Genomic DNA, 461,373 nt, shown 5'->3' with positions numbered 1-461,373 from the left:
AAGGCAGATCACGTAATTCCGGTGGAACAGGGCTTGGACTCTCAATTGTTAAACACTTGGTGGAGCTGCATCACGGCAAACTGTCGGTTGATAGTGAACTGGGGATGGGGAGCACCTTCCGTGTTATCCTGCCATTGATCCAGGAAGAAGAAGTATAGTTTACTTCAAATGTAAATGTAGGCGTATAGAAGCAAAATGTAAAATGAGTCAGTTGCTTTACACAGCGTTAACAAATTAGTGCTATGATAGAAAAAGTGTTGTGGCAACAGACAACCTATGAAGAGAGAAGGGGTATCATGGCACAGCGTTTGCTGGTTATTGAAGATGAACCGACATTATCGAGATTACTTACGTATAACCTTACACAGGAAGGGTACGACGTAACGGCAGAGGACCATGGATCAGCAGGATATGACCGGGCCTTGTCCCAGGATTTCGATTTGATCTTACTGGACTTGATGCTACCAGGCATGAATGGTCTGGATATTCTGAACAAACTGCGCATTCAAGGGGTAAGTACACCTGTCATTATCCTTACGGCGAAGAATGGTGAAGCCGAGGTTGTGCAAGGCCTGAAATCGGGTGCGGATGATTATATCACGAAACCTTTTGGTGTATCCGAGCTCTTGGCACGGGTAGATGCGGTACTCAGACGTTACTCGAATGGCGATGATCTACCGCAGCTTGAAGATAAAGACGGCTCACGTATTATTCTTGGTGAACTTGAAATTTATCCCTTGAAGTATGAAGTGACTTTAGGTGGACAATCGATCAGCCTGCGTCCGAAGGAGTTCGAAGTCCTGTTATATCTCGCTAAAAAACCCGGAGTTGTGCTGACTCGGGATGACCTGATGAATGCGGTCTGGGGTTTCGATTATATCGGAGGCCAGCGAACCGTAGATGTACACGTCAGTTCATTACGCAAAAAGCTGGAGCTTGATCCTGAATCCGTTCATATCGATTCCATCCGTGGTGTAGGTTATAAATTGGTTGTCAAAAGAAAAACTCCCCATCATTCTAGCTAAATGATCGGGGAGTTTTATTTTTACGTATATTTTACACAAAGGAAGATTTTTCTTCATTTATGGGGAGTAGGATGAATTTATCCAAGTGATACTTTGTACCTATAATCCCACCTTAGGGCGGATCTAACACGTAAAGGAGAATGTGTAAATATGCCCGCTTTGTTAGAAGCTAGACCTGAGAATTTAAATGCTGATTTACAAAAAGAGGAAGAATCATCTGTTATACCTGACTTGGAACCGGATGAATCAGTGAGTGAAATTCAGAATGAGCATGCCGTATCATTGTACGAATATTTCCGTCAGGTGCCCGTAGCAAAGGGAGATACTACCTGCGGAGAAGCAGCAGCTATGCTGAGTGATGGGCTAGAACACCCGTGTGTTGTGCTCTGTGATGACCACATGAAACCGACGGGACTATTGATGCGTGAGACCTTATATCGTTTACTGAACGGAAGGTTCGCCGCGGACTTATTTTATCGTAAACCGGTTGTGAAAGCAGCTAACACGTCACCGGTTATTGTAGATATACATATGGAACCAGCCGCCATTATTGATGTTGCGCTTCGGCGGGATGAGGATCACTTCTATGACTGCCTGCTCGTAACGGAGCAGGAACGCCTGCTTGGTGTGCTCACAATACGTGATGTGATGTCGCTTTCCCGTAAGCTGCAGCAGGCAGCAACCGCAGATCGTATATGCACTGTGACGGAGAGTGGACAGGAAATTTCACGTATTCATGAGGGCGTAACCAAACTGGTTCAAGCGGCGAATCAGACCGTACGGGAAGCAGGGCAAGTTATCCACTTATCTAATGATGGGGAAAGACGTCTGCGTCAAGTTGAGTCTTCCTACCTTCAGGTTCATGAGCATATGGGAGATCAGGGCAAACACGCCAGTCAGATGCTCGAATCTATCAAAACAGGTGCAGGGATGGCACGTTCCATTCGAACGTTGGCGGATCAGAGCGGACTTTTGGCATTAAATGCATCTATTGAGGCAGCTCATGCCGGAGAATACGGTAGAGGGTTCCAGATCGTGGCTGGAGAGATCCGCGCCCTTGCCAAGCAGACACGAGAAGTTGCAGGCAACATGACCATATTGCTTCAGGACATTGAACGTTTAACCCAGCAGACGGTATCTCTCATTCAGGCAAGTGGGAAGGAGATTGATGAGAGTGCGGTGTATGTGAAGGAAGGGGCAGAGGCATTCGGAAAGTTGAATCGTGCAGTAAAAGCCTTGTCATGCATTGTTGAAACCATTGCTACCGAAGGTGGAGAAGCGGGTAGGGTTGCGGAGAATATCCAGTTGAAGCTAAAGGCTATGATTGTAGTTCATCCTGAGCTATGAACGAAAGCACAATCGAGGCACAGTATAACGGAAATTGTGAAAAGAAAAAGAGAGATCTGGGACTTCGATATTACGACCCAGGTCTTCTTCAGGTGTTTTTACATTCCGTTAACATGAAGGTGGTACTGTTTTTACAATGTTACGGTAGGATATTAAAGATGACCGTGCTGATGGGTAGAGAATATTGGCGTTGGTCTCAACGTAAAGGGCAACCGATGATCCCTGCAGCGAAGGAGAAGTGAGCATCCATGAAAGACCTCATTCATATTGATGGACTTAATTTATACTACGATACGCATCATGCGCTTAAAAATATATCGATGGACCTGCCGGAAAAGACGGTTACGGCGTTTATTGGACCATCAGGCTGCGGTAAATCGACATTACTCCGCACATTGAACCGGATGAATGACATGATTCCGGGTGTTCGTGTGGAAGGACAAGTTATGTTGAACGGTTCGGATATTTACAGTAACGAGATTGAAGTGGAGACGTTACGGAAACGGGTAGGTATGGTATTTCAACAACCGAATCCTTTTCCAAAATCCATTTATGATAACGTAGCGTACGGACCGCGTCTGCACGGTGTAAGCCAAAAGGCAGAGCTGGATCAGCTCGTTGAGCAAAGTCTGGTTCACGCGGCACTGTGGGATGAAGTGAAGGATGTACTGAAAAAATCGGCATTAAGTCTGTCTGGCGGACAGCAACAACGTCTATGCATCGCACGTGCACTGGCTGTACAGCCGGATGTGTTGCTGATGGACGAAGCAACCTCGGCACTCGACCCGATCTCTACGCTAAAAATTGAGGAATTGGTCAAAGAGTTGCATCATAAATATACCATCGTCATGGTTACACATAACATGCACCAGGCAGCGCGGGTATCTGGACGCACCGTGTTTTTCCTGAATGGTGAAGTGGTGGAGGCAGCTGATACGGAGACGTTATTCTCCACACCGCAAGATTCCCGGACCGAGGACTATATATCCGGCAGGTTTGGTTAAGGCGAGCTGAATAAGAACGATCCCGGGTTACCCAGAGATGATAGAGAAGGAGGACATGAAACTTATGATTCGCAGAAAAGAGTTTGATCAGGAGCTGGAAGAACTTCGCACCCTACTTAAACAAATGGGGGAACATGTAGGGAATGCCCTGGACGGTGCTATTAAGAGTTTGCAGACATTGGATGTGGAGAAAGCTCAGGTCATTATTAAGAATGATGCGAATCTCAATGCTCTTGAGGACAAAATCATGGAGCTGGGTTCCAAGCTGATTATTACACAGCAGCCCGTAGCCAAGGATTTAAGACGCATTATTGTGGCCTTTAAAATCTCCAGTGACTTGGAGCGTATGGGTGATCTGGCTCTTGATGTGGCTAAGGTGACCATTCGTATGGAAGGACAGGAGCTGATTAAGCCGCTGGTGGATATCCCACGTATGGCGGAAGTGGTGAAATCTATGATTGATGAATCCATTGAGTCCTATCTGAAGGAAAATACGGATCTGGCCTATAAAATGGCACAAACGGATGATCAGGTGGATCAGCTGTATAGCAACATGATCCGAGATCTTTATACGTTAATGACCGATCATCCAGCGAATGCATCACAAGCCATGTTGCTGTTGATGGTTGGACGTTATATTGAACGTATCGGTGACCATGCGACCAACATTGGTGAGAGCACAGTGTATCTGGTTACGGGTCAACGTCCGGACCTGAACCAATAAGTAATCTGGGGCAGGCTCTGCTGCACAAGCGATGAAACATGCACATACAAGATAAGAGTTGATGATCGAAATGAGGAACTTTCTTCCCGCTGGCCTGTGCACAGGCTGACTGGGAAGGAGGTTCTTTTTTTTGCGGAACAAAAGTGGGGAAAAGGGTTATGAAGTTTTTTTGTTGTAGTTGGCAGGTATGGTATCATGAGAGTAGGTATGTAAGTGCAAGTCTGACCATATGATACGCGAGGTGCTGGAATGGACAAGTTTATTCTCATAGATGGAAATAGCATTATTTATCGGGCGTTTTTTGCAATGCCTCCCCTGACCAATTCGAAAGGTCTGCATACAAACGCGGTATACGGCTTTACGACGATGCTGCTGCGCTTGCTGGAAGAACACAAGCCTACACATGTGATGGTAGCATTTGATGCGGGCAAGATCACCTTCCGCCACGAAGGGTATCAAGATTATAAAGGCGGTCGTGAGAAAACACCATCGGAGTTGTCCGAGCAATTTCCGTTGCTCAAAGAACTGTTGCAAGGACTCGGGATTGCGCAATTTGAACTGGCTGGTTATGAGGCAGATGATATTATCGGGACGCTGACCAAACGTGCGGATGAAGCGGGCAGACAGGTGCTGGTGGTATCAGGTGATAAAGATATGCTGCAGCTCGCTTCTGACCACGTACATATTGGCTTGACGCGCAAAGGCGTTACGGAGATCGAGCTGTATGATCCTGCTCAGATTAAGGAACGTTACGGTCTGACGCCGTTACAGATTATTGATCTGAAGGGTCTGATGGGGGATGCTTCCGATAATATTCCGGGTATTCCGGGTGTCGGGGAGAAAACTGCGCTGAAGCTGCTGCATCAGTTCGGATCGGTGGAAGAGGTGCTGAACGGCACGGGTGAACTGAAGGGCAAGATGAAGGAAAAGATTGAAGCTCACGCCGAGGATGCGAGAATGAGTAAACAGCTTGCTACCATTCACCGCGAGGTTCCACTGGAGCAGACGTGGGAAGATATGCAGTTTGACGGGTTGAAGGAAGCGAGTGCGGGACCGGCACTCGCCAAGCTGGAGTTTAAGTCTTTGCTGGAGCGTTTGTCCTTTAGCGGAAGCATTGCTTCCGAGCAAGAGGCTGTTCCGGCTGCAAAAGTGGAATCTGCCATTGCAACAGAAGAAAACCTTGGGGAACTGATTAATGTGCTGGTCTCAATTGACGTGCTTCATGTGGAAACCCATGGTGATAACCCGCATCAGGCGAAGCTAATCGGTGTTGCAGTTGGTTCTGGGGAGAAGTATACGTTCATATCTCCGGAATTGTTACAGTCCGATGCGGCGGCTCCTGTACGAGAATGGCTTGCAAGTGCCGACCAGCCGAAGCGCGGCTATGATCTGCATCGCGTGGATTTGGCTTTGCATGCACATGGTATTGAATTCGCCGGTGCAGCATTTGATGTGCAACTGGCTGCCTATTTGCTTGACCCGACCGAGTCGAATCAGACGATTAGCGGGCTGACGTCCAAGTATGGGCTGCCTTCGCTGGTTGAGGACGATACCGTTCTGGGTAAAGGCGCTAAATATAGAGTGCCTGATGCGGATGTTCTGAGCGATTTTTTGTGCCGGAAAGCCGCTGCGCTGGCCGCGATTATCCCGCTTCAGGAACAAGCGCTGGAGAGCGATGAGATGAATTCGCTGTTCCATGAGCTCGAGATGCCATTATCCCGTATTCTTGCTGACATGGAGAAGCAGGGCATCAAGGCGAACACAGAAGACTTGCAAGCGCTTGGTAGTGAGTTTGAAGGACAGATCGGCAAACTGATGGCAGAAATCTACAAGTTGTCCGGTACGGAGTTTAATCTGAATTCACCAAGACAACTCGGCGAGATATTGTTTGACAAGTTGGGCCTGCCTGTCGTGAAGAAAACAAAAACAGGCTACTCCACCGATGCGGAGGTGCTTGAGAAGCTGGCTCCTTACAACGATGTGGTACAGCATATTTTGCAATATCGCCAGCTTGCCAAGCTGCAATCTACGTATGTGGAAGGTTTGCTTAAAGAGATATCGAGTCGGGATGGTAAGGTGCATACCTTCTATCGTCAAACCATTGCAGCGACAGGACGGTTGAGCAGCCAGTTCCCGAACTTGCAAAACATTCCGATCCGTATGGAGGAAGGACGCAAAATTCGGAAGGTCTTTGTACCGTCCGAGCCGGGCTGGTCTATACTCGCAGCCGACTACTCCCAGATTGAGCTGCGTGTACTGGCACACATTTCAGATGATGAGCGGTTGAAAGAAGCTTTTGTGCAAGATATGGATATCCATACGAAAACAGCATCCGATGTATTTGGTGTCAAGCCTGAGGATGTGGACAGTGATATGCGTCGTTCTGCCAAGGCGGTTAACTTCGGAATCGTATACGGGATCAGTGATTATGGCCTTTCTCAAAATTTGCACATTACACGGAAAGAAGCGGCACAGTTCATTGATCAATACTTCGAAGTATTCCAGGGTGTGCGTCGTTATATGGATGATATCGTGAAGGAAGCACGGCAGGACGGTTATGTGAAAACATTGCTGGAACGACGTCGTTATCTTCCCGAAATCAACGCAAGCAATTTCAATCTGCGTTCCTTCGCGGAACGTACGGCGATGAATACACCCATTCAAGGTACTGCGGCTGATATCATTAAGCTGGCGATGGTACAGATGGATGAGGCGCTGCGGGAACGCAATCTTCAGAGCCGTATGCTGCTTCAGGTACACGATGAGCTCGTGTTTGAAGTGCCGGCAGATGAACTGGAACTGATGAAGGAGCTTGTACCTTCAGTCATGGAAAAGGCGCTTTCGCTGTCGGTGCCGCTAAAAGCTGAAGTTAGCTTTGGTGAGAACTGGTATGAAGCAAAATAGATAAGAAAGGGTCCCGCTGAGTGTCATCTTCCGTTATAATATAAGGGAGGTGAGAACATCATGCCGGAACTACCGGAAGTCGAAACAGTCAAAAGAACATTGAATCAACTTATTGTAGGCAAAACCATTGATTATGTTACCGTTAATTTGCCGCGGATTATTCAGCGGCCTGATGATATAGAAGCATTTGCACTGGAACTGGCAGGACATACCGTGATTGGTGTTGAGCGCCGGGGCAAGTTTTTACGTATTTTGCTGGACGGGCTTGTGCTGGTCTCCCATCTGCGGATGGAGGGACGTTACGGGGTGTACCATCAGAATGAAGAGGTAGAGAAACATACTCATGTCATCTTCCACTTCAATGATGGTACGGAATTGCGATACAAGGATGTTCGCCAGTTTGGAACGATGCATCTGTTCAGTGCAGGCGAAGAACTGGTTTCGAAACCGCTCATGAAGCTTGGATTGGAACCGCTGGATGAAGCTTTTACCGTGAATGCGTTCGCTGAAGCAGTGGGGAAACGTACCACCAAAATCAAAGCCGTTTTGCTCAATCAGGCATATGTGGTCGGGATCGGGAATATTTATGTGGACGAGGCACTCTTCCGTGCAGGTATACATCCCGAGACGATAGCCAAGACGCTGACTGAGGCACAGCTGGAGGTGCTGCATGAAGCCATTGTGGCTACGTTGCAGGATGCGGTGAATGCTGGAGGTTCCTCGATCAAGTCATATGTCAATGGACAAGGCGAGATGGGCATGTTCCAGCATCAGCTGAAAATTTATGGCCGTAAAGCGGAGCCGTGCCATACATGTGGCACATTGATTGAAAAAAGTGTCGTTGGCGGACGCGGGACGCATTTTTGCCCGAATTGTCAGCGACTTGATCTCTCTAACCTGAACTGAATTAATGAAATGATGAAATCATAGCACCCTTGGATTCCTCCCTCCATATACTGATATGGCAGAAATAAGCGGGCATATACCCATACTGGCATCATCAGTTGGCACGTACCGCACAGGGGAGGAATACGGGGTGCTGCATCATTTTATTTCATTACTGGCGCTTGCTTTTGCAGTGAGTTTAGATGGTTTCGGAGTTGGAATTACATATGGACTTCGGAGGACCAAGATTCCGCTCTTATCCATTGCTATTATTTCACTTTGTTCGGGATTGGTTATCGCATTGTCTATGCAGGTTGGGGTGTTGTTATCTCATGTCGTGTCGCCAGGTGTGGCTTCGATAGTGGGAGCTGTCATTCTGATTGTGATTGGTGCGTGGTCGCTCTTGCAACTGATTCTAGGGCGGGGTAAAGAACGTGAGGAAGCAGAGAGTGGAGTGTCGCAGGAAAAGCTGGTAGAAGGAAGAAGGACCACAGATCCGAGTCCGACATCTGGAGGCAGGAATCAATTTATGGTCCTGGAAGTGCAACCTTCACCAACGGATGGATCGGTGGAGCGCATGGTATTTACACTTGAACTGCGCAAGCTTGGCGTGGTCATTCAAATTCTGCGTAGTCCGTCCAAAGCGGACATGGATAATTCAGGCAGTATCTCGGCTCAAGAGGCGATGTGGCTGGGGATTGCATTGTCACTCGACGCTTTCGGAGCAGGGCTGGGTGCGGCGTTGCTTGGCTTCCCTACGCTGTGGACGGCATTGGTGATTGCATTGTTCAGCGGAGCCTTTCTGTCCGTTGGTATGAAGGTTGGATTACGGTTTGCAGCACAGCGCTGGATGCAGAAACTTTCGATTCTGCCAGCTCTGATGTTAATGATTATGGGGATATTCAAGTTGTTTTGAGGAGTAATTAAGTGTTATGAGGTGAGACGATGAATATAGGCTTAACGGGCGGAATCGCAACAGGCAAAAGCAGTGTTTCCGCCTATCTGGCCAGTAAGGGAGCGCTGCTCATCGATGCAGATGTTATTGCCCGGGAAGTCATGTTGCCTGGGCATCCCGTTTTGGCTGCTGCTGTTCAGCGGTTTGGACAAGCGATACTGAATGAGGACGGAACGCTGGATCGGAAAAAGTTGGGAAGTATTGTTTTTCACCATCCAGAGGAACGTAAAGCGCTTGAGGCCATCACTCATCCGGCCATACGTAAGGAGATGCGTGACAGGGCAACTGCATATGAATTAAACCATCCGGACAAGCTGGTGGTATCGGATATTCCATTGTTGTACGAGTCGGGCCTTGAGGATGGTTTTGCGGAAATTATGGTTGTGTATGTCCCGAGAGCAGTACAACTGGAACGGCTGATGAGTCGGGATCAGATGAACCGGGCTGATGCGGAAGCGCGCATCGCGGCACAGATGGATATCGAACGCAAAAAAGAGCGGGCAGATATCGTCATTGATAACAGCGGTTCATGGACGCAGACGGAGCAGCAATTGCAATCTTTTTTAACGCATAAGGGCTTGTTATGAAAATATTGCGTAAAAAGCGTGTATTGTTGATTATGTTTGTTTCCTTTGTACTTGTGTTATTTCTAAACAGCAACTGGATGACATGGTTTTACCCAATTGAATATAAGGAAGAAATTCGGGCCCAATCTCAGAGCTATGAGGTTGATCCGTTTCTAATCGCTTCGATTATCAGGGTAGAGACTAATTTCAAGACGAGCAAGGAATCCAAGCGTGGTGCGATCGGACTCATGCAACTCATGCCAGATACGGCAAATTGGATTTTGGAGCAAGCCAAGATTCCTGATACTTCCCTGGAGGAATTGAAACATGAACCAGGGCGAAATATTCAATTGGGAACATGGTATTTACGGAATCTGTCGGATCAGTTCGGCGGCAACGAAATTGTGATGATTGCCGCGTATAATGCAGGACCGGGGAAGGTCAGCAGCTGGTTGAAAAATGGTGTATGGGATGGCACACTTGAAACGGTAAAGGATATTCCTTTTGGTGAAACACGCCACTATGTACAACGGGTTATTTACTATTATAATCAGTATGTGAAGATCTACGATAACTTCTAGAGCGATGGCCGGGAAAGAGATAAGAAAAGCACGGAGCAGACCGGTAGTGTACCGGCCGCCCCATGCTCCTCTGTGTAACGTAATACGATGCAGATAATTATTGGTATTGACCTGCCAATTGCTGTTCTGCAATTGTTACCAGACGCTTCGTGATGTATCCACCGATCGAACCGTTCTCGTAAGAAGTCATGTTACCTTGGTATCCATCTTGTGGAATGCTGATTCCGAGTTCTTGAGCGACTTCATATTTCATTTGCTCCAGAGCTGCGGAAGCTTTAGTTACGACCAAGTTGTTGCTGCTGTTGGTTTGAGCCATTGCTGTTCACCTCCTCGCGGTTGGTAAAAGTATTATGTGTCGCCAATACGATTTTCATTACAAGATATGCTCAGGGAATATATGGTAAAAAGTAAAAGTGGGAAGTGATCTTAGTTGAAATGTCCTTATTGTGGTTATTTAGGTACCAAAGTGTTGGACTCCAGACCAGCCAATGAATCCAAATCCATCCGCCGCCGCCGCGAATGCGAGCAGTGCGCGAGAAGGTTCACAACCTTTGAAATGATTGAAGAAACACCGTTGATCGTCATTAAGAAAGACGGCAGCCGGGAAGAATTCAGTCGTGACAAAATTCTCCGTGGTTTGATTCGTGCCTGTGAGAAACGTCCTGTCTCCGTAGAAACGCTGGAGATGATGGTATCTGAAGTGGAGAAGTCACTGCGTAACACAGCCGAAGCGGAGGTAGAGAGCCGTCAGATTGGTGAATTGTTAATGGAGCAGCTGTTTCCGGTGGATGAGGTGGCGTACGTACGTTTTGCTTCTGTATATCGCCAGTTCAAAGACATCAATATGTTCATGAAAGAGCTGAAATCGCTGCTGTCCAAAGAAGATCTGGAGGAGTAGTATAGTGGGGGAAAAGGAGAAGAGCAATCCGGAGCTGCATCTGGTATGTGCCGTATGTGCCCGTAACATGAATGTTCTTCTCCATAGATTTCGGCGTTGCAAAAGGGTATTGACAGTCCAGAAGGGATTTTATATGATATAGAAGTCGCCTGTAAAAATGGATCTTTTAACAGTGCTGGACAAAATATAACTTCATATCCTGGGGCCTTAGCTCAGCTGGGAGAGCGCATCGCTGGCAGCGATGAGGTCAGGGGTTCGATCCCCCTAGGCTCCACCAAATAACTACGATGAAACGGCAGAGATGCCGTTTTTTTATATGGAAGAGCAGGAAAAAAATAAATTATGTAGAAAATGATAATGCAACTTGTTTGTTGTGTGGAGTTACAAACCATAAGTCAAGAAATTTTGAAAATACGTGTTACACTAAGGAGTATTGATATGATTCATTCATTTTCTGTTGATAAATATAAAAATCTGAATATTGATAAAACAGAATTTAGTCGTGTGAATATCATTATTGGGCCTAACAATGCTGGTAAGAGCAATTTTATTGATGCTATTCATTTTATCTCTAACACGATTTCTAATCGGAAAACCTCAAGTGCAGCTCAGAAATCAGCATTTTTAAATGAGTTACAGAATCGTGGATGGGGGGCTATATACGATCGTAGACAAGATAGACCAGGTGAGATTAAAATGTCTTGGCAAATTAGCGTTGACGAGTCTACAAAACCTTTTGTTTATCGTATGCATTTCTTGATTCCTGAATCTGATCAGCATGCGCCGGATGGATTCCGAATTTCTTTTGAACAGCTCCAACATGCAGAAGCGAAGGCTGGAAAAGCTCTGCCTTATAATTTTGTCACATTTCATGAACAAACTCCAGGTCAAGGCTGGGTATCTGCTCGTGAGCGTGATCTTTCCAACAAAGCTAAAAGAATCAAGATAGAAATTAGTAATCAGGATACTTTTCTTAATCAAATTGAAGAGCTGTTAGCAGACAAGGTGTTCTATAAAGAGTATTATGCTAATTTTAGAAAGCCAGCTGAGCAGGTTCGGCATTTTTTTGGGAATTTTTTTTCATATTCAAGTACAGATTTTGACCTTAGAAAAGTTAAAATGCCTGTCATATTAGGCGGAGCGCGTTTTTTAGATGGTGACGCAAGTAATTTTGTTAATGTTCTTTATCATTTAGAAGAGGAATTTGGCTTCTTGAAAGACTACATGGAGCGAATATATGAGGTTGTTGACCATCTGGAATCAATTGAATTCGAAACTGTGGGTCAATATCTTCAACTCTGGCTGACCATAGACGGAGCGAGGTATCGGCTTTCTGAGATGTCGGATGGTACAATTAAAATAATGATTTTTGCATTATTACTGTGGACGCCTGAGCGATATAAGTTGCTTAGTTTAGACGAGCCAGAATTGAATTTGCATCCAGCTTGGCTTAAGCCATTGTCTACATGGATTAGTCGTGCTGAATCAACAGAGCAATTGTTCGTAAGTACTCATTCATCTGAATTATTAGACGGGTTATCTCCTGCTTTTGAGTCTAGCCGATTGAGTTTGTTTGTTTTTCAACAGAATGTAGATAACAGCTTGAGTAAGGTACTACCAGAACAAATTCAAGATCAGTTGAGTGAAGGTTGGCAGTTGGGAGACCTTTATAGAATTGGTGAACCTCGGCTAGGGGGATGGCCTTGGTGAAAACGGTTCGTTACTTTTGTAATCCAGGCAAAACTGAAATTAGGGGTATGTCCCTTTTTTTAAAACAAATCAATTCAAATGTTGTTTGGCAACGGGACTATCCTGCAAGAGATGCTAGAAAACCAAGAAAACCCCGCCCAAAAAGATCTGACGAAATTGAAGTTAATAATGAACCGCAACGTCAATCAATATCCGGCACCACAGGCAAGCGTTTACGCGAAGATATGCTCGATATTCTTGAGAATTTTCCACATAGTTTCAGTAAAGATACCTGTGATGCGATTTTGCTCATTGATGATGCTGATTGCGAATTTGAGACTGTAGAAACATGGGAGAAGAAAACAACGGAGCTTTCTAAAAAAATTGAGAAGAGATTGGGAAGGGCAGTCCCTTTTTATTATTTATTGGAGTCACCAGAGGTGGAAGCGTGGTTTTTAGCTGATTGGGAGCATTCATTTGGCTCTGAGCCAGTTTTTCGAAAATTACCTGGGTTCCTACACCAAATACGAAAGCATTTGAAAGAAGACTTACTACAAATCCCTGATTGGTGTGAAGTGGAGTGGTTTGGAGGTCCGCGAAGCGGTGACTCCTGTTCACAGAAAATAAGTTCTATAATTCAACATGCATTTGAGTTACATCCCGATGGGGGATTACGGGAACTAGTTGAAAAACATCAAGATTTAATTTTAACACTTGCGAGTATGGGAAGTCCGAGAGATCGGTTAGCTTACTATAAAGATTCTCATGGTGGAGCAATGCTTGGCCGTATTAAACCAGAAGTGGTTGCTCGGAGTTGTCGGTATTTTTTTGAACCGGTATATAGACAACTATCTGGCTTGTAGATTGGCTAACCAATCTCCCTTCTTTGACTGAGATGATTCAGGTGGTGCTGGCATAGCACATCACTGGCAGCAATGAGGTCAAGGGTTCAATCTCCCTTGGCTCCATTCAAAGAGAAACGCCGTAGCGTAAATGTGATGGCGTTTTTCAATGAAATGCTTCGTAGATCAGCAACTTTGAAGTGAGCGAGTATAATACAGCCCAATAGACCGCGTTAATATTATTTACTTAAGTTACAATTGTGGTGTAGCTCTCCACTGGTAGCGATAAGGTCAGGGGTTCGATCCCCCTAGGCTCCATAAGAGTTTAACGAAAAACGGCAGAGATGCCGTTTTTTTGTTGGAATCCATTGTTTCTGATGTCACAGAAGGAAAATTTGTTTCTCTGTGGCTACTAACGAATGTAAGCAATTGACGCATGTGGAATTTCTATTATGATGATATGGGGAGGGTTGTTTTATGCCAAAAAATGATAATATGTTAACCATTCTATGGATGTTGAATTCGGGAGAGAAGTTAACTGCAAAACAAATATCCGAAAAGTTAGAAGTCAATATAAGAACCGTTTATCGGTACATTGATGCACTATGTTCTAGTGGAGTGCCTATCATATCCGACGCAGGTCATCATGGTGGATATAGCCTGTTGCATCATTTTATCAGAGCGCCTCTGCTATTTGATATGGAAGAAAAAAAGACACTGCTGCATGCTGCTGTTTTTGCAAAAGAAGCTGGATATCCATCGAGTGAGACATTAGAGAATGCGACAGCCAAGTTGAAAATGTATTCGAATGAGCAGCAGGAGAGAACACTAAACCAACATGTAGCTGGAATTGAAGTGATAAACCGCATGGTCAGCCCTTCGAGTCAGCTCGTATTAGCGGAATTAGAGCATGCTGTAGAAAAGGAATTATCTGTAGAGATTGATTATCGCACAAGCCATGAAGAGAAGCCAAAGAACAGGAGGATAGATCCTTACGGAATCGTTTATTGGAACAATAAATGGTATACGGTTGCATTTTGCCACCTAAGGAATGAAATACGAAGTTTTCGGGTAGATCGAATTTTACTAATCAAGCGTACTCAACTCATTTTTAAGCGTCCTGAAGCTTTTTCTAGCCGTGATTTTTTTATGAAAAACCTGTTACCAGATCTTGTGGATAAGGAAGGGTTAATTTCTTTAACGATCGAAGGCAGGCCGGAGGCGTTGGATGAACTAAGCATGCATTGGTTTTTCGGCCATCATCTGAAAGAGCGGACATCTAATCAAGCTATCTTTTTATTTGAGGAAAAATCGATTCATAGATCTGTCCCTTATTTTCTCCTATCCTATGGTAAATCCATTCGAATAATCGAGCCCCAGAGTGTGAAAGACAGACTTGTTGCTATTGCATCAGAGTTAATGGAATATTATCAACTTTAATAGCTTCACTGACAGCGGATGTCAGTGAAGCTATTTTATAATGAGATAGTCAGTGATTACCGATGGATTGTAGTCCTGGATAGATAAAAAAAAGGGGAGAAATTCAAAATGAAAAACACAGTATATCTTTATGTTTTTGACAGCATGTCCGATTGGGAAATAGGTTATTTAACAGCCGAGTTGAACTCAGGAAGATACTTTAGAAAGGGGCTAGCTCCAGCACGAATCGTTACTGTTGGGATCGAAAAGACTCCAGTAACTACAATGGGTGGATTGAACATAACACCTGATATTAAAGTAGATGAGTGCAACATTAAAAGCATAGATGCACTCATTTTACCTGGTGGGAATACCTGGACGGAGGCTATACATAAGCCCATATTAAAAATTGCCGAGAGGTGCCTACAGGAGGGGATTGTAGTTGGAGGCATTTGCGGTGCTACCATAGGACTTGCTCAAGCAGGGTTGTTAGATTCCCGCTCGCATACAAGCAATGATCTGGCTTACCTTAAAATGATTTGTCCTTCTTACACAGGCGAGGAATATTACCAATTGGAATCTGCTGTTACGGATGGCAAACTGATCACCGCTTCCGGAGTAGCTCCACTTGAATTTTCTGTTCATGTTTTAAGAGAGCTAGATGTATTTTCTCCAGAAACATTAGAAGCATGGTATCACCTTAATAAAACTCAGGAACCTCAATATTTCTACGAATTAATGAATTCAATTCAATGACAGCTCTACTCAAAGAGAAACGCCACCACTTAAATGTGATGGCGTTTTTTTGATTAGATTGCTTAGTGGTTAAGTCTGCTTACTTGAAGTTAAAGTAAGGACTTTTTCTAAAATGGTCCTTTAGGGGGGGCACTTTAGGTTAGATATTGTTCAGTTCAGTTGGAAGGGTCCGCTTTATCCTGTACGCGCTTTCAATTATTCAGGTATTCGACAAATCTTACAAAGATAGTGGCTACTTCGGCGCGGGTAGCGGTGGCTATAGGAGCAAATAAATTATCCGGATTGCCTAATACAATACCGGTGCCCCGTAGCGCCTTAACGGCCTCTAACGCCCATGAGCTGATCTCACTCTCATCTGTGAAGGGTTTAGATTGGCTTTCAGGTATTTCATAGCCCTTGTACTCCATATAGTTGGTAAGTACCACTAACATCTGCTCACGCGTCATCGGTGAATCCGGGTCAAACTGATCTTCACTTAAACCATTAACTATGCCTTTTTCTGCCGCCCACTCGACTGCCGCCGTGTACCACTGTCCGTCCGTCACGTCCCTAAAGCGGGAATTCGTATATTCAGCATGTTTTACGTTCTCCAGATTGGCCAGTAGCTGCACGAACATTGCACGCGTCATAGCGCTGCCCGGTGCGAATGTCTCAGACGTCGTGCCATTGAAAAGGTTGTACGTGTAGACGGAGTTTACGTAACTGTAGAACCAGTCATCCATGTTGGTATCCCTAAAAGGATTGCCCGATACCACGAGGAAGCCCAGTGAAGTAGCATCATTGAATGCAAGCTCCGTAACCTCACGGATGTTCAGCGACATGCCGTTGTTTAAGTCGATTCTTGCTCCTTCTGGTCCTACTACAACCGTACCGTCGCTCCGTATTTTCGATCCGTCATGGATATGCATTTGATTGCCATTTGGCAAGTTCACGTGCGCTCCTTTGCCGCCTACTGTGATCGTACCGTCGCTCGCGATCGTCGAACCGCCCGGAATGGTCACTGTGCTGTTGCTGTTAGAGAGTGTCACTTGGGCGCTCTTGTCCGCCGGAATGGTCACCTTACCGTATGAGTCTATCGATGTGCCTTCAGGTACCTTGATCTCCGACCCGCCCTTGGTCGTAATCTTGCCGCCGCCTGGGAGGGTGGTGTTTCCATTTTTGTCTGTGATTGCGGGCTTATCCTTCGGAGTATTCACTGTGTAGGTCGATTTCGACATTCCAGTGTCTGTCCCGGTGCCCATGTTGTTGGTGTTGTGTGTATTACCACTGTTGCTTGTATTTCCGGTGTTGCCCGTAGTACCACCAGAATCAGGTACGGTAGGAGTCGTCGTCTTTGTCGGCGTCGCCGTCACACTGATCCCCGCGCTGTCTCCCTTCGCGTTCACCGCAACAATCTTGAAGCTGTAGCTTTCGCCGTTTGTCAGGTTATTGAAGGTATACTTGGTCTCCACCGCATCCAATACGATCGGTGTTACATTGCCATACCACACCTTGTAGCCCAATATCACGCTGCCACCGTTGTCAGTAGGAGCAGTCCAGTTCAATGTGACCCGTCCGTCAGCCACTGTCGCCTTAAATCCGCTGGGCGCACCGGGCACGACCGGTTTTCTCTGCGCGAACATCCAATCCAAGACATCTGTGTAATCGTTGTTCCAAGCCGGCAAGTTAGAGGACTGTGCTGTGGGAGCTATTGTCCAAGTTCCCATAGTTATCTGGTTATAAAGAACCGCCGCTTCAACTTCATGCGCTATATAATCAGCCAGAACAGGTGTGTTGGCAGGATTCGGCCTCAGATTTGGCTGATCAAACTGATTGTAGGGCCACGTAAGAGCCTCATTACTCTGAAAGCGCGAAGCCCTCGCGTTGACCATTTTTGGCATATTGGTATTGATGAAGTTATTAAGGTTAGTCTGGTAGCCTCCAACATTATGAGCATTTAAAAACATCCAATAGGCCAGGTTGTTGTGAGCGTTATTGTCCTTAGCGTTCGGTGAACCGCTTACCGGGGCCATAGGTGCAGCGGCAGCGAAGAAGCCAGGATAGCTGTTAACTAAGTTGTTTGTATACTGACCGCCCCAGGAGAAGCCCGCCGCGTAAACACGATTAGGGTCTACTTCGCCGCTGGCAATCAGGGCATCTATGACCTTCTTAACATTCTCTGTTGAAGGAACAGATACACCGTTATAGGAAATATTCAGTACATGGCTGGCGTATTTTTCGGGATTCACTTCCATTTTTTTCATTAGAGCGACCGAGCCGTTGGCGGATTTCATGGCCGCTTTTTGGTCTGTCGCAGCGTTTGTTCCGCCGCGTGACATGCCATGGGTATACACATACAGCGGCAACCCTTTCATCACGTTACCGTCTTCACCCTTGTGAAGGTAGAGCGAACGATTGACCGAATTGTCCGTGAAAGTAGCGAACTTATCGAGGATAGGATTCACAACTTTTTCCTGTTCAAAAACTACGTTGGAAAGCGGATTCCCTTCTGTCAGTACGATCTCACCCTTTGGGATAACGGTGTAAACCTGCTTTGTCGAGTTACTGCTACCATCCAGCGTTGTGTTGCCGCCGCTCTCTGAATAAAACTCAGATTCAACGACGATGTAACGGCCACTCGCCAGTCCGTCCTGATAATCTGGTGAATTGTTCACCTGCCCCACATAGCCGCGTACCTTCGGTTCGTCATTAGCGTATACCCTTGTGATCTTGCGTGGTCCTTCAAAGGTCACTGCTTCACCGTTCAGGGTCGTATTCCTAGCCGATAAGGTAAACAAGTCCGGATTAAGCGCGGAGCCTAACGCCGCCTTCCCTTCGCCTAAATTAATGATAACAGCCGTAGTGTACTCGCCACTGGCGAAGTTGTCATTCCATACGATAAAGGGAAGTATGCCTGCGTCTGGATCATTTTTGAATGTCACATGAATGGTATGATTAGCCTCAATATTCGAAAAGGTATAAGTGCCAGCAGATGGTGGCACGGTCTCGCCATCTACCGTTACAGTATCCACAACTTTACCGGAATCGGGGGTAAACGTAATTTCTTTGTTAGAGCCCCGATCTACTCTCAGCACATCGCCGGGTGGGTTCGACATGATTGAGCCGCCCGGTCCGGTAGTGGCGGTAATTGATAATCTAGTGTCCACTTCATTGGCCGAGATGAGCTGCAGGCTGTCTGTAAATGAATCAGAGCTGGTATAAGCTGCGTCTGGAATTCCAAAAGAGGAAACGACTTCATAGCGGTCAGCACCGTTTTCTGTCGAGTTATTGATATAAACCTCAAAGGTAAGCATTCCCTCCTGTAAGGTCAAATTTCTTTTGGGTATTCTCATTTCCACAATGTATCCTGTTTCTGTAATCTGGGTCCATGCAGCCCTGCCAGGAGCGGCCTGCCCTGAAAACACACCCGTCGAGCTGACGCGCCATTGGTTTGAGCCTCCGGTTCCGGTACCCACATAAAACTCCAGGCTGTCGTACCGGTGATCACCCCCAGCTCCCTGATATAGATTACTGTCATTCACAACTACGCGGGCATACAGGTAGTCATGATCCCAAAGGATTCTGGCTGTACCCGTGGCATGGGGTCTGGGGTCGGTGGGTACCGTGCTTTTGTTGATGTGATGCTCCATGGTTTGGCTCCAGAGGGGGTCGTTTGACCCGAGTTCGGGAGTTCCAAAAATGGCAGTCGATGTTTCATTCGCTTCTGCTGAGCTCTCGATGTTGTCATTGTCGGCAGCATAGCTCGTAGGCATTAGTGAGGCCACCATTACCAAGCAACAAAGGAACGCGAGCATTTTTCTAAATCGTTTTGGCATAGATGCAATCCTCCTTATTTTTTGATCCGGTGCGCTCATGGTTTATTCGCATCCGTATTTGGGAGCGTTATCAAGTTGGCAAGCGCCCAACTATATATATTATGTTTATCTGGGGTTGAATCCTTTAATTTCAATGTAGAGTATATTTTGGAATAAAAACGAGTGCTTCGAAGTATAGGGACAACGCTTCAGTCCACATCAAATTTCAAATTGCAATAAAAAAGTCCACGTTATTAACATGATAGTACATTGAATTGAAATCGTAGAGAACGTAATATGAGAATAAATGTAAGCGTATTCATTTTTAAAGTAGTCTTCTAGCTCCTTGAGTGAGGTGGGCTTGTTTTAAAGATAAGCTAAGGTTTGTATGCTTCTGAATATTAAATGAGGGGAAGAATGCTATGCGAAAGCGAATGACAAACATAACTTTGGTTTTACTTTTGACCTTCAGCAGCTGTTTTAGTTTGGGTATGCCGTTTAACAATCAAGCTTCAGCGGACACATTAACACCAACGATGTTGGCGCATTATCCATTACTTGAAGATGTATTGGATACATCAGGTAATGGCAAGCATGGGGCGGCTGTAGGCAACATTACGTATGACGATGGTCTTACTCTACCGGGAGGGACCGATAGTAATACGAACTATGTACAACTTCCTACCGGTTTGTTTGATCATCAAGAAAACACAACGATCTCTGTATGGATGAAGAGTAACACTGGACGCGGGAACTACGCAGCATTATTCTATGGTACGCCAGCAGCTGAAAATAAATTACCAACGAATTACTGGCTGTTTAATCCATCGAATCCAAGTGGTGATTTTAAGTCCGTATTTACAGATCGCAATAATGTTGATCAGCCTTGGACGACTGAGGTAGGCATATTAGGCACTTCTACGTCACAATATGAAGGTCAATGGGTTCACTATACAACGGTTATTACAGAACGCTCTATTACAGGTTACATTAACGGAGTAAGTATAGGCACCGTCGCCAAAGAGAAAACAACAGCAAGCTTTGGTACGGATTTGCAAGCTTATATCGGTCGCTCCAATTATTTAGCGGATGCTACTTTTGCCGGTAGCTTTCAAGATTTAAGAATTTACGGAGAGGCACTAAGTGGTGAAGATATCGCTGGAGTATTTCAACAATCGCTCGATGAAAAGCAAGTACAACAAAGTAAAAAAGAGCTATCGTTAGGTGACATATCTTCCGTTACAGAATCTCTTGAACTTCCTTCTACCAATAAATATGGCGCATGGATATCATGGACTTCCAGTGATGAAAGTACGATTAGTTCAACGGGAGAAGTGTTTTTACGAGAAATGGAGCAACAAGTGACGTTAACTGCAATCATTTCTTTAGGTGGGAGCCAAGCAACGAAGGAGTTTATCGTTACCTTATTGCCTAAGGATGACTCTATTGAGCAGATTGCCGTTAAAGGTGTTTCGCTTAATGAATCTACGCTTCGTTTATCAGTGGGAGACAGTGAGACATTAGTGGCTACGATTTCACCTTCTAATGCAACCAATAAAAGAGTTACCTGGACATCTAGTGACTCGGGTGTAGCGACTGTCAATTCAGCGGGTAACGTTACAGCGGTTAGGGAAGGTACAGCAACCATTACGCTACAAACGGAGGATGGAAATTATGTGGCTCTAACAGCTATTACCGTTCAAGAAAAGTTGCTAAAAGATGATCTGCTTCTTCATTACAACATGAAAACGACGGCAGAAGTAAACGGTGAACTCGTACTGAAGGATGTTGCCAACAAGAAAGTCACATTTGATGGAATATTTAAAAATCCAAACCATGGACAATTCATTTCAAATCGTGAAGTTGGCTTTATTTCCTTCAATGGTGGAAGCTCTACATCGAATAGTGGATATGTGGAGATTCCTAAGGGCTCCAATGGACTGGATCTATTACAAGGTCTGAATGAGATTACCGTATCTTCCATCGTGAACTGGACGAATGATGGTACGAATCGCTGGATTTTCGGTTTGGGTACGGTGTTAACACCGGAAACGAACAAATATTTTTTCGTAACCCCACGTCACGGTAGTGGATCAGGTAATATGATTGCAACAGGTATATCTAAAAATGGCTGGCCGAACGAAGCATTAGTTACAGGTGGCGCAAACTCCAACCTGATCGGTGGACAGTGGAAGCATGTAACAGTTTCCTTCTCCGAAGCTAGCAACAGGATGACATTATTCGTGGATGGAGCTAAGGTTGCCTCTGCTAATACGAAGGGACTAAAGCTGTCAGACATCATTAATCCGGATTCTACATTCTCTGGTTTTATCGGTAAATCAATCTTCTCGAACGATCCGTATCTTCAAGGTAGCGTGGCTGATTTCAGAGTATATGACCGTGCGTTGACGGAGCAAGAAATGGGCGAGTTATATCAACAAGAAGCAGTAACTCACATCTCCCAAATACGTCAGCTCACTGTTGATGATGCAGCGAATCAACTGAGTATAGATCGTTACTTAGACGAAGCAGATCAGAGCGCAGATAAGATAACGAAAAACCTTACCTTGCCGACAATCGGTAAAAACGGCGTAACCATCACTTGGAGTTCCAATAAGCCTACAGTCATCTCTAACGGTGGCACTGTGCTACGTCCAAATGCTCAAGCCAGTGATGTTCAAGCAGAGCTTACGGCTACTTTAACGTATCAAGGAGTATCTAAAGCGGCTGTATTTCCTGTTACGATCTTGAAGCAATTTGATGATCAGCAGAAGGTTGATCTGGATGCTGAACAATTAGAGATCTACAATGCAGACAACGTTAAAGGCAATTTACGTCTTGTGACTACGGGGGAACAAGGCTCCACTATTACGTGGACGTCTAGCAAATCTACTGTTGTTAAAGGAACAGACGAAGCGGCTGGAAACGCTACGCAGCTGGGCTGGGTAAGCCGTCAAGCTACGGATATACCCGTTAGGTTAACAGCTACAATTACGAATGGATCAGCTTCTAAAGAGCGTACGTTTGACCTTACCGTTAAAAAAGCAGCTGCGCCAGTTCAGCTTGATGCGTACTTCTTTGCGTACTTTACAGGTGAATATGAGGGTGGGGAAGAGATAGCCTTCGCTACAGCTGAAGACCCATTGTTCTGGAAAGCACTGAATAATGGGAAGTCGATCCTTCAATCGAATATGGGTGAAAAGGGACTTCGCGATCCATTTATTATTCGTTCAGCAGAAGGTGATAAATTCTATATGTTGGCTACCGATTTGAAAATGGGCGAAAGTACAAATTTCGACCAGGCTCAAATTACGGGTAGTCATTACATGATGATTTGGGAGTCGGAGGATCTCGTTAACTGGAGCGAGCAGCGCATGATCAAAGTTGCTCCCAGGACGGGAGGAAATACGTGGGCACCAGAAGCGATCTATGATCCGGTAACTGGTGAGTATATCGTATTTTGGGCATCATCGATGAAAAACAAAGAGACATACGGTGATTATAACGGAAGACCAGCAGGGCAGTACAATGTGATGTACTACGCAACAACACGAGATTTCTACAACTTTTCAGAGCCAAAGGTCATGATTGATGAGTCACTTCCGACCATTGATACAACGTTTATTGAGCACAATGATATGTTGTACCGATTCACCAAATCAGAAGTGAATACGAAAGTGTATGTAGAGAAAGCACCCAATTTCTATTATGACAAGGATGGGATTGCAGCAAATGGGCTTCAATACGACGCTGTTCCTGGAACACGTGATAATAAACTTGGCTTGATCGGAAAAAATGGAAATAACGAAGGACAAACGATTTTCAAAGATATTACTAAAGACAAATGGTATCTATTCCTTGATTCATGGCCATATCATGTACGATATACAACGGATCTGGATAGTAGCACGCAATATATGAACAATGTGTTAAGTAGTGATCAATATGCACTTCCGCCAGGACCAAGGCACGGAACGGTCATTCCAATCTCACGTGCGGAGTATAATGCTTTGCAAGAGAAGTATGCATGGAAAGGTCCTACACCATCAACAGACCCGGTTGTACATTACTCTTTTGATGCAGATACAGTGAATGGTACCACGTTAAACGACATTTCGGGTAATGGGCATCACGCAATACTCGTAGGTGGAGCAACGATTAATGCAGAGGATCGTATCGGTAAAACGGGTGCTTCGCTAGAGCTTAATGGGTCAACAGGATATGTGAAGCTGCCGGATAACTTGATTCAATCTTTGAATCTTCAGAAGGCTACATTCTCTACATGGGTTCAAATGGATAGAAATCAGGCAAATCAGAGAATATTTGATTTTGCTTCCGAAACAGGTAGACAGGTAAACCGCAATACCATGTATCTGAGTACACAAGGGGATTCAGGTAGTTTAGAGTTCGCTGTTGTAACACCTTTTACAGAGAAATTTGGCAATGACAGCACGAAACTAGGGTCGGATTATAAATATGCAGTGAGAAAAGCTGGACTATTACCAACGAAAACTTGGCAACATGTTGCCATTACTATGGATGAATTTGAGGCAGTATTGTATGTGAATGGTCAAGAGGTTAAACGTAGCTCGGCATTTAACGTTGAGCCGAGAATGTTACTGGAAACAACGATGAATTATATTGGTAAATCGAGAAATAGCTCTGATCAGCTATTTGATGGTAAATTGGATGATTTCCGCATTTATAATCGTGCTTTATCCAGTCAAGAGATTGCAACATTAGCGGATGAAGACATTATGCCTCCAGTAGAGCAGCCATCAAAGGCTGAGCTCATTCTGCACTACGACATGAATGATATCGATCGTGCGACTGCGACGGTTAGTGACCAAACCGGAAATTTCAACGGGAAATGGATGAATCCGTCTAAAGCAGAATGGATTCGTACAGAAGATGCTGGTGTGCTGAGCTTTAACGGGGGCAGGGTGGACTCCTATGTGGAGCTACCATCAGGAATTCTCGATGGATTAACGGATATCACCGTTTCATCTATTGTGAACTGGAACGGCAAAAACGCTGCGGAGTGGTTGTATGCACTAGGAAGACCAAATAATAACACGCACTATACGTATTTCACACCACGTTATAACGCTAACGGTCTAGCCCGTTTAGGCATCGCAACGAATGCCTGGAACAATGAGGCTTCAACGTTTACCACAGGCTTGAAAAATAATGAGTGGAAAGTAGTTACGACTGTAGTTTCAGGCACAGAGGGGACATTAACGCTTTATATTGATGGTGTTGCTGTTGCAGTAGGATCAACCAATGGAATGACACTAGAACAAATAAAAAATATCTCAGGCAGTAGTGGATACATCGGGAAGTCATTTTATCCGGCTGATCCATACTTCGGTGGGTTGATTGCAGACTTCCAAATCTATGATGGTGCTATGACGGCTTCAGATATTACAACACTTAAGGCTCGTGCTGATCAGAAGATTGCTTCAATGAAGGGCATGCTTGTATCGGCTGCGACAGAGAAATTAACGATGGATGATCTCCTTGCTTCAAATACATCCAAAGATGCAATTACAAGCAATGTAACCTTGCCAACATCAGGTGCCTATGGCACAACAGTAAGCTGGACTTCAGATAAGGGCAATGTAATCTCAACTACAGGTGTCGTAACTAGACCCGCTAACGCAACTGGCGATCAAGTTGTAACGTTAACAGCGGTATTTACAGATGGTTCAGAAACAACTAACAAAACCTTTACGTTGATAGTTAAGGCATTGCCGAGCGATAGCACTGCTGTAGATGAAGCAAAAACAGCACTAGTTGTTCATAACATTCATGATGTAAGAGCTCATCTCTCATTACCGACATCTGGACGATATGGAACAACGATTACTTGGGCTTCTGTTCAACCAAGCATTGTTTCAGTGACTGGTGAAGTACAACGTCCGGCGCATGGTAGTGGAAATGTAGACGTGAAGCTTACAGCTACGATTACATTAAATTCAGCATCCACTACGAAGGAATTTATCGCGAAGGTGAAGGAACGGCCTGCTGATGAAAAATATGCAGGATACTTCTTCACATATTTCACTGGCGAAGGTACTTCAACAGGGGAGCAAGTTTATTTTGCACTAAGTAACGGTAATGATCCGTTGAACTGGCGAGAATTGAATGATGGTAAACCTGTATTGACCTCGACCTTAGGGGAGAAGGGGGTACGTGATCCATTTATTATTCGTTCGCCTGAAGGTGACAAGTTTTACATGATCGCTACCGATCTGAAAATTAACGGCAATGGTGACTGGGGCAAAGCACAGACATGGGGCAGCCGTTCCATTATGGTTTGGGAATCGAATGATCTGGTCAACTGGACAGATCAACGCATGGTAGAGGTTGCGCCGGAAGAAGCGGGTAATACCTGGGCACCGGAAATAATGTACGACAAGACTACAGGTGAATATATCGTATTTTGGGCATCACGAATGTTTGATGATGCATCCCATACAGGCAACGCCTATCAAAAAATGATGTATAGCAAGACAAGAGATTTTTATGCGTTTACTGAACCGAAAGTATATTTGGATTATGGATATTCTATCATTGACACCACGATGATTGAGCATGATGGAAAAGTATATCGTTTTACGAAGGATGAGCAAGACAACGGAGCTGCTACTCCATTTGGCAAGATGGTTTTCCAAGAGCTGGGTGGCTCGATCCTGGACCCAACCTTCAAGATGATTAATCAAGGTGTAGGTAACATGAAATGGGTTGAGGGTCCAACTATCTTCAAATCGAATACAGAAGAAAAGTGGTATTTATTCGTAGATGAGTTTGGTGGAAGAGGTTATATTCCATTGGAGACAACCAACCTTGCATCAGGTGTGTGGACAGTATCTTCTAACTCCAATTTACCAGCTAGTCCGCGTCACGGAACGGTCATTCCCATTACACAAAGTGAGTATGATGCACTCAGCGGGAAGAAGGTACCCGTTAGCGGAGTTAGCTTGGACAAAACAACATTGACCATCGCAGAAGGTCAATCAGGGCAATTGACAGCTACGATCGCACCGGCAAATGCAACGAAAAAAGCAGTAACCTGGAGCTCAAGTAATCCAGCTGTAGCTACTGTAAGTGCGACAGGTCGAGTAACAGCGGTTGCACCAGGAACAGCAAGCATTACAGTCACTACAGTAGATGGTAATTTATCATTCAGTGCTATGGTAACAGTGACACCGCAAGCACCAAACAGTGGTAACGGAAATGGTGGCGGTGGCGGTAACATCCCTACACCTACAGTACCACCAGCTAGAGGTGGAAGTGAGCCAGTGGTAATGGACAACGGCCAAATCAATATTAAGCCAGTTGTCAATGAGAGCGGTACTTCTGACGTGAAGTTAAGTGCAGATACGGTGAAGCGTGCGCTTGATCAAACGACGGGCGGTAAGCTACAGGTGCGAGTTGAAGGCAATCCAAGCATGAACGGGCTAACAATTGACCTAGCCGTAGATCCGCGTTTAACAAGTGGAACGTCTACAATAAATAGCATTGAGATCAACACAGGCTCAGCGGTCGTAACCGTGGCAACCGAACGGCTTGGAACAGGAACAAGCGCAGGGAAAACGTTAGGATTGTCTATCAAGAAAATAGCAGCTGACCAACTGCCAGCTAGTGCACAAGCTCGGCTAAACGATGAGACCGTATACGATATCAAGCTAACGCTTGATGGTAAGGAGTTTGCGGAGTTGGATGGCCGAGATGATCTCGTGATTGCACTGCCATACACACTAAAGGCTGCGGAAAATCCAAACAATGTCATCGTATACGATGTGAAGGACAACGGAGAGCTAAGAGTCGTGACGAATGGTAAATATAATGCAGCGACAGGTAAAGTAGAGTTCAAGCCAACGGGTCTAAGCAAGTTTACGATAGCATATGTTGCAACGAGCTTTCAGGATGTGACCCAAGGCTGGGCGACGGATGCGATCTCGGCATTGGGAGCAAGAGGTATTGTGAAGGGTGTAGGTGACGGAGATTTTAATCCGAAGGGTCAAGTGACAAGAGCAGAATTCATCACTATGCTGATGAATATGTTGGAGTTATCGGATGAGAGCGCAACGACAAGTTTTAGTGATGTGAAGCAAGGAGAATGGTACCATGGAAATATCGCAACCGCGCAGAAGCTTGGGATTGTGAACGGGAAACCAAATGGAAGATTTGGAGTTCATGAGAACGTTACACGAGAAGATATGGCCGTTATGGTATACAAGGCGATCCACATGAAGCAGCTAGCGTTGGTAAGTGGTGAAGCTATAGCCTTCAAGGATGAAGCAAACATCGCAAACTATGCGAAGCAAGCGGTAGAGGCAATCCAGGGAGCAGGCCTCATAAACGGTGTAGGTAACGATGAGTTTGCACCGAAGAAAAATGCTAACCGTGCAGAAGCAGCAGTGATGATCTATAATTTATTGAGTTTGATGTAGACACGTTAAGTATAGAGAAAGGAGCTGTCCCAAAAGGGTACCGACGGATAAGCCAGTCCCAAACGTTGAACGGAAAAGCCTTCAAAACCACCGCTAAAGTGGGTTTGAAGGCTTCTCTCTTGCTTGAACTCCTGTCTAAAGTGGGGGCTGAAAAATCATAACATGACTTTTGGGACAGCCCCTTTTTATTTGGAACACTGGGGAACTTAGCGTACAAGAACGAGTTTTCGTTGCCTATACAGAGGTACGCGCTTTTTGTCTTGTTTCAATTAATTTGAACACGGCATCCACATCGAGTGAGAACATAATACTCTCGCTAGTTACATCTCCTCCATAGCCCGGATGGCACTGTCCCGATCAGTCCGATCATCGGCGAACGGAATCGTCAGCGTACGCTCGTCCGAACTTAACACGATATCGACGCCCCTTGGTTTGTCGATTTAGATAATTTCACACTGGATTTAGTGAGATTCCGACAGTTGACCGTTAAAGTAATGGATGATATCTCCCTCGTCTTCTCTCCAATCAATCCAGATTAACGACTCGTACTCGAAAAACTGTTTCATGACGTCATCAGACGAATGTTGCAAGACATGGATAATCGGCTGAAGCGTACTCATTGTCATCCCATCCCTTATATAAAGTTGATATATACTCTATATTATCTTATAGGATGGTTAGTTCTGAATAGGGCAACGGACACACTGCCTTTCGGAAATGGAACTATTCTCATCATTCAATTCGATGTTCAACCTTTAGCCTGATATCGTTTGGATTCTTCCTTGCAGATTGTCGGTATAGGCCAGTTCACCATCTGTAGTGATGACGGCAGCCTCGATATGTTTCATTTGATTCACTTTATGAATAAGGGAGACCGCGTCTAACCCGAATAATTCTGTTGTATAGATATCACAGTCCAGGGATCTATCCGCAATAATCGTTAACGAAGCGATGTTATTTTCGATGGGATATCCTGTTTTGCTGCTGAATATATGATGGTACTGCTGGCCTTGCTTTTCTAAAACACGCTCGTATATGCCAGAGGTAACAACGGATTGCTCCCTGATGCTAACGAGTGCGGCTGGATTGCCTCTGGGCAAAAAGGGATTCTGTATACCAACGTTCCAGTGACTGAAACCGGACGGGGATTCACCATGAACAAGAACATTTCCGCCCATATCAACCATAGCTGAGTCAACTCCATTTCCTTCGAAAAAAGCCATTACTTGATCGGCGAAATAACCTTTGGCGATAGCTCCAAGGTCAATCTCCATGCCTTTTCTTAGTAAATGCACGGTTTGCTGCTCATCATCGAGCTGTATATATTCGGGGTTCAAGAGCTCCAGAACCTTCTTAATCTCTGTATCTTCTGGTACTTGTGCCTCGCGGAACCCAATTCTCCACAATTTAATCAAAGGGCCTATCGCAATATTTAAAAAAGAATCTTCGTTCATACTGTGTTCTTTGCCAATTTTGATGAGATCATACAGTTCGCTGTCTACTTTGAGCGGGTGAGATGCAGCTTCTTTTTTCAACCTGGCAAGCTGTGAGTGATCACTATTGGCACTGAAGACTTTCTCATAATGAAACAACCTGTTTTCTGCTTCCCGAGCAAGTTCTTCAGCATCTGTCCCCTTGATATAGAGGGATATTTGAGTTCCCATGAGAGGGAATGTTTTCGTAAAAGTGTTCATGACAGCCTCCTATACCGCACATGGTTGGCCATGATTCAGAAAAGTATGGATAAGGTCATGGTCAATGCTAGTCAGTTTTCTTTCTCCATGGTGAGCTATAAAATAATCCAGACTGATCTTATCGATCGGAATGGGATAGATGTTGTACTCCGAGGCACACTCCTCGATATGTACACTTTCAGGTACAATGGCCACGCCCACATTATGCTTTGCAAGTTTTAATACGGTGCGGATTTCGTTGCTTTCCATTACGATGTTGGGTTGTATCTTGTACACACTAAGTAGTTGATCGATCTGTTTTCGGATCGCAGAGCCTTTGGACGTTAGAATAAGCCTTTGATTCAAAATGGTGCTGATATCAAAAGTTCCCTCCGGAATCACCGCAACATCCTTCTGGTATAATTCACAGCTACGTGGAATAACAGCTCGGTAACTGTGTCTGCCCCAGCTAACGGAATTCAAGTTTGGGGATATACTACTTGAATTTTGACCAATCCAGAAGTCCAGCTCATTGTTTTGGAGGCGTTTCTCGTTTTTTTCAGGTAGATCCTCGACAAGGTTTATTGTACAAGCAGGATGAAGATCCAAAAAAGCGGGTAAAAAAAGAGGCGTTAAATAAGAACCAAGGCTGGCAAGAATCCCGATCCGTAACACCTTGTTGCCGACATCCGATACATATGAGATTTCCCTCACAAGTTTGGCATAACTATGTTCGAGTGAAGTTAAATACTGATAATATATTTTGCCCTGCTCGGTTAATCGGTACGGCAGCTTGCTGCGAGTGATGAGTTCACAGTTCAACTGACTTTCGACTTTTTTAATCACCTTCGTGAGGTAGGGCTGAGAAATATAAAGTGACTGGGCAGCTTTGCTATAATTACTATATTTCAAGAGGCTGTCGATATAACATAAGATGTCCTGAGATTCTAATTTAGACATGTTCCTCATCCTTTGTGAAAAAAGTAACAAACTTTGAATTTGAGCTGATTATAACAAATTGGTTATCAAACTGCAATGAATAACTATTAGATCAATCTTCCATTCCTATGTTAGAGTTATGCCGAAAGAACAAGTCTGACATGTACGAATATCATTTCGAATGACAGAAAGGGGATTACGATGAACTATTTAGCTATTGTGGGCACGAATTCGGATGTATCAACGAACCGCATGCTGCTTCAATTTATGCAAAAGCATTTCTCGAGCGAGGCGAAGATTGATCTATATGAAATCAAGGATTTGCCTGCTTTTATTGAAAAAGAGGACATAGAGGATGCCGAGGTTGATATTCCTGAAAAGGTAAAAGACCTATCGGATCGAATTGCCGAAGCTCAAGGCGTGATTATCGCCACCCCGGAATATGATCATGCCATCCCTGCTGTTCTGAAAAGTGCACTGGAATGGATCAGCTACACCACTCAAACCTTGAAGGACAAACCTGTTCTCATCGTGGGTGCTTCACACGGCTCACTTGGCTCTTCCAGAGCGCAAGCACATCTTAAACAAATTCTGGATTCGCCAGAGCTTGGTGCGAGAATGATGCCTAGCAGCGAGTTTCTTTTGGGTAAATCACAGAGTGCATTTGATAACAGTGGCAGTCTCATTAATGCTGAGAAAGTAGCGGAACTGGAAGAAATCTTCAGAGAGTTTGTTTTGTTTACGGAGATCACCACTGAACTGCTGTCAAACAGGACGTTGAAGAGAAAAACGAAAAAATTTTCCTGGCAAGAGTAGGGGGCTAATCATAATGAAAATCATAGCGATCGTTGGTACTAATGCTAAGAAATCGTATAATCGCAAGCTGCTTCAGTTCATGAAAGAACATTTCGAATCCAGAGCAGCTATTGAAATCCTTGAAATTACAGATGTTCCAATGTTTAATCAATCCGATAACCAAACGAACAGTGCAATTATACAATCGTTTAACGAAAAAATTATAGCAAGTGATGGCGTTATTATTGCAACTCCTGAATATAACCATTCCATCCCTTCATCTCTTAAAAGCCTGCTTGAATGGTTGAGCTATGAAATCCATCCGCTTGCAGGGAAACCCGTGATGATCATTGGTGCGTCACAGGGAACACAAGGCTCTTCGCGTGCACAGCTACATCTTCGTCAGATCCTTGATGCACCAGGTGTTGAAGCTAATGTGATGCCAGGATATGAGTTTTTGCTTGGGAGCGCACATAAAGCATTTGATGAATCAGGTAAGCTGAACCATGAAGGAACAATTGATTTCCTGGAGGTATGTTTCCTGCGGTTCCTTCGCTTCGCCAAAATTTCAAATCAGTTGAATGAAGAAGAAGAGTTTACCTATAAACCGGGTGTATATGAGGTCAACGCCATAGGTCATAGTGGAAATCTTCCGATGAAAGTTTCCTTTAGTGAAAATCGAATCGAGAGTATCGATATCGATGCGAAGGGGGAAACCGAGGGCATCGCCGATGTTGTTTTTGTAAGAATTCCGAATAAAATTATCGAGGGGCAGACGCTCAATGTGGATGCACTCTCAGGGGCTTCTGAAACCAGTAACGCTGTCATCAACGGGGTAGCCAAGGCGGTTAAGCTGGCCGGAGTGAATCCGGACATTCTGAAAAGACGTGCAAAACCTGTGAGCAGCCAGATGAAGGACGACGAAGAGTACACTTGTGATGTGGTCGTTGTAGGTGGAGGTGGTGCCGGACTAAGTGCTGCTGCTACCGCTTTACAACAGGGAGCAAGTGCAATCGTTCTTGAAAAATACCCTGCCGTTGGGGGGAACACGATCCGTTCAGGTGGTCCTGTCAATGCAGCAGATCCTTTATGGCAACAACAGTTTAGTGAGAACCCAGGAGAAAGACAGACGATTGAGAATTTATTAAGTACCGATGAGAGCTTGATTCATCCAGAATATATCGATGATTTCCATGCACTAAAAGAAGAGTTTGCAGCGTATCAGGACAAATTCGGAACAGAAAAAGCTTATCTATTCGACTCATCACTGCTGCACAGAATGCAAACGTATTTCGGGGGTAAACGTACGGATCTGAATGGCAACATGATCTATGGACAATACGATCTGGTCAAAGTACTTACAGACCGTGCCCTGGAAAGTGTGACGTGGCTTGAGGAGATCGGTGTCGAATATGATAAGAGCATCGTATTTGCTCCGGTTGGCGCCCTATGGCGCCGTGGTCATAAACCTGTCAAAAGTTATGGATCTGCCTTTATCATCGCACTTAGCAAGTATGTAGAAGAAAATGGCGGACAAATTATTACAGATAGTCCGGTCAAACAGCTAATTATTGAAGATGGAAAAATCGCAGGTGTTATCGCAACGGGTGTCAATGGTCAGAAAATTACCGTGCATGCCAAAGCCGTTGTGCTTGCTAGCGGCGGTTTTGGTGCAAATACACAGATGCTCAAGGAATATAACACGTACTGGAGCCATATTGACGATGATATCAAAACAACGAATTCTTACGCGATGACGGGTGATGGAATATCGCTTGGTAAGAGCGCAGGAGCTGCACTGACTGGCATGGGTTTCACTCAAATGATGCCTGTAGCAGACCCCGATACGGGCGAACTCTTCAGTGGACTGCAAGTTCCTCCTGAAAACTTTGTGATTGTAAACAAAAAGGGAGAACGGTTCGTTAATGAATTCTCTGGCCGGGATGTATTAACCAAAGCAGCTATAGAGCAAGGAAGTTTATTTTATCTGATTGCGGACGATGAGATCAAGAAAACCGCAGCGAACACGAGCCAGGAAAAGATAGATCGTCAAGTCGAAGCAGGTACTCTGTTCAGAGCGGATACGATTGAAGAACTGGCAGTGAAAGTGAATATGGACCCACAGGTTCTCAGAACGACGATTGATAAATATAACTCTTACGTGGATGCGGGCTTTGATCCGGAGTTCCATAAGGATACGTTTAGTTTAAAAGTCGAAAAAGCACCATTTTACGCTACGCCTAGAAAACCTGCGGTTCACCATACGATGGGTGGCATCAAGATTGATACCCAAACTCGTGTATTGGATGAAAACGGTCAACCAATCGCCCATCTCTATGCCGCTGGAGAAGTGGCAGGAGGCATACATGCGGGCAACCGTTTGGGTGGTAATGCCTTGACGGACATCTTTACTTTTGGACGTATCGCTGGTAAAACAGCTGTTGATGAAATGATGTTGAGAGAGGGTAAAAAGAAGTAGAACTCTCATCGGATATAATATGATACTAATTTTATATCTTAATAAACCGCTATACACAAGGAATTCCGAGTGTATAGCGGTTTTTTTGTGAGAATAAAATAGCCGATTCGGGAAAATATATCCTTGACTGGAATAATAAAAGTTGAACTGTTAATTCACAGAAACGTAGAGGACAGAAAAAACCTGGAGATAACCACGATTGGATGGTTATTCTGTTCCTATTTAAGGAGCGTTCAGATGGTCGACGTTTTAGATTACAGAGATATGCCCTTCAGTACTGAACTGACGGTGAATGTGGATATTGTTAAAACGATATATAACCATTCAACCGACATCAAAACCAGAACGTTTCCGCTTGCAGGTAGCGGAGATGCATCTCTGCTGTTTATTGACGGCATGGTGAATGAATCGTTACTTGATGTGCATGTTTTGGCCCCGCTCTTGCATGCTCGTACGGATAAACCTCAGATTGACTTCGCATACATATGTTCCATTGTCACTACAAGCCAGCTTACCATCGTGACAAGCTTTGAAGATTTGTTAAAGTCGCCTTCCCTTTAGTGAAAAAAATATAAGCACGCTCACGCGGCTCCGGATCTCGCATCAGGAAGTCCATGTCATCCTTTAAGCCACGCTCCACCTTTTCTGCACCAAACAAGTAGACTTCGGAATGACCCCAGAAAATTTTGCGTGAAAACTTCATTTGCAATTGGGCTAGCGCATCCGCTATATTGACACCCTGGGCAGATTGCACAAATGTCGTGCCACTCCCGCCCGTTGCTTCTCCACCTGCCTGACGACTTTGCGTTGAACCTTGAGGGATCAAGATCTGAACACTCACTTCAATGGAGAGGTACTAGAGAAACATTCTATTCTGGAACGGAATACATCCGTTACGTGAGATGGCTGTCAACAAAACGAGTATCAATTCATCGATGGCCCATTTAATGGAGATGCTGGAGGATGAAAGTAAAGCGGCGCTGCTCGGCCCTCTAATCTTGCTCGGCATTATGGTGCCTCTGCTCCTCAATATTTCCCAAATCCAATTAAACAATCTGCAGCCAATTATTATGGACAACACCTTGTCTGTGTTGTTGCAGGGAGCTTTGCCGACTGCTTCATTTCTAGGAGACAATATACTGCTCATGATGATTCTGTCTTTCGTTGCTGATCCACGAAAAGGTGTAAAGGGCGCTATTCTAGGTTCCGTCATAGCAGGGCTCTTCACACTTCTTTCCGCGATGCAATGCATCGCCATTTTTCTTTATTCAACAGCATCCAGACAAACGTATCCGTTTCTTAATCTGGTACGTTTTATTTCCTTCGGTTTTTTGCAAAATCTTGACGCGGTCGTAGTCGCCATCTGGATTATGGGTATTTTCATCAAGGTGTCGTTATATTTGTTCGCAGCATCTTATGGGACTGCCAAGTGGCTTGGGATCAAGCGATGGCGCAGCTTTATTTTTATCGCAGCTCCCATAGCTATTATATTATCCATGCTGCCACGGAACTTTGTGGATAGTTCTATTCTTTTCCGAAAATTGTAGCCGTACCCTTTAATCTGCCCGTTATTTTTATTTTAGTGCCACTGTTGTTATGGGTTGCGGGATCCATTCGTAACAGAAAGAAGAGGAGTCAGAAGCAGCAACCGAAGACAACAAGTTGAGCATGATGAGATAGGAATGGTGGCAATATGAATTGGGAGCTGATTGTGTGCCCCCTGAAATAAACATCGGGATAACGCTGTAGTTTATCCGATATTTATTTCAGGGGGTATTTTGATTTTAAAGATAAATTTATGGTGAAGCCTGTTCAGCAGCTGCAGGTGTCATTGTTTTGCGAACAAGCCCCGGAAGTGATCTTAAGTAGAAGAAACTAACGGCGATTGTGCATATAGCCAGTGTGAGATGAAGCCATGTCACGTTGATCCATGCAGGGAAAGCCAAACTAATCGTCCCCAGTGCGATTGAATGACCGAGCATCATAACGGGTTCGATGAGTGAATTCACACGTCCCATATTCTGAGGCGGAACAAGCTCCGGAAGCCAGCTTCCAAGCGCAATGTTAATGGGTGCAATCGCGATGCCCGCGGCGAGAATAATAACGAAATAGAACTCTACACGAGTTGTGAGACCTAATGCCGTCAAAAGCAGGCTTGCCATAAATAGACAAGTGATAAGAATTGGCATCCTTGTGTAACGGCGGATCAGAATTGGACCAAATATGCTGCCAATCAAAAAGCCAATCCCCATAAAGACGGTGACAAGTGATGAATGGAAAACATACTGATCCGGGCTAAGTTTGTACTTCATTGAAAAGATCGGCAGGACGGAAAACACACCGTTAACTACTCCAAAAAACATGAATCCACTAATTAAAACAAGCAGGAGCCGGTTATGTATTATATATTGAAGCCCCTGCCAGAAGTCTTTAATGACAATAGAAAATCGAAGGTCACGTACACGATTCTTTCCATTCGGCATACGTGCGTGTTCGGGGAAATTGGCCCAGGCGAGCAGTGAACCAGACAACAGGAAACTGAACAAATCCACCATAATGGCACCCTCGATACCAATGAAATGGTAAGCCGTTGCTCCCAAACTCAGTCCAAAAAGCATGAATACTCCTGAAATGATCTGAATTAGTCCGGAAGCGTGAACGTACTGATCTTGACCAATGCTGCCTTGGAGAAGCCCCATTTCGGCTGGGCCGAAAAACTTGGAGACGGAACTACGCAGAAACAGGATCAGAAAACACATAAACAGCACGTCGTAGTGAACAAAAAGTAACAATAACAAGGTTAACAGCGCTCTGATCCAGTCACTGTATGTGGCGATATGTTTACGATCAAAACGGTCAGCAATCACACCAACAATCCAGAATACAGCCAGGGTTGGAAGTGAATACATAAGCTCTGCCATACTGGCTAACGACGGCTGGTTACTGAAGCGATCCACCATATAATAAGCGAATGCCATATTTCCAACGACATTTCCCAGTTGTGAAGTGAAGGTCGCCAGAAAGAGCTTCAAAAAAGTAGGGTTACGGAAAAGTTCCTTCATTTAATTTCCCTCCAGATGGTCAGGTTCGTGAACTGTCACTGGGTGAAGTAGCGTTTTTAGATACGCGATCAACGCTTCAAACTGCATGCTGGTTTTTGCCTTCTTCGTACCTACAGTGATGGAGTGTGTCATGATACCTTCCTGGTACGATGCAGCGAGTCTGGAGATGTCCATAGCTTCCATGTCAGGTGAGAACTCACCCCGCTCTATGCCGATCCGAATTAAGGTTGCAAAGTGGGCGATACCCGAATCGTAGCGCTCAATCAGCAAGCCCCGGCGTTCCTCATCCCGTGAGCCAATCAGGGAGTACTCATAGAAAGCGGACTGCAGTCCGGCATTGGGAAATCGGAGCAGATCCTCCAATTGCTGTGCATAGAGATGCTGAATGATTTTCCAGATGGATAACGACGAATGGATTAATGTTTCGATATAATCTTTGTGCCGCATATCTTGCCAATGAAGCAGTGCCTCAAAGATTTCTTCTTTACTTTGATAATACAGATAGATCCAGCCTCTGCTCATACCGGCTTCTTCGACAATATCTTTTAGTGTTGTTGCCCCATAGCCCTTTAGTTCAAATGCACGCTTGGCTGCTTCAAGAATTTGCAGATTCCGCTGTTCCTTTTGATCGTCGGATAACTTCGGAGACATCAGGTCAGTTCCCCCCTATTTTAAAATGAATCGTGATTTATTATAATATAAATGACACTGGATTCATTTTGCAATGGGCAATGGGGTAAAAATAAAAATTGATCTGTTTGAGGAATTGCTGATATAATATACTCTAATATGAGATATTTTCATTAAAATCCTTAAATTTCAATAAAAGAAACATAGAAATCATTTAACAACGAATATTTAATATGCAATAACGTCGAATATATGATTCTGAGGGGGATGTTATGCACACGGCACTGCTGTTTCCGGGTCAGGGATCGCAATACATAGGTATGGGACAGGAGCTGTTTACCAGTTCCGTATTGGCTAGAAGAACGTTTGAAGAGGCCTCAGAGATATTGGGATACAGCGTATCTAAACTTTGTTTTCAAGGGAGCCTGGCAGAGTTAACCCGTACAGACTACGCACAGCCGTGTATTTTGACGGTTGGCATCGCTGCCTTTCGTGCCTTAATGGAGAGTAGGGAACTTGATCCATGTTATTTGGCGGGCCACAGTCTTGGAGAAATTACGGCGCTAACAGCCTCCGGAGCATTACATTTTGCAGACGCCATTCGCCTTGTGCGTTTTAGAGGCATGTTGATGCGGGAGGCCCAGAAGCAGAAAGCAGGTTCAATGATGGCCGTTCATGGACTTAGCCCTCAAGTTATTGAAGAGGAATGCCGCGAGCCTGACTTCCGGGGGAAAGTGGTCATATCTAATCTGAACTCCAGCCATCAAACTGTCGTTTCAGGTTATATGAATACGCTTACATTAATTCGGAAACGATTTGTCGAATTGGGAGGTCATGTTACATCTCTTCAGGTCGACGGTGCTTTCCACAGCCCGTTCATGAAGGATGCAGCAATGCAATTGTATGATGAACTTTGTCGTATACCTCTTCATTCCATGCGTTATTCCGTGCTTTCTAATGTTACAGCGCTTCCTTATCCTTCCGAAACTTGCATCCCCTCTTTTTTATCGGAACAAATGGTAGAGAAGGTTCACTGGCAAGGTTGTGTTCAATTCCTTATAGAGAGGCAGGTTCACAACCTGATCGAGGTTGGACCAGGGAGAGTGTTAAGTAACATGCTGCGAAGGGAAAAGCTTGATTCTTGTATGATCCATTCTATAGACAAGAAGGACGATATACAGAAGCTAATGAAAGCATGGGCACCGAAGGGGAGTACAGCAGGTTCATATGCCCGTTATTTAAAAGCTGCACTCTGTGCCAAAAACTACAACATTCACGGTGAAACTTCAGATTATCTGGAAGAGATTTCGGAGCCTTTTCGGGAATTGCAGTGGCTTGCCAAGGCGGAGGAGTTTGCAGGCGGCAATGCTAAAGCTTTCGAAGCGTTAAAACACATTTTGGATTGCAAGATGACTCCTGCTTCACAACGGGGAGATATTCTCAGTCATATAGCTGAAGAAGGAGTGGTTCAGCATGTTTAGTACACTCAATGAGGCACTTTATCATCACACGGTATTGAAAGAGCGAGGTATCACCTTTGTTGAGGGGGAATTCCAAAGTGAATTTTGCAACTTTGATGAGCTGTATCGGTCCTCGATGTCTGCCCTGCATCTTCTAAGGAAGAATGGCGTAAGTGAACGATGTGAAGTGATTTTGCAGTTGGATAACACCCGTGAATTTCTGGTTGTTTTCTGGGCTTGCCTGCTTGGTGGTATCATCCCTGTTCCATTGACGGTGAGTAAAAATGAAGAATCACTCGCCAAAACGTTGCGTGTAACCGGTGTTTTGAACCGTCCTTTTATTGTAGCGGAATCGCGTCATATTGCCGAACTTCGGGAGCATCTGTCCAGCTTTCCAGATCGGAATTGTATTCTGCTGGATGTCCAGGACCTGATGAACCAGACCGTGGAACATCATGAGGAACCCGTTCTTGCTCACCCTGACGATATTGCCTTTATTCAGTTTTCTTCAGGGACAACGGGAGAGCCCAAGGGCGTCAAACTGACACATCGTAAGCTTCTCGCGAACATTTATGATCTGGAAGAACGTTTGGGAGCTACTACAGAGGATGCTTTTCTAAATTGGATGCCGCTGACTCATGACCTTGGCATGATTATGTTCCACTTGCTCCCGCTGGTCGCCGGGTTGAATCAGTATCAAATGCCAACCTGGCTTTTCATAAGGCGACCTGTACTCTGGTTGCAATCAGCCAGCCAGTTTAAGGCAACGATGCTCGCTTCGCCCAACTTCGGAATCAAGTATTTTTTAAATGCGTATCACAAAGCTGCGAACCAGCGTTCTTTTGATTGGGATTTAAGCCGAATCAAGGCGATCGTGAACGGTGCGGAACCTATCGATGTGGAGGCATGTCGGCAATTTTTAGATGAGATGGCTGTTTTCGGATTAGATGGGAAAACGATGAAAATGGGATATGGCATGGCTGAAGCTTGTGTGGCGGTATGTATTCAGGAGCAGCACGAAGCGTTTACGACCTACTATGTCCGCAGGGATACTCTCAGTGTCGGGGATCAGGCTCTATTTCTATCAAGCGAGGATGAAGCAGGGCTGGCACTCTCTGGAACGGGAACCCCGTTACGGAGCAGTCAGGTGAGAATCTGTGACGATTCTGGTCGTACTCTCCCCAAGGGTTTTGTAGGATTCATTCAGATCAAGGGAGCGAATATTACCGATGGATACTATAACAATGAAGAAGCGACCAACAATCTGTTTACTCCGGACGGATGGGCCCATACAGGTGATCTTGGCTTTCTTATCAACAATCACCTGGTGTTTACGGGGAGAACCAAGGATATCATCATCATTAACGGCTCCAATTATTACCCCTATGATATTGAACGAATTGCAGAGGGATGCACGGATCTGAAGATCAAGCGAATGATTGCTTGTGGGGTATACAACGAAGCGACAGGGACGGAAGAAGCAGCATTGTTTGTTTTGTATAGGGACAAGTTGGAAGAGTTCGGACGTCACGCGGATCAGATTCGCAGACATGTGAACCATGTGATGGGTATCCATTTGACCATCATTCTACCGATTTCCAAAATACATCAAACGACCAGTGGCAAACTGCAGCGTTACAAATATATCGATAAATACAGAGAAGGAGCATTTCAGAAGGTCGAAGACGAATTAAGCAAATGGCAGGAACTGCGAGAACAGGAAACACAGGTGCAAAGACCCAATGACACGACGCAGCAAGCGTTGTTTGAAATATGGTGCAAGGTGCTTGGCAAGAAATATTTCGGAGTCCATGACAGCTTTTTTGAAATAGGTGGAACGTCTATTCTTGTTATGCAGATGCTTGAGGAAGTGGAACTTCTATATCCAGATGTCATCACGCTGACCGATATTTTTGCATATCCTTCTGTGGCAAAGCTTGCAGAGCTGATTTCTGCCTCTCAGGGATTGTCAAGAAAGGAACTACAGTTACAAGCCGTGCAGTTGGAAGCGAACTACTTCGAAGCGGAGTGGAGCGGAGCAGAGAATCAGTATCGTATGATGATGGTCCCGTCGCAACGCGATCGGTTCAAAACATTTTGCCATGAGATGCAGGTTGCGGAAGAAGCGGTATGGCTTGCCCTTTTTTCGAACGCTATTTATGAAATATCGACGGGCTCTAAAGTGACTGTGCATACAATGATGGACGGCAAAGGTTGGATTGTACCTTTTCATGTGGATTTTGCGGAAGTGGAGAGGATAGAAGATCTGCTCATCTTGGCGGGTGTGAAGAAAAAAGTGGGCGAAGCAGAAGTATACCACACGAGAGATATTGAGAGATATGTGACTCGCATTGAACCGGGATATGCCCGCTGCTTGTTCGTACAAAAAGGCTGGCTGCATACAGAAGATGCCCTTCATGATGTATTTGACATGATCATGGAGTGGAAGGACACAACAGATGCAGCAGAGCTCTTTTTCCGATACAACCCTTTTCGAATGAGCGCGGTTCTTATGAAAGAATTGTTCCAGACCATTGCGGACTCAATAGAGTCTTTACTGAGTGTTGATATTATTTCCAATATATCGGTATCACAGTGAGTGAGAAGGGGAGAGCCGATGAAAAAAAGTTTGTTGCCTAGCCGTACAAAGGAAGAACATACTCCAGCTGCAATAATTGAGGAGCAGTCCGGCAAGGATATCGCCGTGATCGGCATGTCCCTTAAAGTCCCTGGTGCGGATTCGCTGGATCAATTCTGGAGCAATCTGTGTCGCGGCGAAGAGTGGGTGCGTGAAGCTCCTCGGGTCAGAATGTCAGCGGGTGGGCCAAAGGCTCCACGACGTGGTTATTTGTCTGCGATCGACACGTTTGATGAATTCTTCTTTCGTATCCCTCCTAAAGAGGCAGTACTGATGGATCCCTATCAAAGGTTGTTTCTTGAAATTGCATGGAGTGCAATTGAGGATGCAGGCTACGGCGGGGATCGGATAAAAGGAAGTCGAACCGGTGTTTATGTCGGATCAGGACATGAAAATGAGTATAAACAAATGATCACCTCATGCAATGCAGATTTGTTGTCGGCAGCCGCAGTCGGAAACATGTCCTCAGCTATAGCGAGCAGAATCAGTTACTTGCTTGATCTTAGAGGTCCAAGTTTGGTCATTGATACAGCCTGCTCTTCATCGTTAATTGCCGTTCATCTGGCTTGCCAGGCGCTATTGGCAAGGGAGTGTGATATGGCCATTGCTGGAGGCATTCAATTAATTCTTGACCCACAAGCCGAACAGCCTCAAATCGGCATAGAGTCTCCTTCGTATAGGGTACGGGCATTTGATGAAGGAGCTGACGGGACGGTAAGAGGAGAGGGCATGGGGGCAATTCTGCTCAAGCCCTTGTCCAGAGCGATTGCAGACAATGACCCTGTATACGCCGTGATTAAAGGGAGTGTATCCAATCAGGATGGCAAATCGATCGGCATTACATCACCTAACCGGGCGGCTCAAGAACAGCTTCTTATTCGTGCATGGGAGCGTGCAGGCATCCATCCGGCTTCACTGTCGTATATTGAAACGCATGGCACAGGAACACCAATAGGCGATCCGATTGAGGTTCGTGCTATTCATAATGCGTTCCGCATGTATACCGATAAAGTCCAGTTCTGTGCGATCGGATCACTTAAGCCCAATATCGGACATTTGTATCATGCCGCTGGCATTATTAGTTTTATTAAATCAGCGTTGGCGCTTCATCATGAACAGCTTCCTCCGTCCCTCCATTTCGAGAAACCCAACCCGCAAATCGACTTTGCGAAGTCTCCTGTATATGTCAATGCTCACTTATCGGATTGGAAAAGGGGCCCTGATGTACGCCGGTGCGGAGTAAGTTCTTTCGGTATGAGTGGCACCAATTGCCACGTTGTTTTGGAAGAGGCAAGCGACAGAAAAGAATTTCTTTCGCCCAATACAAAGTGTGGACCTGCCTTGCTCACTTTATCTGCAAGAACGCCGACCTCTTTGCGGTCTCTGGTCAATAAATATCGTCTTTTTCTTCTTACAGCTGATCCACAATCTTTTGAAAACATTTGTTATACCTCGAATATCGGTAGGGGCATTTACGAGTACAGGCTGGCAGTAATAGCACAACACTCACAAGAGTTAAGAGGCAAGCTGGCATTGTTGCAATATGAGACTTTCGCCGGGCAATATGGTGAATTGGCGGAGGGAATCTGGTTTGGTGGACCTGAACAGGAGGAAGCCTCAAGTTCTTCTAACTTGAACGCAACGATGCCAAGTCCAGGAAACGTTAATGTCTGGAGACAGACAGCTAGCCGGTATGTTTGTGGCCAATCCATTGACTGGAAAGCTCTGCATGCTGGTGGCAGTAAGCGTGTCATTTCAGTGCCGACGTACGCATTTGATCAGCACAAGCACTGGATTGCGCCTGCGATGGTTGCAGAGAGTATCAGGAGAGTACCCAACAAAACGGAGGGTGAAAAGGAGAAGTCAACGATGGAAAATCGTGTTGTCCAGGACACAAACATTCATTTCATCACAAGCGCGGTGCAGGAAATGATGTCGAATATTTCAGGATATTCTCCAGAAGATATCGGAGTAAACCGAAATTTCATGGAACTTGGAATGGATTCTATTTTGCTGGTCAATGCCAAACATGCAATCAAGAATCATTTTGGAGTGGATATTCCGATGCATATGTTCTTTGAAGAAATGTCTACTATCGCTGAAGTAGGGAAATATATAGCCAGTCAATCTCCGGAATTGCCACAGTCGTCGATTCTAACCGGGCAAACCACGGATAAGGGGGCGCAGGATGCAGCACTTAAGCAAAGTGTATATGTACATCCGTCTACAGCGGCTTCAGGGGAGGAGAGCGAACCGAGCAATCTACTCGTGACAGATACAGGTTTGGAGGGAATCGTTCAGAAGCAGCTGGACTTGATGGCTCTCCAACTCTCCATGCTGCAAGGAGTCTCTACGCGATCGGAAGCTTCTGTTAATCGCTTGTCGGCAGCGACGGCAGTGCATGCGAATAATTCAGTAGAAAAAGGTCATCACCACGATTTGGCGGACAGCTACAGTGAGCCCCCCATACTCACGGAAGTACGACTAAAGACAGATCGGCCCTACGTCCCGTTCCATACGCTTGAAACGCATTCGAAGACAGGATTTACCTCTGTGCAAGAGCAATTTATAGACCAATTTATATTGAGATACACTACAAGAACAGTTCAATCCCAGCTGCATACACAAGCTTTTCGTAAAATGGTCGCCAATAATCGTAATGTGGCAGGTTATCGCCCCCACTGGAAAGATATGGTCTATCAGATCGTTGTGGATCAGGCACAGGGTTCTACCATTACCGACATCGATGGTAACAACTATATTGATTTGACGATGGGCTTCGGTGTGAATCTGTTCGGCCATCAGGTATCTTTTATTAACGAAGCGGTGCAAGAGGCTATGCGCAAGGGGATGTGTGTTGGTCCGATTAATGCAACGGCTGGTCAGGTTGCATCTGCCTTGCATCAATTGACTGGTATAGAGCGTGCTGCGTTTTTTAATTCCGGGACAGAAGCGATCATGGTTGCCATGCGTTTGGCCCGTGCAGCCACGAACAGAAGAAAAATAGTCATCTTTTCGGGTTCTTATCATGGTACTTTCGATGGTGTTCTGGCCATGAGTGCGGGACTCGGAGGCACAAGCACGCCAATCGCTCCAGGGATTTTGCAAGGCATGGTTGATGATCTCATGGTTCTGAATTACGATCATCCCGAATCGTTACGGATTATTGAACAACATGCTGGAGAGCTGGCAGCAATATTGGTAGAGCCGGTACAGAGCCGTAGGCCGGATATTCAGCCGACCGCTTTTCTGAAGGAGCTACGCTCATTGACCGCTGCACATGGCATCGCCCTGATTTTTGATGAAGTCATCACCGGGTTCCGGATTCATCCTGGAGGTGCGCAGGCATGGTTCGGCATTGAAGCTGATATCGTGGTGTATGGCAAGGTGGTCGGTGGAGGTTTGCCGATTGGCATCGTCGCTGGAAAAGAACGATATTTGGACGGTATAGACGGAGGTATGTGGTCTTTTGGGGATGCCTCGTTCCCACCACATGAAGAGCGGAGAACTTTTGTAGCCGGAACGTTTTGTCAGCATCCGTTGGCTATGAATGCTGCGCTAGCAGTACTGCAGCGGTTGCAGGAGGAAGGGCCTGCTCTTCAGGAACAGTTGAACAGGAAAACGGCGGTTTTGGCAGACAGACTGAACCGTTATTTTACAGAAGAGTTGGTGCCGCTGGAGATTGTTCATTTTGGTTCCCTGTTCCGCTTTGTTCAAAAGTCTGATCTGGAGCTCCTGTACTACTTGTTAATCGAGAAAGGAATCTATATTTGGGAGGGGCGGAACTGCTTTTTATCAACAGCCCATACGGAGGCAGATCTCGATCGTATAGTGGATGCGGTACAGTCCAGTATAGAGGAATTGCGAAGTGCCGGCTTCCTGCCCCAGAATTCTCCTCCCTCGCCGGGAGGCGGGAGAAAGCAAGCTGGGGAATTATGGACAGTAGAGGCCGTTGAACAGGCTGAGGTTCATCCGCTAACGTCGGAGCAGACACAACTGTGGTTCGCATCTCTGGCAAATAACGATATGAGCCATGCTTACGTGGAATCTGTCGTACTTCGTTTGCAAGGAACAGTGGATACCGAAAGATTGCGGGGAGCCATTCGCTATGTGGTGCAAAGACACGGGATGTTGCGGACTCGCTTCTCTAACGATGAAGGTTTGTATTACACGGAGCCGTTTGAGAACGTAGCTTCGAAAATCATTTTTGAAGAGGCAGAAGGTTTCGAAGAAGCAGGAGGTTTGCCGGATTCCATTAAACAGGAATGGAACGGAGGTTTTGATCTGTCAGACAGCCCTTTAATCAGGTTTTGTCTGCTGCATATGGGGGATCAGCATTACAGACTCATCATGCAAGCTCATCATCTTGCGGCTGATGGCTGGTCGATTATTCAGATTTTACAGGAGATGGCTGGTTATTATACGATGCAAAATCGGTTTCAGTCGCCTGATTCTGTATTATTTTCTGCATTTGCACAGTGGCAGCTGAATCTGCCGCTTGAGGAGAAGCAGCTTGCTCGAGAGTTTTGGACAAGACGACTGTCCACTCCACTGCCGGAGTTGGTTATTCCGGCTGGGCTTTCCCGCGAATCGGATAAACCCTATCCAGGAATGCGTCTGTCTAGGAGCTTGAATACTGCATTTGCGGGAGAATTGAGGGCATTTGGCAAAAAAAAGGGTGTTTCTTTGTTTATGCTGATGCTTGCTGCATACAACATGCTGCTATCCCAAATTTCAGGTCTCCGGCAGATTACCGTCGGCATTCCTGTAGCCGGTCAGCTTCAGATGGGGTTCCCTCAATTGGTCGGTCAATGTGTAAATTTATTGCCCTTTTCAAGTCGTCTGTCGGCTGAGGAAGAACTATCCGAATACGCGACACAAATAAGAGGTGAAATGCTTGAGCTACTAGAGCACCAGCGCTGCTCCTACGTAGATATCGTTACGGCGCTAGTCACGGAAGGACAGCCTGTTTATCCTCCTGTCATAAATACCATATTTAATTTTGACAAAACGCCTGAGTTCCAATTCGAGGGCCTGACAGTTCAGCTTGAGTCTGTTCCACCAGCGGCTTTCAAATATCCGATCAGCATGAATGTTCTCCAACTGGATCAAGAATTGGTTCTGGAACTGGATGTTGGTCATGGGGTATGTAGACAGGAAGCGGCCGAAGGCTGGCTTGAAGCATACACCTTGTTACTTGATACTGTTGTGTCTAAAGTCCGGAAGGAAGGGGAGGCAGAATCAAGTTCTCGGTTTAGTTCCATACATACTTCATTATCGACACCATCGTTTGTTTCATCCGAGCATCTTGCTGTTTCCCTTAATTCGTACAGAAATGATATCACTGCCGAGCATAATCGGATCGATTTAAACGATATGTATCCAAGGTTTCACCCTCCGGTTACGGAAATGCAGATCAGGATTCATAGAATATGGCTTGAAATTATAAAGCTGGATAACGCCGGCATTCATGATCATTTTCTGACCGTAGGTGGCAATTCGCTTGCAGCCACAGTGATTACGGCTAGACTTCAAAAGGAATTAGGGATCAAGGTTCCTCTGAGTCTGTTGTTCCGCTATCCAACGATTGCCGAACTGGCACAGGTGTTAAGCGAGCTTCCCGCGGCTGATTTCATGCATATTCCGAAGGCGAGTTCAGCCAAGTTCTATCCACAGTCCAGTTCGCAGCGTTCGATCTTTACTGTAGAGAAACTGGGTAGAGCAGGTACGGCATACAACGTTACCGGACTAATCACTGTGGAAGGCCCACTTGATCTGCGACGCTTGAAATTGGCGGCCAACTTGCTGGTGAAGAGACATGAATGCTTGCGAACCTCCTTCGATCTGGATGAAGATGAGCCGGTGCAGCGTGTGTTCAGTGAGGCATTCATGGAAATTCCGATGCATGTGCTGGATAGAGAAGCAACGGAGGAAAGCCTTCTGGGCACCATTCGGCCGTTTGATTTGGAACAAGTACCGCTGATGCGGATTGAATACTGGACTGAACAGGAGGAGTCTGGACGGCAGTATCTGTTGATGGATATGCACCATCTGATTGCAGATGGACTTTCAGCTAATCTGTTGTTTGAAGAGCTGATTCGGTTGTATGATGGCCAAAACTTGCCGGTAGTCACGCGGCATATGAAGGACTTCACCCAATGGCAGTTGGGCCGGTTTGGCGCAGGGGATATGAGGGAGAGTAAAAAATACTGGAGTCAGCAGTTCAAAGACGGAATTCCGCGGCTGGACTGGGGAATACATCATCAGCGACCTGCTATCCGCAGTTTCGAAGGAGAAAGATACGGGTTCAAGTTGCCTGACGAAATCTTGGCACGCATTAAGGCCTATGCCGCGGCGGAGAAGGTTACTTTATACAGCTATTTCTTAGCCGCTTATTATGTGTTGTTATCTAAATATTCTGCCCAAGAGCATATCATGGTTGGTACAACGGCATCGGGCCGGATGTATTCGGATCTCGAACGAATTCCTGGTATGTTCGTCAACACCATTCCGTTGCGAACCCATCTCGCAACAGACCAATGTTTCTCCAAACTGATCCATGAAGTACAGATGAATGCGGTGGATGCATTTGAGCATCAGGAATATCCTTTGGAACGGTGGAGCGCTCTTGAGAACGAGGAGCGTGATCCGGGTCGGAATTCATTATTTGACGCGGTCTATGTTTATCAACATAAGGCACTTTCGAACGAGCCACTAATTGGCGGTGGTGTCAGATTCACGGTATCCGAGTATAAAAACAGAATTGCCAAGTTTGACTTGACGCTGGAAGTTGTAGAGGGACATGGTGAACTGCATCTGGATCTCGAATATTGTACAGCAGTATTTCACCCTGAAGCCATAAGAACGATGGCTGGACACTTGAGCACCATTTTGGAAGCTGTATCTAATCATCCTGACGTTTCAATCTCGGAAATCAGCTTGCTTAATGCTTCGGAAACGGTGCAGCTTTTACATGAATTTAATGAAACGGATAACTGGCATCAGCCTGATCAACCAATGTTTGCACTGTTTGAGGAACAGGTACAACGTACACCTGATGCCATTGCGATATCCTGTGCAGGAGTGCAACTAACCTACCTGGAGCTTAACAAGAGAGCCGATCAATTTGCTCACGTTCTGAAGGAGCAGGGAGTGCTTCGCGAGATGGCGGTTGGACTAGTTATGAAGCGAACTCCCGATCTGCTGGCAGCCATCCTGGGAATTTGGAAAGCGGGTGCCTGTTATGTACCTATCGATCCGTCTTACCCGAAGGACCGTATCCGTTATATATTAGCCGACTGCAAGGCACAGTGGGTCATTGCCGATGTAGCCTATGAGGAGCTGTCCCATTTTTCGGGTTCTCTGATCATGGTTGAGGAAGTATACGAGATTGTACCCTTAACACCAGTGAACCTCGAACGGGTTGCCGGGCCTGACGATCTGGCCTACATTATCTATACATCAGGTTCTACGGGCAAGCCGAAGGGCGTTATGGTGGAACATCGGGGCTTGAGCAACTACATCCGTTGGGCAGATCAAACCTATGTGCGCGGGGATCGGGTTCGTTTTCCGCTGTATTCATCCATTTCTTTCGATTTGACGGTAACGTCGATGTTTACACCGCTATTATCAGGGAACCAAATTATTATATATCCCGAAGATGTGGAGTTTGCGCTTGAACGGATTTGTGAAGATGATGAAGTGGATATCATTAAATTAACGCCTTCTCATCTGAAGCTGCTGTCTCTTTATAAAACGGAAGGATCAAGCTTGAAGCGTTTTATCGTGGGGGGTGAAGCATTCGAGACCTTCGCTGCAGCAGACATTACTTCGCTGTTCGGTCCGCATGTTGAAGTATATAACGAGTACGGCCCTACTGAGACTGTAGTCGGCTGTATGATCCATAAATATGATCCAGATGAAACATACAGTCAGGTGCCTATTGGCTGGCCGATTGACAATATGAGGTTATATATTTCCGATGAAAAAGGGGATTTGCAGGCGAAACATCTGCCTGGTGAACTGTGTATTGCCGGTATTGGCGTAGCCAGAGGATATGCGAACCAGCCGGAGCTGACCAAGGAAAGATTCGTCTCGGACTGGTTTCATGAACCCGGCAAGATTTACCGTACCGGGGATCTGGTGCGTTGGTTGCCAGCTGGTGGAATGGAGTATTTAGGAAGAATCGATGAACAAGTTAAAATTCGGGGTCATCGAATTGAAATAGGAGAAATTCGCAATTTGCTGCTGGAATATTCATCGATTCGCGAAGCAACGGTGATCGTGAAGGAGACTGAAAGCAGCGGAAAGTGTTTGTGTGCCTTCTATGTCTCGGCAGAAAACCTGGATACTGCGGAGCTGGAGAGTTATCTCTCGACATATCTGCCTCCATATATGTTGCCGGCTGAGTATATCCGTTTGGATCGACTCCCGCTTTCTGCCAACGGCAAGGTAGATATCAAAAAGCTGCCCGTTATCTCGGCAGAGCCGACGCAGTCCAAGCTTCCACTGCAGGTGGACATCCCTGGTGAGGCAGAGCTGTTGCATGCATGGCGTGAAATTCTAAGAAGGCCTGATGCCAGCAGAGATGATCACTTTATGCGACTTGGTGGGGATTCGATCAAGGCGATCCAGATTGCGGCTCGTATGAAAAAGTGTGGGTATCGGCTGGAGTCGGCTGAAATTTTACGTTTGAAAACGGTGAGCAGCATTGCCCCGATGCTTATGCCGATGGAGGAGGTAACGCCTTATAGAGCTTCAGAGCTTCTAGAAGGTGATGTGCCCCTCTCGCCTATACAGCATTGGTTTTTCAAGCAAAACTTTGCCGAAATGAATTATTGGAATAACAGTGTGACGCTGATTAGTGTTACGAGGTTCAAAGAAGAACTTGTCAGAGAATCGCTCAGGTTGCTTACGGTTCATCATGATGCACTACGAATGAGGTTTAAGCGAGAAGGCAACCACATCAAGCAATTGTGTGAAAATGCAGATCGGCAGGCTTTTGCCTTTCATGTTGCCAAGTCATTGGAGTGGACGAATACCGAGAAATTTAACGCTATCACGGAACGAATGACGGAAGATATGCACCGGGCAATGGATATGGAGCATGGACCATTAGTACAGGTGGGCCTCATCAAGGGACAAGATCGGGATGAATTGATACTTACGATTCACCATTTAGTCATTGATGTCATATCTTGGCGCATTTTACTGGATGACTTTTATGATATCTACCTTGCTCTTGAACAAGACATCAAGCCGGTTTTACCTTCCTTATCCGATTCTTACCGGGATTATGCACAGAGAATGCGTACGTATGTTACCGTCGGGGAATGGAAGCAGGAGGCGCGTTATTGGAAGAATGAATCGGCTCGGCAAGTTTCGTCGCTCCATGGGGATGGGATAAACGTGAAGGGTCAGGTTCGTGATAGTGAAGTGGCAAGTCTTCATTTTACACAAAAAGCTACTGCGGCCCTCATGCAATCAGCGACCGAGCGATACGAGGCGGCAACATCGTCTTTGTTACTTGCTGCACTAGGCACTGCATTGGAGGCTATCGGTATTTCGGAGGGTCTCTGGGTCAATATGGAAGGGCACGGTCGGGAAAATTTCGGTGAAGGTGCGGATTATTCGCGGACGGTTGGCTGGTTTACATCACACTACCCATTTTATCTGGATACCTTCGCAGCCAGAACGCCACACCTTTATGTTGCACAGCTTCATCGTGAGTTGCAACGTGTCCCTCATCGGGGGGCCGGGTTCAACGTAATTAAGTACATGCTTCCAGAAGCAGAGACCAGATCATTCAATGCATTTGATATCGAGCCGCAAATCTGTTTTAACTATCTCGGTGAAATGGATGACCGTCGTTATCAGAATCTGTTTCGACTGTCGCAGCTTCCAATGCACGGAACGGAAAGTCCAAATGCGGATCGCCCATTTGTGATTACTTGCAATGTGCTCTTATCTGACGGGCGGATGCTGGTAGAGTTTGATTACAATAAACATCAGTTCAGAGCAGAAACCATCCAGAGACTGTTGCGAGGTTTCCTGAGTGGTTGTGAAACCATCGTGTATGCCAGTGAAAGTTCGACGTTTACAGACGAGGAACATGATGGATTTCAGCTTGTGCCTTCTACAGAATGGGATATCCTTCAGCAAACAGCACATTTGCCAATACTCAAGGCCTATCCACTATCGCCTATGCAGGAAAGTATGTTGTTTTATTATCTTCGCTTCCCGGATTCCACGGCTTATGAAGAGCAATGTGTCATTTATTTGCAGGGGAATGTCGATCCGGAGCGGCTAAGAAATTGCTTTCAACAGGTGGTAAATCGACATGATATTCTTCGTACATTTTTTGCCTTACGTGGCCTTGAACGGCCGCTGCAGGCAGTGGCGAAGTCATGGATGCTTCCGTTTGAATTCATGGATTGGACAGAGGAACATGGCGGAAGTGAATCAGAGAAGCTTGAAAAGTACCTTCAACAAAACCGTGAACGGCGCTTTAATCTATTCAGCGAGATTCCTCTGAGAGTAGCTCTCATTCGAACAGATGCGAACGCTTATTGTCTGGTTTGGAGTTTTCATCATATTTTGCTTGATGGATGGAGTGTAGGGTTGCTTCTCAGTAGTATCTTCGATCTGTATGCTGATCCGTCTGGTACGCAACCACATGTCCAAGCTCCGCACTACGGGGAGTATATCCAGTGGCTTGAACAACGAGATCCGTCTGTGGCTGAAGCGTACTGGGAGACTTATTTAGCTGGATACCGAAGTAAAAATACCCTGCCACGCATAAAGGGAACAAGTGGTGAGTATATTCGGAAGGAATTAAAACGTAATGTACCTGAAGCGCTGCAGGAAGCACTTAACCAATTATCCGTTGAATACGGTTTGACACTAAATATATTGTTTCAGGCTGCATGGGCGACGGTACTGCAGAATCTGAACGAAACCGAAGATATGATCTTTGGAGCAGTAGTATCGGGCAGAAGTATTGAGGTAAAAGAGATCGACATCATGATGGGTCTGTTCATTAATACGATTCCCGTTCGGGTAAAGTCCGCATCCGTTACCTTTTTGGAACTTGCATTACAGCTTCAAAGCGAGCAGATGGAGAAAGAACCCTATTCTCATATTCCCTTGTCAGCGATCCAGAAGTCTGGCGGCGGAGCAGTTCTGGATCATATCTTTGTGTTTGAAAATTATCCGCTGGAACTGCAGCTTCCTTCCGGGCTGGAAATGGTAGAGTACGATTTGCAAGAGTATACAAGCTATGATTTTAACCTGATCGTAGAGCCACATGAGAACTTCCTCGTTCGTTTTGTTTATAATCTTGTCGCACATCGAGCGGAAGAACTGGAAGAGTGCATGAATTGCCTGTTCTTTGTCCTCAATCAAATTAGCGAAAATCCGAATGTGTTGTTGAGTGAGCTTTTCCCGGATGAAATTACTACGAATTCAGATGAAGGAGAAAGTCTGATTAAATTCCATTTCTAGACAACCAGGGGGATGAACTTGCATGGATCAAATGTCACACAAAGAGGCAGTTTCCGTACAGGAACTAAGATTGCAAAAGAAGTATTGGGTAAAAAAAATGCTGGCACTCAAAGCAGAGGAAACGTTGTTCACATTATCCGTTACACCTCAGCATGAGAAGTCGGCTGTTCGGAGCTATCCGTTTGAGTTGGGTCAGGGTGTAAGTGAGCGATTGCGCTCCATGAGTGGGGAGTCTAATGAAGCTTTATTTTTGATTTTGCTGACGGCTCTGAAGACGATTCTGCACAAGCATACCAGCAGTGATTCAATTACGGTGGCTTACCCGGTGAACAGACTACAAGACACGAGCGAGCGTTCGCCGGAGCCAAACTGGATTCCAATTATCGATAAATCGCCGAGCGGCTGTACTTTCCGAGAATGGCTGTATAAACTCAAGACGACATATATCGAGACTGTCAAAAATAGTGATTATTCTATGGATCGTCTGGTAGACGATATGAAGGTCGTACATGACCGGGATTACGCTTTTCTTCATCATGTTCGGTTTTCCCTTCAGGAGATGTACAGCGCAACAGATCTAGAGAGCGAGACATTGGGTATGCGGCTTCATATGTATTGGAGCGAGGGCAATCTATGCGGTGTGTTAGCCGGAAATACCCGCTTCTTTTCCGCTCCTGATCTGGAGCGGTTTGCGGGACAGTATGGGGTTATCATTGAAGAATTAATTGGGAACCCCGATCGTCCGGTGGAGGCCAGTGGGGGGCTTGCTGGATCGGAGCGCCACCGATTGCTGGATGAGTATGCAGCCGGTCCGAACCGAACCTACGGTTCCAGTGTAATGGGTTTGTTTGCGGAGCAGGTTCGGCAGACACCGGAGGCCATAGCCATCGTGACATCAGAGGGTTCCATGCATTATGCAGAGCTGGAGGCGAGGGCAGAACGCTGGGCTGCCGCATTGGTCCAAGACGGAACCAAGCAAGGCGATATCGTAGGACTTTATCTTGACCGAAGCCTGGAGACGGCCGTCGCGATTTTAGCAGTGTGGAGAGCAGGGGCATGTATTTTGCCAATGGATGTTCAGACTCCCGCAGAGCGCGTTCGATTCATACTGAAAGATGCCGGGGTAACCCGTCTACTCACACAGACCCGTTATATTAATCTTCCATTGTTTGCGAATGTGGAACGATTGCTTGCTTGTGAAGACCTGGATACTACCAATGATAATGGTGAGACACTTGCTCCCATAACGGCTGAACTGCCAGCGTACATCATTTATACTTCGGGAACTACGGGCAATCCCAAAGGTGTAGTCGTAGATCATCGTGGGCTGGTCAATTCAATCTCATGGAGAAAAGAAGAATACTCACTGGGAATACAGGACAATACGATCCAGCTCTTTTCCTATTCATTTGATGGTTTCCTGACAGGTTTCCTGACACCGCTCGTGTCGGGAGCAAGTCTCTTTATTGCTACTGAAATTCAGGTTAAGGACCCGCTACGTCTGAAACAGTTGCTTATCGTATATCATATCACTCATTTTATATGTGTGCCCTCATTGTATCGTCTGCTTCTGCAGCAGATTAAACCGGAGGACAAACTGTCTGTGCGCATTATTACCTTGGCTGGAGAGAGCGTCTCACCTGCACTCATTCGGGAAAGCAAGGAACGGCTTCCGGGTGTGGAGTTGTACAATGAGTACGGTCCTACTGAATCCAGTATCGTCGCACTTTGCAAAAGAGATGTAGAACAGGAAGAAAAGGTGACCATTGGCCGTCCCATATCAAACATGAATGCCTACATTCTCGACAACTGGAACGAGCCTGTTCCGCCGGGAATCGTTGGAGAACTTTGCCTATCGGGACCGGGGCTGGCTCGGGGATATCTTAACCAGTCTGAGCTTACAGATCAAGCCTTTGTACCCAATCCGTTTATTGCGGGTGAGCGGCTGTATCGGACTGGCGATCTGGCGAAATGGACGGAAGAGGGGGAAATCTGTTGTCTCGGGCGAAAGGATGCTCAGGTTAAGTTAAGAGGATATCGGATTGAGCTTCCTGAGATCGAGCAACGTCTTCAGAGTTATCCAGGTGTTCAGGCAGCAGCAGTTGTATGTGAGGAAGAAGAGGGTATTCCGATCCGTCTGATTGCTTATCTTCAAACCGACGACATAAAGGCTGTTGAATTGCGAGATTACATGGCGAGAGAGCTGCCGTTCTATATGCTTCCAGCTCGCTATTATCGACTGCATCAGCTTCCGCTTTCCGAGAACGGAAAGCTGGACAAGAAGCTAATTTCTTCCATGGAATATATCAATCTAGATGTTCAATTTCGGGAGCCAGAGAATGAAACTGAACAGAAGTTATGCGAGATATTTGCCGATGTTCTTCAATTAAAGAGGGTATCTGCGGATGAGAACTTTTTTGCCGCGGGAGGACACTCACTTAAGGCAACGATGCTGATGTCCAGAATTCAGAAAGAATTTAGCGTAGAGATCAGTGTAGATCATATCTTCGAGAAACAAACCGTCAAGGAGTTAGCGGAATTGATTGCTGAAAAAGAAACCCGTGCCTATCTCGCGATTACACCTGCAAGGCCAGCAGCAAGTTATCCTTTATCTTTTACGCAAAAACAGATGTACACGTTGTTTTGTAATGATCCGCATTCAACCGCCTATAACATGCCCGAGGCGCTTATTATAGACGGGGATTTCGATCATCAACGATTTCGGTTTGCGCTTGAGGAACTGACGAAGAGGCACGAGATTCTTCGAACCACTTTCTATGCCATCAACGGTGAACCGGTGCAGGAAGTGCATACGGATCATGTTGTTTCACTTGAATACTCGGAGCGAGCCTCAACGGATCTTGAAGAGACGATCAGACGATTTATCCGGCCATTTGACCTGGCAAGCCTGCCGTTATTCCGTGCAGGAATAACCCGAATCGGCCCGAGAAAACATTTGCTTCTAATCGATCTTCATCATATCACAGCTGATGGTGCTTCGATTGGCATATTCATTTCAGAACTGGCGAGCATCTACAATGGAGATTCATTGCCGGAAATCAGACTTCATTACAAAGATTTCGCGGTATGGCAGCATAAACAGAAAGAGGATCATCGATTCCAGCCTCAAGCACAATATTGGATGGATCAGTTCAGAAACGGAGTTCCCGTTTTGAGTCTGCCGTATGATTATCCCAGACCCAAACTTAAAAGCTTGGAGGGCGGCAGGATTAATTTTACCGTTGATGCAGCTCGCACGTCGTCTCTGAAGAAGTTGGCTGCCGAAAATGGCGTTACTCTATTCATGTTGCTGCTGGCAGTGTATCAGACCATGCTTTCCAAGCTGTCCGGACAGATAGAACTGGTCGTTGGATCACCGGTCTCTGGCAGAACACAGGCAGATCTGGAACAGACCATGGGCATGTTTGTAAATGTGGTTCCCATCCGCGCAGAGGTATTACCGCAATTGCGCTTCACTGAGCTCCTGACTCAAGTGAAAAATACGACGCTGGGTGCGTTTGAGAATCAGGCGATTCAATATCAGGACTTGACGCGGAACTTGGGATATACTCCAGACCCTAGCCGTAATCCCATATTTGATACGATGTTTGTACTTCAAAACATGGCGGAGAATCGCTTTGATTTCAGAGGACTGCATTTCTCGCATGTTGGCTTCGAGCAAACCGTATCCAAATTTGATCTTACTTTAGCCGGTTTTGAGGGCGGAGATGGTGTGATGTATTTCGATTTGGAGTACTGCACACATCTTTTCCAGAGGGAAAGCGTACTGCGTTTTGTGGATTATTTCATGCATATTTTGCAGACTGTTATTGATCAACCGCAGACGCTTGTATCGCAGATGACGCTCCTTCCCCAAGAGAGATTGCATGAACAATGGAAGGAACTCAACACCAAGAACCCATGCGATCCACCGAAGCTGACTTTACTGGAGCAGTTTGCCCTGCACGCCAAAAAATCTCCGGACAAGGAAGCCCTGTTGTTTGGTGAGTCGCAAATGACTTATGAGCAGTTGGACACACAGTCAGAACAGTGGGCTAACTGGTTACGCTCAAAAGGAGTGGGTCTGGAAGATGTCATAGCCGTCAGACTGGAACGTTCCTTCGAACTCGTTATTGCGTTTCTGGCGGTGCTTAAGACAGGTGCGACATATCTGCCGATCGACCCGGAGTTTCCGGCAGATCGTACGTCGTATATGCTTCAGGACAGCGGAGCAGTGCTAATGATTACGGATAAGGAAGATGCACAGGATATCGCAGGCCATATACCTGTTTATCTGCCCCGGGAAATCGATATTACTGATCTGAAAATAAAAATAAACACCTCATTGCTCGCATCGCAAAGCAACAATCTGGCTTATATTATCTATACTTCGGGTACTACGGGCAGACCCAAAGGTGTGGCGTTAGAGCATGCAGGTCTAGCTAATCTTTCGGCTCTCTTTCTCTCCTCATTGGGAGTACAACCTGAAGACCGCATTCTTCAATTTGCTTCATGCTCTTTTGATGCTTCCATATGGGAGCTTGCCATGGCATTTACCGCCGGAGGAACTCTGTGTTTAGTATCGGCAGAGACGATCGCAGATCCGCTCCACTTTGAGCGGTATGTAGAAAAGACGAATGTTACTGTTATGACGCTACCTCCACCCTATATGGCCCGATTGCAACCTGAGCGTTTGCCTGGTCTTCGTCTTATAATCACGGCTGGCTCCGAGCCATCGCCGGCCATGTTGTCTACATGGAGTCAGCATATGCGCTGTGTGAATGCTTATGGACCGACCGAAGCATCCATATGTGCAGCGATATGGGAATATGAAGAAGAGACTGATCTGTTATCGGTACCTATCGGATTTCCTATCCCTCATAGCAGACTTTGCGTTGTGGATGCGGATATGAACCCACTGCCTGTCGGGATATCGGGAGAACTATGCATTGCAGGTACCGGACTCGCCCGGAGTTATCTAAACCTGCCAGAAATAACTGCCAGACATTTCATCTCCTCAGATATGCCAGGGTTTGAGCGCATGTATCGAACGGGTGACCTGGCCAAACTGCTGCCGGATGGCAGAATGATATACCAAGGCAGAATCGACAACCAGCTTAAGATTAGAGGTTATCGCATCGAACCAAGTGAGATTGAGGCACGACTGCTACAGATAACTGGCGTTCGTGAAGCAGTTGTATTGCCTAGGATGCAGGAAAGTGGAAATTCTCTAGTGGCCTATTACACCGGTGACAGTGCACCTGCATCGCGTGAACTGAAGATCGAGCTTACTGCCGTTCTTCCTCATTATATGCTTCCATCCTTCTTGGTGAAGCTGGAGGCGCTGCCTGTGACGTTAAATGGCAAGGTGGATCACTCGGCACTCCAACGTGTGGATTGGATACAAGAAACAAGGGAATGTGTCCGCATGCCAGAGAATGAACTGGAGGCAAAGATCCTTCGTGTGTTCGAACAAGTGTTGAACGTTCACGGGATTGGAACAGATGATTCCTTCCATGAATTGGGTGGAGATTCCATCTCGGCAATGAAAGCCAGCTTTTTGTTGAAAGAGCAGGGGGTAAGCCTGGATGTAAGAGACTTGCTTGTTCATCAATCACCTGTTGCTCTGGGGAAACTTCTACTTCAAATTACATCTGAAGGTTCGCGGCAACGTACATCGGAAGGCTCACAGAAACTTAAATCCAATGGAACAGAGGCATCCGATTTACAGCAGAAGCAAGTGCAGAAGGCTTTGGATGAAACGGAACTGAAGCAACTGATAGCTGCCCGTGCAACGTTTGCGGATCAACAAGAGGTTTACAGAAGACAACTGGCCGCAGAGGTGGAATTGGCGATATTGCCACTTACGGCTTCCCAGTCTACTCATCTTGGGCGTGCAGAGAATGTTGGTGTTGTTCTGCACTTCCCTTCCGACAAGACAAATGAGGAGATCCATAATGCCGTTCTTGGATTGGTGCAGGAGCAGGAGATGTTGAGATGTTTGTATAAGGGCAGACAGACAAATAACTGGAGCCTGCGAGAGCACCCTTCCCGAATTAATTTGCCACTCATCAAGGTTGATGCAGCCTGTTCCGAAGCACTGATGGAACAACTGGTCTCTGAATTGTACTATGGCGAATTCGAAGAGGACGGACCGGACAATTTATTGTACCGAATGGTGTTAATTGAGAATAGCAGTACCGGAGCCAAAGTTTTTGTGTACTCTTCCCATCATGCTTTATCAGACGGGCTGAGCTGCAGTTTAATTGCCGGGGTACTAACGGGGGCGCTATCCGTGGTTCACGGGAGCAAGCATCCTACCCAATATCGCGACTATCTTCGACTGACGGAGGATGGGGCAGTCGGAATTAGCTTTATGGAACTGGAGCGTCGCTTTGAACTGGGAACGTATCGTCAGCTTCTCATAGGGCTGAACAACAAGTTGGGGGAGTTCCGGGCTCAGAAGAGTACAGCAATCACATTAGAATGGGAACTTACAGAAGGGAAACCGGAAGAAGGCTGGATGAAGGTACTGGGATTGCTGGCGGTCTTTGGACGGGAATATCTTGAGCTGCAGCAATTGCCTGTACAATTGGTCAGCAGTGGAAGGCGGTATGGGGAGCAGACCTACTACCATCTTGTCGGGAATTTTACGGACTATATTCCTTTGGTGCTGGATACCCATTCGCAGCCGGAGCAACTTTTGCAGCAGATTCGAACATTGAGTCATACGACTTCCACTCACCATATCCGGTTCACCGATATGGAAGATCATGGAGCAGGCAAGGGGATTATGCTCAATTATTTTGGAGCTGTACAAGCGGAAGCAGAAGATAACGCAATACCAGCCGGAGGTCCTTCTTTTGCAGAAGCGGCTGATCATTATGGAATTTATTTCTACGTTAGACATGTTGGCAACAGTTTGCAAGTGCATATCGCACTTCCGTTCGAAGCGAGTGCTGAAGAACTGAAGAAGAAAATGACAGAAGGAATGGTCAAGGTGTTGTAGCTCAAATCAATAGAATTGCTTGAAATCTCCGGGCATGTTGCGATGTCCGGGGGCATTCAGGCTTTATGTACGAAAGGGACGTGAAGCGATGGGTACAACCGTTGTGTTCAGTTTTCCGTATTTTGGTCATGTCAATCCTACAGTGGGGCTGGTTCGAGAACTGGCGAACAGAGGTGAACAGGTCTATTACTATACAACAGATGCGTATATGAAATATGTAGAAATGGAAGGTGTGGTATGTCGAAGTTACGGGGACGTGCTTCCACTACTGGATGAAGAAATTCCTATTCATACGACCGATCCACTGAAGGTGCTGGAGCAGCTTGTTCCGCACAAATTGAATAAGCATCAGCAGATGGTTCGTCTTCTTCTCGAACAGGTGATGGCGGATGATCCGGATTACATTATCCGGGATTGCGAGTCTTACTGGGGAAAAATGATTGGCAAGATGCTTGAGATTCCAGTGATTTGTTACATCACTACAATTGCTTTAAATGAAACGATGATGGATCTTCATCGTGAATATTTTGTTGCCAATGTATTTGGAAATACCACGGGAGGTATGGTATGGCTTTCGGAGGCTGGTACTTTCAGTGAATATTTGAATGAATATACGAGGCAGCTCTCTGTTCCTTATTCCGTTGAGTTTAAGGCAATTGATGCCTTCTCCGGCGCGGACGAGCTAAATCTTGTTTTTACTTCACGGGCTTTCCAGCCCTTTATAGAGTCGTTTGGTCCAGACTATCTGTTCCTTGGTCCGATGATTCGTGAGGAGGAGAAAGAAGGTGGAGACCTGCCGCATTTTGAACCGGATTTACCCGTAATCTACATATCTATGGGGACTGTATACAATGACTGTCTTCCTTTTTATCGAAAATGTATTGAAGCATTCCAGGAACGTCGTTGGAACGTGATCATGTCTGTCGGAGAGCGAATCTTTCCTGAAGAACTGGGTGAGTTGCCTGAACATATCACCGTTCGACCCCATGTGCCTCAGCGAAGACTGCTCAAATACGTTGATGTCTTCATCACGCATGGAGGCCATAACAGTACCAATGAAGCGTTATACCATGAAGTGCCTATGTTGCTGTTCCCACAAGCAGCCGATCAGTTTGCTGTTTCCAGCCGGATTGAGGCACTCGGTGCAGGAAGCATTGGCGATAGCCATCATTGTGCACCTTCGGACATTACTTTTATGACAGAACGTATCCTTCATGATTCGTCTTATGCTGAGTCTTGCAAGAGGGTTGGGGGAGCGATACGTAGCGAAGGCGGAATAAAGCTGGGTGTTGATGGGATATTTACGTATCTTAATGATGGAACCCTGATAAGCGCTACCAATGATTGATACTTGTGTATCACATGACGAAGGGAGTTCGCTATGGCTACTGTAATGATATTCAGCCTTCCATTTTTCAGCCATGTTAAACCAACATTGCCTCTTGTTGCAGAGTTGCTGGCACGAGGAGAGACCGTGATTTATTATTCGGATGAACAATATAGAGAATTACTTGCCGATTATAATGTGACGTTCCGGAGCTATGGGAATATGAGAGAGCTGTTTGTTGACGAGAATGATCCGGGCCTGTACCTGAGTAACCCGCAAACGATGTTGGAGTATTTAGTTCCTGGAGTTATCCAGAAAAGCAGGTTGGTTCTCAATGCGATATTGGCTGATGTTATGGCTGAGCAACCCGACTATATTGTCAGGGACAGCGACGCCCATTGGGGCAAACTGATTGGAGAGCTGCTTGAGGTGCCAGTGGCCTGTTATGTCCTGACGTTTGCGATCAATCAGGCACTTCTGGAGAAAGACCAACATTTTCTCATGCACAAAGTGTTCAGAATCCAAGAAGGCTACACGTTTGCAGAAACGACAGCAAGCGAATTAAATCTTTTTGCAGCAGCTCTGGCAGAGCAGCATCATATTCAAGGCTTCGGCCTGGTCGATGCTTTTAGTGGGAATGAAGAATTGAATCTTGTGTATACGTCAAAAGTATTCCAGCCACATTCGGATGTGTTTGATCACCGCTTTGTGTTTATAGGACCGCAGTTCCCCAATGTCAGCTCTCAAATGCTGCAATCCATGAGGCAAAGAACGAAACAGGATCATGAGCTTCCCTTGATTTATATTTCGTTCGGCTCTATCTATACAGATCGCCTTGATTTCTATCGTAAATGCATTGAAGCTTTCAGGGATAGCGAAGCCCAAATTATTATGTCTGTAGGGAAAAGCATTGATCCATCATGCTTGGGAGACATTCCGGAAAATATGACCGTTCATGCATTTGTCCCTCAGTTGGAGATTTTAAGCAAAGCAGATGTATTTATATCTCATGCCGGTTATAACAGTGTGTCTGAAGCACTTGTATTTGGCGTGCCGTTGATTCTGTTTCCTCAAGGGGCGGATCAATTCGCTATCGCTTCGAGACTGGAAGAATTGGGGGTCGGCGCGTATGTCCGAGACATAAGCATCTCTGCTGCAGATCTGAGAGATATGACGTTTGAAACGATGAGAAACGAGAAGATGAGAGCTGAAGCGGTGAGATTAGGGAGTAGCTTTTTTGAAACGGGAGGTATGGTAGAAGGGGTGAGCAGAATTCTGGAGTACGTCGACCAATCATAATGTAGATACTCTTCATCAAAAGGGTTATTAAGCTAGAATTAATTTACAGTTAAGTTGATTAAGAGACTTGTATCACATACACTCGATTTGGGCGGACACTTTCGACATTTAATGGGAATTAAATGGAAGAGGCGTGTCAATTCAGGACGAGGGGAAATTAATACATGAGATCGTTTTCCGGGGGAGTACAGAAAGTGTTCATCTGCCTGATGGTTTTGGCCGTGAGCATGGGCGTAAGTTGGATTACATCAGGAATTCAGACAGTCAGTACAGCAACATCAGGGGACTGGGTGTATTCCGTAAATGGGAATGGAACAGCAACGATTACAGGGTATACGGGGAGTGCTCAGGATGTTGATATTCCCGGTACACTGGATACGCATGAAGTGACCCATATTGGGAAAGAAGTTTTTTTGAGAAAGAATTTAACCGGTGTGACCATTCCAGACAGCGTAATCAGCATAGGGAAAGAAGCCTTTAGGCAAAACCGTCTAGGGAGTGTTGTCATCCCGAATAGTGTGACTTCGATTGGAGATTATGCATTTTTCAAAAATCAATTAACCAGCGTGTCTCTTCCGGAGGGCATAACCAAGCCAACTCTACAAGATCGGAATCACTGATTATGATTATGCGCATGTTAAATGCGAGTCTTGGATTTACGCTTGATATAGAGTAGTGATTCGGGAGGATGAAAGACAGGTGCTGCTCACACAGTATCTGTCTTTTTCCCATAAAACCAAATTGTAAACGCTTTAAAAATGCGTAGACAAATGCTTCGGAAGGGTGATATATTGTTTCTGTAAGAAACAATATTATGTATAACGGACATGAAAATACGAATAAAGGATGGGATGTACGATGAACAGTATCGAAACAACGATGAAATCCTTTGACGGAACACAGCTTTATTTCAGCAAAAATTCAGTTGAGGATGCGAAGGCAGCCGTAGTCATTGTACATGGATTGGCAGAGCATGCCAGCCGCTATGATTATTTGACCGAGAAGCTGAACCATCGTGGATTCAACGTATATCGTTTTGACCATCGGGGTCATGCGAGATCAGAAGGAAAGCGCACATTTTACAGTGATTTTCATCATTTGATCGATGATGTCAACGCTGTAGTAGAGGTGGCCTTGCAAGAAAGTGGAGATACCCCACTGTATATCATTGGACATAGTATGGGTGGTTTTGCTTCATCATCATTTGCAACGAAATATCCGGGGAAAGTAAAAGGTATCGTTTTATCGGGAGCACTTACTCGTTATAACACCAAGGTTGCTGGAGAATTGCCGATGGATCTGCCTGCAGGCACGTATTTCCCGAATGAACTCGGCAGTGGCGTATGTAGTGTTCCTGAAGTTGTATCCGCTTACGCCAATGACCCGCTGGTAGAGAAGCAGATTTCTGTAGATTTGTTTAACAGTTTGGGGTACGGAATAGAATGGTTGAAAGAACATGCGAAGCAATTTGTTGATCCTGTGCTTGTGCTGCATGGAGCCAATGATGGACTGGTTAGTGAAAAGGATTCTCGTGACTTTTACGGAGATATCGCTTCGACAGATAAAACACTGAAAATCTATGCAAATCTCATGCATGAAATTTTCAACGAAACGGCGCGGGATGAAGTGATTGAAGAAGCGATCTCATGGATTGAAAAACGAATCTGATTTCAGTAGAGTGAATGCTCAGTAGAGTAATAGAGAGAATTTGAAGACGAAAGGGATTGCGCATGAAATTAGATTGGATGGGTGACCATCGGGATCTTGTCGAGAAGATCATCAAGTACGGTAATGCCTACTCTAACACATACAAGCTGCAACGAAGCTATGGAACAGATATGACGTTCTCTGCTTCTCAGATTCAGACACTCGAATATATTCTGGAGGCAGAGGATCAGGAAGAGAAGATGTCCGAGATGGCCGCACGTTTGGGTGTTAGCCGAAGTGCATTTTCTAAAAATGTGAAAAATTTGACCGAAAAAGGACTACTGGAAAAATATCATCTAAGCGGTAACCGCAAAGATATTTATGTCAAACCTTCTGCTAAAGGTCGTGAGGTGTACACGAAGTACACTGCATTTGTCCGAGAACTTTGTTTTGATGATATTTTTAAGCTGGCAGACCAGATTACGGAAGACGACAAAAAAAGCTTTATTCGTATCATGGATCTGTTTGCCGATGTACTCGTCTGGTACGGTGAAAAAGAACAGGAACCACGTAAGCTCATCAAAATTGAGCCGGATGGTGAGTAGTTCACAATGTTAGTGAAACGGACAAGGGTATGCTCAAATATGACTTGAATATGTGAACGATAAACAATTCCTCTTAAGGCTAACTATAAGCCTTGCGGGGAATTTTTTTGCGTATAGGACAGTCTACAGCCCATTCCCTCCGCGTATGTCGGTCATACAGTATAAAATGCCTAATGCAGAAATGCTGCATAACGATCAAAAAGCAGGGAGTGGAATGTTTGAAAACAAACATGAAAACCAAAACAAAACTGACTGGACGCGTCATCTTTAAAGGAGACCCAGGTTATGAGGCCGCACGTAAGAACTGGGACCCGCATACAGACCGGTTCCCTAGAGTGTTCGTTTTTGCCCAAAAAACGAAAGATGTCTCCAACGCGATCAAATGGGCTCGTGAAAATGACGTACCGATTCGGCCACGAAGCGGAAGGCATGCCCTTGAGGTCAACCTTTCTCAGGTGAACGGCGGGATTGTCATTGATGTCAGTGACCTGAATACCATCAAGCTGGACAAAAAAAGTGGAACGGTTGTTGTCGGAACAGGTAATCGAGTGGGACGAATTGCAAATACGCTCGCCAAGCAAGGATTCATCGCTCCTTTTGGTGACAGCCCTACTGTAGGGATCGGTGGAATTACATTAGGAGGGGGAATTGGGCCTCTCCAGCGTACCATCGGTCTTATCAGTGATAACCTGCTTGAGGTAGAGATGGTGGACGCCAAAGGAAAAGTGATTCGGGCCAATAAAAATCGTAATTCGGATCTCTTTTGGGCCTCGCGGGGAGGGGGCGGTGGTAACTTCGGAGTATACACTCGCTACAAATTCAAAGTGCGCCGTGCTCCAGCGAAAGCAACTGTATTTAAGATTACCTGGCCATGGGCTCAATTCGAAAAGGTGCTCAAAGTATGGCAGAGGTGGGCTCCTTCTGTTGATACGAGATTGGGTAGCGAGTTGTCCATCGGACCGAAAAAGGGCGGCAATGTCGTCATGGAGGGGCTTTTCCTAGGGTCAAAAACAGAGGCTCTCCGTCTATTGCAGCCGATTACGAGTGTCGGCACACCGACGAGTTCCATTGTTCGTTTGTTACCTTACACGGAGGTTGTGAAGTTCTTATTGCTTCCTGATCCGATCGAAACTCAAAGGTACAGTAACCAGTTCTCGTCCGGTTTTGGACAAAAACCATTCCCTGAGAAAGCCATCAAATCGATGCGCGCATTTTTGGAAAACTTGGAAGAGGGGCCAGGCGGGTTCTATTTCCTCAACTGGGGCGGAGCGGTAAGTCGCAAATCACCTAGATCAACCGCATTCTTCTGGCGTAAAGAGAAGTTTTACGTGGAATGGAACAGTACATGGATCAAGCCATCCCATGCCGCCAAAAATATTGCCCTGGTTCGTCAAACCCGCAAAAAATTGCAACCATACATCGTGGGTTCCTATATCAACGTTCCAGACCAAGGGATCAAAAATTCCGGTCCAGTGTACTATGGAGCCAACTATGCCAGACTGCGGAGAGTCAAAGCCAAGTATGACCCTCAAAATGTGTTCAATAATCCGCAAAGTATTACTCCCGCTCGCGTAGTGTAAAGGTTAAGTAATTTTTTTCTGCCGCCATCTGTGAAAGTTGAATGAGTCTTCCCACACCAAAAGGAATTTCCCTAAGGCTATCCAATGGCCTGAAGGAAAATTCCTTTTTTATATGATGGGAGAGGGAATGTATAGGTTCCATATTTGTCACACTAATTACTAAACTCTCCGAGAACGCGTCTGGATTCGGACAAAACCTTTCTTCTATGCGATTACAGGATTTGTTAGCTTTCTGTTTGTGAACGACAGGCAAGACATGAGAGTACGTATCCAGCGTTACTAGTATGTCTGAGTGTTGTTCGTGCTATCAACGTTGGATATTCTAGATGGAAAGGTCCGAGAGGGTTTCTTTCAACAGCAACGTCTACATGCTAGAGGCCCGTTCACTTGTTACGATATTCCTGCGGCGTGCAGCCGTAATGTTTTTTGAAGATTTTAATGAAGTGGGGGGGAGCCAAAAATCCGAGCAGCCCGCTGACTTCCGCGATCTTGAGATCGGTGCTCCGCAACAGATGAATGGCCCGTTCCATCCGGGTACGGTACAAATAATCACCGATTGTTTCGCCAGACACGGTCTTATACACTTTAGATAAATATACAGGATGCAGTTTCACGTGGTCCGCGATCGTCTGAAGGGAAATCCCCTCGGCAAGATGTTCTTGAATGAACGATCGAACCTTAGAGGCGATCCGCTGGTGAGAATCCTCCACTTGACGGGAGGACTTTACACGCAAGGTTCCGATTAGATTCTCAGCCCACTGAAAGATACGCTGTCTTGAAAGCTGGCTTTTCTTCCGCAGGAGCAGGTAAAACTCTTCACCGAGCTGACTTTCGGCATTTTCTTCCACAGAGGAGAACGATACGGCGAAGGAGGAAGAGAGATAAAGCAGCGTTGTAAATAACTGATCATGTGTCGGTTCGTTGTCATGCTCGTTGATGGACAAGATCCGGCCGATCTTGGCAAGGGCTTCCTCCCAGTTTCCTGATTCTAATAATGAAGGAAGAAGCGGAGGGATATGCAAATGGACCAGATTTCGCCCCTGCGATTGTGTTTCGGCTTCGTTGACCGTAATAAAGTAGCTTTTATTTTTTCCTACATTTCGTATAAGTGACGACACAGAAGCACGGTATGTTTCCGATATGTTCTCGGGAAACGTTTGCAGACTGCTCAGACAAATTGAAAGGGAGCCGGACAGAAACTTTTGCACGTTGTTTTGCACCTTGATTGCATAAGAATCAATCAGCGAAAGCTTAAGCGCATCGTTACTTTTTATCAGGAATACCATGTATCCCTGTTCGGTATTACAATGCCAAAGCTCGAAGAGTTCTTGAAACACCTCTTCGATGATGTTGCTGACAGCGAACTCCAGCAGCGACAGCGATTGAAGGTTGTACCTGGAGAAATCCTCCTCCATCCGAACAAGCATCAACATATAGGTATCGCCCGAGCGGAACGATACATCAAGCATGGTAAGGCGCTCCTCCAATACGTCGGCCTGGATCGACTTGTCCTGGAGCAAGTCTGTTAGCAACTGACTACGCAGCAGTGGCTTGTTGGCGTGCAGCGTGTGTTTAATTCGTTGGATGGAACTGATTTCGGCCCATTCCTGCTCAATATCGGTTATCGCCTGCTCAACGGAATGTGTTAAGGCAGATATGTCAACCGGCTTTAGAAAATAACTATGTGCTCCATAATGAATTGCCTTCTGGGCGTATTCGAATTCGTCATGTCCGGACAAGATGATGCATCTGATCTTACGGGAGAAATGCCGGATGCGTTCGATTAGCTCAAGACCGTCCATCTCCGGCATTCGGATATCGGTAATGATAATATCTATAGCTTGTTTCGTCGCTGTATGGAGCGCTTCTTGTGCTGAGTAGGCCCGGTGTACCTCTTCAATACCATACTCTTCCCATGGAATAGTTAGCGCTAAGCTATCGACAACCGATGTTTCGTCATCAACAATAAGTAATTGATACATACGGGGTCATTCCTCCTAATGTTTCCTCTTGGGCCAATGTAAAATAACGCATAATCCACCTAAAGCGCTGGGTTCGATCTCCATGCGGGAGGGTGCATCGAAATAAATCTGCATGCGCTGTCCGATATTCCACAATGCGCAGCCCATTTCATCTTCGAGCGGCTGCTTAATGCGATTCAATAATTGTTGCATGCTTTCGACAGTCATCCCAATGCCGTCGTCTTCAACGATGATCCGGTAGTGGTCGATCTCTTCGATTCCGCTTATCCGGATAAGCCCTATGCCGTTCTTCTTCTCAATCCCGTGAATGACACTATTCTCCACCAGAGGCTGTATAAGCAGTTTCGGCACAGACAGTCGTTTCATCGCATCAGGAACGTTAATTTCGTAATTCAATCTTTCCATGCGTAGACACAAAATGTTTAAGTAGTTCTCCACGACCCCCAACTCTTTCTCCAATGTCGTTGTCGGGTTGTCCAACCGGGTCGTGTACCTGAAATATTCAGCGAGATTTTTCGTCATCGCCGTGACGGCCTCTTCATTACCCAGGCGTGTCATATTGTCGATGAAGAACAAGCAGTTATATAGGAAATGCGGATTAATTTGCGCTTGCAGCTGTTTTACCAAAGCCTCCCGCGACATAATTTTCTCCTTATACACTTTCTCGATCAAGTCCTCAATCTGCGCGGCCATTTCATTGAAGTTTTTATAGAGGAGATCGAATTCGTTTTGGCTTTGTCTCTCAATCCGGTGTGAAAAGTCTCCGTGCTTCAGCAACCTCACACCCTTTAGCAACTGGATAATCGGAATTTGCACCTTCCTGTACAGGAACAGAGCTGTTATTATTCCCCCCATAAAGAGCATGACACAGGCGGTATAGAAGTAATTCCGGGTTTTCTCAATCGGCCGCAGTGCTTCATCCATCGGTATATAATCGACCATGTACCAGCCCAGTTTTTCGGATTGCAGAAAATTAACCATATAATCGATCCCGTCGGCCGTTATGATTTCAGAGCCCTCCATTCGATCGGACAGAAGAGGCAGCAACTGCGGCAAGATTTCGTTCACCTTACCTTTGCTTGAGTAGTCGTTCAGGATAACGGGCGCGCTACTGTGGTAGAAGAACGAATTATTATTGCCATTATTAGCCCTGTTAAGCATCTCGCGCAGATTGTCCCGGGGGAATGTAACGCGAATGGAATACGACTTATGGATTCGATAAGCAACGAACTGCCCGGATAAAGCATCCAGAGCCCATTGATTATCTGGTGTATCTACTGCAGGTACACTTGTAGAGGATGGGGAGCCAATCCACCGGTGCAGCAGCGAAGAATAGATCGAAATCTGATTGTTCCATCCTTCAGAAAAGCTTTGCAGCTTCATTTTGTCCGCCAGATTCTGAATCAACATAATTTGATCATATTTTTCCATTAAATCGACAGAGGGCAGCAGCCCGACGTTGGAATCAGTCTCCAGCGCGGTAGCTATCATCGTCAGCTGCTCTACATTATGATCCAGGTTCGTTACCAGAAAGCGCATCCGGTTCAGATTGTTTACTTTAATATCCTCTTTCACCGTGGCAAGACTGGTATTAATGGTAATAGTGTACATAACCATGATGATGACCGTGGATAGAAGAATGAGCAAGAGGATGGTATGGAATGTCCGGTACTGCTTGAACATGGGGCATCGTTCCTTTATAAGATAGACTGGTGTAGTACTCTCATTGTAGGATTCCACTGCGCTTTTTACAATGTTCCCAGAGCGGATATTAAGAATGCGTTATTCACCTTTGGATAGCGCTATATCTGTAAGGAGTTTAGGAGTTTTACAATATAGGAGACATAGAAATTCATTTTACAGGGGGAGCTTATGGAAACCTATAGTAAGACATCATCGAAGAAAGCGGTGCGCCAGAAAAAGATGTATAGAAATGACAACTGGCTGCTTTATTTAATGCTTCTTCCGGCCGTTGTACTAACCGTTTTATTTGTCTATGTACCCATGGGGGGCATTGTCATGGCGTTCCAGGACTATAAGCCTTATCTGGGTATCACTGGTTCCAAATGGGTCGGACTCGATCAATTTAAGTTTCTATTCGAGTATCCGGATAGCGTTCAGGTAATTTGGAATACGCTTCGGATCTCGGTACTTAAGCTGCTCTTCGGATTGCTCTCAACGTTAACCTTTGCCTTGCTTATTAATGAGGTTCGCGTAAAATTTGTTCGCAGTGCTGTACAAACCTTGGTATTTCTTCCTCACTTCCTGTCATGGGTCGTGCTCGGAGGCGTCTTCATCGAATTGCTGAACCCGGAATACGGACTGGTCAACCGTCTAATTCAGGTGTTGGGCTTCCAGCCCATCTTCTTCCTAGGTGATAATAACTGGTTTTTGTTTACTCTGGTTTCGAGTGAGGTTTGGAAAGAGTTCGGATATGGATCAATTATTTTCATTGCAGCCTTGGCAGGAATTAACCCATCTCTCTACGAAGCCGCGCAACTAGACGGTGCGGGGAAGTGGAGACAAATGTGGAGTATCACACTTCCATCGCTTGTTCCTACGATTTGTGTCGTATTTACGTTGTCACTGAGCCAGGTGCTCAATGCCGGATTCGATCAAGTATTTAACCTGTATAACTCTCTGGTGTATGAAAAAGGGGATATTATCGACACGTTCGTTTATCGAATTGGTTTAATTGGAGGCAACTTCAGCTTCGGTACAGCGATTGGGTTGTTCAAGTCTGTCGTCGGCCTGTTCTTGATCGTCGGAGGCTACAAGCTGGCGTACAAAGTGGCAGGATACAAAATATTTTAAGGAGCGTATCATATGAATGCAACTACAACGAAAGAACGATGGTTTTATTTCATAAATAATATCTTCATGCTGTTTCTGGCAGTGATTTGTATTCTGCCCCTCATTCATGTCGTATCCATTTCATTGAGTTCAAGCGCTGCTGTCCTGTCGAACCAAGTGACGTTTTGGCCCATTGGTCTCAACTTTAACGCTTTTGAGAAAACGCTGGGAGACCCCCGTTTGCTGCACTCCCTCTGGGTATCCGTTCAGCGGGTCTCTCTAAGCTTGATATTGGGTCTGCTCGTCAATTGTTTGGCGGCATATGTCTTATCAAAAGAAGGGGGAAGGAACGGAATTGCAGGTTATAAAGCATTTGTGGCTTTTTTCGTCATCGCTATGCTCTTTAATGGAGGGATGATTCCCACGTACCTAGTAATTACCAAGATGGGACTATACAACACCATTTGGGCGCTTGTCCTTCCAACTGTAGTTAATGTCTTTTATTTAATTCTGATCATGAACTTTTTTAAAGCGTTGCCGAAGGAACTGGAAGAAGCGGTCTTCATGGATGGTGCCAATCATTGGCAGGCATTCTCGAAGCTGTTCTTGCCGCTTTCTCTTCCAGTGCTTGCGACGGTAAGTTTGTTCACGGTGGTTCATGATTGGAATGAGTGGCTCTCTGGCTCAATCTATATGAAGGCAGATAATCTTCCGCTCAGTTCGTTCCTAAAAACGATTATCGCCGTTCCGATGGTTGATGGAAACAATGCCGCGGACATGGCCCAATTAAACAGCCGTTCGATCAGTTCTGCGCAAATTTTGATCGGGGCGCTACCCATCCTGCTCATTTATCCGGTGCTGCAAAAGTTCTTTACAAAGGGACTGGTGATTGGGGCGGTAAAAGAGTAAGTACGAAATTATGGATATATGGAGGGAACAGGAATGATAGGGACATGGCATGCGATTGTGGCAACGAAGATTGCCAAGTTGAAAATTACATTCAACATAGAAGCTACAAAAGGAGAGTATTCTTTATCAGCAGGAGTGGAATCCTTTCCAGTCACGTTGCAATTCGATCATGTTGCAGTGGAAGGCACTTGTCTACGGGCATCTGGAAAAGCGAAGTCCCTGCAGGAGGGAAATACCTCACTTGAACTGATATTTTCAAAAAATGCGTTTACAGGAACCCTTAGTCTCCCAACGTTCGGAACGCTGGTCTTGGTGGGGGAACAAGGCGCGGGGGCATCCTTGGCTGATTTGTTGGAGCAAAAATTGGTCAAGTATCGGAAGACTGAGGTCACGGAACGGACAGAGGAGAATATTGCGGCAGCTGTGGAGCATTTGCTCGGCCGGTTGTCCTTGCAAGAGAAAGTTGGGCAGATGAGCCAATGCTTGGCGTCGGACTTCTCGTTTGGGGAAGCGGTTGAGTCCGAAGTTCCAGAGAAGCTCGTTGCGGAGGGGAAGGCGGGTTCCATTCTCGGCGCTTTCGATATCAACCGTGTATTCGAACTACAGCGTATTGCTGTTGAGGAATCACCACATAACATTCCGTTATTCTTTAACGCCGATGTCATTCACGGCCATCAGACTATTTTTCCGGTTCCTCTCGCCTGGTCCTGCAGCTGGGACATCGAAGGAATCCGGCAAGCGTGTGCGATTGCGGCGAAAGAAGCTTCCGCCGCAGGCATCACCTATAATCATGGTCCTATGGTAGACATTACGCGTGATCCGAGATGGGGACGTGTTGTCGAAGGAGCAGGAGAAGACCCCTATTTGGGCGCCCGGATTGCAGAAGCACAAGTTAGAGGCTTTCAAGGCAACTCCTTGTTGGATCAAGAGACGATGATTGCTTGCTTAAAGCATTTTATCGCTTATGGAGCTGCGGAAGGCGGTCGCGATTATAATACAGTCGATATCTCGGAAGGGACACTAAGGAATGTTCATTTGCCACCATTCCAAGCGGGAATCCAGGCCGGAGCTGGCTCGGTCATGAATGCATTCAATATTTATCAAGGAGTTCCGGCAGCTGGAAGTAAGTTTCTAATGAAGGATTTGCTCCGGGGCGAGCTCAGCTTCGATGGCATCCTGCTTTCCGATTATGGAGCTATCGAAGAAATCTCGATTCATGGCTGCGCCGAAGATGACGCTGAAGCCGCCCGCATGGCGCTTGATGCAACGATGGATATCGAGATGGTGACCCGCGCATTTGCTAATCAATTACCGAAATTGATCGAGGATGGCATCGTGAAAGAAGAGCAGTTGGATGAGGCAGTTCGGCGTATTCTTACCTACAAATATAAAATCGGCATTATGGATGATCCATTCCGGTATATCCAGCCGAAGAAAGCGCTAGAGTGTCAATTCTCGGAGGAGCATCTGCTGGAGAGCAGAGCGCTTGCACGGAAATCGATCGTGCTGCTCAAGAACGACGGGGCTCTTCCATTTAATGCTAATTCTGGTACGGTTGCGTTGATCGGTCCGTTCGCAAGAAGCAAGGATCTGCTGGGCACGTGGCAATTCTCGAGACATGGGAATGCAACGGTCACGCTGGAACAAGGTGTAACAGAAGCCGTTAGCGGAAGACGGGTGCTAATTGCTGACGGATGCGCAGTTGACCAGCCCATTGACGGCGGTTATGAGGCTGCGCTGCGTGTTGCCGAAGAAGCGGATGTAGTCGTATTGGCGTTGGGGGAATCCAGCCGAATGAGCGGAGAAGCCGCTTCCCGTATGGATATTGGACTTCCGGAAGTTCAATTGAAGCTGGCGGAAGAGATTTCGAAGCTCGGCAAGCCTACTGTGCTCGTCTTAACGAACGGGCGACCTTTGATACTGGACTGGTTCGAACGTCATGCCAATGCGATCGTAGAGACCTGGTTTCTAGGTTCCCAAGCTGGACATGCCATCGCCGATGTTTTATTCGGAAAGTATAATCCTTCGGGGAAACTGACAATGAGTTTCCCGGTGAATGCAGGTCAAATTCCAGTCTACTATAATCATTTCAATACGGGAAGGCCAGCTTCGCAAGATAAGCACTTCAGTTCCAAATATTTGGACGGTTCCAACGATCCACTGTATCCGTTCGGTTTCGGGCTAAGCTATACGACCTTCGGTTATTCGGAGATTGAACTGGACAGGCATGTAATGAAGCGAACAGACTGCCTGACAGTAAAAGTAACAGTTGCAAATACGGGGCAGGTTCAGGGGGAAGAAATCGTTCAGTTGTACATTCAGGATCTCTACGGCAGCGTCGTCCGTCCGGTCAAGGAGCTGAAGGGCTTCGAAAAGGTACGCTTATCCCCAGGCGAAAGCAGAGAAATTCAATTTTTAATTACGGAAGAGGATCTGAAGTATTATGCCGCCGATTTGACCTTCAAAGCGGAAGCTGGCGATTTCAAGATCTATGTGGGTTCGAATTCCAGGGATGTTCAAGAGGCGAGTTTTCGGCTGGAATAGGTGACACCAATGTTTGGATTATGCTATCTAGAGTTAAGAATGCGTTATATCGATATAATGAAAGCGGTTTTATAATTGGAATATAAAGAAGAAAACAACTACGGGGGGATCGGTATGAAACACACAAGAAAGAAGTTGTCAGTATTACTAGTAGCAGTGCTCATGTTGGGTATGTTGGCGGCTTGCTCTGGACAAGACAATAATTCGGGAGCAGCAGGTTCGGAGAGCACGGGCGGCGCGGAGTTAAAGATTGTAAACGGCAAGATCGAGCCTCCTGTCACCATAAAAACCATCAGAGCAGAAGATCCAACCGGTAGCTTCAGAGAAGGAGAGAGTTGGTCTGATAATGTACACACACGTTGGGCGAGAGACACACTTGGAGTCAACATTGAAACCTCATGGGGATCTTCCATGGCAGATGGATCATACAACACGAAGTTAAAGCTCATGCTTTCTTCTAATGATACGTTACCGGATGTATTCGTTGTCCATGATAAAAACGTTGCTAACATGTTTATAGAATCCGGCAAGGTGTTAGATGCGGGGGCTGCTTTTGAGAAGTATGCCTCTCCTGTCTGGAAAGCAGCGATGGCTGAGAATGAAGCGGCATGGCTGCCGTTTACCAGAGACGGACAAAAATTCGGCATTCCGATCATCAGCAATTCGATGGGCAGCCAATCTGCGATGTGGATTCGTCAAGATTGGTTGGACAAATTGAATTTGAAGGCTCCCACGACTGTTGAGGAATTGGAACAAGTCATGGATGCATTCGCGAATCAAGACCCTGACGGCAATGGTCAGAAGGATTCAGTTGCGTTGGCGTTTGGGATGAAGGATAAAATTACCGCTTATCCCATCGGAGATGCGTCCTGGCTATATGGATTATTCGGTGCGATTCCTGAGAGATGGTATCCGGGAGAAGACGGCAAGCTTCAATATGGATCTGTTCAACCCGGTGTGAAGACAGCCCTTGTGAAGCTGAAGGAATGGAAAGACAAAGGTTATATTGCAAACGATGTTGCGCTTCATGATATGAATAAAATGGTGGAAATGGTTGCATCAGGGAAAGTAGGGATCGTTGGCGGTCAAAGCTGGTTTATGACTTATCCGGGAGCACTGGGGCTTTCCTCAAATCCGAACGCAATGTTCACCTCGTTCCCGATCCCTAAAGGGGTCGATGGTACGAATATGAGAGCTGTCAGTGATCCTTATAACGGTGTTATCTTGATTAGTAAGGATATTTCGGATGAAGCTCTTCAAGCATTGTTCCATTATCAGAATAAGATGTTTTCCGCTTATGAAAGCGATGATCCGTTTATCTTCAAAGGTTATCAAGAGGGTTATGACTATGTAATCAAAGATGGAAAGGCTATCTCCGATACTAAGGAAATTCCCGGTGGCAAGATCGGGACAGACAAGTATACGCTGACCGGCGGATATGCCATGTATCCTTCTAAAATGTTAGCGGTTGATCTTAAATTGGCAAAAGGTGAAACGCTGACCAATAATGACCTTGCAGTTATGGCAAATGTCGGGATCGTGTCGGGTGATATTAGTCCATTGGACAGGACTACAAGAAAGGCATTACTTGTGATTTCTGAACAAACATCCGCGGATGTACCGGATTATTTCCAGGGTCCAACTACAGACACGATGTTATCCAGAAACGAGCTGCTTAAGAAGCTTCAGATGGACGTATATACGGAAATTCTGTATGGGAAGAAGCCGATTGAAGCGTTCGATGAATTCGTGAATAAGTGGAAATCCTCCGGTGGGGATGAAATCACGAAGGAAGTTAACGAATGGTACGATTCAGTTAAGTAATGCGGTACAACGGCCTTGGTTAAGAATTCCAAGGCCGTTTGAATTGCATTGAGCCAACATATTAAGATTGGACTAATCTACGTTACGATCCCAAAAAATTGAAAAGGAGCAAAATGGAATGGAGAGAGAAATTCCTGCTGTCATAACACAAAGTGATGTTTTCTTTGATATAGATGAGGTTGATGGACAAATTTCCATGTTCGACCGGAGCTTTGCGGGAAGCATAGTGCTTCCGCTCAGCAAGAAAATGGATGATACCATAAAGGGTAAAGTCACTGTGAACGATATCGAGCTGGGCAGGGTCTGGTTGCGGACGTTCACACAATTCAAAAACACACAAGTGCTCGGGTTGCCTGTACGCCACATCATGCGGGAGTATGGGCGGGCGTATAAGGTTCTAGTTGAGGGATTCGTTGACATGTCAGGAGTCATGATGGAACCGCAAGAGATCACCGTTACGACTCTGCCCCGTAAAGAACCCGTGTCTGGATATGAAGAGCATGATCAAGTGGCGTTGGAAGCCGCCAGAGAGGGCATTGTGCTACTGAAGAACGAAGGCAATATTCTTCCACTGAGCAAAGGTGAGCAGCTGAATGTGTTCGGCACAGGCTTGTTTGATTTTCGCACGGGTGCTGTAGGCGCGGGCAAAATTAACCCTCGATACCTGATCAACATGATTCGGGCTATTGAGGAGCACAGCGAGTTCACCTTAAACTCCGAGGTTCAAGCATTATATATGAACGGAACGGAAACGGTACCATCTCAGGAGATGCTGGAAGCTGCCTGTCGCAAATCTAAAACTGCTTTGATCGTGATCTCCAGGAGATCCGGAGAAAATCTGGACAACAGTGCCATCCAGGGCGAGTATTACTTGTCTTCCGAGGAGGAGGCAATGATTAGCGCTGTTTCCAGCACCTTTGAACAAACCGTTGCCATTGTGAATTCAGGATATCCGATGGATATGACCTGGGTGGAGAAATATAACATCAAGGCGCTGATCAACTGCGGGTTTGCCGGGATGTTCGGCGGGCTGGCTCTGGTGGAAATTCTTGATGGAAGAGTCAACCCTTCGGCCAAGCTACCGGATACGTGGAGCTATGACTATTATGACCATCCGGCAAGCCGAAATTTCTATGATACCGTAGATGGGAAGCCGTTTCTGAACAGCAGCTCGCCTCAATTTGTTGACACGTATTATGAGGAGGATATTTACGTAGGATACCGCTATTTCGAGACGTTCCAGAAAGCAGTAGCCTATCCCTTCGGATTTGGGCTGAGTTATACGACCTTCGGCCTGAATATTACCAGCTTTGAGCATGATGATGAGGGGACGACACTGAATCTTCAGGTTAAGAATACAGGAAATACTGCAGGTAAAGAGGTTGTCCAGGTATACGCCGAGGAGCCGGACGGGGAGCTGGAGAAGCCGTCCCGAAAGCTGGTTGCTTTTGCCAAGACGGAGACCTTGCAGCCGGGCGAAACGCAGGAGATCACTTGTACTATTCCTACTCTGCGTTATGCTTCGTACGACTCGGATGCGGCTTCCTGGCTGATGGAGCAAGGCCGCTATATAATCTGGGCGGGTACTTCGGTGAAGCATGTGCAAAGAGCCGGGGATTTCCAGCTTTCTGAAGACCGTACGCTGAAGAAAGTCGTTAATCGCATGGTCCCGCCCGTTCCTATTCAGACGCTTTCCAAGCTTGATCCCGAAGCGACCTATCCCCAAGGGGCCCTCTCCGGGTTCAAGCCGGAAGCGACAGAGCTTGCGCCGAAGGCGAATCGCCCGAAATATCAAGATAAGTCATCCATTTCCGCGGAAACACCGGACACCATTGTTAAATTTACGGATGTGATGGAGCAACCGGAACGGCTGTACAGCTTTGTGAAGCAGCTTTCCGTCGAGGAGTTGGCACGATTGTCCGTGTGCGGATCTAGCGGCTGGGGTATGCATGAGAAGGGCGAAGCGGGAAGAGTATTCCTGCTCGACCGCTACGATATGAAGCCTTTTGTCGTAGCTGACGGCAACAGCGGGGTGAACCTGAAAAAACCGAATATCGGGATGCCGACCAGTACCGTTGTATGCTCTTCTTGGAATACGAAATTGTCCTATGAAGTAGCCAGAGTTATTGCCGAGGAAGCCACGGAAAATAACATTCATATGATTCTCGCTCCGGGGATGAATATTCACCGTAATCCGCTCAACGGCCGTCACCCAGAGTATTTCTCCGAAGATCCGTACCTTACGGGCATAATGGCCGGTTATTTCAGCAAGGGTCTGGAGGAGAACGGGGTATCCAGTTGTTTGAAGCATATTGTTGCGAACAACTGCGAGACGGTCCGCAACCGCAATCACAGCTTGATGACGGAGCGCGCACTAAGAGAAATCTATCTGAAAGCATTCGAGGTGGCACTCGAAGTGCATCAGCCGGATTCCATCATGACCGGTTATAACGCTGTGAACGGCGTGTTTGCAGCGGCCGACGAAGAGATGATTCAAGGCATCTTCCGGGAAGAACTCGGATTTGACGGGTATGTCATGACAGATTGGGGTTCATACGAAACCGCAGATATTGTCGAAGCTGTGCAGGCGGGGAATTGCTGGATGACTCCGGGAACAAACGACGACACGTATGTTCTCCCTATTGTGAATGGCGTGAAAGAAGGAAGAATTGATCGGACCCGTCTGGAGAAGAATGTGTGGTATCTTCTCAAAGTCGTTCTGAAGAGAGCGCAAGACTAAGGAATAAAACAACTTATCAGAAAAGAGGAGAAGAATATGGGGAGAAATATCCGTGAAATCGTGGCACAGCTGACGCTTGAAGAGAAGGCGGGACTGTGCTCAGGCGAGACGTTCTGGACAACGAAGGCCGTCGAGCGTCTTGGCATTCCTTCAATTATGATGACGGACGGGCCGCATGGTATTCGGAAGCAGGCAGGCGCGGTCGATCATCTCGGACTGAACAAAAGCGTGCCGGCGACCTGCTACCCTTCGGCGGTCGGATTAGCAAGCTCATGGAACCGGGATTTGATTCGGAGCGTTGGCGAAGCGTTGGGGAAGGAAGCTCAGGCAGAAGGTGTCTCGATTCTGCTGGGTCCGGGCGCGAATATCAAGCGTTCGCCGCTGTGTGGTCGGAATTTTGAGTACTTCTCCGAAGATCCACATCTGACCGGCGAACTGGCGGCTGCGCATATTGAAGGCGTACAAAGTCAGGGAATCGGGTCGTCGATCAAACATTTCGCCGTGAACAACCAAGAGCACCGCCGCATGACGACGGATGCGACCGTCGACGAACGGACACTTCGGGAAATTTATTTGACCGGATTTGAGATCGCTGTGAAGAAAGCTCAGCCCTGGACCGTCATGTCTGCATACAACCGTTTGAATGGAAGCTATTGCTCCGAGAATGAGACATTATTGACGTCTATCTTGAAGGAAGAATGGGGTCACGAAGGCATCGTGGTATCGGATTGGGGCGCTGTGAACGAAGCGGCTGCGAGCGTAGCAGCCGGTATGGAGCTGGAGATGCCGTCGAGCCATGGAATTGGTCAGAAGAAGATCGTATCGGCAGTGGAAAACGGGCAACTCTCTGAAGAAGTTTTGAATCGGTCGGTGGAGCGGTTGTTGACTGTCATTTTCAAGGCTGTGGATCAGAAGCAATCTGATGCAGCATACGATAAAGAGGATCACCACCAGCTTGCGCGTGAAGTCGCGCGGGAGACGATGGTGCTGCTGAAGAATGAGGAGCAGTTGCTGCCTCTGGCGAAGACGGGCAAGATTGCGCTGATTGGCGCATTGTCGGAGCGAGTGCGTTATCAGGGAGGCGGAAGCTCTCATGTGAATCCGACCAAGCTTGATTCTATTCAGGAGGAGATTCGGAAGGCAGCGGGCGAGGAAGCCGAAATCATTTACGCACAAGGCTACGATCTGGATGGCGACGAGAACGACATAGCTTTGTTAAACGAAGCAATGCGGATCGCAAGCGAAGCGCATACCGTTGTTTTGTTCGTAGGATTGCCCGACCGATATGAATCGGAGGGTTACGACCGGACGCACCTGGATTTGCCGGCGAATCAATGCCACCTGATTGAACAAATCGCTTCTGTTCAGCCCAACATTGTGGTGGTGCTGAGCAATGGAGCCCCGGTGGTCATGCCGTGGCTCGGTTGTGTAAAGGCTGTACTGGAAGCATACTTGGGCGGACAAGCACTGGGCGGCGCAATCGCTGACCTGTTGTTCGGAGATACGAATCCGAGCGGAAAGCTGGCGGAGACGTTCCCGAAACATGTGAAGCATAACCCGTCCCATCCTTTCTTTCCTGGGGAAAGGGATCGCGTGGAGTATCGAGAAGGACTGTTCGTCGGATATCGGTATTATGAAGCGAAGGAGATCGAGCCACTCTTCCCGTTCGGTTACGGCTTGAGCTATACAACGTTCGAATATAGCAATCTGGAGCTGGACTCACCAGAGATCACGGACCGGGATACGCTGCAAGTCAGCCTGGACGTGAAGAATACGGGCAGCCGCCCCGGCAAGGAAACCGTTCAGCTGTACGTGCGTGATGTGGCATCCAGCGTTATTCGTCCGGAGAAAGAGCTGAAGGGCTTCGAGAAGGTTGAACTGGCGCCGGGTGAGACGATAACGGTAACATTCACGCTGGACAAACGCAGCTTCGCATATTACAACGTCGACCTGAGCGATTGGCACGTAGAATCGGGCGAGTTCGAGCTGTTAATCGGCAGTTCCTCTCAGGATATAACACTCCGGGCTTCGGTGACGGTTCGGTCGACGCAAGAAATTGTCACGGCAATCCACCGGAACACGACGATTGGCGAGCTGATGGCGAATCCGAAGACTGCCCCGATTCTGCAACAGCTGAGAGACAAGCGGCCTGAACTTGCACCGTCCGACGCCGTTTCGTCCGAGATGATGGCTGCCATGATCCGGGATCTGCCGCTGCGTACGTTCCTGTCCCTTGTCGGAGGAGCGATGACCGAGGATAAGTTGCCCAAGTTGCTTGACCAACTTAATCAGGCAGTAGGCTTTGAACAATAGGTTATTTGCGTCTCGCTATAGATAGATTTAACAAAAAAACAATGAAATAGCCCATTCCCTCCGCGTATGTCCGTCATACAGTATAGAATGCCTAATACAGAAGCGCTGTATAACGATCTATTACGTAGGGAGTGGGATGCGTGAAAACAAACACCAAAACAAAATTAACAGGATGTGGAATGGAACAGTACATGGATCAAGCCATCTCATGCTGCTAAAAATATCGCACTCGTTCGTCAAACGCGCAAAAAATTACAGCCGTACATCGTAGGTTCATACATTAACGTTCCAGACCAGGGCATCCAAAATTCAGGGCCGGTATACTATGGGGCCAACTACGCGAGATTACGCCGGGTGAAGGCCAAATATGACCCGAAAAATGTGTTCAACAATCCGCAAAGCATCCCTCCGGCACGTGGCCTGAAGTGATGTGATTTGCTGAGAAGATATGCGTGATCCATGAAAAAGGAGCCGCTTCTGCGGCTCCCTGCGCATTGATTCAGGGTTCTCTTAGATATCTGCTTGCAGGTCTTGTGAAACTGAAAGCGGATATCGCTTAAGATCGACAGTTGTTGATCGTTACTTCTTTTGACTTGCCAGCCACTCCATAAGGGCTACGGCTTTGCCTTTGATTTTAACAGGTTTGCCGTCGAAGTCCTTGGAGATGTCATTGTTCAACACAGGTATCCAGGACCAATGTCCATTGTATTCATATGGAGCGTTATCACCATTCCCTTTGGTATACAATCCACTCATATCCAGCACCTTATCAAAGTAGGAATAATGAACATGCTTGGCTCCTGCCGCAATCAATCGTTTGTAGGTAGCCGTTGAAGTCTTGGATGTATCGACGGTCTGGTCCGCGCCTGCAGCGGTAAACCAGATCGGAATGTTTTTCAGTTTGGCGATATCCTGTTTGGTTAACAAGGAATCATCATATGCTTCTGCCGAAGGATAAGCTGCTGCGAAATAATCCGGGTTGGCAAGTAGCATATTCAAGGTCATAAATCCGCCGTTGGAACAGCCGCCAAGGTAGATGCGATCTGTATCAATGTCTGCTGCGTGCTGCTTGACATATTGTTTAATCAGAGCTGTTAATGATCCGGTGTACATACTCTTTCCGTCTTTCGTATATTGTCCTGTGCCGTCATTCATCCAGAATGTAGGCGTCTGCGGCACCAATACAGCGGCATCGCCAAAATATTTCTGGATCGATTCATCAGCTAGTGCGGTTACTTTGTTACCGAGCAAGGCAATTCTTGGATCGGTTCCACCTTCACCCGCACCGTGCAGCCAGATGATCAATGGTTTTTTGTTGTTTGTTTCCGGCATATATGAAGCATAGGTCAGATTAATCTGACCGTACTTGGAGTCTTTGTAACTGAATTTTCCCGATAAATCAAACACGTCAACACCTTGTTCAATCATCGTATGTGGTGTATCTTTTCTTGTGGTTAAATGCTCGACGGCATTACCCATGGTATCCTGAAGGGATTTTTGCTGAATAATGGTATATTGAAGGTCTGCATATCGATTGGTAAACGTCTGAAGGTCGAATGTAAATGGGCTGGCTGTCATCAGATCTGGATGAACCTTCATCTCAATCGTAATATATTGTCCACTGGACATGGAGGTTTTATTGCCATCTTTGTCGGAAAGGTAGGCTCGTTCTATCGTTCTGCTACTGCTATCGGAGCCATCGTATTTTTGCTGTGTTTGAAAATTAATCATTGGATAACTTCGTTCTGCAAGAACTTTGAACGTGTCTGTGGTAAGTGTATTTCCTTGAATGGTTACGCCTGTATCCAGAATGATCTTGTACACACCCGGGCCCCAATCATAACCTTTGGTGACGAGGGAGTAGGAGAGAGGAGAACGTGATTCAGTAGTATTGTTTGCGCTTACATTAGTTGAGACGAGAAGAGTGGAAGTTAGAGCGAGAGCCAGGAAACCGGAGAGCAGTCCTTTTTTCATATTCATTAGCATATACCTCCAAAAGTGTTATGTATGTAGCCTTAATTATTGTACCATTTCAGGAGGAACATGGAAATGCTGTTGCCTTCTCCTGCTTTTTTGCAAGCAATTAAAGGCAGGTTATGAACAAAATGAAGAAGAACCGCCCGAAAGTCATCGTTAGATGATTTTCAAGGCGGTTCTTCTTACTAATATGATTATTGTTTAACAGCTTCTCCAGCAAAAACTTCAACGTTCATTGGTGCAGCCATGAATGCCGCAGCTTGTTGAACAAATGCCTGGAAGTGAGCACTTGAGTTGTGAGCAGCCGTTGCTGGCTCATCTTTCCACAGCTCAATCATGGTATAGCTTTGCTCACGTTCTGTGCTTTTAACCAGATCATAGCTGATGTTGCCTTCTTCTTGACGTGTTGCAGCGATCAGTTCTTTGGCAGCAGCCAGGAAAGCTTGTTCTTGAGCGGCTTGTACTTGCAAATGTGCGTGAATGATAATCATCGTTGTAACCTCCAGATCGTATTTTGCAAATTTGTCTAAAACGATTAGCGGTGCTGTATATCCTTTTGTAGAGAAAGTTAGAGCGTCTTAATTACAGAAGCAGTTAGAATCTGCTTATGCCCAAGTTGTGATTGTATCTACAGGCAGACGGTATGAAGGGTGTCCTTCTTTCGCAGATTTACCAATAGAGATCAGCATAACCGGTTGATAACGATCTTTGTCCATGCCAAATGTTTCTGCGATTTGGTCTTTCTCGTAACCACCAATTGGATTCGTATCATATCCATGTGCACGTGCAGCCAGCATCAATTGCATGGAAACGAGGCCAGCATCGATCAGGTTAACATCGCGCAAAGAGGAAGCAGGCATGTTATCATAATAAGGTTTAACGATTTTTACTTGTTGCTCTGCAATGTCTTTTGGCATAAATCCATGCTCAACAGCTTTGCCGAAAATTTCTTCCAAGTACTCGCCATTTTTCATATCGATGAACACACCGATCACAGCAGCGGAAGTAAGCACTTGATTTTGGTTGAATTTTGCAAGCGGTGCGAGCTTTTCTTTGCCTTCAGGTGTATCTACAACCAGGAAGCGCCAAGGCTGCATGTTTACAGAAGATGGAGCACGGGAAGCTTCTGCCAAAATTTCAGTCATTTCTTCACGGCTGATTTTCACTTCAGGGTCATACAATTTGACGGAACGACGGCCGTAGGTAATTTCGTTAAAATCATTGGTTTTTTGGAATTTGCTTTGTGTTGTAGTCATGGAAATCTCTCCTCTATATATGGTTATTAAAAATAAGGTTTAAAAATTGTTTTGCATTCGTTCCAAGAAATCGGCAAGTGCATGAATCTCGTCTTCACTGAAACCATCCAGAATCTGATGGATATAACTCGTTTTCTCTGTTTTATATCCTTCAATCTGTTTGCGGCCATGATCCGTCAGACGAACAAAGGTTACCCGATTATCCTCAGGGTTTTTGCGTCTTGTGACCATCTGGTCGGCTTCAAGTTGTTTCAGATGGCGAGTAATTGCAGCACTGTCGATGTTAATGATTTTCTGGAGCATGGACTGGTTAATCTCGTCAACCTGATCAAGCTCATGCAGAATTTCAAAGCGAGAGGAACTGATCCCGGTGCAGCGTTCAAATTTAGGACTGATTCTATTCCCCAGCACATTCAGCAGATTAATGATCTGCTCTTCTTTGGAAACCATACGTGTCATGACTAGACCTCCCGGGTGAATCCGAATCAACAACGGCGTATGTTAACAAATATTAAAGTTGCCAGTATACAATGCCATTGCTTCATGATTCTGTGGCTGCTCTCAATCGTTGATAGATCAATAGTTGATACCTCAATCATTGATGGCTCAATTAATATAACATGTCATTTTGGATAATGCAACAGGTTGGGGGAACATTAAAATAGATTTTTTTTGCTTCCCCAATCATGAGATATTCATACGAACCGAGTTTTTGTTTCTATAGGTTATCCCTAGATGTATGATTTAACTCTGTATGTATTTCATTGAGAATTATTATCATTTAATTTATAATTATAAGGGAAAAGTGAGCCTGCCGGATCAGTGAACATTCACCCACCGGAATGAGTTGTTTATGAAGTCGCAGTATGGAGTTGGAAGGGGGGAACTGAAGGAAATATGAATTTGGATGATCATCTTCTGCTCTGGAATCATGTATTTATTAAAATATTGGATGTACGTGCACATGCGTTAAGGCCTGGTGAAAGGCTATGCAACTATGCTTTGCCAGCCAGTACATATCTATATTTCGTTGAAGGAAGTGCGCAGGTCAGCATGGATGGGCAAAGCTATATTATGGATGGATTTCATGTTGTTCACGGAGGAAAGTTGGCGTGTTTGGATATAGAGACCAAGTTCGGTGTGCAGTACTTTATCATTTTGTACAAAGCTATCCTCGCTTTACCTTGTCGTACAGAAATTCAGCTATTAATGGAACATCAGCGACCATTTCAGGATCAGTATGCACTGATTCCCTCGAAGCCGCTTGATCTGTACCGATGGATAGATAGAATGCAATCCGAGTGGCAACAATCCAGTAAACTCGCAAGGATTCAAGTCCGAACTTTGTTTTATCAATGGGTGTGTACCCTTCTTGAAGACCTGTACCAGCAATCCATTCTGCCACATAAGCAGGACGTGGTCACAAGGGCAATGGATTATATGAATACGCATTTACATGAGTCCGTAGCGCTTGACGTTATGGCAGAAGAGATGGAATGCAGTGCAGGACACTTGTCACGTCTGTTCAAACAAAAACTAAACGTCAGCCCTATTCAATATTTAACGCAAAAGCGTGTAGAGAGAGCCGCTCATCTACTGATTCATACGGATGTGACGTTACAGCAAATTGCAGAAGAAGTCGGATATCCAGACGCACATTCCCTTAGTCGTAGCTTTAAGAAAATCAATGGTATTTCACCCATTCGTTATAAAAAGGGACTAAAAGAGAAACATAAGCAAGATTTGCCACGTTTCATGCGAGAAAATGCCCTTCTAGCGTTATATTTCCATGGATATAATGATATTGATTATCAATATCAGAGAGATCATGGAGGGGAATTAGTTATGCAAGTAAAATTCAAAGTGACAGCATTGTCAATGTTGCTGTGTCTAACGCTGTTTCTCACAGCCTGTTCCAGTAATGTACCAACAGCCAACGGAGGACAATCCAAAAGCAGCCCGGCCGCTGCCCAGACGGATAAACCGACATCGTCGGAATCAGGGAAATCGGCAGGACAAGCAGAGACACGCACGGTATCTACATTGAAAGGTGATGTCGTGATTCCAGCGAATCCGCAACGTGTTGCTTCGGATCAATATATGGGGTATCTATTGAAGCTCGGAATCGTACCAGCAGGTGTCAGAACATTTATGCTGAATGAGTCGTGGATTGATAAGTCGGGCATATCACCCGATATCATCGCCGGTATTCAAGACCTCGGCGGAGAGTTCCCGATGAATCTGGAGAAGCTGGTGGCACTGGAGCCGGATCTGATTATTGGTTCCATTGATAAAAATGTGGAGGATTACGAGAAAATTGCAACGACAGTCTTTTTACCGTATTGGGAGGGGGAGACTACTTCAGGGCCGCTGGAGAAATTACGCCGGATTGCAGGTGTTTTCGGGAAAGAGGAAGAAGCGGAACAATGGATTACAGATTACTATGCCAAGGTGGATGAGGCTAAGAAACAGATTGACGGCGTTATTAAAGAAGGAGAAACCGTGTCCATCGTACAGATTGGGAATAAGTCTATGTACGTTATGGCTGCAGAAGGCGGTAACTATGGCAGTTCAACGATCTATGAGATGCTGAAGCTGCCACCAACGAAGCAGGCTAAGGAGATGAAAGAAGGATTCGAGAATATTTCTTTGGAAGTGCTGTCTGAATACATGGGTGATCATATTTTTGTATATGGTTCCAAGGATGACGGGGCAAGTGACGTATTAAACAGTGAGGTGTGGAAACATCTGCCGGCTGTGAAGAACGGACAGGTCTATGCATATGGTTCCTTTGGGGATAAGGGCGATGAGTTTGTAATGGAAGACCCATATTCGCTGGAATTACAGCTGGGAACGATCACAAATCTGCTAGTACAGGGCAAAAAATAAAGTTTATATCTGGTGAGAAGCAAGGTTTTATCATAAGGAAAGGGGGCTATCATGGAAACTAATGATTGGATTAGAAGAATGAAGCAACAATATCTCTCTTCTGTACACATCTGTCGTTATGCTGGCATTCCAGGGCAAATACAACACAGGGTATGGGAAAGGTTCGCCGTGTGTAGAGTAACTGATGGCAGAGGGACTTTGATGATCGATAATGTGATGTATACCGTTTCTCGTGACGATTGGTTTATATTGAGTCCAGGAATGCATGTGGAATTACAGACGGATATGGAAGCCATTCTTCGATATCAGATGATCTTATTTTCCGGTGTAGGACTTGTTCGAACACAGAATGTTTGGCGCACACAGGAATTCGATTTTCCTTTTACGGGCAAGCTTCAACTTTCTCCCAACAGGCGAGATATTCAGGAAATGATGGATCGATTAATCTATAAAAACCACACTGTATCCAGGTTGGAGAACACAGCCAAGAAACATCTTTTACACCAGTTGTTGATTCGGTTATTGACTTGTGTGGAAGTAATCGCTAAACCTCAGGCAGGAATGGATCTGGCAATGGATTATATGACTCGCCATTATATGAAGGAGATCCGAATGGATGAGATGGCGCGCATGGCGGGACTTAGTGTGAATCATTTTATAAGAACATTCAAACGTCAATTTAGGCTGACACCGATGGATTATATCCTGAAACAACGGATGGCGAAGGCCAAACAGCTATTGTTTTCAACAGACAAAATCAAGGAAATCGCGGAGCAAGTTGGATATAGAGATGAGCACTATTTCAGCAGGGTATTTAAGAAAAATGAAGGTATTGCACCAACATTTTATATGAAAAACAAAGTTAGTCGTATTGCCACCTTGTACTATGGTCTGGATGATGTTGTATTTACGCTCGGGTTAAAGCCTGTGTCTGCATTGTCCTATGATCAGAGAGTGACTCGTTCTGTGCAAATGCCTACACGCCAAGTAGATTCTCCCCAAGGACTTATTCTGGATAGTTCCGGTCAGCATTATGATCAATTGAGGGAATTACAGCCGGATCTGATTATCACGAGTGATCGTATGGAGCCGAATGAATCTCTGCAACACATCGCGCCAACGGCTATTCTTAAACACACGAATCAAGTTGGGGAAAGTCTGCTGTATGTGGCGGACATCATGGGACGCAATGAACATGCTATTCACTGGATAGAACAGCATGCGGAATTAAGCCGTGTTCTTCAAGCACGTATTCATTCCCAATGGGGGAAACAGACGGCGATGTTTATCCGAGTGTGCTCCGAATTTTCTCGAATGTATGGTCTCCATAACCAGACGGGTGCCCTATTATATGAAGATTTGGGGTTCCGGATCCCTGGGCATTACCCGAACGAGCAATGGGCAGTGGAGATGAATATCCACGATGTGCAGCTATACAATGCGGATCATCTTTTTGTTATGGTGGATCCTACGAAAGAAGCGCATGCTCAATTACAACAGTTGCAGATGTCTGGTGGATGGTTGGCATCCAAGGCGGTGCAGGAAGGGCATGTTTATGATGCGGGCGATATTTTTTTCAAAACGTTGGGTCCAACCGGACGTTTAGGCGCGATGCGGTATGTAGCCGAGAAACTTGGTGTTACCGTAGGGTGATATTTTACAAATGAAGAGAGTGGAATAATCCATGGAAAGCTACTTCGCTTTTCCCTACCATAATGATAATGATTATTATTATTAAGTGGAGAAGGGGAATGACAATAAATGATAAGACAGAGAACATTTCATATGATCCTGTTGTCCCTGTTCGTGCTCGTTCTAGCAGCATGTGGCAAGATAACAACGGAACCAACAAATGGAGCGTCTCCGAAACAGGACACAACGCTTGAAGAGAAGGGCACACAAACGGTTAAACATCTGAAGGGGACTTCGGTTGTACCGCAGAAAATAGAGCGTATGGTTGTATTATCCGCTGCGTACATTGATCACATGCTCACCATTGGTGAGAAACCTGCGGGCGTTAATGTGGAAGTTCGCTATGGTGGAGATTACTTGCCTTATCTGGCAGATCAGCTTCAGGGTGTTCCGACGGTAGGCTCAGCAGATAACCCCAACCTTGAAGCCATTGTTCAGATTGATCCGGATGTCATTGTGATTGAGAGTCGTACTGCCGAAAATGCATATGATCAGTTGGAAAAAATTGCGCCTACGATTGTATTAGGTGACGACTGGATGAACTATAAGGACGATACAACGTATTGGACTCAGGATCTACTGACCATTGCTGGAATGTACAACAAGGTTGAACTGGCCAAAGAAAAGATTGCCGATGTACAGGAGCAAGCAGATCAGCTCAAAGCTAAAATTGAACAACTGGATCAGAAGAAACTGGCTTATCTGCGAGTAAGGGAGAAGAATCTGCAGATCTATGCGGCAAAAGGTCATCCGACCAATATACTTTTGTATCATGATCTTGGATTTGTACCGACTGCGGTGACACCTGCCGAACAACGTGAGGATCTGTCCATGGAGAAAATATCGGATATCGACGCAGATTTTGTTGTACTGGAAGTTGATCCAAATGCCCAGGATTATTTAGGCAAGATGAAAGAAAGCTCACTTTGGAAGAACGTTCCGGCGGTTGGAGCTAATCGAGTGTATCAAACCGACTCTTTCTGGCTGTTTAAAGGTTGGGGAGCTATTGGACGAAGCGAAATAATAAATGAAATTAAAGATATGATTCAATAAATGGTACATTATTCAGGGCATGACCGATCAGAGATGTTGGGAGTGTTGGAAACTTCTTTTGTGACGAGCATTCGTGAGGCAAATGAAGTCTCCAAGTATGCGTTTATGGTCAGAGATCTTTTGCTTGAAGAGAAGAGAGACCAGATATTGTGCGAACAAGCCGTACAACAAGGACTGGAGCTCGGCGGTGCAGGAAGTGTAGCGGTCGGAACACTTTTTGCCAAGCGGTATTCCGTATGGGTAATGGCTGTCATCTCAGCTTGCAGTTTATACGATACTATCCTGAACATTGAGGAAGATATCGTCCGATTTGAATTAAATGGAACAGGCAGAATGCGCTATGAGACCCAGCTGGAGATAGGGCAAGCACTGGTCAACAAGAGGATACAGGGGCCTGAAATGACCCCGTCAAGTGAAGTTCTGGTTCAGCGAAAGACGGAAATCAGTTTGCTTCGGGACCGTTTGCAGCTTCATTTGAAACGTGTGTTTCAATCAGTTGCTACGGCAACGGGAGCAAATATCAGAGTAATGAATGCACTGGTTGCCCATAATGTGCAACAATTGATTGCACGAATAATCAATGATAGTGAGATATGGAAAACGGATAAGCGACTTGATCTCATTAAAGATGATGCGATTATATGGCTAGAGGAGTCAAAGGATAATCCATTTTACACTCGTTTGCAGCGTTTTGAACATCCAGAGTTGCAGGGGCCGCCGTTTCTAATTCGTCGGTATTGCTGTCTGGCTTATCAAGTGGGTAGTGGAAGTTCCGCCCATGGCTATTGCAACAGTTGTCCAAAATTAGATTCAGAAACACGACAGCGGATGCTTTTCGTATGAATGAACAAGTGAATTTGTTATTTTTATGCTGAATGACAATAAAGCAGCCTCGAACTTCCAATGCTTGATCTGAACTCATATAATAACGCTAATTACGTTCGGGTACTGTAGGAGAGTGCCTGGACGATCATGTACGATGCAACGAATCCTGTTTCTGAAAAGATACGAAAGGGTTGATGAAGCATGGGCCTGGAAGCTTTGAATGAACAGGTGAAGCGTGATTTAGCGTATTTAAGCTTTGGCGGAACCAACTGGGTTCGTACACAAGAGCATCTGGAAGGGCATGTATATGATGTTGTTATTGTAGGCGGAGGACAGAGCGGGCTAGGGGCTGCATTTGGACTTCTGCGCGAACGAATCTCAAATATTCTAATTATCGACGAAAATGCGGCCGGGAAAGAAGGGCCTTGGGATACTTATGCACGAATGGTTACACTGCGGACGCCCAAACATCTGACTTCAATAGACTTAGGTATACCATCTCTGACCTTCCGCTCATGGTGGGAGGCTCAGGCAGGTGTTGAGGGATGGGAAAAGATCGACAAAATCCCGCGCAGGGATTGGATGAATTATTTGCGTTGGTACCGGGAAGTGCTGGATCTGCCTGTGCAAAACGAAGTGAAGTTGCAACTGATTGAACCTACGCTGGAAGGAATTCATCGGCTGCATGTGAGCGGAAAAGGGATACCCCCAAAGATTATTCTTGCCCGGAAAGTTGTGCTTGCGACCGGTATACAAGGCGGCGGAGAGTGGTATGTTCCATCACTAATCGCAGATCATCTGCCGAGAGAATGTTATGCACATACTTCGGAAGAGATTGATTTCGAACGGTTAAAAGGGAAAAAGGTTGCTGTCCTGGGCGGTGGGGCCTCGGCCTTTGATAATGCGAATCACGCCCTTGCGTCCGGTGTAGCCGAAGCTCATGTTTTTGTCAGGCGTGCACAGCTGTCGCAAGTGAATCCGATTCGCCAAATGGAACAATCCGGCATGATCGAGCGGTTTCACGCATTGTCTGTTCCTGACAAGTATCGGGTGATATCTCACTTTTTCCAATTTAATCAGCCACCCACCAATGATACATTTAATCGCGCAGCCTCCTGGCCTGGATTCGAGCTGCATCTGAACTCTCCATGGCTCGGCACTGAAGTGAAAGAGCAAGGAGCCCAAGTACAAACCGCGCACGGCACGTATACGTTTGATTTTCTAATTATAAGTACGGGTCTGCTCAGCGATCCCGCACTTCGCCCTGAACTTCGACTTGTGGAGCAGCATATTGCTCGCTGGCATGACTGTTATGAAGCCCCGCCGGAATTTCGTAATGTGTTGCTCGATGCACACCCCTTTCTAAGTCCCGGATTTGCAATGACCAGTAAAAGTGAACAGGGAAAGTCGTTATTGCATGGACTGTTTGTATTCAATTATTCTGCACTAGCCAGCTGTGGTTTATCGGCTTCAGCGATTTCCGGAACAAGGAGCGCCATCCCCAAGCTGGTTTCAGGCATAGCAGATCAGTTGTTCCTTGATGACCGGGAGGTAACGCTGCAAGAGTTTTACAAGTATAATGAACCGGAATTCACAGAGACATGGGTGAAACGTCATGTGCTTGGTTAAGAGATAACTTTATAAGAGACATGCACAGTAGTCATAACGTGCAATCTTAATATGAATTTCGTGCAGCATTCGATGCTGCGCGTTTTTGCTTTTTTTACGATGTGACTTACGCTCGGTGCACATTTGTTGTAAAATGTCGTTTGGAACATGTTTAAAGGTAGGGATAAAGAAATGGAACCTAAGAAACAATTAAAACAAATGAATTATGAGCAGTTTAGAACCCATGTGAAAAAAGTGTCACGTTTACGCAAGGTACCCCTGATCAAAATTGTGGCTTTTCAAGAGAAATATATGAGGATAGAGGAATTGCAGTTTTATGACGTGGAACATAATTATATGAGCGTTCAGGCCTGTAATACGTTGTGGATGAACCTGGAGAACAAATCATTTCGTAACATGGTATCTCAGCCATTGCAGACTTATCAGCAGATGCCCAATCTTGGGCGGCTTTCTTTCGAGAATCTGATCCGGGAATTATATGATACCGCTGTACCCATTCTGATGAATTACGATCCTGCTGAATATTACACCTTAGAACAGCTAGTTGAGATACTGGCAACGGATGAGGAGAAGTTGATTGAGCAACTGGAGATGGGCAGATTCAAAGATGCTTTCATTAATGAAGAAGGTAAATGGCTTAAACCTAAACCGGAAGTAGGAAGTATTGAGTCGCTGTAGTAGGAAGCATCGATTCATTATCGTAGGAGTACCATAGCTTATAACGCCAAAATCCTGCAACATCGCCGCCAAAATCGTCGGTAGTTGCGGGATTTTTAATGAGGTAGTTAGCGAACACGCCGAATAACCAATCCAGCTCTGAAGGAAGTGGGAGTATTCGGGGGCGATATGATACGCTGGCTCTTGATCATGAATGCTTTTATCTTCTGTGGAACCGCCTACGAAGGAAGCTTCAACGATTCATAAGTCGAATGGTGAATTTTTTTGAAGGTTTTTTAAATTATTTTGAATGAAAATGATTGTTTTTTACGGAATTTATGATACTATAGAAGCAGTTGGAGGAATGCATATGCTGACTGAAGAACGATATGCTGCAATTGTAGAGCGCTTACATTTACAGGGAATTGTGAAGTTGCAAGAGCTTGTTGATGTGCTGGGTGTTTCTGAATCCACGATTAGAAGAGATTTGATTGATCTGGAAAGCCGTCAGATGCTCAAACGTATTCATGGTGGTGCCTCACTGGTGAATGAAAAATCTTTAGAGCCAGGTATGGAGGAAAAAACGTTCAAAAACATTCAACAGAAAACAGTGATTGCCCGGTTGGCAGCACAGGAAATCCAGAATGGTGAGTGTATTTACCTGGATGCTGGCACAACAACACTGGCTATGATCCCTTTCATTGAAGCCAGGGATGTAACGGTGGTCACCAATGGACTCTCCCATGTGGAGGCACTGGTAAGCAAACAAATTCGGAGTTACTTGCTGGGCGGCATGATGAAAACTCATACCAAAGCAGTGATCGGCAGCATCGCGCTGCAAAACATGGACAATTTCCGGTTTGACAAGTGTTTTCTGGGAAGTAACGGAGTGGACCCTGAAATGGGGTATACAACACCTGATCCGGAGGAAGCCTTGATTAAGAGGCGAGCACATCAATTGTCGGGAAAATCTTATGTGCTGGCTGATTCCAGCAAAATGGGGGATATTACTTTTGCCAAATTGTTTGATTTGGAGGAGGCAGATCTGATTACGGAGCGAATGCCAGAACATTGGCGGACGGTAATCACCCAGAAAACTAAAATAATTGAGGGATAGCGATGATATATACGATAACACTCAACCCGTCCATTGATTACATCGTCGAAGTGGACGATCTAAAACTTGGCGGACTAAACCGCATGAATCGGGATTTGAAACTACCTGGCGGCAAAGGTATTAACGTTTCACGGATTCTGAATCAGCTCGGAGCGGCCAATACGGCTATCGGATTTTTGGGCGGCTTCACGGGACGTTTCATTAACGACAAGTTGCAGGAAGACAAGATTCAAACGGACTTTGTTACCATTGCAGATGATACTCGCATTAACATTAAGCTGAAGCATGGGGATGAAACCGAAATTAACGGTCTCGGACCAGCGATTCGTGCAGAAGAGGCAGAGCAACTGCTGAATAAACTGTCTTCTCTGAAAAAAGGAGATATTGTCATTCTCTCTGGCAGTGTTCCGCCATCACTCGGTTCTGATTTTTATGATCGTCTCATTCAAGTATGCAAGCAGACAGAAGCCGAGTTTGTCATTGATACAACAGGACCCGCACTGATGGAAGCGCTCGTTCATCAGCCATTGCTGGTGAAACCGAACCATCATGAGTTGGCCGAATTGTTTGGCGTAACCATTGAGACACGCGAGGAACTCGTATCTTACGGACGTAAATTGCTCGAAGCGGGTGCCAAACATGTACTGATCTCTATGGCTGGAGAAGGAGCATTGTTCATCACAGAGACGAATGTTTATCACGCAACCGTACCTAAGGGCACGGTGAAAAATTCAGTTGGTGCCGGCGATTCCATGATCGGTGGATTTGTAGGTACATACGTGCTGCAGGCAGACTTGCTGGAGGCATTCCGCACCGGGGTAGCTTCCGGCAGTGCGACTGCTTTCTCCGATGACCTTGCTACTCGTGAGTTTATAGAAGAATTGCGTAATCAGGTTACGATTACAACGCTTTAAATGGCAAGAATATAGTAAAGTGAAGAACTGATGTAAGGCCTGCCATGTGCAGGCCGACGAACTCAAGGGAGTGTTTCAAGATGAAAATCACTGACTTAATGATCCAGGAAACGATGATCATGGATCTGCAAGCAACAACAAAAGACGAGGCCATTGACGAGTTGATTGCCAGCCTTAACCAAAGTGGACGGATTAATGATCCGGCACTGTTTAAGGAAATGATTTACAAAAGAGAAGCGGAGTCCAGCACAGGCATCGGTGGCGGAATTGCCATGCCACATGCCAAAACCAAAGCGGTGAATGAACCGACAGTTATTTTTGCGAAAAGTAAACAAGGTTTGGACTTTGAAGCACTGGATGACCAGCCTGCTCAACTCTTTTTCATGATTGCAGCTCCAGAAGGTGCAGGTAATACACATCTCCGCACATTAGCGGCTCTTTCAAGGTTGTTGGTTGACAGCGATTTCATTGCTGAGCTGATGAACACCAATACGCCACAAGAAGTGAGCGCTTTGTTTGATGCAAAACAGGCGGAAGCTGCGGAGAAGGAAGCGGCGAAAGAGAAAGCAAAAGCGGAGAAAGCAGCACAAGCCTCTTCGACTAAAAATATTACTAACAACGTAAAAAACAACTCGGGTGTCATTGTTGGCAATGCGAATACCGAAGACTTTGTTGTCGCTGTTACAGCTTGTCCGACAGGTATTGCTCATACGTTTATGGCCGAGGATGCCTTGAAGAAAAAAGCGCAGGAAATGGGCATCAACATCCGTGTTGAAACCAATGGTTCCGAAGGAGCACAGAATGTGCTTACTAAGGATGAGATTGCTCGTGCTAAAGGGGTTATCATTGCTGCTGACAAAAATGTCGAGATGGCTCGATTTGATGGCAAACCGGTTCTGCAAAGACCAGTAAGTGATGGAATCCGCAAATCCGAAGAACTGATCCGCAAAGCGGTTAATGGAGATGCACCAATCTATCGCAGTCAAGGTGGGAATGCGAAGGATGAAGGTGCAAGCGATAGCAAGATGAGCGTGGGAAGCAAAATTTACAAAGATTTGATGAACGGGATTTCACACATGCTGCCATTTGTTGTCGGCGGTGGTATCCTGCTCGCGATCTCATTCTTGTTTGAACAACTTGCAAGTCCTCAAAATCCGATCGTACAATTGCTGCAAACCATTGGTGGAGGAACAGGTGCGTTTCATTTCCTGATTCCTATACTTGCCGGATTTATTGCAATGAGTATCGGTGATCGTCCGGCCCTGATGCCTGGTATGGTTGGTGGTTTGATGGCTGTAAACTCCAATGCAGGTTTCCTTGGTGGTTTAGCTGCCGGTTTCCTTGCGGGTTATGTTGTTATTGGTCTGCGTAAAGTGTTGAAAGGTCTGCCAAAAGCGATTGACGGCTTGAAACCAATCCTGATCTATCCGGTACTTGGTTTGCTGATCGTTGGTACGATTGCTTATTACATTTTTGATCCGGTTTTCGGTGCTCTGAATACATGGCTTGTAGATGCACTCGGTAATCTGGGTACAGGTAACAAAGTATTGCTTGGTTTGCTGCTCGGCGGTATGATGGCGATTGATATGGGCGGTCCGTTTAACAAAGCGGCTTATACTTTTGCTATTGGTGTATTTACATCCAGCGGAAACACAGACGGTGCTTGGATGGCAGCAGTTATGGCAGGCGGTATGGCTCCTCCCCTGGCGATTGCCCTGGCAACAACGTTCTTCAAGTCCAAATTTACGGAACAAGAACGCAAATCCGGTTTGACAAACTATGTGCTTGGTCTGTCATTTATTACAGAAGGTGCAATTCCATTTGCAGCGGCTGACCCGCTTCGTGTATTGACCTCCTGTATTATTGGTTCTGCGGTAGCAGGTGGACTTACTCAGCTGTGGAGCATTAATGTTCCCGCTCCGCACGGTGGTGTCTTTGTAGCACTTCTCGCTAACCACACTCTGCTGTTCCTGCTCGCAGTTGTTATTGGCTCTGTGATCTCAGGTCTAATTCTGGGATTGTGGAAGAAGTCACCTACGCTCGTTAAATAATAAAACAGGTTAATGTTAGTTCGAGTTATCGTATTACACTAATGTGTTACGATGGTCGATCCAAAGCATCTCTCCAATGAATAAATTCATGGAGGGATGCTTTTTTTATGTTCGTTGTTTGTTTCGTTTGTATAGAGGAGTATGTTATGATGAATCAAGGTAAATGAAACATAGTTTCATCAGATGGAACATAAAGTTTGTTTTTTGAGTTTTGATGCAAAGTATCGAAGATAGAGGTCCTAAATGGTTTCAAAAGAAAGAGGAGGAGTCATCATGGAGAACGATCAGATCAAAAGTCAGGTACAGAAGCAATTTTCTCACAATGCGGAGCATTATGTCACAAGTGAGATTCATGCACAAGGCGAGGATCTTGCTCTTCTCGTTGCATCATCTCAGGCGGCTGAACATATGAGTGTGCTGGATATTGCAACCGGAGGAGGGCATGTTGCGAATGCGCTTGCTCCGCTCGTCGGAAGCGTGACAGCCCTCGATCTGACGGAGGGAATGTTAGAGGTGGCCGCACGTTTTATTCGAGGCAATGGTCATGAAAATGTAGACTTTGTAACGGGAGATGCGGAGCATATTCCTTTTCCGGACAATAGCTTTGATCTGGTGACCTGCCGAATCGCAGCGCACCATTTTCCAGCTGTGTCCTCTTTTGCTTCCGAGGCCTACCGCGTGACCAAACCAGGTGGCTGCTTATTGTTTATTGACAATGTAGCCCCTGAGAAGGATGAGCTTGATCGCTTCTATAACGGAATAGAGAAACAGCGGGACCCTAGTCATGTTCGGGCATGGGGCAAAACGGAATGGATCGGACTATTGGAGCAAACCGGTTACCGGGTCGAGACACTGGTCTCTTTTGCGAAAAAATTTAATTTTGATGATTGGTGCAGGCGTGCGTCCCTCTGTGGAGAGGCTCGTCTTGAGCTTGAAGCCAAGTTGTTGCATGCAAAGGAAGAAGCGCGACATTATTTTAAAGTGGCTGAGACAGAGCAGGGAGGGCTTCTAAGCTTTGAAGGAGAAAGTGTTTATATTCAGGCACTGAAGCGGTAAGAGTGAATTGAGTCTGTGAGTCACTGTGCGATTAAACGAATATATTAATAAAGGCAGACGTACCTTTTCGAAGGTAAGCCTGCCTTATTTTCATAATATGAAGGTCGTATTCCTGTTGTAAAACGAGTTACTCAGGTGGGAAAGATACAGGTTTAGGCTAATTTACACGACAGGCCACTTCACTTTACGCAATGCATCCAGCAACTCGGGTGGAGCATTCAGGTTGTCTCGTACCAGATCACGCGGCGTTAGAGCCATCCACTGATTAAGAGAGACGTCCTCAAAACGGTCACTTCGGAAGATTTCCAAAAACCATAACGTGTCTTTACCGGTATTTTGTATATAATGTCCCATGGCTACGGGAACATACCCCACATCTCCAGCCCGGTAATCAAAGGTGCGTGCGTTACCATTGCCACCAAAAACGGTCATCCTGCCTTTACCCGTCAAATAGTATTGCCATTCGTCTGCATTCGGGTGCCAGTGCAGTTCTCGCATCGCTCCGGGTTTGATCTCAACAAGGGCTGCAGCGACAGTGGTGGAGATGGGAAAGTTGGTGGAATCTACGATGCGTACACTGCCTCCGGGTGTAATCAAGGGCTCCTGTGCAAGCAAACGATAGGTAAACGGGAGAGGGACCGTTCCGTAGGGAGACTGGATCTTCTGGCTCTCCAGTGAACCAGGCACATTGTCCTGAAAAATATAAACCTGCTCCTTGGGCATCGACTGAAAGGCCGATTCAGGAACGCCAAAATTCAGGGATAATACCTCAGGCGGGGTATGAGCAAACCAGTCAGAGATTGATAATGTGTTCAGGTCAGAGAAACTGCCATCATCAAATATTAATAAAAATTCGCACCCGTTCTCCAGACCTTGGATCGAATGAGGTAGTCCTTTTGGGAAAAACCAAAGATCACCCGGTCCAACATTTGCGATGAAATTTCGCCCGTTCTGATCAACAGAGGTGATCCGGGCCGTTCCCCAGATCATATAGGCCCATTCGGATTGCTGATGCCAATGCAGTTCACGGACGCCGCCTGGGGTCAGGCTCATATTCACTCCCGCAAGCGTAGTGGCGACAGGCAGATCACGTACCGTAATCTCCCGTGACCAACCACCGTGGTTAAGTTGCATATGGGTGTCCGAGAATGACATTCTGAGGTTAGGTAACAAGCCGTTATCCGTCTTAGGGGGAACGAGCATATCAGGATTCTGTCTATCTCTCAGCACATCCCGTGGTCCATAATCGGGCCCTCCTGCACCGTCACTGCGAATGGGCTGTGGGATGATGAATGGTTGAGCACTGGGTTGTTTTTCTTTACTCATCACGATGTCTCCTTCCGATCCGCCGCGTTACAAGTCATACGGCTTTCTCACCATGCTTACACCTATGAAAGCAGGCTTGGAAAATATGAAGGACAAAGATAAAAAAGAATCAAAAAAACAAAAGACTCGACCACATTCGGTCAAGTCTGGAATAAGACCTCTTCAGGATCAAGATCGGTAAATTTCAAGAATGATATTAGGTACTCAGATAATTATGCTCGTAGATTTCATGTACCCGTTGAAGTACAGCAGCGCCCTGCTCCTTAAAACGAAGGCGAGTTGCCTTATTGTTAACAAGAAACGTACCGGATTCATGTCGCACTTTCCCGATGGCTGCGTTATGAAGCAGGGATGCGCCACGACTCGGATGAGCAAAAAAAAGTTTCATCACGGGTCTGATATAGAAGGGCAAACCGGATGCCTTATCCCTTTTCAGCGTATTGTTACCGCCCGGATCTACACTAAGAAGCCGAATACCATCTGCCATGGCAGTGGGAGCAGCCTCTTGAGTCCACAATGAGAGGGCGAGCTTGGATGCTGCGTACGGGCCAAACAGCTTCTTAAACGAGGCGGGTCGTTCCAGCATGTTGAGATCGAACGTTCTCATCATGCCAAAAGCAGTTGTGGAGGTGTTCACCACCGTTTTCAACCGCCCGTGGCGAATCAGATCATATAGCTCCTGGTAAATGATATAAGGAACCACAGTTTGAAGCTCAAAGTGCAACTCATGCCCCTGATCCGAATATTGAAGGGTGGATGCGCTGCCTCCCGCATTGTTGAACAGGACGTCGATTGCATTCGTCTGTAAACGAACCTGCTCAAGTGCAGAACGAAGGCTGGCATAATTCGTCAGATTAGCCTGAACAGATATTAACTGACCCGAGCGTAACGCAGCCTGGATTTCGGCATCATCTACAGGAAAGGGGGAGCGATTAAGGCCGATGATCTGCCATTGTTCCGTTAGAAGTTTTCGTGTAAGCTCCAGACCAATTCCTGAGGTAGAGCCTGTAATTAAGGCTGTGCGAAGCGAGTTAGTGTGATTCATCATCATAACCTCCAAATGGTTTCATGTATTGTCAGAATCAATCGGTATGCCTGAATAGATCAGTTGATTTTGCCGATTAACCTGCAGGAGAGGTCATTCTACAATTTGGAGCTGGCTCCAAGTCAAGGGGGAGATTTTTGGCTTGACTTGGAGCCAGCTCCAAGTTATATGATAGAGAGAGCTATATATACGGGAGGGATAAGGATGAGTGTTCAAACCATGTTCTCCATTCACGAGACATCAGAACGGTCGGGATTATCCAAAGATACCATTCGTTATTATGAGAAGATTGGTTTGCTTCCCCGCGCGGAGCGTAAAGCCAGTAGCCATCGGGTCTATTCCGAGCAGGATATTCAGACGATGAGTCTGATCACATGTATGAAGAAAACAGGTATGTCTCTGGAGGAAATGAAGCCATTTCTGAGGATGTCACTGGAATCGGATTTGAACGATTTCCCGGAGGAACGGGAGATGCTGATTAATTATCAGAAAAAGGTAGAGGAACAGATTGCCTCCATGCAACAGGTCGTGGATTTTATTCAGGAGAAGCTTGAAAAGCGCAGCATGTTTCCTGAAGATTTTCCGATTACAGGAGAGCATTTGCTGACGGGACTAACCAAAAGGAATACATTTTCATGAGGGAATGTGACCTGTGCGGTTTACCATGGATGAGAAAAAAGGGGATACGTCATGACATTACAACAGCTTAAATACGTTATAGAGGTTGCCACGCACGGCTCGATGAACGAAGCTGCCAAACGGCTTTTTATCTCTCAGCCCAGCTTATCTAACGCGATTCGTGATCTGGAGAAGACGCTTCGCATTACCATTTTTGAACGTACAAATAAAGGAATTACCCTCTCTAAAGAAGGGGTGGAGTTCCTAAGTTATGCACGTCAGGTCGTGGAGCAGGCTGAACTGTTGGAGAATCGGTATCTGAATGCCAAGCCGTCTCCGCAGCATTTTTCGGTATCCACCCAGCACTACGCATTTGCAGTGAATGCATTCGTACGGCTTGTTCAGCAGTATGGTCAGGATGAATATGAACTGGCCCTGCGCGAGACCAAAACGTATGAGATCATTCAGGATGTGAAAAGTCTTCGCAGTGAGATTGGCATTCTCTATCTGAATGAGTTCAACGCCAAAGTCATCAACAAATTGTTGAAGGATGCGGGTCTTGTGTTTACAAGCCTGTTTACAGCGAAACCCCATATCTTCATCAGTGTAAACAATCCGCTCGCCAAGCAGGAGTCTGTGGCCATCGAGCAGCTTCAAGATTATCCATACCTGTCCTTTGACCAAGGAGAGTATAATTCGTTTCATTTTTCCGAAGAGATTCTAAGTACACTATCACATCCCAAAAGCATTCAGGTAAACGACCGGGCAACGTTATTTAATCTACTTATTGGTCTGAACGGGTATACCATCTCGACAGGGGTGCTTAGCGCCGATCTGAACGGCAACGAGATCATACCGGTTCCGCTCGAATGTGAGGAATCGATTAATGTAGGGTGGATTAGTCATAAAAGTACGTCACTTTCCAATCTCGGCGTTGCTTATGTACAGGCATTACACGAGGCCATTGGCCTGTAAAAATGATTTTACAGGTTCAATGTACTTATCCGAAGGGAGCAGGAAGTTGAGAGTATTATACCGGAATAAAAGTGAACAGCATGAGTTGACTGTATATGAGACCAAGAGGCTTTATGGGGAGAAGGGGCACTTCCGTGTGTTACAGTTTTCGAATGATGCGGTTCAAGGTGCAATGGATCTGGAAGAGCCTTCTAGAATTGTACTGGAGTACCCGCGGGCTATGTTACATCTGATGGAACAAAATGATCCGCATTTCAATCGTGCATTCGTGGTGGGGCAGGGCATTGGTACAATTCCTTCTTATCTGTCAGATCGACAAGTCAAGGTGGCAGAACTGGACGCGGAGGTTGTGGAAATAAGCCAGCACTTTTTCGGATATAAAAGCTCATCGGTGTTGGTTGGTGATGGCCGAGAGCTGCTTGAACGGGAGCAGGCTGGAACATATGATTATATCGTTATTGATGCATTTACAGCAACGGGAACCCCGGAACAGTTTACGAACCGTTCTTTTTTCAGCATGGTGAAAGACAAGCTGGATGAAAATGGGGCTGTGCTGCTTAATGTGTTCGGACGCTCAGGCAACGACAAACTTGTGAATGCAATCTATACAACGCTTGGAACAGCGTTTCCTTATATACGTGCTTTTGCGCTCCCGGCAGAGCCAAATGTTGTCCAGAATCGTATTCTGATGGGCAGCCATCGTCCGATTGATGTTCAGGTACGGCTTATGGCAGGCTTTGTAGAAGAAAATCTGGAAGAAGGCCATATCATTGAAGGGTAAGCAAACGAAGAGGGATTAGCATCTTTTCCAGAGGCATTAATTTTGTCATGAATTCGTCAATCCCATAAATAAATGTTAAGATACTTCGTTCTCTTCATTGTTTCTTAACAACTTTATTATATGATGGTACAGGTATGCCTTTTTATGAAAATCCGGGGGAAAAAACATGATTGCAAATAAAAGATGTTCCAGATTATGCAGAAAAGTCAAGAAATTCAAAAAGGTCAGTCTTACTGCATTACTTGGTGGGTTCGTTACGATTTCTGTCCTGATGACACTTACAATTATGGTGATTACTTCGTATACCACCCAGAAACAATCTCTTATTAACAATACACTTACCGTTAACTATGCAAGTGCGGTACAGATGAGTCAAACGCTAAACTCATTATTTGAATCGATGCAAAAAAGTTTAAAGTACGGTGCGGCGTATTTTAAAGATGTCGATTACAAGGACAAGGAGAAACTTAATACTACGCTGGATTTGATCCATAATAGCAGCGATTATTTTAATTCCGTAGTTTTGGCTGAGAAGACAGGGCTTGTACTGTCGATGTCACCTTATTCTCAGGTCAGTGTTGGTAAACACGTTAGCTCTGAGGCGGCCAAAGCAGCGATTAAATCAAGAACCTCATACATATCGGATGCCTATTTGACTCCGCGAACGAAGCGCAGAATTGTTTTTCTCAGTGAACCAATTGTTGATTCAGAGGGGAAATTCAAAGGCATGATTAGTGGAAGTATATATTTGCAGCAAAATAATATACTCGATTTGTTGTTTGGAAGTCAACTGAAGACCAGCAATGGTACGTACTTTTTTATTGTTGACCATAAGGGTACTTTGCTTTTTCATCCCAATGTCAGCCGGATCGGAAAAGATGTAAGTGAAAACACAGTGGTTCAGAAACTGTTAAAAAATCAGACAGGACAAGAGCAATATACGAATCTGGATGGGGTTAATACGCTTGCAGGGTATTATAAAGTTCCAGCAACCAACTGGGGAGTTGTTATCGTATCTCCGACCCAAGTTGTATATGATCAGTTAAATCGTCAGATTGGTCTGTTGCTGCTTTATATAGCGGTGCCGTTTATATTGTTAACCTTGATTGTACTAAGAGTTTCTCGCAAGCTTGTGCAGCCGTTTGTATTCTTGGCAGATCTCGTGCAACAAGTGGACAAAGGACGGGTAGAGCTACCTGTTGTGAAACCGCATTGGAACAGGGAAGCAGATCTGCTTACCCGAACGATGCTTGGAGCAATGGCAAGTTTTAGAAACAAGACAGATCAGCTGGTATATGATGCAAGAACCGACATGTTGACTGGTTTGAATAACCGCAGAACCTTTGAAGAGGTGATCCAGGAATGGATTAAGGATGAGAATCTGTTTGCGATCATTGTTCTCGATATAGATCGTTTTAAGTTAATTAATGATACCTACGGTCATTCTGCTGGAGACGAGGTGTTAAGACAGATTGCCAAGCTAATTCAGATGTCTGTAAGGACTGAGGATATTTGTTTCCGGTTTGGCGGGGAAGAGTTTGTTGTGTTGTTGCGGAATTACGATTCGAAGATGGCATATGAGACAGCCGAGCGCATTCGAATTTCCGTTGAAGAAAGTGTTCTGGCTGTGGATCGTTCTGTTACGATATCAGCAGGTATCGCAGAGTTTCCGATGCATTCCCGGTCGGAATCCGAATTGTTCCATCTGGCGGATAATGCGTTATATCTGGCAAAAGAAGAAGGACGCAATCGGACCGTTGTTATTCAGACGGTGGAAAAAGCAGAAGAGTAGCACAGAAGAACAGAAACAGACCTTTATGAACAGGGTCTGTTTCTGTTTGTTTCAAATGAAAGATGACAAGATTCGGTCACATAAAGCCATGGTGCCAACATTATCGCGGGCACTGGAGAGCGGAACGGTACCGGTATGACAACAGGCCATAAAGTGTTTCATTTCGCCTACGAAACCGCGCAAATAAAGATCCCTGTATGCACCGGACGTTGGAGTGCCGGAAGGCGTATATACCGCATCGTGTTCCTCAAGAGACTTCCATGGAAGTTGATCTCCTTGGCGGGACTCATGAACCGTAAGTTTAAGAATTTCATCCGCTAGTGCAAATCCGCGTTCAAAGGTAACCAACACGCTCTCGCTCTCTCGTGACCATGCACTCATACCTGTAAAATAAGCACTGCCCGTCACACCATGATCGAAAATGAGGGATATACTCTGGTTGATATACTTTCCATCTCGTACGGTGGTTCCGGTTACTTGTATGGCTTCCCCAAACAGATAACGCATCAGATCAACCATATGTATGGCGGCCAGCTTCATAAACTGTTCTTCATTTTCGCAAAAAGGAGTGCTGTCTACGGCGAATTTCATCTGGAACGAACATACTTTACCGAGTGTTCCTTCATCAATGATTGCTTTGAGTTTCTGATAGATCGGAGCATAGCGTTTCATAAAACCGACCATGACTATAACACCGGCCTGATCTGCTGCTTCCGCTACCTTTGTGGCTTCCTCTGCACTCCACCGAGTGGTTTGTCCACATAGACGTTGTGACCGGCCTCAATGGCGTCCAGGACAAGTCTGGTTTGATCCGCAGGCTGGGCAACCACGACGACTCCATCGCATGCTTCCTGCTTCAACATCTGACGGGCATGGTCGTAGGCTTGGCCTGAACTGCCGAATTGCAGCAGAGCAGCCTGAGAACGTTCGAGATTCCGTGTGGCTACCGCCTGGATGCTTGCACCTGCCTCGATCGCTGCAGGGTAAATATTCGTGGAGGCATGGAATCCGGCTCCAATAAAGCATAGTTTTGAATTCAGCAAATGAAAGGCTCCTTCCTGTCCCTGGTTACGTTATTCATTATCATTGTGAGGATTTCTATTCTATAACATAGGTGGTTGGGGGCTGGGAAAAAAGGACATATGTCCTTAAAGGCGGGATGGAAAAAGTTGTTGCATTATAAATTTGAAACATGTATACTCTGAATTACGGAAAAACAAGGAATTGTTTCACCGGTTATGCTTTTCATTGATGATGAGAAGATACATATTATGCGGTCGTGGCGGAATTGGCAGACGCGCACGGTTCAGGTCCGTGTGGGCTAACCCCCCGTGGAGGTTCGAGTCCTCTCGACCGCATCAAAGAGAAAAAGGTTTGTACTTGCCTTGTGGGCACTGTACAAGCCTTTTTTCATTTCTCTTTTCTTTGAGCCAGAGTGGGATGAGAAGAACATGGCGGCTTTTCGTTACCTGTAACATAGGGACTTTACAGGACGGCTTTACATAATATTAACCCTCCTGAACACGACTGTTCCAAATGGTGATGGTCAGCAAACCGCACAGTATACCAGCCAAACCGCACATGGTGACGCAGAGCATCAACGGAAGGGGTTCAAAACGGAATAGAAAAGCGATCCCGCTGCCAAAGGTTGTTCCTGCAAGAAATCCGAGGGAAATCCCCAGATGTTTCGATGACTTCATTTCGTTCACCTGCTTCCAAGATGAATGTGACTCGGTTCGATTTTTCCTCACTCGCTGTACGGTTTCATTTTGTGGTATTTGCAGGTAAAATATGCATAAACCAAACGTATGCAACTAAAAAAGGCTCTGGCCCCGATCAGGGAGCGCAGAGCCTTTTGGCTGTTCGCTATGTTAGTGATTACGACGATCTTTAAGAATGACATCTGCGAACAGAATGGTCTTCGGGATGCGGAAAAATTGTTCCGCTTGTTCCTGAAACGCGGCAGAAGGCAGCGTTCCCTGATGCAGCCATTTGCGGAAAGTGCCGGGATGAACCCCGATCCAGTGGCTGACATCTGTCACCGACAAATCATGGACCATACATAAGCCAGTCAAAATACGGTTACTCACCGGAGAGCGGGTTACCGTCCGCTTCATGAAGCGGGATGGCTCAGGCTGACAGATCACAGGACTATTACGCACAACCTCTTCATTAAAAAGAATATGTCGCGGGTAGCCAAGCAACTGACAAGTCTTGTCCAGATTGGTACTGCCGGGTATTCGCCCTTCATACACCCACGCGCTTACACTGCGTGAGGAGATCGAGAGGTCTTCAGCGAGCTGAGACAATTTAATATCATTGGCCATCAGCACGGCAAGAAGAACGCGATTGCGGATTTGACAGCGTGTCGGTTTGCGGAACCGTTTAACACGGACACCTTTTCCCAAATATTTACGGTTGATCAGAGACCACGCCTGGATGGAATGTTGTTCTGGTTGATTAGGCATATTTCCTCCGATTTTTTTAACCAAATACTACAATAAATAAAGGGGTACTTTCAAGTGCCGCATTTACTGGTTTCAAAACCGCATGTGCGTCATTCTACATTAAAGAGGGAAATACGAACTAGACCTCTTGTTATTCGCATCCTAGTATATTCCTAGATTACAATGATTCACTAAAAAAGATGGAATGAATTGTACAGGATCACAAATTATTTGGTTCTAAAGACCTACAAGTGGGTCTTTAGAACTTTTGTGTTATTTTTGCTGATATTATGCTGTTTTTTCCTCGGAATCTCCGATATATTTACTTTTCTATCCGTGGCAGGCCGACGTAAAAGTGCACAAATCTGAAATAATAAATCCGCTTGTTCAGCAAGGCAGTTGAACTGTCACAATCTCTCATTATTACATATATTGTAGGGTACTCAAACCAGGTTAACAAGGGAGAGGTGAGGAACGTGAGTCCAGCGGTGAGTTCGGTTACTGCTATTTCGGGAGCGGTTGTAACGTTCGCTTTTGGTGGGTGGGATCAGCTGCTTAGTTTGCTTGCTATCGCTATGGCTATTGATTATATTACAGGTTTGGCGGCCGCCGTGAGAACGGGAACGGGATTGAACAGCAATATTGGCTTCTGGGGACTTGCGCGTAAAGGGCTAATGCTAACCGTTGTTCTGCTGGCTCACCGCATTGATCTGATCATGGGAACCGATATTATCAAGGGAGGGGCTATTTATTTTTACTTGGTGAATGAATTAATCTCGATAACGGAGAACTATGCCAAAATCGGACTGCCATTACCCGACAAGCTCAGACAGGCTATCATGGTGCTCAAGAAACAGGAGGAACAGAACATTCTGCTTGATAAGGAGTGGACTATACCTCAGCAGACTTCCGACAGCGAGGTTTCCGTAAAAGAAGATAGTCAAACGAATGAAGATGTTCAAACTGTTCAGGACGAGGAGAAGAAGGCAGAGAATGGGGAAGTCTCCTCTGACCGGCAGTCGGAACCAACGAAGGGTTAGTCCGTTTCATTACTATTGTTCAGGAAACGCATACAAGCATCCTTTCGTAATAGACGGCGATATGATATATTTTGGATACACGAAACATAGCAAAGGGTTCTAATCATTAATTCAAACGAGGTGTTTATCCAGATGATTAAGCATATTGTCCTGTTCAAAATGAAAGATCGTTCCACAGAAAGTATCGAGGCTGCTGCCCAGGTTCTGCGTAATCTGGAAGGCAAAATTGATGTCCTGATTTCACTTGAGGTAGGTATCGATGTAGTGCGTTCGGACAGGTCGTTCGACATTTCACTGACGGCGGAGTTTGCTTCGCTGGAAGATCTTCAGGCGTATCAGGTTCACCCGCTCCATCAAGACGTTATCAAGTACATGAACGAAGTCAGAGAACAATCCATTGCTGTAGATTATGTGATCTGAGGATTTAATCATTCTATTCTGGATTTGAAGGGGAATCTTCATGAGCGATTTAAGAGACGTTATGGAATTTCTATATATTTTTGTTGTGTTTCTGATCGCTTGCCCTGTCATGATCTTCTGGCTTAAGCACAGAGGAAAACGAGATCGATAACTCACTGAACGGGAAGTGAATGAATGTATTATGTGAACAGGGAACAGATCGCTCGCCGGCTTGACGCGGTACCTGAAGTAGCCGAAGGGCTCAGGCAAGCTGTACAGGCTTGGGATGGTGGTCTGGTGTTAGGGATGGTGCAGGAACGTTGCTTGCATCTTGCCATCGAGATTGTGACCGATGTGGGGAGTTATCTCATTGACGGCTTCATTATGAGAGATGCAAGTAGTTATGATGATATTATTCAAATTAACTATGAAGAGAACGTGTTTGATGAGTCTACTTATGAGGTATTGCGTCAACTCGTCACTTTGCGAAAACCTCTTGTGCAAGATTATTACAGCTGGCAGCGGCCTGTATTACATCCATTAAGCGTTACCTTGCCGGATATTTTGGAAAAGTTCTCCGGCCTGGTAAGCGTTTATGTGGAAAAAGAACTTGGGCCTTTTCAGGGAAATGAAGGCCAAGGGACAGTGTAAGGAATGAGGGAAGCCGTATGGAGAAAGATTCAAAAGGGATAGATCAAGGAAACCGTGAAAGTGGTGAGACATCTTCTGGTTTTCACCCTGTGTATATGGTGGAGTTCTTGTTCAATGAACAGCCGGATGTGAATCGTCATGTATTACAGGAGGCGCTCATCAACCGAACGGGACAAGGACGGCTTGATGTAAAGCAGGGAGAGAAGGAACAAGGGGTAAAGGATATGTTGGTGTTCTACCATATGGAGCACAAGGTTGCCTTCCAGGAAGGCAGTATTCCGGCTCAGACTTGTTTTCTCCCTGTACATGAGATTGTGGAACGGACACGTTTTGCAGGGGCTTTGCAGCAGGCCTGGCATTGGCCTGAAGCGGGACAAGCTGTTGAATCGGCTCGTTACTCCATTCGTATTCATGACATGTTTACTGCGGCTATGCCGCGTAAGCAACGTCTGAATTTGTTTCAGGAAACCGTGTTAGCTGTATTGGATGCACTGAATTGTGATGCGCTTTACTGGTACGGCAGTGATAAGCTGGTTGAACCTGCTGCTTATATTCAATCCCAGGAACGGGAAGAGCATCTGTACGCAGCGATGAATGTGCGAATGTATCAAGCGGGGGGGACGGAGGAACAGCCAGAACTGGTCATGGATACCGTAGGTTTATCCGCGCTTGGCGTGCCTGATGTACAATGTCACTTTACTGGACTTGACCCTGATACGGTGGCCCAGACACTGCTGGGTGCCGCTTATTACATATTTGATCAGGGAGATGTGCTGCAGGATGGTCAGACTTTGGGTTCGTCCGGTGGACGACGTTGGCGCTGTGAGCATCAGGCTGCTCTGATAGCACCAGGACGTTATGTCGTAGATCTGAATCCAGGGGAAGAGCACACGGTGTCTAAGCCGCAGACGGTTCAGTAAAACAGAATGACAATGGGCACCTTACACCAGAGCAGTCTTTGTTCAGATATTTTCAATCTGGAGTGTCAGGTCAAGCCCATCATGCTTATAATGCATCAACAGAGTAGGCATTGGCCCAGATGAGCAACCTAAACGGTTGATTCATAAACCGATGTCTAATCCAAACAAAGGGAGAGATGAGTCATGAAAGATTCGAACAAAAGCTTGTTGTGGGGTGCTTTAATCGGCTCAGTTGTTGGTTCGGTTACGGCATTGCTGCTTGCGCCAAAATCAGGACGTGAACTGCGTCAGGATATCTCCGATGGTGCTCGCCAGGTATCGGACAAAGGTCAGGAATTGGCCGTGAAAGTTGGGGAGCAAAGCTCACAGATCGTTTCCAAAGTGAAGGAAACGGCGGATGTGGTCATTAAGGATATTCAGTCTTGGCGTTGTTCATCGGATGGCAAGGAAATTCGGATTTCCGCTGCAATCGCGGAAACAGACAAAGCAGAAGAAGTGCAGATTCAAGTCCAGCCTGAGATCGAGGTTCAGGATCAAGTGCAGGATGTAGTACAAAATCAAGGCCTGAAATTGGAAGCAACAGAGCAAGGTTCGGAAAACATTGCAAAGCTTTCTGTCGATGAATCCAAAGACGAAAAGTAAGAAGTTGTTGTACCAGCAGGCTTTCCCCGTTCGGGTGGAAAGCCTGCTTTGTTGTGTGCCTATACGTTGCACGATAACAGGGTTTATGTACTTGAATTTGAACACGGCGATGAAATCGGGTAAGATGTAGGTACCTTTTTGCCTTAAATTTCATAGGGTAGGTAGAAAGCTTTTTGATATATGGTTATCAGAATGAATTTAATGAAGAAGGAAGCGGTGTGTTCGTGCAGCAAGCTATTGCTATATTAGACTCCGGTGTAGGGGGATTGACCGTTGCGAAGGAAGTAATGCGTCAGCTCCCGCGGGAAAAGATCATTTATTTTGGGGACACTGCCCGGACACCGTACGGACCCCGTTCGTCCGAACAAGTGAAACAATTTACGGAGCAAATCGTTGATTTTTTGATCCAGTTTAATCCGAAAGTTATCGTTATCGCCTGCAATACAGCGACAGCCGCCGCACTGGAGTATATCCGGGCTAAGGTGAATGTGCCTGTCATCGGTGTTATCCATCCTGGAGCAAGGGCAGCCATCATGGCGACCCGTACCGGTCGGATCGGTGTAATTGGCACTGTAGGCACGATTGGAAGTGGTGCTTACACGTCGGCGCTCAAGCAACTGTCACCATACGTAGATGTGGTCAGTCAGGCCTGTCCCACTCTGGTGCCACTGGTGGAGCAAGGTGAATTTCGTTCCGAACATACAACGCATACGGTGGATCAAGCGCTGGGAGATATTAAAGGACAGCCTATTGACTGTCTGATTCTCGGCTGCACTCATTATCCGTTTCTGATGGATACGATTCAGGATGTCATGGGGCAAGAAGTGAAGCTCATCAGCTCAGCCGATGAAACAGCGAGAGAAATCAGTACGATCTTATATGATAAACGCAAGTTGGCAAGCGGGGATGAGACGCCTGTGCATCAATTTTTCTGTACAGGTGATCCGCGTATGTTCCAGAATATCACCAAGCTGTGGCTGGGAGAACAAATTTCCAAGACTCCTGTCGTTTGGCAAGTCACACAGCTGTCGGAATAATCGTAATTTTTATATTGGTCCAAAGGATGAAGCTGCATTCTTGTTTTGAATTTTGCTCTGGTACCCGAACCTGTACAGGTTCGGGTTTTTCATATTTCTCTGCGTACGGTGTAACTGTGCTCAGCTCGGGTAGCCAGGTTGATCTACATGTAGAAGTCTGCGAACGATGTCACATGACGGACAACCGGGTTTGCATACGATAAGACAGACGCATCTAGGCGATAACCAAGCACGGGAAGAATTTGATCCTGTGGAAGGGAGAGACAACATGGAACTACAGTGGATTATCGTGAAAACAGGAGACACACTGCCGAGGATAGCTTCGGCATACCGAATGACCAAAGAGTTGTTATGTGCGTTGAATCCTGAAACTACGTCGCAGCCTTATCTGCTTGCAGGTCAGATGCTGCGTGTGTTGCCTGGGACTGGACGCAGATATGTTGTGCCCCCGGGAGAAACGGTACAGGAAACGTCGCGGCGTTTCGGAATAACGGAAGACCAGCTTCGTCTAAGTAATCCGGAGATCGCCAAGGTGAAGGATTGGGGCGGCTGTTGTATTCATATTCCGCTGAATGTTGGAGAATCTATCGTGAACATTGAAGGTGAATATGGGTATCGTGAATTGATAAGAGACATACAGCGATTGGAATCGCGTTATTCCTGTGTTGAATCGGGGGTAATCGGTATAAGTGTGATGGGAAAAAAACTGCCTTATGTGCGGATTGGGCAAGGGCCGCGACATATTCATGTCAACGCATCGGTTCATGCCAATGAGTGGCTGACCTCTCCTGTTCTGATGAGGTTTATCGAGGAGTATGCTGAGGCATATAACTCACATTCACTTTGGCATACCTTTGATCCGCAGCGATGGATGCAAGAGACAACCTTATGGACCGTGCCTATGGTGAACCCGGATGGTGTAGAATTAGTTCAGGAAGGTGTGGTAAATCATCATGCCTATGCTTCGGAATTACTGGCTTGGAATGGTGGGCGACCGCACTTTACACACTGGAAAGCTAACATTAGGGGTGTAGATCTCAACGATCAGTTTCCTGCACATTGGGATGAGGAGGTTGCGCGCAGAGGCGTTCATTCTCCTGGCCCACGGGACTACGCCGGTAAGGCTCCGCTGACTGAACCTGAGGCGCAAGCACTTGCGGAGTGGACGCAGGAGCATACTTTTGCTGCGGTTGTATCTCTCCATAGTCAAGGTCAAGAGATTTATTGGAATTACCGGGATCTGGAGCCGAGAGAGAGTGCGCCACTGTCGCGCAAACTTGCTAAAGCATCGGGGTATAAAGCTGTAAAGCTGGGTGGTAGTGATGCTGGATATAAGGATTGGTTCATTCAAACGTTTGGCAGACCGGGATTTACGGTAGAGGTGGGTTCGGGAGTGAATCCGTTACCTGTGGAGCAATTTGATGACATTTGTGTGGAAGTGGGTATGCTACTGGCAGAACTGTTATCCCATGGGGAACGGGAAGGTGGAGTCCTGGGTCAGGCGTGAAACGAATCTGAAATTCAAACGTATAACTGGAACGGACGCTGGAGCGGCGTTCGTTTTTTGTTTTTTTTTTGATCATAGTGCAGTCATAAAAGGGGGTTCATACGATGAAGTGGAGAAAATTGCTGTCGTTTCAGCGGTGGGTTCATGTGTTCAAGAGACTTCCACGTCTGCTCAAGGCCCCGCAGATTCCTTTGGGTGAAAAGCTGTTGTTTATTATTCCGGCGCTTCTTTACTGGGTGCTTCCTGATGTGATGCCATTCATGCCGATTGATGATATCGGGGTAACCCTGATACTGATGAACTGGTTTGTCGGCCGAGCTGAACGTAAATATCCTGTGTTGGTGGAAAGCGCAACATCTTAAGGTCGTGTCTAAAATATGACTTCACGGTGTTTTCGCATCAATGTTATTGCGATTAGTTGTAACTTTCTTTACAATAGATGCTGGAGTTTAAAACGTATGCTGAAATTGTTGGAACCAGCAATGATAATATAGGAGATGAATCGAATGAACTGCAAAATCACTCGTAACGCAGCAAAAGTGTTGAAGCTTGAACTGGACAAGCCGGAGAACGAAGGTAAACTATTGCGTGTTGTGATTACACATGCACACGGAGACCACGCTCATTACGGACTTGATCTGGACACGCCGGGAGATAATGACACCGTGGTATCTACGGACAAAGGCATTGACGTTATTTTGGAAAACGGACAACCTATGCTGGATGGCGTAAAAATTGATTACCTCTACTTGCCGCAAGAAGGATTTGTCATTACAAATCCGTCCAAAGGCAACCACGGCGACCATTAAGGGAGCGAAGAAGGGGAACTCATGGCTAACGATATCCGCGTATGCGAAAAATGTAATCATATCCGATTGAAGTCGATTGTGCCCAAGTTGGAGAAGATGGCGCCAGGCACAGAGATTAAGATCGGTTGTAAATCTTATTGCGGGCCGTGTGCAAAGCGCGCCTTTGTTTTCATCAATGGCCGATATATCAGTGCGCCTACAGAAGAAGAGGTACTGACAAAAGTTTCGAAGTTCATTAAGTAACTTTTGAAAAAAGAATAAGGGCGGCTTGTTTAACCGAAGCTAACCGGGTAACAGGAATATGATTCCGAGGAGGAATAACTCATGCCCAAGCGTTATGATTCCAGTTTGCAAGCAGGTACAACTGTATCTCAGGCGCAAAATGCGGTGAACAAGCTTCATTATGCTGTTTCTCAAGCCATGTCCCACCCGAATCTGCAGACGATTGTGCAGGCAGAGCAACGGCTCGCACATACCGAGCAGGCCATGAGGCAAGCAGAGTTGTCTCTAGGAGGACAAGGCTTCGAATTGGCACAGGACATGTTCATTGAGGAGAAGAAGAGATTAAATTCGATCCAGAATCAGCACATGCAAGAGGGAAATTAAACGGTTTCTGTTACATCTGAACCTGTAGGCAATCATTGCCTGCAGGTTTTTTTGTTTATTCTAGAGCGCTTAAAATTCTGTCAGAAGGTTAATAGACCAAGAGCAGGCAAAAATCAATACGGGAGGTACAGGATGACCAAACATATCACAGGTTGCACAATTCTGAACAACGGAGTGACAATGCCATGGCTTGGAATCGGGACTTTTAAGGCTAAGGGAAAAGAAGTGCAACAGGCGGTAGAGACCGCTTTGGAAGTGGGGTATCGAAGTATCGATACCGCATCGATTTATGGTAATGAGGAAGAAGTGGGACAAGCCATTGCGAGCAGCGGCGTAGCCCGTAACGAGTTATTTGTAACGACCAAGCTTTGGAACGATGATCAGGGTTATGATTCGACACTTAGAGCTTTTGAAGCCAGCCAGAAGGCACTTGGATTAAATATCATTGATTTATATTTAATTCATTGGCCTGGCCGTGACCAGTATAAAGAGACGTGGAGAGCATTTGAGCGTCTCTATAGCGAAGGAAGTGTGCGCGCGATCGGTGTGAGTAACTTTCAGGTGCATCATCTGCGCGATCTTATAGATGAAGGTGGTACTGTGCCTGCGGTGAATCAGGTGGAATTACATCCCGGTCTGATCCAGCAGGAACTGCAGGATTTCTGCGGAGCACAGGGGATTCAACTGGAGGCATGGAGTCCGATTATGAAAGGAAAATTAAATCAGGAGTCTACCTTGAAGGGACTGGCTCAGAAGTATGGCAAAACACCGGCCCAGATTATTCTGCGCTGGGATATCCAGAATCAGATTGTGACGATTCCCAAATCGGTGACACCTGAGCGGATTCGTGAGAACGCGGATATCTTTGATTTTGAACTGACCCCTGATGAGCTGAGACAGATTGATGCACTTGATGCGGACAAACGGACGGGACCGCACCCGGATCAACTATTTTGGGATTAGGCGCGAAGCTGATTTTCCAGTTAAACAAGTATAGACGTTGGAGGAGGCTTCAAGGACGAATCGTTCTTTCGATCGCTGTTGTTTTGGAATTTCCTTGATTGAAGTTTTTAAAGGTTTGAAATTCGAAACCAAAGGCGAACGCTCCGCTTTTACAGAATCGATTTCGTCCTTTTCGCAGCAGCGTTTGATAGGAGAGTCACTTGGAAAAGGAGCTTCTTAAGGCGAGGGCAGTGACAAAACGGAGGGCTTCGCTTCTCCGTTTTGTTCTGATTTGTAACTTTGCTAATGTTATAGGGAAGAATGCATATTGTGAATGATAACAAAGAAAGAAAAAGAGTTAAAAACGGCTAAAAAGCGGTTTGAAAAGCATTATAAATGTAGTCACAGTAAACTGAAAAAAAGCAGCAGATCATGGGAATATCCCATAATCCTGCTGCTTTTTTATGTTAGTTAGAAGGTTTGTTTTGCGGAACCTCGCAGCCTTCGTCTGTACAAACTCCACTACCATCTGCGGCATCATTAGATTCAACAATGGTGAAAGGGGAGCGTTCGTCCCATGCTTTTTGCAGCGCATCCAGGAATACATCGTCAGGTTGTGCACCCGAAACGGCAAATTTGCGATCCAGCACGAAGAATGGAACACCACGAATGCCGAGCTGTGCACCCTCTGCCTGATCGGCGCGTACGTTCTCTGTAAATTGGTCGCTGGACAGAACAGCAGTCGCAGCTTCACGATCCAAGCCAACTTCCTGGGCAAGATCAGCCAACACTTGATGGTCACCCGTATGTTTGCCTTCAATAAAAATGGCTTGGAACAAGCGTTCACTCAGTTCAAGTGCTTTGCCCTGAGTATCAGCCCAGTGAGTCAAACGGTGAGCGGAAAAGGAGTTCGTTATAATCATTGCATCAATATTGTATTCGAGACCTGCTGTACGAGCGTTGGCATTCATCTGCGCATTCATGCCCCGAGCTTGCTCTTCACTGATATTGTACTTGGAAGAAAGATATTCCGTGTTCGTTTTGCCGCTGTTCACTTCTGCATTAGGATCCAGCTCAAAGCTTTTGAACTGCAATTTTACCTCATCCCGGTGAGGGAATTTCTCTAGTACATTTTCAAGACGGCGTTTACCAATATAACAGAAAGGGCACATGAAATCTGACCATATTTCAATATTCATTGCTTTAAAACCTCCATTTAATTCTCAATTGAAACTTTTATAGTTACAATTATAAAGAAACTTTCGAAAATTCGCAAGTTAATCGTGTTTATTTTGATAAGCCTTTGACCAATGATTGGGTTGAAGCTCATTTAATGTTTTGAAAATAAGCTGTCCAGATGGATCGTATACTGCTGCTTTGACTTCCTCGCCCCAGTAAAAGAGGCGTTCCTGACAGATTCCACATGGCGTTAGCACTTTAAATGCTGTAGTTTCGTCATCGCGGGCGATACAGAGAGAGTGGGTTACGCGCTCATTTAATTTGTGGGCTTCCAGATAAGCTCCGGTTTCCATGCATAGATGTACAGCATCATTGATCACCTCAGGAGCTACACTAATGAGGAGAGAGCCAGCGTCCGTGTATACGGCGCCTGCCCCGCCCCATCCTTGAGGATAACGCTGTTTAACAAACTTGGCGGCTGCATCAAACAGTTTTTGTTCGATATCGTGTGAATGGGTGCTGGATGACATGTGATGATATTCCCCTTTTTGTATGGAATTCTGATCTCCATTCATTGAAATCTTCTATTTCTAATCATGGAGTCGAGAGTTGTTCAGTTGCACTTGCTGTATTTTCCTCGCGGAATTGGCGAATCAGATCGTAGGTAATCAGTGTATCGGAAATATGCAGACGCTTGGATGCTGTCTCAAAACCGGCTTTGCAGACATTGATGTCGGTCTTTTCGTGAGTAGACAGGTCATAACAGGCTCCATTTGCGTATATGTGATCATCCGACGGGATATAAAACACCTTGCCATCCGTAAAAGTGCCGTTACGTAGCGCTACTAAACGTTCTGAGCCGTCATACACATTGTTTCCCATGTGATAATAGGATTCATCGGATATCCCGAGTAAATGCAGCACAGAGGGTGTAATATCCAGCTGCCCCGAAGGTTTTTCCAATGTACCTGCTTCAGCTCCATCCGGCAAGTGAACCAGCAGTGGCACTTTGTTCATAATCTGTTCCATATCGAGGTCGTTCAGTGGACGTTTCAAAAACTTCTCATATTGATCTTTATCCTTAATGGAACTGTCATGGTCCCCGTAGAACATAAAGATTGTATTTTCCCATAAGCCCCGATTTTTCAGATCCTCCACCATACCGCCTAGCGCAGCATCCACATAATGAACCGATTGCAGGTAGTTTCCGAACATTGTACCTTCGAATTCACCCACATCCAGCTGCTGTTTATCTTTAGGAATGGAGGAGTATGGGTGGTGGCTGCTAAGTGTGATGAGGAATGAATAAAATGGCTCCTTCACATCACTGTTCATTTTCTCTACGGACTGCCGGAAAAAAGAAACATCAGACAAAGACCACCCCAGCGGGTCATCTTCCACAAAATCATTTTTGCTGTAGAACTTGTCATATTTCATATTCTGATACATCGTATATCGGTTCCAGAAACCGCTCTCGTAGGCGTGAAACACGTTGGTGCTATAACCTTGATCCTTCAAAATGGAAGGCAGTGAGTCATACGTATGATCCGCATAACGCACAAACGCCGATCCTACAGGAAGGGGGTGTAAAGAAATGTTGGCGCCAAAATCAGCATCCGACGTTCTGCCTTGCCCGGTCTGGTGATAGAAGTGACTGTAATACTGGCTTTCTTTCATTAATTCATTAAAATGTGGTGTGATTTCTTGTCCGCCAATGCTTTGTCCGATCATAAAATTCATAAAGGCTTCGCCCTGCACGATAATAACGTTGCTGTCTTTGTATTTTCCAAATAAGGCCTGATTGTGCTGCGCTGCATTCGACTGCTGCCGTTCTGCAAAATAAGCTTTAACCAGCTTGATATCGGCTGCATCGGCCTCAGGGCCGGATCCAATAGTATCTTTGACATAGGAGTACACATCATAGCCGTGAAAAGCGAGTAAACCGGTTACGTTGTACATGGATACATTCCACCAATTGTTTTCAAACAGCCCTTTGGCCCAGGTTTTGCTGTAATAATAGATCGGGCCAGCGCCAAGGCCGAGTCCCAGCACAAGAACTGTAAAACCTGCAAACAGGCGGCGAAGATGTTTTTTACGAGCACTCAAAGAATTAAAGGAAGTGGAGGAGTAACCCCCATAACCTCTGTCATAACTGCTTGTGTACATACCTGAGAATTGACCTGAGCGATAACGTTTGCTGAACAGCAACATCACTGCAAATGGAATCACAATGAGTACATCGGCAAAAAACCAGAAATCACTCGCATAGATCAAAGTAGCGATGCTATCCCCAAGTGCGTCTACCTGTCGTGCCTGTAGAAGCACTGGTACAGTCAGGAAGTCCTGAAAGTAACGGTAATAGACCATATCAGCATAGATGAGTGCAGTAAGAAACAAGTGAAGAATGGCAAGTGCAGCAATCATGCCTCTACGTGGTAGCCACCAGACCCAGAAGGACAGAAGTAGCAGGGAGCCGATAGCAATGACTTTGTCGAGCAGTCCCATCGTAATGTTATAGGCGTGCAAGTTGTGATGCAATAGCATCAGTTTAAGTAGAATAAGTAGGGTGAAAATAACATATAACGTCATTGGATGACGCAGAAGCCAGCGCGTTTTGGAACTTCGCATAGGCGGTGTAACAACCATAGTGTGTTCCCCCTTGTTATTAAGTAGGTGTTCATGCCAGAGATTTGATTACATTACATATCTTTATATGTTTTTGTTTTTGTTTTTTTTTGTTAACGGAATGTAAAACAGGGCTTCATATATTATAGCGTGACCGCTTGGTATTTCAACCATGCTCGTCTTATCGGTCTGTCGTATACTACTGAGCGTTCCAGAGAGGCAAAGTGACGTTGGTTAATTGGTGGTATCAGGCAGACAAAAAAACACAAAAAACGCCCTAACCATAAAGGTCAGAGCGCTCCTATCCAATAAGTATCTTTAAACTTGCGGTGTCTTGTTACGCGGTGGCAATGGCCCCAAGTACTGATAATATTGGGTTTCAATCCGTCCGTTGAACAGCTTGCGGCGCTTGTCCGCTTTGTGTCCGAAATATTCTTCGAATGTCTTGGTGGAGGTGATTGCAAAAAACGACCATGTTGGCATCTCCAGATAACTACGGCCGAGGGAACGAAGCAGCTTCTGTACTTCTTTTTCTTCACTCAGACGTTCCCCATAAGGCGGGTTGGTAATAATAACTCCATACTCCCCTTGAGGTCTGGCCCGGTGGGCTGGCAATACGCTGACTTCGATATCTTTGGCAAAACCTGCACTTTTGATCGCCGCTTGTGCAACTTCAATTGCTTCAGGATCAATGTCGCTGCCTGAAATTTGCAAAGGCACATCGTCACGCACAGCATCAAATGCTTCCTCGCGCGCTTGTTCCCACAGTTCAGCAGGAATCACATCCCAATTCTCAGAATTAAACGTGCGGCGAAGCCCTGGTGCGATGTTCCAGCCGATCATTGCAGCTTCGATCAGCATGGTGCCAGAACCGCAGCAAGGATCATAGAACGGGCGGGAAACATTCCAGCGGCTGAGCTGAATCAGTGCAGCTGCCAGTGTTTCTTTTAGCGGTGCTTCTGTAACCAGTTTGCGGTATCCACGTTTGTGAAGTCCAGGCCCTGTTGTGTCCAGTGTAATAAGGGCGCGGTCATTCAGCAGAATGACTTCAACGACATAACGTGCTCCATTTTCGGGGAACCATTCGGTATGATGTGTCAGCTTCAGCTTTTCAACAATCGCCTTTTTGACAATACCTTGTGATGCTGGCACGCTGCTTAGTTGAGATTTCTGTGATCGACCTTCCACTGGAAATTCACCGTCTGCCGGAATCCATTCTTCCCAAGGTAGTGCTTTGGTGCCCTCAAACAATTCGTCAAATGTGGTTGCGGGGAATTCCCCCATGTTGACCAGCACACGGTCCGAACTTCTCAGCCACAGGTTACAGCGACAAATATCAATATAATCTCCTGTGAAAAATACTCGGCCATTATCGACCCTGGCATCTTCATATCCCAGCTGTTTCAGTTCCCGAGCAACAACAGCCTCGAGTCCCATTGCTGAGGTTGCAATCAATTGCAATCGAGCCATATAAATTCATTCAACTCCATTTCGAGCCGCAGAGGGCGTACCCTTCTGGCAGCGATATAGTAACGGTGCGGCCTTGCCGCTTTCCGCGAAAAAACTTACAATGAGTAATGCGGCTTAACCGCAAAACTTCAATGCAGGTAATGCAGCGTTCAATTGTCTGTGTTGGATAACAAACATTCATTATAAAACATTGGCATCCATATGAAAAGCAGTCCAAGTGACCAAGGAGGAACTTCGTGGTGAATATGACCCCTGACGAATATGTAAATCAATTATTTCAAGAGGATGAGCTCTTGTTAAAAGTAAAAGAAGCCATTCGGGTGAATGGCATGCCGGAGGTTTCGGTGGCGGCGGCTTATGGTCGTCTGCTCACCTTCCTGGCAAAAACTTCAAAGGCTGAAGCTGTGCTCGAAATCGGTGTGCTCGGCGGTTACAGCGGTATCTGCCTGGCTCGTGGTTTAAGCGAAGGGGGGAGTTTGACTTCGCTTGAACTAAAAGAAGAGTACGCAGCAATGGCTCGTGCACATCTGGAGGAAGGTGGATTTGGTGGGCGAGTCGAATACCGGGTCGGACCAGCGGCAGACAGTCTGGAGCAATTGGTACAAGAAGAGCGTACCTTTGACTTTTTCTTTATTGACGCAGATAAGGAAAATTATCCGGTTTATCTCGATTATGCGATTCGTCTTGCTCGTCCCGGTGCGGTTATCGTAGGTGACAACTGTTTCCTGCGCGGTCGCACACTTAATCCAGACAAGCAAGGGCCTGCTGTGCTTGCCGTGCGTCGCTTCAATGAACAGATGGCAAATGACCCGCGTCTCGTCACGACCATGCTGCCAGACTATGATGGTTTAGCGCTGGCTTGGGTGAAATAGATCCATTGAACTCCGTTGAAAGCTTGGTTGTGAAAGCCAAGTTAAATGTAAAATTATATCGCGGTGACATGCAGTTTTAATTTATGCTTCTTGCATGTTTTCGTACAGTTCGCTTGAGATGATCGGTTTCAATGTGATAACGTGTGCGAGCTTAAAGAAATGGTGCCCGTCAATTTTGTCCGCATCGAGTACGAGTTTGGAAAACACTTTGACAGGCTTGCGCGGTGGCTGATGTACGGAGGCAGCGATGACCGTTTTGCGTCCGTACTCTGAACGTTCGTAATCGAAGCCATCCACTGGAATCGGCAGATGGGCGATCCAGTATGTCTTTTCAACCGGTCGTGTGTCATGATAACACACGGTGGCGGGTATGAACTGCACGTTTGATTGGAATTGTTCCAACAGCGTTTTGAAAGCGTCCGAGACAACCCTTGTTCCTGTAATGGTTTCGAAATAGTCCACTTTCAAGCTGCGCACCGACGACAAAAGCTCCACCTCGGCCTTTGTGTGATCCGGAACTGGATAGTCTACAGCCAAATAATTCGTATCTAATTCAGGAGTAAAAGTGGTGCCACCACTGATAAATCCGCTGCGGGGATACTGAGATTCGAGAAAATAGTAGTCCATATGTGTTAACGTTCCTTTCCCACTGTAGTCTATTATTCATTATAAAGGTTGAGAGAACAGTAAAAAAGCCGAAGCAGGATGAACCTCTGCTTCGGCCTTTTTACGAACATCTGGTCATTATTCTTCGCTAACTTATACCTCTGGTGTGCCGTATGTTTCAAACCACTTTTTAATCGTATCAAAATCATCACTGAAGGAAAGTCCAAGCATCAACAGAATCCGTGCTTGCTGTGGGCTGAGATTATCCCCGGCAATAATGCCTTTACTGCCACCATATACGCTGCCCGATCCTGTTCGGGTTGTGGTTACGAAAATAACCCCTTCTTCAATCGCCTTTGTACGGGCTTGACCCATTGCTCTGGAGATGCCGCCCGCCCCTGTACCGGAAGTAACAATTCCCTTCACTCCGCTTTTTACAAAGCCTTCAATCGCACCGCCACCTGCTTCTTGATAGGAGATGGCAATTTCTACTTTGGCAAGATCAGCTTTGGCGATTTTACTAAGATCAAATGCTGGCTTCGCTGTACCTTCGGGTTTCATGGCTCTCGCAGGTGCGCGGTAAATTCGGATGTTCTCTTCATCAATATAACCAACAGCGCCGAGCATTGGCGTTTCAAAAGTGTCTGTCCGATAATCATTGGTCTTGGTTACACCGCGAGCAAGCTGAATAGTATCGTTGAGCATCAATACAGTGCCAAACGATTTGGTTCGGCCGCTGCCGGCCAGTTTGATGGCATTGTAGAGGTTCGCCTGAGCGTCGGAGCCGATCACGGTCCATGGTCTCATGGAGCCTGTGATGACAACGGGTTTATCGCTTTGAACCGTCATATCAAGGAAGTAGGCTATTTCCTCCATCGTATCTGTGCCTGTAGTAACCACTACGCTATCATATTGAGCTAATGCTTTATCTACCGTTTGAGATAAGTCATACAGATCAGCCATCGAATAGGAGCCGGAACCGGAATTGCCGAATTGCAGCGTGCTTACATCCGCAATTTTCTGTTTGTCCGGCAAATCTTTGACCATGTCAGCGATGAGCAGTGTGCCTGCCTTGTAATTTTGGAAGCTGGTTGCGTCCTGTGATTGTCCCGCAATCGTTCCGCCTGTTCCGATCACAAGCACATTAGAGAGTGGAGATTGTTTGGAGGATTCCGGCACAACCGGGATAGTGGTGTTACGTGCTGGCGTGGTCGGAGCACTCTGAACAGTACCTGTTGTGCCTTTTACCTCTACCGTAGCTGCTTGAGCAGCGTGAGTTCCCATAGGGGAGAGAGAAAGGGTTAGTGCGGTTAGTGCGGCAGTACTCCAAACGGCCCAAGGGCGAAGGTTAGATTGTTTTTTCATGCTGATACGCTCCTTCAAGTGAGTTTTGTGTGAGGAATATTATTTTTTTGTGTATGTAGATTAAAATTATTTTATTTTATGTTAGTTAATATGACAAATGTGGATTTTGGTAGGGATAACGATTACATTCATAGAATTATAGAGTTAAATGGCTTTTTTATAAGTAAAATGACTAAATTTAAAGTCCTATTATCTTAGTTGATAAATAATAATAGTGAGTTTTATGTATTCGGTTGAAATATTAATGTTACTAAATATAACATAAAACCTATTCGACAAAGATAAGGTAGTTAGGAGCAGGAGATGGGCCGTGAGGCTTATTTACGCTGTTTTTATTGGAATCTCCATCCAGTTGTGTGTATAATGAATAAGATCTTATATGTAAATAAATATATATTATTGATTGGAGGAAACACGATGAAACAAGCGCCCCGAAAATATGCCAATTATATTCCTATTCGGGAATTGCACAGCAAGGAGCAACAACTATCTCCCTTCCAGGTGTATGCAGAACTTCGTGAGAACACTCCAGTCCGATATGATGAGCATCGTGAATGCTGGGATGTGTTTCGATATGAAGACGTGCATTATATTTTGAAAAATCCAAAACTGTTTTCTTCGGAGCGCAATCGTGCGAGCTCCAGCATGTTAACGACAGATCCTCCGAAGCACAAGCAGCTGCGTGATCTGGTCAACCAAGCTTTTACCCCCAAGGCAATTGAAGCTCTGGCGCCACGTATTCAGGAGATCACGGATGAGCTGCTGGCTCCGCATTTACCTGATGGAAAGATGAACCTGATTGATGACCTCGCAACACCGCTGCCCGTCATCGTTATTGCTGAACTGATTGGGGTTCCGGCTTCAGATCGCCATGAGTTCAAGCATTGGTCAGATGTGCTCGTGAAAGGCGCGCGCGATGACAGTGAAGAAGCGTTTCAGGAGTTGGCAAAAGAGAAACAGCAGAACATGCAGGAGTTATATGCCTATTTCACAGACATTATGGAACAGCGCCGTGTAGAGCCGCAGGACGATCTGATCTCCTTGCTACTCGCTGCGGAGATTGAGGGTCAGAAGCTGACGGAGGAAGAAGTGGTTAATTTCTGTATTCTTTTGCTGGCCGCAGGGAATGAGACAACAACCAATCTGATCGCCAATGCAGTGCGTATTCTCTCGGAGCAACCCGAATTGCAGGATGAATTACGCGAGCATCCGGATAGAGTTGCAAGTGCCATAGAAGAGACGTTGCGTTATTATCCGCCGATTGTGGCGATTGGACGTGTTGCGAGGGAGACAGTGGAACTAAGAGGCAAGACCATCAAGGCAGGTGAACAGGTGATCTCCTGGGTAGGGGCCGCCAATCGCGACAGTGAGCAGTTCGAACGGGCAGATGAGTTTGTGTCTGATCGTAAGCCGAACCGGCATCTGGGATTTGGATTTGGTATTCATTTCTGTCTGGGTGCACCGTTGGCACGATTGGAAGCCAGGGTTGTGCTGTACACATTGCTTCAGCGTATGGAACAGATACAGTTAGTACCTGATCCCGAAAGCTCGTTAGAGCCAATCCAAAGCGCTTTTGTCTTTGGTGTGAACGAATATCCGATTCAATTCCACGAACGACACATATAAAAGAAAGCCGCTTTCAGGCCAGAAATGGCGCTGAAGCGGCTTTTTGTTGTGTGTTATACCTACACATGGAAGTGTAAACATAACTGCTAGTTCCATTCTTACCTGTTAACATACTTCGTACTTCCCTGCAAAGAATATCTTTTCAGGATCAGGATTCATTTAGACGAACAGGTTTTTTGTACAATTTAAACCGCACCCAAACCATATTGAGCAGTAGCAGGCCACCGGATACGATAAAGAGGCCCTCAATGCCGATGAAGCCAGCCATAAATCCACCGATGATTGCACCGAGCATGTTGCCTAGAGCCAATGTACTTGTGTTAAAGCTGAATGCCCGGCTGATCATGTTGTCGGGTGAGTACCCGCGAATCAATGCATTTACACTCGGGAGCAGTCCGCCCATAAATATGCCCATGACAAAACGGACAAGGATGAGTTGCCATACCGTTTGAACAAAAGCTTGAGGTATAAGCATAATTCCGGTTCCGATCAGCGAAAAGGTGAGCACCCGGTGTGAACCGATCCGGTCACTGAGTTTTCCAAGCACAGGTGACATCGCCATATTGGATAGACCCGTAACAGCGCCGACCATGCCCGCCCAGAATGCAACATTCACTTGAGTTCCATGCAGTTTCTCTACATAAATAGGCAAAAGTGACATCGGACTGATCATCGCAAATTGCAGCAGGAACGTCACAGCGAATAGTGCAGGTAGCTGAGGTGATTTAGTGAGCTCTTTCAAACCGGATAATACGGATTGATCGGGTAGCTTTGCGGCTTCTTGACGGTCGAATTTCTCCCGTACCAGGAACATCGCCAGCATGGAAGCTGTGAAGATAAGTCCACCTGTAATATAGAAAATGGGACGGAAGCCCACCGCATCTGCAAGCAATCCACCAATGAGTGGGCCCAGAATTGTACCCGCTACCTGACCGGACTGGCTGATACCCATGGCAAAACCCATGCGATCCTTCGGTGTTGTGCCTGAGATCAGGGCAACAGCCGCCGGATTGAAGCCGGAGATCGTTCCGTTAAGCAGGCGCAAGAAGAGGAGCTGCCAAGGGTTTTGCACAAGACCCATCAAGGCTATGACAATAGCCATTCCAAATCCGGAGCGAAGCAACATAATTTTTCGTCCGTATTTGTCCGACAGCTTGCCCCAGAGCGGCTGAAATAAAAATGAGGTGAGAAAATTGGCGGCAAAAATAAATCCGGCCCAAATACCAATTTCGTGCTCTCCTACCACGCCTAAATCTCTGGCAAGAAATAAAGATAAAAAAGGCGTAATCATCGTCATTCCTGCATTGACGAGGAATTGTCCGAACCAAAGCACAATGAGATTGACTTTCCACATTTTCAAAGTGCTTTCACTTCCTTTCAAAGATTTTTCTGTAATTCTCAAAAAAACCGATTCTTTCATTATATCATAAATGGCATATGGGGAGGGGCTTAACGAATGGAATAGATTAGGGTGTAACGAATGTCATAGTATTGTCACTTGGAACACATCCCCATATGGTTGTTACAGCTGTTTAAAAAGGGCATAATGGTAGTTATGAGTCCAAAAACTATTGGAGGCTTCTTACATGAGCTATAATGATCGACTTATTCGGGCCAGTTTCAAACAGCAGGTAGACCGTGTGCCAGTATGGTACATGCGCCAGGCTGGACGTTACGATCCTGAATATCGCAAAATTAAAGAAAAGTACTCCTTGCTTGAAATATGTCAACAGCCTGAGTTGGCGGCAGAAGTTACACTCATGCCTGTGCGTAAATTGGGTGTGGATGCGGCTATTTTGTATTCCGATATTATGAATCCGGTTGCTTCACTTGGCATTGATTTTGACATTGTCAAAAATATTGGGCCGGTGATCGATAATCCCATTCGTTCGGCTGCAGATGTAGAGCGTCTGCGTCCCATTGATGTGGAAGGGGATCTGTCTCATATCCTTGAAACGATCCGTATTCTGGACAAGGAACTTGACGTTCCGCTGATTACGTTTGCCGGGGCTCCGTTTACGATAGCCAGTTATCTGATCGAAGGGCAGCCTTCGAAAGGATATATCCGAACCAAATCGATGATGTACAGTGAACCGGAAGTGTGGCACAAACTGATGCAGAAGCTTGGTGATATGGTCATTACATATATCCGTGCCCATATCGCAAATGGCGGTAAGGCATTTCAGTTATTTGACAGCTGGGTAGGCGCACTCTCTCCCAAAGACTTCAAAACGTATGTGTTGCCAACGATTACTCGTATCTTTACCGAATTATCCGATTTGAATGTACCGAAAATCTATTTCCCTGGTGTGGCCTCAGGTGAACTGTTGCCAACTCTGCAAGATCTGAATGCAAATGTCATCGGGCTGGACTGGAGAGTCTCCATTTCCGAAGGACGCAGACGTCTAGGTGGCAAATTCGCCGTGCAGGGTAACCTTGATCCGTATATCCTGACTGCGCCAATGGAATTAATCAAAGAACAGGCGAAAGTGATTATTGATGAGGGGATTAAGGATCCGGGTTATATTTTCAATCTGGGACATGGCTTATTCCCTGAAGCTTCGCTTGATAAATTAAAAGAACTAACTGCATACATTCATCAATATTCAGCAGAAGCTTTAAAGACGGGAGTGACGGTAAGCAATGACTAATACAGTAGGCGTACTGGTGATGTCTTATGGCACACCTGAAAATATGGAAAGTGTTGAAGCGTATTATACACATATTCGCAGAGGGCGTCCGCCTGAGCCGGAACAATTGAAAGAGCTGACAGATCGGTATGAAGCCATTGTTGGCGGTGTTTTTCCGCTGCGTGAGAACACGGATAACCAGGTGAGAAGTCTTCAAAAGGCGTTACAGCAAGATGAGCGCCGCGGTGAAGTTGAATTCCGCTGTTACCAAGGACTGAAGCATGCATATCCTTTTATTGAGGATGGCGTAGAGCAGATGGCAAAAGACGGTATTCAGACCGCCATTGGCATTGTGCTTGCGCCCCATTTCTCAACGATGAGTGTGGGTAGTTACATCAAACGTGCACGGGAAAAAGCCGAAGAACTTGGCATCCGGATGTCCTTTATTGAAAGTTATCATTTGCATCCGAAGCTGATTCAGGCTCTTTCCACGCGAGTGAGCGCGAAGCTGGACGCATTTGAAGAAGCAGGGGCTAAACGCGGGGATGTGAAGGTTCTGTTCAGCGCGCACAGCTTGCCAGCACGAATTGTTGACATGGGTGATCCGTATCCGAATCAATTGCTGGAGACTTCCGAAGCCATTGCTTCCCAGGTGGGGATTAGCAACTGGCAGTTTACCTGGCAAAGTGCCGGACGAACAGCCGAGCCATGGCTCGGTCCGGACATTCTGGACACCCTCCAGGAGCTTTCACGTGAACAGGTGGAAGATGTGCTTGTGGCTCCCATCGGCTTTGTCTCGGATCATCTGGAAGTCTTATATGATCTCGACATTGAAGCCAAAGCGATCGCTAAAGAGATGGATATGCGGTTAATGCGTATTGACTCCCTTAACAGTGATCCTCTGTATATGGAGACATTGAGTGACTCTATCATAAGCCAGTGGCAGCAAGGGTCTGATAACTAATGGAAGACAAGAAACGGCGTGTTGTTATTATCGGCGGGGGTCTTACAGGCCTCAGCGCAGCATTTTATATCCGCAAGCATTACAGGGAAGCTGGCTTTGAACCTGCGATTACCTTGCTTGAGAAAAGCTCGTCCATGGGCGGTATGATTGAAACGCTGCATCGGGATGGATTTGTAATCGAGAAAGGGCCTGATTCTTTCCTGGCTCGCAAAACAGCGATGATTGATCTGGCGAAGGAACTGGAGATGGATCATGAACTGGTCAGCCAGAATCCGGAATCCAAGAAAACATACATTATGCAACGTGGCAAACTTCATCCGATGCCGGCAGGTCTAGTGCTCGGCATTCCAACAGAATTGAAATCTTTTCTTAGAAGTGGACTTGTTTCTCCGGGAGGGAAATTGCGGGCGCTAATGGACTTTATTATTCCGCCCAAGCGCACAACAGAGGATGAATCTCTTGGTTACATGATTGAGCGCAGGCTCGGCCCAGAGGTGCTGGAAAACCTGACTGAACCGCTTCTGGCGGGGATTTATGCGGGAGATATGCGAAAGCTGAGCCTGCAAGCGACCTTTCCGCAGTTTGGAGAGGTGGAGCGGGATTATGGCAGCTTGATCCGAGGCATGATGACAGGGCGTAAACCTGCTGAGACACATACGGGCACCAAACGGAGTGTGTTTCTGAACTTCCGCCAAGGGCTGCAGAGTCTCGTGCATGCGCTTGTTCATGAGTTGAATGATGTGGATCAGCGTCTGAATACATCTGCCAAGTCCTTGCAACGACTGGAGGGTCAAAACACCGGATATCGTGTTGAACTTGATAACGGTCAATTTTTGGAGGCAGATGATGTTGTGATCACCGTGCCAACCTATGTGGCTTCTGACTTGCTGAAACCTCATGTGGATACATCGGCGCTGGATGCAATCAATTATGTATCCGTTGCTAACGTTGTTCTGGCCTTTGAGAAAAAAGAAGTGGAACATGTCTTTGACGGTTCAGGATTCCTTGTGCCTAGAAAAGAAGGGCGTAATATTACGGCCTGCACATGGACCTCGACAAAATGGCTGCATACCAGTCCGGATGACAAGGTCCTGCTTCGTTGTTATGTTGGCCGTTCCGGAGATGAACAAAATGTGGAGCTTCCCGACGAGGCGCTTACGGAGCTTGTGATGAAAGATCTTAGAGAAACGATGGGCATTGAGGCCACACCGATTTTCTCGGAGATTACAAGATTGCGTAAATCGATGCCGCAGTATCCTGTAGGTCATCTTGAGCATCTGGCTAACCTTCGCAAGGAGCTTGGAGGTAAGCTTCCGGGTGTTTACATTGCCGGAGCTGGTTATGAGGGTGTGGGACTGCCAGACTGTATCCGACAAGCCAAAGAAATGTCCGTAAAGGCGGCAACACAGCTTACTGCAACGAAGTAAAAGCATGAACTTTATATCTGCCGCCTCCAATGTAGCAGCATCTACAGAAGGGGCGGCTTCTTTTATGGGATGTACATCCAGAATATGCTTGATATAATGGTATGCATATGGATCTTTTGTTAAGAAGAGGAGTTGCTTATGTATCCCCCAAGATCACAGAAAAGCTCAGAAAAGAAAAAAGTAAGACGAAGCCGTAAAACAAAAATCAGGATCGTAAATGTAATCTTAATTGCAGCGATTGGTCTTATCGGTTTATATTACATGCTGAACACACGTGAAGAGCAACCGTCCCAGCCTGTGAATTCAGAGGTCTTGAAGCAGGATCCTCCTTCCGAAACGGAAGACAAGGGTGGAGGTGCACTGCATCAGTCAGATACTGAACCCGTTGATACACCGGATGAAAATTCTGCCGCGGTTGATGAGAAGCCAGAGGCAGAGCCGGGCAAAACTGGAGACAGCTCTGAATCGGGCACGGGTAAAACATCGGAGGCAGGCACTGAGAAGCCCGCAACTGGAACGAGGCCTTCAAGTACTGGAAAAGGAACTTCGGGTAAAACGGATGGAAACAAAGGAAATCCTTCTACCTCTGATGCATCCAAGGATGTCACCATTCATTTTGTCGGGGATATTCAATTTTCCGGAAAAGTTGCAGAACTGCTGGAGAAGAATGGATATAACTATCCATTTGCAAAGCTTGGCACAATGTTTAAGGATGACGATTTAACCATCGGTAATCTAGAGACTCCGGTGACCCATGGTGGCACAGGTGCTGCAGACAAAACATATGTGTATAAATCTTCGCCTAAAGCTTTGCAAGCGATGGCTGCAGCAGGATTTGACGCAGTTAATCTGGCGAACAACCACATCTTGGATCAAGGTGTGGAAGGTTTAGTGGATACATTGACTTATCTTAATGATTACGGTATTGCGCATGCTGGCGCGGGCATGAATGGCACGGAGGCTTACGAGCCTACCTATTTCGAACGTAAGGGCATGAAGATTGCCTTGCTTGGTTTCAGTCGGGTTGTTCCCGTAGCCAGCTGGAAAGCAGACGGGAATCGAGCTGGTGTGGCGGAAGCGTATGACTCTACAAGAGCAGTCGCAGCGATCCAGTCGGCGCGTAAGAAAGCGGATCTGGTTATCGTGGTAGCCCATTGGGGAGAGGAACGTGTGAGTACCCCGAATGCGGATCAAACGAGGCTTGCGCATGACTTTGTAGATGCTGGTGCTGATTTGATTATCGGTGGTCATCCTCATGTTTTGCAAGGGCTTGAGTACTACAAAGGCAAGTGGATTGCATATAGTACGGGGAATTTTATTTTTACGAGATCAACGAACGAAGAAACATGGAAAACAGCTGTCTTTCAGGCACGTTGCAGCCGTGATGCTGTATGCAGCATGAAAGTGATCCCGTATGAAGCTGCTCTTGGGCAGGCTGTGCCAATGCTTGATGATGCAAACCGGCTTCTGCTGGAACAGATGGCTAAGATGTCACCGGGTATTAGGGTTAATGCGGATGGAGCTGTTATGCCTAACTAAGGAGCATACTGCTGAGGAGAGATGATCATGAACAATCTGTGTGTGGCGCATCGTGGGTTTTCTTCCATTGCACCGGAGAACACGATGGCCGCTTTTAATATGGCGATGGAAAGACCGGAAGTTCAATGGATGGAACTGGATGTACAGTTATCCCGCGACGGCATACCTGTAGTGATCCACGATTTCACATTGGAGCGTACGACGAATCGCAAGGGTCGAGTGAAGGATATGGATTGGTCGGCGTTGAAACAACTGGATGCAGGATCATGGAAAGGCAAAAACTACACAGGCGAGCGCATTCCTTCCCTGAGTGAACTTCTGGATCGTTCATGCGGCAAAGTTCGTTTAAATATTGAACTGAAGACACAGGGGGACATGTATCCCGGCCTGCCCGCTGCCGTAATTCATGAAATTAGAAAAAGACATATGCAACATGATGTCGTTATCACTTCTTTCGAACCTGCCGCATTGGTTGAAGTGAAAAAGCTTGCGCCGGAATTAGAAACGGGTCTCATCATTGACGCCAAACCAGGGGATTTGCTTACAGCGTTGAAACAAATGCACTGCACGTTCCTCTCACTCGGACATACCAATGTGGATAAAGCGTTGATGAACCAGATGCACGCAGCAGGCATTCGGGTGATGGCATGGACAGTAGATGACAAGGCAAGTATGAAAAAGCTGGCTGCTATCGATCCAGACGTCATGATATGTACGAATCGCCCTGATGTTTGGGAAGACACGTTTCAGGAGACGAGCAGCCGGTTTTTTAGACCTTAGTTATCGTACCGTAGTTGAACTAACAAACGAAGCATTGAATCCAGCAAAGGTGGTTACGACTCTATGTTGACTGATATTCGCAATGTGTATTGTGTAGGACGAAACTATAAACTTCATGCCGAGGAACTCGGGAATGCGGTTCCGGATGAACCGATGATTTTTATGAAACCTTCCCATGCTGTTGTGCCTCTGAATGGAGAACTACTTGATCTGCCATTCGAGAAAGGCGAAGTTCACTATGAGGCTGAATTGATCATTCGTATTGGTCAGGATTACAAGCGCGGAGTGCGTGTCGATGAACTGGTCGATGCCTATGCGTTTGGGATTGATTTTACCCTCCGTGACGTGCAGACGGTAATCAAGAAAAAGGGACACCCGTGGATGGCTGCGAAAGGCTTCAAAAACTCCGCACCGATCACGGCGTTCCAGACATTCCCTGGAGCGGCTGCACTGCTCGAGAAGGATTTTACTTTGACCAAGAACGGGGTTCAGGTTCAGCGTGGTAATATCGGTAACATGATCTTTAGCCTGCAGGATATTGTGGATTATGTAGGTCATCATTATGGCCTGGGGCCGGGAGATATTATTTTCACGGGAACACCAGAGGGTGTAGGTGCTGCACAGGCAGGAGATGTGCTTGAACTGGTATGGGACGGTGAACCCATGGGGGCATGTACAATCAAGGCAGCGGACTAAACGATCAACAAAGTGATCCGCAAGATGTATGGCAATACAGCACAAATCAACATAGATTTGTGGTAGCGGGGGGCGTGCGTAATTGCGCTCCTTTTTGCGTTGCGCTGCCTTGAATCATTTTAGATCGAAGCGAAAGATGAACTAGATATATGCTCTGTTGGCACTCGCTGTGATCAGCTCTGCAACTTCCGTGGATTGAAGCGCGTGTTGCCGGGAGCTGATACTTCCGCTGGCAAGGCGCTCATCCAGCTGAGTCTGAAGCTGTTTGATCTGAATGGCGATGGCTTTGGCATAATTACCGCCGCTACTCTCTGCAATCGTTCGCAGTGAGTGTCCTTCATACAGCCTCTCTGCCAGTTCCTCTTCGGAAGCCTGGTTCAGCGCACTGAGCAGTTCATCGTCATCTTTCTCACTGCTGTTATCCAGGTCAACAATAGACCATTTCGGTTCAGGAATGGGAGAAATCGTAGATTTGCTCCATGCAGATCCGGCGAAAGACATCGTAACAATCATCGTACCTAGTATGAAAACTCTTTTCATATTCATAGTCGTGCTCCTCGTTTCTATCGTTGTGTACGAAATGAATCGCAGCTGTTCTCGTTGTTTGATCTGAATGTATTGTACCTCAGGAACCTGAAGCAAAACTTAAAATTAAATAAGGTTTTGTTTAGCTGCATGTTCGGTTTCGGCATTGGTCTTAAACCGTGGTATAATTAACTTTCAAAAATAAATAAACGTCATGTGGACGGTATAGTGATCACATGGAGGAGAGTTTATGGATTGGATGATTGGTGCTGTATGCGCTTCTCTGGTAGCAGGGGCTGCCTATGCAAAAAAATCGCTAACCCTGTCTGGATGCCTTGCAGCAATCCTGATGGGAACGATATATTACGGGGCAGGCAATCTGTTCTGGTTCGGCACACTGCTATTATTTTTCATCACGTCTACGCTTCTTTCGAGATTTCGTAAAGACCGAAAGCGGGAGATGGAGAAGTCTTATGCCAAGACGGGCAATCGGGATGTCGGGCAAGTGATGGCTAATGGCGGGATAGGCATGCTGTTATGTCTGGCAAACTGGTTCATTCCACATCCGGCGTGGATGTATGCTTTTATCGGGGTCATGGCGACGGTCACTTCGGACACATGGGCAACGGAAATCGGAAGTCTCAGCCGCAAGCCGCCTCGTTCTGTACTCACCTGGAAGGTGTTAACAGCGGGGGCTTCGGGTGGAGTTTCATTATTGGGTAGTTTCGCTGCGGCTTTGGGCGGGGCTGTTATTGGTGCAGGAGCTTTTGTTTTTGCATCGATTAGTAGTATAGATCAAACAGGATGGCTTAACTGGACATTAGTTGGACTGATCGGTGGGTTGGCGGGAGCGTTCGCGGATTCCTATCTGGGTGCAACGCTACAAAAGATGTATCGCTGTGCGGTATGCGGCCGTGAGGTTGAAGTTCATGAGCACTGTGGTCAACCAACGGTACGTGCTGGGGGCTGGTCATGGATGAGTAATGATCTGGTCAACGTACTAAGTTCGGTGATAGGCGCATGTGTAGCCATAGGGTTAGGTAGTATTTTGGCGTTATAGGGAGGGAATGCATCTTGAATACGGTGCAGGGAGATAAATCGGAAGCTATTTTGGATGCGGCCTACGGTATTTTTGGGTCGAAGGGGTTCTATGAAACCAAGATGTCCGATATTGCCGATGAGGCAGGCATTGCCAAAGGCACGATTTATTTATACTTTAAAAGCAAGGAACAATTGTTTGTCGCTGTATCCAAACGGGATTGTGACAGCTTTATCAGCCGTTTGGATTATGCACTGCAAGCATATGAGAATACGGGTGACAAACTCGGCGCCATAGCAAAGACACATCTGACGTATTATTATGAACGTCGCAATCATACCAAGTTATTTTTTATGGCACCGAATAATGATCCGGATTTGATGAAATTTATGAAAGCATTTATGAACGAATATATGAGTATGGTATGTAAGGTTCTTGAGAGTGCTGGTGTGCCTGAGCCTGTGCTGCTGGCTGAAGCCTATATCGGCATTTTGGATCGATTGAAGATGGATATCATGCTGAATCCCGAATTTAATGAGCAAGATCTGAACAAACGAATCGCTTTTGCGGCTGCATTGTTTTTAGACGGTTGTCGTTCCTTTCTGCGAGTATAAGCTGCTTTGGTCGATTGCGTAGTAAAGGTTAGCTTTATAGAAATAAAGCATTTCAAATTATAGAGAAGTGTGGGTAACGGGCAATGAATATAATGACGGTAGAACAAATTGCAAAAAGTTATGGCGAGAAAGTTCTGTTCAAAGATGCTTCATTTGGTATGGCGGATCAGGATAAAATCGGCGTTGTTGGTGTGAATGGTACGGGGAAATCCACGTTTTTGCGGGTCATTGCAGGTCTGGAGCCAGCGGATGAGGGACTGATCTCCATCGGTAATGACGTGCGAGTGCAGTTTCTGGCGCAGAATCCGGAATTTAATCCGAACAATACGGTTTTACAGCAGGTGTTCGAAGGTGATAGTGCTGAAATGAGAACGGTGCGCGAGTACACAGAAACGATGGAATTGCTTGAACTAAATCCATCGGATACTGCCCTGAATGAACGTCTGATGCGTCTGAATCAACAGATGGAGCAGCTCCAGCTTTGGCAGATGGAGAGTGAAGCAAAGAGCATTCTGTCCAAGCTCGGCATACAGCAATTCGATGCGCTTATGGGCGCATTGTCGGGCGGACAGCGAAAAAGGGTTGCCCTTGCTTCGGCGTTAATTCACCCTTGTGAACTGCTTATTCTGGATGAGCCGACGAACCATATTGATAATGATTCCGTTGTTTGGCTGGAACAGTATTTGCAGAAGCGCCGCGGCGCGCTGCTAATGATTACGCATGACCGGTACTTCCTGGATCGTGTAGCGAATGTCATGCTGGAGCTGGATCATGGACGTTTATTCCGTTATGAGGCAAATTATACGCGGTTTCTGGAATTGAAAGCTGAACGGGAAGAGCGGGAGTCGGCCACGGAGCAAAAGCGAAAAAATCTGCTGCGAACCGAGCTGGCCTGGATTCGCCGGGGAGCAAAAGCACGCACGACGAAACAAAAAGCAAGAATTGATCGCTTTGAACAACTCAAGGATCAGCAGGGAGTTCAACGTTCCGGCTCTCTGGAGGTGTCTGTTGGCTCTACACGTTTAGGTAAAAAGATATTGGAGATTGAACATCTCTCCAAATCAGTTGATGGTCGCAAGTTGATTGAAGATCTTAACTACATTGCTGTCCCTGGAGACCGGGTAGGTATTGTGGGTCCTAACGGTAGTGGTAAATCGACCTTGCTGCAGATGATTTCAGGTAGATTACAGCCGGGCGCTGGAGAGGTTGTTCTGGGACCAACCGTGAATCTGGGCTACTTTACACAAGAGCATCAGGAAATGGATGAAACGCTACGAGTCATCGAATACATCAAGGAAGTGGCCGAAAATGTGAAAACAGCAGACGGTTCACTGATTACCGCATCCCAGATGCTCGAACGTTTTTTGTTTAACCCGACAGCTCAATGGACACCGATTGCCCGGTTGTCTGGCGGAGAGAAACGCCGTTTGTATCTGCTTCGCATTTTGATGGCAGCTCCGAATGTGCTGTTACTGGATGAGCCGACCAATGACTTGGATATTCAAACACTTGCTGTGCTTGAAGACTACCTGGATGAGTTTCCGGGTGTTGTGTTTGTTGTATCCCATGATCGCTATTTCCTTGATCGTACAGTGGATAAAGTGCTGTCGTTTGAGGGGAATGGAGCGGTACGTGTGCATGTTGGTGATTACAGTGAATATGCGGAATGGATGCTGAAAAATGCTCCTGGAAATCAGGAAAGCAGTGCTGGAGCAGCCAGGAAACAGGTAATCGAGAAAAGTTCAGAGACTTCCGCTGCAACGCAGGCAAAACCTAAACTGAAATTCAGTTTCAAAGAACAGCGTGAATATGATGAGATCGATGAAAACATCGAGAAGGCCGAAGCGAATCTGGCCCGGATTAACAAGGAGATGGAAGAATCCTTCAGCGATTCAGCTCGTCTGCAGGAGTTAATGGCGGAGCAGGCCGAGGCAGAGCGTCATCTGGATGAATTGATGGAGCGCTGGACTGTACTGAACCAGCTCGCGGAGCAGATTCAGCAGAGCAAATCCTAATCTGCATCATGCATGCAAAACAGATCATTGCCTTTCTTCGTAAGTTGGCTGAATGCCGCTTTGAAGAGGGCATTTTTTATAGAAATATGGAAAACGTATTAAACATGGGTAATAAATATGAAACGGAAGTGCTGTTTATCGCGTTGTATTAGTAAACAATTCCATAGAAGGGAGCGAACACTATATTGATGAACACAGAAATTAATGAACAGCTCGCCGTACTTAAGGAAAAAGGCAGAATCTATGAGAAATGGACGAAACGTCTCCATAAACTCCAAGCTGAGGAGGAACAATGGCAAACGAAGGTGGAGCATTGCACGTCAGTGCTTCAGAAGGAACAGAGAGATGTTGATCGACTGAATGGTACGAGCTTGGCCTCTTTTTTCTATGATCTGATCGGCAAGAAGACTGAACGGCTGGAGAGAGAAGAGTTGGAATTGCTTGAGAGCAAGGCGGCATATGATACGGCATGTCGGATGTTACAGGATGTACAAGAACAGCGTTTACAAGTTGAGCAAGAAATCCAGAGACAACAGCAATATCAGTACTGGGAGAGTGACTATCAGATATTGTGGGGCAAGAAAGAGGACCGCTTACTCAAACAGGATGAAGAACTGCAACATCTAGCCGAAGAACGGGAACATCTGGCGAGTGAGCTACAGGAACTTAATGAGGCTCTCAGAGAAGGTGAGTATCTGGTATATGCGCTTGAACGTGCCGAGAAAGCCCTGGAATCAGCGGGGAATTGGGGCATCTATGACATGATGGGTGGAGGTGTGCTCTCCACGCATATCAAGCGTAGCCGTATGGATGATGCGCAAGTAGCTATTATAGATGCGAGCAAACGCCTGCGGCGTTTTCAGAAGGAGTTAGAAGATGTAGAGATGGCAGTCCGTGCTGATTTGAATCTGGGAGGTTTGTTATCTTTTGCAGACTATTTCTTTGATAATTTCTTTGTGGATTGGATGGTTCAGGACAAAATTCGTAGCGCCGAAAAACAGGTCAGACATGGATTTAATATGGTGCGCCAGACAATACAGGTATTACAGGGTGAAATTAAGGATCACGAAGCACAGCTCCAGTTTAAGGAACGTCAATATCACGAATATGTTGAGCAGGCCTGACTTATGGTCGTGTTAAACATTGCAGCTAGTTCCAAATAAAGGACGCCTCCCCTCCATGCATGCTGGTCATGTGCGGAGAAGAGGTGTCCTTGTGTCATTTGAGGCGGATTATGTGAACTAAAAAAACAGAGGAAAGTTACTTCTTCCTACTTGGTAGTAATGTATGCGGCAAGTAGTCGTGCTGTATTTATCACCGCGTTTTTATGAGTGCGTTCCATGGAGTGCGAAGCGTGGACTCCAGGGCCGATTAAGGCTGCACGAATGTTGTTACCGCCACGTAGAGCAGCACTTCCGTCTGAACCATATTGGGGATAAATGTCTACCACATAATCCATGCCATCCTGTTGAGCAAGTTGAATAAGACGGCTTGTCATATCATAGTCATAAGGACCGGAAGAGTCCTTTGCACATATAGATACATCGGTTTCTTTACAACTCAGATCATCACCCATCGCGCCCATATCAACAGCGATCATTTCGCTAATTTCTGGCGGGATATAAGCAGCACCGTGTCCCACTTCTTCATAGTTTGAGATCAATAAGGAAACATTATGTACGGGTTTCCAGCCTTCACGATGTGCAGATTCAAGGATGCCGAACAGGGCGGCAACGCTGGCTTTATCATCCAGATGGCGAGATTTGATATAACCGCTTGGTGTAATGACAGCACGCGCATCAAAGGATATAAAGTCGCCTACACCAACGCCTAGCTTTAAGACATCTTCTTTGGATGATACAACTTCATCGATGCGGACTTCCATATGATTTTCCGAGCGCTCAAACGTACGGGCATCAGGATATACGTGTACGGATGGATGCAGAGAAAGAATGGTTCCGGTGTAAACCTTGCCATCCCTTGTGTGAATGGAACAATACTCGTTCTCGATACTATGCATCGTAAAACCGCCTACGGAGGTCAATTTCAACGTGCCATAAGGGGTGATAGACCGAACCATTGCACCAAGCGTATCTACATGCGCACTTAGAGCAATGGTTCTGGAAGGATCTTCACCAGGTAACGTAAGCATAGCCCCACCTTTGTTATTCAGTTCACAGGAGATATTGAGAGATTGGGCTTCCTTGTGGATCATCTCTATAATGTGATGAGTGTATCCGCTGGGACTTGGTGTATCAAGTAACTTTTTTAAAAAAGATAAAACGTATGATTCATTAATGGTAAAACTCATCGTTATATTCCTCCTTAATCATGCAGGCGTTGATTCAATAGAACCAAACAGAATACAGCCTGTCTGGCGAAGAATGATGTGCATTCCAGTTCCGCCGGCAGGCTGTCTCTTATTTCTACAACGTACCTGGATTATTTCCTTTGTGTTGACTCTGGATGGAGTCATTGTGTAACTGGCTGTCATGTTCAGGTTCGTTTGAACCTGTGGAATTCAAGTTATCATACGAAACAGGTACAGCCTCGCTGACTGCAGAAGCTTCCAGTTCAGCCACACGCAGATGAAGACGTTTGTTCTCCCGTTGAAGACGATACTGGCGGTATATTCCGTATGAACCTACAATAATACCGCCAATTAGTGTACAGCCCAAAATAAGCAAAATTAACGGAATCCGAACGGTGTTAAACAGAAGATTAACTTGAACAGAATCTACATTAATGACTGCGAAAATACCTGTAAGCAGGGCAAAAACAAGACCCGCTATAAGCGCCCATTGCATTTTCATGATGTTGCCTCCTTGTTGTTGACCAATTGTGAACTAAACTGCATTACCCTTTTTCAAGCAGACTGCATCTTGCTTGATTATAAAATCCCTTGCCCGCCTGGGGCAAGGGATATAGATTACAGGGATGTACCCCCTTATTTGGTCAACTGTTCCATCTGCTCGATCAATTCCTTGAATACACTCATCGCTTCACGAATAGGCTGTGGCGACGACATATCGACACCTGCTTTTTTCAAAATATTGATGGAGTAGTCGCTGCCGCCACTCTTCAGGAAACCGAGATAACGTTCCACTGCAGGTTGACCTTCTTCCAGGATTTGCTTGGAGAAGCTGGTGGCTGCCGAGAATCCGGTAGCATATTTATAAACATAGAAGCTGTTATAGAAGTGGGGAATACGTGCCCATTCCATCTCGATATCTTTGTCAACGACCATATCTTTACCATGATATTGTACATTCAGATCATAGTAAATTTCGGATAGAAGCTGTGGTGTAAGTGCTTCGCCCTGTTCTGCACGTTCATGAATAATTTTCTCGAACTCAGCGAACATGGTCTGACGGAATACAGTCGTTCTGAACTGATCTGCATAATAGGTAAGCAAATACAGTTTTTCCTTCGGATCGGTGGATTTGTTCAGCATATAATCCATGAGAAGTGCTTCGTTTGTGGTTGAAGCTACTTCTGCCAGGAAAATGGTATACTGCGCATCACGATACGAAAGGGTTGTGTCGGAATAATGCGAGTGCAGGGCATGACCCATCTCATGCGCCAATGTGAACATACTGTTCAGATTGTCCTTATGATTAAGCAGTACATACGGGTGAGTACCGTAAGCTCCCCAGGCATATGCGCCAGAGCGTTTGTTTTCATTTTCGTAAACATCAATCCATCGGTTGTCATATCCGGACTGAAGAGCGTCTGCATATTCTTTGCCAAGCGGCGCCAGACCTTCCTTCACAGTCTTTTTAGCTTCCTCATAGGTAATGCCCATTTTGTATTCATCCACAAGTGGAGCGAACAGATCATACATATGCAGCTGGTCTACACCAAGCAGCTTTTTACGCAGATCCATATAACGGTGCAAGAGCGGAAGACTTTCATGGATCGTGTCCACCAAGTTGGTATACACATCCGTTGGGATATTGTCACCATACAGATTCATTTCCATTACAGAAGGATATTTGCGTACGTTGGCATAAAACATATTTTTGGTCACATTGGCATTTAACGCTGCGGCAATAGTATTTTTCTGCTTTGCGTAGGTCTCATATACCGCTTTGAAAGCACGTTCCCGAACTTCACGGTTTGGATTTTCCAGAAATTGAATGTAGCTGCCGTGAGTCAATTCAACTTCTTTGCCATTCTCATCCTTAATACGTGGAAACTTAAGATCTGCATTGTTCAACATGCTGAAAATGGTTTGGGGAGCCTGAGACAGGTTACCGACCTGTGCAAGCAGTGCTTCTTCAGCCTGACTTAATACATGGGCCTTTTCCCGTTTCATCTCTTCCAGAGTGAAGGAGTAAGCAGATAGTTGTTCATTTTTAATAAGAGCGTCAAGTTCCGAATCTGGCAAAGAAAGAATCTCAGGTGTAACAAAAGAAAGTGCTTCTCCTACCCGTACACCGAGTTTCTGAGCTTTTTGGGAGAGGTTTTGATATGTAGGGTTAGCTGTGTCTTCATCTTGATGCATGCGAGCATATACGAAAAGCCGTTCAAGCTTGAGCCCGATTTCGTCTTCGAATTCAAAGCTGGCTTTAAGGACGTCCGGCTGATTTAATTTGCCTTGGAATTCGGAGGCTTTTTTCATCATAGAAGATACTTCTTCATATTCCTGATCCCAAGCCTTCTGATCGGCAAATAAATCTTCCAGTTTCCAAGTATGCTCGGCTGGTACTTCGGAACGTTTCAATAGTTTACTCATGGGAATCCTCCTTTGATTATGTGCTTTATGTGCTGAAAATATCGGCATAGCCGCCTTCGTCTCCTGTGCATATGCGTCAGGAGATGAAGGAATCAGACTAAGAGCCAGAAGAACAGATAACGATTTCTGATATTTCAACAGCCTTCCTCCTTACCATACGAATAACTTAGAAAAATTAAATCCAAATAACTTCGTATAGTATGACCTGGGCACAGCTGAAATATTTGAGCGCCTTGAACCGGGTGTAATCACATTGAGTATCTTGAATCAGGCTCCCATGTTAACGAGGTAATATACGATGAGGAAAAAGGCAAAGCAAACGAGCAACGTAGCGATTAGCGCCATTCCTCTTCTTAGACGATCCGGGACGGAATTACGTCCCAGGATCAGAGCAAACCCGAGTACAAAGGCAAGGATGATAAAGATAACGACATTGCCTGAATCCAGCTGCATCGATTAAACTCCCTTGAAGGCTGCCATTAGCGCACGCCATTCATCTTCGCGATTTTCGAAATCCTCCTTCGGAAAACGACGCTCAGCCCAATGCATCAATGCCGGACGGCTGAGGAAGGTATGGCATTCTTCGCCCCACTCTTCGGAAATTTCCCGTAGAACGAGATATTTGCCTTGGACTTCTACAGTCATCATATTCCACTTGTCTGTTTTGTATATTTCGTGTTTTTTTATCATAGGTAGTCTCCAAACTAACGGTTTTGGTAAAATGATACCGTACCCTACGATGCAAAGCAAATTTTTTCATCATTTATGGAAAAGAAAAATTGCAAATTGGAAGCCCATACAGTATAATGAGGGTATTCGCCATAGATGGCGATATTTTTAGGAGGTTGTTCATTTGAAAGGTACAGTTAAATGGTTTAACGCAGAAAAAGGCTATGGCTTTATTTCAGTTGAAGGCGGCGAGGACGTATTCGTACATTTCTCCGCAATCCAAGGCGACGGCTTTAAAACATTGGAAGAAGGTCAAGCGGTAGAATTTGAAATCACTGATGGAAACCGTGGTCCTCAAGCAGCTAACGTAACTAAATTGTAAGATTCTTCCGTTTACCGGACTTCTTATAAATCTATTATAGCTGAACATAACAAACACAAGCACAGTCCCCAATTGGAGGCTGTGCTTTTTTTGATTTTGCAAAACTTATGATGAACGATTGGTTAACGTACGCAATAATTGGATACCAAAACCAACCAGAGCAGCCAGGGCAAAGGCCATTGCCGTAAGATAAAATGTCTGTCGTCCAGTATGCTCAAGCAGCAAGCCGCCTAAGGTTCCGCTAAAAAGTCCAGATGCACTCGACCAGACGATAGTAAAGAGAGCCATGCCTGTTGCGCGGAAATCATCTGGAACCAGTCGGGTTATATAACGAACGGCAGTGACATAGAAGATACCAAAGGTAACACTGTGCATGGTCTGAATGAGAACAACGGCAGCAGGTGTATGAGAAACAGACATGAACAGTAATCGAATGGTATACATTAAGGCCGCCAAGGTGAGGAGCGGGAGTTCTTTATACTTATTTCCATATTTGCTCAGTAGCAAAAATATCGGGATTTCACTCACCGAAGAGATGAGTAATGACCAGCCAATCAATCCTTCACTCGCACCCAAATCTTTGAGTGTTATTGTCAGAAAGGCTTCGTTCATTCGATGTCCCATAGCGAGCAGGAACACGCACCCGAAAAAGATAAGAACTTCTCTGCGCTTCAGGATAGCCCACAGACCCGATAATTCCATTTTGCTACCGCCACCGGAGGGTTGATCACGTAGTTGAAAGCTGATCAGTAATGTCACAGCCGCAAGGCTGATGCAAATTCCCATCGTCCATTCGGCACCAAAGGAGCCCAAAAGATAACCGATGCTAAGGGCGAAAAAAGCGTATCCAATGGAGCCGAAAACCCGAATGGACGTAAAGTTACGACCGTATTTGCTCGCCGTTGTAATGGCCATCGTATCCGAAAGAGGGTAGACCGGATAATAGAAAAAGTAAAATAAAGTTACGAGTATAAACACTTCTCCAAAGCTCGATGCATTGGCCAGCAGGACACCAGTGATTAATTGCCCGCCAAGCAATAGGATCATTACTTTCCGTACCGTCTTGTATTTGTCGCTCGCCATACTCCAAAACATATTGGAGAATACAGAGATGAGCGGACCGATGCCATACAGGTAACCAATCTCGGCCGGACTGAAGCCAAGGTGACTGAAGTAAAGCTGGAAGTAGGATACCACCAGTGCGGTAGAACCAAAGATGGTGAACATTAGTGCCCGAAGCCAGTTCTGATCTGGCCGGGCAGTGTGGCTTAATTTCATGACGAGAAACTCCATTCTTGAATGCGATTCAGCTTTTCATTTATTTTGATTATCGTGTTTCAAAGATTCGATTAGCTTTTGATGGATGAAGAGCCGCGAGATGGCGGTACAGACATCGTTGGTTCCTTTTGCGTGCGTCGGATTACCAACCAGACTATAACTAGTTCTGCAAGCAAACCGATGGATTGAGCGGCTGCCCCGATCATGCCATTCCAAGCGGGAAAGATGCTGACCAGAATAAGTAATACTATGATGGTGCAGATGGCATTGGCGCTCTGCGAACGAAACATCGTTTTGGTCTGTCCGCGAAGCAGGATAAGGCCGTTACTGAAATCCAAAAATGGGGAAATCAGTGGGAAGAGCACAAAAGCGCGCAGTGTCCATAGACTTTGTTCAAGCAGCTGTCCCTGAACGCTCATAATATTTTCTAATACCCATGGTCCCAGAGGGGTATATGCAATGGAGACGGTCATAGCGAACGGAATAAAACCTGTAATGAGCGCAAATTTCCTAACGAGCTTGGCATCAATCATATAGAAGTTGAGCACGATCTGATGAATATAGGTGAAAAAGCTCAGCATGAGCTGCATCAGACTGCTCGCTACAGCAAACGAAGAGATAGCCAGCGCGATTCCAGTTGTTTTGCCAAGCACGATGTTAATCACGGGACCTATAAAAAGAGCTACAAAGCTGGAAAGAAGCAATGGTTTGTAGAAACGATACACATCACCCTTACTTTCTACAGGATGCTCTTCGAGCTTCGCTGGCATTTTTCGCATAATACTTCTGCCCTCCAAGTAGCTGACAAGGGCTTCAATCATCATACCTGCAGCAAATATGATAGCGCCTACACGTCCACTGTTAATGGAGTCTGTGTAGATGAAATACAGAGATAATCCATACATACCTGCTAATCGAAATATCATGCCAATGGTGAGCCATTTGGTTCGGTTGTTCGTGATGATAATGCCCTGATAGATATTACGGATGACAGAAAAAATACTCACATACATCAGGATTTCGTAAACGTCGATCACTTTGTCCAGCAGATCGGGGCTTACGCCGAATAGATATTTGAACACCCCGGTACCTAAGGGGGAGTATACGATAAGAAACCCAATCAGTAACACGCAGGCCAGAAATATTTTGGTTACAAACGTAAGAGCCTGAAAAGAGAGGCGGTCACGAACCAGCGCAGAACAGGTTTGGCGCAGTAAAGTGGAGGGGCGCTCCGTGAGGGTCAGCAAACTTCCGGCAATGGCATAACTTGCAATTACAGTCTCTGGATGAGCAGAACGTGCTAGTGTGCTGTTAATAATTACATGCGATATGGTAACAAGAGAGGCCGAGATGCCAAGCGGCACAAAAAAAGAAAATAACCGTCTCCACGAAAGTGGTTCATCTGACGACATGTCAACGACTCCTTTGATGGATAGAAATATGCATAGTATATCATAAAGCTTTGGGTGGGGATGCGAATTTTTACGCGGTTTATGCGCCAGATCATTTGTACAATTAAGGGGTTCATATTATAATAGGAATGGTTAAAAATCGCTCTAATACGTATTCAACCAAAGTGGAGGCACATTTATTTTGAGCCAATCAAATCGAAAACGTCATCAGTACCCGCGAGGACCGCTGGCATTGATGAGAGGGGTGTACAAATACACCATTCCGGAAACGCGTAAGGCATTGGATGGATGGCGTGCTCAAGCTGAAACGATTCCAGATGAGGAATTACGTACGCAAGCACTTGCCAGTCTGAGGGATAAGCAATTTCACTGTGAAGGTGGAACCGTCTATGCTTTGGCAGATATGCCTAACAGACACATACTCATTCCTTTGATCGTTTCATATCAAACCATAAGTGATTATTTGGACAATCTGTGTGATCGCAGCACCTCGATGGACGCAGATGATTTTCGTTTGCTCCATCAATCCATGCTTGATGCGGTAGATCCCGAGGCAACACCCGTCAATTATTATGCACTCCGTGAGGAGCAGGATGACGGTGGATACCTGCGGAATCTGGTGACCACATGTCAGGAGTTGACCCGTCAGCTGCCCGGATATGCATCAGCCAAGCCCCAAATACAGGATCTGGCAGGCCTATACACGGACCTGCAGGTATATAAGCACATCAAACCGGAACTGAGAGAAACGGCTTTGCTCGAATGGTGGTCGGAGCATCGCCACCGCACACCTCAGTTTCGCTGGAACGAATTTGCCGCCGCTACTGGCTCTACTCTGGGTGTATTTATGCTGTTCCTCGCTGCAAGCGACGATCAGCTGACCGAAGAGCAGGCGGTTTCAATCCACACTGCCTATTTCCCGCACGTATGCGCATTACACATCATGCTCGATTATTTAATCGATCAGGATGAGGATCGTGCCGGTGGGGATCTCAACTTCTGCAATTATTACGAGAATGTAGAGATGATGCTGGACCGAATTGCTTTTATTGTGGAGATGGCTCGCAGTGATGTGCAGAAGATTCCGGGAAGTTCTTTTCACCGAATGATTATTGAAGGACTGATAGCCATCTACCTGTCTGATCCCAAAGTCAGCGAACAACAGGAAGTTCGCGTTGTGTCCAAACGTCTGATGAAGAATAGTCCGATTACACGCGTGTTTTTCTTCATTTTCAGTCGCTGGATACGAAAGCATATGTAAGTCAGGTGTATTGTTGCGGAGCCTGAAGTGAAACTAGAGGAGGAAAAAACATCATGACAGCAGTAAAGAAAATCGCAGTGCTAACGAGCGGTGGTGATTCACAGGGGATGAACGCGGCTGTTCGTGCGGTTGTTCGCAGCGGACTATTTCACGGATTGGAAGTGTTTGGTGTTCAACGCGGATATCAAGGGCTTTTGAACAATGACATTTTCCCGATGGATCTGCGGAGTGTGGGAGATATTATTCAGCGCGGGGGAACCGTTCTGCAATCTGCACGTTGTAAAGAGTTTTATACTGCTGAAGGGCAGCAAAAAGGGGCAGATATTTTACGTGCACGCGGCATTGACGGTCTCATTGTAATCGGCGGGGACGGTTCATATCATGGCGCGAACAAACTGAGCAAGCTAGGTATTAACACGATGGGCTTGCCAGGTACGATTGATAATGACATCTCATTCACGGATTACACAATCGGATTTGATACATCCGTAAGTGTTGTGGTTGATGCGGTGAACAAATTGCGTGACACGATGTCTTCGCATGAACGTTCTTCCATCGTTGAGGTTATGGGTCGTCACTGCGGAGATATTGCGCTGCACGCCGGACTTGCTTCGGGAGCAGAAACCATCCTGGTGCCAGAAGTACCCTTTGACATGGACGAAGTTGCTGAGCGTATGAAAGCTAACTTTGCACATGGCAAGCGTCACAGTATCATCATTGTGGCTGAAGGTGTAGGTAAAGGCGAAGACGTTGCCAAGGAACTGATGGAACGCTGCCCAACGTATGAGCCGCGTGTTACCGTTCTTGGACACATCCAGCGCGGTGGTACACCAACGCCATTTGACCGCAACCTCGCTAGCCGTCTTGGTGATTTCGCCGTTCGTAGTTTGATTGCGGGCGAGACGGATAAAGGTTGTGGACTTGTCAAAGGTGAGCTCGTTCTGACCGACATCGATAAAGTAGTAAACACCAAAAAAGAGTTCGATATGGAAACGTATGAGCTTGCACAGCGCTTGTCTCAATAATCGATTTCAATAAAAAAAAGAGCACAGCTCCGAATCATGCGGACTGTGCTCTTTTTTTATTTATTTGTTTTTCACACTGTCCTCTACGAATAAAAGTATTAGGATATAAGGGGTTACCTTATGTGCGAAGTGGAGCTTGTTTTTGTACGCGGAAAAGTCTCCATAGAAGTGCAGTGGCCCCCACTGCAAGTCCTGCAATAAGACCAATCCAGTATCCAAATGCTCCAAGCGAAGTGTAAGTTGCTGTAAAATAACCAACCGGCAAACCGATAATCCAATAAGCGACAAAGGTAATCATCAATGCCGGATTGACATCTTTGTACCCTCGTAACGCTCCTTGTGTTGGTGTTGCAATGGCATCCGAGATTTGGAAAAAGATTGCATAGATCAGGAAATGCTGGGTTAGCGTAATGACTTCCTGTTCATTAGAGTAAATTCTTGCAATCGACTCTCCAAAAACCACCAATATGATCGCTGTAATCAAAGAGAGCCCGATTGCTCCCCCGATGCCAAGCAGGCTATACTGTTTGGCATCTTTCAGTCGTCCAGCACCATTTTCGAAACCTACCAGGATGGTGAGCGCCATACAGATGCTCACAGGCAACATATAGAGCGTGGAAGCGAAGTTCAGTGCCGCTTGATGCGCGGCTATGGTGACCGTATCGAATCGGCTCATCAGCAAGGTAACTGCGGCGAAGATGGACGTTTCAAAAAAGGTAGCGAATCCAATTGGAATACCAATAGCCAAAAGTTCCTTCCATTTACTCAGAGAGATCCGTGACCATTGACGGAATATACGATACTGGGCAAAAGGCTCCATGCGATGGGCAAAAAACAGGCTGATCAGGAAAATAAGCCAATAGGTACAAGCCGTGGCTACGCCTGCGCCCACACCGCCCAATTGAGGGAAACCAAAGCGCCCGAAGATGAGCAGATAGTTCAGCACAATATTGACGGGCAAGGAAACCAGTGTGATGAGCATGGTGACACGTGTCTGTCCAAGTGCGTCCATGAAACTGCGCAGCACCGTGTACCCGAACAGAGGCATGATGCCAAAGGCAAGCGCACATAAAAAATAAAATGCTACATTCGCAACATGTGGCTCCAGCGGCATTCCGTTTAGGATGGGACTCAGCAGAAGAGCACCTGCACCAAGTACAATCAAGCTTACAGCGATGCCAAGGTAAAGGGCCTGGATAACGCTATGTCCAATTTGATCGTGTCGCCGCGAGCCTAGCAGATGAGAGACCACAGGTGTTATGCCCATCAGTATCCCGCTAAGTCCCGTTTGTACCGGCATCCAAAGGCTTGTACCTATGGCAACTCCTGCGAGATCGGCGGGGGAGAACTTTCCGGACATATTGGTATCAAAAAACGACATGGCCGATAAGGCGATCTGAGTGGTGAAGATAGGTAAAAATATAATCAGGAACTGTTTGATTTTTTGTGAAAAATTCGATGTATTCATATTCACTTAGAATGCCTCGCGATCCTGTAAAGTTATCATGCTGATGTCACATCAGACAGCTATTTATTGTAGAGGATTTTTAAGGATTTGAATAGTGCATGAAGCAGGAGAAAAGAGTCTTGAGCATCAACATAGTAACTTATTATCAAGATAACCAGAATATTAAAATATAAAAAAACCTCGCTCCCGTTATAAACGGGATGAGGCTCGGAATTATGGAGTTTGTGATCTGATCTTCGGTTACATGGCTCAAACGAAGAAGGGGTTATAAGTGCACGGTATTATTTGTATTGCACGCCGGTCGTGTAGCGATTGGATGCATTCCACAGCAAATATTCATCGACATTCATTTCTTTCATCGCTCTGATCTGATCTTCTACCTGTTTCTTGCCGTACTTCATATAATGTCCGCTGCCCAGCCAACTTGCTGTGAAGTCTTGGATCCATGGACGAATGACCGGTTTGAGTTCTTTTGTGGGATCCAGCTTCTTATGCGTGTCCTTCATAGAACCTCTAATGGTAGTATAAGGGTCTCTGTCAGGGTCCTTCACACCATACCAGCCCGTTGAATAATGACTCGGGTATACCATGGGCGAGATGACGTCCACATTTTCTGATATTTTCACAAAATCCTGACCAATTCCTTCGGCTGCCGGCACCGAGGCTGCATAACCAAAAATATCTACCGAGACTCGAACGCCAAGTGGTGCAAGTTCTTTGCGTGCATATTGCACAAATCCTGCGACAACATCTACGCGGGATTGATCTGTCTGGATGTACTTCAGTTTATCTGCGCGTGTTTCGAAACCTTCAGGAAAACGAACGTAGTCGAACTGAATTTCCTTGAAACCAAGCTTCGCAGCTTCTTTGGCAATTTCAATGTTATAATCCCAGACCTCCTTGCTGTAGGGATTCACGAAACTGTCTCCTTTGCCGTTGGCCCACACAGAGCCGTCTTGATTACGGAAGGAAAGCTCGGGGTTCTTTTTGGCAAGAATGGTGTCTTTGAATACAACGATACGTGCAATGGGATACACCTTATGTTTTTCTAATCGTTTCATCAAGGCATCGATATCCCGAATGAAGGACTTTGCTTCGCCCATTTTGTTCACTGTTTTGTTTTTCGTGGGGTAGGTAATATATCCGAGATCATCTTTGACATCAATGACCATAGCGTTCAGTTCGGTTTGATCTGTCAGTTCCAGCAATTGTGCCATTCGGGCACCACCTGCACTGTATGCGGTGACATAAATGCCTTTGACAATAGGGGCATCGGGTTGAGGGTCTACCTTGGCAGGAGGGCTGTTAGCGTCGATGACGACTTGATCCTTTTGTGATTGAATGATAGCGCTGTTTAAACTGCTGTTAAGTGAGGGTACTGACATATGGTTGCCATGATCCTGCGCTGGGGACGAACCTCCAAAGCTTCCAAATGCCAATGCGAACAAGGCCCACAGTATGTTCATATTTTCCACTCCCTTTATGTACATTCCATAATTGTATTATACAGCAAAGCCTTTGTGCTTTTAACCATATTCATCCTTTTATGAAACATGTGGAAAAATTGAAAACCGCCTCCTGACTGAGGGATACCTCGTCAAGAAGCGGCATAAACGGTCTAAAAATTATTGAATATATACATCATTCTGATGCTCGCAAATACTGTACTGAATGATTTCCATTGCATCTCCCTGTTCCAGGATGCCCAGCCCATCCCGGAGAACAATCAGTGAGTCGAGTTCATTCGGTTTCAAGAAAGGGAGCATTTCAGGGCACCATTTGTTGACAATTTCAAACAGTTTTACCGTTTCCGTATCCACAATCATCACCCTTTCCTACTCGAATTCCAAAATGGTAAGTCATTCGGCGCGAATCGGGAAAGCATATGGCTTTGTGAAAAGTAAAGGTTAGAACCTGCTTACAACATATTTAAGAGCGGTGCACCATTATTATACCACAAACTTATGAATTGTTAACGGGCGTATGTCTAGCTGCGGCGGAATGAGCCCATGACACCTACCGTTTCTACAATGTTAACAAAAGCTTTCGGATCGGTTTCTTTGATAATCCGTTTGATCTCAACCAATTCGTAACGGGTCGTCACTGTCATTAACATATCCTTTTCAATGTCCGTGTATGCCCCTTGCGTTTTAATTTTTGTAACTCCGCGCGGTCTGCTCAGCAGTTTTTTTAACATTGCTTCGGTTTCGTTCGTGATGATGTACAACGTTACTTTGATATGACTGATATGAATGAGATCCAGCACTTTACCGGTAACATAGATCGACACCATGGAGGCAAGAGCGCTATTCCAGTTATTGTTCAGGTAACCGGCTAGTAGAATGATAGCTCCGTTCATACCTGCCATGACGGTTCCGATTGGGAAATCACGATTTCTTGTGAATATAGAGCCTACAATATCCAGACCTCCTGTAGATCCGCCAACTCGGAAGGAAACCCCTGTGCCGAGTCCAACAAGCACTCCGCCAAACACACAGCTTAATAGTGGATCGGAGGAGACAGCAGAAACAGGCAGCAGTCCAATGAACCAGGAGGTGGCTGCTACCGACACAATGCTCAATATAATGAAACGTCGTCCAAGAATAAACCAACCTGCTATGAGCAGGGGAATGTTAAGAACAAAATACATTATACTAAGATTCAGATTCGTAAAATAACCTAAAAGCATGGAAATACCGGATACTCCACCGCTGAGAAGCTGATGGGGTACCAGAAACCAGTTGAAGCCGCAAGCAATCGCCGCAGCACCCAAAATGATCACTAAAGAGTGCCAAATTATTTTGGGCAATTTAATCACCTCATTTTTATTTAAAACCAGATTGCTGGTAATCTTGAATAGTTTTATGATATAATGATTTGTGGATATTCTTGAGTAGGAAACTTTTCCCAAATCGATAGCTAAAATTTGAAATGTTTCAAACCCATGATTGTAGTTTTAGTCTTATCTTGGGGACCCATTCATGGAATTATGTTCGTTCATGAAAATAATTCGTCCCGTTGGGATACCCTATAAATATTAACGCTACTTAAGAATACAGACAACAAAGTGGATTGTCCACCATGTCCACCATATAAAAGGAGTATGAATAATTTTGACAAATTTAAATTTCACAGATTTCAATCTTGAACCACTGGTGCTGCAAGCCATCACTGAGCTCGGGTTTGAAGAAGCAACGCCGATTCAATCCAAAGCGATTCCTTTGGCACTCGAAGGCAGAGACTTGATTGGTCAAGCTCAAACAGGTACGGGTAAAACAGCTGCATTCGGTATTCCGTTGATCAGCAAAATCTCCAAAACGGATGATAAAATCCGCGCCCTCATTATGGCACCTACACGTGAACTTGCGATCCAAGTCGCTGAAGAGATCGAAAAACTTACTCGTTTCAAAGGTCTGCGCTCCCTGCCAATCTACGGCGGACAAGATATCGTACGTCAGATTCGTGCATTGAAAAGAAAACCACAGATTATCATCGGTACACCGGGACGTCTCCTTGACCACATCAACCGCAAAACAATCAAACTTGATGATGTACAAACTGTTGTATTGGACGAAGCAGATGAAATGCTTGATATGGGATTCATGGAGGATATCCAATCCATCCTGAAACAAGTTCCAGACGAGCGTCAAACGATGCTGTTCTCAGCAACAATGCCTCCTAACATTCAAAAATTGGCACAACAATTCTTGAACAATCCTGAGCACATTTCTGTGATTCCGAAACATGTTAGTGCACCGTTGATTGACCAATCCTATATTGAAGTACCTGAGCGTCAAAAATTCGAAGCGTTGAGCCGTTTGCTGGATATGGAATCTCCAGAACTAGCTATCGTATTCGGACGTACAAAACGTCGTGTTGACGAATTGGCTGAAGCTTTGCAAAAACGTGGATATTCGGCTGACGGTCTTCATGGTGACTTGTCTCAAAACCAACGTGATACAGTAATGCGTAAGTTCCGTGATGGCAGCATTGATGTGCTCGTTGCTACAGACGTAGCCGCTCGTGGTCTCGATGTATCCGGCGTAACACATGTAGTTAACTTTGACCTTCCGCAAGACCCTGAAAGCTATGTTCACCGTATTGGCCGTACAGGTCGTGCGGGTAAAGAGGGTGCAGCATGGTCCTTCGTAACACCGCGTGAGATCGATCACCTGCACTTCATCGAGCGTGTAACACGTCACCGTATTCCGCGTAAACCGTTGCCAACAATGGCAGAAGCAGTTGAAGGAAAACAACGTGTAACGGCTGAACGTCTTCTTGAGATTGTTCAATCCGGTGAGCTCAATGAATACAAAGGTATTGCTATTCAAATGCTGGAGCAGTACGATTCCGTACAATTGCTGTCCGCAGCTTTGAAACTCCTGACAGGTGATAAAAAAGATGCTCAGGTGGATCTGACTCCTGAAGATCCGATCCGTGCAAAACGTCGCAGACCGGATGTACGTTCGGGCGGACGTAAACCATCAGGTTACAGCGGTAACCGTAGCAGCAGCGGAAGCAGCAGCGGCGGCGGTTACAACCGTGATCGTAACAGCAGTGGTGGTGGACGTGGCGGTTATAATCGTGACCGTAACACTGGTGGAAGTGGAAGCAGCGGCGGAAGCGGAAGCTACAACCGCGATCGCAAACCGCGTCCAAGCAACAACGAAGGACGTCGTCCTGCTAGAGACAACTCTTTCGAATAAGTGTAATATTAATGAGGATGGGGCAGGATGCTGCTCCATCCTTTTTACTTTGTAAATGTTCGTAAAATTTCCATTTTTTAGAGTTGTGAGGTTGGATTAGGGGGATCTTCTTTCGGGAAGTGCTGGCTTTTCCTATATATAATAAGGTATATTAATATTAGAATTCAGGTTACACGCAAGGTGCGGAGGAGGAGAAATGTTTGGAATTTAAAGGAGCTATGGGCGGGCTTTACCGGCTGACAGAATGGATTACGAGACTGGCCGCAAGCAATCTTTTGTGGGCGATCTGTTCGTCACCGTTTTTGTTTTTCATGGTTATGAAACTGCTCGTGATGCAGCAGAATCTCGCTAACGAATCATTGCAAATGAACTGGGCTATTGCCATTGTGGCACCGCTTACACTATTTCCTGCGACATCCGCGTTGTTTACGGTTGTTCGTAAATGGAATATGGGGGATACGGATGTACCGATCTTCCGTACATTCTTCACAGGTTACAAGGAAAACTACAAACAAAGTTTAATCGGGGGTATTTTCTACACACTGCTGTTCGCTATTATGTATCTGGACTATACGGTATATATGACGCAGTTCCGTAATATGCAGCTTGTCGGAATTATTATGCTCGTGCTGTTGTTACTGTTGTTTGTGTCTCTGTTTAACTTCTTCTCGATGGTTGTTCACTACCACATGTCGATTGGGCTGATTATCAAAAATGCAGTTCTGCTAACGCTGATTCGACCTTTCCGTGTGTTCTCCACATTGCTGGGTAGTGGGTTACTGTTCTATTTCGGATTGCGTTATCCGGTGCTGTTTATCTTTTTCATTATGAGTATTGTAGCTTGGTTTGCGTTCTTTAACTTCTATGCGACCTACAACAAGATGCAGGAACAGATGCAAAAGCTTCAATTGAAGAAAGAGGAAGAAGAGGCAGCTGCGCTGGCTGAAAAACCAGCTGAACAGGATGATCCGCAACCTTCCGAGCCTACAGACCCGAAAGACTTTACACAGCAAAAATAAAACATGAATGTATGGCATTTACTTTTTACTCAGTTAGGGATATAATAATTGTACATCCTGCGATGTACGTTTCGGTTATTCGTTGTTTTGAACCAATGATGATGTCTTCGGGAGATTAACACAGAATGTTGCTGAAAAGCCCTGTCTATACGACATGGGGACTTCAAATGCATTTTTGCAGTCACCCACCTGCCAAGCAGGTTCATAAGACAATGTAGCCGGACGGCATAGGCGGGTTTCTAAATTTTTATGATGTACAGCACCCTGACTTTTCCTTTTGCGAGGAAGTTGGGGTGTTTTTATGTTGGTTTATTGTTTGATCTGAATGATGCATTGAATCTGGGGGAGCATTGTCCGTGTATTTTTGTTAAATATGACGCTTACCCTTTTGTTACTACTTGAACAATGTTACACTAGAATACATAACTGGAACGGTTACACTCAAAGGAGGAAGGGTCTTGACCTTAAAGAGAACGCTCGTCGGTATCATCCGAAGTATGGAGGGGACCAGCGATCGAGCCAAGGATCCCAAATTAAAAACACGGTATTACAATTTATCCAAAGAAAAAGCCTGGGAAGAGGTATCTTCGACACTTAAGAAAATTCCGGGTTATAAAGTATTACATGAAGTACATTCAGTGGGTGAGATTATACTGGAGAAACGTACGACGTTTGGACGCACGATGGATATTACGGTTTCCATTATTTCGGTAAGCCCTGTCCGGAGTGCGGTGGATATGTACTCTGCTTCTCGCGGTTCAATGGGGGATCTTGGTTCAAACTATCGTACGATTATGCACTTGTTCTCTGTACTGGATAAAAAGCTGAGTAAGTATAAGGCGAACGAGTGAAATAAATGATGAGATAACAAAAAGCGAGAGAAGGCTGGCCTTCCTCGCTTTTATTCTGCACATATGAAACCTGTTTTACAGCAAGGCTTTTACTGCAGCAATAGCTTGCTCGAAGTTAGGGGAGTCTGTCATTTCAGGCAGGTACTCCACATATGTAATTTTGTCTTCGGCATCCAGGACGAAAATAGAGCGCATATCAAGTTGGAATTCTTTGATCAGAACGCCAAAGTTCTCGCCGAAAGAGCGTGATTTGTAATCGGAAAGAGTAACCACGCGGTCAACTCCAGCTGCACCGCACCAACGTTCCTGTGCGAATGGAAGGTCAACGCTGATAGTCAATACAACAACGTTCTCTCCGAGATCAGCAGCTTCAACATTGAAGCGGCGAGTCTGCGCATCACATACGCCGGTATCCAGAGAAGGAACAACGCTGATCAATTTGATCTTGCCTGTGAAATCTTTCAGAGATGCATCTTCAATCAAGTTTTTGCTCACAGTGAAGTCAGGTGCCTGGTCGCCCACTTTCAATTCGGGTCCGATCAATGTGATAGGGTTGCCTTTAAATGTGGCTGCGCCTTTACGTTCTTGTGTCATAAATAATGTTCCTCCTTATAAATTGGTGATCCGTGCCAAAATCCATTATAATCTTTTATGAAAGACATTGTCCAATCTGGGCATGTATCCTTAGGGTGGATTTAAAAGATAGGTCTGATTTTAACAGGGTGGAGTGAACGTAAAAATCTATGATATTTATTCGTTATGAAAATTGGAAAGATTATTTGAAGTACTTTCCTTTGACATCGATTCTTTTAATTGCAAATGTCGTTATGTTTATCGTGTTAACGTTTAATGGCGGATCAACGAACAATATGGTATTGCTCAAGTTTGGCGCACTGACGAATTATGAATTGTTTGCTCAGGATTGGTGGCGTTATGTGACTTCGATCTTTTTACATGCGGGTTTCGGTCACCTTTTATTTAACAGTTTTGCACTGATTGTGTTTGCACCACCGATGGAACGTTTGCTCGGATCATTGAGATACGGTGTGTTGTATCTTGGAGGAGGCGTGGTGGGGAATATTCTTGCTGTTGCGTGGTACAATTCGGTCGGCGAAATTACCATTTCGGTAGGGGCTTCTGGTGCAATCTATGCTGTCTATGGGGCATTTCTCTATGTGGCATTGTTCCAGCGTAACATTATGGATGAAACCTCACGCAAAACGATGTATACGTTGCTGTTGTTCGGGATTATTTTCTCCTTTGCGATGTCAGGGATCAATTGGATGGCGCATTTAGGTGGTTTGCTCGGCGGATTCTTTATTTATGGTTTGATTATTCGTTTGTGGAAACCTCGTATTTTTAAGAAGTAGTCGGAACGTTCTCAAGATGGAATGTGATCAAAGATATAGTAGGGTAAAACAGATTGGAGCGATCAGGCAAGTGGAATTAAGACAGTTGCATTATTTTCTAAAAGTGGCACAGAAGGAACATGTTACACAGGCGGCTGAAGAGCTGCATGTGGCACAGTCCGCAGTCAGTAGGCAGATTCATCAGCTTGAGGAAGAGCTTGGTGTTGATCTTTTTATGCAAAAAGGACGGAATCTGCAGTTGACTGCGGTAGGGCAGCTTTTTTGCAAACGAGTAGAAGGTATCTTGAAGGATCTCGACAAAGCCGTTGGTGAGGTGCATGAGTTTCTTGACCCGGAACACGGGGAGATTCGGATTGGTTTTCCGCATAGCCTTGGAATTCATCTGATTCCTTCTGTAGTAGCGGCTTTTCGTCAGAAGTACCCGAATGTGAAATTCAGATTTAAGCAGGGTATGTATCCGACATTGATAAGGGATGTGTTATCAGCAGAAGTGGACTTGGCGTTTATTTCACCATTTCCGGAAAAACATGACCAGGTTTCTGGAGATATTGTGCTGACCGAGGAGTTACATGCGATTTTGCCGCCCAATCATCCGTTTGCAGGAGAAGAGACCATTGCGCTGGAGCAGCTGAAGGATGAGAAGTTTGTGTTGTTCAGCAAAGGGTATTCCTTACGGCCGATTGTATGGCATGCCTGTCTGGAAGCTGGATTCACACCGAAAATAGCCTTTGAAGGTGAGGAAACGGATACGATTCGCGGTTTGGTAGCTGCGGGTATGGGTGTCAGTCTCCTTCCCGAGATGGCATTATTTCAGACGAACCCCCTGCAACCTGCGCATGTGGCGATCTCTCATCCGAAGGTAACCAGAACGATAGGATTGATTCATCGTGCAGATGATAAGCTGCCACTGGTTGCTCAATCTTTTCGCTCGTTTTTGCTTCATTATTTCGGTTTACAGCAAAACAATACCCCATCCGAATAACGGTGGGGTATTGTTTTTGTTTATTTCACTGAATTGGATAGCTGTGGTAATTAGTCGCGGCTGTTAAAGATCCCGATGTAACGAATCAGTTCAAGCAGGGAGATCAAAGCAGCGGCAACATAAGTCAAAGCAGCGGCGTTCAACACTTTGGCTACGCCTTTTTCTTCTTCATTGCGGATATAACCTTCAGATACCATGATCTCACGTGCTCGATTGCTGGCATTAAACTCGACCGGCAATGTGATCAATTGGAAGGCGACGGTAACGGAGAAGAAGATAATACCGATTCCAACCAGGTTCATGGCATTAAAGAGGAAACCTGCGATCAATAGGAATGGTGCAAGTCCGGATGCGAAGTTTACAATCGGGAAAATCCGGTGACGTAATGCCAACATAGGGTAACTTTCTTTATGTTGAATGGCATGACCTACTTCGTGACAGGCAACGGATAAGGCCGAGATGGACTTTTCGTAATACACAGGTTCTGACAAACGTACAACCCGGTTAATCGGATCGTAGTGGTCGGAGAGTGCGCCGCGAACGGGTTCAATCGGTACATCGTGCAGGCCGTTGGCGTCAAGCATGTGACGGGCTGCATCATAACCAGTCATTCCGTTCTGGTTGGGTACTTCTGACCAGCGTCTAAAGGTGCCTTTAACGCGAAATTGCGCCCATAATGAGAGCAAAAAGGCGATGATAATCAATACGAACATACCGTTATTAAAACTCATATCCATTCCTCCGCTTTCTTAATAAGCTACATCATGGTGTGCTCAAGCAAGATTTTCAATGCTTCCATTGTACCGGCGCTTTTGGTGAGTAGTCCTGCCATCATCTTGCGAGCTTGTACAGGTTTCATCTCTCCAAGCAGTGGTTTTAGTTCATTGACCTCTCGCTCAAGCTGTTGCACATGAAGTTCAAGTGTTGTTAGTTTGCTTGCTACTTGTTCTTCTGTACTGACCAGACGCCACTTTTCAAGAGAATGCTTGATCTCTTCGAGACTATACTTCTCTTGTTTCATCTGTACAATACGTTCGAGTCTGGTTAAGGTTTCATGACTATAGAGACGATAATTTTTTTGTGTGCGCTCTTCAGGAGCGATTAACCCGAGCTTTGTGTAATAGTCGATTGTCCGTTCACTTACACCAGCCGTTTTGGCGAGTTCGCCAATTCGAAAAAGTTTCATATCCCCAATGATATTCACCTCGCTTGCAAGTTCAAAATGTAGGGAAATGTAGTTTCCACAAGCGCTTCAATTGAATACGCCCAATTCTTCTTACTAATAAGTATGATACATGAATATGAACCGTACAGTCAAACGTTATGCTTTGATCGATAGCTTGCTTCATTCCTATATCTATGTACTTAAGTGCAAGAAAAAGACGTAAGACTTTATTCCCATAAAATATTTTTGAAATTGATGAAAATACTCTTGTCAACTTTCCTCACTTCTGCTTATAATGGCATTAAGAGTTTCACGATATGTAAACAAACATAACATATGAGGGAGTGGGGTACATGAGAAAGAAATGGTTAGTTTCAATGTTAGTAATGCTTACTTTGTTGGCATTTCCGATGAGTGCATTCGCAGCAGCTGCAGAGGGTCCAACGAATATCGAACTTCAAAGTGGTCTGAACTCGGCATTTACGTTTTTGGCTGTAGTGCTAGTGTTCTTTATGCAAGGGGGATTTGCACTCCTTGAAGCAGGCTCGACACGAATGAAAAATGCAGGACATATTGCGGGTAAGACAATCCTGACATTGGGCATTTCAGTTATTGCATTCTGGGGACTTGGCTTTGGCCTCGGGTTTGGTAACGGTAACGGATTCTTTGGAACAACTGGTTTCTTCATGAGTGGAGACAACATGGCAGCTTCCTTTGAATCACTGGCTTTCTCGGATGTTCCATTAACGATTAAATTTGTATTCCACCTTGCGTTTGCTGCTGTCTCCCTGGCGATTGCCTGCGGTGGTATGGCAGAACGTGCAAAGATGAGTGTATATATCGTATTTGGTACACTGTATACCATTATTATGTATCCGGTTGTTGCTCACTGGGTATGGGGCGGCGGCTGGCTTGCAGAGCTGGGTATGCAAGATTTCGCGGGTTCAACAGTCGTTCACTTGACTGGTGCAACTGCGGCGCTGGTAGCTACTATTTTGCTAAAACCACGTATCGGTAAATACAATAAAGATGGAAAACCTAACATCATTCCAGGTCATAATCAAGTATATTCCGTACTCGGGGTCATTATCCTCTGGATCGGTTGGTTCGGTTTTAACCCGGGTAGTACGTTGTCCGCGATGGGTGAAGGATTCTTCGGTTATGTGGCATTGACTACAAACGTAGCTGCAGCTGCCGGTGGTGTTGCTGCACTGTTGATCTCCTGGGCAGTTCTAGGGAAATCAGATATTCCTAGCATGTTAAACGGTGTGCTTGCGGCACTCGTAGCTATCACAGGTGCTTGTGCTTTCGTAGAACCTTGGGCAGCTCTGGTAATCGGTGCGCTTGCAGGCATCATTACATTCTTCACAGCTCAATACTTCGAGCGCAAAGGTATTGATGATCCAATCTATGCCTTCTCCGTACACGGTATCGCTGGTATGTGGGGTGCAATCTCCACAGGGCTGTTCGCTACACCTGAACTTGCTGAGAAAGTGGGCGTAGGTCAAGCAGGTCTGTTCTATGGCGGTGGGTTCCACCAACTAGGCGTACAGTTATTAGGTCTTGTCGGTGCATTTGCCTTCGTACTCGTGATGTCCTTCATCATTCTCGGTGGTATGAAAGCTTTGATGGGTATCCGCGTTACTGAAGAAGAAGAAACCATGGGTCTCGATCTGAGTGAACACGGTACGTATGGATATCCTGAGCAAATGAAACATGCAGAATCTAAACCGGGCGGTACGTTCAGCTCCTGAGGTAGATGATGATTGAAATTGCTTCAAGGAGGCTGGATATGATGGAACCCATCTCAACAACGAATCTTTCCTGGTCTTATCAAGGGATCGATGGTGCGGTTTCTGCAGATGAACTACGCCAGGCACGCGTCATTTTACAGAGAGAGCTCCAGAAATCACTGTCCGCTTCCTTGTCGCTGGTAGAATGGTACGAGACGGTAAATGAACTGCATGACCGCATTGCACGGAAAGCAGTAGAGTTATGCATTCAGGGGATGGTAGAGGAGGGCTTAGGCCAGCCTCCCGTCCCCTATGCCTTTATCGTATTCGGGAGCTCCGGCAGGGAAGAAGCGACATTATGGAGTGATCAGGATAATGGCATGATTATCAGCGATGCTCCGCATGCAGGAAAAGAAGAGTATTTTACGGAACTGGGAATACGTATTGCCAATCTATTGGAACAGTTGGGTTATGCCAAATGTGAGGGTAAGGTGATGTGCTCGGAGCCACTATGGCGTAAAACGCTGGAATCCTGGAAGGAGCAGCTCTTCGAATGGAGTTCTGACCTGAACTGGGAGCCTATCCGCAACCTGATTATTGCTTCTGATATGCGTTTTGTTGCGGGTGAGGTTAGTCTGGCAGATGCTTGGCTTGCGAGTTTTTACGAACAGTTTCGCCGAGTGCCTGAACTCTCGGACGCCGTGCTGCGTAATACAGTGAAGCATAAGGCGACGTTAAATATTCTGGGCCGTGTGGTTACAGAGCGATTTGGTGAACACGCAGGCGGTTTCGACGTCAAATACGGTGTGTATATTCCGCTGGTCAACAGTGCCAGATTTTTGGCTTTGCAGCATGGGATACAGGAATCATCGACGTTTAAACGTATGGAGAGACTCACTTTACTTGAAGCGGTGCCGTTTCCGTTGATGGATGCTTGCCAGCGTGCTTTTGCCGCGGCTTTGAAGCTGCGCCGAAGTACACCTGTTGTTATTCAGGGGGAACTGCAGCAGAGTAGCGGTTTTCTGGATGAAAAGCAGATGAAACAAAAGCAAATCCATTATGATCTGAGAGAGACACTGGGGCTCGTTAAGCGAGTGCATCGTGCTTTGCAAAGACAGTTGCGATTTGAAGAAAGGAGACGTCTATGAGAGAGCCGGCAAGGGGCAGTACAGGATTTTGGAATTCGCTGCGTCAGGGAGGGGTTCCTTCCGCCATCGCTTCCATTATGGGAGCCCCTACGGCGCAACATATGGCGTTCATCCGTTCCATGATGAGGGATCAGCGCAGGCCTGAAGTTTTGCACACACCGCTAAATGAACTGGATGCAGTTGTGTTTGATCTGGAAACAACAGGGTTTTCTCCCCAGCATGGAGACGAAATTCTTTCCTTTGGTGCAGTGCGCATTCGAGGCGGTGTTGTACTGGAAGAAGAACAGTTCTATACGGTGGTACAGTCAAAAACGGCAGTGCCAAAGCATATTACCGAACTTACCGGCATTACGCAACAGATGACGGAAGAGGCTCCTACGTTGCTGAAGGGACTGCATGATTTCATGTCCTTTGTTGGCGGGAACGTATTGGTTGCTCATGCGAGTGCGCATGACCGGGCTTTCCTCAATGCGGCGTTGTGGCGAACCTCTAAGGTTAGACTGACCCATCGTTTAATTGATACGATGATGCTCGCCCGCTGGCTTGAACCTACAAGAGAGGGATATGGACTGGATGAATTGCTTGAATCCAGGGGCATTCCCATCTATGGGCGGCACCATGCGCTTGAGGATGCCAGAATGACAGCACAGTTATGGTCTTGTTATCTGGAGGATATGAAACGTGAAAACATTGAGACATTAGGTGATCTCTACACCCGGTTAAGTCATGCATAGTGCCAACGGTACTAGGCTATAGGTAGGTGGAATAGGCGATGGTTCACTTCGTCGCTGTTCTTCATCCGCTATAATCTGATACGAGTTCAGAAGCATGGGTGATGCCATTTCTCTTGAAGCTGGAGTCGAAAGATCAGGTGCACCGATCAGATAGGCTTGTAACATTCCTGCGAAGTGCGGAAGGGATTGTAGATCCTCTTGCGAAGGAATGGGCCATGTGTACGGGTGAGAGTGAAAGATGCCAACGATGGTACATTCGGAGTAAAAACATTGAATCCATTCCGTTTGATCCAGTGAAAAGTGATGCAGCGGGTCAGGCGCTACGTTACGAATGGGCTGAAACCGACTGATTCGTATGCCGCCCGCTGCGGATTCACCCAGCACAACCCCGCAGGCTTCCTGCGGCAGCGAAAGATGCATGTGCCTGGACATTTCCTGTTCCACCGAGCGGGGAAGGATTAAGGTATTTTGCTGCCCGTGAAGTGCTGCCATTTGTATTCACCCCTCTCTCTTTGGCTCCTGCTTTATGCAGGAGTCCTTTTTTATTTTATTTTGTTCTAACCGGATTGTAAAATTTTAAGGGAAAAGGGTACAATATGATAAAGAATTGATTTAACAGCATTTGAGACACTTTGATTGAACAAGAGGGTGGCGAGGGATGAAACGTAACATATACATATTGCTTGGTGTTGTCCTGCTTGTTGGCATAGCCTTGGCTCAAAATACAGACAGTGGCATAGCTGCTGTTTTTAAGCAGGATCAGCCTATGCCTACAGAGACAGGACCGAAGGCAGGTTTGCTGGCACCACCATTCTCTCTGACAGGGCTGGATGGCAAAACATACAGTGTGGGCGGGGCGAAAGAAAAAGCAACCTTTGTTAGCTTCTGGGCGTCCTGGTGTGATCCGTGTAAACAAGAAGCACCGGAATTAAACCATTTCGCGGAAAAATACAAGGATAAGCTGGATCTATATGGTGTGAATGTCACTTCATACGATAAACTGAAGGATGCGAAAGCTTTTGCGGACGAGTATAAGCTTTCATTCCCGATTCCGCTGGATGAAAAAGGAACGGTATATGCCCAATATAACGGCGTTGCATTTCCGACCAATGTGTTGATTGATTCCCGCGGCGTGATTCAGGAGATCATTCTTGGTATATTACCGGAAAAAGAGCTGGAGAAAAAAATAAAAAAGTTGATTGCAAACTAGGGTTTGTCTGCTCACATGTTTTGCATCTAAAGAAGCTTCTGCTACCATCATGAATGGTTGCAGAAGCTTCTTTTATTTTCCGGGAAATATAAAATGGGCTTGAGCTTTAGTGATTAATTAGCCCAGGGGTTGGAATCGAAAGTGAATCCGGCTCATTGAGAATTTTTTCCTGAAGCAGAGCATATCTGAAGCTATGCACAAGCGCTTCCCAGCTAGCTTCGATGACGTTCTCGGATACACCAACCGTGTTCCAGGTATTCTCTGTATTTTTGGATTCGATCAATACACGAACTTTGGCCGCGGTGGCATCCTTCTCATCCAATACACGAACTTTGTAGTCAGACAAGTGCATATGGGCAAGAGAAGGGAAGTACTGTACAAGTGCTTTCCGAAGTGCGTTATCTAGCGCGTTGACTGGACCGTTGCCTTCTGCTGCGGTGTACACACTTGTTCCTGCGACATTCAGTTTGACAAAAGCTTCGGATACAACGGATTTACCGGCCGTTTTCTCCACAAGCATTTTGAACGATTCGAATGTGAACAGTTCTTTCATATCTCCGTTGGCTTCACGAATTAATAATTCCAGTGAAGCATCAGCACCTTCAAATTGGTAACCTTGATGTTCCAAATCCTTAATTTTTTCAATGATCTGGCGTGAGTTCGCACTGCTTGGGTCAAACTCCAAACCGAGTTCCTGCGCTTTGGACACGATATTGCTCTGTCCGGCCAGTTCAGAGACAAGCACGCGCTGCTTGTTACCCACCAGTTCAGGCACGATATGCTCGTATGTCCGGGAATCCCGCAAGATGGCAGATACGTGGATACCGCCTTTGTGAGCAAATGCAGCATTACCAACATAAGGTTGATTAATGGGCATATTCACATTCGCGATCTCGCTGATGTAACGGGCAACATTAGTGAGCTGTCTCATGGAATCTTCTGATACACACTCGTAACCCAGTTTCAACTGCAAGTTCGGGATAATAGAAGCGAGATTAGCGTTACCACATCGCTCACCATATCCGTTCATTGTACCTTGAACCTGGCGGGCACCGGCTTGTACAGCGCTAAGGGTATTAGCGACAGCCAGTTCACAGTCATTATGGGTATGAATGCCAAGATGTGCATGAGGCAGTGTCCGATGCAGGTTGGATACGATCTCATGAACTTCGTGTGGCATCGTTCCACCGTTGGTATCACACATCACTAGCCAGTCCGCACCGGCTTCATGAGCTTTGGTCAAGACGGCTTGTGCATACTCGGGGTTGTTTTTGAATCCGTCGAAAAAGTGCTCGGCATCAAAAATCACTTCCATTCCGCTTTGCTTCAAATATGCGATTGAATCGTAGATCATGGACAGATTTTCTTCCAGAGTTGTCTGCAAGGCGGTATGCACATGGAAGTCCCATGATTTTCCGACCAGCGTCGCTGCTTGTGCCCCGGATTCAATCATACGCTTCAAGTTGGCATCTTCGCTGGCAATGCTGCCTTTGCGGCGTGTGCTTCCGAATGCAACGACTTTGGCGTTCAGTTTCAGTTCCTTGACTCTTTTGAAAAACTCAATGTCCTTGGTGTTGCTGCCTGGAATCCCGCCTTCAATATAATGAGCACCGAGGTCATCCAGCTTTTTGGCAATTTTGAGTTTGTCATCTGCCGATAAGCTGACACCCTCTCCTTGTGTGCCGTCACGTAAAGTCGTATCGAAGATGGAGATGGCCTTTGACATGAAGATCCTCCTTTTAGGTAAAGCGCTTTTTATAAGTTTTGGTCGTGTGGTTGAAAAGCAGGTAAAAATGTTAAGGGATAAATCCTTCGATGTAGCAACGCTACACTGTGTTAAACTAGTTTGATAGATTTGTCCCAAACGTGTGAATTTGTATAATTAATTATTATAGCATCATTATAGCCAAATGCTACATAGAATTCGCAGGTTAACGTAAACATTTGCCGATTTAATTCTGAAAAAGCGTCTGGGGATATTAAACAGACATCTATGTTATAATTTGGTTTAATGGAAGAGAGGGGATAACGGTGACTATAGTATGGGAGAATGTAATAATTACAGTAATTCCTCTGATTATTATCGGTCTGGTTGTCTGGGCTGTAATCAAAAACAATAAAACTATATAAGTTGAACAAATCATTTACACGTTAACGGAGAGGGACAGAAAAAACCTGGAAAAGCGAAGCGTTCGCCTAAAAGCTTTCTGAAAGAAAGCTACATCGGAAGCATAAGCTTATCAACGGATTTTCTCCTTTGGAAAAGGGAATCAAAAAATCTGGGGATAACAGCGATTGGAAGGTTATTCTGTCATCGGAGTGAGCCGTGTAAAATCTTTAGTTCAACTTATATAGATGAAAATAAAGTGAACTCCCGGGCTGGGAGGATAGAAAGGATGGGGGGCGTGAAGTCTTCAGACAGCAATCCTCCAATCGATGTAAGTGAGTATTATCCAGCAGCAGGCAGAGTGATTCTTCATGTGGACATGAATGCCTTCTATTGTTCTGTACATGAAGCAGAAGAGCCGGAGTTATATAGTGGAAAGGCAACTGCCGTTGCGGGAAGTAGTGAATTGCGCAAGGGTGTAATTGTTACTTGTTCATACACAGCCCGAGGCAGAGGGATCTCCACTGGCATGGTTGTACATCAAGCGATGAAAAAATGTCCTGATCTGATAGTAATTCGTCCTGACTTTCACCTGTATCGTCAATACTCCAGAGCTTTTATGAAGATTGCATATAGTTATACCCCGCTGCTGGAAGCGACTTCGATTGATGAGTGTTATCTGGATATTACGGGTTCCAAACAATTCGGTACACCTGTCGAAATTGCTGAACAGATTCAGAATAGAATCAGGGATGAGCTTGGTCTGCCTTGTTCCATCGGTATTGCGCCGAACAAACTGCTCGCCAAAATGGCTTCTGATCTTAAAAAGCCAAACGGTATATCGATTTTGCGGATGAGGGACGTGCCGCGCATTTTATGGAACAGACCGTGTAACGAGATGTTTGGCATCGGTAAAAAGACAGCTGAGAAACTTAAAAAGCTGGGGATTGATACGATAGGTCAACTGGCTAAATCCGATGAAAAAATGCTGACAGACCTGTTTGGGGTGAATGGAACATGGCTCAAAAATTCGGCAAATGGTATTCATCATTCTCCGGTCGTTGCTGAACGGGAAGCTAACAAATCGATTGGACACACGACGACACTGCCAGCCGACGTCTCTGAAATAAGTGATATTCAGCGGGTATTTCTAAACATCAGTGATCAGGTCGCCCGAAGATTACGCAAACATGAAATGTTTAGTCAAGGCATTCAGATCACCATTCGTACCCCTGATATGAAAACGATCACGAGGTCACGCATGATTGATATCCCTACAGAGGACGCAGCAGTCATTTACCGAGAGGCTTGCCAGCTCTTTGCAAAACATTGGGGAAGCGGAAAGCCTGTCCGAATGCTTGGCATCACGCTGCAGAATTTGATTCCGCGGGAGGAATCCGCTGTGCAGATGGATTTGTTCGAATATGAGCAGAAGCCAAAAAAGGAAAGTTTAATTCGTATTATGGATCAGTTACGGGATAAGTTTGGTGAGAATGCAGTTGTTACTGCAGGTATGTTGGGTGATGATCCTTCCACATTGCTTCGCAACCATAAGGTAAGGGGAACATCACTGCAAAAAGATAACTTGCAAAGTCTGGACTAAATAGGGATAATATAAAGTTGTGTTTGTTACAAATTGATTTGTAATTATTCTAACTTTGGTTTAATATGTTTTTAGATAAAAACACGGTTCGTGGTGAATCCTAGGAGGAGAGATTGTATAATGAGTAAATATACTTGGGTTGAAAAAGATACATGCATCGCATGTGGCGCTTGCGGAGCAACAGCTCCAGATATCTATGATTATGATGATGAAGGTTTGGCAGAAGTTATTTTTGATGGTGATGCCAACCATGGAATCAAGGCTATTCCTGAAGATTTGTTCGATGATATGCAGGATGCATGCGATGGCTGCCCTACAGATTCCATTAAAGTAGCAGACGAGCCTTTTAATAAAGAAGGTTAATTTTTTTTCTTCATATTGTACATCAAGGCACATGTTTTGTCCCAGTGACAGAAGGTGTGCTTTTTTGTATGTTTACATGGTTAGTACCAAGTACTGAAGTCCTATGCACATTTTGCCTCTGGCTGCCGATATATAACTCTATAAGCTCAAGGCGGAATAGTGGAGGATTAGATGCAAAACACGGATCTAAGGTCATATGTCAAGAAACATCCAGATAATAAAATGGCATGGTATTTGCTTGGCAAAGAGTATCTGGGCGAAGGACAGGAAGCGAAGGCGAATTATTGTTTCCAACAAGCGGGCGAAGTATACGAAGCTTTTGAACGCAGTAAAGCTCCTGCCGACATATGGATGGATTACCAGGAGAAGCTGGTAGAGGTGTCTGAGCAAAAGGAGAAAAAGAGACGCAAACGCAAAATGTGGCTGACGCTGCTCATGTTTTTGCTGTTAGCGGGACTTCCGCCTGCAGATGCTCCGGGTGGTAAACATGAGGTGGCTGACGCGCTATCCGCAGCTCTGGAGACTGAGGATGATGCATCAGATGCACAGCCTGTGAAAGAAGAACGAGGAGCGAGTAAAGCACCTGTGGAACAGAGCAATGTGTTCACTGCGGCTGCGTTTGGCGGCAAAAATGATGGAGGGGCTGCCCTTGCTGCAGTCTGGTCAATATCGGGTACTGGAGTTCATACTACAGCTGTACTCGGTATGCAGGCATCAGATAAATGGTTGGTTTGGAAGCGGGATATGCCTGTAAAATACATTGTGCAGACCAATTCAAAAGGCAAACTTACGGCTCAGAGTTATGATGCAAAACAATGTAACTGTAAACCGCCTGAAGCATCCTCCAAGATCAAACGGTTAGGTCTCGCTTGGACGAGCAAACAGGAGACAGCTGCCGTTTTATCCAGTGCCATCATATCCTATCATAAGCAGCATAAAACTTGGCCGAAGAGTGTCACAGCCCTGGCACAGCCGTTCCCTAACAATATTTTGGGTGAAACTTCAGCTGAAATGAGCGAGATGTTTCCAGCGCTGTTAGCGATGTCTCAAGCGAAGGTTCAAGCTGGGGAGGGGAGTTCTACTGGTGACGGGAAAACGCAGGTTGTTGAAACGTCCGAAGCGAAAAAGGCCCCGTTTGCGGATACATTGGGTGGACAGCCATTTTTAGAGAAACCGCTTGAGATTATCATCGACAAAAGTAACCACAGGCTGGCACTCATAAGCGGGAGTACGATCGTTCGGATGTATGAAGTGGGTCTGGGCGGGAAGCGGACGCCAGAGGGCTCATATGTCATTGCAGATAAAGTCGTTAATCCGAATGGTCACGCGAATGGAGAGTTTGGAAGTAGAGGCATGCAGCTCTCGAATACGAATTATGCCATCCACGGGACTAATGAGCCTGATAGCATCGGACTGGACGAGTCCCTTGGATGTGTGAGAATGAGCAAAGCGGATGTGGAGGAGTTGTTCGCCCTTGCTCCGCAAGGAACTCCGGTGCGCATCGGTAAAGATCTGCTGCCAGAGCTTACGCCTGCTCCGCAAGCCGAACAGCGGTATAAGTACAAACTTGTTCCGCAGCAGAACAATCCAAACAAAACATATCACTGGCTTAATTGATCCTGCGTATCTCTGATATATCGGTAATGTTCCCGTTCATCTCAAAGATCTTCATATGTATGTTCGGCTGGCTTGCTGAATCATCTACATATTGGCAATAATGATCAGTGCGCCAATGATAAGGATTAAACCGCCAACACTGGCTGCTGTCCATATAATGGCTTTGCGGTTAACCTCTTCTTTTTTTTGCTGTAATGCAGGTGGTTTGCGTTTTTGAGCCATGTCTTCTTTGTCCTCCTTAATAGGTATCGAACTGGTTTAGAGTAACCATGCTTTCATTGTAAAGAATTTGGCCCGCTATTTCCAGTAGTTGGGTTGATTTCTTGTGCATAGTTCATCTGAATTGAATTTTGTTTGTCTATGCGCAAATGACTTTCTTTTTGAAGGAGAAACGGCTAGACTTGTGTGTAGAGTTTTTTTAGATATGAGGACGGGGAGCGGCCAAATGGCGTACCGAACCAGAACGGAGTGAGTGATTTGTTATACAAAAGTCTTGCTAAACCTTTATTGTTTAAAATGGATCCTGAGCAGGCCCATCATCTGATCATTGGTGGTCTTAGCGGTGTAGGCAGAGTTCGTCCAGTTCCGTCGGGGCTACGTGTCATGTACGGCGTACGTGAAACACCGGATCTGGCAGTGGACATGTTCGGTTGTCATTTTCCTACACCGGTTGGTCTAGCCGCAGGTCTGGATAAAAACGGACAGGCCGTAACCGGTTTTTCCTCTATCGGTTTCGGATTTATGGAAGTGGGAACGGTGACTCCGCTGGCTCAGTCCGGCAATGATCAGCCTCGTTTGTTTCGTTTACCGCCAGATGAGGCGTTGGTGAATCGGATGGGTTTCAACAATCTGGGTGCAGAAGCGATGGCAGGCGAGCTTGCCCGTCTTCAGGAACGACGTATCCCCGTAGCGGTCAATATCGGTAAAAATAAAGCAACTCCAAATGAGGAAGCTCATCTGGATTATGCGAAATGTATACAGGCTTTATATACTTATGCAGATCTGTTTGTGGTCAATATCAGTTCACCAAATACACCGGATTTGCGTAATCTGCAACATGGGAATGAATTAAAAGAATTGCTGGCTGCGGTCATGACGGAGATGAACCATCAACAGGCTAAAGCTGGCGGAGCAGCCAAATCTGTGCTTGTCAAAATAGCGCCTGACGTGAATGATCAGGAACTTGAATATATGGTTAGTACGATTGCGGCGAGTGGAGTATCGGGTATCATTGCCACAAATACAACAATTAGCCGTGAGGGTCTTTCGCATCAGCATGCGAAGGAAACGGGCGGGCTCAGTGGCAAGCCGCTACGTGAACGTTCAACGGAAATCATTCGTCAGGTCTATAGACAGACGGAAGGCAAGCTTCCGATTATCGGCTCGGGTGGTATTTTTACAAGTGAGGATGCGTACGAGAAAATTAAAGCCGGGGCAAGTCTGGTGGAGATCTATACTGCGTTGATCTATGAAGGGCCGGAAGTGAATCGCCGGATCCATGCCGGATTGCGCGAATTGCTGCGTAAGGACGGTTATCATCATATTTCAGAGGCGGTTGGTGCAGACCACCGTTAAGGAGCAAGTTATAAACCCCAGACACGAATTATAGAAGCATGGAAGAGTAGATAATGGATCGGGACTCTTCCCCCCGGCAAACATCATGTATAATGGATAAGAACAGGGGATGCTATAGAGACAGGAGGCTTAACCATGGACGGTAGAGACTGGGGTACATTTTTACTTCCTTATGAACAAGCGGTAGAGGAATTAAAGGTCAAATTCAAGACGATGAGGGCCGAATTGAAAAAACGGGAAGAATATGCCCCGATTGAATTTGTTACTGGCCGTGTCAAAAAAATCTCCAGCATTCTGGAAAAATCAAGACGTCTGAATGTCGCACTGGACGATGTGGAGACAGGGATAGAGGATATTGCAGGCATTCGAATCATGTGCCAGTTCGTGGATGATATTCGCCGGGTTGCCGAGTACATCAGAGCACGGAAAGACTTAACGGTGTTAATTGAAAAAGATTATATAACCAACTTCAAAGAAAGTGGTTATCGAAGTTTCCATATGATTATTGAGTATCCTGTACAGACGGCTTTGGGGCAGAAAAAAGTGCTTGCCGAAATTCAGATCCGGACGCTTGCGATGAATTTCTGGGCAACGATCGAACATTCCCTGAGCTATAAATTTCGGGAAAGTCTGCCGGATGATATGAGAGCGAGACTGAAGAAAACGGCAGAAGCTGCCTTCGTACTGGATAACGAGATGTCAGCGATTCGTCTACAGATCCTTGAAGCGCAGAAAGCGTTTGAGGATGACTCCAATATTGTGTCAAGAACGCTAAGCATCATTCAGCAACTGTATTTCTATCATCTGGTTCATGAGGCGATTGAAGCACAGAGAAGATTTAATGATTGCTGGGAACGAAATGATATGGAGGGACTCAAAGTGCTGCTGGATGATGTGAAGGGACTCCTGAACAACGCCAGAAAGGGCGAAAATCCCGATGAACAGCTATGAACCGCTTTACATTGATTATCTGATTTATTTTAATCGGGATCAGGATTACTTTGAGTGTCACGAGGTGCTTGAGGAACTGTGGTTGGAGCGGAACCGTGATCCACTGTACAAAGGACTGTTACAGATCGCGGTGGGATTGTATCATTACCGGAACTGTAATATTCGTGGAGGACTTATGATGCTCCAAAGTTCACTGGAGTTGCTGGAATCGTATCCGGACAGTAGTATCGGAATCCGTCTTGGAGATTTGATTACGGATGTTCGTGAACTTGTAAAGGATTTACAGGGAAATGAACCTGAAACACTCCAGTATCGTGATCTGTCTATCACCATTGAAGACAGGGCACTTATCGAGCTGATTCAGATCAGATCTTTGGAGCTTACGCCCAATGTTCCACAGCGGCGAAGTCCAACACGAGGACGAATTTACGAAGAGAAAATGAAGGCAATGCAGCAGACTCAACTGCACGAGCACCAGGAGAAACGCTCATAATCATGCAAATAATTAGGATGAAACATCCTATGTCTTGAATACAAAACACCCCGATGATTCCGGTAAAGGAATCATCGGGGTGTTTTTGCTTGTTGAATATAGTCTTTTACCTGGAGTTCATTCAAGTTAGCTTTTACTTGGAGCTGTTGCGCTGCCTTTGTACTTTTCGAAAAATTGCTTGTAGTCATCCAGCGAATAACCGTTGTCGCTTCCGTTTTCTTTCAGGCCGCCAACCATGCGATCTTTCTCAACGCCATCTTGATAATAGACCAGTGTGGGTGTGAATTCAATGTTGTAATCGGTCCAACCCGCTTCGAACTCACGCAGATTAAATTGTGGAAGCTTGATTCCTTCACTGTCCACGAGCGGCATTAATTGTGGTGTCGTTGCACGGCAGTGTGAGCAGTCGGAAGCAAAGAAATAAACAAAGAAGCTGTCCTTCTTATCGATTCTGGCTTTCAGATCAGCGGGCAGGATAATCTGTTGATAGTTAGGATCATCGAGCAATTCCCGTGTTGCTGGATTAAGCTTGGAAGCTGCGATTCCATACGCGTTTTCTACAGTATCCATCTGTTTCTTGGACTCTTTGTTCACAAGAACCAGCGCAGCAATCATGACAACCAGTATACCGAGGAATATAAGGATTGTGGCACTCTTCTTTTTCTTCTTGGAATTCATTGTTCATCCCCCATTGTTCATATCGAGATATCATTGCGGCAAAAATAAAGGTTGGGATAATATACATAAACAACCGAATTTTTGCTTATAAAACAATCTATTAGCATTATACTACATTACACGCTGTAGTGGAATACACATGATAGGATAGGCAAGTAAAATCAGGATATGATAACATAGAGCAATATGTCATTTTAACAGGATAGGATGAGTGGAATTATGGCTGTACAGCTGCCTTTCATCTTTGCGGAGCGAATGCAACATTTGCTTGGCGAAGAATTTGAATCTTTTATGAAATCATATGAACAATCTCCGCATGCCGGACTTCGAGTTAATACACTTAAAATATCAGTGGAACAATTCGAAAAGATGGCCCCGTTTGACTTGAGACCCATTCCGTGGTGTGGAACTGGTTTTTATGTGCCTCATGGGGTGAAGCCCGGTCTGCATCCGTATTATCACGCGGGCCTGTATTATATTCAGGAACCAAGTGCAATGGCTCCGGTGGAGCAATTGAATGTAAAGCCGGGTGACCGCGTGTTAGACTTGTGTGCTGCGCCAGGGGGGAAATCCACTCAGATTGCTGCCAAGCTGCAAGGTAAGGGTGTGCTGGTCACGAATGATATTCATGCGGAGCGAACCAAAGCACTTGCCAAAAACGTGGAACTGTACGGCGTACGAAATGCCGTTGTGCTCAATGAGTCACCGGAGCGCATCGCGGATGCATTTCCTCATTATTTTGATAAAGTGCTGATTGATGCACCTTGCTCAGGCGAAGGCATGTTCCGCAAGGATGAAGACATGGTGAAATCCTGGGAACATCATTCTGTGGAGAAATGTGTGCTGATGCAGCGCGACATTCTGGAAACGGCAGCGCGGTTACTGGCTCCGGGAGGTACGATTGTTTATTCGACCTGTACCTTTGCACCGGAGGAAAACGAAGCGATGATCGCCGAGTTTTTGAAGATGAATCGTGACTTTGCAGTGGTAAATATTGCGGATAACGCTGGATTTGCCCCAGGACGCCCGGAGTGGGTGCGTCAGATGCTGCCAGTGCAGGCAGCTGAGACAGAAGAAGTGCTGGATCAAACGCGCGGCACAGCCCGATTGTGGCCTCATCTGTTAGAAGGGGAAGGACACTATGTTGCTGTGTTAAAACACATTGAGAGCATTGAGAGTGGCACGAGACGTTCAGAAGAACTTATTGATGAGTTTAATGGAAAGTCAGGTAAAGAGCTGTATGAAGAAAGACAAAGTATCGGACAACGTGTACAGGAGTCCGAATTGTTGCATGATCCAAGTGAGGATCGTTCCTTTTTACGATCGGCTTCGCTTCCTATGACCAAAGCCGATCGTAAAAAGGAACGTTTGTTACGGGTTGAATCCAGAGAAAGCAGTGACCGAAGTGCGCGAGGCGGCAAACACGCTTCTAAACCAGGTAAGAAAGGGAAAGAGGCTGGGGGTCGCAAGTCTGAACGAGGGCAAGGACGAGGTGCCGATTCAGGCTCGTTTGATCCTTTAGTGGTGTATACTCAATTTGTAAATGAAAATCTGGATATGACGTTCGCCGGGGAGACAGTATGTTACGGAGATCGTATATATCAGTCAGCGGTAGGTGCCTCCCGTCTGGAGGGACTTAAAGTGATTCGTCCGGGATGGTTTATGGGCACGATCAAGAATGGCCGCTTTGTACCCTCCCATCCACTGGCTTGCGCTTTGCGTTCATCGGAGGCGCGGCGTAGTGTGAATCTGTCCTCTACGGATGGGGAAGCGGTGAGGTACCTGAAAGGGGAAACGCTGAACATAGAGCAGGAACGGGTTAATTTCCAGGGAGGAACATCACCCAAGGGTTACGTGCTTGTATGTGTGGATGGATATGCTGCTGGTTGGGGCAAATGGCTGGATGGTGTGTTGAAAAATGAATACCCGGCAGGCTGGAGGTGGACATCGGTATGAGTGGGAAAGGAAAACAAACGCAGCGCTTGGACAAAATCTTGAGCCATATGGGTGTAGGAACACGCAGTGAGCTTAAAAAAATGGTGAAGCAGGGACGTATTCATGTGGACGGCAAAGCAGTGAAGGACAGCGGCATTCAGGTGGACCCGGAGATTAACGTTATTGAAGCGGATGGCGAGCGGCTTGTGTACCGGGAAATGATCTATCTGATGCTGCACAAACCGCCAGGCGTAGTATCTGCGACGGAGGATGCTCGGGATAAAACGGTGCTGGATCTGTTGCGCAAGGAAGATCGAATCTTTCAACCGTTTCCTATAGGGAGGCTGGATAAGGATACGGAGGGACTTCTTATTTTGACGAATGATGGCCCCCTCGCCCATGATCTGTTATCCCCTCGCAAACATGTGCCCAAAACGTATGAAGCACGGGTACGAGGAAAAGTAGACGTAGCGGATATTCAGCGTTTTGCAGCCGGGGTGCGGCTTGATGACGGGTACGAGACCATGCCCGCTGAACTGACCGTGCTGGGATACGAAGAAACAGACGAAGGCATTGTATCACTTATTTCGCTGATCATCCATGAAGGGAAATTTCATCAGGTTAAACGCATGTTCCAGGCTGTGGGCAAACGTGTTATCTACCTGAAACGTGTAGCGATGGGAGAACTGAAGCTGGCTTCCGATCTGGCGATCGGGAGTTACCGCGAATTAACAGCAGATGAATTGACCTATTTACGAAATAATGATGCAGCCAACTAAACAAAGATGAGGATGAAAATCATATGACGTATAAATTGATTGCGCTGGATGTTGACGGAACCTTGTTGAATGATCTTCATGAACTGACTGAATGGACTCAAGAAACGTTGATTCAGGCCTCGCGTCATGGGGCAGAGATTGTGCTCTGTTCAGGGCGCGGTCCGGCCAACACGATTCCTTTTATGAAACAGATGGGGCTGGATGGTTATGTTATTACGCATAACGGCGCTGTGACTGCACAGGTGGATACCCGGGAAGTCGTTCATCAGTTTGCTTTGGACACTCAGGGGCTTGAACCTATTATGACGTACTGCCGAGAAAATGATGTACATTTTGACATCAATACAGCCTTTGGTCTGTATGTGGATCAACCTGAAGGTCTGGAGCTGCAGGTAAGGCAGATGTATTACAATTTTCTGGCTGAGCCGCTTAAGCTACCCCGGTGGGCAGATATGACTGAACCTCTTGCTAAGTTTACAGCGTTTGGCCCTATCGAGCAGATGGACGCTGTCCAGCGCGAATGGACGTCCTGGAATTTGTCTTATTACATGACACGCAGCGGAGACTTTTTCATTGATCTGATGCATCCGGAAGCTTCCAAAGGAGCTGCGCTCAAAAGACTGGCTGATTCCAAAGGCATCGCGTCTTCTGAGATTATGGCCATCGGCAACTATTTCAATGACATTACGATGCTGACTTTCGCCGGGAAAGGGATTGCGATGGATAATTCTCCTGAAGAGGTGAAAGCAGCATCCGATGAGGTGACCTTGTCCAACAATGATGAGGGAGTTGCGCACGCCATTCACAAGTATATTTTATCCGTATAATTCTGTGTTTACTTGTTACCAGATCTGCGAAAATGGTCTCACTCGACCTGCGAAAATGTACAGTGCCTCATAAACTACTGTCTCCGGGGACATCCTAAGAGAATACGTTAGGAATGAGGAGGACTGGCAATGATACAGATCGATTTAACGACAGATCTGCGAACAGCAAGTGGTGAAGTGCAGGATATTATGGTGGATGACCGATATACAGGGTCGCTTTTACTGATTTACAGGGAAGGGGAGCGTCTGTCAGGCAGCCTTCAACTGGAACAGGAATCTATAGAAGAGGCAGTGGAACAGCTCATTATAGATAAGGTGCATGCTTATGTCCGTGCGCTTGCGGATGCGGTGGCGGTATCTTCCTATGAAGTTTTGGTGAGCTGTGGCACGTTGCATTCCGTCCTGCGACCAGTGGACATGCCTGAGGAGGAAGGATGGTCTTCCTCTGGAATAACAGCAACAGAGGATTACCTTGAGTATGACGAGAGCCGTTATGATGATGTATTACCTGACGAAGAGGTGAATCTCATTCCTGCATCTCGGGATGATTCTTTTACATACGAAGACCGGGAACATCTGCTGGAAATGGAGATGGTCAGTGCCGGTCGTAACTTATCAAGTTATGTGTTCAACGATGTCGAAGGAGAAGAGATGGCAGAAGCTACGCTGAAACAGTATGGAGCCGATGCACATGGAGAGATTCTTTGGTATGACGAACCTGATGAAACAGTACAGGAAGCTGCAGCGGAACTGCTTGTAAGGGAACTGGACGAGGAGATCATCGATACAATTACGATTCGGATGTGGCATCAGGGGAACGAACTGCAGACACTCGAGTGGGTGCACCGTGATTTTTCCGATGAACTGGAGGAAGACGAAGATCAAGAAGAATCATTGGATTCCATCGATGATTGGATCGAGCCGGAAGAAGTAGAAGAAGCAGGTTATGTCATGCTCAGGAACAGGGATCGGGAGTTCAGAATCTATGATCTATTTGTTCAGGAGCGCGGAGGCCTCCCGGTGGGTACGGCAACTATTGATACGTCCCATTCGGATCTGACGGGTTATATGGATTATGATGTGCCTGGCACGAGTGTGCAGCGGAGAACATTGGTGGAAGTGCTGATGCAAGAGCTGAATAAAGAGATCGAATTTGACTCCTTACATCTCACGATGTTGTATCGTAATCAGATTATTGATGAAGCCAAAATGGGAGGGTAAGAGGCGAACGCCTTTTATCCTTTTTTTTTTGAGTTTCTTGAATTGATTTTGACGAAAAAATCTTTTCCCGGTATAGTACGGTTAGTTATTTATTGCTCAGTTTTGAGAGCGATGGTATCGAATGGGAGCGATGTTTGGTTTTGGACGTAGTCCAAACCAAGGGAAGCAAGCAGTCGAAACCGGAGCATATGAGTTTGGAAAATGGAGGGGCATGATGACGGAATTATTTACAATTCGTAACCAATACATCAATGATGATTTTCAAGCGGTTCAGGCACAGCCAGAGGACACGGAAAAAGTCTTATCCTTGCTTGTGGAGACGGCTTCTTGGCTGAAAAGTAAAGGATCTTCCCAATGGAATGCATTGCTTCATGGGGAGGATTCTCATGATACACCTTCCGCTATTCGGCGAGGCGATGTCTTTGTTTTCAAAAAAGAGGAAGAGATCGCTGGAATGGTCATTCTCATGCAGAAGCCAAGTCCGTGGGATCTCAAGTTATGGGGAGATCAGGCCCATGCGAAAGATAAAGCACTCTATCTGCATCGACTTGCGATTCGAAGAAAATATGCTCGAATGGGTCTGGGGAAATCCATATTACAATGGTCAACCAGCGGCATACAATTTAAAGAAAAATCTCTCGTACGACTTGATTGCGGCGCTGACAATGTTAGGTTAAATGCTTTTTATGCAGGAAATGGATTCAGTTATGCAGGGGCTCACGAAGGATTCAGCATTTATGAGAAGCCGGTTGAGTTGTAGAGAAACTTGTTGAGATATACTGGTGAGAAAATGATAAAAAGAAGCCGGAAGCGGATAAGCTTATCCGGCTATATTTATGTGAACAGCTGAAAGGATCGATGAAGCCAAGAAATGTGAATATAAGCTTCTGTATGGAGCGTTGATTGAATACGTTGTATATACGACTTGATATTTTAGTTGTCAAAATGGTGGATGTTCAAGCTTTTTTATGTCATAATTAACATTGATGGTATGCAATAAAATGCATGAAAATACATTTTGGTGTAAAGAACGAAGTGCATGGCTCTAGAGCCGCTTTACTGAACATATGTTCTAATATAGAATAAATGAATGTGGAAGAAGAGAAATGAAGCTGGGAAAGGGGGATAATGACGTTGAAATTGCTACAGGCCCTATTTTTTCCTCCGGAGCAGCCCGGAGGTGTATCATCTATGATTCCTTACATGCAGGAGAGATTTGCGAGTCCAAGATGGGAGATGGACCTGTTCTCCTTGCCCAAACGAATTCGGAACAAAGGGCGAGAGGAAGTCCAGTTTGAAACGTTTGATTGGACCATCTATCAGGATAGCCCTGTGGTGCAAAAATATATTCAGACCTATCGCGACTATCTATGGTGGACCCGGCTTCGGATTCAAAAGTCCTATGATCTGATCCATGCTCATCACCCTATTGCAGGGCTTGCGATGAAAACGGTATTTCCTGAGGTTCCGCTCATTCAGACGATTCACTCCAGTTACGAAAGAGAACTTATCCTTAATGGACGTATTGAGCCAAATGGATTAGAGCATCAGTTCCTGCAAGCCATTTATGGAGAACTTGAGCATCGTGCAGAGCGATTGTTAACGGTATCCGATTCGTTCCGTCGATATTTGAGCCCGTATGTGAAACATCCAGAACGCATTGGAATTATTCCGAATGGTTTTGATGAAAAACGGTTTAAGCCGATTCCACATGAGAATGCAGTTCCGCAATTGGTCACGGTCTGCCGTCTTGTTCCGGCTAAAGGACTTGATATTTTGTTTAAAGCCTGTGCCGAACTGAAGGATAGAGGGCATGATTATGTGCTCCATATTATTGGAGATGGACCGATTCGACCTGATCTTGAAGAGTTGGCACAGCGTTTGGGAATCTATAATGAGACCATATTCTATGGATATACGCTGCATCCTGAAGAGTTTATGCCGTTCTTTGATGTGTTTGTACTGCCATCACGTGCAGAAGCCTTTGGTTCGGTGTTCGCTGAAGCGGCGTTAAGCTGTCTGGCTCTTGTTGGCACGGACGTAGGAGGAATACCTGAACAGATTGAAGATGGAATAAACGGCCTGCTTGTGCCACCTGAAAATCCATCTGCTCTGGCTGATGCTCTGGAAAAGGTCATGCTGGACCCGGCGTATCGTTATGAACTGGCTCGTTCCGCTTGTGAAAAAGCTAAAACCTTCTATTCGCTGGGAAGATCGGTGAATGATTTGAAAAAGATGTATCTGCAATTTCAGACGCAAGTCGGAGGATAGCAACATTCATGGAAAAAGCCGCTGTAGGTATACAGCGGCTTTTGCTTTTGGTATTTAACAGATTTTAAAATAGCCAATCCTTTGGATTACTTGCTAATTCCTGAACAGCATTCATGAACAATCCGGCGTGGTAACCATCACAAACCGAGTGATGAACCTGTAGTGATAATGGCAAAAATATTGAATGCTCTTTATGAATGAATCTCCCTGCCGTAATAATGGGTAGGAGGTAACGGCTATTGTTATTAATATTTAAGTTGAATCCAGTAAAAGATGTCCATGGAATCATAGAAAGAGAGAAAATATTTTCAGGTATAGGTGTCTTGGGAAACAACTTGCCTGAACGTTTATATTTTTCTATATCGGAAATATAGTCGTCTTGAAACGTATTGAAATCATTTGTAACACGAGTCCAAATGGCGGAGAATGACTCAGATGGTTGATCAAAGATGGTATAAAGTGGATCCAGCGTATCCCAATAACCTAGATCTCCATCACTATTGAAACTCGTTCTAAAAGAGGCATGTGAATTGATTACACTCGTGATCAAAAAGATAAACGCAGGATAGAATCGATATTCTTTTTGTTTGATGAGTTGATATACAGCACTGATATCAATTTCATTGGTTAGGCTGAATGAAGTATTTTGATTCATATAGTGATGAAATATGTCTGTTCTCTTCCAAGTGCTAAAATCAATTTTATTAAAATTCATTAGATGAGCCTCCTAAATTTTATCTGAAGCGGATTTAGGAGGCGAAGTTGTCTGCTTTCTTCATAAAGAACCCATCCTTAATTAAGATTTACTTTGAATTGTACCATAACATGATCTAACTTAATAACGGTTTAACTCCCATATCTGTGCATTCAATTCGTGTTGTTCCGACCACGAAATGTGCCCCAGCGATCCATAATGAGTTTACCAGCCCAAAAGAGTGCCATACATCCAAAGATGGGGTAAAGAATGGATAAGAGGGAGCTGAAGCCAAATTGGCTGAGCGAGTAACACAACATCATGATGACTAGTGTAATCAATCGGGGATGAACCTGGACATGTTGCCTGAGCTGCAAGGTCATGCCGTAGATGTCGGCAACAAACGTCGTGAAGATTTCCATGAAAATGAGTGTGACATATACGGACTGCACAACCCATCCCAGCTGAAAAGCGATACTGCCCATCGGGATTTCGAATTGTATGATGCCTGGCATCTGGGCCGACATGGCAAAATGGGCTGCCATTAGCATAAAACCAACGCCGATTCCCCCTGTAATTCCGCCCCATTTTAACGTATTACGATGACGAATCTGGTTGCCAACAGGTACAAGTACCGCTTGAGCCAGCGCGAGATTAAAGGCAGTGTAGAGCAGTGGGGATAACCATACTTGAATAGGATTGCTATCTGTTGTTAGTGTGACAAAACGAAAAACACCTGGATGATGGAGTGTACTGAAAATCATAAGCAGGGAGAGCAGGAGCATCATGGGCACAACAATGCTGTTCATTTGCAAAATAGCCTGCATTCCGCGACCCAGAAGAAGATATGTACCAATCAAAGTAATGATCAGGCCCGTCTGGTAATGCAAACCCAGATGTTCCATAAAAACAGAACCTGCCCCGGCGAGCATGACGCTGTTAACGCCGATGAGAACGATAAGAGTTACCCATGTGATCCATTTACCAGTCTTATGGCCGAATAGATGTTTGTTAAGATCCTCATAGGAACGAGAGCGGGTATCATGAGCAATAAGCATCATTTTGGTTCCGAGCCAGACAAAAAGCATGGTGGACAAAGCGATGGTGATTGTGGCCCACTTGCCATACTGGGTGAAAAACTGCAATATTTCCTGCCCTGTGGCGAAGCCGGCTCCTACGACGGTTCCGATGTATGTGAATGCAATCTGTAGCACCCGGAATACCTGTTTCAATGCGTTACCCCTTTCAGGTCCCGGGATTGGTTAGCCATGCGGGTACCATAGTACAAGTTATGCTTGACCCATAAAACTCATGACAGCAGGATGAGGAGCGAATGAATGATGGTGTGATCCAATCTTATGATGGATTTCGCTTGAACTTGTAGCTCGATATATGATACTTTAAACCTCATAGGATAGGCTTGGGAGGTCAAATCATGGATGTATTAAAACAAAGAATTTTACAAGAAGGTGTCGTCATTTCGGATCAGGTCTTGAAGCTGGATGGTCTTCTGAACCATCAGATTGATCCTGCATTAACGATGGAGATGGGACGTGAGTTTGCTGCGCGTTTCCGAGAGAGTGGAGTGACACGGGTGATTACGGTTGAATCTTCGGGTATTCCGGTGGCTTTTGCCGCAGCTCATGAACTGGGGGTGCCCTTGGTATTTGCCCGCCGTAAAAAAACGCTTCTGGCTGATCCTGATGCTTACTGCGAACGTGTGCCATCCTTTACGAAAGGAATCGTAACGGACATTATGGTATCTCGCGAATACATTCATGAGCATGACCGCATTTTATTCATTGATGATATTATAGCGAACGGAGATGCTGCTCGCGGTGTCATCAAAATTATCGAGCGTTCTGGCGCAGAGCTGGTAGGATTCGGTGTGGTGGTGGAGAAGTGCTTCCAGGCTGGTGCACGCACGATCCGGGAGCAAGGCATTCCAGTGGAAGCCCTTGTACGCATTCGTTCACTGAATAATGGCACCGTGCAATTCGACGATAATGAAATCTAACTTTTTGAAGGAAATAGGGCCTAATTTTTTAACTATGGCTTTGCATGGCCGTCGATTTCCTTTATAATGGGGTTATGTTAGGGAGAGGAGGCAACAACATGGGGAACCAACCGGCAACAGACCAATTTTTTATTGATAAGCTGGCGAAATCGAAAGTTCATTTTGAACGTGCCCTGGATTGTAAACATACGGAATTTGATGACCTTTATCCCTATATGATTGAACATCCTCAATTTTTCTGGTACAAACGCTATGTTGCCTGGTCAGAATTGCTGACGATTGTAGGCTTGTGTGAAGAGTTGTCCTTCTCTTGGAAAGAACAATTTACACCGCACCAAGTGGAGTACCTTGAAGAACGTGTGATGTCCGCCAAAGTGCTTGATTTTTGGTTCGAGAAGAACGACAGCAAAGAGCACGCGCAGCGGTAACTCTCAGTCGGGACATTATTTTTCGAATGACATAACAGTCCAATACAGTCACGTGAGACCTAAATGGCTTTTCATTTAGGTCTCTTTTTGTAAACGAATTTGAGTATAGGAGTTAGGGACATGATTAGTGATACAGAGTTGGATGCCCTGCGTTTGTCAGGCGAGAAAGTAAGAGTAGTGCGGGATGAGCTGGAGTCTAACGACGTAACGGGCATCGTGGTAGCCTGGGATGATAAACAAGTACTTATTCGCAGGCAGAATCGCCGTGTTGTGAAGCTGGATCGGTCTTACCGGTATCAGTTGTTCAGTGAGCCTCGTCAAAGTGTTTTAAGTGAATAAATAATGGATTCACGTTACCGGAAATCTTTTCCAAATAGAATGTCTGCAACACCAAATGTTTGGAATTACCATCAAGGCTGGGCATAATTGCGACACAGACGAGGGAAGATAGGTACAGTGGAACAAATCGCTGTATTTACAGCCGAGAGGGTGTGCTGCAAGTCATGACATTGATGAATGATAAAGTTCACGCTTATAAGGATCAGATTGGCGCATTAAGTGATGTTCTCCCTGATGTGGTGAAATCATATCATGAGTTTACGGGTGAGTGCTTCCAGCCTGGTGTGCTTGATGCCAAAACCAAACAGTTAATTGCGCTAGGTATCGGTTTGTTTGCTAATAATGAAGTGTGCACGTTCTATCATGTAGAAGAGGCACGTTCCAAGGGCGCGACTGATCAGGAGATCATGGAGACCGTAGCTGTCGCTGGAGCCGTTGGCGGCGGGCATGCTCTGTCACAAGGAGCAATGAGGGTGCAGAAGGCGCTGCATTAATAAGAGGTCAAAGTAAAAGGTCATACGGCTCTTCTATTGAGCCGTATGACCTTTTTTTGAAGTTCATCCTTACTTTCTTTACTGTTTGATTTCTTGTTGTACTTGTCTACATCTGCAAATTGCTCCATGATGGAGTATTTTGCAGTATACATAATTCTGGATCTTCCCGTGTCATATTCGATGTTTGAGCGATCATTTTCCCAAAGATAAATAAGGGAGTTAGCAAAGGTTTCGCTCTTCGGCTCACCATATTTCTGAGTAAGTTCTGCGAGGATTTCATCGGATTCTTGGCTGCTTAACGTGTCAAAATGATAAAATGCCTGTCGCAGTAAGAAGTCATCCAGTGGATATGCACTTGCTGCATTTTTCATTTATTCTATGCGCTGATCCATAAGCTTGTAAATTTCTTCTTTCCTTGATTCTGTCGTTTCTGGATTTTCTAATTCCTTAAGCAATGTATTACTTTCGTTCATTAGATCCCAGCGGCTTGTATTATCTAAAAGATCAATAAAAACGTATGTAGCGTCAGCTTTTTTACCAAGAACAATTAGATTAGAGTATTTAATGCTTTTCTCATGATCATAAACTTTGTCCTCTTCATAAGTAGTGTTCCCATTCTTTTTTTCAGTTCCAATGACCTTGTCGATCTTGGTGCCCCAAGAAAGATCTCGAAAATCGTTCGCACTCCCGTTACTACAACCTAGGATTGTGAATATTAAAGCAGCAAAACTTAAAACGAACATAATTTTCTTTATTTTTTGTCTGATCTCCTGTCATGTCCATAAATATTTTACAGGGTTTAGGGAAGCACTTGAAGACAAAAAATGGATAAAAAAAGAGAAGCACCATTGTGGCTACTTCTCTCTTTATCGTTTAGCATTAGATTTTACCTAGCATTTTGTTATACATAAATTGACCTGTAACGCGTCTTGCTGTCACATAACGATCGCTGAAGTAAGGGTTAGACAACTTGGTGATGCTGATCCCTTTGCTAGTGGAAGCATGTGCGAATTGACCTCCGCCAATGTATACTCCTGTATGTGAGATGCCTCTGCCAGTTGTATTGAAAAATACTAGGTCTCCTGTGCGAATGCTCGCTTTGGATATCGGAGTCCCTGTTTTGGCTTGTTGTTGCGACGTGCGTGGCAATTCAATGCTGTATTTGTTAAAAAGATATCTCATAAACCCGGAACAATCGAAGCCAGCCATAGTTGTGCCGCCCCACTTGTACGGGATGCCTGTCATATTGTTAACCATTGTATTAATTGTGCTTGCCTCTGTGTTTGTTGCTCCGGATGTAAATAGTACAGCAGCTCCAAAAATGGAAATAATCAGTTTTTTCAAAATCAATGTTCTCCCTTCGATGCCTACGGAGTTAGCTAAGGGTTCGGTAGAAGGTTCCCTATATTTCCTATGTATAAGAATAATTCACCCAAAATGGTTCCCCCGTTTTCAATCCTGAAACTCGGCAAATGAATAATTAAGTTTTTGTAACTATTTGAAACTATATTGCATAAATACGTAATTGTCAAACCTATTTAAAGCACTTCTTTTAGCGTCAATGTTAGCGGAATTATCGTTTTTAGTCATAATTATGTTTAAAAAGGGCGGAAAAGATTACAAAAAAGTCATTACTGGTTCATTGGGGACAAGTATGGATAATAAACAAGCTTGTCAAGAGCTAAAAGGGTGCTCCTTTATGTTAAATTAAAGAAAATATATATATGATGTTGCATATATTGACAAATGTTTGTTTATTGCATATCATACAATTATTAAATACAAAATTTGTATTTAAATTGTTTTCATTGGAATTATTATGAAGGAGTAATCAAATTTGTGAATTGGGGAGTGTGTTGTCTTGTGAAGGCAAAAAAATTAGTAACATTTGTACTGGCATGTTCAATGGTGTTTTCCGTCGCGGGAATGACCGTTCTTCCTGCACTAACCGTATCGGCGGCAGATGCCTCTGGTACAACAGCGAGTTTATCCGATATTTTGAAAAATCAGCGCCCGGATGGTGGCTGGAGAAAAGATTATAGTCAGACGTCAGGTGAATGGGCCAAGTCAACAATTGATAATAAAGCTACATATTCAGAAATTAGAAGACTTGCAAGTGAATTCAAGAAAACAAATGATCAGCGATACTCGGCTGCTGCAATCAAAGGCATCCATTTTTTACTTAACATGCAATACTCCAATGGCGGCTGGCCACAAGTCTATCAAAGTTCCGGTTATCATAAACATATTACCTATAATGATGATGCGATGATTAATGTGATGTACATGCTCGATGAAGTCGCAGCACGTAAGGGGAACTTTTCCTTTATCGACAGTTCACTCGCAAATCGTAGTAAAAATGCGGTTTCTAAAGGGGTGGACGCCATCCTGAATACCCAGGTGGTATCCGGTGGGAAGTTAACGGCTTGGGGACAGCAGCATGATTCCAGTTCACTGAGACCTGCAGGAGCCAGAATCTATGAAGTGCCGTCACTAACGTCAGGTGAAAGTGTAAATATTGTGAAGTTTCTGAAAACGAGACCGGCTAATTCGAGAATTACTGCATCAATCAAAGGTGCTGAAGCTTGGTTTAACAAAGTGAAAATTACAGGATATCGGTATGAGCGTGCGAATGGGGACAGCCGAATCATTGCTGATTCCAGTGCATCCCCAATCTGGGCGCGTTTCTATGAACTCGGTACGGATAAACCTATCTTTGTTGGACGTGATGGCGTCGTGAAATATAAGCTGAGTGATATTGAAAAGGAAAGAAGAGGCGGTTATGCATGGTACGGCAACTGGCCGTCCAAGCTGTAGAAGATCTTTTTCGACTGTAGTGTATAACACCACCAGCAGCTGTTATGTATAACTTCATCATAGGCAAGCCCAATATGTGCGAACCGGATACGTATTCGGTTCGCACATATTCATATATTCTTATATATTGACAGGTTAAACCACACATGATATATTATTTCTTGTCGCCGATAATAATTGGTGAGACACATGATATGCGGTCGTGGCGGAATTGGCAGACGCGCACGGTTCAGGTCCGTGTGGGCTAACCCCCCGTGGAGGTTCGAGTCCTCTCGACCGCATCGAATAAAAAGGTTCCTCAGATTAACTTCTGAAGGAGCCTTTTTTATTTATAATTGATTTCGGAATACCTCTCTTGAAAAAAAGCCCCCAATTCCTGACGTGCCACATGAGCATGTAAGGAATGGAGGGCTTGGTTTGTATTTTACTGATTCACGGGTTCGACCGCAGGCATAACGTCAGCTTCAACGTCTGTTACGACGTCAGTCAACGGAAGTTCAATTTCGAACTCGGAGGCAATATCCTCTTCTGAAATACGGTTTGTACCTGAGAGGTTAGCTACGAAAGTTGTTACGCTGCGCGCTGGAAGCTGTGCAGTAAAGGCACGGTTGGAGACATTGATTGCAGGTTGACTTGCCAAGTTCCGACTGGCGTCTGTCACCCAAGAAGACACCGTGGAGGCATTACCATTCTGCAGTACGAATTTTTGGCTAACCGCAGAGGTACCGCGGTTAATAGCTACGATAACCACGCGGTTGTTGCCTTTGTATGCAGATACGAAAGTGTTTGTGTCCGGATTTTTGGAAGCATCAACTCTGACATAGCCTGGGCGTATGAATTTGGAGAAGTGTGCCATGTTATAACCACGTTTACTGATCGTACCATCTTCCTTCATTGGTCCATATGATCTGCGGATATACCACCATACATAGGCTTGGAAATCGCCTTCAACCATTGCATTGTGCATGTGGTAGGAGATGTCCAAAGCTTCTGGCCAGCGATCAGCGGAATTGTTGTCACTGTTTGGATAATATACTTCAGTCATCCAGAGCTCTTTGCCGGCCCCCTTTTGTTTGAAAAGAGGATAGGCAAAATTGCTGAACTGTGTTCCATACAAATGTGCTCCCAGAATGTCCATGTTAGCAAGTGCTTGTGGATCATTCAGAATGGGGTCAGATATGTTTTTCAGGTATTGGAAGGATTCTGGAGCCATGACTTTGGCACCTTGAATGCTACCTGCATTTTCTTTCATGAAACGAAGAATCTCTTGCGGTGTCCACCAAGTCCAGTCATGAGCATAATCCGGCTCGTTTTGAACGGAAATGGAATACAGGTTTACGCCGTTATTTTTCATATAAGTTACAAAATCATTCAGATGTTGCGCGTAAGCAGCGTATTTGTCATACCGTAGTCGCTTTGCATTGGTATCACCGTTTCGATTAAACGTTTCAACCATACTGCTTGGAGGGTTCCAAGGTGATGCAAAGACGATAGCTCCCTTTTCAATCGCACGTTTGGCTGTAGCCAATTCACGAGACCAGTTATTTCGATCCGGATCAACCCAGATTCGGAGCACGGAGAATCCCAGTTGGTTCTGATCATTCCCGAAAGCGGTTTCACGTTGTGCTGCAGTTAAGTCGCCGATCCAAGCGGGATGATTAATGCCGCCGAAGCCACGAATTACTTGTTTCTGTGAGGATAAGTTGATGTTGGCGTCACTTGCTGCGGATACGTTCGTTGGAGTTAACATCAGTGGCAGAGCAGTTAAGCAGGCTAACAAAATGTTGACTGATTTTTTAAATTTGAGATTCATCTTCAATGTGTACACTCTCCTCGATATAAGTGACTTGCGAAAGCATGGACAAGAAAAATAAATTCCTCGGCATAACTTCGAAAAGGGCGGGCATCACATCCTCTCAGATCAAGACTCATCTAATAGATGATTTGATAACGAAAAAAAAGTTTTGTTTTGTAAATTCTACTATATTATTCCTGTTAAAAATACCTGATATATTGCAGATGTTTGTAATTTTTTATATTTGTATGACATGATTACTATTTTCATAGGGAAATAAAGCTTCAGTAAATTTTATGTCAACCGGTTGACATTCCAAAATTTCGCCATTATGATAAAGCTGTATTCGAAATGTATGCGCATTCATAACGAACATCAGGGGGGAAGTTGAGAAATGAAAAAGACATGGGTACCGTTTGTTAGCGTATTGTTACTGATGTTGATCATCACCGCCTGTTCCTCAGGCAAAACAACGAATTCTTCATCGCAGGGTTCTGACAATAAGGACGGCGAGGCTGCAAAAGAGGTTAAGTTGACCTTTTTTAACACATCTGCGGAAGTAAACGGCGTTTTTGAAAAGTTGTTCAAAACGTATCATGAGCTACATCCGGAGGTAACCATTGAGCTAATCCCTACCCCGATTGGTGGAGCGCAGCTGGAGAAATTCCAATCTCTGCTTGCGTCTGGCAATCCGGCAACGATTGCGAATCTGGATGCAGGTACGATTCTGCAATATAAAGACAAATTCCTCAATATGGATTCCGAGAAGGCAACGTATGAAGGCTTAACAAAACCCGGTGCGGTAGACGGAGCCCTGCTGGATGGTCAATTTTTGGGTATCCCTTGGACAGCACAAGGATACGGTCTTTTATACAACAAAAGGGTTGTAGAAGAGGCGATGGGTGGCTCCTTTGATCCGAACAGCATTAAAACTCGTGATGATTTGGAAGCTGTTTTCAAAAAAGTAGAGGCTGCTGGCAAAGCACCTGTCATGCTTCATGGTGCAGACTGGTCACTTGGAGCGCATTATCTGGGACTGACCTATTCTCTTCAATCCAAGAACGTGGAAGACAATCGTAAGTTCGTGAAGGACTTGGAAAATGGAACTGCGAAGCTCACGGACAATGCAGCATTTAACGGATTGATTGATACCTTCGATCTGCTGAAAAAATATAATGCACGCAGCAAAGATCCACTGGTGGCAGATTACACCAAAGACAGTACAGATTTTGCTAAAGGAGATGCTGCTTTTTATTTCATGGGTGACTGGACCTGGGCTGTTATTGGCAGTCTGGAGGGTCGCGACAAAGAGTTCGGCATTATCCCTGTTCCGGTCAGCAACAATCCCGAAGATTACGGAAATACACAGGTGGCGTACAGTGAGCCCAAACTCATTGCAATCGATAATTCTGGTTCCACAGAAGCGCAGCAGGCTGCAGCCAAAGCATTTATTCAGTGGATGGTAACGAGTGACGAAGGGCAGGAGGCCATTGTCGGACAGATGGGTCTTGCGCTGCCATACAAAGATGTCAAAGTGAAAAGCAGTAACATTTTATCCGAAGCGGTGAACCAGTACGTAGACCAAGGAAAAGTGTTGAATATCAGTGTGATTAACTATTTACCACAGGATTATTGGGCAAAGACTGGTGCATCTATGCAAAAATATTTGGCAGGTGTGATTGATCGAAAAGGACTGGCAGATGAAGTCCAAGCTTACTGGGCTAGCCAGGCGGGAAAATAGAATTATAAACATTTGAAAGAGGATGTGCATCCATACAGGGGGCGCATCCTCCATTCTTCGAATCGTTCATCAAATCATTCATCAAGCCGTTACCAAGGGACACACAGGAGGTCAACATGGATAGAAAAATACGGATGAGAAACGCGGGAACCTTCTTACTCTTTGGAGCTCCTTCCGTCATCGCTTTTCTCGCAGTGGTTGTGATCCCGTTTATCGTTGGATTGTATCTTACGTTCACCAATTGGGATGTTCGTACCGGGGATAACACATTTATTGGTATATCCAATTATATCGCGGTTTGGCAGGATAGTGTGTTCTGGACTCAATTATGGTTCACCCTGAAATATGTATTCTTCACTGTCATTATCGCTAACACTGCAGCTTTTTTTGTCGCTCTTGCTCTGACCGGCGGGGGGAGAGGTGAGCAATGGCTTCGTACAGGTTTTTTCACACCTAATCTGATTGGCGGTATTATTCTTGGATATCTGTGGCAGACATTATTTTCGCAGGTACTGCCTTATTTGGGGCAAAAGTATGGTTGGACTTGGTTTGAGACATCCTGGTTAACCAACACCGATACTGCCTTCTGGGCACTCGTCATTACTACGTCATGGCAACTGATTGGTTATTTGATGATCATCTATATTGCCGGCTTTGCCGGGGTTCCGAATGATGTACTCGAGGCTGCCAGCATCGATGGAGCAAACCGTATGGCAACGATTCGCCGTATTATGCTGCCGCTCACGATTCCGGCCATTGTAATCTGTGTATTTATTTCTATTTCCCGTTCATTTTTGACCTATGATATCAACCTCGCGTTGACCAAAGGGGGGCCGTTTAACTCCACGGAGCTGGCGACCTACCATATCGTGCAAAAGGCGTTTTTGTCCAACCAATATGGGGTCGGTCAGGCGGAGGCTGTAGTGCTCTTTGCTGTAGTCGCTATCATTGCGCTGACACAATCGTATCTGCTCAAGAGATTGGAGGTTGAATCCTGATGTCGAGCCGCCAATATCTTCCTTCGTTGAAAAAAATACTGCTGTACGTTCTGCTGTTCCTGTTTTTAACACCGTTTTTGCTGATTATTATGAACTCATTCAAGTCGACCCAGCAGTTCGTAGAGAATCCTTTATCACTGCCAACGGGTATTCAACTGGATAACTACGTCAGTGCATTTGACAATATGAATTTTCTGGATGGATTTTTGAACTCGCTGCTGATTACCGTCGGTTCGGTGATCCTGATTCTTTTTTTCTCATCCATGACGGGTTATTTGTTTGTTCGCTTCAAATGGCGCGTGAACGGCATCCTCTTTTATGCAATGCTGGCTTCACTTGCTCTACCATTTCAGGTGTTAATGATCCCGCTGGTGATGTTATACGGCAATATGAGTCTGCTTGACTCCAAAATAACTTTGCTGTTTATGTACCTGGGTTTTGGTGTGCCTTTTGGCGTATTTACGTTTCACGGATTTATCAAGGGCATCCCGTATGAACTCGAAGAATCTGCTTTTATTGAGGGCAGCTCTCGTATGAGAACGTTTTTCCAGATTGTGCTTCCGTTATTAAGACCGGTATTTGTTACTCTGATTGTGCTGGATGTGTTGTGGATCTGGAACGACTATTTACTGCCAAGCCTGGTACTGTTATCACCGGAGCACAAAACGTTGCCGCTCTCGACGTATAATTTCTTCTCATCGTATTCGGTGGATTATGCTCCGCTGATGGCTGGGTTGATCATGACGATTATCCCGGTATTGATTATGTATCTGGTTCTACAGAAGCAGATTATCAAGGGAATTACAGAGGGTGCATTGAAGTAGAAACGGGACGGCTGGAGTGAAATGGAAAACAATTAAGTTTATAATGGATTAAAAAAGAGCAAGGTGGTTAACGGTTATGCCCAAGATTGATGATGTTGCCAAAAAAGCGGGAGTATCTGTCACAACGGTGTCCCGTGTGCTGAATAATAGGGGCTATATTAGCGAGGGAACTCGTGAAAAGGTCTATCGCGTAATGAAAGAGCTCGATTATCAACCCAATGAGATGGCAAGAGCATTGTTTCGCAAAAAATCCAATATGATTGGTCTGATTATTCCAGATGTATCCCATCCTTTTTTCAGTGAGATGACATATCATCTGGAGTACTATGCGGATAAGTCCGGATACAAGCTTTTATTGTGTAATTCGAATCGGGATGTTGGCAAAGAGAGTAAATATATTGATATGTTGAAAAAAAACAAGGTGGACGCCATCATCACAGGCAGTTCTCTGCTTGAAGTGGAGCATTATCTTAATCTCAATCTGCCGATTGTTTCACTGGATCGCGAAGTGGCTAAGGATATTCCGGTCGTTTCTTCGGATAATGCGATGGGGGGCAGGCTGGCTACACAACTTCTGCTCGACAAGAATTGTAAACAACCGGCTTTTCTCTATCGAGGGATTGGTGGGCCGCACCATGTCGCTTTGCTTGCAAACGGGAGGGCACAGGGGTATGAAGAAGTGATGCGTAACGCGGGTCTCGATCCGATTCATCTGCAGCTGGACGCATCCGCTCGGGATGAGCAGGAAATTCAACAGGAAATCATACAGTTTCTGCATCAACATTCCGCAGTGGATGGCATATTTGCAAGTAGTGATGTCATTGCGGCTGAAGCGTTGCAGGCCTCTCGTCATGCGGGAAGACATGTGCCTGAGGATATGAAAATTGTCGGTTATGATGATGTGAAGATTGCTTCGTTACTCAGTCCACGTTTAAGTAGTGTCCGACAGCCAGTAAATCAGATGGCTGAACGCATTATTGAGCTGGTTGTGCAACAGATCAAGGGAGAAGAAATTCCGAGTACAAACCTGTTTCCAGTCCAACTGATTGAGCGGGAAACGACATAAAAGAGGTGCTTTGAAAGAAGCACAATTCTTATGTTTTTTGTATGTCAACCGGTTGATATATAGGCACACAAAGTTAGTTACGATATGAATTCGTTTAATAGACAGGGGGATACGGAATGGATTTTATGAGTAGGGTGACACCGGAGCTGCGGGCGGGTCTACTGGGACTTGAGGTCATACAGTTGCCAGAGGACTTGATGAAAGCACGTACGAATGCAGTTCAAGTTGTTCAAACTTCGACAGCTGTTGAGATTGTAAACGTGTACATTCACGGAGTGGATGGAAACGAACTGCAGCTTCGTATCTATACACCTGCGAATACAGATACAACGGATACACCGGCCCTGTTATGGATTCATGGGGGTGGACTGATTCTGGGAAGTCCCGAGGGAGATGATCAGCTGTGTACAGATTTTGCGATCCATGCCGAATGCATTGTCGTCTCTCCAAATTATCGTCTGGCACCGGAACATCCTTATCCTGCAGGGCTTGAAGACTGTTATAGCGCACTCCAATGGATATCTGGGGAGGCCGTGACACGAGGAATAGATCTGGAGCGTATTGCCGTTGGGGGAGCCAGTGCAGGAGGCGGGCTTGCAGCAGCGCTTACTCTTTTGACAAGAGATCGCAAAGGGCCTGAACTATGCTTTCAGCTGCCGCTGTATCCGATGCTGGATTATCGGAATAGTACACCGTCCAGCTATGAGATCACACATCCTTCGGTATGGAACCGAGCACATAATGTGGCGGCCTGGCAGATGTATCTCGGACAGAAGTTGAACGGTGATATTCCTGAATATGCTTCTCCAAGCCTTGCTGCCGATCTTACAGGTCTGCCACCTGCTTATATTTGTGTAGGTGAGCTGGATCTGTTCCGGGATGAGATCGTGGATTATGTTATCCGTCTGACGAGAGCAGGAGTGAAGGTTGAATTTCATCTGTATCCGGGTTGTTATCATGCCTCAGAGCATGTTGCTCCCGAAGCGGAGAGCAGTCAACGTATTCGAACCGAATATATTGAGCGTTTAGCTCAGGTTTTACACCCGGGAACCGGAGATCGAAATCTCTGAGTTTTGTAAAAAGTGATCGTTTTACTAAATGTTAGGGAACTCCGTATATGCAATTGGTGAAGGGTTCACATGATAAAGCTTGCTCTGATGCAGGCTTTTTTGTGTTTCAATTATTCTAGAATGAATTGGGAAAGTGAACTTACATATAACTGCAGCTGGAATCAAACAATGAGAACACCAAGTACAGAGGAGGCTGCAGGATATGATGCGAAATAAATGGAGTAAAGGCTACTCAGGGGGACTGAGGTTTCAATTTTGGATCTTCCTGTTTGTCGTAAGTGTTGTCATTGCCTCAGGAGGAACCGAAGTTTCTGCCAAACCGGCAGAGACAAAGTCATCATCATCTTCTCAGCTCAATCGAATAGCCATCATTATTGATGATGTCGGCAATGATATGAGGGGCACCAAGGAGGTTCTGGATATGCCTGTGAAGCTGACTGTAGCCGTAATGCCTTTTTTGCAAACAACGAAAAAAGATGCGATTGCTGCGCATGAAAAAGGGATGGATGTGATCGTTCACATGCCGATGGAACCTAAGAAGGGCAAGCCAGAATGGCTAGGCCCAGGGGCGATCACATCCAATCTGACGGATGAGCAGGTTCGGGAACGAGTGGAAAAGGCTATTGAAGATGTTCCCTATGCCATCGGTATGAACAATCATATGGGCTCCAAAATCACTTCTGATAAACGCATTATGTCGATTGTACTGGACGTTTGTCGGGAGCATGGGCTATTTTTCGTGGACAGTCGTACCAATTTTCGCTCCGTAGTCGGAGAGCTTGCAGTAGCCAAAAATATGCCACCTGTGGGCAATGACATTTTTCTGGATGATCATAATTCAAAGGCACACATCCGCAAACAGCTTGATCTGGCTGCTCAGCGTGCGGTTGACAAGAAAAGCTGTGTTGTCATTGGTCATGTAGGTCACACCGGAATGAACACTTCTGCAGTAATTCGGGAGTCGATATCCCGCTTGCAGAACCAGGTTCAATTCGTAGGTATCGGCGATATAATAAGGGATGTATGGCACTGGCAAGCAGCGCCTACACTACCGACAGATAATAAATAATACCGTCTGCAATCGACTGGGCAATGCGTTTTTGTTCTGCCGGATTATTGATTCTGGCCCGGTCGGCTGCATTACTCAAAAAACCGGTTTCCACAATAACTGCTGGCTGTTTCACGTAATTCAGCATATAAAACGGCTTGCCCCATACCACTTCACGATGGGTACCGCATAAGCGATTCATGGCATCCTGAATGGATTGCGCCAGCAAATAGCTTCTACCCTCTCTCTGGTGCAGTACTATAGGGCCGTGCGTAGCTGAGCGCGAACTCCAGTTGGCGTGAATACTAACGACGATATCGGTGCTAACTTCTTCACTGAGGCTTTTGCGCTGTGCGAGATCCCTGACGTGACGTGAGCGGCTGTTTAACCAGCGATTCTCATCACTAAGAGCATAATCGCCGAGGCGGTTAATGATGACCGCGTAACCTTTGCTGCGAAGCAGCAAATATAACTTTTGACTGATTTCTAAATTAATGTCTTTCTCCAAAACATCTGCTTCGGATGTGCCACCGTCTATACCTCCATGTCCAACATCCAGCAGAATAGTCGGGGCTGCAAAAGCGTGATGGCTGGAGCGATAGGCATCCCCCTCGGTGATTGGCATGATGGATGGCTGATCGGCAGATGGATCAGAATGATCCAAACGGTAAGCTGAGGACAGACCAGAAAGAGAATGAAAACTAATCAGCAAGGCTGCAGAAGCGGCCAATAGCAGCTTGAACATGCAAATACACACTCCTATTACGATATTTATGGTTCAGAAGCACAAGGGAAGCGGGATGGATACCTTTGGCATTAGACTGTGCATTTTGCATCATTTCATACGCTGCTGCACAAAAAAATGTTTAGTTCCATCACGTTCTGCACACAATAGGAATACGGTTACGTTACGGATATGCGGAAAAGGAGGGTGTATGATGGCTAAAAGTGATGAGTTGGTTAAATACATTACACAGCGTGTGGTGCATTATATCGACACCCCGAAGGATGAACGGAAAGAACGGAGAGAGCAAAGCAGGAGGAAAGAGCCGTGGTCGATGAAATGGTTTGGCATGATTCCTTTCGCGGTATCGTTATGGATGGGAAAAAAGAAAAAAGGGTCTGAGTGAAGTGTTGTCATATACGTGTATAAACTAAACAAAAAAGACGCAGTCCGAGAAGGGAGGCGTCTTTTTATCATGCGATTGGAGTTTGTAGAAAGGAAATGTTATCAACCAAATTTCGAGTGAGACAGGAGTGAAGCTGATTTGTGCTCAGAGGGTATGATGAATTCGTGTGCCGTTTATATGCTTGTCTTCTTCTAGAGATTGATCATGTAAAAATGCCCGTCAAGCAAAAGCGTATTCAGGGGTACAAACCGTTGTGTGGAGTTAAAACCACCGATCCCTACATAAAGAACAGATGCTGATTCTTTCCCTGTCCCAGTAGCTATACCTGAGCTATTCTTGTTACCCGTTTGGATTTGGGGTGTTACTTCGGGTTGCGTATGCCACAACTGATATGCACTTACTGGCAAGGGGCCGCCGTAAAACAGATTGCGTTCTCCTGCTGAAAAGACGAGGGCGCCGAGTTGACTATTCTGAATCCGTTGCTTGACTTGAGAAAGCTGAATTGGTTCAGATGTTAGCCAGGTTAGTTGTAATGATGGGTCAAAAGCTGGCCGCAAACGGACTGGATTTGTGATCCACGTTGTGGCGGCAGGTATAAACTGCAATTCTTGTACCTCTGCTGAGTCGGAAGATTGCGTTCCAGGACTTTTCTCTAATCGTTCCAACACATTATTCGGTAACAAATCTCCATTAGATGCATCAATATACAATGCAGGAGAACTTACACGTTCCACTTTCCAATACGCCAGCAGAGGAGCAGCATAACGGCGCGTAAGCTCTCCGCCTGCGGTTTGTAATGTGTTCAGATTTAATTGCTGTCGTTCCAGAGCTTGTCCTAGCAATTCGCTATTGTACAGGACGTCTTCCCCCTGACCATACTCGCTAAGGCTGAGCTTTCCTTGTGCAGTTATGGAAATAATCATATACCCGATTGGTTTGTCCTGAACGTTGGCGTAAACAAGCCAGCCGTGGGTACCCGGCCCCAAAGGATAATATTCAAGCTGGGCAGTAAGCCAGTCTGGATTAGACGTGCCAAGCGTATTGGCTTGTTGCTGGGCATATTGCTCTACAGCAGCGGGTGCCAGCCTGTCGGTTGGTGCAGATGCTTGAGCTGGTAACCCGAATGACGAAAGGGCTAGAACAATCATTACGCTCAGGAAGACGTATATGGGCTTCCATAGATTTTCTCGTTCTATCTTGGCGTGTATCTTCAACTTGAACACCTTCTTCCTGATTTCATTGTAGAGTAGAGACGATGCAAAGAGTGCTGCAAGGTGTCGGTTCAGTGATCATGAATAAACACTACTTTTGCCAGCATTTGCAGGAAAAGTAGTGTCTTCGTCTTATCTTAAGTGAAACATGCCGCTGCTAATGGCAGTGACCTTCACCTTCGGCTCATATTGCCAGATCATTTCGGTTCGTCGTGTCTCATATTGCTGTTTCATCGCTTCACGATCCATGACCGCCTGTTTTGCTTTTTCTTGCTCCGGGTCGCCCTGATCCTGAGTGTGCACAACGGCTGGTTCGGCAGCCAATTCCACGTCATCTGTGACCGGCTCCAGTACGCCACGAACCCGATTATGGAAAGACGCAGCGGGTGATGTAGGGGAAATCGCCTGAACATCAGCTGGAGTCTGCACATTTGAAACGGGTGCTGAGGGTTTAGATTGAGCAGGAACTGTGTCTCCTTCAGTAACCTCAGGCATATCTTCCCGTAACACAGCTTCATAGTATGCATCGACAACATCCAGTTCCAGTTGCAGGCGTTCTTTGGCTTTTTCTGCCCAGCTATAGTCCAGCGTGCTCAGGTGATTGGTGAGATGCAGTTCGAGAGCAGCCCCAGCATCAGCGAGTGAAATTTTGGGTGACTGAGCGTGCATATTTTCTGCCAGCCTTGGACTGAGATCACGCCGGTTCAGCTTGCTGCCGAATTTCTCGATAATTTCACCCGAGCGCAATGAAATGCCGAGGAAATGTAATTCCTCCCGTTTCAGATCACAGGCAAACTCTACTTTAAAACAAACGCCTAACCAAGGTTCATACACAGCTGGAACTGTGGCCCGAATCTGCCGTTTGGCAGCTTGTTCAAACAGGTTAACAAAAGCACCACCTTCTCGTGCCGCCTCAAAAATCTGTTGTAACCTGCGGCTGCCATACACGACATCCTCCCGCAAAATACGTCCAGGGCCGAGCTGTGGCATTGAGGGTGTGATGCCAAAATAACGTCCGAGAATCGTATCTTTCGGTGCATCAGAGTTTGCCTCTGGAGAGACTTGAGCAGGCTCTGTAGCTTTGATTTTGGCTTCTGCCGCTTCCGTTATTTGCTGGTAGGCCTCCGGGTCAAAAACAAATGTAAAGGACATAGTTTCTGGCTCCACCCCGACACGTTCCACAAATCCCCAGTAATATGGACGGTTCGTTAGTGCCTTGTCTGCTTCAGGTGACAGCTTAACGGTTACATGAGCAGGGGATCGTTCCATGATCTTACAATCTAGGGCTTCCAGATAGGTCAGGACATAAGCCTGGATCTCATGTGGTGACATCGTCATGGATCAGTTACCTCCTTTGTGAAGATCAAGTTTGGTTATCAATGGCACCTCATCCGCGACTTCACGTTGAATCGTGTTCAGCGATTGACCGAGCGAGTCCATTTTGCGGCGAATATCTTCTTCGTTCTGAGATTCCAGCATAATTTTGTACAGACTTTTTTCAATGGATTCATTTTTCTCGAGCCGCTCCAGAATGACGTCCAATCCGCCGATGACCATCTCAAACATATTAATTTTCTCATGCAGCAGATTTAAAATATGTTCTTCAATCGTGCCTTTGGTAGACAGGTTGAAAATGTTAACGTCATTCCGCTGCCCTAGCCGATGAACCCTGCCAATCCGCTGCTCTACCCGCATCGGGTTCCACGGCAGATCAAAGTTTATCATGTGATGACAGAATTGCAGGTTGATGCCCTCACCCCCAGCTTCGGTGGCAATCATTGCCTGCACGCGTCCGCGGAAGAGATCCATCATCCAGTCCTTTTTGCCCCGATTCATACCGCCCCGATAGGGAACAGCTGTAAGGCCGTTATTGCGAAAATAGTTCAGCAGATATTCCTGCGTCGCTCGGTATTCCGTGAAAATAATGACCTTTTCATTCATATCACGAATCAGTTCCATCGTTTTTTCGGCTTTTGTATTTTCTTTAATCGCCTTGATATGGGCTACCAGCTCCCAGATTTTATCTCGCAGCGGGGAATCGAGCGGAAGTTTCTTAGACAGATTCACAAGGGTTACAAATACGGCATCCCGGCTGCTACAGACTTCCCGTTGTAACGTGACAAGCGAAAGCATGCTGCTGAGATTACCGCCTGCCTCCTGGTATTGGTCTTTGACAAACGAGGTCACTCCGTCATAGAGCGTCTGCTCTTCAGGGGAGAGCTGCAGATCCACGTTAGAAACGTTACGCTTCGTAAATTGCACGGGGCCTTCGCCTCGTCTGTTACGGATCATCACTTTGGACAGCTCGTCTTTGAGCTGTGCCTGATTTTTGGGAACACGTTTATCCACAACAAAGTTGGCTGCAAAATCGCCCTGACGACCCAGCTGACCAGGTTTTAGCAAGTTGATCAGATTGAATAGTTCACTCATGTCGTTCTGCACAGGCGTAGCCGTGAGCAAGAGGCAGTATTTTTTGCGTAATTGCAGCATGAATTGATAGTTGGTTGTTTTTTTATTTTTCAGTTTATGTGCCTCATCAATGATGATCATGTCATAGTCCGTGCCCAGCAGCATATCTTTGTGAGGGTCGCGCTTGGCCGTATCCATGGAAGCAACAACGACTTCATTTTGCCAGGAGTAGGCTTTCTTCTGAGCAATTGCAGGGATACCAAATTTGGAATTCAGCTCACGTACCCATTGCAATACAAGAGATGCAGGTACGAGAATTAACACTTTAGATACCAGACCACGAACCATATATTCTTTCAGAATAAGACCGGCTTCTATCGTTTTGCCCAGACCCACCTCATCGGCAAGAATGGCCCGGCCGGACATTTCAAATAATACTTTGCGTGCCGTATCCATCTGGTGGGGAAGCGGGGTCAAGCCCTGCAAATGCTTCAGACACTGGATTTCGTCAAAATTCGGGATCAGATTGGTTTCTTCCGCTTGAATGCCAAGTTGAAATAGACGGTAATCCCCCCAAGGGCCGCCTTTGTCCAAACGTGATTCAAGCTGGCTAAGCCAGTTCCGATCAAACTCAAGAGGCACAGGTAACTCAGCTACAGGTTGATTCAGATGATGCGGATGTTTCCGGTTCATGATGCGACCTCCTCTGCCATTCTATTTATGTTGAACATGATTTACACGGATCTCTCCGATGACAGAACAAACTTCCGAGCGTTGTATCCCGGATTATAGATCATTCAAAATATAGATGACGTTTTATTCGTAGGTAATAGTATGGACGAAGGAAAGGGAGTTCATAACCTGTTCCGCATCTTAACCGGTGAGATTATGAGAGGATTTGTCTAGAAAATCAATATATAGTGTATTATATTAGTTATATATAACTATATGTAGTGTGTTAACGTCATTTATTCGAAGTAAAAGCAGTTTGTCTGATGAATTGAATTGTCTATTCGGGGAGGTTGATTGCAATGGTGGCATCCAACAATACACAAACGAGTCATCCAGAGGATCAGCAAGAAAACAAACACAAACTGCAAGGACTCAGCGAGAAAATATTTCTGGATCGTTATGCTTGGAAAGACGCGGATCCGAATCATGCAAAAGTCGGAGATATCGTACTTGTTCTAACGAAGGATGATCCCAAGTTTCCGATGAAGGAAGTGGGGCAGATTGTAGAGCGGCAGGGACAGCATGTTAAAGTGCGGACGCGAAGCGATGTGATTATAGAGACCGATGTGGAGAAATTGACGCTCACGATAGAGAAGACACCAGAAGAGATGTGGGATCGTCTTGCGAAAGCGATGGCATCTGTTGAATCGATACCTGAACAACAGGTATTGTGGGAGAAGAAATTTCGTTCCGTGCTGGATGACTGGAAGTTGGTTCCTGGGGGACGCATTGCTGCTGGTGCCGGAGCCAGTGATGAGTTGACGCTGTTTAACTGTTATGTCATTCCTTCTCCGCAAGACAGCCGGGGCGGTATCATGAAGACGTTGACGGAAATGACTGAAATTATGGCTCGCGGTGGTGGGGTAGGCATCAATTTGTCTTCGCTTCGTCCGCGGCGCGCTATGGTAAAAGGCGTGAACGGTTCATCCAGTGGATCGGTATCCTGGGGCGGTTTGTTCAGTTATACGACGGGCCTTATCGAACAAGGCGGCAGCCGTCGTGGTGCGTTGATGCTGATGATGAATGATTGGCACCCGGATGTGCTGGATTTTATTACGGTAAAACAGACAATGGGACAGGTGACTAATGCGAATCTTTCGGTTTGCGTGAGCAATGCGTTCATGGAGGCCGTCAAGCAAGATGGTGAGTGGGAGCTTGTTTTTCCCGATACCAATGACCCCGATTATGATATCAAATGGGAGGGCGATATGAGCCGGTGGAAGGCAGAAGGCCATAAGGTCATTCTATATCGAACAGTGAAAGCGCGAGAAATATGGCATACGATTATTGAATCTGCGTGGAAATCAGCGGAGCCTGGCGTTGTATTTATGGAGTACTATAACCAGATGTCTAACAGCTGGTATTTTAATTCGATCATATGCACTAATCCTTGTGGAGAACAGGGCCTTCCCGGCTGGGGGGTATGTAATCTGTCGGCGATTAATCTGTCCAAATTCTATGATGAAACCAATCACGATGTGGCATGGGAAGAACTCGCGGAAACAACGCGCATCTCGGCCAGATTTTTGGATAATGTGATTGACGCGACGCCGTATCATTTTGAAGAAAATCGATTAAATCAGCAGCGTGAACGCCGGGTGGGGTTGGGCACCATGGGGCTTGCGGAGCTGATGATCAAACTGCGTATCCGTTATGGCAGTCCAGAGTCACTTGATTTTCTCGATAAACTGTACGGATTCATGGCAAAGGAGGCCTATCTGGCTTCAGCCGAGATTGCTGCGGAGAAAGGTGCGTTCCCCGCGTTTGAGCTAGAACCTTACTTACAGAGTGGATTTATGAAACAGATGACAGCAACGTATCCAGAGGTTGGAGAAGCCATCCGTGAAAATGGGGTTCGTAACGTGACGCTGATTACTCAAGCGCCTACGGGAAGTACAGGAACGATGGTGGGGACGTCCACCGGCATTGAGCCGTATTTTGCGTTTAAATATTTTCGCCAGAGTCGTCTTGGGTATGATGAACAATTTGTGCCGATTGCTCAAGATTGGTTGGAGCAACATCCCGGCGAACCTTTACCCGAATATTACGTGACTGCAATGGATCTTTCGGCCGAGAATCATATTCGGGTTCAAGCCAGGATTCAGAAATGGGTGGATAGTTCCATTTCCAAAACGGCAAATTGTCCAGCTGATTTTACAGTGGAGGATACGGCAGAGCTGTATGAGTTGGCCTTTGATCTGGGCTGCAAAGGGGTAACCATCTATCGGGATGGCAGCAGGGATGTGCAGGTGCTCTCCACCTCGAAGAAAGAAGACACCTTGGAGAAAGAGAACCGGAATACGGAGGTCACGGCAGGTTTGCCAGCGACGGCCGAACAAGTAACAGATGTAGTGGATAAGCATTACAAACGCCGTCCGCAAGTGCTACGCGGTGCAACGTATAAGATCAATACGCCGTTTGGCATGGCCTATATTACGATTAATGATCTGGATGGAACACCGGGCGAGATTTTCCTCAATGTTGGCAAGGCAGGCTCGGATGTGTTTGCGATGGCTGAGGCACTAGGCCGGGTCTGCTCTCTATTCCTGCGATATGGTGACCATGGTCATAAGGTGGAGCTGCTCATCAAACATTTGAAAGGTATCGGCGGTTCAGGGGCGATTGGCTTCGGAGCCAACCGGGTGGAATCCATTGCCGATGCCGTGGCCAAAGCACTGGAAAGTCATGTGCAGATGGATGAGGACAATGGAGAGAACAACGCGGGAGGTGAGGGGCAAAAGGCTTTTATCCAATCAATAGACCTATGTCCTTCATGCGGTTCGGCATCGCTGATCAATGTGGAAGGCTGTAAAACATGTAGTAGCTGCGGTTACAGCAAGTGTAATTAAGAAGTTTCGGATCAAACAACGTATTGTTCTAATGAACCTGAACAGGAATCTTTTACCGATAAAAGTTTACAGGCGAAGTGTTGGCATATGATAGTTTCATAAGACGCCTTGTCCACATAATAATAGGAGGCATCCGGTTGATCTTGTGCCAGTGCTATTAAGTCCTCAATGAATTTTGTGTTTAACAGACCTTTTTGAAAATATATGATTTCCATTATAATGAAAATGGAGTTAAAGATGGAGGAAAAGAGAGGAGCGAGCTGAGTACATGCATAAACCCGTTAATGAACCTGTTTTTTATTCTTATCCCGGCATGGTTGCTGTGGTGACTTCGCGTCATGGAGATGTGCAGAATGTGATGGCTTCTGGTTGGCATACGTATATCGGGTCTTCTCCGAGCGTGTATGGCATTTCGTTGCGCAAAGAAACCTATTCTTACCAACTCATCGAGCAGAGCGGTGTATTCGGAGTTCATTTTCTACCTGCCCATCGGTCAGAGTGGATTCAGGCCGCAGGAACGTTTAGCGGGAAAGACACAGATAAGTTCTCTGAGTTTGGCATCACCTACAGTGAGGGAATGCGAGTCAACGTACCTATTCTGGATGATGCTTATTTTGCTTATGAATGCAAGGTAGTTGATATTACAACCTATGGTGACCATGAGTGGATTGCAGGCGAGGTACAGCAGCGTTATCGGGATGATGATTACTTTATGGAGGATGGGATGGTCAATCTTGAAAAGCTGCAAATCCCAATGTACACAGGTCGTTCCAGCTACCGTATTCTGGATGCAGGCGCCACAGAAAAGATTCACCCGTTCCACCTCCTAGAGTCCTAGGAAGGAAGGAGCAATTATGAGCAAAACTTTCAATCCACTCGGAGATCGGTTTATAATGAATAGTGGCTGCTGAGCAAGTCGGCAGCTTTTTTCTATTTGAACAGGCTCAGGCTCAGGTAATTATGTCCAGTCCATGTAAAGCACTATATAAAACGTTAGATATAGAGTATGATTTTACAGCTGGTTGTACGGGTAGGAAAGGTTACATCGGTTAAACGGGTTTGTAACTATTCTTGTAAATTATATAGATGGTTTTAGAAGTATAATGCTAATCGTAATCGTGAACTCACGAAATTATATAAGATTCATAATCTATACAACTAAATCTATAGGCAGTTCGTCTTTGTTATGTTGTAAATGAAAGATGGAAGGTGCAATACGTATGTTAATAACAACCAGAATGACCGAACGTTTCAGGATGCCCCGATCTCGATGGATGCGGACTCGCAGTAACAAGGAGGGGCGCGTATGTCACAATCTGTGAAAAAAAAGAGGCATATGAACGGACTGGATGGCTTGCGAGCCATCGCGGTACTTGGCGTAATTGCTTATCATCTCAATTTGGATTTTATTCCGGGCGGGTTGCTCGGTGTAGGTATATTTTTTGTTCTGTCGGGTTACCTGATTACAGATATTTTGTTATCCCAGTGGCGAGAACATGGACGCATTGCTCTTGGTGATTTTTGGTTAAGACGTTTTAGACGCTTGCTGCCGGGCATGGTGACTGTGACAGCCGTTGTAATGCTCTGGCTGTTATGCACAGACTCATCCCGGCTTGCTTCACTGCGAGGGGATATTTTATCCGGTGTTACGTACATAAGCAATTGGTGGTATATCTTTCACCATGTTTCGTATTTTGAAAGTTTTGGCCCACCATCGCCTTTTGGACATTTCTGGTCACTGGCTGTTGAGGAACAGTTCTATCTGATCTGGCCTCTTCTGTTGATCGCATCGATTATGTTGTTCAAAAGAAAAGGATGGCTCGTTGTGTTCATTGTTGTTGCAGCTGAACTATCGGCTGGTGCAATGGCCATCATGTATAACCCGGATTTGGATCCAAGCCGTGTATATTATGGAACAGATACCCGTGCGTTTGCCCTGCTTGCAGGGGCTGCGTTAGCTGTAGTCTGGCCGAGCCGCAAGTTGTCCAGCACACTACCTGCGATGAATCGGCTTGTATTGGATGCATCAGGAGTTACTGCCCTGGCGGTGCTGATCTATATGATGCTGAATACCAGTGAATACGACTCGTTCCTGTATCAGGGAGGGATGGTGCTGCAAGCAATTGCCGCGACAATACTGGTGGCTGTACTTGCTCATCCTTCATCATTCCTGGGACGGATCATTGGGGCAAAACCACTACGCTGGATCGGTGAACGTTCATATGGGCTGTATCTGTGGCATTATCCAATCATTGTCCTGACGAGTCCCGTTGTAGATACAGGTGGTGCTCATCCTGTACGAATGATGCTACAGGTAGCTGCAACGGTTGTCCTGGCATCCATGTCATTAAAATATATTGAGAACCCGATCCGATATAACGGATTTCGTGACTCGTTGTCCAAACTGTGGGGAAAAGGGTGGACCTCCCTCGTTCCCAGGCATGTATGGTGGAAACGGTCAGGTCTGCTGATGACATTGCTGTTATTATGTTATACGGTGTCACAGATGGTGCTGCCTGTCTCAGCTAATTCAGATTCCCATTCGGTATCCATGTCTACCGTGTTTAATGGAGAGAAATCTGCTGAAGAAAAGGGTCAGGATGTTGTACCAGCTGCAACAAAACCTTCGGATTCCGGGAAAAAGAATCAAACGGCTCAGTCAGGTCCTGAATCAGGGTCTGATGGGAAAACGGATGGAAATAACCAGCCTGAAGCCGGATCTTCAGAAGGGTCGAAACAGGGCAAGCCGGACGATTCATCCAGCGTTAGCGGGGATCAGGACAAGACGTCCGAGAATCAACCTGATTCCAATTCGTCCGCTTCTGGCAACGAAGAAACAGATCCATCGAGTTCGAAACCAGATGGTGGTGCAACCGATGCAACGGATTCAGACAAAAAAGATACACCTCCGGCACCTGTTATAAAGGATGGGAAAATCCAATATACCGTTATCGGAGACTCGGTTATTCTGGATGCCAAGCCTTATCTGGAGCAGAGTATATCCGGTGTGTACGTCGATGGTCATGTCGGCCGTCAGATGTGGCAAGCCGGGGATGTGCTGAAGGATCTGAAGCGTAACAAGCAAATGGGCAGCCAAGTGGTGCTGGAGCTTGGAACGAATGGTGCATTTAACTCCAAAAATTTAAAAGCTGTGCTGGATGGGTTGAAGGATAGAACCCAAGTATACCTTGTCACGGTACGTGTGCCGCGTCCTTGGGAGCGAACGGTCAATAAGGCTCTGACAGATGCAGCCTCCAGTTATAGTAATGTTTCTCTTATTGACTGGAATCAGGCGAGTGAAGGTCATGACGAATATTTTGAAAAAGACGGTGTGCATCTGACGGCTGAAGGTTCTGAAGCTTTTGCAGCTCTGGTGAAAAGCAGTCTTCAATAACAAGTTGATATAAACTGTAGGTACTTCTAATTCGAACTTATCTATGTATTATAATCAGTAGTGTTACGCTATACGTTCATCAAGTAGAGTCTATATGCATCGTTAAAGTCTCTCCCTGAGAGCAATGTGTTGAAGTGATTTTTGACTTCTTGACATTGTCTTGGGGAGGGCTTTTTTTTGATAAATGAACGGGGAACCGATATTATTCACCCCTGCATCCGTGGATCGTCACCTTATGTTATGGTAGCGTTACCATTTACAATACAAGTATCAAATGCTCAAGGGGGAGTATAACGATGTGGAAAAAGTGGTTTTCAGGCATGCTGGCATTAAGCTTATTTGCCGTTATTCTGGCGGGGTGCACAAGCGGTGATTCATCCGAAACAGGCAGTGGGAAAGACAAAGTCTCCGTGACCATCTGGCATAACTGGACGGGGCAGGATGCTAAAGCAGTGGCGATGCGGAAGATTATCGAGGATTTCCGCACGGCACATCCAGAGATTGAAGTGGTGGATGAAGGCTTGCCAACGGACGGTCTCAAAACAAGACTGCGCACGGTTGCGGCAGCCAACGAGATGCCGGATCTATTCGTTATGTGGCCAGATGCGATGACAAAGGAGTTTGTGAAAGGGGATCTGTTACAGCCGATTAACGCAGAACTGGATGCAAAGCCGGAATGGAAAGACAATTTTATTCCGAATGCGCTGGATGGATACACGGTAGATGGTAATATTTATTCTGTGCCGATGAATCTGGCACCCAGCTCTTTTATTTATTACAACGAGGCGCTTTTCAAAGAGAATAACGTAAAGATTCCTGAGACTTGGAATGAATTAGAGCAGGCAGTGACTACGTTTAACGAAAAAGGGATCATCCCGATGGCGCTAGGTAACAAAACGAATTGGGTGGCGCAGTCGACCATTTTCAGTACACTGGCTGACCGGGTGACGGGTACAGACTGGTTTTTGAAAGCGGCAGCCCAGGATGGAGCAAGCTTCACCGATCCAGAATTTATTGAAGCGTTGAAGAAAATGCAGGAGCTTGGCAACATCAAAGCTTTCCAGGATGGATTCAACAGTATCGATGAAACACAGATGATGCAGCTTTATTTTCAAGGGAAAACGGCTATGGTCATGAACGGCGGGTGGGCGCTTGGAAACCTCGTCAACAATGCACCGAAAGAGGTGTTAAGCAATACACATATTACGATTCTGCCCCCTGTAGAGGGAGGCAAGGGTGAACCAAGAACAACATCAGGTGTCGTTGGAACAGGTCTTGGTGTCAGCAAAAAGCTGAGCGGTGCTCAAAAAGAAGCCGCGATGGAGTTGTTCTACGCACTGGCTGGGCCGGATGGCCAGAAAGCTACGCTGGATAGCAGCACTCTGGTGAGCTACAAGATTGATCTGGATAAGTCCAAAGCGCATCCATTGTTCGTGGAGCTGTACGATCTGATGCAGGAAGTGAAAATTACGCCTGTATACGATTCCAAGCTGGGATCGGCTACGGTTGAGGTGATTAATAACGGGTTGCAAGAGCTGCTGATGGGTGGCAAAGCAGAGGACATTGCGGGCCGAATTCAGGCAGCGCAGGCAAATGCAATGAATCAATAGGCTGCTATTCGCTGCTGATTAACCAAAGCACTGTTTATTGCCCTTCCCGGCAGGGGAGGGGTTTTTAGATAAGAGGTAAAGTCCGGTGCCGGACAGAACAGAAGGCATTAACGAGGGGAAGTGAATCGATTGAACCTATTGCAAAGTCGGCGTTTCATTATGCTGGGGCTTGCTCCGGCTGTCATTATCTATGCATTGTTTGTGTTTGTTCCGGTTGTATGGTCAGCGTATTATGGCTTTTTGAACTGGTCGGGCATTGGAGCATCGAAGTACATTGGTTTAAACAATTACGTGGAAATCTGGAATGACGCGATCTTTTGGCGGGCTTTGAAAAATAACGTCATTTTTGTGCTGGCTTCGGTATTTGGCCAGATTCCATTAGCACTCATGCTGGCCGTTATGCTGCATAAAAGTAATCCACTCCAGCGGTTTCTACGCTCAGCTGTATTTCTGCCGATGGTGTTGTCCACCGTGGTTATCGGGATGATCTGGCAGTACATTTATCATCCGCAGATCGGTATTCTCAACTTCCTGCTGGATGCACTCGGGCTGGAGAACTGGAAGCTGCAGTGGCTTTCGGATGCGAAGATCGCCATATTTTCACTTGTGCCGCCGTTGCTCTGGAGCTTTGTTGGACTATATCTGATTATTTTTATCTCAGCCTTGCAGAACATTCCGGGCGAAATCCATGACGCAGCCAAAATCGATGGAGCTTCGGGCGGCCGCAAACTGGTGTCGATCTCTCTACCGATGATTTGGGGCACGGTTCAGGTTGCGATTATCCTGTGTATTTCAGGCAGTCTGAAGTCCTTTGATCTCGTCTACATTATGACCAAAGGTGGGCCAGCTCACGCTACGGAGTTACTTGCTACCTATATGTATAACTCGACATTTACAACGTATCGATACGGTTTCGGTAGTGCCATCTCAACAACCATTGTTCTGATTTCTTTGCTGCTCATTGGAACAAGCCAGTGGGTGACTAGCCGGAAACGCAAAGAAAACCGATAGAAAGGAGGCATGTTCATGCAAGTAACACCTGTGTCTATGACAACGCGACGAGGCCGTGCAGGACATCCCGTTCGCCGGATGCGCAGCGGAATCGTTTGGACGCTGCTGACGGTCTATGGTATTTTAACATTGTATCCGTTTTATTGGCTCGTGATCAGTGCGTTCAAAACCAATGAAGATTTCTACAGTAGGCCCTTTGGTCTGCCAGCTCACTGGAATATGGCTAATTTCACCAATGCTTGGGAAAGTTCGAAGCTTGGAACTGCCTTCGGCAATTCGCTAACGGTATCGATTGGATCACTGATCCTGACGCTGTTTATAGCGGCGCTGGCTTCGTTCATTTTGGCACGATTTCAGTTTCGCTGGAAAGGGCTCATCATGACGTTTTTTGTTGTAGGCATGCTCATTCCGATTCATAGTACACTTGTTCCGTTATTTATTCTGATGAAACAGATGTCTTTGCTGAATACGTATTGGGCATTGATTCTGCCGTATACAGCGTTTGCATTACCTACAGCGATCTTTGTGCTTACGGCGTATCTTGTCAGCATTCCGCGTGACATTGAGGAAGCGGCATTTATGGATGGAACAGGACTGTGGGGGCTTTTCACCCGAATTATGCTTCCGATGTCACTGCCTGCCCTCTCCACCGTGACTATTTTGAGTTTTCTACATGCGTGGAATGATTTTTCTTTTGCCCTTGTATTTATTAATAAAACCGGATTGAAAACGTTACCACTCGCCATTGCGAACTTTGCAGACGGATATCAGACTGATTATGGTCTAACGCTTGCTGCCATGACCCTGTCGGTTATTCCTACCATTATTGTTTATCTGATTTTCCAGGAACAAGTCATGAAGGGCATGACAGCAGGCGCAGTCAAAGGGTAAACGTAAGCGTATCCAAAGGAGGAACAGAGTTGGTTCGCTGGCTTACATCTTCACTGCAGCGAAAGTTGTCCGTGGTGGTTACAGCTTCGATGATTGTGCCGCTGCTAGCGCTTGGGCTGTTTGCTTTCCTGTTTGCTTCACGCATCACAGAGGAAAAAACGAAGCTGTCGGGCATGGACACGCTGAAACAAGTGGAAGCGAATCTTCGTTATATGCTTCAGGATGCTGAGAATCTATCCATTTTCCTGATTGGAGAACGGGATATTCAGCAGTATCTAAGTCGTAATGAAGATGATGATCTGGATCGCATTGATATTTTAGGCCGAATGACCAACCTGGCTGCCTCCAAAAAGTACATTGCCAACATAGCGATATATCCTGGAAGGTTCAACGCTGCGCTGTCAACAGCCACGTGGTATGAGGCAGATGGGGAACGGATTTTTAATCCCACACTTCCAAGTCGACATGCGGATAAGAGGTGGACGGGGGTGTATCCGGTACGAAACTATGCCGGAATTCAGAATGTCATAACCTTAATTCGGCCTATTCGCAGCATTCACGACTATCGCCCAATCGGCTGGCTCGCGATCAGCCTGGATGAAAAGATGATCTCCAAAGGATGGCCTGCACTTGGATTAGGCCAAGGAGAAGGCAGACTAGAGCTGATTGGTAACACCGGGGATATCCTGTCTTCCATGGATAAATCCCGACTGGGGCTACATGTATCTGATCTGGAACCAGGACTCATCACGCGTATTCAGAAGGGGCACAGTGGAACGACAACTTATGGTGAGGAAGAACACAAGCGCACTGTGCTTTATTATCCTGAGGAAATGACGGGCTGGAAGCTGGTTGGAACGGTTCCTTATGAACAATATAAGTCTGAAAATAGTTACATTTTAATTTTAACTGCGGTTGCAGTTGCCCTGTCTGCGTTAATCAGTGGCGGTTTGGTTTGGTTCACGGTTCGCAGGGTCACAAGGCCACTGCTTTTATTAAACAGGCATCTGTCGCGAATTGACCCGAAGCGTCCATTGCCCTTATTTCGAGCGGAGAGCGATGACGAGATTGGTAAACTGGGTGAGAGTTATAATCTGCTTGGTACACATATCGAGTTGCTGAAGGAAGAGATTATCCGCGGTGAAGCTCGTAAAAAAGAAGCAGATCTGCGTGTGCTCCAGGCACAGATTAATCCTCATTTTCTATATAACACACTCTCCTCCATTCACTGGATTGCGTTGATGTCCAAAGAAAATCGAATTGCGGATATGGTGGAGGGACTGAGTGATTTTCTACGCATTAGTTTGAATAAAGGGCAGGATTATTGCCCGGTTGCTCAAGAAATTGCGCATATCCAGCATTATGTGCGAGTACAGTCGATTCGTTTCCCGGATCAGTTCGTGCTGCATTATATTGTTGATCCTGCATTGGAGCAGCGAATGATGCTGAAGCTTCTGCTACAGCCACTAGTGGAGAATGCCATGATTCACGGAATTCAAAAGGCGGGAAGACAAGGGACCATCACGATCATGATTCAGAAGGATACGGTGGTTGAACGAATGAATATCCTGGTGCTCGATGATGGTGCAGGGATGGCTGCGGATAAGCTACAACAATTGCAGGCAAGCCTTGTACCCGCAGATGAAAGTAGCATGCTGCCATCCGGCAGTCATTCAGAAGGGAAGCAAAGTGCGAAGCAACTGGAGCATTCATTGTCTGATGGAGGTTATGGTCTCCGTAATGTAAATGAAAGACTGCTGCTCTATTATGGGACGGATGCGTTGCTTGAAGTGAACAGCAGAGAGGACGGGGGTACCCGGATTTCGTTTTCCATTCCAATCCTGGAGGAATCGCCATGAGATTATTAATTGTTGATGACGAAGTCATTATTCGTACAGGTCTCGCTAGTGTCATTGCCTGGCATGAACTCGGTATTGATCTTCTTCAGCCTGCTGCTTCGGCGGAAGAAGCATTGACCCGTCTAGCCGAGGAACGTCCACATATCTTAATGACGGATATTCGGATGAATGGAAAGTCGGGGCTGGAGCTGGCGGAAGAAGCATTGCATCTGCTTCCAGAGCTTGAGGTCATTATTTTATCGGGTTATGATGATTTCTCTTACGCCCAGCAGGCTATTCGCAACGGAGTCACGGACTATCTGCTCAAAACGAGCAAACCGGAAGAGATCATCAAAACGGTATTGCAAGCCAAGGCAAGAATTGCCGAACGGTGGACAGAGAAGTCTCGCGAAGGACAATGGTTACGTGAGAACCGGGAAAGGCAGTTTGCTGGGTGGGTGATCGAAGGTAATACCGATTCGGTGAATTGTCCAGCCTTTTTGATGTTTGGTGAGCAAAAAGAGTTGCCCAATCAACCCATGCGTCACGGTAGTGATGGTGACCTGTCTATGAGTAGACAAGTTGTTTTGATACATGCCGAGGGCTGGGGGCGTTCTTCGGATGCGTTGCTCCGGTTCGCTGTGCAAAATATGCTGGAAGATGTGCTACCAGGAGCAATAGCTCAGATTGAGAAGCAGCATATTGTGTGCATTCTACCTTACTCTTCTGAGATGGGTGTAAGTATATATAGACTGGAAGATGGGTTATACCGGGTGGAACAATGGTTGAAATGTACACTTCGGGCAGCCGCGGGTGAGCCTGTTCACCGCGCCTCTGAACTGCACCATAGCTATCAAACGGCACTGGCAGCTTTTCGCTACCGTGGGCTAATTGAAGCTAAAGTGTGGAGGTATGAAGAAATCAGCGCCCGGCAAGGCGGCAAAACGGTTCTGACACATGAGGAGGAAACCACACTCGGCACGTTGCTGCTCGATCATGATCCGGTCGCATTAACGACGTGGATTCGTGAGCTGATTACGAGAATGATTGCTGAACCGGGCGTCACACCTGGATCATATGCAGCTTGTCTACATTCGGCAGTTATTGCAGGACATCGCTGGCTTGCGCGCACACTACAGGCGATTGGAAGAGAACAACCGGCCCGGCTCGAACCTTGGACTCAGGAGGCGGATAAGACACCTGCAGAGATCGGGGATGAACTGTTTCATCATCTGTACGATCTGATGCATGCATATCACAGCCGTATGGGCCAGGGCCAGGCCGCACATGTGCAAAAAGCGATCGGTTATATTGAAACCTCACTGACACAGGATGTCAGCTTGCAGCAGGTGGCCGGGCAAGTTCATTTGCATCCAGGGCATCTCAGTGAGTTGTTTAAAAAAGAAATGGGCGTAACCTTTGGCGACTTTGTTACGGATATGCGAATTAGACGGGCGATGAACATGCTCGCAGTATCGCCGGCAAAAGTGAGTGAAATCGCTGCAATGAGTGGTTACGAGGATGTGAAGTATTTTAGCAGACTGTTCAAAAAGCATACAGGCAAGACTCCGAGTGAATACCGGGAGCAGGCACTTGTTTACAAATCTTCAGGCAGCTAGACGGAAGGAGCGGGAGTACAATGGTAAACGTTTGTCGTTCCACTCAGGATCTATCAGGACAGTGGAGAATACAGCATTATGAGATTGGAGAGAAGCGAGCAATGGATGTCGCCGCTGCAGCACTGGATGACCGATTCTGGATTGGCGCGGCGGTGCCAGGTGACGTTCATGGGGCACTTGCAGAGCACGGTATTATTGATCCTCCATATTTTGGACATAACGATGCCAAGAGTCGCTGGATTGAGCAGAAGGAGTGGTGGTATCGCACAACCTTTAATCTGGAATTGGATGCATCCTCCGAGGAGTATATTGAATTGGTGTTTGAAGGGTTGGACACGTTTGCAACGGTTTATGTCAATGGGCACGAGGCTGGAAAAACCACCAATATGCTGATGTCTCACACCTTGGATGTGACTCGCCTGGTGCGAAGCGGCTGGAATGCCATTGCCGTAAAGTTTGATCCGCTTCATCTTCATCATCGTGACAAAGAGACATTTGACTGGTCTTCCTACACGAAAGAGCGCCCTTGGCTGCGTAAAGCAGCAATGAATTTTGGATGGGACTGGGGGCCACGTATCGTTACAGTGGGCATCTGGGGAGCTGTACGATTGGAGCGCTACACGGTTGCCAAGCTGCATAGTGTGTACGCCCGAACCAAGTTTGTGAGTAAGACAGAGGCTCAAGTTCAAGTCAAGGCAGATGTACAATCGGTTCTTTCTTTCCGTAGCAGATATAAACGGACACAGCCTGTCGTCACCACGTGTGATATTCGCCTTCTAAACGACACTGGGGATGTGGTGGCAAGTTCTGACTCATTATCTGTGACTGAGGGGAACGCAGAGACGGTGTTAGACGTGCTTCATCCCCGCTTATGGTGGACTCATGATCTGGGTGAACCCTATCTGTACAACCTGGAGGTTAGGTTGTATGCGGATGGTATAGCTGTAGATCGTTATTACCAGCCTTATGGCATACGGACGATTGAGCTGGCGCTGCATAATGAGCAGGGAGAGGGGCGCTTTGCTTTTATTCTGAACGGGCTCAAAATCTACGCCAAGGGAGCAAACTGGATACCAGCCGATCAACTGATTGGAACGATCCCGAACTCACGATACCGTGAACTTGTGGAGCTGTCTGTAGAAGCACATATGAATATGCTGCGGGTGTGGGCAGGGGGCATCTATGAGAAAGATGTCTTTTATGATGAGTGTGATCGGCAAGGGGTGCTCGTATGGCAGGATTTTGCGTTTGCCAATGCGCTGTTCCCGGATTTCAATCGTGACTTCATGCAGAATGTACAGCAGGAGATTGAGAATAACGTCCTTCGTTTACGTAACCGTGCTTCGCTGGCGATCTGGTGTGGTAACAACGAAATCGATTGGTTGTACGACATGAAGACGGCGAGCGGTGATATCACAAGTCCATTCTATGGCGAACATATCTATCATGAGCTGATCCCTGAGACTTTGGAGCGGCTTGATCCGTCTCGTCCATATTGGCCTTCTTCACCTTATGGCGGGAACCATGGACAGGATGCGAATGATCCGGATACCGGAGATCGACATAACTGGCAGGTGTGGCACGGTTCTGTATATCCGAGAAAAGAAGGAGAAGTACCGGTGCTGGATTACAGCATTGAAGGGGTTACGTTTAAAAATTATAAAAAGGATCATGCGCTGTTCAGCAGTGAATTTGGCATGCATGCTTCGGCTAATCGGTACACGCTGGAGAAAAATATGCCTGTTGGCCAGTTTTACTGGGGTAGTCCCGAAATGGCCTATCGCAACAAGGATACCAATCATCAGAAAGGCATTCTGTTGATGGAAGGGTACACAGGCATACCTCAGAATATAGAGGAATACATGAACTTTTCCATGCTGACACAGGCGGAGGGGCTGCGCTATGGTATTGAACATTTTAGACGAATCAACGATCGTAACAGTGGCGCTCTGGTATGGCAACTAAACGACAGCTGGCCGGGTACAAGCTGGTCGATGATTGATTATGAACTGCTGCCAAAGGCATCCTTTTATTATGCGAAAAGGTTCTTTCATCCTGTATTACTTTCTTTGGAACATGAACCTGAGAAGCCGCTTGCTTTATGGGTAGTTAACGATACACGGGATGAAGTGGCTGGTGAACTTAGGCTGAATGTCTATGACCTGCATGGAGAGCAACTGTATTCTACTGCATATGAAGTGAAGGTGCAGGCTCAGTCATCGATGCGGATCGAAACATTGGAGGAAGTTGAAGTGCTTGGAACAAGACAGGCGGACGAAGTGATGGTGGAACTGCGGGCCGAAGGGTTTAATGCGCCTATAAATCGTTACTTTTTACGTGATCCTAAGGATATCGTGTTGCCACAGTCCCAGCTCAGCGTTCATGTAAACGAAGAGGAACAATCGGTTACGGTTACTGCAAGTGGTGCCATTGCACGTATGGTGAAGATGGAGCTGCCTGTAGGACGAATTCGATGCAATGATAACTATTTTGATCTGCTACCGGGAGAGAGTAGGACGGTAACGCTTCGGCATCCGGAGAACAGAGCTTTGCCACTCGCAGAGCTACGCGTAAGTGCTATAAATGGTATTGAGGTTTGAAACCGGTGTAGACATACTACGTGAAGTAGTATACTGTACATTCCAACAAACTTGAAATGATAAGTCAGAAGCCATGGTTCCCCGTAAGGGAATGACATGGCTTCTTCACTTGGTTTGGATATATGCTGTGTATCCCGGTCTCTACCTAGCGAAAGGATTCATAACGTTGCTGAAAAGAGGACTCCATTTGCAGTTGCCGTGCCAACTGCTGTTGAACTTTGGAGCCGCGAATGGCTTGCAGCTGCTGCAGCACATCGGTAGATCTGTAATCATCCTCTGCCATCTGCATGAGCAGTTCAGAGAGGACATCGGCATCTTCGAGTGCAGCATTCAAACCAAACGCTCCTGTTGGCGTCATCGTATGAGCAGCATCACCAATAAGAACGACATTGTCATTCGCCCATCGGGAGCTATAACTGCTTTCCACGGACAGCAGCACAAAGTCGCTCCAGTCCTTAATATGTGCAGCGACAGAATCGGCAAGACAAGGGAAGGCGGATACAAGCTTGCCTACAAAAGGAGCAAAGGGCTGTTCACGCAGCTGGGCATAGCCTCGCTCGGGAATGTTCCATCCAATCTGTACGTAACCGCCGTATTGTGAAAAAAGTGCGAGCTGCTGACCGTCCATGCTTGCCATGCGAACCGCAGGTTCCCATCCTGGAGGCGCAGGGATACGTGCCCATAACAGATCGTACCCGTGCTTGCGTATCTCGGGTACAAGGCCGGCATGTTTGCGTACCGCCGAATATCTACCGTCAGCACCAATAACGACTGATGCTCGAATGGAGTGAGGGATCCCATGTTGCCGCACGTTAATGCCAGCAACAAGGCCACTTTTGTCCCGAAGCAAACCGGTCATGATTGTATTGAAGCGAACCTGATGCAACGGGCTTAACGCTTCGGTCTGGTCTGTGATCGCTTGGAGTAGATGATCTTGTGGTACGTGCACGCCCACATGATGCTCCCCTTTGTCTGCATCGGGGTTAATGGTGTGCAGGATGTTGCCTTCTTCCCAATATTGGATCTCTTCAAGTGGTAAAACACCCTGTTCTTGAATGTGCGAATATAACCCGTGTTTGTTCAAAATGGCTTCGCCGTCTGCGTTCAGAAGTTCCCCGCGGAATGATTTATGCAGATGTGGCTGTCGCTCAATGAGTAATGTAGAGATGCCTTTCCGATTGAGCAGATACGAGAGCAGAGCTCCTCCCGGCCCTGCTCCGACGATACAGACATCTGTATGAGTGATATCACTAATTTGAGGTTTCATCGAGTTCATGTACATTATTCCCTTGCTATATAATGGTGATGACATTTGTTTACTTTATGATAACAAATTTATTTAAATTATTAAGTAACTAAAAGTAACTTAAGGCTATTATAAACAAAGTATTCCTTATATACAAGAGGCCTAATCTTATTTTTATCACTTAGAAGAGAGGGATACTGCTGCTCATAGGAAACCTCGTTTTTTTCACAACCAACGGAGTGTAAATATGTTACAATATAAGGCAGGTTATGATGAAAGGCAGGAGGAACGGATATGAGCCCGAATACGGAGCGAAACTCGCAATTGGCAAACGTTGATCAATTGATGGAGGCCTTCTTCAGATATAAAAATAAAGTATTGGATCAGCAGCAAAAGTCGGAAACGAACTGCAGACTGAATCCAACGAAAATCCATATATTAGGTATGATTTTGCGTGAAAAACGCTGCATGGCTGTTGATGTAGCACGTCAGCTCAGTCTGTCATCCGGAGCAACAACCATTGTGCTAAATCAACTGGAAAGTGAGAACCTCATTCAACGGGAACGCAGCGAGGAAGATCGCAGAATTGTGTGGTTATCCTTAACCGAAGAGGGAGAACAATTAACCAGAACATTGAATGCCAACCGCGGCCGTATGACTTGGGAATTGTTACAAGCACTTACAGAGGAGGAACAGCAGTTAATGCTGGGCATGCTCAAGAAAATAGAAATGAAGCTGCTGGAAGATATGAAATCTTTCGAGCAGACGTATCGTTAATGCATATGACACCTGAAGACGTCAGTCCTCATCTATTCGTCCCCACTACCGGGCATGAATTTGTGAAGACTGGCGTTTTACGTGTTACAGCAGTGCTTATAGATGAAAGCGGGATACATGATCGGTCAGGCCTTCCTGGATAAGAATATCTTTCTGTCTGCTGCCCATTAAGTCGAAATGGGGGAAGGGCTGTCTCCGATGAATGTAACGGGGGTCTAAACCGTGTTCGTCGCACCATTGTTCCAGGCGATTCAGGTCGGCACAGCCTACTTTGGTAACACTGGTGATGCCAGGAAATCTGGAGTCGATCCAGAAATGAGTGAGATAGGCGATTTCACCGCGCTCGACACGTTCTTTCCATGCTGCAAGTTCTTGCCGTTTAATGCCAAAAGCCATAGTTGAACGTTCCTTTCTAACAGAGTATGTCCTTCACATATTGTACATCTTATATATGACCTCGATCAAAAATGTTTCAGTACCGTGCGTATCAGCTCCATTGAAATGGGTAAATGAATATGAAAACTTTGTTATAAAGGCCTATGCTTTTGTTAAAATAAAGGCATTACGAACGATTCATGACTTATGCAGCGGAAAGGGTTGTCATCATGGAACTATTCATTGCGGTACTTGTATTGCTGGGACTGATCGGTTTATCTAACGTGCTGAACCGGTTCGTACCTTTTATCCCCGTTCCGCTTATTCAGATTGCACTGGGGGTAGGTGTGGCTTTACTGCCAGCGGGTGTGCATCTGCCGCTGAATCCAGAATTGTTTTTTGTGCTTTTTATCGCTCCTTTATTGTATAACGATGGGAAAAGAACACCAAGGAACGAACTGTGGAACCTTCGTGCGCCGATTCTTTTACTTGCGCTAGGACTGGTGTTCGTTACGGTTGCGGTTGCCGGATATGCCATACACTGGCTGATTCCGACGATCCCACTGCCTGCTGCATTTGCGCTTGCGGCCATTCTGTCTCCGACAGATGCGGTGGCTGTAGGAGCTATGGCCGGACGTGTGCATCTACCCAAGAGTATTCATAGACTTCTTGAAGGCGAAGCATTGATGAATGATGCTTCGGGTCTGGTTGCTTTCAAATTTGCAATCGCAGCAACGGTGACCGGTTTCTTTTCACTGGCTCAAGCAACGGTTAGTTTCATTGCTATTGCTGCAGGAGGTCTGCTCGCCGGTGCGTTAATGTCCTTCCTGTTCATCCGAGTGGGCATGTGGATTCGCAGACTGGGTATGGAAGATGTAACGATACATATGTTGCTCCAGATTTTGACTCCATTTGTAATCTATCTGGTGAGCGAAGAGATCGGGGTATCCGGCATTCTGGCGGTCGTTGCAGGCGGGATCATTCATGCAATTGAACGTGACCGGGCCGAATCGGTTCAGATTAAAATGCAGGTGGTATCTGCGAGCACATGGTCTGTTATTTTATTTATTTTGAACGGCCTGGTATTTGTCATTCTTGGTGTACAGGTTCCGGATGTGCTTAGTAAGATCTTTGTGAACGTGTCATTTAATAACTTCGAAGTGTTAGGGTATGTATTGCTGATCTCAGTACTACTTGTCCTGCTTCGTTTCCTGTGGATTTATTTGTTCTGGCAAGTTAATGAATGGCTGCATGCCAAGTCCGCTATTGGAAAACCTCGCTTCAAGGAAATTACAATCCTCTCCTTATCGGGAGTCAGAGGTGCGGTAACGTTGGCTGGAGCATTTTCAATTCCATTTGTCCTACAGGATGGTTCACCGTTTCCTGAGCGAGATTTGATTATTTTTCTGGCGGCTGGTGTCATTCTGTTCTCTCTGATTGCTGCGAGTGTGTTCTTACCTGTGTTAGCCAAAGACGAGGGGAAATCCTCTGATGAAAAAACACCACATAAGTCTGAACGGAAAGCACAAGACATTATGCTGAATGCCGCCATCCGAGCAGTCAAATCCGAGATGAATGATGAAAATAAAGCTGCTGCATTGGCTGTGGTATCTGACTTGTCCAAATATATTAAACAGGTGGCGGGTCAGTTTGCAGCAGATAATGGCAAAGCATTGCAAAAGCAGGAAACGGCAATTAATCTAATCGCTACACGGGCAGAGCGCAGAGAGATCGAAGTGATGAGGAATGAAAATGCCCTCGGGCCTGAAGCAGCCTTCAAATGTGACAACTGGTTGGATCGCAAAGAGATGATGCTCTCCAATCGTACCAATACACAGCTGCTGGTGTCGCTTAACGAGATTGGCCGGATGCTGAGCCAACTGTTCACAAGCCGCTCCAGCAAACAAGACCAGCCCTTTATGCTTCAAAATGCCGAACTGTTCCGCAAGGTAAAGCTGCGTACATCTCAGGCAGCGATTAAGGCCATCCGGGCACAGATGAATGACACGAATCGTGCGGCTGCCCTCTCGGTCATTTCCAAATATGAACGGGTCATCGCGAAGTTACGTGCGTGGAATCAGGATAAGACGACCGAAGATCCATTTAATCAGGATAAACTGGAACTTCAGATGGTAGCCATTCAGGAGCAGCGTAATACGGTGCAGCAATTATATGAGAACGGGGAGATTACCAGGGATGTTGCAGCAAGGTTACGTCGTTATATCAATGATGTAGAAGCAACAGCTCTGAAAAACGATTAATCATCAACCGATCATTAATGAGTTCACATGAATCGGGCAATGCTAACAGAGAGTTTGACGTATGAAAATCAAAGTGAGGATACGACATGAACCTGAAAGCAACCCGATTCATCGCATTGATCATGCTGGCTGTAATAATGCTTGTCAGTTCAACAAGTTCGGCTTATGCCAAGCCAGTGCAGAAGAATCGTCAGTATTATGAAGAACGGGGAGAGATCGTATGGGAAGTCCCCACACAGGATAAACTGATTGCCCTGACTTTTGATGATGGGCCAGACCCTGTCCAAACACCGCAGATCTTAGCTCTGCTGAAGCAGTATCACGCAAAGGGGACTTTTTTTGTACTCGGAAAATGGGTGGAGAAATTTCCTGACATTGTCAGACAGGAACAGCTTGAAGGGCATGAGATTGCGAATCATACATTTGCTCATACGTATGCCGTTCGCTCAACAGCAGCGGACAAATACTTGAAAGATATGGAGGCGGCCGAGGTTTCCATTGTAAATGCAGGTGCGCATCGCCCGTTGCTGTTCAGACCTCCTGGAGGTTATTACAACGATATGGTTATTAAGGCAGCTAAGCAAAAGGGGTACACCATCGTATTATGGTCTTGGCATCAGGATACCCGGGATTGGGCTTTACCTGGTGTATCAGCCATTACGAACAAAGTGCTGAATAATGCACGTAATGGAGATATCGTTCTGTTTCATGACAAAGTAGAAAGCAAATCCCATACGATTGATGCACTGCGAACGATCCTGCCCAAACTACAAGAGCAAGGGTTTCAATTTGTTACCGTATCTGAACTTCTTGCTGTGAAGGCCCGTGAAGCCGCCAAGGAGGGGGCATCGTCCTCACTATCGCGGAGCCAGCCTTAATGCAGTAAATAAGGGGTCCGTGAGGCATCCTTGGCAACTGGTCGCAAACAGAGTGCTGCAAGCAAGCGCACATCTATTTTGTTGTTGTACCGACGCCAATCTCAACCGCACGCCTAGAAGCACTCATGGCTGCGGTTGTTTGGCATGAAAGATTTTTTATGAGATTAGTGTACTAGGGCGTTTTCAGACACACCCTAGTTATGCCTGTAAGCTGTTCATAGATAAGTCACACGCTTTTGTTTTGCAGTCGAAACGTCTACAATAGATAAAGTCTTTTGTATAAGACTAAATTATGTTATTTGAGAAGGTGAACAAGTTGAATGGACAAAAGAGAGCTGATATCAGACCTGGTCTAGAGGTTGATATCGTACTGAAGCAGGATCAATCCTCCGGCAAACTGACGAGAGGAATCGTCAAGGATCTGCTAACCAAATCTCCTTCTCATCCCCATGGGATCAAGGTGAGATTGACGAGTGGTCAAGTGGGGCGAGTGAAACAAGTGATCTCCGCAGGTAATCATCCGTAATGAGCATGAACGGAATGATGGATACAGCCGAAAATGTGATGAAACACCTGTCGGTTGGCAATCAACGTCAACAAGATGCTTACCGTGTTTTTCAGGATAGCGGACTGTTAGCCAAGCTAGCTGCCTATTCTTCGTACCCTACGGGAACTGTACCCATTGACATCGATCTTCCTGACAGTGATCTTGATGTGTTGTGTTATGCCGATGACCTGAAGACTTTTCAAGCGGAGCAGAGTGGGCAACTGGAGGGTATTGCGCTAAACGGCAGGACACAGTGGACATACGGTATTAGCGTTTCAGATCAGAAAGCATATGTCACATGTGAACTGAAATTGGGGTCATGGCCTGTCGAAATATTTGTACAGGCTGTGCCTGTTGAGCAGCAAAATGCTTACCTGCATATGCAGGTTGAATGGAGTTTGTTGCAATTATGGGGAGAGGCGGGACACCGTGAGATTCGCAGATTAAAACAGGCAGGGTGGAAAACAGAGCCAGCCTTCGCCCATGTACTTGGGTTAGAAGGTAATCCTTATATAGAGATGCGTGATCTGGCCGAATTGAAGGAGCAGGAGCTATGGGAGTTTGCCCGATCACGCGTTACATTTTAGATGAGAAAGATAGCCACAAGGGTAGTTACCGTTAATCCAAGAATCACCGGTTTCAGATTACGCCGTGCAAGCTCAAACGGGTTGAGCCCGCAGATGGCTGCCGCCGGAATTAACGCCCACGGAATCAACGTTCCGCCGCCAACCCAGATTGCAGCTACTTGGCCCAGCGCGGTAAGTACTGGCGCCGAATCTGCTGTACCTGCAAACATGGTAGCAATGGAGCCCACGAGGGAAATTCCCGAAAATCCTGAGCCATCCAGACCTGTCACAGCTCCAGTAACGGTCATGGTAATCGCCCCCACGGTTCCATTCATAGGAACAATCCTCGCAAGTGCAACGCCAAGATCATTGACGATCCCGTGTGAACCTTCAGGAAGCGGGTTCATAAATAACTCTGTAATGGCAGCATCCCCGAGATAAAAGAATGCCGCAATCGGAATAACCGGACCAAATACTTTGAATCCAAACTGGAATCCTTCAATGAGATAAGTAGTCGTTTCTTCTGATCCATTATGGCGGTGTACGGTAAGGGAAATGGCAATCAGAATAACGACGGCAGTTCCGCCTATTAATGCTGTCGCATCCCCGCCTTGAAGGTTCAGCACAAACATCAGTACAACATCCAGTGCAAATAACAACGGAATGAGTATAGCGAATGTTTTTCTCCAACGAAGAGGCATCGCTTGGACTGGTACAGACTCATGTGGTTCTGGCTGTGACTCAGACGCCGAATGTTGCTGTTGCGCAAGCTCCTGTTCCTTCCATTGGGTGGATTTCATCTCTTTGCGAAGCATCCAGAAGGCGGTAAGGGTAGATACCGTGCCCATGACGATAACGAGAGGTACACTGGCAGCCATCACCGACGTAACAGGAAGACCTGCTGCATCTGCTGTAAGTTTGGGAGCACCTTGAATAATGTAGTCCCCTGACAAGGCAATGCCATGCCCAAACAGGTTCATCGCGATGGCAGCTCCAATCGGAGGTAATCCTACACGAACGGCTACGGGTAGAAGCACAGCTCCAATCAAGGCGACTGCAGGAGATGGCCAGAAAAATAAAGATACAACCATCATAATAAGTCCAATACCCCAGTATGCAGCTTGAGGCGTACGAATAAATCGGGTGAGCGGTGTGACCATGACTTCATTAATACCTGTTCGGATCAGAACACGGCTCATCGCAACGATAATAGAAATGATAAAAATTGTACTTAACAGTTCCTTCGTTGCGTAGATAAAGCTGTTGAAAATCCCGCTGACGGAGCCGCTTAACGTTTCTGTTGCCAGCAGTCCGATGGTCATAATGCCTGCGACACAGATGATCGTTGTATCTTTGCGCCGAACCATGACGGCGATAATCAGGACAATAAATGCCAAATAGACATAATGCAACGGGATGAGTTGAATATTCATCATCATAACAGCCTCCCTGTATGCCTGGTCATCGATCCTGTGAGTGCTATATCCTATGCATGTCAAGCCCGGATGTTCAAGGAGGTTGTGAGAGTCAAAGGATATATCCTGCTTCTTATATTGAACTATTCATTTACACTTTAACGGAGAGGACAGAAAAAACCTGGAAAAGCGGAGCGCTCGCCTTTATCACCGGATTTTCCCTTTTATTAAAGGGAATCAAAAAAATCTGGGGATAACAGCGATTGGAAGGTTATTCTGTCATTGGAGTGCTCGGTGTAAACGTCTTTAGTTCAGCTTATAGAGCAGGATTTTTTTTACATTCAGAGAATTATATGAGTGACACGAAGCATACACACGACAGGGGCATATGACTATACCAAGTCACGATAACACACATCCGTGAGTCACCGAACCTGATAGACAACGTTAAACCGAGGTGATTACAATATACATGCCATCTGAAGGAAGAAATTAGAAAAATTCAGCTCAGCCTGAATCAAAAGGACGGTAATGTATGAACTTGATCCGTTCATTGCGCTTTAAGTTTATTGTGGGACTTACACTAATCATGTTGCCACTTTTTATGTTGTTGTACTACAACAACGTATATGCCATGAAGGTTGTGCGTGATAAGGTATCCCTCACCAATATGAATCATCTGGCCAAAAACGTGGAGCAGAATGAGCGCGTATTACAGGAGACGAATCGATATCTATATAGTTTGGGTGAGCGTGACCCTGATATTATCTCCCTGTTTTTTCTTGAATACGGAAGTGGAGACTATACCATTGCCAAGCAGCGTATTATGAACAAATTTATGACCGATATCGGTTTTTACAATCTCATTGATTCTTTTTATTTGTATGATGCGGTGAATGATGACCTGTTGCTGGCGACCGCAGGCAATTATGATATTAAAAAATCGGTGGTACAGCGCAACATGCCTGCCCAGATGCGCCAGTTGGAGGGTGACATTCAGAGGCCAGAATGGAGCATTGTCCGCGGAGGAACATTTAATGCGCTTGTGAAAACGGTACGGATTAATCAGCAGTTCTATGCCGGGGCACTGGTTGATATGAATGCACTGAATGACCCACAACAGTTTTCTGAATCGGGGGACAGAGGCGGTGCGGTTATCGTTACACCTGATGGCAGAGCTTTATCCGATTCTATGTTAAATACTGGACAAATCAAGTTGGTCGCGGATCATTTGACCGGTTTGAAAAGTCCATATCAGGTGATCTCTGAAACGGGTAGCGGGGCTCGTCAATATTTGATGGTGGGTATTTCATCCGCTATGTCGGATATGAACTATGTCGTGTTATTACCAGAGGAAGATATGATGCGCAATCTGCCGTTTTTCCAGCAGATCATCAGGCTGCTTCCGATTGGGGCGGCCGTTATTTTGATTACGGCGCTTTTCTTCCTGCGGCAGCTTCTGTTCCGTCCGATGAATGCGCTAATTCGGGGCATGAGAAGAGTCAGTCGTGGTGAATTGGATGTGACGCTGGAGGCACCGTCTTCGTCTGAATTAGAGTTTGTGACACGCAGCTTCAATCAGATGATTCAGGAAATTCAGCATTTGAAGATTGATGTGTATGAGGAGCAACTGCGTACGCGAGAGGCGGAATTCAAGCAATTACAGATGCAGATTAATCCTCACTTTTATCTGAACTCCTTGAATATTATTCATAGCCTGGCATCCCTTCAAAAGCATGAACTGGTGCAACAGATGGCTGGTCATCTGGCTGATTATTTCAGATCCAGCTTAAGGGCTGGCAAACGTGTGATCACACTGCATGAAGAGATAGAGCATATTCGGCATTATCTTGAGATTCAGAAGCTGAGATTCCCGAGCAAGCTCGATTTTGAACTGGATATTGGCCCTGATGTGGGGCATTATGTACTGCCGCCGCTGACGATTCAGCCTTTTGTAGAAAATGCAATTATACATGGATTTCAGCGCAGAATGCAGTCGTTTGTGATTCGTATTACCGTTCGCCTGACAGAAGCATCCAGCAGTCAAGCCGGCGAAGGTGTACTCCAGCTTCAGATTATAGACAACGGCGTCGGATTTCCAACAGAGCTCCTGGGACACCTGCAACAGGGACAATATGCGAAAGATCCCGGAGGGCAGCACATCGGCATATGGAATGTCGCCCATCGGTTGCTGGTGAAGTATGGCCCGGAAGCAGGGTTAACGTTTGAAAATAGGACAGACGGAGGCGCAGCAGTAAGCATATATTTGCCTGCTCAGACCGAAGAGCAAGAAGGAGGAACTCATGCGGAACCTGTTGATCGTGGATGATGAAGTGTATGCCCTGCAGGCTATGCTGGAGGGAGTTGACTGGAAGGCAGCCGGGATGGACCAGGTGTTTGGGGCATGTGATGTCGAGGAAGCAAGACAAGTCATCCGAACCCATGCCATCGACATTCTGATCTGTGATATCGAGATGCCTGGAGAAACCGGACTCGATCTGCAAAGCTGGGTATTGAAGCATGATCCTGGCATCCTGACCATTTTTCTGACAGGTCATGCATTGTTTGATTATGCCCAGACCGCCATCAAACTGAATAGCTTTGATTATCTGTTGAAACCTGCTCCCGTAGACCAACTGCTTAAAGTGGTTACACGGGCTCTGGATAAAATCAGGGATGGAGAGCAACGCACCCGAACGAACGAAGTTTACGAAACCGTATACAAACGGTGGAAAACCCATAAACCTTTACTGACTGAACGATTTTGGAAGGATGTGGTGTCCCAGCGCAGTACACTTACGCCACAAAGGCTGCAGCAACTTGCAGAATTGTACGGTGCGGAGATTGATCCTGCGGTGCGTGTATTGCCCATCGTGATTTCAGTTGAAGAGTGGGTGCGTGAATTTAATCTGCGAGATGAAGAGGTGCTGGAATACGCTCTGCGCAATGCAGCCAGAGAAATGTTGCTTGGAGATAAGCCAGGTGAAGTGTTTCAGGATCACAGCGGGTTAAATATTGTGCTTGCCTACGAGCAAGATGACGTCATCCTTGCTGCAAGTGAGGCGGAACAGCGCTGCCAGCGTTATATTCAGGAGTGTGGCACATACTTCTATTGCCGTTTGTCCTGTTATGTAGGTGCACCCGTATCTGTAATCGAACTTCAAGGGATGTTAAATGAACTCATGGATATGGAGCGGCGTAACATTAAAGAGCTGGAAGAGGTTTTTGTTTACGACGAGCGTGATCGGGATCAGGAAGACCGTTTTTTGCCTATCCCATGGTTCTCCGAGCTGTCTATCCTTTTTGAAACAGGTAAAGTAGAAGATTTGCGGGAACGCGTGGATGAAATCTTCGAGTTGCTTGCTGCCCAGGAGGGCTTATCTCCAGAGATACTGCGCCTCTACTTTCATGCCATGCTGCATGTTGTCTACCCGCTGTTGCATCAGAAAAATGTGTCCATCCGCAGCTTGTACCCCGGCGAACGGGAGCCGGAAGAAACGGTGGTCACAAGGTCATTGCCGCAGCTGAAGCAGTGGACCCTTGATCTCATTGAACGTGTCATTCCGATTTTATACCCGGATGATCAGAACCCGATGTCGATTGTGGATCAGTTATGTATCTACATTGAGAACCACATCGGTGAAGAACTGATGCGCGAGGAACTGGCTGCTTTTGCTGGATTTAACCCGGCTTATCTGTCCCGGTTGTTCCGTAAAGAGAAGGGGATGTCACTGTCCGAATTCATTCTTCAGCGCAGAGTAGCCATGGCGAAAACGCTGTTGTCTCAATCCACCGTCAAGGTGACAGATATTGCAGGTAAAGTGGGGTACTATAACTACTCTCATTTTACGAAAATGTTCAAAAAATGCACCGGAATTACGCCGCAAGAGTTTCGCAAACAATCCAGAACCGTGTAATCAGGCGCAGCATGCTGCGCTCTTTGTTTGTTTTTTATGGTATGAAAGTCATAATTTGATAACTGAATAGGTCACCACAGCAGATAGAGGACCTGATCGACCCGCCGTATACTTGAACCACAGGAGGCGCACGGAGCTTTATCCTGAGGAAGAATTCAAGAGGAGTGAGGGAGAACACGTTATGAAGACACAACCCCAGGCGGGTAAGGGCGTACGAATATCGGAGATACCGGAAGGCACGGTTCGGAAACGCAAGTCCGTGTTATTCAATCTTGGTAAGTACAAAGTGCTTTACCTGATGTTTTTGCCAGGCATTCTGTTTCTGCTGGTAAACAATTATATGCCGATGTTCGGCGTTCTGATCGCATTCAAAAATGTAAACTACGCGGATGGAATATGGGGAAGCCCGTGGAGCGGGTGGGATAACTTTAAATACCTGTTCTCCACCAGCGATGCATGGGAGATTACGCGAAACACCCTTGCATACAACACCGTGTTTATTGCACTCAATCTTACGGTCGGTGTAGGCCTGGCCATTTTGCTTAACGAGGTTAAAAACAAAGCGATGTCCAAACTGTATCAGTCGCTGATGTTGCTGCCTTATTTTTTATCGATGATCGTAGTTAGTTATCTCGTTTTGGCTTTCCTCGGCAAGGACTCGGGATTTATGAACTCCACCATACTGCAAATGTTTGGAGGGCAGCCGATTGACTGGTACTCTGAACCGAAGTATTGGCCGTACATCTTGCCGCTTGTGAATACATGGAAAAATATCGGTTATTATGCTGTCATTTATCTGGCCGCTGTAGTCGGCATTGATGAAGAATATTATGAAGCGGCTGTGCTGGATGGTGCATCCAAGTGGCATCAGATTCGTTTTATCACCATTCCTTTTCTGATTCCGCTGATCGTTATAATGACACTGCTTCAGATTGGTCGTATCTTTTATGCAGATTTCAGCTTGTTTTATCAGGTTCCGCTGGAATCAGGCGCGCTGTTCCCTGTAACCAACGTACTGGATACGTATGTATATCGGACATTCCTCATAGGTGGAGACATCGGGATGTCATCTGCAGCAGGTTTGTATCAAGCAATTGTCGGTTTTGTCCTGGTGCTAGTGTCCAATACCATCGTTAGACGGATCGACAAAGATAACGCATTATTTTGAGAGGAGGCAAGTCAGTTTTGAAAACACGTGATCCATTAGCTGTATCCAAGCGTTCCGCAGCCGTCATTCATTTCATGTTTCTATTCTATGCCGTTGCCTGTATCGTGCCGATCATACTGGTCTTCGCCATCTCTTTCTCGGACGAGACAACCGTTATCGCCAATGGTTACAAGCTTATACCGGAGCAATTCAGCCTAACGGCCTATGAATTCCTGTTTAAAGATATGGATCAGATTCTCCACTCGTATGGCATATCCATCATAGTTACAGTCGTAGGTACGATCACGAGTGTTGCTTTGACCGCTCTATATGCTTATCCGCTCTCGCGGAGAGATTTGCCATACCGCGGCTGGTTCGCCTTTTTCATCTTCTTCACGATGTTGTTTAATGGTGGACTTGTTCCTTGGTATCTGGTTTACGTCAACGTGCTGGATCTGAAAAATTCTATTTTAGCCTTGATCATGCCACTGCTGTTATCACCGTTTTTTGTACTCGTGATGCGCACATTCTTTGCGAACTCCATTCCGGTATCCATTCTGGAATCAGCACGCATTGATGGAGCAGGTGAATTGAAAACGTTTTTGCGCATTGTCCTGCCGCTCTCGCTGCCCGTTATGGCAACCGTTGCGCTCTTCAGTACGCTGAACTACTGGAATGATTGGTATCTTAGTATGATTTTTATTTCGGATAACCGGACGATCAGCCTTCAGTATCTTATGTACCGGACGCTGCTCGATATTCAATATTTAACAACCAACTCCAACGTTTCTTCACAGATTTCGTCTCAGGGCGGACTTCTCAATCTGCCAAACAAAACGCTGCAAATGGCAATGGCTGTCGTTGGTATTGGTCCAATTGTACTGGCATATCCATTCTTCCAGCGTTACTTCATCAAAGGTCTGACAGTGGGTGCTGTGAAAGGATAACTCCGGCCGGTTAGGGAGTGAGTAGGATCAACCGAAGATAGACGAAAGGGCATATACAGAAAGCTTGCCGTTTATTAGGAATTGGGGCTAAACGGTGAAAGGTCCATCATATGAACAGGAGGGGTTCAATTGGTTCAAACATTAAAAGGTTGGTCACGTATGACGGCGGCGGCCATGGCGCTGGCACTGGTGCTTGCTGGCTGCTCGTCCGACAAGGGGAACACAGCAACACCGGGTGCTGAAGGCAATACGCCGAACACAAACAATGAAAAGCCTTATGAGGTTTCCTTGTTCTATCCGGGAACACCTCAGAAAGATGTTGCTCTTGTGGAAGCCGAAATCAATAAAAAGATGGAGCCGAAGATTGGAGCTACGATTAAAATCAATGCGGTGGACTGGGGACAGTGGGATAACAAGCTGAACCTGATGATCTCCTCGGGGGAAAAGGCAGATATTATTTTCACCGCTGCTTGGCAGAACTACACGGTAAACGTGGCAAAGGGCGCATTCCTGCCGCTGAATGATCTGCTGGATGCACACGGTCAGGATATCAAGAAAAATCTGGACCCAGCTTTCCTCGAAGGTTCTCAGGTGGATGGCGTGAACTATGGTGTACCAACGAACAAGGAACTTGCAGCCACTCGTGGTGTACTGGTGCGCAAGGATTTGGCTGACAAATACAAATTGGATCTGACAACCGTAAAAACATGGGCTGATCTCGAGCCTTTACTCAAAACGATCAAGGAAAATGAGCCTGCAGTAACACCGTTCTACATGTCCAATACGAATGGTAACGGACTATTGGAAAATCTGGATTGGGATTACCTCGGTGATGCTTCTGTACCGGGTGTGATTTCCAAGACAGCTGGCGGTACAACGGTACTAAACGAGGTGGAAACACCGGAGTTCAAAGAAGCAGCCGAGCTTGCACGTAAATGGTACCAAGCGGGTTACATCAACAGTGATGCAGCAACGTCCAATGTATTCCCGAAAGATCAGGCCAAAGCCGGAAAAGCCTTTATGTGGACGGATGGCATGAAGCCAGGTAAAGACAAGGAAGAAGAAGGGTATGTAGGACATCCGCTCACGCAAATTGAGATGACAAGTCCAACGATCACAACTGGTGATGCCTCTGGAGCGATGCTTGCGATCTCCCGTTCTTCTGAACAGCCGGAGAAAGCAATGCAAGTAATTAACTTACTTCACTCCGACAAAGAAATTAACAACTTGCTCAACTTCGGTATTGAAGGCAAACACTATGTAAAAGTAGAAGGTCAAGAGAACATCATTAAGTTGCCTGACGGCGTAGATGCAAACAGCCGTACCTACAATCCAGGTGCACAATGGCAACTGGGTAACCAGTTCCTGAACTATCTGTGGGATAACGAAGATCCGCAGAAATGGGAGAAGTTCAAGGAGTTCAATGCCAAAGGTGTAAAATCTCCTGCCCTCGGGTTCACCTTTAACAGCCAATCGGTTAAAAACGAAATTGCGGCTGTAAATAACGTCAATAAACAATTTAAGCCGGGCATGACTTCGGGTGCTGTTGACCCGAACGAGATGATTCCGAAGTACTTGGAAAAATTGAAAGCAGCAGGCATCGATAAAATTATCGCGGCCAAACAGGAGCAATTAGATGCATTCCTGGCTAAAAAGTAAAAAAATATTCTGACGAAGTAGTCCATCAAATTTACTTCATCTGGCAGGACGCAAAAGGGGATGTTATCGGTGAAAATCGGTAACTCCTTTTTGTGTTTGGATTGTTAATCAAAAATAGGAAAATTATGATATAATCAGGGGGTTGATTAGGAGGTGTTTGCATGTCGAGAACCAGGCTTGTGTTCTCAGTGGCTTTATTGCTGTTTGCTGTCATCTTTACCTTTAAACATCATCTCGGTTTTTCAGTAGGTGATTCATTATTGTTATTCGTCGGTATTTCCCCCTACACGACATCTTATTTAAGTGGTGTACATATCACGATGTATTTTGGACTTGGCATGTTGGCTTGTGGATATTACCTTACACGCAAGGAGATCATGTGCAAGTTTCCACTCTTGGCAAAAACGTTGTGGATGGGTGTTCTGATCATCATATTCAGCTATTCATATATGACGGACAAGCTAATGTATGTCGTGAAATGGGAAGCCACGGGTGTGAATAGCTTATCTTATATGCAGAATGATAGCTCGTGCACCTATGATGTGTCGTCGAATGGGCAAGCTTTTGCCACTTGCAAATTGACGCTGAAAAATTATAGCAGTTCAGCGGTCGCGGCTATGATTAAGCCTGATCTGGCTGAAAGTTATCACAATCAGGATGACCCGCTGTCCAATTCCTTAAAGTCGGTTCAGTTACAGGCGGAATCCATTCAGATCAAGCCCAGGACAACTTTTACAGGGAAACTTGAATTCTCAGGTGTGGCGAAATGCCCGCTGGAAGTGAGTGGAAACTTGAAGGGTATCGTACTAGATGTGGCGGTGGATGGGACAGATACAATTTTTGATTACGACATTCCTTAATATGTGTTAAACAGACTTTAGATCCAAGTACATAAAATATAATGCATCACATGCAAAAGAAAAAGTAAAAGGGAGTCTTTGCGTACGAACAGAACCGGCTATTGCCGGTTTTTTCGTATGGAGAAGTTGAATTTAGTGCTGAAAAATTGCTTTTATCTCCTTTCCCGTCGAGTTCATAACGCTTACGATGAATAGTGGCACACTCTATTTATTTTCATGTGCAAGAAATAGATTGTATTTACAGCAGACTTGACTACAATTAATGTCACTATATAAGTTGATTTTTTTACACGTAAACGGAGAGGACGGAAAAAAACTGAAAAAGCGAAGCGCTCGCCTAAAAGCTTTCTGCAAGAAAGCTGCATCGGAAGCATACGCTTATCCCCGGATTTTCCCCCTTTGGAAAAGGGAATCCAAAAAATCCGGGGATAACAGCGATTGGAAGGTTATTCTGTCATCGGAGTGGACTGTGTAAAATCGTTAGTTCAACTTCTATAGAAATTAGAAAATCAAGAGAAGCGAGATGAAACTTCTATGTCATACCGGACAAATTTGTTTTCCAAGATGGTCATTTTAATTCTGATCATGCTTATTCCCGTTGTGCTCCTGTATTGGTATTCTAATCATAAAACAACGGCCGTACTAAGGGCTGAACTGAATCGTTCAAACAGCAATCAACTTGAATTTTTCCAGAACCAGGTCAACACCAATATTGAGTTATTATCTTCTTGGCCTAACCTGCTGATTCATGACCCGGATATTACGAGCTTTCGGCGTATATTTGCAGAGAGTCGTTATTTTGATCTGGATGCAATCAATCTCGTCAAGCGCATTCAGAACAAGCTGAGCATTCAGGAAAGCTCGTCTAATTGGGAGACCAAATTATATCTGTATTCTCCATCGCTAGGCAGGGTGATCTCGGAACGGGATGCTCGTACTTACGACAAGCAGGCTTTAAAAGAAAGTCTCATTTCTGGCTGGGATGTGCACAAAATTAAGGATGGGCAAAATGATCGCTTCAAGTTCAGCTGGATCACCGTATCTCCTTATGGGATCGAGAATCCTGCCGAGAATGCAGAAACGATCATCAAGCTCGAATTTGACAGTGATAATATTCGGGATATGCTGGATAAATTCAAAGGCGACGGCAGACATGACCCGTTCTATTTTCGTGAAGAAACAGGGGTAATCTATAATCGGACATCAGATCACACGTTGACCAATCAGTTGATCAAGGAATTATCTAGCCGTGCACTGCAAGACGTGGAAAATCGCACGATCGTCATTGGGAATGAGCCGTATATGGTCAATTCTGTGAAATCAAGTACAACCGGCTGGTATCTGGTGGATTATATGCCGCTATCGGATATTTTGAAACCGATTCACCAGTCAAACCTCCTGTTTTATTCTGCGATGATTTGTCTGTTGCTGATGAGCTGCATTGCTGCGTATCTGTTATATGTTCAGGTTCAAGTGCCGGTGAAACAACTGATCCGTGGTTTCCAGCGCTTGAAGCAAGAAGATTACTCGGTTCGTATTGAGCCAAAAGGCCGTAATGAATTCAGCTTTCTGTCCGAACGTTTTAATTCAATGGTGGAAAAGATTCAGCAATTGTTTGAGCATGTATATCTCGAACAGATCCATGTTCGGGAAGCGCGCTTAAAGCAGCTGCAGTCACAGATTAACCCGCATTTCTTCTATAACTGTTTCTCGTTTATTACGAGTATGGCGAAGCTGAAACGGGTGGATGCCGTTGTAGCCATGTCTCACAATCTGTCAAGATATTACAGGTATACAACAAGACAGGAACGGGATGTTGTTCCGTTGTCGGAAGAGATTGAATTTGTAACCAATTATCTGGAAATTCAACGTATGCGTATGGAACGTATTCATTACACCTTGGATCTACCGGAAGAGATGCTGCGAATTGAAGTGCCGCCGCTGATCGTACAGCCTTTGGTCGAAAATGCAGTTATCCATGGGATTGAAGCAGACGCCGAAGCGGGTGAGATCCGAGTCTCCGGTGAACAACGGGACGGCACCATGTTTTTGATGGTTGAAGATGATGGGAAAGGCATGACACAGGAAGAACGTGAAGCGCTCCTGATCAAACTTGCAGGGGCGATGGATCAGGAGATGGGCTGTGGATTATGGAACGTGAATCAGAGGCTTCAACTCAGGTATGGAGGGAAGGGCGGCATTCAAATCACAGCATCGGAGCTTGGTGGAGTATGTGTGATCTTGTCATGGCCAGTGGAACAACAACCTCTGCTGAATAACGAAGAGTGAATAGTGAATAGAAGTGGACTAGGGAGTGACTCAATTGATCGATATATTACTTGTTGATGATGAAACGTATGTAACGGAAAGTTTGGAGTTAACGATTCCTTGGGGGGAGCTTGGAGTCTCGACGGTGCTGCGTGCAGCATCGGGCAAGGAAGCACTGGAAATCATCGAGGAAAATGCTGTGGACATCGTTGTTACAGACATTCGGATGCCCGGTATGACAGGTCTTGAGCTGATTGCGGAAGTGAACCTGCGCTGGCCTCATGTACGCTGTATTCTGCTGACAGGTCACAGTGACTTTGAGTACGCCAAAAAAGCGATTCAATTGCAGGCTTCTGATTACATTTTGAAGCCAGTTAATGATGATGAGTTGATGCATTCGGTTTCAGCGGCGATTACCTCACTGCGGGATGAGTGGGATGAGTTCGACAAGTATCATCGTCTGCTATACAGTCGTAAATCGGATTACAAAATTTTAAGAGAGAATCTTATGCATGATTTGTTGCTTGGTCGAGAGATTTCATCGAAAGCTGTGCGGGAGCAGTTAGAACAATATGAGCTTCATATGGAGCCGGAGCAGCCTGCGGTGATGATGTTGATTCGGCTTACCGGACGTTTTACGACTATGGATGATCAATCGCTTGATCTGATGGATTTTGCTGTGGGGAATATCGCTGAGGAAGTGCTAGGAGAGACATACCATGTCTGGTTCAGCCGCGGGCCTCATGATTGTTTGGTTATGTTTTTGCAGAACCGGGATATGGAAGGGGTATCTCCGGTAGGGAATAACACCATGCGAGATGCGGCTCAGACTTTCCGGGAGCATGTAGTGCGTTACCTTCAAGGGGATTTGTCCGTCGTTGTGACCCCGCCATTTCCTTTTCATGAACTCACGAACATGTATCGAAAAAGTCTGGGATCTCTTATTCTCTCGGGACCGGAAGAGCATAAAATCATCTATATCGATATGGAAAATACGATAAACAAGCGTCCTGACAATGATGCTGCTCAGGCTCTTGACGAGTTATACAAACCACCGGTATTGCCTCAGCTGCTGGAGACCAAACAATGGGAGGCAGCAGCCGCAAAGTTGAATGCTGTATTTGATGCGGCGGAGCGGGTTTGTTTATCCAGAGAACATGTGTACGAGATGTACTTGTCGGTTACCAATGCTTTTATGTACATCGCCCACAAACAGGGTCACTTGGTTCATGAGATTGATCATGCGGGGTTTGACCTGTTACTGGCTCATCAGTTAATCCAATCTCCAGAGAAGTTGCGGCGCTGGGCGATGGACATGCTGGCGAAGCTGCAGGAGGAACTGTCAGACCAGGAAGGTGCACAAAGCCGCAGACATGTCATTAAACAAGTACAGGAACTGGTAACCAGAGACACCGGGCAGGATCTCTCCGTGAAGATGATCGCGGATAAAGTCTACTTACATCCGGTATACCTTTCGAAGATATACAAAGCCGAGACAGGCGAGGGGCTGGGAGATTATATGATTCGTATGCGTATGGAACGTGCGTTGTATCTGCTCAAAAACACAAATAAAAAAATATATGAGATTACGAGTGAACTGGGGTATCAAAATCCGCAATATTTCAGCAAAATGTTCAAAAAACATTATGGGTTAACACCAAATGAATTCCGCGATCAGACATAAATACAACATGATTCGAGCATATAGGTTGGTAAAGGTGCAGAAATCTTGATTTCGTATCATAGGCTGATGTACCTGACCCGTCCTATAATGAAAGGGTAACCAAAACGATTTAAGGGGGAACAACATGAGAGCGCAATCAACGAAAAAGAGATTCTTGTCGCTTCTCGCTACAACGCTGTGTCTGACTGTCGTGCTTGCAGGATGTTCGGGCGGCAATGAAAGCAAAGAGAGTGCAACACCAAGCTCCACGGGAGCTCAAAATGAATACAAGGAAAAGTATGACCCGGCAGTGACGATCACAACCGCATGGGGAATTGACCCGGAACTGAAATTCAAAAATGGCGAATCGATGGAAAATAACGTCGCTACCAAATGGGCGAAGGACAAATTCGGTATTGATATTAAATCCCTTTGGTCTGTAACCGATACAAACAGTGCATTTGCAACCAAACTTCGTTTGGCGATGTCCTCTGGTCAGGAAATGCCTGATATCGTTACGATTGGACAACCGGACAATCTGGTTGCTCAAGATTTGATTGACTCTGGTATGTATCAGGAAGTTGGACCGTTGTTTGATAAATATGCTTCAGACACATGGAAAAAAGCAATGGAGCAAGATCCAAACGTATGGAATCAATACAGCCGTGACGGTAAAAAAATGGGTATTCCCGTACTGGATTACGCGTACAACAACGATTACTTGCTCTGGATTCGTCAAGACTGGCTGGACAAGCTGAATATGAAAGCGCCAAAAACCATTGACGAGCTGGAAGCCGTAATGGAAGCGTTCAAAAATAAAAATCCGGATGGATTGGCTCCAGACAAAGTAACACCGCTCAGCATTGGTTTCAAGAAGTCCATGAACACCTGGATGGGCGATCCATCCTGGATCTTCGGCGCATATGGTACATTACCGCAACAATGGAATGTAGGTGCAGATGGCAAGCTGGAGTATGGTTCTATTAATCCAGGTATGAAACAAGGTTTGACGAAGCTGAATGAATGGCTGACAAAAGGTTATATTCCTCAGGAAGCAGCGCTGTGGGATGAAAACAAAACGGCAGAACCGGCAGTTGCAGGTACGGCCGGCATTATTCCAGGTCCTTACTGGATGAGCGGATGGCCACTGAACGATACGGTGAAAAATGTCCCAGGTGCAGTTTGGAAACCAATTGAGATTCCAAGTGGTCCTGATGGCAAAGCGATGCGTCATGGTACAGCATTTGTCAATGGTGTTACTTTGATCAAGAAAGATATGGCTCACCCAGAAGCCTTCTTTACGTATCAAAACTATCTGTTTGATAATTATGCAGATCCGAAACCAGGAAGTGAATATGACAACGGTCTTTTTGCAGGCTATGACTATCAATTAGATGCAAACGGAAAACAAAAACGCTATGAAGACATTGATGGCGGACATGTCAACGTCGTACGTTATTTGCTCGTGCGTGATGGTGCCCGTATTCCAGACGCACAGATGAAAGCTTTGATGAATTTGGCCAATGGCAAAGAGCCGGAAACCAAGCTGGAAAAAGATGTTGCTGCGAACTATGGTAAAGAGACACCTGCAGCGGCAAAAGTGTTGCTGGAACAGAAAGATATCTCGTTCAAAAACATGTTCACAGGCCCTACAACAAAAACAATGAAATCCAAACTCGACTACCTTAACAAAATCGAGAACCAAACGTTTAATGAAATTATCTATGGCAAGAGCCCGGTAGACTCGTTTGATACTTTTATTCAAACTTGGAAATCCGGTGGCGGCGATCAAATCACGCAAGAAGTTAACACGTGGTATGACGGCGTGAAAAAATAATCCGATTTACGCAAGTGAAAAGAGAAAAGTAAGAGAGGGGGCTGTCTCAAAAGCCTTTAAAAAAGAACATCGGTGAAGAGAAGGAACACCGATACGTCCAAACGAGACCAAGCAGAGGTTCATCCTGATTGGTCTCGTTTACGTTTTTCCGCCATTGTCGCTTTTTTGAGCAGATTATGGGCAAGGCAAAGCCACCCGACCTCCAGGCTTACTTTTTGCAAGCCGCGAAGCAGGAATCTTCGGAATCCCCGATTGTTTTTCATTTGTCCAAACACACTTTCAGGCTCGATCATGCGCCGAACGGAAAGACGATATCCTTCCTCGCTGCGCAGGCGTTCTCGCATCTCGTTTTTTTGCCGCAGGTAGGTCAGGCTTATGGCAATTTCCCGATCTCCTTGGGCCCTGGTGCATATCGATTTCATGGGGCACTGGCTACAATCTTCGCTCAGGTAATGACGGGTGCGAATCGGGTAGCCGCTCTCTGTCACTGTCTGACGTTCCACGCGAAAATGTAATGTTTGTCCAGCCGCACAGGTCCACGTATCTGACGTTTCGTTGTAACTCCAGTTGTCTACTTTACCCATAGCTCGCTGAAAAGTCCTTGTTTTTTCCTTATGGTATGTCCCGTACTTCACGATACCCTGAATGTTTTTTCCTCCAGATAACTGTAATTTTCCTCACTACCATACCCCGCATCGGCAATGACGGTCTTGGGTTTCTGGCCTAGCATTTTTTCCAGATGATCCAGATGGGGCTTCAGACATTTGGTATCCGTAGGCCGCTGGTGGACGCTGTAGCCTAAAACAAACTGATTTTCTGTTCCGATCTGTACATTGTATCCAGGCTTCAATTGACCATTTCGCATGTGATCTTCTTTCATTCGCATGAACGTCGCATCCGAGTCGGTTTTGCTGTAGCTGTTTCGCTCGCCAACAGTTTGAAGCTGATGCTCATATTTTTGCAACCGGGGCAGCAAGTCCTTCCGCAACTGGCGCACCGCTTTTTTGAGGGTTTTGTCCTTGGGTTTTTCGCTGAGTTTTTCTTCTAAGTGCTTCACGGCTTGCTCCAGCTTTTCCGCCGTGAGCGCCGAGGTTTCACCAAGTTCAGGCAGGTCGGCCCCGGTATGGACGGCATCCTCTTCGTTTTCTGCCTCTTCGATGGCTTGAAACAAGGTATGTACTTTTTCTTGCAGCTTGGCCTGGTGCTTGACGACGGCTTTTTTCCACACAAAGGTATAGCGATTCGCATTCGCTTCGAGCTTGGTTCCGTCCAAAAAATAGTGATCCAAGGATACGTATTGCTCCTGAACCAACAGCTCCAGCACATGGGTAAACACGGTTTCGAGCACTGCTTTCATCCGCTCGGAACGAAAGCGATTGATGGTACGGAAATCTGGTTTTTGGCGTGCGGCGAGCCACATGAACATGATATTTTCGCGAACCGCCTTGGCGATTTGCCGGGAAGAATAGATGCGCTGGGTGTAGGCGTAGATGATGATTTTAGTGAGCATTTTGGGATGATAGCTGTGGCGGCCACCACCAGGATATGCGGCGTTGAAAATGGAGTCGCTCAGGCGGTTAACTGCGTCATTCACGACACGCACAAGATGATTTTCGGGGATATCTGTCTCCAAATCCATTGGCAAGAACAGTTGATCCATGGTATATTGAATGTACAAAAGAAGCCCTCCTTAAAGTGGTTGCTCGACACTTCCATTTTACCAAGGAAAGGCTTCTTTTTGTTGTGTAAATTTGAAAACTGGGGCTATCCCGAGTCTTTTTATGACTTATGGGACAGCCCCTTTTTTATTTTTAACGTTGCTGAATGCGTAAAAAAACCTGTAAATCCGTGGCCAAACTGCGTCAGGAGTCCCTCCTCCCGGTACATGTCCAAAGTAGTTGCTTTTGTGCCATTTATATTGCTTTTATGCGCTGTTTGGGGGTGCTGGAAGGTTGATATAATTTGCCTATAGAGCCACTCAGGAGTACTTGAGTAGGAAGAATTACAGGGGGAGCAATCATGAGAACTTTAAAACGAACTTGGCCATTCCACGTAATGCTGCTGCCAGCCATCATCTTTCTGATTATTTTCAGTTATGTGCCTATGGGCGGAATTGTTATGGCATTCCAGGACTACAAACCATGGATGGGCATCAGCGGCTCGGATTGGGTCGGGCTTGATAACTTTAGATATTTATTTGAACGTGATGATAGTTTGCAGGTTATCTGGAACACCCTGATCATCGCGGTACTCAAGCTGATTTTTAATTTGTTTGTCCCGTTTGTGTTCGCTATTTTGTTGAATGAGGTTCGCAAGATGGCCATTCAGCGTACGATCCAGACGTTGGTATATCTGCCTCACTTCTTGTCCTGGGTTATCCTGGGCGGGATTCTGCTTGATCTGTTGTCAACGGGAGGGCTTGTGAACCGAGTGCTCGGCACATTTGGCCTTGGACCATACTTCTTCCTTGGAGATAACGGCTTGTTCCGACCAACGATCATTGTGACGGATGTGTGGAAGGAATTCGGTTATAACATGATTGTTTTCCTGGCTGCCCTAGCCGGCATTAACCCGGCGCTGTATGAAGCGGCAGAGATCGACGGAGCAAACCGCTGGAAGCAAACACTTCACATTACGATTCCGTCACTTGTACCGATGTTGATGGTCGTTGGAACATTGGCTTTGGGTAACGTACTCAACGCTGGATTCGATCAGATTTTCAACTTGTACAATCCGCTCGTATATCAATCAGGAGACATCATCGATACATTCGTATATCGCTCGGCGCTGGAAAATGGAGAGATGGGTTTTGCAACTGCGATCGGATTGTTCAAATCCGTGATCAGTATGGTTCTAATTCTCGTATCCTACAGCCTGGCTAAGAAATACGCCGGATACCGCATATTCTAATCGAATGAACAGAGAAGGAAGGGACTACGATGTATCATAAATCACCATCATATCGCATTTTCAATGTCATCAATATCAGTTTTCTTATTCTGATTGCTATCATGTGTATTGTGCCAATGATTCACGTACTAGCTGTATCGTTCAGTAACAAGGCTGCAGCAGATGCAAATCTGGTCAGTCTCTGGCCGGTAGGGTTTTCCCTCGAAGCCTATAAAAAAACAATGAATAATCCGATTTTCCTGAACTCACTCTGGATTTCACTACTCCGTACCGTCATTGGTACAGGCATTACACTCCTGATTACTTTCCTCGCGGCATATCCGCTGTCCAAGGAAAATAGTGAGTTCAAAGGCAGAACGGTATACTCCTGGATTTTTGTATTCAGCATGATTTTCAACGGCGGTTTGGTACCGTTCTACATGGTTATTCAAAAGATTGGTCTGATGGATTCCTTCTGGGTGCTTGTACTTCCGGGTGCAGTCAATACGTTCCTGGTCATCCTGATGCTTAATTTCTTCCGCGGCATTCCGAAAGAACTGGAAGAGGCGGCGCTGATCGATGGAGCTAATCATTTCAGAACCTTGTTCAGCATCTTCCTGCCGATATCCATGCCGTCCATTGCAACGATTGCACTGTTCAGCATGGTGTTTCACTGGAACTCCTGGTTTGACGGTCTCTTGTACATGAACAATGCGAAAGATTATCCCTTGGCCACCTTCATGCAGACGGTCATTATCAAACGTGATATGAGTACAATGGCGATGAATCCGCAGGAAATGGCAACGATTTCGCAAACGACGGTGCGTGCAGCTCAAATCTTCATCGGAAGTGCGCCAATTCTAATTGTGTATCCATTCCTTCAACGTTTCTTTGTAAAAGGTATGACACTGGGCTCAGTAAAAGGCTGAGCCCCAATCCCTAATCACTGGAGGCTGATATTTTGAATCAATCAACCAATCAACCATTCATTCTTGGCATGGATGTATCATTTATGGACGAGATTGAACAGCATGGGGGCACATATCAGGATGAGCACGGCAAAGAGGAAGATTTGCTGACCATTCTCAAGATGAATGATACAAATGCGATAAGGCTTCGCATCTGGAATGATCCTGTCGGTGGATTCTGTAATCTGGAGCGCACTTTAGAAGTAGCCAAACGAATCAAGGCACAGGGATTACAGTTCCTGCTTGATTTTCATTATTCGGACCGCTGGGCTGATCCAGCCAATCAGTGGAAACCGAAAGCGTGGGAGCACTTGCCCTACGAGCAACTCAAACTAGCTGTGTGCACGTATACAGCGGATGTGCTTCGCACTTTGAAGGAACACGACGCTTTGCCGGATATGGTTCAGATTGGTAATGAGATTACACCAGGCATGTTGTGGGATGATGGGCGTGTCAGCGGTGAAGAGCATGATACCGACGAGCAGTGGCAACGTTTTGCAGGGCTTGTGAAGTATGGTATTGCAGCGGTAAAATCAGTGGATCCTTCGATTCAGATTATGATTCATATTGACCGTGGTGGTGACAACGCCGAAAGCCGCAAATTCTATGATCGTTTTGAAGCGTTAGGCGTAGAATTTGACGTTATCGGTCTATCTTATTACCCTTGGTGGCATGGAACACTGGAAGCCTTGCGTGACAACCTGAATGATCTGGCCAAGCGCTATGGCAAACCAATCAACGTAGTTGAAACCGCATATCCGTGGACGCTTGAACAGCCAGGAGGCATCGAGTGGATCATGAATCAGGAGGACATGTTGCTGCCTGGTTATCCGGCAAGTATTGAAGGACAGACCCAATACTTGCAGGATATGTTACAGATTATCCGTGAAGTTCCTGGTGGTTTGGGACATGGATTCTATTATTGGGAGCCTGCGTGGATTCCGAGTAAAGAAGAGTGGTCTGTAGGACACCCGAATAACTGGGGAAATCTGACGATGTTTGATTTTAAAGGACGCAAGCTCGAATCATTCAAGGCGTTAACGGCAGGGCAAGAGCTGAATGCCACATCCCTCGTTTAAGAAGGCATGCAAAAGCAAAATAATCGTAATACAACAGCAAGGGAGTTTTCATAATGACATACAAATTTCCACCTGTAAGTTCCAAAGCCCCACACATGTTACATGGTGCTGACTATAATCCGGAGCAATGGCTTCGTTATCCAGAGGTGCTTGAAGAAGACATTCGGTTGATGAAACTGGCGAAGTGTAATGTGATGTCCATCGGTATTTTCTCATGGGTATCGCTTGAGCCGGAGGAAGGTGTCTATACGTTTGAATGGCTGGATCAGGTGTTGGATCGTTTCGCGGCGAACGGAATTTATGCCTTTCTGGCAACGCCAAGCGGCGCCAGACCTGCCTGGATGTCGGCAAAGTATCCTGAAGTGCTGCGGGTCTCCGAGAAGCGGGTTCGTAACCTGCATGGCTTCCGCCATAACCATTGTTACACCTCTCCGGTTTACCGGGAAAAAGTAACTGCGATAAACAGCAAGCTGGCAGAGCGTTACTCGGATCACCCGGCTGTCATTGGATGGCATATCTCCAATGAGTTTGGTGGAGACTGTCACTGCGATTACTGCCAGGAAGCCTTCCGAAGCTGGGTTCAGAACAAGTACAAAACATTGGATGAGCTGAATCACTCATGGTGGACAACGTTCTGGAGTCATACGGTGACGGATTGGAGTCAAGTGGAGTCTCCGGCACCACATGGTGAAACTCAGGTTCATGCCATGAATCTGGACTGGCGCCGTTTCGTGACGGATCAGACCGCTGATTTTATCGTACATGAGACAAAACCACTCAAGGCCAAAAATCCCAATTTGCCGGTAACGACGAATTTGATGGAGTTTTATGGAGGCTTGAACTATTGGAAGTTCGCGGATATTCTTGATTTCCTCTCCTGGGACAGCTATCCGACATGGCATGATGCAGAGGACGATGCAAAACAGGCGTCCCGGATTGCGATGATGCATGATATTGTGCGTTCGATCAAAGGTGGACAGCCATTCTTGCTGATGGAGAGCACACCAAGCTCTACAAACTGGCAGGATGTAAGTAAATTAAAGCGTCCTGGTATGCACTTGTTGTCTTCTTTGCAGGCGGTAGCTCATGGATCAGATAGTGTACAGTATTTCCAATGGAGAAAAAGCCGCGGTTCAAGCGAGAAGCTGCACGGTGCGGTAGTAGACCATGTGGGAACTGAGTATACCCGTGTGTTCCAGGATGTGACGGATGTAGGTCATGCACTGCAAAGCATGGAGGATATTGTGGGGACTACCGTTCCGGCTGAAGTTGCGATTATCTTTGATTGGGAGAACCGCTGGGCCGTGAACGACTCACAGGGACCGCGTAACATCGGGGTGAGATATGAGCAGACTGTGGAAGCTCACTATGAAGCGTTCTGGAAAAAAGGGGTAGCTGTAGATGTCATCGACATGGAAGCTGATCTTTCCAAATACAAAGTGCTGGTGGCACCCATGCTGTACCTCGTTCGTGAAGGTGTGGGAGAGCGTATTGAAAAATTCGTGGAACAGGGCGGCACATTTGTTGCCACCTACTGGTCCGGCATTGTGAACGAGAACGATCTGTGTTTCCTGGGTGGATTCCCTGGTCCTCTGCGTAAAACGCTCGGCATCTGGTCTGAGGAAATCGACGGACTGCATGACCGCGAATTGAACGGAATTATTCCAGCGCAGGGCAACGAACTTGGACTTGCTATGGAGTATGATGCAATTGAGCTTTGTGATCTGATTCATCTTGAAGGTGCAAAATCTCTTGCCGTGTATCGTTCTGATTTCTATGCAGGACGTCCAGCGTTGACTGTGAACGAGATTGGTTCCGGTAAAGCTTATTATATGGCTGCACGGATGAAAGCACCGTTCTATGATGACTTCTACGGCAAACTGATTGCAGAACTGGATCTGGAGCGTGGACTTAAGTCAGACCTTGCTGCAGGAACGACAGCACATGTACGTACAGACGGTGATTCCGATTATGTATTCGTTCAGAACTATACGGAGAACGAGAAACAGATTCAACTGGATCGTCATGCTTACACAGATGTGCTTAGCGGCGAATCGGTTGAAGCGAGCTTGAGCTTGCAACCGTACGATATTCGTGTACTGCGCAGAACAGCAAATCGCAAGTAGGTTCAGAATATACATCCAATGATCCGCAGAACGAACGAATCTTGCACATAGAGAAATATTAAAAAAGATTGTCTAGGGCCTTCAAATAGGCATTAAGGCAATCTTTTTTATTTTGTCTTATATGGGGCTTATGGGCTTTTTTTGGACAATATAAAGGATAATCGTGTCCACGTAGCGAAGACAAACACGTAACTTGTCAACTTAAGACTTTCATTGTCTGGGAGGAATTGAAATGAATCAGAGAAATCTGGACGGCAACAGCATTATTATTCGGCTGGAAATGACAACGAAAGATATCAAGTTTGGCGAAGTGGCTTCGGCCATCTCGGAAGCTGGGGGAGACATCATTGCCATTGACGTCATTTCGACCAATCAGGATGTCAGTGTGCGTGACTTGACTGTCGCGGTCACCGATTCGCAGGATAACAGCAAAATTATAGAAGCGGTACGCCAGCTTAAAGGCGTGTCTATCATTAACGTATCGGATCGTACTTTTTTGCTGCATCTGGGCGGCAAAATTGAAGTCACACCGAAGACGCCGATTCATAACCGGGAAGACCTTTCCCGTGTGTACACACCGGACGTAGCTAGAGTATGTTCCGCCATATCGGAGGAACCGGGCAAAGCTTTTTCATTAACGATCAAACGGAATACCGTGGCAGTGGTTTCTGATGGTAGTGCAGTGTTGGGACTTGGCAATATTGGTCCGCGTGCGGCCATGCCGGTCATGGAAGGTAAAGCGATGCTGTTCAAACAGTTTGCGGGTGTAGATGCGTTCCCGATCTGCCTGGATACACAGGATACAGAAGAGATCATTCGCACAGTGAAAGCGATATCACCTGCGTTTGGCGGCATTAATCTGGAGGATATCTCTTCACCGCGCTGTTTTGAGATCGAACGCCGGTTAAATGAAGAGCTCGATATTCCGGTATTTCACGATGACCAGCATGGTACAGCCGTTGTACTGTATGCAGGTCTGATCAATGCGCTCAAACTCGTTGGCAAGTCTATCGATGAGGTGAAAATTGTCGTGTGTGGTATCGGTGCAGCCGGTGTAGCTTGCAGTAATATACTTTTATCTGCAGGTGCGAAGCGGTTGATCGGTGTGGATCGGGACGGAGCGATCGTACGCACGAATTCGTATGATAGTGATGTCTGGACGGAATATGCCGCTCGAACCAATCCCGATCTGGAGACGGGTTCCTTGCAAGAAGTTATTCGGGATGCCGATGTATTCATTGGTTTATCGCGAGGCAATTTGTTGACTCGCGAGGATGTGCAGACGATGGCGGACAATCCAATCGTATTTGCGATGGCTAATCCCGTACCTGAGATTATGCCTGCACTTGTCGAAGATATCGTTGCCGTGATGGCGACAGGACGTTCGGATTATCCGAATCAGATTAATAACGTGCTTTGTTTCCCAGGTATGTTCAGAGCTGTATTGGATTGCCGGGCAACGGAAATTAATGAAGAGATGAAACTGGCTGCTGCTCAGGCGATCGCCTCGTCCATCTCGGATGAAGAGCGTACACGTTATTACATTATCCCAAGTGTATTTAATGATAAGATTGTCAAATCGATGCGCAGTCGTGTTATTGAAGCGGCAATCAAGACAGGTGTGGCAAGACGTGTACCGCGTGAACAAGCTCGTGAAGGCGGAGAATCCTGATGACATTAGATTCATCCACTAATGAAACCATTCTGCGTGCGGCTTGTGCTTTTGTGAAGGAAGAAGCATCCAGACATTCCGACGGGCATGACTGGTCACATATTGAGCGTGTCACTGCCTTGGCGGTCACACTGGCTCAGCACATGGGAGCGGACCCATTCGTATGTGAGCTGGCTGCGTTGCTGCATGACGTACCGGATGAGAAGTTGAATGACAGTCTGGAGGCCGGTATGGCGAAGCTGCATGCTTGGCTGGATACTCAGCCCCTGAAGTCGGCCACTCGTGAGTCAGTAGTGAACATCATCAGCACGATATCGTATGCGGGTGGTCAAAGAGATTCGGTTGGCTCGCTGGAAGCCCAGGTCGTGCAGGATGCAGACCGGCTTGATGCACTTGGAGCGATCGGCATTGCCCGTACGTTTGCATTCTCGGGAGCCCGAGGCCGTGAAATGTACGACCCTTCCTTACCGCCGAGGGAACAGATGACTCGGGAGGAATATCGGAATGGGCGCAGCACAACGATCAATCATTTTTACGAGAAGTTATTCAAGCTTAAGGATCTGATGAACACGTCCTATGGCAAGGAACTGGCCCAGCAGCGGCATGATTATATGGTGCAGTTTGTGGAGCAGTTCAAGCAGGAATGGGCAGGTACGGATCGTTAGAATCGGTTTGGGGATCACTCGCTAAGTGACTAGGGCCAGACGCTGAAAAGTTTGTTTTCATATTTGTTGAATCCGCTTCATCCTTTTGCCTGTTTTGGGTTAAGTTATGCTCAGAAGGTGCTGAAAGGATGAAGTTTTTTCATTGTGTTCTGTTGTGCATTTTGAAACTGGGAATAGCAAAGGCGCGAGTGCTCATGGTACAATAAATCGTTCTCCTGAACTTATTCGGGCCAAAATAGAAATATGGGGTAATAATGAACATGATTATCATCAAATGTAAACGAACATGTCGGGTAGTAGGAGGGGGATGCCATGTCATTTGGGGCACGTGTACTTAAGACAGGTATAGCGGTCACGCTGGCTTTATTTCTGAGCAGTTTGTTCCTGAACCCGCAATCTCCTGTGCCTGCCGCCATCGCAGCGATATTTGCCATGCAGCCTTCCATCTATCGTTCGTGGAAGTATTTCCTCGATCAGTTGCAGACGACAACGCTGGGTGCGATTGTAGCTTTGCTAGGGGGCATGGTGCTGTCCAATGAACCTATCGCCGTAGGGTTAATTATTGTGCTGGTTATTATGATTTGTCTTAAATTAAATATGGGTGAAACGGTAGGGCTGACACTGGTTACGGTGGTATCCATTATGGAAGCCTCGGGAGATTGGCATTTTGCACTGAATCGCTTCTTGTTAACGCTTGTGGGCATTATATCGGCCTTCCTGATTAACATCTCGGTGTTTCCTCCTAAACCAAAGGTACAATTTGTAAAGCAGATCCAAAGTGTGTTTAACGGGATGTCATTGCTGCTTCGAACATCGATCTCGGATGAGATTAAAGAGGTTATTTTTCGGGAAGAGAAAAGCAATCTTGGCGGGTCAATCAAATCTTTATCAGACAAATATCATCTGTTCGAAGAAGAGCAGAAAAAGATGAAGCGTGCCAAATTCAGTGAAACCCGTCAGATGGTCGTATACAAACAAATGCTGTTAAGTCTGCAAAAGGGATACGATGTACTGGATTCTGTAGAACGTCACTACTTTCAGGCACAGCGAACACCGGAAATGGATCTGTTTTTTGATTCCCATCTCGAACGGGTCATTAAATTCCATGAACATGCCTTGCTCAAATTCGAAGACAAATTAAAACCGAACGGTGAAGAGGCTGCACAGTTTGTAACGGAAAACGATCATTTTATGGAACAGGCCATTTCCCAGTTCGATGTTGATAAGGACGGCATGTTAAGGTTATCGATTGTGGCCGCGGCTATATATGATTACGGATATCAGCTGGAACGGCTGAACCGGCTCGCAGACCATGTACACACTTCAACTGAAGACAAAGAGTCACATGATAGTATGCTGAACTGGCTGAAATGGCCTTAGTTGCAAAAATCAGATACAATAAAGAAACAACCAAACCCGGACTGAAGCGTCCGGGTTGTTTGGTCTATCAATTCAACATATAAGATGAGAAGAATGACAACGATTATGAACGAACTGGGGGGGAGAAGAGATGGAGCTAAAGCAGTTGGACGTAGAACTCATGGAATGGTTTAACGGAAGCAATCTGGAGAGCAAGCAGCATGAGGCATTGCAATTGCTGACCGTAACTGACACGCAGTGGCCACATCTGGCTATGATCAGCATGGGGGAAGTCATTGCTATAAGCCCAGACTGTCTTCGTTTGGCTCTCTGGCAAGGCACGCAGACGAGTATGAATATGATGGAAACAGGTAAGGCTACGTTAATTGCAGTGCAAGGACAGCGTTTATTGCATATACGACTTAAAGTTCGTTTGCTACCGGAACTAGCGGAAGCTGTTCACCCGCGAGATCGATATGAGTGTACGATCCTTCAACTTCGTATAGATCAGGCACCTTATGCGGAAATTACGTCTGGCATCACGTTTCAATTAAAAGATCAAATCGGGGCTTTGGTTCGCTGGACGGCAACAATTGAAGACTTAAAGAAGTAGCGTTAAAACAACAAATAACGTCTCCGCTTGCATCGGGACGCTGTCACTGGTAGAATATAAAATGGTTTTCAGGAATTAGAATTAATTAACATAAATTTAAAATGTTTACTTTCTAATAATTATACCATTGCCTTTTCGGGCTTGTCAAATGGATATTCGAAGACACAATCCGGGGAAAGAGAGGCGCACAACTTATGAGTACAGAGCAACAGTGGGATAAAGAACAGGAGCGGGTAAACACCGTTACCGATCAGATTGAGCGCAAAATCGCTACATTGGAAGAAGAGGTGGGCTCCTTTCGGGACGAAGTAGTTGGGATGCGTAAAGACTTCTGGGATGAAGTGACGATGAACTTCAGTGAAGCCGATGATGTCGGGGAGACATCAACGAGCATGAGGCAACAATCACAGGTCTTGTCAGACCGTGAACGAAGTCATCTGAATACAGCAGCTGCACTGGATAAAATGAAACGTCTACATCATTCACCTTATTTTGGCCGGATAGATTTTAAGGAGGACGGATACCTGGATGCGGAACGCATCTATTTGGGTATTGCATCCCTGCTGGATGAGAAGGAAGAATCCTTCCTGATCTATGACTGGCGTGCACCCATTTCTAATTTGTATTATGATGGGGCACCGGGGCCGATCTCGTATCGTACGCCAAGTGGCGAGATTAGCGGAGAGATTGAGATGAAGCGGCAATTCGTAATTCGAGATGGACGTATCCGCTTTATGTTTGATACAGGGGTAACGATTGGAGATCAGCTGCTTCAGGCTGTGCTCAGCCGAACGTCCGATGCGCAGATGAAGAGTATTGTTGCAACGATCCAGAAGGAACAAAACCGGATCATTCGTAATGACAGGACGCGCATGTTGATTGTACAGGGCGCAGCAGGTAGTGGCAAAACCTCTGCCGCTCTCCAGCGAGTCGCTTATCTTCTCTATAAATACCGCGAGCATCTGCAAGCGGATCAGATGGTTCTTTTTTCACCGAACCCTATGTTTAACAGCTACGTATCTACGGTATTGCCAGAGCTTGGCGAGGAGAACATGTTGCAGACGACGTTTCAAGAATATCTGGAACGCCGTTTAGGCCGCGAATATCAGCTTGAAGACCCATTTATCCAGCTCGAATATGTGCTTACGGAGACCGAGGAGCCTGGTTATGATGCACGAATGTCCAGCATACGTTTCAAGTCTTCTGCGTCATTCCTGAATGTGATCACCCGGTACAAGGAAAGCATGCTTTCAGGCGGAATGAGATTCAAGCCTGTACGATTTCAGGGCAAAGCTATTGTGGATGCGGAAGCGATGGCTGAGAAATTCTACAGCTTCGGTTCTTCTGTCAAGCTGGTGAGCCGGCTGGAGTTGTTGCGGGATTGGTTGCTTAAGGAACTGTCGGCATTTGGTAAAAGCGAACTGGATGCGCCATGGGTGGATCAGCAGCTCGATTTGATGGAGCCCGAAGATTTGCAACGCGCGTACCGACGGTTAAAACGTAAACAAAAAGGCAAATCACATACGTTTGATGATTTTCAGCAGGAAAGAGAGATTTTAGCCAGAATGGTGGTTAGTGATCGACTTAAGCCTTTACGCAAATGGATTAAATCACTTCGCTTTGTCGATATACGCCATTTGTATGCGAACCTGTTCCAGGATCAGACACAGATGGTTCATTTACTGGATCGAGAGCCCTTGCCGCTTCACTGGGAAGAAATCTCAACTATGACGCTGCGTAGATTAAAGGTGCAGGAACTGGCCTATGAGGACATCACGCCGTATTTGTATTTGCGCGAACTGTTGCTCGGTTTCCATATTAACTCGAACATTCGCCATGTCATTATTGATGAAGCACAGGATTATTCTGCATTTCAGCTGGCTTTTATGAAAAGACTTTTTCCTCATGCGAAGATGACGGCTCTTGGTGACTTCAATCAGGCTATTTATGCACATTCTTCTGTACTTAGCGGTACCGGGCCATTAAGTGATTTATACGGACCAGAGAATACAGAGGTTATTGTGCTGACGCGCAGTTATCGCTCCACGATGGAAATTGTTGAGTTTACGCGGGGCATGGTTCCGGGCGGGGAAGAGATTATCCCGTTTAACCGCAACGGTGAGAAGCCCAAAGTCATCGTGACCTCGGATGTGGAACAACATATTGAACAAATCACAGCAGATCTGAATCATCTGATGCAGGAGGGTTACGAATCTGTAGCGGTGATCTGTAAGACGGCTGAGGAAAGCAAGGAAGTTCATGAAATGCTAAGTCACAAGCTGAACAAGGCTCCCAAGCTGATCAAAAAAACGACACTGGCTTTTGAGCAGGGGGTTCATGTCATTCCGGCTTATCTGGCGAAAGGTGTGGAGTTTGACGCGGTGTTAATCTATAATGGCTCCGCTAGTGCCTATTCTCGTGAACAGGAACGTAAACTGTTTTATACTGCCTGTACCCGGGCGATGCATCTACTGCATGTGTACTCATTAGGGAAACCGAGTCCATTTATCACCTCACAGTCTGAAGTGTGGTACGAAATGACTGATATACCTGCAACTCGCGTGGAGTAGTATCCGTTACATGCTTCGGTAAATCTCAAGATCAGGTCAGCCAGAGTGTCTGGTTGGCCTTTTTTGAGTATGCTAAGACGAGAAGCATGCCTAAGATGATGATCTAGACAGACATATCTTGGTTCATATTGATAAATAAAGTGAATCTCCTTGTGTACATATACAATCGATGTAATTTTTCTTTACACATGAAGCTCAGGCTCATATAATCGTAACAATCTATTTTTTTGAGCGTTGCACGACGATGGGTAAAAAAATAATTCATTGTATGGGTAACACATCCTTCATTTGAGGGAACAGGCAACGGAACAGGTAAATTTCATGAAGGAGGCAGGCACATTGAATAAAACAGCTTTTGAGCGGCCACTGATGGCCGATTGTGTACCGGATCTGGTCGCTACAGCCCGGGGAGATATGAAGGCAACATTGGTGATTCGGGGCGGCACGCTGGTGAACGTGATATCGGGAGAAATCCTGCCGGACATGTCAGTTGCCGTACAGGGGGCGCGAATTGCGTATGTTGGAAGGGATGTAAGCCATACGATCGGAGAACATACCCGCATTATTGAAGCCAATGGGAAATATATGGCTCCTGGATTGTTGGATGGTCATTGTCATATCGAGAGCACACAGATGAAAGTATCCGAGTTCGCAAGAGCTGTCCTGCCATCCGGTACGACAGGTGGTTTCTTTGATCCGCATGAAATCTCCAATGTGCTGGGGCTTAAAGGACTGCGACTCATGCTGGATGAAGCACGTACTACACCTATGGCAGCCTATATGCAAGTGGCATCATGTGTGCCTTCGACTCATCCAGGTCTGGAGACGACAGGTGCTTATATTGGTCCGGAAGAAGTAGCGGAGGCACTTTCATGGGGACCGGACATGATTGGTCTTGGCGAAGTGATGAACTTCCCGGGAGTTGTGTATGGAGATGACACGATGATCGGGGAGATTCAAGCAACTTTGCGTGCAGGCAAAGTTGCAGATGGACATTTTACGTGGGCTTCGGACGACTGGCGTCTGCCTGCTTATGCGGCAAGTGGTGTCACAGGCGATCATGAGTGTGTTACAAAAGAAGATGTGGTGGAGCGGTTGCGGCTGGGCATGTATGCGAAGATGCGCCAGGGTTCTGCATGGCATGATGTCGCCGAGACCATCAAAGCATGTACGGAGCTTGGACTGGATACCCGGCGAATGATGTTGGTGACAGATGATCGTAGTTCTGAATCCTTGCTGAAAGAGGGCCATATGGACTTTGTCGTTCGACTGGCGATCTCTCAGGGTGTAAAACCCGTCACAGCGTTCCAGATGGCTACGATCAATACGGCAGAACGATTCGGTGTGGCGCGTGATATCGGAGCGTTGATTCCGGGTAACATTGCCGATATTATTTTGTTAGACGGGCGCCTTGCGGATGTTCGTGTAGGCATGACGATTGCGGCCGGGCAAGTCGTAGCCGAAAGTGGTAAAATGACAGCCGTTTGGGACACTTTCACTTATCCTGAGGAAGCGCTCAATACGGTGAAGCTCGAAGCGAACATTCGGCCGCAGGATCTGGAACTGGCTGCACCGATTGTGGAGGGTACGATAGGCGCGCGTATTATCCATGTGACAGAGAATCATGTAGAAACGAAGGAAAAGCATGTGCAAGTGAATGTGCAAGCTGGCAAGGTGGTTCTGCCTGTCTCAGGTGAGGTATGCAAAATCGCGGTGCTGGAACGCCATAAACAAACCGGTAATCGCGCAGTAGCACTGGTCGGCGGGATCGGGTTCACTTCGCCAGCCGCCATTGCAATGACGGTAGCCCACGACAGTCATAATTTGCTGATCATCGGAAACGATGATGCACTTATGGCGGAAGCTGGTAACCGTGTCATCCGCATGCAGGGTGGTGTAGCTGTTGTCACTCATGCAGGAGTGACCGAGTTTCCGCTTCGTATCGCCGGACTGATGTCGGTAGAATCCTTCGAAGTGGTTGCAGAGCAGTCAGCAGCAGTCAGCGAAGCACTGCAAACGGCTGGTTGCACGTTAAACAATGCTTTTATGACACTATCCCTGCTGGCACTGGTTGTTATTCCAGAACTGCGATTGTCCGACATTGGACTGGTGCGGATCTCTGCAGAGGGCATTGAGCGGGTATCCCTGTTTGATGAACCGAATACGGATGAAGCTGGAACATCACAGAATTGAATGATGAGATGAAAAGTGAAATCGCTGACCGCCTTCGGGCGGTTTTTGTTTTTGAAAAGATGAGCGACCTTGTGAATAATTCAATTCATTTAAATAGGTCTACAGAATCTAAGTGTTAAAAGAGAATATAGACTGAAGTCGTGACTTAGATTATGGATTTTACATAGAATATTAAAATTTGTGACTTTTGAACTATTTATTCAGAACTATGAATTCCCGAAATAAGTTATATGATTCTTTCGTCGTGAGTCTTATAGGTGATATTGCGTATAGAAGAAGTTTAGATTCATCGTACTTCCATAATAGTGCAAAAAATGAATAATAAACGACATCCGTTCCTTCGGATTTATACGTAAGAGCTGCCATAACTTCAAGGGAGTGTACAAATATGAAAACTAAAAAAGAACTTCGTTTTATTCTGCTGATGAGTTGCCTGGTGATGTGTTTAAGCACAGCCTGTTCTACCCGAGTCGATGCTGTAGGTTCCATTGAACCGGTGGACAGTTATGCCACGATTCATGGTAAGCTGGATCGTTCTGTACGAGCTACATGGGTGTGGGATACGATCCAGATTCGAAATAATGCTCAAGATATATTGAAGTTTGCTGCGGAAAACAAAATTAATACGATCTATTTGCAAATGAACCGGGATGTGAAATTTCCTGAATACAAAAACTTTATCCGGCTCGCGCGGGCTCAACGTATCGCTGTTGACGTGATGGATGGACGTTCCGCTTGGGGATTGAGCGAAAGCCGGGAACAGATTGCCTCCTTTATGGACTGGATTGAAACTTATCAGGCACAGGCACTGGCTAATGAGAAATTTGCAGGCATTCATCTGGACATTGAACCCCATGTGCATCCGCAGTGGAAGATTAATCAAGCCAGCGTTATTACGCAGTGGCAGGGAAATGTGAATTACATAGTAGAACGTGCTGCCCGCATGAAGATGCCGGTGGCGGCCGATCTGCCGTTCTGGCTGGATAATTACAAAATTCCGGGTTCAACGATGGCGGTAAGCAGTTGGATGATCCGTAAATTTGATTCGATTACAATTATGGCTTACCGTGATACAGTTGCCGCGATATACAATGTTGCGAAGGATGAACTAATCGATGCCGCTTCAGTAGGCAAGAAGATATCCATCGCGGTGGAAACCAAGCAGAGCAAGGAAGGCAACTTTATTACCTTCTACGAAGAGGGGGATGCCTACATGGAGGAACAGTTGAAGCTGGTGGAGAAAATGGCAAGTGTGCACGCTTCTTTTAATGGTTTTTCGGTCCATGAGTACTCCTCCTGGAAGACGTTAAGAAAGTAGAACAAGATTCGTATTCGTAGGGGGAACGTAAATAAAAGGTGCTTGCAGCGTACTTGCTGAAGGCACCCTTTTATTGATCTTTTATAAATATATTCTAGCAAAATACTTATCGATATAAAGGTGGATGTGATTGATTGCTTATTAGATCATCTGTGCCTCTGTATACGCAGCAGGCGCAAGTGTCATGTTTTTGGAGAATATTTTGCGATAATGAGATGGCGTTGTATTCTTGTGTTTCTTAAACGTGGTAATAAAATAACTCAGGTGCTCGAACCCAACATCCATGGCGATATCAACAATTTTATGATCCGTATTCTCAAGCTGCGCGCAGGCCTGCTGTACCCGATAATAATTAATGTAATCGACAGGAGTCTTCTGCACCATCTGTTTGAAAAAACGACAGAAATGCCCCTCGCTCATATTCGCTTCACCCGCCAGGTCTTTCAATTTGAGCGATTCAGGATAACGTTTATGAATATAACTGAGCACTGATTTTAGACGCTCCATCTTATCCTGTGTTCCACCGTTAACTTCACCTTTGAGCGGGAGTACTTTCCGCTGTTCAAACATGCGAGCAAGCATGAGGTAGAGATAGGCTTTTGTGGATATCTCACAGGTATATGTCCCGCTCGCGTGATCTGCGAAGATACGCTTCAGGTAGGCCAGAACTTCTGAACCCCAAGTTTCATCAGCCGTGATGTGATAGGGGAGCTGTATACTTTTTCGCAAAATAGGTCCGATAAATTTCTCCTGCACCGCATCAAACGTATGACTGCCGAGCAGATCGGAATGAAACACAATGGAGGAAAAGATACAAGGCTCATCACCTACCAGATATCCTGCATGGATCTCACCCCGATGAATAAAAACAGCCTCTCCGGCCTTCACCTCAACTCGGTTCATGTCAATTTGAAACATAGCAGAGCCTTGCGTCACCATGGTGAACTCCATCTCATCATGCCAGTGGCAATCCAGAATGCTGTCCCCGTTTAATTGCTGAATGTCCGGGTATACACTAACCGGGTACATGGCGTTGCCGTGAATTCGATCTTCCCGTAAACGTTCACGTTCCATCGTGGAACCTCCTTATGTATATGAATGGATGTAATCGTTTGCAATTTATTCTATAATCCGTCCTGAACATGCTTGGAATATCAAAATACTGATATAATCGGTCAAAATAGAAGAAGAAATTCATCATTTATATCAATATCATTATAGTATAACCGAAGGAGGTAATCCAAGATGAAATTTACCGATGGCTACTGGCAGATCCGTGACGGATATCATGTTCAAAATCCGGCGGATATTCGAGATATTGTACAAAAGGGTGATTCCTTTACTGTATATGCAGCAACGAAACGCATTGAGCGCAAAGGTGATACACTGAACGGAACGTTGCTCAAAGCAACCTACAGTTCCCCCATGCCTGATGTCATTCGTGTGCAATTGAACCACCATAAGGGCAAAGTTAATCCAGGCCCCGAGTTTGCCCTGAACACGCTGAATACCGATGTGCAAATTGTCCAGGATGAAAACGGTGCTGAGCTGAAGAGCGGAAATCTTCGTGTAACCGTGAACAAAACAAAAGGCTGGGATATTGGCTTTCACTATAATGAAAAACGTCTGACAGGCAGCGGCTGGAGAGGCCCGGCGTACATTGAATCAGCGACAGAAGGTGTGTTTTTCCGGGAGCAGTTGGAACTTGGCGTGGGCGAATATGTCTATGGCCTTGGTGAACGTTTCACCCCGTTTGTGAAAAACGGTCAGGTTGTTGATGTCTGGAATGAGGATGGCGGTACAAGCAGTGAACAGGCCTATAAGAACATTCCTTTTTATCTGTCGAACAAAGGATACGGCGTATTTGTCAACCATCCCGAGAAGGTATCCTACGAGATCGCTTCCGAGAATGTATCCAAAGTGCAGTTCAGTGTACAGGGCGAAACGCTGGAGTACTTCATTATCGGCGGTGCTAATCCGAAAGAGGTGCTGGATAACTACACCAAGTTGACAGGCAAACCGGCTTTGCCACCAGCATGGACATTTGGTCTGTGGCTGACGACTTCGTTTACAACGGATTATGACGAAGCAACGGTAAATCATTTTGTCGATGGCATGGCTGAACGTGATTTGCCTCTTTCCGTTTTTCACTTCGACTGTTTCTGGATGAAGGAGTATCAATGGTGTGACTTTGAATGGGACAAAGACATGTTTCCTGATCCAGAAGGCATGTTGAGACGTTTGAAGGACAAGGGACTCAAAATCTGCGCCTGGATTAACCCGTACATTGCCGAGAAATCGATACTGTTCGATGAAGGGATGGAAAAAGGGTATCTCGTCAAGACAGCGGATGGCAGTGTATGGCAATGGGATAAATGGCAAGCGGGCATGGCGCTCGTGGATTTCACGAATCCAGAAGCAACGGCATGGTACAAAGGCAAGTTGAAAACCTTGATTGATCAAGGTGTGGATTGCTTCAAAACGGATTTCGGCGAAAGAATTCCGACCGATGTTGTATACTATGACGGTTCCGACCCGGTAAAAATGCACAACTATTACACCTTCCTGTACAACAAAGCAGTATTCGATGTACTCGAAGAAAACCTGGGTAAAAACGAAGCGGCCTTGTTTGCACGCTCCGCAACCGTAGGGGGTCAACAATTCCCTGTACATTGGGGCGGCGATTGCTCATCCAACTATTCTTCCATGGCAGAATCACTACGTGGCGGATTGTCTCTCGGTCTTTCCGGGTTTGGCTTCTGGAGCCATGACATCAGCGGATTCGAAGCGACAGCCGAGCCAGACGTATATAAACGCTGGGTACAGTTTGGGTTACTTTCTTCCCACAGCCGTCTCCACGGCAATGAATCATATCGTGTACCTTGGTTATTCGATGAAGAAGCTGTCGATGTCGTGCGTGATTTTACAAAATTAAAACTCAGTTTGATGCCATACCTGTTCAATTCAGCGGTAGAGTCCTCTGTACAAGGTTTGCCGATGATGCGGGCGATGGTACTGGAATATCCAGAGGACCCGACTTGTGCGACACTTGACCTACAGTACATGTTTGGAGATTCTATCCTGGTTGCACCGATCTTCAACAAAGAAGGTGACGTGCGTTATTACCTGCCTGAAGGAACATGGACCAATTATCTGACAGGGGAAAGAGTTCAGGGTGCACGCTGGATCAGTGAGAATCATGACTTCAAAACATTGCCGATGATGATCAAACCGAACAGTCTGATCGCAGTAGGTGCAGTTGACAGTAAACCAGATTATGATTTTGCGGACAATGTATCTCTGCATTTGTTTGAACTTGCGGATGGTCAGACTGCTCAAACGGTAGTTGTTAACCAAGGTGCTGAACGTGAATTGCAAGTAACAGTCACTCGCAGTGGATCGAAGCTTGAAGTTCATGCCGAAGGTGCAGGCAAGCCGTGGAATATCGTACTTCGCGGTGTGCATTCCGTATCCAGCGTGGATGGCGGGTCACAGGAAGCTGGTGCACAAGGCATAATCGTAGCTGCAGAAGAAGGAGCCAACAAGCTTACAATCAAGCTCTAACATGTTGAAATAGGACAAGGAAGGACGGTGCCTGAAGGCGCCGTCTGTTTGTTTATCTGGACAGGAGAGAATAAGAAATGAGAGGGCAGTGGGACGTTAGCCCTTTTTGATCAAATTAAGCAACCTGTGCTTGTCCATAATGATCTATGGGCAGCAAATGTGCTTGTGCACGGTGAACCAGGGAAGATGAGCATTGCAGCTGTGATTGATGGAGACCGCTCCATGTATGCCGATCGGGAATATGAGGCCATCCTTAATACGGATTCCGCTACGTTTCATACAGGTTACGGACGTCTTATTGATCCATTAGCGGAAGGACAAACACGCCGTCTTGCGTATCGTCTATTGCCGTCTTATTTTAACGCGTACGTTCATCAGCATCAGGTGGACCAGCCAGAGGATGGCCGAATATTTGAAGAGCATACGACGGCACTACTATCGCAATGGAAGCAGCTTGGTTTACGCTAAACCATCTCAATCACGATCCATTTCGACATATGCTGAATAATCAACCTCAGATAAACCGACAATAACGCTGTTGTGTGTAGAATCTGAGAAGGTGGTTAGGGTATGTCTGATAAAAAGTGGGACCTTGTCGCACTTGCTTCCATCCCTGTTATTATGACACTGGGGAACTCCATGCTTATACCGATTTTGCCACAGATTGAACGGGAATTGAAGGTATCTTCATTCAAGGTCAGTATGCTAATTACGGTATATGCTGTAGTGGCCATTCTGCTGATTCCGCTAGCAGGATATTTATCGGATCGATTCGGCAGGAAAGTCGTTATTATTCCCAGTCTTGTCATTACGGCCGTTGGAGGAGCTATTGCAGGGGTTGCTGCATGGATATTGAACGGTGATGTCGCTTACTGGACGATTCTTGGGGGAAGGTTTTTGCAGGGAGTGGGGGCAGCAGGCGCATTTCCGATTGTCATTCCTCTTGTGGGGGACATGTTCAAGAATGAGGATGAGGTGAGTAAGAGCCTGGGCATCATTGAAACCTCAAATACCTTTGGCAAAGTGCTTAGTCCAATTTTAGGTGCGGCGCTTGCAGTATGGCTATGGTATTCCCCATTCCTGGCGATTCCGGTGCTTTGTATTATTTCGCTAATCCTTGTTATATTCCTGGTGAAAACACCAAAGAGGAAGGAAAAACCGCCTACCTTTTCGGAATTTGTAGCCTCCATTCGAGACGTTTTGAAAGAAAAGGGACGCTGGTTGTATGCGCTGTTTGCAATCGGCGGAATTTGCATGTTTCTTATTTTTGGTGTCCTTTATTATCTTTCCGAAACGCTGGAGAGTGAATTTGCGCTCGAAGGTGTAGTCAAAGGACTTGTTTTGGCGATCCCCCTGGCTTCGTTATGTCTTGCTTCATTTATGGCAGGGAAGTGGATTGGTAAAAATAAATCCCGCATGAAATGGCTGGGTTTTGCTGGACTTGCTTTAGTAACCGTATCACTGGGAATCATCGGTATGTTCGATAATATATACGTTGTGGTAGGGCTGTTCACCCTGGGAAGTGCCGGTATTGGCGCAGCACTGCCATGTCTGGATACACTGATTACAGAAGGTGTGGATAAGAAGCAACGGGGCACGATTACGGCTTTGTTCAGCAGTATGCGATTTATCGGGGTATCCTTGGGCCCACCTGTGGTTTCTTTGCTGATCGGTTCCCACCACTTTTTGCTTTTTGGCATTCTGGCTGCGTCGGGTGCCGTTGGAGGTGTGCTCACATTACTCGCAGTGAAACCTGAGAAGGGTGGCAAGCCGTCATCGGGTCAGGGGTCGAAGCATGAAAATCAAGAGGAGCGGGACGTGCAGAATAATCAACAGAAGCAAGATGGCCAAGACAAGCTGCGCAAAAGGCGTGTGCAAGAGAGTGAAACCGATCAAGGTTATTTACCCGCACCCCTGCGCCGAAAAAAAAGTCCGTTTTAACTTGGGCATCTGAATGATGCCTTACATAAAAGCTAAATCACAAAAACGCGTTTACGCCCCAGCAAGCAGCACAACTGCTTGTCTGTCAGATGTAAACGCGTTTTTATAAGGCTGTATAAGCCTTTATAGGGATCTCTGCGCATTTATTTGTTATGGTTTTAGCTTGCCGTTACTTTATTAGTTACTTGAATAGCTTATACCAATATAACGTGGTTCCGATATCGGAATTAGAAGACTGTTTTAATGTGTCGACCCCACCTAGTATGAATCCTTGCTTCACATAAAATCTGCATGCGCCGAGATTGTCATCTTGTGCTTCCAGGGACATTCCAACAAGCTGTCGTTGGGTAGCCCACTCTTCTGCTTGGTTTAAGAGCAATTTACCGACGCCACTGCCTCTGTAATCTTTTTTGATAGCAATGTTTTCAATATAACAGAAGTGATTCCAATCCTTGATAATTCTAATTTGTCCTATGCAAGTATGATTGATATACGCTAAAAACAACGTTTTATCCTCTTGGTTTATATATTGGTTCCAATCAAGCTTGTCATCTGGGAAACGGATTTCTCTTGGTTCATCCAAAAGAACTTCTTCGTAAGACCACTTTCCGGATTGTAAAGAGGGGACAACTCTACCATACAACTTAAAAGAATCATTGGTCTTATTAATGTCCTCTATTAAGTCAGCATTTAGTGGAGAAATAATGAGTTTGCTTGCACTATTCAATATTACTCACTTCCTTATAGTTAACTGAATACACCTCTCTATATAGTACCATAAAAAGTGAATTGTCCCTTGTTATAACTTTTCTAATAACACGTATGTTTCAGTGGATACACATTTGAAAGTGAGATAACTGCTCGTTATTGTCTTTTCTCCGGTTCTGCTTGCAATTCATTCGAGCTGTTTGATGCAACGCTATCCGTGGCCGCAATATGTGTATGAGATAACAGTGGATGTGTTACGATCTGGAAACTGCCGCTCCGTTTTCCTTGAATCAGATAGATCAGCAGGAATATGACCATGAATAAGACAGAGTACCGATACATTTCCGTATAACTGGTCAGAGAAGCGATGGAGCCGAGCAGAAGAGCACCTGTGGCGATTCCAAGATCGAGTGTATTTAAAAACATACCGTTGGCCATCCCCCGCTGAGCAGGGGAAACGACCTGAATCATCCAGGTCTGCAATGAGGATTGCATGGAGCCATAGCCAATACCGTAGATAAAAGCAGCTACAAACAGGATTGGCATCGTTGTTGCCCAAGAAAGCGTCACAAGTCCGAGTGCAATACATACAGCCCCCGGGATTAATAGAGCTTTAGGTCCTCTGCTATCGTAGATGCGACCCGCAAACGGTCTGACGAGTAAAACGGCGAGTGCATTGAACAGGAAAAACAGTGCCGGATTCGCGAGATGGGCCTCTTTGCCATACAAAACGATAAAACCAACCAGTCCGCCGTAGGTAATCGACAGCAAACCGTTCAGTACACTTGGCAGAATCAGCTTGCGGTTAAACGGTACTTTCTCCCTGGAACCCGGTTTGGTTGCCGAAACGGAAACTACAGGACGGACAGCTTGTTCTTGTTGAGATGGTTGCGTTGAAGTAGCCTCCTGGGAAGCCTCTGTCTTTGCCGCTTTTTTACGTGTCAGGCTATAACTGAGCGGATAGATCACGGCGATCACACCGGCGGTACATAACATAAGTGTAACAAACCCGGCTCCTTGGAGCAGTGTGACCCCAATGATTGGACCCATAGACATGGCCAGGCTCGTAGACAATCCAAAATACCCCATGCCTTCGCCCATTCGTTTGACGGGTACAATGTCGGATGCCATCGTTGGAAATGCTGTACTGCTCAATCCGAATCCAACGCCGAATACCATGCGAAGAAATAACAGAACGGCGATCCCGGCAGCAAAATAATAACCAAGCGTGGCGAGTAGGGCTACAGACAAGCCGATAAAAATCATCGCATTACGCAAACCCTTCTCTAGCGCTTTCGCAGAGTATAGTCTGGCGGCTATGGCACTTAACGCAAACAGACACGTGAACAGACTCACTTGAAAAGCATTGGCCTGGAATTGATCCTGTACATAGGAGGGCAGGGGCGAAACGATCATGTGCAGTTGCAGAAATAACAGAAAATTACATAACATGAGCAAAATAAAATCCGTTGTCCATAATCGGACAGGTGCAGATTGTTCTTTCATGGTGAACCATTCCCCCTGAGTTGTGATAGTTACAGATTGTGATTAATGAGGGAAAGAGTATGCTTAAATGCTTCCATCTGGTCTTTCGGTATACCTTCAGCAAGTTTTTTATTCATTTCTCTTTCGATGGAAACAAGGATATCCATTAACGCTTTACCTTCTTTGGTAGGGTATAACAGATAGGCTCTTCGATCCTGGTCGCTCGTTCGGCGTTCGACCCAACCTTTTTTCTCCAGCAAATCGATAATCCGTGCCGTAGTAGGCTGGTCTTTGAAAACAAACCCTGCCATTTCCTTCTGGTTAACGCCTTCCGTACGCACCACATTAAAAAGCACAGAGAATTGCTCTGTGGTAATATCGTAGGGTTTGAATTGTGCGGCCAACAGAGCAGCCGTTTTGCGGTGGGTGAGCCCGAGCATGAATCCAACGGATTGCTCAAGAGAATAATCCATGTGTCGGTGAACCTCGCTTTCCGTAGAAAAATATCTCTAAAATTCATATAATTGTTATGACAACTATATGTGAAACAAGTATCTTTGTCAAAGGCAATGGATATCGCACATGTGCATTTCATAACAATGCAAAGCGTAAACAATCCTGATAGAATAGGAATGAAACGGCTTCCAAAATAATAAAATGAGTTATGAAGGAGCGTTTAAAGATGCTGAAAAATATTCCTCCGATTCTACCGCCAGAGCTGCTCAAACTGATGTCCGAAATGGGGCATGGTGATGAACTCGTGCTCACCGATGCGAATTTTCCGGCAGCCAGCCATGCCCGAAATTTAGTACGTTGTGATGGAGTAGGCACTGTTCAACTGCTGGAAGCTATATTACAGCTGTTTCCGCTGGACACCTATGTAGAACGGCCCGCCGCCGTGATGCAGGTGGTTAAAGGAGATCCGGCCATTCCGATCATCTGGGAAGATTACCGCCGTTTAATCGAAACGTATGAGGACATGAGCGATGCCATGGAATACGAAGAACGTTTTGATTTTTATGAGCGCGCTGCGAAGGCCTATGTCATTGTTGCAACGGGGGAACGGGCACAATATGCAAACCTGATTTTGAAAAAAGGAGTTATCTTTCCTGAATCCAGCTCCGCTCAAACCCAGCTGAACTCAGAATGCAATTAAAAATATATCATTATGGCGACGGAGCAGGTGAAGCTTTCGTCGCTTTTTAACGTTTGCCTGAACGCAGGATTGGATCACAAGTCGTAGGCAGCTGTTTGGACGAAATATACTTTAAGGATGGTACGCTTGGGTAAGGTGTAGGTTTACTGCAAACTTTATTCTAATTGATGAATGGGTGAAAGGGATCATTTCTTTTACAATGAACTTAGAAGAGATATGCTTACTGAATTGAATTGAACTGAACTGAAGGGAATGAAGGAAATGGAAATTGGAATCAGACAAGCCAAGTTAGATGATATTTCTGAAGTATCCAGGCTTTTTAATGATTATCGAATGTTCTATGGTCAGGATTCGGATCTGGAAGGAGCATCGCGCTTCATACATGAAAGAATGAGTAATCACGATTCGATTATTTTCATTGCTGAATGGAGTAAAGAGATAGAAGAAGAGTCAGATGCAGCCATGTATGAGAAGTGTGATGAAATCCAGGAGAGGGGCGCCGGTTTGGTGCAGATTTATCCTAGCTATAGTTCCGTTTCTATGGGGCCGATCTGGATCCTGAACGATTTGTATGTGGATTCAAAAGATCGAAAACAAGGTATAGCCAGAAAGCTGATGCAGGCTGTTATGAAGCAGGCACAGAAGCATAAAATCATTCGTATTTCACTATCTACGGCGATAAGCAATCAGAAGGCACAAGCGTTGTATGAATCTGAAGGATATACGCGGGATCAAAGCTTCATGTATTATGAGTGTAGTATACAGCGTGAAGATGAATCCTGAATGAATTACACTTCGAATCATCTGTTTACACGGGGAAAAGGAGGGAGGAACGAGTATGATGCAGTGGATTGCCATGATTACGATGCTGATTGATCATATAGGCGCTGTTTTTTTTCCACATGTGGTTGAACTGAGAATGATCGGTCGTATCGCTTTTCCAATCTATGCCTTTGCCGTATTTATCGGCTACAAGCATACACGCAATGCACAAAAATACATATGGCGCTTATTTTGGATCGCTTTAATTTCTCAAGTCCCGTTTATGGCTGCCTTTAATCATTTTTCGCTGAATGTGGTCTGGACTCTCTGGTCTGCATTACTTGTTCTGCTCGCGCTGGATAAACTTCCTTCGAAGTGCCTAGGTATCCCGATTGTAATCGGGGCAGGATTTGTGATGGAATGGACACACATGGACTATGGCATGTATGGGTTGTTGTTGGTACTTCTGTTTCGTTACTTTAAAGGGCCAGTTCTGGTTATGGCACATGTTGTGTTAAATATACTTTATCTGATGTTACATCATAGCTTTCTGCAGATGTATAGTGTGCTCGCAACAACCGGTATTGCCTTTGCACAGTACTATCAGGCCGGTTTTCGAATGAAAGGGCCACGATGGATCTGGCGTTATTTCTATCCGGCTCATCTAGCTATCATCGCGGTGATCCGCTGGATATAGAGATGAGATGTGGCTGACAGTCAAGTGTGTTGGCTATGAAAAAAACCACTTTTTCGCCGTGTTTGACGAGAAAGTGGTTTTTTTTACTTTATCTAGCTGTTTGTAAGCATTTATGCAAATAGGTTTAATCTGCAACCGTCGTTGTACCGTAATTCGGACGAATCGGTGCCGGAAAATAACCGATCTGAACAGCATAGTCCAGCATGGTATGAATGAAACGGTCATCGGTCTTGGCACAGAAGATTCCTGCTGGTTCGACGTAGGCTGTCGTTACTGGCGATGCATAGGCATATGCTGAATCCTTCGCTCCGTCGCCTTCCAATTGAGCAATAGCAAGCTGCAAAGCTTCCGGCTCTTTTGTGATGGTTGCATCGAATAACCAGCGGGTATAGTCCTCAAACGGCATGGTATCGACATCATAACCAGCACGTTTCACGGCTTCAACTAATTCGTCATACCGAATCGGCTCCGGATTACAGATATGGAACACACGTCCAGCTGTATCCTGACGCAAAGCGAGGTGTACAATCGCTTCGCTGGCATAATTAATAGGGGTAAAGTCCATCAGCCAGTCCGCGGCAGGGGCTTTGCCAAGCAACAACATCGCTTTAATCATGCGGTAGATGGCATTGCTGTCGATATTCGTTTGAAAACGACCGGTATGAGAATCACATGTCAAGTTTCCTGCACGGTAGATGCTGACAGGCACACCTTCTCCTGCAGCAGTCATGAGTACTTTCTCCGCTTCGAGCTTACTGTCGGAGTAAACGTTGTCTACATGCAACTCTGCCGGGAAACAGTCATATTGCAATGAAGATTCCCATTGTCCACTGAGAGCCAGATCTTCGGGTATACCCATCGTGGATACATGATGGAACGAAGCCCCTTTTTTGTTACGTATCAAGTTCAGCAAGGCAACCGTACCTTCGACATTGGTTTTGGCGAATTGCGTCGCCTCTCCGAAATGACGGACATCAGCCGCGCAGTGAATGATCCGGTCGATTTGTACCTCAAGCAAAGCTTGCTGCTCGGCGGAAAGCCCCAGATTCTTTTCCTCCAAATTGCCTTCCACAATCACAACACGATCTGTAAGTTGGTCAGCAAGTTGTTTGCCGAAATAACCATGCATCACTTTGCTCAAACGTTCCATTGCTGTCGTACCATCGCTTGGACGGCGCACAAGAGCGTAGATGTGTGTAGAAGACTTCACAATCAACTGTTGCAGTACATGTGAACCCAGATAACCGGTTGCGCCAGTCAGCAGCACATGTTCAGGCTGAAGAATGTTCGGGTAACCAAGCTGAGATGAGAGTTCCACTGGATGTTCAGCAAGTTGAGTGATCATGCCATTCGTATTGGAAGCTCCTTTAACAGCATCTTGTTGCTCGGATAGAAGCTCTACTCGGTGAGCAAGCGCACGAATTGTTTTTTCAGCAAAGAAATCGGCAATTTTTAGCTGCGGATAATGTGGCTTCAGAAGAACCAGTACATGGATGACCCGCAGGGAGTCGCCACCAATGCTGAAGAAACTGTCTTCAACTCCAAACTCATCATGTTGCAGAATTTCCTTCCATGCATGGAAGAGAACAGATTCCGTTTCTGTCTCAGGCATCACTCGATCAATCTGATCGGTATGACGTTCAACATGTGGCATGGATACCATAGCTTTCCGATTGATTTTTCCTGTTGGAGCAACGGGCATCTCATCCAGCTGACAGATCCATTTCGGAACGAAATACGATGGAAGCTTCTCGGAGAGAGCTGCTTTGATATCGGCTACGGAGAGGGTGCTCCCATCTTTGGATGTGAAGTAACCCACGAGCATATTTTGACCGTCCGCTTCCTTTTTAGGAATAACGGCAACGTTCTGGATCTGCTCAAGCCGAGCCAGATGATCTTCAATTTCCCCGATCTCAATCCGATGACCACGAATTTTGAGCTGCGAGTCACTACGTCCCACGTATTCCAGCAAACCGGTATCCAGCAATTTGGCAATATCCCCGGACTTGTAAATTTTCTCACCAATAGCAAACGGACTACTAATGAAGGACTGCTCTGTTCGCTCAGTCTGGTTCAAGTAACCTTTGGCGAGTGCGGGAGTGGCGATATACACTTCACCTGGTACACCTACAGGGCAGAGCTGCTCTTCTTCATTGACAATGTATACTTTGTAATTATGAATGGGTCTACCGATTGGAATGTTAACGACGTGGCCTGGAACCTGTTCACTGATCCGGTGTGTGGTGGTAGCGACAGTGCATTCAGTTGGACCATACACGTTAACGATATCAATCTGGTTTCCAAATTTGCGTTGGAAAGCCCGAACCTGCTCCCCATATAGGGCTTCTCCGGCTACGGTGATGATACGCACTTTTGCCAGCTTATGAAACCCTTCATCCGACAGATAGGAAGCCAGCTGATTGAAGAAAATCGTGGGCAAAATCGTAATGATGGTGGTGCCTGTTCGCTCAATCGCACTTGCAAACTCTTCAATAGACACCCGTTCTTCCGCCGACAACAGATAAAGCTCAGCACCATAGAACAGAGCACCGATCGTATCCCATACCGATGCATCGAAGCTGTATGTGGCAAACTGAGTTAATACATCCCCGGGCTGAATGTCGCAGTCCCGCTGTACAACACTGCCCAGATTGGTGACACCCCGGTGGGCGATCAGTGCGCCCTTCGGTTTGCCGGTAGAGCCTGAAGTATAGATCACATAAGCGAGATCATCCGGTTTGATATCCAGATTGGGATTGCTGGCTGCGAATCCTGCAAGTCGTCCGTCAACGGATAGAATTTGGCGTACCGTAGAAATGCTGGAGAATAACTCTTTGGCCTGATCATACGAAGCTTCTGTTGTCAGTACAAATGGTGAAGCTGTATCTTCGACAATATAGCTGTTCCGTTCTTGCGGATGTTCAGGATCAATCGGTACATAGGCACCGCCTGCTTTAAGAATACCGAGCAGTGAAATAATGGTGTCCAGACTTCGATCCATAAAAATGCTGACGAATTCACCTTGCTGCAGTCCGTTCGATATTAATACACGGGCAACCTGATTCGCGCGTTCATTTAATTCCCGGTACGTATAACCTGCTGAGAGTGAGGTGATCGCAGGGGAATTTGGATACGCTGCGGCAGTTGCTTCGAACCAGCTATGGATTGTTGAATGAACGGGTTCAAGTACAGCCGTATCATTCATCTCCCGATAGATCAGACGGTCAGAAGCAGATAGAATGTCTACAGCGCCAATTGCTTTGCAATCATCACACAAGAGAGCGAGAAGTAATGTCTGAAAATATTCTGCATAACGCAAAACAGTTGACTCTTGTAGTAACGAACGGTCATAGAACAGATCTAGAATCATCTCGTTCTGATCATAACGAACGTTCCAATTCATCACCTGAGGAGCCTGAGGTAATTGTACGCTGTTCAGCATAAACAGTGTCTCGGGATATCCTCCGGTTTGTTGTGTATAGGGAATCTGAAGCTGCTGTGTAATCTGTTCAAACAGTTCACAGAACGTTGTCTTGCCTTGAAGCTGTAATGAAAGATAGGAAGCTGCCTGATCTGGAGCAAGTACTCCGATAGCCAGCTCCTGTTCAGCAGACAATCGGAATAATAAGGCTGCGTAAGCTGAAAGGAATGCAGGGTACACCATCTGTTCCCCAAACTTCTGTTTAAGTTCACGACTCAATGACGCTTTCAATGTAATATGAGTAGACTCATAAGAGAATGTTTGCTGGCGACGTCCATAATCCAATGGAATCTGAAGAACAGGTAAGCCAGATTCCACGGAGTGGGATAATGATTGGTTTTCAATCACTTCAGGTATCCTCCTTGGTTGAAACCTAGTTTATTATTGTTGCTTGCTTACATTAAAATGAGAAATCAGTTCCTGAAGCTCTTCAGACATATCCGTGAGTCGAGTGGAGGAGTCTACCAGCGTAATCAGGGATGCCTTTTGTTCGTCTACAGACACAGAAATTTTCTCACTGCTGTCAGCGGTCTTGCTTACACTTGCAGACAAGTCATCAGCTGTTGCAGTCATTTCCTCTGTACCCGCTGAAATTTCCTGCGTGGCACTGGATACTTCCTGAATTTGGTGGGATACCTTCTTAGCTGCTTCAAGAATTTCATCAAACAATTGACCGGTTTGATCGGCTACAGAGAGTCCTGTATCTACTTCAGAAGTACCTTGTTCCATGGCTTGAACGGCTTGTTTGATACCCGACTGGATCTCTTGAATCAATACGCCAACCTGACTGGTTGCCTGCTCGGACTGTTCGGCGAGCTTACGTACTTCACCAGCAACTACTGCAAAACCTCTTCCTTCTTCACCGACACGAGCGGCTTCAATGGATGCATTAAGGGCAAGCAGATTAGTTTGGCTTGATATCCCTGAGATTATGTTCAAAATATCACCGATTTCCTGTGAACGGCTCTCCAGCACTTCGATCGCTGAAGCCGTATTTTTTACAGATTGAGTGATCAGGTTCATTTGTTCGGATACCTGACGAACGACACTGTTACCTTGCTGCGAACGACGCTCCATCTCATACGCTTCGTCCGCAACACTTGCGGAGCTGCTCGCGATGGTCTGGATCACGGTAGCCATCTCGGACATTGCGCGGGCGCTGTCACGGGTGGCCTGTTCCTGTGAACGGATGTTGGAAGTAATATGGGTCACGTTACTGTTAATGGAGTCTGCGTTGTCACTGTTGCGTTCAGAGACTTCGTAGAGTTCCTTCGCAGATTGATTCACTTCCTGGGATGTCATTTGCACTTTTACGATAGTGTCGTTAATTCTGCGTACCATGACGTTGAATTTCTCGTTAACGAGTCCCAAATCATCTTTTCCTGTCGGAATGGTGACATCCAAATTACCTCTGCTGACTTCATCAATGCCTTTGATCAGATGACGAATCGGAGAGAGGGTGTTTTTTACGACAATGTATTGAATAATGAGGAACAAAAGCAAGAACGCTACGAGAATAATAACTCCATTTAATAACAACGAGTTCAGACCTGCCGGAACTGCTTTGGCATCCGCATCTACAGCGAAGTAAGCGAAGATCTTGCCGTTGCTGTCTTTAATTGGATAAGCAATGGTTGTCCAGGTTCCGAAGTCATCGGAGTAAAAGGTTGTGAACGTTGGACGATCGGTATTCAGCATTTCTTTCAGGGCATTGGCTACAACAACCGGTTGTTCGTACATATCACCAATGTTTACGTTGTCGCTCTGAAAAGCCTCTCTCAGGTTCGTTGGCATCGCAACAAGGGAAGTTAACCGTTTGTTGTCGCCGCCAAGCTCCACACCAAAGATATAGGCTTGTGCAATGTTAGGATAATATTTTTGCATTTCATCAAAATAAGCTCTTAGTTTCGTCTGTGCAGCACCTTCGTAACTGCGCTCTGTAATTGCGGTTTGAACATCTACAGGATTAATATCTTGTGCCCACTTTTTCGTGATCTGTTCTACTTGTCCATGTAGCTGATCGACCAGAACCGTTTTTTGGAAGTAATAACTGCTTGCAATCAAAGCCACACCAATAATGATAATGTTGGTAAATGAGAGCAATAGATTTTTGGAGAAAAACGACATGTTTTTCCAGCTCAATGATTTCACTAATTTCCACTCCTGATCTTCTGTAAATTAAGAAACTGTAGGTATGCTTCTGGTACAAAAAGCTACTGCATTTCGTCATCTCCTTCAAAGGGAAGTATGCGACAATGGTCTTGGTTTCTTAGTCATCATTCGAGACTTATGTACCTTATGAAACCATACGTGTCTAATTATTAAAACACATCTATATCTATTATGTCGTGTAAAATGTCGTTAAATTGAATAGCTTTGTTAAAACTTTTTTAATTTTTTACGTATTTATGGACATAACCCTTCGTTTATAGGTAATTAGTACTGTTTATTATTAAAAATTGCCATTTTTTAGTTTCATTCTGTATTCTATAACATAGTGGGAAAAAATACACCATTAATCATCAGAGAATGGTCTCAATCTGGCTTGGAAGCATGGATATACATCGGATGAGGTTTTATCTATAATAACTACATATGGTTTTATACAAATTATGAGCAGACGGGGGATAAGAATGAATCTGAAACAGATTGCGGCAGAACATGCAGCAGCGTTCGTTGAAGATGGAATGAAAGTTGGTTTGGGCACGGGCTCAACCGCGTATTATGCGATATGTCGAATTGGGGAGCGGGTTCGGGAAGGCCTGAATATTCAGGCAGTAGCTACCTCAGAGGCTTCAGACAAACTGGCCCGGGAATGGGGCATCCCCATTATTCCTTTTGACCAGATCGGACGTTTGGATCTGACGATTGACGGGGCGGATGAAGTCGATCCGGATTTTAATCTGATCAAGGGCGGTGGCGGAGCTCTTCTGCGTGAAAAAATAGTGGCTGCGAACAGTGATAAACTGATCATTGTTGCTGACGGCAGCAAGGCTGTGAACAAACTGGGGAAATTCCCTTTACCGGTTGAGGTCGTGCCTTTTGCATCGGAATGGACCTTTCAGGCACTTGAAAAAATGGGATGCCAGCCGAAGTGGAGAATGGACAAGCAGGAACCATACCACACGGATAACGGTAACTTGATTGCAGACTGCCATCTGGGAGCGATTGCGAATGCAGCAGAACTTAACCTGCAACTGAATATGCTGCCAGGTGTCGTGGACAATGGATTATTCGTGAATATGGCCAACGTAGTGATCATCGCCAAAGAGGATGGCACTATAGACGAGCTTCACCGTACGTAATGAATATATCGGAGAGTGGGTGTCATGATTTAATATGAAAGAACTGCCCCTTAGAGATGATGAGCTTGTTCTTCGCGCAGTGGAACAAGACGACATTATTAAACTATATGAGTTGATCTACAGTGATGACGATCCTGATTGGAAGAAATGGGATGCACCTTACTATCCTCTGGAGCCTGTTCATTACGATCAATACGAGCGCAATACGCACGCACGGTTGAAAGCAGATCAAAAAGCAGGACGTCCGGAATCCATCCGGGTCATTGAAGCAGACGGAGAAATCGTGGGAATGATTAGTTATTATATCGAAGATCCGCTATCCATGTGGCTGGAGATGGGAATTGTAATCTACAAACCTGCCAGATGGGGGCGGGGGATTGGTACACGATCACTACATATGTGGTCAAGTCATTTGTTTGAACACATGCCTATTGTGAGAGTTGGACTGACTACTTGGTCTGGCAATGAACGAATGATTGGGGCTGCTGCAAAGCTAGGACTGCAGATCGAGGGGCGGTTGCGGAAGTGCCGGATTGTTCTTGGAGAATATGTTGATTCAATTCGGATGGGCATGCTGCGTGAGGAATGGGAACAGAAGCTATCCGGCGAAACGGACGGAAATGTATAGAACTGATGGAGGATTATAGAAATGCTGAACAAGGAGGATAACCGGGAGCTGTCATTGCAGTTATTTGTGGTTCTTATTCGCGCTTACAACTCGGTGACATCACGTTCCAATCGGGACATCCAGAACCATGGACTCAATTCCACAGAATTTGGTGTACTTGACTTGTTATATCATAAAGGACCACAGGCCTTGCAAAAGATTGGTGAAAAAGTATTGATGTCCAGTGGCAATATTACGTATGTTGTTGATAAGTTACAAAACAAGAATTTACTGTTTCGCCGTCCTTCCAAGGAAGATCGCCGGGTGATATATGCTGAGTTGACGGAGGAAGGAAAACAGTTATTCACGCAAATATTTCCACAGCATCATCAAGTCATTATCGACATTTTGGAGGGACTTGAGCCTTCCGAAAAGATGGATGCGATACGTCTGCTGAAGAAGCTTGGACTTGCTGCAGAAGGCAAAACGGACCTACGTTTATAACGTAGATCCGTTTTTTTTGTGTCTGCTACATGCCTCGAATAGTGGCTATATGGCTTGCGTACAGCTGCATAATATAGGAAGATTGTTTTATAGCGTCGAAAGTTTATACACTGGCTTCAGGTATACTAGATTAGTATAGTTGCCTTGAACGGAATCATATAGAAGAAGCAGATTTATGCGGTAGCAGGTGTATACAAAGGAGGAATGCGTCGATGAGTCATCGGGAGGCCGGAGAACGTTTACTTCAAGATGCAGGGATCTTGGCCGAAAAAATCACCGAAATGCAGTATCGGTTGCAGCCCGACTTAATGGAACGTTTCGGTCCGATTGGAAAAATAAGAACCAAGCAGGACTCACAGTACAGTCTGAGCTACCTGGCAGAAAGTGTGCTTGTGAAAAGTCCCAGTTTGTTCACTCACTATATATCGTGGTTAAAAGTGCTGCTTGCCGGTTATCAGGTATCGGCGGAGGATCTGGGAATGAACCTTAAGTTGATCAAAGGGACATTAAATGAAGAATTCGAAGAACCTCATCGTACCTTTCTATTAGAATATTTGGAGATGGGGATCGATGTAACGAAGGAACTGGAAACCCAGACCAGTTTTATTCATGCATCAATGCCCTACGGTCTGGAAGCAGAAGCTTACTTGCAGTATTTGCTTGATGATCAACGGAAGGAAGCTTTTGAAATTATCGAGTCTGAAATGGATGATGGAGCGTCGATCCGAGATATATATCGGTACATTTTTCAGCCTGTTCAATACGAAATCGGTCGGTTGTGGCAACAAGGCCAGATCAGTGTAGGTCAAGAGCATTTTTGCACAGCAGCAACGCAATCGTTTATTTCACGGTTGTATTCCAGATGGATGATCGGGCCGAATCAGGGTAAAAAACTGGTCGCAGCCTGTGTGGGAAGTGAACAGCACGAGGTTGGGCTGCGAATGCTCACGGATGTTTTCGAAATGGAGGGCTGGGATACGTATTATCTTGGTGCTAATGTTCCGAATGGAAGCATTGTCGAAGCGATCAAGCATCATGAGAGTGATGTGGTGGCGATCTCCGTGACGATGACTTATCATCTTCATCTGGCAAGAGAATTGATCGAACGCATTCGCGAGCATGCAGAGATAGCCCATGTCAAAGTGATGGTAGGCGGTTATCCGTTCAATATAGACAAAAATTTATGGAGAACAGTTGGTGCTGATGGGTATGCACCCAGTGCGGAAGATGCGCTTGCTATGGCAGAGCGTCTGCTTATTCATCCGGTGTCGCTTGATAGTGCAAGTATGGTAATTGAATAGGAAAGGGCTGAAGTGATGCCTAATGACAATGAAGAGATGAAGAGACTGCGCAGAACGATCGAGCAATTATCGGATCAACTGATTCGAAGCAAGGAGCAAGAGGAGCGTACGCTGTCGGCATTTTCGGACATGAACAATGAACTGGTTACGCTCCAGCGGCAGCTCAGTAAGAACAATGCTGGTCTTGAGAGGGCACGCCAGCAGGCAGTGGCATCTGACGAATCTAAAAGTGCCTTTATGGCAGTCATCAGTCACGATTTTCGCACACCGCTGAACGGAATATTGGGGATGGCAGAATTGTTAGCGTTATCGCCTCTATCTGCGGAGCAGAAGGAATCAGTAACCGTTATCCAGGAGGCGGCTAAACTCCTGCTCAAATTAATTCAAGATCTGCTGGATCTTTCCAAGCTCGAGGCAGGCCAAGTGCGTCTTGAACAGGGAGAAGTGAATATTCAGGAAATTCTGGATCACATCTTCCGTTTGCTTAATCCGCAGATCGATAAGAAAAGAAACCAGTTTTTGATTGATTGTGATTCGGAAGTCGCCGCTGTACTTGAAGGGGATTCCACACGAATTACACAAATTCTGATCAACCTGATTCAGAACGCAAATAAATTTACTACCGATGGTTCAGTTAAGGTACGGGTTGAACTTGTGAAACAACATACAAGTAGACAGCTTGTTCGGTTCGAGGTGCATGATACTGGGATTGGCATTTCAGAGGAAGACCAGGCTCGTCTCTTCCAGCCCTATATGCAGACAGAACAGGGACGTTCGAAAGAGTATGAAGGTACAGGTCTTGGTTTATCGATCTGCAAGTCACTCGTTACTCTGATGAATGGACAGATTGGCATCGAGAGTAAAGAAAGAGAAGGATCAACTTTCTGGTTTGAGCTTGAACTTGGACTACAGATGGCTGGAAGCGGAGAGATTGCCCAGCAAACGGGTGGAGATGAGACTTCGGTGAATCCAGATCAGTCTGCGGAAGATCCTCGTACCTTGCCGATTTTGCTGGCTGATGATAATGCCATTAACCGTCAGCTTGTCCAGCTGCAACTTAAAAAACTTGGTTTTTTAGAGCTTGAATGTGTAATCAATGGGGAAGAGGCTGTAGATGCATTTCGTCATAAGAAATACAGTCTGATTCTGATGGATAGTATGATGCCGGTTATGGATGGAGTCGAAGCCGCTCGTCAGATTCGTACAATAGAGCGGGATGAGATGCGCCAACCGACGCCGATGATTGCAATGACTGGCAATGTCATGCAAAGTGAAAAAGATAAGTGTTATGAGGCTGGAATGAATGATTTTATCGGCAAGCCGTTTACCTTAGAGGTGCTGAACTCAATCATTCGGAAGTGGCACTCCGCATCGAAACCCGTGCAGATTCTGAATATGAACGTGGTTCGTGAAATTGCTGAATTAAACACGGATGGCAGTCAAACGTTGCTCAGTATGCTACTGGAGATGTACCGTGCGGAAACGCCGGGAAAAATCGAGGACTTGCGCAGACATGTAGTTTCAGCCGATCATGCGGCCGCAGCCGAGACAGCACATGATTTAAAATCTGGAAGTTTGAGTCTCGGCATCAGTTACCTTTCAACCTTGTTCAGTCAGATTGAGAAACACGCTAAGCAAGAGCAAACTCATCAGGCAGAGCCTTTGCTCGATAAGCTTCTTCCCGCGTATCAGGCTGCGTGTAGTGCGCTTCAGCAGGCTAATAAGAGTTGAAATATGCCATGATATGGTTGTATTATTTTACCGAGTCGCTGTACCTTATTGGCAGCAAGGGAGGATCTTTTTCATGATATTTTACGGCCTAGCGGCTCTCATTATAATAATAACGTCTCTGATGTGGGCCGGGGGACTTTATTTCTTCAAGACAGCCATTCGTCGTACGCCGAAAACATTTTTGGTCAATAATCCGAATCTGAAAACGGAAGCAGACAATGAACTGATCAGCAGTGCTGGGGATCTACACTGGCTTGATGCTCAGGATAGCAAGACCGTTACCATTCAGTCACAGGATGGACTCAAACTTTCTGGCATCTGGCTTCCATCCAGAAACAAATCTGCAAGAACGGTTATTCTGGCCCATGGCTACTCTGGAAAAGGTAGAGAAATGGCGGGATTCGCCAGATTTTACGCCGAGACGCTGGGTTATCACGTATTAATGCCCGATGATCGGGGACATGGTCAGAGTGAAGGAGAAATCATCGGGTTTGGCTGGTTAGACCGGAAGGATTATGTTCAATGGGTCGGTTGGGTGCTGGAACATGTAGGTATGAATACAGATATCGTTCTGCACGGCATATCGATGGGGGGCGCCACTGTACTGATGACAGGTGGGGAAAACCTGCCAGATCAGGTTAGAGCCATCGTATCGGATTGTGCCTATACCTCGGTGGAGGAGGAATTGACGTTTCAGTTGAAGCAGTTGTACAAACTGCCCGCCTTTCCATTCATTCCGGTTACCAGTTTGATCACAAAGTGGAAAGCAGGATACTCTTTTAGAGAAGCCTCTGCATTGAAGCAACTTGCCAAAGTAGGAGTTCCGGTGCTGTTCATTCATGGTGAAGCGGACACCTTTGTACCCAAGGATATGGTATATCGCTTGTATGAAGCTTGCCCCACCGATAAGGAACTGCTGACGATTCCTCGTGCAGGCCATGCCACAGCCTTTCGGGTGGATCGCGAGAAATATAAATCGGTGCTGAACACTTTTTTGCAGAAACATATGCCATATCGAGAGGGAGCGGTTCACTGATCCCCTAATTATTGTTGAGTTCTCAGTTATGGATTGCCTAACAAACCTGGATTTCACTTGGAGGTAGACAGACATGCCACGATTTTCAAGGGAATGCTCGTATTGTCATAAACCTATGGGAGCGGATGAATTCAAATGTAAGTCCTGCGGCAACATGGTCACGACCAAAACGGCCAAGCCGGAACAGTCTCACATGATGGAGTACGAAGAATCTGCACTGGATCAGTACTCGACGGGGTTGCTTGTGATTATGACGTTGTTTTTTGCCCCTATTGCCATGACCGTTGGTGGAGTGTTGTTGTTTAATGAATATGCCAGCAAACGGGATGCGGGGAAAATTCTTGTGACTGCCAGTTTAATAATGATGATTATCTATCTGATTCTTTTCTTCGTTTTTGTGTGAAGGTTACTGTAAAGGTCTAAATCCATTGCAGGAGGTACCGGAATGCGAGAAGAACAATTGGAGGCTGCTCGTCAAGCTGAAGCGGGATATCATTCTAACTTTTATCAAAACAATGAATTGTTTGAAGACGGAACATGGATGTCCAGACCCATGCCTATGGTGATGGAGATGTTGGAACGTTTGCTTGTTCATAAACAGGAATTACGTGTGCTTGACCTGGGATGTAGTGTGGGCAGACACACGATTCCGATTGCGCAACGTCTGGCAGATACAAACAGCGAGGTTATTGGCGTCGATCTACTGGATGAAGCGGTAGAGGGTCTTCGCAAATATGCGAAGCAATATCAGGTGGATCACATCGTACAGGCTGAAAAAGCAGACGTCGAGCATTATCAGGTTCAACCGAATGCTTTTGATTTTATTGCGGCGTGTTCCTGTCTGGAACACACATCCAGCAAAGAGGCCTTTCTTGAAACAGTAGAGCGGTTACAGGCGGGAACCCGGACCGGGGGCATCCACTGTATTACGATGAGCACCAGTGTCGAGGAAAAAGAAATCCAAACCGGCCGTCAGATTGAGCCGTTGATTGAGTTGAATCTGTCCACATCCGAGGCTATTGCACTGCTGGAGCAAGCCTACGATGGGTGGAACATCCTTTTTCAGGAGCATGTGACCCAGACGATCCAGGAAGAGAAGTATGATGAACCAACAGAGTTCCGTTGTGAACTGCTTCGGTTTGCTGTGCAGAAAGATTAATGGACTTGTCTTGAACTTTGCCAAATTACAGTCTACAATACGATAACGGGTTGAGAATGCCTATACAATCGATGGCTGAATAAGTTTTAAATGTTCTCGGCAGAGAAGTACGTATATTGGAGGAATTGTTTTGTTGAAAAATTTGAAGCCACGTCTGCAGGAGCCGGATGTGCAGGAGTTATTATCCTATGCTGTCTTTCCAGACCCGGATCAGGTCAATCGGACGGTACAGCAGTATGTGACACAGAGTAATCTGTTTCTGACCGGATATGAGGACGAAGAACAGCTGGTCGGTCTGATTGGTTACGAACATACGGGAGCGAGCGAAATTACCATTCGCCATATTGCCGTGCTGCCGGAGAACCGATTCAAAAATTATGGCCGGGGCATGATTTCACAGCTTCTTGCAGAGTACAATCCAGATACGTTGATCGCAGAGACGGATCAGGAGGCGGTAGAGTTTTACCGAAATACGGGATTTGTCGTTTATAGTCTTGGTGAATTGTATCCAGGGGTGGAGAGTTTCCGTTGTGTCCTTGAAAAAGAAGAGGATGAGGACGACGTATAACAGAGTATGCGCGTGACGCATCTAGCATATAATTGGATATAAAGAAATCAGATAGGATATTTGGCTTGGCATATGTGCTGAGCCGGATGTCCTGTTTTTTGTTTTAAATATAAGAAATAAGTATTGCTTTCGGACATAGTTTCATTATAGAATAGTTTTGCTGATGAATAGTTCGTTAGGTGAACTAGTTTTGAGAGGAGGAACTTACATGAACACGCCAGATGCCAAAAGTTTGGTGAATCGTTATCTGGACGCGTCTTTTCTGGTTACCAAGCGGTTCGATACCCAGATACGGGAAAAGGTAGGCCAGACGATCACGACGGATCAATTTTGTGCACTACGTCTCATACATGAAAAGCCCGCCTGCACCCCATCGGATCTGGCAGAGCTTCTATGTGTGGGCAAAAGTAGCATCACGGCTCTGGTCAACAAGCTGGCTGACCGGAATTTGGTTCATCGTACAGGAGATGAGCGTGACCGCCGTGTTATCTATCTGACTCTGACAGATGAAGGCCTTCAGATTTACAGGGAAACAGAGCTGGAGATTCAGAAGATTCTGGAGCCTTACCTGAAACATTTTACACCGGAAGCGGTTCAAAACTTTATTGATTCATTTGAGAAGCTGGCAGAGCTGCTAACACAAGAAGAAGGGCTGGAGAAGCAATGAGAGCGATATTAAAAGGGCGCTGGTGGATCATGGGGCTGTGGATTGTCGCCGCCGCTGTATTGATGTTTACCGCGCCAAACATGAGCGAGTTGATTCGTGAAAAGGGACAGTTTTCTGTTCCGGAAGGGTACTCTTCCACAAAAGCGGCAGCGATTCTGGATGAAGCGGCGGCCCAAAATGGGGAACAAAAAGGGACCTCCATAGCACTGGTGTTTTATAATCCGGATGGTCTTGGAACAACAGGCAAACAAGAGGCGGAAAAGGCAGTTAAACTGCTCGAAGCCGATAAGCAAAAACTCGGCATTTTGTCTGTGCTGAATCCTTTCTCCCAGCCGGAACTGTCGGACAAAATGATTTCGAAGGATGGCAAAACCATTCTGACCTCGCTCTCGATTGAGATGGGTGATCGCACGGTCAAGGAAATGCGAAATGACCTGAATGGCGCGCTGAAATCAGTGAATGTTGAACATTATATTACAGGTAAAGGTTTGATTGATGAGGATACGATTGAGAGTTCTCAGGAAGGACTCAAGAAATCAGAGTACATTACTGTGGTCTTTATTCTGCTTATTCTTTTCCTGGTATTCCGTTCGTTTGTAGCTCCATTTGTACCGCTGCTGACGGTGGGTATCAGTTATATCGTGTCTCAGCAGATTGTTGCGTTCCTGGTCGATGGGTTTAACTTTCCCCTCTCCACGTTCACACAGATCTTTATGGTTGCAGTCATGTTCGGGATTGGAACGGACTACTGTATCCTGTTGATCAGTAGGTTTAAGGAAGAGCTTGTACATCATGAGAACACATGGGATGCCATTATTGCTACATATCGCACGGCAGGTAAAACAGTGTTTTTCTCGGCTTTGGCAGTATTGGTTGGATTCGTGGCGATCGGTTTTGCACAGTTCATGCTGTATCGCTCTGCGGTAGCCGTTGCTGTGGGTATCGCTGTAATGATGCTGGCCCTGGTAACCATTGTGCCATTCTTTATGGCTGTGCTGGGCAGAAAGCTATTCTGGCCATCCAAAGGTTCACTGGAACATGCCGAAAGCAAAATTTACGGAGCAGCAGGGAAATTTTCTCTTAAACGTCCGTGGGCAGCCCTGCTGATTGTTGCAGCAGTCACCGTGCCTCTTCTCATGACATATGACGGGAAGTTGTCATTTAACAGTCTTGACGAGATCGGTGACAAATACGATTCGGTTAAAGCATTTAACATTATTTCGGACAGCTTTGGCCCAGGTGAATCCTTGCCGGGTCAGATCGTCATTCAGAACGACGAAACGATGGACAACGCAAAATATATGGCTGTAGCAGAGAAGATCAGCCGCGAAGTAGAGAAGGTTCCCGGGGTTGCAGGCGTTCGTAGTATGACACGTCCAACAGGGGATGAGATTAAAGATTTTGAAGTAACAAAACAAGTAGGTACATTATCTGATGGTCTGGGCGAGGGCAAGACAGGTCTGGACAAAATAAGCGATGGTCTTAGCAAAGCTAGCAATGAACTTAGTAAAAATGAGCCTCAGCTTAAACAAGCGGCGAGTGGAGCTGGTGAGCTGACTAAGGGCACAACTCAGCTGCAATCGGGTATTACGCAGCTCAGCGATGGACTGAAGCGCATTGAAAAAGGCATTCGGGACGGTTCATCTGGCGCAGGGGATCTGAAAGCTGGGCTTCAACAAGCCAAAACCAGTGCAGACCAGCTTGCCAAAGCGAATAACCAGTTGTTGCAGGCCTATCGTCAAGCTGGAGCAGGGGTTGCTGCATTGGGCGATGGAACGAAGGAACTGGAACAGCAATTGACAGGTATTTCAACAGCCTTGACGAGTCTGACCGCATCGTTCTCTGCTCTGGAAGAGCGTTTCCCGGAGTTGCAGCAAGATGCTGACTATCAACGCATCAAAGGCACAATTGGTCAAACGGGTTCAGGTACAGCGCAGCTTGCGCAGGGACTGAACCAGATTCAGACGAATCTGAGTACAGCTGCAGCCGGCATTAATCAGGCGAATGAAGGTTTTGCTGCTGCAGCATCCGGACAGAAGGCGCTGGCTGATGGTCTGGGTCAGATTGTAGCAGGTATTGGTCAACTGGAGACAGGATTGAAACAGGCTGCCGATGGTCAAGGTAAAGTGATCAAGGAGATCCCTTCCATCCAGAACGGTCTGGGTCAACTTCAGGGAGGACAGGAGAAGATCCAGAAGGGCTTCTCGGATCTCAGTGGACAATTATCGCAACTGACAGATGGCTTGAATCAAAGTGTGGACGGAATCAAGAAGGTGTCTGGCGGTCTCGATTCCGCTCAGGATTATCTGACACAGCTTCAAAATTCACCGGATTCCGATCTGGCAGGCTGGTACGTTCCTGAAGAAGCCTTGAATAACAAGGACTTCAAAAAGGTATTTGATACGTATCTGTCCAAGGATCGCAAGACGATGACGCTGGATGTTATTTTTGCAGAGAATCCGTACGGTAAAGAGGCGATTGACCGTGTGCCGGATATCGAGGCAGCAGTGAAACGTGCAGTTCAGGGCAGTGCGCTTGAAAAAGCCGACGTTGCCGTGGGCGGTGTAACCAGTACGTTTGCAGATTTGCAGTCGATCTCGAACAAAGACTACACACGTACCGTTATGCTGATGCTGGCAGGAACCTTTATCATTTTGGTTATCCTGCTTCGTTCCATCATCATGCCGATCTATCTGATTATTTCATTGCTGCTTGCATACTTCACATCGATGGCACTGACTGAAGTGGTCTTTGTGAATATTATGGGCTATGCCGGAATCAGCTGGGTTACTCCATTCTTTGGTTTCGTTATGCTGATTGCGCTTGGTGTAGATTACAGCATCTTCCTTATGGATCGTTTCAACGAAAACAAAGGGTTGAGAGTACAGGATGCGATATTATACGCGATGAAAAACATGGGGACCGTTATTTTGTCTGCAGCGGTTATTCTCAGTGGAACTTTCGCTGCGATGTACCCTTCAGGGGTGCTCTCGATGATGCAAATTGCAACCGTTGTGCTAAGTGGTCTGATTCTGTATTCCCTGTTATTCCTGCCATTCTTCGTGCCTGTAATGGTGAAGACGTTTGGTCGGGCCAACTGGTGGCCGTTCCGCAATAAGGAACAGTCGGAATCAGCTGATTCCCATCATAACGTGGGCATGTAATCATAATTGATAATTTAATATGAATCGTAGGGAGGCTCTGCCGCATGATGCGGTGGGGCTTCTTTTTCATATTGTATATTATGGACACAAAGACAGGTGTCTGCCTAAGGACACTATCCCGCGCTTAGCCAGAGTGATCTTCATATGATATAGGGCAGTTCATTATTGATCAGGGAGATCAGCAGAGAGAGGGGCGGCGGGATGGTATATCGTTATGTGGCAGTAGGAGATTCGTTGACGGTAGGTACAGGAGCGTTGCTCGGAACCGGATTTGTTCCAATCTATCGCCGTATGGCTGAAATGAACCTTCGTACGTTCGTATCTATGGAGAATTTAGGGGTGAACGGGTTAACATCGGGAGAACTGCAGCAGATGATTAACGGACATCCTCGGGTGCGCCAGGCACTACGTGAAGCAGATATTATCACGATATCCATTGGTGGAAACGACCTGATCCGTACATTCAAAGCCAGCGGAGGTATGCCAAGCGCAGAGAAGATGACGCAGGTGCTGGGTGAAACGCGTAATCACGTATCCCAGGTCATGAAACAAATTCGTCAGTTAAAAGGGGATAACAAATACATTGTCCGTTCTATCGGTTTGTACAACCCATATCCACAATCGACCGAAGCAGCATACTGGGTGCGGCAGTACAACACCTATCTGAATGGTGCAGGATCAGGTAACTATGCATGTGCACAGGTTTACGATAAGTTTGAGGGACGGGAACGGGAATTGTTGTTCTGGGACAGAGTGCATCCGAATGCAAGGGGATATCGGGTTATCGCAGACCAGTTGAATCGAACAGGTTATGTTCCTCTTGCTTGAAGGCTGAAGAGGGCTAGACCTGTCATGCGACTTTCGATATGATGGAAGGGTTCATTTAAATCATCGTAACAGAGGGGTTAAATCCGGTGTCTAACAAGCAGCAACAATCTCTTCTTCCAGCTGAACAGCAACTGATCTCTGAGGTGTTAGCCTTATACGCCTTCACATCGGAGTGGCAAGGTGAGCGTAACCAGGGCGGTATGAATAACTCTACCTTTGTGCTGCACACAAGGGATGCAAATTATGTTTTGAGACAATACGAAACACATAATGATCAAGCGAAAATAGCCTTTGAACATGGCGTGCTTATGGCCCTGTCCAAGACAGATTTTGAACTGGATTCGCCGAAACCTGTCAGCTCATTCTCTAATGAGACTTATCAAATCATCCGGGATCATATCACAGGAGCTTCTAAAATCGTGACTCTGTTTCGTTACCTGGAAGGTGTCAATCCCGTATGGGATTCTCCGGGCCAGTTGCTCCCGTTGGGGCAGGCAGCAGGTCAGTTGTCATCAGCGCTAGCCAGACTTGAATTGGAACTTGAGCCCGTTTATCCGGCGTATTACCGGATTGAAGACGCTTATCCGCTCTGTACTCCAGCCCGTTTGCTAGAGTTCTGTGCTTCTCCGCCAGAGACCCTTGCAGCCTGTGCCGAGGAGTTAAGGCAGCTGCAACATGAACTGCCAGGTTTGTTCGAAGCACTGCGCGGAATGGAGCAGCTTCCGCATCAGCTCGTGCATGGCGATGTGAACGCATCCAATGTACTGGTGGATCAGGAAGGCAATGTGAGTGCGATTCTTGATTTTGAGTTTGTAACCTGGGATTTGCGGGTGATGGAGCTGGCTGTTCCAATGTCTGACATGCTGACGATGGACAAGAGCGAAGAGTGGATGTGGCAAGCGCAAGCTAATCTGATTCGGGGATTTAGGGAAAATGTTGAACTGAACGCTGACGAGCTAAAAGCGATCCCGCAGTTGATCTTGCTGCGGAGTCTGGACGTGGTAATGCATTTTATCAGCCGAATGCTGGAAGGAACAGATGAGCCGGAAGTGGCTGTAGAGCAGATTGTGAAGCTGAAGCAGCGAATCGATTGGATGCGTATGAACGAGGAGTTATTACGCAGACTGTTAACGGAATAACATGTATATTGTAAATAAAGTGCACGAGTCTCTGCTTTGGATTCAGGAGCAGAGACTCGTGCACTTTATTTGTTTTTATAGGATAGAAAAATAGTATCAGGATTTAATCTTATAGGGCCCGTTTGCGGAACCAGCTGCGGACAGCCCAACGTCGTTCCTGACGTTTTTTATACTTTGGCAAGGAACGATACACATTCAGGGATTGATCATAAGCCTGTTTGGCATCGTCATTACGCCCTAATGAACGATATACCGAGCCAAGCAGATAAAAGGCCTCACTGGAGGAGGAATGAATCTCTTGGAACTGTTGTACATAATGAAGTGCTTTGTCGCGATCCGTGTCCTTGAAGGCTGTAGCAAGATTCAGATAAGGCTGTCCATACTTGACTCTCGGATTAATCTCAAGCGCATGTAAAATATGACGTTCACCATCCGGGATTTTGCCTAGATACAATTCGGTTGTGCCTAAAGCTTCCCAGTAATCCGCAGATTGTTCATAAGGGCGTTCCAGTTCAAGCAAATAGGCGTATGCCTCAGTGTAACGTTTGCGTTCGATGAGCAGTCTGGCCAGCTCCAGCTTGGAAGATACTTCGTTAGGGTTCAGCGCCAGCTGCTGTTTCAGCCGGGACATGTTACGCATACGTTTGAGGGGTTTGGTGAAGCTGGGAAATACACCAACAAAGCGACGATCCAGAAAGTACAGAATGACGAGCAAAATTAGAATGGCAAGGAATGGATTGCCGATAATCTGCCAAAGCAGACCAAAAATAAGAAATTTGATAATCACAGATTCAACTCCAGTTACATTTTAATCGCGTATGCACGCCTTGAATATCATACCATATCCCCCTTTGGAAGAATATGTTTGTGTATATTATAGGTAGAATATGTGTGTGCATATGATTGAAGAGTATGTGCCTGCATAGGAAATAGAACATATTCACCGACACAAGATAACACGTTGATCATAGTGATGTGGAGAGTGAATCCTCCTGAATATTCATCTTAACCATTACGCACCATCGTTCTACGGTAAGCAGCTGGTGTAGTGCCTGTCAGTTTCTTGAACTGTCTGTAAAAATGGGGAAGACTATCGAAGCCGCAAGCGTCTGCGACAGCAGCCATCGTTTCATCCCCTTGAACGAGATGTTCTTTCGCCATAATAACTCTGCGAGCCAAAACATAATCCGTTAAAGTCATCCCCGTGTAACGCTTGAAAGCCCGGCTAAAATGTGCAGGAGACACGGCAGCTTGTTGTGCGAGGTCAGGTAAAGATAACCCGCTTCGCAGTTTATGATCAATGTCAGACAGGATGGAGGATAACCATGATGGAGCAGGTAGTGACGTTGTTGTATGAGCTGGTCCGGCAGCTGATTCCAGTCGTTCCAGAAATATAAGCAAGAGCTGCAGGCGGAGCAGCGCGGCGTGAGAACCCAGATGATGATCGGAACGGAACTCCGCATGAATATCGTCGATCATGGCTGATACTTGTGCCCGCTCTGTCTGGTCCAGATGTCTTTTGTATACTCGCCGTTTGCGGCAGCGTTCGAATGGGTGTAGCAAGGATGAGGATACGCCTCCAGCCGTAGAAGCCAGCAGCCCGGGACTGAAGAACAGTGCTGACGAGGTAACCGGATTGCCCGCATCCGGCAATGCACGGTGCACAGTACTGCCAGGAATAAGAAATAAATCTCCCTCCTGCATATCTTCGAGACCTGTATCGATAAAAATACTACCCTGTCCCCGATAGACATAGATAATTTCATGCCAGTCATGCAGATGATCGGGCAATTCATTTTGCGGAGATTTCGTATCACTATAGACAAGACGAAACGGTATGCCCGACACAGTCTGGATGGTGGTGCGTACTGGGAAATGTTCCATATGGACTCCTTTGGAGACAAATGTCTCTGGTAAGATGACAATTCTGATCATAAAACAGTATATTTAACGCAATATAAGCAATTTTATTTCCTTTTATTGATGATACAATGAATTTAAAGCGTTTACAATAAAAGGATGCCAGCTTTTTGATGTTCGCATTCTGAGTTCGCAAATAATCGGTGAGGTGAGTGTCCATGTCTGCAAGCACAAAGCGGCCAAGATTGAAGATGCATCTGCTTGGCAATGATAGTCAGCGCAAATGCAAAGAAATGATTGAACGTCCCGTCAAAGTTCTGCAGATCGGGGAAGGCAATTTTTTACGAGGATTCGCAGACTGGATGCTCCATGAGAGTGCTCGGCAAGGCAAGTTCCATGGTTCAGTAGCTGTGACGCAGCCTCGGCCTGGGGGGAAGGCCAAGCTGGAGCAGATTCGTGATCAGGACGGACTATATACGATGATTACGCGTGGGCTGTCTGAAGGCAAACGTGTGGAACGTACAGAAATGGTCTCGGTTTTCTCTCAATTTATTAATCCGTACGAGGAGTGGCAGACGTTTCTGGAGCTTGCGGAACTGCCATCACTTGAATTTGTAATCTCGAATACGACAGAATCCGGATTGAAATATATACAATCAGACTATATTCCAGGGGAACCGGTTCAATCTTTTCCAGGCAAACTGACCGTGTTCCTGCACCAGCGGTATGTACGTTTTGGTGGGGATCCGTCCAGAGGGCTCATTCATCTGCCATGTGAGCTGCTGGAGGGTAATGGTGATGTTCTGCGAGAATGCGTGCTCCGTCATAGTGAAGATTTCGGATTCTCCGACAGCTTCCGATCCTGGATCGAACATCATAATCTGTTCCTGAACAATCTGGTGGATCGGATTGTGACGGGGGCGCCTACACAGGAAGAGGCAGATGCACTTACAGAGCGCTGGGGTTACGAGGATCAGCTGATCAATACGGCAGAGCCTTATCACTTCTGGGCGATTCAAGGCGAGGAGTCGCTGGACAAGCGCCTTCCACTGAAACAAGCAGGACTCAATGTGCACTGGGTAAAAGATTTGAAACCCTATCAGCTGCGGAAGGTGCGAATCCTGAACGGTTCACACACACTGATGTCTTCTCTGGGTTTGCTTCGCGGTAAACAACATGTAAGAGAAACGATGGAGGACCCGCAGTTTAGTTCATGGATCAGGCAAGCGGTGCTTGAAGAGATTGTGCCTGCACTGGATATGCCTGAGCTTGGACTGGAGCAATATGCGGAAGAAGTGTTCGAGCGTTTCCTGAATCCATATATTGATCACAAGCTACAGGATATTGCACTGAATACAGCTGGCAAATTCAAGGTCCGTGTACTGCCGACCCTCCTGGCCTATGAACAAAGTCAGGGTAGCTGGCCTGAGCGGTTAATTCAAGGTTTTGCAGGATTTCTATATTTGTATCGTCCAGTGCAGACGCAGGAGGGTTATACGGCAGAACTTCTAAACGGGGAATCTATTTCATTAAGAGATGATCCTGATGTACTCGCAGCTTTGGGGGATCATTGGGATGGCTACGATCACTTGACTAGTGGAACAGATGAATTGGAGAAAAGAGTTGCTGCGGTGCTCTCCAATGAAGTGATCTGGGGAGAAAACCTGAATGCAAAAGAAGGATTGCGAGAAGTACTCGTACATGAAATCGGTAGACTGGAAGGTGAAAGAAAATGAGTACAACAAAAACAGTGAGTGACTGGATTGCGATCCAGCCTCAGGATGATGTCATCATAGCACTTCGAGATTATGTCAAGGGAGAGCGTATTGATCTGCCGGACGGGGCATCGTTCACACTGGTGGATGATGTACCTAAAGGACATAAAATAGCGATGCATGATCTTGCGCAGGGAACGGATGTAATGAAATACGGCTTTTCCATCGGTATCGCGCAAGAACCTATTGCACAAGGAAGCTGGATACACAGTCATAACTTGAAGACAGGTCTGCATGGACTGCTGGAATATGAATATCAGCCTGGAAGCCCCTTGCCTGTAGACATGCCGCCTGAACATCTGCGTTCTTTTGATGGTTATTTGCGTCCGAATGGGGAAGCGGGAATCCGGAATGAAATCTGGATTGTCAATACAGTCGGATGCATTAACAAGGTGTGTGAAGCCCTTGCTCGTATGGGACAGTCGCAGTTTGGCAGCCGTGTTGACGGGGTGTATCATTTCCCGCATCCTTTCGGTTGTTCACAACTCGGGGATGATCTGAAGTATACACAGCAGCTGCTCGCTTCGCTCGTGGAGCATCCAAACGCCGGTGGTGTACTGGTGATTGGTCTGGGCTGTGAGAATAACCAGGTGGATCAGTTCCGTGAGTGCATCGCACCGGAATATCGGGAGAAGGTACGTTTTCTCAAAGCGCAGGAGACCGACGACGAGTTGGAAGAGGGAATGCGTTTAATGGAAGAACTAGTTGAGATTGCCGAGCAAGAGAAACGTCAGCCGCTGCCACTGAGCAAACTGAAAATTGGATTGAAATGTGGGGGGTCAGATGGCTTGTCTGGCATTACAGCGAATCCGCTCGTAGGGGCTGTTGCCGATCTGCTCGTTGCTGCGGGTGGAACAGCGATTCTGACAGAGGTTCCAGAGATGTTTGGTGCGGAAACAATCTTGATGAACCGGGCTGCAGATGAGAAGGTATTTAACGATCTGGTGGACCTGGTGAATGGCTTCAAGCAATATTTCGTAAATCATGGTCAAAATATCTATGAAAATCCTTCACCGGGCAATAAAGCTGGCGGTATTACAACACTTGAAGAGAAATCACTCGGATGTACCCAAAAGGGAGGACGTTCATCCGTTGTCGATGTGTTGCGCTATGGTAAACGAGTAACCAAGACGGGTCTGAACATTGTAGAGGCACCGGGTAATGATCTGGTTTCCGTTTCGGCCTTATCTGCGGCGGGAGCACATATCGTATTATTTACAACCGGACGTGGTACACCGTTTGGGGGTCCGGTTCCTACAGTCAAAATTGCTACACAATCCGATCTGGCGAATCGTAAAAAGCACTGGATTGACTTTAACGCAGGTCAGCTGCTTGAGGGACAAACGATGGATCAGGTTAAAGAGCAATTATTCAGTCAGATCATTGATATTGCTTCAGGACGTGCGCAGACACTTAGTGAGCAGCATGGTTTCCGTGAGATCGCCATTTTCAAAGACGGAGTAATTCTCTAAGCAGACTTTGCAAAAGTAAAACTAGACAACGATGCTTCTGTCTATAGCAGACAGAAGCATTGTTGTCTTATTCAGGCTTTAAGCCTTACGCAAGAATATGTGCTGCGGAGAGGATACACGCTACGTGGTGCACGCAAAGATCTGAACTCCGCGAGCTTCAATCTTAATATGTCCTGTAACTTCCTGACCTGTTAACAACTCACGTAATGCTGTATCACCCAAATCATAAGTTTGTGTGGAAGCATTGTGATTCATAACGAACAGATAGGTTACCCCGTCCTTGGTTCGCGCACTTACTTCCACACCCTGCGGGGTTTCCAGCAACGGTTTTATATTTTTGGACGAGGCAAGCTCTGCAAGTAAACCGTCCAGGAAAATGTCATCCGGATCGGTGGCGACGTACCAGGCTTCTCCTTGACCAAAGGTATTACGTGTAAGTGCAGGCATGCCTTGATAGAAATCTTCGCCATACTCTGCAATCACTTCGGCACCTTCGCTGTGCAAGAGGTCACATAACATACCGCACTCGTATACGCCTTCGAGTGTGCCAAGTGTGTCCTTTAGAACGATACTGTTTTTCTGTTCAGGCAGCAGGGCATCCAGCTCTTCCACCCAGATACCAAGCAGATTGCGAAGCTCACCCGGATAACCGCCAGTGGTCACGAGATCATGCTCGTTGACGATTCCGCTGAAGAAAGTGGTCAGGAATGTGCCGCCAGCCGCCACAAACTGTTCCAGTTTCGTCGCAAAGCCCGGTTTGACCATGTAAAGAACAGGGGCAAGAACCAGATCGTATGCGCTGATGTCGGTATCTACACTGACGATGTCCACTTGGATGTTGCGGTGGAAGAAAGCTGCATAATATTTATGAATTTGATCGACATATTTCAGAGCCACGGTCGGTCCGCTTGATTTTTCGATAGCCCACCAGTTATCCCAGTCGAATACAATCGCTACTTTGGACTGCACTCTGGCATCAAGTGTGGTGTCACCCAAACGTTGCAACTCCTGACCAAGCTGCGCTACCTCTCGGAACACCCGTGTATGTTCGTGTCCCGCATGTTCGATGACGGCACCGTGATATTTCTCGCATGCACCAATTGAACGGCGGAGCTGGAAGAACATCACGGTATCCGCGCCATGTGCGATGGACTGATAACTCCACAACCGCATGACACCAGGGCGTTTGAGTGAGTTATAAGGCTGCCAGTTCTGCTGACTTGGAGTTTGCTCCATCAGCATAAACGGTTGACCGTCTTTGAGCCCACGCATAAGATCATGAGCCATGGCTGTATAGCTGATCGGAGTGGCAAGACCGGGATAGCTGTCCCAGGAGACGATATCCATGTACTTAGCCCATTTGAAATAGTCAATTTGTTTGAAAAAGCCCATTAGATTGGTTGTGACGACTGAATCGGGAATATGTTTTTTGATCGCATCATATTCAAGCAGATAACATTCTAACATGCTATCCGAGTTAAAGCGGGAATAGTCAAGCGAGATCCCTTGAAAAGACGAACTGTTGTGGCCCCAATGTTCACTCAGGTTACTTGGAAGCACAATTTCGTCCCAATCATAGAATGTATGACCCCAAAAATTCGTGTTCCAGGCTTTGTTGACCTGTTCAATGGTTTTATACCGTTTCTTCAGATATACACGGAATGCTTTCTCGCAGTTTTCACAATAACATTCGCCCCCGTACTCATTGGAAATATGCCAGACAAGGACGGCGGGATGATCTTTGTATCGCTCTGCGAGTTTGTCTGCGATGATCTCGGAGTACTTGCGGTAGGTCGGACTGTTCGGGCAAGAGTTATGTCGTCCGCCGAATTTCCGTTTGCGTCCGTCTGCATCCACGCGCAGGACATCAGGGTAATTTTTGGCCATCCAGGCTGGATGAGCAGCGGTACTTGTGGCAAGGCAGATATACACTCCGTTTTCATACAAACGATCAATCAATTGATCCAGATATTCAAAGTTATACGTCACCTCGTCAGGCTGAATTAGTGCCCAGGAAAAAACGTTAATGGTGGCCATATCAATGCCGGACAGCTTAAACATACGCAGGTCTTCCAGGTGGGTCTCATGATCCCATTGTTCAGGGTTGTAATCGCCTCCATAGAACATTTTGGGTAGTTTGCTACTGATCAATGTGCTCACCTCTTGTATAAGAATAATCCTATACTATATGATACATAAGACTTTTGAAATATAATAAAAGTAATGATCTATATAAGAATATGGAACTCCATTTAACTGGATTTGAGGAGGATATCATGCTCATCTCACCCGGACATCAACGTTTTTTTATGACATCTCGGGACCAGCCACTTCCACTATATATTGAGAGCATTGGATATAACGGCAATCAGGAAAAGGTCTTTCGACCAGCGGGTTATCCTTGTTATCACTGGCTGCAAACGGTCAAAGGGGCGGGAGAGTTCAAGCTGTCAGGAACCTCGGCCATTCTGGGTGAAACTTCTGGCATTTTGCTTCCGCCAAACCTGCCGCATGAATATGCTCGTGTTCAAAGGGAGTGGGAGACGATCTATATTACATTTGGTGGTTCACAGTGTGCTGCCATTGTAGATTCGCTCGGTTTAAGCGAGCCAGATTTTCACCAGTGGGACTCCGATAGTCCACTAAACGATTATGCTCAGCATGTGTTAGATTCGATGGGGAGTGACCAGGATTTATCCGGCCTGGAAGCATCAGCGGACATGTACCGTTTTTTGATTTTGCTCAAAAAACACGGAATGACCGGCAATCGCTCCTCCATATCACATGCCGTAACAAGACTTGCTCCGCTTCTTGCGTTTATGGAGCAACATTACGGTGATCCGGATATTGGGCTAGAGCGGATGGCTTCGATTACTGATATTTCATCCAGACATCTGAACACGCTGTTTAAACAATCCTTCGGCATAACAGCCTACAGTTATTTCATTTTGCTTCGCATACGCAAGGCTAAAGAAATGCTGACAGGAAGTATAGATCTTACGATCAAGGAGACTTCGGCACGGGCTGGATTTCGGGATGTTAGTCATTTTGTTGCCACCTTTCGACGGATTGAAGGGGTTACCCCTGAACAGTTTCGTAACTTGTACTAGGGTGTGTCTTGAAACCCACTGAAGTGCATCTTTTACCGCCTTTTCGCCCCCTGCTGCGTCACTTTCCCTTGACGTGCTCCGGCACGCTTGCGGTAAACTTCCTAGCTTGGAACGAAAATTCAGCAAAATCTGCTTCCTTCAGCGTTTTCAGACACACCCTAAACGGGATCAGGTTGAACAAAAAGATATGCAGAAGGGTATTGATGCTTACTCCTGTTGCCGTTATGATGGTATCGAATCCCTGAATCGAAAACGATTATACAGAACGATTCCGTACTGATGAGAGAGGATGAGCTATATCATGAGTTCGATTATTCCTTTGTGGGAAAAGACCGCTCCTTATGGGGCTGCAGGACATGAAGACGAAATGCCACATCTGATTCCTTTCATTCAACCTGGTTCCGAGAGCGCTATCATTGTATGTCCAGGGGGCGGGTACGGCCATCTCGCTGACCACGAGGGAGTACCCGTTGCTGAATGGTTAAACCGGGCTGGCATCAGTGCTTTTGTGCTCAAATATCGTGTAGCGCCGCATCGTCATCCGGCGCCCCAAGCAGATGGGCAGCGCGCAATCCGTTATGTACGAGCTCATGCGGAACAATACGGGATTAACCCGTCCAAAATTGCAGTGCTTGGTTTTTCGGCAGGCGGTCATCTCACAGCCACTTTGGGTACGCAGTATGACGAGGGACAACCGGAACATGAGGATTGGATCGAACGGGAAAGTTCCCGTCCAGACCGTGTCATTCTTTGTTACCCCGTGATCACGATGGAGTCATATGGACATGAAGGATCTCGTATCAATTTGCTGGGCGAGGATGCAATGCAAGCGCATATTCAGGCTTTTAGTGCAGAGCAGCAGGTGAAGGTAGACGCTCCGGAAGCTTTCATTTGGCATACGAGTGATGATCAGGCTGTACCCGTGGAGAACAGTTTGCGATATGCTCTGGCATTGGGTGCACATGGGATTCCATATGACCTTCACATCTTTGAGAAAGGTTCACACGGGCTGGGACTGGCGGAGAACGGTGATACGGTGCGAGTATGGTCTGATTTGTGCCTCACATGGCTGAAAAATCAAGGCTGGTAACGTGAGCACGGATACTGCACTGGGAATAACCTTATGTCTACAATAAACAGCAAAGGAGAACAAAGCCATGAAATTGCAAAAGAATGACAGACTTCTTTTTATCGGAGATTCCATTACCGATTGCGGTCGAACTCATCCTGTAGGTGAAGGAAGTTCAGGGCTGGGTCATGGGTATGTCGCACAGGTGTATGCACTTTTACGTTCCATTTATCCTGAACTGATGCTGAGAGTGCAGAATGTGGGTAATAGTGGGAATACCGTTCGTGATCTGAAGCAACGCTGGCAGCAGGATGTACTTGACTTGAAACCGGACTGGCTCACGATCATGATTGGTATTAACGATGTGTGGCGTCAGTTTGATCATCCGCTGGCTGATTCACAGGTGTTCCTGGAGGAGTACGAGGCAACATTACGTGAGTTGGTTGCATCCGTGCGCCCAAATCTGAAAGGGCTTGTGCTCATGACACCATATTATCTGGAAGCGAGCCCGGAAGATCCGATGCGGGCGACGATGGACATCTACGGAGATGCGGTTCGCAGGGTAGCATCGGATTATGATGCGCTGTTTGTTGATACGCAGGCAGCATTTACGCCGCTGTGGGATCATTTTTATACATCGGTGCTCACACATGATCGCGTACATCCGGATGCTACAGGTCACATGGTACTGAGCAAAGCTTTTCTGGATGCGATTGGATTTGAATGGTCTAGAAATAAGAAATCCTAAGGAGGAGCGATGATATGAGTAATGTAACTGTAGTTGTGGATGCGCCAGCACAATTGGGAGAAGGTCCAAGCTGGGATGCGAAAAATAACCGTTTGTTATGGGTGGATATTGAAGGCTTCAAGGTACATGCGTACGATCCGGTGACTGGTGAGGATCAGGTATATGACGTAGGTGAACATGTCGGAGCTGTGGTTCCCTATCGCGGGGATGAAGTGATCGTTGCACTTCGTAGCGGTTTCTATACATATCATCTGCTTACGGGTGAGAAGCAGGTTATTGCAGACCCCGAGCAAGACAAATCCACCAATCGGTTCAACGATGGAAAATGTGATGCATATGGACGTTTTTGGGCTGGCACGATGAGTCTTAACAACGAGGAGAAGGCAGGATCGCTATACTGCCTGGAGGACGGAAAGAATGTACGCACTATGGTACAGCAAGTATCCACATCCAACGGTCTCGGCTGGAGTCCGAATCGTAAGTTCATGTATTATATCGATACGCCGACACGTTCCGTTGATCGTTTTGATTTTGATCTGGCTTCCGGCACGATCTCTAATCGGACAAGTATCATTTCGATCCCGGAAGACATGGGATTCCCGGATGGCATGACTGTAGATGCTGAAGGTATGCTGTGGGTTGCTCACTGGGGCGGAGGAAGAATTACCCGTTGGAACCCGGAGACAGCGGAATTGTTGCAGCAGATTGAAGTGCCGGCAGATCAGGTCACTTCCTGTTGTTTTGGCGGCCCGGACCTTGAAGACCTCTATATCACGACCGCACGTATCGGAATTAAGGAAGAACGTCTGCAGGAAACACCGCAAGCCGGTTCACTATTTGTTGTTAAACCGGGTGTTCAAGGGCAGGAAACACATGTCTATGGGCAAAAAGCTTAGGCAGATTGGACAGATAAAATAGGGTTGAATCCAAGGTGCTGTGAGAACAGCATCTTTTTGTTATGTCTAACTAGGAACCACAAATTTTTTTGAAAAGAGTCTCTTCCGACAAAGGGGAAAAACGTTTTCTATCGAATGTTATTTATTGTAGGAATGATGCGTTTTATGTTATTCCCTCACGATCGTTTGTAAGCGCTTAACATAAATGAAGGGAGGTGAGTTTCCTCATAAAGGACAGGTAAGGATACGTCTGAAACGCCATCATCAGCATGATGAGTCAGCGGGGATAGACCGAATTGCCAAAAATGTTCAAACGCGAAACGGAGGAGTTGTTGAGATGAGAACGTGGATAAGCAAGCTGCGAATGATGAGTTTGAGTGTGGCTATTGTTACAGCTTCACTGGGTGGTCTGGGGATGGCTGGAACTTCCGCGGCTGCGCCGAGTGTGGCCTACGAATGGAAAAACGTCGTTACTGGCGGAGGCGGAGGTTTTATTCCAGGTATTATCTTTAATGAATCCGAAAAGGATCTGATCTACGCGCGAACCGATATTGGAGGAGCTTATCGCTGGAATCCGGTAGACAGCAGCTGGACTCCGCTCACTGACTTTGTAGGATGGGATGACTGGAACAATAACGGGGTAGATGCACTCGCATCCGATCCGGTTGATCCAGACCGGGTGTATATGGCGGTAGGAACGTATACGAATTCGTGGGTAAAAGATAATGGGTATATTTTCCGTTCTACAGATCGGGGAGATACGTGGGAGAAAACGGAGTTACCCTTCAAGGTAGGTGGGAACATGCCTGGACGTTCCATGGGAGAACGTCTGGTTGTTGACCCGAATGATAACAGCATATTGTATTTCGGAGCTCGCAGTGGTAACGGATTATGGAAAAGTACGGATTATGGAGTAACCTGGAGTGAAGTAACGAGTTTTCCGAATCCGGGTGACTATGTTGAGAATCCTGCCACGGAGTATACCAGTGACATTGTAGGTCTGGCCTGGATCACCTTCGATGAAACGAGTGGTTCTGTTGGACAAGCGTCACAGACGATTTACGTTGGGGTAGCCGACAAAAGTGAAAGCATCTATCGCAGTACAAACGGAGGATTAACCTGGACTGCGGTTGCTGGACAACCTACGGGGTATCTGCCACATCATGGGAAAATGGATGTAGATGGAAGTTTGTATATCACATACAGTAATGGTGCTGGGCCCTATGACGGAACCAAGGGCGACGTCTGGAAGCTGAATACGGCCACTGGCGTATGGAAAAACATTAGTCCTCTACCAAGCAGCAATTCAGAAAACTATTATGGTTATGGCGGCTTGGCTATTGATGCTCAGGAGCCTGGCACAATCATGGTGGCAACGTTAAACTCCTGGTGGCCAGATGCTATTTTGTTCCGAAGCAAGGACGGTGGAGATACCTGGACACGTATATGGGATTTTAATGGATATCCTGACCGTAAATTCAGATATACGCAGGACATTTCCGCAGCACCTTGGTTAACCTTCGGTGTAAATCCTGCACCTCCTGAAATTTCACCGAAGCTGGGCTGGATGATTGCTGCGCTGGAGATTGATCCGTTTGATTCCGATCGGTTGATGTATGGAACGGGGGCAACGATCTACGGTACCAACAATCTGACTGACTGGGATGAGGATAAAAAAATTAACATCTCCGTCATGGCAAAAGGCATTGAAGAAACCAATGTCATTGATCTGATTAGCCCGCCAAGTGGGGCACATTTAGTGAGCGGATTGGGTGACATTGCCGGCTTCCGTCATGACGATCTGACTCAGGCTCCAGCCACCATGTTCACCAATCCAAACTACCCTTCCACTGAAAGCCTTGATTTTGCCGAGCTTAGTCCAAACACGATGGTACGTGTGGGCAAAGCGGATTACACCGTTGATCCCAATGCGAGATCGATTGGTTTATCCAGTGATGGAGGGAAAACGTGGTACAAAGCAAGTGCAGAGCCGTCAGGTACTACAGGAGGCGGAACAGTTGCTATCTCGGCGACTGGAAACCGTCTATTATGGAGCACATCGGATCGCGGCGTATTCTATTCTGCCGGGGGGAATTCATGGACGGCAAGTACAGGTATACCTGCGGGGGCCAAAGTGATTTCCGACCGGGTCAATCCTGACAAGTTTTATGGATTTGCCGCAGGGAAGATCTACGTTAGTGTTAATGGTGGAGCAACATTCACAGTATCTCCGGCTTCCGGGCTTCCGGCTGAAGGCAATTCGGATCTCGATGCTGTGCCAGGTGTAGAAGGTGAACTGTGGTTTGCAGGAGGAAGTGAGGAGCAGGGGCCATATGGCTTGTGGCACTCAACAGACTCTGGATCTACCTTTACGAAACTTGCCAATGTAGAGGAAGCTGACAGCGTTGGTTTTGGTAAAGCAGCTCCAGGACAAAGTGTTGTCGCCGTATATATCGTTGCGCAAATCGATGGAACCCGCGGATTTTTCAGATCGGATGACGGAGGGGCGAACTGGGTGCGGATTAACGATGATCAGCATCAATACGCGCGCGTGACTACAATTACAGGTGACCCTCGCATTTATGGCAGAGCATATCTCGGTACCAACGGACGCGGAATATTTTATGCGGATCCGGTTAACGGTAATGGCGGCACACCAACGGTACCGAATTCGACAATCACCCCGGTTACGGCTCAATTTGATCTGAATCCGGTTCATCAGGCTAACCTTCCTGTCACGTTAACCCTCAATGGCAATACGCTGACTTCCATTCGTAATGGAAACACGATACTTGCGGCGGGTACCGATTATACTGTAGCAGGTGGTCAGGTTGTGCTTCAGAAAAGTTATTTGGCTACATTGCCTAAAGGATCTGCCGTGTTGACATTCCAGTTCAGTGCAGGCAATCCAGCAGCACTGAATCTGACAATCAAGGATACCACAGTGGTCACCCCAAGTGGGGACATTCGTATCGAGATGTACAATGGTACAACGGCAGCTACAGGCAGTTCGATCAATCCTAAATTCAAACTGACCAATACAGGTACAGCTCCACTGAATTTGTCTGACGTGAAAATTCGATATTACTACACGGTGAATGGTAATCAACCTCAAAATTTCTTCTGTGATTGGGCGGCTGTGGGAAATGCCAACATTACCGGTACGTTTAGTTCAATCACTCCGGCGTTGCCAGGTGCAGATCATATGTTAGAAGTTGGATTCAAGGCAGCTGCGGGAACCCTGGGTGCAGGACAGAGCACGGAAATCCAGATTCGCTTTTCCAAAGACAATTGGTCCAGTTACACACAAACGGATGATTATTCCTTTGCAGCTACCCATACGGCTTATGCCAACTGGTCCAAAGTAACCGGATATGTTGCTGATCAGCTTCAATGGGGAATAGAGCCGTAATATCAGAAGGTTCCGCGAATTTGATGTAGGAAATAGAGAATGAACAAGAAGAAGTCTCAAGACGCCTGAGTAGGTAGTGGCGTTTTGGGACTTCTTGTTTTGTCGAAATTTAGTGTAAACTATAGGTAGTTACTATTGCTTAAACGTAGGATTTAAGATATAACAATATGTACGATTATTATAAATTTCATGTAACCGCTAACAAGAACAACTTCAATAACCAACATATAGAGGGCTAAACTATATAGATATAGAGTGATAGATGAGACAGGGGGGTCGCGATCATGAACCGGTTGTGCAAGGTGCTGATTGTTGACGATGAATTTCTGGTTAGACAGGGTATTAAGCACCACATGAACTGGGAAGCAGAAGGATTTAATATTGTAGGGGAGGCATCCAATGGCGAAGAAGGTTTGCAGCAGGTAGATCTGTTAAAACCGGATATTGTCATTACCGATATTGTGATGCCCGTTATGGATGGTGAGACATTTGTCCGCACACTCAAAGCCCGTTATCCTCATATTGAGGTCATTGTTCTGAGCAGTTTCAGTGAATTTGAATATGTTCGTTCTACATTACAGCACGGAGCGGCAGATTATATTTTGAAACCCAAGCTGGATACCAATGAACTTTTGGAAGTGCTGAGACGTACCGCTGGCAAAATACCTGAGCTTCAATATGAGCCTTCACATGATGGCTGGCGGCTTGGTCAACTGATGGAGAAGATGTTGTCCGGATTTACGCTGGATGAAGACACTGAAATGCCAATCATTCTGGACAGATTTCCATTCGGAGCTTTCCGTTTACTCGCATTTCAGCCTGCGGATCACAGTTCTAAAAATCAAGATCATGAACAGATTGAAGCTGAGGTTCGAAAGCGGATGCCAGAGATCGAATGTGCCATTTTGCCAGCGGATAGCCAACTACCTGTAATCCTGCTGAACGTGAAACCGGATCAAGATGAAGACATGGTTGAACAAATCAGACTATGGGCTAATAAAGCAGGAGATTCACAGAACGCTCCAGTGTGGGTACTTAGCGAAAGATTCAGCTCCTTTGAGAAGATGGGGGAGATGTATCGTGAACGTCTAATTAAGTTAATTGAGTTTTGCTTCTACTATACAGATCGTGCGATTCTGATTGATGGTGAGCTTCCACCCATGCGTCCGGCTGGATATCAGTTCAATGTTAATATGTTTTTGCAGCATGTGAAACGGAATCGGGTGGAGGCGGCCAGAGAATATTTGCGTGATCATGCAGCAACGCTGGGACGAGATTATATTGCGGATGTATTTGAGATCAAATCCTTTCTTGGCAATTTGATCTTCAATGTTACGATTACGTTAGCAGATATGGATGTTCAATCGTCCGGACTTGAGGAGAGTAAATATACGTATTTCAAAAACGTTGACGGAGCTTCAACCCTTACCGAAGTAATGCTGGTTCTGGATCAATTCATGACAGAGGTTCAGGAATGTGCTTCAGGTTCAGGCGGCAAACGAAGTGATCCGAATATGACTATGCTGCTGGATTACATGCATGCGCACTATGATCAGCCCTTGGGACTGTCCGAAGTAGCCAAGCATTTTCATTTTAACCCGTCGTATTTATCCAGCTACTTCTCGTCACATAAGAAAGAAGGGTTTAATGAATACCTGAACAAGATTCGCATTGAAAAAGCGGAGGAATTGCTGCGATCAGATGATGTCACGATATCGGAAATTAGCAGCATGGTGGGGTATTCAGATCACAGTTACTTCTGTAAGGTGTTCAAAAAGTTCACAGGATTATCTCCAAGTCGCTATCGGCGTAAATTTTGGGCTTAAATAGAAATGGATGAGATTACTTCATGAAAAAGTGGAAAAATGGCTTGTCGCGCCTCGGATTATTCCCCAAGCTAATATCGGTTATGGTTGTCAGCATTGTCCTGGTTTCGGTACTTATATTGTGGACAACGATTCATATGTCAACCAACCTGTTTACAGAAACGTTCAGTATCACCAATTCGAAGGTGCTCAGCCAGATCAAAACGAATTTTGATGCGTTTAACGACTCCATCGCTGCGGTAACCAACAATGTGGCCCAAAGTGGAGCGATTCGAGGGTTTCTATCGGATGGAGATGGCAATTCGGTTACCATGTCCAGATCGTACTACAGTATGCGTGAAACGATGAAGCGGGTTCAATCCATCATTGAGTTTTATGAAGTAGGTATTACCATTGCGGGTGTAAATGGACGAAGTTTTTCAACCAATCCTTCATACATTAAGAAAACAGCAGAAGAATTAAAAAAGGATCAGATCACGAAGGCAGCGACCGAGTCGCCGAGCCGTCTGATCTTTGATGACTATCAGGCCCAAACCAAAGAGGGTACATTGCAGATGATCTCTGCGACCAAAGCGCTGACAGATCGAGCGAGAAACCGGATTTACGGTACAGTTTATATCACGATGAGAGAAGAGTCATTTCGTCAGTTTTATGCCAATTTTACAAGTCGAGGCAATGATGTCGTCATTATGAACGAAAAAGGGGAGATCGTCTCCTCTAACCGGGAAGATTGGATCGGTACGACGCAACCTGAACTGTTATCTTATGCCGAAACGATGAAGGAAACGACACCCAAAAATATTACAGCACGAGTCATGGGGCAGGAAAGTATCATCGTATCTGAATATTTACCTTTTTACCGTTTGTATATGGTAAATATTGTGGATAAGGAATCCGCGATGGGACAGCTGATTGATATGAAAACGGTCGCCTTGATCTGCGCTGCGATTGTATTTGTGGCTCTGTTGCTGGTGTTCCTGATTACAAGCCAAATGACAAAATCACTACGCAGACTGGTCAAGCAGATGTCGAACATCACGAAAAGTGACCTTGATAACTACATTCCGGTCAGTGGCAGTTATGAGAGCAGACAACTGGGGCATGCGTACAATTATATGCTGGATGAACTGCATGATTATGTGGATCAGCTTGTACAGACGCAGCAGGAGCAACGTAATGCTGAGCTTGCGGCGTTGCAGAGCCAGATTAATCCTCACTTTCTATACAACACCCTGGCTTCTGTCAAAGTATTGGTGCAGCAAGGTAACAAAGATCGAGCTGCGGAGACGATTAATGCATTAATTGGTTTGTTGCAAAATACGATTAGCGATGTCAGGCAGACCGTAACGGTAGAGCAAGAGGTTGAAAACCTGAAAAATTATGTCTTCATTAATCATGTGCGCTATGGTGGGCGGATTAAAGCGGCTTTTTATGTAGCTCCGGATTGCACACACTATCATGTTCCCAAGCTGGTGATCCAGCCCTTTATCGAAAATGCCTTCTTCCATGGTTTTATCAAAAAGGAAACAGGCACGATTCATGTGATGGTTTCGCGCGCAGGGGAATCACTCGTCTGTGAGATCATGGATAATGGGGATGGGATTGAAGGACTAAACATGGAGGGGGCATTGCCCAATCCGAAAAACAATCGTCAGCTGTTCAGCGGTATAGGTATACGAAACGTACATGATCGAATTGAGCTTTTGTATGGCTCACCTTATGGTGTGACGATTATGAGCACCGTTGGAGAGGGAACGAGAGTTACGGTAACGTTGCCACTGATCACTAGTTAATCAAGTGAATATGAGCTCCAAAATTCACGGACCCTTCATTTCTGATACCCAGAGATGAGGGGTTTTTCATATTCCAAATCATAAACGACTTGCATAGTTGTAAAATGTTCAGCTCAAAATAGTACAAAATCAAAAGAAAGTACAAAAAACCAAATTAAGTGCAACCGTTTTCTGTAAAGGTTTTCATTGTGGCAATAAGAAGACAAATCTGCACAAAATTTTTACTAACGAATGGAGAAATGGGAATGATAAGATGAATACATCGAAAGCAACCGCTTTCAGAAAACGCAAACAAATTTACAAACAAAGAGGTCGAAGGGGAGTTGAATGGTTTGAAAAAAATGTGGGTATTGATGCTCGTAACGGTATTGCTGTTGTCCGCATGTTCATCCGGCGGTGGAGGTAAAGAAGCTGCTAGCGGTGGTGGCGGCGAGAAAGCAAAAGAAATTACGATCTGGGCTTGGGATAAAGCATTTAACGTAGGTGCTCTGGAGCAAGCTAAAGCAATTTACCAAAAAGAAAACCCTGATCTGAAAATCAACATCATTGAAAATGCTCAAGATGCGATCATTCAGAAGCTGAACACTGGCTTGAACTCCGGAACAAGCAGCGGTCTGCCAAACGTAGTTCTGATTGAAGACTACCGTGCACAAAGCTTCCTGAGTGCTTACCCTGATGCTTTCAAAGATTTGTCTTCGACAATCAAAGCTTCCGATTTTGCAGAGTATAAAATTGGGCCAACTTCTTATGAAGGCAAACAATATGGTATTCCGTTTGACTCTGGCGTAGCTGGTTTGTACTACAGAACAGACTTGCTTGAGCAAGCAGGCTACAAATCTGCTGACCTGCAAGACATCACTTGGGATGATTACATCAAAATCGGTGAAGCTGTAAAAGCAAAAACAGGTAAAGAGCTTCTATCTCTTGACCCTAACGACCTGGGTATCATCCGTATGATGATCCAGACTGCAGGCAAATGGTACACAGCTGAAGATGGTAAAACACCTGATCTGAACAACAACCCTGCATTGAAAGAAGCGTTCGAAACATACAAAAAAATGATGGATGCTAATGTTGTTAAATTGCACTCCGACTGGAGCCAATTCGTTGCCAACGCCAATAACGGTGCCGTAGCAACAATTCCTACAGGTAACTGGTTCTCACCATCCGTTCGTCAAGAAGCTTCCCAATCTGGTAAATGGGCTGTAGCTCCAATACCGAAAATGGCTGGTCAAGCAAACTCTGTACACGCATCCAACTTGGGTGGTAGCTCATGGTATATCATGAACGATGTTCCTGGTGCAGATCAAGCGGCTGACTTCATGGCTAAAACTTTTGGTTCTGACAAAGAGTTGTATCAAGAATTGTTGACTAAAATCGGTGCAATCGGTACGTACACACCGGCTGTTGATGGTGATGCATACAACAAACCAGACGAGTTCTTCGGTGGTCAAAAAATCTTCGCTGATTTCGCTAACTGGACAAAAGAAATTCCAAAAGTAAACTATGGTAGCAACACTTATGCGATCGAAGATATCTTGGTTGTTGAAATGCAAGCATACCTGAATGGTAAATCAATCGATGACGTTCTGAATGATGCACAAAAACAAGCTGAGGCACAATTAAACTAATATCCCAAGGTAACTTATAGAACCTAGGAAACAACGGAGCCGTCTCCCTTGTCTGGCGCAAGTCGAGCTGGACATGGCGAGGGGCTCTGTAGGTTCTAACCATGTTGCATGGAGAGAGAGGAGCCATACTGTGAAAGCCATAAATACAGGAGACAGTCTCCAAAAGAAAAATAATTTGACTGGATGGGCTTTTGTTTTGCTGGCTGTTGTCGGAATTGTAGCATTCTACTTCTATCCGATGATTCAAGCGCTGCTCTTATCATTCAAGTCAGGCAAAGGTGCCAACCTTGAGTTTTCGGGCCTCGCGAACTACAAAAGATTGCTCGTGGATACAACATTCCGGACGGCTTTATCGAACACATTCATTTACTTAATCATTCAAGTACCTTTAATGATCATTCTCGGTTTGTTCATTTCCGTATTGCTGAATGACAGCACACTGCGTTTCCGCAGCTTTTTCCGTACTGCAATCTTCTTGCCATGTGTAACTTCACTTGTTGCTTACTCGGTTGTATTCAAATATTTGTTTGCACCGGATGGTATGGTGAACCAGGCATTGCTGGGTATGCATATTATCGGCACTCCAATTCAATGGATTACTGACCCGTTCTGGGCTAAAATTACGATCATAATCGCCGTTACTTGGCGTTGGACCGGATATAATATGATTTTCTATCTGTCATCCTTGCAGAACATCGATCAATCGATCTATGAAGCAGCGAAGATTGACGGAGCGAATGCTTTCACTCAATTTTTCAAAATCACTGTACCATTGCTTAAACCGATCATTCTCTTCACATCCATTACATCAACGATTGGTACATTGCAAATCTTCGATGAAATTATGAACATTACCAAAGGTGGTCCGGGTAACGCGACCATGTCGATCTCACAATACATCTACAACCTTTCGTTCAAATATTCACCGGACTTCGGTTATGCAGCAACCGTTTCGTATTCTATCGTAATTCTGATCATTATATTGTCCATTATCCAGTTTAAAGTGGCAGGTGATAATAAAAATGGCTAAATCAAGAGCAAAACGCATTTTCACATATGTTTTCCTGTCCATCGTCGCTTTTATTTCCATCTTCCCATTTTTCTGGATGATCGTCAGCGCTACAAACCAGTCGGTAGCCGTGACTAAAGGTACTTTGCTGCCTGGCTCTGCTCTAATCGAGAACCTTAACAAACTGCTTGATTCCACAAATCTGTTGCAAGCTTTGGGGAATTCAGCGATTATCTCGATCGTTTCCACGATTCTCGCTCTGTTGATTGGTTCTTTGGCAGGGTATGGATTTGAGGTTTACCGTACAAAATCCCGTGATATCGTGTTTAACATCTTGCTCATGTCGATGATGATTCCGTTTGCAGCGATTATGATTCCGCTCTATCGTATGTTTGCAACCATTTCGAGTGCAGTACCCGTAATTGGTATTAATACGATGGCATCCGTTATTCTACCGACCATCACAACAGCGTTCCTGATCTTCTTCTTCCGTCAGAACACCAAAATGTTCCCGAAAGACTTGCTGGAAGCTGGACGTATTGACGGTTTGAGTGAACTGGGTATTTTCTTGAAAATCTATATGCCTACGATGAAAACAACGTATGCAGCAGCAGCGATCATTACATTCATGAGCAGCTGGAACAACTACCTGTGGCCGCTCATCGTATTACAAACTCCGGATCAGCAAACGATTCCGCTCCTGATCTCCAACCTCGGTGCAGGTTATGCTCCGGATTACGGGGTTATCATGACCGCAGTTGTTATTGCAACACTGCCAACAGCAATTGTGTTCTTCATCATGCAAAAACACTTTGTTGCAGGTATGGTTGGTTCTGTAAAATAAGCATTAACCGCGTATCACGTCCAGCTGGACGAATGCAGGAAAGAAGAGAGGACGCCTGTACAGGCGTACCTCTATCTTTTTTGTATAGATGAAAAAATATAGACACTTTCAGCAGAGGGAGAGAGAGCCGATGAAAGCAACAAAGGCAGATATCAACTGGTTAGGTGACGTAAGTGTATTTGAGGTCAACCGTCTTCATGCGTATTCCGATCACCGTTATTACAGCACGATGGAGGAAGCAAAGGCTTCGGCTACAATGTCAATGCGTTACGATCTGAATGGAACATGGAAATTCAACTATGCGATTCGTCCGGATTGCCGCCCAGAACTATTTTATTCTTCCGAGTACTCCAGCGAAGGCTGGGATGATATTGAAGTGCCAGGACATATTCAGCTGCAAGGATACGGACAGATTCAATATGTGAACACACAATATCCGTGGGATGGATTGAATGAACTTCGTCCGCCGGCTCTGCCACAGGATAAAAACGCGGTGGGTAGTTACATTCGTACATTCCATCTGCCAACAGGCTGGGAAGCAAACCCGGTATACATTTCATTCCAAGGTGTGGAATCCGCATTTTATGTGTGGCTTAACGGACAATTTGTGGGATATGGGGAAGACAGCTTCACGCCATCTGACTTTGATCTGACACCATTCCTTCAGGATGGAGAGAACAAATTAGCGGTTGAGGTGTATCAACGCAGCACGGGCAGCTGGTTAGAAGATCAGGACTTCTGGCGTTTCTCCGGTATTTTCAGAGATGTCTATCTGTATACCGTGCCAGTTGCGCATGTTCGTGACGTTCATGTTCGTACGGATTTGGATGCTTCGTATACAAACGGCACGTTGGAACTGGATTTGAAACTGGAAGGAAAAGCGGCAGCCGGTGCACGGATCGAAGCTGAACTTGTGGACAAGGACGGAAATACGGTCAAAAGTTTTGGCAGTACTGTAGTTGATAAAGAACTGGTACAACTTCGCGAAGAAATCGGTAAAGTAAATCTCTGGAGTGCAGAGATTCCGTATCTGTATCGTTTATACATCCGTGTATATGATGCAGCAGGCAACCTTGTGGAAGTTGTTCCTCAATCGGTTGGTTTCCGTAAATTCGAAATGATCGATAAAGTGATGCATATCAATGGTAAGCGTATTGTATTCAAAGGGGTAAACCGGCATGAGTTCAATCCGCGCCGTGGTCGTGCTGTAACGAAGGAAGACATGCTGTGGGATGTACGTACGATCAAACAAAACAATATGAATGCGGTTCGTACATCACATTATCCAAACCAAAGCTTGTGGTATGAGCTGTGTGATGAGTACGGACTCTATGTGATTGATGAGATGAACCTGGAAACTCACGGCTCCTGGCAGAAGCTTGGCGCAGTTGAGCCTTCTTGGGTAATCCCTGGCGATAAGCCGGAGTGGCATGACATTGTTATGGATCGTGCAATTTCCATGGTGGAGCGTGATAAAAACCATCCGTCCATTCTGATCTGGTCTTGTGGTAACGAATCCCATGGCGGTGAAGTCATCTACAAGGTGTCACAATACTTCAAATCGGCAGATCCAACACGTATGGTTCATTACGAAGGTGTGTTCCACGACCGCCGTTTCAATGACACAAGTGATATGGAATCCCGGATGTATGCCAAACCGGCTGACATCGAGGAGTTCCTGAACGATAACCCGACCAAACCATATATTAGCTGTGAGTATATGCACGCGATGGGTAACTCCATTGGTGGTATGCATAAATACACCGAACTGGAAGACAAGTACCCGATGTATCAAGGTGGCTTTATCTGGGATTACATCGACCAATCCATCTATAAAAAAGATCGGTATGGCAAAGAGTATCTGGCGTATGGCGGAGACTTTGGGGATCGTCCATCGGATTATTCGTTCTGCGGCAACGGGATTGTTCACGCAGATCGTAAAGTGACTGCTAAAATGCAGGAGGTTAAATTCCTGTATCAGAACATTAAACTGTTCCCAAGCCGTGACGACGTTAAAATTGTGAACCAGAACCTGTTCGCAGATACTTCTGCGTTTGAACTGGTGTACAGTCTGGAGCGTGAAGGACATGAAGTATTGCGCGGCACACTGGATGTAAATGTTGCTGCGGAGAGTGAAACCGTGGTAGAACTTCCTCTGGATGCAAAGGCTCTTGAAGGTGGCGAATACGCTGTTAACGTGGCATTTGTGTTGAAACAGGCAACGTTGTGGGCTGACAAAGGTGAAGAAGTGGCATTTGGTCAATTCATTTTCACACAAGAAGGTAACCAAACAGCTGTTGCGACGGACAAAAACCTTGTGAGCGATATTCAGGTCGTTGAAGGTGACGTAAACATCGGCGTTCGTGTGGGTCAAACGCATGCGTTGTTCTCCAAGCAGTTTGGAACACTGGTTTCCCTGAAATTCTCCGGACGTGAAACCATTGCGATTCCGCCTGCACCACTGTTCTGGCGTGCAGCGACAGACAATGACAAGGGTACAGCGATGGGCTTCGAGCTTGGTGCATGGTATGCTGCCAGCCTGTTGCCACGTTCTGTAGAATGGAAACATGAACAAAAATCGGATCAATACCGGATTGAGTTCACGTACCAACTGAACATCTCATCAGATGTACAGGTGAAAGTGATCTATACTGTGCTTGCGGATGGAAGTGTACATGTGCATAACACGTACAAAGGAACCGAAGGATTGCCAAACCTGCCAATTCACGCGCTGTCGTTCAGAACGTCTCCGGATTATGAGAACGTGGAATGGCTGGCGATGGGTCCAGAGGAAAACTATTCGGATCGCGCATTTGGCGCTCGTCTGGGCATCCATGGTAGCAAGGTAGCCGACACCATGGCTCCATATCTTGTACCACAGGAGTCGGGTAACCGTACAGGTGTACGCTGGGTCAAGCTGACGGACAATGCAGGACGTGGTTTCAAAATTGAAGCTTCCGGTGCGCCAGTTGAATTGAATGTGTCACCATATACGGCGTTTGAACTGGAGAATGCTCAGCATGTGTATGAGCTTCCACCAGTGCACTACACGGTAGTTACCGTAGCCGGTAAACAAATGGGTGTTGGTGGTGACGATAGCTGGGGCGCTCCGGTACATCCGGAATATCAGATTCCTTCCAATGGTGAGCTGAACTTCGAATTTGTTATTCGTTCACTGTAAAGAAGAAATTGTATGGCAAGAACAATAAATACTGTTGCCATTGGTATCCGTGTAGCAGTAACTTGACTAAAATTTTATAAAATCAAAGGCAGAGGTCCCTTGAAAGGGGCCTCTGTTTTTTTGTTTTAGGATACAAGACCAATTATTGACCAGCCTAAAATTTCTCTGATTGAAACCGTTCTCGCTCCGTTCTCGTAGAATACAGAACAAAGAGACCAAGGAGGGAACAGGATGAGCAGAAAAGCAAAAACAGGGGTATGGGTCACGGTGCTGGCTGTTCTAGGCATCATTGTTGGATCATTTATATGGTATTTTAATACAGCTTCCGGTGAACGTGCGCTTAAAACGATGAGATCGAATAATGCTGGCGGGCTGGAACGTGTAGTAAAGGTGTACAGTAATTCAGGTGAGTTGATTCAGACTTACGAAGGCAAGATTGATGTGCAGGATACCGAGTATGGCAACAAAGTACTGTTTGACCTGAACGGGAAACGGGTTGTGATCTATAATGCAACGATTGTGACGGAAGAGAAGTGAAGAGGGCTGGGCGATCAGAAGTGTGGAAACAAGAATTAAAAAGACAATATTATTTATTTATAGTAAAATGAAGAAAAAAATAAGGGTTGAATAATATGCAAACGATGGTAGTGCTCGTTTTACTTGCTATATTGGGTATGGTTGCTTTCTATAGTTTAATTGCTTACGTTTTGATTCGCTTAATCTCAAAAAAAGCTTTTAAAGTGACGTTAACGAAGTTGGAAATCATGGAAATGATAACTTGGCTTGCACTGATTTTTGTTGCTTTCTCTGCGATCAGGTCGGGATCATCTTCCATGTTCTTGCCATCTGTCTTACTTCTCGTACCATTGATCAATATGCGCATTTCGAATCGAAAACAAAGAGAACGTGTTAAACAAGAATGTACTTGAGTTGTCGAGACAAGGAGGGGGTTCGCTTTGATTCTGGGCAAAACAACCGATACGTCAGGGCTGACCAAAGTTGCCGAGTTATCCGATGAGTTACAGCCTGTTTTCGATAAGGCCGCTGAAAAGTACGCATCATGTGATATTGAACTATACTTTGTGTTCCGCTGCCTTCCCGATGAATACGGGCGCAAATCAAACGTCAGACATGTGAAGGCAGAAAAGGTGATCTATTTCGATATGACGGTCAGCGAAGACCGTTATAAGGCCTGGAGCAAAAGCAAGCAGCGATATGCATTAAGCCATGCGTTTTATACATTGCTGAGTGAAAAGATAAGGAAGTATAAGATAGATCATTTTGAAACGGATGCATTTATTGCTGATATTGGCGTGTGGCTTAAAGAAATTGGATGGATGCAGACGGAAGAGGAAGCTGCGTTGGGTGAGATGGAAGAGAAGTACGCATAGTGAACAGGTGAGTTTAAACATGTACACAAATATCACCACATGAGAAAATAAAACACTTGCCGTGTTAACAGGCTGCCGACTAATTAGTCGGTTTTCTTTTCGTTCATAGACAAATTAGAGCATTTCTAAACAAGAAGATACTTAAGCGTTCTTTTACACTGTAGAAGAAAGGAGATGAGAGATCCTGGAAATATTTAAACTGCTTCACCAATCGATTGATTATGTGGAACGACATCTACATTTGCCGATTGAGATTGAAGACATTGCTAGGGCAGGCATGAGTTCGAAATTCCATTTTCAGCGAATGTTTCATGCAGTAACCGGCGTAACGGTTACCCAGTACGTAAGAAATAGAAGGCTTACACTTGCGGCTCAGGAGTTAGCGGGAACCAATTGTAAAGTCATTGATGTTGCACTTAAGTACGGTTATGATAGTCCAGCAGCATTTACGAAAGCATTTCAAAGGATGCATGGGGTAACACCTCTTGAGGCAAAGAAAATGAATGTGAAACTTAAAGCTTTCCCTCGAATCTCCTTTCAAATTCAGGTTAAAGGGGAATCAGAGATGGATTATCGAATGGTCGAGGAAAAAGGCTCTATAGTATTTGGAAAAAGCGTTATCATCCATGAAGATGCGTATAAAGAGATACCCGTATTTGTGGAGGAAATTTGGAAAGATGGCTCTCATGGTCAGATACTCAAGTTGTTAGAGAAACCAGATGGAACATTGCTATATGGTTATCATTTTGATTTTGATGAGGATGGTTCGAAGCGGTATTTGATGGGAGCAGAAGCGCCAGAGGGTATTCAGGTACCGGATGAATTTACCGTTGTTCATATTCCTGATCAAACTTATGCTGTTTTTGATAGTCGAGGGACGATGCCAGATGATGTCGAGATTGATATAAGTATTCAGGATATTTGGAAACGGATCTACACCGAGTGGTTCCCGTCAACGAACTTTGAACAAGTGGAAGGACCCTGTATAGAGAAATATTACTGGGTGGATGATAAGCATCAACATTTCATCACCGAGGTATGGATTCCGGTTCGTAATAAAGCAAATGGCATTAAATCATTCTAAGCAATGATTAATAGTCAACGTTCCTACAACAAAAAGAAGCCCTCTTTCGAGAGCTTCTTTTTCATGGGAGAGGAGAAACCGGACGAAGAGCTTATGGGGAAACGTAAGTCTTCTCCGCGGTTGTCTACGACACTTGTGATGTCGATAATTATAGAATGTCCTAAAGGTTTCCTTTTTATACATATCCGTCAACAATCCGTCAACAATTTTTTGTATAGGCAGAAGCAGTGTTTTTCAAACAGAACCGGAGTGTGGTACGATAGCTTTATCAATAAACTTACATAGAGAGAAAAGGTGACACATTCGTGAGAGTGGTATCTGGAAGTGCGAAGGGCAGGCCGCTGAAGGCTGTTCCCGGCACAGGTACGCGACCGACCACTGATAAGGTGAAGGAAGCGTTGTTTAGTATGATTGGCCCTTATTTTGAGGGCGGAGCAGCATTGGATCTGTTTGCAGGCAGTGGAGGTCTCGGTATTGAGGCGCTGAGCCGCGGCATGGACAAGGCTGTTTTTGTTGATCTGGAACCGAAAAGTATTGAAGTGATCCGCGCAAATCTGAAGGCTACCAAGCTGGAGGATCAGGCGGCTGTATATCGGAATGATGCGGGTCGAGCGCTCAAAGCGCTGGCCAAACGGAGCACAACGTTTGATCTGGTCTTTCTCGATCCGCCCTATCGCATGAAGGACGGACACGAGTTAATGTTAACGATGCACGAACTGGAACTGCTTGGGCAGGGGGCAACCATCGTGCTGGAATATGAATCCAAACATGAGTACCCTGAACAATTTGGCCCGTTTGAACAAACGCGTAAAGCGGTGTACGGGGAGACCGCTGTATCCATTTACGATTATGTACCCGGTGCGGCAGAGGATGAAGAAAACAGCATCACAGAAGAGGAGGTTCCTCATGACTGAAATGATTCAGCGGAAGGAACGCATTGCCGTATACCCAGGAAGCTTTGATCCCGTAACGATGGGACATCTTGATATTATTGCAAGAGCATCGAAACAGTTCGACCGTGTTATTGTTGCTGTATTGAATAATATGAGTAAAAATCCGCTTTTCACGGTAGAGGAACGTAAGGACCTAATCCTTACTGTAACCAGCCACCTGCCTAACGTGGAAGTGGATAGCTTCCGTGATCTGACGGCGAATTATGTGCGGCAAAAGGAAGCGCAGGTTATCGTTCGTGGCATCCGTTCGGTAACCGATTTTGAGTACGAGCTGCAGCTCGCTTCCACGAATAGTAAGTTGAATCCAGATGCAGAAACGATTTTTATGATGACCAACCCGAAATATTCCTACCTCAGTTCCAGTATCGTCAAAGAGATTGCTCATTATCACGGTGAGGTAACAGATCTGGTATCTCCTGAGGTCGAAGCTGCGCTTCGTCAGAAGATCAGCGAGAAAAATGGCGGTTAATCCATAAGGTCACACCTGAAAGACTAATCATCACCCCGAGAAGTATAACGAGGCTTACAACTGCGGCAGGGAAGGTGCTCCATATGACTTGTAATGTACTCGTGGTGTCTGAAAAATACCGAAAGGGCCACGAGAATAAAGAGTCTGAGTTCTTTACTGCAACAGTCTGCCATGTGGCCGAGACTTCTGTTGTTGCTCGACTGAATGGTTCCCACAACCACAGGGTAAGGACGAAGGCGGTCCATCCATGCCCCAATCGAACGATCACAAAAAAAAGCATCGATTGTATACCGGGGATCGCTGTTCTCAGCATCGATGAGACTTGTAAATGCGAGCATAGTCCTCCCCAGCCAAGCGCGCCTGCCAGAAACGCCATGAGAATGGCGGGAGCCAGTAACGTCTTGCTGATGTGATATGTACCTAGATGAACCTCGAGCACGGATGGCCATAATGCGGCTGGAAAGCCAGGGGTCAGATAAATGGAGAGTAACCGGATCAATACGGCAAAAACGATAATATAACCTCCGGTTAACATTAGTGTTTGCACTGCCTGGGACACGGTATCACCCAGCAATTTACCAAAACCTCGTGCATCCCGGCTATGTGCTTCTCTGGCTGCAAGCAACATACGAGAACCGATACTGATTTTTCGAGGTGCTGGAGGTGGAGGGAACGGTTGGTTTTTGGCTGCCAGTGTTTCGTTATGGGCTAATGATGGTGAAACGAAGGTCTTGTCGGATGATGACGAGCCTAACAAAAGATCTTTTTTGCGAGATGGTGGGAGAAGACGTATGCCAACCGCAGCTGCGATCCAGCCACTAATCCAGTGTATCATCAGTAGAAAATATCCGGCGGCAGGCTGCTGAAGAAAAGCACCTCCAACAACGAGAAGAATCATCATAGGATTGGCAAAATGAGCTGCTGCCGCAATAATAACCGCCTGTCTGGCGGTCATTTGTTGATCCTTGACTAATCGGGATACCGCATCAGCGGCGGCTGGAAAACCTCCACACATGCCTACGGCGAGAGCGAAGCCGGAATGGCCGGGCAGTTTGAACAAACGACGCATTAAGGGCTCCAGCAGAACACCTAAGGCGTGGGTAAAACCAAACGCGGTCAGCATTTGCGATAACATCAGGAATGGCAGTAGAGCTGGAAAGACAATTTTCCACCAGATGTCCAGACCTTGAATCGAGGCGTCGAATGCTTCCTTCGGAGATGCAACGATTGCAATAACCAGCATGAATGCACTACTGCTCAGGAATATAGTTCTCAATAAACCCGGATTTCGAACCTCACTTGATACGGACATCGTTTCACCTCATATCGATTAACGCCTTTCAGGCATCAGGATTGTAGTGGACGGCCGAATGACGTCCGTAAACGGTTCGGCCTTGACCGGACAGACAGCCGGTGATGCAGCGGCCTATCCGGCCTGTACCATTGTATGCAGGAATGGTAAGGTGTTAGACTTGCATTAAACATAATATAAAATAAGATGAGCTAAATATTTACACGAAAGCAACCCTTGTGGAGTTGTTCATGAAACGATTTTCCAATCAGGGTGCTGCTAGAGCGGCAGTGCAGTGTAGAGCTTGGGTTCAGCTTGTATAGAGATACAAAGAACGGAGGCTCAAGAGATGAATCGGTTCCGGAAATCGGGTGCTTTCAGAGCTTCGATCTATGTGATCGCGGTGGCTCTGATCGTCTATCTTACGGTGTACATGCCAACGCCATATATTATATATAAACCTGGCAGCGCAGATGAAGTTAAACCCATGGTTACCGTGAAAGACGGTGACCATGATGAAAAAGGCGTATTCATGATGACCACGGTGTCGGCGACGTATGCCAACTTATTTTTGCTAGGTACATCGTATTTTGATAAAAATGCGCAAGTGGATAAAAAAGAAGATCGTCTGCGTGGCAAAAGCGAGGCGGAATACTCGGCTGAACAGGTCTGGTTCATGAGTGACTCGCAATCATCTGCCATGGAGGCAGCGTACGAAAAAGCAGGTGTCGCGTACTCTATTGTACCTGAGCATATCTTTGTATTTGGTCTCTCGGATAATCCGAAGCCGGACGGAGATATTGAGCCCGGAGACATTATTATGGGTGTAAACGGGAAAGCAACGCCGGATAATAACTTACTTGCCGAGCAGCTGAAGGATAAGAAAGCGGGAGATACCGTGGAAATGCAGCTGGAACGCGGCGGTGAGACGATCAGTCGGGATGTGACGCTGGTTGAGGTCAAAGACAGCAAGACAGGCAAGACACGAACGGGCCTCGGGGTGATGATCGGTGCGGTTCAGAAGGTGAAGCCGGAAGATCCGAATAAACAGATCACTTTTTCAAGTACTCAGGTGGGCGGGCCATCTGCGGGGCTGATGTTTACGTTGGAGATTTACAATCAGTTAACTCCCGGTGATCTGACCAAAGGACATCGCATTGCTGGCACAGGCACGATTACAAAAGATGGGGTCGTAGGTGCCATAGGTGGTGTTCAACATAAAATTGTCGCTGCTGATCGTAAAAATGCTGAGATTTTCTTTGTGCCAAAAGACAATTACAAGGAAGCCGAGGCTAAAGCAAAAGAAATCCATACGGGTATGAAGCTTGTACCTGTTAGTACGCTTGATGATGCTTTGACTTATCTGAATACCTTGTCTGTGAAATCTTAATGGAACGGGAATATTGGGCAGAGGAAACAGGCTCAAAAAAAACTTTTGAAAAAAATGACAAAATCCCTTGTGATGACAGCCGGATTGGCTGCGCACAAGGGATTTTTTGGCTGGATGTTATGGCAAGTGTGATATTGCACCTATGTATCTAATGAGGCGTTATTCACGCAGATGTTCAATCACATTCTCACAGGTGAATCGTAGAAGTCGCTATACATGACGCGTGATATGCTGCATGCATCGTGCTGGTCATGTGCAAGTGAGTAGGCGGCTTGGGCGTGAATGTCCAGCTCCAGTTGAGTGTGATCAAACGTGGATGGCTTCGTGACAATGGGCAGAGAAGCTGTTTTTTTCATCTGTTTGAGCAGGCTCTGGCCTTTCGAAGTAAAGCCGAGGACACGCAGATATCCGGGGCCGCTCGCTAACTGCTCCGGTGAACACTCATCTTTGGTGTGATTCAAGAGCAGGTGGGTGAGCATGCGCTGCAGTTTGGTGCGCGTGTATCGCCGGGTTTTGAGTGCATTCAGGAGAGCTTCGACTGAAGGCTCCGGGAGCTGGGCGAGTGAACGAATGAGCCGATGCTCAAGTCCTTCCGTGACTTCGGCGATGCGCTCCAGCTCGCAGGCACGCCGGGTAGCCGCGATGTGCAGCAGCGGCTGTGCAAAGCGCTCCCAGTGCATGGGAGCGCGCCCTTCCTGCCATTCGCGTTGCAGAATGGCAAGGGTTGCCGCCGGCACGTATGGTGCGGCGGCGTTAGGCCCGTCCGCCAGCAGCAGGCGGCGGACGGCAGTGGCACTGGCGATCGCCCCCGGGCCGGGCGTCGCCTGGTGATAGGCGGCACCGGTACGCGCCGCCGTCAAGGGCTGGATCGCGCTGCCAAGCCGTTGCAGCGCGATGAGGTAGTGCAGCCCAAGCGAATTGTTGGGCTGCTCCAGCAGTGCCGCGGCGTCGTGAGCATCGACGCCGCCGGGCGCCAGCGCTGCCGCCGCGCCTGCGTACGCGGCGGGGTAGCTGGCGCCTTCCCGCAGGCGGCGCGCGATATCCTCGCGCAGCCCTGCGGGCTCCACAGCCAGCACGCGCGCAATGCGCTGCAGGCTGTCCATGTCGCCGGACTCGCTGCCAAAGCAGAGCGAGTCCACAACCCCGGTGCGGTGCAGCAGCGATACCGCACCAAAGGCAAACCACTCCGCCGGTTGAACCGCATACGCAACCGGCAGTTCAAGCACGAGATCGGCGCCAGCATGGAGCGCCATCTCGGTGCGTGCCCTTTTACCAACGATGGCGGGTTCGCCACGCTGGAGAAAAGGGCCGCTCATCACGGCCACAACGGCGTCTGCTCCGCTAAGCCGCCGGGATTCATTCAGATGATGCACATGTCCGTTGTGCAATGGATTATACTCCACAATAACGCCTACAGCTTTCATGAGCGTTACTCCTTTCTTATTGTAAATATTGCAGCCTTCTTTTCAGAAAACGTATAGGTCAACACTTCGCTTCTTCAGTTTGTTTCTGTGTTCTTCGTTTCTATGTAATGATTCATTCAATAATAGTCATGTGCCTCTTCCATCATAGAGGAGAGCTTGAGTTAGAGCAAATCGTGAAAAAAAGGTACAGGATCAGCATCCGCAGATGCGCCTGTACCTTAAATCGAGTTATTATTCCTTTTGAAAAACTCTAATTTAACGCTTTTTCGGTAGTCGTTTTACTCAAACATTCTCCGTTGCAGGAGCAAGACTGGCTTTTGGTCCGAAAAATTCATAGTGAATACGATCTGCTGCAACACCAATCGAAGTGAGTTCTGCATAAACAGAGCGCATAAACGCTACCGAACCGCACAGATAATAATTCGCATCCGGTTCCTGTATGACTTGACGAAGCCATGCCGCATCCATGTATCCCTGCTTGTAAACCAGTTCGTTCTCCAGATCCGAATCAACAGGAGCCGTGTAACAATAGTAAGCTTTCAGATGAGAATGCTCTTGAGACAAATGGTTTACATGATCGCGGAACGCATGAGATATTCCGTTCGGGCTAGCGTGTAAAAAGGTGATCGGACGCTGATTATTGGACTCTATCAGAGCGTTAAGCATACTGATCATTGGCGTTAAGCCTACACCGCCACTCACCAGTACAACAGGACGCTGATCTTCCATATCTAATGTGAAATCACCAGCTGGAGCAGAGATTTCCACCAGACTGCCTTCTGTAATGTGATCGTGAAGGTAATTAGAGATCACTCCGTCGGGATGATCGGGTCCGCCTAATTCGCGTTTTACGGATATACGATAATAGGGTTTGCCAGGTGCGTCGGAAAGGGTATACTGACGAATCTGAGTGAATTTCTGTCCATGAGGCTGGATTCTGATGCTGATATATTGCCCCGGTTGATATGAAGCAATAGACTGGTCATCTTCCGGCATCAAATAAAACGAAGTGATGACTTCGCTCTCTTGCACTTTCTTCGCAACTTTGAAGTTTCTGAAACCGTCCCATCCGCCAGTCTGATTGGCGGCTTCGCTATACATATCCTGTTCAATGCCAATAAAGGCATCTGCAATGACTTGGTATGCATCGCCCCATGCCGTTAAGATTTCATCCGTTGCGTTATCACCTAATACATCCTTGATGGCTTGAAGCAGATAAGTACCAACAATCGAGTATTGCTCAGGCACAATGCCAAGACTGCGATGTTTGTGAGCAACCTGACGAACAGCTGGCAAGATGGCAGCAAGGTTATCGATGTGCAGGGCCGCTGTATATACCATGTTGGCGAGAGCGGCTTGCTGACGGCCCTGTTTCTGGTTAGCATGGTTGAAAATGTTCAATAACTCCGGGTGAGCCGCAAACATCGTTTGGTAGAAATGGCGTGTAATGGCCTCACCGTGAACTTCAAGTACAGGTACAGTAGATTTGATTACATCAATCGTTTGTTGGCTTAACATGTAATTTCCCTCCCGATTATCGTTGATATATGGTCTGCAAAGGTTGCTTATGAAAATGCTCATGTATGTTAATTGTGCTTTCGATTTATAGCAAGTATAGACAGCAGGTAAAATGGCCTGTGTGACATAGATCACACCATTCGTTAACGATTAGTGACCATATAAAGAGGGAAGCGCATCGGGTGCAAGTCGAGAATAGTTTCACAGGTATACTTCTGGAGATGACTTGTAGTTATTCCGGAGTAGGTCTATAATAGATCAGATGTGACGGTTTCATCGGAGCTACTGTTTTTCAAAAAGGGTGTAAAGTTAAAAGTGTTGACAAACCTCTTGAAAAATCGGTATAATGATTTTTGTTTGTTAAGTCAGTTTCATAAATCTTTTACGGGTGACAGCCATCATACATACAGTCAGGGATGAACGCACATATTAGGATCGTCTTGAACTGTATACTGCCGCCATTCGTAGGGCAACTATTTATGAAATTGATTTCGTTTGGAGTGATGAACATGTTAATGCCATTTCGCAAAGTGGCGACCAGTGATCGTCCCGTGAAGTTTAATGAACAATGGGATATTCAACATCTGGTTTCTAACCGACAAGATATCACAGCCGTTACCCCGATGACTGCAGATTTATATGCTGAGATCAGAGAGGGGAACGTTGTGGATGTTCATGGCAAACTGACAGTAGGGATGGACATGTTGTGCTCCCGTTGTCTTAAGCCGCTTAGTGAACATTTTCATATTGATTTTCATGAGCAATTCAAGCAGGGAAAACAACCGGAGGAATTATCTGAGGATGACGATACACTCTATGTGGATGGGGATAGCGTTGATCTGAAGGTGTATGCCGAGGGAACTTTTCTGCTGGATCTTCCGTTTGTACCGCTCTGCAGCGATACATGCAAGGGACTCTGTCCCAAGTGTGGCCACGAGCTGAACGAAGGTGACTGCGGTTGTGATACCCAGGTTATCGATCCGCGGCTTGCAGGACTCAAGGATTTTTTTAAATGAGCATGATTGAAAATCGAACGTAACAACTACCTGTAAAGGTTGATTTTGATAAGGAGGTGGGAATAATGGCAGTACCTCAACGGAGAACGTCCAAGACGCGTCGCGACAAACGTCGCACTCACTTTAAATTGGCTGTACCGGGCATGGTGAAATGTGAACAATGTGGCGAACTTAAACTGAGTCACCACGTGTGCAAAGTGTGCGGAACGTACAAAGCAAGAGAGATCATCTCTCAATAATAGCTAGACATGAAGCAACACTTCATCTTTGATGAGGTGTTGCTTTTTTGTATGAGGAAAAAATCAACGGACGTCTGGCTTCAGCCGAGGTTTGGATACGCTATCTATCAACGCACAACGCTTTGCTGAAGTGGTGTGAAATTGTTATACCAGCCTTTCTTTTTGACACAGGATGAGATATACTATAGTTTAGTACCAGGTTCTAAGATTTGACGTTACATACAGATCATCATAAACTTTTAGGAGAAGCTCCCTTGGGTGAGCGGGGGTTACAGTATATAGAGAAGTAAAGACTTGAATGACTGAACCTGACCGAAGGGCGGTTCCAGAAACGATACAGCGGGGGGTGTCAGGCATCGAGCGTTTACCGAAGAGACAGAGGCAGCAGCAGTTAACTAAAATGATAGATGAGAATCCGTTTGTGACCGACCAGGAGCTTACACGTCAATTGAAGGTGAGTATTCAGACGATCCGTCTTGACAGGTTGGAACTTGGAATACCGGAGCTTCGGGAACGGATGAAACTGATGGCGGAGCGCTCGTATGATCAGGTGCGCTCACTGCCCCTGCATGAAATTATCGGTGATATCGTGGACTTGCAGCTGGACAAGAGCGGAATATCTCTGTTTGAGATCAAAGAGGAGCATGTTTTCTCAAGAACAGGCATTGCCCGTGGTCATTATGTTTTTGCACAAGCCAACTCGCTGGCAGTCGCTGTCATTAATGATGAGATTGCGTTAACAGCTTCGGCAGACATACGTTTTGTTCGTTCGGTTCGTTTGGGAGAGAAATGCATCGCCAAGGCTTATGTCAAATCTATCCCCGGTCAGAAAGGCAAAGCAAAAGTTGAAGTGTTCACCTATGTGGGTGAAGAAATGGTGTTTCAAGGGAATTTTGTGATCTATCATTCAGGTGGAGAAGACAGCAAAGAAGGAGGTCATTTGGAATGAGAATCGTCATTGATGCCATGGGTGGCGATCATGCCCCTGCGTCAACCGTAGAAGGGGCTGTTGCCGCGGCTACGGAATGGGCGGATACACAGATCGTCCTGGTAGGCGATGAAGCCAAGCTTGAACCTCTTTTAAGTCAGTCAGGAGCAAGACCGGCCAACTTGAGCGTTCGGCACGCTTCCGAAGTGATTGGTTCAGATGATGAGCCGGTAAAAGCGGTACGACGCAAAAAAGATTCCTCAATGGTTGTAGCTGGACGCATGGTCAAAGAGAAGGAAGCCGATGCAATGATCTCGGCAGGTAATACCGGAGCGTTAATGACGGCGGGTTTACTCGTTGTAGGCCGGATGGACGGGATTGAACGTCCGGCGCTTGCTCCCATGATTCCTACGATGGATGATTTGGGCGTGCTTGCTCTTGATTTGGGCGCGAATATGGATGCTAAACCGGAACACCTCGCACAATATGCGTTGATGGGCAGCCTATATCGGCAAAAAGTACAAGGTATTGCATCCCCGAGAGTGGGGTTGCTCAATGTTGGAACAGAACCGGGCAAAGGCAATGAGCTGACTAAGCATGCCTATCCGTTGCTGGAACAACTCCCTATTCGTTTTGTGGGGAATGTAGAAGCACGGGATGTACTTACTGGCGCCTGTGATGTGCTCGTGTGTGACGGGTTTGCCGGCAACATTTTGCTCAAATCGCTGGAAGGCGCGGCAGGAGCCATTTTTGGTCTGCTCAAAGAAAAGTTTACTTCGTCCTTCAAAAATAAACTGGCTGCGGCGGTGCTCCTGCCAGAATTACGGGGACTAAAGAGCAAGCTTGATTATACGGAGCACGGTGGTGCCCCTTTGTTAGGTTTAAGTGGACTGGTCGTGAAAAGTCATGGTTCGGCGGATGGCAATGCGATCAAAAATGCCGTGCGTCAGGCACGGATTGCAGTGCAAAATCAGTTGGTGGACAGCATATCTAAGGAAATTAGCGGGAAGTGAGTGACGATATGAATAATTTGCGCCCAGTAGGGATCATTGGTACAGGTAAATACGTGCCAGAGAAAATTTTGACAAACAGTGATTTGGAAAAAATGGTCGATACGAATGATGAGTGGATTGTCAGCCGTACAGGCATCAAGGAGCGGCATATTGCTGCACCGGATCAAGCCACTTCTGATTTGGCCTATGAAGCTGCATTGAAGGCTCTTGAATCGGCTGGTATGACTGGTAGCGATCTGGATCTGATCATTGTTGCAACGATTACACCGGACTCTTCTTTCCCGTCAACAGCTTGCATTCTGCAGGACAAACTGGGAGCCAAGGGAGCTGCCGCATTTGATTTGTCCGCTGCTTGTTCCGGGTTCGTATATGGTCTTGCTACAGCAACCAGCTTCATTAAAAGTGGAATGTATAACAATGCACTTGTGATCGGTGCGGACTGCCTGTCACGCATTACAGACTACACAGACCGCAACACTTGTGTTCTTTTCGGTGATGGAGCGGGTGCTGTCGTTGTTGGTGAAGTTCCGGAAGGTCGTGGATTCAAAGCATTTGATCTCGGTGCAGAAGGGGCAGGAGGCAGTCTTCTTAACATTGAAGGCGGTGGTTCACGTCTGCCAGCAAGTGCGGAAACGATTGAGAACAAAAAACATTATATCTATATGAACGGCCGTGAAGTGTTTAAATTTGCCGTTCGTGTAATGGGTACAGCAACGATTGAAGTTCTTCGCAAAGCTGGCATGGATCGTACCGATGTAGATTTGTTCGTTCCGCATCAGGCGAATGTACGAATTATTCAATCAGCAATGCAGCGGCTGGAGCTTCCAGAGGAGAAAGTGGTTGTTAACGTAGACAAATACGCGAATACGTCGGCAGCATCTATACCGCTTGCACTGGTCGAAGCGGCAGAAGAAGGCCGTATGAAAGCTGGAGACACCGTTTTGATGGTCGGGTTTGGTGGCGGTTTGACATGGGGAGCATCCGTACTCGTATGGTAAACTAGACAGCTGGAGGATGAATGAAATGGGTAAAATCGCTTTTGTATTTCCTGGGCAGGGATCACAGACTGTAGGTATGGCTAAGGATGCATATGAGTCTGTGCCAGCAGCCACTGAAGTTTTTCGCACAGCAGATGAAGCTCTGGGCTTCTCCCTAAGTAACCTGATCTTTGAAGGGCCAGAGGCCGAGTTGAAACAAACATCCAATACACAACCGGCTCTGCTCACAGCAAGTATCGCGCTGTTAGAGGCTTTCAAAGAAAAAGGAATTGAAGCGGACTATGTTGCAGGACACAGCCTGGGAGAGTATAGTGCTTTAGTGGCCGCGGGTGTTCTGTCCTTTGAGGATGCTTTGCAAATTGTCCGCGCTCGTGGGCAATATATGGAAGAGGCTGTTCCAGGTGGGCAGGGAGCTATGGCCGCTGTACTAGGTGCAGATCGGGAAGCGCTGGGGGTGCTTTGCCGTGAAGTGTCAGAGAGTGGTCATGCAGTTGAACTTGCCAACATCAATTGTCCGGGACAAATTGTCATTTCGGGTGTAAAAGAAGGCGTTGCAGCCGTGTCAGAGCGGGTAAAGGAAGCTGGCGGCAAACGTGCGATTGCAATCGAAGTGAGTGGTCCGTTCCACTCTTCCCTGATGAGAGGCGCTGCGGAGAAACTTGCGGATAAGCTGAGTACAGCTACATTCTCACCTGCTAAGGTTCCTGTGGTAGCTAACGTTACGGCGAGACCTGCTGAAGATGGAAAATTTCCTGACTTGCTAACGGCTCAGGTCTATTCTCCGGTTTTATGGGAAGACAGTGTGACATGGCTGATTGAGCAAGGTGTGGATACGTTTATTGAGATTGGTTCGGGTAGAGTATTAACCGGTTTGATTAAAAAAACAGATAAAACCGTAAAATCATACAATGTGAACAGTCTTGAAACATTGGAAACTACTGCATCTGGTCTTAAAAATAATTAAATCACATAAGTAGAACTATTTATTTACACTTTAACGGAGAGGACAGAAAAAACCTGGAAAAGCGAAGCTAAAAGCTTTCTGAAAGAAAGCTGCATCGGAAGAATAGGCTTCGCCTTTATCACCGGATTTTCCCCTTTGCAGAAGGGGATCAAAAAATCTGGGGATAACAGCGATTGTAAGGTTATTCTGTCACCTTAGTGCTTATGTAAATAACTTAAGTTTAACTTATGTAGATTCAGGGAGAGGAGGAATGGTTATGTCTAAACCGTTAGAAGGTAAAAATGCATTGGTAACCGGAGCGTCACGCGGGATCGGCCGTAGCATTGCGCTAGCCCTGGCAGAAGCTGGAGCGAATGTGGCTGTAAACTACGCTGGCAGTCAGGCTGCTGCAGAAGCAGTAGCCGATGAGATTCGAGCAAAGGGTGTTGAAGCTATTACTGTTCAGGCGAATGTAGGTCTGATGGGTGAAGCGGAACAAATGGTTAAAACAACGCTTGAAGCGTGGGGCAATGTGGATATTCTGGTGAACAATGCGGGGATTACCCGGGACAACCTCATCATGCGTATGAAAGAAGAAGAGTTCGATCAGGTAATCGAAACAAATCTCAAAGGGGTATTTAACTGTCTAAAAGCAGTAACACGTCCTATGATGAAGCAGCGTTCAGGTAGAATTATTAACATTTCCTCTGTCGTAGGTGTACTGGGTAATCCAGGACAAGCAAACTACGTTGCAGCGAAAGCTGGAGTTATTGGTTTAACGAAGGCCTCTGCTCGTGAACTTGCTTCTCGCGGAATTACGGTGAACTGTGTTGCACCAGGTTTCATTGAAACCGATATGACAAAGGAATTGTCTCAAGAGCTGGTCGATGGTATGCTTAGTGGCATTCCGTTGTCCCGTTTGGGGCAGCCGGATGAAATTGCGGAAGTGGTTACATTCCTGGCATCAGAAGCTTCATCTTATATGACAGGTCAAACACTGCATGTCGATGGCGGCATGTACATGTAAATTTCCTGGACTTGAACTACAGTCGGGGAACGGGCGCTGGATGATCCGAAATGCCGGAAAAAGGCCGGGTTCCCCGGCCGGGAGCCGCATATGTCTTCTATGGCATTTTGCCTGCGATTCTCGTATAATATCTAGGAGGAGGTGAACCGGATGTCCGATGTATTGGAGCGTGTAAAACGCATCGTCGTTGACCGCTTAGGCGCAGACGAAGCTGAAGTTACACTTGAAGCATCTTTCAAAGAAGATTTGGGTGCTGATTCTTTGGATGTAGTGGAATTGGTCATGGAATTGGAAGATGAATTTGATTTGGAAATCTCTGATGAAGATGCAGAAAAAATTACGACCGTAGGTGAAGTTGTTAATTACATACAATCTCATACCTAAAGTCAATTAAGTCCCGCTCCTGTTTTCGAACAGGCGGGACTTCTCATCATTCATTGGTTTTTCACATCCCGCAGACGGGTTGCTTCGCTGATCTTTAGTAAAGGCGTTCCGTATCCGAGTCTGCGGATATTCCCACAAAATACTTGCGAAATGCAGTCGATATAGAGGTGAGTCGGTTGAAACAAAGAGTTGTAATTACCGGAATGGGCGTAATGACATCGCTCGGAAAAGATTTAGAGACGTTCTGGGGCAGTTTAATGGCAGGAAAGTCCGGAATTTCTCAGATTGAGGCGTTTGATGTTAGTGAATACACGACACAGATTGCAGCCGAGATCAAAGATTTCAACCCGGAAGAATATATGGATCGAAAAGATGCACGGAAGATGGATCGTTTTGTACAGTTCGCTGTGGCAGCTGGTTTCAAAGCGGTTGAAGATAGCGGTCTGAAAATCAATGAGAACATTGATGCAGAGCGTTTTGGCGTATCGATCGGTTCTGGTATCGGTGGATTGGGAACTTGGGAAGATCAGCACAATGCGCTCTTGCAAAAAGGTCCTAAACGTGTCAGTCCATTCTTTATCCCGATGATGATTTCAAATATGGCGTCTGGACAGATGTCCATCTCACTTGGTGCCAAAGGTCCGAACATCAATGTCGTTACCGCTTGTGCAACAGGAACACACTCCATTGGAGATTCCTTTAAATTGATTGCAAATGGTGATGCAGATGCGATGATTTGCGGCGGTGCTGAAGCAACCATCCGCCCAACAGGACTGGCTGGTTTCTGTGCGATGCGTGCCATGTCTACACGTAATGATGATCCTGCTAAGGCAAGTCGTCCTTTTGATACAGGTCGTGACGGATTTGTTATGGGTGAAGGTGCTGGTGTTCTGATTCTGGAATCCCTTGAACATGCTCAGGCTCGTGGCGCACGCATCTATGGTGAAGTAATCGGTTATGGTCTGACGGGTGATGCTCATCACATGACAGAACCAGATCCGGATGGAGCAGCGCGTTGTATGACGATGGCACTTCGTAATGCGGGTATTAAGCCAGAAGAAGTGGATTACATCAATGCACACGGCACTTCAACGCCAGTAGGTGACCGTTCCGAAACGCTCGCAATCAAAAAAGCGTTTGGCGATCATGCGTACAAGCTTGCAGTCAGTTCAACGAAATCCATGACAGGTCATATGCTTGGCGCTGCGGGTGGTGTAGAGGCTGTAATCTGCGGATTGTCGCTAACACATCAGACACTGGCTCCAACGATTAACCTGGAGGATCAGGACCCTGAATGTGATCTGGATTACGTGCCTAACGTTCCGCGTCAAACTGAAGTGAATATAGCAATGTCCAATTCATTTGGATTCGGCGGTCACAATGCCACCATTATTCTCAAAAAATTTGAAGCATAAGGGGCTAGTTCGTTTGAGTGAAGATCTGAAGCAGTTACAACAAAAACTTCAAATCAAATTTGACAACAGGCAGCTTCTAAAACAAGCGTTTACCCATGCTTCTTATGTAAACGAACATCGATTCAGTCAACATCAGGATAATGAGCGTCTGGAGTTTCTGGGCGATGCTGTGCTGGAGCTGACTGTATCGGAGTACTTGTATCATCTGTATCCTAACCGTCCGGAAGGAGAACTAACAAAGATGCGGGCATCTATTGTCTGTGAACCTTCCCTCGTCAAATTTGCTGAAGCGCTCAGTTTTGGACAATATGTACTTCTTGGAAAAGGTGAGGAATTAACTGGAGGACGTACACGTCCGGCTCTTCTGGCGGATGTGTTCGAGTCATTTATTGGTGCATTATATCTTGATCAGGGTCTTGAGCCTGTACGAACCTTTCTGGAGCAGCATGTTTTTCCGTTAATCGTTGTTGGCAGCAAGCTGCAAATGAGTGACTACAAAACAGAGTTGCAAGAACTCACACAGCATCACAATATGGGAGCTCTGGAATACCGGATTGTAGAAGAAAGGGGACCAGCCCATGAACGTGAGTTTGTCTCAGAGGTCCATATGGGTCAAGAACGGCTTGGCCGAGGTACAGGACGTTCCAAAAAAGAGGCGGAACAACAGGCTGCATCTGCCGCGCTTGAACGATTGAAGCTTCCGGAAGCCTGAACTGTACCAGACAGTGCTTAGACAAACGAAGAGCAAAGAGCAGCCCGCGGGCCCGCCCCGGCGGAAGTATCGGCCGGACTGCTTTTTGCTCTTTTTTTTGTAAAGAGACTCGGGATAATCTTCGGATCTTTAACTAGGTGCTGAAAGCATTATTTGAAATTTGCAAGAGGAGGTGACGAGAAGCCCTATGTTTCTTAAACGAATTGAATTGGGTGGATTCAAGTCATTCGCCGACAAAACGGAAATGGAATTTGTTCGTGGTATTACAGCGGTTGTAGGTCCGAACGGAAGCGGTAAAAGTAATATATCCGATGGGATTCGCTGGGTATTGGGGGAGCAAAGTGCAAAGTCACTGCGTGGCGGTAAAATGGAAGATGTTATTTTTGCAGGCAGTGATGCACGTAAAGCGGTCAACTATGGAGAGGTTTCACTTACGCTCGACAATGAGGATCATGCATTAGCTCTGGATTTCGGTGAAGTGACCGTGACTCGTCGTGTTCATCGCAGCGGGGACAGTGAGTATTTTATCAATAAACAATCTTGTCGTCTGAAGGATATTACCGAGCTATTCATGGATACGGGGATTGGTAAAGAGGCTTACTCGATTATTGGTCAAGGACGAATTGAGGAGATTCTGAGTACTCGTTCCGAGGATCGCCGTGGGATCTTTGAAGAGGCTTCAGGTATTGTTAAATATAAATCCCGCAAACGGGATGCCACACGTAAGCTGGATGAAACGGAGCAGAATTTGCTGCGTATTCACGATCTTGTGACCGAATTGGAAGATCAGATTGGTCCGCTTAAGGAACAATCCGAGAAAGCAATGCATTATAAGCAGCTTCGTTCCGAACTGAAATCGAAGGAAATCTCGATGTATGTGTATCAGATTGAACAGATTCATGCTTCCTGGAGCAAAGCAAGTGAACGGCTGAAATCGCTCAAACAGGAAGAGGTAGGTCTCGCTGCGATTGTTTCAACACATGATGCAAAGCTTGAAAATGATCGTAATGCACTGCGTTTGCTGGAAGCAGAGACAGAGGAACTTCAATCTGCCCTGCTGCAGTTCAGTGAAGCAACTGAGAAAAGCGAAGGTCTCGGTGAATTGCTTCGGGAACGTACACGTCATCTGCAAGCGAACCAGGAGCAATTGAGGGAAACACTGGCGGTGAGTAAGGAAAAACATCGCGAGCGTGAAGCCGAACTACTTGCCTTGCGTGAAAAGTTCGGCAAGCTTGAAATGGAGCTTGCGGATGTGAAAAATCGTTTGGCTGAAGAAGAAGCCAAGCTGGTCGGTGTTACCGGCGGAATAAGTCAGCAGCAGGAGGAGAGTCTGAAAGGAAACCTGCTGGAACTGATGAATCAAATGGCACAGGCTCGAAACGAAATTCGTTACGTAGACCAGCAGAAAGAAACGATAGAGCGCAGGATGAACCGTGCATCAGAGGAATCCGGCAAATGGGAAGAACAGAAACAAACGCTGGAAAGCCGGAAAGCTGAAATTCAAAAAAAGGTTGTCCAACTAGGTAAGGAAATCAGTGAACTGCGCGGGGGATATATTTCGGAAAGTGAGCGACTGCAGTCTCTGCAAAAGCTTCTAGAAGAAAGCCGGAGCACTGTGCGAAAATGGGAGCAAAAACGTGAGGCGCAGGTGTCCCGCCGGGATACGATGAAAGAAATGCAGGATGATTTTGACGGCTTTATGCTGGGTGTAAAAGAAGTGCTTAAGGCGTCGCGTAAAGGTACCTTGAACGGGGTACATGGCGCTGTGGCAGAACTCGTCAAAGTTCCCGAGAAGATTGAGCTTGCTGTAGAGACGGCAATGGGTGCTGCGTTGCAGCATATTGTAATGGAGAACGAAGCGGTATCACGGCAGGCGATTGCTTTCCTTAAGCAGCGTCAATTGGGACGTGCGACCTTCCTGCCACTGGACGTTATTCGCCCCCGGGCAATCGGTGCTGGTGAGCGTTCAATGGTGGAGGGCATGGACGGTTTTGTGGGCATCGGTGCAGAACTTGTGGAGTATGATTCCAGATATGCCTCTATTATCGGCAGCTTGCTTGGCAATGTCATCATTGCAGAGACGCTGGAGTTTGCGAATAAAATTGCGGCACGTTGTCAGTATCGTTTCCGTGTTGTGACCCTGGAGGGGGATGTCGTTAATGCTGGCGGTTCCATGACAGGCGGAAGTCAGCACAAAAAAAATGGCAGTTTGCTCAGTCGCAAGCGGCAGCTGGATCAGCTAGATCAGGATATAGTGGATACCGAGCAGCAGATTGTGAAGTTGCATCTCAGTGTGGATGATGTGAAGGAGCAGTTAGAGCAGTGCCAGAACAAGCTGGATCAGCTCCGTCAGTCTGGTGACGATACCCGGAATGCGGAACAGCAGGCCTCTATGGAAATGAAGCAAATTGAACATGAACTGCGCCATGTACTGGAGCAAGTTGCTGTGGCGGGGCAGGAAAAGAGTGGCTTCACGGAAGAGATCAAGGAACTGGAACAATCCCGGGTTGAAGCAGAGAAAAAGCTCGTGCAGCTTGAGGAAGAGGAGAAAGCGACACACCGTGCGATTCACGCGGCAGAGTTTGCCCGGAAGGCGAATGAGTCTGCAAAAGAAGAATTGCAAAGCCAGCTGACCGAACTGAAAGTGCGGGAAGGCAAGCTGGATCAGGAGCGCTTTTCTAATGAGGAGCAACTGCGGAGATTGGAACGTGAGGTCGATTCTCTTGTAAAAGATCTTCGCCAGAATCGTACGTTGCTAGCTTCGATGGAAGCTGATTTCAAGAAAACGCAGACTGAGAGTGTAAGACAGATTGAAGATTTGAACGAATACAAGTTGAAAAAGGCAAAGGCATCTCAGGAGCTGGACTTCAAACGAGCTGCCCGGAGTGAATTGTCGAAGAAACTGGAGCTGGCCGAAAGTGAAACGAAGGAGCAGCGCACACAGCTCAAAGCGGTAGAAGAGCAGATGCGTCAGACTGAAATTTCCGTAAACCGGTTGGATGTTGAACTGGAAAACATTTTGCGTAAGCTGACCGATGAATATGAATTAGGTTATGAGCTTGCTAAAGAGCGATATCCTGTACCTGAGGATGTAGAAAGTACCCAGGCAGAGGTTCAGAAGCTGAAACGTGCCATCTCGGCTCTTGGCGAGGTGAACCTCGGTGCGATTGAAGAGTTCCAACGGGTGAATGAGCGGTATGAGTTCCTGAACGAACAGAAGAATGATCTGGTGGAAGCCAAAACGACATTGTATCAGGTCATCAAGGAAATGGAAGATGAAATGGCGAAGCGCTTCAAATTTACGTTTGATGCCATCCGCCGTGAGTTCGGTACCGTATTTACGAAGTTGTTTGGCGGAGGACGTGCCGATCTTGTTCTGATGGATCCTGAGCGACTTCTTGATACAGGGATTGATATCGTAGCACAGCCGCCAGGCAAGAAACTGCAAAATCTGCAGCTGTTGTCAGGTGGAGAACGGGCCTTAACGGCTATGGCTCTACTGTTTGCTATTCTGCATGTAAAACCTGTACCATTCTGCGTACTGGACGAAGTTGAGGCTGCACTGGATGAGGCCAATGTTGTTCGTTTTGCCCAGTACTTGCGCGAGTTCTCTGAACAAACACAATTTATTGTGGTCACCCACCGAAAGGGCACGATGGAAGAAGCAGATGTCCTGTACGGGGTTACGATGGAAGAGGGCGGAGTATCCAAGCTCGTTTCGGTTAAACTGGAAGATGAGGAAGCTGAGATTGCCTGATTGGATATGCACACAGCCGCAGAGCATGACTCATTTTATTTCTTACAAAAATCATTATGATTTGATTATGTACACGACGGAGGGGCTTTATGAGTTTCTTTAAAAAGCTGAGAGACAGCATTGCAAGTAAAACGGAGTCGGTAACCAAACAATTCAAGGATGGACTCGAAAAGACCCGTAAAGGGCTTGTGGAGAAAGTAACCGATCTGGTCATTCGCCGCAAAAAAATAGATGAGGAGTTCTACGAGGAACTCGAAGAAATTTTGATTGGAGCGGACGTAGGCGTTAATACGGTCATGAATCTGATTGAAGACCTGCGAGCGGAAGTAAAAAAACGTAAAATCGAGGATGCGGCTGAATTGCAGCCTGTATTGTCTGAGAAGCTGACGGATCTGCTTCGCGGTGAGCAAAACAATGAGCTGAAAATGAATCCAGACGGTATCACGGTTATCTTGTTTGTCGGCGTGAATGGAGTTGGTAAAACAACAACAATTGGCAAACTGGCGCATCGTTTCAAGCAACAGGGCAAAAAAGTGATCATGGCTGCAGGGGATACGTTCCGTGCCGGAGCGATTGAGCAGCTTGAAGTATGGGGACAGCGCGCAGGTGTGGACGTGATCAAGCAACAATCTGGTTCTGATCCTGCGGCTGTCATGTATGATGCGGTACAAGCTGCAAAACAACGCGGAGCCGACGTGCTGTTGTGTGATACTGCAGGACGTTTGCAAAATAAAAGCAATTTGATGGACGAGTTAAACAAAATCTATCGTGTCATTCAACGTGAGATTCCAAGTGCGCCGCATGAAGTGTTGATGGTGCTGGATGCAACGACAGGACAGAATGCTTTGAACCAGGCTAAACTTTTCGGAGAGAAAAGTGGGGTGACAGGTCTTGTTCTGACTAAACTGGATGGAACAGCCAAAGGTGGAATCGTCGTTGCTATTCGACAGGAGCTAGACTTGCCTGTGAAGCTGGTTGGTCTTGGAGAGAAGATTGATGATCTGCAGGAGTTTGACTCCGAGCAGTTCGTACATGCGCTATTCGCAGGATTAATTCAGGAGCAGCCGGCAGAGGACGGTGAAGACGAGAATACACAGGCCTGATCGGGGCCTGAACGAATAACCATGTACGTGTATTGCCGTTGCATCATGTGAGAGCTCACGTGTAATGCATCGGCAATACGTGTATAATGGAATGTAACCGAAATGTAATCGTAATGGGTTAGAAAGGAAGGTTGATATGGCCAATACCTATACCTATTCCCGTCGTGAAGAGGTCGCCAATGCCGTGACACATGGAATTGGTGCTGCGCTCAGTGTAGCTGCGTTAGTGCTGTTAATTGTATTTTCCAGTATGAAAGGCACGGCTTGGCATGTTGTCAGTTTTACGATTTATGGCATTACGATGTTAATGCTGTATACCAATTCAACACTTGTGCATGCGCTCAAAGAGGGAAAAGCCAAAGATTTGTTTGAGTTTTTTGACCACTCTTCTATATACCTGTTTATTGCAGGCACATACACGCCATTTTTGTTCGTCGCTGTTCGAGGAACACTGGGCTGGACGTTGTTCGGTATCATCTGGGGCATTGCTCTGGCGGGAGTAATCTTCAAAGCATTTTTCACGAAGAAGTTCCTGTTTATGTCTACGATCTTCTACATCGCGATGGGCTGGCTGATTGTTACTGCCTGGCAGCCTCTTGTGACGGCCATACCGACAGGTGGAATTGTGCTGCTGGTTGCCGGAGGTCTGATGTATACACTAGGTACGTTATTCTATGTATGGAGAGGTTTTCCATTTCATCATGCGATCTGGCATCTGTTTGTGCTGGCAGGAAGCATTCTTCACTTCTTTGCCGTAATTATTTATCTGACCCCGCTTCGTTAGACGACTAAACGAAGTGTCTCTTTACTGGAGACGCTTCGTTTTTTTATTTTAATTCTGGTGTATAGAATCTTATAAATGAGTCAAAGCATAGCTATGAAAATAAGCTTGCAGAGCACCTTCAGGTGGTGTTTTTGTACCCTCGTCGCCGGGCTTTGTCTCTCTTTTTCTTGTGACAAGTATTTTTGCTTGACATCCTGATTTGTTTTAGGTATTATTAGGAACGTTGCAAGAGTGTAAAGTGTTTTTCCTTGACGAAGGGAGTGCCCCGATATGAGTCAAGAAAACCGGCTTGAGAAGACAAACCGGATTAACTTGCTTTTTGCTTTTTATGAATCACTGCTTACAGAGAAACAGCAAACGTTTCTGAAATATTACTTTCATGATGATTTTTCACTTGGTGAAATTGCAGCCGAGTTTGAGATCAGCCGCCAGGCGGTATACGAACATATTAAGCGTGCTGAGCAAGTGCTCGAAAACTACGAAAGCAAGCTGGGCTTGCTGGAGAAGTATGAGAGACGCAGCCGCTGCCTTGAAGATTTACAACATGCATTGGAACGCGCTGGCGTTACCATGGATAACAACAAACCAATACACGATCTCGTCGCACAGCTGACCGAATAGTTACTGTTACAGACAGGTGGGACGAATCGGTCTGAAAAACGTATTTAAGCTTAAGGAGGTGGGATCATGGCATTTGAAGGATTAACGACCCGATTGCAGAATGTGTTCAGCAAGCTGCGCGGCAAAGGCAAGGTGTCTGATGAAGACGTAGCCGAAGCGATGCGTGAAGTACGTCTGGCATTGCTTGAAGCGGATGTAAACTTCAAAGTGGTCAAGGAATTCATCGCCAAAGTGAAAGAGAAGGCTGTCGGCAAAGAAGTGATGGATAGCTTCACACCCGGAATGGTCATCATTGACATCGTTAACAAAGAGTTAACGGATCTGATGGGTGGAAGTCAAGCCAAGCTGGCTAAGGCAAACAAACCACCTACGGTGATCATGATGGTTGGTTTACAGGGTGCAGGTAAAACGACTACATCCGGTAAACTGGCGAAAATGTTGCAAAAGCAAAACAGCAGACCCTTACTGGTTGCGGGTGACATTTATCGTCCGGCTGCGATCAAACAGCTGCAAGTGCTGGGAGAACAGATTAAGGCGCCTGTGTTCACACTTGGTGATCAGACAAGCCCGGTAGAGATTGCACGTCAAGGTCTGCAGCACGCAAAAGACAACGGAAACGATTATGTTATCGTTGATACAGCAGGACGATTGCATGTCGATGAAGAATTGATGGAAGAACTGCGTCAGATTCACAGCGTAGTGAATCCCGATGAAGTCTTGCTTGTTGTCGACAGCATGACGGGTCAGGATGCGGTTAACGTGGCGGAACACTTTAATCAGCAACTTGATTTGACAGGAGTTGTCCTGACCAAACTGGACGGCGATACACGTGGTGGTGCGGCACTTTCGGTCAAAGCAGTCACAGGCTGCCCGATCAAGTTTGCCTCTCTCGGAGAGAAACTTGATGCACTCGAGCCATTCCATCCGGAACGTATGGCATCACGGATTCTCGGTATGGGTGACATGTTGTCACTGATTGAGAAGGCACAGTCTAACATCGATACCGAAAAAGCCAAGGAAATGGAACGTAAGATGCGTAATGCAGAATTCACGTTCGAGGATTTCCTGGAGCAGATGGATCAGGTGAAGAAGCTTGGACCGATTGACCAGATCATGGATATGATTCCGGGCATGGGCAAGATGAAACAGGCCAAAGACCTGAAGGTGGATGACAAACAGATGGGCCGGATCGAAGCGATTGTCTATTCGATGACAACCGAAGAGAAACGTAACCCGGATATGATTAACCATAACCGCCGGAAGCGTATTGCAACTGGAAGTGGAACATCGCTCGCAGAGGTGAATCGTCTGATCAAGCAGTTTGACGAGATGCGCCGTATGATGAAGCAGTTCTCGGACATGATGGGTCCTAAAGGCGGTAAGAACAAAGCGATGAAACAGCTGAAAGGTCTTGGCAAAGGAATGAAGTTTCCTTTCCGTTGATTGAATCTAAGGCTGAATGAGATATAGATTTCATTGAAGGAGGTGAATTTTCAAATGGCAGTTCGTATTCGTCTGAAACGTATGGGTGCTCACAAAGCTCCTTTCTACCGCATCGTGGTATCGGATTCCCGTTCCCCACGTGATGGTCGTTTTATCGAGGAGATCGGTTACTACAACCCGGTTGAACAACCGGCTGTTGTTAAGATCGATGAAGATAAAGCATTGCAATGGCTTCAAAACGGTGCACAAGCATCTGACACTGTCCGCAACTTGCTGAGCAAAGCGGGCGTGATGAAGAAATTCCACGAGTCTAAATTATCTAAATAAGGTGCTGATTCGGAGGGTCATCTATGGAAGAATTAGTAAGCATAATTGCTAAGGCTTTGGTCGATCATCCGGATGATGTGACGGTTCGGACGGTTGAGAAAGACCGGATTGTCGTTTATGAGTTAACGGTGCATCCTGACGATGTCGGGAAAGTGATCGGAAAACAGGGACGAATCGCAAAATCTCTTCGTACGGTCGTCACATCAGCAGCAGTTAAGATGGATAAACGGGTTACCGTTGATATCATATCTTAAAGATATACGAAAGGGGGTTAGGATGCATGTCCTAGCCCCTTTTCGTGCATGCTGAACTTAATATGTTGGATTAGATATTGAATTAAAATATTTTTAGGTATGCATGACTTCGGGAGCAGTGTAGGGGATGGAATCGATTCTGGAGAAGCGTTAGCGTTCGCCTTTATCACCTCATTTTCACCTTTTAGAGATTGATCTAAAAATGAGGGGGTAACAGCGATCGTAAGAACGAACCATTGCCGGAACGGCTGTACGAGAGTCGAGTTACCTGTTATTTTGATTGAATTTCGTAGGAGGATTGTATGGCAGAGTTTATGAATGTAGGTAAAATTGTGAATACTCACGGTATTCGGGGCGAGTTAAGAATCATGCCTTTGACTGATTTTCCGGAAGTTCGTTTCGCCAAAAATGCAGAACTGTATTTGTTTACCCCGGATAATCATCCAGTACTCGTTACGGTGGAATCTTCGCGTTTGCATAAAAATATGTATATTGTTCGTCTGAAAGAATATGGAAACATTAACGAAGTAGAAAAATTCAAGGGCAGCATTGCAAAAGTATCCAAGGAAAACCTTGCTGAACTGGAGGAGGGCGAGTATTATTTTCACCAGATCGTAGGATGTACCGTTCTTACGGAAGAGGGGGAGACACTCGGAACGATCTCGGAGATCCTTACACCGGGCGCAAATGATGTATGGGTGGTCAAAACTCCAGCTGGAAAAGAAGTGCTGATCCCTGTTATAGATGATGTCGTTCTGGATGTTGATGTGGAACAAAAGCAGGTCAAGATTCACCTGATGGAAGGACTGCTGTAACATGAAGGTTGATGTATTGACGTTATTCCCGGAAATGTTCGATGGTGTGTTTGGAACGAGCATTCTCGGTAAAGCGCAGGCAAAGGGGCTTGTCTCGCTGGGGGCGACCAATTTCCGGAATTACGCAACCAATAAACATAACACTGTGGATGATGCTCCATATGGCGGGGGCGGGGGCATGGTGCTTAAACCTGATCCGATCTTTGCTGCGGTAGAAGATGTCCTGGAGCAGCGCGGAGAGGCTGCCGCCATGATGAAAGCTCCGCGGATTATTCTGATGTGTCCGCAGGGTGAGACATTCACACAGAAAAAAGCAGAAGAACTGGTTCAGGAAGATCATCTGATTTTTATATGCGGTCATTATGAGGGGTATGATGAACGTATTCGTGAATTCCTGGTGACGGATGAACTATCCATTGGTGACTATGTTCTGACGGGCGGCGAGCTTCCTGCCATGGTGGCCATTGATAGTATTGTGCGATTGATCCCAGGTGTTCTTGGCAATGAGACAAGTGCGGTGACGGATTCATTCAGTACAGGATTGCTTGAATACCCTCATTACACCCGCCCACCTGAATTTAGAGGTATGAAGGTGCCTGATATGCTTTTGTCTGGGCATCATTTGAATATCGAGGCTTGGCGTAGAGAGCAGTCCCTGATTCGTACGTTGGAGCGCAGACCGGAACTGCTTGAGACGGCTGATCTGACTGAGAAAGAACGGAAATGGCTGGAGAAGTACCGCTCTGAACAAGATAAGAAATAGTAAATAAAAGCCGAAAGTACAGCAGAGACTGTACTAATCGGCTTTTTATTTTGGTAGCATAAGATGGATTCATTTAGAGTGTTGACTATATACCCTTCCCGTGCGTATTGGTACCCGTTCGTAGCAAGGTAGGTAGATCGGTGTCATTCGTAACCGTCAGGCGCGGCAGAAGCATGGGCGAATCACCTGGACGAACAAAACCGGGAATAACGGTGAAACCCATACGATATCCGTGTTGTTGCAGCTTATAGATCATCTGTGCACTGAAATAACCGTATGGATAAGCGATATATGGAGTATCAATACCCATATGTTTGATCTGTTCAATATCCTGATCCAGTAGACTGGTATCGAGGGTAACCGGCAGATCGTCTCCACATACCATATACCCTTTGTGATGCAGGTTGAATGTGTGGCTATTATATTCAAATACGTCGCTTCCAGCCTGCATCTCTTGCTTTGAGATATCACTTTTTTTGTTGGGATCAAACGCCACTGGTGTAGACTGAATTCGGCTTCCTATTACAAAAAGTGAAGCATGGAAATGATATTTTTTAAGTACGGGATAGGCCAGCGTATAATTGTTTTGATATCCGTCATCAAAAGTGATGACAAATGATTTTTCAGGTAGCGAAATTTCACCATTAACATACTGTTCAAGTTGGGCGAGCGTGACGGTTCGGTATCCGTTATCGTGTAAATACTTCATATTTTGCTCGAAGACTTCCAAGTCAATGATGGATTTATTGTTAGGTTCATGATTGTCCTGCTTTGGCGTAACATAATGGTACATGAGTACAGGAACTTCTGCAGCTGTGCCTTGTTTGATAACAAAGTTAGAGCGATCCAGCTTGGAGTGCATGGAAAAGTCAGAGTGAGACAACGTAAAGATTTTACGTTGTACGAGATTCCAAGACGAGCAGGCTTTGTGAGATAACGCGTTGGTGGGATGGTTAACAGCATAAGCATATAATGTGACGGTACATGTGAGCAAGGCAAGTGCGAGTAGTATAATTTTTTTTGAGTACTTCATGTCTCTCCTGGTTCTCCTTTAATGTTCATCTATTTCTGTATATTATGAGTTGCTCATGATCATGAGCTTTAAACTACATGATAGACGATCTTCTATTAAGGAAAGTTACAGTATTTTATCTTTTACAGAGATTGATTTCTTAAACCCTTCATCTGCAATCTTCAACTCTTGTTTAGGGGATGAACAAGTGGTTGCGGGTTAGCTCCTTCAGTATGCTCTGGTAATGAAGCTTTTACGAGTGCATACTGCTCAAGTACAATAGTTGTTTATTTTTGCTTGTGTTTTGATATGCTGCGTGATACAATAAGTCTGTTATGTGGAATACGGCGGTCCTCTATGGATAATGAAGGAGACAAGGTGATCTCTGGAAGAAGTATGAACGCCTGTACGGAAGGAGGGAGTCATAGATGAATATCGTTCAAGCGATTACACAAGAACAACTTCGTAAAGATATTCCGAGTTTTCGTCCTGGTGACACTTTGAAAGTGCACGTTAAGGTAATCGAGGGAACTCGTGAGCGTATCCAATTGTTCGAAGGTGTTGTGATTAAACGCCGTGGTGGTGGAATCAGTGAGACTTTTACAGTTCGTAAAATTTCTTACGGTGTAGGTGTGGAAAGAGCTTTCCCGCTTCATTCCCCTAAAATCGATAGAATCGAAGTGGCTCGCCGTGGTAAAGTGCGTCGTGCGAAGCTTTATTATCTTCGTGAACTACGCGGTAAAGCAGCGAGAATTAAAGAAATTCGTTAATATAACGGATACCGGGAAGGGCTTGGAGACAAGCCCTTTTCGTTTTTGTCCGGGAAAAGTTGAACCGGAGGTACACTTCCGAGTAAAATGGTATGGCGGATATGCGGCGTAAAGTCCGGGAGGATTGTGACATCAGTTATTCAAGGCATTTGAATTGTGGTTCAATGTACTGTTGTAATGCTTGGCTGCAAGAATTACATAACTGGGTTAAGTATTTGCTTTCCCTAAACATGGGTTAGGGATGATGCAAATAAGCTGGATGTATACTGCTATAATCATGTACTGTGAAGAGAGGAAGATCTTGAATGGAACAAGAAGTTCAACAGGACCAGGGCACACCTGCCGTAGAAAAAAATAATCGATCCAAAAAAGCTAAAAACGAAATTGTAGAGTGGCTGAAGGCTATTGTCATTGCACTTGTGCTGGTCATTCTCATTCGCTGGCTGCTCTTTAAACCCTTCGTTGTGGACGGGCCGTCCATGCAACCGAATTTCTCCACAGGAGAACGGGTCATTGTTAATGAAATTCTGTATGATATCCGTGAGCCAAAACGTGGTGAAGTTATCGTCTTCCATGTACCTTCCGAAGGGCGAGATTTCATCAAACGTGTTATTGCAGTTGAGGGAGATACAGTGCAGGTTCAAGGGGATACGGTAACCGTTAACGGACAAAAGGTTAATGAAACCTATATCCAGGGTGCTATTGATGCAGCGGAAGCCACTGGTGGCACCTATAACGTGAAGGATTTCCCGAACGAACAATTCCCTGATGGTAAAGTGCCGCCCGGTCATGTATTTGTCATGGGAGACAATCGACCGAACAGTACCGACAGCCGGATGATCGGTTATGTATCGCTTAAAGATATTATTGGTCGTGCGGATGTTATTTTCTGGCCAATTGGAGAAATTAAGTGGATTAACCACTAAGATTCAAATTATGTATTAAATGAGGTGAAGACAAGGTGACGATACAATGGTTTCCAGGTCATATGACCCGAGCCAGACGACAGATTCAGGACAAGTTGAAGCTCATTGACGTGGTCATCGAACTATTGGATGCCCGTCTGCCTGTCTCCAGCCGTAATCCGATGATCGACGAGATTTTGATGGATAAACCCCGCATGATTTTGCTGAATAAGTCGGATTTGGCAGATGCCAAAGTGACGCAAGAGTGGATTGAGTATTTTAAAAAAGAAGGCATTACGGCTTTCCCTGTGGATGCTTCGACAGGTACAAATGTCAAAGATATTCCTACTCAGGCAAGGCTTCTTCTGAAGGAAAAAATTGATCGTCAACTGGCAAAAGGCATTAACCCCCGTGCTGTACGGGGATTGATTGTTGGTATTCCGAACGTCGGCAAATCCACATTGATCAACCGGCTGGCTGGACGAAGCATTGCTGCGACCGGAGATCGTCCGGGTGTAACCAAAGGGCAACAGTGGATTAAAGTGGGTAAGGAAATGGAGCTGCTGGATACGCCAGGTATTTTGTGGCCGAAGTTTGAAGATCAAAATGTCGGTTATCGCCTTGCTGTAACGGGTGCGATCAAAGAAGAAATCCTGAATGCAGAAGATATTGCGTTCTTTGGAATCAGTTATCTGATGCGTTATTATTGGGACGCCCTGGAAGAGAGATATGGTCTTCAGGAGTTCTCTAAAGATGCAGACGATCCGGACAACGTTATTGCTATTATGGAGAAGGTCGGCCGAATCCGCGGGTGTGTGATTAGCGGTGGGCGTATTGATTTGGAGAAGGCATCTCGTGCGTTTCTACGGGAATTACGTGCAGGCAAGATGGGACGTTTCTCAATGGAAGCTCCTTATTAATAAAAAAGCAACACAAGAGCCGAAAGAAGCGGCCGTTACCGGGTTACCGGGAACGGTCTTTTTTTGTGTTTGCGCGCCTAGCCAAGCTAGACACAACTAGCCGGTGAAAGTCCGGTCGAGGTAAGAGCCAAGTCGCCTCGTAGCTGACGGGCAACTGGTGGAGAAATCCTAAGGTTGAAGCTCCGTGACAAAGTAACTTCGTAAGGAAGTGCGAGCAAATCCACAGGCTGTAACATGAAGTGAATCCTGCCGCATCGTTAAAAAGAACCTTTTTTTTAGGACAAGAGGGAGCCGAGTCCTGAGACATTGGGCGAAGGCCATGGAACGCGTGAAGCCCTTGGAAGTGCAGCGCGGAAGAACCCTCCGGTGTAAGGGGAGCGGCATGTGGAGAAAGTTGGGTCTGGAACTAGGGAGACCCTCCCCCGCACGAAGTTTTTTTTCGTAAAGAGCTGACCTATAAGCTGGAAAGGCGAAATGGGAAGCTGCGGGAAGGGAGTCGGAGGGGGACATAGTACCGTGGAAATGAGGACAACACAACCTCATGAAGGGAAGGACCCCTGCTTTTGTTCATGTACTGAAGGAGGTAAGAGTCAGTGAATGCCCAAAAGGCTAACTACACCAAAGTCAAAGCTCGACAACTTCAAAACGTACTATACCTGGCGGCCAAGGAGCATCCGAGGCGCCGGTTTCATGCATTATATGACAAGGTTTATCGAGAGGATGTTCTTTGGGAAGCATGGAAACAGGTCAAAGCGAGTGGGGGGAGTGGTGGTGTCGATGGAGTGACACTGGACACCATCGTTCAGACATATGGAGCCGGGCGCTTTGTGGAGGAACTGAGAAATAAGCTGAAAACGGGAACCTACCAGCCCCAGCCTGCAAGACGGAAAGAGATTCCAAAGCCAGATGGGAAGACTCGCCCGCTGGGTATCCCCGTGATTGCGGATCAAGTCGTGCAGATGGCAGCCAAAATGGTGTTGGAGCCCCTATTCGAAGCAGACTTCAAGGCGTTCTCCTATGGATTTCGTCCGAAGCGAAGTGCGCATGATGCGATTCGCCATATCCGGCGAGCGGTAAGGAAAGGTGTGTACTGGGTGGTAGACATCGATATTCGAGGATACTTTGACAACATCCCTCATGAAAAGCTGATGCAATTGGTACAGCAGCGCGTCAGCGACAAGCGGATGTTAAAGCTGATTCGTCAATGGCTAAAAGCAGGATTCATGAAAGATGGACAGTGGTACCCTACCGAGATTGGATCGCCACAGGGCGGGGTCATTAGCCCGCTGTTGGCGAACATCTACCTGAACTACCTGGATGCGATCTGGGAAAAGAAGTGTACAGAAATCGGAACCCTGGTGCGCTACGCCGATGACCTGGTGATCCTGTGCAAAACCAAAGAACAAGCCATGCAGGCCATCCACGTGTTGAAGGCCGTGTTCGGAAAACTCGAGCTGGAGATGAACAAGGAGAAGTCAAAGGTGCTGAACCTGTGGGGAGACCAGGAAGGGTTCGACTTTCTGGGGATGCATCACCGGAAAATACCGAAGAAGCTGAAAGGGAACAAAGAAGCCTATGTCTTGCGCAGCTATCCAACAAGAAAAGCGATGAAGACCATGAGGCAAAGAGTCAAAGAAATCACCGAGCCGAGGAATCGTCTGTATTGGACGATGAACCAGATATCCTAGAACTCAACCCGAAAATACAGGGCTGGAAGAACTACTATGGACTGGATGTCTTTGCGACCAAGTTTCTGAATAAAATCGACTGGTATATCCGAAGACGACTAACCCTGTTCTGGAACAAAAAACGAAACCGACGCCATAAGCACAGCAAGTCCCGGCAGGCAGCAACAACGGCTGAACTGGCAGGACTAAAGAAACTGGCTGGATGAAAAAAAAAAAAAAAAAAATCCGTAATGCCACAGGAAGAAGAGCATCGGAAAGCCGTATGAGGGAAAACCTCACGTACGGTTTGATGAGGGGGAGCTGGAAAAGTAAAAAGAGGGTCTACGCCCTCCGATGAAATTTCAGTTTCCTACTCTACTGAAGGTTAATCGGGACTTGAAAATGCTTATCTGGCTGGTAAATATTCGAAGGAAAGTGTGCTTGGTGGAATTGTTTGTTCAGTATATGAGGTGTCCTGGAATCATGATATGATAAATGATGGTGCAAATTTGCAGAACATGAGTTTGTATGTATTCAATTTAGGCTGACGATGACCGATAAATGAAGACATCAAGATCTTTTTTATATAATACTTTTAATATGAAACAGTGTGTAAGATTGTGGTTAAACAGAACAAAGATGTGTTGTCTACGTCTAATTATTATACATTACTTGGGATTACACAGATGCATGAAACGTGTGAGGGAGATGAACAGAATGACAGCAAACCAGGAAACAGCGGAGCTTGCACTGCCAGATCAGCAGAGTAAGCCGAAGAAAAAGAAAAAAGAAACCAGCGAACCTAAAGATCTGTTATTGTATGAGCGAGAGTATTGGGGAAGCGGGTTTGAATATATCGCAGGAATCGATGAAGTGGGGCGTGGATGTTTGTTTGGTGATGTTGTTGCAGCGGCTGTGATCCTGCCCCAAGGGCTTATTTTGGAAGGCGTTAATGATTCTAAAAAGCTGTCAGAAAAAAAACGGGAAGCGCTGTATGACATCATTATGGAAAATGTGACGGCCGTTGGCGTGGGATATGCAGACGCTGAAACGGTGGATCGTCTAAATATTAAACAGGCGGCCAGACTAGCGATGAAACGTGCGGTAGAGGCACTTGATGTAACACCTCATTACATGCTAGTGGATGCAGAAAAGGTAGATATGAATATACCACAATTGTCTATCATTAAAGGGGATGCAAACAGTCAATCTATTGCAGCTGCTTCGATCATAGCGAAGGTAACAAGAGATCGGCTATGCAAGGAAGAATGGGATACGTTATACCCTGAATACGGTCTGTCGGTACATAAAGGCTACGCCACACAATTTCATCGGGAACAGATTATGGCGCGAGGGGCAACACCGATGCATCGGCGCAGCTTTCTCGGTAATTTACTCGGCGAGCAGCAAACGTTGTTTTAACTGAAAGGGAACGGAAAGGAGGGAGAGCGCGTTGAATATCAGCTCCATGATTCGTGGTTTAATGGGAGATAGTAAACCTGGAAATCCCAAGGCGCTTGAATTAAAGGAAGGTCAGGTCGTTCGTGGCTCTGTTGTCAGCGTGTCAGATGATGGAGGAGACGCTGTTCTCCAGATTCAAGGTGTGCAGGTGCGTGCCAAACTGGAGACTCCGCTCCGCCCAGGTGAGACGACACTACTGCAGGTTCAGCCACCAGGAGAAAATGGGATAACCGTGATGAAACCCGTTGCGGGTTCACTTACAGAATTACCGCAGGCTTCACTGAATAATCTGTTACAAGAGGTAGGCTTAACTGATACAAAAGACAACCGTGAACTGCTGCTTGCCATGCAACGCAGTGGGCTGCCGCTGACCAAGGATAATGTATCTATGGTGCAAAACATGATGGCAGCCAAACCTGCACAAGTGCCTGTGGAGGAATGGGTACAGGCGGCAGGAATTGCTTTTCAACGTGGCCTGCCTGTTACAGCAGAAACGGTGAAAGGATTACATCAGACTGTATTTGGGCCTCCTTTGCATCAGTTGTTAAGTGGTTTGGCAGATCAGCTAGAGTCATTGTTGTCCCAAATGTCAGGAAAATTGGCAACCGGCGGAGAAGCAGCGCCAGGCTCTAAAGCTGGGACCGTTCCAGGACAATCAGGAGCGTCTGTTACTCTTCCTAATGTTGCTGTTCAACCAGAGGAGGGCACAGCGGTGGTACATGTGAGCCGTCCGGGGGCAGGAGCAGCAGTCGCAACTCCTTTGTCGTCACAGCAGAATCAGGTTCAGACCACACAGGTAGCTGGCGCGGAAGATTCAGCGGAAAGCACGCAGCAGCAGGTTAAAGGTAACCTACCGCTGCATGCGGGCCAGGTGAATGGTGGACAGGCTGGTGCTGAGGCTGCTGCGAAGGGTGTTGCCAGCCAGGCTGAGACGGCTGGCAAAGGGAATGCAGGTATTCCGGCGGGCACCGGAATACCTGGAGAAGGCCCGCGCGCTGCTGAGGCGGGCCAAGCTGTGAGCCGTCCAGGTACAACCGGGACGGCAGAAGCTGCGGCCGTGCGTGCAGACGGCCGCTCAGACACGCCTGCTGCGGCGACGCCGTCCGCAGCAGGCCAGGCAGCGCCAGCGGCGCCTACGCCAGCACAGCTGGCGCCGAAGCTGCTGGCGCTGCTGGACGCGCTGCGCAGCGCGTCCGCTGCCGCACCGGCACAGCCGGGCGCGGCAGCACAGGCCGCCCCTGCTGCGCAGCAGGGCGGCCAAGCGGCTGCCACAGGCTCGCCGCAGCCCGTGCCAGCCGGCGCTGATGCGCTGCCGGCTGGCGGTGTTGCCGCCGCACCTGTGGGAGCGGCGGCAGCGCACGCGCCTGTCACCCACGGGGGGGACCCGTGGGTGGGGCGCGTGCTGAAGCTGCTCGGTGCGGAGCACGAGCAGCAGGCCGTTCACGGCGCGGCGATGCAGCCGCGCGTGGGTGAAGTGGCGAGTCCGGCGAATGCGGACACGCTCAAGGGCTTGCTGCTACAGCTTGCCAGCAGCGACAGTGCCCCGGCGGCGCTGAAAGATGCCGCCACTCAAGCTGTACAATACCTGACAGGTCAGCAGTTATTGCTTACAACGGATCGCGGTGCAGCCTTTGCGCAGATGCATTGGTTTATCCCGATTACCGGTCCGGACGGAGAACAGACGGCCTCTGTGCAGATTCAGTCACGCCGTGGTCAGCGCGGGGAACTGGACGCGTCCAATTGCCGTTTGCTGTTTGATCTGGACATGAGGAGTTTGGGACATACCCTTGTCGATGTACATGTAGTAAATAATATTGTCAGCTTGCGAGTCCTTAATGATCGTGAGGAAATGGGTGCTCTTTTGGAGAGTGGACGCGAAGTAATCCATCAATCGCTCGACAAGCTCGGGTATCAGTTATTGACCTTCAGGGCAGAACCTTGGCCTGCAGGACAAGAGCCTGGAGCAGAGCGTAAAATGACCGCAGCAGATTATAGCCCTGAGCGATACAAAGGGGTGGATTTCAAGGTATGAAAGAGGAATCACCACAACCGGAGCTGTTATCCAAAAAAGCAGTTGCACTGAAATATGTTCCAGGAGAGAGTGAGGCACCGGTCGTTGTTGCTAAGGGACGGGGCAAAGTGGCTGAAGCCATTCTGGACAAAGCAAAGGAAAATGGCGTACCTGTGCAGGAGGATGCCGCACTTGTGGAAGTACTCTCCAAGCTGGATCTGGATGAACAGATCCCGGCAGAGTTGTATCAACTGGTGGCAGAGGTGTTAAGCTATGTTTATCGAGCCGATCGACTTGCCTCAGGTGGTGATGGCGAAACATGGTAGAACCGGGATCTGGACAGAAGCCGAATGGCAGACTGACTCGTCAGCAAAAGGGAAGAATAGGCGAAGATGAGGCGTGCCGCTGGTTAAAGGAACAGGACTATTGTATCGTTCAGCGAAACTGGCGTTGTCGTAGTGGTGAGGTGGACATTATCGCATCTCGTGGAGAGTTGTTAATCTTTGTTGAGGTTCGAAGCCGAAGTTCTTATTCGCGATTTGGAACCCCGCAAGAGTCGGTCGATCAGCGAAAAATACAACAAGTGCGTTCGACGGCTGCGATTTACATTCAAATGAACGAAGAGCATGCTCGTCAGATTCGATTTGATGTTATTGCGGTCATGATTAACCATGTCGGGGAGATTAGTTCCGTAAATCATGTAGAGAATGCGTTTTAACTTTTAGCCGAACGTTTCAAAAGATGAGCTTGCAGACAACGATAATGTCTACAGCCCATCTTTTTTGGTTTCAACAGCAGAGCAAATCAGTGAATGTCTCTCTATATACTAAATCTCAAATTTCATATCTCATATGTAACAACAAGTTCCACAGAATTTTGTTTTTTCTTAACCTGCTCGTTCTTTTGAATCTGTTCAGCAGAAGGGTGTATAATGAATGATGTAAACTGGCGTGTACTATTTGGAGAGGGAGGCATGACCCATGAGTAAAACGAATAACCCAAGCAACGAAGTACGCCATGCGATTGAGAATCGGCGTACAGTCAAAAAGTTTAAAAAAGATGCTGTTCCAACGGAGCAGATCATCGATTTGCTGGATACAGCCGTGTGGGCGCCTAACCATAAATTGCGTGAGCCGTGGAGATTTGTATTGTTCAATGGCAAAGGACGCAAAAAGCTCGCAGAGGCCATTGAAGCCGAGATGGGCGAGGATAACAAGTTTTCGTCGAGTGTGCAGCAGGTGCCTGCCATCTTGCTTGTCGTTCTGGAAGAAGATCCGAGACAAGCGATTTGGGATGAGGACTTTGCCGCAGTCAGCGCCATGGTTCAGAACTTTATGCTTGCAGCATGGAGTGAGAAGATCGGTACATTTTGGGTAACCAAACCCTTTTTATATGCGCCTAAATTTCGGAAGCCGCTTGGCATCGAGCCTGGAGAAAAAATTATTGGTATGATCTATATTGGATATCCCGACGTTATTCCGTCTGCTAAAGAGCGTATTCCTGCCAAGGACAAGCTAACGTTATTTGAATAAAAACTTCATTTGAGACCACATACATGTGGTCTTTTTTTATTTTGCAATAGAGATTTGGTCTCAGCTCCTTCCTGTAATTCCGGGCAATCGATCGGAACAGCTTTTTCTGAATACCTCCTCAAGCATGCTTACATATCCCCTTCGATAAGCTCTGTATGAAAAGAGATAACCATATAACATATGATCACGTTTACCTGCCGGATCAGGTTTGAATCTGCTTGTCATGCTAACCAAGCCGTATAGATATTCTTCATTACACATGTAAAGAGAGATATATACGGCTTTTTATTAGCAACTGAATATCCGTATTAAAATAAACTCAAATCTAACTGGCGATACTGGATCGCTTCGGCCACATGAGCTGTCAAAATCTCACCATCATGATCCAGATCAGCGATCGTCTGTGCCATTTTCATAATTCGGTCATGGGCACGCATGCTCAGATTCAGTGTCTGCAAAGTTTGATCCAACAACTGCTCTGCTTCGCGTGGGAGATGAATGGTTTTACGTAAAAATGTGCCGGAAAGTTGGCTGTTCCAGCGGACGGAACACTTTGCATAACGTTTGGCCTGAATGGAATGGGCAGCGATCACCTTGGCCTGCATCTCGGCGGAAGTAGGAGAAGCTCCTGAATTACGCCAATCTCCTGGCGGCGGGACTTCGACCTGCAGATCGATTCGATCCAGCAGGGGGCCGGAGATTTTCGCCCGGTATGCTGCGACGCGTGCCGGACTACAAATACAGCGCTGTTCCTCTGACTGCGCGGACAAATATCCGCAAGGGCATGGGTTCATTGAGCATGCCAGCATGAATTGTGCAGGGAATGTGAACGCAGCTCTTGCCCGACTGATCGTAACCGTCTGGTCTTCAAGCGGCTGCCGCAGCACTTCAAGAACCTGACGCTGGAACTCTGGCAACTCATCCAGAAACAAAATACCGCGATGAGCAAGACTGACCTCACCCGGTTTGGGAATACCGCCGCCACCGATCAGGCCGGAGGTTGATATCGTATGATGTGGAGAGCGAAAAGGTCTGTCTGCGATTAGTCCTGGCGGAGCTTCTTTTAAATGACCAGCTGCACTTAAAACTTTGGTTACTTCAAGCGCTTCTTCTTCCGATAAAGGAGGCAAAATCGTCGGCAGCCGTTTGATCAGCATCGTTTTACCTGTACCAGGCGGCCCAACCAGCATAATATTATGCATTCCGGCAGCGGCAATCATCAGCGCTCGTTTGACATGATGCTGCCCCAGAACATCGCTGTAATCTTCAGAAGAATAGGATATATTTTTCTTTCCCTGAATCCTCTGCTCACTGGACGGCTCGGAGACCCGCAGATGACTGTAATCCTTCAAGGTAATCGGCCCGGCATTTGCAGCTGTACTAGCTGAGAAACTTTGGGGAGTGTTTGGTGTGTTGGTCATATCAGGAGCCAGATCCTTTAGATGGCGAAGGCCATAAATCCCAATGCCTCGAATCAGACGAGCCTCTTCCACATTTTCATAAGGAAGCAGAACAGAAGTGAAGCCCTGCCTTTTCGCTAAATCTACCATTGATAAAATGCCTGGAACAGCCCGGATTGAACCATCCAGTGCCAGCTCCCCGAGAACTAAAGTGCGTTCCTGAGGAGGTAGAACAACCTGGCCGCTGGTTGTAAGTAGAGCAATAGCAATAGCAAGATCAAAGGAGGAACCTTCCTTGCGCAGATCGGCTGGAGCCAGATTAATCGTAATACGCTGCAAAGGATACTGATAACCACAGTTTTTAATCGCCGCTCGAACCCGTTCCACGGCTTCTCTGATTGCTGAATCTGGCAGTCCGATAATTGAAGTCAGAGGTAGACCGTTGGATAAATCGGTTTCCACTTCAATTAATACACCGTCAATTCCGTAAAGACATGAGCTATACAATTTTCCATACATAACAAAGAAACACCTCACTCGGGTAGTCAGCTCCGCACAGGGCGGGCCAGTCTCGAATTAAGGTGCTTCCTCAGCTTCTACTAGCATTTTATATAAAAGGAATCAGAGCGTCAACCCGGGTATGAATGATGCCGCAATACACTTTCTCAATTCCTGTATTTCCACTTTCAGGTTTACATCCCTAAAAGTATTAATAAATCAGATATGAATTATCTGTAATTATATTTTATGCAACTTAATTTAACGTGATTAAATGTAAAAGTGAAATAATTTGCTCAATTATTCTTTTTTTAATCTATTTTGTGATAAGATAGTAATGGGGGATGTTCCATTCACCGCAAATATATGATGAGGTAATAAGGTTATTCCCTGAAATAAGCAATCTAATGTACATTAGGCAGGTGAGACAGACAATATGCAGACAGACCGTTTAAAGCTGGATAATCAATTATGCTTCGCTATATACGCTTGTTCACGTGAAATTACCAAGTTGTACCAACCCTACCTGGAGGTGCTTGGTGTGACATACTCCCAGTACCTGGTTTTGATGGTATTGTGGGAACGAGAGGAATGCACAGTGAAAGAGATCGGTGAGGCTTTATACCTCGATTCAGGTACGCTTACTCCTCTTCTAAAACGTTTGCAAGCAGCAGGATTCATCCATCGTGAGCGCTCGGCACAAGACGAGCGTAAAGTGCTGATTACACTGACCGATTCGGGACGTGAGCTGAAGAATAAAGCGTTATCCATACCTGAGGCCATTCAGGGAGATGCTTGTCTCAACAGCACGGAATTTGAAGCACTGCTCGGTCAGTTTAAGGGCTTGCTCGAGAAAGTTCACGAAACGAATATAAGTACCGCTAAAAAATAATAATCAAAGCTTCTATTTCACGAAAAACCTTAGTCCATTCGACTTGGGTTTTTCCATTTATATCCAAGCATTCACAAAAAGGGATCATATCCATATCAAAAAGCTGTCTATTAACCATTAATTTTTTAAGGAAAGCGTTTTAAAAACATGTTACAATGAATTGGGTTTAAGTGAAAATAGTCAACATATGTCTTTTGTTCGTCTACCAGCCCGCCTTGTTGCAGTCATGTTGATAGGAGGATTCGAGAATGAATATCCATGAATATCAAGGAAAAGAAGTACTGAAACAGTATGGAGTTACCGTTCCAAACGGAAAGGTTGCTTATACAGTCGATGAAGCGGTTGCGGCCGCAGAGGCACTTGGCAGTCCGGTGACTGTTGTTAAAGCGCAAATTCACGCAGGGGGTCGGGGTAAAGCCGGCGGCGTGAAAGTAGCAAAAAGCACAGAGGAAGTTCGTGCCTATGCATCCGAAATTTTGGGCAAAGTATTAGTAACCCATCAAACAGGACCAGAAGGTAAAGAAGTGAAACGTCTTCTGATTGAAGAAGGATGCGATATCCGCAAAGAGTATTATGTGGGTGTTGTTGTCGATCGTGCTACAGGACGTGTAGTCATGATGGCTTCCGAAGAAGGCGGTACAGAGATCGAAGAAGTCGCTGAAGCTACACCTGAGAAAATTTTCAAAGAGGTAGTTGACCCTGCAATCGGGTTGCAAGTGTTCCAGGCACGCAAACTGGCTTACAGCATTAACATTCCGAATGAACTCGTGAATAAAGCTGTGAAGTTCATGCTTGCGTTGTACAAGGCTTTTGTCGAAAAAGATTGCTCTATTGCCGAGATCAACCCGCTGGTTGTTACCGGAGATGGAAACGTTATCGCGCTGGATGCGAAGCTGAACTTCGACTCCAACGCACTCTTCCGTCACAAGGACATTCAAGAACTGCGTGACCTGGATGAGGAAGACGAAAAAGAAATCGAAGCTTCCAAATACGACCTCAGCTACATAGCGCTTGACGGCAACATTGGCTGTATGGTTAACGGTGCGGGACTTGCGATGGCTACGATGGACATCATTAAATATTATGGTGGAGACCCGGCCAACTTCCTTGATGTTGGGGGCGGTGCAACAACAGAGAAAGTTACAGAAGCATTCAAGATCATTCTGTCTGATGCCAAAGTAGCCGGAATCTTTGTTAACATCTTCGGTGGTATCATGCGTTGTGATGTCATTGCCAACGGGGTTGTTGAAGCAGCGAAGCAGCTTGGCCTGACCAAACCGCTGGTTGTTCGTCTTGAAGGAACTAACGTGGAACTGGGCAAACGCATTTTGGGTGAATCCGGCCTGAATATCGTTCCTGCTGATTCCATGGCCGATGGAGCACAGAAAATTGTTGCCCTCGTGAAATAGGTTCATTCCTTCGTACCGGAGCTGTCCGGGAATTGAAAAATAACCGTAAGGATGTGAAGCAACGTGAGTATTTTGATCGATAAAAATACAAAAGTCATTACGCAAGGCATTACGGGTTCAACGGGAATGTTCCACACGAAGGGCGCATTGGACTACGGAACCCAGATGGTAGGCGGTGTTACGCCAGGTAAAGGCGGAACCAATGTTGACATCACGCTGGAAGACGGTTCAGTAGTCAGCCTGCCGGTATTCAACACGGTGCAGGAAGCGAAGGAAGCTACTGGCGCAACAGCGAGCGTCATCTATGTTCCTCCTGCATTCGCAGCAGATTCCATCATGGAAGCTGTTGACGCAGAGCTGGATCTTGTTATCTGTATTACAGAAGGTATCCCTGTTCTTGATATGGTCAAAGTAGACCGTTTCATGGATGGTAAAAATACGGTATTGATCGGTCCTAACTGCCCAGGTGTTATTACACCAGGTGAGTGTAAGATCGGGATTATGCCTGGATACATTCACATGCCAGGACATGTCGGTGTTGTTTCCCGTAGTGGAACACTGACATACGAGGCGGTTCATCAGCTGACAACTCGTGGTATTGGTCAATCTTCTGCTGTAGGTATCGGGGGAGACCCGGTTAAAGGATCGGAGTTCATCGATATCCTGAAACGCTTTAACGAAGATCCACAGACACACGCTGTCATCATGATTGGTGAGATCGGTGGTACTGCGGAAGAGGATGCAGCAGATTGGGTGGCTGCTAACATGACCAAACCGGTGGTAGGTTTCATCGGCGGTGTTACAGCGCCTCCAGGCAAACGTATGGGTCATGCTGGTGCGATTATCTCCGGTGGTAAAGGTACAGCCAAAGAGAAAATTGCGAAGCTGGAATCCTGCGGTATCAAAGTTGCTCCAACGCCAGCCGAAATGGGCTCTACGTTGGTAAGTGTGCTTGAGGAACGCGGTATTTTGAATTTGTGCACGACACATTAATCCTGTTCCGTTATAATAGAAGAAACAGCTCGGAAATGACTTGTTTCCGTAGATGTCGATTCAGGAGACGGTAAAGGTAAGCAACCTTTTGTCCTTAAAACAGGGCGAAGGGTTGCTTTTTTGCGTTTTTTTAAGAAAATGCAGACGAGCTTTAAGGTGCAATTAGTGCAACCGCTTGCAATTTATCGTTGCTTATCACACAATATGAGGGGAGTTTTTCTCTCCTTAACGGGAGGTCGAAACATGGAAGAACGTTGGATTTTGTTTGGGCTTTATGAAATGGAGGGCATCGGGAAGAAAAGTATTGCAAAATTGATGACAGGCCGGCACTCGCTTCAGGAACTGCTTTATTATGAAGAAGGAGACTGGATTGCGGCTGGACTGAGAAAAGATCAGGCAGCTCGTTTGACGAGAGTTTTTAATGCCAGCTGGATTGAAAGCAGAAGAGAACAGGTTTATGATCGTGGGATAGAGGTTATTACTTATCTGGATTCGAATTATCCTATATTAATGAAGGAAACCGCCCAGCCTCCCTGGATTATGTACGCTCGGGGAGATAGTGGGTTGCTGAATACACCTTCAATAGCTATGGTTGGGACACGCATGCCGACAGTTTATGGGCGTAAGGTGGGTGAAAAGCTTGCAGAGCAATTGTCTCATGCGGGCTTAACCATTGTAAGTGGACTTGCCAGAGGCATTGATCGCGTGTGTCATGAAGCTGTATTGCGAGCTGGTGGTAAAACCATTGCCGTTTTTGGTACGGGAGTAGATACGGTTTATCCACCGGAAAATACAAGTCTTGCTGAACAAATTGCCGCAACGGGTCTACTGCTGTCTGAATACCCACTCGGAACCAGAGCTCGTCAGGGACTTTTTCCCGAGCGCAATCGGATTATTGCGGGATTAACGCTGGGTACGCTTGTCGTAGAAGCTGATATACGAAGTGGTTCACTTATTACCGCTGATGCAGCACTGGAGGCGGGCAGGGATGTATTTGCTGTTCCAGGGCCGATTACTTCTCCGAAGAGTCGAGGGGCACATAATTTAATAAGGCAGGGAGCCAAATTAGTCACTTGTGTGGCTGATTTATTGGAAGAGTATCGTTTAGACTTGCCAAATGCAGAACAACTTCCTTACAATAGAGGACGTTCGGCAGAAACACCGAGACCTGCAGAGCAGAGTTTGTTTCCAGATGTGAAGCTTTCTACCGATGAACAATGTATCATCGTTTTACTTGAGCAGGAAGAGCAATCTTTGGATCAATTGATTGATCAGTTAGGTTGGGATTTTGGACATTTACATTCAGTTCTGTTATCTTTAATCATAAAAAAGCAGATTAGCCAATTACCAGGAACCAAATATGCGAGGGTATGAGGATGCTGCAACCTGTGCAGTATGTGGAATATATAAAATACGAACGAAATGAAGTACATGAACAGTTTCATGACTGAGAGGAGGATGAACCTATGGCGGATGCACTCGTAATCGTGGAGTCGCCCTCAAAGGCGAAGACGATCGGCAAATATTTAGGCAGCAAGTACATCGTGAAAGCTTCGATGGGACATGTACGCGATTTGCCAAAGAGTCAGATCGGCGTTGAGGTAGAGAATGATTTTAATCCGAAATATATTACGATCCGCGGTAAAGGTTCAGTATTGAAAGAACTTAAGGATGCACGCAAGAAAGTGAAAAAAGTGTATCTCGCAGCTGACCCGGATCGTGAGGGTGAAGCCATTGCCTGGCATTTGGCACATGCGCTTGAACTGGATGACACGGCTGATTGCCGGGTCGTATTTAATGAAATCACCAAACAGGCGGTTAAGGACGCTTTCAAAACACCGCGTAAAATTAATATGGATTTGGTCAATGCTCAGCAAGCCAGGCGGATTCTGGATCGGCTCGTTGGATATAAGATTAGTCCATTATTATGGAAGAAAGTGAAAAAGGGTCTGTCCGCAGGCCGGGTTCAGTCGGTTGCAGTCAAAATTATTTTAGATCGTGAAAATGAAATTGATGAATTCGAACCGGAAGAGTACTGGAGCATTACTGCTAAACTGAGCGCAGATGGCAATCCGTTTGAAGCGAAGTTTCACAAGTTAAACGGAACCAAAACCGAGCTAGGCAGTGAAGAGGAAGTACAGGCGATTCTGAAACAGATCGAAGGCGCTGACTTTACGATCAAGGAAGTGAAAGAGAAGGAGCGGACACGCAATCCTTCTGCGCCATTTACGACAAGTTCACTTCAGCAGGAAGCGGCACGCAAACTTAACTTCCGGGCTTCCAAGACGATGTCGGTTGCACAGCAACTCTATGAAGGTGTGGATCTTGGAAAAGAAGGCACAGTGGGTCTGATCACGTATATGCGTACAGACTCAACTCGTATCGCGGTTTCCGCACAGGAAGAAGCCAAAGAATACATCATGGGTAAGTATGGCGAGACATTTGCACCAGAGAGCCCACGGAATTATTCCAAAAAGGCGTCCAATGCTCAGGATGCACACGAAGCGATTCGTCCGACTTCAATATTACGTGATCCAGATTCGATTAAATCGTTCATGAGTCGTGATCAGTTTCGTTTGTATAAGCTGATTTGGGAACGTTTTGTAGCAAGTCAGATGTCTTCAGCTATTCTGGACACTCTCTCGGTTGACATTGCTGCAGGAGATACGATCTTCCGTGCAGCAGGTTCCAAGGTGCGCTTCCAAGGGTTTATGAAAGTATATGTCGAAGGCAATGACGATGGCACCACGGATGAAGATCGTTTACTGCCCCCTCTCAAGAGTGGAGATGTGTTGAAGAAGCAGGAGATTGAGCCTAAACAGCACTTTACGCAGCCGCCACCGCGTTATACCGAAGCACGGCTTGTTAAAACGTTGGAAGAGTTGGGCATAGGTAGACCGAGTACATATGCGCCTACTCTGGAGACCATCCAGAAGCGCGGATATGTTGCGATCGAAGAGAAAAAGTTTATGCCAACAGAGCTGGGAGAGCTGGTCATCGAGCAGATGGAAGAGTTCTTCCCGGAAATTCTGAATGTTGAGTTTACCGCTAACATGGAAGGGGATCTCGACCATGTGGAAGAGGGCTCCGAAGACTGGGTTAAAGTATTGGCAGAATTCTATGAATCTTTCGAGAAACGACTGGAGTTTGCCGAGGAAGAAATGAAAGAGATCGAGATCGAAGACGAGGTATCGGATGAAATCTGTGAGAAGTGCGGCAAACCGCTTGTATACAAACTGGGACGTTTTGGGAAATTCCTCGCATGTTCAGGGTTTCCTGACTGCCGCAATACGAAACCAATCATTAAAGATATCGGTGTAACTTGTCCGAAGTGTAAGGAAGGGCATGTCGTAGAACGGCGAAGTAAAAAAGGTCGTATATTCTATGGCTGTGACAAATATCCGGAATGTGATTTTGTATCATGGGATAGACCTTCAGCTAAACCTTGTCCAAGCTGCGGATCGTTAATGATTGAGAAAAGAAACAAAAAAGGGACAAGATTACAATGTACTTCATGTGATCATCAGGAGCCGGTAGAAGAGCCGGATGACGAATCAACGGATTAGCATATTATGGGGGTAAATGATTTTGACAAGTGAACAACAAGTAACGGTTATCGGTGCGGGACTGGCTGGATCAGAAGCGGCGTGGCAGATTGCCAGTCGCGGTGTGCGTGTAAAATTGTATGAGATGAGACCGGTTGTCAAAACGCCGGCTCATCATACGGATAAATTTGCAGAACTTGTCTGCAGTAACTCTCTGCGTGCCAATGGACTGGCTAATGCAGTTGGCGTGTTGAAAGAAGAAATGAGAATGCTGAATTCGCTCGTGCTGGGTGCAGCTGATCGACATGCTGTTCCGGCAGGCGGAGCCTTGGCTGTAGACCGGGATGGCTTCTCGGGTGAGATTACATCAACTCTGCATCAACATCCGCTTATTGAAGTGGTAAACGAAGAGCTTACTTCATTGCCAGAGGACGGGATTGTTGTTGTAGCGACCGGCCCACTGACTTCACCGGCATTGTCCGAGCAGATCAAGTCATTGATGGGTGAGGAATACTTCTATTTTTATGATGCTGCTGCACCGATCATTGAAAAAGATTCAATTGATATGAACAAGGTCTATCTTGCTTCTCGGTATGACAAAGGAGAAGCGGCTTATCTGAACTGTCCAATGACAGAAGAGGAGTTTGACGTTTTCTACGAAGCGCTTATTACTGCAGAGGTTGCTCAGCTCAAAGAGTTCGAAAAAGAAATCTATTTCGAAGGCTGCATGCCCATTGAAGTGATGATGAAGCGGGGGAAACAAACGGCTTTGTTCGGTCCAATGAAACCTGTAGGTTTGGTTAACCCTCATACGGGTGAACTGCCTCATGCTGTAGTGCAGCTCAGACAGGACAATGCAGCCGGAACATTGTATAACTTGGTTGGTTTCCAGACGCATCTGAAATGGGGAGAACAAAAACGTGTCTTCTCTTTGATTCCGGGTCTTGAGAATGCAGAGTTTGTGCGTTACGGTGTTATGCACCGAAATACATTTATTAACTCGCCCAAACTGCTTCGCCCGACGTACCAGTTCAAAGAGCGTCCTAATTTGTTCTTTGCCGGTCAGATGACAGGTGTCGAAGGGTATGTTGAATCAGCCGCATCGGGTCTAATCGCAGGTATCAATGCAGCCAAGGCAGCGCTAGGACAGGAACTTGTCGTACTTCCTGTAGAGACTACATTAGGCAGCATGGCTCAATATATAACTACTGCAGACTTCAAACACTTCCAGCCAATGAATGCTAACTTTGGTCTGCTTCCGAAGTTGGAAACTAAAATTCGCAACAAAAAAGAAAAAAACGAAGCACTTGCTAACCGTGCGCTGGATGGAGTCGCCAGATTTGCTGCATCAGAAGGTCTAACCGTTCCGGAACGCGTATAAATTATTCGTGGGGGGGGCTGATAACATGGATATGTCATTTCATGCTACAACGATCTGTGCTGTTCGTCATAACGGCAAGGCTGCAATTGCAGGCGATGGTCAGGTAACTATGGGCCAGAGTGTCGTAATGAAGAATACAGCCAAAAAAGTAAGACGTTTATATCGTGGACAGGTTGTTGCAGGATTTGCCGGTTCTGTGGCCGATGCAATTACACTGTTTGAAAAATTCGAAGGTAAACTTGAAGAACATCATGGGAATCTGCAGCGGGCTGCGGTGGAGCTTGCAAAAGACTGGCGGCAAGATCGGATTCTGCGGAAACTTGAAGCTTTACTGATTGTGATGGACAAAACAGGTATGCTGCTTATCTCAGGTGGTGGCGAGATTATTGAGCCGGATGATGATATCATTGCGATCGGCTCAGGCGGTAATTTTGCTTTGTCAGCCGCGCGGGCTCTAAAACGTCATGCTGGGCAGCTGGAAGCAAAAGATATCGCTCGTGAATCTCTTCAGGTGGCCTCTGAGCTTTGTGTATACACAAATAGTAATATTATTGTCGAAGAATTGTAAGAAGCAAGAAATCTCCCGTACAGGAACATGATGCTGCATCTGCTCCGGTTTACGTTAAGGAGATTCTTTGTTCTTGCGGCTGAACTGACGTCAACATATTAGCAGGAGGGAAGCATAATGAATACTCAAGCCTTAACGCCAAGACAGATTGTTACGGAACTTGATAAATACATCGTAGGTCAAAAACAGGCGAAAAAATCTGTAGCAGTAGCGCTTCGTAATCGTTATCGACGCAGTCTTTTGCCAGAACATACACAGGATGATATCGTACCTAAAAATATACTGATGATTGGACCTACAGGTGTCGGTAAAACGGAGATTGCACGTCGTCTTGCCAAGCTGGTAGGGGCGCCTTTTGTCAAAGTCGAAGCGACCAAATTTACCGAAGTGGGATATGTCGGACGTGATGTGGAATCCATGGTTCGTGATTTGATTGAAACATCATTGCGCATGGTCAAACTTGAGCGTACTGAAAAAGTGAAGGACAAGGCAGAAGAAGCAGCGAACGAGCGCATTGTACATATTTTGGCTCCTTCTCAGTCCAAGTCCAAAAACCAGCGTAATCCGTTTGAAATGATCTTTGGTAATAACGCGAACGGAAATGCCGGCCAGGAGCAGGAAGAGCCTGAACCGGATACTGGTGTGACGGAACGTCGTCGTAAAATCAGATTTGATCTGTTGTCTGGTAAACTGGAGGATGACATCATTGAAATTGATGTAGAAGACAGCACACCGAATATGATGGATATGTTTGCTGGCCAGGGCAATGATCAGATGGGCATGAATATGCAGGAGATGTTTGGTAGCTTGTTGCCACGTCGTACGAAGAAACGTAAACTGGCTATTAAGGAAGCGCGTAAAGTGCTTATTCAAGAAGAAGCGAGTAAATTAATTGATATGGATGATGTGACCCAGGAATCGATAAGACGAGCAGAGCAGACGGGCATTATTTTCATCGATGAGATTGACAAGGTTGCCAGTCAAGGCCGGGGGAGTGGCCCGGATGTTTCTCGTGAAGGCGTTCAGCGTGATATTTTGCCGATAGTAGAAGGTTCAACGGTGATGACCAAGTATGGACCTGTCAAAACGGACTATATTTTGTTTATGGCGGCTGGTGCATTTCATGTGGCGAAACCTTCGGATTTGATTCCGGAGCTTCAGGGACGCTTCCCGATTCGTGTAGAGCTGAACAGCCTTACCTTGGAGGAGTTTGTTTCTATTCTAACGGAACCTCAGAATGCGTTAACGAAGCAATATGTTGATTTGCTCCGCACAGAGAATATTGAGATTGAGTTCTCGGAAGATGCTATACGAGAGATTGCCAAGCTCGCGGAATCTGTTAACCAAAACACAGAGAACATTGGCGCTCGCCGTTTGCACACCATCCTGGAAAAACTTTTGGAGGACTTGTCCTTTGAGGCTCCTGAGCTTACGTTAGAGCGCATGGTAATTACACCGGAGTATGTACGTGAAAAATTAAATGATATTGCGACTGATCGGGATTTAAGCCAATATATCCTGTAGTCAATAACTAGGTACGATTAAGCGTATGTTGCAGTATTACAGGAAAAGATAGTGTTGCTAGTGAAGCAAGGGGTATGGATCGAAAAACAGTGAACATTCATCAACATGTTCTGTATTCTATTACAGATCATGCTGCATGGGATGTCATGTTTAACGGTACATACCTTTTATTTTTATTATGGCTAACAGTTTTTGATCCATAGGCCGATAAAAGAAAGGTAGCGATAGTATGTCAGGATCTAGGACTTGTGCCGCATGTATATTGGAAATAAAGGGTAGCGGATTAGTTGGTGTTCTCATTTTAACGAACCATGTATTTCCATTAAAAGAATTTTAACTATTTAAATGATATCTCTTAGCAAGCTTAAGCTCTGTAAAAACTTACGCAAATGCGCAAAACGTCGTTTTGTGGAAAAGTGAGAGTACATCAATTGTTTTCCATTTATAAAATAGTAGGTACCCATACAATTGTTAAGAAAGTGTTGCGTAATGAATTATGTACTCCATGATTTCCTGTACATAAAATGTTTAAATAAACAGTAACGACTTTGGATAAGTATTGATAAATATAAGCTAGAAACCTTAATATGGCGGTAAAAAATACTAAACATAACAAACGTGTATATCCGTGTAGCAACGTCCGTTTCCGCATATTCAGACCGAAACACATGTGGGAAAGATAATATTTATTTTAAGAATGTGTAAGGTTGCGTCACAAGATTGTTAACACATTTTTGATTTGGGACTGAATATTTACGAAAAAAAACGAAATTTGCAGAAAATACACAAAAAGCCCTCTCTTGAAGAAAAGATAGGGCTTTTTTCTTATTGTAATATATCCCAAACTCGAAGAAACTTATGATATACGACAACATCAGAGTTAATTCTACTTAAGTCCTAGAAAACCGTGTAAACACGAATGTTTTTGTCGAAAAACATAAGCAGTTTCGCGTAAAAAGGTTCAATCTTTTTCCATATATACTAAAGAGAGGAGGGCTATCGTGAATCTATTAAATGATATCAGCTTCAAAAGACTACAAGGTGCACTCGATGCGTCGAATATGAGACAACGAACCATTTCTGACAATATTGCAAATGCTGACACCCCGTATTTCAAGCGCTCAAACGTTTCTTTTGAAGAAATGCTTCAGGAACAGATGAACGGTGATATGCCTGTTTTGAAAGGGAAAGTAACGGATCAAAGGCATTTTGTCATAGGACCTTCCTCTTCTGTGCCAACACCAGTAGTTAATATGGACCAGTCCACGTCCATGAATAACAACCAGAATAATGTGGATATTGATAGCGAGATGAGCTTTCTTGCGGACAATCAATTGCGTTACAGTGCTTATATCCAGCAAGTAAATGAACAAATTAAAATGATGCGAGTAGGCGTAGAAGGGAGATAACAGCGTTGAATATTAGTAACAGTTTTGGAATCAGTGCCTCGGCTCTTACGGCTCAACGTTTGCGTATGGATGTCATTTCTTCCAATATTGCGAATGCAGAAACAACACGCGCGAGCATGTCGAATGGGGTTGCAGTTCCCTACAAACGGAAAATGGTAGTTCTTGAACCGAATAAACCATCCTTCAGTACGATGTTGCAAAATCAAATGCGTGGTGGAGGTTCAGGTGACGGTGTCAGAGTAACCGAAATTCGAGAAGATCAGTCACCACTCAAACCGGTTTATGATCCGACTCATCCGGATGCAAACGCTGAGGGTTATGTGTTCATGCCTAATGTGGATATTGCTAAAGAAATGGTCGATATGATCTCCGCTTCACGTGCCTATGAGGCAAACGTTACTGCACTGAATTCAACCAAAGCGATGATTTCCAAAGCCATGGAAATTGGAAAAGGTTAACTGTTGCATCGTTCGACAATCACTAAAAACAAGAGACAAGGGGAGGGATATTCATGATTCAGAATAATATGTTCAATGTTCAGGGAGTTCAGCAATTGCAAATGAAGAGTGCAGCTGAAAATAAAACTTCCACACCAGCCGAAAGCATTCAGAGCTTCGGTACATACTTACAAAATGCATTGGGATCTGTCGCCGCACAGGAGACTCAGGCACATGAAATGTCTAATCAATTTTTGTTAGGCAAGGCGAATGTGGATCAGGTGTTGATAGCTTCAGAACAAGCTCTGCTGAGTCTGCAACTTACGAGTCAGGTTCGAAACAAAGTTGTTGAGGCATATCAGGAGATTATGCGCACGCAGATGTAAGATATCGTTTGCGCAATAGTAGCGCTGATCATTACGACAAGTAGCTGCGATGCTGCTCCTGTGAAAAGCTAACGGAACGCTAAGGCTTTTATCAGGACAGACTAAGCAAAGTTTCGGATGGGGTGACAGAGTGAATGAGAGAATTGCCCAGTACAGGGATAAGATTTCACAGTACTGGAATAGCTTTAGCAAGAAGCAGAAAACATTATTTATTTCAACTTTCCTATTTCTGATTTTGGCAGCAGTGGTTCTCACGATGCAGTTATCCAAGACAGAATACGAAGTTGCGTTCACAGATTTAAATGCAAGTGATTCAGCTGGTGTAATTAATTATCTGAACTCTTCAAATATCCCATATAAACTTAGCGCGGACGGAAAAAGTATTTCTGTGCCCAGCACGGATGTGGCGCTGACCAAAGTGAATATCGGTTCCCAAGGTATCATTCAAAATGGTTCGCTGGGTTATAAAGCATTTGAAAGCTCATCATCGCCAATCGGCATGACAGATAAAGAGTTTGATGTGAAGTATAACAATGCGTTAAATGGAGAAGTCGAAAAGCTGCTCCAGCGTATGCAAGGGATTCAGGATGCGAAAGTCCTTGTTAACATGCCAAAAGATAATATCTTTGCCGGCCTGGAAGAAAAGGATAAAGCTTCGGCTTCCGTAGCATTGCAATTTAAACCGGGGTATCATCCTAATCAGGCAGCTGTGGACGGGTACTTTAATTTGGTTAAAACAGCCGTTCCGAACTTGCCGATCGAGAATATTACGATCACGAACACAGATGAAGCTGAACTTATTCCAACAGCTCGCGGTGGTAGTGGCGGCTTGTCATCCGAAGTGCAGGAAAACATGGCGTTACAGAAAAAGTTCGAGAGTGATGTCCGAAACAACGTTAAGCAATTTCTTTCTCAAATTGTAGGTGAGGACAAAGTCAACGTACTGGTTGCCTCTAAACTGAACTTTGATAAAGTGACCAGTAAAGAAAACATAGTTACACCCGTTGATCAAGAGAACATGAAGGGCATCGAGATCAGTGTGCAGCAAATTCAGAAGAGTTATACCGGTGGAGGAACTCCAACAGGTGGCGTAGCAGGAACCGGACAACAGGACGTTCCGGGTTATCCGTCTTCTGATTCCAATAGCAATGCAAATTCTGAAGAGTCATCTAGCACTATCAATTATGAAGTGAATCGAATCGCCAAAGACATCATTTCAAGCCCATATACTGTAAAAGATTTAACCATCAACGTGGCGGTTGAACCACCTACAGGACAGACTGATTTACAGCAGCCGGTTCGAGATGCAATCGAAAATATTTTGGTTAACATCGTTCGTGCTTCGCTGGCAGATTCAGGAACAACAATAACTGACGCAGACCTCACCAAAAAAGTCTCAGTTATGTCACAAGGTTTTGCAGCAGCGGCAGATGCGAATACAGGCTTCCAATTAACACCTGCGATGATGTGGGGTGGCGGAGCACTGATTGCGGTCCTGATCGCTGCGGTGGTTATTTTGTTAGTGCGTCGTCGTCGTAAACAAAATGAGATTCAAGAAGAGGAAGAAATTCCGCTCCCGGTAGCAACAGAATTCCCGTCCATAACATTGGACAGTGTGACGAACGAAAGTCAGGTGCGCAAACAATTGGAGAGTTTGGCCAAGAAAAAGCCAGACGAATTCGTCAATCTGCTGCGTACGTGGCTGGCTGACGAATAGAGGTGAACATATTGGCAAAGGCAGGCAATGCAGGATTAACTGGTAGACAAAAAGCAGCAATATTGTTGATTACACTAGGTCCGGAAGTATCTGCTCAAATCTTCAAACATTTGCGTGATGAGGAGATTGAACAGCTTACGTTGGAAATTGCCAACGTGCGGAAGGTGGATGCATCCGAAAAGGACCTGATTATGTCCGAGTTCCATCAGATTTGTTTGGCACAGGAGTACATCTCTCAAGGAGGGATCAACTACGCCAAAGAAATTTTGGAGAAAGCACTTGGCTCTTCGAAAGCACTTGAAGTTATCAATCGTTTAACAGCTACGCTGCAAGTTAGACCTTTTGACTTCGCACGCAAAGCTGATCCGAATCAAATTCTGAACTTTATTCAGAATGAAAGTCCGCAAACGATTGCGCTTGTACTGTCTTACCTGCAATTCGAACAAGCAGCGGCAATTCTGTCTTCTCTCCCTCAGGAGAAACAAGCAGATGTTGCTCGCAGAGTAGCTGTGATGGACAGCACTTCACCAGAAGTTATTTCACAAGTGGAACGTGTGCTGGAACATAAATTGTCTTCAACAGTAACCCAGGATTACACAAATGCAGGCGGTATCGAATCTATCGTTCAGATTTTGAATGGTGTCGATCGAGGGACGGAACGTACAATTTTGGACTCCCTCGAGATTCAGGATCCGGAACTTGCAGAAGAGATCAAAAAACGGATGTTTGTTTTCGAAGACATCGTCAATGTGGACGATCGTTCCATTCAACGTATTATTCGGGATATCGACAATGCGGATCTGCAGCTTGCGCTCAAAGTCGCAAGCGAAGAAGTGCGTGAAGCTGTATTCCGTAATATGTCGAAACGGATGTCCGAAACATTCAAGGAAGAAATGGAATTCATGGGCCCTGTAAGGCTGCGTGATGTGGAAGAAGCTCAGACACGTATCGTAGGTACGATCCGCAGACTGGAAGAATCTGGTGAGATCATTATCGCACGTGGTGGAGGAGATGATATCATTGTCTAATTTGATTAAATCTTTCCAGTATGTACCGATCGAAGATCATAAAAGGCTCGAAAATCATCACTATTATGGCGGTGAAGGTGAGACGGAATTCGATGAGGGCGGCGGGGCAGTTTCTGAATCGGAAGTGCTTCGGGCACGGGTAGATGAAGAGACAGAACGTCTTACTGCTGAAATGCTGGAAGATGCCAAGGAGTTTGCGGAAAAGCAGGTGCGTGATGCTTCGGAAGAAGCGGAGCGAATGCTTCAGGAAGCCCGAGAACAGATCGATCGCTGGTGGCAGGAACAACGAGAGCAGGATGAACATCTGACCGAAGCTCTCCGCGCCCAAGGTTTTCAGCAAGGGTTTGAAGAGGGAAGAGCACAAGCTGAACTGGATCTCCAGGTGAAGATCGAAGAGATGATGAACGAAGCACAAGGCGTGCTTCAGGAAGCGTATGTTGCCAAAGAGCAGATTATTCAGGAAGCGGAGCCATTTTTAGTTGAACTTGCATGTGGCATTGCGGAGAAAGTGATAGATAAACAGCTTACCGTAGAGCCTGAACACATGATTGAATTGATACGTCAGAGTTTGTCGAGGAAAAGGGAGCAGGGACAGATTGCACTTTGTGTAGCGCCAGAGCAGTTTTCTTTTGTACAAGCTGCCCGGGAGGAACTTGCTCTTTCGATTGATTCGCAAGCGGAGTTGCAAATTTTGCCTGATGCTACAGTTAAAGATAAAGGCTGTGTTATTCGTTCTTCATTTGGAAGTGTTGACGCAAGAATTGATACACAGCTTACCGAGATCAAAAAAGAACTGATCCGCATAGCACTTGAGGATGAGGAGCGAAAACATCAACATGAAGGTTCTTAGTTCACAGCGTTATATGGAGCATCTGCAGCAATTCGATCCTGTACGTATAAACGGAAAAGTAACTCAGGTTATTGGCTTGATGGTTGAATCAGAGGGGCCGGATGCCAGCATTGGCGATGTATGTTACATCTACCCCGGTAAATCTGCCAAGCCTTTGCAGGCCGAGGTTGTCGGGTTTCGTGATAACAAGGTGCTACTTATGCCGCTGGGGGAACTTCAATCGATCGGTCCCGGTTGTGATGTAGTCGGAACAGGTAAACCGTTAGGTGTACAAGTAGGATCTGAATTGCTCGGTAAAGTGCTGGATGGACTTGGTCAGCCACTTGACGGTTCATTGTTGCCATCCAGAATGCCGATGTATTCAACTTCAAACACACCTGTGAATCCTATGGACAGACCTCGTGTGCTTGAAACGATGAGTGTCGGCGTGAGAGCAATCGACGGTTTACTCACCGTAGGTAAAGGTCAGCGGGTTGGTATTTTTGCCGGTTCGGGTGTAGGTAAGAGTACATTGATGGGTATGATTGCCCGGAATACCGCAGCAGATGTAAATGTAATTGCACTGGTGGGTGAACGTGGACGTGAGGTTCGTGACTTTATCGAGCGGGATCTTGGCCCCGAAGGGTTGGAACGATCTGTTGTCATTGTGGCAACATCAGATCAGCCTGCTCTGATTCGGATTAAGGGCGCTGTAATAGCAACGACGATTGCGGAGTATTTCCGAGATCGGGGCATGAATGTCATGTTAATGATGGATTCGGTTACCCGTTATGCCATGGCTCAGAGGGAAGTCGGGCTGGCCGTTGGGGAACCACCTGCGATGAGAGGGTATACGCCTTCCGTTTTTGCGAGTTTGCCAAAACTGCTGGAACGGGCAGGGACAGGGCCAACAGGCTCAATTACCGCCTTCTATACCGTACTCGTTGATGGGGACGACATGAATGAACCAATCGCAGACGCAGTCCGGGGCATATTGGATGGTCACATTGTGTTGAACCGTTCGATAGCCAATAAAGGTCATTTTCCAGCGATTGATGTACTTGCAAGTATCAGTAGGGTCATGAAGGACATCGCTCCTGAAGACCAGATTGATGCGGTTAACAATATGAAACGTCTGATGGCTGTGTACAAGGAGTCCGAAGATCTAATCAACATCGGTGCTTATCAACGTGGATCAAATGCAGCTATAGATGAAGCAATGGATCAGATTGATCATATCTGGAATTTCACAAAGCAAAAAGTCGATGAGAAAGTAACGTTAAGTGAAGTGCAGGAGCGTTTAATTCTCGAATTCGCAAGGAGATGAAGGGGTAAACGATGAAATTTCGATATCATTTCCAGAAGGTTGTTGACCTGAAAAGCAATGAGAAGACACAGGCAGAATGGATGTTATCCACAGCAATCGGTAAACTTCAGACAGAAGAAGAACATTTGATGCAATTGATCAATGATCGAAATAATCTGATGAACATCATTCAATCGGCAATTGAAAATTGTGCTTCCATATCCAGTTTGCAAGAAATGCAGCGATATGTATATCACCTTGACGAATGCATATCGCGGAAGAACAGTGATGTTGAGCATGCACAGGTCAACGTGCAACGGAATCAGAGCTTTCTGAATGGAAAAGTGATTGACGAAAAAGTGTGGCTTGGAGCGAAAGATAAGGCTAAAGGCAGATTTCAGCAGGAGATGCTCCTCCGGGAACAGAACGATCTGGACGAGATGGCTACTGTACGCTTCGCCGCCAAAGCCCGTGCGAACTGATGTGAGCCGGATGCGAAGTTGTCTCGTGAAGGAGGAATGAACGGTGGCTGTTAAAGACACTGATATCGAAAAAGAATCCGGGAGTGGATGGGAAAAGTTTCTCATGATCTCGATCCCGATTGTATTTACAGTGGTTTTACTGGGTGTATTGCTTACTCTATTTAATGTAGATATTCGGAATAACGCGCTTGAACTTGCCAAAAAAATTCCTGTAGTCAAAAATTGGGTGCCTGATCCAGTGCTCGACCCTGAGAAAGAAAAGCTGGAGAAGAGTGAAAAGCAGGTTGAAAGCGCCGAAGCAACGATTGAAAAACTGAAATCCCAAGTAACAGCAAAAGAAGCAGAAGCAAAAGCGGCTAAAGAAGCTGCTACTGCGGAGACGCAGAAAACGGCTGATTTGCAAAAGAAACTCGATGACGCCAAAAAGGCTTCTGAAACAGCTGCAACTACAGAACCTGAAGCAGAAAGTGATTATCAAAAACAAATTAAAGGATTAGCCAAAATGTACGCGGATATGAGTCCAAGCAAGGCGGCGCCGATTTTGCAAAATATGACGAATGAAGAAATGGTTCTCATGTTAAGTGCAATGCAGTCGACTGCCCGGACGAAGGTGCTGGAGAAGATGGATCCGAAGACTGCAGCGGATGTAACCATGCTGATGAAGGATGCCAAGCCTTCAGGCGATCTTGCCTTGGATGCACTGCAATCCCGTTTGAAAAAGGAAACAGCAGCGGCAACTACGACAACAACCACCACCAGCAAGAACTTGGATAAAAATCAGTTGAGTCAGACCTTCGCTTCCATGTCTGCTTCCAGCGGAGCCAAACTCTTGCTGGAAACGTATAAAATAAGCCCGGATAAAACACTGACTATACTGAATTCTGTCAACGATGCAACTCGATCTCAACTGCTTGAGAACATGTCAAAAGAAGATTCGGTTGAAACGGCCAAGGTGTTGAATCGGCTGATGGGCAATAAGTAACAGTTTTGATCTTAACGCCTGGAGGGGAGGTGAAAAAAATGTCACTTATTTATCAAATGAATACTGCAGCTTCTTCCAAAACATCTGGTGCAACTCAGTCATCTACAGGACAGTCGAAAGGTTCGATTACTGAAACTGGCGGTGGGTTTCTGCAGACCTTGGCACAGTCATTGACTGGAGGCGGGGGAAACAGTCAAGGTGCTGAAGCAACAAATGGTGTAGCAACAACCAAGTCTGCTAATTCGCTAATGTTTACGTTTGCTTCAGAGAATGAAGGCAAGAACACGTCGATCACGGATACGTTAAGTTCATTATTTGCTGATACTGATTCTTCGGATTTAAGTGGAAAGCTTGAGAAATTATTTGGTGATTTGGATCGTTTAGATGAAGCTTTGGACAATGATCCAGCCTTGCTTGCAGGTCTTCAAACATTGATCCAGCAATTGAACGCTTTATTAAGTAAACAAGACAGCAATGAGCAAACTTCTTTAGATTCAATCACCGGTAATCAGGAGCTTGACGCGAAATCTGGATCTGCTATTGAATTATCTCAGCATCCGGCTGCAATGCGTTTTGTATTACAGGACGTGTTAACACAGCTGGCAGCAAAAGTTCTTAAAACGGATAGTGCTGTAGTAAAACATGCTCCCGAATTCCAACAACTTCTTCAGGATTTGCAAAATCAGTTGAGACAAGCTGGAATTGAGACGGATAGCAAAAAGGGTTGGTCAGAACTCAAATCGACACTGGATACGTTCTCCATGATAAAGGGTTCAACTGCTCAAACGGCTAATGTAGCTTCGGCTGCAGCATCTAAAACAGCATCAAATGTATCTGAAACCAATGGAATAGCAGCAACGCAGTTGGAATCAAAAGCTACAACCATTGATTCAAAATCTGTTTCAAATGAAGATGCATTGATTCAGCATCACACGATTGTCACTGCTGGAGAGTTGTCTTTACGAAGCTCAGGTACAGCGATGGGGAAGCCGGCTGAGCCGGTGATGCAGGTATCGCATTTCGCTAAGGAAATGACACAATTCATGGTGAGCAAACTGGATATTGTGAATCAAAAAGGTTTTTCCGAAGCAACAATCTCACTCCGACCTGAGCATCTGGGAAGATTGGATGTGCAGATTACGTTACAAAACGGACAATTGGTTGCCAAGTTTATGACAGAACATGTTATGGCGAAAGATATGCTTGAACAACAGATGATGCAGCTTCGTTCCTCATTACAGTCACAAGGCATTCAAGTGGAGCGGCTCGAAGTAACTCAGAACAGTTCGCTTGGATCCGAAATGTATCAGGATGGCGGTCGGCAACAGGGAAATCAGTCTCAGCAGCAACGGCGTTCCCGTGAACGTGGGGAGCATAATGATGAAGCTGTAACAGCAGCCGGACTGCAGGAAGAGTTGCGCAACTGGCGGAGTGAACAGGTGGAAGGCCACGAAATTAAGCGCGATTCATTTAGTGCAGAGGCTTAAACAGGAATGAGGTGAATACATGGCGAACGAAATTTTTTCTACGAATAATACGTGGCCCAATTACTCAGCTGCGAATAGAGCAACAACAAGTACTGCGACAAAAGAGCTGGGTAAAGATCAATTTCTCAAAATTTTGATTACACAGTTACAGAATCAGGATCCGTTACAGCCGATGGAAGACAAAGAGTTTATCGCTCAAATGGCTCAATTCACCTCGGTGGAGCAACTGGTAAATATCTCAACACAACTCAAAACGTTGAATCAGTCACTCGGAGCTGTATCTGGCATGATAGGCATGGAGATCAGTTGGCTTTCTTCTGATAAAACGGACACTGGCACATCTCGTCAAGGTATAGTGGATTCCATTATTGTGCGGGACGGGGTTCAGTACGCGAAGGTGGGCAACGACGAAATCAAGCTGGACGAGATCATTCAGGTAAATCGTGCAAAACAAACGGAAGAGAGCAAGACTCCTGTAGAGAATGCTCAGAGTCGTGTTACAAATTCTACTGCTAGTGAGTCATCTGACGTTGATGCCGAGAAGAGTGAGTCCGAAGAACGTGAGCAGAGCTTATGAGTGACCGTATAATAGTTGGACAACTGTACACAGGACCTGTTACTCCGAACATGCTTCGCAAACCTCAAGCAGGAGAAACATCTAGTGCGCCGGTTAAACCTTTTGCACAAGTACTGGGGGATAATCTGCTAAAACTCAGTAACCATGCAGCGAAGCGATTAGAACAGCGTGGAATTGAATTGAAAACGGAGCAGATGAAACAGATTGGGTCTGCACTGGATAAAGCTGCGGCCAAGGGGGCCAAAGAGTCACTAATCCTGATGCAGGATATGGCTTTTATCGTTAATGTCAAGAATCGAACTGTCGTTACAGCAATGGATAGTGCTAGCATGAAAGATAATGTCTTTACTCAGATTGATAGTGCTGTAATTATTTCTTAACCGGCTGGCCCTTCTCGGGAGCCGGAATGCCGCTGACTGACTGACGCGGCAACCAAATTAAGGCTGGGAGGATTTTTTGAAATGTTGAAATCGATGTACTCAGGCGTTTCCGGTATGAGGGGTTTTCAAACCAAACTCGATGTCATTGGTAATAATATTGCGAACGTTAATACGGTTGGATTTAAGGGAAGCCGAGTGATGTTCAAAGACATTATGAGTCAAACGACTTCAGGTGTAACAGCTCCAACAGCTACACCAACGGGTGGTGTCAATGCACAACAGATTGGTCTAGGTGTGTCGGTAGGTTCCATTGACACCATGCACTTGGCGGGAAGTCCAATGACTACGAATAGTCCTACTGATCTTCGGATTAACGGTGATGGATTTTTCCTCGTACGTCTGAGTGATGCTCAAGCTACGCCATATCTGACTCGTGCAGGCAACTTTACGGTTGATGCGGATCGTAATCTGGTAACTTCTGACGGATTATTTGTTCTCGACAACGGTGGGGCAAATATTACGCTAGATGATGATGTCGTTTCGTTTACGATTGGCCAGGATGGAATGATTAACCAGACGATGGCTGATGGAACAATCCAGACAGGATCACAACTTGGTATTGGTAAAGTAGTAAACCCGTCAGGTTTGGAGAAAATCGGTGGCAACTTGTACCGTATGACGGCCAACGCAAACCCGGGTGGAACGCTTGATCCAGTGACTGCCAACAGTGCAGCGGACGGTACAGGGTCTATCATTGCTGGTCAACTCGAAATGTCAAATGTGGATTTGACCAATGAGTTTACGGAAATGATTGTTGCACAACGTGGATTCCAAGCGAACTCCAAGATTATTACAACATCAGACGATGTGCTTCAAGAGGTCATTAACCTGAAACGTTAATAACTGATTAGTAATTTTGAAATGGTGGGGGAGCTTGCTCCTCCACTCTGATTGAGGGGGCTTAGCATGATTTCAGTTACGCGGTTAAATGGTTCTCCCATGTGGTTAAATGCGCTGATGGTCGAGATCGTGGAAGAGACGCCGGACACGTATATCACTCTGGTAACGGGAAAAAGGCTAATCGTTCTTGAGAAGGCCGATGTGGTGATTTCCAAGATCAAAGAATACAATCGTGAAATTGGAGTTCAGGCAGCCACGATTAAAGTGCAGCAAACGGAGGAGTCCTGATGAAAAAAATGATGCCCTGGATTGCAACGGTGTTACTTGCAATCACACTTATTGTGGTCGTAGTTATTGTAATGATTGGGCCAGGCAAGAACGACAATACACATACAGCGGCAGCTGCTGAAGAAAAAAAGCTGACTGCAGATGAAATTGTAGAGGTTTCGTCCGAGCTGGCACAGATTAAGACTAATTTGGCTGGTGCAGACCGTATTATTATTGTTAGCTTCTCTTTCGAGTTATCGGATAAGAAAGCTAAAGAAGATTTTGAGAAAATCAAGAATATTACAGTAAAACCAATTGTCATTCAGGCGCTCGCAGACACCAAGGCTGAGGAACTGAGTTCGGCTAAAGGTATGAAACAATTCAATGAGCGACTGACAGGGCTAATTAATGAGGCGCTGCCTGAGCCGAAATTGAAAAGCACTAGCGTTTCAGACATTGTTATAGCACCAATATAGTGAATAGAACAAGCTGTAGACCTGTAAGGGGGTGAGAACATGGTGGATGTATTATCACAAAACGAGATTGACGCCCTATTAGCAGCCCTTTCTTCAGGCGAAATGGACGCCGAGGAATTGAAAAAGGAAGAAAATCAGAAGAAAATCAGGTCTTACGATTTTAAACGGGCAGTTCGTTTCTCCAAGGATCACATTCGAAGCTTGACCCGTATTCACGAAAACTTTGCTCGTTTTCTCACCACTTATTTTTCGGCCCAGCTGCGGACGTTTGTTCAGATCAATGTTGTGCAGGTAGAACAGTTGCCGTATGACGAGTTTATCCGTTCTATTCCCAAGATGACGATTTTGAACATTTTCGAAGCAGAGCCATTACAGGGACGAATGGTCATGGAGGTTCACCCGAACGTGGGATATGCGATGTTGGATCGCCTGCTTGGAGGTACGGGCAGTGCTCCGACCAAAATTGCAAGCATGACGGAAATTGAAACGACAATAATGGAACGGATATTCAGCCGAGCCTTCGAAAGTTTGCAGGAAGCTTGGAAGACGGTACTGGATATCTCGCCTCGAATGGAAGCGTTGGAGACGAATCCTCAGTTTATGCAGATTGTATCTCCCAATGAGACCATTGCCTTGATCTCGCTAAGTACCAAAATCGGCGATACCACAGGCATGATCAATTTGTGTATACCGCATGTCGTTCTTGAGCCTATTATGTCCCGGTTATCAACACATCAGTGGTTTGTTTCGGAGAAGAAAACGAGAGCTCCGGAAGAATACGAAGCGCTGAGATCACGTGTAAACAAAGCCAAATTACCTGTTGTAGCCGAACTTGGTGAATCCAGAATTTCGATAGCCGAGTTTTTAGGATTATCGGTTGGCGATGTCATCACGCTGAATAAACCGGTGGAAGAGGGGCTTTCCATTAAAGTTGGTGACAGGCTGAAGTATATCGGCAGCCCGGGAACGATTAAGGACCGTGTGGCTGTGCAAATAGATCAAATTGTCACCGAAGGAGTTGAAGAATTTGACGAGTAAGGATTATTTATCCCAGGAAGAGATCGACGCGTTGCTCCGGCAATCGGAATCCATCTCGAGTTCTGAACCCGCTGAGAAAACGGTTGATGATTTTCTGACGGAGCTGGAACAGGATGCCTTGGGGGAGATTGGTAACATCACATTTGGCAGTGCTGCGACAGCATTGTCCACGCTACTGGGACTTAAAGTAGATATTACAACACCTAAAGTATCGATCATCAGTCGAACACAGTTTGAAGAGGCTTTCCCGAAACCACATGTTGCTGTTCATGTGAATTATGTGGATGGATTTGAGGGCATTAACTCACTGGTTATCAAAAAGAGAGATGCGCAAATTATCGCTGATTTAATGCTGGGCGGTGAAGGAAATCCGGCCGACGAAGAACTGAACGAAATTCACATTAGTGCGGTACAGGAAGCGATGAACCAAATGATGGGGTCTTCTGCCACATCTATGTCGACCATCTTCAACCGGTTTGTTAATATTTCTCCTCCAGGAATTGATATTCTCAACTTGGAGAGCGGCGAGGGTGTGACCAATCTACCACCAGATGAAACACTTATTCAAGTTTCGTTCCGTCTGTTAGTGGGGGATTTGATTGATTCGAATCTGATGCAGTTGCTTCCTGTACATTTTGCAAAAAACATGGTGGATATGTTAATCGGAGGAGCTCAAGAGTCGACATCCAGTGCTCCTGTCGCTTCAACACCCGAGCCTGCTCCGGCGCCAGTGGCACCACCAACGCCGCCACCGGTTATGGAACAGCCGGTGGCCCAGCAACAGATGCCTCCACATGTTCCACAGCAGCCTGCTCAGGACTATAGTGGATATGGTCAAGCTCCGATGGGGATGCCTCAAGGTATGCCACCACAGCAACCATACGGCATGCCACCGCAGCAGCCATACAACATGCCACCACAGCCAGCTTACGGTGAGCCTCAACACTATGGTGGTGCACCAAATAGGAATGTGAATGTACAGCCTGTTCAATTCGCTAATTTGCAAAATGGGGCTTTTGCTAATGTAGACGAAAACAATTTGAATTTATTGATGGACATTCCCCTTAAAGTCACCGTAGAATTAGGAAGGACCCAAAAGCAAATTAAAGATATATTGGAATTATCACAAGGTTCGATTGTCGAACTGGATAAGTTGGCTGGTGAACCTGTCGATATTTTGGTCAATAACAAACTGATCGCCAAGGGAGAAGTTGTCGTCATTGACGAAAACTTTGGTGTTCGTGTTATAGATATTCTAAGCCAATGGGACCGTATTCAGAAATTACAATAAGCACAATTCAGGGAGGATTTGAATCAAGATGGCAAACCGAATTTTAGTCGTAGACGACGCTGCATTTATGAGAATGATGATCCGGGACATTTTGTCCAAAAATGGGTACGAAGTCGTAGGAGAAGCACCGGATGGTGCACAAGCAGTTGAGAAGTTTAAAGAACTTCGTCCTGATCTGATCACAATGGATATCACAATGCCTGAGATGGATGGTATTGCTGCATTGAAAGAAATCAAAAAAATCGATGCAAATGCAAAAGTAATTATGTGTTCTGCGATGGGACAACAAGCGATGGTTATTGACGCTATTCAAGCTGGTGCTAAAGATTTCATCGTTAAACCTTTCCAATCTGATCGGGTTATCGAAGCGATTAGCAAAACACTGGGAGCTTAAGAAACATGTTGATGGCTCAGGGTGGTACTCCAGAACCAGCTGGCGCGGGAATCAATTATTATCTACAGCTAGTATGGGTGATTGTTGTCCTGGCCGTCATTCTGGTTCTTATTGTCTACCTGATCCGATTCTTGAACAAACGCAATCAGCAATGGTTTCGAAGCGGAACCATTCGCATTTTGGGCGGAGTCGGACTAGGACAGAATAAGTCACTGCAAATTCTGGAGATCGGCGGAAACGTTTATTTGATTGGTGTTGGCGAGAACATACAGCTGCTGGATAAAGTTTCGGATCTGGAGGAAGCGCAGAAAATTGTAGATTCCTTTGAACGGGATGCTGCTTCACAGCAAGGGAGTCTCTCGCCGATCATTGCCAAGCTTGCTAAACGTCTTCGTAAAGAAGAACCGCCTCGAGATATAGAAATTGAGGACACCACTTCTTTTCACGAGATGTTTGAATCCAAACTTCGGCAGAGGCCAAACCGTAAAGAAAAGATGGAGAAGATCCTGGATCAAGACAATACTACAGATCGGTCGAGTGATTCATGAAGAAAAAGATTTGGTTAGCGTGTTGTTTCATAGGACTTATCAGCCTGGCTTCCGTTACGGTGGCTTTTGCCGAGCCGATTCCTAACATTGATATTCAGATTGGGAACGGTGACGGTAGCACGCCGAGTACGAGTTCATTATCTATTATTCTATTAATTACGGTGCTGAGCATAGCACCGGCATTGCTGGTATTGATGACCAGTTTTACGAGGATTGTTATTGTACTTGGGTTTGTCCGAACCTCACTCGGAACACAGCAAATGCCTCCGAATCAGGTATTGGTTGGTCTGGCACTTTTTTTAACACTTTTCATTATGTCTCCAACGTTGTCTTCCATTAACCAGGTTGCATTGCAACCTTATCTCAAGGGAGATTTGACACAAACAGAGGCACTTGAAAAGGCAGCCGATCCGATTAAGAAATTTATGTTTACTCACACGCGTGAGAAGGATATCTTGTTGTTTATGAAATACACTCAGGCGGATCAGCCTAAGTCGTATCAGGATATTCCAATCACTGTAATGGTACCTGCGTATGCAATCAGTGAGCTCAAGACAGCCTTCCAGATGGGATTCATGATATTTATCCCGTTCCTGGTAATCGACATCGTTGTGGCGAGTACACTCATGGCTATGGGTATGATGATGCTTCCCCCGGTCATGATCTCATTACCTTTTAAAATACTGCTCTTTGTTCTGGTAGACGGGTGGTATCTGGTAGTCAAGTCACTGTTGCTGAGTTTCAATACTTGAACCGGAACGTTAAAGGAGGACGGTCATGACTTCGGAGTTTATTATCGGTCTGGCCGGAAAAGCAGTATACACGTCATTGCTGGCCAGTGCACCTATGCTTATACTAGCTCTGGTTGTAGGACTTATTATTAGTATTTTTCAAGCTACGACTCAAATTCAGGAGCAAACGCTCGCCTTTGTACCCAAAATTGTTGCAGTACTGCTTGCAGTACTTATGTTTGGGCCTTGGATCTTGAATATATTAATGGATTTCACGTTTAACATACTCGATAATCTGTACAGATACGTAGGGTAGGCTTTTGCCGATGGAGACATTGTTGCAAAGTTTCCCTGTTGCTCTGCTTATGTTTTGTCGAATAGCCTCATTTTTTGTAACAGCACCGGTTTTTTCAGCACGAAATGTACCTACTTCTTTTAAGGTGGGAATATCTGCTTTTGTTACGTTGACAGTTTACATGACCTTTGGCATCCATCAAACCGTTCCGACTGACTTAAGTTACATCCTGCTGGTTATCAGAGAAATCTTTGTTGGCCTGCTATTAGGATTTACAGCCTACCTTCTTATGACTGCAGTCCAGACAGCGGGTACATTTATCGATCTTCAGATCGGTTTTGCTATGGCTAATGTTTACGACCCTATGACTGGTGCATCTGCACCGCTTACAGGTAACCTGAAATATGCTTTTGCCATGCTGCTCTTTTTGACAATGAATGGTCATCATTATTTACTGGATGGAGTGGTTTATAGTTACCGCTGGATTCCATTATCAAATCAATTTTATATCAGACTGGCAGATGGAAGTATAGCAGAATTTTTGGTGCAAACGTTGGGGCAATCCTTTATGTTAGCCTTTCAAATGGCAGCTCCTATTGTAGTAGCGTTATTTTTGACAGATGTAGGCTTGGGGTTTCTGGCCAAAACGGCTCCACAATTCAATGTTTTTGCTGTCGGAATGCCACTTAAACTTCTTGTTGGCTTGGCCATTTTGCTTTTGCTCGTTCCCAGCTTTGGATTTATATTTAGTCAATTATTTGAAGTGATGTTTAAATCCATGGAGAAATTGCTTGGGACGATTGGGCAAAGGCCGGGATGAGGGAGATGGAGATGGAGGGTAAGACTCACATGAAACTTCAACTCGACCTTCAGTTATTTTCCGGAGAGAAAACGGAAAAAGCCACTCCAAAGAAGAGGCAGGATGCTCGTAAAAAGGGACAAGTTGTTAAGAGCGCAGAAATATCAGGAGCATCTATTCTGCTTTTTACATTTTTAATCCTTATGACTTTTAGTGATTTTTACAAGGTGCGCATCGTTCGATTGTTCACGGATATTTTCATGAACAGGCTGAGCATGGAAGTGAATAGTGAGAATGTGATGGCTCTGATGATGCGGTATGGGATAGAAGTTATGTTATTACTTGCGCCTGTTTTGATTGTTGCTTATCTTGTAGCCTTACTTGTGAACTATATGCAGGTTGGATTTCTCCTCGTAGGTGAGGGATTGAAGCCGAAGCTTGAGAAGCTGGATCCGATCAAGGGCTTCAAAAATATATTCTCGCTGCGTTCATTGGTAGAATTCGCCAAGACAGTTTTTAAAATGACAATTATTGGCTATATGGTATACAGCACCTTTATCAATTACAAGGCAGACATAGCAGCACTTTCCCATTTCTCACTTGATGCAATTTTACACTTTGCTGCTTCAGTAACCTTGAGTCTCGGAGTTAAGATTGCTGCCGCTCTTATGGTTTTGGCTATATTTGATTACATCTATCAAAAGTATGATAACGAAAAAAAACTTCGCATGTCCAAGCAAGATATCAAGGATGAGTATAAGAAAATGGAAGGCGATCCGTTGATCAAAGGCAAAATTCGTGAGCGTCAGCGTCGTATGGCTATGCAGCGTATGATGCAGGAAGTACCGAATGCAGATGTAATCATCACAAACCCGACACACTTTGCTGTAGCATTGAAGTATGAAGGATCTGAGATGGAAGCTCCGCAAATTATCGCTAAAGGGCAGGATTATGTGGCTCTGCGCATTAAAGAAATTGCCAAAGAACACGGTGTGATAACAATGGAAAACAAACCACTGGCACGGGCATTGTTCCAGAGAGCTGAGATTGGTGACGCTATACCAGCCGATTTGTTCCAAGCTGTAGCCGAAGTGCTGGCTTATGTATATAAACTTAAGGGCAGAACGAAATAACAGGGATCGGAGGCCGTACATTCATTGAAAACAAAAGATTTAGCTATCCTTGCGGGGATTATCGGCATTGTGTTAATGATGATTCTCCCGATCCCGATCTGGCTGCTCGATATGCTGCTTGTTGTTAACATCTCTATAGCTTTGATGATCCTGCTTGTTGCCATGAACAGCAAAGAAGCGTTGCAGTTTTCCATATTTCCAGCTTTGCTGCTCATTACTACATTGTTCCGTCTGGCACTAAACATCTCAACCACGAAGCTCATCCTTGGTAAAGGTGATGCGGGAGCCGTTGTTGCTACTTTCGGTAGTTGGATAGCTGGCGGTCAGATAGCCATTGGATTTGTCGTGTTTTTGATCCTCGTGGTGGTACAGTTTATCGTTATTACCAAAGGATCTGAGCGTGTAGCTGAAGTAGCAGCAAGGTTCACCCTTGATGCAATGCCCGGTAAACAAATGAGTATCGACGCTGACTTGAATGCAGGATTAATAAACGAACAGCAGGCCCGTGAACGTCGTTCCAAAATTGAACGTGAAGCTGACTTTTATGGGGCGATGGATGGTGCCAGCAAATTCGTAAAAGGGGATGCCATTGCAAGTATTATCATTCTCCTGATTAACCTGATCGGTGGCTTTATCATCGGTATGACGGTACATGGTTACGATTTTTCAACATCACTCTCCACTTACTCGGTTTTGACGATAGGTGATGGATTGGTTAGTCAGATTCCTGCACTTCTTATTTCGACAGCAGCGGGGCTGATCGTTACCAGAGCCTCATCGGAAGGGAACTTGGCAGATGACATTACTGGCCAGTTGTTTACATATCCGATACTCATTTATATCGTAGCTTTTGTTATAGCAATGCTGGGATTCTTTACTCCAATTCATGTGATGACAACGCTCCCTCTGGCAGGTGTTCTTGCTTATGCTGCCTGGCGAATGCAGAATAATCTGAATTTGAAACAGGAAGCAGAAGAACAAATGGAAGAAGAACAGCAGATTGAAGAAGTCAGAAGTCCTGAAAGTGTTATTAATTTGCTCCAGGTGGATCCGATCGAATTCGAGTTTGGTTACGGACTGATTCCACTGGCTGATAATCAACAAGGTGGAGACTTGCTGGATCGAATCATTATGATCCGAAGACAATGTGCTCTTGAACTGGGTCTGGTGGTACCTGTCATCCGAATTCGGGACAACATTCAGCTAAGGCCTAATGAGTATGTGATCAAAATTAAGGGGAATCTGGTTGGGGGCGGGGAACTGCTCTTGAATCATTATCTTGCGATGAGTCCTGGATACGACGAAGAGTCTGTAACAGGAATAGAAACAATAGAGCCAGCCTTTGGACTGCCTGCACTTTGGATTGATGAAGTAACTAAAGATCGGGCAGAACTCGCTGGGTATACTGTTGTCGATCCGCCTTCTGTCGTTGCAACTCATCTGACAGAACTCATCAAGAAACATGCACACGAACTGCTTGGAAGACAAGAGACGAAGGCACTAGTGGATAATCTTAGAGAGAACTATGGCGCACTTGTGGATGAGCTCATTCCTTCCGTCCTTTCGATTGGTGATATACAAAAGGTACTTGCCAAGTTGTTGCGTGAAAAGGTGTCGATTCGTGATATGGTAACGATCTTTGAAACGCTTGCAGATTACGGAACATATACGAAGGATCCTGATGTGTTGACCGAGTATGTCAGACAATCATTATCACGCCAGATTACGCAACAATTCTCACAAAAAGGCGAAACCCTTCAAGTGATTACCGTTGGACCAGGACTTGAGAAGAAAATTGCTGAAAGTGTACAACAGTCGGAGCAAGGCAGTTACCTGGCACTGGATCCAGTTTCTACTCAAAGTGTGTATCAAAAACTGAGTGAACAAGTTAATCGTTTAATTCAATCGGGCCAACAGCCCATCGTCTTAACTTCTCCAACCATTCGAATGTATCTGCGTCAGGTTATTGAACGAACGATGCAGGATATTCCGGTGCTTTCCTATAGCGAGTTGGAGCCGAATGTTGAAATTCAAAGTATCGGGGTGGTGAACTTATGAGAGTAAAACAATACGTTGTTGAGACCATGCCCGAAGCTATGCTTCAAATTCGCAAAGACCTGGGAAGCGACGCCGTCATTCTGTCCACCAAAGAAATCAAGGTGGGCGGAGTGCTCGGGATGTTCCGCAAGAAACGGATCGAAGTGGTTGCAGCAGTAGATAAAGAACAATCCAATCAGACGAAGGGGCCTTCTGTAAAGAAGACTCAAAATCCATTTACGCCTGTGCCCCGTGCGTTTGTACCTGAAGCTTATGCTCAAACCGCTCGTTCTTTTGCGGCTGGTTTTGAAGAAGGGGGAGCTGCAACTGCAGCTGACCAAAAAGGGCAGGAGAAAACGGTTGTTGTTCCATCTGTATCCAATTCAAGTGATATAGATGCAAAGATGAATTACGGCTCAGATTCACTGAGCAGTGAGCATAAACCGCGACCGCAAGGGGCGGATTTTTCGGGTTCAACATCTAGTATTAATGATCCGGGTTTAGATCAGCATCAGGATAAACTGTTTAATGAGTTACAAGATTTGAAGCAGATGATGACCAAGCTTGCCAAACAAGGTACAACCGCTGAGACGCTTCCTGATGAATTAATGAAGTGCCAGGAGCGACTGATGGAACAAGAAATTTGGCCAGAAGTATGGGAATCTTGGTTTGAACCCATTCAGCGGGGGTTAGTCGAGGGTGAATTGCACGAATCGGATATCGAAAAGGCGCTGAGTTCTGAGGTTGCGGATTTCCTGAAAGACCGTATTCAAGAGGGAATATTGCCGAGCACTCGGATTGTGTACGTAGCTGGACCAACGGGAGTTGGCAAAACAACGACGATTGCCAAGTTGGCTGCTGAACAGATGTTTAAAAATCAGCGTAAAGTGGGTTTCATTACTTCGGATACGTACCGAATCTCTGCGGTTGAACAGCTTAGAACATATGCATCGATTCTGAATGTGCCACTGGAAGTTGTGCAATCTCCAGGGGATACGCAGCGTGCCATATCCAGATTAGAACACTGTGATCTGATCTTTATGGATACGGCAGGCAGAAACTATAGAAATGAATTGCTTGTCTCAGAACTGCAAAGTTTGCTTGCTCCCGTAGAGAATAGTGAAACCTTTCTGGTGATGAGTATGACCGCGAAAAGCATGGATATGGTTCAGATTACCGAACATTTCAGTAAATATGGATTGGATAAAGTGATCTTTACCAAAATGGATGAAACAGGAACCTGCGGTCCACTGTTTAATTTGCTTCATCGTTTCCCGCTGAAACTTGCTTATGTAGCAAATGGACAGAATGTGCCTGATGATCTGCTGAAGCCCGATGTGGAATGGTTATCCCATGCGTTATTGGGAGACGGGACACAATGAAGGATCAGGCAGCATCACTCCGAAGTTTGGTCTCTGCGCCACTGGAGAGCGATGAAAGTAAAGGGAGTAACCGTTCCTCCAAAATTATTACGGTAGCTAGTGGTAAAGGCGGGGTAGGCAAGTCCAACTTTACACTAAACTTTGCACTGACACTGCACTCCATGGGAAAAAAGGTACTGGTATTTGATGCAGATATCGGCATGGCAAATATCGATGTTTTAATGGGAACTTCTTCTTCCTATAATCTGTATCATCTTTTATACCGACATAAAACTATAAGGGAAATCATACAACTCGGTGCTGATGGCTTGCCATATATAGCAGGTGGGTCGGGAATGAAAGAATTGTTCTCCTTGTCGGATCGTGATCTGGAGTTTTTCGCCAGTCAGGTGGAGGACATTGCGCAAGAGATGGATTACGTCATTTTCGATACCGGGGCTGGCCTCTCCAGAGAAAATATGAGATTCATCAGCGCTGCTGATGAATGCCTGATAGTAACTACACCTGAACCGACTTCAATAACGGATGCTTATGCCTTAGTGAAAGTAATGCATGGTCAGGAGCATGCAACTCCTTTTCGAATGATTGTAAACCGGGCTGAAGACGAAAGGGAGGCGGAGCGTGTAGCGGATAAAATCGCTGGAGTGGCAAGGAGGTTTTTGCAAACAGATATCCCGCTTTTGGGGTATATCTCAGAGGATGCTCAGGTCGTTACAGCGGTGAAGAAACAGACGCCCTATCGTTTGGCCTATCCCCACTGCAAAGCTTCTAAAGATATACAGAAACTTGCCCTTCGATATCTGGCTGTACCTGCAGCTTCGGAATCCGGAACCTTGTCAGGAATCAGGGGATTTATGAAAAAGTGGCTTAAACGAACAACATGATTTCTGAATAAAGGAACAGGGGTGACACAATATGGCGGTCTATCAAGTATTGGTTGTCGATGATTCCGCTTTTATGCGCAAAATTGTGACGGATTTAATTGAAGCGGACTCGGAGTTTAAGGTTACGGCAACAGCATCAAACGGCAAAGAAGCCATCCAAAAAACGTTAGAACTTAAACCTGATATTATCACGATGGATGTTGAAATGCCGGAGATGAATGGACTAGATGCGCTAAAATCAATAATGGAAGATTCTTTCATTCCTGTGATTATGCTCTCTGGTATTAATGAACAAGGCATGAAAGAGACAATTATGGCGCTAGAAGCTGGTGCATTTGACTTTATTCGTAAGCCCTCTGTCGTGCATGATCAGGATATTGCGCAGGTTGGCAAAGCACTGGTTGAACGAATGCGTGCAGCCATGCAAGAAGTGAAGCGAAAAGCTGAACGTAAAGAATCGATCAAAAAAATGGAGGCCGCGCGCAATACCGTTGTCCCTCCAGAGCAATTCGTGAAGAAGGAGGAGCCGACGAAGGACAAGGTTGAATCGTCCCGTAAAGCGGTTCCGCCGGTACTCCCGAAAAGTGGGCGTTCATTCGAAGAACGTGCTGAAGTGGTGCAGGCTAAAAAGCAATCAAACGTCCCGCCGATTCAACCGAAACCGGATCGTACGACCGCTAAAAAGGAAATCATACCTAAGCCTGATCAACCCGTTCGCGCGACGAATACGGATAAAGCGGGCAAACCGCCTGTAAGTCCATTGCAGGCTCGCAAAGAGGTTAGACCGCCAGATGCACCTAGGCTCACGACAAAGCAGCCAGCAGCCAGTTCTGTGCCTGTACCCGCGAAAGAGTCGATCAAGCTTAACACGGCTTATAAAGCTTCGGGGGGAATGGAAGGATCTTTCAACAAAATTGTTGCGATCGGTTCTTCAACCGGTGGACCAAGAGCTCTCAAGACTTTACTGGAACAGATACCTGCAGATTTGCCGGCGCCAGTAATTATTGTGCAGCACATGCCACCTAATTTCACCCGTTCGCTGGCTCAACGGTTGAATACATTCAGCCCGCTACAGGTAGTTGAGGCAGAAGACGGAATGATGCTAAAAAAAGGGACGGCTTATATTGCCCCAGGTGGTTTCCATTTGAGAGTTCACAAGGCAGCAGACGGAAGATTCATCTTGAAGCTGAGTGAGGATCAACAAGTGAATGGTCATAGACCTTCAGTGGATACAATGTTTGAGTCACTTCTGCCGTTTACATCTTTACAACGACACCTTGTACTTCTGACAGGTATGGGAAGTGACGGGGCGCGTATGATGAAAAAATTATACGAGACCGGAGTCACTTCAACTTTTGCCGAAAATGAAGAAACATGTGTTGTCTATGGTATGCCGCGTTCAGCTGTAGAGCTGCAATGCGTGCGTCATCTTCTGCCCCTGCAGGAGATTGCGCCAAGACTTGTTCAAGCAGTGAAATAACGGAGTGTAACTTATGGAGGAGGTGCCTCATAATGGACATGAACCAATATCTATCCATGTTTATTGATGAGTCTAATGATCATCTGCAATCCCTTAACGAAAACATGCTACAACTTGAAGCGAATCCGGAAGATCTGGGCATAGTGCAGGTCATCTTCCGTTCTGCTCATACTCTCAAAGGTATGGCGGCAACTATGGGCTTCGAAGATCTGGCTTCACTGACACACAAAATGGAAAATGTACTGGATATGGTGCGTAATGAGAAACTGAAAATGCAGGATTATATCTTTGATACTATGTTCAAAAGTTTAGATGCTTTGGAGACTATGGTTCAGGATATTACCGGAGGCGGTGAAGGTAAAGCGGATGTCACCTCTATTGTTGCTTCGCTCCAGGCTATTGAAAGTGGCGAATGGACAGGAGGCAGTGCTCCTGCTGTACAAGCAGACAAGCAAACCAATTCTTCGATGACCAATGCTGTAGAACTGGATGAATTCCAATATTCAGTACTTGATCAGTCTATAGCCGAGGGTCACCGTGTATTCTACGTTGAAGTCCTTGTAAGTGAGCATAGCCAGTTAAAAGGCGTTCGAGCATATATGGTGTTTGACATGCTTGAGCGTTCGGGTGAGGTTGTTAAAGCCTATCCTTCTGTTCAGGATATCGAGCAAGAAAAGTTTGAGCGCAGTTTCTCGTTGTATTACATAACGACCAAAGAGGCGCAAGAACTGGAAAAGGGCATTATGAGCATCTCGGAGATTGAGAGTGCCAAGTTGATTCAACTGGATCAAGAAACGTTGCAGCAGATGACCAATCAGGTAGCCGCTGCGGCAGCGGTAGAAGATAGACCAGAGACTGTTGCTGTTAAAGATGCACCGGCTCTAGATTCTGCGCCTCTAGAAGAAGTGAAAGCAGCTTCCGTGAAAGCGACAGCGCCGAAACAGGCGGCTGCACCTTCACGAACCATCCGTGTTGACATTGAGCGTCTCGATGTACTGATGAACTTATTCAGCGAATTATTGATTGACCGTTCACGCCTTGAACAATTGGCAAGTGAGACAGGTAACAATGATCTGTCTGATACTGTAGCGCACTTGAGTCGTGTGAGCACGGACTTGCAGAACATCGTACTGAAATTGCGGATGGTACCTGTAGATACAGTGTTTAATCGCTTCCCACGTATGATTCGTGACTTGGCCAAAACATTGGATAAAAAGATTGATCTTGTCATTACTGGTGCTGAAACAGAACTCGACAGAACGGTGATTGACGAAATCGGTGATCCGCTTGTGCATTTGCTGCGTAACGCGGTAGACCATGGCGTAGAATCTATTTCGGAGCGTGTTGCTGCTGGTAAACCGGAGATGGGTACCGTTAATCTGCGGGCTTTCCATAGCGGTAACCATGTGTTTATTGAGATTGAGGATGATGGTAAAGGGATTTATCGTGACAAGCTCCTTCAAACTGCGATCAAACGTGGGGTTGTAACGGAAGAACAGGGTGCAAAAATGACGGATGATGAAGTTAATCAATTGTTGTTCGCTCCTGGATTCAGTACAGCTGATAAAATCTCGGATATTTCTGGGCGCGGTGTAGGTCTGGACGTTGTAAAATCAAAAATCACTTCGCTTGGCGGTAATGTAACCATTACTTCTACGCCAGGCAAAGGCACGAACTTCTCTGTACAGCTTCCGTTGACTTTGTCCATCATTGCAGCGATGCTTGTGCGGCTTGGTTCAGAGAAGTATGCTGTTCCATTGTCTTCGATCGTTGAGACAGCCATCGTACAGCGTGAACAAGTGCGTAATATCCATGGAAATAAAATGATTACGTTCCGTGAGTCTTTGATACCGTACCTGTCATTGAGCGAAGTTTTCGGAGTGCCGGACTTCAACGACGCGGATGAGAAAGAAACTGAGATCGTTGTTATTCGAAAAGGAGACCGTCTGGCAGCTGTCGCTGTTGAAGAATTCATTGGCCAAAGTGAGATCGTTCTTAAATCGATGGGAACGTATCTTCCTGCTATTGAAGGAATCTCCGGTGCAACGATACTTGGAGATGGACAAGTAGCTCTGATTCTTGATCCAAATGCGTTTATTAAATAAGTATGAAGATGGAGTTTTACATTGAATAGGGAGGTTTTTTACATGGAAGAAGAGTTGAAAGTCATCGTCTTTAAATTAGGGTCCGAAGAGTACGGTATTGAGGTGGACAAGGTTCAGACTATTGAGCGCATGATGCCGATTACCCGCGTTCCTAAAACACTTTCCTTCGTAAAAGGAGTTATCAACCTGCGCGGTGTTGTTATTCCGGTGATTGATCTCCGCGGACGCTTCTCCCTTGCAGAAACGGAATATACAGATCAAACACGTATCGTTATTGTAGGCGTGGACGATATGCAGGTTGGTTTTATCGTTGACTCTGCCAATGACGTTATTGACATTAAAAGCAGTTCCATCGATACTCCACCAGAAGTTGTCGGTGGTGTTAAGGCGAGATATCTACGTGGTGTTGCCAAATTGGAAGATGGCCGCTTGTTGATTATGCTTAACCTTAACGAAGTATTAAATAAAAGCGAGATTGTGCAGCTGGAAAGTGTTGAGGGCTAGCACTGTGGAGATGTTTAGCCGATTTGAGGGTTTCCAAATGGATGTGCTCAAAGAGGTCGGTAATATTGGAGCAGGCAACGCCGCTACGGCGTTGTCTCAACTCCTTAATAGACCGATTGATATGGGCGTACCCACTGTTCAGATGCTCCCTTTCGAGGAAATTGCTGAAAAAGTGGGTGGCGATGAGAGGATTGTAGTCACAATTTTTCTTCGTGTAGAAGGTGAAGCACCTGGTAATCTCTTTTTTATGATGACCCCGGAGGCTGCAAAAATGTTATTGAATCGTCTTGCTGGCTTTGAGTTAAAAGAAGGCTTGGCGTTCACAGATATGGAGTACTCTGCCCTGTCTGAGATTGGAAACATTCTGGCTGGATCGTATCTGTCTTCTCTGGCGGACTTCACAAAGCTGTCGATGTATCCTACGGTTCCAGGGCTGTCCATCGACATGGCAGGAGCAATCTTAAGTTATGGGCTACTGCAATTTGGAGAGATGGGCGATGCAGCATTATTAATTGATACTTCTTTCTTTGAGGGTGAAGACCAGGTAGAGGGGCAGTTTTTCCTGATTCCAGACCCGCCTTCTTTTGCAAAGATTTTTGAATCGCTAGGGGTGCCACTGAACAATGATTGAGGACAAGAGCGTCGTTAAAGTCGGTATGGCGGATCTGAATATCGCTCAACTCCCTGGCGTAATCCGTACCACTGGCTTAGGGTCGTGTGTGGGACTAACGATGTATGACCCACAGCTAAAACTGGCTGGAATGGCGCATGTCATGCTTCCAAGCTCAGAGATTGCCCGGGAGGGGAAGCTGAACACGGCTAAATACGCGGACACGGCATTACCAGAATTGCTTGAAAAGATGCTAAAGTTGGGCGCGTCTCAATCACGGATTGTATCCAAGATGGCTGGAGGCTCACAGATGTTTGCTTTCTCAGGGGCAGGAGATACGATGCGAATTGGACCACGGAATGCAGATTCCTGTCGGGAAATGTTGGAACAGCTCAAAATTCCTCTACTTGGCGAAGATACAGGAGGAAATTACGGGCGCACTATCGAAATGAATTGCGAGACAGGACTTTTAACTATTCGTAGCGTACAAATGGGTGTAAAGGAATTATAATATAATGATAGGAAACTACCGCATTAATCTTGGAGCAGGCATAGTCGGATTCGTTCTGACTTTTTTTGTAGCATTCAGCAGCAATGTGTTGATGACCAGTTTAATACGCGGATTAATAGGATTCGCAGCCTGGTATGTCTTAGCATATGGTCTGCGTTGGGGATTGGGAGTATTGTTTAGCCCTCGTGTAGAAAATGGATATGGTTATGATTCAGAGGGTGCTCAAGATCTAAAAGGTTCACAGGTGGACATTAAACTCGAAGACGATGGACAAGAGCTGAATGACTTGCTCAAGAATGGACAGAGCGACTCCGCCGGGGCTGATCATCCACCATCTGAGACGAAAGCTCCAACGGGATTTGCTCCTTTGGATCCGCCTAAACTCGTCCGGACCAAAGACCCGGAGGAATTGGCGCAGGCCGTTCGTCACCTGACAGACAAATAAGGAGGGTGAAAGCAATTGAACGAGCGTAAAGCTTCACATTTGAACCATTCTGATCTGTGGGAAAAATGGAAAGAACACGGAGATATTGAAGCAAAAAAAATGTTGATCGAAAAATATCTTCATATTGTTAACTATGTGTCAGGCCGATTGGCAGTGGGGTTACCCAAGAACGTCCCGAAAGACGATCTGGAAAGCAATGGAGTAATGGGTCTCATTGATGCATTGGAAAAATTTGATTATGAACGAGGCTTGCAATTTGAGACCTACGCTTCATGGAGGGTTCGCGGAGCTATACTGGATGGATTACGTCAAGGAGACTGGGTTCCCAGATCTGTACGTGAGAAAGCGAAGCGAATTGAAGATGCTTACCAGCAACTGGAGCAGACCTATTTGCGTTCGGTCAGTGATGAAGAAATGAGTCAGTATCTGGACGTGTCAACTAAGGATTTCCAACATATGCTTCAGGAGGTGGCAGTTATGTCACTCTGCTCACTGGAAGATCCGATCCGGGAAGAAGAGTCAGAGACACGTCTCTCTTTAATGGTAGATGAAAAAGCCAAAAATCCAGATTATAAGGTTAATGAGTTTTATTTAAAAGATGCGCTGATACAAGGGCTTGAAAAGCTGACAGTTAAAGAACGAACGGTGGTTTCTCTTTTGTATTACGAAGACCTTTCTCTAAGTGAAATTGCTGAGGTTATGTCTCTTTCGCCGTCTCGTATCTCCCAACTACATTCCAAAGCCATCTTACGGCTTCGCGGCACACTGGATAAACAAAAAGATTTGCTGATGCGTAAAGACTAGAGAGCAGAAGTTAAGATATGTTTAGGGAGTGGACAGGCTAATAAGGAGGAAGATCCGCGTTGACACAAGGGACTGTTATGGAAAAATCACTAAACGTTGTTTTATCCGATGATAAATGTACCGCTTATCTTGAATATTACAATGAAGAAGAAGGCTTTTCCTGTACCACGGAAGAGCTTGAACAATTTGTGGAGAGCAAGGGCATCAAACATGGTCTATTGCGAGAAAAATTATTAGTTTTTGTGAATAACCCGTCTGCCTACCTGAAAGATAAATGCAAGATAGCTGAAGGCGTTTCTCCTGTACAAGGAATCGATGGATATATTCAAGTTTTGATTGGCAAAGAAGATGACAACGAACAGCGGCCATTGGAAGCAGAAGATGGAAAAGTGGATTACAAAGAGCTGATCCGGTTAGACAATGTACGCAGCGGTCAGATCATCGCCAAGCGTATTGATCCTGTTGATGGTGTACCCGGCAAAGCAGTGACTGGTGAGGAAATTCCTTTTCGTCCCGGAAAAGAAGCTCGATTTAAAATTGGGAAAAATGTTGTTGTCAGTCCTGATGGCTCTGCGATGTATGCTGCAATTGATGGCCTAGTGAGCAGAACAGATGGAAACAAACTGAATGTATTTCCTGTATACGAAGTTAATGGTGATGTCGATTATAAACATGGGAATATCGACTTTGTGGGTAACGTGGTTATCCGAGGTAATGTACTCACTGGCTTTAAGGTAAAAGCGGCAGGTGACATTCGTGTCGTCGGAGGTGTCGAAGGAGCAGAACTGGAGGCAGGTGGCTCTATCGAAATTACCGGCGGGATCATCGGTTACAACAAAGGTTTAATTCATGCCGGACATCATGTGAAATGCACATTCATTCAAGATGGCAATGTTGATGCAGGTGAAGATGTACTTGTATCCCAAAGTATTATGCACTCCAATGTTCGTGCGGGTCATGCTGTAATCTGTGCAGGAACCAAAGGGCTTATCGTTGGAGGTTCAACACAGGCCGGAGAGCATGTGTCTGCGCGTGTTGTAGGCAACACGATGTCTACAGTTACCTCAATTGAGGTTGGCGTGCTACCAAGACTCCGAAACGAAATGAATGAGCTGCGTAAGGAAATTAGAGAACAAATGGACTCCTTGGACAAAACCAAGAAGGCGCTGACTTTACTTGATCAGCTGGCTGCAGCAGGACAACTAACGCCAGACAAAATGGCTATGAGAATCAAATTAAACTCGACTCAAAAATCAGCTCTTCATCAGAGTGGAGAAATGAAAACTCGTATCTTGGAGATTGAAAAGGTACTTGAAGATACAAGTAGAGCTCGTGTTGATATTCTGAAGATGATCTATGGAGGCTCTAAAATAGTTATCGGCAGATATACGAAATTTATTAAAGATCCAGTCAGTCGAATGTCATTTTTTTATCAAGATGGAGATATCACGATGACGCCGTACGTTTAAAACAAGCAACAGGCTTATGAGGAAATCCATTCGAAACCGTGAGGTGAGCGTATGAGTTTCAAAGCAGTGGAGTTGCAGATTGCGGTGCCGCGAACCAGTGAAGCAGGACGATATCAAAGTGAAACTCAGCAGAGGCCGGTTACCGATCAGAATCTACTTGCGGAACAGACGGCAAAAGAAGCGAACGAGGCAAGGCAGCGCAGTGAGGCCATGGCTGAAACATCGCATACTTCGGTGCGTGATGGTCATGCGGGTGGCGGGGAGTACCATAGTGGGGCTGATGGACAGGATGGAGCCGTTGAGCAGGAGAATGTAAAACTCGCAGAGCATCCCTACAAAGGTAAACATGTTGACCTGTCTATGTGAAAGAGTACAACCAGGCTGGAAGCTTGCGCCCCGGTGGTCGTAACAAAAGGAGAGAAGCAATTTGTCACCATGGATCATTATTGTTGTATTAGGAGCTTGTGCAATTGCTTATGCATTCATCATGCCTCGAAGAGACAAGGAACAGCAGCCATCACATCAACTGGTGCAGGAGATGGAGTCAACGCTCGAACATTATATGACAGAGATTGAAGAAGACAATGACGCCCTTATTCAACGTGTGGCTGAACTTAAAGGTGAAGCCACAGCAGCGGATCAGCGGATGCAGTTGCAACTTCATGAATTACAGCAGCGGCTTGATCAACTGGAGCAGCAAAAAGTAACGACTGCTGAGGCTATCTCGTCACCGCCTGTTGAGAGTATAACGGGTAAAGCTTCTGAGGGACTGCAGGCACAAAAACTGTTGGACAGTGTAAGAGCTGAGAAGAATCAACACTTTGTATCAGTAGCAGAGTCTCAAGTCAAGGCAGGATTCTTAGAGCCGCAGCGTGAATCTATTAAAGATCGTTACAAAGAACTTTTTAGACTACATGATGAAGGAAAGTCTATGGACTCCATTTCTAGACAAACAGGCATACAGCTTGGTGAGGTGCAATTAATATTGCAGCTGGCAGAGCGGGAGGAGAGCTAACCATGGACAAGCGATCTTTGTGGATCGGAATAGGAAGCGGTATGATTATTGGAGCTGTGTTACTTCAACTGGCTACGGTTGGACAAAAAGCTCTGTCTGACAGCAATCTGGAACCGGTGCAACCTGAAAATTGGACGAAAGAACAACTGGAGACAGCAGCAAAGAGTCTGGATCTGAAGTTGGTTGGTGCCCAAGACGAGTTGTATACGGAAACAGAATGGGTGGCTAAGAAAAAACAGGAAAGCAGCAAAATGCAGGGGGAAACAGCAGTAACACCTAACCAAGGCACTTCTGCTACGAATCCAACGCAACCAAAACAGCCACAGCAGCCAGAGTCCAGTAATGTCAAAGATCAAACACAGATTAATCAGCCGCAAACAAACAAACCTGCCACACCAAGTAAACCTAAGGGAGCTGCTGTAACGTTCAAGGTGCGTTCTGGCAACAGTTTGGTTATGGTGGCTGAAAACCTGAAGGACGTCGGTATCGTAGATGATGCGCAAGCATTTATCAAGGCAGGCAATGCTGAAGGGATTAATAGAAAAATTCAAGTGGGCACTTATTCTCTTGAAAAGGGCGAAAGTTTCAAGTCGATTATTGCTAAAATCACCAAAGAACCGTCAAGCTGAGTATGAATGCTCAGACTAGACGGTTCTTTTTGATAACCTGAAGTCATGAAAATTTAGATTCAGAAAATGTTGCAACAGGTTGTCACTTATGATATATTAGATAACGGTGTTAAAACACACGCTGTGCTAATTTTGTTGAGGGTGCTTTCCTATTGGAGAGTCTTAGCGAAAAATGATGCTGGCGGAGGGACACAATAAAAAAACCATATTAGGAGGTGTGTGAAGATGGCAGTAATCTCCATGAAGCAGCTTCTCGAAGCTGGGGTACACTTCGGTCACCAGACTCGTCGTTGGAACCCAAAAATGGATCGTTATATCTTCACTGAAAGAAACGGAATTTATATCATCGATTTGCAAAAAACGGTGAAAAAAGTCGAAGAGGCTTACAACTTCGTTAAAGGAATCGCAGGCGAGAATGGTACTCTTCTTTTCGTAGGTACTAAAAAACAAGCTCAAGACTCCGTTAAAGAAGAAGCTGAACGCGCTGGTCAGTTCTACATCAACCAACGCTGGCTCGGCGGTACCCTGACTAACTTCTCTACTATTCAAAAACGTATTGATCGTTTGAAACAGTTGGAAGGTTGGGAAGAAGACGGTACTTTCGCTGTTCTGCCTAAAAAAGAAGTTATCTTGCTTCGCAAAGAAAAAGATCGTCTTGAGAAATTCTTGGGCGGTATTAAAAATATGAAAGGCCTGCCTAGCGCCCTGTTCATCATCGATCCACGCAAAGAGCGTATCGCTGTTGCTGAAGCTCGCAAATTGGGTATCCCAATTGTTGGTATCGTTGATACAAACTGCGATCCGGACGAGATCGATTATGTTATTCCAGGTAATGATGACGCGATCCGCGCTGTTAAATTGCTGACAGGTAAAATGGCTGACGCTGTTATCGAAGCTAACCAAGGCGAAGAAACTTCCGCTTAATAGTTTCGAACATATCATTCATAAATTAAATGAAAAGGGTGGTTGGTAGGTGGATAACCTCTCACTGCCCTTTTTTTAGAGTGTACGTACAATACTTAATCTGGAGGGAATTTATAATGGCAGTTAATGCGAGTGCGGTAAAAGAACTTCGCGAAAAAACGGGCGCAGGTATGCTCGATTGCAAAAAAGCACTGGAAGAAGCAAACGGTGATGTAACGAAAGCTGCTGAATTGTTGCGTGAAAAAGGTCTTTCCGCAGCAGCAAGTAAAGCTGGACGTACAGCAACTGAAGGTGTTGTAGAATCCTACATTCACGCTGGTGGCCGTATTGGTGTTCTGGTTGAAGTTAACTGCGAAACTGACTTCGTTGGTAAAACGGATCAATTTAAAGATTTCGTTAAAGACGTAGCAATGCAAATTGCTGCAGCTAATCCGAAATTTGTTACACGCGAAGAAGTTCCTACTGAAGAGCTGGAGAAAGAGAAAGAAATCTTGAAAGCTCAAGCATTGAACGAAGGCAAACCAGAAAAAATCATTGAAAAAATGGTTGAAGGCCGTATCGGTAAATACTACGAAGAATACTGCTTGATGGAGCAAACTTTCGTTAAAGATCCAGACAAAACAATTTCCCAATTGCTGAATGAAAAAATCAGCCAAATCGGTGAAAATATCTCCATCCGTCGTTTCGTTCGTTATGAACTGGGTGAAGGTCTTGAGAAAAAAGTAGATAACTTCGTAGAAGAAGTTATGTCCCAAGTAAACAAATAAGACGTTTTTTAAACCGACAAGCAGTATAAATTTTCGAAGATATAAGAACGATGAAACTTCGAAGCGTAAACTCCCTTATATCTCAGGAAAACAGTACCTTATCGGTTAATCGTTTTTCCTAAAAGAGTGGAACACTTCTGTGTTCCTTTCTTTTTAAGCAGGAGGCTGTACGCGAAAAGTTTTGTTGGTTGAACACCAGGCGTGTTCAATTCAAAGTGGAGGGTGAACAATTGGAACAGCCAGTATTTAAACGTGTTGTCTTAAAGGTCAGCGGAGAGTCCCTTTCCGGTCAGAACGGCTATGGTATTGATGCAGAGACGATCTCTTCCATTGCGCAGCAGGTAAAAGATGTTGTTGCACTCGGTGTACAGGTTGCTGTCGTATGTGGCGGAGGAAACATCTGGCGCGGGATTGCCGGTAGTGAAAACGGGATTGACCGTGCAACTGCGGACTATATGGGCATGCTGGCGACGGTTATGAACTCGCTCGCACTGCAAGATGCACTTGAACAGATTGAAGTGCCAACGCGTGTGCAAACATCCATTGCCATGCAACAAATCGCAGAGCCGTATATTCGTCGTAAAGCTATTCGTCATCTGGAGAAAGGCCGTGTTGTTATTTTTGCAGCAGGTACAGGTAACCCATTCTTCTCCACCGATACAACAGCAGCACTTCGTGCAGCGGAGATTGAAGCGGAAGTTATCTTGATGGCAAAGAATAAAGTGGATGGTGTTTATTCAGCAGATCCATTTAAAGATAGCACAGCCGAGAAGTTTGAGCAGTTGACATACCTGGATGTATTGAACAAAAACCTTGGTGTAATGGATTCAACGGCATCCTCGCTCTGCATGGATAATAACATTCCGTTAATCGTATTTAACATTACAGAACAAGGTAACATCAAACGTGTTGTTCTGGGCGAGCGTATCGGAACAATCGTTAAAGGGAGTGTAGATTAATGCCACAAGCAGTTAAACAACATGCTGAAGAGCGTATGGAAAAAGCGATTCAGGCACTGCGCCGTGACCTGGCTACCTTGCGTGCAGGCCGTGCAACGCCGGCTCTTCTGGATCGTGTTCAAGTCGAGTATTACGGTGCAATGACGCCTTTGAATCAACTCGCTAATATCAGTACGCCAGATTCCCGTACGCTGATGATTCAGCCGTGGGACAAATCGGCAATGAGTGATATTGAACGTGCGATTATGAAATCAGATCTGGGACTCACTCCAGCTAATGATGGAAGTATGATTCGTCTGTCTATTCCTCCGCTGACGGAAGAGCGCAGAGCTGAACTTGTCAAGCTGACTAAAAAGTTCGGCGAAGAAGGTAAAGTCGCGATTCGTAACATTCGCCGTGATGCGAATGATGATATTAAGAAAATGGAAAAGTCCGAGATTTCCGAAGATGAATCGCGGAGACATCAGGACGACATTCAAAAGTCGACTGATAAATTTATCGCTGAAGTCGATAAGGTACTTGCTGCCAAAGAAAAAGAAATCATGGAAGTGTAAGACAAGCGCAGCCCCTCCAATACGGTGGGGTTTTGTCTCTTTTTTCAAAGCTTCAGATGAAGAAACTTCAGGGATTTTGGAGGAACAGGAATGATCAAACGGGTTCGGTCGTGGTGGAATGGGGCTGACAAGCAGGAAACGCTGACTATATCCGAGGATAATATCCCGCAGCACGTAGCCATCATCATGGACGGCAATGGACGATGGGCCAAACGTTTGGGTCTCCCGCGTATAGCCGGACACCAGAACGGCATGAAGGCAGTTAAACGTGCAACCATCGCGGCGGATGAACTGGGCATCAAATATCTGACGATGTACGCTTTTTCGACAGAAAACTGGACGCGTCCAAAAGAAGAAGTGGATTTTCTGATGAGACTTCCGCAAGAATTTTTGGCTATTGAATTGGAAGAATTGATCGAAAAAAATGTACGTATCCGTATGATGGGACATGAAGAGCATTTGCCTTCGCATACGGTAAATGCTTTGCGGGAAGCCATTCGTCTTACTGAACATAATACAGGTCTGGTGTTGAACTTTGCGATGAACTATGGAAGCCGCCGGGAAATGACGGAGTGTGTGAAAGAAATTGCTCTGCAGGTAAAGTCGGGGGAATTGGCTGCAGAAGATATCACACCGGAACTTATTGACCAACATATGCTGACTGCAGATCTACCTGATCCCGATTTGTTGATCCGAACGAGCGGGGAACTGCGGCTGAGTAATTTTATGTTATGGCAGCTTGCATATAGTGAATTATGGTTTACGGATATATACTGGCCCGAATTTGGCAAACAGCATCTGCTTGAAGCAGTAGCCGAATATCAGCGCAGAACAAGGCGTTACGGCGGTTTGAAATAGATGGAGGATGAAGCCGTTGAAACAGCGATTAACGACAGGAATAATAGCAGGTGTGTTGTTTTTGGGATTTTGCATACTTGGCGGCCTATGGTATCACGGGTTAGTCTTGCTTATGGCTCTCATCGGTTATTATGAGTTTGTAAAAATGACCGGGGTGAAGCCTTTTTCAGGTGTAGCCCTGATTGGATATGCGGGAATGATCTCCATTGTATTCCCTTGGGAACTGGTATGGGATTCCAGACCGTTATCCTTGTTTCAAACTTTATGGATTGTCATGTTAATTCTGATGACCGCTTCGGTTGTCACTAAGAACAGAGTGCCGATTAATACAGTGGCTATGCTTTTTATCGGCGTGCTGTACATTGGTACAGGGTTTTATTATATTGCAGAGTCCAGACATTTACCTCATGGCTTGTTCTGGACATTCCTCCTACTGGGTTCCATCTGGGCAAGTGATGCCGGAGCTTACTTTGTAGGCAAGTGGATTGGCAAAAATAAACTTTGGCCTTCGATCAGCCCGAACAAAACCGTAGAAGGGGCGCTCGGTGGCATTGTCATTGCTATTGTCACCTCGGTGGTGTTTGCGCTGGTGTCGGATGGGTTGCTCTCTTGGCAGAGAGCGATTGTGATCGGGATAGCCTGTGCAGTAGTAGGTCAGATGGGGGATTTGATCCAGTCAGCCTACAAACGCGTATACAACATTAAGGATTCAGGCAATCTTCTTCCTGGGCATGGTGGTATTCTGGATCGGTGCGACAGCTGGATTGTAGTGTTTCCATTTGTACATATACTGATGCTATTGCCTTATTAAGAGGAAACAGGTGCAAAATGACGTGTTGACCGCCTGCAAGTATCGGATTGATTAGAGGTGAGGTGCAGGAATGAAAAAAATAGCGATTCTTGGCTCGACGGGGTCGATCGGAACACAGACACTGGATGTTGTTGATATGCATCCAGAGCACTTTCAAGTGGAAGCACTGGCTGCTGGGAGTAATACAGATTTGCTGATTGAACAGGCAAGACGTTACCAGCCGAAAAAGATTTCTGTAGGTTCCAAGGAACTGGCTGACAAGGTTGCTCCACATGTGCCAGCAGGCACAAAAGTGTATTATGGTTCGGAAGGTCTCATTGAGATTGCTGCAGGAACCGATGCAGACACAGTTGTTACGGCAGTCGTAGGAAGTGTTGGACTAGAGTCTACGCTTGCTGCGATAGATTCAGGTAAACAGATTGGACTTGCGAATAAGGAAACTCTGGTTACGGCTGGTCATATCGTGACAGCAAGAGCTGCGGCAAAAGGGGTAGCTATTTTACCTGTAGACAGTGAGCACTCCGCCATCTTCCAGTGTTTGAACGGAGAGAACCGCTCAAGTGTGGCCGGAATTACATTGACTGCGTCAGGTGGTTCGTTCCGAGCTCTTACACGTGAGCAGCTCCAGCAAGTGACCGTAGAAGATGCGCTTAAACATCCAAATTGGTCAATGGGTTCCAAAATCACGATTGACTCTGCAACGATGGTTAACAAAGGGCTTGAGGTCATTGAGGCACATTGGTTGTTTGGTCTTGATTATGATCAAATTACAGTACTTCTTCATCCAGAGAGCATTATTCATTCTTATGTAGAATTTGAAGACACAAGCATTATTGCCCAACTAGGCACTCCGGATATGCGTGTCCCTATTCAATACGCGCTAACCTATCCTGATCGTATGCCTTCTCCGGCAAAACGTTTGTCTCTTGCTCAAATTGGACAACTTCATTTTCGGGAGATGGACATGGATCGCTTCCCGTGTTTAAGAATGGCATATGAATGTGGTAAAATGGGAGGAACTGCAACGACGGCCTTTAATGCAGCCAACGAGGTTGCTGTAGCCCGTTTCTTGCGGAAGGAGATTTCATTCCTTAAAATAGAAGATATCATTGCTTCTGTGCTTGAAGCGCACCGGAATGTGGACAAACCTGATCTGGAGCAGATCGCTGCCTGTGATCAGGATAGTCGCAAGCTTGCTTCCTTGCTGTAATCTCTTTTTTTCGAGACAAACTGGAAGAAGGGATTCTCTTGTGCGGCATTAGAGAATAATGATAGTCTAGAGGGACAGACTGCGGTACGTGCCGTGAAGGAGGATGAATAGGGATTGGAAACCATACAAGTGGTATTTCTAACGGTGCTGATGTTCTTTGTCATCGTGACGGTGCATGAATGGGGGCATTATTACTTTGCGAAGCGTGCCGGCATTCTTGTGCGGGAATTTGCGATCGGTTTTGGTCCCAAATTATTCTCATATAAAAGAAATGAGACGCAGTTCACACTGCGCTTGCTGCCTTTTGGCGGATATGCACGAATGGCAGGAGAAGACCCGGAACTGATTGAAATCCAGGAAGGACAGACCATAGCGGTACGGGCTGTAGAGGATCAGGTCAAAATGATCTATCTGGATCAATTGGATAACCGTAAAAATGTAATTCGCGGAGAAGTGATCTCCATTGATATGGAGAATACACTTAAGCTTCAACTGGATGTGGATGGTGAAATACAACACTATCAAATTCATCCGCAAGCAATGCTCGTAAGTCGCGGCAAACAGACACAGATTGCTCCTAAAGATCGGCAGTTTGGCAGCAAAACGGTGGCTCAACGCGCCTTGGCTATTTTTGCAGGCCCACTCATGAACTTTATTCTTGCTTTTGTTCTGTTCGCTGTTTATGCATTGATGGCAGGCGTGCCGGTTGAAAATCCGAAGAATTTGCAAATTGGCGAAGTGTTCAAAGGCGGGGCAGCGGATCAGGCCAATTTGCAAAAAGGGGATATTATTGAAACCATTAATGGTACTGTGATCGGTACAGATTCGAAAAAAATGGTGACGATGATTGCCGAATCCAAAGACAAGCCGATGGAATGGACACTGCGCAGGGGGAATGAGACGTTTAATATCATTATTACCCCTCGAGCGGTAGAAGGTCAGGAAGGTGGTAAGGTAGGAATTGCACCTGTTCTGCCTACACGTTCTGTAGGATTTGTGGAAATGTTCAAGTTTTCAGGAATAGCTATGGTGGATACTACCAAGGTGATTTTTGAAGGATTCAGACATCTGATCAATCAGTTTAGCATGGATGATATTGGTGGACCTGTGCGTACGTTTGAGGTTACTGGACAGATTGCAAAGCAGGGTATCGAGCAATTAACAAGATGGGCAGCGATTCTAAGCCTCTATCTGGGCATATTCAATCTGCTTCCAATCCCTGCGCTTGATGGCAGTCGTCTCGTTTTCCTTGGAATTGAAGCGTTGCGGGGTCGACCGGTTGATCCTAATCGGGAAGGCATGGTTCATTTTGTCGGGTTCGCGATGCTCTTTGTGCTGATGCTGGCGGTAACATATAATGATATACTACGTTTAATTAACGGATAATTACGGTTTGACTACGTGCTGAGTAGTATTCAGTGCTAGTCGTTATGGGAGGACGCTGGAGTCTTATGTCAAAGGAAAACGATAAACAGTTCGTGACTGAAATTACACCTCAGGGTGAGGATTTCTCTCGCTGGTACATTGATGTTATTAAAAAAGCAGATCTTATGGACTATTCACCGGTACGTGGCTGTATTGTATTCAAACCGGACGGATTTGAAATCTGGGAGCACATTAAAGATGAGATGGATCGCCGCTTCCGCGAAACGGGCCATCGCAACGCGTACTTCCCTATGTTCATCCCGGAGAGTTTTTTCCAAAAAGAAAAAGAGCATGTGGAGGGTTTTAACCCTGAGTTGCCTTGGGTAACCGAAGCAGGTGGGGAAAAGCTGGAAGAGCGTTTGGCCATCCGCCCAACGTCTGAAACAATTATCGGACACATGTATTCCAAATGGATTCAGTCCTATCGCGACCTGCCGGTTTTGATTAACCAATGGGCTAACGTTGTCCGCTGGGAAAAAAGAACGCTGCCGTTCCTGCGCACGAGTGAATTCCTGTGGCAAGAGGGACATACAGCGCATGAGACGGAAGAAGAAGCACGCGAAGAAACGATGAAAATGCTCGACATCTACCGTGAAGTTGTTGAAGAATACCTCGCTATTCCAGTCATTACAGGCCAGAAAACGAAATCGGAAAAGTTTGCCGGTGCGGTAGATACCTTTTCCATTGAAGCTATGATGAAAGATGGACGTGCGGTGCAGGCAGGTACTTCTCACTATATGGGTACGAACTTTGCCAAAGCATTCGAGATTCAATATTTGAGCCGCAACAATGTTCTGGAGCTTGCTCATACCACTTCATGGGGAACGAGCACACGTTTGATCGGAGCTTTGATTATGGTTCACGGGGATGACCGTGGTCTCGTACTGCCGCCAAAAGTGGCACCAACGCAAGTGGTGATGATTCCGATTGGACCGCCAAAAACACGTGACGCCGTTGTAGGTCGTGCGGATGAACTGTTCGCAGAACTGAAAAAGGCTGGTATTCGTGTGAAAATGGATGATCGCAGTGACGTTCGTCCAGGCTGGAAGTTTAACGAATACGAGATGCGCGGTGTACCAATTCGTTTAGAGATTGGCCCTCGTGATATGGAAAACGGTGTATGTGTGCTTGTATCTCGGATTACCGGAGAGAAGAAAGTGGTAGAACAGGCAAACCTGGTTGAAGAAATTCAAACCTTGTTGACCCAAATTCAGACTGACATGCTTGATCGTGCACGTACGTTTATGTCAGACAATTTCTACTCGGTGGATACATTGGATGAGATGAAAGAATTGATGGAAAACAAACGCGGATTTACACTGGCTGGCTGGTGTGGATCAGAAGTATGTGAAGATAAAGTAAGAGAAGTCACGGGTGCAACTAGCCGTAACATTCCGTTCCAGCCTGCGGAAGAGAAGCACACATGTCTGGCTTGTGGTGAAAAAGCGCAGCACACGGTTGTGTTTGCAAGAGCATACTAGTCAAAATAGCTTGATAATGAGAGCTTATTCACCAGTTTAGTAATGAATGAAGAGCTTCTGTCGGATAAAATGGATCGGTGCGGGTTCGGATCGAGGGACATTTTTGAATACAGAGGCTTTTCATGTTTTAAGGGGGCACAGGAGGAACACGATGAGTGGATTTGAGGAGAAGAGAAAACGGTTTGAGTTGTTGATGAAACAGGCAGAACTTCCGGCAGGATTGACTGACCCTTATTTCCTGGATGGGTGGATTGAACTGGTAGAGACCAATCGTGCAAATCGCGAATGGCATATCCAGATTGGGAAGGATACACTGGTACCTGCACCGATCTATCGAACGTTTAGTCTGCATATTCAGGAGAAGATGAATCATATTGCCAAAATCACTTTTGCCTTTAAATATACGGACAAGGTTCTGTCTGGTGATATCGTCAAAGAATATTGGAACCTGTTCCTGGAGTGGGTTACACGCGAAATTCCGTCTGTAAATGGCTGGATGAATCGTGCGACAGTGGAATGTGAAGCCGATCTGCTTCAACTGACGATGAGTGACTCGACGTCAATGGAACTGGCACGTAAGAAACAGATTGACCAAGCCATCACCACGTTCTACGAAAAATATTTCCACTTGCCTTTACGCGTCAAGATGCAGGTAGGTGAAGCGGGAAGTAATAAAGAGGCGATGGAGCAATTCCAGGCCCAGAAGAAGGTAGAAGAACGTCAAGTTATTGAAAAGATGATGAGCGAAGTCATGGAGACCGAACTGCCAGAGGATGAAGAACAAGGCGATGTGCGTTTGCAGATGGGTTATGAGATCAAAGAGCCCGCTGTGCCTATGCAGGAAGTTCAGGATGAAGAGAAAAAGATTACACTTCAGGGAACAATCTTTGGTCTGGACCGCAAGGAACTGCGGAATGGAAATACGTTATTTACCTTCTATCTGACAGACTTTACGGATTCGATGCAAATGAAGATGTTTGCCAAAACCAAAGAGGATGTCAAAATTCTCAGTTTGCTTGCAAATGGGAAATGGGTAAAAGTCCGTGGACGTGTAGAATACGACCGGTTTATGCAAATTCCTGAACTCGCCATGATTCCTTCGGATCTGACTGAAGTTAAGGCGCCGCCATCCCGGAAGGATTCAGCGGAGGAGAAGCGTGTAGAATTTCACTTGCACTCCACAATGAGTACGATGGATGCGGTAACGTCCATTGATAAATATGTGAAAACAGCTGCTGAATGGGGACACAAAGCGATTGCGGTCACAGATCACGGCGGCGTGCAGGTTTATCCTGAGGCTGCCAAAGCGGCAAAGAAAAATGGAATCAAAATGATCTATGGCCTGGAGGCTAATGTGGTGAATGACTCGGTCGCTGTAGTTTTGGCGCCGCAGCCGCTGGATCTGAAAACAGCCACGTATATCGTATTTGATATCGAGACAACCGGTCTCTCGGTTACGCAAAGCAAAATTATCGAGATCGCCGCAGTTAAAGTTCAAGAGGGGAAAGAGGTAGATCGGTTTGCTACCTTTGTTAATCCGCATGAACGGATTCCTTATAACATTCAGCAGTTGACCAACATCACAGATGAGATGGTTAAAGATGCGCCTGAACTTGAACCGGTTATTCGTGACTTTGTTGCCTTTGCAGGTGATGATGTGTTAGTCGCGCACAATGCGCGATTTGATATGGGTTTCATCCAGGCCTCACTCAAAAAATTGGACATGCCCGAGATGCCGAACCCGGTGCTCGACACATTGGAGCTAGCTCGTCTTTTGTATCCAAAAATGAAAAATCACAGGCTGAATACGCTGGCTGACAAGTATAAAGTCGCGCTGGAAAGTCATCACCGAGCAATTGATGATACGATTGCACTCGCGGGAGTTTTGAATGGTCTTATCCATGATGCAGCACAATTAAAAGGCCTGACGATGCTTGATCGCCTGAATGATTTTGTGGGTGTAGACTTGTCGAATACACGTCCTTTCCACTGTGGAATTTACGCATTGAATGATGTTGGCAAGAAAAACTTGTACAAGCTGGTTTCCCTCTCTCATACAGAGCACTTCAAACGTGTTGCGTGTATACCGAAGTCCAAGCTGGTAAATTTGCGTGAGGGACTGGTTGTCATATCCGGCTGTGAAAAAGGAGAGTTCTTTGAGGCTGTCCTGAATAAATCGGTGGAAGAAGCTGAGGAGATCGCCGAGTTTTACGACATCTTGGAGATTCAGCCTTTGACCATGTACATGCATCTGGTGGACAAAGGGCTTGTCGCTACACCAGAAGAACTGAAACTTGCGGTTCGTAAAGTTATAGACATTGGAGCTAAATTGAATAAACCAGTCATCGCTACAGGTAATGTGCATTATCTGGAGCCGAGAGATAAAATTTATCGGGATATTACGATTCATGGCATAACGGGCTTCAGTCCGCTTAAAGACCAGCGCAAACCCGATGCTCACTTTAGAACGACAGCCGAAATGCTGGAGGAGTTCCAGTATCTCGGACAAGATAAAGCATATGAGGTTGTAGTCACCAACACGATTGAACTTGCAGACCGTTTTGAAGAAATCAAGCTCTTCCCAGACAAGCTCTTTACCCCGATTCTGGAGGGTGCAGATGAGGAAATCCGGAATACGTGTTACAACACAGCTAAGTCTATCTATGGTGAAGACCTGCCGGAAGTTATTGTTGCTCGTTTGGAGAAAGAATTACAGCCGATCATCAAATACGGATTCTCTGCCAACTATCTGATCTCGGAGCGTCTGGTGAAAAAATCAAATCAGGATGGATATCTGGTAGGTTCCCGGGGATCGGTTGGTTCATCCGTTGTTGCAACTTTCCTCGGGATTTCAGAAGTTAATCCGCTTCCTGCACATTATATCTGTGTGAATCCCGAGTGCAAGCACAGTGAGTGGTTCTTGGACGGAAGTGTGCCGAGTGGGTTTGACCTGCCAGAGAAGCCTTGTCCAAATTGCGGTGGTAGGTTAAAAGGGGAAGGACAGGATATTCCGTTTGAGACCTTCCTAGGTTTCAAAGGAGATAAAGTTCCCGATATCGACTTGAACTTCTCGGGTGATTATCAACCCCATGCCCACAACTACACGAAAATACTGTTTAGTGAAAAAAGTGTATTCCGTGCGGGTACGATTGGTACGGTCGCCGAGAAAACTGCCTTTGGTTTTGCCAAGAAATATGAAGAAGAGCATCATAAAAAATGGCGTGGGGCAGAACTGAATCGTCTGGCTTCCGGCTGCACGGGTGTGAAGCGAAGCACGGGACAGCATCCCGGCGGAATTGTCGTAGTTCCGGATTATATTGAAGTGGAAGATGTCACACCTGTTCAGTATCCTGCAGATGATGTTACAGCCGAGTGGAAAACCACTCATTTTGACTATCATGCTTTTGAAGAAAATTTGCTTAAACTTGATATTCTGGGGCACGATGATCCAACCATGATGCGTATGCTGCAGGATCTTACAGGGGTTGATCCAACGACAATTCCGATGAATGATCCCAAAGTGATGAGCATGTTTAACTCCACGGAGGCTCTTGGCGTAACTCCAGAGTTAATTCGCTCCCCTGTTGCAACCTTCGGTGTGCCGGAGATGGGAACCAAATTCGTGCGTCAGATGCTTGTCGAATCCCAGCCGTCGTCTTTTGCCGATTTACTCCAGATTTCGGGGCTTTCTCACGGTACGGGCGTATGGCTTGGCAATGCACAGGATTTGATCAAGAACGGTACATGTAACATCAAAACAGTAATTGGTTGCCGGGATGACATCATGTTGTTCCTGATTTACAAAGCAGGAATGGATGCAAGTCTTGCTTTTAAAATCACGGAAAGTGTACGTAAAGGACGCGGGCTTCCTCAGGAGTGGATTGACGAGATGAAAAAATGCAAGGTGCCGCAATGGTACATTGACTCCTGTCTCAAAATCCAGTATATGTTTCCGAAGGCCCACGCAGCTGCTTACGTAATTTCCGCGGTGCGGACGGCATTTTTCAAACTGTATCATCCGATTGAATACTATGCGACTTATTTTACCGTTCGTGCAGATGAGTTGGATATCGAACTGGTGTGTCAGGGTTATGATGCCATTTACCGCAAAATTGTAGAGATTGAACAACTCGGTTTTCAGGCGCCTCCTAAAGAGAAAAACATGCTTCCTGTTCTGGAAATGGCACTGGAAATGGCAGCCCGCGGTTTCTCGCTTAAACCGATAGATCTATACCGCTCGGAAGCGACAAAATTCATTGTGGACGGAAAGTCATTGATTCCTCCATTCTCTGCATTGGCAGGTATTGGCGATAATGCGGCTCGTAACATTGCTGCAGCCCGCGAGCATGGCGAGTTCCTGTCGATCGAGGACTTCCAGCAGAAATCCAAAGCAACCAAAACGATTGTGGAGTTACTGACCAATATGGGATGTTTCCGTGGTTTGCCTGAGAGCAACCAGCTTTCCTTGTTCTAAAAGGTCGAATCAACACATTCTCACGTCTGAAGCCATGCGATCTGATTTTTTCCTTCATTAGTGCGGTTGCTATGCAATGGATCGCTTACTTGTCACTATTACCAGACTATGTTATAATTTTTGAAGTGAACGAGATAGTACGAATTTCTGGAGAGTGGGGAAACCCACTCTTTAGTCTTTGGTATACAAGAATCTTGGGTATTTAATCATCTGCCAGCGATTTTAGCTGGTGTAACCTAAGTTGGAGGTTATCGGTTTTGAGCACAACGAATATTAAATCTACCGTGGAAGAAATGATCCAACCCTACTTGAATGAACAAGGCTTCGAGCTGGTTGACATTGAATACGTCAAAGAAGGCAGCAACTGGTTTTTACGGGTGTATGTCGACAAAGAAGGTGGAATCGACATCGACGATTGTGTCTTGATCAGCGAAAAGTTGAGCGTCAAGCTGGATGAAAACGATCCAATTCCATCTGTCTATTTCCTTGAAGTGTCTTCTCCCGGTGCGGAACGTCCACTGAAAAAAGCAGAGGATGTTGCCAAAGCCGTAGGCAAGAATGTGTTCATTACAACCTACGAGCCGGTGAATGGAATGAAGGAATTCGAAGGCAAGTTGCTTTCCTTTGATAACGAGGAACTTGTGATCGAAGCAGGCAAGAAGCAGCATACCGTTTCTTATGAAAAGGTTGCCAGTGCGCGCTTGGCTATTTTGTTTTAAAGTGCCTTGTTCACTTGATTAATGAAAAAGACACATCTCACGATAACGGCAAGGTGCTCACAAGTTTCGAGCCTTTCGCCGTTTTACGTATGGGATGCCATGTTTGAAAGGGGGATCAACATTCATGAGTATGGATTTTATTGAAGCAATGAATGAATTGGAACGGGAAAAAGGGATCAGCAAGGATGTGCTGTTTGAAGCGATCGAGGCTGCACTTATCTCCAGTTACAAGCGTAATTTTAACACGGCGCAGAACGTACGTGTTGACATGAACCGTAATACGGGGGTTATTCGTGTATATGCCCGCAAACTGATCGTGGAAGAAGTCCTGGATTCGCGCACTGAAATTTCGTTACCTGCTGCACGGGAAATTAACCCTCACTTCCAGCTGGAAGATATTGCGGAGATTGAAGTTACGCCGCGCGACTTTGGACGTATTGCCGCACAGACGGCCAAACAGGTTGTTACCCAGCGGATTCGTGAAGCCGAACGCGGCCTGATCTACAATGCTTTCGTGGATAAGGAAGAAGATATCGTTACGGGAGTAGTGCAGCGTCAGGATTTGCGCAATATCTACATCGATCTGGGCAAAATCGAAGCGGCACTGCCGCTCACCGAATTAATGCCAAATGAGAAGTTTGTGCACGGTGACCGTATCAAGGCGTATATCACGAAGGTTGAAAATACGACCAAAGGGCCGCAAATCATTTTGTCCCGTACTCACCCGGGTCTTTTGAAACGTCTCTTTGAACTGGAAGTGCCTGAGATTTTTGACGGCGTAGTTGAAATTCGCTCCGTTGCCCGTGAAGCAGGCTTCCGTTCCAAAATTGCAGTTCATTCCCGTAACGAGGAAGTTGATCCGGTCGGATCTTGCGTAGGTCCAAAAGGAGTGCGCGTGCAGACCATTGTGGGTGAGCTGCGCGGTGAGAAAATTGACATTGTTCGTTATTCCGAACAAGTCGATGAATATGTGGCTAATGCACTGAGTCCTTCCAAGGTCTTGGAAGTTCATGTGTTTGAGGAAGAAAAGATGGCTCGGGTGATTGTTCCTGACTATCAACTGTCCCTTGCCATTGGCATCAAAGGCCAAAATGCCAGATTGGCAGCCAAATTAACGGGCTGGAAAATCGACATTAAGAGCGAGAGCCAGGCGGAGCAGGAATTCGGCAGAGAAAAAGATTCTTCTTCGGAAATGCATCAGGATTCCGTCTCCGTCGATTAAAGGAAAGCACGGGGGGCGCTGACGTATGAAACCTAAAAAAGTGCCGCTGCGCAAATGTGTGGCATGCCAGGAAATGATGCCCAAAAAGCAGCTGATTCGCATTGTTAAAACGCCTGAGGACGAAGTACTAATCGATTTGACTGGTAAAAAGTCTGGACGCGGCGCATATCTGTGCGGCAAAGAGTCTTGTTTCAAGCTTGCACTTAAAAATCGAGCGCTGGATCGAGCACTGAAAAGCAAAGTTTCACCAGAAATTTATGAGCAGCTGGCTGCAGATTTCGTCGCAGTTGAGGATGAATTCATAGCTGCACAGGAGGGTGAAGAGGATGAGTGATACGAAAGTACTGTCTTACCTCGGGCTCTCCATGCGCGCTGGTAAACTTCTTACTGGTGATGAGATAGTGCATAAAGCGGTTCGCTCGGGTGAAGCCAAGATGGTTATTGTTGCAGGTGACGCTTCAGCGAATACACAAAAGAAATTTCGCGACAAATGTGCTACTTACAAGGTTCCGCTTCTTATCGGGCTAGATCGTGACCGTATAGGGTCAAGTATCGGTAAAGACACGCGGGTGGTTCTTGCAGTAACAGACCTTGGGTTTGCAAAAATGATCTCCAAGCAAGTCGGTATAATGTCGGAGGTGGAGTATATTGAGTAAACAGGAAAACAAGGAAAAATTGCGAGTTTATGAATATGCGAAGTCCCTTAACATGAGCAGTAAAGAAATTATTACCATTCTTAAAAAACTGGATATTCCGGTTAACAATCATATGAGTGTGATGGAGAATGGTTCAGTGGGTAAGGTGGAACAATTTTTTAAAGATATTAAATCCACTGCCGCATCGAAACAAGGTAACGAAGCCAAGTCGGTTACGACTTCGGCTGTGCGCAGTGACAAACCAGTGGACAGCAACAAGCCGGGCGGCGGAGTGAACACGCCGAATGACAGCAACACAATCGGCAGTCCCGTACAAACAAAAATACAACAGGAAAAGCAGGTAGGTATGAACAATAGACCAAATTCCAACAATAACAATGGCACTCAAAGACCAAGCGGCCAAGATAGCCGTAACAGAACAACAACTTCCCAAGGCTCAGGCCAAGGAGGACAAACAGGAAACCGTCCAAGACCAGCTTCAAGTGGTCAAGGCAGCACAGCTTCACGTCCGCAAGGTTCCGGTCAACGTCCGAACAATAGTGGCGGTCCTAACAGAACAGCAGGATCAAACACCAGTGGTCCTAACAGAACAACAGGACCGAACAGCGGTGGTAACTCCAGCAATAGCGCTAACCGTACTGGTGGCCAAGGGCAGGGGCAAGGACAAGGTGGCCAACGAAGAGGTGGTCAAGGAAGTACCGGTAATAATAGCGGCAACCGTTCCAATGGTGGAGGCACAGGCGGTGGTGGACGTCGCTTTGACGACAATCGTGGTGGTAACTTCCGTAATAACCGCGGCGGCAAGAACAACCGCAACAGAAATCAGCAACAGTATGTGCAACGTGAAAAAATCGATAACACACCGAAGAAAATCATCGTTCGTGGTGACATGACGGTTGGTGAAACTGCGAAACTCCTTCACAAGGATGCTTCTGAAGTGATCAAAAAGCTCATCGGTATGGGTGTAATGGCAACCATTAACCAAGAGCTGGACATTGATACTATTCTCCTGCTTGCAGGTGAATTCGGTGTTGAAGTTGAAGTGAAGATCGTGCTTGAAGATGACCGTTTTGAAACTGTGGAAGAGAATGATGATGCTGCTGATCTTCAATCCCGTCCTCCGGTTGTAACGATCATGGGTCACGTTGACCATGGTAAAACAACATTGCTGGATGCCATTCGTTCCACGAATGTAACTGGCGGTGAAGCGGGCGGGATTACGCAGCATATCGGGGCTTATCAGGTTGAGATTAACAACAAGAAAATCACGTTCCTTGATACTCCAGGTCACGAAGCATTTACAGCGATGCGTGCACGTGGAGCACAAGTTACGGACATGACGATTATTGTTGTTGCTGCGGATGATGGCGTTATGCCACAAACCGTTGAGGCGATTAACCATGCCAAAGCTGCTGGTCTGCCGATTATCGTTGCAGTCAACAAAATCGACAAACCTGGCGCTGATCCGGACAAAGTAAAACAAGAACTGACTAGCTATGAACTCGTTCCGGAAGAGTGGGGCGGAGATACAATCTTTGTCAATGTATCCGCGAAACAAAGAATGGGTCTGGAAGGTTTGCTTGAAATGATTCTGCTCGTTGCAGAAGTGAATGAATACAAAGCGAATCCGAATAAACGTGCTCGTGGTACGGTGATTGAAGCCGAGCTGGATAAAGGTCGTGGTCCAGTTGCGCGTATCCTTGTACAGCATGGTACATTAAAAGTCGGGGATGCGTTTGTGGCAGGTAACTGCTTCGGTCGTGTACGTGCAATGGTCAATGATAAAGGCCGTCGTTTGAAAGAGGCAGGACCGTCTACTCCGGTGGAAATCACAGGTCTGACTGAAGTTCCAGGTGCGGGAGATCCGTTCATGGTCTTCGAAGATGAGCGTAAAGCTCGTTCCATCGCTGACAAACGTGCGATAACACAACGTGAATCCGATCTGGGTACGCACACACGTGTAACTCTTGATGATCTGTTCCAACACATCAAAGATGGCGAGATCAAAGATTTGAATGTGATCATTAAAGGTGACGTGCAAGGTTCGGTTGAGGCATTGAAAGGTTCCCTTGCCAAGATCGAAGTTGAAGGCGTACGCGTGAAGATCATTCACAGCGGTGCTGGTGCGATCACAGAATCCGACATCATTTTGGCTGCCGCTTCGAATGCCATCGTGATTGGTTTCAACGTTCGTCCTGAAAATCAGGCGAAAATTACTGCGGATCAAGAGCAAGTAGACATTCGACTACACCGCGTGATCTACAGTGTTATCGAAGAGATTGAACAAGCAATGAAAGGTATGCTTGATCCAATCTACAAAGAAAAAGTTATTGGTCATGCTGAAGTTCGTAATACCTTCTCCATTAGCAAAGTAGGTACCATTGCAGGTTGTATGGTTACCTCGGGCAAAATCACTCGTTCTGCGGAAGCACGCCTGATTCGTGATGGTATCGTCCTTTACGAAGGTAAGCTGGATTCCCTGAAACGATTCAAAGATGATGCCAAAGAAGTGGCTCAAGGTTACGAGTGTGGTATCACATTGGATAAATACAACGATCTCAAGGAAGGCGATGTTATTGAAGCCTTCATCATGGAGACCGTACAACGATAAGCAAGGAAGTATGAGGTGAACAACAATGGCTAAGGTTCGTACAGGTAGAGTGAGCGAGCAGATCAAGAAAGAACTGAGTCTGCTCATCCAGTCAGAACTAAAAGATCCACGTATCGGTTTTATCACTGTAACGGGAGTTGAAGTGACTGGCGACTTGTCGCAAGCCAAAGTTTATCTGAGTGTCTTCGGTGAACAGGAGCAGAAGGATAACTCGCTTAAGGCACTTGCCAAAGCAAACGGCTTTTTGCGCACGGAACTCGGCAAACGTATCCGTTTCCGTCATGTTCCCGAATTGATATTCAAGATTGACGAATCAATCGCTTACGGCAGCCGGATTGAAAAGCTGCTTGGCGATATTGGTTCCGACAAAAACGAATCCCAGTAACAGAATAGAGGAGACGGCAATGCACACTTATGAACAGGCGCTTCAGGCAGGAAAACAATTCCTGCTGGAGCATGACGATTACCTGGTCGTGTCGCATGTACAGCCGGACGGTGACGCAGTCAGCTCGACGGTAACGGTGGGCTGGCTGCTGTCATGTCTGGGAAAGACATTCACAATGATCAATGAAGGTGAAATTCCGCAACGTATGCGTTTTTTGTGGCAGGCGGATGCCATTGTGAACATGACCGAACACCCCCCGGAACGTAAATATAAAGCGATCATCTGTGTAGATTGTGCTGATTTTGCGAGAGTCGGGCTTACCCGTCATTATTTTGAAGAAGATGCAATGATTCTAAATATCGATCATCATCCCACAAATAACGGATATGGAGCAGTAAACATCATTAAATCCGATGCAGCAGCAACGGCTGAGATTTTGTTTGAACTGCTGGAACTTTTCAACATTACATGGGATAAGGATATAGCTACAGCGGTATACACGGGGCTGCTTACAGACACCGGTGGTTTCCGTTATGCCAATACCAGTCCTAATGTGATGGCTACGGCTTCCCGTTTGCTGGAACATGGTGTGGATGGGCCTTATCTCGCACAATCACTGCTGGAAGAGATGACTTTCCCGCAAGTCCGTATTTTGAACAAAGCGCTCTCATCTTTGCAAATGTCAGAAGACGGTAAAGTTGCATGGGTCGTTATTACACCCGAGGATATGCAGGCATGTGAAGCGGTCAACGAAGATCTGGAAGGGATCGTTAACTACACTCGTAACATTCGAGGGGTAGAGGTGGGTATCTTTTTCAAAGTGATCAACGAGAATGCTACTAAAGTCTCCATGCGCTCCGCTGGCAAAGTAGATGTAGCGGCACTGGCACAAACCTTTGGCGGCGGTGGGCATGTTCTCGCAGCTGGATGCCGAATGGAAGGTAAGCTGGACGAGATCGTGGAAAAAGTGTTGAAGCAGGTGAATTCTCAATGGTAAAACCGTTTGAAGGAATTCTCCCGGTTTATAAACCGGCCGGCTTCACTTCCCATGATGTCGTAGCCAAAATGCGCCGAATACTGAAAATGAAGCGAATTGGTCATACGGGTACACTCGATCCGCAGGTAACCGGGGTTCTCCCGCTCTGTCTTGGGAGAGCGACACGGGTAGTCGAGTACATGCAGGAACTTCCAAAGGAATATCTGGCGACACTTAGATTGGGACTCGCTACAGACACAGAGGATCTTACGGGTGAAGTGATTGAACGTTCAGAGTCCGCTGTAGAAGTCAGCCAGGAACAGGTTCAGCAGGTATTGGAACGGTTTGTGGGCACCATATCGCAGGTTCCGCCGATGTATTCTGCAGTAAAAGTAGATGGGAAACGGTTATATGAACTGGCGCGTGAAGGTAAAACGGTTGAGCGTAAGAGTCGTGAGGTCACGATCTATGAGCTGGAGCTTACCGGAATTGAAATCAGTGATGGAGTAACCGATATATCATTTCGCGCTTTATGTTCAAAGGGAACCTATATTCGAACTTTGTGTGTAGATATCGGCCGTGAGCTTGGTTATCCTTCCACTATGGTTAAACTGGAGCGCACCATCTCAGCTGGAATATCCGCAGATCACTGTCTTCGCATCGAAGAAGTGGAACATCGCATGGCCGAAGGTACGCTGGCCGAGGCTCTGATCCCTGTAGATGAAGCGATTTCTTCTATTCCAGCCCACAAGGTTGGAGAGGAACAGACGAAGGGTGCTCTTCAAGGCCAGAAGCTGTCAGCGCGTTTACTGGATCCGCCAGTGGAGAAGCCAGGAGTGCTGCGTCTGTATGCTCAGGATGGAACGTTTCTGGGGATATTTGAGCGGGATGAATTGAAACCAACCGTGAGGGCTGTTAAAGTCTTCTTACCGGAATAAAGAGGTACCGGGCTTGGAGTGATCACGAGGTTCAAGCTTGGCCCATCAAGTGAAATGCAGGTGAATGATTGTGAAAACCGTAATGCTAACCTATCCGCAAACCCTACAATCGGCGGAACTGACTACGCATCCCCAAGTGCTGGCAATCGGTCAATTTGACGGGCTGCATCTCGGACATGCAAGTGTCATTCTATCCGCGGTTCGCATTGCAAGGGAATCGGGCATGAAAGCGGCTGTCATGACTTTCCATCCACACCCGAAGGAAGTAATGCGTAAAGGGGATTACGAGGGTTATTTGACTCCTCTCAGGGACAAAGAAGAGATTCTGGCTGGCATGGGAGTTGATATACTCTACGTAGTCGAGTTCAATGAATCATTTTCACAGCTCTCGCCAGAGCAATTTGTTCATGAACTCTTACTTCCTCTTCAGACACGTACAGCTGTTGTTGGATTTGATTTCCGTTTTGGTCACAAAGGTGCAGGAGACGAGCAGATGCTTCGTACGCTGGGTGATGGAGAAATGACGGTAGAGACGGTTTCTCCGTTTCTGCTTGGCGGGGAGAAAGTAAGCAGTTCCTTGATTCGTGCTTTATTGAAACGTGGGGAGATGGATGAGGCAAGTCAGTGGCTTGGACGCCCCTATAGTGTCAGAGGTACTGTTATTCACGGAGAGAAACGGGGACGAACCATCGGTTTTCCTACCGCCAATCTCGAACTTGTCGACCACTATGTTACACCAGCCAAAGGTGTGTACGCCGTGCGAGTAAATGTTGGGGATCAAGAACTGGCAGGTGTGATGAACCTGGGTGTCAAACCAACTTTTCACGAGAATGGAATGAGACCGACATACGAAGTGCATCTGCTTGATTTTGATGGTCAAATCTATGATCAGGAACTAAAAGTAGAACTGGTGCACTATATTCGAAACGAGCGGAAATTCGATTCCATTGATGCTTTGATTGCTCAGATTCGTGAAGATGCACTCACCGCTGCTCGCTTGCTTTCCTAAAAATCTTTAATAAAATCCATGTTTACATTTACTTTGTTCAGGCAACCATGGTATAATGTACTACGTTGTCGAATGAGATGACATTAACCTTAGCTTGGTTACACGCTCTCACCGGCGGTGACGAGGCTAACGGCGATTATAATGAAGGAGGTGAATAGGATGGCATTGACTCAAGAACGTAAACAACAACTGATCGACGAGCACAAAACTCATGAGTCCGATACTGGATCACCTGAGGTGCAAGTTGCTATCCTTACGGAAAACATCAGAAGTTTGACAGACCACTTGCGTACGCATAAGAAAGACCACCACTCACGTCGTGGACTTTTGAAAATGGTAGGTCAACGTCGTAAGCTTTTGGCTTACGTGAAAAACAAAGATGTTAAACGTTACAGCGCACTGATCGAAAAACTCGGATTGCGTCGTTAATTATCGTACATGTTTTCAAAATCAACCTGGCTGTTATCCGCCGTTCTTTTGTCTAAAAGGACAAGCGGAGCTTACAGCCGGGTTGTTTTGTAGATGAACATGTTGCCATATATTTGTAGCTGAGGGCTCCGCGAGGAGCTTTTGTTTTGCAAGTCAGCCTGCACTCCGTCCGACTCAAGCTAATGAATGCTGGACAAGCAGGAAATACTGTAAATATGCAGAATCCATTGTGATAGGAACGAATTAAAGGAGGGATTTCATGGAACAACGTGTTGAAATGCAGCTTGGTGGAAGAAAGCTTACGTTTGAAACCGGGCGTTTGGCCAAGCAGGCAAATGCTGCTGTTAAAGTAACATACGGAGATACGGTAGTATTGTGTACTGTGACAGCATCCAGTGAGCCGAAAGATTTGGACTTTTTCCCACTGACAGTAAACTATGAAGAAAGATTGTACGCTGTAGGTAAAATCCCGGGTGGATTTATCAAGCGTGAAGGCAGACCATCCGAGAAAGCGATTCTGGCAAGCCGTCTGACGGACCGCCCGATTCGTCCATTGTTCCCGGAAGGTTTCCGTAATGATGTGCAAGTTCTGAATATTGTTATGAGTGTGGATCAGGACTGTGAACCACAAATTGCAGCAATGATTGGTACTTCAGCAGCACTTAGCATTTCAGATGTACCTTTTAGCGGACCAATTGGTGGCGTAAAAGTGGGTCGTATTGATGGCGAGTTCATTATTAACCCAACAATTGCGCAGCTTGAAGTTAGTGAACTTGAACTCGTGGTTGCAGGAACTAAAGATGCGATCATGATGGTTGAAGCTGAAGCGAATGAATTGCCAGAAGAAGTGATGCTTGAAGCAATCATGTTTGGTCACGACGAAATCAAGAACATTGTGGCTGTTATCGAGCAACTCGTTCAAGTTGCTGGCAAAGAAAAGATGGCTGTGAAGCTGCATGCAGTTAATGCTGAAGTGAACAGCAGTGTACGTGATTTTGCAAGTGCACGATTGGTGGAAGCTGTTAAAATTGCTGAGAAACATGCACGTCAGGATGCGATTGATGTCGTGAATGACGAAACGGTTGCTCACTTTGAAGAGAAATACATCGAATCACCTGAATTGCTTAAAGACGTGAAAGAAGTGTTGCACGATATCGTCAAAGAAGAAGTGCGCCGTCTGATCACTCACGATAAAGTTCGTCCAGATGGACGTGGCCTGGCCGAGATTCGTGCAATCGAATGTGATACTTCCCTGCTTCCGCGTACACATGGTTCAGGTCTGTTCACACGTGGACAAACACAAGCACTGAGCATCTGTACACTAGGTGCACTGGGTGATGTTCAAATTCTGGATGGCATCAGTCTGGAAGAAACAAAACGTTTCATGCATCACTATAATTTCCCGCCGTTCAGCGTAGGTGAAGCTCGTCCGCTTCGCGCGCCAGGACGCCGTGAAATTGGACATGGTGCGCTTGGTGAGCGTGCGCTGTCCAAAGTCATTCCTTCTGAAACGGACTTCCCATACACGATTCGTTTGGTGTCCGAAGTGTTAGAATCTAACGGTTCTACGTCCCAAGCAAGTATCTGTGCGAGTACACTTGCTATGATGGACGCAGGCGTACCAATCAAAGCCCCAGTAGCTGGTGTGGCGATGGGTCTGATCAAAGATGGAGAGCATGTGTCTATTCTGAGTGATATTCAAGGTATGGAAGATCACCTGGGTGACATGGACTTCAAAGTTGCGGGAACACCTGAAGGCGTAACTGCTATCCAAATGGATATCAAAATTGATGGAATCGACCGTCAAATTTTGGCTGAAGCACTGGCTCAAGCAAAAGAAGGTCGTATGCACATTTTGGGTAAAATGACCGAAGTGATGCAAACACCTCGTGAGCAATTGTCCCAGTATGCACCTAAAATTACGACTATGCATATCAATCCGGATAAAATCCGTGATGTTATTGGTGCTGGTGGTAAAATCATCAATAAAATCATCGAAGAAACTGGTGTTAAAATTGATATCGAGCAGGATGGACGTGTGTTTATCGCTTCTTCCAACCAGGAGATGAATGATAAAGCCAAAGCGATCATCGAAGGCATTGTACGCGAAGTGCTGGTTGGCGAAATCTACGTCGGCAAAGTAAAACGTGTTGAGAAATTCGGTGCATTCGTTGAAGTGCTGCCAAACAAAGAAGGTCTGGTTCACATCTCTCAATTGTCTACTGAGCGTGTAGCAAAAGTAGAAGATGTTGTGGCGATCGGTGATTCCATTACAGTAAAAGTAACCGAGATTGACCCGCAAGGCCGGATCAACTTGTCCCGTAAAGCTGTATTAACAGCGGAAGCACCTGCGCAATCCTAGGCAGCTGACGATTGAATAACATATGTATGATTGAATGAAGAGACAGAATGCGAATTTCTGGCTCTTTTTTTAACGTTAAAATTAGAATGTGATTATCCATAGATCGGGGCTTTTAATCATATTCCTGTTCTTGTCCTCATATGATGGGGACAAAGACGGCAGGAGGATGGAGCTGTGAGAAACCAATCCAAAAAACTGGCGGTTGTTCTCGCGGGTGTGACATCGGTCATGCTAATCGGACAAGTCGACAGTGTACGTACATACATTACGGAGATCCGTGATGGTCCTGGCACACAGAATGCATTTGATATGTTTAAGGAAGCGACCGGAGAAGAATCGTTGTTATCCGCGATTAAGGATAAGGCAGCCGAGACGCGAATTGCACCGGTGAATGCGAGAGTTGATCGAGTGTGGAAAGCAATCCCGGGGTATAATGGACTGGAGATTGATGTGGAAGCAACCTACCGAAAGGCACTAGGTGGGACGCTGAACACCAAGATTCCGTATGTTTATCGTCAGATTGAACCTGAGATTCAGTTAAAAGATCTGGGGGCACATCCGATTTATCGAGGCAATGCGAGTAAACCGATGGTTTCTTTTATGATCAATGTGGCCTGGGGGAATGAATTTCTCATTCCAATGCTGGACACGCTTGATGCCGAGAAGGTGAAAGCTACTTTTTTTCTGGATGGTAGCTGGCTGAGCAAAAACGCCGAACTCGCCAAGGAAATTCAAAAGCGTGGACATGAGCTGTCTAATCATGCGTATTCACACCCGAATATGAGTCGTTTGAGTACGGAGCGGGCAAGACTGGAGATGAGCAAAACCCAGGAATTGCTGCAGCAAACGCTTGGTGTAGAAAATCGCTGGTTTGCACCGCCTTCGGGTGATTTTAATCAGAAAACGGTGGATATCGCGACATCGATGGGTCTTCAAACCGTCCTGTGGACAGTAGATACAGTGGATTGGCGCAAACCAAGTCCAGACTCCATCATTGCCAAAATTGCGAATAAAACCGAAGCAGGTTCATTAATTCTGATGCATCCTACAGCTTCTTCTGTGGGTGCGCTGAAGGGCATGATTAATTCCATTCACGCCAAGGGATGGTCGCTTGGAACGGTAAGTGAGACGTTGTCTTCCGAACGGGTGGATGGGCATGCGGTTGAGTGAACGGCGTTTTTTTGTTAATATCAAAAAGTTGGAACCAATGTCTATTTCAATCTTCGAAGATTGGGATTAGGGCAATTATAGAGATGTAGGAGGGCCAACCGTGAAAAAAATTCAGCTGGGCAATGGCCTCAGGGTAGTGATGGAACAAATTCCGACCTGTCGTTCCGTATCGTTCGGAATATGGGTCAAAACAGGTTCACGTAATGAGCAGGTCGAAAATAACGGGGTATCCCATTTTATTGAACATATGCTTTTTAAGGGAACAGATCGTTTCGATGCCAAAGCCATTGCGGAGCAGTTTGATGCTATTGGCGGTAATGTGAATGCATTTACCTCCAAGGAATATACCTGTTATTATGCGAAAGTGCTGGATGAACATCTGCCAATCGCAGTCGATGTTTTGTCCGATATGTTTTTCCGTTCGAAAATGGACGATGGTGAACTGGCTAAAGAAAAAAACGTGATTCTGGAAGAAATCTCAATGTACGAGGATACGCCTGATGATATGGTTCATGATTTGATGGCTTTGGCTGCATATGGGGAACACCCGCTTGCCTATCCAATCCTTGGCACAGAGGAACGTCTTAAAGCGATGGATTCCAGCCATTTGCGTGCATACATGAAGGAACATTACACGATTGAGAACACGGTGATCAGCATTGCGGGCAACATTGATGACAGTGTAATTGATCTGATGGAGAAACACTTTGGTGCGTTTGACGTCAGAGGGGTAACGGAAGAAGTGAACATGCCAGCATTCCAAAGCGGACAACTCTTCCATAAAAAGAAAACGGAGCAGAATCACATTTGTATATCGTTCCCAGGTTGCAAAATTGGAGATCCGCTTCAATTTGCCATGGTTGTTCTTAACAATGCGATTGGTGGGGGGATGAGCTCCAGACTATTCCAGGAGATTCGTGAAAAGCGTGGACTCGCCTATTCCGTATATTCCTATCATAGTTCGCATGCCGACAGCGGTCTATTTACAATCTATGCGGGTACAGCTCCGAAACAGACGAAGGAAGTATTGGATCTGACCAAAGAAGTACTGCGCGATCTGGCTGTAAATGGTTTATCTGAGGATGAACTGCGCAAAGGCAAGGAACAGCTGAAAGGCAGTTTAATTCTGAGTCTGGAGAGCACGGGCAGCCGAATGAACCGACTTGGGAAAAACGAATTGATGCTTGGCAGACATCATACACTTGATGAGATGATTGTCAAAATTGAGCAAGTAACGATGCATGATATTAATGCTGTGCTTGATCTGATGTTTGCAGAGCCATTTGCACTTGCTATGGTAGGTGCTTCAGACAAGACGATTGCTGGACTGAGAAGGGATGATTTAGTTGCATTACGTTCAGATAAAGAAACTACCAGGTAACGAAGATATTAAACTGCCGCAAAAAATGTCCGAGCTGGCTGCTGGTTTTGATGTTGTGGCCGCATTGGAAGAAGAAGTTGTACTGCAGCCGGGTCAGCGTACTTTAATCCCGACTGGGCTTGCAATGGCAATGCCGGCTGGGCTGGAAGCTCAAATTCGACCACGTAGCGGGCTGGCATTCAAACATGGTATTACTTGTCTGAACACTCCGGGCACGATTGATGCCGATTATCGCGGAGAGGTGAAAGTGCTGCTCATTAATTTGGGACAAGAACCGTTCACGATTGTGCGCGGAGAACGTATCGCCCAGATCGTGTTCCAGACAGTTCCTGTCATCGAATTGACTGAAGTGGAAGAACTTTCAGAGACTGTACGAGGCAATGGTGGATTTGGTCATACGGGTAAGTAACGTGTGTTATATCTTCTTTGTCCAGAAGTATTTAGTTTCATTTACATCTGGATACATCGTGCATCATAGCCGTCCTTCACAGGGCGGCTTTTTTGTGTTGAACATGAGTTCATTCATTTATTGTTTTCACCCCCCTGTGGGCTGCTGCATACGATAAGGCATACATGTGGTGAAAGGAGTGACGTCCCGATGCTGACCGGAGTCCGGATTGTTGTTCTGGGCGGAGATGCGAGGCAGATTGAAGTCATTCAAAAGTGCGCCGAGCTGGATGCAGCGGTAAGTGTGGTAGGCTTCGATCAACTGGAGCAAGTTATTCCGGGTATTGAACACCGCGAACTTGAGGATGATGTGTTTGCTTCTGCAGATGTGCTGGTACTGCCAGTAGTGAGTTGTGATGATCAAGGGAAGGTTGGATCTTCGTTTAGTAGTGATGTTATTGTTTTGAAAAAGGAACATATGGCTGCCTTGCCCGAGCACTGCACCGTGTTTACGGGCATGGCTAAGCCATTTTTGCGTGAACTTTGTCAGGAGAACGGCCTACGGCTTGTTGAAGTACTTGATCGTGATGATATTGCACTATACAACTCGATTCCGACAGCTGAGGGAGCCATCGCCATTGCAATTAAAGAGACGGATTTTACGATTCACGGGTCAGAATGCATCGTGCTTGGCATCGGCCGAACAGGGTTTACGCTAGCTAAAACTCTGCAGGGGCTTGGAGCCAATGTACGGGTGGGAATCCGTAGAAATGAAGATGTTGCCCGCGCAACAATCATGGGCTGGAAGCCTTTCATGACAACGGATTTAGCCGCTCAAACCGGGGAAGTTGACTTGCTTTTTAATACGATACCGACTATGATAATCACAGCACAAATCCTGTCCAGAATGCCTCAGAAAGCAGTCATTATCGACCTTGCATCTGCTCCTGGCGGCTGTGATTTCAGATATGCCGACAAACGTGGCATTAAGGCACTGCTCGCACCAGGCCTCCCCGGCATTGTTGCTCCCAAAACGGCTGGCGGCATTATTGCCGACGCGTTAATCCGTTTGCTTTTGGAAGAACAGAACGCACGGGAGGTTAAATCATGAACTGGCAGGGTAAAACGGTAGGATACGCAATTACGGGGTCTCATTGTACGTTTGAAGAGGTTATGCCGGTCATTAGCCGCTTTGTGTCGGAAGGCGCGAACGTCATTCCGATTATTTCGAACTCGGTACTCACGACAGATACTCGTTTCGGCACGGCTCAGAATTGGCAAAAACAATTGAAAGATATAACGGGTAACGATATTATCTCTACAATTGTTGAGGCAGAGCCTTTAGGACCCTCCAAGCTGCTTGACGTGCTGGTTATTGCACCATGCACGGGAAATACAACGAGCAAGCTGGCTAATGCAATGACCGACAGTCCGGTGCTAATGGCTGCGAAAGCGCAGATGCGTAATCAGCGCCCGCTTGTGCTGGCGATTTCGACAAATGACGGTCTTGGTTTGAATGCAGCAAATATTGCAAAATTACTTGTGGCCAAATATTTATATTTTGTACCGTTTGGTCAAGATGATCCAATGAAAAAACCAAATTCGTTAGTTGCCAAAATGGAACTGATTCCGGAAGCTTGCTGGAGTGCACTCGAAGGCAAACAGCTGCAGCCGATGATTGTGGAGCGAACTCCACAGACATAAGAATCAGAGCCAGGGCAATAACGTATATACGCTTGGAGAAATGAAGAAGGGTTCGAGAGACAAAGAAAATCATGGGGGACGATAGCTGAATTGTATGGCTACCTCTACCACGTTCCTGTTCATAAGGGCATTCCTGCTTGCAAAGGATCAACATGCAGCAAGCAGGAGAGGTGTATTTGAAATACATGTCTCATCATGCCGTATACATTGCTGAGATTATCGCATCGGAACGCTCCCAAGGGTTATGCATTTGTTGATTTGACCCGTGTCCAGTCTTCTTGCGTACACACAAATGGAGGAATAAAGATGCGTATTATGGTACAAAAATTCGGAGGTACGTCGCTCTCCACCGTTCAAGCGAGAGAGCATGTACTCCGGCATGTTAAACGTGAGCTTGAAGCGGGTTTTAACCTCGTTATTGTGGTGTCAGCCATGGGTCGCCGCGGTGAACCTTATGCAACGGATACGCTCTTGGACTGGGCTGCGCAGAACGGAAATGCATTATCTGCTCGCGAGAAGGATTTACTGCTGTGCTGTGGTGAAATCATCTCTGCAACAACGCTCAGCAGTTTGCTTGAACATGAAGGCATTCCAACTTCAGTGCTGACCGGCGCACAAGCGGGTTTTGTGACGGACGACAATTTCGGGAATGCCCGGATATTGGATGTCCGTCCTGTTCGTGTGCTGGAACAGCTTCAGTTGGGGCGTGTCGTTATCGTAACCGGATTCCAGGGACAGACGGAAAAAGGTGATTTCACTACACTCGGCCGCGGCGGCAGTGATACATCTGCAACAGCGCTGGGTGCAGCATTGCGCGCAGAGATGGTGGATATCTATACGGACGTAAACGGTATTTTGACGGCTGATCCTCGTATCGTTGAAGATGCGCGTCCACTGACCGTAGTAAGCTATGCAGAAATCTGTAACATGGCTCATCACGGGGCCAAGGTTATTCATCCGCGTGCTGTCGAGATTGCGATGCAATCGCAAATTCCCGTGCGGGTAAGATCTACTTTTGCCGATACAGAAGGTACGCTTGTTACCCATCCGGAAGGGTTTCAGGATGTACAGACAGGCATTATTGACCGTTACGTAACCGGTATTGCTTATGTTAGCAATGTTACGCAAATTACGGTGGATGTTCCCGGCGGAACGGATCGTCTGCAATTGAAAGTGTTTAAAACGATGGCTGAAAACTCAATCAGCGTTGATTTTATTAATGTTACCCCCTCAGGAGTAGTCTATACGGTGTTTGATAGTGATTCCGAGAAGGCTATACGTGTATTGCAGGAGATTGGTCTCAAGCCTCAAAGCTTGTCTGGCTGTGCCAAAGTATCCGTCATTGGCGGGGGAATTAACGGTGTGCCCGGAATTATGGCTCGCATTGTAGAGTCTTTGACCCTCGCAGACATTCAGATCCTGCAATCGGCAGATTCTAATACAACGATCTGGGTGCTTGTCAAAAAAGAAGATATGGTTCAGGCTCTGAGGGCGCTTCATGCCTCATTTGAACTTCACTTGTAAATACCGAAGTTAACGGAGCCATACCTGTTTTGAGGGAGGAAATCGAAGTGGACTTTGGAAGATTGATTACAGCAATGGTGACTCCGTTCAATGCACAGGGAGAGATTCATTGGGAGGAAACCGCACGTCTCATCGATTATCTGATCGTTGATCAAAAGTCCGAGACTCTCTTGGTCTCTGGAACAACAGGGGAGTCGCCGACACTTAGTGATACGGAGAAAGTTCAATTATTCGAATTTGCAGTGAAACATGCGGCTGGGCGGTGCAAGATTATTGCCGGAACAGGTAGCAACAACACGGCGCATTCCATCCATCTGACTCAAGAAGCTGAGCGCGTCGGGGCGGACGGTGTATTACTGGTAGTTCCGTATTACAATAAGCCTAGCCAGCAAGGTATGTATAAACACTTTGAAGCCATCGCTGCAGCTACTACGCTGCCAGTGATGCTTTACAACGTGCCTGGGCGTACTGTCGCGAATCTGTCTGCTGCAACCACGTTAAAGCTTGCACAAATTCCGAATATCGTGGCTACCAAAGAGTGTGCTTCTATGGAGCAGGTTACCTTAATTGCTGCGGGTGCACCGGAACATTTCAGAGTTTATTCCGGGGATGATGCAGCGGGTCTGCCGGCTATTGCTGTTGGTGCTCATGGCATCGTGAGTGTGGCGAGTCATGTGGTGGGCGCGGAAATGAAAAAAATGATCGATGCCTTTTACGGTGGTGACCCTCTTCAGGCTACACGAATCCATCAGAAGCTCTTCCCGCTCTTCAAAGGGTTGTTTGAGTGTCCGGAGCCTTTGCCAAACCCGGTAGCGGTAAAATATGCGCTGACCTTGCGTGGGTTGAACGTAGGCTCGGTGCGTCTGCCTCTGATTCCGCCAACGTTAGACGAGCAGGATTACATTGAAAATTTGCTTCAACTGTAAATAACAGTTAGATTCTGTAATGGTTTATTAATGATAAGCATGAACGCTTTGTTTAAGGAAAGAACTGCACCTCAACGGTTGAGGATGCGGTTCTTTTTTTTGCTAGTGTTGTAAGGTTTCTTTTTTGATAGGTAGGGGAAACCTACAGGTTAACGAGAGAGTGACTTGTTTTTTCTGTTTTTAATCATGTATAATGATGTCAAGTGACTGGGTGCGGTATTTTTTTGAAATTGAAAGCGACATCGTTTCGATGGTGTGGCTTTGGTGTGAAAAAGGAAGGAACGGCTAAGAGGCACAATTCAGATCCAACCTGTTGGTGATGGGAATAACTTCGAAGAACTTCTTCCAAATATCGTGAATAAAGGTGTTCTTTTACATTCATTCCTGATTCATAGGTGTGTAATGTTTGAACTACTTTTCTTAACTTACAATAAATAATAAGGTACGACGTCCAACTACCATAGGAGGTTCAGATTCATTTGTCTAAGAAAAATAATAATAACGAAAAGCTGATGATTTTTGCATTGGGCGGCGTAGGCGAGATTGGTAAAAATATGTATGTTATCCAATACGCGAACGACATTGTTGTCGTAGACGCTGGTCTTAAATTCCCGGAAGAAGACATGCTAGGTATTGATATTGTCATCCCTGACATTTCGTACTTGACTGAGAACCGTGATAAAGTAAGAGGCATTATTTTGACTCACGGACACGAGGATCATATCGGTGGTTTACCATATGTTCTCAAGCACTTGAACGTACCTGTATACGGAACTAGGCTTACACTTGGTCTAGTAGAGAACAAGCTGAAGGAAGCTAATTTGCTGGGTGATACCAAACGTATTCTCATCAATGCAGATTCGGAGATCGAACTGGGTTCGACGCTGAAAGCATCATTCTTTGCTACTAACCATAGTATTCCGGATTCCGTTGGGGTATGTGTTGAAACACCGGAAGGTGCAGTTGTACACACGGGTGACTTCAAATTTGATCATACGCCAGTGAATGGTCAATATGCAGATCTTCAACGTATGGCACAGATCGGAACGAACGGCGTACTTGCGTTGTTGTCTGACAGTACTAATGCGGAGAAGCCTGGATTCACACCATCAGAGAAAAATGTAGGTATAGTACTGGAAGACATTTTCCGCAAAGCAAGTCAACGTGTCGTTGTCGCAACGTTTGCTTCCAACGTACACCGCATTCAACAGGTTATCAATGCAGCAGATGTCACTGGACGTAAAGTTGCAGTTATCGGACGCAGCATGGTAAACGTGGTAGGTATTGCTTCGGAACTGGGTTACCTGGAAATTCCGGACGGTATGATCATTGAACCGGAAGAAGTAGGCAAAATGGCAGCAGATCGTGTGGTCATTCTGTGCACAGGTAGCCAAGGCGAGCCAATGTCAGCATTGACACGTATGGCACGTTCTACACACCGTAAAGTGGACATCCTTCCTGGAGATACGGTTATCATTGCAGCAACACCTGTACCAGGTAATGAGAAGTATGTAGGCCGTACAATTGATGAACTGTTCCGTTTGGGAGCCAATGTGCATTACAGTGGCGCTAACAGCGGTGTTCACGTATCTGGTCACGGTAGTCAGGAAGAATTGAAACTCATGCTAAACCTGATGAAACCGAAATACTTCCTGCCAATTCACGGTGAATTCCGGATGCAACGTCGTCACGCGGTTCTTGCTGAATCCGTAGGCATCGACCCGGACAACATCTTCATCACAGATATCGGTGAAGTTGTGGAGATTCAAGGTGGAGCAGCACGTAAAGCAGGTAAAGTTACTGCCGGTAATGTGTTGATTGACGGCCTGGGTGTAGGTGACGTAGGTAACATTGTACTGCGTGATCGTAAGCTTTTGTCACAGGATGGTATTCTTGTTGTTGTGGTAACACTCAGCAAGCAGGATGGTAAAATTGTTTCTGGTCCGGATATCATCTCCCGCGGATTCGTGTATGTACGTGAATCGGAAGGACTTCTCGATGAGGCTAACCGTATCGTTAGTAGCACATTGCAGAAGCTGATGAGCGAAAATGTGAATGAGTGGGCTTCACTCAAAACAAATGTTAAAGATGCATTAGGACGTTTCCTGTATGAGCAAACTCGTCGCAGACCGATGATTTTGCCAATCATTATGGAAGTTTAAAATAAAGTTAGTGAAAAACATATAACAGGCACACAGTCGCCTCTTCTCTACGAGTAATATTGGACGGTTCCTCGTAGAGAAGGGGCTTTTTTTGTTTTTTTCAAGGGGAATAGTATTCTTAATGCTGAATGATGGAAAGATTGTTCAGGAAAGTATAAGCTTGTTGGCAGATTCCCCATACTAAGGAAAGGCCAAACCATTATATCTTTCAGGAGAAGGGGACAGCATTAATGAATGAGCAGATGAATGACAAGCAAATACCAAGGTCCAATCAGCCGGAGACAGAGGCTCCCGAGATTCCAATCCAGGAGGAAAAGCACATTTCTCCAGTTACGGAGTCGATTCAGCAGTTCGGACAAACACAGTCACCAGCCAGTGAATCCAACATTTTTTGTATGACCATTATCGGTCAGGTGGAGGGACATTTGATTTTACCCCCGCAAAATAAAACAACGAAGTATGAACATATTATCCCGCAACTGGTGGCCGCAGAACAAAATCCGAGGATTGAAGGGATTTTGATTATTCTCAATACGGTAGGCGGTGATGTGGAAGCTGGACTCGCAATCGCTGAGATGATTGCATCCTTAAGTAAACCAACGGTGACTGTTGTTATTGGAGGAGGTCACAGTATTGGTGTGCCTATCGCGGTAGCTTCAACCTATTCCCTTATTGCGGGAAGTGCAACAATGACTATCCACCCGATTCGGATGAACGGGCTTGTTATTGGCGTACCGCAGACGTTCGAATACATGGAAAAGATGCAGGAACGAGTTGTGCGTTTTGTAACATCCCACTCTAACATTTCCGAAGACATGTTCAAAGAACTGATGTTCAAGACAGGTGAGTTGAACAGAGACATCGGCACAGCTGTAGGAAGTGCAGACGCGGTGAAGTATGGCCTTATGGACGCCGTTGGTGGAATTGGCCAAGCGATCGCACAACTGAACAAACTTATGGGGGATAAGAGACAGACGATGCAGGCGGGAGGATACACACAATGACAACAATGTATACTGTAATGCCTCCGGAACAGTTATGGTCAGGAATGTGGGCAGAGGTCGGGGATACGAAAGAGCTTCGAATGAATGGTTTGTTAATGCAGGTCAGACCGGTAAATGACACGGAAGCCGTTATTGTACGTTTACTCGACTGCCCCCTTGAAGCATATCTGGATCCGGCCAATCTGCCAGGTTCAACGGTTCCGCTTTCGTGTAACACAAGTCCAACATAACGCGACGAATTCAGACAAATGGTGCAGAAAAAGAACATATGTACGGATTATATTTGTATGGTATAATATTCTTCTGGGGGTGACCGGATTTTGGCCAGAAGAAAAAAGAGGAAAAAAAAGGGTGCCGGATTTAGCGGTGTCTTAAAATATGAAATATATGGAATTGTGCTTATAACGCTGGCAGTCATAGCGCTGTCAGGTGAGGCCACCGTGGGACGTTCTCTTTCCAAGATGTTTGGACTCATGCTTGGCAAGTTTTATTTTGCGATTCCACTGGTGGGTATTTATTACGGTCTGATGGTAATGATCCACCGGAAGTGGCCGAGCGGCTGGACCACTCGCAAGACCGGATTGGTGCTGCTTGTTTTTGCTTTAACTCTGATGAGTACGATATCCGCCATGCATCAGAAGCTGATTCCGGTTGGTGCACTTGAACCGGGTGCGGTTCTGACTCAGGTACATAATGATATGCAAACTGAATTATTGACGCCTGCTGCGCCAGGGGAACGCGATTCTATGCTGGGTAAGGATATTAGTGGCGGGTACATCGGTGCGGGACAGTTTGCTTTATTCCTGTGGTTGTTTGGAAGTCTAGGTGCAAGGCTTATCATGATTGTCATGTTTGTAATAAGTTTTATGCTCATTACGGGCCTTTCCTATGTGGAACTGATACGCATATTCAGAACAAAGATGTGGGACGCTGGCAGCTCAATGTACAAAAAGTTTGAGTCCAGACCAGCGAAACGTTCAGCTTCTGCAATAGGTGCTAAGAAAGGCAATGCACGTAAATTAGCGCCTGTACCCGTTGATGAAGAAGAGGATGATGAAGAGCACGAACTGCACGATTCCCATGAAGGGCAGCTCCCTAAACGTAAGGCTCCAATATTCTTCCAATTGTTTGGGAAATGGGGAGCAGATCGTCAGTCGTCGAAACAGTCTGATGAATCACAAGAGATGGATGCCCAAGACTCGGAACAGGTCGTTTATCGCGCTGGACAGGAATTTCCATCCGATACAAGGTATGGCGATCCTGAATCTGTGACCAAAGGAACTGGAGCAGCCGCAATCATTGCAGCGGCACCAGTAGCACAACCTAAGGTTGATTCGGCACCAATCATCCGTGACTTTTTTGAGCATGTCAGAGCAGAAGAGCCGGACAAAGATGATGATCTGGATGACGCTTATCCATTCCCGGATGATCTTGGTGGTAACAACAGTACTATAGATCAGACGGACAGAGCTGATATTAAAATTACAGATGAACTAGTTGAGACAGAGTGGTCTGATGCACATGGTGCATCAGATATGCTTGGAGCTAGTGTTGATGGAGAACCCATGCCGGGCGAAGCAGTAGACTCCGGAACGGAGCAACCCGCTCAGGGAGGAGGAGATGTTATGCAGCCAGCTGCGCCGCCACCTCCACCGCCGAAGCCGTACAAGCTACCCTCATTCCGTCTTCTTTCCAAGCCTAACAATAGCGGGAAAGGCGCAGATCAGAAGGATTATATGCAGACTGCACGTAAGCTGGAGGCGACGCTGGAAAGCTTCGGTGTGCGTGCGAAAGTTCTGGAGGTTGTCCGTGGTCCAGCGGTGACAAGGTATGAAATTCAGCCGGATATCGGGGTCAAGGTTAGCCGTATTGTCAGTCTGACGGACGATATCGCTCTTGCCCTGGCTGCCAAGGATATTCGGATGGAAGCACCGATTCCGGGTAAATCAGCAATTGGTATTGAAGTGCCCAATGGTGAGGTATCCGTTGTCACGATGCGTGAAGTTATGGAGACAGCGACGTTTCAGGATGCAGAATCCAAAGTAACCATCGCGTTTGGCCGTGATATATCAGGCCAGACCATCATTGGCAACCTTGCTCGTATGCCCCATTTGCTGGTGGCCGGTGCTACTGGATCAGGGAAATCGGTATGTATTAACGGTATCATCACCAGCATTTTGTACAAAGCGAAGCCGGATGAGGTCAAGTTTCTAATGGTTGATCCCAAAATGGTCGAACTGAATGTATATAATGGAATTCCGCATCTGATGGCCCCGGTTGTGACCGATCCGAAGAGGGCGTCGCTTGCACTCAAAAAGATTGTGGTCGAGATGGAGAAAAGATATGAGCTGTTCTCCAAATCGGGTACACGTAATGTTGAAGGATATAATAACTTGATGAAGGATAACCCGGCGGCGGTACTGCCTTATATTGTAGTTATTGTGGACGAGCTGGCTGATCTGATGATGGTAGCTGCCGGCGATGTAGAGGATGCGATTGCTCGTCTTGCACAGATGGCACGTGCAGCGGGTATTCATCTCATTATTGCTACACAGCGTCCTTCTGTCGATGTTATTACTGGAGTAATCAAAGCCAATATTCCTTCACGGATCGCGTTTGGTGTATCCTCTCAAGTCGATTCACGTACCATTCTGGACATGGGTGGGGCGGAGAAGCTGTTGGGACGTGGGGATATGTTATTCATGCCAATGGGTGCTTCCAAGCCAATTCGGGTTCAGGGTGCATTTATGAGTGATGAAGAGGTTGAAAATATTGTGAATTACGTTCGCGGTCAAGGTGAAGCACAATACGATGAAACCCTTGTTCCTGAAATCGACGATTCGAATCAGGCAGCAGAAGAAGTACAAGATGAGCTTTATGAGCAGGCTGTACAGATCATTCTTGAGGCCAAACAGGCGTCGGTATCACTCTTGCAGCGGAGAATGCGGGTAGGATACACACGCGCAGCGCGTTTGATTGATTCGATGGAAGCAAGAGGTGTGATTGGACCGTACGAAGGCAGTAAGCCTCGTGAAGTCCTTGTTTCGCTGGAACAGTATCAACAGAGCAAAATAAGTTCATAGTCAAGCTTCGGAAAGCCTTCAACTATTATGGTTGGAGGTTTTTTTGCTTTATAACACCGTTTGAGGTTCTGCCATTTGCTCCAGAGTTCGGATAGTTTGGTGCATAGGAAACAAGTTCACTTGTCATAATATCAGTAGCGGTTCTGTTAAATCCCACAAGAGAAAGGTAGAGCATAGTCGATGCGAAAAATGAACCTATGGCTTTTCACTGCTATTTTGCTGATATCTGCGCTGGGAATCCGTTATCTGCTTCCTGAGCATACAGCACCACAAAGTAATGCCCAGAACAACATTCCGGCTGAGGAGAAAGCGATGCCGACCTTCAGCAACAATACCGTGAAATATGGCAGTTACGGTCAGGATGTATACGAACTTCAGGGACGCTTGAAGTATCTCGGTTTCTACAATGGCAAAATCGATAGTAATTTTGGCAGCAGCACGCTCAAATCGGTGAAATGGTTTCAATCGGAATTTGGTATGAAGGCCGACGGTGTGGTTGGGGCGAAAACGAAGCTGAAACTGTATAATGCCAGCACCAAGTGGTCACCTAAAGAACCACCATTACACAAAGGAGGGGCTGGAGAAGTTAAAGGTGATGGTGGAAGTACCGCAAGCAATGAGAAAGAGAAAGAGGATATGGGTTCAGCCAATGCGCTGGGGCTTACCGAGAACGAACTCAAAATTATGGCGAATGCCGTATATGGTGAAGCACGCGGAGAACCGTTTGAAGGTCAGGTAGCCGTAGCCGCTGTTATTCTGAACCGGGTAAACTCAACAAGTTTTCCATCTACCCCTTCAGGGGTCATCTTTCAGCCGGGAGCCTTTACAGCTGTAGCCGATGGACAGATCTATCTGGAACCGAATGCACAGGCGAAAAAAGCGGTAGAACAGGCGTTAAACGGATGGGATCCTTCCGGTGGATGTCTGTATTATTTTAACCCGAAGACAGCCACATCCAAATGGATATGGACTCGTCCGCAGGTGAAAACGATCGGGCAGCATATATTCTGCATGTAATCAGGCAGGGAAGCAACCAGAAGGCATGACTTCGGTTGCTTCTTGGCTTTTGGATGGTTTAAAATGGTTGTTACGTTTAAGGTTGATCATGACTGGTTATCTAAATGAGGCCGCAAAGGGGTTTTGACATTTGAATACCGCAGAATTTGAACGGGGCAGCCGGAAACAGCTACGTATCCATGTGCTTCCAACCAAACGTTTCAAAACGTTCGCGATTTCCCTGTATGCCGGCGTTCCTTTACGCGAGAACACGGTTACACATGTTGGGCTAACACCGTTTGTTCTAAGACGAGGGACGGAATCCTATCCGGAAACAACGCAGTTTCGAGAGCAGTTGGAGCATCTGTACGGAGCAGGATTTGGTTTTGACGTCTATAAACGCGGTGATTATCAGATTGTGCAGTTCCGTATGGACACGATTAATGATTCTTTTGTTGGAGATGGGGAGCAGCAACTACTGGATCGTTCGTTTGCATTTCTTGGCGAAGTGTTAACGAAGCCTGCACGAGAAAATGGACACTTCAAAACATCGTACGTGCATGCAGAACGTGAGACGGTCCGTAAAAAGCTGGAGTCTATCGTGAACGACAAAATGCGTTATGCGGCTGAGCGTTGTATCGAAGAAATGTGCAAGCATGAGCCGTACAGGCTCCACCCGCTAGGTGAACGCAAAGCATTGGCAAGTATAGAACCTCCAGAACTGACATCTGCTTATGAGAATTGGCTAAATGACGCGAGCATGGATCTGTATGTGGTGGGGGATACGTCACTTGAAGAGGTAGAGGGATTGGTGCAGCGTCATTTTAATCTGGAACGTACGATTTCCTCTGATTATCAGGCTCAGACAGCAGTTCGCGGGGATGAGGAAGCAAATACAGTCATCGAGCGTCTGAACATTGGTCAGGGCAAGCTGAATATGGGTCTTCGTACTTCCATAACGTATGCAGACGATAAATACGCGGCAGCGCTGATGTATAACGGCATTCTTGGCGGTTACCCGCATTCGAAGCTGTTTGTCAACGTTCGTGAAAAAGAAAGCCTAGCCTATTATGCTTCTTCCAGATATGACGGGCACAAAGGTATTGCCACCATTCAATCCGGGATTGAAATCCCTAATTATGAAAAAGCGGTGAGCATTATCAAGCAGCAGCTTGATGAGATGAAGCATGGTAATATTACAGATCTGGAGATGTCTCAGACTAAAGCGATGATTCGTAATTTGCTGAAGGAAATGCAGGATTCTGCCTTTGAGATGATTGCCTATGATTTTAATCGTCAGTTGTCTGGTAAGGAGAGAACACCTGAAGAGTTGCTTGCGCAAATAGAGCAGATTAGCAAGCAAGATGTTCGTGAAGCCGCAGAGCAGTTCCGTCTGGATACGATTTATTTCTTGCGGGACGAGAAGGGGGAATAGTCGTGGAGAGCATTCGGTATGAACATCTGCAGGAAACATTATATTACGAAGTAATGGACAACGGGCTGCATGTTTATGTTTTGCCCAAACCAGGTTTTCAGAAAACCTATGCTACGTTTGCGACCAAATATGGGTCAGTCGATAATCACTTTCAAGTGAAAGGACAGCCCGAAGTGAAGGTGCCTGACGGTATTGCTCATTTTCTGGAGCATAAAATGTTTGAGGAGCCTACAGGTGATATTTTTGCAACTTTTGCTTCTCATGGCGCTTCTGCGAACGCATTCACCAGTTTTGATCAGACCGTATATTTGTTCTCGGCGACCGAAAATATTAACGAAAATATACAAACATTAGTTGATTTTGTGCAAAATCCATACTTCACAGACCAGAATGTCAACAAGGAAAAAGGCATCATTGAACAAGAAATTAATATGTATGCCGATAATCCGGATTGGCGGGTCTATTTTGGATTGATTGAAGCGATGTATCAAAAACATCCGGTGCATATAGACATTGCAGGTACAGTCGACTCCATTAATACGATTACAAAAGAAACGTTGTATACCTGTTATAACGCTTTTTATCATCCAAGTAACATGCTTTTGTTTGTTGTGGGCGGCGTTGACCCTGAGCAAGTGATCAGCATGGTTCGATCCAATCAGGCGCAAAAGAATTACGAGCCGCAGGGCCACATTGAACGCTTTTTCGAGCCTGAGCCCAAGCAGGTTGGAGAGGCGAGACGCGAAGTCAAATTATCGGTTTCTCTGCCCAAATGTTTGTTTGGATTTAAAGAGACCGATGTTGGACTAACGGGAGAATCGCTTTTGCGCCGGGATACAGTTACCCAGTTGATGATGGATCTATTATTTGGTTCCAGCACACGTCTATTTCAGACACTCTATGATGAAGATCTGATCTCGGATAGCTTTGGACATGAGTATATCAGTTCACCGGAATATGCCTTCTCCGCGGTTGGAGGGGATACCAAAGACCCTGATCAATTGTTGAAACGAATACGTGAAGAAGTGGATGCTATTGTTCAAAAAGGGTTTGATGCTTCCAATTTTGAACGTGCACGCAAAAAGAAAATCGGTGGTTATTTGCGCATGCTAAATTCACCAGAAAACATTGCGAATGAGTTCACGCGTCAGCAATTCCGCGGAGGTGACTTTTTCAATATGCTTTCGTTGTATGAAGCGGTTACACTGCAAGATGTGAATCAACGATTGAAAGAGCATATTTGCTGGGAACAGCTGGTTGTTTCGCTGGTTGTGAGTCCGTGATTTGGAGAGGAAACAGGGCGGTTTAAAGGTTTTGAAGAAGCAAGAGTGAAGGTTATGGGGGGAACGACAATTGAAAGCGATAGGGGAAATGACCGTTCTGGTTACTGGAGCAAGCGGGGGCATAGGAGCCGCAATTGCAGAGCGTTTTGCCAGTGTAGGTATGAATGTTGTGCTGCACTATATGAAATCACATGAAGCGGCCAATGAAGCGGCAAGACGTTGTATGGAGCAGGGGAGCGGACGCATTATGACGGTTTCGGCCGATCTCCGCAGCAGGGAACAGATTCAGCGTATGCGGGAGAAGCTGGCGTCCCATGAGCTGCTGCCGGATATTCTTGTAAACAATGCGGGCATATCTCATTATGGACTGCTTGCCGATGTGACAGAGGAAATCTGGGATGAAGTGATGGCGATTAATCTGAAAGGTACTTTTCTGTGTACACAGGAGATGATGCCACACATGATCTCTCAGCGATACGGTCGTATTATTAATGTGTCATCTATCTGGGGGCTGTCTGGTGCCTCTTGTGAGGTGCTTTATTCCACAACGAAGGGAGGGGTGAATGCATTCACGAAGGCACTTGCGAAAGAGCTTGCTCCCTCCGGTGTTACGGTGAATGCCGTTGCCCCTGGTGCGGTTCAGACGACGATGTTAGACCACTTGGATCAGAGTGAACTGAAGATGCTGGAAGAGGAAATTCCCGCAGGACGTCTGGCGCAGCCGGACGAGATTTCGTCACTGGTTTATTTTCTCGCGCTGCCCGAGTCGGGTTACATCAATGGACAGATTATTAGCCCCAATGGAGGCTGGCTGACATAGTGCTGCGTAGCGATTTTCAAGCCTATAAGTGCAATAGGTGAACCCGTTGTTCATTCTTGAACCATGAAGTTTTATTTATTTCGAAAGCTCGTATATAAAATGTTCCGGAAGCACATATTACAACTGTTGATTTTAAATCTCATGCGTCAGCCAAGGAGGATTTATCATGTCAACAGACAAAACAGTGGTTTCTAACTTCGACACATGGAAGAAGTTCCTGGGTGATCGCGTAATGCAAGCTGAGAGGATGGGGATGAGTGAGGAAACCATCAACAAACTGGCGTACGAAATCGGTGACTTTCTTGATGAGAAGGTTGATCCAGCGAATCATTCCAACCGTGCATTGAAGGAACTATGGGATGTCGGCGATGCGGATGAGCGTCGTACGATTGCGTGCCTGATGGTCAAATTGGCCAAACAAAACGCATAAGGCAAGAGATGAAGAGCTCCCGTAAGGGGGCTTTTCTCTAATGATTACAAACGGATTACAGAGCTGTTCTTGTAATTCATTTTCATTTTATATATCATTAACGTGACCCATTTTTAGAAGATGACCTGGAATTACGTCTAGTGGACGCGTTCTGATGTTGTCGAATAATGTGGAATAATGCATTACGGGGTGTATATATGGAAACTAAACAATGGTATATGGAATATAAAATACATAAGAACAGACCTGGTCTTCTGGGGGATATCGCCTCGATGCTGGGTATGCTTGAAGTCAATATACTAACGATCAACGGAGTGGAAGGCAAAACACGGGGGATGCTGCTCGAATCAGATGATGACGAGAAAATTCGTCTGCTTGGAGAGATGCTTGGTAAAGTAAACAGCATTACCGTATCCGCACTGCGTCAACCTAAATTGGTGGATATTCTGGCCGTACGTCACGGCAGATATATCGACCGGGATTCAGATGATCGCAAAACATTTCGTTTTACTCGCGATGAACTTGGGTTACTCGTGGACTTTTTGGGTGAAGTATTTAAAAGAGAAGGCAATCAGGTTATCGGCTTGCGTGGAATGCCCCGGGTTGGCAAAACAGAGTCAATCATCGCGGGCAGTGTATGTGCCATGAAACGCTGGACTTTTGTATCCTCTACACTTCTTCGTCAAACGATTCGGAGCCAGATGTCCGAGGATGAGTTGAATCCGAATAATGTATTTATCATTGATGGCATTGTCAGTACGATACGCTCCAGTGAAAGGCATTACAATCTACTCCAGGATATTATGTCAATGCCTAGCACCAAAGTCATTGAACACCCGGATATTTTTGTACAAGAATCCGAATATGATTATAATAATTTTGATATTATTATTGAATTGCGTAATAATCCTAACGAAGAAATTATTTATGATACGTTTACGGCAAGCTATACCGACGAACTGTAAAGCTCCGTACGGAATCATGGAATAGATCAGCAACAACTGAAGAGATAAACATAAGGAGATGATGGCATGTCTGAACTGGGTCAGCAGTTAAGAGAGGCCCGGCTGCAAAAAGGGATGAGTCTTGACGATGTACAGGAAATGACCAAAATTCGCAAGAGGTATCTGGAGGCCATAGAAGCAGGGGACTATAAAGTACTACCGGGTAGTTTCTATGTGCGTGCATTTATAAAAACCTATGCGGAAACAGTGGGACTGAATCCCGATGAGCTGCTGGAAGGCCATAAAAAAGACGTACCTGCAGAGACTGCGGAAGCGACGATGGAGCCTGTGATTCAGAAGCGCTCCAACCGACCCGCAGAGCGGAGCAATCGATGGATGTCAATCGCACTGATGTGGACATTCCCTATTCTGATTTTTGTTCTTTTGTATGTGTATATGGCATACAACAAAGGTGATGACACCAATCCACAAGGTCTAGATGATACAAAAATTACGGACAGTCAAAAGCCTGCTAATGACAAACCTGATCCATCGTCCGATAACGGCCAAGCGGTGACTCCGCCTACAACCGATTCGGGCTCGGAGAACAACGGTAAAGGTGAAGCTGGCGGCAACGGTGGCGGTAATGAAGCGAACGGACAGACTGATGGACAAAATAGTGGTCAGACTGACGGCCAAAATAATGGTCAAACTGATGGACAGACGGATGGTCAGACAGGTGAGAATCAAGAGGGGAACACACCAAGCACACCTGGCTCAGTCACTGTTTCTGAAGATGGAAAATCGGGCAATATTACAAACTTCAAAGTTAGCGGAAGCGCAGGTCAGCCTGTAACCGTGACGATCAAGGCGACTGGGAATAGCTGGCTCGAAGTATATAAAGGCGAGAATTCCAGTGGTGAGAAACTGAAGTATGGCAATACAGCGGACGGTGACTCGTTTACATTCACTTTGGATAGTACAGGCATGTACATTAAGTCTGGTTATGCGGCAGCAACGACAATCGATGTTGGGGGTCAAGTTGTAACGGACGGCAAGGCGACCAACCGGATTCGTCTTAAATTGGATACCGACAGTGCAGCTTCATCTGCGGGAACTGAAGGCGTAACGGGGACAACTACCAGTGATTCCTCGGAAGGCGGAAGCTCCAGCAACGAATAACCTGGCTAATTGCAGGAGACAATAATTTTGTCTTCAATTGCAGTTAACTTATGGTGAAGTGAGGTGGACGGGCATGACAGTCAGCTGGATCGTAACTGGTTTAGGGATCATTGTCAGCCTCCTGGGGTATTACCTGACGCCAAATGCCTGGGGTTACGGAATATTGGGTTTTGGACTTGCGCACATCGTTTTGGGTGTGCTCGACATGTTCAGACAGCCTGACCGTAGCCGGTATTAGAGGCAGCTAATCAGCAAGCATTTTTGGTGACCGAATGGTGCGCCAAAAATGCTTTTTTCTATGATTAAACATAGTTAAAATTAGACTTTTGCTTGAAGTTTACTCTATAATGTTACAGAATATATGATTAGCTGAAAGGGTGACTCGCTTTGAGTTCAGAGAATTCATTTGATATTGTGTCCAAAATGGACTTGCAGGAACTGACAAATGCCGTTACACAAACGGAGAAGGAAATTGGCGCTCGTTATGATTTCAAAGGCAGCAAGAGCAGCTTGAAACTTGACAAGGATGCTTTAACGATTGTGTCTGATGATGAGACTAAATTAAAGGCGGTTATCGAAGTCCTGCAATCCAAGATGGCGAAGCGCGGTCTGCCGCTGAAAAACATTGAGTATGCGAAGGTGGAGCCTGCTTCTTCGGGTACGGTTCGTCAGCGCTTGAATTTTAAACAGGGCATTGATCAGGATGTTGCCAAAAAAATCAATATCCTCATCCGTGATTCAAAAATGAAGGTAAAGAGTCAAATTCAGGGAGACCAGCTTCGGGTGACAGGGAAAAGCAAAAATGATCTGCAAGCCGTTATGCAAATGCTTAATGGAGCTAACTTGCCGCTGGATCTGCAATATACCAACTTCAAATAAGAATTGTTGTGTAACAATGTCTTTTTGACACTGTATTGGTGCGTATATTATACTGAATGTGCATTGCAGGCAGTCATGCATCAAGTCCAGTCTTCATCGTTTGCTGACTTTGTGAAAATCAATACACTTCTGGAAGTCACCGGAGCGTTTAAAAGCGGTTTTGCGTTTGAGCGGTAGACTTTATTTTTTGCGTTTCTACATAGGGTTTCATGTGAATATAAGTCGACGTTTCAAACGTTCATTTCTTGCTTCAGATGATGAATACGGGATTAAGATGAATGTTTGAAGTAATGGAGGATATAAAGGGAGGGCGTCTTGTGAATTTACCCAACCGGATTACGCTTGCACGAATTTGCTTAATCCCTTTTTTGATGGTGTTTCTGCTTGTGGATTTTCCGTTTTATCCAGAGCCGTTGCATCTTGGGAGCTTTACGCTTCCGTATAATCAGTTAATTGCTGCTTTTATTTTTATCGTTGCTGCAAGCACGGATGGAATAGACGGCTATCTTGCAAGAAAAAACAATATGGTCACCAATTTGGGCAAACTGCTGGACCCTCTGGCAGACAAACTGCTGGTTACCGCTGTTCTGATTTCACTGGTCCAAATGGGCAAGCTTGATTCATGGATTGCAGTCGTTATTATTAGCCGTGAATTTGCCGTGACCGGTCTGCGTCAGATTGCCTTGCTGGATGGTTCGGTTGTTGCTGCAAGTGCGTGGGGCAAACTGAAGACAGTGGTTCAGATCATAGCGATTGTTTTGATGCTGCTGAACAATTTTCCGTTCTCATATACGGGCATTCATGTCGATGAAATTGCGGTATGGATTGCAGCCGTTATCACGATCTGGTCGGGAATTGACTACTTTATCAAAAACAAAAACTTGCTTCATTTATCAGAAGCGTAATGATTTATGCTGAAACGGGTAATGATGAAAGACTCATCGGGTCAAAGGGCAATAGGAACTTATCCTATTGCCCTTTGACTACTCAACATGTGCACAGGAGGAAGCTGAAATGAAGGCAGAGATTATCGCAGTTGGGACAGAACTGCTACTGGGGCAGATCGTAAATACGAATGCCAGATACCTTTCCAGGGAACTTGCTGCAATGGGGATCGACGTATATTTTCAGACGGTAGTTGGGGATAATCTGAATCGGCTTAGTGAAGCAATACGTATCGCACAGGGACGTGCAGACATTATTTTATTTTCAGGTGGCATCGGCCCGACCCAGGATGATCTGACCAAAGATGCGCTTGCTGCTGTATTGAACCGGGAGCTTCATATCGACCGTATGGCCATGGATAAAATTGAAGGATTTTTCCGGGATCGAAATGTGGAAATGACCGAAAACAATCGGCGCCAAGCCATTGTTCTTGAGGGTGGAACCCCCCTGGCCAATGAAACCGGTCTTGCTGCAGGCAACGCGATTGCGGATAACGAAAAATATTATGTTGTTATGCCTGGCCCGCCTAAGGAACTGATTCCAATGTTTGAGCAGGAAGTAAAGCCATGGTTACTCCAGCATGCTCTTACTGAAGAAATGCCGATTTATTCGCGGATGCTGAAATTCGCAGGCATTGGTGAATCGGCGCTGGAAGATCGATTGCTTGACCTCATTGACGGGCAGACAGACCCAACTATTGCTCCGTACGCGAGTGAGGGAGAAGTAACCGTGCGTGTGTCAACCAAGGCTCGAAGCGAAGGGGACGCCAAGCTGAAACTGGATGCGATGGAGGTGCAGATCCGGGAACGCCTGTCTGAACATCTCTACGCTAACGAGGATGTGCCTATAGAGTACACGATTGTTACAATGATGTCTGATATGGGATTGACTCTGAGTGCCGCTGAAAGCTGTACAGGAGGTCTTGTGATGCAGAGCCTCACTTCGGTGCCTGGAAGTGCATCGATGTTAAAGGGCGGCATTGTATGTTACTCCAATGAGATCAAAGAAAAACTGCTGAATGTGCCACACAGCTATCTGGAGGGTGAAGATGCACCAGGCGCAGTTAGTCCAGAGGTGGCAAAAGTGCTTGCGGAGCAGATCCGTATGATCGGGGATGCTGATTTCGGATTGGCTATAACCGGAGTAGCCGGCCCAGGTTATTCAGAACGTAAACCACCAGGCCTCGTTTTTATTGCTTTGGCTGAGCGTGGTAAGGAAACTGAAATTCATGAACTTCGGATTAATGGTAACCGGGAGACGGTTCGCATTCGCTCGGCAAAAGCGATTCTGTATCGATTATGGCAAAAATTAGTTGCCATTGATTGATTATCGGACAACAGATTGCATTTGCTGCATTGACCCAGTATAATAATCGAAGACGGAAGAACCGTAAATTTGGCTTAACAGCCTTGTTTACGGTTCTTTTTCTATTTTTTTATCGATTTTCATGAGGAAGAGGCGCCTCGGCCTAAACAAAAAAAACGAATGTATGTTCGAAAAAAAGCTTGGCAAACGAGTAAAAACAAGGTATCATTATATTATAAACAGTAAAGGGTGTGAGTTTATTGTCAGACCGTCGTGCTGCGCTTGATATGGCGCTCCGTCAAATAGAGAAGCAATTTGGTAAAGGTTCCATCATGAAATTGGGTGAGTCAACTCACATGAATGTGGAAATAATTCCCAGCGGATCTTTGGCTTTGGATATTGCATTAGGAACAGGCGGCTTGCCAAAAGGCCGTATTGTTGAAATATATGGACCTGAATCTTCAGGTAAAACAACTGTCGCATTGCATGCAATTGCTGAAGTACAACGTGTGGGTGGACAAGCTGCATTTATCGATGCAGAGCATGCACTCGACCCAAGCTATGCAAGCAAATTGGGTGTTAACATTGATGAATTGCTTTTGTCTCAACCGGATACAGGTGAGCAAGGCTTGGAAATTGCAGAAGCTCTTGTACGCAGTGGGGCTGTAGACATCGTTGTTATTGACTCTGTAGCTGCATTGGTACCAAAAGCAGAGATTGAAGGGGAGATGGGTGATTCCCACGTAGGTTTGCAGGCACGTCTGATGTCTCAAGCATTGCGTAAATTGTCTGGTGCAATCAGCAAATCCAAAACAATTGCCATCTTTATCAATCAGCTTCGTGAGAAAGTCGGCGTAATGTTTGGTAACCCGGAAACTACACCAGGTGGTCGTGCATTGAAGTTCTATTCTACGGTTCGTCTCGATGTACGTCGGATTGAGAGTATTAAGTCAGGCAATGACATTACTGGTAACCGTACCCGTATTAAAGTGGTGAAAAACAAAGTAGCTCCGCCGTTCAAACAAGCAGAAGTCGATATCATGTACGGTGAAGGTATTTCCAGAGAAGGAAGTATCATTGATATTGGTACGGAACTGGATATCGTGAACAAAAGTGGTGCTTGGTATTCATATGAAGGTGAGCGTTTAGGTCAAGGTCGTGAGAACGCGAAGCAGTTTATGAAAGAACATAAAGAGATTGCGAATACGATTGAGCAGAGAATACGTGAGGCCAGCAATCTAACAACTGCTGTTCCGGCACCAACTAGTGAAGAGCAAGATAAAGAAGCGGCTGAAGAACAGGAATTATTCGAAATTAATGAGTAATTTTTCTTAACGGGATCAGGTTCCGGTCTTCTAATATGTCCTGAACTTGTATTGAACGAGTGCTAATGCTTACCTAGCTAAATAGGATTGGTTTCTCGCGATGCTAACAGCCTCTGTCCATTCCGGACAGAGGCTGTTAGCATCTATGCCGTATACGAGGTGAGCTAGATCAAGATCGTAAGGGTAAATAGAAGGGAAGTCTATTTTGAACGAATATACAAGCGATGGGAGCGTGAAGATCGAAGTGAAGTATCACCAAAATCAGCATGAATATGATGCAGATGACGAAAAACTGCATGAAGAAGCAGAATTAACCGGCATCTCCCAATTTCCAGACGATGAAGAACTTATCATTACTCTGGTAGAGCGAACAAAGAGCCGTGAAGCGCGTTACCGTATTTCATTTGGTAACTATTCCATTACGGTTCTGGAAGATGTGATGATCAAGTACAGAATGACACGTGGCAATGCCTTTATGAAAAAAGATCTGGAGGAGATTGTCGTTGCGGATGAGCGTCAGCGAACGTATGTACAGTCACTTCGTTTTCTGGAATTTAAGCAGCGGTCACGTCATGAATTGAGGCAAAAGCTAAAACAAAAGGAGTTCGCGACATCTCTCATTGAAGAAGTTCTGGATCGGCTTGAGCAAGAGAAACTTGTCGATGATGAATTGTTTGCTAAGGAATGGACTAGACAGCGTATGGAGGGCCAGCGGAAGGGAAAACTGTGGATACGGCAAGAATTGCGTCAAAAAGGCATTGCTAATGAACTCATTGCTGAGGTAATGGATAATGTGAGTGCAGATGCAGAGTTGGATATGGCCTTAACAGCTGGACGTAAAAAGTGGAAACAGGTCCGAGGAGACGTGCAGGAGAAGAAACGTAAAACGTTCCCTTTCTTGATGCGGCGCGGTTTTAGCATGGATTTGGTGCGTCGTGTTGTACATCGTTTAATTGAAGAAGATGGTGCGGAAGATGCAGAAGATGACGAAGCGTTGTTATGGGACTAGATAAGATGACTAACAATACTGCATTCTCTTGACAATTTCTTTCGTCAAATACTAAAATGGACATGAGTCTGTAAGAAAAGGACAACCCTTTTTCCTTCCAAAAAAGCGGTTTCGGTTTCTACAGATTTATACCATTCTTAATTATGGGTTCACTGGAGACGGTGAATAGTACATGTATTCATGTACATGTGAAATGAAAATCGGCGGGGGATCGCCGTGAGTATTCGTTATTCCCAAACATATGTAAGGTATGAAAACAGAAAAGTTGACCCAAGGAGTGCCTTGGAGGAACCAACGAGGAGGTGAACAGTATGGGCGAAATCGCTATCACGATCGTTCTCGTTGTGGCCGCGCTCGTTATTGGGTTCGGAGTCGGATATTTTATTCGCAAATCTCTTGCAGAGGCTAAAATCTCTAGTGCGGAACAAGCTGCCGTACAAATCGTGGAGAACGCGAAGAAAGAGGCAGAGGCACTGAAGAAAGAAACGGTGCTGGAAGCGAAAGATGAGATCCATCGCATTCGCGCCGAAGCTGAAAAAGACACTCGTGAACGTCGGAACGAAATTCAACGACAAGAGAGACGATTGTTGCAAAAAGAAGAGTCGCTGGATAAAAAATTGGAATCACTCGAACGTAAAGAAGAGCAAGTGGCAAACAAAGAGAAACGGATTGACGAAACACAGCAGCAGATCGAAATGATCTACAAAAACCAGGTGACGGAGCTTGAACGTATCTCCAATCTCACAATGGAAGATGCACGTAGTATCATACTGTCCAACGTAGAACAGGAAGTCCGTCATGAGACGGCTCAAATGATCAAGGACATTGAACAGCAAGCGAAGGAAGAAGCGGACAAAAAGTCCCGCGAGATTATTACACTCGCCATCCAGCGCTGTGCGGCTGACCATGTAGCAGAGACAACGGTATCTGTTGTAACGCTGCCTAATGAAGAAATGAAAGGCCGGATTATCGGTCGTGAAGGACGTAACATCCGTGCGCTTGAAACCCTTACGGGGATTGACCTCATTATCGATGATACGCCAGAAGCTGTTATTCTGTCGGGCTTTGACCCGATTCGCCGTGAAATTGCCCGCACTGCACTGGAGAAACTGGTAGCTGACGGACGAATTCACCCGGCTCGTATTGAAGAGATGGTGGAGAAATCCCGTAAAGAAGTAGATGAGCGCATCCGTGAATACGGTGAACAAGCTACCTTTGAAGTGGGCGTGCATGGTCTGCACCCGGATCTCATCAAGATTCTGGGCCGCCTGAAGTTCCGTACAAGTTATGGTCAGAACGTCCTGAAACATTCGATGGAAGTCGCTTATTTGGCAGGACTGATGGCTGGAGAACTTGGAGAAGACGTAACTTTGGCGAGACGTGCAGGTTTATTGCATGACATCGGTAAAGCGCTGGATCACGAAGTGGAAGGATCACACGTCGAAATTGGCGTGGAGCTGGCGAAGAAATACAAGGAACACCCAGTGGTTATCAACAGTATCGCTTCCCACCACGGGGACTGCGAAGCAACTTCAGTTATTGCGATGCTGGTTGGTGCAGCTGATGCGCTGTCCGCAGCACGTCCAGGTGCACGCCGCGAAACGCTGGAGACGTATATCAAGCGACTGGAGAAGCTGGAAGAAATCTCGGAATCTTTCGAAGGCGTCGAGAAATCATACGCCATTCAGGCTGGACGCGAAGTTCGTGTCATGGTACAGCCTGAGAAGATTGATGACGCTGAAGCCTTCCGCCTCGCGCGTGACATCACGAAGATGATCGAGAATGAACTCGATTATCCAGGTCATATCAAAGTCACCGTCATCCGGGAGACCCGGGCGGTTGAATACGCAAAATAGAGTCTTTAGGAAAAGTGGCCGCTTACTGGGCCACTTTTCCTGTTGATAAGCAATGTAGGAATTGAGGAGGCAGCAATCAATGAAAGTTTTATTTATAGGTGATATTGTAGGCAACGTGGGACGTAAAGCACTTAAAGAAAATTTGCCATACCTGAAATCGAAGTATAAACCACATGTCATTATTGTAAATGGTGAAAATGCTGCAGCAGGACGAGGCATCACGGGTGCGATCGCTAATGAATTTTTTAACTGGGGCGTCCAGGGTATTACGCTGGGCAACCATACTTGGGACAATAAGGATATTTTTGATTTTATAGATGATGAACCACGTATGATTAGACCGGCCAATTTTCCGCCAGGCACACCTGGGCGTGGTTATACCGTGGTTAAAGGCGAAGGCAAGGAACTTGCCATCGTAAATCTGCAAGGCAGAACATTTTTGCCTGCCATTGATTGTCCTTTTCGTGCAGCCGATGAAATTGTGGATGAGCTTCGCAAGGACTATAAATGTATTCTGGTGGATATGCATGCGGAAGCGACGTCCGAGAAAATTGCCATGGGTTGGCATTTGGATGGGCGTGCATCATTCGTTGTAGGTACTCATACGCATGTGCAAAGCAACGATGAACGTATTCTGCCAGGAGGTACGGCCTATTTGACCGATGCGGGCATGGTTGGCCCACGTGACGGTATCCTGGGTATGGAGCGTGAAGCGGTGCTTCGCAAATTTTATACCCAGCTTCCGGTTCGTTTTGTCGTAGACGAGGGCAAATGGCATTTCCATGGCGTGATCGTGGACATTGACGAAGCAACTGGAGCAGCTACGCGCATTGAAAAAATTCGTTTAATGGAAGACGAGTGGCGCATGGAATAGGGGGTTGACCCCATTTTGACGAGAATCCCTGTTAAAAAGAAGGAATTTTTTTGCCTCCCGCGAATAACATCTAGTAAAGTGGAAACAAACTTTCAACATTCCCAGGGAGGTACTTACCATGGATGTATTAAAAGTTTCAGCAAAGTCCAACCCAAACTCTGTAGCCGGCGCTCTTGCAGGAGTTCTTCGTGAACGTGGAAATGCTGAACTGCAGGCAATTGGAGCGGGGGCACTGAACCAAGCCATTAAAGCGGTAGCGATTGCCCGGGGATTTGTAGCACCAAGCGGAGTTGACCTGATTTGTATTCCAGCTTTTACAGACATTGTGATTGACGGTGAGGACCGAACGGCCATTAAGCTGATTGTGGAGCCCAGATAATACATGAATTAAGTTATGCATGAGCCTGTTTACGAATGAAGTAGACAGGTTTTTTTGCGTTATTTTTGAACGGTTTTGAAGAATAGATGGGTTATTTAACTGTAACAGGAGGGTCAGAGATGTTGATAAGAGACTGGTCTGTAGCTGATTTCCATTGTGATGCACTGAGTAAACTTTTGATGAAGCCCGAGCTTTCATTTGAGGATGCTCTCGAACTGGATGTCAATCTGAGACGTATGCATGAAGGTGGAATTGCTCTACAGGCATTCGCGGTCTATCTTCCGGAAGTGTTGGGCCGAGGGAAGTTTGAACATGTGATGGGGCAACTGGAACTGTACCGTAAAAAGGTAGAGCATAGCGCAGAGCGCTCCAGTGGGGTCAAGACACTGCTCTGGCGTGAACAGGCAGTACAGTTACAAAAAAAGACGCAAACCTCTCCGTGGGGGCTCATCACGCTCGAAGGCGTGGACGGGCTGGAAGCAAATCTGTTTTATCTGGAACTGTGTTTTCAGATGGGGGTACGCGTAATTGGTCTCACTTGGAATCATGCAAATTGGGCTGCGGACGGTATTATGGAAAAGCGCGGAGCAGGTTTGACTGAGAAAGGCAAGGAACTGGTGTCTCTCTGCAATCAGATCGGCATGCTGCTGGATGTATCTCATCTGTCCGAAAAAGGGTTCTGGGAACTGGCCGATCGGAGCGAGCGACCTTTTATTGCTTCACATTCCAACAGCTACAGTATTTGTCCACATGTGCGTAACCTGCGTGATGACCAGATTCAGGCCATTGTTGCCAGGGATGGACGTATTGGGTTGACCTTTGTGCCCTGGTTTGTCAAAGAAGAGGATGAAGTACAAATGGAAGATCTGCTGCCACACATTGAGCAAATTTGTTCGCTTGGCGGAGCTCATCATCTGATGATGGGATCTGATTTTGACGGGATCGCAACGAAAGTTCAAGGTCTGGAGCATGCCGGATGTTACCCTAAGCTGACAGAGATTTTGCTCAAACACTACGATGAGGTTTTGGTGCGAGGCTGGTTATGGGGGAATGTGATACGTTATCTCGGGGAACACTTGCCAGAGGGGAAGCTGGGGGTTGCGAGTAAATTCAATTCATGAGTGCAGAAGAAAAGTTAAATAAGGCAGGAAGAAAGATGTAACAAAGATGACTTTGTTAAGATAAGCACCGTGAAATGCACAACAATTAACTAAAATAAGTGTATTTCATGAATTTTCAATAGTTTGTTTTCATTTCACGGTAAAAAGGAGTATAATACCACTTGGATTGTTAAGAGCCTGTCTACAGGCCATAGATAAACAAGGAGTGAATTTACGATGAGTAAAACAGTACCTGTGGGCGTATCAGCCCGTCACATTCATGTATCCCAAGAGCACGTTGACATCTTGTTCGGCAAAGGTTATGAACTGACTGAATTTAAACCTCTGTCCCAGCCCGGACAATATGCTGCGAACGAAACTGTAGCGGTCATTGGTTCCAAAGGACAGTTTGATAAAGTACGTATTCTGGGACCGGTTCGTCCTGAAACACAATTGGAGATCTCTATGACGGATTCTTTTGCCATCGGGGTAAAAGCACCTGTTCGTGAATCTGGAAGCATTGAAGGCACACCAGGCATTACCATTAAAGGTCCAGCTGGCGAAGTAACGATTGATAAAGGAGTCATTGTTGCGGCTCGTCACATTCACTTCCATACGTCCGATGCAGCAAAATGGGGCATTGAAGACAAACAAATGTTGAAAGTCCGTCTGGGTGGAGATCGTGGTCTGGTATTGGAAAATGTATTGGCTCGTGTATCCGATTCTTTTGCTCTGGACATGCACATTGATACAGATGAAGCAAATGCAGCAGGTGCTCGGAATGGAGATACCGCTGAAATCATCGATTAAATCCTAACAGATCTTCCGGCGTAGCATCTGCTATACGGAGGCTGTATGTAAGTATCAAGCACCTGGGTACACTGGCATAGTCAGTCCATTTGGACTGTAAGTCAGCGTGCTCAGGTTTTTTTGTATTTAGAACAGATTTGAGGGGCAGAAGCGATTCGGAAGGGACACGTTTGCTTGTGGAACTATAGCCCAATTCATGTTATAATTTGCTGTAATGCTCTTTTGAAGCATGAGGAATGAAATATATGTATACAGTGATGAAATGAACGCTTTTTTATGAATAGAGGCTGTAAGGAGTGACCGAAGGAAATGGCTAAAGACTCAAAAAAGGATTACTCCCAATATTTTGATTTCTCCGATGCCAAAGTAATTTCGCAAGATGAATTCAGCAAAAAAATTAGAATTCGCGGCCGCGAGATTAATATCAAAGCGGAACCGAATCATCGTCAGGAGAAACAAAGGGGCAAACAAGATATTCAGGTTCTATATGAGACAGCTGTTCCCGATGAACTAAAAGCGATAGGGAAAGGCAAGCATTATATCGTATATACCTACGGATGTCAGATGAACGAGCATGACTCTGAGACCATTAAGGGTCTGCTCGAGAGCATGGGTTATGAAGCAACAGAAGATCGTAAAGTTGCAGATATTATTTTGCTTAACACGTGTGCGATCCGTGAAAATGCGGAAGACAAGGTATTTGGCGAACTGGGTCATCTGAAAACGCTGAAGCTGGAAAATCCGGGTTTATTGCTTGGTGTATGCGGATGTATGTCTCAAGAAGAGGGTGTCGTTAACCGGATCATGCAGAAGCATGGTTTTGTCGACATGATCTTTGGTACTCACAATGTACACCGTCTACCACACCTGATTCAGGAAGCGCTCTTCAGTAAAGAGATGGTTGTTGAGGTATGGTCCAAGGAAGGCGATATCATTGAGAACCTGCCGAAGAAACGTGAAGGCATGCGCGGCTGGGTAAACATTATGTATGGCTGCGACAAGTTCTGTACATATTGCATCGTACCGTTTACCCGAGGTAAGGAACGTAGCCGTCGTCCAGAGGACGTCATTGCGGAAGTAAGGGATCTGGCTAGGCAGGGATTTAAGGAAATTACATTGCTTGGTCAGAATGTGAATGCGTACGGCAAGGACTTTACAGATCTGAAGTATACCTTTGGTGATCTGATGGACGATATTCGAAAAGTAGATATACCGCGTGTGCGTTTTACAACAAGCCATCCACGTGACTTCGATGATCATCTGATTGAGGTACTCGCCAAAGGCGGCAATCTGGTGGAGCACATTCACCTGCCGGTACAATCGGGCAGCACAGAAGTGCTCAAACGTATGAGTCGCAAGTATACGCGGGAACACTATCTGAATCTGGCGGCGAAGATCAAAGCGGCCATTCCAGACGTAGTTTTGACAACTGATTTCATCGTGGGATTCCCTGGTGAAACGGATGAGCAGTTCGAAGATACACTTTCACTCGTTCGTGAAGTCGGTTATGATTTTGCTTATACGTACATTTACTCTCCGCGTGAAGGTACGCCTGCAGCGGTGATGGAAGATAACGTACCGATGGAAGTAAAAAAAGAACGCCTGAAACGTCTGAATGAAACGGTCAACGAGTACAGTCATCGCAGCAATGAGCAGCAACGTGGCAAGATTGTTGAAGTGCTTGTAGAAGGTGAGAGTAAGCGAAATTCAACCGTTCTGGCTGGACGTACACGCAGCAACAAGCTGGTGCATTTTGAAGGGTCTAAGGAACTGATCGGTACGTTTGTACAAGTGGAAATTACCGATCCGATGACGTTTTATATTCGTGGCAACTTGCTTACCGAACCTGTAGCCGCGAATCAGTAATATCCCGATAAACACCTAACAAGATGAGAGTTTCAGGTTCATTATCAGGTTTGGATTTCTGCTCAAGTAGCGGAGGGGACGGAATCGATTCTGAAGAAACGAAGTGTTCGCCTTTATCACTGGATTTTCCCCTTTTCGAAAAGGGATCAAAAAAATCCGGGGATAACAGCGATCGAAAGAACGAGCCGTCCCCGAAGCGGCCACTCGAGCAGAGGTTTCACCAGTTATTGAACCGCATTCTCATCTTATATCATCTCATACGAATGGAGCGATCACAGTGGCGCAGGAAGAAGTGCAGTACAACCATTATGGAATGCCTACCTACGATACGCGCAATCTGATCATACGCGACGACATTATGGGAAAGGCCAAAGAACTGGCAGATATGCTCGGAACGAGCGAAGAAGTGAAACAGTTTCAACAGGCAGAAGCCAAGATTCGAGATCATGAGCGCATTCAGCAATTGATCACAACGATTAAGAAGAAACAGAAGGAAATCGTTGCATTTGAAAGTTTTAATAACAGTGCAATGGTCAGCAAAATCGAACAGGAAATTGATGATTTACAAAATGAACTGGACAGTATTCCGCTAGTGACGGAGTTCCAGCAGAGTCAAAGTGACATCAATTATCTGCTTCAACTGGTCATCTCTGTTATTCGGGATACAGTATCCGACAAAGTCAATGTCGAAGCTGGAACGGATTCACCTCCAACCAGCTGCGGTTAAATGAACGGAAGGGTGCGGACGCAGTCCGCGCCTTTTTTGACATCATGGAGACACAACGAATGGAGCAGTAATCGCCTGCACACATGGGAAACGTTTAAAGGCCATGCTCCACGATGTGGGGTTATTTGATTTGGGTACGTTAAATAAGTGTGCAAGCATACAAGGATATGCGTGAAGATTAGATATTTCAATAAGGATAAACGACATCAAGAGTGGATTAAACAACATGTGGAATAGAAGGAGAAATGAAACATGAGTATTTTGGACAAAATGGTGGAAGACGGCGATGGCCGATTCTGGGGATTTCTTGGATGCCGTTATATCCAGGGCAGCAAACAAGAAGTTCAAATTGCGCTGACAGCGGGGGAACACCATACCAACTCGATGGGTATTATACATGGCGGGGTACTCACTTCATTGATGGATCAGGCGATGGGTATGGTGGCGACAGCCGCGATGGAAGTCGATGGTTGTGTCACAACCAACCTGAATGTGCATTTTCTTGCGCCAATGAGGAAAGGTGAATTAATTGTTACGTCTACTGTGCTGCATCAGGCGGGACGTAGTGTCACAACCCGGTCCGAGGTTCGCGATGCAGCGGGAACGTTGGGATGTATGGCTACAGCCACATTCCGCGTGGCGAAATCGAGAGCATAAAGACAAAGACCGGAATCGAAGGTTGACAAAAATTATTATTATGTCATAATGAGATTATCAAAACGAAAATAGTCGGTGGTGCCCATGAGCGAAAATAACAAACACGTCAACAATGAACCAGCGAACGAAGAATTGGAAGCACAACATTATAGTTCCAAGAAATATCGCACTCCAGACGGGGTTCCAGCAGATATCGTTATGTTCACCCTGACGAAGCGGGAACGCAAGACAGTCACGAAAACCCTCCCGATTCGGGAGTTAAAGGTCATGTTAATCAAACGCAAAGGTTGGCCATTTGCAGGAAGATGGGCTTTGCCTGGCGGATTTTGCCAAGAGAATGAGTCTATTTACGGCGCTGCGAAGCGCGAATTGATGGAGGAGACCGGTGTAGATGGTGGGCACCTGGAGTATCTGAACGTTTACAGTCAACCCGGACGTGACCCGAGGGGATGGATTATCTCTCACGCTTTCTTCGCACTAGTGGAGGAGTGGATGTTGGAACACCGGCAAGCAGCGGATGATGCTGAGGATGTAGGCTTGTTTACGATCCAGGAAGCACTGCAAGAGTTGGAACTGGCCTTCGATCACAGAACGATCATTGAAGATGCGTACAGACGAATTCAGCAACAGATGCTGGAGACAACCATTGCCAGGCAGTTTTTGCCGCGTGATTTCACCTTAAGTGAATTATACCAGGTCATCCAGAGTGTTGTACCGGATTTTGAAGAGCCCAATTTTATTCGTAAAATAACATCTACACGCAGCCGTAAGGGCATTGTCGAGGAAGTGCGTGATGATGAAGGCAATCTGGTTAGCTCTAACCAGTATTCACAACGTCCGGCACAGCTGTATCGATTCACGGAACTGGTGCCGCGTCTGTCAATCTATACGTAAATGTCAATTCAGTTTATCCAAACCTGATATGTGTGAGTTTCGTTTGGGTGTAAGCCATTTGGTGATCGAGGAGTGTGGACGATGAAAGCATTGATTGTTATCGATTTTACACGGGATTTTGTTACAGGGGCTTTGCCTGTAGGGCAGCCAGCGGTGGAGATTCAAGAGACGGTAGCGGCGATTACCGAGGCATATCTCAATAACAAAGATGAAGTGATCATGGCGGTAGATCTGCATGAAGAAAATGATCCTTACCATCCGGAAACGGTACTTTTTCCACCTCATAACATTCGTGACACTGAAGGAAGACAGCTATACGGTCGCCTGGCTGAAGTGATGGAGAAACGTAAGAACGAGATTCGGTGGATGGATAAAACCAGATACAGTGCGTTCTGCGGAACAGACCTGGAACTGAAGCTGCATGAACGAGGCATAACGGATATCGCGTTGATTGGAGTATGCACAGATATATGTGTATTGCATACTGCTGTGGACGCCTATAACAAAGGATTCCATATTACGATCTATGAGGATGCTGTAGCAAGCTTTAACCCCGCAGGCCATGATTGGGCGCTTGGACATTTCCGTTCCAGCATGGGAGCTCAGGTGCTTAAGGCAAGTGAAACGATTTTGGCCTGATTCGTCACGGAGTATTGCGGTGAATCAGCTTTAAGCCCGTTGTTCAGGTATGATTCTGAGAAACGAGCGGAAGTCAGAGAGGATGAGACAAATGCAGACAACAAGCCTGGCTTTACATACGGATAAATATCAGATCAACATGATGTATGCGCACTGGGTGAATGGTACACACAAGCGGAAGGCGGTGTTTGAAGCCTACTTCCGGAAGCTTCCTTTTGGCAACGGTTATGCCGTATTTGCTGGATTGGAGCGCATTGTGAATTATATCAGCCAGCTTCGCTTCACGATGGAAGACATCGAGTTTTTATCCAAACAACCAGAGAATTATGATCCGGTCTTTCTGGAGGAATTGCTTCAGTTCTCTTTCCAGGGAACAATTCATTCCATGAAGGAGGGTGCAATTGTTTTTCCTGATGAACCGCTAATTCGGGTTGAGGGCTGTATACTGGAAACACAGCTGGTGGAAACGGCAATCCTTAACTTTATGAATTATCAAACGCTGATCGCAACGAAGGCTTCCCGTATTAAACAGGTGGCGCAGCAGGACACACTGCTTGAGTTCGGAACACGCCGTGCACAAGAAGCGGATGCTGCAATCTGGGGGGCGCGTGCTTCGTATGTTGCCGGTTTTCATGCCACATCTAATATGCTGGCTGGTGAACAGTTCGGTATTCCTACAGCAGGTACACACGCGCATTCCTGGGTGCAGAGCTTCATGAGTGAGCAGGAGGCGTTTGATGCCTACGCAAGAGTGCTGCCAGATCAGGTGACACTGCTCGTGGATACGTTCGATACACTGAATAGTGGTGTTCCGCATGCGATCAAAACAGCCAAATGGCTGGAGAGTCAGGGGAAAAAAATGAATGCCATTCGTCTCGATAGCGGTGACCTTGCCTATCTTTCCATTCAGGCCCGTCAGATGTTGGATGAAGCTGGATTGCATTATGTGAAAATTGTAGCTTCGAATGATCTCGATGAAAATACGATCTTTAACTTGAAAGCTCAAGGCGCACGGATCGACACATGGGGTGTCGGTACGCAGTTAATCACGGCGTCGGATCAGCCTTCACTAGGTGGCGTATACAAATTGGTAGAGCGTGAAGTGAACGGAGAAATGCTGCCAACGCTTAAAATATCGGCTAATCCCGAGAAAGTATCCACACCCGGTAAAAAAGAAGTCTTCCGGATCATTGATCCGAAACATGGCAAGGCAATTGCAGATTACATCTGCTATCCGGATGAGGAGCAGCCTCTTCAGGGAGGGCCGCTCAAACTGTTCAACCCGCTCCATCCTTATCTGAAAAAGACGGTGACTGGCTATGAAGCAGTGAATATGCTGGAGCCGATTTTTGTGAATGGACGTAAGGTGTATGATCTGCCTACCCTGGATGAAATACGTGCGTATCATAAGGAACAGCTGAATCTGTTCTGGCCCGAGTACCAGCGGAAGCTGAATCCGGAGATTTACCGCGTGAACATCAGCCCGGCGGCATGGAATATGAAGCAGAAGCTTATTGCTGCGCATGTAAAATCAACGGAAGAGTAACTCTTATAACGTGTTCCTGAGAATCTAAGAGGCATAACCGGTAGAGAATACCGGCTTATGTCTTTTTTTGATAGAACGAAACCATTCATATCCGCATTAATATGTGTGTAGCTTCATAGAAGTCAGCCGGAGGAAGGTATACACTCATTAGATAAGCCATATAGGTCAAACAACTCTTACACGTGCAATAGCATACATGTCCTACGTCAAACCTTACTCCAAGCAGCAATAGAGGGATTATTTCTCGGGAAAGCGCAGGAATCGCCAAATCCAGTCATGTTTTTAAAACTGGCTCGATAGAAGGAAAGGTAGTCTAAACGTTCACCGGAGAAGAGTTGTTTCAATTCCCTGCGAGCAGGGGATGAAAGGTAGAGGAGGGTTGCGTATATGAGATATCTGCTTGGATTGATATGGGTTGCGTTTATAGCTTACGCGCTGTTTATGGCACCGGGGAATTCCCCTGGGAATGATCCTATATTTAAAGAATTGCTTACATTACAAAGCGAGGAGCCATGGCTGCTTTCGGTTTTTACGTGGCTGGGTATATTCCCGGCAGTATATGCCTGCATTTTACTACGGAGATCAGTGAAAGTACGTGAGGATCGGGGTGTGCCTGCATGGCCGTTCGTCTTGTTTTCGTTTGGGCTGGGGGCATTTGCTTTATTGCCCTATTTTGCGTGGAGTTCCCCTTTTCGAAAAAAGGTAACATATGATCCGTTGCCGTCTGCCGAACGTTCAAGAACTGGCATTTCACGAGTGGCTTCGCATAAGCTGACCCATCTGATCTTGTTAATTTTAACACTAGGAACAGCATGTTATGCAGTGATGCAGGGGAATCCAGAACATTTTGCAGAAGCATTCAATCAATCCTCGTTTGTACATATCATGACCATTGATTTTGGTGTGCTGACGTTACTGTCCGCTTACGCCCTCTTCCGGGATGCCAGAACGAATGGACGAACAACAAACTGGGCTTGGGGAGGACTGCTGCCGCTTGTGGGACCATTATTATATCTGCTGACGGAACGAAAATAAGGAGATGATACCGATGAAAGAACAGTTTAAAGCTTATGTGATACGTAGCGATGCTTCAAAGAGAGTAACCGCCAGTATAGAACAATTGAAAAAGGAAGACCTTCCAAATGGTGATGTGACGGTACAAGTACACTATTCCAGTGTGAATTATAAAGATGGGCTGGCGTCAAAAGAGAACGGTGGCGTTGTTCGGAATTATCCGATGGTGCCTGGTATTGATCTGGCTGGGACAGTAGAGGAGTCCGTAAGCGGGCGCTTCGCACCCGGAGATCGGGTAATCAGTACGGGATTTGAACCCGGCGTTTCTCATTACGGAGGATATAGCGAGTATGCTCGTTTGCGGAGTGAGTGGTTAGTGCCTTTGCCGCAAGGACTAAGTGAAAAAGAAGCGATGGCGATTGGTACAGCCGGATTCACGGCGGCGCTTTCGGTGGACGCATTATTACACGCTGGTGTGAACCCGGACATGGGCAAAATTCTGGTTACAGGTGCCACTGGAGGTGTTGGCAGCATGGCAATCACCATCCTTGCCAAACTTGGTTTTGAAGTGACAGCGAGTACCGGGAAAAAGCAGCAAGAAGAGGCACTGCTCCGCAGCTTGGGAGCCACCGAAGTGATTTCTCGCGAAGAGGCGGACGCGTCGATCAAGGGAGCCATGGGTAAACAGCAATGGGCAGGAATTGTGGATCCAACAGCAGGGCCGGCACTGGCCGAGCGGTTGAAGCAGATACAGTATGGCGGAGCAGTCGCCGTATCCGGGTTAACTGGAGGCAATGGTTTTGAATCGTCGGTATATCCATTTATTTTGCGTGGTATCCAGCTGATTGGTATTGATTCCGTGTATTGTCCCATGGAACATCGAGAGCGCATCTGGAACAAGCTGGGCGGTGAATGGAAACCGGAGCGTGCACTTACGCTGGGGATTCAGGAAAATACGCTGGAGCAGCTGCCACACACGTTGGAAAAGATATTGCAGGGTGGTGCAGTCGGGCGCACCGTTGTACGTATTCTGTCTGAATAATATTTGGGATAAAATGTTTATCTCTTTGACATGCTAATTCTACCTGAGAGAGTTACCATGCGGTGGCTCATGGAAAGGAAGGATAGACATGTCGTTGAATGAGAAGAGATGGAACCCTATGGACCGGAAAGTCAAGCGAAATTTGCTGGTAAGTGGCGTGTTACTGCTGAGTATGGTGTCTTTGGCGGCTTGTACGTCTTCATCGATTGAACAGGAAAGAAAAGTCTACACACGCGAAGCCACAACGGAAGGCAATTTCAGAGCCAAGCAGCAAGGCCATGGATTAAATGGTACGTTAGCTAAGAAACTAACAGACGGTTTTACTACCAAACACATGAAGCTGATGAATAATATGTTCGAGGATGATGGTGATGGCGGCATGTCTTATATGTACTTATTGAATGGTAGCGCAAGGCATATCGTCAAAGTGCACATCTATCGTGATGCGAACATCCGGGCCGCACGAATGGAAGAAATGTATGGCGAGCGCAAAGAAAATGCAGTTCTGGAGAATGTACTGGGCAGAACGACCATTCGCAGTAAAGGGCATGTATCATTTGTCTATACAGCTTCTGGTGGAGAGAAGGATGTATATGAGCAGGAGGTTATGCAGGTATTCCAGGAAGTGCTTCATCAAATAAGAGATTATTAACCTCCTGTACAATCGCATGAATTAATTGGTTTAAGTCAAGTCAAGCTAAGTTAAATTAAGTCCAATTAAGTCGAATCCCAAGTCTTATGTGAGCAACATAAAGGTAAAACACAAACCCGTCTGATCATTCAGACGGGTTTGTATACTTCGCGCATGACATGGCGAAGCTCAGGCAGAATAATACGTTCCATGGCTAGTTTAACGGCTCCGCGAGAGCCTGGCATGGAAAATACGGCTGTACGCCCGATCGTTCCGGCAACCGCTCGGCTTAGAATAGCCGCCGAACCAATATCCTCCGTATAGCTGAGGTAACGGAATATTTCGCCAAAGCCCGGCAGTTCTTTGTCTAATAGAGAAGATACAGCTTCGTACGTAGTATCCCGTGGAGCGATGCCGGTACCCCCGCTTAACAGCACAGCTTCGATATCATCTCGTACAACGGCATCTTGCAGAATGCTTTGAATGCGTTCTGTCTCATCTGGAGTAATGATATACTCCACGACCTGATAACCCGATTGGTGCAACAACTCGTGCATCAACTGACCGCTGGTATCCGTCTCTTTGGTGCGTGTGTCCGAGACCGTGACAATCATGCAGGCTACCTTTTGTGGAGCCTCCTGCCGGTGCTGTTCAACTGAATTAGTCATTGCAAATCCTCCTTGAATCAACATGT

Annotated in this window: 392 protein-coding genes, 3 tRNA genes, 1 other RNA gene, 3 pseudogenes and 1 riboswitch (1 of these 400 running past the window's edge); of the genes and pseudogenes, 323 read left to right on the top strand and 76 right to left on the bottom strand. The window is 46.0% G+C overall.

The features are described from left to right. The 11 genes from pnpS to ACR8BL_RS07060 form a co-directional block, all read left to right on the top strand. Nucleotides 1-158: the 3' end of a two-component system histidine kinase PnpS gene (pnpS, locus tag ACR8BL_RS07110; RefSeq protein ID WP_434751951.1), read on the top strand. It extends 1,672 nt beyond the left edge of the window; the window shows 158 of its 1,830 coding nt (coding positions 1,673-1,830); its start codon lies beyond the left edge, outside the window; the stop codon is at nucleotides 156-158. Between the two features lie 138 nt (nucleotides 159-296). After that, the gene (locus ACR8BL_RS07105) at nucleotides 297-1,025 is read left to right on the top strand and encodes a response regulator transcription factor (RefSeq protein ID WP_434753043.1); all 729 of its coding nucleotides are present in this window, start codon (nucleotides 297-299) and stop codon (nucleotides 1,023-1,025) included. A 150-nt stretch (nucleotides 1,026-1,175) separates the two neighbouring features. Then, on the top strand, nucleotides 1,176-2,372 hold the full coding sequence (locus ACR8BL_RS07100) for a methyl-accepting chemotaxis protein (RefSeq protein WP_434751950.1): 1,197 nt from the start codon (nucleotides 1,176-1,178) through the stop codon (nucleotides 2,370-2,372). Then, on the top strand, nucleotides 2,369-2,614 hold the full coding sequence (locus tag ACR8BL_RS07095; RefSeq protein ID WP_434751949.1) for a hypothetical protein: 246 nt from the start codon (nucleotides 2,369-2,371) through the stop codon (nucleotides 2,612-2,614). The genes ACR8BL_RS07100 and ACR8BL_RS07095 overlap by 4 nt, the downstream gene beginning before the upstream one ends. A 6-nt stretch (nucleotides 2,615-2,620) precedes the next feature. After that, nucleotides 2,621-3,376: a phosphate ABC transporter ATP-binding protein PstB gene (gene pstB, locus ACR8BL_RS07090; protein WP_434751948.1), complete on the top strand. Its 756-nt coding sequence runs from the start codon at nucleotides 2,621-2,623 to the stop codon at nucleotides 3,374-3,376. A gap of 64 nt (nucleotides 3,377-3,440) precedes the next feature. Continuing rightward, nucleotides 3,441-4,100, top strand: coding sequence for a phosphate signaling complex protein PhoU (gene phoU / locus ACR8BL_RS07085; protein ID WP_434751947.1), 660 nt, complete (start codon nucleotides 3,441-3,443; stop codon nucleotides 4,098-4,100). Between the two features lie 249 nt (nucleotides 4,101-4,349). Next, nucleotides 4,350-7,004: a DNA polymerase I gene (polA, locus tag ACR8BL_RS07080; protein ID WP_434751946.1), complete on the top strand. Its 2,655-nt coding sequence runs from the start codon at nucleotides 4,350-4,352 to the stop codon at nucleotides 7,002-7,004. Between the two features lie 60 nt (nucleotides 7,005-7,064). Then, on the top strand, nucleotides 7,065-7,910 hold the full coding sequence (gene mutM / locus ACR8BL_RS07075) for a DNA-formamidopyrimidine glycosylase (RefSeq protein ID WP_434751945.1): 846 nt from the start codon (nucleotides 7,065-7,067) through the stop codon (nucleotides 7,908-7,910). A 130-nt stretch (nucleotides 7,911-8,040) separates the two neighbouring features. Further along, entirely contained in the window at nucleotides 8,041-8,805 is a 765-nt protein-coding gene (locus tag ACR8BL_RS07070) for an MntP/YtaF family protein (RefSeq protein WP_434753042.1), read from the top strand. Nucleotides 8,806-8,834: 29 nt separating this feature from the next. Continuing rightward, the gene (coaE, locus tag ACR8BL_RS07065) at nucleotides 8,835-9,431 is read left to right on the top strand and encodes a dephospho-CoA kinase (protein ID WP_434751944.1); all 597 of its coding nucleotides are present in this window, start codon (nucleotides 8,835-8,837) and stop codon (nucleotides 9,429-9,431) included. Continuing rightward, nucleotides 9,428-9,991, top strand: a complete 564-nt coding sequence (locus ACR8BL_RS07060) for a lytic transglycosylase domain-containing protein (protein WP_434751943.1) — start codon at nucleotides 9,428-9,430, stop codon at nucleotides 9,989-9,991. The genes coaE and ACR8BL_RS07060 overlap by 4 nt, the downstream gene beginning before the upstream one ends. Before the next feature lie 97 nt (nucleotides 9,992-10,088). Here the strand turns inward: ACR8BL_RS07060 and ACR8BL_RS07055 are convergent, their stop codons facing one another. Continuing rightward, nucleotides 10,089-10,307, bottom strand: a complete 219-nt coding sequence (locus ACR8BL_RS07055; RefSeq protein WP_110893586.1) for an alpha/beta-type small acid-soluble spore protein — start codon at nucleotides 10,305-10,307, stop codon at nucleotides 10,089-10,091. Between the two features lie 114 nt (nucleotides 10,308-10,421). Between ACR8BL_RS07055 and nrdR the strand changes: the two genes are divergently transcribed. From nrdR to ACR8BL_RS07025, 6 genes are all read left to right on the top strand, one after another. Then, on the top strand, nucleotides 10,422-10,889 hold the full coding sequence (nrdR, locus tag ACR8BL_RS07050) for a transcriptional regulator NrdR (protein WP_434751942.1): 468 nt from the start codon (nucleotides 10,422-10,424) through the stop codon (nucleotides 10,887-10,889). A 201-nt stretch (nucleotides 10,890-11,090) separates the two neighbouring features. Further along, nucleotides 11,091-11,166, top strand: a tRNA-Ala gene (locus tag ACR8BL_RS07045). 161 nt (nucleotides 11,167-11,327) lie between these two features. Next, complete coding sequence (locus ACR8BL_RS07040) at nucleotides 11,328-12,599, top strand: AAA family ATPase (protein WP_434751941.1); 1,272 nt, start codon at nucleotides 11,328-11,330, stop codon at nucleotides 12,597-12,599. Further along, nucleotides 12,596-13,441: a hypothetical protein gene (locus tag ACR8BL_RS07035; protein WP_434751940.1), complete on the top strand. Its 846-nt coding sequence runs from the start codon at nucleotides 12,596-12,598 to the stop codon at nucleotides 13,439-13,441. Before ACR8BL_RS07040 ends, ACR8BL_RS07035 begins: the two co-directional genes overlap by 4 nt. A gap of 456 nt (nucleotides 13,442-13,897) precedes the next feature. Beyond that, a complete protein-coding gene (locus ACR8BL_RS07030) occupies nucleotides 13,898-14,860 on the top strand; it encodes a helix-turn-helix transcriptional regulator (protein WP_434751939.1) in 963 nt (320 codons plus the stop codon). Nucleotides 14,861-14,968: 108 nt separating this feature from the next. Next, nucleotides 14,969-15,595 carry a type 1 glutamine amidotransferase family protein gene (locus ACR8BL_RS07025; protein WP_434751938.1) on the top strand — a complete coding sequence of 209 codons (627 nt, stop codon included), beginning with the start codon at nucleotides 14,969-14,971 and terminating at the stop codon, nucleotides 15,593-15,595. A 191-nt stretch (nucleotides 15,596-15,786) separates the two neighbouring features. Here ACR8BL_RS07025 and ACR8BL_RS07020 read toward each other — a convergent pair whose 3' ends face one another. Then, nucleotides 15,787-19,410, bottom strand: a complete 3,624-nt coding sequence (locus ACR8BL_RS07020; protein ID WP_434751937.1) for an S-layer homology domain-containing protein — start codon at nucleotides 19,408-19,410, stop codon at nucleotides 15,787-15,789. Between the two features lie 401 nt (nucleotides 19,411-19,811). Here ACR8BL_RS07020 and ACR8BL_RS07015 point away from each other — a divergent pair, with 401 nt between their 5' ends. Then, nucleotides 19,812-27,848 (top strand): immunoglobulin-like domain-containing protein, encoded by an 8,037-nt coding sequence (locus ACR8BL_RS07015; protein ID WP_434751936.1) that lies wholly within the window; start codon nucleotides 19,812-19,814, stop codon nucleotides 27,846-27,848. Between the two features lie 461 nt (nucleotides 27,849-28,309). On the opposite strand, the gene ACR8BL_RS07010 is transcribed toward ACR8BL_RS07015, so the two are convergent. The 3 genes from ACR8BL_RS07010 to ACR8BL_RS07000 all read right to left on the bottom strand — a co-directional run bounded on the left by ACR8BL_RS07010 (nucleotide 28,310) and on the right by ACR8BL_RS07000 (nucleotide 30,481). Next, nucleotides 28,310-28,468 (bottom strand): hypothetical protein, encoded by a 159-nt coding sequence (locus tag ACR8BL_RS07010; RefSeq protein ID WP_434751935.1) that lies wholly within the window; start codon nucleotides 28,466-28,468, stop codon nucleotides 28,310-28,312. Nucleotides 28,469-28,603: 135 nt separating this feature from the next. Next, nucleotides 28,604-29,542, bottom strand: coding sequence for an FAD:protein FMN transferase (locus ACR8BL_RS07005; RefSeq protein ID WP_434751934.1), 939 nt, complete (start codon nucleotides 29,540-29,542; stop codon nucleotides 28,604-28,606). A 9-nt stretch (nucleotides 29,543-29,551) separates the two neighbouring features. Continuing rightward, complete coding sequence (locus ACR8BL_RS07000; RefSeq protein ID WP_434751933.1) at nucleotides 29,552-30,481, bottom strand: LysR family transcriptional regulator; 930 nt, start codon at nucleotides 30,479-30,481, stop codon at nucleotides 29,552-29,554. Nucleotides 30,482-30,661: 180 nt separating this feature from the next. On the opposite strand from ACR8BL_RS07000, the gene ACR8BL_RS06995 reads away from it, so the two are divergent. From ACR8BL_RS06995 to ACR8BL_RS06985, 3 genes are all read left to right on the top strand, one after another. After that, nucleotides 30,662-31,276 (top strand): NADPH-dependent FMN reductase, encoded by a 615-nt coding sequence (locus ACR8BL_RS06995; RefSeq protein WP_434751932.1) that lies wholly within the window; start codon nucleotides 30,662-30,664, stop codon nucleotides 31,274-31,276. A 13-nt stretch (nucleotides 31,277-31,289) separates the two neighbouring features. After that, nucleotides 31,290-33,734 (top strand): flavocytochrome c, encoded by a 2,445-nt coding sequence (locus ACR8BL_RS06990; RefSeq protein ID WP_434751931.1) that lies wholly within the window; start codon nucleotides 31,290-31,292, stop codon nucleotides 33,732-33,734. Between the two features lie 237 nt (nucleotides 33,735-33,971). Next, nucleotides 33,972-34,295: a spore germination protein gene (locus tag ACR8BL_RS06985; protein ID WP_434751930.1), complete on the top strand. Its 324-nt coding sequence runs from the start codon at nucleotides 33,972-33,974 to the stop codon at nucleotides 34,293-34,295. Here ACR8BL_RS06985 and ACR8BL_RS06980 read toward each other — a convergent pair. Beyond that, on the bottom strand, nucleotides 34,246-34,575 hold the full coding sequence (locus ACR8BL_RS06980) for a hypothetical protein (protein ID WP_434751929.1): 330 nt from the start codon (nucleotides 34,573-34,575) through the stop codon (nucleotides 34,246-34,248). The two genes, ACR8BL_RS06985 and ACR8BL_RS06980, sit on opposite strands and share 50 nt — an antisense overlap. Before the next feature lie 61 nt (nucleotides 34,576-34,636). Here ACR8BL_RS06980 and ACR8BL_RS06975 point away from each other — a divergent pair, with 61 nt between their 5' ends. Continuing rightward, a complete protein-coding gene (locus ACR8BL_RS06975; RefSeq protein WP_434756623.1) occupies nucleotides 34,637-35,281 on the top strand; it encodes a GerAB/ArcD/ProY family transporter in 645 nt (214 codons plus the stop codon). A 249-nt stretch (nucleotides 35,282-35,530) separates the two neighbouring features. Here ACR8BL_RS06975 and ACR8BL_RS06970 read toward each other — a convergent pair whose 3' ends face one another. Then, a complete protein-coding gene (locus tag ACR8BL_RS06970) occupies nucleotides 35,531-36,796 on the bottom strand; it encodes an MFS transporter (protein WP_434751927.1) in 1,266 nt (421 codons plus the stop codon). Beyond that, nucleotides 36,797-37,447: a TetR family transcriptional regulator gene (locus ACR8BL_RS06965; protein WP_434751926.1), complete on the bottom strand. Its 651-nt coding sequence runs from the start codon at nucleotides 37,445-37,447 to the stop codon at nucleotides 36,797-36,799. Between the two features lie 251 nt (nucleotides 37,448-37,698). Between ACR8BL_RS06965 and fabD (ACR8BL_RS06960) the strand changes: the two genes are divergently transcribed. From fabD (ACR8BL_RS06960) to ACR8BL_RS06915, 10 genes are all read left to right on the top strand, one after another. Then, nucleotides 37,699-38,907 carry an ACP S-malonyltransferase gene (gene fabD, locus ACR8BL_RS06960; RefSeq protein ID WP_434751925.1) on the top strand — a complete coding sequence of 403 codons (1,209 nt, stop codon included), beginning with the start codon at nucleotides 37,699-37,701 and terminating at the stop codon, nucleotides 38,905-38,907. Continuing rightward, nucleotides 38,900-41,485 (top strand): non-ribosomal peptide synthetase, encoded by a 2,586-nt coding sequence (locus ACR8BL_RS06955; RefSeq protein ID WP_434751924.1) that lies wholly within the window; start codon nucleotides 38,900-38,902, stop codon nucleotides 41,483-41,485. Before fabD (ACR8BL_RS06960) ends, ACR8BL_RS06955 begins: the two co-directional genes overlap by 8 nt. Before the next feature lie 18 nt (nucleotides 41,486-41,503). After that, complete coding sequence (locus ACR8BL_RS06950; protein WP_434751923.1) at nucleotides 41,504-53,026, top strand: amino acid adenylation domain-containing protein; 11,523 nt, start codon at nucleotides 41,504-41,506, stop codon at nucleotides 53,024-53,026. 22 nt (nucleotides 53,027-53,048) lie between these two features. Continuing rightward, complete coding sequence (locus ACR8BL_RS06945; RefSeq protein ID WP_434758337.1) at nucleotides 53,049-60,035, top strand: amino acid adenylation domain-containing protein; 6,987 nt, start codon at nucleotides 53,049-53,051, stop codon at nucleotides 60,033-60,035. Between the two features lie 88 nt (nucleotides 60,036-60,123). Then, entirely contained in the window at nucleotides 60,124-61,383 is a 1,260-nt protein-coding gene (locus ACR8BL_RS06940; protein ID WP_434751920.1) for a macrolide family glycosyltransferase, read from the top strand. A gap of 33 nt (nucleotides 61,384-61,416) precedes the next feature. Continuing rightward, nucleotides 61,417-62,661 carry a macrolide family glycosyltransferase gene (locus ACR8BL_RS06935; RefSeq protein ID WP_434751919.1) on the top strand — a complete coding sequence of 415 codons (1,245 nt, stop codon included), beginning with the start codon at nucleotides 61,417-61,419 and terminating at the stop codon, nucleotides 62,659-62,661. Between the two features lie 164 nt (nucleotides 62,662-62,825). Beyond that, a complete protein-coding gene (locus tag ACR8BL_RS06930) occupies nucleotides 62,826-63,281 on the top strand; it encodes a leucine-rich repeat domain-containing protein (protein WP_434751918.1) in 456 nt (151 codons plus the stop codon). Nucleotides 63,282-63,519: 238 nt separating this feature from the next. Then, complete coding sequence (locus ACR8BL_RS06925) at nucleotides 63,520-64,329, top strand: lysophospholipase (protein ID WP_434751917.1); 810 nt, start codon at nucleotides 63,520-63,522, stop codon at nucleotides 64,327-64,329. Between the two features lie 62 nt (nucleotides 64,330-64,391). Beyond that, nucleotides 64,392-64,913: a MarR family winged helix-turn-helix transcriptional regulator gene (locus ACR8BL_RS06920; RefSeq protein WP_434751916.1), complete on the top strand. Its 522-nt coding sequence runs from the start codon at nucleotides 64,392-64,394 to the stop codon at nucleotides 64,911-64,913. Between the two features lie 230 nt (nucleotides 64,914-65,143). Beyond that, nucleotides 65,144-66,493: an FAD-binding oxidoreductase gene (locus ACR8BL_RS06915; protein WP_434751915.1), complete on the top strand. Its 1,350-nt coding sequence runs from the start codon at nucleotides 65,144-65,146 to the stop codon at nucleotides 66,491-66,493. A gap of 383 nt (nucleotides 66,494-66,876) precedes the next feature. Here the strand turns inward: ACR8BL_RS06915 and ACR8BL_RS06910 are convergent, their stop codons facing one another. Together ACR8BL_RS06910 and ACR8BL_RS06905 are read right to left on the bottom strand one after the other, a co-directional pair. Beyond that, nucleotides 66,877-68,475, bottom strand: a complete 1,599-nt coding sequence (locus tag ACR8BL_RS06910) for a response regulator transcription factor (RefSeq protein ID WP_434751914.1) — start codon at nucleotides 68,473-68,475, stop codon at nucleotides 66,877-66,879. A 15-nt stretch (nucleotides 68,476-68,490) separates the two neighbouring features. Beyond that, on the bottom strand, nucleotides 68,491-70,158 hold the full coding sequence (locus ACR8BL_RS06905; RefSeq protein WP_434751913.1) for a sensor histidine kinase: 1,668 nt from the start codon (nucleotides 70,156-70,158) through the stop codon (nucleotides 68,491-68,493). A gap of 240 nt (nucleotides 70,159-70,398) precedes the next feature. On the opposite strand from ACR8BL_RS06905, the gene ACR8BL_RS06900 reads away from it, so the two are divergent. The 7 genes and pseudogenes from ACR8BL_RS06900 to ACR8BL_RS06870 form a co-directional block, all read left to right on the top strand. Beyond that, nucleotides 70,399-71,289 carry an ABC transporter permease gene (locus tag ACR8BL_RS06900; protein WP_434753041.1) on the top strand — a complete coding sequence of 297 codons (891 nt, stop codon included), beginning with the start codon at nucleotides 70,399-70,401 and terminating at the stop codon, nucleotides 71,287-71,289. 12 nt (nucleotides 71,290-71,301) lie between these two features. After that, nucleotides 71,302-72,177, top strand: coding sequence for a carbohydrate ABC transporter permease (locus ACR8BL_RS06895; protein WP_434751912.1), 876 nt, complete (start codon nucleotides 71,302-71,304; stop codon nucleotides 72,175-72,177). Between the two features lie 33 nt (nucleotides 72,178-72,210). Continuing rightward, the gene (gene bglX, locus ACR8BL_RS06890) at nucleotides 72,211-74,721 is read left to right on the top strand and encodes a beta-glucosidase BglX (RefSeq protein ID WP_434751911.1); all 2,511 of its coding nucleotides are present in this window, start codon (nucleotides 72,211-72,213) and stop codon (nucleotides 74,719-74,721) included. A 114-nt stretch (nucleotides 74,722-74,835) separates the two neighbouring features. Next, on the top strand, nucleotides 74,836-76,545 hold the full coding sequence (locus tag ACR8BL_RS06885; protein WP_434758336.1) for a sugar ABC transporter: 1,710 nt from the start codon (nucleotides 74,836-74,838) through the stop codon (nucleotides 76,543-76,545). Nucleotides 76,546-76,663: 118 nt separating this feature from the next. Then, nucleotides 76,664-79,285, top strand: coding sequence for a glycoside hydrolase family 3 C-terminal domain-containing protein (locus ACR8BL_RS06880; protein ID WP_434751909.1), 2,622 nt, complete (start codon nucleotides 76,664-76,666; stop codon nucleotides 79,283-79,285). Nucleotides 79,286-79,321: 36 nt separating this feature from the next. Then, nucleotides 79,322-81,598, top strand: coding sequence for a glycoside hydrolase family 3 C-terminal domain-containing protein (locus tag ACR8BL_RS06875; RefSeq protein WP_434751908.1), 2,277 nt, complete (start codon nucleotides 79,322-79,324; stop codon nucleotides 81,596-81,598). Nucleotides 81,599-81,772: 174 nt separating this feature from the next. Beyond that, nucleotides 81,773-82,027: pseudogene (locus ACR8BL_RS06870) on the top strand (BBE domain-containing protein); the annotation flags it as partial. 150 nt (nucleotides 82,028-82,177) lie between these two features. Here the strand turns inward: ACR8BL_RS06870 and ACR8BL_RS06865 are convergent. The 4 genes from ACR8BL_RS06865 to ACR8BL_RS06850 form a co-directional block, all read right to left on the bottom strand. After that, the gene (locus ACR8BL_RS06865) at nucleotides 82,178-83,578 is read right to left on the bottom strand and encodes a prolyl oligopeptidase family serine peptidase (RefSeq protein ID WP_434751907.1); all 1,401 of its coding nucleotides are present in this window, start codon (nucleotides 83,576-83,578) and stop codon (nucleotides 82,178-82,180) included. Between the two features lie 191 nt (nucleotides 83,579-83,769). Next, nucleotides 83,770-84,066, bottom strand: a complete 297-nt coding sequence (locus ACR8BL_RS06860) for a putative quinol monooxygenase (RefSeq protein WP_145329247.1) — start codon at nucleotides 84,064-84,066, stop codon at nucleotides 83,770-83,772. A 114-nt stretch (nucleotides 84,067-84,180) separates the two neighbouring features. Continuing rightward, nucleotides 84,181-84,831 carry a nitroreductase family protein gene (locus ACR8BL_RS06855; RefSeq protein ID WP_434751906.1) on the bottom strand — a complete coding sequence of 217 codons (651 nt, stop codon included), beginning with the start codon at nucleotides 84,829-84,831 and terminating at the stop codon, nucleotides 84,181-84,183. 39 nt (nucleotides 84,832-84,870) lie between these two features. Next, entirely contained in the window at nucleotides 84,871-85,290 is a 420-nt protein-coding gene (locus tag ACR8BL_RS06850) for a MarR family winged helix-turn-helix transcriptional regulator (protein WP_434751905.1), read from the bottom strand. 438 nt (nucleotides 85,291-85,728) lie between these two features. Between ACR8BL_RS06850 and ACR8BL_RS06845 the strand changes: the two genes are divergently transcribed. The 10 genes from ACR8BL_RS06845 (at nucleotide 85,729) to ACR8BL_RS06800 (ending at nucleotide 98,714) form a co-directional block, all read left to right on the top strand. Beyond that, nucleotides 85,729-87,720, top strand: a complete 1,992-nt coding sequence (locus ACR8BL_RS06845) for an ABC transporter substrate-binding protein (RefSeq protein WP_434751904.1) — start codon at nucleotides 85,729-85,731, stop codon at nucleotides 87,718-87,720. A gap of 51 nt (nucleotides 87,721-87,771) precedes the next feature. Then, nucleotides 87,772-89,373 carry a helix-turn-helix domain-containing protein gene (locus tag ACR8BL_RS06840; RefSeq protein ID WP_434751903.1) on the top strand — a complete coding sequence of 534 codons (1,602 nt, stop codon included), beginning with the start codon at nucleotides 87,772-87,774 and terminating at the stop codon, nucleotides 89,371-89,373. A gap of 108 nt (nucleotides 89,374-89,481) precedes the next feature. Beyond that, nucleotides 89,482-90,465 (top strand): ABC transporter substrate-binding protein, encoded by a 984-nt coding sequence (locus ACR8BL_RS06835; RefSeq protein WP_434751902.1) that lies wholly within the window; start codon nucleotides 89,482-89,484, stop codon nucleotides 90,463-90,465. 33 nt (nucleotides 90,466-90,498) lie between these two features. Further along, complete coding sequence (locus ACR8BL_RS06830) at nucleotides 90,499-91,308, top strand: hypothetical protein (RefSeq protein WP_434751901.1); 810 nt, start codon at nucleotides 90,499-90,501, stop codon at nucleotides 91,306-91,308. Nucleotides 91,309-91,491: 183 nt separating this feature from the next. Further along, nucleotides 91,492-92,919 (top strand): NAD(P)-binding domain-containing protein, encoded by a 1,428-nt coding sequence (locus ACR8BL_RS06825; RefSeq protein WP_434751900.1) that lies wholly within the window; start codon nucleotides 91,492-91,494, stop codon nucleotides 92,917-92,919. 147 nt (nucleotides 92,920-93,066) lie between these two features. Next, on the top strand, nucleotides 93,067-93,597 hold the full coding sequence (locus ACR8BL_RS06820) for a hypothetical protein (RefSeq protein ID WP_434751899.1): 531 nt from the start codon (nucleotides 93,067-93,069) through the stop codon (nucleotides 93,595-93,597). A 349-nt stretch (nucleotides 93,598-93,946) separates the two neighbouring features. Continuing rightward, nucleotides 93,947-94,693 carry a DeoR/GlpR family DNA-binding transcription regulator gene (locus ACR8BL_RS06815; protein ID WP_434751898.1) on the top strand — a complete coding sequence of 249 codons (747 nt, stop codon included), beginning with the start codon at nucleotides 93,947-93,949 and terminating at the stop codon, nucleotides 94,691-94,693. 2 nt (nucleotides 94,694-94,695) lie between these two features. Then, nucleotides 94,696-95,607, top strand: a complete 912-nt coding sequence (gene pfkB, locus ACR8BL_RS06810) for a 1-phosphofructokinase (RefSeq protein ID WP_434751897.1) — start codon at nucleotides 94,696-94,698, stop codon at nucleotides 95,605-95,607. Between the two features lie 80 nt (nucleotides 95,608-95,687). Beyond that, nucleotides 95,688-97,658, top strand: coding sequence for a PTS fructose transporter subunit IIABC (locus ACR8BL_RS06805; RefSeq protein ID WP_434751896.1), 1,971 nt, complete (start codon nucleotides 95,688-95,690; stop codon nucleotides 97,656-97,658). Nucleotides 97,659-97,931: 273 nt separating this feature from the next. After that, nucleotides 97,932-98,714 (top strand): class I SAM-dependent methyltransferase, encoded by a 783-nt coding sequence (locus ACR8BL_RS06800; RefSeq protein WP_434751895.1) that lies wholly within the window; start codon nucleotides 97,932-97,934, stop codon nucleotides 98,712-98,714. Nucleotides 98,715-98,876: 162 nt separating this feature from the next. On the opposite strand, the gene ACR8BL_RS06795 is transcribed toward ACR8BL_RS06800, so the two are convergent. Further along, nucleotides 98,877-100,040, bottom strand: coding sequence for an oxalate decarboxylase family bicupin (locus tag ACR8BL_RS06795; RefSeq protein ID WP_434751894.1), 1,164 nt, complete (start codon nucleotides 100,038-100,040; stop codon nucleotides 98,877-98,879). A gap of 196 nt (nucleotides 100,041-100,236) precedes the next feature. Next, nucleotides 100,237-101,091, bottom strand: coding sequence for an SDR family NAD(P)-dependent oxidoreductase (locus tag ACR8BL_RS06790; protein WP_434751893.1), 855 nt, complete (start codon nucleotides 101,089-101,091; stop codon nucleotides 100,237-100,239). Between the two features lie 198 nt (nucleotides 101,092-101,289). On the opposite strand from ACR8BL_RS06790, the gene ACR8BL_RS06785 reads away from it, so the two are divergent. The 4 genes from ACR8BL_RS06785 to ACR8BL_RS06770 all read left to right on the top strand — a co-directional run bounded on the left by ACR8BL_RS06785 (nucleotide 101,290) and on the right by ACR8BL_RS06770 (nucleotide 105,251). Then, nucleotides 101,290-101,724 (top strand): MerR family transcriptional regulator, encoded by a 435-nt coding sequence (locus ACR8BL_RS06785; RefSeq protein ID WP_434751892.1) that lies wholly within the window; start codon nucleotides 101,290-101,292, stop codon nucleotides 101,722-101,724. A gap of 51 nt (nucleotides 101,725-101,775) precedes the next feature. Next, nucleotides 101,776-102,678, top strand: coding sequence for a LysR family transcriptional regulator (locus ACR8BL_RS06780; RefSeq protein WP_434751891.1), 903 nt, complete (start codon nucleotides 101,776-101,778; stop codon nucleotides 102,676-102,678). Nucleotides 102,679-102,724: 46 nt separating this feature from the next. After that, the gene (locus ACR8BL_RS06775) at nucleotides 102,725-103,459 is read left to right on the top strand and encodes a spermidine synthase (protein ID WP_434751890.1); all 735 of its coding nucleotides are present in this window, start codon (nucleotides 102,725-102,727) and stop codon (nucleotides 103,457-103,459) included. Nucleotides 103,460-103,625: 166 nt separating this feature from the next. Beyond that, entirely contained in the window at nucleotides 103,626-105,251 is a 1,626-nt protein-coding gene (locus ACR8BL_RS06770) for a sensor domain-containing diguanylate cyclase (protein WP_434751889.1), read from the top strand. Nucleotides 105,252-105,302: 51 nt separating this feature from the next. On the opposite strand, the gene ACR8BL_RS06765 is transcribed toward ACR8BL_RS06770, so the two are convergent. Next, complete coding sequence (locus ACR8BL_RS06765) at nucleotides 105,303-105,923, bottom strand: Gfo/Idh/MocA family protein (RefSeq protein WP_434751888.1); 621 nt, start codon at nucleotides 105,921-105,923, stop codon at nucleotides 105,303-105,305. A gap of 44 nt (nucleotides 105,924-105,967) precedes the next feature. Continuing rightward, nucleotides 105,968-106,294, bottom strand: a complete 327-nt coding sequence (locus ACR8BL_RS06760) for a Gfo/Idh/MocA family oxidoreductase (protein WP_434751887.1) — start codon at nucleotides 106,292-106,294, stop codon at nucleotides 105,968-105,970. Between the two features lie 230 nt (nucleotides 106,295-106,524). Here ACR8BL_RS06760 and ACR8BL_RS06755 point away from each other — a divergent pair. Further along, a tRNA-Leu gene (locus ACR8BL_RS06755) sits at nucleotides 106,525-106,609 on the top strand. A 150-nt stretch (nucleotides 106,610-106,759) separates the two neighbouring features. Here ACR8BL_RS06755 and ACR8BL_RS06750 read toward each other — a convergent pair. Then, nucleotides 106,760-106,951: a hypothetical protein gene (locus tag ACR8BL_RS06750; RefSeq protein WP_434751886.1), complete on the bottom strand. Its 192-nt coding sequence runs from the start codon at nucleotides 106,949-106,951 to the stop codon at nucleotides 106,760-106,762. Between ACR8BL_RS06750 and ACR8BL_RS06745 the strand changes: the two genes are divergently transcribed. After that, nucleotides 106,942-107,145: a hypothetical protein gene (locus tag ACR8BL_RS06745; RefSeq protein ID WP_434758335.1), complete on the top strand. Its 204-nt coding sequence runs from the start codon at nucleotides 106,942-106,944 to the stop codon at nucleotides 107,143-107,145. The genes ACR8BL_RS06750 and ACR8BL_RS06745 overlap by 10 nt on opposite strands. On the opposite strand, the gene ACR8BL_RS06740 is transcribed toward ACR8BL_RS06745, so the two are convergent. Beyond that, nucleotides 107,123-107,719, bottom strand: coding sequence for a helix-turn-helix domain-containing protein (locus ACR8BL_RS06740; protein WP_145329283.1), 597 nt, complete (start codon nucleotides 107,717-107,719; stop codon nucleotides 107,123-107,125). The two genes, ACR8BL_RS06745 and ACR8BL_RS06740, sit on opposite strands and share 23 nt — an antisense overlap. 446 nt (nucleotides 107,720-108,165) lie before the next feature. Here ACR8BL_RS06740 and ACR8BL_RS06735 point away from each other — a divergent pair. The 12 genes and pseudogenes from ACR8BL_RS06735 to ACR8BL_RS06680 form a co-directional block, all read left to right on the top strand. Further along, a pseudogene (locus ACR8BL_RS06735) lies at nucleotides 108,166-108,558 on the top strand (phage holin family protein); the annotation flags it as partial. A gap of 312 nt (nucleotides 108,559-108,870) precedes the next feature. Continuing rightward, nucleotides 108,871-109,158, top strand: a complete 288-nt coding sequence (locus ACR8BL_RS06730; RefSeq protein WP_434751885.1) for a Dabb family protein — start codon at nucleotides 108,871-108,873, stop codon at nucleotides 109,156-109,158. Nucleotides 109,159-109,332: 174 nt separating this feature from the next. Further along, nucleotides 109,333-109,788 carry a DUF86 domain-containing protein gene (locus ACR8BL_RS06725; RefSeq protein ID WP_434751884.1) on the top strand — a complete coding sequence of 152 codons (456 nt, stop codon included), beginning with the start codon at nucleotides 109,333-109,335 and terminating at the stop codon, nucleotides 109,786-109,788. 17 nt (nucleotides 109,789-109,805) lie between these two features. Further along, entirely contained in the window at nucleotides 109,806-110,708 is a 903-nt protein-coding gene (locus tag ACR8BL_RS06720) for a DUF4261 domain-containing protein (protein WP_434751883.1), read from the top strand. 183 nt (nucleotides 110,709-110,891) lie between these two features. After that, nucleotides 110,892-111,350: a YtxH domain-containing protein gene (locus tag ACR8BL_RS06715; protein ID WP_434751882.1), complete on the top strand. Its 459-nt coding sequence runs from the start codon at nucleotides 110,892-110,894 to the stop codon at nucleotides 111,348-111,350. A 224-nt stretch (nucleotides 111,351-111,574) separates the two neighbouring features. Further along, the gene (racE, locus tag ACR8BL_RS06710) at nucleotides 111,575-112,387 is read left to right on the top strand and encodes a glutamate racemase (RefSeq protein WP_434753040.1); all 813 of its coding nucleotides are present in this window, start codon (nucleotides 111,575-111,577) and stop codon (nucleotides 112,385-112,387) included. 268 nt (nucleotides 112,388-112,655) lie between these two features. Next, nucleotides 112,656-113,894 carry a M14 family metallopeptidase gene (locus ACR8BL_RS06705; protein WP_434753039.1) on the top strand — a complete coding sequence of 413 codons (1,239 nt, stop codon included), beginning with the start codon at nucleotides 112,656-112,658 and terminating at the stop codon, nucleotides 113,892-113,894. Between the two features lie 104 nt (nucleotides 113,895-113,998). After that, a complete protein-coding gene (locus ACR8BL_RS06700; protein WP_434751881.1) occupies nucleotides 113,999-114,256 on the top strand; it encodes a hypothetical protein in 258 nt (85 codons plus the stop codon). Nucleotides 114,257-114,400: 144 nt separating this feature from the next. Beyond that, entirely contained in the window at nucleotides 114,401-114,703 is a 303-nt protein-coding gene (locus ACR8BL_RS06695) for a heme biosynthesis protein HemY (protein ID WP_090920458.1), read from the top strand. 21 nt (nucleotides 114,704-114,724) lie between these two features. Next, the gene (locus tag ACR8BL_RS06690; RefSeq protein ID WP_090920463.1) at nucleotides 114,725-114,946 is read left to right on the top strand and encodes a DUF1450 domain-containing protein; all 222 of its coding nucleotides are present in this window, start codon (nucleotides 114,725-114,727) and stop codon (nucleotides 114,944-114,946) included. A gap of 81 nt (nucleotides 114,947-115,027) precedes the next feature. Continuing rightward, on the top strand, nucleotides 115,028-115,309 hold the full coding sequence (locus ACR8BL_RS06685; RefSeq protein WP_434751880.1) for a hypothetical protein: 282 nt from the start codon (nucleotides 115,028-115,030) through the stop codon (nucleotides 115,307-115,309). 132 nt (nucleotides 115,310-115,441) lie between these two features. Then, entirely contained in the window at nucleotides 115,442-116,272 is an 831-nt protein-coding gene (locus ACR8BL_RS06680; protein ID WP_434751879.1) for an aldo/keto reductase, read from the top strand. A 446-nt stretch (nucleotides 116,273-116,718) separates the two neighbouring features. Here ACR8BL_RS06680 and ACR8BL_RS06675 read toward each other — a convergent pair whose 3' ends face one another. The 4 genes from ACR8BL_RS06675 to ACR8BL_RS06660 all read right to left on the bottom strand — a co-directional run bounded on the left by ACR8BL_RS06675 (nucleotide 116,719) and on the right by ACR8BL_RS06660 (nucleotide 121,525). Next, nucleotides 116,719-117,450, bottom strand: coding sequence for a DsbA family oxidoreductase (locus ACR8BL_RS06675; protein WP_434751878.1), 732 nt, complete (start codon nucleotides 117,448-117,450; stop codon nucleotides 116,719-116,721). Nucleotides 117,451-117,528: 78 nt separating this feature from the next. Continuing rightward, nucleotides 117,529-117,960, bottom strand: coding sequence for a cytidine deaminase (locus ACR8BL_RS06670; protein WP_434751877.1), 432 nt, complete (start codon nucleotides 117,958-117,960; stop codon nucleotides 117,529-117,531). Nucleotides 117,961-118,024: 64 nt separating this feature from the next. Further along, nucleotides 118,025-120,076, bottom strand: a complete 2,052-nt coding sequence (locus ACR8BL_RS06665; RefSeq protein ID WP_434751876.1) for an LTA synthase family protein — start codon at nucleotides 120,074-120,076, stop codon at nucleotides 118,025-118,027. Nucleotides 120,077-120,373: 297 nt separating this feature from the next. Continuing rightward, complete coding sequence (locus ACR8BL_RS06660) at nucleotides 120,374-121,525, bottom strand: THUMP domain-containing class I SAM-dependent RNA methyltransferase (RefSeq protein WP_434751875.1); 1,152 nt, start codon at nucleotides 121,523-121,525, stop codon at nucleotides 120,374-120,376. Nucleotides 121,526-121,770: 245 nt separating this feature from the next. On the opposite strand from ACR8BL_RS06660, the gene ACR8BL_RS06655 reads away from it, so the two are divergent. Next, the gene (locus tag ACR8BL_RS06655; protein WP_434753038.1) at nucleotides 121,771-122,397 is read left to right on the top strand and encodes an O-methyltransferase; all 627 of its coding nucleotides are present in this window, start codon (nucleotides 121,771-121,773) and stop codon (nucleotides 122,395-122,397) included. An 81-nt stretch (nucleotides 122,398-122,478) separates the two neighbouring features. Here the strand turns inward: ACR8BL_RS06655 and ACR8BL_RS06650 are convergent, their stop codons facing one another. Next, a complete protein-coding gene (locus ACR8BL_RS06650) occupies nucleotides 122,479-123,024 on the bottom strand; it encodes an imm11 family protein (RefSeq protein ID WP_434756615.1) in 546 nt (181 codons plus the stop codon). A gap of 132 nt (nucleotides 123,025-123,156) precedes the next feature. Continuing rightward, a complete protein-coding gene (locus ACR8BL_RS06645) occupies nucleotides 123,157-124,368 on the bottom strand; it encodes an asparaginase (protein ID WP_434751873.1) in 1,212 nt (403 codons plus the stop codon). 417 nt (nucleotides 124,369-124,785) lie between these two features. Here ACR8BL_RS06645 and ACR8BL_RS06640 point away from each other — a divergent pair, with 417 nt between their 5' ends. Next, complete coding sequence (locus tag ACR8BL_RS06640) at nucleotides 124,786-125,994, top strand: cytochrome P450 (protein ID WP_434751872.1); 1,209 nt, start codon at nucleotides 124,786-124,788, stop codon at nucleotides 125,992-125,994. Nucleotides 125,995-126,142: 148 nt separating this feature from the next. Here ACR8BL_RS06640 and ACR8BL_RS06635 read toward each other — a convergent pair whose 3' ends face one another. Continuing rightward, entirely contained in the window at nucleotides 126,143-127,348 is a 1,206-nt protein-coding gene (locus tag ACR8BL_RS06635) for an MFS transporter (protein WP_434753037.1), read from the bottom strand. Nucleotides 127,349-127,580: 232 nt separating this feature from the next. Here ACR8BL_RS06635 and hemE point away from each other — a divergent pair, with 232 nt between their 5' ends. The 6 genes from hemE to ACR8BL_RS06605 all read left to right on the top strand — a co-directional run bounded on the left by hemE (nucleotide 127,581) and on the right by ACR8BL_RS06605 (nucleotide 134,030). Continuing rightward, the gene (hemE, locus tag ACR8BL_RS06630; RefSeq protein WP_434751871.1) at nucleotides 127,581-128,645 is read left to right on the top strand and encodes a uroporphyrinogen decarboxylase; all 1,065 of its coding nucleotides are present in this window, start codon (nucleotides 127,581-127,583) and stop codon (nucleotides 128,643-128,645) included. Next, the gene (gene hemH / locus ACR8BL_RS06625; RefSeq protein WP_434751870.1) at nucleotides 128,638-129,588 is read left to right on the top strand and encodes a ferrochelatase; all 951 of its coding nucleotides are present in this window, start codon (nucleotides 128,638-128,640) and stop codon (nucleotides 129,586-129,588) included. The genes hemE and hemH overlap by 8 nt, the downstream gene beginning before the upstream one ends. Continuing rightward, on the top strand, nucleotides 129,588-131,015 hold the full coding sequence (gene hemY / locus ACR8BL_RS06620; protein WP_434751869.1) for a protoporphyrinogen oxidase: 1,428 nt from the start codon (nucleotides 129,588-129,590) through the stop codon (nucleotides 131,013-131,015). Before hemH ends, hemY begins: the two co-directional genes overlap by 1 nt. A 138-nt stretch (nucleotides 131,016-131,153) precedes the next feature. Then, entirely contained in the window at nucleotides 131,154-132,554 is a 1,401-nt protein-coding gene (locus ACR8BL_RS06615; RefSeq protein WP_434751868.1) for a CapA family protein, read from the top strand. Between the two features lie 27 nt (nucleotides 132,555-132,581). After that, nucleotides 132,582-133,334 (top strand): glycerophosphodiester phosphodiesterase, encoded by a 753-nt coding sequence (locus ACR8BL_RS06610; RefSeq protein WP_434751867.1) that lies wholly within the window; start codon nucleotides 132,582-132,584, stop codon nucleotides 133,332-133,334. A gap of 63 nt (nucleotides 133,335-133,397) precedes the next feature. Then, complete coding sequence (locus tag ACR8BL_RS06605; RefSeq protein ID WP_434751866.1) at nucleotides 133,398-134,030, top strand: fumarylacetoacetate hydrolase family protein; 633 nt, start codon at nucleotides 133,398-133,400, stop codon at nucleotides 134,028-134,030. A gap of 141 nt (nucleotides 134,031-134,171) precedes the next feature. On the opposite strand, the gene ACR8BL_RS06600 is transcribed toward ACR8BL_RS06605, so the two are convergent. Beyond that, nucleotides 134,172-134,576, bottom strand: coding sequence for a hypothetical protein (locus tag ACR8BL_RS06600; protein WP_434751865.1), 405 nt, complete (start codon nucleotides 134,574-134,576; stop codon nucleotides 134,172-134,174). A gap of 229 nt (nucleotides 134,577-134,805) precedes the next feature. On the opposite strand from ACR8BL_RS06600, the gene ACR8BL_RS06595 reads away from it, so the two are divergent. The 5 genes from ACR8BL_RS06595 to ACR8BL_RS06575 all read left to right on the top strand — a co-directional run bounded on the left by ACR8BL_RS06595 (nucleotide 134,806) and on the right by ACR8BL_RS06575 (nucleotide 139,347). Continuing rightward, the gene (locus tag ACR8BL_RS06595; RefSeq protein ID WP_434751864.1) at nucleotides 134,806-135,615 is read left to right on the top strand and encodes a DUF92 domain-containing protein; all 810 of its coding nucleotides are present in this window, start codon (nucleotides 134,806-134,808) and stop codon (nucleotides 135,613-135,615) included. Nucleotides 135,616-135,629: 14 nt separating this feature from the next. Continuing rightward, nucleotides 135,630-136,208: a TetR/AcrR family transcriptional regulator gene (locus ACR8BL_RS06590; RefSeq protein WP_434751863.1), complete on the top strand. Its 579-nt coding sequence runs from the start codon at nucleotides 135,630-135,632 to the stop codon at nucleotides 136,206-136,208. A gap of 83 nt (nucleotides 136,209-136,291) precedes the next feature. After that, nucleotides 136,292-138,223 carry an ABC-F family ATP-binding cassette domain-containing protein gene (locus ACR8BL_RS06585; protein WP_434751862.1) on the top strand — a complete coding sequence of 644 codons (1,932 nt, stop codon included), beginning with the start codon at nucleotides 136,292-136,294 and terminating at the stop codon, nucleotides 138,221-138,223. Nucleotides 138,224-138,231: 8 nt separating this feature from the next. Continuing rightward, nucleotides 138,232-138,375 (top strand): hypothetical protein, encoded by a 144-nt coding sequence (locus ACR8BL_RS06580; RefSeq protein WP_434751861.1) that lies wholly within the window; start codon nucleotides 138,232-138,234, stop codon nucleotides 138,373-138,375. Nucleotides 138,376-138,411: 36 nt separating this feature from the next. Then, the gene (locus ACR8BL_RS06575) at nucleotides 138,412-139,347 is read left to right on the top strand and encodes a hypothetical protein (protein WP_434756614.1); all 936 of its coding nucleotides are present in this window, start codon (nucleotides 138,412-138,414) and stop codon (nucleotides 139,345-139,347) included. 146 nt (nucleotides 139,348-139,493) lie between these two features. Here ACR8BL_RS06575 and ACR8BL_RS06570 read toward each other — a convergent pair whose 3' ends face one another. The 5 genes from ACR8BL_RS06570 to ACR8BL_RS06550 all read right to left on the bottom strand — a co-directional run bounded on the left by ACR8BL_RS06570 (nucleotide 139,494) and on the right by ACR8BL_RS06550 (nucleotide 143,651). After that, the gene (locus ACR8BL_RS06570) at nucleotides 139,494-140,534 is read right to left on the bottom strand and encodes a M42 family metallopeptidase (RefSeq protein ID WP_434751859.1); all 1,041 of its coding nucleotides are present in this window, start codon (nucleotides 140,532-140,534) and stop codon (nucleotides 139,494-139,496) included. A 115-nt stretch (nucleotides 140,535-140,649) separates the two neighbouring features. Continuing rightward, on the bottom strand, nucleotides 140,650-141,036 hold the full coding sequence (locus tag ACR8BL_RS06565; RefSeq protein WP_434751858.1) for a LapA family protein: 387 nt from the start codon (nucleotides 141,034-141,036) through the stop codon (nucleotides 140,650-140,652). 134 nt (nucleotides 141,037-141,170) lie between these two features. Further along, the gene (gene pepF / locus ACR8BL_RS06560; RefSeq protein ID WP_434756613.1) at nucleotides 141,171-142,961 is read right to left on the bottom strand and encodes an oligoendopeptidase F; all 1,791 of its coding nucleotides are present in this window, start codon (nucleotides 142,959-142,961) and stop codon (nucleotides 141,171-141,173) included. 267 nt (nucleotides 142,962-143,228) lie between these two features. Then, nucleotides 143,229-143,414 (bottom strand): hypothetical protein, encoded by a 186-nt coding sequence (locus ACR8BL_RS06555; RefSeq protein ID WP_434751856.1) that lies wholly within the window; start codon nucleotides 143,412-143,414, stop codon nucleotides 143,229-143,231. A 3-nt stretch (nucleotides 143,415-143,417) separates the two neighbouring features. Then, a complete protein-coding gene (locus tag ACR8BL_RS06550; protein ID WP_434751855.1) occupies nucleotides 143,418-143,651 on the bottom strand; it encodes a hypothetical protein in 234 nt (77 codons plus the stop codon). 163 nt (nucleotides 143,652-143,814) lie between these two features. On the opposite strand from ACR8BL_RS06550, the gene ACR8BL_RS06545 reads away from it, so the two are divergent. Then, nucleotides 143,815-144,012 (top strand): cold shock domain-containing protein, encoded by a 198-nt coding sequence (locus ACR8BL_RS06545; protein WP_056700251.1) that lies wholly within the window; start codon nucleotides 143,815-143,817, stop codon nucleotides 144,010-144,012. 105 nt (nucleotides 144,013-144,117) lie between these two features. Here the strand turns inward: ACR8BL_RS06545 and ACR8BL_RS06540 are convergent, their stop codons facing one another. Next, on the bottom strand, nucleotides 144,118-145,290 hold the full coding sequence (locus ACR8BL_RS06540; protein ID WP_434751854.1) for an MFS transporter: 1,173 nt from the start codon (nucleotides 145,288-145,290) through the stop codon (nucleotides 144,118-144,120). 71 nt (nucleotides 145,291-145,361) lie between these two features. Continuing rightward, nucleotides 145,362-146,702, bottom strand: a complete 1,341-nt coding sequence (locus tag ACR8BL_RS06535; RefSeq protein WP_434751853.1) for a multi antimicrobial extrusion protein MatE — start codon at nucleotides 146,700-146,702, stop codon at nucleotides 145,362-145,364. A 181-nt stretch (nucleotides 146,703-146,883) separates the two neighbouring features. On the opposite strand from ACR8BL_RS06535, the gene ACR8BL_RS06530 reads away from it, so the two are divergent. Next, a complete protein-coding gene (locus ACR8BL_RS06530; protein ID WP_434751852.1) occupies nucleotides 146,884-147,963 on the top strand; it encodes a tetraprenyl-beta-curcumene synthase family protein in 1,080 nt (359 codons plus the stop codon). A gap of 53 nt (nucleotides 147,964-148,016) precedes the next feature. Next, nucleotides 148,017-148,988 carry a 6-phosphofructokinase gene (gene pfkA, locus ACR8BL_RS06525; protein WP_434751851.1) on the top strand — a complete coding sequence of 324 codons (972 nt, stop codon included), beginning with the start codon at nucleotides 148,017-148,019 and terminating at the stop codon, nucleotides 148,986-148,988. A 118-nt stretch (nucleotides 148,989-149,106) separates the two neighbouring features. Here pfkA and ACR8BL_RS06520 read toward each other — a convergent pair whose 3' ends face one another. The 4 genes from ACR8BL_RS06520 to ACR8BL_RS06505 all read right to left on the bottom strand — a co-directional run bounded on the left by ACR8BL_RS06520 (nucleotide 149,107) and on the right by ACR8BL_RS06505 (nucleotide 153,265). Then, entirely contained in the window at nucleotides 149,107-150,456 is a 1,350-nt protein-coding gene (locus ACR8BL_RS06520) for an MATE family efflux transporter (RefSeq protein WP_434751850.1), read from the bottom strand. Nucleotides 150,457-150,737: 281 nt separating this feature from the next. Beyond that, complete coding sequence (locus tag ACR8BL_RS06515; protein ID WP_434751849.1) at nucleotides 150,738-151,922, bottom strand: putative glycoside hydrolase; 1,185 nt, start codon at nucleotides 151,920-151,922, stop codon at nucleotides 150,738-150,740. A gap of 159 nt (nucleotides 151,923-152,081) precedes the next feature. Continuing rightward, entirely contained in the window at nucleotides 152,082-152,282 is a 201-nt protein-coding gene (locus ACR8BL_RS06510) for a hypothetical protein (RefSeq protein ID WP_434751848.1), read from the bottom strand. 161 nt (nucleotides 152,283-152,443) lie between these two features. Continuing rightward, entirely contained in the window at nucleotides 152,444-153,265 is an 822-nt protein-coding gene (locus tag ACR8BL_RS06505) for a YitT family protein (RefSeq protein ID WP_434751847.1), read from the bottom strand. A 304-nt stretch (nucleotides 153,266-153,569) separates the two neighbouring features. On the opposite strand from ACR8BL_RS06505, the gene ACR8BL_RS06500 reads away from it, so the two are divergent. The 4 genes from ACR8BL_RS06500 to ACR8BL_RS06485 all read left to right on the top strand — a co-directional run bounded on the left by ACR8BL_RS06500 (nucleotide 153,570) and on the right by ACR8BL_RS06485 (nucleotide 157,032). Further along, the gene (locus ACR8BL_RS06500; protein ID WP_434751846.1) at nucleotides 153,570-155,162 is read left to right on the top strand and encodes a DEAD/DEAH box helicase; all 1,593 of its coding nucleotides are present in this window, start codon (nucleotides 153,570-153,572) and stop codon (nucleotides 155,160-155,162) included. Between the two features lie 200 nt (nucleotides 155,163-155,362). After that, nucleotides 155,363-156,181: a YesL family protein gene (locus tag ACR8BL_RS06495; RefSeq protein WP_434751845.1), complete on the top strand. Its 819-nt coding sequence runs from the start codon at nucleotides 155,363-155,365 to the stop codon at nucleotides 156,179-156,181. A gap of 51 nt (nucleotides 156,182-156,232) precedes the next feature. Continuing rightward, nucleotides 156,233-156,423: non-coding RNA, 6S RNA (gene ssrS / locus ACR8BL_RS06490), on the top strand. Between the two features lie 216 nt (nucleotides 156,424-156,639). Beyond that, a complete protein-coding gene (locus tag ACR8BL_RS06485; protein WP_434751844.1) occupies nucleotides 156,640-157,032 on the top strand; it encodes a DUF1499 domain-containing protein in 393 nt (130 codons plus the stop codon). A gap of 75 nt (nucleotides 157,033-157,107) precedes the next feature. Here the strand turns inward: ACR8BL_RS06485 and tpx are convergent, their stop codons facing one another. Then, the gene (gene tpx / locus ACR8BL_RS06480) at nucleotides 157,108-157,626 is read right to left on the bottom strand and encodes a thiol peroxidase (RefSeq protein ID WP_434751843.1); all 519 of its coding nucleotides are present in this window, start codon (nucleotides 157,624-157,626) and stop codon (nucleotides 157,108-157,110) included. Nucleotides 157,627-157,775: 149 nt separating this feature from the next. Here tpx and ACR8BL_RS06475 point away from each other — a divergent pair, with 149 nt between their 5' ends. Beyond that, a complete protein-coding gene (locus tag ACR8BL_RS06475) occupies nucleotides 157,776-158,402 on the top strand; it encodes a rhomboid family intramembrane serine protease (protein ID WP_434751842.1) in 627 nt (208 codons plus the stop codon). A gap of 70 nt (nucleotides 158,403-158,472) precedes the next feature. Then, nucleotides 158,473-159,384, top strand: coding sequence for a LysR family transcriptional regulator (locus ACR8BL_RS06470; protein ID WP_434751841.1), 912 nt, complete (start codon nucleotides 158,473-158,475; stop codon nucleotides 159,382-159,384). 50 nt (nucleotides 159,385-159,434) lie between these two features. Here the strand turns inward: ACR8BL_RS06470 and ACR8BL_RS06465 are convergent, their stop codons facing one another. Together ACR8BL_RS06465 and ACR8BL_RS06460 are read right to left on the bottom strand one after the other, a co-directional pair. Further along, nucleotides 159,435-160,115 carry a zinc metallopeptidase gene (locus ACR8BL_RS06465; RefSeq protein ID WP_434751840.1) on the bottom strand — a complete coding sequence of 227 codons (681 nt, stop codon included), beginning with the start codon at nucleotides 160,113-160,115 and terminating at the stop codon, nucleotides 159,435-159,437. Nucleotides 160,116-160,141: 26 nt separating this feature from the next. After that, nucleotides 160,142-160,570, bottom strand: coding sequence for a MerR family transcriptional regulator (locus tag ACR8BL_RS06460; protein WP_434751839.1), 429 nt, complete (start codon nucleotides 160,568-160,570; stop codon nucleotides 160,142-160,144). Nucleotides 160,571-160,902: 332 nt separating this feature from the next. Between ACR8BL_RS06460 and ACR8BL_RS06455 the strand changes: the two genes are divergently transcribed. From ACR8BL_RS06455 to ACR8BL_RS06445, 3 genes are read left to right on the top strand one after another with little or no spacing between them, the layout of a single operon-like run. Continuing rightward, complete coding sequence (locus ACR8BL_RS06455) at nucleotides 160,903-162,303, top strand: ammonium transporter (RefSeq protein WP_434751838.1); 1,401 nt, start codon at nucleotides 160,903-160,905, stop codon at nucleotides 162,301-162,303. A 41-nt stretch (nucleotides 162,304-162,344) separates the two neighbouring features. Next, a complete protein-coding gene (locus ACR8BL_RS06450; protein WP_434753036.1) occupies nucleotides 162,345-163,430 on the top strand; it encodes a DUF294 nucleotidyltransferase-like domain-containing protein in 1,086 nt (361 codons plus the stop codon). Then, nucleotides 163,427-164,164 carry an exonuclease domain-containing protein gene (locus tag ACR8BL_RS06445; RefSeq protein ID WP_434751837.1) on the top strand — a complete coding sequence of 246 codons (738 nt, stop codon included), beginning with the start codon at nucleotides 163,427-163,429 and terminating at the stop codon, nucleotides 164,162-164,164. Before ACR8BL_RS06450 ends, ACR8BL_RS06445 begins: the two co-directional genes overlap by 4 nt. Here the strand turns inward: ACR8BL_RS06445 and ACR8BL_RS06440 are convergent. Continuing rightward, nucleotides 164,150-164,656 (bottom strand): Mov34/MPN/PAD-1 family protein, encoded by a 507-nt coding sequence (locus ACR8BL_RS06440; protein ID WP_434751836.1) that lies wholly within the window; start codon nucleotides 164,654-164,656, stop codon nucleotides 164,150-164,152. The genes ACR8BL_RS06445 and ACR8BL_RS06440 overlap by 15 nt on opposite strands. Nucleotides 164,657-164,822: 166 nt before the next feature. Between ACR8BL_RS06440 and ACR8BL_RS06435 the strand changes: the two genes are divergently transcribed. After that, nucleotides 164,823-165,374: a TlpA disulfide reductase family protein gene (locus ACR8BL_RS06435; RefSeq protein ID WP_434751835.1), complete on the top strand. Its 552-nt coding sequence runs from the start codon at nucleotides 164,823-164,825 to the stop codon at nucleotides 165,372-165,374. A 106-nt stretch (nucleotides 165,375-165,480) separates the two neighbouring features. Here the strand turns inward: ACR8BL_RS06435 and cimA are convergent, their stop codons facing one another. Continuing rightward, on the bottom strand, nucleotides 165,481-167,100 hold the full coding sequence (gene cimA, locus ACR8BL_RS06430; RefSeq protein ID WP_434751834.1) for a citramalate synthase: 1,620 nt from the start codon (nucleotides 167,098-167,100) through the stop codon (nucleotides 165,481-165,483). A 670-nt stretch (nucleotides 167,101-167,770) separates the two neighbouring features. Between cimA and ACR8BL_RS06425 the strand changes: the two genes are divergently transcribed. The 3 genes from ACR8BL_RS06425 (at nucleotide 167,771) to ACR8BL_RS06415 (ending at nucleotide 171,064) form a co-directional block, all read left to right on the top strand. Next, nucleotides 167,771-169,084, top strand: a complete 1,314-nt coding sequence (locus ACR8BL_RS06425) for a DNA polymerase IV (RefSeq protein WP_434751833.1) — start codon at nucleotides 167,771-167,773, stop codon at nucleotides 169,082-169,084. Nucleotides 169,085-169,204: 120 nt separating this feature from the next. Then, on the top strand, nucleotides 169,205-169,447 hold the full coding sequence (locus ACR8BL_RS06420) for a ferredoxin (RefSeq protein ID WP_421897132.1): 243 nt from the start codon (nucleotides 169,205-169,207) through the stop codon (nucleotides 169,445-169,447). A 171-nt stretch (nucleotides 169,448-169,618) separates the two neighbouring features. Then, nucleotides 169,619-171,064 (top strand): L,D-transpeptidase, encoded by a 1,446-nt coding sequence (locus ACR8BL_RS06415; protein ID WP_434756611.1) that lies wholly within the window; start codon nucleotides 169,619-169,621, stop codon nucleotides 171,062-171,064. Between the two features lie 84 nt (nucleotides 171,065-171,148). Here the strand turns inward: ACR8BL_RS06415 and ACR8BL_RS06410 are convergent, their stop codons facing one another. Then, complete coding sequence (locus ACR8BL_RS06410; RefSeq protein ID WP_434751832.1) at nucleotides 171,149-171,286, bottom strand: hypothetical protein; 138 nt, start codon at nucleotides 171,284-171,286, stop codon at nucleotides 171,149-171,151. Between the two features lie 255 nt (nucleotides 171,287-171,541). Here ACR8BL_RS06410 and ACR8BL_RS06405 point away from each other — a divergent pair, with 255 nt between their 5' ends. The 3 genes from ACR8BL_RS06405 (at nucleotide 171,542) to ACR8BL_RS06395 (ending at nucleotide 174,083) form a co-directional block, all read left to right on the top strand. Continuing rightward, on the top strand, nucleotides 171,542-172,639 hold the full coding sequence (locus ACR8BL_RS06405) for a quinone-dependent dihydroorotate dehydrogenase (protein WP_434753035.1): 1,098 nt from the start codon (nucleotides 171,542-171,544) through the stop codon (nucleotides 172,637-172,639). Between the two features lie 135 nt (nucleotides 172,640-172,774). Beyond that, nucleotides 172,775-173,590, top strand: a complete 816-nt coding sequence (locus ACR8BL_RS06400) for a GTP pyrophosphokinase (RefSeq protein WP_434751831.1) — start codon at nucleotides 172,775-172,777, stop codon at nucleotides 173,588-173,590. Further along, the gene (locus tag ACR8BL_RS06395; protein ID WP_434751830.1) at nucleotides 173,577-174,083 is read left to right on the top strand and encodes a DUF309 domain-containing protein; all 507 of its coding nucleotides are present in this window, start codon (nucleotides 173,577-173,579) and stop codon (nucleotides 174,081-174,083) included. Before ACR8BL_RS06400 ends, ACR8BL_RS06395 begins: the two co-directional genes overlap by 14 nt. 126 nt (nucleotides 174,084-174,209) lie before the next feature. Here ACR8BL_RS06395 and ACR8BL_RS06390 read toward each other — a convergent pair whose 3' ends face one another. Next, nucleotides 174,210-174,761 (bottom strand): thioredoxin family protein, encoded by a 552-nt coding sequence (locus ACR8BL_RS06390; RefSeq protein WP_434751829.1) that lies wholly within the window; start codon nucleotides 174,759-174,761, stop codon nucleotides 174,210-174,212. A gap of 219 nt (nucleotides 174,762-174,980) precedes the next feature. On the opposite strand from ACR8BL_RS06390, the gene ACR8BL_RS06385 reads away from it, so the two are divergent. The 6 genes from ACR8BL_RS06385 to ACR8BL_RS06360 all read left to right on the top strand — a co-directional run bounded on the left by ACR8BL_RS06385 (nucleotide 174,981) and on the right by ACR8BL_RS06360 (nucleotide 181,794). After that, entirely contained in the window at nucleotides 174,981-176,717 is a 1,737-nt protein-coding gene (locus tag ACR8BL_RS06385) for an RsmB/NOP family class I SAM-dependent RNA methyltransferase (RefSeq protein ID WP_434753034.1), read from the top strand. Next, a complete protein-coding gene (locus ACR8BL_RS06380) occupies nucleotides 176,714-177,475 on the top strand; it encodes a pseudouridine synthase (RefSeq protein ID WP_434751828.1) in 762 nt (253 codons plus the stop codon). Before ACR8BL_RS06385 ends, ACR8BL_RS06380 begins: the two co-directional genes overlap by 4 nt. Before the next feature lie 23 nt (nucleotides 177,476-177,498). Beyond that, on the top strand, nucleotides 177,499-178,302 hold the full coding sequence (locus tag ACR8BL_RS06375) for a Cof-type HAD-IIB family hydrolase (RefSeq protein WP_434751827.1): 804 nt from the start codon (nucleotides 177,499-177,501) through the stop codon (nucleotides 178,300-178,302). A gap of 129 nt (nucleotides 178,303-178,431) precedes the next feature. Beyond that, nucleotides 178,432-179,523 (top strand): hypothetical protein, encoded by a 1,092-nt coding sequence (locus ACR8BL_RS06370; protein WP_434751826.1) that lies wholly within the window; start codon nucleotides 178,432-178,434, stop codon nucleotides 179,521-179,523. A gap of 121 nt (nucleotides 179,524-179,644) precedes the next feature. Continuing rightward, nucleotides 179,645-180,283 (top strand): GNAT family N-acetyltransferase, encoded by a 639-nt coding sequence (locus ACR8BL_RS06365; protein ID WP_434751825.1) that lies wholly within the window; start codon nucleotides 179,645-179,647, stop codon nucleotides 180,281-180,283. A 374-nt stretch (nucleotides 180,284-180,657) separates the two neighbouring features. Continuing rightward, complete coding sequence (locus ACR8BL_RS06360) at nucleotides 180,658-181,794, top strand: glycosyltransferase family 4 protein (RefSeq protein ID WP_434751824.1); 1,137 nt, start codon at nucleotides 180,658-180,660, stop codon at nucleotides 181,792-181,794. A 64-nt stretch (nucleotides 181,795-181,858) separates the two neighbouring features. On the opposite strand, the gene catA is transcribed toward ACR8BL_RS06360, so the two are convergent. Both catA and ACR8BL_RS06350 read right to left on the bottom strand, forming a co-directional pair. Beyond that, nucleotides 181,859-182,509, bottom strand: coding sequence for a type A chloramphenicol O-acetyltransferase (catA, locus tag ACR8BL_RS06355; RefSeq protein ID WP_434751823.1), 651 nt, complete (start codon nucleotides 182,507-182,509; stop codon nucleotides 181,859-181,861). A gap of 152 nt (nucleotides 182,510-182,661) precedes the next feature. Continuing rightward, nucleotides 182,662-183,720, bottom strand: a complete 1,059-nt coding sequence (locus tag ACR8BL_RS06350) for a YkvI family membrane protein (RefSeq protein ID WP_434751822.1) — start codon at nucleotides 183,718-183,720, stop codon at nucleotides 182,662-182,664. 203 nt (nucleotides 183,721-183,923) lie between these two features. Here ACR8BL_RS06350 and ACR8BL_RS06345 point away from each other — a divergent pair, with 203 nt between their 5' ends. From ACR8BL_RS06345 to ACR8BL_RS06330, 4 genes are all read left to right on the top strand, one after another. Continuing rightward, the gene (locus tag ACR8BL_RS06345; RefSeq protein ID WP_434751821.1) at nucleotides 183,924-184,505 is read left to right on the top strand and encodes a xanthine phosphoribosyltransferase; all 582 of its coding nucleotides are present in this window, start codon (nucleotides 183,924-183,926) and stop codon (nucleotides 184,503-184,505) included. Between the two features lie 98 nt (nucleotides 184,506-184,603). After that, nucleotides 184,604-184,933, top strand: coding sequence for a hypothetical protein (locus ACR8BL_RS06340; protein ID WP_434751820.1), 330 nt, complete (start codon nucleotides 184,604-184,606; stop codon nucleotides 184,931-184,933). 120 nt (nucleotides 184,934-185,053) lie between these two features. Next, nucleotides 185,054-185,272, top strand: a complete 219-nt coding sequence (locus ACR8BL_RS06335; protein ID WP_434751819.1) for a hypothetical protein — start codon at nucleotides 185,054-185,056, stop codon at nucleotides 185,270-185,272. Nucleotides 185,273-185,436: 164 nt separating this feature from the next. Further along, nucleotides 185,437-185,766: a carboxymuconolactone decarboxylase family protein gene (locus ACR8BL_RS06330; protein WP_090924755.1), complete on the top strand. Its 330-nt coding sequence runs from the start codon at nucleotides 185,437-185,439 to the stop codon at nucleotides 185,764-185,766. Between the two features lie 20 nt (nucleotides 185,767-185,786). Here ACR8BL_RS06330 and ACR8BL_RS06325 read toward each other — a convergent pair whose 3' ends face one another. From ACR8BL_RS06325 to ACR8BL_RS06315, 3 genes are all read right to left on the bottom strand, one after another. After that, a complete protein-coding gene (locus ACR8BL_RS06325; RefSeq protein WP_434751818.1) occupies nucleotides 185,787-186,137 on the bottom strand; it encodes a hypothetical protein in 351 nt (116 codons plus the stop codon). Then, complete coding sequence (locus tag ACR8BL_RS06320) at nucleotides 186,138-186,509, bottom strand: hypothetical protein (protein WP_434751817.1); 372 nt, start codon at nucleotides 186,507-186,509, stop codon at nucleotides 186,138-186,140. It abuts the gene before it with no gap. A 136-nt stretch (nucleotides 186,510-186,645) separates the two neighbouring features. Continuing rightward, nucleotides 186,646-187,110, bottom strand: coding sequence for a C40 family peptidase (locus ACR8BL_RS06315; RefSeq protein ID WP_434751816.1), 465 nt, complete (start codon nucleotides 187,108-187,110; stop codon nucleotides 186,646-186,648). Between the two features lie 5 nt (nucleotides 187,111-187,115). After that, a riboswitch (cyclic di-AMP (ydaO/yuaA leader) is annotated at nucleotides 187,116-187,247 on the bottom strand. Nucleotides 187,248-187,629: 382 nt separating this feature from the next. On the opposite strand from ACR8BL_RS06315, the gene pelA reads away from it, so the two are divergent. Both pelA and ACR8BL_RS06305 read left to right on the top strand, forming a co-directional pair. Then, nucleotides 187,630-188,583, top strand: a complete 954-nt coding sequence (gene pelA / locus ACR8BL_RS06310) for a pectate lyase (protein ID WP_434751815.1) — start codon at nucleotides 187,630-187,632, stop codon at nucleotides 188,581-188,583. 196 nt (nucleotides 188,584-188,779) lie between these two features. Beyond that, nucleotides 188,780-188,864, top strand: a tRNA-Leu gene (locus ACR8BL_RS06305). Between the two features lie 143 nt (nucleotides 188,865-189,007). Here ACR8BL_RS06305 and ACR8BL_RS06300 read toward each other — a convergent pair. After that, a complete protein-coding gene (locus tag ACR8BL_RS06300) occupies nucleotides 189,008-190,396 on the bottom strand; it encodes a glucuronoxylanase (RefSeq protein ID WP_434753033.1) in 1,389 nt (462 codons plus the stop codon). Nucleotides 190,397-190,772: 376 nt separating this feature from the next. On the opposite strand from ACR8BL_RS06300, the gene ACR8BL_RS06295 reads away from it, so the two are divergent. From ACR8BL_RS06295 to ACR8BL_RS06270, 6 genes are all read left to right on the top strand, one after another. Continuing rightward, nucleotides 190,773-192,119, top strand: coding sequence for an ABC transporter substrate-binding protein (locus ACR8BL_RS06295; RefSeq protein WP_434751814.1), 1,347 nt, complete (start codon nucleotides 190,773-190,775; stop codon nucleotides 192,117-192,119). A 116-nt stretch (nucleotides 192,120-192,235) separates the two neighbouring features. Further along, nucleotides 192,236-193,117: a carbohydrate ABC transporter permease gene (locus ACR8BL_RS06290; RefSeq protein WP_434751813.1), complete on the top strand. Its 882-nt coding sequence runs from the start codon at nucleotides 192,236-192,238 to the stop codon at nucleotides 193,115-193,117. Next, entirely contained in the window at nucleotides 193,117-193,941 is an 825-nt protein-coding gene (locus ACR8BL_RS06285; RefSeq protein WP_434751812.1) for a carbohydrate ABC transporter permease, read from the top strand. Before ACR8BL_RS06290 ends, ACR8BL_RS06285 begins: the two co-directional genes overlap by 1 nt. A gap of 76 nt (nucleotides 193,942-194,017) precedes the next feature. Continuing rightward, nucleotides 194,018-195,007 (top strand): LacI family DNA-binding transcriptional regulator, encoded by a 990-nt coding sequence (locus ACR8BL_RS06280; protein ID WP_434751811.1) that lies wholly within the window; start codon nucleotides 194,018-194,020, stop codon nucleotides 195,005-195,007. Nucleotides 195,008-195,123: 116 nt separating this feature from the next. Then, nucleotides 195,124-196,077 carry an alpha/beta hydrolase gene (locus ACR8BL_RS06275; RefSeq protein ID WP_434751810.1) on the top strand — a complete coding sequence of 318 codons (954 nt, stop codon included), beginning with the start codon at nucleotides 195,124-195,126 and terminating at the stop codon, nucleotides 196,075-196,077. Nucleotides 196,078-196,279: 202 nt separating this feature from the next. Further along, entirely contained in the window at nucleotides 196,280-197,146 is an 867-nt protein-coding gene (locus ACR8BL_RS06270) for a divergent polysaccharide deacetylase family protein (protein WP_434751809.1), read from the top strand. Here ACR8BL_RS06270 and ACR8BL_RS06265 read toward each other — a convergent pair. Beyond that, the gene (locus tag ACR8BL_RS06265; RefSeq protein WP_434751808.1) at nucleotides 197,121-197,870 is read right to left on the bottom strand and encodes an N-acetylmuramoyl-L-alanine amidase family protein; all 750 of its coding nucleotides are present in this window, start codon (nucleotides 197,868-197,870) and stop codon (nucleotides 197,121-197,123) included. The two genes, ACR8BL_RS06270 and ACR8BL_RS06265, sit on opposite strands and share 26 nt — an antisense overlap. 190 nt (nucleotides 197,871-198,060) lie before the next feature. Between ACR8BL_RS06265 and ACR8BL_RS06260 the strand changes: the two genes are divergently transcribed. Next, on the top strand, nucleotides 198,061-198,255 hold the full coding sequence (locus ACR8BL_RS06260; protein WP_434751807.1) for a YqzE family protein: 195 nt from the start codon (nucleotides 198,061-198,063) through the stop codon (nucleotides 198,253-198,255). Nucleotides 198,256-198,446: 191 nt separating this feature from the next. Here ACR8BL_RS06260 and ACR8BL_RS06255 read toward each other — a convergent pair whose 3' ends face one another. The 3 genes from ACR8BL_RS06255 to ACR8BL_RS06245 form a co-directional block, all read right to left on the bottom strand. After that, nucleotides 198,447-199,403: a hypothetical protein gene (locus ACR8BL_RS06255; RefSeq protein WP_434751806.1), complete on the bottom strand. Its 957-nt coding sequence runs from the start codon at nucleotides 199,401-199,403 to the stop codon at nucleotides 198,447-198,449. Nucleotides 199,404-199,598: 195 nt separating this feature from the next. Beyond that, the gene (locus ACR8BL_RS06250) at nucleotides 199,599-200,804 is read right to left on the bottom strand and encodes a YqhG family protein (protein ID WP_434751805.1); all 1,206 of its coding nucleotides are present in this window, start codon (nucleotides 200,802-200,804) and stop codon (nucleotides 199,599-199,601) included. A 3-nt stretch (nucleotides 200,805-200,807) separates the two neighbouring features. Next, nucleotides 200,808-202,568 carry a DEAD/DEAH box helicase gene (locus tag ACR8BL_RS06245; RefSeq protein WP_434751804.1) on the bottom strand — a complete coding sequence of 587 codons (1,761 nt, stop codon included), beginning with the start codon at nucleotides 202,566-202,568 and terminating at the stop codon, nucleotides 200,808-200,810. Between the two features lie 338 nt (nucleotides 202,569-202,906). On the opposite strand from ACR8BL_RS06245, the gene ACR8BL_RS06240 reads away from it, so the two are divergent. The 9 genes from ACR8BL_RS06240 (at nucleotide 202,907) to ACR8BL_RS06200 (ending at nucleotide 218,419) form a co-directional block, all read left to right on the top strand. Continuing rightward, nucleotides 202,907-205,456, top strand: a complete 2,550-nt coding sequence (locus tag ACR8BL_RS06240) for an adenosylcobalamin-dependent ribonucleoside-diphosphate reductase (RefSeq protein WP_434751803.1) — start codon at nucleotides 202,907-202,909, stop codon at nucleotides 205,454-205,456. A gap of 268 nt (nucleotides 205,457-205,724) precedes the next feature. Beyond that, entirely contained in the window at nucleotides 205,725-206,294 is a 570-nt protein-coding gene (locus ACR8BL_RS06235) for a flavin reductase family protein (protein WP_434751802.1), read from the top strand. 468 nt (nucleotides 206,295-206,762) lie between these two features. Further along, a complete protein-coding gene (locus tag ACR8BL_RS06230; RefSeq protein ID WP_434751801.1) occupies nucleotides 206,763-208,850 on the top strand; it encodes an acyltransferase family protein in 2,088 nt (695 codons plus the stop codon). A gap of 296 nt (nucleotides 208,851-209,146) precedes the next feature. Next, nucleotides 209,147-210,460: an extracellular solute-binding protein gene (locus ACR8BL_RS06225; protein WP_434751800.1), complete on the top strand. Its 1,314-nt coding sequence runs from the start codon at nucleotides 209,147-209,149 to the stop codon at nucleotides 210,458-210,460. A gap of 129 nt (nucleotides 210,461-210,589) precedes the next feature. After that, entirely contained in the window at nucleotides 210,590-211,471 is an 882-nt protein-coding gene (locus ACR8BL_RS06220; protein WP_434751799.1) for a carbohydrate ABC transporter permease, read from the top strand. Nucleotides 211,472-211,507: 36 nt separating this feature from the next. After that, a complete protein-coding gene (locus ACR8BL_RS06215; RefSeq protein WP_434751798.1) occupies nucleotides 211,508-212,362 on the top strand; it encodes a carbohydrate ABC transporter permease in 855 nt (284 codons plus the stop codon). A gap of 29 nt (nucleotides 212,363-212,391) precedes the next feature. Further along, nucleotides 212,392-214,221, top strand: coding sequence for a sensor histidine kinase (locus tag ACR8BL_RS06210; protein ID WP_434751797.1), 1,830 nt, complete (start codon nucleotides 212,392-212,394; stop codon nucleotides 214,219-214,221). After that, a complete protein-coding gene (locus ACR8BL_RS06205; RefSeq protein WP_434751796.1) occupies nucleotides 214,218-215,819 on the top strand; it encodes a helix-turn-helix domain-containing protein in 1,602 nt (533 codons plus the stop codon). The genes ACR8BL_RS06210 and ACR8BL_RS06205 overlap by 4 nt, the downstream gene beginning before the upstream one ends. A 20-nt stretch (nucleotides 215,820-215,839) precedes the next feature. Further along, nucleotides 215,840-218,419, top strand: a complete 2,580-nt coding sequence (locus ACR8BL_RS06200) for a beta-mannosidase (RefSeq protein WP_434751795.1) — start codon at nucleotides 215,840-215,842, stop codon at nucleotides 218,417-218,419. 145 nt (nucleotides 218,420-218,564) lie between these two features. Here ACR8BL_RS06200 and ACR8BL_RS06195 read toward each other — a convergent pair whose 3' ends face one another. Further along, nucleotides 218,565-219,695 carry an FAD-dependent monooxygenase gene (locus tag ACR8BL_RS06195; protein WP_434751794.1) on the bottom strand — a complete coding sequence of 377 codons (1,131 nt, stop codon included), beginning with the start codon at nucleotides 219,693-219,695 and terminating at the stop codon, nucleotides 218,565-218,567. A 264-nt stretch (nucleotides 219,696-219,959) separates the two neighbouring features. Between ACR8BL_RS06195 and ACR8BL_RS06190 the strand changes: the two genes are divergently transcribed. Beyond that, a complete protein-coding gene (locus ACR8BL_RS06190) occupies nucleotides 219,960-220,442 on the top strand; it encodes a MarR family winged helix-turn-helix transcriptional regulator (RefSeq protein ID WP_434751793.1) in 483 nt (160 codons plus the stop codon). 96 nt (nucleotides 220,443-220,538) lie between these two features. Here the strand turns inward: ACR8BL_RS06190 and ACR8BL_RS06185 are convergent, their stop codons facing one another. Further along, nucleotides 220,539-220,838: a hypothetical protein gene (locus tag ACR8BL_RS06185; RefSeq protein WP_434751792.1), complete on the bottom strand. Its 300-nt coding sequence runs from the start codon at nucleotides 220,836-220,838 to the stop codon at nucleotides 220,539-220,541. Between the two features lie 209 nt (nucleotides 220,839-221,047). Between ACR8BL_RS06185 and ACR8BL_RS06180 the strand changes: the two genes are divergently transcribed. The 4 genes from ACR8BL_RS06180 to ACR8BL_RS06165 all read left to right on the top strand — a co-directional run bounded on the left by ACR8BL_RS06180 (nucleotide 221,048) and on the right by ACR8BL_RS06165 (nucleotide 225,090). Continuing rightward, nucleotides 221,048-223,078, top strand: coding sequence for a Na+/H+ antiporter (locus tag ACR8BL_RS06180; protein WP_434751791.1), 2,031 nt, complete (start codon nucleotides 221,048-221,050; stop codon nucleotides 223,076-223,078). Nucleotides 223,079-223,164: 86 nt separating this feature from the next. Beyond that, nucleotides 223,165-223,956 carry a polysaccharide deacetylase family protein gene (locus ACR8BL_RS06175; protein WP_434751790.1) on the top strand — a complete coding sequence of 264 codons (792 nt, stop codon included), beginning with the start codon at nucleotides 223,165-223,167 and terminating at the stop codon, nucleotides 223,954-223,956. A gap of 316 nt (nucleotides 223,957-224,272) precedes the next feature. Next, complete coding sequence (locus ACR8BL_RS06170) at nucleotides 224,273-224,482, top strand: YwbE family protein (protein WP_434753032.1); 210 nt, start codon at nucleotides 224,273-224,275, stop codon at nucleotides 224,480-224,482. A gap of 5 nt (nucleotides 224,483-224,487) precedes the next feature. Further along, entirely contained in the window at nucleotides 224,488-225,090 is a 603-nt protein-coding gene (locus ACR8BL_RS06165; RefSeq protein WP_434756610.1) for a DUF4269 domain-containing protein, read from the top strand. Here the strand turns inward: ACR8BL_RS06165 and ACR8BL_RS06160 are convergent. Beyond that, on the bottom strand, nucleotides 225,087-226,502 hold the full coding sequence (locus ACR8BL_RS06160; protein WP_434753031.1) for a hypothetical protein: 1,416 nt from the start codon (nucleotides 226,500-226,502) through the stop codon (nucleotides 225,087-225,089). The genes ACR8BL_RS06165 and ACR8BL_RS06160 overlap by 4 nt on opposite strands. Nucleotides 226,503-227,019: 517 nt before the next feature. Between ACR8BL_RS06160 and ACR8BL_RS06155 the strand changes: the two genes are divergently transcribed. The 9 genes from ACR8BL_RS06155 to ACR8BL_RS06115 all read left to right on the top strand — a co-directional run bounded on the left by ACR8BL_RS06155 (nucleotide 227,020) and on the right by ACR8BL_RS06115 (nucleotide 240,782). Then, the gene (locus ACR8BL_RS06155) at nucleotides 227,020-228,813 is read left to right on the top strand and encodes a histidine kinase (RefSeq protein WP_434751788.1); all 1,794 of its coding nucleotides are present in this window, start codon (nucleotides 227,020-227,022) and stop codon (nucleotides 228,811-228,813) included. Next, nucleotides 228,788-230,401, top strand: coding sequence for a response regulator transcription factor (locus ACR8BL_RS06150; protein ID WP_434751787.1), 1,614 nt, complete (start codon nucleotides 228,788-228,790; stop codon nucleotides 230,399-230,401). The genes ACR8BL_RS06155 and ACR8BL_RS06150 overlap by 26 nt, the downstream gene beginning before the upstream one ends. 181 nt (nucleotides 230,402-230,582) lie before the next feature. Further along, a complete protein-coding gene (locus tag ACR8BL_RS06145; RefSeq protein ID WP_434751786.1) occupies nucleotides 230,583-231,569 on the top strand; it encodes an ABC transporter permease in 987 nt (328 codons plus the stop codon). 17 nt (nucleotides 231,570-231,586) lie between these two features. Next, complete coding sequence (locus tag ACR8BL_RS06140; RefSeq protein WP_434751785.1) at nucleotides 231,587-232,495, top strand: carbohydrate ABC transporter permease; 909 nt, start codon at nucleotides 231,587-231,589, stop codon at nucleotides 232,493-232,495. A gap of 129 nt (nucleotides 232,496-232,624) precedes the next feature. Beyond that, nucleotides 232,625-234,154: an ABC transporter substrate-binding protein gene (locus tag ACR8BL_RS06135; RefSeq protein WP_434751784.1), complete on the top strand. Its 1,530-nt coding sequence runs from the start codon at nucleotides 232,625-232,627 to the stop codon at nucleotides 234,152-234,154. A 161-nt stretch (nucleotides 234,155-234,315) separates the two neighbouring features. Further along, entirely contained in the window at nucleotides 234,316-235,014 is a 699-nt protein-coding gene (locus ACR8BL_RS06130) for a hypothetical protein (RefSeq protein WP_434751783.1), read from the top strand. Between the two features lie 552 nt (nucleotides 235,015-235,566). Next, nucleotides 235,567-237,303, top strand: a complete 1,737-nt coding sequence (locus ACR8BL_RS06125) for a sensor histidine kinase (RefSeq protein ID WP_434756609.1) — start codon at nucleotides 235,567-235,569, stop codon at nucleotides 237,301-237,303. Nucleotides 237,304-237,337: 34 nt separating this feature from the next. Continuing rightward, the gene (locus tag ACR8BL_RS06120; RefSeq protein WP_434751781.1) at nucleotides 237,338-238,966 is read left to right on the top strand and encodes a response regulator transcription factor; all 1,629 of its coding nucleotides are present in this window, start codon (nucleotides 237,338-237,340) and stop codon (nucleotides 238,964-238,966) included. A 124-nt stretch (nucleotides 238,967-239,090) separates the two neighbouring features. Continuing rightward, complete coding sequence (locus ACR8BL_RS06115) at nucleotides 239,091-240,782, top strand: sugar ABC transporter (RefSeq protein ID WP_434751780.1); 1,692 nt, start codon at nucleotides 239,091-239,093, stop codon at nucleotides 240,780-240,782. A 119-nt stretch (nucleotides 240,783-240,901) separates the two neighbouring features. Here the strand turns inward: ACR8BL_RS06115 and ACR8BL_RS06110 are convergent. Beyond that, nucleotides 240,902-242,460: pseudogene (locus ACR8BL_RS06110) on the bottom strand (IS1182 family transposase). A gap of 341 nt (nucleotides 242,461-242,801) precedes the next feature. Between ACR8BL_RS06110 and ACR8BL_RS06105 the strand changes: the two are divergent. The 11 genes from ACR8BL_RS06105 to ACR8BL_RS06055 all read left to right on the top strand — a co-directional run bounded on the left by ACR8BL_RS06105 (nucleotide 242,802) and on the right by ACR8BL_RS06055 (nucleotide 258,234). Next, nucleotides 242,802-243,692, top strand: coding sequence for an ABC transporter permease (locus ACR8BL_RS06105; protein WP_434751779.1), 891 nt, complete (start codon nucleotides 242,802-242,804; stop codon nucleotides 243,690-243,692). A 29-nt stretch (nucleotides 243,693-243,721) separates the two neighbouring features. Further along, on the top strand, nucleotides 243,722-244,600 hold the full coding sequence (locus tag ACR8BL_RS06100) for a carbohydrate ABC transporter permease (protein WP_090924410.1): 879 nt from the start codon (nucleotides 243,722-243,724) through the stop codon (nucleotides 244,598-244,600). A gap of 32 nt (nucleotides 244,601-244,632) precedes the next feature. Next, a complete protein-coding gene (locus tag ACR8BL_RS06095) occupies nucleotides 244,633-245,718 on the top strand; it encodes a glycoside hydrolase family 53 protein (RefSeq protein ID WP_434756608.1) in 1,086 nt (361 codons plus the stop codon). A gap of 53 nt (nucleotides 245,719-245,771) precedes the next feature. After that, complete coding sequence (locus ACR8BL_RS06090; RefSeq protein WP_434751777.1) at nucleotides 245,772-247,844, top strand: beta-galactosidase; 2,073 nt, start codon at nucleotides 245,772-245,774, stop codon at nucleotides 247,842-247,844. Between the two features lie 232 nt (nucleotides 247,845-248,076). After that, entirely contained in the window at nucleotides 248,077-249,516 is a 1,440-nt protein-coding gene (locus ACR8BL_RS06085; RefSeq protein WP_434751776.1) for an NAD-dependent malic enzyme, read from the top strand. Further along, on the top strand, nucleotides 249,516-250,181 hold the full coding sequence (locus ACR8BL_RS06080; protein ID WP_434751775.1) for an HD domain-containing protein: 666 nt from the start codon (nucleotides 249,516-249,518) through the stop codon (nucleotides 250,179-250,181). Before ACR8BL_RS06085 ends, ACR8BL_RS06080 begins: the two co-directional genes overlap by 1 nt. A 312-nt stretch (nucleotides 250,182-250,493) precedes the next feature. Continuing rightward, nucleotides 250,494-251,561, top strand: a complete 1,068-nt coding sequence (locus ACR8BL_RS06075) for an FUSC family protein (RefSeq protein WP_434751774.1) — start codon at nucleotides 250,494-250,496, stop codon at nucleotides 251,559-251,561. 130 nt (nucleotides 251,562-251,691) lie between these two features. Continuing rightward, nucleotides 251,692-252,153 (top strand): pyridoxamine 5'-phosphate oxidase family protein, encoded by a 462-nt coding sequence (locus ACR8BL_RS06070; RefSeq protein ID WP_434751773.1) that lies wholly within the window; start codon nucleotides 251,692-251,694, stop codon nucleotides 252,151-252,153. A gap of 194 nt (nucleotides 252,154-252,347) precedes the next feature. Then, nucleotides 252,348-254,723, top strand: coding sequence for an RNA polymerase recycling motor HelD (gene helD / locus ACR8BL_RS06065; RefSeq protein ID WP_434751772.1), 2,376 nt, complete (start codon nucleotides 252,348-252,350; stop codon nucleotides 254,721-254,723). Nucleotides 254,724-255,092: 369 nt separating this feature from the next. Next, the gene (locus tag ACR8BL_RS06060) at nucleotides 255,093-256,916 is read left to right on the top strand and encodes an adenine deaminase (RefSeq protein WP_434753030.1); all 1,824 of its coding nucleotides are present in this window, start codon (nucleotides 255,093-255,095) and stop codon (nucleotides 256,914-256,916) included. Nucleotides 256,917-257,304: 388 nt separating this feature from the next. Beyond that, a complete protein-coding gene (locus ACR8BL_RS06055; protein ID WP_434751771.1) occupies nucleotides 257,305-258,234 on the top strand; it encodes a hypothetical protein in 930 nt (309 codons plus the stop codon). 141 nt (nucleotides 258,235-258,375) lie between these two features. Here ACR8BL_RS06055 and ACR8BL_RS06050 read toward each other — a convergent pair whose 3' ends face one another. After that, nucleotides 258,376-259,308 carry an AraC family transcriptional regulator gene (locus ACR8BL_RS06050; RefSeq protein ID WP_434751770.1) on the bottom strand — a complete coding sequence of 311 codons (933 nt, stop codon included), beginning with the start codon at nucleotides 259,306-259,308 and terminating at the stop codon, nucleotides 258,376-258,378. A 171-nt stretch (nucleotides 259,309-259,479) separates the two neighbouring features. Between ACR8BL_RS06050 and yicI the strand changes: the two genes are divergently transcribed. The 3 genes from yicI (at nucleotide 259,480) to ACR8BL_RS06035 (ending at nucleotide 263,739) form a co-directional block, all read left to right on the top strand. Then, a complete protein-coding gene (gene yicI, locus ACR8BL_RS06045) occupies nucleotides 259,480-261,798 on the top strand; it encodes an alpha-xylosidase (RefSeq protein ID WP_434751769.1) in 2,319 nt (772 codons plus the stop codon). Between the two features lie 114 nt (nucleotides 261,799-261,912). Beyond that, the gene (locus ACR8BL_RS06040) at nucleotides 261,913-262,266 is read left to right on the top strand and encodes a phosphotransferase (RefSeq protein WP_434753029.1); all 354 of its coding nucleotides are present in this window, start codon (nucleotides 261,913-261,915) and stop codon (nucleotides 262,264-262,266) included. A gap of 102 nt (nucleotides 262,267-262,368) precedes the next feature. Next, entirely contained in the window at nucleotides 262,369-263,739 is a 1,371-nt protein-coding gene (locus ACR8BL_RS06035) for an MFS transporter (protein ID WP_434751768.1), read from the top strand. A 181-nt stretch (nucleotides 263,740-263,920) separates the two neighbouring features. Here ACR8BL_RS06035 and ACR8BL_RS06030 read toward each other — a convergent pair whose 3' ends face one another. The 3 genes from ACR8BL_RS06030 to ACR8BL_RS06020 all read right to left on the bottom strand — a co-directional run bounded on the left by ACR8BL_RS06030 (nucleotide 263,921) and on the right by ACR8BL_RS06020 (nucleotide 266,405). Continuing rightward, nucleotides 263,921-264,466: a GNAT family N-acetyltransferase gene (locus tag ACR8BL_RS06030; RefSeq protein ID WP_434751767.1), complete on the bottom strand. Its 546-nt coding sequence runs from the start codon at nucleotides 264,464-264,466 to the stop codon at nucleotides 263,921-263,923. A gap of 137 nt (nucleotides 264,467-264,603) precedes the next feature. Further along, nucleotides 264,604-265,953, bottom strand: a complete 1,350-nt coding sequence (locus tag ACR8BL_RS06025) for an MFS transporter (protein WP_434751766.1) — start codon at nucleotides 265,951-265,953, stop codon at nucleotides 264,604-264,606. A 29-nt stretch (nucleotides 265,954-265,982) separates the two neighbouring features. Then, on the bottom strand, nucleotides 265,983-266,405 hold the full coding sequence (locus tag ACR8BL_RS06020; protein ID WP_434751765.1) for a MarR family winged helix-turn-helix transcriptional regulator: 423 nt from the start codon (nucleotides 266,403-266,405) through the stop codon (nucleotides 265,983-265,985). A gap of 209 nt (nucleotides 266,406-266,614) precedes the next feature. Between ACR8BL_RS06020 and ACR8BL_RS06015 the strand changes: the two genes are divergently transcribed. The 3 genes from ACR8BL_RS06015 (at nucleotide 266,615) to ACR8BL_RS06005 (ending at nucleotide 268,547) form a co-directional block, all read left to right on the top strand. Beyond that, nucleotides 266,615-267,088, top strand: a complete 474-nt coding sequence (locus tag ACR8BL_RS06015) for an RbsD/FucU family protein (protein ID WP_434751764.1) — start codon at nucleotides 266,615-266,617, stop codon at nucleotides 267,086-267,088. A gap of 390 nt (nucleotides 267,089-267,478) precedes the next feature. After that, on the top strand, nucleotides 267,479-267,871 hold the full coding sequence (locus ACR8BL_RS06010; RefSeq protein ID WP_434756605.1) for a GNAT family N-acetyltransferase: 393 nt from the start codon (nucleotides 267,479-267,481) through the stop codon (nucleotides 267,869-267,871). A gap of 55 nt (nucleotides 267,872-267,926) precedes the next feature. Then, nucleotides 267,927-268,547 carry a TraX family protein gene (locus ACR8BL_RS06005; protein ID WP_434751762.1) on the top strand — a complete coding sequence of 207 codons (621 nt, stop codon included), beginning with the start codon at nucleotides 267,927-267,929 and terminating at the stop codon, nucleotides 268,545-268,547. A gap of 124 nt (nucleotides 268,548-268,671) precedes the next feature. On the opposite strand, the gene ACR8BL_RS06000 is transcribed toward ACR8BL_RS06005, so the two are convergent. After that, entirely contained in the window at nucleotides 268,672-272,376 is a 3,705-nt protein-coding gene (locus ACR8BL_RS06000; protein ID WP_434751761.1) for an amino acid adenylation domain-containing protein, read from the bottom strand. A 33-nt stretch (nucleotides 272,377-272,409) separates the two neighbouring features. Beyond that, nucleotides 272,410-274,155 carry a methyl-accepting chemotaxis protein gene (locus tag ACR8BL_RS05995; protein ID WP_434753028.1) on the bottom strand — a complete coding sequence of 582 codons (1,746 nt, stop codon included), beginning with the start codon at nucleotides 274,153-274,155 and terminating at the stop codon, nucleotides 272,410-272,412. 506 nt (nucleotides 274,156-274,661) lie between these two features. Between ACR8BL_RS05995 and rpiA the strand changes: the two genes are divergently transcribed. The 13 genes from rpiA to ACR8BL_RS05930 all read left to right on the top strand — a co-directional run bounded on the left by rpiA (nucleotide 274,662) and on the right by ACR8BL_RS05930 (nucleotide 288,037). Then, nucleotides 274,662-275,333 (top strand): ribose-5-phosphate isomerase RpiA, encoded by a 672-nt coding sequence (gene rpiA / locus ACR8BL_RS05990; protein ID WP_434751760.1) that lies wholly within the window; start codon nucleotides 274,662-274,664, stop codon nucleotides 275,331-275,333. Nucleotides 275,334-275,367: 34 nt separating this feature from the next. Then, nucleotides 275,368-275,961: a GNAT family N-acetyltransferase gene (locus ACR8BL_RS05985; RefSeq protein WP_434751759.1), complete on the top strand. Its 594-nt coding sequence runs from the start codon at nucleotides 275,368-275,370 to the stop codon at nucleotides 275,959-275,961. A 21-nt stretch (nucleotides 275,962-275,982) separates the two neighbouring features. Then, nucleotides 275,983-276,444, top strand: a complete 462-nt coding sequence (locus ACR8BL_RS05980) for a MarR family winged helix-turn-helix transcriptional regulator (protein ID WP_434751758.1) — start codon at nucleotides 275,983-275,985, stop codon at nucleotides 276,442-276,444. A gap of 212 nt (nucleotides 276,445-276,656) precedes the next feature. Continuing rightward, the gene (locus tag ACR8BL_RS05975; protein ID WP_434751757.1) at nucleotides 276,657-277,745 is read left to right on the top strand and encodes a cobalamin B12-binding domain-containing protein; all 1,089 of its coding nucleotides are present in this window, start codon (nucleotides 276,657-276,659) and stop codon (nucleotides 277,743-277,745) included. Nucleotides 277,746-277,760: 15 nt separating this feature from the next. Next, a complete protein-coding gene (locus tag ACR8BL_RS05970) occupies nucleotides 277,761-279,476 on the top strand; it encodes an ATP-binding protein (RefSeq protein ID WP_434751756.1) in 1,716 nt (571 codons plus the stop codon). A gap of 73 nt (nucleotides 279,477-279,549) precedes the next feature. Beyond that, entirely contained in the window at nucleotides 279,550-280,512 is a 963-nt protein-coding gene (locus tag ACR8BL_RS05965) for an alpha/beta hydrolase (RefSeq protein WP_434751755.1), read from the top strand. Nucleotides 280,513-280,585: 73 nt separating this feature from the next. Beyond that, nucleotides 280,586-280,915, top strand: a complete 330-nt coding sequence (locus tag ACR8BL_RS05960; protein ID WP_434751754.1) for a hypothetical protein — start codon at nucleotides 280,586-280,588, stop codon at nucleotides 280,913-280,915. A 42-nt stretch (nucleotides 280,916-280,957) separates the two neighbouring features. Further along, complete coding sequence (locus ACR8BL_RS05955; RefSeq protein ID WP_434751753.1) at nucleotides 280,958-281,671, top strand: class I SAM-dependent methyltransferase; 714 nt, start codon at nucleotides 280,958-280,960, stop codon at nucleotides 281,669-281,671. Nucleotides 281,672-281,804: 133 nt separating this feature from the next. Then, on the top strand, nucleotides 281,805-282,239 hold the full coding sequence (locus tag ACR8BL_RS05950) for a GNAT family N-acetyltransferase (RefSeq protein ID WP_434751752.1): 435 nt from the start codon (nucleotides 281,805-281,807) through the stop codon (nucleotides 282,237-282,239). Nucleotides 282,240-282,447: 208 nt separating this feature from the next. Continuing rightward, nucleotides 282,448-282,906, top strand: a complete 459-nt coding sequence (locus tag ACR8BL_RS05945) for a MarR family winged helix-turn-helix transcriptional regulator (RefSeq protein ID WP_434751751.1) — start codon at nucleotides 282,448-282,450, stop codon at nucleotides 282,904-282,906. Beyond that, complete coding sequence (locus tag ACR8BL_RS05940) at nucleotides 282,903-286,070, top strand: MMPL family transporter (protein ID WP_434751750.1); 3,168 nt, start codon at nucleotides 282,903-282,905, stop codon at nucleotides 286,068-286,070. The genes ACR8BL_RS05945 and ACR8BL_RS05940 overlap by 4 nt, the downstream gene beginning before the upstream one ends. Before the next feature lie 201 nt (nucleotides 286,071-286,271). After that, entirely contained in the window at nucleotides 286,272-286,898 is a 627-nt protein-coding gene (locus ACR8BL_RS05935) for a GDSL-type esterase/lipase family protein (RefSeq protein WP_434751749.1), read from the top strand. Between the two features lie 86 nt (nucleotides 286,899-286,984). Then, complete coding sequence (locus tag ACR8BL_RS05930) at nucleotides 286,985-288,037, top strand: phosphotransferase (protein WP_434751748.1); 1,053 nt, start codon at nucleotides 286,985-286,987, stop codon at nucleotides 288,035-288,037. Nucleotides 288,038-288,146: 109 nt separating this feature from the next. On the opposite strand, the gene ACR8BL_RS05925 is transcribed toward ACR8BL_RS05930, so the two are convergent. Together ACR8BL_RS05925 and ACR8BL_RS05920 are read right to left on the bottom strand one after the other, a co-directional pair. Beyond that, on the bottom strand, nucleotides 288,147-288,824 hold the full coding sequence (locus ACR8BL_RS05925) for a tetratricopeptide repeat protein (RefSeq protein ID WP_434751747.1): 678 nt from the start codon (nucleotides 288,822-288,824) through the stop codon (nucleotides 288,147-288,149). 218 nt (nucleotides 288,825-289,042) lie between these two features. Then, nucleotides 289,043-289,972 (bottom strand): AraC family transcriptional regulator, encoded by a 930-nt coding sequence (locus ACR8BL_RS05920; RefSeq protein ID WP_434756604.1) that lies wholly within the window; start codon nucleotides 289,970-289,972, stop codon nucleotides 289,043-289,045. A 143-nt stretch (nucleotides 289,973-290,115) separates the two neighbouring features. Between ACR8BL_RS05920 and ACR8BL_RS05915 the strand changes: the two genes are divergently transcribed. Both ACR8BL_RS05915 and ACR8BL_RS05910 read left to right on the top strand, forming a co-directional pair. Further along, nucleotides 290,116-291,633, top strand: coding sequence for a tagaturonate reductase (locus tag ACR8BL_RS05915; RefSeq protein WP_434751745.1), 1,518 nt, complete (start codon nucleotides 290,116-290,118; stop codon nucleotides 291,631-291,633). Next, the gene (locus ACR8BL_RS05910) at nucleotides 291,630-293,144 is read left to right on the top strand and encodes a UxaA family hydrolase (protein ID WP_434751744.1); all 1,515 of its coding nucleotides are present in this window, start codon (nucleotides 291,630-291,632) and stop codon (nucleotides 293,142-293,144) included. The genes ACR8BL_RS05915 and ACR8BL_RS05910 overlap by 4 nt, the downstream gene beginning before the upstream one ends. A 120-nt stretch (nucleotides 293,145-293,264) precedes the next feature. Here ACR8BL_RS05910 and ACR8BL_RS05905 read toward each other — a convergent pair whose 3' ends face one another. After that, nucleotides 293,265-295,295, bottom strand: a complete 2,031-nt coding sequence (locus ACR8BL_RS05905) for a beta-galactosidase (protein ID WP_434751743.1) — start codon at nucleotides 295,293-295,295, stop codon at nucleotides 293,265-293,267. A gap of 125 nt (nucleotides 295,296-295,420) precedes the next feature. Here ACR8BL_RS05905 and ACR8BL_RS05900 point away from each other — a divergent pair, with 125 nt between their 5' ends. The 12 genes from ACR8BL_RS05900 to ACR8BL_RS05845 all read left to right on the top strand — a co-directional run bounded on the left by ACR8BL_RS05900 (nucleotide 295,421) and on the right by ACR8BL_RS05845 (nucleotide 313,200). Next, nucleotides 295,421-296,254: a helix-turn-helix domain-containing protein gene (locus ACR8BL_RS05900; RefSeq protein ID WP_434751742.1), complete on the top strand. Its 834-nt coding sequence runs from the start codon at nucleotides 295,421-295,423 to the stop codon at nucleotides 296,252-296,254. Nucleotides 296,255-296,555: 301 nt separating this feature from the next. Beyond that, entirely contained in the window at nucleotides 296,556-297,344 is a 789-nt protein-coding gene (locus ACR8BL_RS05895) for an alpha/beta hydrolase (RefSeq protein ID WP_434751741.1), read from the top strand. A gap of 67 nt (nucleotides 297,345-297,411) precedes the next feature. Then, nucleotides 297,412-298,071 carry an SGNH/GDSL hydrolase family protein gene (locus tag ACR8BL_RS05890; protein WP_434751740.1) on the top strand — a complete coding sequence of 220 codons (660 nt, stop codon included), beginning with the start codon at nucleotides 297,412-297,414 and terminating at the stop codon, nucleotides 298,069-298,071. Nucleotides 298,072-298,085: 14 nt separating this feature from the next. After that, on the top strand, nucleotides 298,086-298,967 hold the full coding sequence (locus ACR8BL_RS05885; RefSeq protein ID WP_434751739.1) for an SMP-30/gluconolactonase/LRE family protein: 882 nt from the start codon (nucleotides 298,086-298,088) through the stop codon (nucleotides 298,965-298,967). A 337-nt stretch (nucleotides 298,968-299,304) separates the two neighbouring features. Beyond that, entirely contained in the window at nucleotides 299,305-302,379 is a 3,075-nt protein-coding gene (locus tag ACR8BL_RS05880) for a X2-like carbohydrate binding domain-containing protein (protein WP_434751738.1), read from the top strand. 284 nt (nucleotides 302,380-302,663) lie between these two features. Further along, nucleotides 302,664-304,205 (top strand): response regulator transcription factor, encoded by a 1,542-nt coding sequence (locus tag ACR8BL_RS05875; RefSeq protein WP_434751737.1) that lies wholly within the window; start codon nucleotides 302,664-302,666, stop codon nucleotides 304,203-304,205. 23 nt (nucleotides 304,206-304,228) lie between these two features. Next, nucleotides 304,229-305,998, top strand: a complete 1,770-nt coding sequence (locus ACR8BL_RS05870) for a cache domain-containing sensor histidine kinase (RefSeq protein ID WP_434751736.1) — start codon at nucleotides 304,229-304,231, stop codon at nucleotides 305,996-305,998. A 332-nt stretch (nucleotides 305,999-306,330) separates the two neighbouring features. Beyond that, complete coding sequence (locus ACR8BL_RS05865; RefSeq protein ID WP_434751735.1) at nucleotides 306,331-307,629, top strand: extracellular solute-binding protein; 1,299 nt, start codon at nucleotides 306,331-306,333, stop codon at nucleotides 307,627-307,629. Nucleotides 307,630-307,759: 130 nt separating this feature from the next. Beyond that, nucleotides 307,760-308,659, top strand: coding sequence for a carbohydrate ABC transporter permease (locus ACR8BL_RS05860; RefSeq protein ID WP_221790616.1), 900 nt, complete (start codon nucleotides 307,760-307,762; stop codon nucleotides 308,657-308,659). Beyond that, entirely contained in the window at nucleotides 308,652-309,482 is an 831-nt protein-coding gene (locus ACR8BL_RS05855) for a carbohydrate ABC transporter permease (protein WP_434751734.1), read from the top strand. The genes ACR8BL_RS05860 and ACR8BL_RS05855 overlap by 8 nt, the downstream gene beginning before the upstream one ends. 130 nt (nucleotides 309,483-309,612) lie before the next feature. Beyond that, nucleotides 309,613-312,663, top strand: a complete 3,051-nt coding sequence (locus ACR8BL_RS05850) for a glycoside hydrolase family 2 TIM barrel-domain containing protein (protein WP_434751733.1) — start codon at nucleotides 309,613-309,615, stop codon at nucleotides 312,661-312,663. Nucleotides 312,664-312,894: 231 nt separating this feature from the next. After that, a complete protein-coding gene (locus ACR8BL_RS05845; RefSeq protein WP_434751732.1) occupies nucleotides 312,895-313,200 on the top strand; it encodes a hypothetical protein in 306 nt (101 codons plus the stop codon). 163 nt (nucleotides 313,201-313,363) lie between these two features. Here the strand turns inward: ACR8BL_RS05845 and ACR8BL_RS05840 are convergent, their stop codons facing one another. Beyond that, on the bottom strand, nucleotides 313,364-313,546 hold the full coding sequence (locus tag ACR8BL_RS05840; protein ID WP_434751731.1) for a hypothetical protein: 183 nt from the start codon (nucleotides 313,544-313,546) through the stop codon (nucleotides 313,364-313,366). Nucleotides 313,547-313,619: 73 nt separating this feature from the next. Here ACR8BL_RS05840 and ACR8BL_RS05835 point away from each other — a divergent pair, with 73 nt between their 5' ends. The 4 genes from ACR8BL_RS05835 (at nucleotide 313,620) to coaD (ending at nucleotide 316,560) form a co-directional block, all read left to right on the top strand. Beyond that, complete coding sequence (locus ACR8BL_RS05835) at nucleotides 313,620-314,054, top strand: hypothetical protein (protein WP_434751730.1); 435 nt, start codon at nucleotides 313,620-313,622, stop codon at nucleotides 314,052-314,054. Nucleotides 314,055-314,277: 223 nt separating this feature from the next. Beyond that, complete coding sequence (locus ACR8BL_RS05830) at nucleotides 314,278-315,138, top strand: AraC family transcriptional regulator (protein ID WP_434751729.1); 861 nt, start codon at nucleotides 314,278-314,280, stop codon at nucleotides 315,136-315,138. Between the two features lie 305 nt (nucleotides 315,139-315,443). Continuing rightward, the gene (gene rsmD, locus ACR8BL_RS05825) at nucleotides 315,444-316,052 is read left to right on the top strand and encodes a 16S rRNA (guanine(966)-N(2))-methyltransferase RsmD (protein ID WP_434751728.1); all 609 of its coding nucleotides are present in this window, start codon (nucleotides 315,444-315,446) and stop codon (nucleotides 316,050-316,052) included. Between the two features lies 1 nt (nucleotide 316,053). After that, on the top strand, nucleotides 316,054-316,560 hold the full coding sequence (coaD, locus tag ACR8BL_RS05820; RefSeq protein WP_434753027.1) for a pantetheine-phosphate adenylyltransferase: 507 nt from the start codon (nucleotides 316,054-316,056) through the stop codon (nucleotides 316,558-316,560). Here the strand turns inward: coaD and ACR8BL_RS05815 are convergent. Further along, the gene (locus ACR8BL_RS05815) at nucleotides 316,538-317,872 is read right to left on the bottom strand and encodes a nucleoside recognition domain-containing protein (protein WP_434751727.1); all 1,335 of its coding nucleotides are present in this window, start codon (nucleotides 317,870-317,872) and stop codon (nucleotides 316,538-316,540) included. The two genes, coaD and ACR8BL_RS05815, sit on opposite strands and share 23 nt — an antisense overlap. A gap of 328 nt (nucleotides 317,873-318,200) precedes the next feature. Here ACR8BL_RS05815 and ACR8BL_RS05810 point away from each other — a divergent pair, with 328 nt between their 5' ends. Further along, nucleotides 318,201-319,241, top strand: coding sequence for a SepM family pheromone-processing serine protease (locus tag ACR8BL_RS05810; RefSeq protein ID WP_434751726.1), 1,041 nt, complete (start codon nucleotides 318,201-318,203; stop codon nucleotides 319,239-319,241). Nucleotides 319,242-319,420: 179 nt separating this feature from the next. Here ACR8BL_RS05810 and ACR8BL_RS05805 read toward each other — a convergent pair whose 3' ends face one another. Both ACR8BL_RS05805 and hmpA read right to left on the bottom strand, forming a co-directional pair. Further along, on the bottom strand, nucleotides 319,421-320,665 hold the full coding sequence (locus ACR8BL_RS05805; protein ID WP_434751725.1) for a nucleotidyltransferase: 1,245 nt from the start codon (nucleotides 320,663-320,665) through the stop codon (nucleotides 319,421-319,423). A gap of 282 nt (nucleotides 320,666-320,947) precedes the next feature. Further along, nucleotides 320,948-322,183 (bottom strand): NO-inducible flavohemoprotein, encoded by a 1,236-nt coding sequence (hmpA, locus tag ACR8BL_RS05800; protein WP_434751724.1) that lies wholly within the window; start codon nucleotides 322,181-322,183, stop codon nucleotides 320,948-320,950. Between the two features lie 509 nt (nucleotides 322,184-322,692). Here hmpA and ACR8BL_RS05795 point away from each other — a divergent pair. The 19 genes from ACR8BL_RS05795 to trmD all read left to right on the top strand — a co-directional run bounded on the left by ACR8BL_RS05795 (nucleotide 322,693) and on the right by trmD (nucleotide 340,725). Next, the gene (locus ACR8BL_RS05795; RefSeq protein WP_434751723.1) at nucleotides 322,693-323,199 is read left to right on the top strand and encodes a YceD family protein; all 507 of its coding nucleotides are present in this window, start codon (nucleotides 322,693-322,695) and stop codon (nucleotides 323,197-323,199) included. A gap of 65 nt (nucleotides 323,200-323,264) precedes the next feature. Next, the gene (gene rpmF / locus ACR8BL_RS05790; RefSeq protein WP_017689233.1) at nucleotides 323,265-323,438 is read left to right on the top strand and encodes a 50S ribosomal protein L32; all 174 of its coding nucleotides are present in this window, start codon (nucleotides 323,265-323,267) and stop codon (nucleotides 323,436-323,438) included. 400 nt (nucleotides 323,439-323,838) lie between these two features. Next, nucleotides 323,839-324,387 (top strand): transcription factor FapR, encoded by a 549-nt coding sequence (gene fapR / locus ACR8BL_RS05785; protein WP_240036837.1) that lies wholly within the window; start codon nucleotides 323,839-323,841, stop codon nucleotides 324,385-324,387. Next, nucleotides 324,384-325,379, top strand: a complete 996-nt coding sequence (gene plsX / locus ACR8BL_RS05780) for a phosphate acyltransferase PlsX (protein ID WP_434751722.1) — start codon at nucleotides 324,384-324,386, stop codon at nucleotides 325,377-325,379. Before fapR ends, plsX begins: the two co-directional genes overlap by 4 nt. A gap of 8 nt (nucleotides 325,380-325,387) precedes the next feature. Next, nucleotides 325,388-326,377, top strand: a complete 990-nt coding sequence (locus ACR8BL_RS05775) for a beta-ketoacyl-ACP synthase III (RefSeq protein WP_434751721.1) — start codon at nucleotides 325,388-325,390, stop codon at nucleotides 326,375-326,377. Nucleotides 326,378-326,402: 25 nt separating this feature from the next. After that, the gene (gene fabD, locus ACR8BL_RS05770) at nucleotides 326,403-327,341 is read left to right on the top strand and encodes an ACP S-malonyltransferase (protein WP_434751720.1); all 939 of its coding nucleotides are present in this window, start codon (nucleotides 326,403-326,405) and stop codon (nucleotides 327,339-327,341) included. A 256-nt stretch (nucleotides 327,342-327,597) separates the two neighbouring features. After that, nucleotides 327,598-328,347, top strand: a complete 750-nt coding sequence (gene fabG / locus ACR8BL_RS05765) for a 3-oxoacyl-[acyl-carrier-protein] reductase (RefSeq protein ID WP_434751719.1) — start codon at nucleotides 327,598-327,600, stop codon at nucleotides 328,345-328,347. 150 nt (nucleotides 328,348-328,497) lie between these two features. Then, nucleotides 328,498-328,731: an acyl carrier protein gene (gene acpP, locus ACR8BL_RS05760; RefSeq protein ID WP_024630176.1), complete on the top strand. Its 234-nt coding sequence runs from the start codon at nucleotides 328,498-328,500 to the stop codon at nucleotides 328,729-328,731. Nucleotides 328,732-328,907: 176 nt separating this feature from the next. After that, entirely contained in the window at nucleotides 328,908-330,146 is a 1,239-nt protein-coding gene (gene fabF / locus ACR8BL_RS05755) for a beta-ketoacyl-ACP synthase II (RefSeq protein WP_434751718.1), read from the top strand. Between the two features lie 13 nt (nucleotides 330,147-330,159). After that, nucleotides 330,160-330,858 (top strand): ribonuclease III, encoded by a 699-nt coding sequence (gene rnc / locus ACR8BL_RS05750; protein ID WP_434751717.1) that lies wholly within the window; start codon nucleotides 330,160-330,162, stop codon nucleotides 330,856-330,858. 187 nt (nucleotides 330,859-331,045) lie between these two features. Continuing rightward, a complete protein-coding gene (smc, locus tag ACR8BL_RS05745; protein ID WP_434751716.1) occupies nucleotides 331,046-334,615 on the top strand; it encodes a chromosome segregation protein SMC in 3,570 nt (1,189 codons plus the stop codon). An 89-nt stretch (nucleotides 334,616-334,704) separates the two neighbouring features. Then, nucleotides 334,705-335,718, top strand: coding sequence for a signal recognition particle-docking protein FtsY (ftsY, locus tag ACR8BL_RS05740; protein WP_434751715.1), 1,014 nt, complete (start codon nucleotides 334,705-334,707; stop codon nucleotides 335,716-335,718). A gap of 136 nt (nucleotides 335,719-335,854) precedes the next feature. Continuing rightward, entirely contained in the window at nucleotides 335,855-336,502 is a 648-nt protein-coding gene (gene trhA, locus ACR8BL_RS05735; RefSeq protein ID WP_434751714.1) for a PAQR family membrane homeostasis protein TrhA, read from the top strand. Nucleotides 336,503-336,772: 270 nt separating this feature from the next. Then, nucleotides 336,773-337,123, top strand: a complete 351-nt coding sequence (locus ACR8BL_RS05730) for a putative DNA-binding protein (RefSeq protein ID WP_434751713.1) — start codon at nucleotides 336,773-336,775, stop codon at nucleotides 337,121-337,123. A gap of 66 nt (nucleotides 337,124-337,189) precedes the next feature. After that, nucleotides 337,190-338,566, top strand: coding sequence for a signal recognition particle protein (ffh, locus tag ACR8BL_RS05725; RefSeq protein WP_434751712.1), 1,377 nt, complete (start codon nucleotides 337,190-337,192; stop codon nucleotides 338,564-338,566). Nucleotides 338,567-338,620: 54 nt separating this feature from the next. After that, nucleotides 338,621-338,893, top strand: a complete 273-nt coding sequence (gene rpsP / locus ACR8BL_RS05720; protein WP_434751711.1) for a 30S ribosomal protein S16 — start codon at nucleotides 338,621-338,623, stop codon at nucleotides 338,891-338,893. A 23-nt stretch (nucleotides 338,894-338,916) separates the two neighbouring features. Beyond that, the gene (locus ACR8BL_RS05715; RefSeq protein ID WP_434751710.1) at nucleotides 338,917-339,147 is read left to right on the top strand and encodes a KH domain-containing protein; all 231 of its coding nucleotides are present in this window, start codon (nucleotides 338,917-338,919) and stop codon (nucleotides 339,145-339,147) included. Nucleotides 339,148-339,449: 302 nt separating this feature from the next. Beyond that, nucleotides 339,450-339,962, top strand: a complete 513-nt coding sequence (rimM, locus tag ACR8BL_RS05710) for a ribosome maturation factor RimM (protein WP_434751709.1) — start codon at nucleotides 339,450-339,452, stop codon at nucleotides 339,960-339,962. Between the two features lies 1 nt (nucleotide 339,963). Further along, nucleotides 339,964-340,725 (top strand): tRNA (guanosine(37)-N1)-methyltransferase TrmD, encoded by a 762-nt coding sequence (gene trmD, locus ACR8BL_RS05705; protein WP_434758334.1) that lies wholly within the window; start codon nucleotides 339,964-339,966, stop codon nucleotides 340,723-340,725. 85 nt (nucleotides 340,726-340,810) lie between these two features. Here the strand turns inward: trmD and ACR8BL_RS05700 are convergent, their stop codons facing one another. Next, a complete protein-coding gene (locus tag ACR8BL_RS05700; protein ID WP_434751708.1) occupies nucleotides 340,811-341,758 on the bottom strand; it encodes a polysaccharide deacetylase family protein in 948 nt (315 codons plus the stop codon). A gap of 407 nt (nucleotides 341,759-342,165) precedes the next feature. On the opposite strand from ACR8BL_RS05700, the gene rplS reads away from it, so the two are divergent. The 10 genes from rplS (at nucleotide 342,166) to ACR8BL_RS05650 (ending at nucleotide 351,003) form a co-directional block, all read left to right on the top strand. Beyond that, entirely contained in the window at nucleotides 342,166-342,507 is a 342-nt protein-coding gene (rplS, locus tag ACR8BL_RS05695; protein ID WP_024630190.1) for a 50S ribosomal protein L19, read from the top strand. A 305-nt stretch (nucleotides 342,508-342,812) separates the two neighbouring features. Then, nucleotides 342,813-343,433, top strand: a complete 621-nt coding sequence (gene lepB / locus ACR8BL_RS05690; protein WP_434751707.1) for a signal peptidase I — start codon at nucleotides 342,813-342,815, stop codon at nucleotides 343,431-343,433. Between the two features lie 35 nt (nucleotides 343,434-343,468). Further along, a complete protein-coding gene (ylqF, locus tag ACR8BL_RS05685) occupies nucleotides 343,469-344,332 on the top strand; it encodes a ribosome biogenesis GTPase YlqF (RefSeq protein ID WP_434751706.1) in 864 nt (287 codons plus the stop codon). 593 nt (nucleotides 344,333-344,925) lie between these two features. Beyond that, nucleotides 344,926-346,020, top strand: coding sequence for a group II intron reverse transcriptase/maturase (gene ltrA, locus ACR8BL_RS05680; RefSeq protein ID WP_434751705.1), 1,095 nt, complete (start codon nucleotides 344,926-344,928; stop codon nucleotides 346,018-346,020). Next, the gene (locus ACR8BL_RS05675; protein ID WP_434751704.1) at nucleotides 345,996-346,226 is read left to right on the top strand and encodes a group II intron maturase-specific domain-containing protein; all 231 of its coding nucleotides are present in this window, start codon (nucleotides 345,996-345,998) and stop codon (nucleotides 346,224-346,226) included. Before ltrA ends, ACR8BL_RS05675 begins: the two co-directional genes overlap by 25 nt. A 490-nt stretch (nucleotides 346,227-346,716) precedes the next feature. Continuing rightward, nucleotides 346,717-347,421: a ribonuclease HII gene (locus tag ACR8BL_RS05670; RefSeq protein WP_434751703.1), complete on the top strand. Its 705-nt coding sequence runs from the start codon at nucleotides 346,717-346,719 to the stop codon at nucleotides 347,419-347,421. A gap of 31 nt (nucleotides 347,422-347,452) precedes the next feature. Beyond that, the gene (locus tag ACR8BL_RS05665) at nucleotides 347,453-349,492 is read left to right on the top strand and encodes a DNA ligase (RefSeq protein WP_434751702.1); all 2,040 of its coding nucleotides are present in this window, start codon (nucleotides 347,453-347,455) and stop codon (nucleotides 349,490-349,492) included. Next, nucleotides 349,489-349,797 (top strand): EscU/YscU/HrcU family type III secretion system export apparatus switch protein, encoded by a 309-nt coding sequence (locus ACR8BL_RS05660; protein ID WP_434751701.1) that lies wholly within the window; start codon nucleotides 349,489-349,491, stop codon nucleotides 349,795-349,797. Before ACR8BL_RS05665 ends, ACR8BL_RS05660 begins: the two co-directional genes overlap by 4 nt. Next, complete coding sequence (locus ACR8BL_RS05655) at nucleotides 349,791-350,189, top strand: YraN family protein (RefSeq protein ID WP_434751700.1); 399 nt, start codon at nucleotides 349,791-349,793, stop codon at nucleotides 350,187-350,189. Before ACR8BL_RS05660 ends, ACR8BL_RS05655 begins: the two co-directional genes overlap by 7 nt. A gap of 262 nt (nucleotides 350,190-350,451) precedes the next feature. Then, on the top strand, nucleotides 350,452-351,003 hold the full coding sequence (locus ACR8BL_RS05650; RefSeq protein WP_434751699.1) for a nitroreductase family protein: 552 nt from the start codon (nucleotides 350,452-350,454) through the stop codon (nucleotides 351,001-351,003). Nucleotides 351,004-351,311: 308 nt separating this feature from the next. Here ACR8BL_RS05650 and ACR8BL_RS05645 read toward each other — a convergent pair whose 3' ends face one another. Further along, entirely contained in the window at nucleotides 351,312-352,922 is a 1,611-nt protein-coding gene (locus ACR8BL_RS05645; protein ID WP_434756600.1) for a YifB family Mg chelatase-like AAA ATPase, read from the bottom strand. 415 nt (nucleotides 352,923-353,337) lie between these two features. Between ACR8BL_RS05645 and ACR8BL_RS05640 the strand changes: the two genes are divergently transcribed. The 104 genes from ACR8BL_RS05640 (at nucleotide 353,338) to ACR8BL_RS05125 (ending at nucleotide 460,700) form a co-directional block, all read left to right on the top strand. Next, nucleotides 353,338-353,793 carry a MarR family winged helix-turn-helix transcriptional regulator gene (locus ACR8BL_RS05640; RefSeq protein WP_434751697.1) on the top strand — a complete coding sequence of 152 codons (456 nt, stop codon included), beginning with the start codon at nucleotides 353,338-353,340 and terminating at the stop codon, nucleotides 353,791-353,793. A 248-nt stretch (nucleotides 353,794-354,041) separates the two neighbouring features. After that, complete coding sequence (gene sucC / locus ACR8BL_RS05635) at nucleotides 354,042-355,202, top strand: ADP-forming succinate--CoA ligase subunit beta (protein ID WP_090923884.1); 1,161 nt, start codon at nucleotides 354,042-354,044, stop codon at nucleotides 355,200-355,202. Between the two features lie 63 nt (nucleotides 355,203-355,265). Then, a complete protein-coding gene (gene sucD, locus ACR8BL_RS05630; RefSeq protein ID WP_434756599.1) occupies nucleotides 355,266-356,195 on the top strand; it encodes a succinate--CoA ligase subunit alpha in 930 nt (309 codons plus the stop codon). A 243-nt stretch (nucleotides 356,196-356,438) separates the two neighbouring features. After that, nucleotides 356,439-357,569: a DNA-processing protein DprA gene (gene dprA / locus ACR8BL_RS05625; protein WP_434756598.1), complete on the top strand. Its 1,131-nt coding sequence runs from the start codon at nucleotides 356,439-356,441 to the stop codon at nucleotides 357,567-357,569. 92 nt (nucleotides 357,570-357,661) lie between these two features. Beyond that, a complete protein-coding gene (topA, locus tag ACR8BL_RS05620; protein ID WP_434751696.1) occupies nucleotides 357,662-359,761 on the top strand; it encodes a type I DNA topoisomerase in 2,100 nt (699 codons plus the stop codon). A gap of 16 nt (nucleotides 359,762-359,777) precedes the next feature. Next, nucleotides 359,778-361,121 carry an FADH(2)-oxidizing methylenetetrahydrofolate--tRNA-(uracil(54)-C(5))-methyltransferase TrmFO gene (trmFO, locus tag ACR8BL_RS05615; RefSeq protein WP_434751695.1) on the top strand — a complete coding sequence of 448 codons (1,344 nt, stop codon included), beginning with the start codon at nucleotides 359,778-359,780 and terminating at the stop codon, nucleotides 361,119-361,121. Nucleotides 361,122-361,146: 25 nt separating this feature from the next. Continuing rightward, a complete protein-coding gene (gene hslV, locus ACR8BL_RS05610) occupies nucleotides 361,147-361,689 on the top strand; it encodes an ATP-dependent protease subunit HslV (RefSeq protein WP_434758333.1) in 543 nt (180 codons plus the stop codon). A gap of 117 nt (nucleotides 361,690-361,806) precedes the next feature. Continuing rightward, a complete protein-coding gene (hslU, locus tag ACR8BL_RS05605; protein ID WP_434751694.1) occupies nucleotides 361,807-363,213 on the top strand; it encodes an ATP-dependent protease ATPase subunit HslU in 1,407 nt (468 codons plus the stop codon). Between the two features lie 1,001 nt (nucleotides 363,214-364,214). Then, a complete protein-coding gene (gene flgB / locus ACR8BL_RS05600) occupies nucleotides 364,215-364,622 on the top strand; it encodes a flagellar basal body rod protein FlgB (protein ID WP_434751693.1) in 408 nt (135 codons plus the stop codon). Nucleotides 364,623-364,627: 5 nt separating this feature from the next. Then, the gene (gene flgC / locus ACR8BL_RS05595) at nucleotides 364,628-365,080 is read left to right on the top strand and encodes a flagellar basal body rod protein FlgC (RefSeq protein ID WP_434751692.1); all 453 of its coding nucleotides are present in this window, start codon (nucleotides 364,628-364,630) and stop codon (nucleotides 365,078-365,080) included. Between the two features lie 53 nt (nucleotides 365,081-365,133). Next, on the top strand, nucleotides 365,134-365,445 hold the full coding sequence (fliE, locus tag ACR8BL_RS05590; RefSeq protein ID WP_434758332.1) for a flagellar hook-basal body complex protein FliE: 312 nt from the start codon (nucleotides 365,134-365,136) through the stop codon (nucleotides 365,443-365,445). Nucleotides 365,446-365,575: 130 nt separating this feature from the next. Next, nucleotides 365,576-367,162, top strand: coding sequence for a flagellar basal-body MS-ring/collar protein FliF (fliF, locus tag ACR8BL_RS05585; RefSeq protein ID WP_434758331.1), 1,587 nt, complete (start codon nucleotides 365,576-365,578; stop codon nucleotides 367,160-367,162). A 2-nt stretch (nucleotides 367,163-367,164) separates the two neighbouring features. Then, entirely contained in the window at nucleotides 367,165-368,190 is a 1,026-nt protein-coding gene (gene fliG / locus ACR8BL_RS05580) for a flagellar motor switch protein FliG (RefSeq protein WP_434751691.1), read from the top strand. Then, complete coding sequence (locus tag ACR8BL_RS05575; protein ID WP_434751690.1) at nucleotides 368,183-369,040, top strand: FliH/SctL family protein; 858 nt, start codon at nucleotides 368,183-368,185, stop codon at nucleotides 369,038-369,040. Before fliG ends, ACR8BL_RS05575 begins: the two co-directional genes overlap by 8 nt. After that, a complete protein-coding gene (fliI, locus tag ACR8BL_RS05570) occupies nucleotides 369,027-370,346 on the top strand; it encodes a flagellar protein export ATPase FliI (protein ID WP_434751689.1) in 1,320 nt (439 codons plus the stop codon). Before ACR8BL_RS05575 ends, fliI begins: the two co-directional genes overlap by 14 nt. A gap of 11 nt (nucleotides 370,347-370,357) precedes the next feature. Continuing rightward, entirely contained in the window at nucleotides 370,358-370,807 is a 450-nt protein-coding gene (gene fliJ / locus ACR8BL_RS05565) for a flagellar export protein FliJ (protein ID WP_434751688.1), read from the top strand. 43 nt (nucleotides 370,808-370,850) lie between these two features. Further along, entirely contained in the window at nucleotides 370,851-371,789 is a 939-nt protein-coding gene (locus ACR8BL_RS05560) for a MotE family protein (RefSeq protein ID WP_434751687.1), read from the top strand. A 38-nt stretch (nucleotides 371,790-371,827) separates the two neighbouring features. After that, a complete protein-coding gene (locus ACR8BL_RS05555; RefSeq protein ID WP_434751686.1) occupies nucleotides 371,828-373,276 on the top strand; it encodes a flagellar hook-length control protein FliK in 1,449 nt (482 codons plus the stop codon). Between the two features lie 19 nt (nucleotides 373,277-373,295). Continuing rightward, complete coding sequence (locus ACR8BL_RS05550; protein WP_434756595.1) at nucleotides 373,296-373,853, top strand: flagellar hook capping FlgD N-terminal domain-containing protein; 558 nt, start codon at nucleotides 373,296-373,298, stop codon at nucleotides 373,851-373,853. A gap of 50 nt (nucleotides 373,854-373,903) precedes the next feature. Beyond that, nucleotides 373,904-374,233 (top strand): TIGR02530 family flagellar biosynthesis protein, encoded by a 330-nt coding sequence (locus ACR8BL_RS05545; protein WP_434753026.1) that lies wholly within the window; start codon nucleotides 373,904-373,906, stop codon nucleotides 374,231-374,233. A gap of 81 nt (nucleotides 374,234-374,314) precedes the next feature. Further along, a complete protein-coding gene (gene flgG / locus ACR8BL_RS05540; RefSeq protein ID WP_434751684.1) occupies nucleotides 374,315-375,133 on the top strand; it encodes a flagellar basal body rod protein FlgG in 819 nt (272 codons plus the stop codon). A gap of 66 nt (nucleotides 375,134-375,199) precedes the next feature. Next, nucleotides 375,200-375,421 carry a flagellar FlbD family protein gene (locus ACR8BL_RS05535; RefSeq protein WP_434751683.1) on the top strand — a complete coding sequence of 74 codons (222 nt, stop codon included), beginning with the start codon at nucleotides 375,200-375,202 and terminating at the stop codon, nucleotides 375,419-375,421. Beyond that, nucleotides 375,421-375,876, top strand: coding sequence for a flagellar basal body-associated FliL family protein (locus ACR8BL_RS05530; RefSeq protein WP_434751682.1), 456 nt, complete (start codon nucleotides 375,421-375,423; stop codon nucleotides 375,874-375,876). Before ACR8BL_RS05535 ends, ACR8BL_RS05530 begins: the two co-directional genes overlap by 1 nt. A 39-nt stretch (nucleotides 375,877-375,915) precedes the next feature. After that, nucleotides 375,916-376,914: a flagellar motor switch protein FliM gene (gene fliM / locus ACR8BL_RS05525; RefSeq protein WP_434751681.1), complete on the top strand. Its 999-nt coding sequence runs from the start codon at nucleotides 375,916-375,918 to the stop codon at nucleotides 376,912-376,914. Then, on the top strand, nucleotides 376,904-378,205 hold the full coding sequence (gene fliY / locus ACR8BL_RS05520; protein ID WP_434751680.1) for a flagellar motor switch phosphatase FliY: 1,302 nt from the start codon (nucleotides 376,904-376,906) through the stop codon (nucleotides 378,203-378,205). The genes fliM and fliY overlap by 11 nt, the downstream gene beginning before the upstream one ends. 28 nt (nucleotides 378,206-378,233) lie before the next feature. Next, complete coding sequence (locus ACR8BL_RS05515) at nucleotides 378,234-378,599, top strand: response regulator (protein ID WP_090923862.1); 366 nt, start codon at nucleotides 378,234-378,236, stop codon at nucleotides 378,597-378,599. An 11-nt stretch (nucleotides 378,600-378,610) separates the two neighbouring features. Beyond that, nucleotides 378,611-379,147, top strand: coding sequence for a flagellar biosynthetic protein FliO (locus tag ACR8BL_RS05510; RefSeq protein WP_434753025.1), 537 nt, complete (start codon nucleotides 378,611-378,613; stop codon nucleotides 379,145-379,147). Next, on the top strand, nucleotides 379,144-379,899 hold the full coding sequence (gene fliP / locus ACR8BL_RS05505; RefSeq protein ID WP_434751679.1) for a flagellar type III secretion system pore protein FliP: 756 nt from the start codon (nucleotides 379,144-379,146) through the stop codon (nucleotides 379,897-379,899). Before ACR8BL_RS05510 ends, fliP begins: the two co-directional genes overlap by 4 nt. A 25-nt stretch (nucleotides 379,900-379,924) precedes the next feature. Beyond that, nucleotides 379,925-380,194, top strand: a complete 270-nt coding sequence (gene fliQ, locus ACR8BL_RS05500; RefSeq protein WP_434751678.1) for a flagellar biosynthesis protein FliQ — start codon at nucleotides 379,925-379,927, stop codon at nucleotides 380,192-380,194. 10 nt (nucleotides 380,195-380,204) lie between these two features. Further along, a complete protein-coding gene (gene fliR, locus ACR8BL_RS05495; RefSeq protein WP_434756594.1) occupies nucleotides 380,205-380,993 on the top strand; it encodes a flagellar biosynthetic protein FliR in 789 nt (262 codons plus the stop codon). 29 nt (nucleotides 380,994-381,022) lie between these two features. Beyond that, nucleotides 381,023-382,105, top strand: a complete 1,083-nt coding sequence (flhB, locus tag ACR8BL_RS05490; protein ID WP_434758330.1) for a flagellar biosynthesis protein FlhB — start codon at nucleotides 381,023-381,025, stop codon at nucleotides 382,103-382,105. A gap of 24 nt (nucleotides 382,106-382,129) precedes the next feature. Then, nucleotides 382,130-384,163, top strand: coding sequence for a flagellar biosynthesis protein FlhA (gene flhA, locus ACR8BL_RS05485; protein WP_434751676.1), 2,034 nt, complete (start codon nucleotides 382,130-382,132; stop codon nucleotides 384,161-384,163). Next, complete coding sequence (gene flhF / locus ACR8BL_RS05480) at nucleotides 384,160-385,524, top strand: flagellar biosynthesis protein FlhF (RefSeq protein WP_434756593.1); 1,365 nt, start codon at nucleotides 384,160-384,162, stop codon at nucleotides 385,522-385,524. Before flhA ends, flhF begins: the two co-directional genes overlap by 4 nt. Continuing rightward, nucleotides 385,521-386,408 (top strand): MinD/ParA family protein, encoded by an 888-nt coding sequence (locus ACR8BL_RS05475; RefSeq protein ID WP_434751674.1) that lies wholly within the window; start codon nucleotides 385,521-385,523, stop codon nucleotides 386,406-386,408. The genes flhF and ACR8BL_RS05475 overlap by 4 nt, the downstream gene beginning before the upstream one ends. A 31-nt stretch (nucleotides 386,409-386,439) precedes the next feature. Continuing rightward, nucleotides 386,440-387,888, top strand: a complete 1,449-nt coding sequence (gene cheB, locus ACR8BL_RS05470) for a chemotaxis-specific protein-glutamate methyltransferase CheB (RefSeq protein ID WP_434756592.1) — start codon at nucleotides 386,440-386,442, stop codon at nucleotides 387,886-387,888. Between the two features lie 32 nt (nucleotides 387,889-387,920). Continuing rightward, nucleotides 387,921-389,993: a chemotaxis protein CheW gene (locus tag ACR8BL_RS05465; protein WP_434751673.1), complete on the top strand. Its 2,073-nt coding sequence runs from the start codon at nucleotides 387,921-387,923 to the stop codon at nucleotides 389,991-389,993. Nucleotides 389,994-390,035: 42 nt separating this feature from the next. Continuing rightward, nucleotides 390,036-390,497, top strand: a complete 462-nt coding sequence (locus tag ACR8BL_RS05460; protein ID WP_272035097.1) for a chemotaxis protein CheW — start codon at nucleotides 390,036-390,038, stop codon at nucleotides 390,495-390,497. 10 nt (nucleotides 390,498-390,507) lie between these two features. Then, nucleotides 390,508-391,128 (top strand): chemotaxis protein CheC, encoded by a 621-nt coding sequence (locus tag ACR8BL_RS05455; RefSeq protein WP_434751672.1) that lies wholly within the window; start codon nucleotides 390,508-390,510, stop codon nucleotides 391,126-391,128. After that, complete coding sequence (locus ACR8BL_RS05450; protein WP_434751671.1) at nucleotides 391,121-391,618, top strand: chemotaxis protein CheD; 498 nt, start codon at nucleotides 391,121-391,123, stop codon at nucleotides 391,616-391,618. Before ACR8BL_RS05455 ends, ACR8BL_RS05450 begins: the two co-directional genes overlap by 8 nt. Before the next feature lie 4 nt (nucleotides 391,619-391,622). Further along, nucleotides 391,623-392,063, top strand: a complete 441-nt coding sequence (locus tag ACR8BL_RS05445; protein WP_434751670.1) for a hypothetical protein — start codon at nucleotides 391,623-391,625, stop codon at nucleotides 392,061-392,063. A gap of 15 nt (nucleotides 392,064-392,078) precedes the next feature. Further along, a complete protein-coding gene (locus ACR8BL_RS05440) occupies nucleotides 392,079-392,867 on the top strand; it encodes a FliA/WhiG family RNA polymerase sigma factor (protein ID WP_434751669.1) in 789 nt (262 codons plus the stop codon). 59 nt (nucleotides 392,868-392,926) lie between these two features. Beyond that, nucleotides 392,927-394,336 (top strand): DUF342 domain-containing protein, encoded by a 1,410-nt coding sequence (locus ACR8BL_RS05435; protein ID WP_434751668.1) that lies wholly within the window; start codon nucleotides 392,927-392,929, stop codon nucleotides 394,334-394,336. 51 nt (nucleotides 394,337-394,387) lie between these two features. Further along, nucleotides 394,388-394,702, top strand: coding sequence for a hypothetical protein (locus ACR8BL_RS05430; RefSeq protein ID WP_434751667.1), 315 nt, complete (start codon nucleotides 394,388-394,390; stop codon nucleotides 394,700-394,702). A gap of 61 nt (nucleotides 394,703-394,763) precedes the next feature. After that, nucleotides 394,764-395,351, top strand: coding sequence for a hypothetical protein (locus ACR8BL_RS05425; protein ID WP_434751666.1), 588 nt, complete (start codon nucleotides 394,764-394,766; stop codon nucleotides 395,349-395,351). 2 nt (nucleotides 395,352-395,353) lie between these two features. Further along, on the top strand, nucleotides 395,354-395,980 hold the full coding sequence (locus ACR8BL_RS05420; protein WP_434751665.1) for an endolytic transglycosylase MltG: 627 nt from the start codon (nucleotides 395,354-395,356) through the stop codon (nucleotides 395,978-395,980). Nucleotides 395,981-396,205: 225 nt separating this feature from the next. Further along, the gene (rpsB, locus tag ACR8BL_RS05415) at nucleotides 396,206-396,904 is read left to right on the top strand and encodes a 30S ribosomal protein S2 (RefSeq protein ID WP_434751664.1); all 699 of its coding nucleotides are present in this window, start codon (nucleotides 396,206-396,208) and stop codon (nucleotides 396,902-396,904) included. Nucleotides 396,905-397,020: 116 nt separating this feature from the next. Beyond that, nucleotides 397,021-397,671: a translation elongation factor Ts gene (gene tsf, locus ACR8BL_RS05410; protein ID WP_434751663.1), complete on the top strand. Its 651-nt coding sequence runs from the start codon at nucleotides 397,021-397,023 to the stop codon at nucleotides 397,669-397,671. A 230-nt stretch (nucleotides 397,672-397,901) separates the two neighbouring features. Further along, nucleotides 397,902-398,630: a UMP kinase gene (gene pyrH, locus ACR8BL_RS05405; protein ID WP_434753024.1), complete on the top strand. Its 729-nt coding sequence runs from the start codon at nucleotides 397,902-397,904 to the stop codon at nucleotides 398,628-398,630. Then, a complete protein-coding gene (gene frr / locus ACR8BL_RS05400; RefSeq protein ID WP_434751662.1) occupies nucleotides 398,630-399,184 on the top strand; it encodes a ribosome recycling factor in 555 nt (184 codons plus the stop codon). Before pyrH ends, frr begins: the two co-directional genes overlap by 1 nt. A gap of 90 nt (nucleotides 399,185-399,274) precedes the next feature. Beyond that, complete coding sequence (locus ACR8BL_RS05395; protein WP_434751661.1) at nucleotides 399,275-400,042, top strand: isoprenyl transferase; 768 nt, start codon at nucleotides 399,275-399,277, stop codon at nucleotides 400,040-400,042. Nucleotides 400,043-400,058: 16 nt separating this feature from the next. Next, complete coding sequence (locus tag ACR8BL_RS05390) at nucleotides 400,059-400,853, top strand: phosphatidate cytidylyltransferase (protein ID WP_434751660.1); 795 nt, start codon at nucleotides 400,059-400,061, stop codon at nucleotides 400,851-400,853. Between the two features lie 70 nt (nucleotides 400,854-400,923). Then, entirely contained in the window at nucleotides 400,924-402,063 is a 1,140-nt protein-coding gene (locus ACR8BL_RS05385) for a 1-deoxy-D-xylulose-5-phosphate reductoisomerase (RefSeq protein WP_434751659.1), read from the top strand. 114 nt (nucleotides 402,064-402,177) lie between these two features. Next, nucleotides 402,178-403,449 carry an RIP metalloprotease RseP gene (gene rseP, locus ACR8BL_RS05380; RefSeq protein ID WP_434751658.1) on the top strand — a complete coding sequence of 424 codons (1,272 nt, stop codon included), beginning with the start codon at nucleotides 402,178-402,180 and terminating at the stop codon, nucleotides 403,447-403,449. A gap of 65 nt (nucleotides 403,450-403,514) precedes the next feature. Next, the gene (proS, locus tag ACR8BL_RS05375; RefSeq protein ID WP_434751657.1) at nucleotides 403,515-404,969 is read left to right on the top strand and encodes a proline--tRNA ligase; all 1,455 of its coding nucleotides are present in this window, start codon (nucleotides 403,515-403,517) and stop codon (nucleotides 404,967-404,969) included. 151 nt (nucleotides 404,970-405,120) lie between these two features. After that, a complete protein-coding gene (locus ACR8BL_RS05370; protein WP_434751656.1) occupies nucleotides 405,121-409,443 on the top strand; it encodes a PolC-type DNA polymerase III in 4,323 nt (1,440 codons plus the stop codon). A 257-nt stretch (nucleotides 409,444-409,700) separates the two neighbouring features. After that, a complete protein-coding gene (gene rimP, locus ACR8BL_RS05365) occupies nucleotides 409,701-410,162 on the top strand; it encodes a ribosome maturation factor RimP (protein ID WP_434751655.1) in 462 nt (153 codons plus the stop codon). Between the two features lie 124 nt (nucleotides 410,163-410,286). Next, nucleotides 410,287-411,384: a transcription termination factor NusA gene (nusA, locus tag ACR8BL_RS05360; protein ID WP_434751654.1), complete on the top strand. Its 1,098-nt coding sequence runs from the start codon at nucleotides 410,287-410,289 to the stop codon at nucleotides 411,382-411,384. A 25-nt stretch (nucleotides 411,385-411,409) separates the two neighbouring features. Continuing rightward, nucleotides 411,410-411,718 (top strand): RNase P modulator RnpM, encoded by a 309-nt coding sequence (rnpM, locus tag ACR8BL_RS05355; RefSeq protein ID WP_434751653.1) that lies wholly within the window; start codon nucleotides 411,410-411,412, stop codon nucleotides 411,716-411,718. Then, nucleotides 411,711-412,040, top strand: coding sequence for a L7Ae/L30e/S12e/Gadd45 family ribosomal protein (locus tag ACR8BL_RS05350; protein ID WP_342555501.1), 330 nt, complete (start codon nucleotides 411,711-411,713; stop codon nucleotides 412,038-412,040). Before rnpM ends, ACR8BL_RS05350 begins: the two co-directional genes overlap by 8 nt. Then, a complete protein-coding gene (infB, locus tag ACR8BL_RS05345) occupies nucleotides 412,033-414,651 on the top strand; it encodes a translation initiation factor IF-2 (protein WP_434751652.1) in 2,619 nt (872 codons plus the stop codon). Before ACR8BL_RS05350 ends, infB begins: the two co-directional genes overlap by 8 nt. A 25-nt stretch (nucleotides 414,652-414,676) precedes the next feature. After that, nucleotides 414,677-415,036 (top strand): 30S ribosome-binding factor RbfA, encoded by a 360-nt coding sequence (gene rbfA, locus ACR8BL_RS05340; RefSeq protein WP_434751651.1) that lies wholly within the window; start codon nucleotides 414,677-414,679, stop codon nucleotides 415,034-415,036. 19 nt (nucleotides 415,037-415,055) lie between these two features. Further along, the gene (locus ACR8BL_RS05335; RefSeq protein WP_434758329.1) at nucleotides 415,056-416,033 is read left to right on the top strand and encodes a DHH family phosphoesterase; all 978 of its coding nucleotides are present in this window, start codon (nucleotides 415,056-415,058) and stop codon (nucleotides 416,031-416,033) included. Beyond that, nucleotides 416,027-416,950 (top strand): tRNA pseudouridine(55) synthase TruB, encoded by a 924-nt coding sequence (gene truB, locus ACR8BL_RS05330; RefSeq protein ID WP_434751649.1) that lies wholly within the window; start codon nucleotides 416,027-416,029, stop codon nucleotides 416,948-416,950. Before ACR8BL_RS05335 ends, truB begins: the two co-directional genes overlap by 7 nt. Nucleotides 416,951-417,020: 70 nt before the next feature. Then, on the top strand, nucleotides 417,021-417,959 hold the full coding sequence (locus ACR8BL_RS05325; protein ID WP_434751648.1) for a bifunctional riboflavin kinase/FAD synthetase: 939 nt from the start codon (nucleotides 417,021-417,023) through the stop codon (nucleotides 417,957-417,959). A gap of 159 nt (nucleotides 417,960-418,118) precedes the next feature. Next, complete coding sequence (rpsO, locus tag ACR8BL_RS05320) at nucleotides 418,119-418,388, top strand: 30S ribosomal protein S15 (protein WP_056700672.1); 270 nt, start codon at nucleotides 418,119-418,121, stop codon at nucleotides 418,386-418,388. 259 nt (nucleotides 418,389-418,647) lie between these two features. After that, entirely contained in the window at nucleotides 418,648-420,750 is a 2,103-nt protein-coding gene (gene pnp / locus ACR8BL_RS05315; RefSeq protein WP_434751647.1) for a polyribonucleotide nucleotidyltransferase, read from the top strand. 174 nt (nucleotides 420,751-420,924) lie between these two features. Further along, a complete protein-coding gene (locus ACR8BL_RS05310) occupies nucleotides 420,925-421,920 on the top strand; it encodes a polysaccharide deacetylase family protein (protein ID WP_434751646.1) in 996 nt (331 codons plus the stop codon). Nucleotides 421,921-422,020: 100 nt separating this feature from the next. Next, the gene (locus ACR8BL_RS05305) at nucleotides 422,021-423,301 is read left to right on the top strand and encodes a M16 family metallopeptidase (RefSeq protein ID WP_434751645.1); all 1,281 of its coding nucleotides are present in this window, start codon (nucleotides 422,021-422,023) and stop codon (nucleotides 423,299-423,301) included. Then, the gene (gene dut, locus ACR8BL_RS05300) at nucleotides 423,267-423,710 is read left to right on the top strand and encodes a dUTP diphosphatase (RefSeq protein WP_434751644.1); all 444 of its coding nucleotides are present in this window, start codon (nucleotides 423,267-423,269) and stop codon (nucleotides 423,708-423,710) included. Before ACR8BL_RS05305 ends, dut begins: the two co-directional genes overlap by 35 nt. A 189-nt stretch (nucleotides 423,711-423,899) precedes the next feature. Further along, nucleotides 423,900-424,799 carry a dipicolinate synthase subunit DpsA gene (gene dpsA / locus ACR8BL_RS05295; protein ID WP_434751643.1) on the top strand — a complete coding sequence of 300 codons (900 nt, stop codon included), beginning with the start codon at nucleotides 423,900-423,902 and terminating at the stop codon, nucleotides 424,797-424,799. Next, nucleotides 424,796-425,392: a dipicolinate synthase subunit B gene (locus ACR8BL_RS05290; protein WP_434751642.1), complete on the top strand. Its 597-nt coding sequence runs from the start codon at nucleotides 424,796-424,798 to the stop codon at nucleotides 425,390-425,392. The genes dpsA and ACR8BL_RS05290 overlap by 4 nt, the downstream gene beginning before the upstream one ends. 306 nt (nucleotides 425,393-425,698) lie before the next feature. Further along, nucleotides 425,699-426,916, top strand: coding sequence for an aspartate kinase (gene dapG, locus ACR8BL_RS05285; RefSeq protein ID WP_145329829.1), 1,218 nt, complete (start codon nucleotides 425,699-425,701; stop codon nucleotides 426,914-426,916). Between the two features lie 47 nt (nucleotides 426,917-426,963). Beyond that, nucleotides 426,964-427,842, top strand: a complete 879-nt coding sequence (dapA, locus tag ACR8BL_RS05280) for a 4-hydroxy-tetrahydrodipicolinate synthase (protein ID WP_434751641.1) — start codon at nucleotides 426,964-426,966, stop codon at nucleotides 427,840-427,842. 512 nt (nucleotides 427,843-428,354) lie between these two features. Then, on the top strand, nucleotides 428,355-430,004 hold the full coding sequence (locus ACR8BL_RS05275; protein ID WP_434753023.1) for a ribonuclease J: 1,650 nt from the start codon (nucleotides 428,355-428,357) through the stop codon (nucleotides 430,002-430,004). Nucleotides 430,005-430,234: 230 nt separating this feature from the next. Continuing rightward, entirely contained in the window at nucleotides 430,235-431,008 is a 774-nt protein-coding gene (locus ACR8BL_RS05270; RefSeq protein ID WP_434751640.1) for a ClpP family protease, read from the top strand. Further along, a complete protein-coding gene (locus tag ACR8BL_RS05265; protein WP_434751639.1) occupies nucleotides 431,005-431,238 on the top strand; it encodes a YlzJ-like family protein in 234 nt (77 codons plus the stop codon). Before ACR8BL_RS05270 ends, ACR8BL_RS05265 begins: the two co-directional genes overlap by 4 nt. Nucleotides 431,239-431,328: 90 nt before the next feature. Then, on the top strand, nucleotides 431,329-434,091 hold the full coding sequence (locus ACR8BL_RS05260; RefSeq protein WP_434758328.1) for a DNA translocase FtsK: 2,763 nt from the start codon (nucleotides 431,329-431,331) through the stop codon (nucleotides 434,089-434,091). A gap of 180 nt (nucleotides 434,092-434,271) precedes the next feature. Beyond that, complete coding sequence (sleB, locus tag ACR8BL_RS05255; RefSeq protein WP_434751638.1) at nucleotides 434,272-435,108, top strand: spore cortex-lytic enzyme; 837 nt, start codon at nucleotides 434,272-434,274, stop codon at nucleotides 435,106-435,108. A gap of 130 nt (nucleotides 435,109-435,238) precedes the next feature. Next, nucleotides 435,239-436,522 carry an EF-P 5-aminopentanol modification-associated protein YfmF gene (gene yfmF / locus ACR8BL_RS05250; RefSeq protein WP_434751637.1) on the top strand — a complete coding sequence of 428 codons (1,284 nt, stop codon included), beginning with the start codon at nucleotides 435,239-435,241 and terminating at the stop codon, nucleotides 436,520-436,522. Between the two features lie 2 nt (nucleotides 436,523-436,524). After that, nucleotides 436,525-437,805, top strand: coding sequence for an EF-P 5-aminopentanol modification-associated protein YfmH (yfmH, locus tag ACR8BL_RS05245; protein ID WP_434751636.1), 1,281 nt, complete (start codon nucleotides 436,525-436,527; stop codon nucleotides 437,803-437,805). An 88-nt stretch (nucleotides 437,806-437,893) separates the two neighbouring features. Next, nucleotides 437,894-438,625: an elongation factor P 5-aminopentanone reductase gene (gene ymfI / locus ACR8BL_RS05240; RefSeq protein ID WP_434753022.1), complete on the top strand. Its 732-nt coding sequence runs from the start codon at nucleotides 437,894-437,896 to the stop codon at nucleotides 438,623-438,625. Between the two features lie 166 nt (nucleotides 438,626-438,791). Continuing rightward, a complete protein-coding gene (locus ACR8BL_RS05235; RefSeq protein WP_434751635.1) occupies nucleotides 438,792-439,055 on the top strand; it encodes a DUF3243 domain-containing protein in 264 nt (87 codons plus the stop codon). 197 nt (nucleotides 439,056-439,252) lie between these two features. Continuing rightward, nucleotides 439,253-440,020, top strand: a complete 768-nt coding sequence (locus ACR8BL_RS05230) for a DUF3388 domain-containing protein (protein WP_123064538.1) — start codon at nucleotides 439,253-439,255, stop codon at nucleotides 440,018-440,020. A 66-nt stretch (nucleotides 440,021-440,086) separates the two neighbouring features. Then, nucleotides 440,087-441,181 carry a RodZ domain-containing protein gene (locus tag ACR8BL_RS05225; RefSeq protein ID WP_434758327.1) on the top strand — a complete coding sequence of 365 codons (1,095 nt, stop codon included), beginning with the start codon at nucleotides 440,087-440,089 and terminating at the stop codon, nucleotides 441,179-441,181. Nucleotides 441,182-441,254: 73 nt separating this feature from the next. Then, complete coding sequence (locus tag ACR8BL_RS05220; RefSeq protein ID WP_434751633.1) at nucleotides 441,255-441,419, top strand: hypothetical protein; 165 nt, start codon at nucleotides 441,255-441,257, stop codon at nucleotides 441,417-441,419. A 149-nt stretch (nucleotides 441,420-441,568) separates the two neighbouring features. Continuing rightward, nucleotides 441,569-442,060 (top strand): YajQ family cyclic di-GMP-binding protein, encoded by a 492-nt coding sequence (locus ACR8BL_RS05215; RefSeq protein ID WP_434751632.1) that lies wholly within the window; start codon nucleotides 441,569-441,571, stop codon nucleotides 442,058-442,060. 317 nt (nucleotides 442,061-442,377) lie between these two features. Continuing rightward, nucleotides 442,378-442,965, top strand: a complete 588-nt coding sequence (gene pgsA, locus ACR8BL_RS05210) for a CDP-diacylglycerol--glycerol-3-phosphate 3-phosphatidyltransferase (RefSeq protein ID WP_434751631.1) — start codon at nucleotides 442,378-442,380, stop codon at nucleotides 442,963-442,965. A 109-nt stretch (nucleotides 442,966-443,074) separates the two neighbouring features. Then, nucleotides 443,075-444,331, top strand: coding sequence for a competence/damage-inducible protein A (locus ACR8BL_RS05205; RefSeq protein ID WP_434751630.1), 1,257 nt, complete (start codon nucleotides 443,075-443,077; stop codon nucleotides 444,329-444,331). Nucleotides 444,332-444,570: 239 nt separating this feature from the next. Further along, the gene (recA, locus tag ACR8BL_RS05200) at nucleotides 444,571-445,635 is read left to right on the top strand and encodes a recombinase RecA (RefSeq protein ID WP_434753021.1); all 1,065 of its coding nucleotides are present in this window, start codon (nucleotides 444,571-444,573) and stop codon (nucleotides 445,633-445,635) included. 244 nt (nucleotides 445,636-445,879) lie between these two features. After that, on the top strand, nucleotides 445,880-446,644 hold the full coding sequence (locus ACR8BL_RS05195) for a regulatory protein RecX (RefSeq protein ID WP_434753020.1): 765 nt from the start codon (nucleotides 445,880-445,882) through the stop codon (nucleotides 446,642-446,644). Between the two features lie 311 nt (nucleotides 446,645-446,955). Continuing rightward, nucleotides 446,956-448,500, top strand: a complete 1,545-nt coding sequence (gene rny, locus ACR8BL_RS05190; protein ID WP_434751629.1) for a ribonuclease Y — start codon at nucleotides 446,956-446,958, stop codon at nucleotides 448,498-448,500. Between the two features lie 79 nt (nucleotides 448,501-448,579). Then, nucleotides 448,580-449,374, top strand: a complete 795-nt coding sequence (locus ACR8BL_RS05185) for a TIGR00282 family metallophosphoesterase (protein WP_434751628.1) — start codon at nucleotides 448,580-448,582, stop codon at nucleotides 449,372-449,374. Nucleotides 449,375-449,492: 118 nt separating this feature from the next. Then, complete coding sequence (locus ACR8BL_RS05180; protein ID WP_007430104.1) at nucleotides 449,493-449,753, top strand: stage V sporulation protein S; 261 nt, start codon at nucleotides 449,493-449,495, stop codon at nucleotides 449,751-449,753. A 119-nt stretch (nucleotides 449,754-449,872) separates the two neighbouring features. Beyond that, nucleotides 449,873-450,874 (top strand): dipeptidase, encoded by a 1,002-nt coding sequence (locus ACR8BL_RS05175; protein WP_434751627.1) that lies wholly within the window; start codon nucleotides 449,873-449,875, stop codon nucleotides 450,872-450,874. A 216-nt stretch (nucleotides 450,875-451,090) separates the two neighbouring features. Further along, nucleotides 451,091-451,663, top strand: coding sequence for a phosphate propanoyltransferase (gene pduL, locus ACR8BL_RS05170; RefSeq protein WP_090923805.1), 573 nt, complete (start codon nucleotides 451,091-451,093; stop codon nucleotides 451,661-451,663). Between the two features lie 309 nt (nucleotides 451,664-451,972). Beyond that, complete coding sequence (miaB, locus tag ACR8BL_RS05165; protein WP_434751626.1) at nucleotides 451,973-453,529, top strand: tRNA (N6-isopentenyl adenosine(37)-C2)-methylthiotransferase MiaB; 1,557 nt, start codon at nucleotides 451,973-451,975, stop codon at nucleotides 453,527-453,529. A gap of 313 nt (nucleotides 453,530-453,842) precedes the next feature. Continuing rightward, nucleotides 453,843-454,256, top strand: coding sequence for a RicAFT regulatory complex protein RicA family protein (locus tag ACR8BL_RS05160; RefSeq protein ID WP_434753019.1), 414 nt, complete (start codon nucleotides 453,843-453,845; stop codon nucleotides 454,254-454,256). 252 nt (nucleotides 454,257-454,508) lie between these two features. Continuing rightward, nucleotides 454,509-454,913: a PaaI family thioesterase gene (locus ACR8BL_RS05155; protein ID WP_434751625.1), complete on the top strand. Its 405-nt coding sequence runs from the start codon at nucleotides 454,509-454,511 to the stop codon at nucleotides 454,911-454,913. 84 nt (nucleotides 454,914-454,997) lie between these two features. Next, nucleotides 454,998-455,807 carry an NUDIX hydrolase gene (locus ACR8BL_RS05150; RefSeq protein ID WP_434751624.1) on the top strand — a complete coding sequence of 270 codons (810 nt, stop codon included), beginning with the start codon at nucleotides 454,998-455,000 and terminating at the stop codon, nucleotides 455,805-455,807. Nucleotides 455,808-455,888: 81 nt separating this feature from the next. Further along, nucleotides 455,889-456,446: a cysteine hydrolase family protein gene (locus ACR8BL_RS05145; protein WP_434751623.1), complete on the top strand. Its 558-nt coding sequence runs from the start codon at nucleotides 455,889-455,891 to the stop codon at nucleotides 456,444-456,446. A 91-nt stretch (nucleotides 456,447-456,537) separates the two neighbouring features. Beyond that, nucleotides 456,538-457,992 (top strand): nicotinate phosphoribosyltransferase, encoded by a 1,455-nt coding sequence (locus ACR8BL_RS05140; RefSeq protein ID WP_434751622.1) that lies wholly within the window; start codon nucleotides 456,538-456,540, stop codon nucleotides 457,990-457,992. Nucleotides 457,993-458,379: 387 nt separating this feature from the next. Beyond that, on the top strand, nucleotides 458,380-459,027 hold the full coding sequence (locus tag ACR8BL_RS05135) for a hypothetical protein (RefSeq protein WP_434751621.1): 648 nt from the start codon (nucleotides 458,380-458,382) through the stop codon (nucleotides 459,025-459,027). A 13-nt stretch (nucleotides 459,028-459,040) separates the two neighbouring features. Then, a complete protein-coding gene (locus ACR8BL_RS05130; protein WP_434751620.1) occupies nucleotides 459,041-460,048 on the top strand; it encodes an oxidoreductase in 1,008 nt (335 codons plus the stop codon). 88 nt (nucleotides 460,049-460,136) lie between these two features. Continuing rightward, nucleotides 460,137-460,700 carry a hypothetical protein gene (locus tag ACR8BL_RS05125; RefSeq protein WP_434751619.1) on the top strand — a complete coding sequence of 188 codons (564 nt, stop codon included), beginning with the start codon at nucleotides 460,137-460,139 and terminating at the stop codon, nucleotides 460,698-460,700. Nucleotides 460,701-460,828: 128 nt separating this feature from the next. Here ACR8BL_RS05125 and ACR8BL_RS05120 read toward each other — a convergent pair whose 3' ends face one another. Then, nucleotides 460,829-461,347 carry a MogA/MoaB family molybdenum cofactor biosynthesis protein gene (locus tag ACR8BL_RS05120; RefSeq protein WP_434751618.1) on the bottom strand — a complete coding sequence of 173 codons (519 nt, stop codon included), beginning with the start codon at nucleotides 461,345-461,347 and terminating at the stop codon, nucleotides 460,829-460,831. Nucleotides 461,348-461,373: the final 26 nt, after the last annotated feature.

This window comes from Paenibacillus amylolyticus, from assembly GCF_051136285.1.
Classification (GTDB): domain Bacteria; phylum Bacillota; class Bacilli; order Paenibacillales; family Paenibacillaceae; genus Paenibacillus; species Paenibacillus amylolyticus_F.
This window is presented reverse-complemented; position numbering and strand designations above follow the sequence as displayed.

Excerpts from the sequence above, each read along its gene's own strand:
- ACR8BL_RS07105 (WP_434753043.1), top strand. The coding sequence starts at position 297 with ATGGCACAGCGTTTGCTGGTTATTGAAGATGAACCGACATTATCGAGA.
- ACR8BL_RS07100 (WP_434751950.1), top strand. The coding sequence starts at position 1,176 with ATGCCCGCTTTGTTAGAAGCTAGACCTGAGAATTTAAATGCTGATTTA.
- ACR8BL_RS07095 (WP_434751949.1), top strand. The coding sequence starts at position 2,369 with ATGAACGAAAGCACAATCGAGGCACAGTATAACGGAAATTGTGAAAAG.
- pstB (WP_434751948.1), top strand. The coding sequence starts at position 2,621 with ATGAAAGACCTCATTCATATTGATGGACTTAATTTATACTACGATACG.
- phoU (WP_434751947.1), top strand. The coding sequence starts at position 3,441 with ATGATTCGCAGAAAAGAGTTTGATCAGGAGCTGGAAGAACTTCGCACC.
- polA (WP_434751946.1), top strand. The coding sequence starts at position 4,350 with ATGGACAAGTTTATTCTCATAGATGGAAATAGCATTATTTATCGGGCG.
- mutM (WP_434751945.1), top strand. The coding sequence starts at position 7,065 with ATGCCGGAACTACCGGAAGTCGAAACAGTCAAAAGAACATTGAATCAA.
- coaE (WP_434751944.1), top strand. The coding sequence starts at position 8,835 with ATGAATATAGGCTTAACGGGCGGAATCGCAACAGGCAAAAGCAGTGTT.
- ACR8BL_RS07060 (WP_434751943.1), top strand. The coding sequence starts at position 9,428 with ATGAAAATATTGCGTAAAAAGCGTGTATTGTTGATTATGTTTGTTTCC.
- ACR8BL_RS07055 (WP_110893586.1), bottom strand. The coding sequence starts at position 10,307 with ATGGCTCAAACCAACAGCAGCAACAACTTGGTCGTAACTAAAGCTTCC.
- ACR8BL_RS07040 (WP_434751941.1), top strand. The coding sequence starts at position 11,328 with ATGATTCATTCATTTTCTGTTGATAAATATAAAAATCTGAATATTGAT.
- ACR8BL_RS07030 (WP_434751939.1), top strand. The coding sequence starts at position 13,898 with ATGCCAAAAAATGATAATATGTTAACCATTCTATGGATGTTGAATTCG.
- ACR8BL_RS07025 (WP_434751938.1), top strand. The coding sequence starts at position 14,969 with ATGAAAAACACAGTATATCTTTATGTTTTTGACAGCATGTCCGATTGG.
- ACR8BL_RS07020 (WP_434751937.1), bottom strand. The coding sequence starts at position 19,410 with ATGCCAAAACGATTTAGAAAAATGCTCGCGTTCCTTTGTTGCTTGGTA.
- ACR8BL_RS07015 (WP_434751936.1), top strand. The coding sequence starts at position 19,812 with ATGCGAAAGCGAATGACAAACATAACTTTGGTTTTACTTTTGACCTTC.
- ACR8BL_RS07010 (WP_434751935.1), bottom strand. The coding sequence starts at position 28,468 with ATGAGTACGCTTCAGCCGATTATCCATGTCTTGCAACATTCGTCTGAT.
- ACR8BL_RS07005 (WP_434751934.1), bottom strand. The coding sequence starts at position 29,542 with ATGAACACTTTTACGAAAACATTCCCTCTCATGGGAACTCAAATATCC.
- ACR8BL_RS07000 (WP_434751933.1), bottom strand. The coding sequence starts at position 30,481 with ATGTCTAAATTAGAATCTCAGGACATCTTATGTTATATCGACAGCCTC.
- ACR8BL_RS06995 (WP_434751932.1), top strand. The coding sequence starts at position 30,662 with ATGAACTATTTAGCTATTGTGGGCACGAATTCGGATGTATCAACGAAC.
- ACR8BL_RS06990 (WP_434751931.1), top strand. The coding sequence starts at position 31,290 with ATGAAAATCATAGCGATCGTTGGTACTAATGCTAAGAAATCGTATAAT.
- ACR8BL_RS06985 (WP_434751930.1), top strand. The coding sequence starts at position 33,972 with ATGGTCGACGTTTTAGATTACAGAGATATGCCCTTCAGTACTGAACTG.
- ACR8BL_RS06975 (WP_434756623.1), top strand. The coding sequence starts at position 34,637 with ATGGCTGTCAACAAAACGAGTATCAATTCATCGATGGCCCATTTAATG.
- ACR8BL_RS06970 (WP_434751927.1), bottom strand. The coding sequence starts at position 36,796 with ATGAAGGAACTTTTCCGTAACCCTACTTTTTTGAAGCTCTTTCTGGCG.
- ACR8BL_RS06965 (WP_434751926.1), bottom strand. The coding sequence starts at position 37,447 with ATGTCTCCGAAGTTATCCGACGATCAAAAGGAACAGCGGAATCTGCAA.
- fabD (WP_434751925.1), top strand. The coding sequence starts at position 37,699 with ATGCACACGGCACTGCTGTTTCCGGGTCAGGGATCGCAATACATAGGT.
- ACR8BL_RS06955 (WP_434751924.1), top strand. The coding sequence starts at position 38,900 with ATGTTTAGTACACTCAATGAGGCACTTTATCATCACACGGTATTGAAA.
- ACR8BL_RS06950 (WP_434751923.1), top strand. The coding sequence starts at position 41,504 with ATGAAAAAAAGTTTGTTGCCTAGCCGTACAAAGGAAGAACATACTCCA.
- ACR8BL_RS06945 (WP_434758337.1), top strand. The coding sequence starts at position 53,049 with ATGGATCAAATGTCACACAAAGAGGCAGTTTCCGTACAGGAACTAAGA.
- ACR8BL_RS06940 (WP_434751920.1), top strand. The coding sequence starts at position 60,124 with ATGGGTACAACCGTTGTGTTCAGTTTTCCGTATTTTGGTCATGTCAAT.
- ACR8BL_RS06935 (WP_434751919.1), top strand. The coding sequence starts at position 61,417 with ATGGCTACTGTAATGATATTCAGCCTTCCATTTTTCAGCCATGTTAAA.
- ACR8BL_RS06930 (WP_434751918.1), top strand. The coding sequence starts at position 62,826 with ATGAGATCGTTTTCCGGGGGAGTACAGAAAGTGTTCATCTGCCTGATG.
- ACR8BL_RS06925 (WP_434751917.1), top strand. The coding sequence starts at position 63,520 with ATGAACAGTATCGAAACAACGATGAAATCCTTTGACGGAACACAGCTT.
- ACR8BL_RS06920 (WP_434751916.1), top strand. The coding sequence starts at position 64,392 with ATGAAATTAGATTGGATGGGTGACCATCGGGATCTTGTCGAGAAGATC.
- ACR8BL_RS06915 (WP_434751915.1), top strand. The coding sequence starts at position 65,144 with ATGAAAACCAAAACAAAACTGACTGGACGCGTCATCTTTAAAGGAGAC.
- ACR8BL_RS06910 (WP_434751914.1), bottom strand. The coding sequence starts at position 68,475 with ATGTATCAATTACTTATTGTTGATGACGAAACATCGGTTGTCGATAGC.
- ACR8BL_RS06905 (WP_434751913.1), bottom strand. The coding sequence starts at position 70,158 with ATGTTCAAGCAGTACCGGACATTCCATACCATCCTCTTGCTCATTCTT.
- ACR8BL_RS06900 (WP_434753041.1), top strand. The coding sequence starts at position 70,399 with ATGTATAGAAATGACAACTGGCTGCTTTATTTAATGCTTCTTCCGGCC.
- ACR8BL_RS06895 (WP_434751912.1), top strand. The coding sequence starts at position 71,302 with ATGAATGCAACTACAACGAAAGAACGATGGTTTTATTTCATAAATAAT.
- bglX (WP_434751911.1), top strand. The coding sequence starts at position 72,211 with ATGATAGGGACATGGCATGCGATTGTGGCAACGAAGATTGCCAAGTTG.
- ACR8BL_RS06885 (WP_434758336.1), top strand. The coding sequence starts at position 74,836 with ATGAAACACACAAGAAAGAAGTTGTCAGTATTACTAGTAGCAGTGCTC.
- ACR8BL_RS06880 (WP_434751909.1), top strand. The coding sequence starts at position 76,664 with ATGGAGAGAGAAATTCCTGCTGTCATAACACAAAGTGATGTTTTCTTT.
- ACR8BL_RS06875 (WP_434751908.1), top strand. The coding sequence starts at position 79,322 with ATGGGGAGAAATATCCGTGAAATCGTGGCACAGCTGACGCTTGAAGAG.
- ACR8BL_RS06865 (WP_434751907.1), bottom strand. The coding sequence starts at position 83,578 with ATGAATATGAAAAAAGGACTGCTCTCCGGTTTCCTGGCTCTCGCTCTA.
- ACR8BL_RS06860 (WP_145329247.1), bottom strand. The coding sequence starts at position 84,066 with ATGATTATCATTCACGCACATTTGCAAGTACAAGCCGCTCAAGAACAA.
- ACR8BL_RS06855 (WP_434751906.1), bottom strand. The coding sequence starts at position 84,831 with ATGACTACAACACAAAGCAAATTCCAAAAAACCAATGATTTTAACGAA.
- ACR8BL_RS06850 (WP_434751905.1), bottom strand. The coding sequence starts at position 85,290 with ATGACACGTATGGTTTCCAAAGAAGAGCAGATCATTAATCTGCTGAAT.
- ACR8BL_RS06845 (WP_434751904.1), top strand. The coding sequence starts at position 85,729 with ATGAATTTGGATGATCATCTTCTGCTCTGGAATCATGTATTTATTAAA.
- ACR8BL_RS06840 (WP_434751903.1), top strand. The coding sequence starts at position 87,772 with ATGGAAACTAATGATTGGATTAGAAGAATGAAGCAACAATATCTCTCT.
- ACR8BL_RS06835 (WP_434751902.1), top strand. The coding sequence starts at position 89,482 with ATGATAAGACAGAGAACATTTCATATGATCCTGTTGTCCCTGTTCGTG.
- ACR8BL_RS06830 (WP_434751901.1), top strand. The coding sequence starts at position 90,499 with ATGTTGGGAGTGTTGGAAACTTCTTTTGTGACGAGCATTCGTGAGGCA.
- ACR8BL_RS06825 (WP_434751900.1), top strand. The coding sequence starts at position 91,492 with ATGGGCCTGGAAGCTTTGAATGAACAGGTGAAGCGTGATTTAGCGTAT.
- ACR8BL_RS06820 (WP_434751899.1), top strand. The coding sequence starts at position 93,067 with ATGTTTAAAGGTAGGGATAAAGAAATGGAACCTAAGAAACAATTAAAA.
- ACR8BL_RS06815 (WP_434751898.1), top strand. The coding sequence starts at position 93,947 with ATGCTGACTGAAGAACGATATGCTGCAATTGTAGAGCGCTTACATTTA.
- pfkB (WP_434751897.1), top strand. The coding sequence starts at position 94,696 with ATGATATATACGATAACACTCAACCCGTCCATTGATTACATCGTCGAA.
- ACR8BL_RS06805 (WP_434751896.1), top strand. The coding sequence starts at position 95,688 with ATGAAAATCACTGACTTAATGATCCAGGAAACGATGATCATGGATCTG.
- ACR8BL_RS06800 (WP_434751895.1), top strand. The coding sequence starts at position 97,932 with ATGGAGAACGATCAGATCAAAAGTCAGGTACAGAAGCAATTTTCTCAC.
- ACR8BL_RS06795 (WP_434751894.1), bottom strand. The coding sequence starts at position 100,040 with ATGAGTAAAGAAAAACAACCCAGTGCTCAACCATTCATCATCCCACAG.
- ACR8BL_RS06790 (WP_434751893.1), bottom strand. The coding sequence starts at position 101,091 with ATGATGATGAATCACACTAACTCGCTTCGCACAGCCTTAATTACAGGC.
- ACR8BL_RS06785 (WP_434751892.1), top strand. The coding sequence starts at position 101,290 with ATGAGTGTTCAAACCATGTTCTCCATTCACGAGACATCAGAACGGTCG.
- ACR8BL_RS06780 (WP_434751891.1), top strand. The coding sequence starts at position 101,776 with ATGACATTACAACAGCTTAAATACGTTATAGAGGTTGCCACGCACGGC.
- ACR8BL_RS06770 (WP_434751889.1), top strand. The coding sequence starts at position 103,626 with ATGATTGCAAATAAAAGATGTTCCAGATTATGCAGAAAAGTCAAGAAA.
- ACR8BL_RS06765 (WP_434751888.1), bottom strand. The coding sequence starts at position 105,923 with ATGAAACGCTATGCTCCGATCTATCAGAAACTCAAAGCAATCATTGAT.
- ACR8BL_RS06745 (WP_434758335.1), top strand. The coding sequence starts at position 106,942 with ATGACTTCATTTCGTTCACCTGCTTCCAAGATGAATGTGACTCGGTTC.
- ACR8BL_RS06750 (WP_434751886.1), bottom strand. The coding sequence starts at position 106,951 with ATGAAGTCATCGAAACATCTGGGGATTTCCCTCGGATTTCTTGCAGGA.
- ACR8BL_RS06740 (WP_145329283.1), bottom strand. The coding sequence starts at position 107,719 with ATGCCTAATCAACCAGAACAACATTCCATCCAGGCGTGGTCTCTGATC.
- ACR8BL_RS06730 (WP_434751885.1), top strand. The coding sequence starts at position 108,871 with ATGATTAAGCATATTGTCCTGTTCAAAATGAAAGATCGTTCCACAGAA.
- ACR8BL_RS06725 (WP_434751884.1), top strand. The coding sequence starts at position 109,333 with ATGTATTATGTGAACAGGGAACAGATCGCTCGCCGGCTTGACGCGGTA.
- ACR8BL_RS06720 (WP_434751883.1), top strand. The coding sequence starts at position 109,806 with ATGGAGAAAGATTCAAAAGGGATAGATCAAGGAAACCGTGAAAGTGGT.
- ACR8BL_RS06715 (WP_434751882.1), top strand. The coding sequence starts at position 110,892 with ATGAAAGATTCGAACAAAAGCTTGTTGTGGGGTGCTTTAATCGGCTCA.
- ACR8BL_RS06705 (WP_434753039.1), top strand. The coding sequence starts at position 112,656 with ATGGAACTACAGTGGATTATCGTGAAAACAGGAGACACACTGCCGAGG.
- ACR8BL_RS06700 (WP_434751881.1), top strand. The coding sequence starts at position 113,999 with ATGAAGTGGAGAAAATTGCTGTCGTTTCAGCGGTGGGTTCATGTGTTC.
- ACR8BL_RS06695 (WP_090920458.1), top strand. The coding sequence starts at position 114,401 with ATGAACTGCAAAATCACTCGTAACGCAGCAAAAGTGTTGAAGCTTGAA.
- ACR8BL_RS06690 (WP_090920463.1), top strand. The coding sequence starts at position 114,725 with ATGGCTAACGATATCCGCGTATGCGAAAAATGTAATCATATCCGATTG.
- ACR8BL_RS06685 (WP_434751880.1), top strand. The coding sequence starts at position 115,028 with ATGCCCAAGCGTTATGATTCCAGTTTGCAAGCAGGTACAACTGTATCT.
- ACR8BL_RS06680 (WP_434751879.1), top strand. The coding sequence starts at position 115,442 with ATGACCAAACATATCACAGGTTGCACAATTCTGAACAACGGAGTGACA.
- ACR8BL_RS06675 (WP_434751878.1), bottom strand. The coding sequence starts at position 117,450 with ATGAATATTGAAATATGGTCAGATTTCATGTGCCCTTTCTGTTATATT.
- ACR8BL_RS06670 (WP_434751877.1), bottom strand. The coding sequence starts at position 117,960 with ATGTCATCCAGCACCCATTCACACGATATCGAACAAAAACTGTTTGAT.
- ACR8BL_RS06665 (WP_434751876.1), bottom strand. The coding sequence starts at position 120,076 with ATGGTTGTTACACCGCCTATGCGAAGTTCCAAAACGCGCTGGCTTCTG.
- ACR8BL_RS06660 (WP_434751875.1), bottom strand. The coding sequence starts at position 121,525 with ATGGCTCGATTGCAATTGATTGCAACCTCAGCAATGGGACTCGAGGCT.
- ACR8BL_RS06655 (WP_434753038.1), top strand. The coding sequence starts at position 121,771 with ATGACCCCTGACGAATATGTAAATCAATTATTTCAAGAGGATGAGCTC.
- ACR8BL_RS06650 (WP_434756615.1), bottom strand. The coding sequence starts at position 123,024 with ATGGACTACTATTTTCTCGAATCTCAGTATCCCCGCAGCGGATTTATC.
- ACR8BL_RS06645 (WP_434751873.1), bottom strand. The coding sequence starts at position 124,368 with ATGAAAAAACAATCTAACCTTCGCCCTTGGGCCGTTTGGAGTACTGCC.
- ACR8BL_RS06640 (WP_434751872.1), top strand. The coding sequence starts at position 124,786 with ATGAAACAAGCGCCCCGAAAATATGCCAATTATATTCCTATTCGGGAA.
- ACR8BL_RS06635 (WP_434753037.1), bottom strand. The coding sequence starts at position 127,348 with ATGTGGAAAGTCAATCTCATTGTGCTTTGGTTCGGACAATTCCTCGTC.
- hemE (WP_434751871.1), top strand. The coding sequence starts at position 127,581 with ATGAGCTATAATGATCGACTTATTCGGGCCAGTTTCAAACAGCAGGTA.
- hemH (WP_434751870.1), top strand. The coding sequence starts at position 128,638 with ATGACTAATACAGTAGGCGTACTGGTGATGTCTTATGGCACACCTGAA.
- hemY (WP_434751869.1), top strand. The coding sequence starts at position 129,588 with ATGGAAGACAAGAAACGGCGTGTTGTTATTATCGGCGGGGGTCTTACA.
- ACR8BL_RS06615 (WP_434751868.1), top strand. The coding sequence starts at position 131,154 with ATGTATCCCCCAAGATCACAGAAAAGCTCAGAAAAGAAAAAAGTAAGA.
- ACR8BL_RS06610 (WP_434751867.1), top strand. The coding sequence starts at position 132,582 with ATGAACAATCTGTGTGTGGCGCATCGTGGGTTTTCTTCCATTGCACCG.
- ACR8BL_RS06605 (WP_434751866.1), top strand. The coding sequence starts at position 133,398 with ATGTTGACTGATATTCGCAATGTGTATTGTGTAGGACGAAACTATAAA.
- ACR8BL_RS06600 (WP_434751865.1), bottom strand. The coding sequence starts at position 134,576 with ATGAATATGAAAAGAGTTTTCATACTAGGTACGATGATTGTTACGATG.
- ACR8BL_RS06595 (WP_434751864.1), top strand. The coding sequence starts at position 134,806 with ATGGATTGGATGATTGGTGCTGTATGCGCTTCTCTGGTAGCAGGGGCT.
- ACR8BL_RS06585 (WP_434751862.1), top strand. The coding sequence starts at position 136,292 with ATGAATATAATGACGGTAGAACAAATTGCAAAAAGTTATGGCGAGAAA.
- ACR8BL_RS06580 (WP_434751861.1), top strand. The coding sequence starts at position 138,232 with ATGCATGCAAAACAGATCATTGCCTTTCTTCGTAAGTTGGCTGAATGC.
- ACR8BL_RS06575 (WP_434756614.1), top strand. The coding sequence starts at position 138,412 with ATGAACACAGAAATTAATGAACAGCTCGCCGTACTTAAGGAAAAAGGC.
- ACR8BL_RS06570 (WP_434751859.1), bottom strand. The coding sequence starts at position 140,534 with ATGAGTTTTACCATTAATGAATCATACGTTTTATCTTTTTTAAAAAAG.
- ACR8BL_RS06565 (WP_434751858.1), bottom strand. The coding sequence starts at position 141,036 with ATGAAAATGCAATGGGCGCTTATAGCGGGTCTTGTTTTTGCCCTGCTT.
- pepF (WP_434756613.1), bottom strand. The coding sequence starts at position 142,961 with ATGAGTAAACTATTGAAACGTTCCGAAGTACCAGCCGAGCATACTTGG.
- ACR8BL_RS06555 (WP_434751856.1), bottom strand. The coding sequence starts at position 143,414 with ATGCAGCTGGATTCAGGCAATGTCGTTATCTTTATCATCCTTGCCTTT.
- ACR8BL_RS06550 (WP_434751855.1), bottom strand. The coding sequence starts at position 143,651 with ATGATAAAAAAACACGAAATATACAAAACAGACAAGTGGAATATGATG.
- ACR8BL_RS06540 (WP_434751854.1), bottom strand. The coding sequence starts at position 145,290 with ATGAAATTAAGCCACACTGCCCGGCCAGATCAGAACTGGCTTCGGGCA.
- ACR8BL_RS06535 (WP_434751853.1), bottom strand. The coding sequence starts at position 146,702 with ATGTCGTCAGATGAACCACTTTCGTGGAGACGGTTATTTTCTTTTTTT.
- pfkA (WP_434751851.1), top strand. The coding sequence starts at position 148,017 with ATGACAGCAGTAAAGAAAATCGCAGTGCTAACGAGCGGTGGTGATTCA.
- ACR8BL_RS06520 (WP_434751850.1), bottom strand. The coding sequence starts at position 150,456 with ATGAATACATCGAATTTTTCACAAAAAATCAAACAGTTCCTGATTATA.
- ACR8BL_RS06515 (WP_434751849.1), bottom strand. The coding sequence starts at position 151,922 with ATGAACATACTGTGGGCCTTGTTCGCATTGGCATTTGGAAGCTTTGGA.
- ACR8BL_RS06510 (WP_434751848.1), bottom strand. The coding sequence starts at position 152,282 with ATGATTGTGGATACGGAAACGGTAAAACTGTTTGAAATTGTCAACAAA.
- tpx (WP_434751843.1), bottom strand. The coding sequence starts at position 157,626 with ATGACACAAGAACGTAAAGGCGCAGCCACATTTAAAGGCAACCCTATC.
- ACR8BL_RS06475 (WP_434751842.1), top strand. The coding sequence starts at position 157,776 with ATGATATTTATTCGTTATGAAAATTGGAAAGATTATTTGAAGTACTTT.
- ACR8BL_RS06465 (WP_434751840.1), bottom strand. The coding sequence starts at position 160,115 with ATGAGTTTTAATAACGGTATGTTCGTATTGATTATCATCGCCTTTTTG.
- ACR8BL_RS06460 (WP_434751839.1), bottom strand. The coding sequence starts at position 160,570 with ATGAAACTTTTTCGAATTGGCGAACTCGCCAAAACGGCTGGTGTAAGT.
- ACR8BL_RS06455 (WP_434751838.1), top strand. The coding sequence starts at position 160,903 with ATGAGAAAGAAATGGTTAGTTTCAATGTTAGTAATGCTTACTTTGTTG.
- ACR8BL_RS06450 (WP_434753036.1), top strand. The coding sequence starts at position 162,345 with ATGGAACCCATCTCAACAACGAATCTTTCCTGGTCTTATCAAGGGATC.
- ACR8BL_RS06445 (WP_434751837.1), top strand. The coding sequence starts at position 163,427 with ATGAGAGAGCCGGCAAGGGGCAGTACAGGATTTTGGAATTCGCTGCGT.
- ACR8BL_RS06440 (WP_434751836.1), bottom strand. The coding sequence starts at position 164,656 with ATGGCAGCACTTCACGGGCAGCAAAATACCTTAATCCTTCCCCGCTCG.
- ACR8BL_RS06435 (WP_434751835.1), top strand. The coding sequence starts at position 164,823 with ATGAAACGTAACATATACATATTGCTTGGTGTTGTCCTGCTTGTTGGC.
- cimA (WP_434751834.1), bottom strand. The coding sequence starts at position 167,100 with ATGTCAAAGGCCATCTCCATCTTCGATACGACTTTACGTGACGGCACA.
- ACR8BL_RS06425 (WP_434751833.1), top strand. The coding sequence starts at position 167,771 with ATGGGGGGCGTGAAGTCTTCAGACAGCAATCCTCCAATCGATGTAAGT.
- ACR8BL_RS06420 (WP_421897132.1), top strand. The coding sequence starts at position 169,205 with ATGAGTAAATATACTTGGGTTGAAAAAGATACATGCATCGCATGTGGC.
- ACR8BL_RS06415 (WP_434756611.1), top strand. The coding sequence starts at position 169,619 with ATGCAAAACACGGATCTAAGGTCATATGTCAAGAAACATCCAGATAAT.
- ACR8BL_RS06410 (WP_434751832.1), bottom strand. The coding sequence starts at position 171,286 with ATGGCTCAAAAACGCAAACCACCTGCATTACAGCAAAAAAAAGAAGAG.
- ACR8BL_RS06400 (WP_434751831.1), top strand. The coding sequence starts at position 172,775 with ATGGACGGTAGAGACTGGGGTACATTTTTACTTCCTTATGAACAAGCG.
- ACR8BL_RS06395 (WP_434751830.1), top strand. The coding sequence starts at position 173,577 with ATGAACAGCTATGAACCGCTTTACATTGATTATCTGATTTATTTTAAT.
- ACR8BL_RS06390 (WP_434751829.1), bottom strand. The coding sequence starts at position 174,761 with ATGAATTCCAAGAAGAAAAAGAAGAGTGCCACAATCCTTATATTCCTC.
- ACR8BL_RS06385 (WP_434753034.1), top strand. The coding sequence starts at position 174,981 with ATGGCTGTACAGCTGCCTTTCATCTTTGCGGAGCGAATGCAACATTTG.
- ACR8BL_RS06380 (WP_434751828.1), top strand. The coding sequence starts at position 176,714 with ATGAGTGGGAAAGGAAAACAAACGCAGCGCTTGGACAAAATCTTGAGC.
- ACR8BL_RS06375 (WP_434751827.1), top strand. The coding sequence starts at position 177,499 with ATGACGTATAAATTGATTGCGCTGGATGTTGACGGAACCTTGTTGAAT.
- ACR8BL_RS06370 (WP_434751826.1), top strand. The coding sequence starts at position 178,432 with ATGATACAGATCGATTTAACGACAGATCTGCGAACAGCAAGTGGTGAA.
- ACR8BL_RS06365 (WP_434751825.1), top strand. The coding sequence starts at position 179,645 with ATGGGAGCGATGTTTGGTTTTGGACGTAGTCCAAACCAAGGGAAGCAA.
- catA (WP_434751823.1), bottom strand. The coding sequence starts at position 182,509 with ATGAATTTTAATAAAATTGATTTTAGCACTTGGAAGAGAACAGACATA.
- ACR8BL_RS06345 (WP_434751821.1), top strand. The coding sequence starts at position 183,924 with ATGGATGTATTAAAACAAAGAATTTTACAAGAAGGTGTCGTCATTTCG.
- ACR8BL_RS06340 (WP_434751820.1), top strand. The coding sequence starts at position 184,604 with ATGGGGAACCAACCGGCAACAGACCAATTTTTTATTGATAAGCTGGCG.
- ACR8BL_RS06335 (WP_434751819.1), top strand. The coding sequence starts at position 185,054 with ATGATTAGTGATACAGAGTTGGATGCCCTGCGTTTGTCAGGCGAGAAA.
- ACR8BL_RS06330 (WP_090924755.1), top strand. The coding sequence starts at position 185,437 with ATGACATTGATGAATGATAAAGTTCACGCTTATAAGGATCAGATTGGC.
- ACR8BL_RS06325 (WP_434751818.1), bottom strand. The coding sequence starts at position 186,137 with ATGAAAAATGCAGCAAGTGCATATCCACTGGATGACTTCTTACTGCGA.
- ACR8BL_RS06320 (WP_434751817.1), bottom strand. The coding sequence starts at position 186,509 with ATGTTCGTTTTAAGTTTTGCTGCTTTAATATTCACAATCCTAGGTTGT.
- ACR8BL_RS06300 (WP_434753033.1), bottom strand. The coding sequence starts at position 190,396 with ATGAATCTCAAATTTAAAAAATCAGTCAACATTTTGTTAGCCTGCTTA.
- ACR8BL_RS06295 (WP_434751814.1), top strand. The coding sequence starts at position 190,773 with ATGAAAAAGACATGGGTACCGTTTGTTAGCGTATTGTTACTGATGTTG.
- ACR8BL_RS06290 (WP_434751813.1), top strand. The coding sequence starts at position 192,236 with ATGGATAGAAAAATACGGATGAGAAACGCGGGAACCTTCTTACTCTTT.
- ACR8BL_RS06285 (WP_434751812.1), top strand. The coding sequence starts at position 193,117 with ATGTCGAGCCGCCAATATCTTCCTTCGTTGAAAAAAATACTGCTGTAC.
- ACR8BL_RS06280 (WP_434751811.1), top strand. The coding sequence starts at position 194,018 with ATGCCCAAGATTGATGATGTTGCCAAAAAAGCGGGAGTATCTGTCACA.
- ACR8BL_RS06275 (WP_434751810.1), top strand. The coding sequence starts at position 195,124 with ATGGATTTTATGAGTAGGGTGACACCGGAGCTGCGGGCGGGTCTACTG.
- ACR8BL_RS06270 (WP_434751809.1), top strand. The coding sequence starts at position 196,280 with ATGATGCGAAATAAATGGAGTAAAGGCTACTCAGGGGGACTGAGGTTT.
- ACR8BL_RS06265 (WP_434751808.1), bottom strand. The coding sequence starts at position 197,870 with ATGTTCAAGCTGCTATTGGCCGCTTCTGCAGCCTTGCTGATTAGTTTT.
- ACR8BL_RS06260 (WP_434751807.1), top strand. The coding sequence starts at position 198,061 with ATGATGGCTAAAAGTGATGAGTTGGTTAAATACATTACACAGCGTGTG.
- ACR8BL_RS06255 (WP_434751806.1), bottom strand. The coding sequence starts at position 199,403 with ATGATTGTTCTAGCCCTTTCGTCATTCGGGTTACCAGCTCAAGCATCT.
- ACR8BL_RS06250 (WP_434751805.1), bottom strand. The coding sequence starts at position 200,804 with ATGACGATGTCACCACATGAGATCCAGGCTTATGTCCTGACCTATCTG.
- ACR8BL_RS06245 (WP_434751804.1), bottom strand. The coding sequence starts at position 202,568 with ATGAACCGGAAACATCCGCATCATCTGAATCAACCTGTAGCTGAGTTA.
- ACR8BL_RS06240 (WP_434751803.1), top strand. The coding sequence starts at position 202,907 with ATGGTGGCATCCAACAATACACAAACGAGTCATCCAGAGGATCAGCAA.
- ACR8BL_RS06235 (WP_434751802.1), top strand. The coding sequence starts at position 205,725 with ATGCATAAACCCGTTAATGAACCTGTTTTTTATTCTTATCCCGGCATG.
- ACR8BL_RS06230 (WP_434751801.1), top strand. The coding sequence starts at position 206,763 with ATGTCACAATCTGTGAAAAAAAAGAGGCATATGAACGGACTGGATGGC.
- ACR8BL_RS06225 (WP_434751800.1), top strand. The coding sequence starts at position 209,147 with ATGTGGAAAAAGTGGTTTTCAGGCATGCTGGCATTAAGCTTATTTGCC.
- ACR8BL_RS06215 (WP_434751798.1), top strand. The coding sequence starts at position 211,508 with ATGACAACGCGACGAGGCCGTGCAGGACATCCCGTTCGCCGGATGCGC.
- ACR8BL_RS06205 (WP_434751796.1), top strand. The coding sequence starts at position 214,218 with ATGAGATTATTAATTGTTGATGACGAAGTCATTATTCGTACAGGTCTC.
- ACR8BL_RS06200 (WP_434751795.1), top strand. The coding sequence starts at position 215,840 with ATGGTAAACGTTTGTCGTTCCACTCAGGATCTATCAGGACAGTGGAGA.
- ACR8BL_RS06195 (WP_434751794.1), bottom strand. The coding sequence starts at position 219,695 with ATGAACTCGATGAAACCTCAAATTAGTGATATCACTCATACAGATGTC.
- ACR8BL_RS06190 (WP_434751793.1), top strand. The coding sequence starts at position 219,960 with ATGAGCCCGAATACGGAGCGAAACTCGCAATTGGCAAACGTTGATCAA.
- ACR8BL_RS06185 (WP_434751792.1), bottom strand. The coding sequence starts at position 220,838 with ATGGCTTTTGGCATTAAACGGCAAGAACTTGCAGCATGGAAAGAACGT.
- ACR8BL_RS06180 (WP_434751791.1), top strand. The coding sequence starts at position 221,048 with ATGGAACTATTCATTGCGGTACTTGTATTGCTGGGACTGATCGGTTTA.
- ACR8BL_RS06175 (WP_434751790.1), top strand. The coding sequence starts at position 223,165 with ATGAACCTGAAAGCAACCCGATTCATCGCATTGATCATGCTGGCTGTA.
- ACR8BL_RS06165 (WP_434756610.1), top strand. The coding sequence starts at position 224,488 with ATGAACGGAATGATGGATACAGCCGAAAATGTGATGAAACACCTGTCG.
- ACR8BL_RS06160 (WP_434753031.1), bottom strand. The coding sequence starts at position 226,502 with ATGAATATTCAACTCATCCCGTTGCATTATGTCTATTTGGCATTTATT.
- ACR8BL_RS06155 (WP_434751788.1), top strand. The coding sequence starts at position 227,020 with ATGAACTTGATCCGTTCATTGCGCTTTAAGTTTATTGTGGGACTTACA.
- ACR8BL_RS06150 (WP_434751787.1), top strand. The coding sequence starts at position 228,788 with ATGCGGAACCTGTTGATCGTGGATGATGAAGTGTATGCCCTGCAGGCT.
- ACR8BL_RS06145 (WP_434751786.1), top strand. The coding sequence starts at position 230,583 with ATGAAGACACAACCCCAGGCGGGTAAGGGCGTACGAATATCGGAGATA.
- ACR8BL_RS06130 (WP_434751783.1), top strand. The coding sequence starts at position 234,316 with ATGTCGAGAACCAGGCTTGTGTTCTCAGTGGCTTTATTGCTGTTTGCT.
- ACR8BL_RS06115 (WP_434751780.1), top strand. The coding sequence starts at position 239,091 with ATGAGAGCGCAATCAACGAAAAAGAGATTCTTGTCGCTTCTCGCTACA.
- ACR8BL_RS06105 (WP_434751779.1), top strand. The coding sequence starts at position 242,802 with ATGAGAACTTTAAAACGAACTTGGCCATTCCACGTAATGCTGCTGCCA.
- ACR8BL_RS06100 (WP_090924410.1), top strand. The coding sequence starts at position 243,722 with ATGTATCATAAATCACCATCATATCGCATTTTCAATGTCATCAATATC.
- ACR8BL_RS06090 (WP_434751777.1), top strand. The coding sequence starts at position 245,772 with ATGACATACAAATTTCCACCTGTAAGTTCCAAAGCCCCACACATGTTA.
- ACR8BL_RS06085 (WP_434751776.1), top strand. The coding sequence starts at position 248,077 with ATGAATCAGAGAAATCTGGACGGCAACAGCATTATTATTCGGCTGGAA.
- ACR8BL_RS06080 (WP_434751775.1), top strand. The coding sequence starts at position 249,516 with ATGACATTAGATTCATCCACTAATGAAACCATTCTGCGTGCGGCTTGT.
- ACR8BL_RS06075 (WP_434751774.1), top strand. The coding sequence starts at position 250,494 with ATGTCATTTGGGGCACGTGTACTTAAGACAGGTATAGCGGTCACGCTG.
- ACR8BL_RS06070 (WP_434751773.1), top strand. The coding sequence starts at position 251,692 with ATGGAGCTAAAGCAGTTGGACGTAGAACTCATGGAATGGTTTAACGGA.
- helD (WP_434751772.1), top strand. The coding sequence starts at position 252,348 with ATGAGTACAGAGCAACAGTGGGATAAAGAACAGGAGCGGGTAAACACC.
- ACR8BL_RS06060 (WP_434753030.1), top strand. The coding sequence starts at position 255,093 with ATGGCCGATTGTGTACCGGATCTGGTCGCTACAGCCCGGGGAGATATG.
- ACR8BL_RS06055 (WP_434751771.1), top strand. The coding sequence starts at position 257,305 with ATGAAAACTAAAAAAGAACTTCGTTTTATTCTGCTGATGAGTTGCCTG.
- ACR8BL_RS06050 (WP_434751770.1), bottom strand. The coding sequence starts at position 259,308 with ATGGAACGTGAACGTTTACGGGAAGATCGAATTCACGGCAACGCCATG.
- yicI (WP_434751769.1), top strand. The coding sequence starts at position 259,480 with ATGAAATTTACCGATGGCTACTGGCAGATCCGTGACGGATATCATGTT.
- ACR8BL_RS06035 (WP_434751768.1), top strand. The coding sequence starts at position 262,369 with ATGTCTGATAAAAAGTGGGACCTTGTCGCACTTGCTTCCATCCCTGTT.
- ACR8BL_RS06025 (WP_434751766.1), bottom strand. The coding sequence starts at position 265,953 with ATGAAAGAACAATCTGCACCTGTCCGATTATGGACAACGGATTTTATT.
- ACR8BL_RS06020 (WP_434751765.1), bottom strand. The coding sequence starts at position 266,405 with ATGGATTATTCTCTTGAGCAATCCGTTGGATTCATGCTCGGGCTCACC.
- ACR8BL_RS06015 (WP_434751764.1), top strand. The coding sequence starts at position 266,615 with ATGCTGAAAAATATTCCTCCGATTCTACCGCCAGAGCTGCTCAAACTG.
- ACR8BL_RS06010 (WP_434756605.1), top strand. The coding sequence starts at position 267,479 with ATGAGTAATCACGATTCGATTATTTTCATTGCTGAATGGAGTAAAGAG.
- ACR8BL_RS06005 (WP_434751762.1), top strand. The coding sequence starts at position 267,927 with ATGATGCAGTGGATTGCCATGATTACGATGCTGATTGATCATATAGGC.
- ACR8BL_RS05995 (WP_434753028.1), bottom strand. The coding sequence starts at position 274,155 with ATGTCGTTTTTCTCCAAAAATCTATTGCTCTCATTTACCAACATTATC.
- rpiA (WP_434751760.1), top strand. The coding sequence starts at position 274,662 with ATGAATCTGAAACAGATTGCGGCAGAACATGCAGCAGCGTTCGTTGAA.
- ACR8BL_RS05985 (WP_434751759.1), top strand. The coding sequence starts at position 275,368 with ATGAAAGAACTGCCCCTTAGAGATGATGAGCTTGTTCTTCGCGCAGTG.
- ACR8BL_RS05980 (WP_434751758.1), top strand. The coding sequence starts at position 275,983 with ATGCTGAACAAGGAGGATAACCGGGAGCTGTCATTGCAGTTATTTGTG.
- ACR8BL_RS05975 (WP_434751757.1), top strand. The coding sequence starts at position 276,657 with ATGAGTCATCGGGAGGCCGGAGAACGTTTACTTCAAGATGCAGGGATC.
- ACR8BL_RS05970 (WP_434751756.1), top strand. The coding sequence starts at position 277,761 with ATGCCTAATGACAATGAAGAGATGAAGAGACTGCGCAGAACGATCGAG.
- ACR8BL_RS05965 (WP_434751755.1), top strand. The coding sequence starts at position 279,550 with ATGATATTTTACGGCCTAGCGGCTCTCATTATAATAATAACGTCTCTG.
- ACR8BL_RS05960 (WP_434751754.1), top strand. The coding sequence starts at position 280,586 with ATGCCACGATTTTCAAGGGAATGCTCGTATTGTCATAAACCTATGGGA.
- ACR8BL_RS05955 (WP_434751753.1), top strand. The coding sequence starts at position 280,958 with ATGCGAGAAGAACAATTGGAGGCTGCTCGTCAAGCTGAAGCGGGATAT.
- ACR8BL_RS05945 (WP_434751751.1), top strand. The coding sequence starts at position 282,448 with ATGAACACGCCAGATGCCAAAAGTTTGGTGAATCGTTATCTGGACGCG.
- ACR8BL_RS05940 (WP_434751750.1), top strand. The coding sequence starts at position 282,903 with ATGAGAGCGATATTAAAAGGGCGCTGGTGGATCATGGGGCTGTGGATT.
- ACR8BL_RS05935 (WP_434751749.1), top strand. The coding sequence starts at position 286,272 with ATGGTATATCGTTATGTGGCAGTAGGAGATTCGTTGACGGTAGGTACA.
- ACR8BL_RS05920 (WP_434756604.1), bottom strand. The coding sequence starts at position 289,972 with ATGATCAGAATTGTCATCTTACCAGAGACATTTGTCTCCAAAGGAGTC.
- ACR8BL_RS05915 (WP_434751745.1), top strand. The coding sequence starts at position 290,116 with ATGTCTGCAAGCACAAAGCGGCCAAGATTGAAGATGCATCTGCTTGGC.
- ACR8BL_RS05910 (WP_434751744.1), top strand. The coding sequence starts at position 291,630 with ATGAGTACAACAAAAACAGTGAGTGACTGGATTGCGATCCAGCCTCAG.
- ACR8BL_RS05900 (WP_434751742.1), top strand. The coding sequence starts at position 295,421 with ATGCTCATCTCACCCGGACATCAACGTTTTTTTATGACATCTCGGGAC.
- ACR8BL_RS05895 (WP_434751741.1), top strand. The coding sequence starts at position 296,556 with ATGAGTTCGATTATTCCTTTGTGGGAAAAGACCGCTCCTTATGGGGCT.
- ACR8BL_RS05890 (WP_434751740.1), top strand. The coding sequence starts at position 297,412 with ATGAAATTGCAAAAGAATGACAGACTTCTTTTTATCGGAGATTCCATT.
- ACR8BL_RS05885 (WP_434751739.1), top strand. The coding sequence starts at position 298,086 with ATGAGTAATGTAACTGTAGTTGTGGATGCGCCAGCACAATTGGGAGAA.
- ACR8BL_RS05880 (WP_434751738.1), top strand. The coding sequence starts at position 299,305 with ATGAGAACGTGGATAAGCAAGCTGCGAATGATGAGTTTGAGTGTGGCT.
- ACR8BL_RS05875 (WP_434751737.1), top strand. The coding sequence starts at position 302,664 with ATGAACCGGTTGTGCAAGGTGCTGATTGTTGACGATGAATTTCTGGTT.
- ACR8BL_RS05870 (WP_434751736.1), top strand. The coding sequence starts at position 304,229 with ATGAAAAAGTGGAAAAATGGCTTGTCGCGCCTCGGATTATTCCCCAAG.
- ACR8BL_RS05855 (WP_434751734.1), top strand. The coding sequence starts at position 308,652 with ATGGCTAAATCAAGAGCAAAACGCATTTTCACATATGTTTTCCTGTCC.
- ACR8BL_RS05850 (WP_434751733.1), top strand. The coding sequence starts at position 309,613 with ATGAAAGCAACAAAGGCAGATATCAACTGGTTAGGTGACGTAAGTGTA.
- ACR8BL_RS05845 (WP_434751732.1), top strand. The coding sequence starts at position 312,895 with ATGAGCAGAAAAGCAAAAACAGGGGTATGGGTCACGGTGCTGGCTGTT.
- ACR8BL_RS05840 (WP_434751731.1), bottom strand. The coding sequence starts at position 313,546 with ATGCGCATATTGATCAATGGTACGAGAAGTAAGACAGATGGCAAGAAC.
- coaD (WP_434753027.1), top strand. The coding sequence starts at position 316,054 with ATGATTCAGCGGAAGGAACGCATTGCCGTATACCCAGGAAGCTTTGAT.
- ACR8BL_RS05815 (WP_434751727.1), bottom strand. The coding sequence starts at position 317,872 with ATGTCCGTATCAAGTGAGGTTCGAAATCCGGGTTTATTGAGAACTATA.
- ACR8BL_RS05810 (WP_434751726.1), top strand. The coding sequence starts at position 318,201 with ATGAATCGGTTCCGGAAATCGGGTGCTTTCAGAGCTTCGATCTATGTG.
- ACR8BL_RS05805 (WP_434751725.1), bottom strand. The coding sequence starts at position 320,665 with ATGAAAGCTGTAGGCGTTATTGTGGAGTATAATCCATTGCACAACGGA.
- hmpA (WP_434751724.1), bottom strand. The coding sequence starts at position 322,183 with ATGTTAAGCCAACAAACGATTGATGTAATCAAATCTACTGTACCTGTA.
- ACR8BL_RS05795 (WP_434751723.1), top strand. The coding sequence starts at position 322,693 with ATGTTAATGCCATTTCGCAAAGTGGCGACCAGTGATCGTCCCGTGAAG.
- rpmF (WP_017689233.1), top strand. The coding sequence starts at position 323,265 with ATGGCAGTACCTCAACGGAGAACGTCCAAGACGCGTCGCGACAAACGT.
- fapR (WP_240036837.1), top strand. The coding sequence starts at position 323,839 with ATGATAGATGAGAATCCGTTTGTGACCGACCAGGAGCTTACACGTCAA.
- plsX (WP_434751722.1), top strand. The coding sequence starts at position 324,384 with ATGAGAATCGTCATTGATGCCATGGGTGGCGATCATGCCCCTGCGTCA.
- ACR8BL_RS05775 (WP_434751721.1), top strand. The coding sequence starts at position 325,388 with ATGAATAATTTGCGCCCAGTAGGGATCATTGGTACAGGTAAATACGTG.
- fabD (WP_434751720.1), top strand. The coding sequence starts at position 326,403 with ATGGGTAAAATCGCTTTTGTATTTCCTGGGCAGGGATCACAGACTGTA.
- fabG (WP_434751719.1), top strand. The coding sequence starts at position 327,598 with ATGTCTAAACCGTTAGAAGGTAAAAATGCATTGGTAACCGGAGCGTCA.
- acpP (WP_024630176.1), top strand. The coding sequence starts at position 328,498 with ATGTCCGATGTATTGGAGCGTGTAAAACGCATCGTCGTTGACCGCTTA.
- smc (WP_434751716.1), top strand. The coding sequence starts at position 331,046 with ATGTTTCTTAAACGAATTGAATTGGGTGGATTCAAGTCATTCGCCGAC.
- ftsY (WP_434751715.1), top strand. The coding sequence starts at position 334,705 with ATGAGTTTCTTTAAAAAGCTGAGAGACAGCATTGCAAGTAAAACGGAG.
- trhA (WP_434751714.1), top strand. The coding sequence starts at position 335,855 with ATGGCCAATACCTATACCTATTCCCGTCGTGAAGAGGTCGCCAATGCC.
- ACR8BL_RS05730 (WP_434751713.1), top strand. The coding sequence starts at position 336,773 with ATGAGTCAAGAAAACCGGCTTGAGAAGACAAACCGGATTAACTTGCTT.
- ffh (WP_434751712.1), top strand. The coding sequence starts at position 337,190 with ATGGCATTTGAAGGATTAACGACCCGATTGCAGAATGTGTTCAGCAAG.
- rpsP (WP_434751711.1), top strand. The coding sequence starts at position 338,621 with ATGGCAGTTCGTATTCGTCTGAAACGTATGGGTGCTCACAAAGCTCCT.
- ACR8BL_RS05715 (WP_434751710.1), top strand. The coding sequence starts at position 338,917 with ATGGAAGAATTAGTAAGCATAATTGCTAAGGCTTTGGTCGATCATCCG.
- rimM (WP_434751709.1), top strand. The coding sequence starts at position 339,450 with ATGGCAGAGTTTATGAATGTAGGTAAAATTGTGAATACTCACGGTATT.
- trmD (WP_434758334.1), top strand. The coding sequence starts at position 339,964 with ATGAAGGTTGATGTATTGACGTTATTCCCGGAAATGTTCGATGGTGTG.
- ACR8BL_RS05700 (WP_434751708.1), bottom strand. The coding sequence starts at position 341,758 with ATGAAGTACTCAAAAAAAATTATACTACTCGCACTTGCCTTGCTCACA.
- rplS (WP_024630190.1), top strand. The coding sequence starts at position 342,166 with ATGAATATCGTTCAAGCGATTACACAAGAACAACTTCGTAAAGATATT.
- lepB (WP_434751707.1), top strand. The coding sequence starts at position 342,813 with ATGGAACAAGAAGTTCAACAGGACCAGGGCACACCTGCCGTAGAAAAA.
- ACR8BL_RS05670 (WP_434751703.1), top strand. The coding sequence starts at position 346,717 with ATGACAGCAAACCAGGAAACAGCGGAGCTTGCACTGCCAGATCAGCAG.
- ACR8BL_RS05660 (WP_434751701.1), top strand. The coding sequence starts at position 349,489 with ATGAAAGAGGAATCACCACAACCGGAGCTGTTATCCAAAAAAGCAGTT.
- ACR8BL_RS05655 (WP_434751700.1), top strand. The coding sequence starts at position 349,791 with ATGGTAGAACCGGGATCTGGACAGAAGCCGAATGGCAGACTGACTCGT.
- ACR8BL_RS05650 (WP_434751699.1), top strand. The coding sequence starts at position 350,452 with ATGAGTAAAACGAATAACCCAAGCAACGAAGTACGCCATGCGATTGAG.
- ACR8BL_RS05645 (WP_434756600.1), bottom strand. The coding sequence starts at position 352,922 with ATGTATGGAAAATTGTATAGCTCATGTCTTTACGGAATTGACGGTGTA.
- ACR8BL_RS05640 (WP_434751697.1), top strand. The coding sequence starts at position 353,338 with ATGCAGACAGACCGTTTAAAGCTGGATAATCAATTATGCTTCGCTATA.
- sucC (WP_090923884.1), top strand. The coding sequence starts at position 354,042 with ATGAATATCCATGAATATCAAGGAAAAGAAGTACTGAAACAGTATGGA.
- dprA (WP_434756598.1), top strand. The coding sequence starts at position 356,439 with ATGGAAGAACGTTGGATTTTGTTTGGGCTTTATGAAATGGAGGGCATC.
- topA (WP_434751696.1), top strand. The coding sequence starts at position 357,662 with ATGGCGGATGCACTCGTAATCGTGGAGTCGCCCTCAAAGGCGAAGACG.
- trmFO (WP_434751695.1), top strand. The coding sequence starts at position 359,778 with ATGATTTTGACAAGTGAACAACAAGTAACGGTTATCGGTGCGGGACTG.
- hslV (WP_434758333.1), top strand. The coding sequence starts at position 361,147 with ATGGATATGTCATTTCATGCTACAACGATCTGTGCTGTTCGTCATAAC.
- hslU (WP_434751694.1), top strand. The coding sequence starts at position 361,807 with ATGAATACTCAAGCCTTAACGCCAAGACAGATTGTTACGGAACTTGAT.
- fliE (WP_434758332.1), top strand. The coding sequence starts at position 365,134 with ATGATTCAGAATAATATGTTCAATGTTCAGGGAGTTCAGCAATTGCAA.
- fliI (WP_434751689.1), top strand. The coding sequence starts at position 369,027 with ATGAAGGTTCTTAGTTCACAGCGTTATATGGAGCATCTGCAGCAATTC.
- fliJ (WP_434751688.1), top strand. The coding sequence starts at position 370,358 with ATGAAATTTCGATATCATTTCCAGAAGGTTGTTGACCTGAAAAGCAAT.
- ACR8BL_RS05555 (WP_434751686.1), top strand. The coding sequence starts at position 371,828 with ATGTCACTTATTTATCAAATGAATACTGCAGCTTCTTCCAAAACATCT.
- ACR8BL_RS05550 (WP_434756595.1), top strand. The coding sequence starts at position 373,296 with ATGGCGAACGAAATTTTTTCTACGAATAATACGTGGCCCAATTACTCA.
- ACR8BL_RS05545 (WP_434753026.1), top strand. The coding sequence starts at position 373,904 with ATGCTTCGCAAACCTCAAGCAGGAGAAACATCTAGTGCGCCGGTTAAA.
- flgG (WP_434751684.1), top strand. The coding sequence starts at position 374,315 with ATGTTGAAATCGATGTACTCAGGCGTTTCCGGTATGAGGGGTTTTCAA.
- ACR8BL_RS05535 (WP_434751683.1), top strand. The coding sequence starts at position 375,200 with ATGATTTCAGTTACGCGGTTAAATGGTTCTCCCATGTGGTTAAATGCG.
- ACR8BL_RS05530 (WP_434751682.1), top strand. The coding sequence starts at position 375,421 with ATGAAAAAAATGATGCCCTGGATTGCAACGGTGTTACTTGCAATCACA.
- fliM (WP_434751681.1), top strand. The coding sequence starts at position 375,916 with ATGGTGGATGTATTATCACAAAACGAGATTGACGCCCTATTAGCAGCC.
- ACR8BL_RS05515 (WP_090923862.1), top strand. The coding sequence starts at position 378,234 with ATGGCAAACCGAATTTTAGTCGTAGACGACGCTGCATTTATGAGAATG.
- ACR8BL_RS05510 (WP_434753025.1), top strand. The coding sequence starts at position 378,611 with ATGGCTCAGGGTGGTACTCCAGAACCAGCTGGCGCGGGAATCAATTAT.
- fliP (WP_434751679.1), top strand. The coding sequence starts at position 379,144 with ATGAAGAAAAAGATTTGGTTAGCGTGTTGTTTCATAGGACTTATCAGC.
- fliQ (WP_434751678.1), top strand. The coding sequence starts at position 379,925 with ATGACTTCGGAGTTTATTATCGGTCTGGCCGGAAAAGCAGTATACACG.
- fliR (WP_434756594.1), top strand. The coding sequence starts at position 380,205 with ATGGAGACATTGTTGCAAAGTTTCCCTGTTGCTCTGCTTATGTTTTGT.
- flhB (WP_434758330.1), top strand. The coding sequence starts at position 381,023 with ATGAAACTTCAACTCGACCTTCAGTTATTTTCCGGAGAGAAAACGGAA.
- flhF (WP_434756593.1), top strand. The coding sequence starts at position 384,160 with ATGAGAGTAAAACAATACGTTGTTGAGACCATGCCCGAAGCTATGCTT.
- ACR8BL_RS05475 (WP_434751674.1), top strand. The coding sequence starts at position 385,521 with ATGAAGGATCAGGCAGCATCACTCCGAAGTTTGGTCTCTGCGCCACTG.
- cheB (WP_434756592.1), top strand. The coding sequence starts at position 386,440 with ATGGCGGTCTATCAAGTATTGGTTGTCGATGATTCCGCTTTTATGCGC.
- ACR8BL_RS05465 (WP_434751673.1), top strand. The coding sequence starts at position 387,921 with ATGGACATGAACCAATATCTATCCATGTTTATTGATGAGTCTAATGAT.
- ACR8BL_RS05460 (WP_272035097.1), top strand. The coding sequence starts at position 390,036 with ATGGAAGAAGAGTTGAAAGTCATCGTCTTTAAATTAGGGTCCGAAGAG.
- ACR8BL_RS05455 (WP_434751672.1), top strand. The coding sequence starts at position 390,508 with ATGTTTAGCCGATTTGAGGGTTTCCAAATGGATGTGCTCAAAGAGGTC.
- ACR8BL_RS05450 (WP_434751671.1), top strand. The coding sequence starts at position 391,121 with ATGATTGAGGACAAGAGCGTCGTTAAAGTCGGTATGGCGGATCTGAAT.
- ACR8BL_RS05445 (WP_434751670.1), top strand. The coding sequence starts at position 391,623 with ATGATAGGAAACTACCGCATTAATCTTGGAGCAGGCATAGTCGGATTC.
- ACR8BL_RS05430 (WP_434751667.1), top strand. The coding sequence starts at position 394,388 with ATGAGTTTCAAAGCAGTGGAGTTGCAGATTGCGGTGCCGCGAACCAGT.
- ACR8BL_RS05420 (WP_434751665.1), top strand. The coding sequence starts at position 395,354 with ATGGACAAGCGATCTTTGTGGATCGGAATAGGAAGCGGTATGATTATT.
- rpsB (WP_434751664.1), top strand. The coding sequence starts at position 396,206 with ATGGCAGTAATCTCCATGAAGCAGCTTCTCGAAGCTGGGGTACACTTC.
- tsf (WP_434751663.1), top strand. The coding sequence starts at position 397,021 with ATGGCAGTTAATGCGAGTGCGGTAAAAGAACTTCGCGAAAAAACGGGC.
- frr (WP_434751662.1), top strand. The coding sequence starts at position 398,630 with ATGCCACAAGCAGTTAAACAACATGCTGAAGAGCGTATGGAAAAAGCG.
- ACR8BL_RS05395 (WP_434751661.1), top strand. The coding sequence starts at position 399,275 with ATGATCAAACGGGTTCGGTCGTGGTGGAATGGGGCTGACAAGCAGGAA.
- ACR8BL_RS05385 (WP_434751659.1), top strand. The coding sequence starts at position 400,924 with ATGAAAAAAATAGCGATTCTTGGCTCGACGGGGTCGATCGGAACACAG.
- proS (WP_434751657.1), top strand. The coding sequence starts at position 403,515 with ATGTCAAAGGAAAACGATAAACAGTTCGTGACTGAAATTACACCTCAG.
- ACR8BL_RS05370 (WP_434751656.1), top strand. The coding sequence starts at position 405,121 with ATGAGTGGATTTGAGGAGAAGAGAAAACGGTTTGAGTTGTTGATGAAA.
- nusA (WP_434751654.1), top strand. The coding sequence starts at position 410,287 with ATGAGTATGGATTTTATTGAAGCAATGAATGAATTGGAACGGGAAAAA.
- rnpM (WP_434751653.1), top strand. The coding sequence starts at position 411,410 with ATGAAACCTAAAAAAGTGCCGCTGCGCAAATGTGTGGCATGCCAGGAA.
- ACR8BL_RS05350 (WP_342555501.1), top strand. The coding sequence starts at position 411,711 with ATGAGTGATACGAAAGTACTGTCTTACCTCGGGCTCTCCATGCGCGCT.
- rbfA (WP_434751651.1), top strand. The coding sequence starts at position 414,677 with ATGGCTAAGGTTCGTACAGGTAGAGTGAGCGAGCAGATCAAGAAAGAA.
- ACR8BL_RS05335 (WP_434758329.1), top strand. The coding sequence starts at position 415,056 with ATGCACACTTATGAACAGGCGCTTCAGGCAGGAAAACAATTCCTGCTG.
- truB (WP_434751649.1), top strand. The coding sequence starts at position 416,027 with ATGGTAAAACCGTTTGAAGGAATTCTCCCGGTTTATAAACCGGCCGGC.
- rpsO (WP_056700672.1), top strand. The coding sequence starts at position 418,119 with ATGGCATTGACTCAAGAACGTAAACAACAACTGATCGACGAGCACAAA.
- pnp (WP_434751647.1), top strand. The coding sequence starts at position 418,648 with ATGGAACAACGTGTTGAAATGCAGCTTGGTGGAAGAAAGCTTACGTTT.
- dpsA (WP_434751643.1), top strand. The coding sequence starts at position 423,900 with ATGCTGACCGGAGTCCGGATTGTTGTTCTGGGCGGAGATGCGAGGCAG.
- ACR8BL_RS05290 (WP_434751642.1), top strand. The coding sequence starts at position 424,796 with ATGAACTGGCAGGGTAAAACGGTAGGATACGCAATTACGGGGTCTCAT.
- dapG (WP_145329829.1), top strand. The coding sequence starts at position 425,699 with ATGCGTATTATGGTACAAAAATTCGGAGGTACGTCGCTCTCCACCGTT.
- ACR8BL_RS05275 (WP_434753023.1), top strand. The coding sequence starts at position 428,355 with ATGATTTTTGCATTGGGCGGCGTAGGCGAGATTGGTAAAAATATGTAT.
- ACR8BL_RS05270 (WP_434751640.1), top strand. The coding sequence starts at position 430,235 with ATGAATGAGCAGATGAATGACAAGCAAATACCAAGGTCCAATCAGCCG.
- ACR8BL_RS05265 (WP_434751639.1), top strand. The coding sequence starts at position 431,005 with ATGACAACAATGTATACTGTAATGCCTCCGGAACAGTTATGGTCAGGA.
- sleB (WP_434751638.1), top strand. The coding sequence starts at position 434,272 with ATGCGAAAAATGAACCTATGGCTTTTCACTGCTATTTTGCTGATATCT.
- ymfI (WP_434753022.1), top strand. The coding sequence starts at position 437,894 with ATGACCGTTCTGGTTACTGGAGCAAGCGGGGGCATAGGAGCCGCAATT.
- ACR8BL_RS05235 (WP_434751635.1), top strand. The coding sequence starts at position 438,792 with ATGTCAACAGACAAAACAGTGGTTTCTAACTTCGACACATGGAAGAAG.
- ACR8BL_RS05230 (WP_123064538.1), top strand. The coding sequence starts at position 439,253 with ATGGAAACTAAACAATGGTATATGGAATATAAAATACATAAGAACAGA.
- ACR8BL_RS05225 (WP_434758327.1), top strand. The coding sequence starts at position 440,087 with ATGTCTGAACTGGGTCAGCAGTTAAGAGAGGCCCGGCTGCAAAAAGGG.
- ACR8BL_RS05220 (WP_434751633.1), top strand. The coding sequence starts at position 441,255 with ATGACAGTCAGCTGGATCGTAACTGGTTTAGGGATCATTGTCAGCCTC.
- ACR8BL_RS05205 (WP_434751630.1), top strand. The coding sequence starts at position 443,075 with ATGAAGGCAGAGATTATCGCAGTTGGGACAGAACTGCTACTGGGGCAG.
- rny (WP_434751629.1), top strand. The coding sequence starts at position 446,956 with ATGGGCGAAATCGCTATCACGATCGTTCTCGTTGTGGCCGCGCTCGTT.
- ACR8BL_RS05185 (WP_434751628.1), top strand. The coding sequence starts at position 448,580 with ATGAAAGTTTTATTTATAGGTGATATTGTAGGCAACGTGGGACGTAAA.
- ACR8BL_RS05180 (WP_007430104.1), top strand. The coding sequence starts at position 449,493 with ATGGATGTATTAAAAGTTTCAGCAAAGTCCAACCCAAACTCTGTAGCC.
- ACR8BL_RS05175 (WP_434751627.1), top strand. The coding sequence starts at position 449,873 with ATGTTGATAAGAGACTGGTCTGTAGCTGATTTCCATTGTGATGCACTG.
- pduL (WP_090923805.1), top strand. The coding sequence starts at position 451,091 with ATGAGTAAAACAGTACCTGTGGGCGTATCAGCCCGTCACATTCATGTA.
- miaB (WP_434751626.1), top strand. The coding sequence starts at position 451,973 with ATGGCTAAAGACTCAAAAAAGGATTACTCCCAATATTTTGATTTCTCC.
- ACR8BL_RS05160 (WP_434753019.1), top strand. The coding sequence starts at position 453,843 with ATGCCTACCTACGATACGCGCAATCTGATCATACGCGACGACATTATG.
- ACR8BL_RS05155 (WP_434751625.1), top strand. The coding sequence starts at position 454,509 with ATGAGTATTTTGGACAAAATGGTGGAAGACGGCGATGGCCGATTCTGG.
- ACR8BL_RS05150 (WP_434751624.1), top strand. The coding sequence starts at position 454,998 with ATGAGCGAAAATAACAAACACGTCAACAATGAACCAGCGAACGAAGAA.
- ACR8BL_RS05145 (WP_434751623.1), top strand. The coding sequence starts at position 455,889 with ATGAAAGCATTGATTGTTATCGATTTTACACGGGATTTTGTTACAGGG.
- ACR8BL_RS05140 (WP_434751622.1), top strand. The coding sequence starts at position 456,538 with ATGCAGACAACAAGCCTGGCTTTACATACGGATAAATATCAGATCAAC.
- ACR8BL_RS05135 (WP_434751621.1), top strand. The coding sequence starts at position 458,380 with ATGAGATATCTGCTTGGATTGATATGGGTTGCGTTTATAGCTTACGCG.
- ACR8BL_RS05130 (WP_434751620.1), top strand. The coding sequence starts at position 459,041 with ATGAAAGAACAGTTTAAAGCTTATGTGATACGTAGCGATGCTTCAAAG.
- ACR8BL_RS05125 (WP_434751619.1), top strand. The coding sequence starts at position 460,137 with ATGTCGTTGAATGAGAAGAGATGGAACCCTATGGACCGGAAAGTCAAG.
- ACR8BL_RS05120 (WP_434751618.1), bottom strand. The coding sequence starts at position 461,347 with ATGACTAATTCAGTTGAACAGCACCGGCAGGAGGCTCCACAAAAGGTA.